At 43.1% G+C, this 461,373-nt stretch carries 445 protein-coding genes, 2 pseudogenes, 2 riboswitches and 2 other annotated features (2 of these 451 running past the window's edge); of the genes and pseudogenes, 130 read left to right on the top strand and 317 right to left on the bottom strand.

Annotated features, from left to right (window positions below; translation table 11 throughout):
• Positions 1-81: the 3' end of a beta-glucosidase gene (locus tag GZ22_RS15530; protein ID WP_051748362.1), read on the top strand. Its footprint begins 2,568 nt before the window's first position; 81 of the gene's 2,649 nt are visible here — the last part of the coding sequence; the start codon falls outside the window, past its left edge; the stop codon is at positions 79-81.
• A 54-nt stretch (positions 82-135) separates the two neighbouring features.
• A complete protein-coding gene (locus GZ22_RS15525; protein ID WP_051748360.1) occupies positions 136-1,572 on the top strand; it encodes a glycoside hydrolase family 30 protein in 1,437 nt (478 codons plus the stop codon).
• A 51-nt stretch (positions 1,573-1,623) separates the two neighbouring features.
• Here GZ22_RS15525 and GZ22_RS15520 read toward each other — a convergent pair whose 3' ends face one another.
• Positions 1,624-1,977, bottom strand: a complete 354-nt coding sequence (locus GZ22_RS15520) for a nuclear transport factor 2 family protein (RefSeq protein WP_038564414.1) — start codon at positions 1,975-1,977, stop codon at positions 1,624-1,626.
• A 145-nt stretch (positions 1,978-2,122) separates the two neighbouring features.
• Here GZ22_RS15520 and GZ22_RS15515 point away from each other — a divergent pair, with 145 nt between their 5' ends.
• Positions 2,123-2,389 carry a hypothetical protein gene (locus GZ22_RS15515; protein ID WP_051748359.1) on the top strand — a complete coding sequence of 89 codons (267 nt, stop codon included), beginning with the start codon at positions 2,123-2,125 and terminating at the stop codon, positions 2,387-2,389.
• A gap of 28 nt (positions 2,390-2,417) precedes the next feature.
• Here the strand turns inward: GZ22_RS15515 and GZ22_RS15510 are convergent, their stop codons facing one another.
• The 5 genes from GZ22_RS15510 to GZ22_RS15490 all read right to left on the bottom strand — a co-directional run bounded on the left by GZ22_RS15510 (position 2,418) and on the right by GZ22_RS15490 (position 7,409).
• Positions 2,418-4,325, bottom strand: a complete 1,908-nt coding sequence (locus GZ22_RS15510; protein ID WP_038564412.1) for a BglG family transcription antiterminator — start codon at positions 4,323-4,325, stop codon at positions 2,418-2,420.
• Positions 4,326-4,387: 62 nt separating this feature from the next.
• Complete coding sequence (locus GZ22_RS15505; RefSeq protein WP_038564409.1) at positions 4,388-4,720, bottom strand: PTS lactose/cellobiose transporter subunit IIA; 333 nt, start codon at positions 4,718-4,720, stop codon at positions 4,388-4,390.
• Between the two features lie 12 nt (positions 4,721-4,732).
• Positions 4,733-6,082, bottom strand: coding sequence for a PTS cellobiose transporter subunit IIC (gene celB / locus GZ22_RS15500; protein ID WP_038564407.1), 1,350 nt, complete (start codon positions 6,080-6,082; stop codon positions 4,733-4,735).
• 5 nt (positions 6,083-6,087) lie between these two features.
• Entirely contained in the window at positions 6,088-6,399 is a 312-nt protein-coding gene (locus GZ22_RS15495) for a PTS sugar transporter subunit IIB (RefSeq protein WP_038564405.1), read from the bottom strand.
• 131 nt (positions 6,400-6,530) lie between these two features.
• Complete coding sequence (locus tag GZ22_RS15490) at positions 6,531-7,409, bottom strand: TetR/AcrR family transcriptional regulator (protein ID WP_038564402.1); 879 nt, start codon at positions 7,407-7,409, stop codon at positions 6,531-6,533.
• Between the two features lie 203 nt (positions 7,410-7,612).
• Here GZ22_RS15490 and GZ22_RS15485 point away from each other — a divergent pair, with 203 nt between their 5' ends.
• Together GZ22_RS15485 and GZ22_RS19025 are read left to right on the top strand one after the other, a co-directional pair.
• Entirely contained in the window at positions 7,613-10,855 is a 3,243-nt protein-coding gene (locus GZ22_RS15485; protein WP_084160768.1) for an efflux RND transporter permease subunit, read from the top strand.
• Positions 10,856-10,921: 66 nt separating this feature from the next.
• Entirely contained in the window at positions 10,922-11,044 is a 123-nt protein-coding gene (locus tag GZ22_RS19025; protein WP_281176662.1) for a hypothetical protein, read from the top strand.
• A 161-nt stretch (positions 11,045-11,205) separates the two neighbouring features.
• Here GZ22_RS19025 and gvpU read toward each other — a convergent pair whose 3' ends face one another.
• The 18 genes from gvpU to gnd all read right to left on the bottom strand — a co-directional run bounded on the left by gvpU (position 11,206) and on the right by gnd (position 23,847).
• Complete coding sequence (gene gvpU / locus GZ22_RS15480; RefSeq protein WP_038564399.1) at positions 11,206-11,577, bottom strand: gas vesicle accessory protein GvpU; 372 nt, start codon at positions 11,575-11,577, stop codon at positions 11,206-11,208.
• 15 nt (positions 11,578-11,592) lie between these two features.
• Positions 11,593-12,198 (bottom strand): hypothetical protein, encoded by a 606-nt coding sequence (locus GZ22_RS15475; RefSeq protein WP_038564396.1) that lies wholly within the window; start codon positions 12,196-12,198, stop codon positions 11,593-11,595.
• A gap of 13 nt (positions 12,199-12,211) precedes the next feature.
• Entirely contained in the window at positions 12,212-12,520 is a 309-nt protein-coding gene (locus tag GZ22_RS15470; protein WP_038564393.1) for a gas vesicle protein, read from the bottom strand.
• A 4-nt stretch (positions 12,521-12,524) separates the two neighbouring features.
• The gene (locus GZ22_RS15465; protein ID WP_038564390.1) at positions 12,525-12,821 is read right to left on the bottom strand and encodes a gas vesicle protein K; all 297 of its coding nucleotides are present in this window, start codon (positions 12,819-12,821) and stop codon (positions 12,525-12,527) included.
• On the bottom strand, positions 12,775-13,068 hold the full coding sequence (locus GZ22_RS15460; RefSeq protein ID WP_038564388.1) for a gas vesicle protein: 294 nt from the start codon (positions 13,066-13,068) through the stop codon (positions 12,775-12,777). Before GZ22_RS15460 ends, GZ22_RS15465 begins: the two co-directional genes overlap by 47 nt.
• 13 nt (positions 13,069-13,081) lie before the next feature.
• Positions 13,082-13,891, bottom strand: a complete 810-nt coding sequence (locus GZ22_RS15455; RefSeq protein WP_038564385.1) for a GvpL/GvpF family gas vesicle protein — start codon at positions 13,889-13,891, stop codon at positions 13,082-13,084.
• A gap of 5 nt (positions 13,892-13,896) precedes the next feature.
• Positions 13,897-14,160: a gas vesicle protein GvpG gene (locus GZ22_RS15450; protein WP_038564382.1), complete on the bottom strand. Its 264-nt coding sequence runs from the start codon at positions 14,158-14,160 to the stop codon at positions 13,897-13,899.
• Positions 14,157-14,912, bottom strand: a complete 756-nt coding sequence (locus GZ22_RS15445; protein ID WP_038564378.1) for a GvpL/GvpF family gas vesicle protein — start codon at positions 14,910-14,912, stop codon at positions 14,157-14,159. The genes GZ22_RS15450 and GZ22_RS15445 overlap by 4 nt, the downstream gene beginning before the upstream one ends.
• Before the next feature lie 17 nt (positions 14,913-14,929).
• The gene (gene gvpO / locus GZ22_RS15440) at positions 14,930-15,202 is read right to left on the bottom strand and encodes a gas vesicle protein GvpO (RefSeq protein ID WP_038564376.1); all 273 of its coding nucleotides are present in this window, start codon (positions 15,200-15,202) and stop codon (positions 14,930-14,932) included.
• A gap of 57 nt (positions 15,203-15,259) precedes the next feature.
• Positions 15,260-15,523, bottom strand: a complete 264-nt coding sequence (gene gvpJ, locus GZ22_RS15435) for a gas vesicle protein GvpJ (protein WP_038564373.1) — start codon at positions 15,521-15,523, stop codon at positions 15,260-15,262.
• Between the two features lie 15 nt (positions 15,524-15,538).
• Positions 15,539-15,871 carry a hypothetical protein gene (locus GZ22_RS15430; protein WP_038564370.1) on the bottom strand — a complete coding sequence of 111 codons (333 nt, stop codon included), beginning with the start codon at positions 15,869-15,871 and terminating at the stop codon, positions 15,539-15,541.
• 363 nt (positions 15,872-16,234) lie between these two features.
• Positions 16,235-17,011, bottom strand: coding sequence for an AraC family transcriptional regulator (locus GZ22_RS15425; protein ID WP_038564367.1), 777 nt, complete (start codon positions 17,009-17,011; stop codon positions 16,235-16,237).
• Positions 17,012-17,030: 19 nt separating this feature from the next.
• Complete coding sequence (locus GZ22_RS15420) at positions 17,031-17,606, bottom strand: LysE family translocator (RefSeq protein ID WP_038564365.1); 576 nt, start codon at positions 17,604-17,606, stop codon at positions 17,031-17,033.
• Between the two features lie 344 nt (positions 17,607-17,950).
• The gene (locus tag GZ22_RS15415; RefSeq protein WP_038564362.1) at positions 17,951-19,408 is read right to left on the bottom strand and encodes a sodium:solute symporter family protein; all 1,458 of its coding nucleotides are present in this window, start codon (positions 19,406-19,408) and stop codon (positions 17,951-17,953) included.
• Positions 19,405-19,605, bottom strand: a complete 201-nt coding sequence (locus tag GZ22_RS15410) for a DUF3311 domain-containing protein (RefSeq protein ID WP_038566243.1) — start codon at positions 19,603-19,605, stop codon at positions 19,405-19,407. Before GZ22_RS15410 ends, GZ22_RS15415 begins: the two co-directional genes overlap by 4 nt.
• A 400-nt stretch (positions 19,606-20,005) precedes the next feature.
• Positions 20,006-21,328: a GntP family permease gene (locus tag GZ22_RS15405; RefSeq protein WP_038564359.1), complete on the bottom strand. Its 1,323-nt coding sequence runs from the start codon at positions 21,326-21,328 to the stop codon at positions 20,006-20,008.
• 60 nt (positions 21,329-21,388) lie between these two features.
• On the bottom strand, positions 21,389-22,915 hold the full coding sequence (gntK, locus tag GZ22_RS15400) for a gluconokinase (RefSeq protein ID WP_038566240.1): 1,527 nt from the start codon (positions 22,913-22,915) through the stop codon (positions 21,389-21,391).
• Positions 22,916-22,950: 35 nt separating this feature from the next.
• A complete protein-coding gene (gnd, locus tag GZ22_RS15395; RefSeq protein ID WP_038564356.1) occupies positions 22,951-23,847 on the bottom strand; it encodes a phosphogluconate dehydrogenase (NAD(+)-dependent, decarboxylating) in 897 nt (298 codons plus the stop codon).
• Positions 23,848-23,980: 133 nt separating this feature from the next.
• Between gnd and GZ22_RS15390 the strand changes: the two genes are divergently transcribed.
• A complete protein-coding gene (locus GZ22_RS15390) occupies positions 23,981-24,826 on the top strand; it encodes a MurR/RpiR family transcriptional regulator (protein ID WP_038564353.1) in 846 nt (281 codons plus the stop codon).
• Between the two features lie 19 nt (positions 24,827-24,845).
• Here the strand turns inward: GZ22_RS15390 and GZ22_RS15385 are convergent, their stop codons facing one another.
• From GZ22_RS15385 to GZ22_RS15365, 5 genes are all read right to left on the bottom strand, one after another.
• Positions 24,846-25,559, bottom strand: coding sequence for a GntR family transcriptional regulator (locus GZ22_RS15385; protein WP_038564350.1), 714 nt, complete (start codon positions 25,557-25,559; stop codon positions 24,846-24,848).
• A 102-nt stretch (positions 25,560-25,661) separates the two neighbouring features.
• Positions 25,662-27,077 carry a glycoside hydrolase family 1 protein gene (locus tag GZ22_RS15380; protein WP_038564348.1) on the bottom strand — a complete coding sequence of 472 codons (1,416 nt, stop codon included), beginning with the start codon at positions 27,075-27,077 and terminating at the stop codon, positions 25,662-25,664.
• Between the two features lies 1 nt (position 27,078).
• Positions 27,079-28,407 (bottom strand): PTS cellobiose transporter subunit IIC, encoded by a 1,329-nt coding sequence (celB, locus tag GZ22_RS15375; protein WP_038564345.1) that lies wholly within the window; start codon positions 28,405-28,407, stop codon positions 27,079-27,081.
• Between the two features lie 15 nt (positions 28,408-28,422).
• Positions 28,423-28,755, bottom strand: coding sequence for a PTS sugar transporter subunit IIA (locus GZ22_RS15370; RefSeq protein ID WP_038564343.1), 333 nt, complete (start codon positions 28,753-28,755; stop codon positions 28,423-28,425).
• On the bottom strand, positions 28,752-29,066 hold the full coding sequence (locus GZ22_RS15365; protein ID WP_038564340.1) for a PTS sugar transporter subunit IIB: 315 nt from the start codon (positions 29,064-29,066) through the stop codon (positions 28,752-28,754). The genes GZ22_RS15370 and GZ22_RS15365 overlap by 4 nt, the downstream gene beginning before the upstream one ends.
• A gap of 294 nt (positions 29,067-29,360) precedes the next feature.
• Here GZ22_RS15365 and GZ22_RS15360 point away from each other — a divergent pair, with 294 nt between their 5' ends.
• Complete coding sequence (locus tag GZ22_RS15360; RefSeq protein ID WP_038564337.1) at positions 29,361-30,422, top strand: hypothetical protein; 1,062 nt, start codon at positions 29,361-29,363, stop codon at positions 30,420-30,422.
• 46 nt (positions 30,423-30,468) lie between these two features.
• On the opposite strand, the gene GZ22_RS15355 is transcribed toward GZ22_RS15360, so the two are convergent.
• Both GZ22_RS15355 and GZ22_RS15350 read right to left on the bottom strand, forming a co-directional pair.
• Positions 30,469-30,843: a hypothetical protein gene (locus tag GZ22_RS15355; protein ID WP_051748354.1), complete on the bottom strand. Its 375-nt coding sequence runs from the start codon at positions 30,841-30,843 to the stop codon at positions 30,469-30,471.
• Between the two features lie 57 nt (positions 30,844-30,900).
• Entirely contained in the window at positions 30,901-32,127 is a 1,227-nt protein-coding gene (locus tag GZ22_RS15350) for a PucR family transcriptional regulator (RefSeq protein WP_038564334.1), read from the bottom strand.
• Positions 32,128-32,343: 216 nt separating this feature from the next.
• On the opposite strand from GZ22_RS15350, the gene GZ22_RS15345 reads away from it, so the two are divergent.
• Positions 32,344-34,347, top strand: a complete 2,004-nt coding sequence (locus GZ22_RS15345) for a methyl-accepting chemotaxis protein (protein ID WP_038564331.1) — start codon at positions 32,344-32,346, stop codon at positions 34,345-34,347.
• Between the two features lie 73 nt (positions 34,348-34,420).
• Here the strand turns inward: GZ22_RS15345 and GZ22_RS15340 are convergent, their stop codons facing one another.
• The 7 genes from GZ22_RS15340 to GZ22_RS15305 all read right to left on the bottom strand — a co-directional run bounded on the left by GZ22_RS15340 (position 34,421) and on the right by GZ22_RS15305 (position 42,771).
• Positions 34,421-35,467 carry a family 20 glycosylhydrolase gene (locus GZ22_RS15340; protein WP_051748353.1) on the bottom strand — a complete coding sequence of 349 codons (1,047 nt, stop codon included), beginning with the start codon at positions 35,465-35,467 and terminating at the stop codon, positions 34,421-34,423.
• Positions 35,468-35,745: 278 nt separating this feature from the next.
• A complete protein-coding gene (locus GZ22_RS15335; protein ID WP_038564329.1) occupies positions 35,746-36,921 on the bottom strand; it encodes a GTP-binding protein in 1,176 nt (391 codons plus the stop codon).
• 3 nt (positions 36,922-36,924) lie between these two features.
• Positions 36,925-37,194 carry a 30S ribosomal protein S14 gene (rpsN, locus tag GZ22_RS15330; protein WP_038564326.1) on the bottom strand — a complete coding sequence of 90 codons (270 nt, stop codon included), beginning with the start codon at positions 37,192-37,194 and terminating at the stop codon, positions 36,925-36,927.
• A gap of 16 nt (positions 37,195-37,210) precedes the next feature.
• A complete protein-coding gene (locus GZ22_RS15325) occupies positions 37,211-38,413 on the bottom strand; it encodes a GTP-binding protein (protein WP_038564323.1) in 1,203 nt (400 codons plus the stop codon).
• 56 nt (positions 38,414-38,469) lie between these two features.
• Positions 38,470-39,477 carry a CobW family GTP-binding protein gene (locus tag GZ22_RS15320; RefSeq protein ID WP_084160766.1) on the bottom strand — a complete coding sequence of 336 codons (1,008 nt, stop codon included), beginning with the start codon at positions 39,475-39,477 and terminating at the stop codon, positions 38,470-38,472.
• 808 nt (positions 39,478-40,285) lie between these two features.
• Entirely contained in the window at positions 40,286-41,833 is a 1,548-nt protein-coding gene (gene pruA / locus GZ22_RS15310) for an L-glutamate gamma-semialdehyde dehydrogenase (RefSeq protein ID WP_038564318.1), read from the bottom strand.
• A 20-nt stretch (positions 41,834-41,853) separates the two neighbouring features.
• Positions 41,854-42,771: a proline dehydrogenase family protein gene (locus GZ22_RS15305; RefSeq protein ID WP_038564315.1), complete on the bottom strand. Its 918-nt coding sequence runs from the start codon at positions 42,769-42,771 to the stop codon at positions 41,854-41,856.
• A 315-nt stretch (positions 42,772-43,086) separates the two neighbouring features.
• On the opposite strand from GZ22_RS15305, the gene GZ22_RS15300 reads away from it, so the two are divergent.
• Entirely contained in the window at positions 43,087-44,052 is a 966-nt protein-coding gene (locus tag GZ22_RS15300) for an endo-1,4-beta-xylanase (protein ID WP_123921913.1), read from the top strand.
• A gap of 18 nt (positions 44,053-44,070) precedes the next feature.
• Positions 44,071-46,329 carry a glycosyltransferase family 2 protein gene (locus GZ22_RS15295; RefSeq protein ID WP_051748349.1) on the top strand — a complete coding sequence of 753 codons (2,259 nt, stop codon included), beginning with the start codon at positions 44,071-44,073 and terminating at the stop codon, positions 46,327-46,329.
• A gap of 267 nt (positions 46,330-46,596) precedes the next feature.
• Here the strand turns inward: GZ22_RS15295 and GZ22_RS15290 are convergent, their stop codons facing one another.
• The 13 genes from GZ22_RS15290 to GZ22_RS15230 form a co-directional block, all read right to left on the bottom strand.
• Complete coding sequence (locus GZ22_RS15290; protein WP_038564313.1) at positions 46,597-47,172, bottom strand: hypothetical protein; 576 nt, start codon at positions 47,170-47,172, stop codon at positions 46,597-46,599.
• Between the two features lie 1,045 nt (positions 47,173-48,217).
• A complete protein-coding gene (locus GZ22_RS15285) occupies positions 48,218-48,655 on the bottom strand; it encodes a YxiG family protein (protein WP_038564310.1) in 438 nt (145 codons plus the stop codon).
• A gap of 208 nt (positions 48,656-48,863) precedes the next feature.
• Positions 48,864-49,220, bottom strand: a complete 357-nt coding sequence (locus GZ22_RS15280; protein ID WP_245609682.1) for a DUF2750 domain-containing protein — start codon at positions 49,218-49,220, stop codon at positions 48,864-48,866.
• Between the two features lie 170 nt (positions 49,221-49,390).
• On the bottom strand, positions 49,391-50,290 hold the full coding sequence (locus GZ22_RS15275; RefSeq protein WP_245609681.1) for a DUF4240 domain-containing protein: 900 nt from the start codon (positions 50,288-50,290) through the stop codon (positions 49,391-49,393).
• A gap of 13 nt (positions 50,291-50,303) precedes the next feature.
• The gene (locus tag GZ22_RS15270; RefSeq protein ID WP_038564305.1) at positions 50,304-51,149 is read right to left on the bottom strand and encodes a leucine-rich repeat domain-containing protein; all 846 of its coding nucleotides are present in this window, start codon (positions 51,147-51,149) and stop codon (positions 50,304-50,306) included.
• Between the two features lie 281 nt (positions 51,150-51,430).
• Positions 51,431-52,093 carry a hypothetical protein gene (locus GZ22_RS15265; protein WP_038564302.1) on the bottom strand — a complete coding sequence of 221 codons (663 nt, stop codon included), beginning with the start codon at positions 52,091-52,093 and terminating at the stop codon, positions 51,431-51,433.
• Between the two features lie 122 nt (positions 52,094-52,215).
• The gene (locus GZ22_RS15260) at positions 52,216-54,333 is read right to left on the bottom strand and encodes an RNA degradosome polyphosphate kinase (RefSeq protein WP_051748344.1); all 2,118 of its coding nucleotides are present in this window, start codon (positions 54,331-54,333) and stop codon (positions 52,216-52,218) included.
• 84 nt (positions 54,334-54,417) lie between these two features.
• Positions 54,418-55,965, bottom strand: a complete 1,548-nt coding sequence (ppx, locus tag GZ22_RS15255) for an exopolyphosphatase (RefSeq protein ID WP_038564300.1) — start codon at positions 55,963-55,965, stop codon at positions 54,418-54,420.
• A 108-nt stretch (positions 55,966-56,073) separates the two neighbouring features.
• Positions 56,074-56,769, bottom strand: coding sequence for a hypothetical protein (locus GZ22_RS15250; protein WP_038564297.1), 696 nt, complete (start codon positions 56,767-56,769; stop codon positions 56,074-56,076).
• The gene (gloA2, locus tag GZ22_RS15245; RefSeq protein WP_245609680.1) at positions 56,766-57,164 is read right to left on the bottom strand and encodes an SMU1112c/YaeR family gloxylase I-like metalloprotein; all 399 of its coding nucleotides are present in this window, start codon (positions 57,162-57,164) and stop codon (positions 56,766-56,768) included. Before gloA2 ends, GZ22_RS15250 begins: the two co-directional genes overlap by 4 nt.
• A 90-nt stretch (positions 57,165-57,254) precedes the next feature.
• Entirely contained in the window at positions 57,255-59,792 is a 2,538-nt protein-coding gene (locus GZ22_RS15240; protein ID WP_038564294.1) for a winged helix-turn-helix domain-containing protein, read from the bottom strand.
• 173 nt (positions 59,793-59,965) lie between these two features.
• The gene (gene bglH, locus GZ22_RS15235; protein WP_038564292.1) at positions 59,966-61,378 is read right to left on the bottom strand and encodes an aryl-phospho-beta-d-glucosidase; all 1,413 of its coding nucleotides are present in this window, start codon (positions 61,376-61,378) and stop codon (positions 59,966-59,968) included.
• 3 nt (positions 61,379-61,381) lie between these two features.
• Positions 61,382-62,287: an ROK family protein gene (locus tag GZ22_RS15230; protein ID WP_038564289.1), complete on the bottom strand. Its 906-nt coding sequence runs from the start codon at positions 62,285-62,287 to the stop codon at positions 61,382-61,384.
• Between the two features lie 132 nt (positions 62,288-62,419).
• Between GZ22_RS15230 and GZ22_RS15225 the strand changes: the two genes are divergently transcribed.
• Positions 62,420-63,409: a helix-turn-helix domain-containing protein gene (locus GZ22_RS15225; protein WP_051748339.1), complete on the top strand. Its 990-nt coding sequence runs from the start codon at positions 62,420-62,422 to the stop codon at positions 63,407-63,409.
• 33 nt (positions 63,410-63,442) lie between these two features.
• On the opposite strand, the gene GZ22_RS15220 is transcribed toward GZ22_RS15225, so the two are convergent.
• Together GZ22_RS15220 and GZ22_RS15215 are read right to left on the bottom strand one after the other, a co-directional pair.
• Entirely contained in the window at positions 63,443-64,786 is a 1,344-nt protein-coding gene (locus GZ22_RS15220) for a UDP-glucose dehydrogenase family protein (protein WP_038564286.1), read from the bottom strand.
• A gap of 195 nt (positions 64,787-64,981) precedes the next feature.
• On the bottom strand, positions 64,982-65,497 hold the full coding sequence (locus GZ22_RS15215) for a sigma-70 family RNA polymerase sigma factor (protein WP_038564283.1): 516 nt from the start codon (positions 65,495-65,497) through the stop codon (positions 64,982-64,984).
• Positions 65,498-65,856: 359 nt separating this feature from the next.
• Between GZ22_RS15215 and GZ22_RS15210 the strand changes: the two genes are divergently transcribed.
• Positions 65,857-66,477, top strand: a complete 621-nt coding sequence (locus tag GZ22_RS15210; RefSeq protein ID WP_038564280.1) for a LysE family translocator — start codon at positions 65,857-65,859, stop codon at positions 66,475-66,477.
• On the opposite strand, the gene GZ22_RS15205 is transcribed toward GZ22_RS15210, so the two are convergent.
• The 6 genes from GZ22_RS15205 to GZ22_RS15180 form a co-directional block, all read right to left on the bottom strand.
• Positions 66,454-67,746, bottom strand: a complete 1,293-nt coding sequence (locus GZ22_RS15205; protein WP_051748559.1) for an amino acid permease — start codon at positions 67,744-67,746, stop codon at positions 66,454-66,456. The genes GZ22_RS15210 and GZ22_RS15205 overlap by 24 nt on opposite strands.
• A 369-nt stretch (positions 67,747-68,115) precedes the next feature.
• Positions 68,116-69,834 (bottom strand): DUF6270 domain-containing protein, encoded by a 1,719-nt coding sequence (locus tag GZ22_RS15200; RefSeq protein ID WP_038564275.1) that lies wholly within the window; start codon positions 69,832-69,834, stop codon positions 68,116-68,118.
• Positions 69,752-71,773: a CDP-glycerol glycerophosphotransferase family protein gene (locus tag GZ22_RS15195; RefSeq protein ID WP_051748337.1), complete on the bottom strand. Its 2,022-nt coding sequence runs from the start codon at positions 71,771-71,773 to the stop codon at positions 69,752-69,754. The genes GZ22_RS15200 and GZ22_RS15195 overlap by 83 nt, the downstream gene beginning before the upstream one ends.
• A gap of 123 nt (positions 71,774-71,896) precedes the next feature.
• Complete coding sequence (locus tag GZ22_RS15190) at positions 71,897-72,715, bottom strand: phosphodiester glycosidase family protein (RefSeq protein WP_038564272.1); 819 nt, start codon at positions 72,713-72,715, stop codon at positions 71,897-71,899.
• 246 nt (positions 72,716-72,961) lie between these two features.
• Positions 72,962-73,891 carry an LCP family glycopolymer transferase gene (locus GZ22_RS15185; RefSeq protein WP_038564270.1) on the bottom strand — a complete coding sequence of 310 codons (930 nt, stop codon included), beginning with the start codon at positions 73,889-73,891 and terminating at the stop codon, positions 72,962-72,964.
• Between the two features lie 89 nt (positions 73,892-73,980).
• Positions 73,981-74,928 carry an LCP family protein gene (locus GZ22_RS15180; protein ID WP_051748335.1) on the bottom strand — a complete coding sequence of 316 codons (948 nt, stop codon included), beginning with the start codon at positions 74,926-74,928 and terminating at the stop codon, positions 73,981-73,983.
• Positions 74,929-75,229: 301 nt separating this feature from the next.
• On the opposite strand from GZ22_RS15180, the gene GZ22_RS15175 reads away from it, so the two are divergent.
• The gene (locus tag GZ22_RS15175; RefSeq protein WP_123921912.1) at positions 75,230-77,221 is read left to right on the top strand and encodes an ATP-binding protein; all 1,992 of its coding nucleotides are present in this window, start codon (positions 75,230-75,232) and stop codon (positions 77,219-77,221) included.
• Between the two features lie 45 nt (positions 77,222-77,266).
• On the opposite strand, the gene GZ22_RS15170 is transcribed toward GZ22_RS15175, so the two are convergent.
• From GZ22_RS15170 to galU, 12 genes are all read right to left on the bottom strand, one after another.
• Positions 77,267-78,034: a tyrosine-protein phosphatase gene (locus GZ22_RS15170; RefSeq protein ID WP_038564264.1), complete on the bottom strand. Its 768-nt coding sequence runs from the start codon at positions 78,032-78,034 to the stop codon at positions 77,267-77,269.
• Between the two features lie 241 nt (positions 78,035-78,275).
• Positions 78,276-79,586, bottom strand: coding sequence for an O-antigen polymerase (locus tag GZ22_RS15165; protein ID WP_038564262.1), 1,311 nt, complete (start codon positions 79,584-79,586; stop codon positions 78,276-78,278).
• Positions 79,587-79,591: 5 nt separating this feature from the next.
• The gene (locus GZ22_RS15160; RefSeq protein WP_038564259.1) at positions 79,592-80,719 is read right to left on the bottom strand and encodes a glycosyltransferase family 4 protein; all 1,128 of its coding nucleotides are present in this window, start codon (positions 80,717-80,719) and stop codon (positions 79,592-79,594) included.
• A 3-nt stretch (positions 80,720-80,722) separates the two neighbouring features.
• The gene (locus GZ22_RS15155) at positions 80,723-82,171 is read right to left on the bottom strand and encodes a lipid II flippase MurJ (protein WP_038564256.1); all 1,449 of its coding nucleotides are present in this window, start codon (positions 82,169-82,171) and stop codon (positions 80,723-80,725) included.
• A gap of 12 nt (positions 82,172-82,183) precedes the next feature.
• Positions 82,184-83,548: a sugar phosphate nucleotidyltransferase gene (locus GZ22_RS15150; protein ID WP_038564253.1), complete on the bottom strand. Its 1,365-nt coding sequence runs from the start codon at positions 83,546-83,548 to the stop codon at positions 82,184-82,186.
• Positions 83,545-84,684, bottom strand: a complete 1,140-nt coding sequence (locus GZ22_RS15145) for a glycosyltransferase family 4 protein (protein WP_038564251.1) — start codon at positions 84,682-84,684, stop codon at positions 83,545-83,547. Before GZ22_RS15145 ends, GZ22_RS15150 begins: the two co-directional genes overlap by 4 nt.
• A gap of 12 nt (positions 84,685-84,696) precedes the next feature.
• Positions 84,697-85,740 carry a glycosyltransferase family 4 protein gene (locus GZ22_RS15140; protein WP_038564248.1) on the bottom strand — a complete coding sequence of 348 codons (1,044 nt, stop codon included), beginning with the start codon at positions 85,738-85,740 and terminating at the stop codon, positions 84,697-84,699.
• Positions 85,741-85,763: 23 nt separating this feature from the next.
• Entirely contained in the window at positions 85,764-86,432 is a 669-nt protein-coding gene (locus GZ22_RS15135) for a sugar transferase (RefSeq protein ID WP_038564245.1), read from the bottom strand.
• Between the two features lie 24 nt (positions 86,433-86,456).
• Positions 86,457-87,224 (bottom strand): tyrosine-protein phosphatase, encoded by a 768-nt coding sequence (locus tag GZ22_RS15130; RefSeq protein WP_038564242.1) that lies wholly within the window; start codon positions 87,222-87,224, stop codon positions 86,457-86,459.
• Positions 87,225-87,333: 109 nt separating this feature from the next.
• Positions 87,334-88,026, bottom strand: a complete 693-nt coding sequence (locus GZ22_RS15125) for a CpsD/CapB family tyrosine-protein kinase (RefSeq protein WP_038564239.1) — start codon at positions 88,024-88,026, stop codon at positions 87,334-87,336.
• A complete protein-coding gene (locus GZ22_RS15120; RefSeq protein WP_038564235.1) occupies positions 88,001-88,768 on the bottom strand; it encodes a YveK family protein in 768 nt (255 codons plus the stop codon). Before GZ22_RS15120 ends, GZ22_RS15125 begins: the two co-directional genes overlap by 26 nt.
• Before the next feature lie 314 nt (positions 88,769-89,082).
• On the bottom strand, positions 89,083-89,967 hold the full coding sequence (gene galU, locus GZ22_RS15115) for a UTP--glucose-1-phosphate uridylyltransferase GalU (RefSeq protein ID WP_038564232.1): 885 nt from the start codon (positions 89,965-89,967) through the stop codon (positions 89,083-89,085).
• Positions 89,968-90,296: 329 nt separating this feature from the next.
• Here galU and GZ22_RS15110 point away from each other — a divergent pair, with 329 nt between their 5' ends.
• Positions 90,297-91,361: a C40 family peptidase gene (locus GZ22_RS15110; protein ID WP_038564229.1), complete on the top strand. Its 1,065-nt coding sequence runs from the start codon at positions 90,297-90,299 to the stop codon at positions 91,359-91,361.
• Here GZ22_RS15110 and GZ22_RS18670 read toward each other — a convergent pair.
• The 5 genes from GZ22_RS18670 to GZ22_RS15090 all read right to left on the bottom strand — a co-directional run bounded on the left by GZ22_RS18670 (position 91,355) and on the right by GZ22_RS15090 (position 93,834).
• The gene (locus GZ22_RS18670; RefSeq protein WP_164072100.1) at positions 91,355-91,516 is read right to left on the bottom strand and encodes a hypothetical protein; all 162 of its coding nucleotides are present in this window, start codon (positions 91,514-91,516) and stop codon (positions 91,355-91,357) included. The genes GZ22_RS15110 and GZ22_RS18670 overlap by 7 nt on opposite strands.
• Positions 91,517-91,575: 59 nt before the next feature.
• Positions 91,576-92,031 carry an AraC family transcriptional regulator gene (locus tag GZ22_RS15105; RefSeq protein WP_038564226.1) on the bottom strand — a complete coding sequence of 152 codons (456 nt, stop codon included), beginning with the start codon at positions 92,029-92,031 and terminating at the stop codon, positions 91,576-91,578.
• A gap of 107 nt (positions 92,032-92,138) precedes the next feature.
• Positions 92,139-92,549 (bottom strand): ATP-binding protein, encoded by a 411-nt coding sequence (locus tag GZ22_RS15100; protein ID WP_051748556.1) that lies wholly within the window; start codon positions 92,547-92,549, stop codon positions 92,139-92,141.
• Positions 92,550-92,718: 169 nt separating this feature from the next.
• Entirely contained in the window at positions 92,719-93,399 is a 681-nt protein-coding gene (locus tag GZ22_RS15095; protein WP_038564223.1) for a Na-translocating system protein MpsC family protein, read from the bottom strand.
• 84 nt (positions 93,400-93,483) lie between these two features.
• Entirely contained in the window at positions 93,484-93,834 is a 351-nt protein-coding gene (locus GZ22_RS15090; protein ID WP_038564220.1) for a hypothetical protein, read from the bottom strand.
• A 206-nt stretch (positions 93,835-94,040) separates the two neighbouring features.
• Between GZ22_RS15090 and GZ22_RS15085 the strand changes: the two genes are divergently transcribed.
• The 3 genes from GZ22_RS15085 to GZ22_RS19020 all read left to right on the top strand — a co-directional run bounded on the left by GZ22_RS15085 (position 94,041) and on the right by GZ22_RS19020 (position 96,805).
• Complete coding sequence (locus tag GZ22_RS15085) at positions 94,041-95,399, top strand: MATE family efflux transporter (RefSeq protein WP_038564217.1); 1,359 nt, start codon at positions 94,041-94,043, stop codon at positions 95,397-95,399.
• Between the two features lie 171 nt (positions 95,400-95,570).
• Positions 95,571-96,668 (top strand): response regulator aspartate phosphatase, encoded by a 1,098-nt coding sequence (locus tag GZ22_RS15080; RefSeq protein WP_038564213.1) that lies wholly within the window; start codon positions 95,571-95,573, stop codon positions 96,666-96,668.
• A 5-nt stretch (positions 96,669-96,673) separates the two neighbouring features.
• Complete coding sequence (locus GZ22_RS19020; RefSeq protein ID WP_281176661.1) at positions 96,674-96,805, top strand: hypothetical protein; 132 nt, start codon at positions 96,674-96,676, stop codon at positions 96,803-96,805.
• 40 nt (positions 96,806-96,845) lie between these two features.
• Here the strand turns inward: GZ22_RS19020 and GZ22_RS15075 are convergent, their stop codons facing one another.
• Positions 96,846-97,715 carry an SMP-30/gluconolactonase/LRE family protein gene (locus tag GZ22_RS15075; protein ID WP_038564211.1) on the bottom strand — a complete coding sequence of 290 codons (870 nt, stop codon included), beginning with the start codon at positions 97,713-97,715 and terminating at the stop codon, positions 96,846-96,848.
• Positions 97,716-97,824: 109 nt separating this feature from the next.
• Here GZ22_RS15075 and GZ22_RS15070 point away from each other — a divergent pair, with 109 nt between their 5' ends.
• The gene (locus GZ22_RS15070) at positions 97,825-98,340 is read left to right on the top strand and encodes a GNAT family N-acetyltransferase (protein WP_038564209.1); all 516 of its coding nucleotides are present in this window, start codon (positions 97,825-97,827) and stop codon (positions 98,338-98,340) included.
• Between the two features lie 12 nt (positions 98,341-98,352).
• Here the strand turns inward: GZ22_RS15070 and galE are convergent, their stop codons facing one another.
• The 3 genes from galE to GZ22_RS15055 are packed head-to-tail and all read right to left on the bottom strand — an operon-like array spanning position 98,353 to position 100,531.
• The gene (gene galE, locus GZ22_RS15065; RefSeq protein WP_038564207.1) at positions 98,353-99,342 is read right to left on the bottom strand and encodes a UDP-glucose 4-epimerase GalE; all 990 of its coding nucleotides are present in this window, start codon (positions 99,340-99,342) and stop codon (positions 98,353-98,355) included.
• A gap of 60 nt (positions 99,343-99,402) precedes the next feature.
• Positions 99,403-99,660, bottom strand: coding sequence for a YciI family protein (locus tag GZ22_RS15060; RefSeq protein WP_038564205.1), 258 nt, complete (start codon positions 99,658-99,660; stop codon positions 99,403-99,405).
• A 19-nt stretch (positions 99,661-99,679) separates the two neighbouring features.
• Positions 99,680-100,531 carry an ROK family protein gene (locus GZ22_RS15055; protein ID WP_038564203.1) on the bottom strand — a complete coding sequence of 284 codons (852 nt, stop codon included), beginning with the start codon at positions 100,529-100,531 and terminating at the stop codon, positions 99,680-99,682.
• 163 nt (positions 100,532-100,694) lie between these two features.
• Here GZ22_RS15055 and GZ22_RS15050 point away from each other — a divergent pair, with 163 nt between their 5' ends.
• Entirely contained in the window at positions 100,695-101,576 is an 882-nt protein-coding gene (locus GZ22_RS15050) for a GNAT family N-acetyltransferase (RefSeq protein ID WP_164072098.1), read from the top strand.
• Positions 101,577-101,616: 40 nt separating this feature from the next.
• The gene (locus tag GZ22_RS15045; RefSeq protein ID WP_038564199.1) at positions 101,617-101,820 is read left to right on the top strand and encodes a DUF2536 family protein; all 204 of its coding nucleotides are present in this window, start codon (positions 101,617-101,619) and stop codon (positions 101,818-101,820) included.
• Between the two features lie 74 nt (positions 101,821-101,894).
• On the opposite strand, the gene GZ22_RS15040 is transcribed toward GZ22_RS15045, so the two are convergent.
• The 6 genes from GZ22_RS15040 to GZ22_RS15020 all read right to left on the bottom strand — a co-directional run bounded on the left by GZ22_RS15040 (position 101,895) and on the right by GZ22_RS15020 (position 107,731).
• Positions 101,895-103,190, bottom strand: a complete 1,296-nt coding sequence (locus tag GZ22_RS15040; protein ID WP_038564196.1) for a CitMHS family transporter — start codon at positions 103,188-103,190, stop codon at positions 101,895-101,897.
• A 354-nt stretch (positions 103,191-103,544) separates the two neighbouring features.
• The gene (locus tag GZ22_RS15035) at positions 103,545-104,471 is read right to left on the bottom strand and encodes an AEC family transporter (protein ID WP_038564193.1); all 927 of its coding nucleotides are present in this window, start codon (positions 104,469-104,471) and stop codon (positions 103,545-103,547) included.
• Positions 104,472-104,577: 106 nt separating this feature from the next.
• A complete protein-coding gene (locus GZ22_RS15030) occupies positions 104,578-106,644 on the bottom strand; it encodes a choice-of-anchor I family protein (protein WP_051748333.1) in 2,067 nt (688 codons plus the stop codon).
• Between the two features lie 426 nt (positions 106,645-107,070).
• Complete coding sequence (locus GZ22_RS18310; RefSeq protein ID WP_077307232.1) at positions 107,071-107,205, bottom strand: YvrJ family protein; 135 nt, start codon at positions 107,203-107,205, stop codon at positions 107,071-107,073.
• 63 nt (positions 107,206-107,268) lie between these two features.
• Entirely contained in the window at positions 107,269-107,478 is a 210-nt protein-coding gene (locus GZ22_RS15025) for a DUF2922 domain-containing protein (RefSeq protein WP_038564190.1), read from the bottom strand.
• Between the two features lie 25 nt (positions 107,479-107,503).
• Positions 107,504-107,731, bottom strand: coding sequence for a DUF1659 domain-containing protein (locus GZ22_RS15020; RefSeq protein ID WP_038564186.1), 228 nt, complete (start codon positions 107,729-107,731; stop codon positions 107,504-107,506).
• A 250-nt stretch (positions 107,732-107,981) separates the two neighbouring features.
• Between GZ22_RS15020 and GZ22_RS15015 the strand changes: the two genes are divergently transcribed.
• The 3 genes from GZ22_RS15015 to tagH all read left to right on the top strand — a co-directional run bounded on the left by GZ22_RS15015 (position 107,982) and on the right by tagH (position 111,143).
• Complete coding sequence (locus GZ22_RS15015) at positions 107,982-109,346, top strand: LCP family glycopolymer transferase (protein ID WP_084160762.1); 1,365 nt, start codon at positions 107,982-107,984, stop codon at positions 109,344-109,346.
• A 161-nt stretch (positions 109,347-109,507) separates the two neighbouring features.
• Entirely contained in the window at positions 109,508-110,338 is an 831-nt protein-coding gene (locus tag GZ22_RS15010; protein WP_038564183.1) for an ABC transporter permease, read from the top strand.
• 16 nt (positions 110,339-110,354) lie between these two features.
• On the top strand, positions 110,355-111,143 hold the full coding sequence (tagH, locus tag GZ22_RS15005; RefSeq protein ID WP_038564179.1) for a teichoic acids export ABC transporter ATP-binding subunit TagH: 789 nt from the start codon (positions 110,355-110,357) through the stop codon (positions 111,141-111,143).
• Between the two features lie 34 nt (positions 111,144-111,177).
• Here the strand turns inward: tagH and GZ22_RS15000 are convergent, their stop codons facing one another.
• The 7 genes from GZ22_RS15000 to GZ22_RS14970 form a co-directional block, all read right to left on the bottom strand.
• Positions 111,178-111,909 (bottom strand): WecB/TagA/CpsF family glycosyltransferase, encoded by a 732-nt coding sequence (locus GZ22_RS15000; protein WP_245609679.1) that lies wholly within the window; start codon positions 111,907-111,909, stop codon positions 111,178-111,180.
• 149 nt (positions 111,910-112,058) lie between these two features.
• Positions 112,059-113,609, bottom strand: a complete 1,551-nt coding sequence (locus GZ22_RS14995; protein ID WP_084160761.1) for a glycosyltransferase — start codon at positions 113,607-113,609, stop codon at positions 112,059-112,061.
• A gap of 73 nt (positions 113,610-113,682) precedes the next feature.
• Complete coding sequence (locus GZ22_RS14990; protein ID WP_038564177.1) at positions 113,683-115,215, bottom strand: glycosyltransferase; 1,533 nt, start codon at positions 115,213-115,215, stop codon at positions 113,683-113,685.
• A gap of 76 nt (positions 115,216-115,291) precedes the next feature.
• A complete protein-coding gene (locus GZ22_RS14985) occupies positions 115,292-116,899 on the bottom strand; it encodes a glycosyltransferase family 2 protein (RefSeq protein ID WP_051748326.1) in 1,608 nt (535 codons plus the stop codon).
• A gap of 110 nt (positions 116,900-117,009) precedes the next feature.
• Entirely contained in the window at positions 117,010-119,526 is a 2,517-nt protein-coding gene (locus tag GZ22_RS18095; protein WP_051748325.1) for a peptidoglycan recognition protein family protein, read from the bottom strand.
• A 207-nt stretch (positions 119,527-119,733) separates the two neighbouring features.
• Positions 119,734-122,916 carry a GW dipeptide domain-containing protein gene (locus GZ22_RS18090; protein WP_051748323.1) on the bottom strand — a complete coding sequence of 1,061 codons (3,183 nt, stop codon included), beginning with the start codon at positions 122,914-122,916 and terminating at the stop codon, positions 119,734-119,736.
• Positions 122,917-123,241: 325 nt separating this feature from the next.
• On the bottom strand, positions 123,242-125,368 hold the full coding sequence (locus tag GZ22_RS14970) for a CDP-glycerol glycerophosphotransferase family protein (protein WP_038564174.1): 2,127 nt from the start codon (positions 125,366-125,368) through the stop codon (positions 123,242-123,244).
• A 384-nt stretch (positions 125,369-125,752) separates the two neighbouring features.
• Between GZ22_RS14970 and tagD the strand changes: the two genes are divergently transcribed.
• The gene (gene tagD / locus GZ22_RS14965; protein ID WP_038564171.1) at positions 125,753-126,151 is read left to right on the top strand and encodes a glycerol-3-phosphate cytidylyltransferase; all 399 of its coding nucleotides are present in this window, start codon (positions 125,753-125,755) and stop codon (positions 126,149-126,151) included.
• Between the two features lie 112 nt (positions 126,152-126,263).
• Positions 126,264-127,343: a CDP-glycerol glycerophosphotransferase family protein gene (locus GZ22_RS14960; RefSeq protein ID WP_245609678.1), complete on the top strand. Its 1,080-nt coding sequence runs from the start codon at positions 126,264-126,266 to the stop codon at positions 127,341-127,343.
• 61 nt (positions 127,344-127,404) lie between these two features.
• Here the strand turns inward: GZ22_RS14960 and GZ22_RS14955 are convergent, their stop codons facing one another.
• The 5 genes from GZ22_RS14955 to murJ form a co-directional block, all read right to left on the bottom strand.
• A complete protein-coding gene (locus tag GZ22_RS14955; protein ID WP_038564168.1) occupies positions 127,405-128,496 on the bottom strand; it encodes a glycosyltransferase family 4 protein in 1,092 nt (363 codons plus the stop codon).
• Between the two features lie 196 nt (positions 128,497-128,692).
• On the bottom strand, positions 128,693-129,172 hold the full coding sequence (pssE, locus tag GZ22_RS14950; RefSeq protein WP_038564166.1) for a PssE/Cps14G family polysaccharide biosynthesis glycosyltransferase: 480 nt from the start codon (positions 129,170-129,172) through the stop codon (positions 128,693-128,695).
• Entirely contained in the window at positions 129,169-129,645 is a 477-nt protein-coding gene (gene pssD / locus GZ22_RS14945) for a PssD/Cps14F family polysaccharide biosynthesis glycosyltransferase (protein WP_038564163.1), read from the bottom strand. The genes pssE and pssD overlap by 4 nt, the downstream gene beginning before the upstream one ends.
• A gap of 34 nt (positions 129,646-129,679) precedes the next feature.
• Positions 129,680-131,062 carry an O-antigen ligase family protein gene (locus GZ22_RS14940; protein ID WP_038564160.1) on the bottom strand — a complete coding sequence of 461 codons (1,383 nt, stop codon included), beginning with the start codon at positions 131,060-131,062 and terminating at the stop codon, positions 129,680-129,682.
• A 32-nt stretch (positions 131,063-131,094) separates the two neighbouring features.
• On the bottom strand, positions 131,095-132,606 hold the full coding sequence (gene murJ, locus GZ22_RS14935) for a murein biosynthesis integral membrane protein MurJ (RefSeq protein ID WP_038564157.1): 1,512 nt from the start codon (positions 132,604-132,606) through the stop codon (positions 131,095-131,097).
• A 292-nt stretch (positions 132,607-132,898) separates the two neighbouring features.
• Between murJ and GZ22_RS14930 the strand changes: the two genes are divergently transcribed.
• Genes GZ22_RS14930 through GZ22_RS14915 form a run of 4 tightly spaced genes read left to right on the top strand, consistent with a single transcriptional unit; the run spans position 132,899 to position 136,244 of the window.
• Complete coding sequence (locus GZ22_RS14930; protein WP_051748319.1) at positions 132,899-133,867, top strand: glycosyltransferase family 2 protein; 969 nt, start codon at positions 132,899-132,901, stop codon at positions 133,865-133,867.
• On the top strand, positions 133,867-135,618 hold the full coding sequence (locus GZ22_RS14925) for a DUF6020 family protein (RefSeq protein WP_038564154.1): 1,752 nt from the start codon (positions 133,867-133,869) through the stop codon (positions 135,616-135,618). Before GZ22_RS14930 ends, GZ22_RS14925 begins: the two co-directional genes overlap by 1 nt.
• Positions 135,581-135,937: a DMT family transporter gene (locus GZ22_RS14920; RefSeq protein WP_038564150.1), complete on the top strand. Its 357-nt coding sequence runs from the start codon at positions 135,581-135,583 to the stop codon at positions 135,935-135,937. The genes GZ22_RS14925 and GZ22_RS14920 overlap by 38 nt, the downstream gene beginning before the upstream one ends.
• A complete protein-coding gene (locus GZ22_RS14915) occupies positions 135,924-136,244 on the top strand; it encodes an EamA family transporter (RefSeq protein WP_038566175.1) in 321 nt (106 codons plus the stop codon). Before GZ22_RS14920 ends, GZ22_RS14915 begins: the two co-directional genes overlap by 14 nt.
• A gap of 15 nt (positions 136,245-136,259) precedes the next feature.
• Here GZ22_RS14915 and GZ22_RS18085 read toward each other — a convergent pair whose 3' ends face one another.
• Entirely contained in the window at positions 136,260-136,874 is a 615-nt protein-coding gene (locus tag GZ22_RS18085; protein ID WP_051748317.1) for a TetR/AcrR family transcriptional regulator, read from the bottom strand.
• A gap of 190 nt (positions 136,875-137,064) precedes the next feature.
• Here GZ22_RS18085 and GZ22_RS14905 point away from each other — a divergent pair, with 190 nt between their 5' ends.
• Positions 137,065-137,835: an SDR family NAD(P)-dependent oxidoreductase gene (locus GZ22_RS14905; RefSeq protein WP_038564147.1), complete on the top strand. Its 771-nt coding sequence runs from the start codon at positions 137,065-137,067 to the stop codon at positions 137,833-137,835.
• A 42-nt stretch (positions 137,836-137,877) separates the two neighbouring features.
• On the opposite strand, the gene GZ22_RS14900 is transcribed toward GZ22_RS14905, so the two are convergent.
• The 9 genes from GZ22_RS14900 to fabZ form a co-directional block, all read right to left on the bottom strand.
• Positions 137,878-138,156 carry an AbrB/MazE/SpoVT family DNA-binding domain-containing protein gene (locus GZ22_RS14900; RefSeq protein ID WP_038564144.1) on the bottom strand — a complete coding sequence of 93 codons (279 nt, stop codon included), beginning with the start codon at positions 138,154-138,156 and terminating at the stop codon, positions 137,878-137,880.
• A 113-nt stretch (positions 138,157-138,269) separates the two neighbouring features.
• On the bottom strand, positions 138,270-140,669 hold the full coding sequence (locus tag GZ22_RS14895) for a cell wall-binding repeat-containing protein (RefSeq protein WP_038564141.1): 2,400 nt from the start codon (positions 140,667-140,669) through the stop codon (positions 138,270-138,272).
• A gap of 179 nt (positions 140,670-140,848) precedes the next feature.
• The gene (locus GZ22_RS14890) at positions 140,849-141,937 is read right to left on the bottom strand and encodes a glycosyltransferase family 4 protein (RefSeq protein ID WP_038564138.1); all 1,089 of its coding nucleotides are present in this window, start codon (positions 141,935-141,937) and stop codon (positions 140,849-140,851) included.
• 97 nt (positions 141,938-142,034) lie between these two features.
• On the bottom strand, positions 142,035-143,279 hold the full coding sequence (locus GZ22_RS14885; RefSeq protein WP_038564135.1) for an efflux RND transporter periplasmic adaptor subunit: 1,245 nt from the start codon (positions 143,277-143,279) through the stop codon (positions 142,035-142,037).
• A gap of 13 nt (positions 143,280-143,292) precedes the next feature.
• Positions 143,293-143,967: a hypothetical protein gene (locus GZ22_RS14880; RefSeq protein WP_051748315.1), complete on the bottom strand. Its 675-nt coding sequence runs from the start codon at positions 143,965-143,967 to the stop codon at positions 143,293-143,295.
• A 102-nt stretch (positions 143,968-144,069) separates the two neighbouring features.
• Positions 144,070-145,188: an acyltransferase gene (locus GZ22_RS14875; protein ID WP_038564132.1), complete on the bottom strand. Its 1,119-nt coding sequence runs from the start codon at positions 145,186-145,188 to the stop codon at positions 144,070-144,072.
• Between the two features lie 192 nt (positions 145,189-145,380).
• The gene (locus GZ22_RS14870; protein ID WP_038564129.1) at positions 145,381-146,007 is read right to left on the bottom strand and encodes a hypothetical protein; all 627 of its coding nucleotides are present in this window, start codon (positions 146,005-146,007) and stop codon (positions 145,381-145,383) included.
• A gap of 88 nt (positions 146,008-146,095) precedes the next feature.
• Positions 146,096-146,581, bottom strand: a complete 486-nt coding sequence (locus GZ22_RS14865) for a competence protein ComK (RefSeq protein WP_038564127.1) — start codon at positions 146,579-146,581, stop codon at positions 146,096-146,098.
• Positions 146,582-146,697: 116 nt separating this feature from the next.
• The gene (gene fabZ, locus GZ22_RS14860) at positions 146,698-147,120 is read right to left on the bottom strand and encodes a 3-hydroxyacyl-ACP dehydratase FabZ (RefSeq protein WP_038564125.1); all 423 of its coding nucleotides are present in this window, start codon (positions 147,118-147,120) and stop codon (positions 146,698-146,700) included.
• A 122-nt stretch (positions 147,121-147,242) separates the two neighbouring features.
• Here fabZ and GZ22_RS18475 point away from each other — a divergent pair, with 122 nt between their 5' ends.
• The gene (locus GZ22_RS18475) at positions 147,243-147,401 is read left to right on the top strand and encodes a lmo0937 family membrane protein (protein WP_123921910.1); all 159 of its coding nucleotides are present in this window, start codon (positions 147,243-147,245) and stop codon (positions 147,399-147,401) included.
• 35 nt (positions 147,402-147,436) lie between these two features.
• Here GZ22_RS18475 and GZ22_RS14855 read toward each other — a convergent pair whose 3' ends face one another.
• The 52 genes from GZ22_RS14855 to rsgA form a co-directional block, all read right to left on the bottom strand.
• The gene (locus GZ22_RS14855) at positions 147,437-147,700 is read right to left on the bottom strand and encodes a DNA-directed RNA polymerase subunit beta (protein ID WP_038564124.1); all 264 of its coding nucleotides are present in this window, start codon (positions 147,698-147,700) and stop codon (positions 147,437-147,439) included.
• A gap of 20 nt (positions 147,701-147,720) precedes the next feature.
• On the bottom strand, positions 147,721-148,518 hold the full coding sequence (locus tag GZ22_RS14850; RefSeq protein ID WP_038564122.1) for a flagellar hook-basal body protein: 798 nt from the start codon (positions 148,516-148,518) through the stop codon (positions 147,721-147,723).
• Positions 148,519-148,530: 12 nt separating this feature from the next.
• Positions 148,531-149,349: a flagellar hook-basal body protein gene (locus GZ22_RS14845; protein WP_038564120.1), complete on the bottom strand. Its 819-nt coding sequence runs from the start codon at positions 149,347-149,349 to the stop codon at positions 148,531-148,533.
• A 130-nt stretch (positions 149,350-149,479) separates the two neighbouring features.
• Entirely contained in the window at positions 149,480-150,481 is a 1,002-nt protein-coding gene (mreB, locus tag GZ22_RS14840; RefSeq protein WP_038566166.1) for a rod shape-determining protein, read from the bottom strand.
• Between the two features lie 180 nt (positions 150,482-150,661).
• Positions 150,662-150,931 (bottom strand): sporulation transcriptional regulator SpoIIID, encoded by a 270-nt coding sequence (gene spoIIID, locus GZ22_RS14835; protein WP_038564118.1) that lies wholly within the window; start codon positions 150,929-150,931, stop codon positions 150,662-150,664.
• Positions 150,932-151,144: 213 nt separating this feature from the next.
• Positions 151,145-152,212: an AimR family lysis-lysogeny pheromone receptor gene (locus GZ22_RS14830; RefSeq protein ID WP_038564115.1), complete on the bottom strand. Its 1,068-nt coding sequence runs from the start codon at positions 152,210-152,212 to the stop codon at positions 151,145-151,147.
• Between the two features lie 222 nt (positions 152,213-152,434).
• Entirely contained in the window at positions 152,435-153,352 is a 918-nt protein-coding gene (gene spoIIQ, locus GZ22_RS14825; protein WP_038564112.1) for a stage II sporulation protein SpoIIQ, read from the bottom strand.
• A gap of 75 nt (positions 153,353-153,427) precedes the next feature.
• Complete coding sequence (spoIID, locus tag GZ22_RS14820; RefSeq protein ID WP_051748312.1) at positions 153,428-154,468, bottom strand: stage II sporulation protein D; 1,041 nt, start codon at positions 154,466-154,468, stop codon at positions 153,428-153,430.
• Positions 154,469-154,574: 106 nt separating this feature from the next.
• Entirely contained in the window at positions 154,575-155,462 is an 888-nt protein-coding gene (locus tag GZ22_RS14815) for a C40 family peptidase (RefSeq protein WP_038564109.1), read from the bottom strand.
• A complete protein-coding gene (locus GZ22_RS14810; RefSeq protein WP_038564106.1) occupies positions 155,459-156,556 on the bottom strand; it encodes a dipeptide epimerase in 1,098 nt (365 codons plus the stop codon). Before GZ22_RS14810 ends, GZ22_RS14815 begins: the two co-directional genes overlap by 4 nt.
• Entirely contained in the window at positions 156,553-157,479 is a 927-nt protein-coding gene (locus GZ22_RS14805; RefSeq protein ID WP_038564104.1) for a S66 peptidase family protein, read from the bottom strand. Before GZ22_RS14805 ends, GZ22_RS14810 begins: the two co-directional genes overlap by 4 nt.
• Positions 157,480-157,556: 77 nt before the next feature.
• Positions 157,557-159,182, bottom strand: a complete 1,626-nt coding sequence (locus GZ22_RS14800; RefSeq protein WP_051748311.1) for a peptide ABC transporter substrate-binding protein — start codon at positions 159,180-159,182, stop codon at positions 157,557-157,559.
• 24 nt (positions 159,183-159,206) lie between these two features.
• Positions 159,207-160,196: an ABC transporter ATP-binding protein gene (locus GZ22_RS14795; protein ID WP_038564101.1), complete on the bottom strand. Its 990-nt coding sequence runs from the start codon at positions 160,194-160,196 to the stop codon at positions 159,207-159,209.
• Between the two features lie 4 nt (positions 160,197-160,200).
• Positions 160,201-161,154 carry an ABC transporter permease gene (locus tag GZ22_RS14790; RefSeq protein WP_038564099.1) on the bottom strand — a complete coding sequence of 318 codons (954 nt, stop codon included), beginning with the start codon at positions 161,152-161,154 and terminating at the stop codon, positions 160,201-160,203.
• A 1-nt stretch (position 161,155) separates the two neighbouring features.
• Positions 161,156-162,091, bottom strand: coding sequence for an ABC transporter permease (locus GZ22_RS14785; RefSeq protein WP_038564096.1), 936 nt, complete (start codon positions 162,089-162,091; stop codon positions 161,156-161,158).
• 12 nt (positions 162,092-162,103) lie between these two features.
• Entirely contained in the window at positions 162,104-162,928 is an 825-nt protein-coding gene (locus GZ22_RS14780) for a M55 family metallopeptidase (protein ID WP_038564093.1), read from the bottom strand.
• A gap of 163 nt (positions 162,929-163,091) precedes the next feature.
• On the bottom strand, positions 163,092-164,399 hold the full coding sequence (gene murA, locus GZ22_RS14775; RefSeq protein WP_051748310.1) for a UDP-N-acetylglucosamine 1-carboxyvinyltransferase: 1,308 nt from the start codon (positions 164,397-164,399) through the stop codon (positions 163,092-163,094).
• A 33-nt stretch (positions 164,400-164,432) separates the two neighbouring features.
• On the bottom strand, positions 164,433-165,140 hold the full coding sequence (locus GZ22_RS14770) for a YwmB family TATA-box binding protein (protein ID WP_038564090.1): 708 nt from the start codon (positions 165,138-165,140) through the stop codon (positions 164,433-164,435).
• 78 nt (positions 165,141-165,218) lie between these two features.
• A complete protein-coding gene (locus GZ22_RS14765) occupies positions 165,219-165,452 on the bottom strand; it encodes a DUF1146 family protein (RefSeq protein WP_038564087.1) in 234 nt (77 codons plus the stop codon).
• 193 nt (positions 165,453-165,645) lie between these two features.
• Positions 165,646-166,050, bottom strand: coding sequence for a F0F1 ATP synthase subunit epsilon (locus tag GZ22_RS14760; protein WP_123921909.1), 405 nt, complete (start codon positions 166,048-166,050; stop codon positions 165,646-165,648).
• 38 nt (positions 166,051-166,088) lie between these two features.
• The gene (atpD, locus tag GZ22_RS14755; RefSeq protein WP_038564081.1) at positions 166,089-167,483 is read right to left on the bottom strand and encodes a F0F1 ATP synthase subunit beta; all 1,395 of its coding nucleotides are present in this window, start codon (positions 167,481-167,483) and stop codon (positions 166,089-166,091) included.
• A gap of 23 nt (positions 167,484-167,506) precedes the next feature.
• On the bottom strand, positions 167,507-168,373 hold the full coding sequence (gene atpG / locus GZ22_RS14750; RefSeq protein ID WP_038564078.1) for an ATP synthase F1 subunit gamma: 867 nt from the start codon (positions 168,371-168,373) through the stop codon (positions 167,507-167,509).
• 59 nt (positions 168,374-168,432) lie between these two features.
• Positions 168,433-169,938 (bottom strand): F0F1 ATP synthase subunit alpha, encoded by a 1,506-nt coding sequence (gene atpA / locus GZ22_RS14745; RefSeq protein ID WP_038564077.1) that lies wholly within the window; start codon positions 169,936-169,938, stop codon positions 168,433-168,435.
• Positions 169,939-169,956: 18 nt separating this feature from the next.
• Positions 169,957-170,502 (bottom strand): F0F1 ATP synthase subunit delta, encoded by a 546-nt coding sequence (locus tag GZ22_RS14740; RefSeq protein ID WP_038564075.1) that lies wholly within the window; start codon positions 170,500-170,502, stop codon positions 169,957-169,959.
• A 3-nt stretch (positions 170,503-170,505) separates the two neighbouring features.
• A complete protein-coding gene (gene atpF, locus GZ22_RS14735) occupies positions 170,506-171,024 on the bottom strand; it encodes a F0F1 ATP synthase subunit B (protein WP_038566153.1) in 519 nt (172 codons plus the stop codon).
• A 126-nt stretch (positions 171,025-171,150) separates the two neighbouring features.
• Positions 171,151-171,357, bottom strand: a complete 207-nt coding sequence (atpE, locus tag GZ22_RS14730) for a F0F1 ATP synthase subunit C (protein WP_038564072.1) — start codon at positions 171,355-171,357, stop codon at positions 171,151-171,153.
• Between the two features lie 38 nt (positions 171,358-171,395).
• Positions 171,396-172,127 (bottom strand): F0F1 ATP synthase subunit A, encoded by a 732-nt coding sequence (gene atpB, locus GZ22_RS14725; RefSeq protein ID WP_038564069.1) that lies wholly within the window; start codon positions 172,125-172,127, stop codon positions 171,396-171,398.
• 20 nt (positions 172,128-172,147) lie between these two features.
• Positions 172,148-172,519, bottom strand: a complete 372-nt coding sequence (locus GZ22_RS14720; RefSeq protein WP_038564067.1) for an ATP synthase subunit I — start codon at positions 172,517-172,519, stop codon at positions 172,148-172,150.
• 425 nt (positions 172,520-172,944) lie between these two features.
• Positions 172,945-175,128 carry a S8 family serine peptidase gene (locus tag GZ22_RS14715; RefSeq protein WP_051748309.1) on the bottom strand — a complete coding sequence of 728 codons (2,184 nt, stop codon included), beginning with the start codon at positions 175,126-175,128 and terminating at the stop codon, positions 172,945-172,947.
• Positions 175,129-175,193: 65 nt separating this feature from the next.
• Positions 175,194-176,354 (bottom strand): non-hydrolyzing UDP-N-acetylglucosamine 2-epimerase, encoded by a 1,161-nt coding sequence (gene wecB, locus GZ22_RS14710; RefSeq protein WP_038564064.1) that lies wholly within the window; start codon positions 176,352-176,354, stop codon positions 175,194-175,196.
• Positions 176,341-176,970 (bottom strand): uracil phosphoribosyltransferase, encoded by a 630-nt coding sequence (gene upp / locus GZ22_RS14705; protein WP_038564063.1) that lies wholly within the window; start codon positions 176,968-176,970, stop codon positions 176,341-176,343. Before upp ends, wecB (GZ22_RS14710) begins: the two co-directional genes overlap by 14 nt.
• A gap of 507 nt (positions 176,971-177,477) precedes the next feature.
• Positions 177,478-178,713 (bottom strand): serine hydroxymethyltransferase, encoded by a 1,236-nt coding sequence (locus GZ22_RS14700; protein WP_038564061.1) that lies wholly within the window; start codon positions 178,711-178,713, stop codon positions 177,478-177,480.
• Positions 178,714-178,761: 48 nt separating this feature from the next.
• Positions 178,762-179,301, bottom strand: coding sequence for a TIGR01440 family protein (locus tag GZ22_RS14695; protein ID WP_038564059.1), 540 nt, complete (start codon positions 179,299-179,301; stop codon positions 178,762-178,764).
• 15 nt (positions 179,302-179,316) lie between these two features.
• On the bottom strand, positions 179,317-179,757 hold the full coding sequence (gene rpiB, locus GZ22_RS14690) for a ribose 5-phosphate isomerase B (protein WP_038564056.1): 441 nt from the start codon (positions 179,755-179,757) through the stop codon (positions 179,317-179,319).
• Complete coding sequence (locus GZ22_RS14685) at positions 179,711-181,093, bottom strand: methyl-accepting chemotaxis protein (RefSeq protein ID WP_038564054.1); 1,383 nt, start codon at positions 181,091-181,093, stop codon at positions 179,711-179,713. The genes rpiB and GZ22_RS14685 overlap by 47 nt, the downstream gene beginning before the upstream one ends.
• 49 nt (positions 181,094-181,142) lie before the next feature.
• A complete protein-coding gene (locus GZ22_RS14680) occupies positions 181,143-181,748 on the bottom strand; it encodes a low molecular weight protein arginine phosphatase (protein ID WP_038564051.1) in 606 nt (201 codons plus the stop codon).
• A 250-nt stretch (positions 181,749-181,998) separates the two neighbouring features.
• Positions 181,999-183,015, bottom strand: a complete 1,017-nt coding sequence (locus GZ22_RS14675; RefSeq protein ID WP_038566149.1) for an L-threonylcarbamoyladenylate synthase — start codon at positions 183,013-183,015, stop codon at positions 181,999-182,001.
• A 72-nt stretch (positions 183,016-183,087) separates the two neighbouring features.
• On the bottom strand, positions 183,088-183,456 hold the full coding sequence (locus GZ22_RS14670) for a hypothetical protein (protein ID WP_038564048.1): 369 nt from the start codon (positions 183,454-183,456) through the stop codon (positions 183,088-183,090).
• 63 nt (positions 183,457-183,519) lie between these two features.
• A complete protein-coding gene (spoIIR, locus tag GZ22_RS14665; RefSeq protein WP_038564046.1) occupies positions 183,520-184,146 on the bottom strand; it encodes a stage II sporulation protein R in 627 nt (208 codons plus the stop codon).
• A gap of 116 nt (positions 184,147-184,262) precedes the next feature.
• Positions 184,263-185,147: a peptide chain release factor N(5)-glutamine methyltransferase gene (gene prmC / locus GZ22_RS14660; protein WP_084160756.1), complete on the bottom strand. Its 885-nt coding sequence runs from the start codon at positions 185,145-185,147 to the stop codon at positions 184,263-184,265.
• Positions 185,128-186,198 (bottom strand): peptide chain release factor 1, encoded by a 1,071-nt coding sequence (prfA, locus tag GZ22_RS14655; RefSeq protein WP_038564044.1) that lies wholly within the window; start codon positions 186,196-186,198, stop codon positions 185,128-185,130. Before prfA ends, prmC begins: the two co-directional genes overlap by 20 nt.
• 45 nt (positions 186,199-186,243) lie before the next feature.
• The gene (locus tag GZ22_RS14650) at positions 186,244-187,269 is read right to left on the bottom strand and encodes an SDR family oxidoreductase (RefSeq protein ID WP_038564041.1); all 1,026 of its coding nucleotides are present in this window, start codon (positions 187,267-187,269) and stop codon (positions 186,244-186,246) included.
• Between the two features lie 41 nt (positions 187,270-187,310).
• Positions 187,311-187,880 (bottom strand): thymidine kinase, encoded by a 570-nt coding sequence (locus GZ22_RS14645; RefSeq protein ID WP_038564038.1) that lies wholly within the window; start codon positions 187,878-187,880, stop codon positions 187,311-187,313.
• Positions 187,881-188,066: 186 nt separating this feature from the next.
• Positions 188,067-188,312 (bottom strand): type B 50S ribosomal protein L31, encoded by a 246-nt coding sequence (locus GZ22_RS14640; RefSeq protein WP_038564035.1) that lies wholly within the window; start codon positions 188,310-188,312, stop codon positions 188,067-188,069.
• Positions 188,313-188,445: 133 nt separating this feature from the next.
• The gene (rho, locus tag GZ22_RS14635; protein WP_038564034.1) at positions 188,446-189,732 is read right to left on the bottom strand and encodes a transcription termination factor Rho; all 1,287 of its coding nucleotides are present in this window, start codon (positions 189,730-189,732) and stop codon (positions 188,446-188,448) included.
• 421 nt (positions 189,733-190,153) lie between these two features.
• Positions 190,154-191,440 (bottom strand): UDP-N-acetylglucosamine 1-carboxyvinyltransferase, encoded by a 1,287-nt coding sequence (locus GZ22_RS14630; protein WP_038564032.1) that lies wholly within the window; start codon positions 191,438-191,440, stop codon positions 190,154-190,156.
• A gap of 62 nt (positions 191,441-191,502) precedes the next feature.
• Positions 191,503-192,144, bottom strand: coding sequence for a fructose-6-phosphate aldolase (gene fsa, locus GZ22_RS14625; protein ID WP_038564031.1), 642 nt, complete (start codon positions 192,142-192,144; stop codon positions 191,503-191,505).
• 319 nt (positions 192,145-192,463) lie between these two features.
• Positions 192,464-193,327, bottom strand: coding sequence for a class II fructose-bisphosphate aldolase (locus GZ22_RS14620; RefSeq protein ID WP_038564029.1), 864 nt, complete (start codon positions 193,325-193,327; stop codon positions 192,464-192,466).
• A 122-nt stretch (positions 193,328-193,449) separates the two neighbouring features.
• Positions 193,450-193,827: a response regulator gene (locus GZ22_RS14615; protein WP_038564028.1), complete on the bottom strand. Its 378-nt coding sequence runs from the start codon at positions 193,825-193,827 to the stop codon at positions 193,450-193,452.
• Between the two features lie 143 nt (positions 193,828-193,970).
• Positions 193,971-195,578: a CTP synthase gene (locus GZ22_RS14610; RefSeq protein WP_038564026.1), complete on the bottom strand. Its 1,608-nt coding sequence runs from the start codon at positions 195,576-195,578 to the stop codon at positions 193,971-193,973.
• A gap of 179 nt (positions 195,579-195,757) precedes the next feature.
• On the bottom strand, positions 195,758-196,309 hold the full coding sequence (gene rpoE, locus GZ22_RS14605; RefSeq protein WP_038564025.1) for a DNA-directed RNA polymerase subunit delta: 552 nt from the start codon (positions 196,307-196,309) through the stop codon (positions 195,758-195,760).
• 109 nt (positions 196,310-196,418) lie between these two features.
• Positions 196,419-197,477 (bottom strand): ribosome small subunit-dependent GTPase A, encoded by a 1,059-nt coding sequence (gene rsgA / locus GZ22_RS14600; protein WP_038564023.1) that lies wholly within the window; start codon positions 197,475-197,477, stop codon positions 196,419-196,421.
• 276 nt (positions 197,478-197,753) lie between these two features.
• Here rsgA and GZ22_RS14595 point away from each other — a divergent pair, with 276 nt between their 5' ends.
• Positions 197,754-198,941, top strand: a complete 1,188-nt coding sequence (locus tag GZ22_RS14595) for a phospholipase D-like domain-containing protein (RefSeq protein ID WP_038564022.1) — start codon at positions 197,754-197,756, stop codon at positions 198,939-198,941.
• 41 nt (positions 198,942-198,982) lie between these two features.
• On the opposite strand, the gene argS is transcribed toward GZ22_RS14595, so the two are convergent.
• From argS to speE, 3 genes are read right to left on the bottom strand one after another with little or no spacing between them, the layout of a single operon-like run.
• The gene (gene argS, locus GZ22_RS14590; protein ID WP_038564019.1) at positions 198,983-200,653 is read right to left on the bottom strand and encodes an arginine--tRNA ligase; all 1,671 of its coding nucleotides are present in this window, start codon (positions 200,651-200,653) and stop codon (positions 198,983-198,985) included.
• The gene (locus GZ22_RS14585) at positions 200,650-201,090 is read right to left on the bottom strand and encodes a YwiB family protein (protein WP_038564018.1); all 441 of its coding nucleotides are present in this window, start codon (positions 201,088-201,090) and stop codon (positions 200,650-200,652) included. Before GZ22_RS14585 ends, argS begins: the two co-directional genes overlap by 4 nt.
• Before the next feature lie 55 nt (positions 201,091-201,145).
• The gene (speE, locus tag GZ22_RS14580; RefSeq protein WP_038564016.1) at positions 201,146-201,973 is read right to left on the bottom strand and encodes a polyamine aminopropyltransferase; all 828 of its coding nucleotides are present in this window, start codon (positions 201,971-201,973) and stop codon (positions 201,146-201,148) included.
• Positions 201,974-202,157: 184 nt separating this feature from the next.
• Here speE and GZ22_RS14575 point away from each other — a divergent pair, with 184 nt between their 5' ends.
• The gene (locus GZ22_RS14575; protein ID WP_038564014.1) at positions 202,158-204,188 is read left to right on the top strand and encodes a transglycosylase domain-containing protein; all 2,031 of its coding nucleotides are present in this window, start codon (positions 202,158-202,160) and stop codon (positions 204,186-204,188) included.
• Positions 204,189-204,229: 41 nt separating this feature from the next.
• Here GZ22_RS14575 and GZ22_RS14570 read toward each other — a convergent pair whose 3' ends face one another.
• Both GZ22_RS14570 and GZ22_RS14565 read right to left on the bottom strand, forming a co-directional pair.
• Positions 204,230-204,730, bottom strand: coding sequence for a YwhD family protein (locus tag GZ22_RS14570; protein ID WP_038564011.1), 501 nt, complete (start codon positions 204,728-204,730; stop codon positions 204,230-204,232).
• A 49-nt stretch (positions 204,731-204,779) separates the two neighbouring features.
• Positions 204,780-206,744, bottom strand: coding sequence for an ABC transporter permease subunit (locus GZ22_RS14565; protein ID WP_038564009.1), 1,965 nt, complete (start codon positions 206,742-206,744; stop codon positions 204,780-204,782).
• A 183-nt stretch (positions 206,745-206,927) separates the two neighbouring features.
• Here GZ22_RS14565 and GZ22_RS14560 point away from each other — a divergent pair, with 183 nt between their 5' ends.
• Entirely contained in the window at positions 206,928-207,662 is a 735-nt protein-coding gene (locus GZ22_RS14560) for a hypothetical protein (protein WP_038564007.1), read from the top strand.
• Positions 207,663-207,701: 39 nt separating this feature from the next.
• On the opposite strand, the gene GZ22_RS14555 is transcribed toward GZ22_RS14560, so the two are convergent.
• Positions 207,702-208,205 carry a YwgA family protein gene (locus tag GZ22_RS14555; RefSeq protein WP_038564005.1) on the bottom strand — a complete coding sequence of 168 codons (504 nt, stop codon included), beginning with the start codon at positions 208,203-208,205 and terminating at the stop codon, positions 207,702-207,704.
• A gap of 12 nt (positions 208,206-208,217) precedes the next feature.
• On the bottom strand, positions 208,218-209,513 hold the full coding sequence (locus GZ22_RS14550) for an HD domain-containing protein (RefSeq protein WP_038564002.1): 1,296 nt from the start codon (positions 209,511-209,513) through the stop codon (positions 208,218-208,220).
• 184 nt (positions 209,514-209,697) lie between these two features.
• On the opposite strand from GZ22_RS14550, the gene GZ22_RS14545 reads away from it, so the two are divergent.
• Positions 209,698-210,522, top strand: a complete 825-nt coding sequence (locus GZ22_RS14545; protein WP_038563999.1) for a lipoate--protein ligase family protein — start codon at positions 209,698-209,700, stop codon at positions 210,520-210,522.
• 24 nt (positions 210,523-210,546) lie between these two features.
• Here GZ22_RS14545 and ytvA read toward each other — a convergent pair whose 3' ends face one another.
• Together ytvA and pta are read right to left on the bottom strand one after the other, a co-directional pair.
• Complete coding sequence (ytvA, locus tag GZ22_RS14540; RefSeq protein ID WP_245609676.1) at positions 210,547-211,347, bottom strand: YtvA family blue-light photoreceptor; 801 nt, start codon at positions 211,345-211,347, stop codon at positions 210,547-210,549.
• A gap of 114 nt (positions 211,348-211,461) precedes the next feature.
• On the bottom strand, positions 211,462-212,436 hold the full coding sequence (gene pta, locus GZ22_RS14535) for a phosphate acetyltransferase (protein ID WP_038563995.1): 975 nt from the start codon (positions 212,434-212,436) through the stop codon (positions 211,462-211,464).
• Between the two features lie 261 nt (positions 212,437-212,697).
• Here pta and hemQ point away from each other — a divergent pair, with 261 nt between their 5' ends.
• Both hemQ and gerQ read left to right on the top strand, forming a co-directional pair.
• Positions 212,698-213,444, top strand: a complete 747-nt coding sequence (hemQ, locus tag GZ22_RS14530; RefSeq protein ID WP_038563993.1) for a hydrogen peroxide-dependent heme synthase — start codon at positions 212,698-212,700, stop codon at positions 213,442-213,444.
• A gap of 234 nt (positions 213,445-213,678) precedes the next feature.
• A complete protein-coding gene (gene gerQ, locus GZ22_RS14525; RefSeq protein ID WP_093880596.1) occupies positions 213,679-214,167 on the top strand; it encodes a spore coat protein GerQ in 489 nt (162 codons plus the stop codon).
• Between the two features lie 31 nt (positions 214,168-214,198).
• On the opposite strand, the gene GZ22_RS14520 is transcribed toward gerQ, so the two are convergent.
• Together GZ22_RS14520 and GZ22_RS14515 are read right to left on the bottom strand one after the other, a co-directional pair.
• On the bottom strand, positions 214,199-214,567 hold the full coding sequence (locus tag GZ22_RS14520; protein WP_038563987.1) for a DUF423 domain-containing protein: 369 nt from the start codon (positions 214,565-214,567) through the stop codon (positions 214,199-214,201).
• A 17-nt stretch (positions 214,568-214,584) separates the two neighbouring features.
• Positions 214,585-214,893: a YwdI family protein gene (locus GZ22_RS14515; RefSeq protein WP_051748307.1), complete on the bottom strand. Its 309-nt coding sequence runs from the start codon at positions 214,891-214,893 to the stop codon at positions 214,585-214,587.
• 145 nt (positions 214,894-215,038) lie between these two features.
• Between GZ22_RS14515 and GZ22_RS18665 the strand changes: the two genes are divergently transcribed.
• On the top strand, positions 215,039-215,191 hold the full coding sequence (locus GZ22_RS18665) for a hypothetical protein (protein WP_164072096.1): 153 nt from the start codon (positions 215,039-215,041) through the stop codon (positions 215,189-215,191).
• Between the two features lie 330 nt (positions 215,192-215,521).
• Here the strand turns inward: GZ22_RS18665 and GZ22_RS18660 are convergent, their stop codons facing one another.
• The 3 genes from GZ22_RS18660 to GZ22_RS14505 form a co-directional block, all read right to left on the bottom strand.
• Positions 215,522-215,662, bottom strand: coding sequence for a hypothetical protein (locus tag GZ22_RS18660; protein WP_164072094.1), 141 nt, complete (start codon positions 215,660-215,662; stop codon positions 215,522-215,524).
• Between the two features lie 113 nt (positions 215,663-215,775).
• Positions 215,776-216,081, bottom strand: coding sequence for a phasin family protein (locus GZ22_RS14510; RefSeq protein ID WP_038563983.1), 306 nt, complete (start codon positions 216,079-216,081; stop codon positions 215,776-215,778).
• A gap of 2 nt (positions 216,082-216,083) precedes the next feature.
• Positions 216,084-217,733: an ABC1 kinase family protein gene (locus GZ22_RS14505; protein WP_038563981.1), complete on the bottom strand. Its 1,650-nt coding sequence runs from the start codon at positions 217,731-217,733 to the stop codon at positions 216,084-216,086.
• A 223-nt stretch (positions 217,734-217,956) separates the two neighbouring features.
• Here GZ22_RS14505 and GZ22_RS14500 point away from each other — a divergent pair, with 223 nt between their 5' ends.
• Complete coding sequence (locus tag GZ22_RS14500) at positions 217,957-218,694, top strand: AraC family transcriptional regulator (RefSeq protein WP_038563978.1); 738 nt, start codon at positions 217,957-217,959, stop codon at positions 218,692-218,694.
• A 35-nt stretch (positions 218,695-218,729) separates the two neighbouring features.
• Here the strand turns inward: GZ22_RS14500 and GZ22_RS14495 are convergent, their stop codons facing one another.
• On the bottom strand, positions 218,730-219,689 hold the full coding sequence (locus GZ22_RS14495; RefSeq protein ID WP_038563976.1) for an acyltransferase family protein: 960 nt from the start codon (positions 219,687-219,689) through the stop codon (positions 218,730-218,732).
• Positions 219,690-219,838: 149 nt separating this feature from the next.
• Positions 219,839-220,687, bottom strand: coding sequence for a non-homologous end joining protein Ku (gene ku / locus GZ22_RS14490; RefSeq protein ID WP_038563974.1), 849 nt, complete (start codon positions 220,685-220,687; stop codon positions 219,839-219,841).
• A gap of 94 nt (positions 220,688-220,781) precedes the next feature.
• On the opposite strand from ku, the gene ligD reads away from it, so the two are divergent.
• Entirely contained in the window at positions 220,782-222,566 is a 1,785-nt protein-coding gene (gene ligD / locus GZ22_RS14485) for a DNA ligase D (RefSeq protein WP_038563971.1), read from the top strand.
• On the opposite strand, the gene GZ22_RS14480 is transcribed toward ligD, so the two are convergent.
• The 6 genes from GZ22_RS14480 to GZ22_RS14455 form a co-directional block, all read right to left on the bottom strand.
• Positions 222,567-223,811 (bottom strand): aminopeptidase, encoded by a 1,245-nt coding sequence (locus GZ22_RS14480; RefSeq protein WP_038563969.1) that lies wholly within the window; start codon positions 223,809-223,811, stop codon positions 222,567-222,569.
• A gap of 206 nt (positions 223,812-224,017) precedes the next feature.
• Positions 224,018-225,046, bottom strand: coding sequence for a metal ABC transporter solute-binding protein, Zn/Mn family (locus GZ22_RS14475; protein WP_038563966.1), 1,029 nt, complete (start codon positions 225,044-225,046; stop codon positions 224,018-224,020).
• A gap of 114 nt (positions 225,047-225,160) precedes the next feature.
• On the bottom strand, positions 225,161-225,574 hold the full coding sequence (locus GZ22_RS14470) for a Fur family transcriptional regulator (RefSeq protein ID WP_038563964.1): 414 nt from the start codon (positions 225,572-225,574) through the stop codon (positions 225,161-225,163).
• 30 nt (positions 225,575-225,604) lie between these two features.
• Positions 225,605-226,060, bottom strand: coding sequence for an OsmC family protein (locus GZ22_RS14465; RefSeq protein WP_038563961.1), 456 nt, complete (start codon positions 226,058-226,060; stop codon positions 225,605-225,607).
• Between the two features lie 116 nt (positions 226,061-226,176).
• A complete protein-coding gene (locus GZ22_RS14460; protein WP_038563958.1) occupies positions 226,177-226,965 on the bottom strand; it encodes a TerC family protein in 789 nt (262 codons plus the stop codon).
• A 259-nt stretch (positions 226,966-227,224) separates the two neighbouring features.
• Entirely contained in the window at positions 227,225-228,943 is a 1,719-nt protein-coding gene (locus tag GZ22_RS14455) for a phospho-sugar mutase (RefSeq protein ID WP_038563955.1), read from the bottom strand.
• 172 nt (positions 228,944-229,115) lie between these two features.
• Here GZ22_RS14455 and GZ22_RS14450 point away from each other — a divergent pair, with 172 nt between their 5' ends.
• The 3 genes from GZ22_RS14450 (at position 229,116) to GZ22_RS14440 (ending at position 232,810) form a co-directional block, all read left to right on the top strand.
• Complete coding sequence (locus tag GZ22_RS14450; RefSeq protein ID WP_038563952.1) at positions 229,116-230,210, top strand: AI-2E family transporter; 1,095 nt, start codon at positions 229,116-229,118, stop codon at positions 230,208-230,210.
• 12 nt (positions 230,211-230,222) lie between these two features.
• Positions 230,223-231,431, top strand: coding sequence for an MFS transporter (locus GZ22_RS14445; RefSeq protein WP_038563951.1), 1,209 nt, complete (start codon positions 230,223-230,225; stop codon positions 231,429-231,431).
• Between the two features lie 317 nt (positions 231,432-231,748).
• Complete coding sequence (locus GZ22_RS14440; protein ID WP_038563948.1) at positions 231,749-232,810, top strand: bifunctional 3-deoxy-7-phosphoheptulonate synthase/chorismate mutase; 1,062 nt, start codon at positions 231,749-231,751, stop codon at positions 232,808-232,810.
• Positions 232,811-232,847: 37 nt separating this feature from the next.
• Here GZ22_RS14440 and GZ22_RS14435 read toward each other — a convergent pair whose 3' ends face one another.
• A complete protein-coding gene (locus GZ22_RS14435) occupies positions 232,848-233,687 on the bottom strand; it encodes a GNAT family N-acetyltransferase (protein WP_038563946.1) in 840 nt (279 codons plus the stop codon).
• Positions 233,688-233,750: 63 nt separating this feature from the next.
• Between GZ22_RS14435 and GZ22_RS14430 the strand changes: the two genes are divergently transcribed.
• The 3 genes from GZ22_RS14430 to recQ all read left to right on the top strand — a co-directional run bounded on the left by GZ22_RS14430 (position 233,751) and on the right by recQ (position 237,621).
• Positions 233,751-233,930 carry an SE1832 family protein gene (locus tag GZ22_RS14430; RefSeq protein WP_038563944.1) on the top strand — a complete coding sequence of 60 codons (180 nt, stop codon included), beginning with the start codon at positions 233,751-233,753 and terminating at the stop codon, positions 233,928-233,930.
• Positions 233,931-234,053: 123 nt separating this feature from the next.
• On the top strand, positions 234,054-235,385 hold the full coding sequence (locus GZ22_RS14425) for a hemolysin family protein (protein WP_038563941.1): 1,332 nt from the start codon (positions 234,054-234,056) through the stop codon (positions 235,383-235,385).
• 115 nt (positions 235,386-235,500) lie between these two features.
• The gene (gene recQ, locus GZ22_RS14420) at positions 235,501-237,621 is read left to right on the top strand and encodes a DNA helicase RecQ (protein WP_038563939.1); all 2,121 of its coding nucleotides are present in this window, start codon (positions 235,501-235,503) and stop codon (positions 237,619-237,621) included.
• Positions 237,622-237,664: 43 nt separating this feature from the next.
• On the opposite strand, the gene GZ22_RS14415 is transcribed toward recQ, so the two are convergent.
• From GZ22_RS14415 to pdxK, 3 genes are all read right to left on the bottom strand, one after another.
• A complete protein-coding gene (locus GZ22_RS14415; protein ID WP_038563936.1) occupies positions 237,665-238,903 on the bottom strand; it encodes an aminopeptidase in 1,239 nt (412 codons plus the stop codon).
• Between the two features lie 362 nt (positions 238,904-239,265).
• Positions 239,266-241,161 carry an ABC-F family ATP-binding cassette domain-containing protein gene (locus GZ22_RS14410; RefSeq protein ID WP_038563935.1) on the bottom strand — a complete coding sequence of 632 codons (1,896 nt, stop codon included), beginning with the start codon at positions 241,159-241,161 and terminating at the stop codon, positions 239,266-239,268.
• A 66-nt stretch (positions 241,162-241,227) separates the two neighbouring features.
• Entirely contained in the window at positions 241,228-242,037 is an 810-nt protein-coding gene (gene pdxK / locus GZ22_RS14405; protein ID WP_038563932.1) for a pyridoxine/pyridoxal/pyridoxamine kinase, read from the bottom strand.
• A 240-nt stretch (positions 242,038-242,277) separates the two neighbouring features.
• Between pdxK and GZ22_RS14400 the strand changes: the two genes are divergently transcribed.
• Both GZ22_RS14400 and GZ22_RS19015 read left to right on the top strand, forming a co-directional pair.
• Positions 242,278-243,882 carry an HsdM family class I SAM-dependent methyltransferase gene (locus GZ22_RS14400; RefSeq protein ID WP_038563930.1) on the top strand — a complete coding sequence of 535 codons (1,605 nt, stop codon included), beginning with the start codon at positions 242,278-242,280 and terminating at the stop codon, positions 243,880-243,882.
• A gap of 93 nt (positions 243,883-243,975) precedes the next feature.
• Positions 243,976-244,803 (top strand): methyl-accepting chemotaxis protein, encoded by an 828-nt coding sequence (locus GZ22_RS19015; RefSeq protein WP_038563927.1) that lies wholly within the window; start codon positions 243,976-243,978, stop codon positions 244,801-244,803.
• 41 nt (positions 244,804-244,844) lie between these two features.
• Here the strand turns inward: GZ22_RS19015 and GZ22_RS14390 are convergent, their stop codons facing one another.
• Together GZ22_RS14390 and cls are read right to left on the bottom strand one after the other, a co-directional pair.
• On the bottom strand, positions 244,845-245,384 hold the full coding sequence (locus tag GZ22_RS14390) for an acyl-CoA thioesterase (protein WP_038563926.1): 540 nt from the start codon (positions 245,382-245,384) through the stop codon (positions 244,845-244,847).
• Positions 245,385-245,415: 31 nt separating this feature from the next.
• Positions 245,416-246,855, bottom strand: coding sequence for a cardiolipin synthase (cls, locus tag GZ22_RS14385; RefSeq protein ID WP_038563923.1), 1,440 nt, complete (start codon positions 246,853-246,855; stop codon positions 245,416-245,418).
• Between the two features lie 172 nt (positions 246,856-247,027).
• Between cls and rarD the strand changes: the two genes are divergently transcribed.
• Positions 247,028-247,948 carry an EamA family transporter RarD gene (gene rarD / locus GZ22_RS14380; protein ID WP_038563921.1) on the top strand — a complete coding sequence of 307 codons (921 nt, stop codon included), beginning with the start codon at positions 247,028-247,030 and terminating at the stop codon, positions 247,946-247,948.
• A 7-nt stretch (positions 247,949-247,955) separates the two neighbouring features.
• Here rarD and GZ22_RS14375 read toward each other — a convergent pair whose 3' ends face one another.
• Together GZ22_RS14375 and GZ22_RS14370 are read right to left on the bottom strand one after the other, a co-directional pair.
• Positions 247,956-248,207, bottom strand: a complete 252-nt coding sequence (locus tag GZ22_RS14375; RefSeq protein ID WP_038563918.1) for a hypothetical protein — start codon at positions 248,205-248,207, stop codon at positions 247,956-247,958.
• 80 nt (positions 248,208-248,287) lie between these two features.
• On the bottom strand, positions 248,288-248,485 hold the full coding sequence (locus tag GZ22_RS14370) for a DUF2188 domain-containing protein (protein WP_038566144.1): 198 nt from the start codon (positions 248,483-248,485) through the stop codon (positions 248,288-248,290).
• 217 nt (positions 248,486-248,702) lie between these two features.
• Here GZ22_RS14370 and GZ22_RS14365 point away from each other — a divergent pair, with 217 nt between their 5' ends.
• Both GZ22_RS14365 and GZ22_RS14360 read left to right on the top strand, forming a co-directional pair.
• Positions 248,703-249,608: a GDSL-type esterase/lipase family protein gene (locus tag GZ22_RS14365; RefSeq protein ID WP_038563917.1), complete on the top strand. Its 906-nt coding sequence runs from the start codon at positions 248,703-248,705 to the stop codon at positions 249,606-249,608.
• A 14-nt stretch (positions 249,609-249,622) separates the two neighbouring features.
• A complete protein-coding gene (locus GZ22_RS14360; protein WP_038563914.1) occupies positions 249,623-250,258 on the top strand; it encodes a YpmS family protein in 636 nt (211 codons plus the stop codon).
• A 36-nt stretch (positions 250,259-250,294) separates the two neighbouring features.
• On the opposite strand, the gene GZ22_RS14355 is transcribed toward GZ22_RS14360, so the two are convergent.
• The 12 genes from GZ22_RS14355 to GZ22_RS14305 form a co-directional block, all read right to left on the bottom strand.
• Positions 250,295-250,927 (bottom strand): response regulator, encoded by a 633-nt coding sequence (locus tag GZ22_RS14355; RefSeq protein ID WP_038563912.1) that lies wholly within the window; start codon positions 250,925-250,927, stop codon positions 250,295-250,297.
• Positions 250,924-251,967, bottom strand: a complete 1,044-nt coding sequence (locus tag GZ22_RS14350) for a sensor histidine kinase (RefSeq protein ID WP_038563909.1) — start codon at positions 251,965-251,967, stop codon at positions 250,924-250,926. Before GZ22_RS14350 ends, GZ22_RS14355 begins: the two co-directional genes overlap by 4 nt.
• The gene (gene liaF, locus GZ22_RS14345) at positions 251,964-252,683 is read right to left on the bottom strand and encodes a cell wall-active antibiotics response protein LiaF (RefSeq protein WP_038563907.1); all 720 of its coding nucleotides are present in this window, start codon (positions 252,681-252,683) and stop codon (positions 251,964-251,966) included. The genes GZ22_RS14350 and liaF overlap by 4 nt, the downstream gene beginning before the upstream one ends.
• A gap of 88 nt (positions 252,684-252,771) precedes the next feature.
• Positions 252,772-253,395 (bottom strand): PspA/IM30 family protein, encoded by a 624-nt coding sequence (locus GZ22_RS14340; protein WP_038563904.1) that lies wholly within the window; start codon positions 253,393-253,395, stop codon positions 252,772-252,774.
• Between the two features lie 21 nt (positions 253,396-253,416).
• Positions 253,417-253,581 (bottom strand): hypothetical protein, encoded by a 165-nt coding sequence (locus GZ22_RS18655; protein WP_164072093.1) that lies wholly within the window; start codon positions 253,579-253,581, stop codon positions 253,417-253,419.
• 17 nt (positions 253,582-253,598) lie between these two features.
• A complete protein-coding gene (locus GZ22_RS14335) occupies positions 253,599-253,901 on the bottom strand; it encodes a lmo0954 family membrane protein (protein ID WP_038563901.1) in 303 nt (100 codons plus the stop codon).
• 647 nt (positions 253,902-254,548) lie between these two features.
• Entirely contained in the window at positions 254,549-255,262 is a 714-nt protein-coding gene (locus tag GZ22_RS14330) for a DUF6320 domain-containing protein (RefSeq protein ID WP_038563898.1), read from the bottom strand.
• Positions 255,262-256,515, bottom strand: a complete 1,254-nt coding sequence (locus GZ22_RS14325) for a hypothetical protein (protein ID WP_038563896.1) — start codon at positions 256,513-256,515, stop codon at positions 255,262-255,264. Before GZ22_RS14325 ends, GZ22_RS14330 begins: the two co-directional genes overlap by 1 nt.
• A gap of 177 nt (positions 256,516-256,692) precedes the next feature.
• Positions 256,693-257,178: an HXXEE domain-containing protein gene (locus GZ22_RS14320; protein WP_038563894.1), complete on the bottom strand. Its 486-nt coding sequence runs from the start codon at positions 257,176-257,178 to the stop codon at positions 256,693-256,695.
• A gap of 39 nt (positions 257,179-257,217) precedes the next feature.
• Positions 257,218-258,459 carry a CYP152 family fatty-acid peroxygenase CypC gene (cypC, locus tag GZ22_RS14315; RefSeq protein ID WP_038563891.1) on the bottom strand — a complete coding sequence of 414 codons (1,242 nt, stop codon included), beginning with the start codon at positions 258,457-258,459 and terminating at the stop codon, positions 257,218-257,220.
• A gap of 105 nt (positions 258,460-258,564) precedes the next feature.
• On the bottom strand, positions 258,565-258,975 hold the full coding sequence (locus tag GZ22_RS14310; protein ID WP_038563888.1) for an NUDIX hydrolase: 411 nt from the start codon (positions 258,973-258,975) through the stop codon (positions 258,565-258,567).
• Between the two features lie 272 nt (positions 258,976-259,247).
• On the bottom strand, positions 259,248-261,428 hold the full coding sequence (locus tag GZ22_RS14305) for a DNA topoisomerase III (RefSeq protein ID WP_038563885.1): 2,181 nt from the start codon (positions 261,426-261,428) through the stop codon (positions 259,248-259,250).
• Positions 261,429-261,727: 299 nt separating this feature from the next.
• On the opposite strand from GZ22_RS14305, the gene GZ22_RS14300 reads away from it, so the two are divergent.
• The 4 genes from GZ22_RS14300 (at position 261,728) to GZ22_RS14285 (ending at position 265,168) form a co-directional block, all read left to right on the top strand.
• Positions 261,728-263,347: an ABC-F family ATP-binding cassette domain-containing protein gene (locus GZ22_RS14300; protein WP_038563882.1), complete on the top strand. Its 1,620-nt coding sequence runs from the start codon at positions 261,728-261,730 to the stop codon at positions 263,345-263,347.
• 53 nt (positions 263,348-263,400) lie between these two features.
• Positions 263,401-263,856 carry a methylated-DNA--[protein]-cysteine S-methyltransferase gene (locus GZ22_RS14295; protein ID WP_038563880.1) on the top strand — a complete coding sequence of 152 codons (456 nt, stop codon included), beginning with the start codon at positions 263,401-263,403 and terminating at the stop codon, positions 263,854-263,856.
• A gap of 3 nt (positions 263,857-263,859) precedes the next feature.
• The gene (locus tag GZ22_RS14290; protein WP_051748305.1) at positions 263,860-264,624 is read left to right on the top strand and encodes an NAD-dependent epimerase/dehydratase family protein; all 765 of its coding nucleotides are present in this window, start codon (positions 263,860-263,862) and stop codon (positions 264,622-264,624) included.
• Positions 264,625-264,739: 115 nt separating this feature from the next.
• On the top strand, positions 264,740-265,168 hold the full coding sequence (locus tag GZ22_RS14285) for a VOC family protein (RefSeq protein ID WP_038563877.1): 429 nt from the start codon (positions 264,740-264,742) through the stop codon (positions 265,166-265,168).
• Positions 265,169-265,250: 82 nt separating this feature from the next.
• Here the strand turns inward: GZ22_RS14285 and GZ22_RS14280 are convergent, their stop codons facing one another.
• The 10 genes from GZ22_RS14280 to GZ22_RS14235 form a co-directional block, all read right to left on the bottom strand.
• Positions 265,251-266,510, bottom strand: coding sequence for an ABC transporter permease (locus tag GZ22_RS14280; protein ID WP_038563875.1), 1,260 nt, complete (start codon positions 266,508-266,510; stop codon positions 265,251-265,253).
• The gene (locus GZ22_RS14275; protein WP_038566141.1) at positions 266,503-267,402 is read right to left on the bottom strand and encodes an ABC transporter ATP-binding protein; all 900 of its coding nucleotides are present in this window, start codon (positions 267,400-267,402) and stop codon (positions 266,503-266,505) included. Before GZ22_RS14275 ends, GZ22_RS14280 begins: the two co-directional genes overlap by 8 nt.
• 192 nt (positions 267,403-267,594) lie before the next feature.
• Entirely contained in the window at positions 267,595-268,374 is a 780-nt protein-coding gene (trpA, locus tag GZ22_RS14270; RefSeq protein ID WP_038563872.1) for a tryptophan synthase subunit alpha, read from the bottom strand.
• Entirely contained in the window at positions 268,367-269,572 is a 1,206-nt protein-coding gene (gene trpB / locus GZ22_RS14265) for a tryptophan synthase subunit beta (protein ID WP_038566139.1), read from the bottom strand. Before trpB ends, trpA begins: the two co-directional genes overlap by 8 nt.
• A 5-nt stretch (positions 269,573-269,577) precedes the next feature.
• Positions 269,578-270,186 carry a phosphoribosylanthranilate isomerase gene (locus GZ22_RS18650; RefSeq protein ID WP_038563870.1) on the bottom strand — a complete coding sequence of 203 codons (609 nt, stop codon included), beginning with the start codon at positions 270,184-270,186 and terminating at the stop codon, positions 269,578-269,580.
• Positions 270,183-270,965, bottom strand: a complete 783-nt coding sequence (trpC, locus tag GZ22_RS18645; RefSeq protein WP_164072091.1) for an indole-3-glycerol phosphate synthase TrpC — start codon at positions 270,963-270,965, stop codon at positions 270,183-270,185. The genes GZ22_RS18650 and trpC overlap by 4 nt, the downstream gene beginning before the upstream one ends.
• Positions 270,962-271,981, bottom strand: a complete 1,020-nt coding sequence (trpD, locus tag GZ22_RS14250) for an anthranilate phosphoribosyltransferase (protein ID WP_038563864.1) — start codon at positions 271,979-271,981, stop codon at positions 270,962-270,964. Before trpD ends, trpC begins: the two co-directional genes overlap by 4 nt.
• Positions 271,962-272,564, bottom strand: a complete 603-nt coding sequence (locus GZ22_RS14245; RefSeq protein WP_038563862.1) for an anthranilate synthase component II — start codon at positions 272,562-272,564, stop codon at positions 271,962-271,964. The genes trpD and GZ22_RS14245 overlap by 20 nt, the downstream gene beginning before the upstream one ends.
• Positions 272,545-273,948, bottom strand: a complete 1,404-nt coding sequence (trpE, locus tag GZ22_RS14240) for an anthranilate synthase component I (RefSeq protein ID WP_174416617.1) — start codon at positions 273,946-273,948, stop codon at positions 272,545-272,547. The genes GZ22_RS14245 and trpE overlap by 20 nt, the downstream gene beginning before the upstream one ends.
• A gap of 64 nt (positions 273,949-274,012) precedes the next feature.
• Positions 274,013-274,257 (bottom strand) — a binding site (T-box leader).
• A gap of 26 nt (positions 274,258-274,283) precedes the next feature.
• Positions 274,284-274,494: a binding site (T-box leader), on the bottom strand.
• Between the two features lie 54 nt (positions 274,495-274,548).
• On the bottom strand, positions 274,549-275,700 hold the full coding sequence (locus GZ22_RS14235) for a DEAD/DEAH box helicase (protein ID WP_051748303.1): 1,152 nt from the start codon (positions 275,698-275,700) through the stop codon (positions 274,549-274,551).
• Between the two features lie 109 nt (positions 275,701-275,809).
• Here GZ22_RS14235 and GZ22_RS19010 point away from each other — a divergent pair, with 109 nt between their 5' ends.
• Entirely contained in the window at positions 275,810-275,938 is a 129-nt protein-coding gene (locus GZ22_RS19010) for a hypothetical protein (protein ID WP_255220708.1), read from the top strand.
• A 95-nt stretch (positions 275,939-276,033) separates the two neighbouring features.
• Here GZ22_RS19010 and GZ22_RS14230 read toward each other — a convergent pair whose 3' ends face one another.
• Together GZ22_RS14230 and GZ22_RS14225 are read right to left on the bottom strand one after the other, a co-directional pair.
• On the bottom strand, positions 276,034-276,888 hold the full coding sequence (locus tag GZ22_RS14230; protein WP_038563860.1) for a 3D domain-containing protein: 855 nt from the start codon (positions 276,886-276,888) through the stop codon (positions 276,034-276,036).
• A 375-nt stretch (positions 276,889-277,263) separates the two neighbouring features.
• Entirely contained in the window at positions 277,264-278,841 is a 1,578-nt protein-coding gene (locus tag GZ22_RS14225) for a bifunctional metallophosphatase/5'-nucleotidase (RefSeq protein ID WP_038563857.1), read from the bottom strand.
• Between the two features lie 172 nt (positions 278,842-279,013).
• Here GZ22_RS14225 and GZ22_RS14220 point away from each other — a divergent pair, with 172 nt between their 5' ends.
• From GZ22_RS14220 to phnE (GZ22_RS14205), 4 genes are all read left to right on the top strand, one after another.
• A complete protein-coding gene (locus GZ22_RS14220) occupies positions 279,014-279,940 on the top strand; it encodes a phosphate/phosphite/phosphonate ABC transporter substrate-binding protein (protein ID WP_038563855.1) in 927 nt (308 codons plus the stop codon).
• 137 nt (positions 279,941-280,077) lie between these two features.
• Positions 280,078-280,860, top strand: coding sequence for a phosphonate ABC transporter ATP-binding protein (gene phnC / locus GZ22_RS14215; RefSeq protein WP_038563853.1), 783 nt, complete (start codon positions 280,078-280,080; stop codon positions 280,858-280,860).
• Positions 280,857-281,648, top strand: coding sequence for a phosphonate ABC transporter, permease protein PhnE (gene phnE, locus GZ22_RS14210; protein WP_038563850.1), 792 nt, complete (start codon positions 280,857-280,859; stop codon positions 281,646-281,648). The genes phnC and phnE (GZ22_RS14210) overlap by 4 nt, the downstream gene beginning before the upstream one ends.
• Entirely contained in the window at positions 281,645-282,457 is an 813-nt protein-coding gene (phnE, locus tag GZ22_RS14205; protein WP_038563847.1) for a phosphonate ABC transporter, permease protein PhnE, read from the top strand. Before phnE (GZ22_RS14210) ends, phnE (GZ22_RS14205) begins: the two co-directional genes overlap by 4 nt.
• 39 nt (positions 282,458-282,496) lie before the next feature.
• Here the strand turns inward: phnE (GZ22_RS14205) and GZ22_RS14200 are convergent, their stop codons facing one another.
• On the bottom strand, positions 282,497-283,060 hold the full coding sequence (locus tag GZ22_RS14200) for a nitroreductase family protein (protein ID WP_038563843.1): 564 nt from the start codon (positions 283,058-283,060) through the stop codon (positions 282,497-282,499).
• 226 nt (positions 283,061-283,286) lie between these two features.
• Between GZ22_RS14200 and GZ22_RS14195 the strand changes: the two genes are divergently transcribed.
• Positions 283,287-284,120, top strand: a complete 834-nt coding sequence (locus tag GZ22_RS14195) for an ABC transporter ATP-binding protein (protein ID WP_051748301.1) — start codon at positions 283,287-283,289, stop codon at positions 284,118-284,120.
• Between the two features lie 32 nt (positions 284,121-284,152).
• Here GZ22_RS14195 and GZ22_RS14190 read toward each other — a convergent pair whose 3' ends face one another.
• Positions 284,153-284,485 carry a helix-turn-helix domain-containing protein gene (locus GZ22_RS14190; RefSeq protein ID WP_038563839.1) on the bottom strand — a complete coding sequence of 111 codons (333 nt, stop codon included), beginning with the start codon at positions 284,483-284,485 and terminating at the stop codon, positions 284,153-284,155.
• 159 nt (positions 284,486-284,644) lie between these two features.
• On the opposite strand from GZ22_RS14190, the gene GZ22_RS14185 reads away from it, so the two are divergent.
• From GZ22_RS14185 to nhaC, 3 genes are all read left to right on the top strand, one after another.
• On the top strand, positions 284,645-285,640 hold the full coding sequence (locus GZ22_RS14185; protein WP_038563836.1) for an asparaginase: 996 nt from the start codon (positions 284,645-284,647) through the stop codon (positions 285,638-285,640).
• Positions 285,641-285,665: 25 nt separating this feature from the next.
• On the top strand, positions 285,666-287,093 hold the full coding sequence (gene aspA, locus GZ22_RS14180; protein WP_038563833.1) for an aspartate ammonia-lyase: 1,428 nt from the start codon (positions 285,666-285,668) through the stop codon (positions 287,091-287,093).
• Positions 287,094-287,313: 220 nt separating this feature from the next.
• Entirely contained in the window at positions 287,314-288,711 is a 1,398-nt protein-coding gene (nhaC, locus tag GZ22_RS14175) for a Na+/H+ antiporter NhaC (protein WP_038563830.1), read from the top strand.
• Positions 288,712-288,753: 42 nt separating this feature from the next.
• Here nhaC and GZ22_RS14170 read toward each other — a convergent pair whose 3' ends face one another.
• From GZ22_RS14170 to GZ22_RS14150, 5 genes are all read right to left on the bottom strand, one after another.
• Positions 288,754-292,305 carry a 5'-nucleotidase C-terminal domain-containing protein gene (locus GZ22_RS14170; protein WP_051748299.1) on the bottom strand — a complete coding sequence of 1,184 codons (3,552 nt, stop codon included), beginning with the start codon at positions 292,303-292,305 and terminating at the stop codon, positions 288,754-288,756.
• A gap of 179 nt (positions 292,306-292,484) precedes the next feature.
• Positions 292,485-293,885, bottom strand: a complete 1,401-nt coding sequence (locus GZ22_RS14165; protein ID WP_051748297.1) for an amidase — start codon at positions 293,883-293,885, stop codon at positions 292,485-292,487.
• A 62-nt stretch (positions 293,886-293,947) separates the two neighbouring features.
• A complete protein-coding gene (locus tag GZ22_RS14160; protein ID WP_038563825.1) occupies positions 293,948-295,270 on the bottom strand; it encodes a Na+/H+ antiporter family protein in 1,323 nt (440 codons plus the stop codon).
• Between the two features lie 139 nt (positions 295,271-295,409).
• Positions 295,410-297,203, bottom strand: coding sequence for an adenine deaminase (gene ade / locus GZ22_RS14155; protein ID WP_425427779.1), 1,794 nt, complete (start codon positions 297,201-297,203; stop codon positions 295,410-295,412).
• A gap of 189 nt (positions 297,204-297,392) precedes the next feature.
• Positions 297,393-298,358, bottom strand: a complete 966-nt coding sequence (locus tag GZ22_RS14150; protein ID WP_038566127.1) for a ring-cleaving dioxygenase — start codon at positions 298,356-298,358, stop codon at positions 297,393-297,395.
• Positions 298,359-298,477: 119 nt separating this feature from the next.
• On the opposite strand from GZ22_RS14150, the gene GZ22_RS14145 reads away from it, so the two are divergent.
• The gene (locus GZ22_RS14145) at positions 298,478-299,026 is read left to right on the top strand and encodes a histidine phosphatase family protein (protein ID WP_099046370.1); all 549 of its coding nucleotides are present in this window, start codon (positions 298,478-298,480) and stop codon (positions 299,024-299,026) included.
• 6 nt (positions 299,027-299,032) lie between these two features.
• Here GZ22_RS14145 and GZ22_RS14140 read toward each other — a convergent pair whose 3' ends face one another.
• Positions 299,033-299,542: a GNAT family N-acetyltransferase gene (locus GZ22_RS14140; protein ID WP_038563821.1), complete on the bottom strand. Its 510-nt coding sequence runs from the start codon at positions 299,540-299,542 to the stop codon at positions 299,033-299,035.
• Between the two features lie 19 nt (positions 299,543-299,561).
• Positions 299,562-300,314, bottom strand: coding sequence for a 2OG-Fe dioxygenase family protein (locus tag GZ22_RS14135; RefSeq protein ID WP_038563818.1), 753 nt, complete (start codon positions 300,312-300,314; stop codon positions 299,562-299,564).
• Positions 300,315-300,421: 107 nt separating this feature from the next.
• Between GZ22_RS14135 and GZ22_RS14130 the strand changes: the two genes are divergently transcribed.
• On the top strand, positions 300,422-300,928 hold the full coding sequence (locus GZ22_RS14130) for a C40 family peptidase (RefSeq protein ID WP_051748295.1): 507 nt from the start codon (positions 300,422-300,424) through the stop codon (positions 300,926-300,928).
• A 54-nt stretch (positions 300,929-300,982) separates the two neighbouring features.
• Positions 300,983-302,212, top strand: a complete 1,230-nt coding sequence (locus GZ22_RS14125) for an aminopeptidase (protein ID WP_038563815.1) — start codon at positions 300,983-300,985, stop codon at positions 302,210-302,212.
• A 38-nt stretch (positions 302,213-302,250) separates the two neighbouring features.
• Here the strand turns inward: GZ22_RS14125 and GZ22_RS14120 are convergent, their stop codons facing one another.
• The 3 genes from GZ22_RS14120 to GZ22_RS14110 all read right to left on the bottom strand — a co-directional run bounded on the left by GZ22_RS14120 (position 302,251) and on the right by GZ22_RS14110 (position 305,212).
• Positions 302,251-302,841 (bottom strand): NUDIX hydrolase, encoded by a 591-nt coding sequence (locus GZ22_RS14120; RefSeq protein WP_038563813.1) that lies wholly within the window; start codon positions 302,839-302,841, stop codon positions 302,251-302,253.
• A 74-nt stretch (positions 302,842-302,915) separates the two neighbouring features.
• Positions 302,916-303,935 (bottom strand): LLM class flavin-dependent oxidoreductase, encoded by a 1,020-nt coding sequence (locus tag GZ22_RS14115; protein ID WP_038563811.1) that lies wholly within the window; start codon positions 303,933-303,935, stop codon positions 302,916-302,918.
• 103 nt (positions 303,936-304,038) lie between these two features.
• Positions 304,039-304,150, bottom strand: a riboswitch (SAM riboswitch).
• Between the two features lie 63 nt (positions 304,151-304,213).
• On the bottom strand, positions 304,214-305,212 hold the full coding sequence (locus GZ22_RS14110) for an LLM class flavin-dependent oxidoreductase (protein ID WP_038563808.1): 999 nt from the start codon (positions 305,210-305,212) through the stop codon (positions 304,214-304,216).
• 103 nt (positions 305,213-305,315) lie between these two features.
• On the opposite strand from GZ22_RS14110, the gene GZ22_RS14105 reads away from it, so the two are divergent.
• Complete coding sequence (locus GZ22_RS14105) at positions 305,316-306,176, top strand: NAD(P)-dependent oxidoreductase (protein ID WP_038563806.1); 861 nt, start codon at positions 305,316-305,318, stop codon at positions 306,174-306,176.
• Between the two features lie 306 nt (positions 306,177-306,482).
• Complete coding sequence (locus GZ22_RS14100; RefSeq protein ID WP_038563803.1) at positions 306,483-307,916, top strand: anion permease; 1,434 nt, start codon at positions 306,483-306,485, stop codon at positions 307,914-307,916.
• A 38-nt stretch (positions 307,917-307,954) separates the two neighbouring features.
• On the opposite strand, the gene helD is transcribed toward GZ22_RS14100, so the two are convergent.
• On the bottom strand, positions 307,955-310,267 hold the full coding sequence (gene helD / locus GZ22_RS14095; RefSeq protein ID WP_038563800.1) for an RNA polymerase recycling motor HelD: 2,313 nt from the start codon (positions 310,265-310,267) through the stop codon (positions 307,955-307,957).
• Positions 310,268-310,501: 234 nt separating this feature from the next.
• Here helD and GZ22_RS14090 point away from each other — a divergent pair, with 234 nt between their 5' ends.
• Complete coding sequence (locus GZ22_RS14090; RefSeq protein ID WP_038563796.1) at positions 310,502-311,725, top strand: MFS transporter; 1,224 nt, start codon at positions 310,502-310,504, stop codon at positions 311,723-311,725.
• Positions 311,726-311,760: 35 nt separating this feature from the next.
• Here GZ22_RS14090 and GZ22_RS14085 read toward each other — a convergent pair whose 3' ends face one another.
• From GZ22_RS14085 to GZ22_RS14075, 3 genes are all read right to left on the bottom strand, one after another.
• Complete coding sequence (locus tag GZ22_RS14085; RefSeq protein WP_038563793.1) at positions 311,761-312,147, bottom strand: RidA family protein; 387 nt, start codon at positions 312,145-312,147, stop codon at positions 311,761-311,763.
• Positions 312,148-312,183: 36 nt separating this feature from the next.
• On the bottom strand, positions 312,184-313,095 hold the full coding sequence (locus tag GZ22_RS14080; RefSeq protein WP_038563789.1) for a DUF1002 domain-containing protein: 912 nt from the start codon (positions 313,093-313,095) through the stop codon (positions 312,184-312,186).
• Positions 313,096-313,234: 139 nt separating this feature from the next.
• Positions 313,235-313,672: a DUF2188 domain-containing protein gene (locus GZ22_RS14075; protein WP_038563786.1), complete on the bottom strand. Its 438-nt coding sequence runs from the start codon at positions 313,670-313,672 to the stop codon at positions 313,235-313,237.
• A 126-nt stretch (positions 313,673-313,798) separates the two neighbouring features.
• On the opposite strand from GZ22_RS14075, the gene GZ22_RS14070 reads away from it, so the two are divergent.
• Both GZ22_RS14070 and GZ22_RS18640 read left to right on the top strand, forming a co-directional pair.
• A complete protein-coding gene (locus GZ22_RS14070) occupies positions 313,799-314,815 on the top strand; it encodes an NADP-dependent oxidoreductase (RefSeq protein ID WP_038563783.1) in 1,017 nt (338 codons plus the stop codon).
• Between the two features lie 153 nt (positions 314,816-314,968).
• Entirely contained in the window at positions 314,969-315,142 is a 174-nt protein-coding gene (locus GZ22_RS18640; protein ID WP_164072089.1) for a hypothetical protein, read from the top strand.
• 112 nt (positions 315,143-315,254) lie between these two features.
• Here the strand turns inward: GZ22_RS18640 and queF are convergent, their stop codons facing one another.
• From queF to argC, 7 genes are all read right to left on the bottom strand, one after another.
• Positions 315,255-315,752, bottom strand: coding sequence for a preQ(1) synthase (queF, locus tag GZ22_RS14065; RefSeq protein WP_038563780.1), 498 nt, complete (start codon positions 315,750-315,752; stop codon positions 315,255-315,257).
• Between the two features lie 57 nt (positions 315,753-315,809).
• Entirely contained in the window at positions 315,810-316,682 is an 873-nt protein-coding gene (rbsK, locus tag GZ22_RS14060; RefSeq protein WP_038563777.1) for a ribokinase, read from the bottom strand.
• Between the two features lie 13 nt (positions 316,683-316,695).
• Positions 316,696-317,595 (bottom strand): formyltetrahydrofolate deformylase, encoded by a 900-nt coding sequence (gene purU, locus GZ22_RS14055; RefSeq protein ID WP_038563774.1) that lies wholly within the window; start codon positions 317,593-317,595, stop codon positions 316,696-316,698.
• A gap of 123 nt (positions 317,596-317,718) precedes the next feature.
• On the bottom strand, positions 317,719-318,897 hold the full coding sequence (locus GZ22_RS14050; protein WP_038563770.1) for an acetylornithine transaminase: 1,179 nt from the start codon (positions 318,895-318,897) through the stop codon (positions 317,719-317,721).
• A complete protein-coding gene (gene argB / locus GZ22_RS14045; protein ID WP_038563767.1) occupies positions 318,890-319,690 on the bottom strand; it encodes an acetylglutamate kinase in 801 nt (266 codons plus the stop codon). Before argB ends, GZ22_RS14050 begins: the two co-directional genes overlap by 8 nt.
• Positions 319,691-319,703: 13 nt before the next feature.
• Positions 319,704-320,927: a bifunctional glutamate N-acetyltransferase/amino-acid acetyltransferase ArgJ gene (gene argJ, locus GZ22_RS14040; RefSeq protein WP_038563764.1), complete on the bottom strand. Its 1,224-nt coding sequence runs from the start codon at positions 320,925-320,927 to the stop codon at positions 319,704-319,706.
• Positions 320,928-320,941: 14 nt separating this feature from the next.
• Complete coding sequence (argC, locus tag GZ22_RS14035) at positions 320,942-321,979, bottom strand: N-acetyl-gamma-glutamyl-phosphate reductase (protein WP_038563761.1); 1,038 nt, start codon at positions 321,977-321,979, stop codon at positions 320,942-320,944.
• Positions 321,980-322,482: 503 nt separating this feature from the next.
• Between argC and GZ22_RS14030 the strand changes: the two genes are divergently transcribed.
• A complete protein-coding gene (locus GZ22_RS14030) occupies positions 322,483-322,737 on the top strand; it encodes an HPr family phosphocarrier protein (protein WP_038563758.1) in 255 nt (84 codons plus the stop codon).
• 293 nt (positions 322,738-323,030) lie between these two features.
• On the opposite strand, the gene GZ22_RS14025 is transcribed toward GZ22_RS14030, so the two are convergent.
• On the bottom strand, positions 323,031-323,975 hold the full coding sequence (locus GZ22_RS14025) for a fumarylacetoacetate hydrolase family protein (RefSeq protein ID WP_038563756.1): 945 nt from the start codon (positions 323,973-323,975) through the stop codon (positions 323,031-323,033).
• Positions 323,976-324,074: 99 nt separating this feature from the next.
• Between GZ22_RS14025 and GZ22_RS14020 the strand changes: the two genes are divergently transcribed.
• Both GZ22_RS14020 and GZ22_RS14015 read left to right on the top strand, forming a co-directional pair.
• Entirely contained in the window at positions 324,075-325,007 is a 933-nt protein-coding gene (locus GZ22_RS14020; protein WP_038563753.1) for a nucleoside hydrolase, read from the top strand.
• 130 nt (positions 325,008-325,137) lie between these two features.
• Complete coding sequence (locus tag GZ22_RS14015) at positions 325,138-325,929, top strand: histidinol-phosphatase HisJ family protein (RefSeq protein ID WP_342666726.1); 792 nt, start codon at positions 325,138-325,140, stop codon at positions 325,927-325,929.
• On the opposite strand, the gene GZ22_RS14010 is transcribed toward GZ22_RS14015, so the two are convergent.
• The 3 genes from GZ22_RS14010 to motA all read right to left on the bottom strand — a co-directional run bounded on the left by GZ22_RS14010 (position 325,921) and on the right by motA (position 328,462).
• On the bottom strand, positions 325,921-326,727 hold the full coding sequence (locus tag GZ22_RS14010) for a hypothetical protein (protein WP_038563747.1): 807 nt from the start codon (positions 326,725-326,727) through the stop codon (positions 325,921-325,923). The genes GZ22_RS14015 and GZ22_RS14010 overlap by 9 nt on opposite strands.
• Before the next feature lie 131 nt (positions 326,728-326,858).
• Positions 326,859-327,671: a flagellar motor protein MotB gene (motB, locus tag GZ22_RS14005; protein ID WP_038563744.1), complete on the bottom strand. Its 813-nt coding sequence runs from the start codon at positions 327,669-327,671 to the stop codon at positions 326,859-326,861.
• Positions 327,668-328,462 (bottom strand): flagellar motor stator protein MotA, encoded by a 795-nt coding sequence (gene motA, locus GZ22_RS14000; protein ID WP_038563741.1) that lies wholly within the window; start codon positions 328,460-328,462, stop codon positions 327,668-327,670. The genes motB and motA overlap by 4 nt, the downstream gene beginning before the upstream one ends.
• A 318-nt stretch (positions 328,463-328,780) precedes the next feature.
• On the opposite strand from motA, the gene GZ22_RS13995 reads away from it, so the two are divergent.
• From GZ22_RS13995 to GZ22_RS13980, 4 genes are read left to right on the top strand one after another with little or no spacing between them, the layout of a single operon-like run.
• Positions 328,781-330,259 (top strand): PTS mannitol transporter subunit IIBC, encoded by a 1,479-nt coding sequence (locus tag GZ22_RS13995; protein ID WP_038563738.1) that lies wholly within the window; start codon positions 328,781-328,783, stop codon positions 330,257-330,259.
• Between the two features lie 22 nt (positions 330,260-330,281).
• Positions 330,282-332,366 carry a BglG family transcription antiterminator gene (locus GZ22_RS13990; protein ID WP_245609734.1) on the top strand — a complete coding sequence of 695 codons (2,085 nt, stop codon included), beginning with the start codon at positions 330,282-330,284 and terminating at the stop codon, positions 332,364-332,366.
• A 2-nt stretch (positions 332,367-332,368) separates the two neighbouring features.
• On the top strand, positions 332,369-332,800 hold the full coding sequence (locus GZ22_RS13985; RefSeq protein WP_038563732.1) for a PTS mannitol transporter subunit IIA: 432 nt from the start codon (positions 332,369-332,371) through the stop codon (positions 332,798-332,800).
• Complete coding sequence (locus GZ22_RS13980; protein WP_038563729.1) at positions 332,800-333,951, top strand: mannitol-1-phosphate 5-dehydrogenase; 1,152 nt, start codon at positions 332,800-332,802, stop codon at positions 333,949-333,951. Before GZ22_RS13985 ends, GZ22_RS13980 begins: the two co-directional genes overlap by 1 nt.
• 203 nt (positions 333,952-334,154) lie before the next feature.
• On the opposite strand, the gene GZ22_RS13975 is transcribed toward GZ22_RS13980, so the two are convergent.
• The 13 genes from GZ22_RS13975 to GZ22_RS13915 all read right to left on the bottom strand — a co-directional run bounded on the left by GZ22_RS13975 (position 334,155) and on the right by GZ22_RS13915 (position 346,090).
• The gene (locus GZ22_RS13975) at positions 334,155-335,024 is read right to left on the bottom strand and encodes a sugar phosphate isomerase/epimerase family protein (RefSeq protein WP_038563726.1); all 870 of its coding nucleotides are present in this window, start codon (positions 335,022-335,024) and stop codon (positions 334,155-334,157) included.
• Positions 335,025-335,224: 200 nt separating this feature from the next.
• Complete coding sequence (locus GZ22_RS13970; RefSeq protein ID WP_038563723.1) at positions 335,225-336,124, bottom strand: NAD(P)/FAD-dependent oxidoreductase; 900 nt, start codon at positions 336,122-336,124, stop codon at positions 335,225-335,227.
• Between the two features lie 18 nt (positions 336,125-336,142).
• Positions 336,143-336,928: an SDR family oxidoreductase gene (locus GZ22_RS13965; protein ID WP_038563721.1), complete on the bottom strand. Its 786-nt coding sequence runs from the start codon at positions 336,926-336,928 to the stop codon at positions 336,143-336,145.
• Positions 336,929-337,039: 111 nt separating this feature from the next.
• Positions 337,040-337,552: a YfiT family bacillithiol transferase gene (locus GZ22_RS13960; RefSeq protein WP_038563718.1), complete on the bottom strand. Its 513-nt coding sequence runs from the start codon at positions 337,550-337,552 to the stop codon at positions 337,040-337,042.
• 72 nt (positions 337,553-337,624) lie between these two features.
• Positions 337,625-338,749 (bottom strand): ABC transporter ATP-binding protein, encoded by a 1,125-nt coding sequence (locus GZ22_RS13955; protein ID WP_038563714.1) that lies wholly within the window; start codon positions 338,747-338,749, stop codon positions 337,625-337,627.
• Positions 338,750-338,864: 115 nt separating this feature from the next.
• The gene (locus GZ22_RS13950; RefSeq protein ID WP_038563711.1) at positions 338,865-339,815 is read right to left on the bottom strand and encodes an aminopeptidase; all 951 of its coding nucleotides are present in this window, start codon (positions 339,813-339,815) and stop codon (positions 338,865-338,867) included.
• A gap of 68 nt (positions 339,816-339,883) precedes the next feature.
• Positions 339,884-340,684 (bottom strand): zinc transporter ZupT, encoded by an 801-nt coding sequence (gene zupT, locus GZ22_RS13945; protein WP_038563708.1) that lies wholly within the window; start codon positions 340,682-340,684, stop codon positions 339,884-339,886.
• Between the two features lie 171 nt (positions 340,685-340,855).
• On the bottom strand, positions 340,856-341,863 hold the full coding sequence (locus tag GZ22_RS13940) for an ABC transporter substrate-binding protein (protein WP_038563705.1): 1,008 nt from the start codon (positions 341,861-341,863) through the stop codon (positions 340,856-340,858).
• Between the two features lie 10 nt (positions 341,864-341,873).
• Positions 341,874-342,689 carry an ABC transporter permease gene (locus GZ22_RS13935; RefSeq protein ID WP_038563702.1) on the bottom strand — a complete coding sequence of 272 codons (816 nt, stop codon included), beginning with the start codon at positions 342,687-342,689 and terminating at the stop codon, positions 341,874-341,876.
• Entirely contained in the window at positions 342,676-343,452 is a 777-nt protein-coding gene (locus tag GZ22_RS13930; protein ID WP_038563699.1) for an ABC transporter ATP-binding protein, read from the bottom strand. The genes GZ22_RS13935 and GZ22_RS13930 overlap by 14 nt, the downstream gene beginning before the upstream one ends.
• Before the next feature lie 373 nt (positions 343,453-343,825).
• Positions 343,826-344,548: an amino acid ABC transporter ATP-binding protein gene (locus tag GZ22_RS13925; protein ID WP_038563697.1), complete on the bottom strand. Its 723-nt coding sequence runs from the start codon at positions 344,546-344,548 to the stop codon at positions 343,826-343,828.
• The gene (locus GZ22_RS13920) at positions 344,487-345,200 is read right to left on the bottom strand and encodes an amino acid ABC transporter permease (RefSeq protein ID WP_051748293.1); all 714 of its coding nucleotides are present in this window, start codon (positions 345,198-345,200) and stop codon (positions 344,487-344,489) included. Before GZ22_RS13920 ends, GZ22_RS13925 begins: the two co-directional genes overlap by 62 nt.
• An 80-nt stretch (positions 345,201-345,280) precedes the next feature.
• Positions 345,281-346,090, bottom strand: a complete 810-nt coding sequence (locus GZ22_RS13915) for a basic amino acid ABC transporter substrate-binding protein (protein WP_038563693.1) — start codon at positions 346,088-346,090, stop codon at positions 345,281-345,283.
• A gap of 211 nt (positions 346,091-346,301) precedes the next feature.
• On the opposite strand from GZ22_RS13915, the gene GZ22_RS13910 reads away from it, so the two are divergent.
• Positions 346,302-347,546: a M20/M25/M40 family metallo-hydrolase gene (locus GZ22_RS13910; RefSeq protein WP_038563690.1), complete on the top strand. Its 1,245-nt coding sequence runs from the start codon at positions 346,302-346,304 to the stop codon at positions 347,544-347,546.
• Between the two features lie 38 nt (positions 347,547-347,584).
• On the opposite strand, the gene GZ22_RS13905 is transcribed toward GZ22_RS13910, so the two are convergent.
• Complete coding sequence (locus GZ22_RS13905; protein WP_038563687.1) at positions 347,585-347,881, bottom strand: HesB/YadR/YfhF family protein; 297 nt, start codon at positions 347,879-347,881, stop codon at positions 347,585-347,587.
• Between the two features lie 185 nt (positions 347,882-348,066).
• On the opposite strand from GZ22_RS13905, the gene GZ22_RS13900 reads away from it, so the two are divergent.
• Positions 348,067-348,684: a DUF47 domain-containing protein gene (locus GZ22_RS13900; protein ID WP_038563684.1), complete on the top strand. Its 618-nt coding sequence runs from the start codon at positions 348,067-348,069 to the stop codon at positions 348,682-348,684.
• 13 nt (positions 348,685-348,697) lie between these two features.
• Entirely contained in the window at positions 348,698-349,696 is a 999-nt protein-coding gene (locus GZ22_RS13895; protein WP_038563682.1) for an inorganic phosphate transporter, read from the top strand.
• A 41-nt stretch (positions 349,697-349,737) separates the two neighbouring features.
• Here GZ22_RS13895 and GZ22_RS13890 read toward each other — a convergent pair whose 3' ends face one another.
• The 3 genes from GZ22_RS13890 to GZ22_RS13880 are packed head-to-tail and all read right to left on the bottom strand — an operon-like array spanning position 349,738 to position 352,232.
• Positions 349,738-350,400 (bottom strand): methionine ABC transporter permease, encoded by a 663-nt coding sequence (locus tag GZ22_RS13890; protein ID WP_038563679.1) that lies wholly within the window; start codon positions 350,398-350,400, stop codon positions 349,738-349,740.
• Positions 350,397-351,410 carry a methionine ABC transporter ATP-binding protein gene (locus GZ22_RS13885; protein WP_038563676.1) on the bottom strand — a complete coding sequence of 338 codons (1,014 nt, stop codon included), beginning with the start codon at positions 351,408-351,410 and terminating at the stop codon, positions 350,397-350,399. The genes GZ22_RS13890 and GZ22_RS13885 overlap by 4 nt, the downstream gene beginning before the upstream one ends.
• 12 nt (positions 351,411-351,422) lie before the next feature.
• Complete coding sequence (locus GZ22_RS13880) at positions 351,423-352,232, bottom strand: MetQ/NlpA family ABC transporter substrate-binding protein (protein WP_038563673.1); 810 nt, start codon at positions 352,230-352,232, stop codon at positions 351,423-351,425.
• Positions 352,233-352,326: 94 nt separating this feature from the next.
• A riboswitch (SAM riboswitch) is annotated at positions 352,327-352,434 on the bottom strand.
• A gap of 151 nt (positions 352,435-352,585) precedes the next feature.
• Here GZ22_RS13880 and GZ22_RS13875 point away from each other — a divergent pair.
• Positions 352,586-354,007, top strand: a complete 1,422-nt coding sequence (locus GZ22_RS13875) for a cryptochrome/photolyase family protein (RefSeq protein WP_038563671.1) — start codon at positions 352,586-352,588, stop codon at positions 354,005-354,007.
• A gap of 70 nt (positions 354,008-354,077) precedes the next feature.
• Here GZ22_RS13875 and GZ22_RS13870 read toward each other — a convergent pair whose 3' ends face one another.
• On the bottom strand, positions 354,078-354,404 hold the full coding sequence (locus tag GZ22_RS13870; protein ID WP_038563668.1) for a MerR family transcriptional regulator: 327 nt from the start codon (positions 354,402-354,404) through the stop codon (positions 354,078-354,080).
• A gap of 196 nt (positions 354,405-354,600) precedes the next feature.
• Here GZ22_RS13870 and GZ22_RS18635 point away from each other — a divergent pair, with 196 nt between their 5' ends.
• On the top strand, positions 354,601-354,741 hold the full coding sequence (locus tag GZ22_RS18635) for a hypothetical protein (RefSeq protein WP_164072087.1): 141 nt from the start codon (positions 354,601-354,603) through the stop codon (positions 354,739-354,741).
• A gap of 36 nt (positions 354,742-354,777) precedes the next feature.
• On the opposite strand, the gene GZ22_RS13865 is transcribed toward GZ22_RS18635, so the two are convergent.
• Positions 354,778-355,590, bottom strand: coding sequence for a glycerophosphodiester phosphodiesterase (locus GZ22_RS13865; protein ID WP_051748291.1), 813 nt, complete (start codon positions 355,588-355,590; stop codon positions 354,778-354,780).
• A 264-nt stretch (positions 355,591-355,854) separates the two neighbouring features.
• Between GZ22_RS13865 and GZ22_RS13860 the strand changes: the two genes are divergently transcribed.
• The 5 genes from GZ22_RS13860 to GZ22_RS13840 all read left to right on the top strand — a co-directional run bounded on the left by GZ22_RS13860 (position 355,855) and on the right by GZ22_RS13840 (position 360,492).
• Entirely contained in the window at positions 355,855-356,106 is a 252-nt protein-coding gene (locus tag GZ22_RS13860) for a GlsB/YeaQ/YmgE family stress response membrane protein (protein ID WP_038563665.1), read from the top strand.
• Positions 356,107-356,290: 184 nt separating this feature from the next.
• Positions 356,291-357,415 carry an ABC transporter ATP-binding protein gene (locus GZ22_RS13855; RefSeq protein ID WP_038563662.1) on the top strand — a complete coding sequence of 375 codons (1,125 nt, stop codon included), beginning with the start codon at positions 356,291-356,293 and terminating at the stop codon, positions 357,413-357,415.
• Complete coding sequence (locus tag GZ22_RS13850) at positions 357,412-358,335, top strand: carbohydrate ABC transporter permease (protein ID WP_038563660.1); 924 nt, start codon at positions 357,412-357,414, stop codon at positions 358,333-358,335. The genes GZ22_RS13855 and GZ22_RS13850 overlap by 4 nt, the downstream gene beginning before the upstream one ends.
• Positions 358,336-358,388: 53 nt before the next feature.
• Positions 358,389-359,144: a carbohydrate ABC transporter permease gene (locus GZ22_RS13845; RefSeq protein ID WP_404815042.1), complete on the top strand. Its 756-nt coding sequence runs from the start codon at positions 358,389-358,391 to the stop codon at positions 359,142-359,144.
• A gap of 19 nt (positions 359,145-359,163) precedes the next feature.
• Positions 359,164-360,492 carry an ABC transporter substrate-binding protein gene (locus tag GZ22_RS13840; protein WP_038563654.1) on the top strand — a complete coding sequence of 443 codons (1,329 nt, stop codon included), beginning with the start codon at positions 359,164-359,166 and terminating at the stop codon, positions 360,490-360,492.
• 195 nt (positions 360,493-360,687) lie between these two features.
• Here the strand turns inward: GZ22_RS13840 and GZ22_RS13835 are convergent, their stop codons facing one another.
• The 4 genes from GZ22_RS13835 to GZ22_RS13820 form a co-directional block, all read right to left on the bottom strand.
• Complete coding sequence (locus GZ22_RS13835; RefSeq protein WP_038563651.1) at positions 360,688-361,431, bottom strand: ZIP family metal transporter; 744 nt, start codon at positions 361,429-361,431, stop codon at positions 360,688-360,690.
• A gap of 109 nt (positions 361,432-361,540) precedes the next feature.
• Positions 361,541-362,488, bottom strand: a complete 948-nt coding sequence (locus tag GZ22_RS13830) for a bile acid:sodium symporter family protein (protein WP_038563649.1) — start codon at positions 362,486-362,488, stop codon at positions 361,541-361,543.
• A 100-nt stretch (positions 362,489-362,588) separates the two neighbouring features.
• Complete coding sequence (locus GZ22_RS13825) at positions 362,589-363,608, bottom strand: PTS sugar transporter subunit IIC (protein ID WP_038563646.1); 1,020 nt, start codon at positions 363,606-363,608, stop codon at positions 362,589-362,591.
• 471 nt (positions 363,609-364,079) lie between these two features.
• Positions 364,080-365,252, bottom strand: coding sequence for an iron-containing alcohol dehydrogenase (locus tag GZ22_RS13820; RefSeq protein ID WP_038563644.1), 1,173 nt, complete (start codon positions 365,250-365,252; stop codon positions 364,080-364,082).
• 345 nt (positions 365,253-365,597) lie between these two features.
• On the opposite strand from GZ22_RS13820, the gene GZ22_RS13815 reads away from it, so the two are divergent.
• The 5 genes from GZ22_RS13815 to GZ22_RS13795 all read left to right on the top strand — a co-directional run bounded on the left by GZ22_RS13815 (position 365,598) and on the right by GZ22_RS13795 (position 369,351).
• On the top strand, positions 365,598-366,281 hold the full coding sequence (locus GZ22_RS13815) for an ABC transporter permease (RefSeq protein ID WP_281176658.1): 684 nt from the start codon (positions 365,598-365,600) through the stop codon (positions 366,279-366,281).
• A 13-nt stretch (positions 366,282-366,294) separates the two neighbouring features.
• Entirely contained in the window at positions 366,295-367,266 is a 972-nt protein-coding gene (locus tag GZ22_RS13810) for an ABC transporter ATP-binding protein (protein WP_038563640.1), read from the top strand.
• A 13-nt stretch (positions 367,267-367,279) separates the two neighbouring features.
• A complete protein-coding gene (locus GZ22_RS13805; protein WP_038563637.1) occupies positions 367,280-368,029 on the top strand; it encodes an ABC transporter permease in 750 nt (249 codons plus the stop codon).
• Positions 368,030-368,048: 19 nt separating this feature from the next.
• Positions 368,049-368,948 (top strand): glycine betaine ABC transporter substrate-binding protein, encoded by a 900-nt coding sequence (locus GZ22_RS13800; RefSeq protein ID WP_038566109.1) that lies wholly within the window; start codon positions 368,049-368,051, stop codon positions 368,946-368,948.
• Between the two features lie 76 nt (positions 368,949-369,024).
• Entirely contained in the window at positions 369,025-369,351 is a 327-nt protein-coding gene (locus GZ22_RS13795) for a YnfA family protein (protein WP_038563634.1), read from the top strand.
• Between the two features lie 33 nt (positions 369,352-369,384).
• On the opposite strand, the gene aguB is transcribed toward GZ22_RS13795, so the two are convergent.
• The 4 genes from aguB to GZ22_RS13775 form a co-directional block, all read right to left on the bottom strand.
• On the bottom strand, positions 369,385-370,260 hold the full coding sequence (aguB, locus tag GZ22_RS13790) for an N-carbamoylputrescine amidase (RefSeq protein WP_038563632.1): 876 nt from the start codon (positions 370,258-370,260) through the stop codon (positions 369,385-369,387).
• A gap of 5 nt (positions 370,261-370,265) precedes the next feature.
• A complete protein-coding gene (locus GZ22_RS13785) occupies positions 370,266-371,297 on the bottom strand; it encodes an agmatine deiminase family protein (protein WP_038563629.1) in 1,032 nt (343 codons plus the stop codon).
• Positions 371,298-371,374: 77 nt separating this feature from the next.
• Positions 371,375-372,190 carry a DUF2785 domain-containing protein gene (locus GZ22_RS13780; protein ID WP_038563626.1) on the bottom strand — a complete coding sequence of 272 codons (816 nt, stop codon included), beginning with the start codon at positions 372,188-372,190 and terminating at the stop codon, positions 371,375-371,377.
• Positions 372,191-372,250: 60 nt separating this feature from the next.
• On the bottom strand, positions 372,251-372,862 hold the full coding sequence (locus GZ22_RS13775; RefSeq protein ID WP_245609675.1) for a YitT family protein: 612 nt from the start codon (positions 372,860-372,862) through the stop codon (positions 372,251-372,253).
• 213 nt (positions 372,863-373,075) lie between these two features.
• On the opposite strand from GZ22_RS13775, the gene GZ22_RS13770 reads away from it, so the two are divergent.
• Positions 373,076-373,519 carry an Lrp/AsnC family transcriptional regulator gene (locus tag GZ22_RS13770; RefSeq protein WP_038563623.1) on the top strand — a complete coding sequence of 148 codons (444 nt, stop codon included), beginning with the start codon at positions 373,076-373,078 and terminating at the stop codon, positions 373,517-373,519.
• On the opposite strand, the gene GZ22_RS13765 is transcribed toward GZ22_RS13770, so the two are convergent.
• From GZ22_RS13765 to GZ22_RS13745, 5 genes are all read right to left on the bottom strand, one after another.
• On the bottom strand, positions 373,513-375,072 hold the full coding sequence (locus tag GZ22_RS13765) for a polyamine aminopropyltransferase (RefSeq protein ID WP_099046369.1): 1,560 nt from the start codon (positions 375,070-375,072) through the stop codon (positions 373,513-373,515). The two genes, GZ22_RS13770 and GZ22_RS13765, sit on opposite strands and share 7 nt — an antisense overlap.
• An 18-nt stretch (positions 375,073-375,090) precedes the next feature.
• The gene (locus GZ22_RS13760) at positions 375,091-375,486 is read right to left on the bottom strand and encodes a DUF350 domain-containing protein (RefSeq protein ID WP_038563617.1); all 396 of its coding nucleotides are present in this window, start codon (positions 375,484-375,486) and stop codon (positions 375,091-375,093) included.
• 26 nt (positions 375,487-375,512) lie between these two features.
• A complete protein-coding gene (locus GZ22_RS13755) occupies positions 375,513-376,166 on the bottom strand; it encodes a DUF4247 domain-containing protein (protein ID WP_038563614.1) in 654 nt (217 codons plus the stop codon).
• 96 nt (positions 376,167-376,262) lie between these two features.
• Positions 376,263-376,931 carry a PspA/IM30 family protein gene (locus tag GZ22_RS13750; RefSeq protein WP_038563612.1) on the bottom strand — a complete coding sequence of 223 codons (669 nt, stop codon included), beginning with the start codon at positions 376,929-376,931 and terminating at the stop codon, positions 376,263-376,265.
• 24 nt (positions 376,932-376,955) lie between these two features.
• On the bottom strand, positions 376,956-377,468 hold the full coding sequence (locus tag GZ22_RS13745) for a DUF4178 domain-containing protein (RefSeq protein ID WP_038563609.1): 513 nt from the start codon (positions 377,466-377,468) through the stop codon (positions 376,956-376,958).
• Positions 377,469-377,659: 191 nt separating this feature from the next.
• Here GZ22_RS13745 and uvsE point away from each other — a divergent pair, with 191 nt between their 5' ends.
• Positions 377,660-378,616, top strand: coding sequence for a UV DNA damage repair endonuclease UvsE (uvsE, locus tag GZ22_RS13740; RefSeq protein WP_038563606.1), 957 nt, complete (start codon positions 377,660-377,662; stop codon positions 378,614-378,616).
• Between the two features lie 358 nt (positions 378,617-378,974).
• Here uvsE and GZ22_RS13735 read toward each other — a convergent pair.
• The 3 genes and pseudogenes from GZ22_RS13735 to GZ22_RS13725 form a co-directional block, all read right to left on the bottom strand.
• Positions 378,975-380,882: pseudogene (locus GZ22_RS13735) on the bottom strand (S8 family peptidase); the annotation flags it as partial.
• A gap of 109 nt (positions 380,883-380,991) precedes the next feature.
• Entirely contained in the window at positions 380,992-382,917 is a 1,926-nt protein-coding gene (locus tag GZ22_RS18080; protein ID WP_051748286.1) for a S8 family peptidase, read from the bottom strand.
• A gap of 163 nt (positions 382,918-383,080) precedes the next feature.
• Entirely contained in the window at positions 383,081-384,670 is a 1,590-nt protein-coding gene (locus GZ22_RS13725; RefSeq protein WP_038563604.1) for a SulP family inorganic anion transporter, read from the bottom strand.
• A 481-nt stretch (positions 384,671-385,151) separates the two neighbouring features.
• Between GZ22_RS13725 and GZ22_RS13720 the strand changes: the two genes are divergently transcribed.
• Together GZ22_RS13720 and GZ22_RS13715 are read left to right on the top strand one after the other, a co-directional pair.
• Positions 385,152-385,460 carry an ArsR/SmtB family transcription factor gene (locus GZ22_RS13720; RefSeq protein ID WP_038563601.1) on the top strand — a complete coding sequence of 103 codons (309 nt, stop codon included), beginning with the start codon at positions 385,152-385,154 and terminating at the stop codon, positions 385,458-385,460.
• Between the two features lie 18 nt (positions 385,461-385,478).
• Positions 385,479-386,441, top strand: a complete 963-nt coding sequence (locus GZ22_RS13715; protein WP_038563598.1) for a cation diffusion facilitator family transporter — start codon at positions 385,479-385,481, stop codon at positions 386,439-386,441.
• A gap of 53 nt (positions 386,442-386,494) precedes the next feature.
• Here the strand turns inward: GZ22_RS13715 and GZ22_RS13710 are convergent, their stop codons facing one another.
• The 4 genes from GZ22_RS13710 to GZ22_RS13695 form a co-directional block, all read right to left on the bottom strand.
• On the bottom strand, positions 386,495-386,902 hold the full coding sequence (locus GZ22_RS13710; protein ID WP_038563596.1) for a hypothetical protein: 408 nt from the start codon (positions 386,900-386,902) through the stop codon (positions 386,495-386,497).
• Positions 386,903-387,046: 144 nt separating this feature from the next.
• Positions 387,047-387,553: an MFS transporter gene (locus tag GZ22_RS13705; protein ID WP_051748284.1), complete on the bottom strand. Its 507-nt coding sequence runs from the start codon at positions 387,551-387,553 to the stop codon at positions 387,047-387,049.
• A 101-nt stretch (positions 387,554-387,654) separates the two neighbouring features.
• Positions 387,655-388,620 carry an alpha/beta hydrolase gene (locus tag GZ22_RS13700; protein WP_038563593.1) on the bottom strand — a complete coding sequence of 322 codons (966 nt, stop codon included), beginning with the start codon at positions 388,618-388,620 and terminating at the stop codon, positions 387,655-387,657.
• A 52-nt stretch (positions 388,621-388,672) separates the two neighbouring features.
• Entirely contained in the window at positions 388,673-389,770 is a 1,098-nt protein-coding gene (locus GZ22_RS13695) for an NAD(P)/FAD-dependent oxidoreductase (RefSeq protein WP_038563590.1), read from the bottom strand.
• A gap of 110 nt (positions 389,771-389,880) precedes the next feature.
• Between GZ22_RS13695 and pepT the strand changes: the two genes are divergently transcribed.
• The 3 genes from pepT (at position 389,881) to GZ22_RS13680 (ending at position 392,288) form a co-directional block, all read left to right on the top strand.
• Positions 389,881-391,116 carry a peptidase T gene (gene pepT / locus GZ22_RS13690; RefSeq protein WP_038563587.1) on the top strand — a complete coding sequence of 412 codons (1,236 nt, stop codon included), beginning with the start codon at positions 389,881-389,883 and terminating at the stop codon, positions 391,114-391,116.
• Between the two features lie 99 nt (positions 391,117-391,215).
• Positions 391,216-391,668, top strand: coding sequence for a MarR family winged helix-turn-helix transcriptional regulator (locus GZ22_RS13685; RefSeq protein WP_038563584.1), 453 nt, complete (start codon positions 391,216-391,218; stop codon positions 391,666-391,668).
• A gap of 14 nt (positions 391,669-391,682) precedes the next feature.
• Positions 391,683-392,288, top strand: a complete 606-nt coding sequence (locus GZ22_RS13680) for an alpha/beta hydrolase (RefSeq protein ID WP_038563581.1) — start codon at positions 391,683-391,685, stop codon at positions 392,286-392,288.
• A 71-nt stretch (positions 392,289-392,359) separates the two neighbouring features.
• On the opposite strand, the gene GZ22_RS13675 is transcribed toward GZ22_RS13680, so the two are convergent.
• Together GZ22_RS13675 and GZ22_RS13670 are read right to left on the bottom strand one after the other, a co-directional pair.
• On the bottom strand, positions 392,360-393,844 hold the full coding sequence (locus tag GZ22_RS13675; protein WP_038563577.1) for an aldehyde dehydrogenase family protein: 1,485 nt from the start codon (positions 393,842-393,844) through the stop codon (positions 392,360-392,362).
• A gap of 162 nt (positions 393,845-394,006) precedes the next feature.
• A complete protein-coding gene (locus tag GZ22_RS13670) occupies positions 394,007-394,942 on the bottom strand; it encodes an alpha/beta hydrolase (protein WP_038563574.1) in 936 nt (311 codons plus the stop codon).
• 111 nt (positions 394,943-395,053) lie between these two features.
• Here GZ22_RS13670 and GZ22_RS19005 point away from each other — a divergent pair, with 111 nt between their 5' ends.
• The 3 genes from GZ22_RS19005 to GZ22_RS13655 all read left to right on the top strand — a co-directional run bounded on the left by GZ22_RS19005 (position 395,054) and on the right by GZ22_RS13655 (position 398,984).
• On the top strand, positions 395,054-395,662 hold the full coding sequence (locus tag GZ22_RS19005) for a TetR/AcrR family transcriptional regulator (protein ID WP_051748282.1): 609 nt from the start codon (positions 395,054-395,056) through the stop codon (positions 395,660-395,662).
• A gap of 73 nt (positions 395,663-395,735) precedes the next feature.
• On the top strand, positions 395,736-397,934 hold the full coding sequence (locus GZ22_RS13660; protein WP_038563571.1) for an MMPL family transporter: 2,199 nt from the start codon (positions 395,736-395,738) through the stop codon (positions 397,932-397,934).
• A gap of 117 nt (positions 397,935-398,051) precedes the next feature.
• Complete coding sequence (locus tag GZ22_RS13655; protein WP_038563568.1) at positions 398,052-398,984, top strand: aldo/keto reductase; 933 nt, start codon at positions 398,052-398,054, stop codon at positions 398,982-398,984.
• A gap of 38 nt (positions 398,985-399,022) precedes the next feature.
• On the opposite strand, the gene GZ22_RS13650 is transcribed toward GZ22_RS13655, so the two are convergent.
• A complete protein-coding gene (locus GZ22_RS13650; RefSeq protein WP_038563565.1) occupies positions 399,023-400,066 on the bottom strand; it encodes a 2,3-butanediol dehydrogenase in 1,044 nt (347 codons plus the stop codon).
• Positions 400,067-400,193: 127 nt separating this feature from the next.
• Between GZ22_RS13650 and GZ22_RS13645 the strand changes: the two genes are divergently transcribed.
• Positions 400,194-401,156, top strand: a complete 963-nt coding sequence (locus GZ22_RS13645) for a LysR family transcriptional regulator (RefSeq protein WP_051748280.1) — start codon at positions 400,194-400,196, stop codon at positions 401,154-401,156.
• 16 nt (positions 401,157-401,172) lie between these two features.
• Here GZ22_RS13645 and GZ22_RS13640 read toward each other — a convergent pair whose 3' ends face one another.
• From GZ22_RS13640 to GZ22_RS13625, 4 genes are all read right to left on the bottom strand, one after another.
• Complete coding sequence (locus GZ22_RS13640) at positions 401,173-401,940, bottom strand: SDR family NAD(P)-dependent oxidoreductase (protein WP_038563563.1); 768 nt, start codon at positions 401,938-401,940, stop codon at positions 401,173-401,175.
• A gap of 118 nt (positions 401,941-402,058) precedes the next feature.
• A complete protein-coding gene (locus tag GZ22_RS13635; protein ID WP_038563560.1) occupies positions 402,059-402,805 on the bottom strand; it encodes an amino acid ABC transporter ATP-binding protein in 747 nt (248 codons plus the stop codon).
• A 12-nt stretch (positions 402,806-402,817) separates the two neighbouring features.
• Entirely contained in the window at positions 402,818-403,516 is a 699-nt protein-coding gene (locus GZ22_RS13630) for an amino acid ABC transporter permease (RefSeq protein WP_038563557.1), read from the bottom strand.
• The gene (locus GZ22_RS13625) at positions 403,503-404,324 is read right to left on the bottom strand and encodes an amino acid ABC transporter substrate-binding protein (protein ID WP_038563555.1); all 822 of its coding nucleotides are present in this window, start codon (positions 404,322-404,324) and stop codon (positions 403,503-403,505) included. Before GZ22_RS13625 ends, GZ22_RS13630 begins: the two co-directional genes overlap by 14 nt.
• Before the next feature lie 370 nt (positions 404,325-404,694).
• On the opposite strand from GZ22_RS13625, the gene GZ22_RS13620 reads away from it, so the two are divergent.
• Both GZ22_RS13620 and garD read left to right on the top strand, forming a co-directional pair.
• Entirely contained in the window at positions 404,695-406,053 is a 1,359-nt protein-coding gene (locus GZ22_RS13620) for an MFS transporter (protein ID WP_038563552.1), read from the top strand.
• A 129-nt stretch (positions 406,054-406,182) separates the two neighbouring features.
• Positions 406,183-407,706, top strand: a complete 1,524-nt coding sequence (garD, locus tag GZ22_RS13615; protein WP_038563550.1) for a galactarate dehydratase — start codon at positions 406,183-406,185, stop codon at positions 407,704-407,706.
• Between the two features lie 42 nt (positions 407,707-407,748).
• On the opposite strand, the gene GZ22_RS13610 is transcribed toward garD, so the two are convergent.
• Both GZ22_RS13610 and GZ22_RS13605 read right to left on the bottom strand, forming a co-directional pair.
• Positions 407,749-408,072 carry an AzlD domain-containing protein gene (locus tag GZ22_RS13610; RefSeq protein WP_038563547.1) on the bottom strand — a complete coding sequence of 108 codons (324 nt, stop codon included), beginning with the start codon at positions 408,070-408,072 and terminating at the stop codon, positions 407,749-407,751.
• Positions 408,069-408,797: an AzlC family ABC transporter permease gene (locus GZ22_RS13605; protein WP_051748278.1), complete on the bottom strand. Its 729-nt coding sequence runs from the start codon at positions 408,795-408,797 to the stop codon at positions 408,069-408,071. The genes GZ22_RS13610 and GZ22_RS13605 overlap by 4 nt, the downstream gene beginning before the upstream one ends.
• Positions 408,798-409,149: 352 nt before the next feature.
• Between GZ22_RS13605 and GZ22_RS19135 the strand changes: the two are divergent.
• The 3 genes and pseudogenes from GZ22_RS19135 to GZ22_RS13595 all read left to right on the top strand — a co-directional run.
• Positions 409,150-409,494, top strand: a pseudogene (locus GZ22_RS19135) (PAS domain-containing protein); the annotation flags it as partial.
• Positions 409,495-409,542: 48 nt separating this feature from the next.
• Positions 409,543-410,034, top strand: a complete 492-nt coding sequence (locus GZ22_RS19130) for a methyl-accepting chemotaxis protein (protein ID WP_404819849.1) — start codon at positions 409,543-409,545, stop codon at positions 410,032-410,034.
• 182 nt (positions 410,035-410,216) lie between these two features.
• Positions 410,217-410,570, top strand: coding sequence for a hypothetical protein (locus tag GZ22_RS13595; RefSeq protein ID WP_038563539.1), 354 nt, complete (start codon positions 410,217-410,219; stop codon positions 410,568-410,570).
• Here the strand turns inward: GZ22_RS13595 and GZ22_RS13590 are convergent.
• A complete protein-coding gene (locus tag GZ22_RS13590; RefSeq protein WP_038563536.1) occupies positions 410,567-411,892 on the bottom strand; it encodes an MFS transporter in 1,326 nt (441 codons plus the stop codon). The two genes, GZ22_RS13595 and GZ22_RS13590, sit on opposite strands and share 4 nt — an antisense overlap.
• Positions 411,893-412,386: 494 nt before the next feature.
• On the opposite strand from GZ22_RS13590, the gene GZ22_RS13585 reads away from it, so the two are divergent.
• Positions 412,387-413,046 carry a DUF4396 domain-containing protein gene (locus tag GZ22_RS13585; protein WP_038563533.1) on the top strand — a complete coding sequence of 220 codons (660 nt, stop codon included), beginning with the start codon at positions 412,387-412,389 and terminating at the stop codon, positions 413,044-413,046.
• Positions 413,047-413,097: 51 nt separating this feature from the next.
• Here the strand turns inward: GZ22_RS13585 and GZ22_RS13580 are convergent, their stop codons facing one another.
• Together GZ22_RS13580 and purT are read right to left on the bottom strand one after the other, a co-directional pair.
• Entirely contained in the window at positions 413,098-413,439 is a 342-nt protein-coding gene (locus GZ22_RS13580) for an avidin-fold protein (RefSeq protein ID WP_038563531.1), read from the bottom strand.
• On the bottom strand, positions 413,426-414,598 hold the full coding sequence (gene purT, locus GZ22_RS13575) for a phosphoribosylglycinamide formyltransferase 2 (protein ID WP_038563529.1): 1,173 nt from the start codon (positions 414,596-414,598) through the stop codon (positions 413,426-413,428). The genes GZ22_RS13580 and purT overlap by 14 nt, the downstream gene beginning before the upstream one ends.
• A gap of 126 nt (positions 414,599-414,724) precedes the next feature.
• Between purT and GZ22_RS13570 the strand changes: the two genes are divergently transcribed.
• The 3 genes from GZ22_RS13570 to GZ22_RS13560 all read left to right on the top strand — a co-directional run bounded on the left by GZ22_RS13570 (position 414,725) and on the right by GZ22_RS13560 (position 419,850).
• Entirely contained in the window at positions 414,725-417,082 is a 2,358-nt protein-coding gene (locus tag GZ22_RS13570; protein ID WP_038563526.1) for an EAL domain-containing protein, read from the top strand.
• Positions 417,083-417,149: 67 nt separating this feature from the next.
• Positions 417,150-418,844: a DUF6044 family protein gene (locus tag GZ22_RS13565; RefSeq protein ID WP_051748277.1), complete on the top strand. Its 1,695-nt coding sequence runs from the start codon at positions 417,150-417,152 to the stop codon at positions 418,842-418,844.
• Positions 418,845-418,857: 13 nt separating this feature from the next.
• A complete protein-coding gene (locus GZ22_RS13560; protein WP_051748276.1) occupies positions 418,858-419,850 on the top strand; it encodes a glycosyltransferase family 2 protein in 993 nt (330 codons plus the stop codon).
• A 139-nt stretch (positions 419,851-419,989) separates the two neighbouring features.
• On the opposite strand, the gene GZ22_RS13555 is transcribed toward GZ22_RS13560, so the two are convergent.
• From GZ22_RS13555 to msrA, 9 genes are all read right to left on the bottom strand, one after another.
• The gene (locus tag GZ22_RS13555) at positions 419,990-421,780 is read right to left on the bottom strand and encodes a solute:sodium symporter family transporter (RefSeq protein WP_038563520.1); all 1,791 of its coding nucleotides are present in this window, start codon (positions 421,778-421,780) and stop codon (positions 419,990-419,992) included.
• Positions 421,781-421,875: 95 nt separating this feature from the next.
• Positions 421,876-423,060: a hypothetical protein gene (locus GZ22_RS13550; protein WP_038563517.1), complete on the bottom strand. Its 1,185-nt coding sequence runs from the start codon at positions 423,058-423,060 to the stop codon at positions 421,876-421,878.
• Positions 423,061-423,144: 84 nt separating this feature from the next.
• Complete coding sequence (locus GZ22_RS13545; protein ID WP_038563514.1) at positions 423,145-423,999, bottom strand: VOC family protein; 855 nt, start codon at positions 423,997-423,999, stop codon at positions 423,145-423,147.
• A 107-nt stretch (positions 424,000-424,106) separates the two neighbouring features.
• On the bottom strand, positions 424,107-425,291 hold the full coding sequence (locus GZ22_RS13540) for a NupC/NupG family nucleoside CNT transporter (RefSeq protein WP_038563511.1): 1,185 nt from the start codon (positions 425,289-425,291) through the stop codon (positions 424,107-424,109).
• A gap of 197 nt (positions 425,292-425,488) precedes the next feature.
• Positions 425,489-427,564 (bottom strand): cation:proton antiporter, encoded by a 2,076-nt coding sequence (locus GZ22_RS13535; protein WP_038563508.1) that lies wholly within the window; start codon positions 427,562-427,564, stop codon positions 425,489-425,491.
• A 105-nt stretch (positions 427,565-427,669) separates the two neighbouring features.
• Positions 427,670-428,548: an aldose 1-epimerase family protein gene (locus GZ22_RS13530; RefSeq protein WP_038563506.1), complete on the bottom strand. Its 879-nt coding sequence runs from the start codon at positions 428,546-428,548 to the stop codon at positions 427,670-427,672.
• The gene (gene yidA, locus GZ22_RS13525; protein WP_038563503.1) at positions 428,545-429,366 is read right to left on the bottom strand and encodes a sugar-phosphatase; all 822 of its coding nucleotides are present in this window, start codon (positions 429,364-429,366) and stop codon (positions 428,545-428,547) included. Before yidA ends, GZ22_RS13530 begins: the two co-directional genes overlap by 4 nt.
• 72 nt (positions 429,367-429,438) lie before the next feature.
• The gene (locus GZ22_RS13520; protein WP_051748275.1) at positions 429,439-430,170 is read right to left on the bottom strand and encodes a GNAT family N-acetyltransferase; all 732 of its coding nucleotides are present in this window, start codon (positions 430,168-430,170) and stop codon (positions 429,439-429,441) included.
• Positions 430,164-430,832, bottom strand: a complete 669-nt coding sequence (gene msrA, locus GZ22_RS13515; protein ID WP_038563499.1) for a peptide-methionine (S)-S-oxide reductase MsrA — start codon at positions 430,830-430,832, stop codon at positions 430,164-430,166. The genes GZ22_RS13520 and msrA overlap by 7 nt, the downstream gene beginning before the upstream one ends.
• Before the next feature lie 258 nt (positions 430,833-431,090).
• Here msrA and GZ22_RS13510 point away from each other — a divergent pair, with 258 nt between their 5' ends.
• Together GZ22_RS13510 and hisA are read left to right on the top strand one after the other, a co-directional pair.
• Positions 431,091-432,608 (top strand): glycosyltransferase family 2 protein, encoded by a 1,518-nt coding sequence (locus tag GZ22_RS13510; protein ID WP_245609674.1) that lies wholly within the window; start codon positions 431,091-431,093, stop codon positions 432,606-432,608.
• 76 nt (positions 432,609-432,684) lie between these two features.
• Positions 432,685-433,440 (top strand): phosphoribosylformimino-5-aminoimidazole carboxamide ribotide isomerase, encoded by a 756-nt coding sequence (gene hisA / locus GZ22_RS13505; protein WP_038563496.1) that lies wholly within the window; start codon positions 432,685-432,687, stop codon positions 433,438-433,440.
• 30 nt (positions 433,441-433,470) lie between these two features.
• On the opposite strand, the gene GZ22_RS13500 is transcribed toward hisA, so the two are convergent.
• The 6 genes from GZ22_RS13500 to GZ22_RS13475 form a co-directional block, all read right to left on the bottom strand.
• Positions 433,471-433,809 carry a hypothetical protein gene (locus GZ22_RS13500; protein WP_038563494.1) on the bottom strand — a complete coding sequence of 113 codons (339 nt, stop codon included), beginning with the start codon at positions 433,807-433,809 and terminating at the stop codon, positions 433,471-433,473.
• A gap of 91 nt (positions 433,810-433,900) precedes the next feature.
• The gene (locus GZ22_RS13495) at positions 433,901-434,794 is read right to left on the bottom strand and encodes an NAD-dependent epimerase/dehydratase family protein (RefSeq protein ID WP_038563491.1); all 894 of its coding nucleotides are present in this window, start codon (positions 434,792-434,794) and stop codon (positions 433,901-433,903) included.
• Between the two features lie 9 nt (positions 434,795-434,803).
• Complete coding sequence (locus GZ22_RS13490; protein WP_038563488.1) at positions 434,804-435,430, bottom strand: DUF1796 family putative cysteine peptidase; 627 nt, start codon at positions 435,428-435,430, stop codon at positions 434,804-434,806.
• 90 nt (positions 435,431-435,520) lie between these two features.
• Complete coding sequence (locus GZ22_RS13485) at positions 435,521-436,429, bottom strand: NAD-dependent epimerase/dehydratase family protein (RefSeq protein WP_038563485.1); 909 nt, start codon at positions 436,427-436,429, stop codon at positions 435,521-435,523.
• Positions 436,430-436,442: 13 nt separating this feature from the next.
• Positions 436,443-437,654, bottom strand: coding sequence for a glycosyltransferase family 4 protein (locus tag GZ22_RS13480; RefSeq protein ID WP_038563482.1), 1,212 nt, complete (start codon positions 437,652-437,654; stop codon positions 436,443-436,445).
• A gap of 112 nt (positions 437,655-437,766) precedes the next feature.
• Positions 437,767-438,084, bottom strand: a complete 318-nt coding sequence (locus tag GZ22_RS13475) for a hypothetical protein (protein ID WP_038563481.1) — start codon at positions 438,082-438,084, stop codon at positions 437,767-437,769.
• A 149-nt stretch (positions 438,085-438,233) separates the two neighbouring features.
• On the opposite strand from GZ22_RS13475, the gene wecB (GZ22_RS13470) reads away from it, so the two are divergent.
• The 3 genes from wecB (GZ22_RS13470) to GZ22_RS13460 are packed head-to-tail and all read left to right on the top strand — an operon-like array spanning position 438,234 to position 441,140.
• Positions 438,234-439,325 carry a non-hydrolyzing UDP-N-acetylglucosamine 2-epimerase gene (gene wecB, locus GZ22_RS13470; protein WP_038563477.1) on the top strand — a complete coding sequence of 364 codons (1,092 nt, stop codon included), beginning with the start codon at positions 438,234-438,236 and terminating at the stop codon, positions 439,323-439,325.
• Positions 439,318-440,304 carry a polysaccharide biosynthesis protein gene (locus GZ22_RS13465; RefSeq protein WP_038563474.1) on the top strand — a complete coding sequence of 329 codons (987 nt, stop codon included), beginning with the start codon at positions 439,318-439,320 and terminating at the stop codon, positions 440,302-440,304. Before wecB (GZ22_RS13470) ends, GZ22_RS13465 begins: the two co-directional genes overlap by 8 nt.
• Positions 440,304-441,140 carry a dTDP-4-dehydrorhamnose reductase family protein gene (locus tag GZ22_RS13460; RefSeq protein WP_038563470.1) on the top strand — a complete coding sequence of 279 codons (837 nt, stop codon included), beginning with the start codon at positions 440,304-440,306 and terminating at the stop codon, positions 441,138-441,140. The genes GZ22_RS13465 and GZ22_RS13460 overlap by 1 nt, the downstream gene beginning before the upstream one ends.
• Here the strand turns inward: GZ22_RS13460 and GZ22_RS13455 are convergent.
• Positions 441,119-442,207, bottom strand: coding sequence for a glycosyltransferase family 4 protein (locus GZ22_RS13455; protein WP_038563467.1), 1,089 nt, complete (start codon positions 442,205-442,207; stop codon positions 441,119-441,121). The two genes, GZ22_RS13460 and GZ22_RS13455, sit on opposite strands and share 22 nt — an antisense overlap.
• A 93-nt stretch (positions 442,208-442,300) precedes the next feature.
• On the opposite strand from GZ22_RS13455, the gene GZ22_RS13450 reads away from it, so the two are divergent.
• From GZ22_RS13450 to GZ22_RS13430, 5 genes are all read left to right on the top strand, one after another.
• The gene (locus tag GZ22_RS13450) at positions 442,301-443,047 is read left to right on the top strand and encodes a glycosyltransferase (protein ID WP_038563465.1); all 747 of its coding nucleotides are present in this window, start codon (positions 442,301-442,303) and stop codon (positions 443,045-443,047) included.
• Positions 443,048-443,170: 123 nt separating this feature from the next.
• Positions 443,171-444,403, top strand: a complete 1,233-nt coding sequence (locus GZ22_RS13445) for a glycosyltransferase family 4 protein (protein ID WP_038563462.1) — start codon at positions 443,171-443,173, stop codon at positions 444,401-444,403.
• Positions 444,404-444,499: 96 nt separating this feature from the next.
• Positions 444,500-444,931 carry a hypothetical protein gene (locus GZ22_RS13440; RefSeq protein WP_038563459.1) on the top strand — a complete coding sequence of 144 codons (432 nt, stop codon included), beginning with the start codon at positions 444,500-444,502 and terminating at the stop codon, positions 444,929-444,931.
• 86 nt (positions 444,932-445,017) lie between these two features.
• The gene (locus GZ22_RS13435) at positions 445,018-445,254 is read left to right on the top strand and encodes a hypothetical protein (RefSeq protein ID WP_038563456.1); all 237 of its coding nucleotides are present in this window, start codon (positions 445,018-445,020) and stop codon (positions 445,252-445,254) included.
• A 138-nt stretch (positions 445,255-445,392) separates the two neighbouring features.
• The gene (locus GZ22_RS13430; RefSeq protein WP_084160745.1) at positions 445,393-445,719 is read left to right on the top strand and encodes a four-helix bundle copper-binding protein; all 327 of its coding nucleotides are present in this window, start codon (positions 445,393-445,395) and stop codon (positions 445,717-445,719) included.
• Positions 445,720-445,774: 55 nt separating this feature from the next.
• On the opposite strand, the gene GZ22_RS13425 is transcribed toward GZ22_RS13430, so the two are convergent.
• On the bottom strand, positions 445,775-446,074 hold the full coding sequence (locus GZ22_RS13425) for a membrane protein (protein WP_038563451.1): 300 nt from the start codon (positions 446,072-446,074) through the stop codon (positions 445,775-445,777).
• 163 nt (positions 446,075-446,237) lie between these two features.
• Here GZ22_RS13425 and GZ22_RS13420 point away from each other — a divergent pair, with 163 nt between their 5' ends.
• Genes GZ22_RS13420 through GZ22_RS13405 form a run of 4 tightly spaced genes read left to right on the top strand, consistent with a single transcriptional unit; the run spans position 446,238 to position 449,997 of the window.
• Entirely contained in the window at positions 446,238-447,335 is a 1,098-nt protein-coding gene (locus GZ22_RS13420; RefSeq protein ID WP_038563448.1) for an ABC transporter ATP-binding protein, read from the top strand.
• Positions 447,325-448,134: an ABC transporter permease gene (locus GZ22_RS13415; RefSeq protein ID WP_038563445.1), complete on the top strand. Its 810-nt coding sequence runs from the start codon at positions 447,325-447,327 to the stop codon at positions 448,132-448,134. Before GZ22_RS13420 ends, GZ22_RS13415 begins: the two co-directional genes overlap by 11 nt.
• Positions 448,127-448,933 (top strand): ABC transporter permease, encoded by an 807-nt coding sequence (locus tag GZ22_RS13410; protein WP_038563441.1) that lies wholly within the window; start codon positions 448,127-448,129, stop codon positions 448,931-448,933. Before GZ22_RS13415 ends, GZ22_RS13410 begins: the two co-directional genes overlap by 8 nt.
• Positions 448,930-449,997 (top strand): ABC transporter substrate-binding protein, encoded by a 1,068-nt coding sequence (locus GZ22_RS13405; RefSeq protein WP_038563438.1) that lies wholly within the window; start codon positions 448,930-448,932, stop codon positions 449,995-449,997. Before GZ22_RS13410 ends, GZ22_RS13405 begins: the two co-directional genes overlap by 4 nt.
• A gap of 35 nt (positions 449,998-450,032) precedes the next feature.
• On the opposite strand, the gene GZ22_RS13400 is transcribed toward GZ22_RS13405, so the two are convergent.
• From GZ22_RS13400 to GZ22_RS13385, 4 genes are all read right to left on the bottom strand, one after another.
• Complete coding sequence (locus GZ22_RS13400; protein ID WP_245609673.1) at positions 450,033-450,329, bottom strand: MazG-like family protein; 297 nt, start codon at positions 450,327-450,329, stop codon at positions 450,033-450,035.
• Between the two features lie 10 nt (positions 450,330-450,339).
• On the bottom strand, positions 450,340-450,903 hold the full coding sequence (locus GZ22_RS13395) for an LOG family protein (RefSeq protein WP_038563435.1): 564 nt from the start codon (positions 450,901-450,903) through the stop codon (positions 450,340-450,342).
• 112 nt (positions 450,904-451,015) lie between these two features.
• Positions 451,016-452,455 (bottom strand): glycoside hydrolase family 1 protein, encoded by a 1,440-nt coding sequence (locus GZ22_RS13390; protein WP_038563432.1) that lies wholly within the window; start codon positions 452,453-452,455, stop codon positions 451,016-451,018.
• 22 nt (positions 452,456-452,477) lie between these two features.
• A complete protein-coding gene (locus GZ22_RS13385; RefSeq protein WP_038563429.1) occupies positions 452,478-454,379 on the bottom strand; it encodes a beta-glucoside-specific PTS transporter subunit IIABC in 1,902 nt (633 codons plus the stop codon).
• 406 nt (positions 454,380-454,785) lie between these two features.
• Here GZ22_RS13385 and GZ22_RS13380 point away from each other — a divergent pair, with 406 nt between their 5' ends.
• Positions 454,786-456,198, top strand: a complete 1,413-nt coding sequence (locus GZ22_RS13380; protein WP_245609672.1) for a hypothetical protein — start codon at positions 454,786-454,788, stop codon at positions 456,196-456,198.
• A gap of 162 nt (positions 456,199-456,360) precedes the next feature.
• Here GZ22_RS13380 and GZ22_RS13375 read toward each other — a convergent pair whose 3' ends face one another.
• Positions 456,361-457,284 carry an alpha/beta hydrolase gene (locus GZ22_RS13375; protein WP_038563427.1) on the bottom strand — a complete coding sequence of 308 codons (924 nt, stop codon included), beginning with the start codon at positions 457,282-457,284 and terminating at the stop codon, positions 456,361-456,363.
• Positions 457,285-457,412: 128 nt separating this feature from the next.
• Between GZ22_RS13375 and GZ22_RS13370 the strand changes: the two genes are divergently transcribed.
• A complete protein-coding gene (locus GZ22_RS13370; RefSeq protein ID WP_051748274.1) occupies positions 457,413-458,594 on the top strand; it encodes an MFS transporter in 1,182 nt (393 codons plus the stop codon).
• Positions 458,595-458,830: 236 nt separating this feature from the next.
• On the opposite strand, the gene GZ22_RS13365 is transcribed toward GZ22_RS13370, so the two are convergent.
• The 3 genes from GZ22_RS13365 to GZ22_RS13355 all read right to left on the bottom strand — a co-directional run.
• On the bottom strand, positions 458,831-459,541 hold the full coding sequence (locus GZ22_RS13365; protein ID WP_038563421.1) for a FadR/GntR family transcriptional regulator: 711 nt from the start codon (positions 459,539-459,541) through the stop codon (positions 458,831-458,833).
• Between the two features lie 104 nt (positions 459,542-459,645).
• Positions 459,646-461,010: a glucarate dehydratase gene (gudD, locus tag GZ22_RS13360; protein ID WP_051748273.1), complete on the bottom strand. Its 1,365-nt coding sequence runs from the start codon at positions 461,008-461,010 to the stop codon at positions 459,646-459,648.
• Positions 461,011-461,028: 18 nt separating this feature from the next.
• Positions 461,029-461,373, bottom strand: the 3' end of a protein-coding gene (locus tag GZ22_RS13355) for an MFS transporter (protein ID WP_245609733.1). It continues 975 nt past the right edge of the window; 345 of the gene's 1,320 nt are visible here — the last part of the coding sequence; its start codon lies off the right edge, out of view — the gene reads right to left on this strand; it ends in the stop codon at positions 461,029-461,031.

The following is a 461,373-nucleotide window of genomic DNA, read 5'->3' as shown; positions in this document are numbered from 1 at the left end:
ATGCCTTCTGGCGAAGTACCTGTCTATGTGGGCAGCTCTTCCGAAGATGTTAGATTAGAAGGTACAGTAACCTTGCCATAACAAAAAGAAAACATCCTGCAGATATCCTGCAGGATGTTTTTGTAAGGAGGAAATATGATGACAAGACTCGCTGCCCTTCTCTTAATCATTCTATGTTTTTTCCTGCTGCTGGATAGGTTTAAAGAACCTCCTCCCATAGCAAACAGCTGGCTGACTACTGGTGATGAACAGCATCTTCTCGAGAAACAGCAAGCTAAGTTATTCCAGGATGACAAGCAAGATATACCAACCATTTATATAGATAAGGATAAAACGTATCAGCAAATGGAAGGCTTTGGAGCGGCGATGACTGGCTCAAGTGCCTATTTGCTGGAGCATAAATTGTCGACACAAGAACGTGACGCGTTATTTCAGGACCTGTTTACCGACTCTGGCATTAAATTATCTTATCTCCGCCACACAATCGGAGCATCAGATTATAGTGTAGATGATACAGGAAATCCATCTTCCTATACGTATGCAGATCAGCAAGGTCCGCCAGAAGATCCGCTGCAGCATTTCTCCACTGCACTAGATCAAACCGTAATGAACATGCTGAAACAAGCAAAAGAAAACAACCCTGAACTACGATTGATGGGTACGCCATGGACTGCACCACCGTGGTTGAAATACGGAGAGCACACATATAATGGATCCTATTTGAATTATACAGACCAACGTACCTATGAGATTTACGCCGATTATTTTGTACAATATTTAATGGCTTACCAGGAGCAAGGACTGCCTGTTGATATGCTATCCGTGCAAAATGAGCCGCAATTTGAAACAGCGGCCTATCCAAGTATGTCTATGGGCGCAGCAGAACAGCAATACTTTATCCAGAATTTTTTAGGCCCAGCAATTCAGGACGCTGGTTTGGAAACAGCAATTCTTGCGTATGACCATAATTGGGAAAACAGCAAGGACTATGCGGAGACAGTACTCAATGGAGCCTCTGATTATACAGCAGGAACTGCTTATCATTGTTACGCAGGCAATCCAGAGGATGCTGAAGAGATCCACCAGCTTCATTCCGATAAAGGCATCTACTTTACAGAGTGCAGCGGCGGAGCATGGAGTGAGGATTTCGGAGACAACTTGAGCTGGCTGATGGACCAGGTGATCATTGGTACCACCCGGAATTGGGCCAAAACGGTGCTTTTATGGAACTTAGCACTGGATGAGACAGGCGGACCGACAAATGGCGGCTGTACGAACTGCCGAGGCGTCGTCACAATCAACAGCCAAACGAGCGGCATCAAGAAAAACGTTGAATATTATGCTCTTGGCCATATTAGCAAGTTTGTCCAGCCAGGGGCAGTTCGTATCTCAAGTACCGAGCTACCGCAACTCTCAACTGCCGCTTTTTGGGATCAAAAAGAAGATAAAATTATCATACTCGCAGCAAATACGAGCAATAATACGCAAACCTTCCAGCTAGCAGAGGAGAACCAATATCTCCAATATACACTCGCTCCTCAATCTGCTATCACTTTTGTTTGGGATAATTGATGATGATAATGTTCAACATAAAAAGGCGGCCTGCAGATGCAGCCGCCTCTTTCATTCTGCTGGAGTTCCTTGATGGAATAACATCCGCCAGCCGCCCGGCTGATAACGCCAAATGGAGCTTCGCAGCTGCTCTCTTCCTGAGGCTGCATCACAAGTCCGAAATGTTGCTAAAACTGTGTCCTCAGATAGAATCCGCACATCAAAATCCCTAATATTCAAATCGACTGAATCTAATCCATTTGTGACAATATCAACTTTACTAAATGATTGGCCGGATGATCCATGTTCCAAAAAGTCTTCTGTCAGTAAGTTGCCGACAGCGTCTGTCGATAGTCTCGTGTCATCTTCCAGCAGGGACCTTTCTAATTGCAGGATTGTCTCTTTCACTTGCAGCTGTTCATCCATCTCGACTCGCCTCGCTTTTTTTCTTAATTATATCCTTACGTCCATTCTATGAAAAGGGTTTCAAAATACAACAAAAAAGACTTGCAGACTGTATTTGTATACAAATGTGAAAACTGGTACAGTATTTAAAAGATGAGGTGACTAAATGGAATTCAAAAGAACACCGCTCGTTGCGGCACTATTGAGCTTTCTATTTGCTGGCTTAGGCCAGTTTTATAATCAACAGAATTTGAAAGGAACCATCTTTGTTTTGGTCAATCTGATTAATCTGTTCCTAATGTGGTTTGTTGTCGGTCTGTTCACGTTTTTCATTTTTTGGATTTATAATATCTTTGACGCCTATAAAATGGCAAAACGCGCAAATATGAAACTTGCCCGTCAGAGCGGTAAAGTCGAACCTTCGACGAACTAATACAGCTGCCCATATGAGGCGGCTGTTTTCATATTGATACTAACGCTTTATGGAAGTCCTCATACGAATGGGCTTCTAACAGTTTTTGAATATGTTCCGGCTCCTCGATGATGCGAACAAGCTGCTGATACATGCCGGTGAAATCCTCATCGCTGTCCTTCTCGATGCATAAAAGACAAACAAATCGCACTTGCTTACCAGCCCAGTCGATCGGCTGTTTCAAGGTGCAGATCACCCACAATGTCTCCTCCACTCTCGCTTCAATGGGATGCGGTACAGCTACAAAATTCCCAAAACTAGTTGGTGCCATAGACTCTCTCTCGTATACAGCAGCAAGAAAATCCTCCCCAACCTTACCATCTGCTTGCAGCACCTTTGTTAAATAGGCCAAAACTTCTTCCTGGCTCCGTAAATCCTGCTGCAGGAATACATAAGATGGCTTGATATAGCGGATTTGCTGACCAAAATGCAGATAAGCTTCCAGTTTCGAAATCGCTTCTTTATCCAAGATGACCGGTACAAGTACGACTGGCAATGGTGTGACCGTCGATTCAATTGGGATTGTACTGATAATCAAGTCAGCTTCCCATTTCTTTTCGCGCAGCAGGCGATAATATTCAATCGTATCAATGATGTCCAACTTGTCCGGAAAAAGAGATTGCAGCTTATAACGAAGCAGCTGCGCACTGCCTGCTCCTGAGGCACAAACTAGCAAACATCTGATTTTCCGTCCGGTTTGCCTGCTCCGCTCTAAAGCTGCACCAATATGCAGTGCTAAATATCCGATTTCCTCTTCTGCCAGCTGAATGCTATTTTCTTTTTCTACTGCACAAGCACCAATGACAGCTGCTTCGAACGCAAGCGGATAGTGCCGCTTAATATCTTCCAGCAGAGGATTCCTTACATTCATACCATACAAGTGGCGATGAACAGCTGGCTTCAGATGCAAACTCAATCCATGCAGCAGCTCTTGATCATGCCTGAGATCCAATCCTGTCTTATCATATATCCTCGCTACAATTGCCGCTGCTAAGTCCGGCATCCCCATGTGACCATCCAATGTACTTTTGGACACATAATCCGTTCCCATCAAATGAATCGTCATATAAGCTACTTCTACCTGTGGGAAAAACAGATGAAGCTCTGCTTCCAGCATAGCCGTGAGCTGTGCTGCTTCCCGGAAGGCTGGCTGCTGGATGATATCTTGCATAGCATCAGGGGCAAGCTCGACATATTGTTCATCCTTGATTCGTCGGCAGGCGATTGCAATATGCGTAACCAAGTTCTGTACTGCTACATCCGATAGCATCAATTCCTTTTCCGTCACGAACTTATGCACAATATCATGCACATAACGAATTTCTGCTTCGGAGACGATAGCATCCGGTAAGCTGTACGGCTTATGCCAACTAGCCTGCTTTGAAAAGAATGAAGACAGGAAATACCGTTTTTCTGTTTCTGTTCCCGCAATACGAATGCCATACTTTGGCTTTTTCTGCAGATCCAGCCCCGATTGCTGTAACAAAGACCGTACCTGCTTGAGATCGTTTTGTACTGTCGGAAAACTGACGAAACAAGCTTGCGCCAAATCTTCCATCTTGATAAAGCTATCAGCTAAGAGCAGCAGCTGCATCAGATGATTCACTCTTTCTGCGGGTGTCTCCACCCGCGTATACAGGCGCTCCTGCTTTGTTCGAATAGTTTCCTGCAAGTACTGCTGAAAGAGTTTTTCCTCAAGGACAATCAACTGATAGCCTTTCCCTCGTAAGGATTCAATTTTTGCGTAGTCCGCCGGCAGCTCCTGCTGCAGCAGCTTGATATCAGAACGCACTGTCCGCTCTGAAACAGCCAGTTTCCTTGCAAGCTCATCTGCTGTCAGCGTACGTGATTCAGATGACAAGAAAGTCAATAATTCCAACAGCCTTGGTTGCAGCATACAGATTCACCCCCATATCCTTCATGCCTATGCAAAAAAGGCGATCAAATGACCGCCTAGCTTCAAACTGAACCTCTAGCTGCTGCCTGTCTGGCCAGCTCCTCCTGCAGATAAATGATTTCTTCTGCCAATTCCCTCACTGTCATGGCATTCATCAAGTGATCCTGTGCATGCACCATCAACAGACTTAAGGTCGTTTGTTTGCCGCCTGCCTCAGCAGAGATAAGCTCTGTCTGAACGTGATGCGCCTGGTTAATTGCTTCTCTGCTAGCCTCGATTTTTTGTCTCGCTTCCTCAAATGCATGCTGTCTAGCAAGCGCCATTGCTTCCATCGCATAGCTGCGGCCATCACCGCCATATAATATCAACTGAAATGCTTTCTCTTCTAAATTCATTACGTACCTCCTTTAGCTGTTGACCGGATCTGTGCCATCTTCTGATGCTGCCACTTCACGCTGTCTTGCTTCCTCTTCCTTCAGCTGGTTTTTCTCCAAAGCACGGAAGAATGGATAATAAATAAGCATCGCGAGCGCTAAGTTGATTAACTGAATAACAGCACCTGAGATTTTCCCTCCTGTTGCCAAGTAACCTGAGATAAATGGCGGCATGGTCCAAGGTACAACGATACCGGCCGGTTTAGCTATTAGACCTGTGCTCATCCCAATATAGGTGGTGATAACCATCACGAGCGGGACAGTGATGAATGGTATGATCATGATCGGATTCAGTACGATCGGAAGTCCGAAAACAATTGGTTCGTTTATATTGAAGATCGCTGGACCAGTCGCTAGCTTACCAAGCTGTTTATTTTGCTTCAGCTTCGCCCGCCAAATCATGATCAAAACCAAACCAATCGTCGACCCGGATCCTCCGACATGAATAAACACTTCAAAGAATTGAGCTGTAAAAATATGCGGAAGCTCTGAGCCGGCAGCAAATGCCGTTGCATTCTCCGCTGTCGCCTTCAGCCAAATCGGAGACATGATACCGCCGACGATATTAGCCCCATGCAGACCGCAAACCCATAGCAGCACAATCATCAATTCTGCGACAAAGCTACCGATGAAGGAGGAGCCAACGAGTGTTAGCGGTGATCCAATAACAGTTGCAATCAAATTATGGATATCACCAAACGATGTTGCTTCTACAAGCAAACGAATAAGCCAAACTAGGATGATGACTGCAAAACCTGGTATAAGTGCAACGAATGACCGTGCAACAGCCGGTGGTACACCATCTGGCATACGAATGACGATATTTCTTTTAACAATGATTCGATACACCTCGGTAGCGAACATTGCTACTAACATTCCGACGAACAAGCCGCCGCTGCCGAGCAAGGAAACCGGCACGAAATTGGCAGTAGCTTCTCCAACTTGAAAAGGACTGTAAGGTGTTGCAAGCAAGAATGCAGACAGTGCAATTGCACCTGAAGACAGCGGATCTACACCATCTGATTCATAAGCCTGTGCCAGTCGGTACGCGATACCGAAACAGGCAAAGATCGCCATAACATCAAACGTCACATTAACGGGATATTGCAGCTTGGTACTCCATGACTCTCCAAAAATTCCAGCCATGAAATCAGCGTATCCCGGTATCGGCAAGTTACCGAGAATAAGAAAAAGTGATCCGACAATGATCAATGGCATTGTCAGGATGATACCATCCCGCAGCGCTACCAGATGCCGCTGTGCTGCGACCTTACCAGCAACCGGCATCACCTTCATCTCAAGAAAATCATTGAATCGGCTCATCTACCTCACCCCTTTTTCGCAAATAGCGATTCAGCATGATGAAGCACGTTCTTTCCATTCCCAGTACCATAATCAACACTATTAATTACATCAACCGGAATACCGCGCTCTTCTCCTAGTTTTTTCATCTGTGGAAGCATGTAGCGTACTTGCGGACCAAGCAATAGTACTTCAGCCTGTTCGATATGTTTTTTCGCCTGATCGGCTGATACAGCTTGGATATTGTAGGTTTTCGATTCTGCTTCTGCTGCCTTTTGCATTTTTGAGACAAGCAGACTAGTAGACATCCCAGCGGCACACACGAGTAAGATATTCATTTTTCTACCCCCTTCGGTTCTTACTCTTAATATACTATGAAAGCGGTTACATTTCCTGCTATTCTTTTGCCGTATCATAACGGAAACTTGTTTAAGTACAAGAAAGCCGGCATGCATGTGCCGGCTCTCCATTACAATACTTTTATATTCAACAATCTTGCCAATTCCTGGCGTAAATCATCCAGTTCCTTGATGCCCTTAAGGTTGGCAGTCAAACCCTGAATGAGCAGCTTTTTAGGCTCTTTTTTCTGCATCTCTTCCTGAATCAGTTCAACTACTCCTTGTAGCTCTTGCACATCCTGTACATCAGCATCAAGGGTAAGAATAATAACCTGCATTCTATCTAAAAGCTGTTTTACTTCCCGTTCCTTCATCTCTTTTTCGAAAATAGAAGCGGAGACCGGTGTAGCATCTGTCACAAGCGGCTCAGCTTTCCTTTTCAAAAGACCTTCCACCATATCATCCATTCGTTCGAGAATATAAGCAGCAGTTTTGTCCAGGTCAAGGATTAGCCCATGAAGTAGCATATCACCAATTATTTGTGCAAGTATCCCTTCCTGTAATATTCTCAGATCCTTTAAATAAGCTTTACTTTCTTCTCCATATAGTTCGAGCAAATCAAGCTCTGTTTTACGTCTTCCTCTTTCCATTTCCTCAAGGAAGAACAGTTCCATCTCTTTCCCAATATCGGAATCAATATCGTGACGCTGCATGATGATGAAATTTCCGCGTTTGACAAGTTCACGCATCATAGTTGCCAGACGAAGCTTCGCTTTCTCTCGGCTGTCCAAATTCAACTGGTCGATTTTTTCAATTTCCTCCGTTATCAAACGGATATGGTAGCGAAGGATTTCAGCCATCAGTTCTTCCTTGGATTTGAAGTAAAGGTAAAATGCTCCCTTGGAAAGCTTGCTTGCTACTGCAATTTCTTGAATACTGGCAGCATGATATCCCTTTTTGGCAATAATCTCAGTTGCTCGTTCAATTATTGTGATTTTTTTCTCCTGCATATTGCCTTTCCTTTCGACTGACCGGTCGGTCATAAGTGTGTTAAGAGACTGTGAATAATATATGAATTCTTTATAAAAAGCTGGATTTATACTATTGAACATCCTTATATCCTTGATATAATTGTTGCATTGTGAAGTGGTTGCCTATATAGTATAGAGGACTAATGACCAGTCGGTCAAATGGAGAATAAAGGAGCTGGATCGTGAGAAAGTTCATCAACTTTTCTTTAAAGAATAAGGTTGCCGTATGGTTGCTAACCATCATGGTTGTAGTAACAGGTATTTATGCTGGAACAAATATGAAACTGGAAACACTACCAGATATCAGTGTACCAGTCCTCACCGTAACGACTACATATCCTGGCGCACCGCCAGAGGAAGTATTGGAAAACGTAACAGAACCAATCGAACAGGCTGTCCAAAGCTTGGATGGTGTAGAAAATATAAGCTCGACATCTTTGCAGAATGCTTCTACTATCCAGTTGGAATACGCCTATTCTAAAAATCTGGATGATGCAGAAACAGAAGTAAAGGAAGCACTTGAAAATGTACAGCTTCCTGAAGATGCAGAAGAACCAGCAGCAGCACAAATCAATTTAAATTCCTTCCCAGTCATCACACTTAGTGCTTCTAATAGCAATCAGACAATCGAAGAACTAACACAGACTGTCGAATCTGATTTACAGCCAGCACTGGAAGGCATTGAAGGCGTCTCATCTGTCGGTATTTCCGGACAGCAGGTGCAGGAAGTACAAATCACTTATGATGAAGATGCATTAGCTGAGAATGGTTTGACACAGGATACTGTCGGCCAAGTCATTCAGAACAGTAGTGACTCTTACCCGCTCGGTCTGTACCAATTCGGTAACACTGAGAAAAACGTGGCTGTAGATGGCAATATTGTTACACTTGATGATTTGCGTAACTTGGAAATTCCGGTTACAGGCGGTGCAAGTGCACAACAGGCACAAGGCGGCCAAGAAGCAGCGGCAGGACAAAGCGGTCAGGCAGCTTCAGGCGGCCAGGCTGATGCTGCAGCACAAGCAGCGCAGGCTGCACAAGCTCCGACAGAGCTACCTACTGTCCAGCTGCAGGATGTAGCAGAAGTAGAAGTAGTCGGTGAAGTAGAATCTATTTCTCGTACAAACGGCGAGGATTCCATTGGGATCGACATTACGAAGGATCCAAACGCCAATACTGTAGAAGTTGTTAATGCAGTAAAAGATGAAATCCAGCAGTTTGAAGACGATAATGATGGTATGACCATCACATCAACAATGGACCAAGGTGCACCAATTGAAGATTCTGTCCATACGATGGTAAACAAAGCACTCTTCGGTGCCATTTTCGCTGTGATCATCATCCTCTTGTTCCTGCGGAATATCCGTTCCACTATCATTTCCATCATTTCGATTCCATTATCGATTTTGATCGGCCTGATTTTGCTATACGAGATGGATATCAGCTTGAACATTATGACATTAGGAGCTATCACCGTTGCCATCGGCCGGGTAATTGATGACTCGATTGTAGTTGTAGAGAATATCTACCGCCGTATGTCATTGGCAGATGAGAAGCTGCGCGGCAAAGAATTGATTATTGATGCAACACGCGAAATGTTTGTCCCGATTCTTTCTTCTACTGTAGTAACAGTAGCAGTATTCCTTCCTCTTGGATTAGTTGAAGGACAAATCGGAGAATTGTTCCTTCCGTTTGCATTAGCAGTCGTATTCGCTTTGCTAGCATCCTTGCTCGTTGCGGTTACCGTTGTACCGATGGTGGCACATACACTATTCCGCAAACGATTGGATCGCGGCACTAGCGAAGAAGAAGCAAAAACGTATGTACACAAAGAAGAAAAACCTAGTAAACTGGCGAATTTCTATAAGCGCGTCTTGAATTGGAGTTTGTCGCATAAAATCATCACTTTTGTTATTGCGCTTGCTTTACTAATCGGAAGTCTGTTCCTAGTTCCTTCGATTGGTGTCAGCTTTATCCCTAGCACCGGCGAAAACATGGTTGTTGCTTCTTATTCACCTGAACCAGGCCAAACACGTGAGGACATTCAGGAAGTTGCTGATAAAGCCGAGGAGATGCTCCTTGATCGCAACGGCGTTGAGACCTTGCAGTACACGATCAGCAGCGGAGGTAATCCACTTTCAGGTTCTACCGGCGATTCCGCCCTCTTCTATTTGGGCTATAGCGATGATTATGAGGATATCCAAAGTGAGACAGAAGCAGTTGTTGATGATCTGCAAGCCCTGACAGACCAAGGTGAGTTTGGATCCATCGACATGACAGGAACAAGCAGCAACACAACAGAATATTACATCTACGGTAATAACGTCGAAGATATCCAAACTGCGTCTCAGCAGGTAATGGATCTTATCGAAAACGATGATAACTTCACTAACGTAGATTCTGATGCTTCTGAGCAATATGATAAATATACAATTGTAGCCAACCAGGAAGAATTGGCTCAGTTAGGTTTGACAGCAGCTCAAGTTACTGCTCAGCTGTCCAACATCGGCAGCCAGCCGTCAATCGCCACTATCCAGAATGATGGCGATGCATTGGATGTTTATGTGCAAGTAGCCAACGAATCCTTCGAGGATAAAGAGGATCTTGAAAACACTACGATCCAAACATCTCTCGGAACAGAAGTAGCTCTGAATGAGATTGCCGAAGTTGAAGACGGTCAGTCTCCGAATACATTGCAGCGCCGTGATGAAAAGCTTTATGGTTCTGTATCTGCTGATATTACCAGCGATGATATTGCAACAGCTACTAGCGGCTTGCAAGAAGAAATTGATGACCTTGATTTGCCTGATGGCGTAAGCATCGATCAAGGCGGAGTTTCTGAACAAATCAACGAATCATTCAGCCAGCTTGGTCTTGCTATTCTAGCAGCAATCGCGATTGTCTACTTCGTACTAGTATTAACATTCGGCGGTGCACTGGCACCATTTGCCATCCTATTCTCCCTGCCGTTCACAGTTATCGGTGCGTTAGTAGGATTGCTCATCGGCGGTGAAACAATCAGCGTTTCCTCCCTCATCGGGGTGCTCATGCTGATCGGTATCGTTGTAACAAACGCCATCGTTCTAGTTGACCGTATCATTCACAAGGAAAAAGAAGGCATTCCGACTCGCGAAGCAATTCTAGAGGCCGGTGCAACTCGTCTTCGTCCAATCCTTATGACAGCCATTGCTACAATCGGTGCCCTTGCACCACTTGCCTTCGGATTCGAAGGCGGCGGTTCCGTCCTTATCTCGAAAGGACTTGGAATCACTGTAATGGGTGGTCTTATCAGTTCTACCTTGCTGACACTTGTTATCGTACCAATCGTGTACGAAGCAACAACACGCTTCAGCATGCAAGAACATCATAAAGCAGAGCGTCAGCGCCGCAAGGAAAGAAAACAGGCGAAGAAAGCAGCTAAGTAATTAATAAACACAGAAAGGCCTGCAGTTGTATAACTGCAGGCCTTTTTATTAGATTGGAGGATTCATATGAAACCAGGACGCATACTGACAGTTGAAGCATCAGATTCTCTGAATTTTCTCTTGTATGTACATAATTATGCTAAACAAGAAAAGCACTGCTTCCCGTACATGCCAGGATATCCTTTGTGAGAGAGGAAATGATAGCAACAATGCAAGATCGCCTAACTCTTAATGGTAATAAATAAGATAGCTTGAGTTAAATACACATTTGCGACTGCGCATACACTTGTAACGCGCAGAGCGGCGTACCAACTACAATAAAAAGCTCCGGCAATATGCCGGAGCTCTCTTTATTCTTCATCAGATATTCTTCCAAGGAAGAACCCATCTACCTCGCTTATCTTTCCGCGCCATAAAAGATCAGCATTAGCTGGTGTAGTTTTATTTTCTGCCAGATACGCAGACATATTTTTTAAATGAATATACTCCGCATTGCTTTGCTTGGTGTCTGCTGATTCCTCCGCTTGCTTCAAGGCTTCCTTCAATTGCTTGGCCACATCATTTTTTTCTGAGATGCTGTCTTTTACATTGGAGAAATAAGATGCTGCTGAAATGATAGTTCCGGTGACCAGCCCACCTTTCACATGCAGTGTTATATCCGTCGAGAAATCATGATGATTAGCTGCTTGTACAAAGAATGATAGAATTTCATCTTTAGCCATTTTCAACCCTCCTACTTACTTCGTTACGTCATCTTGTCTAACTATAGAAATGCCGTTACTATTTGCAGCAACTTCATTTTTGGATGAGTTATCATCCAAGAGCTTGTTCAATTTATTTTCCAGATCTTCAATCTTTTGTTTCAGCTGTTCGTTCTCATTTCGCAGATTCTCAGATGCTTGATCCTGCTGCTCCTGGTTATCTTGGTCCTGTTGGTCATTATTGTTTTGATCCTGCTGTTCTTGTCTGTTTTGTTCATGCTGTTCACTTTGAAGCTGATTCTTCTCTTCTTGATTTTCTTCGTTATTATGCTCTTCTGAATCCTTGTTCTTCTCAAACTTGTCCTGAACCAAGTGAACAGTTTTATCTTTCACCTGCTTCGCTGACTCACCTAGATCCTTTTCTTTTACTTTCGTCTTTGCAGATTTGAAAGTGCCAGCTATTTTTCGGGTTATATTCGGGCTCGAAAGTAGCCCTATTGAAGCTCCGGCTAACCCACCAACAATTGTTCTATTCCATGGATTGTCAATTTGCTTTACCTTATCAGCAGCATTTACTACTGCTTTATCCACTGCTTTATCTGCCACTTTACTTGCTGCTTTTTCTTTAATATTTTCAAACATTTTTTGTTCCTCCTTAGTCTGTTAACTTTTGCTCTAAAAGTTGCAATCGCTTATGAAGCCGTTCGTTTTCCTCCTGCAGCCTTTTCGTATTGCTGTCTGCTGCTTTTGAGGATAGATATGGATCTGATTCCCACCAGTCCAAGCCGATTTCTTTCGCTTTATCGACTGAGGCTACAATTAAACGTATCTTGATGGTAAGCAATTCTACATCCGCTATTCCTACTGTAATGTCTCCGGCAATGACAACACCTTTATCGAGTACTTTTTCCAATACATCGACCAAGTTACTAGTGTTGCTCTGAACGACTTGTTGTTCTGCCATGTTTTCACTTCTTTCCTGGTAAGAGATTTCCTAAAGGTCCAAGGTCGATATTCAAATCTTCATCTTTTAAGTTGAAAATTAGTTTCAATTCTTCCATTTTTAATTCCAAGTTCATCAGCGCCATGCCAAGATCTTCAATTTGCTGATCCGATAGTGTTCCGCCTTCCACCCGACGAATGGCATGACGTTCCACAATCTGGCGAAGCAATTCGATCACTGTCATAACTAATTGTGCCAAACCATGTTCCGCATCATCAGGATCTAAATGGATTCGCCCGCTCTTCGGCTGCTGCACTTCCATGTTCCAGCTCCTCCTTCTGTTTATCGAATGCTTCAGATGTAATGTCCATCCGTGTATTGCCGGATTGATTTTGTACTAACGTTTCAACAGATGAAATCAGCACCCGCAAGTCCAGGTAAACTAAGTCGACCCCGGCAATTGAAATAATTAAATCCCCTTTGATCGCAACTCCCTTGTCGAGAATGACGTCAAGTATATCTATCAAGGAAACATCCTTGTTTCTGTCGATCGTCTCACGTGTATTCATCTTGCGCCTCCATCTAATAGACGAAATGATAAGCCGGCCAAGGTCCAGTTGCTTCGAATCTCCACCCAGATGAAGCACTTTCCTCATTTTTTTGTTCAACAAGCTTTAAGAACGCTTCTACTTGATTTTCCTGAATAAGATAGACACTATTCCAGCTCATTTCCAGCTCGCGACCTGTGACGTCCTTGCTCCAGGCAGTCTTTACTTTCTCTTCTGTAGCAATCTCAGTTAGCTCTGCATGTATTTGTTCACAGAATTGATTTTTCTCTTTTTCCAATTCACCATCAACAAGCTGATCTATTTTCCGCTTTTCAAAGAATTGACGGCCGGGGGACAAACTCTCTAACTCCTGCATCTTTTCTTTAATACTGGGGCTATGCTGCAGGACGTGCTCACGGAGGGGTTCATCATCGCAGTAAATTTTCAGATTCCATTCCTCACTGTCTTTAATTCTGATAAATAGGCTTTGTATTGTATCTGCTTGTTCACGCATCTTTCCTTCCAGACTGTCCTGACTCAGGTAAATCGTACAGAACTTCATCGGAATCAGCGTGTACTTCTTTTGTAGAGAAAGCAGCACTTCATGATGGTGCATCGCACTTTCCTGAAGCCATTCAAGATCGTCTTTCATCCTAGACTCTAATGCTTCACCTTCATACGCTTCTGCATCGACTTCCGTATAAATAGCTGCAATGTCCCCATATGTTGAAATCGCTGCTTTCTGTTCTTTATCGATGCCAACAAAAGAAGAAAATGGCGTTTTATCCAGCTCATAAACAGGTACAATACCGTATAAATAAATATAATTTTCCTTCTGTCCCATATTCCTTACTCCTTATTCTCTTCTTCAGCAAGCTTTTCCCACTCATCCAATTCACGCTGCTTAGCTACTTCATAGCGCAGCAGAAGTTCCTGTTCCTTTTCTTTGTATGCCGCTTCTGAGATTTCCTCCAATTCATACAGCATCTGCAGCTGTATCAATTTTTGCTGTATAACGGAGATATCGAAATACTCCTTATCAGCTTCGCCCTTAATTTCTCGCCCAATTCTTATCAGTAGTTTGATTGGTGCAGAGACTAGAAAAGGCATCATGACGGCTTTTCAACCTGTAAACGGATATTGATAAAGTTATACGCCGGCCATGGGCCGGAATATTTGAAATCGACTTTCTCTTCCCATTTGTCATGTAGCGCATTGACTGCTTCATCAAACTGCGACTCTTTATCCTTATCCAGCAAAAACGCACTGTTGAGCAGCATCTTCTCACTGATCGGTTCATTTGCTTTTGCTGCTGTGGCGAGATTCTGAAGCGGCTTTAGAATCTCTTCTTCGATTTGCCGGCGCTTGTCAGTAAAGAACTTCTGGGTTAGTTCACCAAGTTTCATTCGGTCATAATATCCAGCTTCCTTCGATTTCTTGCTTACAGCTTTTTTCAGTCTAACGATTGCAGGATCTTTATGAATTTCCTCCTCCAGCCATTCCTGTTTGCCAATCACTTTCAATCCTAGCTCGATTTTATTGCGTATCTCTGGAAATAGTTCTGTGAACTGAGGTTCGAGCTTTTTCAGTATTACTTTAGCATCTTCATCCGTTTTAAAAACATTGCCGAAACTGACTGGAATCATCTCATCCTGTTTCTTCATGACAGAAGAAAGGATAGCTTGGTGGGCCATTAAATTATCCTTAGTAGGATGATAAATTTTCTGCGGAACTTTAGCCGCTACAAATGCCATATTTCCATGTGAAATCATATACGTGCTTCCGGAAACGCCATCCAGCTCCACATCTCCGAAGCTCGGCTGAATCGGATTCTGTACTGCGCAAAATACATACGTTCCATCCATTGCTGCTGCCTCCTTTATTAATGATCTACTGCACTCCTATAACGTGTACTTTGTCTTGAATAAGATTCAATTTCTGCTTCTTCATTCAGTGTGACGCTATACACACCAAGCATCTCGTCTTTCGCATACTTCTTCATATAATCCCGCTCTTCAAATACTTCAATAATGACAGTCCATCCGTCTGCACTATCTTCACCTTGTCTCGGTTCCACCGCTGTGATCTTATGGGGCGGCGCGATATATTCTTCAAAGAAGCTGCTTACTTTTTTCATAATATCTGTAATGCTCATATTTCCCCTCCTTTTATTAAATTATGAAAGAGGAAACAGGCTTAAAGCCTGCTCTCCTCATACACTGAATAAGGAATTGCTTCTTTCATTCTTTTGTTCCGGCAATCCTTCGTTCTGTACCTCATCCCGTAAGAGACCGACCGCTTCGGCATATCGCAACCATGTATCCACACTAGCGATTACGACTCTGGCCTCTATTGTTAAAATTTCAATTCCTACTACTGAGACACGTATAAACGCGTCAATTACAATTCCTTTATCTAAAATGCGATCAATTACGTCCGCCAAGCCGGAACTATCTGTACTTTTTTGAACTGCCATGTTAAACACTCCTTCTTATTTTTTCTTCACATCGCTCAATTTTTTCGCTGCTGCCGGTCCCTTCACGTCCCGGTAACTCTTTAATTCCTCAACATGTTTGATTTGAGAAATCGACTTCACTTGCGGGCCTTTGCTGTCAGAACCGCGGTCACCCTCCACTTTGTCCTTCATCTGCGTTGCAGTGTCTTGGAGCTCATCCTTCCAACCAAGCAGTTTCGTCCGCAGCTTATCAGCCGATGCTTGAGCCTTTTCGTGCACATCAGCACTTTTGTTTTCCTTGATGTTTTCAAGTTTCGAAGCGGCAGTATCCGCTTTTTCACCGACCTTATTTGATAAAGATGCCTGCATCTGATCCTTTGCTACCTGCCCGACTTTTTTCTTAAGGTTTTTCTTCTTTTCCTCGGGAATAGCTTTTTTTAGAACACCGGTTACGAGCCGCGTTGCTGTCTTAGCTGCTTTTGTTTTGTAAGCTTTAACGATTGCTCACCTCCTGTGCACATAGAAGCTACATTCCCAGAAGTAATCACTTTTATAGCAAAATAATTGTGAATGAAGATATTGGCATCATTGGTAACAAAAAATAAGAAAACCGCGCTATCTGATGCGATAGCGCGGTTGCAACGTTTCTTATACTTAAAATATTGTTAATCATTGTTGCCGTATAAAAGTGTATAGGTTTTGGTTGACTTTTTGGTTTCTATAATGAGTGCCTTACCTTATGTTCAACACATAATCATGTGCAGTTATTCCATAAACACTTTTAAAATGCTTATTCAAATGAGCCAGGTCAACGAACCCGCAAGCAGCAACTGCTTCATATATATCTTTATGTTTCTCTATTATTTGCTTTGCTTGCTGTACCTTACTATTTAAGAAATACTGGTAAGGCGAAATTCCCGTATGATTGTTAAACAATCTAATAAATTTGTATTTCGAAAGCTGTAATTCATCACATATTTCATCTAATTTAAGTACACCTTGTAAGTTGCTATGAATTATATCCTTAGCTTTCATAACCAATGAGTTATCTTTCCTGCAGCTTGTATCCAGATCAGTCCGAGCAAGTGTATCTGTAAAGGAGACTGCCAGTTCACTGCAATACGCTTCCTCTTTTTCATTTAATATTGCGTGAGATAGATTCAATACCTTCCGTTTAAGTCCAGCATCGTATACAATTGGATCTGCAAAACGAATCAATTCCTTCTGCCCTGTAATTTCCTGCAGCAATTCAGGCTCCAAATACAGCATCACATAATCAAGGCCAGTCTCATCATGTGCCATACCGTCATGTGTCTGTTCTGGATTAAACAGCATTACGCCATTAGGATAAGATAATTGCTTGTGACCATCCAAATTATATTGTTGTATACCGCGCAATGTGACACCCATTGCATACTCTCTATGCGCATGTTTCTTATATGTGAATTCCTTCATACTGGCCGACAATGCTGTGATACCCGCCGACTTCTTATAGATGAACTTTTCCATTTTCGTCACCTCTGGCTTTTTAAATCCAAATCATGCAAGCTGCATAGAGTAAAAAAGCTGCCATAAGTATATTTACTACTTTAGTATGTTTCTGCATGAATCGCTTAAAGATTGTTCCGAAAAGAACCCATCCAATGAAAGCCAGGAAACCAATTATTGTTATAACAGCAACAAAGATCAGTATCACTGTACTTTCCGTATAGTTTTTCATAACGAAACTGGGAATGACAGTAAGCGTAAAGATAATTACCTTCGGATTCAAAAATTGCATTAAGAAACCGGATAGGAAAGTGCCGTTCAGTTGGCCGCTCTTTTTTGAGCTGTCTGACTTATATATTTGATAAGCAAGGTATACCATGTACAGACTCCCGATTATTTGCAAGAGAATTAGTATTTTCGGTAACACAGTTACGAGCACTGAATTCAGTATAGCAGATAGAAATAATAGCAAACCAAACGCGAGAGTCGCTCCATACGTATAATGCATTGCTTTTCTCGTACCGAATTGATTCACTGTTGATAAGATAACGATATTAGTAGGTCCGGGTGTGAATGTAACGATAAAGCAGTAAATCAGAAAAGAAGTGATATTCATGCTGACTCTCCTTTGTCAGTGGTCTTACATGAATATAAACCAAAGTAACTGCTGTTATATAGTACATTATTGCAAATGCTTCCGATTGAGGTGTTTGCTAGTGTTAATTATGAACAATACTCCTGAGTACCGCTTCGGCAGAACACTTCGCTTTCCGCGGGCACGGCCTCAGCCTCCTCGTGAAAAGCACACTGCGGGGTCTTCGGCTCGTGCTGTTCCCGCCGGAGTCTACGCATTCTGCCTACGCTAGTATAGATTATAGTAAAACAAAAAACCTGAACTTACGTAGATCTTGTTTTAAGATTTACGTACTAGTTCAGATTTTCATCTGCAAAACTTTAACCTTACACAGTTTTCAATTTACTTTTCTGTGTAGCCAAACTCACTAATACCATCACTATACAGTTAACTATCAATGCGATAATCCCCGTATTCACATCATTCCATGATTGCGGAAGAGATGGGATTAAATCCACCAATGTTGTGTGACTTGTTGTGATATAAGCGACAACAGCTAGTCCGGCAATGATACCTGCTGCTGCTCCATATTTATTTATGAAGCTACGCTTCCACAAGCTGCAGAATAGTGACGGAGCGAGCTGTGTCATTAGACTGTAGCCCATCAAAATAATATTTGATAAAGTTGCTCCACCATGCAGCGTAAAGTAGACTGCGAGTAAGGAAACGACTGGAACAAATAGTCTAGCCAGTTTTCCAATTGTCCGGTCACTTGTCTTAGGTGCAAACACTTGATAGATATTTTTCGCGAGTAGCGTTGCTGTGTTCATGATCAGCAAGGAGCCTGGTACCAATGCTGTCAGCAAGCCAGCGCCGCCGATGATTCCGATTACCCAAGGGTCGAAGGTCTCAATCGATAATCGCAGTAAGGAGAGATCTACATCTTCTCCTTGCAATCCGGGCACAGCCAAAATCGCAGCTGTTCCGACGAAGAAGACGAATAGAAGCATAAGCGTATAAAGCGGGCTGATAATCGCGTTTTTCCGGAAAACCCTTTCGTTTTTTGCAGTATACGTGGAACTGAACACTTGCGGCCACATATAGAAACCTAGCACAAGCAGTAAGACGGTAGAGATGACCCAAGTCATACTGTAGCCTTCATCCGGGAACTTCAGAAAATCAGGATTTGCGGCATGGACTGCCTCGAACATAGGCTGGAAGCCGCCATAATAATGTATGGGCAGATATATTCCAAGGAAGCAAATGACGACTACCATGACAATATCCTTGATCGCAGCTGTCCATGCAGAACCATGTACGCCCGAAAGCATTACATAAACCGTTAAGCTAATGGCGCCGATCCATACAGCAGTTTCCATAGAAATAGCGCCATACGATGCTTGTGAAACAATGATTCCCAAGCCTTTGAGCTGCACGACGATGACAGGAATCATACCAATCACACCGACTAGTGCAACAAGTACACCTAAATACGGGCTGTTGAATTTACTCACAAAGAAATCAGATTGAGATACTAGTCTATGTTCCTTTGCATACCGCCAAATGACTGGCAAAAGCCAATAAGACATAACATACGACAGACCAATATACATAAGCACATATAAAGCCGGTGCGCCTTTACCATATGCCCAGCCGCTTCCGCCAAGAAAGGAGAATGTTGTGTAAATTTCCCCTGCCATCAATAGGAAGACAAAGATGCCGCTAAATCCTCTGCCTCCGACTGTCCATTGCTCAAGATCCATGTCCTTGCCCTTAGTGGATCGGATCCCTAAAAAGACTGCCAAAAGCAAAAATGCCGATATAATTATAAGTGCAATATTCATTTTTTCTCATCCTCTTTGTTCCGTGGATCTAGTTTGTACATGATGGCCAAAACGACTGATGTAAGAACAGTCCATAGAACCACCCAAAACATGACGAATGGCATGCCGAGTACAAATGGTTCCACTCTATTTGCGAATGGGAGGAATCCTAGCATCCCGATGAAGGGAATGACAGTGAGAAAATATAAACGTTTCATTTTTGATTTCACCATCCAAAATTGTAGTTACAACTGCTTTTCCTCTTGAAAAGCACATGATGATATCATAATCCTTCTTCTCTTGATAAGCAAAATTAATTTAGCAAAGCAACAATAACTCCGTGTACCGCTCCGACAGAATACTTCGCTTTCCGCGGGCACGGCCTCAGCCTCCTCGCGGAAAAACGCCGCTGTGGGGTCTTCAGCTCGCGCTATTCCCGCTGGAGTCTACGTATTCTGCCTACGCTAATTATTTCTTACATTCAGAAAGGTGTTACACAGCTAAAAGTAAAAATCCGAACCTATGCTATTTCAATTAAGAGAAATTCGCATCACTGTTCGGATTTTTATTTAGCTGAAACACATCTGCCCCAGCCTCAATTAAATTAGATTTACTATATCAAACAAATATATCCATAATCAATACGCCGCCGAATGCGACAAACGAAAGGATTGTTTCAAGAACGGTCCATGTTCGGAATGTTTCTTTGACGGTTAGTCCGAGGTACTCTTTGACCATCCAGAAACCGGCGTCATTCACGTGGGAGAACATGAGGGAACCGGCTCCAGTTGCTATAACGAGAAGCTCTAGATTTACGCCTGACATGTGCGCGATGATCGGAGATACGATACCAGCTGCTGTTGTCAGTGCAACTGTTGCGGATCCTGTTGCTATTCGGATTAGGCCGGCAACGATGAATGCGAGTACGATTGGAGAAAGAGATAGATGCTCAGACATTTGCGCGATTGTATCACCAACACCACTGTCGATAAGCACTTGCTTGAACCCACCGCCAGCACCAATAATCAAGATGATGGAACCAACCGGCAGGATGCACTCCTCCGTCATTTTCTTCAAACGATCCTTATTCATACCTTGACGGAAACCTAGGAAGTAGTACGCTGCAAACACTGCAATCAATAGTGCTACTAGCGGACTTCCGATAAAGACAAGCAGTTTTTCTGCTAAACTCGGAAGCGACAGATACGGTCCAATTGCTGATAGAATCATTAAGATAACTGGCAGCAATATAACAAAGAAGCTAATACCTGTGCCCGGCTTGCTATCAGGCTCGGTGATTTTAATGAGGTTAGGCTCACCTACTGGAATAACACGCTTATGCACCCACTTGGCAAATACCGGTCCGCCTAGAATACCTGCCGGGATAGCGATAATAAGAGAGTACAATAATACCATGCCAAGATCTGCTTCGAAAATACTAATAGCTGCAAGCGCACCAGGGTGTGGCGGCACTAGTCCATGTACAATCGAAAGACCAGCGATAACCGGCAGAGCAATCAGCAAGATATTCTGCTTTGTAGTCTTATAGATACTGATAACGAGCGGAAGTACGATCAATATACCTACTTCAAAAAAAACTGGAATTCCGATGATAAAACCTGCTATAAACATAGCCCATGGCAATCTTTTCGGCCCAAACATCTTTACAAAGAAGTCTGCCACCTGATTACCGGCACCGGAATCTGCCATCATCTTACCAAGTATAGTTCCAAGCGCCAAAATACCGACGAGATGTCCGAGCACGCCGCCGACACCCGTTTCATACGCTCCGACAATCTGATCAAATGACAATCCTGCTGTAATGGCAAGGAATAAACTGGCGACAGTCAAGCTGATAAAAGCATGCCATTTGAATAACGTGACACCAATAATGACGATCACGATCGATAACAACGTCATGAGTAAAAGATAGATCTCCATCTCTCGATTTCTCCTCTCTCTATTTAAGCGCTTTCAAACCTATAGGCGGAAGTTGCTGCGTTAGCGCAGCATCCTCCGCTGGAAATCAGCGATTCGTTCATATTCTGTCTGGAAGTTTCTGGACAATTGAATGTAGATACTCATGAGTTCCTGATACACTTCAACACATTCTGGATCTGGTGTATGATGATGCGTTCTGCCAATCATGTCATTCACCACATCAAAGGAATCGATATCTCCTAAGCTGTATAATCCGAGAACAGCTGCACCTAGGCAGGAGCTTTCATAGCTTTCCGGAATATGGACTTCCTGGTCGAAAATATCCGCCATCATTTGTCTCCACAATTCAGATCGGGCAAATCCGCCAGTTGCTTGAATCCGTTTCGGTTTACCAGTCAATTCCGTCAAAGCAAGCAGTACAGAGTACAGATTCAGAAGTACACCTTCCAGTACTGCCCGGATCATATGCTCTTTTTTATGATGCAAACCAAGTCCGAAGAACGAGCCACGTGCATTGGCATCCCAAAGCGGTGCCCGCTCCCCAGCTAGATACGGATGGAACAGCAAGCCGTCTGATCCCGGATTTACCGTTGAAGCTATTTTTGTCAGCACTTGATATGGATCGATACCAAGTCTAGCCGCCGTTTCTGTTTCAGCAGCTCCAAGTTCATCCCGAACCCAGCGTAGCACAACGCCTCCGTTATTCACGGGACCGCCGATGACCCAATGATTCTCCGTCAAGGCATAACAGAAAATACGGCCCTTCGGATCAGTAGTTGGCTTGTCCGTTACAGCACGGATTGCGCCGCTTGTTCCGATTGTCACTGCTACTACACCTTCGTCAAATGCACCTACACCTAAGTTCGATAGAACACCATCACTGGCACCGATAATAAACGGTGTTTGTCGCAGTACTCCAAGCAGTTCAGCCATTTGCTCTGTGAGACCAACGAATTGATACGTCGTCGAAACAGGCTCGGATAACTTGTCTTCCGTAACTCCTGCTACCTGCAATGCTTCCTTATCCCAAGCAAGCTCTTCCAAATTGAACATACCAGTTGCAGAAGCAATGGAATGATCGACCTTATAGCTGCCAAACAGCTTGAAAAAGACATACTCTTTGATAGAAATGAATTTAGCAGCTTGAGCGAAAGTAGCTGGATGCTCTTCTTTGAGCCATCGCAGTTTCGATAGAGGAGCCATCGGATGAATCGGTGTGCCAGTGCGCAAGTAGATGCTATGGCTGTCCGTCTCTTCTTTGATTTTTTCCGTCCATTTCGTCGCTCGATTATCAGCCCACGTAATACATGCTGTTAACGGTTTGTTGTCTGCATCCACTGCAATGACACTATGCATTGCCGAACTGAAGGAGATGCAGCGGATTGCTGCTTTATCTACACCGCTAACCTGGATCGTGTCCCGGATTGCTGTGATAACAGCTTGATAGATGACTTCCGGATCTTGTTCTGCTGTTTCAGCTGTCGGCGAATGCAAAGGATATTCGATACCTTTCTTTGCAACCACCTCGCCTTTGGTTGTGAACAGGACTGCCTTCGTGCTTGTTGTTCCCATGTCCACACCGATCATATAGGAAGCTGCCAACGTCTTCCCCTCCCCTTTTTTTAGCGTTTCACCACTGCATGTCCACCGAATTCATTGCGCAGTGCTGCCACTACTTTTCCAGAGAAAGTATCTTCGTCTAAGGAACGATAACGCATCATAAGTGACATTGCGATAACAGGTGTAGCTGCTTGTAATTCCAGGGCAGTCTCAACCGTCCATTTTCCTTCACCAGAAGAGTGCATCACGCCGCGAATTGCATCTAGTTTAGGATCTTTGCTGAAAGCTGATTCTACAAGTTCCATCAGCCAAGAACGGACAACAGAGCCGTTGTTCCACATTTTCGCAACTTGCTCGTAATCGAAGTCGTAATCACTTTTCTCTAATACTTCAAAACCTTCGGCAATTGCCTGCATCATACCGTACTCAATTCCGTTATGAACCATTTTCAAGAAGTGACCGCTGCCGCTTTTACCAGCATAGTGGTAGCCATTTTCCACGCTGATTGCTTGGAAGATTGGCTCGATCGTTTTGAACACTTCTGCATCGCCGCCGATCATTGTGCAGACACCATTACGAGCGCCATCAGTTCCGCCACTTGTACCAACGTCGAAGAAATGAACGCCTGTTTCAGCGAAAATTTTTGATCTTTCAACGGATTGTTTGTAGTTGGAGTTACCACCATCCAACAGAATGTCTCCTGCAGAAAGATATCCTTTCAATTCTTCGAGTACTTTATCGGTAATCTCACCAGCTGGCACCATTGACCAGACGATTTTAGGGCTTGGCAATTGTTCTACCAATTCTTTCAAAGAACCAGCAGCTGATCCTTTTGATTCAGCGAATTTAGCACGCGCTTCTTCATTTACATCAAAAGCAACAACATCGAAGTTATTATCTAATAAGTTCAAACCAAGATTGAATCCCATTTTTCCAAGACCGACTAAACCAATATGCATAATAATTAGCTCCTTCAAAATAATTTTCTATTTATGATACCATAATACGAAAATAATTTTCATATAGCAACCGCTTTCAATCAATTTGTGCTATACTGCTTGTAACAATTAGGACGAAAGGCAGCTGATTTTCTTGGCACAACAAGGTTTAACGGGGATTCGTTCCCACTATCCAAGATTGAGTGAAAAAGAGAAAAAAATTGCAGATTTCATTTTGGAACACCCGGAAAAAATTGTTCACCAGACAATCAGCCAAGTAGCAGATCAGCTGGAAGTGGCGGATGCTACTGTATCCCGTTTCTGTAAACGAATTGGCTACAAAGGCTTCCAAGCGCTAAAAATTGCTTTAGCACCAGAAATCATCGCCCCTAATAAGATGTTGCATGAAGATGTAAACGATACGGACGAAGCAAAAATAGTTGCGGAAAAGATTTTTCAATCCAATATCCGGACATTGGAAAATACTTTGCAGGTTTTGGACAAGGCCGAGCTGGAGCAAGCTGTCACGTTTCTCCTAGAGGCAAGAAGAGTAGAGTTTTATGGGTTTGGCGGCTCAAATATGGTCGCGATGGATGCGTATCATAAGTTTGTCCGCTCTGGTGTGCCGGCTTTTGCGTTTCCTGATGCTCATTTGCAGCTTATGTCTGCCTCCCAACTGACCGATCAAGACGTTGCTTTTATCTTTTCCCATTCAGGCGCCAGCAAGGATGCGTATCAGCTGCTTCAAACCGTCAAGAAAACGGGTGCCAAGACGATTGCCATCACTGGTTTTCCCAAATCACCTATCGGCCAGCAGGTGGACGTAGCTCTGCACACAAGTTCAGAGGAAACTGATTATCGTTCCGAAGCACTTGCGTCGCGTATCGCACAGCTGAGTATCATCGATGCCCTATATGTGACAGTCATTATGCGGCAGAAAGAAAAAGCCCAAACTTCCGTTGAGAAGGTACGGAACGCCATCGCCGCAACAAAAATGTGACCCGCCAGAAACTGACGGGTCACTTAGCATTTATATTTACTGTTGTAATTTCGAACTTATCAAAACGATGTCTTGCAAAGGAATATTCGAAGGCGATACCGGTATTGAGATAAGCAACCTGCTCAATCACAAGTACAGGCTCATTTTCGGATAGTCCCAGTTCCTCCATGTCTTGTGCTGTTGCTTGCTCTGCTCTAATGCGACGGCGTGATCCCGCTATTTTCAGTCCAAGTTCTTTTTCCATATATGCATATACAGAGTTATGCAAGATTGTCGGGGTAATACCTGGAATGAGCGGTGTCGGCATATACGTTTCCTCGATTACATGGGGATTATCATCGACACAGCGTACACGGATGTGATGATAGACTGGCGTATCTTCCGAGATGGCTAAATACGATGCCACTTCAGCTGTAGGAGCAATCATGTCAAATGATATCAGCTTCGAGGTGACTTTCTTTTCCTTCATTAAACTAGTGAAACCGAGTGTTTCATTCGTTCCTACGTGAATATAGTCCGATTGGAAGGAAGACTGCACAATGAACGTTCCATGTCCGCGCTTGCGGAAAACGATTCCTTCCGATGCAAGTACATCAAGTGCACGCTTAACTGTCATCCTGCTGCAGGAAAATTCTTCGACAAGGCTATGTTCATCTGGTAACGGCTGGTCCAGAGGGTAGAATCCTGATTCGATACGATGTCTGATTTCTTCTGATATCACTTGATATTTCATAGTGTTCCTCCTCTGCTGCCGATCTGTTTGTTGTTAGCTTATCAAAATACTGGAATTGCAGCAATCTGCCAATGAAAATGACGGCCATATTGGCCGCCACTATCAGAAACCGTTGTGCTGTAAAACTTGTTTCATCCATTCGCCGCTTTTCTTAATAGTACGTTCTCCGTCTTTCTCTAGGTTAACCGACACAAAGCCATAGCGATTTTTATATGCGTTCGTCCACGACCAATTATCCATGAACGTCCACAAATGATATCCTTTTACATTCGCTCCTTCATTTAAGGCCTTGTGCACCCACCGTAAATGATCTTTGATGAAATCAATTCGATAGTCATCCTGAATGATTCCTTCAGCATCACGGAACTTCTCTTCTCCTTCAACTCCCATACCATTTTCAGATATGAAACAAGGAATGTTTCCGTAGTTATCACGCAAGTTTACAAGAATATCGTAAATTCCTTTTTCGTAGATTTCCCACCCTCGGTGCACATTCATCTTGCGGCCAGGCATTTCATAGGAATCAAAGAATCTGTCTGGCATGAACGGTGCATCTGGATGAACACTATGTTCCTTTGCCTTCACACGCCGCGGCTGGTAGTAGTTCACTCCGAGCAAATCAACTGTATTCTCACGAATGACCTTCATATCGGCTTCCGTATAAACTGGCATATAACCTTCATTTCGAAGTATGTCTACCAGCTCATTTGGAAATTCACCTTTGACGGATGGATCCAGGAAAGAGCGGTTGAAGAAAGCGTCAGCAATCTGAGAAGCCTGCACATCAGCTGGATTGCTGCTGCGCGGATACGATGGTGTCAGATTCAGAATGATACCAATCTCCCCATCCTGCCCTTGTTCACGGTAAGCCTGAATGGCAAGTGCACTCGAGAGCTGTGTATGATAAGCCACTTGCACAGCCCGCCTGAAATCTACGACGTTCGGATAATGAAAGTCATACAAATAACCGCCCTCTACAGGCACGATCGGCTCGTTATGCGTGAACCACTTCTTCACTTTATCGCCGAACAGACGGAAGCATGCCGCCGCATAATCTCGATAGGCATCGACGACTTCCCTGCTTTCCCAGCCGCCTTTATCTTGCATCACCATCGGCATATCAAAATGGAATAGATTCACGAAAGGCTCGATACCGTTATCAAGCAATTCATCGATTACGTTCTGATAAAATACTGCTGCTTTTTCATTAATTGCTCCTGTGCCCTCCGGTATCAGCCTCGACCAAGATATCGAGAACCGAAAAGAGTTATGGCCAACTTGCTTCATTAGAGCAATGTCTTCTTTGTAACGATAATAGAATCCAGATGTATCGGCAGGGCCGATACCGTTATGAAAACGATTCGGCTCCTGCTCATACCAATAATCCCAAATGTTCTGCGCCTTCCCGTCTACATCCGCAGCGCCTTCCATCTGAGGCGCTGATGAGGAAGAACCCCACCAGAAGTTATCAGGAAATAGATAGTTAACTTGCTGTTGTTTTTGTTCTGTCACTTCCATATCAAATCTTCTCCTTTGGTACTTTTATGTCAGCTGCTGCATTTTTCTGCTCCGCTTCCCTTTCCTGCTTTATATTCATTCGGTCGATAAATTTGAGGAACGGGAACCATATGGCGAATACGATCAAGACGTTGAAGAGCTGCAGCAGCGAACCCGCAATTGAGTTGGTTGCCAGGAATCCGCTAATGAAGATCGGCACAGTCCATGGAATCGTGACTCCAGTTGGTGGCGGCACAAGACCAATAGCCATCGCTATATAGCTGACAACAGTTACTATCATTGGCGCAATGATCCAAGGAAGCAGAATCAGCGGATTCATTACGATCGGCAGTCCGAAAATGACTGGTTCGTTAACATTGAAAATACCAGGCCCGATTCCTAGCTTACCGACCTGCTTCATCTGCTTACTGCGCATGAACAGGAGTATTGCCACTAGTACAGCAAGTGTCATTCCTGTCCCCCCGGCTCCAACAAGATACACCTCGATGAACTGTTTATTGATGATATGCGGTACTTCCCCACCAGCTGTATAAACTTGCAGGTTTTCCAAAGACAACGTGTTCCAAATTGGATCCATCACGGAGTTGATGATGATTTGCCCGTGCAGTCCGAAGAACCACAGGATCTGGATGAAGAATACAGCAATCAATGTAGCCGTAAGCCCTCCGCCAAGTCCGACGAGCGGTGCTTGCACTGTATTAAAGATGACATCATGCAAATTCGTGTTGAAAACTTGTGTCACAACGATATTAAGTATTAAAAAGACAGTTAGCGTAACAACCGCAGGGATGAGTGCAGCGAATGATTTCGATACAGCTGGCGGTACACCTGCCGGCATCTTGATGACAATTTTCTTTTGTGTAATAAACCGATAAATCTCACCCGAAAGGAAGGCGACAATCATACCGAGGAACATACCCTTCGCTCCAAGACGATCGACAGCGAGCACATTACTTACCACTTCGCCGCTCTCTGTTGACACAACAAATGGTGTTAGCAGCAAAAATGAGGTCAATGCTACTGCTCCGCCGAAAACAGCTTCCACACCATAGCTTCGCGCCAAATAATACCCGATACCAAAAACAACAAAGACCGATGCGATATTCATCGTGGCATTCGGTGCTGGCCCGAGCGATTCCTGGATACCTGCGAGCAGCGATTCACTCATCACATTGTCCAGGAACGGTAAGTTAGCCAATACAACCATGATCGAACCGAATATTGTCAATGGAAACGCCAGCATGAAGGCATCCCGCAGCACACCGAGATAGCGATTATTATTCAGCTTACCGGCAATCGGAATCAAAAACTTACTAAACTTATCGAACATTGCCTGCTTCCTCCTTTAGCTCTTTAGCTCTTGGAAAATTGGAATAATTTCTTTGACCATTTCTTTCATCGTCAATGTAGACATAAAATGGTCTTCTGCATGCAAGAACAAAAGAGAAAGTTCCTGCTGTTCCCCTCCCGCTTCCTTCTGCACCAGCTGGAAGTGAACTTTGTGCACGAGAGACAGATCTTCTTCTGCGTCTGCCAGCATTTCATTGACTTTCTCTATATCACCTTCACGATAAAGCCGAAGTGCCTGCAGGACTTTACTTCTGGCATTACCGCTATGCAGGATCATCTGGAAACAAACCTGCTCCTCGGTCAGCTCTTCCAATTTCAGCTCGCTCATGATGTTGCTCCAATCAGACCAAGTGCCTGTTTATATGCTTTTTCTCCATCTGCCAACCCATATGCCATCATGTCGATGACTTCGACCTGGATACCGTATTTCTGTGCTTCAGCCGCAAGTTCTCCTTTAAGAAAGCTCATTTGCGGTCCGATTAGTACAACATCAGCATCAGCCATTTCTTTCTTCGCCTGATCCTGACCAACCGCCCAAATCTTCGCATCTTCTCCAATCGATTCTGCAAACGCTTGCATTTTTGTAACTAAAAGACTCGTGCTCATACCGGAACTACATGCTAAAAGGATTCTGTTCATTGGGTAACACTCCTTGAATTGGATTTATTAAAAGCGCTTTCATTTGTATTATATAACTTAATTTATATTTGTCTAGACATTTAATTATAAATGTTTATACTTTTGTTGAACTTCACCATTTATTTGTTTGGTAATAGGAATAGGCTTCCAATGGCTAAATATGTTAAACTAGCTTTATCTTTTTGGGACGGTATAGCTGCTTTTGAATCAATAAAAGTAGTTTCTTATAATCGCAGTCTATTAACACCACCCCTTACCCGTCCAGCATATTTTGACTAATAGGAGTATTGGTATATGGCTGTTATTGAAAGTGCGGAACAATTTGTTACACATTTACACACATGGCATAAAACAATCAAAACACGCGACCGAGCTCAATCGGCTACGCTACGCGAGGAAGCATATGCTGCTTTGCATGCAGGTGAATTTACAGACGAACTATGGGATCGTTTTTTGCTGCTGGATGCGCGGTTTGATTTTCTAAAGGGAGAGATTGATCTTTGTGAGGAAAAGCTGCAGAGATTGAATCCGGATGAGCTGAATGATTACCAGTCTTTTTTCTACTACAGTTTTCTGGCAATCGTGAAGTACAGCAGAAAAGAGTACTTTACAGCTGTCGAGTTATTGGAAAAAGCAGAATTACATATGCATGCAATTGAGGATGAAGAAGAGCATGCCGGCTTGCATTATAATAAAGCGATGCAGTTCTATTATTTGGACATCAATGCCTTGTCCAGTTTTCATTTGGAACAGGCTATATCCATCTACTCGAAATATCCTCAATACGAATTAAAGGTAGCCAATTGTAAATCCCTTCAAGGATTAAACCAAATCGATTTGCGGGAATTCGATAAGGCAGAGAAAAATCTCCTCGAATCCCTCTCCATTGCTGAAAAACTCGGACAGGATGACTTGGTTGTTGCTTGCGGATTCAATATTGGTCTGATGTACCATAAGCAGCATGCAGATGAGAAAGGTATCCCATACCTGCTGCAAGCTGTTACCCACTCAGAACATCCCTTGTATGTACAGGCACTGTTCACGCTGACTCGTTCTCTCTATATCCTTGGTAAACCAGATCAAGCGGAAGCGTATTACAAAACTGGTATGCATGTTTGTGAAGAAAAAGGAAACCTGGAGTATCGCTGGCAGTTCGCCATTCTTTGGGCGAAATATGTTGAGTGTGACACAATGGATTATGTATACGATTCAGCAATCACTTATTTTAAAGAGAATGGTTTGTTCTACTTGATGCGCCGCTACGCCCGCGATTATTCTCAATTTCTGTGGGAAGGTCAGCAAATCGAAAAATTTCATTATTATCATAAACTGGCATTGTCGAATGACTTCCAATAGAAAAAAGGCTCATCTGCGGATGAGCCCTTTTTTCTATTGTTTTAATTCAGCCTTCCGCCAAAATAGAATAGCGAATGAATTCTCCATCCACTTCTGCCAGCAAGATGGACTCGTTCTCGTTTACAGAATAAATGGATGTCCCAACAGGTAAATGTGTGGAAGTACCATCTTCAAAGGTTGGACCATCAGTGGAAGAACTTTCAATCTGACCAACCTTTTCTTTCTTAGTGACGTCCTCTTCATCCAGCCAGTCCATACCAGTTTGATAGACAGCTCCATTAAACTGGAATATATCTGCATCCTTTTTCATTTCGAGAATTTCCTCTGCTGTTGGATTGCCGATAGTAACAACTTCTTCCTCACTGCAGGCAAATAAGAATAATAGACAGGATAAAAACAACGTATATTGTATGATCCTCATCGTCACCTTCTCCTTCCTCAGAGTTCCATTTATCAATCTGAAAAGACATTAGCAATCTTACTTTTCTACTCTTCCCCTGGTCATCAAATCCAGCAGCAGCTGGAACCTCTGCAGCACATCCGTCAAATCAAGCTGCAAGGCCTCATTGATCTGATTAATCCGATAATTCACCGTATTCGGATGGACAAACAGTGCTGCAGCGGTTGGTTTGATCTTACAGTTGTGAAGCAGATATATTTCAAGGGTTTTCAGGAGTTCCTTCTTATCGTTTGGATCAAGCTTTCGAATCTTTTTCAAATGTTCACTTTCATAGCCTAGCTCGTCATTTTTGTCAGCAATAGCCTGTAAATACCGATATACGTGTAAATCCTTGTAATAAAGAGAAACTGGACGGTGCGTTAGCCTGCTGGCGTGAATAACCTCTTTTGCTTGATTTGCGCTTTTCAGCAAGTCGAGAGGATTTTGATAAATACCGCCGACGCCGCTCATGACAGACGTTTCTTTATCCTTCACATAATCACGGATCCGCTGGATGACCTCCCTAGCTAATGCTTCAATTGGTGCATCAGCTCGCTTTCCGCCGAGCACGATGAGCAGTATGTCGTCTTTTGTGAGCACATGGTGCAGTTTATCCTCAAGCTGCAAGGATGTTTGGGCAATCTGCTGGAGATCGTAAAGGAGCTTATCATCCTTTGTTATCAGCTCAACAGCTGCAACAGCAAAATGCTCAGGCAGCTTCACGCCGAATTCCTTTGCCCCCCACTCCAAATCAGAAGCAGACTTATATAACCTATTAAAAATATTCTGATAAAATTGATCCTCTTTCTCCTCTTGCTTCAGCTTCGACTTTTGAATGTCATAAATGAGCTTGCCTATGTGAAAGGAAATATCATATAGGAAATTAAATCCTTCAACAGGCAAAGATTCCTCCATCTGCTGAATCCAAATATAGCCCATAATGCGGCCTTCATGCTTTGCACTTACAACAATTCTTGTATTCAAGCCTATATCCGGCATTGCCTCCACTACAAAAGGACGCTCATACGTTTTCAGCTTATTAACGACACCTGCATCTATGAAAGTTTCATAAATTGGCAATGTCCACTTCTTCGTGAAAATCGTCTGCTGGTTTGCTTCATCAAAATGTTGGATGTAATGTGAATTATACGCAAGCAACGTATAGTCGGAACTCTCGACAATCACCGGCCGCTCCAGCTCGAAGCTAAGCAAATCGATAACAGCATCCAAGTCGTTTATGGATAACACCCGATCGAATAACTCCATAACTCATACCCCTAAGCATTTTCTTTTATCATACTCCAGCAGAAGAGCTTTGCCTAGATACTTCCTTTTTTTCTATAAAAACCAAAAATATTGATAGTCTTTAACTAAGAAATAGTTCTCTTTAGTTTTTTATATTAATAAACCTACATAATTCTATTTACCTACCGATAAATAGATGTAGCCGTAATACAAGCAGAGAGAGGGACTATAAAAATAATGGAAGAAAATAAAAAAAGAGGTAACTTCTTTAGCAGGAAGATCCTACGCAAAATTATATATCCAATTCTTGCGATGTTTATTATATCTGGAGTAGTGACAGCATCTATGGGTTATGAATTCAGTCGTAACATGGTGCTTGAAAACCAGACTAATCAAATGGAGGATCAGACGGTTGTTCAGCTGAACAGCATTTATGATCTATTCCTGGACAATATCGAGTCTACGTTGGGTAGTATCAGCAGAACCCAATCATTAAGAGAAGATGATATGAGTCGACTAGCTGCAACGATGGAAAGCTATACAAAAGACAACCCAAATATTAGTAGCATTTTCTATCAGCCGATTGATGGAGATATGGTTACTTATCCTGTAACCGATTTGCCAGATGATTATGATCCAACTACACGGCCATGGTATCAGCTTGGTTTGGAGCTTGAAGAACGTGCTGGTTATACAGACCCATATGCTGCAGCTGATTCAAACGAATCTGTAGTTGATGCGGTAAAACCTATCTTTGACAATGACAACAAACTAAAAGGAATGGTTGTCGTCGAATTCAAGCTTTCCCGTCTGAAGGAATTGACAGAGCAAGTTAAGGTTGGTGAAACAGGCTTCGCTGCGGTATTCGATGGTACAGGACATTTCCTATCCCATCCTGATGCTGAAAAACTAGGCACAGATGCAACGAAAGAGAAGTTCTGGGAGAAAATGCAGTCCACTGGTAGAGGTGGCCTCGTTAATTATGAATATGAAGGCGAAAAACGGGTACTTGCCTTTACTACGAATGACAGAACAGGCTGGGCAATCGCAGCAATTGTTCCAAAACACGAGTTCAGTGATTTAGCACAAGGGATCATTCTCCCATTGATTATCACTGTATTGATTGTTCTAGCAATCGCTCTACTCGTTACTTTCTTCGTCGTAAACTCGGTAGTACGGCCAATCAAACTATTACGAGATAAAATGAAACAGGTAGAAGATGGCGATTTAACAATTCAGATGAATAATAAATCTTCAGACGAGATGGGCGATCTATCGAGAAGCTTCAATAATATGATTGGAAACATCCACAGCATGATGCAGAATAATACTACTATCTCAGCTAATGTCCAGTCCGCATCCCAGGCACTGGCTGCAAATGCAGAAGAAAATGCTGCCAGTTCCGCAGAAGTAGCAGCAACCATGGAAGAAATTTCTGCTGGTACAACAAGTCTGGCTGAAATTATGGAGCGTAATACCGTTGCGACAGAAGCGTTATCCGAAAACATCAAACTGGTTAATGCGCACAACCAGCAAGTATATGAAGAAGCGCTGGAAATGACGGAATCAGCTAAAGTCGGCGGTTCTCAGATGCAGCAATTGATTGAGCAATCAAAAGATGCTATCGAAGCAACTGGCAAAATAGAACACGCTGTACAGAACCTGCAACAAAAATCCGCTAACATCAGCGGTATCGTTAATACAATCACTGATATTGCTGGTCAGACGAACCTATTGGCTCTCAATGCCGCAATCGAAGCAGCACGTGCGGGCGAGAGCGGCAAAGGCTTTGCTGTTGTAGCAGACGAAGTACGCAAACTGGCTGAACAGACAGAGCACGCACTTCGCGATATCGGTTCTATCGTACAGGAAATTCAATCTGAAACGGCTGAAACAGCTGCTTTCGCTACGAAGACTGGTGATGTTGTCCGCGGACAAGAAACAGCAGTAAACAATACGAAAGAAATCTTCATTCAAATCCAGCAAGCAATTGCACATAACATGGAATTGACTGCGCGGACGAAGGAAGAAATGAAACTCATGATGGAAAGAGAAGCTACTCTGGCGACCAATACTGGAGAAATCGCAGCAATAAGCCAGCAGACAGCAGCCGGTACAGAAGAAATTACGGCATCTGTAGCCGACCAAACCCATTCCATGGACCAATTGAAAGAGCTTGCTGAAAAGCTTGAGCAGGATGCTAATACATTACAAGAACAGCTGCAGCAATTTAAACTATAATGTAGATTACAAACATATAAAAAATCCCCTCACGACTTGAGGGGATTTTTTATATGTACGCAGAGATAGCATCTTATAAGCCAAGAAAATTTTGTATTAAAGGCTTCTCCTGTTTCAGCAATCTCTCTTGACTTAAGTCATTGGCGTGTTCTCCCCAAAAAACTAAACTTGATCCTTTCACGTTAGGTGTATCCACTTGTTTGTAGTAATCTGAAATGTAGAAAAACTTATTATATGCGTAAGCCCATTTCATATAGTCAATCTGTTCTGTTATATCTTCTTGTGTAAACCGAGTTGATGGCAGGAAATATAAAGAATACGCATTATAGTTATATACCGACAGACCATTTTCTTCAAAGTCTTGTACATCTAAACTCTGCGCTCCGTTTGAGAGTGTGCTTTGCTTCCAATAAAGGATAGAGAAGCTTCTATCCAAATTTTGAATTCCTTCTGGTGTAATGCTGTCATTCCACATCTGCGGTTCATAATTGCTGGCTTTAGCCGTTTTGGCAATTTGATTCATAAATCGGATAAAATCCGTCTGATGTGCTCCACTCCCCGGCACTTCATCCCCGCCAAGTACGATCCTCTGTTTTCCTGCGAACTTGGGCTGATAAAATAAATCAAGTACTTCGTCCAATAGCTGGTTTGCTGTATACAGAGCAACTGCATTATTGTGATAATCCAGTGTATCTTCACTATAATCCGTTACGATGTCTGTATATAATCCACTATCTTTCTCTTTCATTATATTCAGCCAGCCTTTCGAATGCGCTGGTAAATCAATATCAGGAATAACCATTATATTTCTATCATTGCTGTATGCTATAAGCGATAAAAGTTCCTTTTTTGTTAAGTAAGCAGAATTAGGATTTTCACTGTTCTGACCAAGGAATTCAGAGGCAATCGCATAGCTCTCATTATCTGAGAAATGCAGCTGCAAGTAGTCTCCTCCATTAGCGCTTATCTCGTCAACAATTGCTTTTAATGTTTTAATGGAATAGTATTTTCTTGAAATATCAATTGTAATTCCTTTCTCTTGGTCCTGTGCTTGTGCTGTGTTCGCCATCGTTAGAAACAAAAGTATACTAACTGTTGTGATAGAAAGAAATTTAATCAACACCGTTTTCCCCTTTTCTCGTTTAATAAAAAGCATTGTGCGGCTTACCATACAAATAGCATAAATTCAGCTAAGCTTTCCCTTATATCTATTACTTTAAACTTTAAAAGAAAATGTTTTATTCTACATATGAATCATTCCTGCAACATTTTTTACAGATGTATTCTTTTATCAGCAGAAAAAACACCTTCAAGTATTATTTCGGATAAAAATGATCCGTTTTTAACCTTGAAGGTGTTTTTATTTTTCACAGCTTTGAGAGCATTCATAGTGTTTGCTTATGCAAAAGTAGGAAGAGGATCAGAGAATGTCTCACTGTCCAGCAGCATTTCATCTTCTGTCAGCAAACACGCATCGAGATCTTTTATTATCATTTCTTTAGCTAAACCTATCCCGATAAACACTAATTCCGTCATTCTGTCTCCATATAGAGGATGCCATCTTGCTGCTAGTTCCTCGTCCTCGGCTCGCATAACTTCCTGCTCCTCCGGCGAATACGTGCTGATCCATGGTCCCGCAGCCTCGATTGCCAGCGACTGACCCGCCTGGGACAATAAACCGCTTGTATACGGACGAGATGCTAGCCAGAAAAAGCCCTTCGCCCGTACGACACTGCTTGGCCATTTCTCAAGCCACTTCATCCAGCGCTCAGGGTGGAACGGCCGTTGTCTTCGATAGACAAAAGAAGAGATTCCATACTCCTCTGTTTCTGGTACATGCTCACTGTTCAGCTCCTTGATCCAACCTGCAGATTGGCTGGCTTTCTCAAAGGAAAATGTTTTTGTATCAAGGACAAGATTAGGTTCGACTTTCCCAAACTCCGTTTGATGGATATCCGCTTCTGGGTTCAGTGTATGCATCAAGCTGTACAGCTGTTGCAGTTCATCCTTATCCAGCTGATCTGCTTTATTAAGCAAAATTACATCCGCAAATTCGATTTGGTCGAGCAGTAAATCAGAAATCTCCCGTTCGTCCTCTTCTACTGCCTGCTGCTGACGGTCTAATAATGACTCTCCTGATTGATAATCATGCCAAAAACTTCCGCTATCAACAACTGTCACCATCGTATCCAATCGACATTTGGCAGACAGATCAATTCCGAGTACTTCTTCTTGATACGTAAAGCTTTGAGCTACTGGAATGGGCTCAGATATACCAGTGGATTCCACTATAATATAATCGATATCCAAATCCGCCAGCTTGTCGATTTCAATGATTAAGTCTTCTCTGAGCGTACAGCAGATACAGCCATTTTCTAGCTGGATTAACTTCTCATCGGTACGCTTCAATCCGCCCTGCTCTACTAAATGGGCATCAATGTTAATTTCACTCATATCATTCACGAGCACACCAATTTTCAGTTGCTGCTTATTGGCCAGCAGATGATTGAGAAGAGTTGTCTTACCCGCTCCAAGGTAACCGCTCAAGACGGTTACCGGTATTCTTCGATCCACCGTTTACCAGCTCGCTTTCCGCACACCAGGTACTTGCCCTTTGTGAGCATACTCACGGAATTTAATCCGGCTCATGCCGAATTTCCGCATATAGCCGCGCGGACGTCCAGTAACTTCACAGCGGTTTTTCAATCGTGTTGGAGAAGAATCACGAGGCAGTTTCTGTAATGCTTCGTAATCTCCCTTTTCCTTCAGTTCCCTTCTCAGCTCTGCGTATTTCAACACCATTTCCTGTCTTTTCTTCTCTTTTGCGATTTTGGATTTTTTTGCCATTATTAGTTCCTCCTAATTATTGTGCTGTCTGGATGTTCCAGCGAAATGGATCTGCCAGCTGTGACCAATCACCTGCAAGCTCTGATTCTGTCAGCAGGCAGCTGTCCAGCTCCTTTGTTATTGCTTGCTGATCTAAATCTGTTCCGATGAACACAAGCTGTGTTTTTCTGTCTCCATATTCGGGATGCCACTCTTTATTGATGGATGGATTTTCTCTCCGGATAAACTGCTGTCGTTCGTCATCCAAGGAAGCAACCCAATAGGATACTGGTTCGATATTCGCGGCCGGACCAGCTTGTGAAAGCAGCAAAGCAAATTGATTACGCGTCGCACACCAAGTAATCCCTTTTGAGCGGATGATGTTTTCCGGCATCGTTTCAACGAACTGCATGAAGCGTTCTGAATGAAAAGGATGCTGCCGGACATATGTGAACGAACCGATGCCATATTCTTCTGTTTCAGGTGTATGCTGTTCTGGTCCATTCTCCAGTTCCTTCAGCCATCCAGCTGAAGAGCTGACTTTCTCAAAATCAAACAATTGAGTGGACAGAATTTCCTTTGGATTCACTTTTCCATGTGTCGTTTCAATGATTTTTGCCTCCGGCTGTAATAGCCGCAGTACATGCTTCAATTCACGCAAAGCCTTTTCTTCCACAAGATCACATTTATTAAGAATCAGCACATTACAAAATTCAATCTGATCAAGCAACAGGTCGGCAATTTCTCGTTCATCATTCTCAGCAACCTCTTGCTGCCGATCCAGCAAACTCTCGCCAGAACCGAAGTCATGCCAAAACCGGTTCGCATCTACTACCGTCACCATCGTGTCTAGAGTAGTAAAGTCTGATAGATTAATATTCAGCTGCTCATCGATATACGTAAACGTCTGTGCTACTGGTACCGGCTCACTAATTCCGCTTGATTCAATGAGGATATAATCAAAGCTGCCGTTCTTCGCCAGCTTCTCCACTTCAACCAGCAGATCATCCCGCAGTGTGCAGCAAATACAGCCATTCGACATCTCAACCAACTGTTCATCTACTCGTGATAAGGTACCTTCGTTTTCTACCAGTCCAGCATCAATGTTGATTTCGCTCATGTCATTGACAATGACCGCAACCTTCAAGCCTTCCCGATTGTGCAGAATATGATTGAGCAGCGTTGTTTTCCCTGCTCCCAGGTACCCACTTAAAACTGTTACAGGTATTTTCTTTTTCATTTTATCCCTCCTAATTGTAATGGTTACGATTTAAAAATAACGAAATTTTTTTAGCTTTACGCGCCCTTTGTAAGAAAATCGTCAGTATCACCAAGACAATAAGCAAAACCTATCCGCAGTTCTTCTTCATCCAGCTCTCTTCCTATAAAAACAAGTTCATTCTGCTTGTCTTCTCCTTGCTTCCACTCTCTATCAGCAGTACTTGCAAACAACATATGAACGCCTTGGAACAGCACTCGCTTGCTCATCCCTTTCACATGGAGAATTCCTTTATAGCGGAATAAGCTCTCTCCTTTTACTTGAACCAAATAAGAGAACCACATATCTAAGCGCTTCGAGTCGATTTGCCGCTTATCCTTCAGCACAATTGCTTGAATGTCATCATGATGATGGTGATGATGATCCAGCATATCAGGACGAACACTTAATTTTTGATCCAGCGAAAAACTGAATACATCAAGCAGTTTAAATAATGGAACTTGACTGTTTTGAGTGAAGAAAAGTTCCGCTTCTGGATTCATGCCCTGTATGCGTGTAGATAACAGGTTCAGCTCTTCTTCTGATACAAGATCCTGTTTATTTATGATAATTTTATCTGCAAAAGCAATTTGCTCCCTAGCTACTGCATGAGCATCCAATTGTCTGTTGGTATGTAAAGCGTCCACGACTGTACACACACTATCCAGTTCAAACCAATACCGCATAACATCGTCCATTAGGAAAGTCTGAATAACAGGCGCGGGATTTGCCAAACCAGTCGTCTCAATGATCACACGCTGAAGTTCGGTTCCCTCTTTATGCGCACGAACGAGCATGTCTTTGAGTATTCTAATCAAATCACCGCGTACATTGCAGCAAATACAGCCATTATTTATTTCAACTATCTCTTCCTTCGTCTCCTCGATAAACTTTCCATCGATCCCTGTTTCACCGAATTCATTGATGATAACGGCCGTATTACTGCTTCGTACATCACGAAGAATTCGGTTCAATAACGTCGTCTTTCCTGCTCCAAGAAATCCCGTCAAAATCGTGACAGGAATTTTGTTTGTTGTGTTAGACATGATACACCTCTCAAACCCAATTCGTAATTGTTACGATTTAAATCATACATGATGTTCAACAGCTTGTAAAGTCTGTATCCTAAAAATTGTTCGGGAGATAACTTTACAAAGTGTTTGTTAGATTGATGAAGAGTCTGTAAAATTGGTTTCAATATATCCTGCATCGGGTATAATCTGGTTGAAACACCTAAAAGGAGAGATGTAACATGTTTAACAAACTAGAAGAAACACCAAAAGTAATTCATTGCAAAGATGATGCTGAGTTCAGAGACTGGCTAACAAGATTGAGTGACCCAGAGAACGAAGAAGAGTTAGACGGCTAATCCCCCTCTCCTCTATCTTCCTTCTTTTTTATTTCTCCATATATAAAAAGCGTGCCTGTGAGGGCACGCTTTTCTTCGTTTTATGGACGAGTATCTTTTACTTAGTGGCGCTGTCCAGCTACAGAAACCAGAAACTAGAGGATAAGCGCTAAATCCCTGCGTAAGGAAAGTTCACCTTACTCCGGGCTTTTTCGCTTATCCTTACTTTTCTAAACGGTTTCTTCCGCTTTTCGGTTTTGTCTAGCTCCAAAGACCAGAAACTGCGGCTTAAGCGATGAATCCCTGCGTAAGGAAAATACGCCTTACTCCGGGCTCCCTCACTTATTCCTCCGTTTCTAAACGGTCTTTTACGCTTTTCGATGTTGTCTAGCTGCGAAAGCCAGGAACTACGCCGGAAGTGATAAATCCCTGCGTAAGGAAAAGTCACCTTACTCCGGGCTTTCTCTCTTCCTTCTCCGTTCCTAAACGGCTTTCTCCGCTTTTCTTTAATACATCTCACTAACAGTCTTCGCCAACATATGAAGCTGCAGATAATCCGGGCCTCCGGCTTTGGAGTCGGTCCCTGACATTTTGAAGCCGCCGAATGGGTGGTAACCTACGATAGCGCCAGTGCAGTTGCGGTTGAAGTACAGGTTGCCGACGTGGAATCGTTCTTTAGCGTATTCGATGTGGGCTCTGTTTTTCGTGATAACTGCTCCAGTTAGGCCGTACTCGGTGTTGTTGGCAACGTCGATTGCTTCCTCGAAGCTGGATACTTTAGAGAAGCCAAGTACTGGTCCGAAGATTTCTTCCTGCATAATGCGGGATGTCGGAGACAGTTCAGAGAAAATCGTCGGCTGGATGAAGAAGCCTTTACTGTCATCACTGGAACCGCCGCTTACGAGCTTACCTTCTGTTTTGCCGACTTCGATATATTCGGTAATCTTATCAAAAGAATCTTGATCAATAACTGGTCCCATATATACATCTGCACTTTCTGGTGCTGCAGTGATGCGGGATTCTGTGATTTCAATTACACGTTGAAGCACAGCGTCGTATACCTTCTCATGCACAACAGCACGCGAGCCAGCCGAGCATTTTTGTCCGGCAAAGCCGAATGCGGAAACTGCGATACTATCTGCTGCAAGTTCGATATCAGCATCTTCATCAACAACAATTGTATCCTTACCGCCCATTTCTGCAATGACGCGTTTAAGATGCTGCTGACCTGGCTGTACCTTGGCTGCTTTTTCGAAAATTCGTGTACCGACATCTCGGGAACCAGTGAACGTAATGATGCTTGTTTTCGGATGCTCCACAAGATAATCGCCTACTTCTGCACCGCTTCCTGGTACGAAGTTAATAACGCCTTTTGGAACACCAGCTTCCTCAAGCACTTCAACGAACTGAGCCGCGATGACAGGAGTTGCACTTGCCGGTTTAAGAACAACCGTGTTACCTGTCACTAATGGTGCAACAGTCGTTCCAGCCATGATTGCAAACAAGAAGTTCCATGGTGAAATAACAACCGTTACGCCCGTTGCTGTGTAAATGTAGCGGTTCGCTTCACCTTCACGTGACATGACCGCTTTACCAGGAGCAAGCTCTATCATCTGACGTGCATAATATTCCATGAAATCAATTGCTTCTGCTGTATCCGCATCCGCTTCTTTCCATGGCTTGCCTGCTTCCTTAACAAGAAGCGCTGAGAAATAATGCTTTTTGCGACGAACTATCGCTGCTGCACGCATCAAAATATGAGCGCGTTCCTCAGGCTTCGTATAGCGCCATGTTTCAAAAGCTGTTGCTGCTGCTTCAATGGCACGTTCAGCATGCTCCTGAGAAGCTTTAGAAACCTTGCCAACTACTTCTTCTTTATTCGCTGGATTGATAGAGACGATTTTCTCATCAGTCGTCACTTTTTCACCGTCAATCACAAGCGGGTACGATTCTCCCATCACCTTCTGTACCTGCTCCAGCGCTTTATGGAAAGCCTGCTGCTCTTTTTCCTCTGTAAAATCGGTGAACGGTTCATGTTTATAAGGTGTCGTCATGATCAATCGCTCCTTTTCCTTTATTTTTGGGTCATGCCTTTAAATGCGAATGCTATATTCGCCGGTCGCTCTGCCAGCCTGCGCATGAAATAGCCATACCAATCATCACCATAAGGCAGGTAGATCCTAACCTTATAGCCTTGTTTGACCAGATCCTGCTGCAGCTGCTGCCGCATGCCGTACAGCATTTGAAACTCAAATTTGTCTTTCCCTATTCCTTTTTCCAAGGCATAATGTTTAGCAAAGGACACCATCCGATCATCATGTGTCGCAATCGCTGTATAGCTGCCGCTGTCCAGCTGCTTTGCAATCAGCTTGCGATAATTCACATCTACATCCCGTTTTTCCGGGAAAGCGACGGATTTCGGTTCTTTATATGCCCCTTTTACTAAGCGAATGAATGGCTGCATATGCTGCAGTCTGTCCAGATCATCACTGCTGCGGTAAAGATACGCCTGTATGACGGTACTAACATTCTGATACTCGGCTTTCAGCTCTTGGAACAAATCCAGTGTCTTTTGACAGCGTTCCGAATCTTCCATATCGATTGTCACCATCACACCCAGACGATCAGCAGCCGTCAGGATACGACGAAGATTCAAACGGACAAGTTCTTCACTGATATCAAGTCCCAATGACGTCAATTTCAAGGATACTTGTGCATCCAGATTCGAAGACTTAATCAACTCAAGAGCTGCAACTACTTCCCCAGCTCGTTCAACAGCTGTTTGAGGATCAGCAACGTATTCGCCAAGATGATCCACGGTCACACTCATCCCCGTTTGATTCAATTGCTGGATGAATGGAACTGCTTGATCGAAGGATACACCTCCGACGATTTTTCCTTTGACCATTTTAATGCCATATAAATTAGCCAGTTTGTTCAACGGTTGATTCTTTGATAAATACAAGAAAAAATTGCGAGATAAAGCTTCCAACTGTGACACCTCCCAATCCACTTGCACATGTGCTATACCTTTATTGTAGAAATCTATTGAAGGGCTTTCAATATGCAGAAAAGACAAACAATTTTCGAGTTTTTGTGTAAAATACACAAAAATAGTCATGTGAGGAAAGTTACATTTTAGGGTCGGCTGGTTTACAATAGGGTACTTTTGGAAAAAGGTACATAATTGCCGATCCCATCCGATAATTACTATATAAATACTGGAGGCCTTCTTGTGAAAAAGCGTAAATGGATTTGGATCGGAGGAGCAATCCTCATTCTGGGAATTAGCATAGGAGGATATCTAATGGAAAAACAGACGCTGCGCAAACTTGCCGAAAACGATGATTTGCTAATTGGATCCTCGATTCGCTATGATGCGCTGCTGGAGGATGATACATATCAAAGACTCGCCACCACAGAATTCTCCAGCTGGACGATCGAGAACGAAATGAAAATGGATGCGATGCAGCCAGAGCAAGGATCCTTCAATTTTGTAAAAGTCGATGAGATGGTGCAAATGGCAAAAGAGCATGACATCAAACTACGAGGGCATGTACTCGTTTGGGGAGAGGCGTTGCCAGCATGGGTATCCCAACAAATCGTGGATCGTGATTCAGCAGAACAAGTGCTCAAAACTCATATCCAGGAGATTGTCACCCATTATCAGGGCAGCATCGACACATTTGATGTCGTGAACGAAGCGTGGAATGATGATGGCACCTTACGGGATACGATTTGGCTCCGCACGATCGGACCAGACTATATCCCCCTCGCCTTCCAGTGGGCTCATGAAGCCAATCCAGATGCTAAGCTTTATTACAATGACTTTGGTAATGAAATGTCTAATACCAAATCAGAAGCGATGCTGGAAGCACTCAGCAATTGGAAGGAAGATGGCATTCCAATTGACGGTATTGGCATGCAAACACATGTAGATGCTGCTGATCCTCGCTTTTCAAAGGATAGCATCCAGGAATGGTTCACCCGTGTAGAAGATGCAGGCTTTGATATTGCTGTTACAGAAATGGACGTGAAGCTGCAGAATCTTAACAATGGGGATGCAAAAAACGTCCAAGCTGACCGATACGGAGACGTAATGGAAGTTTGTTTGGATACACCAGCCTGCGGACAGTTCACTGTTTGGGGCATATCCGATAATCATAGCTGGGTTACCGAGCAGGAATCAGCTAATGGCAAACCGCTGCTTTTTGATGAAAACGGGCAGCCGAAGAAGGCCTATAACACACTGAAACGAAAACTATTATTCTAAGCAAGGAAGTGATACATCGTGCAAACTTCAGAAATCATTTGGCTAGTCGCTTCCACAGCCGTTCTGCTCGTTCTTTATGGTTTAGCTCGGAAACATTTAGCTGCTAAATATTTGCTGCTGGCCGCCTTTTTGGGCATCAACCTCGTTTATTTGATTTGGCGGACTGCATTCACATTGCCAACAGTAGGGATACTCAGTCTAATACTCGGTATTCTGCTGCTTGTTACCGAATGGGCAGGTTATTTACAATCCATTGTCTTTACTATTCTTTCCTGGAAACCGTTCCAACGGAAAACAATTCCGCTTTCGGAATTCCAAGAGCTGCCGACTGTGGATGTGTATATTGCCACCTATAATGAACCTGCTGATCTTTTAAAACGGACAATCGCTGCGAGTCAGATGATGACTTATCCAAAAGACAAGCTCAAAATTTATGTCTGTGATGACGGCAGACGAGCAGACATCAGGAAGATGACTGAATCTATGGGCGCGTATTATCTTGATCGTCCTGACAACAAACACCAAAAAGCTGGAAACCTGAACCACGCCATGACAAAAACAGACGGCGAAATCATCGTTACGATGGATGCAGACATGGTGCCGCGCGCTAATTTCCTTGAGCGCACGCTGGGCTACTTTACCGACGAAAAAGTATCATTCATTCAAGCACCTCAAGTGTTTTACAATGCAGATGCATTTCAGTACAATCTTTTCTTCGAAGATAATATTACGAATGAACAAGACTTCTTCATGCGCCGTTTAGAAGAAGGTAAGGATCGCTTCAATGCGACAATGTATGTCGGAAGTAATGCCTTGTTCCGCCGCAGTGCATTAGAAGAAATCGGCGGATTCGCAACAGGCGTCATTACCGAAGACATGGCAACAGGTATGCTTCTTCAAACAAATGGCCAAAAAACCGTTTTCGTTAATGAAACATTAGCTGTTGGATTGTCCCCTGAGACATATGCCGATCTGCTGAAGCAGCGCGACCGCTGGTGTCGAGGAAATATCCAGGTCATCCGAAAATGGAATCCGCTCACAATCAAAGGTCTTAGCTTCATGCAGCGTTTGTTGTATATGGACGGCATTCATTACTGGTTCTTTGGGATTTATAAGATGGTGTATTTGCTGGCTCCATTGTTGTTCCTGCTATTCTCCATCTATAGTCTGCAGACTGACTTCACAACGCTAGTGATGTTCTGGCTGCCAGCGTTCCTATCATCACAGCTCGCGTTTCGCCGGATGGCAGATAACAAACGTACGACGATTTGGAGTCATATTTATGAAGTGGCACTTGCCCCTTACATGGCTGTATCAGTACTTACGGAACTTTTCTTCCGGAGATCGATTAAATTCAACGTTACTCGTAAAGGAATATTAAATAATCGCCGTCATTTCCTATGGCGGACAAGCACACCATATGTGATTCTACTCGCGATGAGCATTATCAGCATGATCATGATAGCTATTGATCTGTTTACACCAATTCAGATTTACAATAGTGTCGATATGCTTTATATCAATATTTTCTGGGTGCTGTACAATGCAGTTGCACTCGTCATGGCTTTGATTATCTCGGTGGAGCGACCGCGCTTCCGAGAAGCGGAGCGCTTTGACGTGACGCTGGAAGCAGAACTGCAAGACAGTATGAACGAAAGGAAACACCCGATACGAATTATCGATTTGAGCGAATATGGCGCCCGTTTGGAACTACTTGATACGAAAGCTGCTCACCTGCTGTCAGCAGGAAACGCACTGACACTATCGTCAGGTCCGCTCCAAGGCTTGAAGCTCCACAAACATTGGGTGTCCCAGCAAGGAAAGAGCTACTATGCCGGTGTATCTTTTGAGGATGTCACACAAGAACAGTATCGTGCCCTTGTTAAAATCCTGTTCGTTGATGCACCAGACATTTATTCCAGCCGGGAATATGTAAATTCAACCTTATTGAATGCAACATCCCGCTTCTTCCGTCAAACAAAAGCCGAACCGAAACAATCTGAGCGACAAAGCATCAGGGAAACTATCTCGGTACCAGGCGTCCTTTATTTTGCGGATAAAGGTAAAGTAGAAACGACTCTAGTCGATTACAGTCTGAGCGGCTGCCAAGTCGAATTGAGAAAACCAATTAAACCAGGTCAAGTACTGCGTCTGCACACTGATCACAACAGCTTTCGCGAAAGTGATGTCCGCGTCCAATGGGTGCAAAAACGTGGACGCAAATACTTGGCAGGTTTGAGATTCCTGACGGAGACGGCTGATTCGGATACTGCATGATATTTATAAAGATGGTTTTACTAGAGTAAGATAAATGGATTAAAATAACCCTTCCATAAAGGAAGGGTTATTTACATTATTTAATTATATGGTTGGTTTAGCAGGCTTTAAGGTAGAAATCCTTCATCTCATATTGCTCTTGTCGATAACTTCTTACGTAATCACATTTACAAGAATCAGTATATTCAATTTAGTAAGAATGCATCTAAAGTTTTGTATCAACATTAACTTAAATATGAAAAAGAGGAATACCGTTAGCACACTATACTATCTGAAACTAAAAGATATATTGTTCAATAGTTCTTTATCTACAATTCCCTGGAACACAGATAGATCGGATTTCTGATAGAAATTCTCCCTACTCAATAAATATTCATTCTCTCCTATAACACCAGTAACTATTAAGTTCAAATCCCTATCCCCATACATCAACCAATTATGTGATTCTGATGTCCAAATTAACTTATATGAGTTGTACATTATAGCGTCCGCAGGACTATCTAATGGATCACGAGTGATAATATCAAAATACTCATCTTCACTTACTCTTAATGGTATATTAGCCCAGTTGTAATGATTGAAATGAGCATAAAAATAATCTTCAGGGTGTGGGTCTATTATAGCTGTTAGAACATGAGTGTCTCCGTAATGTTTTGCTAGATTTCGAAGAACACTCCAAAATGAAGAACTTCCCCACATGTTAAATTCCGAAAAAAAGAAATTATCATACTGGTTTGGATACATGTTTTCTGGTAATTGTTTTTTTAGATCTATTAGATTACTAAGTTTTCTTTTTTCCTCGTAAAAATCTTCAGGCTGTTTTAAGTAATATGTCGAATTCATTATATACTCCCTATCTGTTCAAATATATTGTTGAATTGATCTTTTACTTCCTTTTGCATGAAAGTCAGAATTCGAATCTTGTCATCCCACGAGATTGGGAAACCACTCTCATTTCGGATACTGTGTGAAGATATATATTTCACAACTACAATTACAGATTAAAATAACCCTCCCAATTAAGGAAGGGGTTATATTGTTTAATTATAAGTTGACTTAACGGGCTTTAAGGTAGAAATCCTTCATCTCATGTTGCTCTTGTCGATAACTTCTTACGTAACCACACTTACAAGAATCAGTAATTGTGTCGATCTTATGCCGCCCTCGCATTTTGCATACGAGTTTATGGAAAAACTTGATACTTACACCCGCTTTCTAGTATATGGTAATATTATACGCTTTTTGTCCTGCTTTTCAAGCAAAATACCCCAACTTTAGTAATGCATTCTTTTGAAAGCCCTTTATTAAAGTGAATCAGCTCTATATTAAGTGTCTTGCCGACTATAAAATATATTCGAAAATAACATAACTTTTATGTATCAATTTCAATAAAATATTCCTTATTCAACGCTTACATTTAGTTATAACGTCATGTTTTCCCGTTTACCAAGACATTTACCTTAAAGAAAAAAAGCAAAAGGATATAATTATCCTTCTGCTTCGCTTATCATCCCTTAATATATGCATACAGCTCCTGCGTTTCCGTCTCTGCTCTAAACGCACATGGTATATATAACTTTGAATTCATACTAAGCTTCCTATCTGTGCATAAGTATTTCTATATCAATTGTATTACTTTGCATAAATGTCTGGCCTAATGCAGATTCATTTTCGTAAATGTCACCGTTCATCTTCCGTATCCACAATAGTAGGTTTAATTTCTTTCATGTAGGGTCGGATAGACTAAGTAACTCATATACTTTCCCTCATCACCCATGTTCACTACTCTGACAGCCCCGTACATTCCGTTTGGAAGTACGAAACAATATAAATCACCAATCTGTACCTTTTTTTCATAAGAAACTCCTCTTTAGTCAAGTAGATTTTACTACTGCTTTCCTTTTTGTAAATCTAGATAAGGTATTATATACTGCTCTTCATTAATTTCCAATAAATGTGATTCAAGTAATATCAATGTATTATGTATTTCTAAAAAAAAGTTTGCATTCGATCCATAGTCATCGAATAAACCATTAGATGAATATAAGCTCTGACCTACACCTTCTTTAATATATCCGATGGAAGACAATTCCCAGAATCTAACATCAGATACTAGGTCAAAATCTAATCTACTTTCTCCTGGACCATTGTTAATATATAAAGAGGATATATTTTTAAAAATTATGCTAAAAACTTGTTCTACATTATCCTCGAATACTTTCACAACTAGTTTTAAAGACTTTTGGAGGAAATCATAGTCAAAAACTACAATTTCTCCTCCACCATCTAAATAGTTAAGTATAATAGAGAGCTTTTTTAGATTCATAACTATAGTCCTTTCTATTTTCGAATCAATACTGATCCAGGCTAATGACTAACGACAAACGTACTCACGTGTCTTAATCAGATATTTCATTCAGAATTATAGATAAAATCATAAGACATTCTTCAGACAAAGAATGGATTTATAAGAAGTTAAAAAAGCAGCAGTGATATAACTGCTGCTTTTCATGTTTTAGAGAACGAGCATTCCACTATAATTTTAATTCAAAGTCAGCCTTAACTTTTAATGGCTCTAATTCTAGACCAATTAATTGTACGTTCCAATTAAGACCTACCATGAGTCCATCTTCATTCATTCCTGTTAACCATTGGTCTATAAACTCTGTCAAAGGGATTTCTTGGGGTGTATAATTACTCCATTCCTCTATAGCACACTGATTGGCATATGCTCTATCAGACCAAAAGAGCATAACATCCGTATCTAAGAAATCGTTAGAAGGGCAAACACACCATCCGTCTTTATTAACTAAACCCCAGACTTCATTTGTTTGAATAGTCCTAGATAGAAATTGCTGGTATCTTCTTTGTGAATCTATCTCTAAGTTCATTTGTATTTCTCCTCGTATCTGTAATATTAAATTTGAACTATACTATTATTACGCCATATTGATACTCAGCATATCGATAAAAGAATGATGCTTATTTTCTGCATCACACTCTCAGTTTTAGAAAGAAATCGATTATCCTCAGTTTTTAAATCATTATTCCAACCTTTAAATCAGGCCCATCCTTTATCATTTGAATATGTTTCGTAATCGTATTCTGATACATAATCGAATGACAGATCCGCTTTTTGTTCATAGGCCTCCTCCGCTATGCTAAGCAGAGCTTCGAACTCTTTATCTTTTGGCATTTCTAAAGGGTTTTGCAGAACCCTTTGGAAAACATTCTTTCCTTTTGCTACAACGTAGCATCTGGCATATAAGAATAGATCCTCTGAAAAAAAGTCATTATCTGTCTTGTAGCTATGTTCACCAATCTGTTCTGCGTGTTGCTTCGTGTCTAATTGGTACAACAAATATGCCAGTGTTTCTTCAAAGACTTTAATTTTTCCCTTGGATTTTTTAGCCAAGTGATCCACTAAACTATCAGCAATATCCCATTCATCGCCCTGTTTCCAGTCCATTTTACTTATCATAGACCAGAAAAATTCTTCATCTCTACTAACATATTCTCTTTCACTTGGAAGATTTTCGTTTACTCCTGCATTCACCTTAGTCTCTTCTTGTTCAATGTCAATATTATTATTTCTTACCCAATCCCAGTATATAGGTGTTGCACAACCTACATCAAAATTGCCACCATAACTCGAACTTTCGAGTTTCATTTCATCTTCATTTAAGGGAATATTTCCTACATACTCAACTGATTTAGAAGGTTCCTTATCCAACCAGTCTAATGCAGGTTGCTTACCATAAATTGCACTGTTCTCTGTAAATATCTCTAGTAGTTCGGTATCTTCAATAGTAGGTTTGTTTTCTTTCATGTAGGTAGTTGTATAGACTAAGTAACTCATATACTTCCCCTCATTAACCATATTCACTACTCTGACCGCCCCGTACATTCCGTTTGGAAGTGTGGAAGAATATACATCACCAAGCTGCACCTTTTTTTTCATAAGAAACTCCTCTTTAAATTTGATTATTTTCTAGAGATCCGCCTTTATGCTTTATAACACGCCGACTAAAATCATCATTACTATGGGTGTAATGCCTTCGATTTAAGAATTGTACATATCTTATGTTTTCACAAGGATATAAATCACCATCTAACACAATTGTATCGAGAAATGTAAAGTGTCGTAGATGCTTTAAATTCCTAACAAATTTAACATCTCTTATTTCACCTAAATGTGTTAAATTCAAATTCTCCAGTTTTCCTAGCTCCGCTATCTTTTCTAAATCATGTATTTTTTTACATGATTCAATATCCAACTTGACTAAGTTTGCATTTTTCTTACTTAGTCCTAAAGTTTCTAATTTCCGAAGACCATATAACTCTAATTCTTGCAAATTGGTAAAATGTTCTATGCCTTCTAAGCTAATAAGCGTACCTTGTGTTAAATGCAATTTGACTAACGAAGTCAGCGAACTTAATTTATTTAGATCTTTCTCTTTATATTGTGTAAGATGCAAAATTTTGATACTAGTTGCTTGCTCCAGCCCTCTTATTCTTTTAGACCAATCTCCACGATATGATTCTAAGTTTAACCTTGATAAATCAAGGCCATCTTTTGGAATCTCAGGTGATATAGTTAATGATCTTAAATTAGGCATTTCATACAACACGTCGAGATTCACTACTTTCTCGGAGTAAATAAGAACATCCTCTACGAGTGGACACTTCCCCAAAAATGAAATATCTTCTGCCCCATAAAAGACTTCATTAATCGCAATATGCTTTATATGTTTCTCATTAATGTCTTTTATACATCTCTCAATATCGTTATATACTCTATATCTCTTATCGTCATCCACCTTAGTTCGCCGCCTTTTTTGCTCATTCTTCTTTATAGTTCTCTCGGATCCGGCTTCTCCAAATTTCATTATCATTTATGTAACGAACTTAATAATAGTTTGTGGAATAGATTTCGACAAGAGTTTATATTCGACAATAAGCGACTTGAAATATGTGAGTATAAATACCCTTCTTAATTAGCTCTTATTTAATATAAAATAACCAAGCTACCATTTGTTTAGCAGCTTGGTTATTTAGGTTAGAGTTTCTAGTATCTTATGCTTCTTTAATTAGTCTCTTATCATCCCTTAATATACGCATACAACTCCTGCGTCTCTGCTTCAGCACCAAACGCTCGCGTTGCACCCCAGATTTTATCCACTTCTGCTCCATTGATTTCTGCGTCCATGTCATGGAAAATCCGATGCACATAACGCAAGCTGTTCAAATCTGCGCTGTCTGTTGCAATTCGCATGAATGCTTCGGCGTTCCACATATCGTTCACAGCTTCTGATGGGGCGAAGCCTTCTGTTCGAAGCCTTTCGACATCCTTCTGCAGCTGCTGCCATTCATCTGATTGAGCCAGATATTCGATGTCAACATTATCGATGTGTCCCCAGCCGGTCAAATCATTCAAATAGGCATGCTGGTCACTAATTATCTGTTTCACTAGTTCTTCGTTCTGGTAAGCTATTTGTTCATCATAGACCTCATATGTGAACGTAGAAAGGAAATCCTTCGTATCGCCAGTTAGTTCTTCCAGCTGAGACGCTCCTTCTCCTTTTTCTACCGGTTTCAGTTCTTTCTCTTCCGGCATTTCAGCAGGCGTTTGTTCTTGCTGTGGTGCCTCATTCTCTTTCCCGCTGGCGGTATCATTTTCTTCCTGTGATAGGAAGAAGTAGATTCCAGTACCAACTATCGCAAGTACACAAATACATAATAAAGTTATGAAAAATGCCTTCACTGCCTTCCACTCCTCTGCTAGAATGAATTCCCAGTTTAAGATTGCTAGAATCCATTATAGCAATAATTCCCAGCAGTTTCTGTCGAAAGGCAAAAAAAATAGGACGCTAATGCATCCTATTCTTATTCCTCGTCATCCATTACTTGATAAGCTTCATTAAATAGAATGAGCTGACTATCCACCAATTCTTCTTTATCGCCACGCGTCACATAATGATAAACGCCGTTTTCATCCTGTTCTCTTGCTTTGCTGTTATCTCGCAGCATGACATCGAGTATTCCGCGGATCCGTCGCTTGATAGGTCCGTCGAAAATCGGGAAAAGTATTTCAACCCGCTTCTCCATATTCCTTGTCATCATATCAGCCGAGGAAAGCTGTATCTTTTCCTCTCCATTATGATGGAAATAATAGATTCGCGTATGCTCCAAATATCTGCCGACAATACTACGTACACGTATATTCTCGCTAACACCCTTAATCCCAGGACGCAGACAGCAGATACCTCGGATGATTAAATCTGTTTGAACCCCAGCAATAGAGGCTTCATATAGTTTCTGAATAATAGGCTTATCAGTAATTGAGTTCATTTTCATAATGATTCGCCCATTACCATGACGCTTATGTAAGCGAATCTCTTCATCTATCATGGAGATGATATCAGAACGGATATCAAACGGAGCTACCGACAAATGATGAAAAGTCGGCTTCTCTGTATAGCCGCTTAGATAATTAAAGAAGTTAGTCGCATCAATCCCGAACTTCCGCTTGGAGGTGAACAGCCCCATATCCGTATACAGCTTGGCCGTCTGGTCATTATAGTTTCCTGTGCCAAGATGAACAAAGCGTTCGATTCGATTATGTCTTTTCCGCACGACAAGTGTTATCTTGCTATGCGTCTTCAGATGTGTCATACCATAGATAACGTGACAGCCGGACTTTTCCAGTTCCTTTGCCCACTGCACATTATTCTCCTCATCAAAGCGCGCTTTCAACTCGAACAGCACGGTAACCTGTTTCCCTTTTTCTGCTGCTCGCTTTAACGCATCAATAATAGGTGAATCACCACTCACACGGTAAAGCGTTTGCTTAATCGCCAGCACATCGGGATCATCTGCTGCTTTTGAAACGAAATCAACAATAGGCTCGAATGATTCATACGGATGGTGCAGGAAGATATCTCGATCATTGATGGCATTGAATAAATCTTCATCTGTCCCGATTTCAGCAGGCGGCTGCGGGATGAGCGTTTCATAAATGAGATGCTCTCGTTTTGCTGCAACAAGCTTATAGAACTGCATCATTCTCGTCATATCGATCGGCCCATCGATTTCATAAACATCCTTCCGGTGAATATCCAATGTCTCCGTCAGGAAGGTGATCATTTTGTAGTCATATTCTTGTTTGGGAATTTCCAGCCGAATAGCTGCTCCCCATTTACGTTTCTTCAGTTCTTTCTCAATTTCCTTCAATAAATCACGTGCGCCTTCTTCATGGATGGTCATATCAGCATTGCGTGTTATCCGGAAGACAGTGACAGACTTAATCTGATAGCCGCGGAATAATTTATGAATATAATGACTGATAATGTCTTCCAGCAGAACGAAATGGAGTTCATCTTCCTTTGTGTCCTCTAGCTGGATAAAACGGTCAAGAACAGCCGGTACTTGCACGATTGCTGTCTTCTGCTGAGCATTTTCATCAAGCTCATGCTCGTCCAGCAAAGATACAGCCAGATTCAGACTCTTGTTCAAGAGCATTGGAAATGGACGATAAGCATCCACTGCCATCGGTGTAAGTACAGGGAATATCTCTTCTTCAAAATATGTTTCCAAACGAAGCAGCTGGGCACTCGACAGCTGCTCCATATTCAATAACTCTACTTTCTCTTCCTTCAACTCTGGTATGATGACATCCCGAAATAAACTGTTCTGCATCTCTACAAGACGATGCGCCTTTGCTCCAATTTTTTGGAGCTGCTGTTTGGGCGTCATACCGGCTTTGTTTTCTGGCCGGTTGAACCCGGCTTTCACCTGATCCTTCAAACCAGCCACACGCACCATGAAAAACTCATCCAGATTGGAACTGAAAATCGACAGGAACTTTAGCCTTTCCAACAAAGGGTTGCGCTCATCAAGCGCTTCCTCTAGCACTCGTTCATTAAAAGCAAGCCAGCTCAACTCTCGGTTATTATAATTTTTCGGGTTATTCAATTCGACCCGCAGCTGTTCCTCAGTTCTCAATTTCCATGCACCACTTTTCGACAGTATTCTTCACTTCTAGTATATCAGTCAGCAAAAAGAGAGATTATGAAGTTATTGTAAATTTTAACTTATATGGGAATGGGAATCTTCCCGGAAAACTAGCTCCACATTCCGACGCAGCTGTTTTTCCAGATGTTTTTTCTGCTTTTCCACTTGGTACCACTCTGCACGCCAGTCTTTGTTACATATTACAGTGAGCAGCAAGTCGTCTCCGTCCTCTCGCAACTCAATGTCAGCTACAATGTTCCGCTTTGTCGTATGCAAACTGTTTGCTAGTTTGATAATTGCTCCAAGCAACCGGTAATGCGCAAGCTCCTCTTCCTTGAACCAAGATTGGAACACTTCTGCGTTGCGATTATAAAATGATTTATTCTTAAAGGAAGCAAGTAGCGCTAGTATGATTCGATCTTTATGCAGCAATCCATCGATCGTCCGGTTCGCCAGCAGATAGAACGTATGCTGATTTCCAGATTCAGTATCGATATAAGCTCCAACATTATAAACATAAGCAGCATACTTCACGAGGAACGTATCATGGTCATTCAATTCCACTAGACCTTTTTTCTCCACTAGCTTCGCCAGCAGTACAGCTGTACTCTGGCGCTGCAATGCTTGCGTACGATCAATCTCAAAATCCTTTGCCAGCTCCTCGAAGCTGCGTTCCTGCACATCTGTGAATAATGTCATCTCATTACGGCGATGCAGCACTTCATACAACAATCCGTCCCGCAATCCTTTCCGGCTGAGGACAAAATCTGTTGTTCCTACAATATCAAGCAAACAGCGGAATACTTGAATCGCTGGCAGGATGATATCTGCTCTATCCTTTGAGAGACCATCCACCTTCTGCAGCTCTGAAAAACTGAGCGGAGCAAGCTCTGCTTCCATGTCTTCGATATCTTGCTTCTTCATTTTATATTGATGTAGTCCAGCTAATGGATAGCCAACTTTTTCTTGATGTATCTGGACAACATTCCGTGCACTGCCGCCAATAGCTATGATCGGCAGCTGTTTGTCCGGCAGCCAATCCAGTGTCTGCAGCTGCTCACATACAAACGTATGGATTTGCTCCAGTTCTTCCTCTGTCGGCTTTTCTTCTGCAACAAATTGCCGCTTCAGCGATAGCGCTCCAAATGGGAAACTGTGGTAGAATCGCAGCTTACGATTCTCGAAATACGTCACCTCGGTGCTGCCACCGCCGATATCAACAGTAATTCCATCCTGGAAAGGCGTGCTGTTCGACACAGCCAAATAGCCGAGATACGCTTCTTCATAGTCTGATAGAACCCTAATAGTAAAGTCAGTTTCTTTATCTACCAGCTCTAGTATTTCCTGCTGATTCTTCGCATGCCGAACAGTTGCCGTTGCTACACATGTCGTTGATTCCAGCTCATAAAAGCGCGTTACTTCCTGGAAACTGTGAAGCGTTTTAACCAATGTCTGAATCCCCTTTTCATCCAGAACACCATCTGTTGTTAAATAATTGCGCAATCGCGCGACAACCTTCACATTCTCTTTTTCTTTAATTCTGCCGCTCTTGTCACGTAAATATACGACAAGGCGCATCGTATTTGACCCTATATCAATAATGGCATAGTACTTTGTCTTCATAACAAATCCCCCCACGTCGAAAGCCTTTCTCTCAATATTACCCAAACTGAAGCTCTCGTAACATTGTCCCTAAAAGAAAAGCCGCACATTTTGTGCGACTGTCTTGTATTATCCTACTGCTTCGATTTCTTCCATTTCATCAGTATCTTCAGTAGGCGTTTCCGGTTCTGGTTCTTTCTCTGGCGTTGGCTCTACAACCTCTTCCGGCTCCTCTTTTACAGGAGGCTTCGGTTTTGTTGTCGGTTTCTCTGCTGATGGTTTATCCTCTTTAGATGGTACCGGCTTCGTATTTTTCGCAGGCTTATTATCCGACTCATTAGAAGAACCATTATTATTGGAAGAACTTCCTCCAGAAGTTCCTCCGCTGTAGCTGCCCGAACTGCTGCTTCCACTGAAACTAGATGAACTGCTGCCAGAAGAACTGCTTGCTGGTGCAGTGTAGCTTGAGCTAGGTGCTTGATAAACAGAATCAGAGCTAAAGCCGACCTCTGAGTCATCTTCTGTAACGACTGGTTCTTCCGTCGTCAGAACTTCTTCCTCGGTTTCAGTTTCCAATTCAACTGCTTCTTCTTCCTCCACTGTGATCATTTCCTTCTGGAGGGCGAACTCGCCGTCTATATGTTCGATTTTTACTTCTTTCGGCTCTTCTGTCAGTTTCGCTTTAGCAACATAAGACTGCTCTTTTTGCTCATTTGCCTTCAAGGAACTGCTTGTTACAGATTTGTTTTGTATATAGAAGAAAGCAGAGACTGCAATAGCAAGGAAAACGATGAAAGAACCAATTAGCACTGTCTCCTTCTTCACTTCTTGGCGGCCTCCTCTTCATACAGTTCAATTGGCAATCCGTCGGGATCCTGGAAGAAGGTGAATGCTTTCTCTGTGAAAGGATCAATCCGAACAGGTTCCGTCTTTACACCCATTTCTTGCAGTCGAGCTACTTCCTTTTCGACATTATCTACTGTAAAAGCAAGATGCCGCAGCCCAGCAGCTTCTGGATAGCTTGGTCGTGCCGGCGGATTTGGGAAGGAAAACAATTCAATAACATATGTATCTCCAAGAGCAAGATCTAGCTTATAAGAATCTCGTTCTTCCCGATATACTTCTCGTATTATTTGTAAGCCTAATATCTCTGTATAAAATCGCTTAGATTCTGTATAATCCGAGCAAATGATTGCTATATGATGCACAGCTTGCAGCACAGTGCTGCCTCCTTCCCGCATTTCCATTTCTTCCATTCTACTACAATTACTTCCACTATTCAGCACCATTCTGCAAAATCATTTGCTTCTTTACAATATGTCGGAAAAATCAAGACCAGCTGCTAATTCCTTCGCCTGCTTGCGGTTTTTCACACCAAGCTTTTCATAGATTCGGTGGAAATATACTTTTACCGTACCGAGCGATAAATCCAGATCTTCTGCTATCTCGTTATTCCGTTTGCCAAGCTGAAGATGATAGATAAGCTGCAGCTCGCGGGTTGTCAGCTTGTTCTGCAGTTTTTGCTCTGTTGTTCCTTCTGACCAGTACGCTAGAATCTGTTCGACGTACTTCTGATGCTTCTTCGGTACTTCTGATGTTTCTATCAATTCATTCAACATATCGCGTACTGTCTCACCGTTCTTCCAAAAGGTGCGCAAATATTTATGATCGGCGCTGAGACGCAGCGCATCTTTCATAGAAAGCAATGCTTGTTCACGATCAGTTTGATACAGAAGCACCGCTTGGATGACATATAATTCGATTTCAGCACTTATACGGTGTCCAAATTTCACGAGCGGCAGCAGCTTTTTAATATAATTCTGCGCCAATTCTACGTCACCCAGCGTTGCGTAAGACCACACTAGGGTTATGTATTCGAATAGACTTTTCTGCTGCATTGCTGGCTCTTGAAGGACGAATAGAGACAACCAATTTTTAATTCGCTTTGTATCTCCTTGATGTATCGCAATACGAGTTCTAGCTGCTTCTGCTTTTTTGAACCAATCTGCTGAAGTATTACTTCTTATCAGCATATCCTTCAGCGCATGAAGCGTGGCTTTGGCTGTTTGAGCATCGCCCTGCTGCTCCATTTCATGTCGCGCTTTCAGAATATATACCGGAACAAGCAGACCAGGCAGTCCAAACAAATCAGCAATAGTTAATGCTTGTTCTAGGTGTTTTTTCACTTTGCTGGCCATGCCCCATTCATATGCAAGCTCTGCCATCGTCAAGTGATAATAGCCACTGAACATAGATTCATTTGTAACGGTATGGGCCAGAGCATCGTATACGCGCTGAACCGCACGTAAATCCCCGCCTCCACCCATAGGAGAATGAAGAATAGTGGCATCATGACGATTATAGTCGACTGAATGGGAAAAGTATCTGCTGGAATTTTCATTGTATATCAATGCCTTGCTCGCATGATCGAGCGTACTCTTCGCATCATCCTCTAACAGAGAGATAAAACTTTTCAATGTATACAAATCAGCAAAATGCTTTTTTTCTTCTTCTTCAGAAAGCTGCAGTTCTCGGCGCAGCAGCTGTTCTTCCATCATATAGGCATGCCGCTGGGCAAGCTCTGGCTGAAAGCGCAGGCATTTAACCCATCCATAAATAATACCTAGCTCCAGCTGGTAAATAAACTTCCGCGGCAGTTTACCAATCCACTCCTGCAACTGGTCGACACGCCCTTCATGCAGAAGGCGAGGAGCCTCCCTAACTAGAAGCTGTTTCACTCTATCCAAGTCATTGGCCTTCCAAGCATATTGAATAGCCATGAGCAGCATCTGCTCGTTTTCGTACCAATTGCTAGCCCGAATATATAGAGTGTTAATATCTGTGGCCTGCATATCAAGCATTTCTTTCAAATAGGTACGGAAGTGCTTATTATAGGCAAACCAGCCAGGCTCTTCCTTATTTTCTATAAGCAATCCTTGCGTTCGTAGCCGCCGCATGATTACTCGGCCACGTCTTGTACCTACGATATAGTCGCATAAGCGAACGTGCATCGTATTCAAAATAGAAGTGCAGAGCAGATAGTTCTTCTCATTGTCAGGAAGACCTTGGACAATCTCCTGAATTAGTTGTCTTGCAACTACTACATTGGAAAACTGAAGTTCAGAATAGTCCTCCCGGAACTGCTCATACATGTGGATAAGCTGAAGACCGGCTGCCCAACCTTGCGTTTGCTGCACAATATTTTGTACATCAGCCTCTGTCGGCTCTTTATGTAAATGTTTTAGGATATAAGATTCAATCTCTTCCTCTGTGAAGATAAGATCCCGCTTTGTGATCTGCAATACTTGACGCTGCCGGATCAGCCGTTTCGTAGAAAGACCTGGAAATACCTGACCTGAAACAATGATGTGGAAAGTGTCTGGCATCTCTTCTAATAGTGATGACAATTCATGCAGTTCATTCGAATTGGTCATCAAATGAAAATCATCGATGATCAGTACACCTGTCACAGAATACTCACGCAAATAAGCACACCATGTCGCAATAAAATGTGTTGGCGAATAGGAAGCCGACTGGATAATATCCAATAGATTTTTCCGTTCCTGCTCGGGCAGACCGGGCATATGTAAAATTGCCTTCTTCCAAAAAGCGACACGCTGGATGTCTTCTTCCTCAAGGCTTATCCAGCCTACGTCCAACTCAGTCTGTGCTGCCCATTCCTGGAGCATTGTTGTCTTGCCATAGCCAGAGGGAGCCGTCAAAGTCGTCAGCTTGCACGTTTCGATCTTTGTCCAGACACTGTCCGGTTTGATCCGTTCTATTTTCATTTGACCGAACTTCAAAGTAGACTCAGCCATTTCGTTCCGACTAGCTTCGTGTTCCCGCATCGCAATCAACCTTTTTCATCTTAGTTGCTTTTAGTATAGCAAAATTTGTAGAATTTTGGTGGTACAATCTAGCACTATTGTATCTATAATGACAAATCATAGTAGTTCAATGGATACGCACCCACAATATACCAAAAAAGCACCTGCTGCTGAGCAGCAAGGTGCCTTTCAAATCAAAGTTCCTGTCCGTTTGTCTCAATTACACGCTGATACCAAGCAAAACTCTTCTTCTTCGTTCTTTCCAATGTGCCATTGCCTTCGTTATCGCGATCTACATACACAAAGCCATAACGCTTCTTCAATTCGGCTGTAGAGGCGCTGACTAGATCAATCGGTCCCCAAGTCGTATACCCGATAAGATCAACACCGTCAGCTACAGCTTCCCTCATTTGTTCGATATGAGCACGCAGATAATCGATGCGGTAATCATCCTGAATACTGCCGTCTTCTTCGACTTTATCTACAGCACCCAAACCATTTTCAACAATGAATAATGGTTTCTGGTAGCGATCAGAAAGAATGTTCAATGTTGTGCGCAATCCCTTCGGATCTATCTGCCAGCCCCATTCAGAGGATTTCAAGTAAGGGTTCTTCACGCCAGTCATAAGGTTCGCCGCTGTTGCTTCTTTCAGCTTCTCTTCATCTGTTGTAGCGATGAAGCTCATGTAATAACTGAAGCCGATATAGTCGACAGTGTGCTCGCGCATAACTTTCTCATCATCTGCAGTAACCTTGAACTCGATATCGTTTTCCACGAAGTAACGCTTCATATAATTCGGATAGTATCCGCGTACTTGCACATCGGAGAATTGCAATGTTTTACGTTCCTGCTCCAAAGCTGCGAAGACGTCATCCGGATTTGGAGTGAGCGGGTATGTTGTCATAGCAGCAATCATACAACCGATTTGCGCTTCCGGGTTGATTTCATGGGATGCTTTTACTGCCAATGCACTAGCCACGAATTGGTGATGCGCAGCTTGATACATGATGTTCAGCTTGTTCTCGCCTTCTTCGAACACTAGTCCGCCACCTGTGAATGGTGCATGCAACACAACATTGATTTCATTGAACGTCATCCAGTATTTCACTTTGCCGTTATAGCGCTCTAGTACTGTTCTTGCAAACTTCTCGTAGAAGCCAATCACTTCACGACTACGCCAGCCACCGTATTTTTTCACTAAATTCAAAGGCATTTCATAGTGAGAAATAGTAACAACAGGCTCCATGCCTTGTTTCCGCATTTCATCGAACAAATCGTCATAGAATTTCAATCCTGCTTCATTTGGCTCTGCATCATCACCATTCGGGAAAATGCGCGTCCATGCGATGCTTGTACGGAAGCATTTAAAACCAAGCTCACCGAACAATGCCAAATCTTCTTTGTAACGATGGTAAAAGTCGATACCGTCATGATACAGATTCAGTTTAGCTGGATCCTCAGATGTTGGATACATGATACCGTCAGGCGACACATCTGCCGTCGACAAGCCTTTGCCGTCTTCTTGATATGCACCTTCGAGCTGGTTAGCTGCAACAGCGCCCCCCCATAGGAAACCTTGTGGAAATTCTTTTTTCACTTCTGCCATGATTTAGTTCCTCCCTATTCTTTCGTGTTCTGTTAAATAATGATATAGCGCTCCATATAAATTCGCATCACTTTGATAATGGCAGCTGACGATGATTGGATCAGCTACGTGGAATGGATTCGCTTGCTTTAGCTCTTTTACGCTTTGCTGAATTCGTTCTGTCACGATTGGCTGCGCACTAATGCCGCCGCCAATAGCAAACACTTCTGGATCAAAAATATATTTTAGATTCAAAATTTGCACAGCAATGCTCCGGCAAAATTCATCAAAAATCTGCTTTGCAGCAGCATCGCCTGCATTAATAAATTCGAATGCCTTCTTTCCATCTGTGACATCCGCAACTTCTTTTTCTTGGTTGATACGTTTGATCATGTTGACCGCAGAACCAGTTCCTCCGAAAAAGCTGGCTTTCTTTGATTCTTCGTCAACTGCTTCCATCACATAACTCAGTTCTCCGGCCAGCAGATTACGGCCGTGATGAACTTTGCCATCCATGAGGATACCGCCGCCTACTCCGCTGCCAAGTACTAAGACAATAGCATCGCGCTTGTCCTTAAGGCTGCCGAGCCAAAGCTCTGCGAGAGCTGCGCAGCGGCCATCATTTTCTACAGCAACTGTCACACCATAGCGCTCCTCGAGTTTTGCTTTCATATTCACGCCATGCTGGAACGGAAAAGACCCACCATTATAAATAACACCGGTGTCAGTGTCGACAGCTCCTGGCGTGCTGACTGCAATGCCACGAACATCCTCGCTGTACATATCATCGATGCTAGCAAACAATATCTTATCGAAAGCTTCGATATTTAACCTGGAAGCTGGTCGACTGTCCTTTTTAATGATTTTGCCGCCTCTATCCATCAAAGCGGTTTTGACCAAGGTTCCGCCGATGTCGACTACAAGATACATGCTTGGCACCTCCTCCAGTTGTCCTATTACAAAACCCCTGCATGTTTATGATATAATGATAACGATTACATTTCTGGTATTGATTTCGTTTTTTTGGTAGTTACTTTCTATTTTCTGCAATGGAGGTTCTGTATGCCGAACGAATGGTCCACTGTCACACGATTACTTCATCAGACTTTTTCTATACCTGTAACATATCAGTCAGAAGGCTCACTCTCTAATGCTCCATATCTCAAAGAAGAAGCTACTGGGTTTTCTTTTTACATACCATTTGAAGATAACGGCGGAATGCTGCAGCTTGGTCCTGCATTAGATTCAAGCCTATCAAAGGATAAATTGATTGATATTGGCTCACTCGCTTATTACATGCTGTACCAGCGAGAACTAGAGGTGGATGCACTGCAAACAACCTCCTTTGAGCTACCAATGATTCAATCAGCTGAAAATAGACAGAATATCACTTTCCATCATCACCCTTATTTAGAGGAAAAGCTCTTCGACTGTATTCGCGCTGGCAAGCCGGAACTCGTCAAGAAACAGCTGCAAAGCTTTCCAGATGAATTAAGCGGAACATTGGCGAAACAAAATGCATTGCGAAACCGGAAGAATCTGGCTATAACAGCAATCACATTAGCAACACGGGCCGCAATCAATGGAGGGCTGGCATCTGAGCTTGCCTTTACGATGAGTGATGTGTATATCCAGCAGATTGAAGAGAGAACAAATCTAGCTGCACTTATACGACTTCAAACTGAAGCATTGTGCGCATTTGCTGAAAAAGTAAGCGAAATAAAAGCAGGAACTTATTCGCGTAAAATTGCGCATTGTGTCCATTATATTTACCAGCATCTTTACGAGGTTCTCACACTGAAGCAGCTGGCCGATATGCTAAAGATGAATCCGACTTACTTATCCGCTCGGTTCAAACAGGAAGTAGGCATGCCCGTGCGAAACTATATCCAGTATTTGCGTATCGAGGAAGCTAAGCTCTTACTGCGGCTGACAGATCAATCACTATTGCATATTTGTGCTTTGCTTCACTTTCACGACCAAAGCTATTTCACGAAAGTATTCAAGAAACATACTGGCCTCACACCTCGGAAATTCCGGGAGCAGGCATAGAAAAAGCCGACAGCAGAAGCTGTCGGCTTTGAATTAGTTTGCTGGCTGATTCGATTTTTTCGCACGGATGACAGAAGGTCGTCCGATAGAATAATAATCGATATTCGCTGTTTCTACATAGCTGAGCGGGTAGCAGTTACGGCCATCGATAACGATCGGCTGTTTCATCTGCTGTTCGAAAACAGTTAGTGGAAGGTCCTTGAACTCATCCCACTCTGTCACGATGATTGCTACATCTGCATCCTGCAGTGCTTCCTTCGTACTCGCTGCATAATGAACTGTCTCTGGAAGCAAACGCTTCGCATTGTCCATAGCGATTGGATCAAAAGCAGAGATGTTCGCACCAAGATCAGTCAATTTCTGTGCAAGAACAATACTTGCTGATTCGCGCATATCGTCTGTATTCGGCTTGAATGCAAGGCCAAGCATAGCCACTTTCTTGCCTTCCAGTCCGCCGCGAAGGACCATTTGTGCGATATCAACAGGAATTTGCTGCTGCTTGTTGTTTACATTAATAACGGATTCCAACAAGTCAAATGTATGATTCACGCCACCGGCGATCTGAACGAGTGCTTTCGTATCTTTCGGGAAGCAAGAGCCGCCATAACCGATACCAGCATTTAAGAATTTATCGCCGATACGTTTGTCCATACCCATTCCCTTAGCAACATCCTCTATATTGGCACCAAGCTTACCACAGATCGTACCAATTTCATTGATGAAACTAATTTTCGCTGCCAAGAAGGCATTGGACGCATATTTAATCATTTCGGCACTTTCGATATCTGTACGGAATACCGGTACGCCGAATGGTTTATTGATTTCTTCAATTAGATTTGCTGCTTCTTCAGACTCTGTACCAATTACGATACGATCGCCATTATATGTATCGTATACAGCAGAGCCTTCGCGAAGGAATTCCGGATTGGAAACAACCTCAATCTGCACGTCCCGATCAAGTGCTTCTGTAATCCAATGCTTCACAAGCTTGTTCGTACCGACAGGCACAGTACTTTTTGTGACAACAACAGCCCCTTTGTCCGTTACATGAGCAGCAATGTCTCTTGCTACTTGTTGGACAAAGTCAAGGTTAGCAGAACCGTCCGCTCTCTCTGGGGTACCAACAGCAATATAGATGGCATCCGCATCATGGAAGGCGATGCTGTGGTCAGTTGTGAAATGAAGATTGCCTCTATCGATATTTTTGGTCATTAATTCTGCTAGACCTGGCTCATAAATTGGAGACAAGCCCTGATTCATCTTGGCAACTTTCGTCTCGTCGATATCCACGCATGTGACATCATGTCCGATATCTGAAAGTGCCACTCCGGTTACTAAGCCTACATATCCTGTTCCAACAATTGCAATTTTCTTCATTTTTACTATCCCTTCTTATTTCGAGGTGTACAAACACTTCTACTAAGCTATAACTTAAGCCATTTTTTTCTAATGATAATGTTAATAGTTTACTATAAAATATCCAATTTGCGGATATAATTTACTGTATTTTTTCATTAAATTTACAATTTTAATGAAAATGTAAAGGGTGCATGAATATGCACCCTTTTATTCTTACTTCTTGCATTCCTGAATGAATGTACTATCCCGGAGCTTACGTTTCACTTCTTTCCCCCAATTCTTCACTGCATCTTCTGTAGTTCCTTCAATCTCGGCAATCTCTTTCACTGCATAACCATGGATTATGTACCAGTACACCCATTTCCATTGCTTATCAGTCAGTGTATGTTTAACACGCTTCCAAAATTCTTGTTTTTCGATTAAGTCGATTTCCTGCTGAATTGCTTCCTTTGTGTGGGCTTCATTGACGATGAGGTCAGTCTTTTCTTGTTCGCGGATGATTTTTCTGAGGTAGTCGATGAGTCGGTGACGGATCATGTGACTGGCATAGGAATCGAAGGTGCCTTTTGTTTCATCATATCCGTTGTAGGCAAAAAATAATGCCATCACACCTTCTTGTAGAAACTCGTCGTGGGTGTCCCGGATACCTAATCGGTGGATATGGTAATGAATCATATTCTTGTACTGCTCGAGAATTTTATGAAAATCAATATTGCGAATGTCCGACATCGGTATCTTCTCCCTTAGTTTTTTATGGGCAGAACAGCTTATCAACCTCTACCCTCCTTGGCAAAATTAGGACTTTTTGTTCACCCCTCGCTATTCTGTCTTATAATCGTATGTTTTGCAAGAAAAGGGTTAATTTACCATATTCGACATCTTGAAGCAGAAAACGCCCATTTTTACAGATTTTACAGTTGCTTAACTGCAAGATCTGTCGCAATAGATAGAATCAAAACGAAAACACGCATTTTCTAAAATGAAATGCGTGTTTCAATCAGTGTATTAAAAAATTGTAAAATAAAAAGTTGGACTACCCTTCCGTCGCTCTGAATAGGCTGTACAAGTCAGCCAAAAGGAGGCCAAGCATGGGTAATATACTCAATTATATATTATTAGGAGTAAGTCTATCCGCACCAGTCGGACCAGTCAATGCCGCTCAAATGGAAAAAGGAATCCGCGGCGGATTCCTGCAAAGTTTATCTGTTGGGTTCGGTGCTATGCTGGCAGATATCCTATATATGCTGCTTGTGTATCTTGGATTTTATCATGTGATCATGATTCCGGTCGTCCAGTCTTTTCTTTATTTCTTCGGCAGCTTTGTCTTCCTTTATCTTGGTATAGAGAGTGTTCTGAAAACACGGACCCTAACTCGTGCCAGTATGACGACAGTGGCTCCGCTCCAAGGGCTTCGTTATGGTTTCTTTCTTGCTCTCGTCAATCCAATCAGCATTATGTTCTGGGTCGGCGTTTATGGCTCTGTACTCGCCAAGATTGTCGAGCGAGGCGAGTCAGACCATTTACTACTCTATACGATAAGCATCTTTGTCGGTGTGTTTCTGTGGGATAATGTGATTGCACTGTTATCCAGCAGTCTTCGCCGTTTTCTGAGTGATCGGCTACTTCGACTTATCACTCTTGTTTCTGGAATGTCTTTGCTTGGCTTCGGGATCTATTTTGGATATTTAGGCATTTTGAGTGTGCTCTGATTTTTTACGTTTTACCCAAATGCCGATAATCAGAATAAGTACAGCAAAGCCTGCACTTACATATAAGCCTGGACGTACTTCGGCTTCAACTGCTGTTCCGCTAATTCCTGCGAGCAGCAGAATACCCCCAAAAATTGTAACTAGCTTATTGCCCATTTTGAATTTCTCGTTTTTCCAAGCAGAAGCTAAAATGAACAACCAATTGTACAACAACAGCAATCCTGCCGCTGTAGTGATGTACTCATAAATTTTCCCGGGCAATAATAATGCTGTGATAATACTTGCAAGCAGACCTACTGCAGCTAGCAACATACTAGCCAAAGGCAAGTCCTTAAACTTCAGCTTTTTGGCAAAAAGCTGTGGCGCATCTTTATCTTTTGCTAACGTAACAAGCAGATTGGTTACCGCAAATAGCGCTGCACATAAAGTAGAGAAGCCTGCGATGATAACAGCTGCATTGAACACATGCGGAAAGAAATCAAGCGGTGTCTTCGATAGTGCTGTAACAAATGGACTTTCATTCATTTTGAAATCGTGCGTTTTGACCATACTGATTGCTAACAGCAGTGAAACGACATAAAGTATCGCCAAACCAATTAGCATGACTGTCCCCGCCTTTGCAGCTTCTTCCTTCTTCTTCAACTGCATGGACATCAATCCGATAACTTCAATACCCCCAAAAGCGTAGAAAGCATAAATAAGTGAAGCCCATAACCCTTTGTATCCATCATGCAAGAAGGATTCTTCAAAAGGCTTATACGTTGATTCCGTAGAGATGACATTAAATAAGACAAGTGCTGCCAACACAATGAACATTGTAATTGCAGCTGTTTTGACAACCGCAAATATATTCTCCATCTTGTTGAATCCCTTAGCTCCTGCTAACACAACGATAATCGCCAGCACTGCGTAAATAGCAGAAAATACCCACAAAGGAACCTTCTCGAACCAGAACTGACTTAGGAGTGAAATCGCAGTCAGCTGACTGCCCATGATCAGGATATTCGAGCACCAATAGCTCCAACCGCAGCTAAAAGCAGCCCAGCCACCGAAAGCTTTGCCTGCATAATAACAAAACGACCCTTCCTGTGGATCATTTGCTGTCATTCTTGCCAAAGATAGAAAAACGATTAGTGTTCCTATTGCAGCAACTACAAATGAAATAATAATTGAAGCTCCAGTCAGATGAATTCCAATTACCGAACCAAGAAAATACCCCGTTCCAATCGTACAGCCAATCCCGATAAGCGACAGCTGCCACCATTTCATATTACCTGTATTCGATGTCTTGCCCTGCCCGTTATTACCTGGATGCTTTTTCAATTCCCGTTCCCTCCTCGTCCTGTTAGTATGAGAAGTAACGTTGGAATTATGTAAGACAAGCGTGGTATGATGTTCTTATTGATTACGCAAAAGGAGCAGTATAATGGATTCTAAACCATCTAAAGGTAAAAAGGCTTTCTTCTACACCATGTTAGTATTACTAGCTGTAATGATGATCTTAACGATTTATTTCGTGATTGACGGATATAGCGATTTGCTTTGATTCTAATGAGCTGTTAAAAGAACAGCTCTTTTCTATTTTCGGCATGACAAACTAAAAAACAGATGTTCAATTGAACATCTGTTTTTTTACAATCAAACCTGCTGCAGTTCTACCTCCATAATGGAGAGATTTTCGTTTGGATTTTCTCGGCTCAATACTCTCTTTATGTGGCCATCAAGATTAAAAATTGTTACTTTCTTTCTCGTACCATTCTCGAAAAAGTCTACTTCCTGCTGCAACGAAGATCCATCTGGATAATATACAAAGCGTTTCACTTGTTTGTTATTTTGAAACTGAACTGCTCGATGCGGTTTATCTTCTTTGTAAAATATCTTTCGGAAGTAAGTTCCATCAGTATTGTACTCTAGTTTCGTGTACAGACTGCCATCCAGATAAAAATCTGTTTTATTCTCCAGATTACCATCTTCATCATATTTATAAGACGACGACATTCTTCCGGCTCGTTTATATCCTTTTGCATACAGTACTTCCTGGAGCTTCCCATTTGCAGAAAATACTCTGGCAGTATGCAGGAACCCTTGCTGGAACTCATGTCTCGCAATTAACGCATTGTAGTTGTAAAGCAGGATAGAGAAATCATCTTTTCTAAATAAAATTTTAACCCGTTGAAGTTTATTGATAACGATCGATACTTCATTAGCTTTTTCGATATATTGACTTCCCTCTCGCAGCAACCGATATCCTTGAGCGCTCCAAGCAATTGCCGCCGCGAATTTACCCGCCTCATCTGGCGTGTAGATATAATGATGTCCTTCTTTAATAATTACTTTCGCTATAATCTTATTCCTTATATAAAACATGTACCCACGTTTTGAACCGTTAGGATAGTAAATCTTACAAATTCTCATACCAGATTTATCATGGAAAAGAGCATCCACTGGCTTATGATCTGGTATTTCTGTTAATAGTAGTCTTCTATCTGTATCAAATCCGGAGGTAATATCCAGTATGTTTTGCTGAAGCTTAAAGAGGTGAAGATTGTCATTAGCAATTTTCACTTGCTTCTCGTTGTCAACTGGATTCCCATTCACAATGCTATCTAATTCGGATAAGAAGTCCTTATAATATGCTTCATTATAATGATAGTAGCCCCGACCATACACGTGGTCATGAGTGGAATAGTAGTCCATATGCTTAAGTTCAATAATATGAATTTCAGGATATTTAGATTCAATGTATTCGTATAACGAACTTAGAAATAAATTAGTCTCAACTGCTCTTCTGGCACTGTATTTCCGATGACCTTCATCAGGAAAGGTATAAGAAAGAGGTACAAGCTGCTCCCCATCTGAAACCTTAAATTGTGCAAAAGCTTTATGCAGGATGACCCGTTCTAGAGGATAATACTTCTGCAGACCTTCGATAAAGGTATCAATATATCCGTATAAATCTTCTGCATTCCCCGGCTCATTTAGAAAATCCACTCCGAAGCTCTCCAGAACCTTCTGTATCTCTGGTCGGCGTTCCACATAGGACTCCCCTATTCTAAGTGTTGGCATCCGTTCATCAATCAAATCGAAAATGAAGTAATCTGCTCCACCAATAATAAACTGTTTTGTGAAGCTATCATCCACTTGCTTCAGTACAAAGTCGCTGACACTTTCATTATTGGTAAGCTGCAGCTTTATTTCTCTGATAATAGCAGCCTCATCATCAAGAGCTGCTGGAGCAGTGGAGATGACTTTTACAGGCTTTTGAAAGATATATTTATTTACTTTGTATGTTTTCTTGTCCTGATAATTGAAGGACTCTCTCGTTACGCAAGAACCTTTTATTTCGATATTCAACATCAGCCAATCCCCTCTCCTTATCGAGAATATTACGTATATAGTTGTATGTTTCTTTCGTATTGTTTCCGTCAGTTCTCTCAACCATCAAACTGAACTTCGATTGGTAAGCAGCTTTTTGCTCCTGTGCATAATTGCTTTGGATAAAAGCATTCAATTGATTGAAATCATATATGATGTCGCCAAATGCATTTTCCTTCTGAAGGATGTTCCGGGCACCATATTCCTTCTCAGCCTTTACTTTATCCTCCCAATAGAAGATCACATTGCTTCCACCAGCAAAAGCGTAGAACGTAACTGATGAATAATCAGAGATGAGCACCTTACTTCTAAGTAGAATATTTTTTATATCTCCTGCATATAGCTTGGACTTTATTTCAGCATAGATATCAGGGAATTGATCACGCAGTATCACTTTTGCTTTCGGGTGCAGCACTACATTGATTTTTTTTCCCTCATAGAAAGGGTCACTGTTAATCATGCGGATGAATTGGATGTACCTTCCCACATAGGATCCCTCTGTTTTGCCGCCTGTTAGATCCCATGGTCTCCATGTAAGCATGAAGGTTATCTCTTCTTTTTGGACTGTCTCTTTTGATTCAACGTACAGATCTAGATTAGGAAGGCCAGTAGGTATAATGTCTTCTTCTGTGTAATTTGCATATTTCAAAAAATTCCGACTTTCTCTTCTGGAACTCGTTACGATATAGTCCGGTGCAATCGGCACTCTTTTATTAAAGTAGCCTCTTTCAAAAACATTTGTTGCTAAAGCTACACCATGCTGCAAAAATATTTTGTTTTTATTATCTAGTATCTTCTTCTTGATCAATCGATCATTGTCGTATAGGCGACGCTGGATATGAGTAGCTAAATCTGATGAAATCAAAGCATCTGCTTTGAAAATATTATAAAAGCTTCTTAGCGTATTTTTCTTGATTATGTATTTGCTGCCAAACTGTTTGATCAATGCTGGGTATAAGTCCGATTTGCTATCAATAATGAACCTTGCCATCGTATCGTTTTGCTGCCTGGCATATTTAAAGATTACATAAGCTGATTCGCTGGCTCCTTCACAAAACTTCTCAAAAAGAAGGATCCGATTATTTTTTCGAGCGAATAGTTTTACAATCACATACGCAATTGCCTCTTTCACTACGATTGATTTATGCAGCTTGTTCGAGTACACAAGCACTAACTGCCCTGTTACGGATTTCCTGATAAATACAGATAAGCTTTTGCTTACACGGTAATTGAACGTATTGTAAAGATAATGCTTGCGGCTGTACTTATCAAAACCATTTTTCTTGAACGGATAATAATAATTCGCTGTGTCGTTATGTATCCGAAGGAACATCGGTAAGTTGATCGAGCTTGTTTCTACGTATATTCTTTCCAAATCCTTGGTTGGTATAATGCAAAAGAATGTATGACATAAAAGCTTCAACTTACTTGTATTGAATGTATTCTTCTCACGTATTCCATTCGAAAACAAATACTTAATTGGATACCTGTATTTTTTGTCATATCCAAGGGCAATCTCATATTCCTGTATATTGGTGTACCTGAATCGCAATACTCCGATAAACAAAATCATATTAAAAAGAGGAATACTTAAGACGCGCTGAGAAGGAGCTAATTCTGCTTTTTCAATAATCTGCTCTTCCGTGAGTCGTTTATGCTTACGAGTCACAATGAAGGACAATCTCATTCGCTTGTCCAAATAAAAGATTACTTGTTTTCCTTTGTGATAGACAATTTCCTTAATCGTAACGTTATGATGGTCGTCGTTCTCTTCCGAAATAATCTGGCCTGCTGCATCATACACATAGTACTTCTTATTCGAGCTTCTCTTTCTCGTAATCAAATTCACCGAACCATTGAAGTCCAGTAAACCATCCTTGAAAACGAGAGAGCCATTAGATACTTCGCTGTAAACGGACAATCTGCTGTCTCCTCTCATCATATCTTTACAAATAATTTACAATTAAAAAAGATAATTTACACTCGCTTAAAATTATAGGTTTATCCTTCTAACCACGAAAGATGACGAAAGTAATGATAATTTTTAGTCGAAATAGATAAAATCAGCAACTTTTCTCCCGTCTTTTTCCTTACTAGTTCCAATTAAATCATTCTTTGCCTTTCCATCTAGGACAAGAGATGTACTGCCTCCTCCATCCAGCACATATGCAACCCGAATGTATTTGATTTTATTTTTGATGATGTGATAAAAGTCCGTATACGTAATTCCGCTATTCTGTTCTGTCCTGCCATCAAATGTATAGATGTATGTATTGTTGTAATAATCCTGCATAATGATTTGCCGAGGATTATCGATCCTTATGTTTGGAATAGAATAAGAGCGATAGTAGTTTTTCCACTCTCCGTCTACAACCAAAGGAAAGAAACCTTGCCACGTATTCACGATATTCTTCGTTTCAATTTCATTATCTGCAGCCCGCGACTGAAACGTATACAGCCGTCCTGCATGATCACTGCCCAGCAGCCAGCTATTACCCAAATCACTATTCTCTCTTTGGAATTCTCCTTCTTTCATTTGAATACCGTATGCCTCGCCCTTCTCGGGGTTGAATACACTGGCATTAATCGCCACACTAGGACCCTGCCGCTCCGAAAAGGATAGTACCTCTTCTAGCCCCTTGCCGAAGCCATCATTTGCATACGCCTTTTTAACCGGTGACGTCTTCCCAATCTCATTTTGATAATAGATTTTCGTTACATAGTATAGCGAATCATTGTAGTCGTAGGAATTAAAAACCACCTTTGTTTTATCATAGGTGGAAGGGGAAAGGTTTATGGGAAGGATGACGAATGATAGCAATAATGTTAAGCAAATTAAACCTATTTTTAACGGTTGCTTCATGCTGTGTGCTCCTTTTTGCAGTCTTTAGTTAGTATGAGAAACATACACAATATAAAGGGTATCATTAAAATTTTGAGGTATAAATAGAGAGATAAGGCTAGTTGATGTGAGAACGGAGCAGCTAAAAACAGTTCAGATAGCACAGACAAGGACAAGGCTTTCTAATCAGATTAAGACAAAATATGGGTGTTAATAGAGATAAAAGAAACAGCCTTCCGATAACTGGAAGGCTGTTTCTTTTTGTTTTTAGGAAATCATATCGTGGACTTTATCTCGTTCCTCTTGTGAAACTTCATAATAATAAATATCATCAATGGTCGTGCCAGCACCCTGGATCTGATAATTCTCAGAGTTCTGACGTACATTACGATAGTTCTTGAACAGGTCAGTCATCGTAGAGAAGTCCATATTTGTCTGAACGTTGTCGCCTAGCGCTCCCAAGATATCGTCAATCTTGCTAACAGAATTGGTGCTTGCACCTTTGTCTATTACCGCTTGGATTACTTGACGCTGACGAGCATTACGTCCGAAGTCACCATCAGGATCCAAGTGACGCATACGAACATAGCCCATTGCTTTTGGTCCATCCAGCTGGATTTCACCTTGTGCATAATGATAGCCCTTCTCGTAGTATCCTTCATCAATCCAGTCCAGCTGGTTATTAACTGTAATACCACCAACTGCATCAACAAAGTCAGACAGACCTTCCATGTTCATCTCTGCGAAATAATCGATATCTGTATCAAGGAAGTTCTCTACCGTATCAATTGCCATATCCACGCCGCCGAATGCATAGGCATGGTTAATCTTATCAGTCGTACCATGGCCTACAATCTCTGTACGGGAGTCACGAGGAATACTTATTAGTTTCATAGAATCATTTGCCGGATCAAGCGACAATACCATCAATGCATCAGAGCGGCCAGCATCGTCTTCACGCTCGTCTACTCCAAGCAGCAATACATTCAACTTCTCTTGATCCTTCACTTTTGTTGCGGATTGTTTCATATCAATCGAGTCTGAGCCTTTTTGCATTGTGTTAACTGTTGTCTTCGCTTTATTGGCAGCGTAGATACCTGTTGCTGCTACTGCAATTATTAATACCGCTATAATACTTAAAGTGACTTTCAGCCAAGTTCTTTTCTTTTTGCGTTTTTCTTTCCTACCCAAAACCATTTCCCCCTTATTCTGCTACCATTGGAAATTAAATTATATCATGAAAAACCTCTTCTTTTCCGTAAAATTGTAAAAAGAAGAGGTCTTTATTACTGATTTAAGAAGGTTTGAGCTTCTTGGGCGTTCTGTTCCAAACCGCCCACATTAAATTCCAACACTGCCCCTACATCATAGCGGGCATCATGATAGGTGTCGTCCATGGGAATGCGCATTGTCTCCATATCCTCGGTTTTTCCTCTGAGGACATCTGTTCCCATCGACAATAACAACCCATTACGGACATTCGTGCTGACATAACCATTCGCAATCCCTATCATTTTCGGCAGCTTTGCAACAGTCGTCACTTCAGCCACTTCTTTTTTTAGCTTGCCAAGGACTTCCTGCTGACGTTGTACCCGACCATAATCACCATTCGCATCATGACGGAAACGGCTATAGGCAAGCAACTCTTTTCCATGCAATTTCTGTGTCCCTTCTGTTAACTCGACACCCAATGCTTTCTCATCAGTTGTCATTTCCGGTGTTACTGTCACTTCAATTCCGCCCGGTGCTACAGCATCAACAAGCTTTTCAAAGCCCTTAAAATCAATTTCTGCGTAGTAATTAATATCAATACCAAAGTTTTCGGTTACTGTCTTACGTACTAGTTCCGGTCCTCCAATTGAATAAGCTGCATTGATTTTGTTATAACCGTAGCCCGGAATGTTCACATACGTATCGCGCATAATAGAGATAAGCTTTGGTTGATTTGTATCAGAACTATAATTAGCAATCATAATGGTGTCGGCCCGTCCACCATCTTCTCCGCGTGAATCACTTCCCATTACAAGTACATTGACATTATCTACATTCTCATCTGAGCCATTGAATACCACATCATCACTTAAATTGTTATCTGCGTTAGCATCCAGTGATGCAGAGATATATTGATATGCAGCATAACCCCCTATCGCTAAGAAAGCGATTAGGAATACCATCATGAACAGTCTGAATTTGCGCACTTTCTTCTTTTTGCGCGTTTGACGTTGTAAGGTCACGTTGATCCGCCTTTCTGAAAATACCTACTAAAGATAATAGCATGAAATGCCTATATGGCATATAGTTTTTATAATTTTTGCAAAGAATATCCAGTATAAATAATCTAATTTCATAACAAGCTAATATGATCTTATTTATACTATTTAGTATGTATAAAAACCGGTATAAATGTACGTGATGTTTTAGCAATTAATCACACTATCTTTTGTCTTATTTTGTCATTTTTCTTATTACTTCCTTAAAATATAGTAATATATTCTTATAGTATTAGTAGATTATAACAGTGAGGGAGGATAGCGTGTGATGGAAGGAATAGTCCCCATTGATCCGGCAGCACGACAAACAGTATTTGTTGGTCGCCAAAAGGAATTAACAGTATTCCAGGACTGGTTAAAAAATAGTAATGCAAGGTCTGCTTTATTCGTTATCTCTGGTATGGGCGGTATTGGGAAAAGTTCTTTACTGGCAAGGATAAACTATCTTGCCAAAAAAGAAAACTTCAGAACTATTTTTCTGGATGGCAACGCCTGTCCGCAAACACCAGCAAGTTTTATCGAATATGTTCATAGCCTGTTACAATCCTTCCATCAAGGGACACCTTTAGATGTGTTGTTCCATAACCCTGCAGGAGTTAGACTACTCATTTGTATTGATCATTTCGAGGAGCTTGCAGAATTAAAAGAATGGTTCTTGCATACCTTTGTTCCTCAACTAGCTGTTAATGGTATTGGAATAGCAATTGCAGTTAGAAAGCCTTTGCCTATATCCATTTCGCATATACAAACGTTCTCTTTCCCCCTGGAATATCTGTCCTATGAAGAATCGGTACAATATATTGAAAAGACAACCTCTTTGTTTCCAAAACAAATTCAAGACTTAGCGAACAATACAGACGGGCTGCCTTTAAGTCTTGCCTTAGCAGTAGACATGTTGACAACGAGTACCAATCCAGATGTACGAGTTGTTAGTCAAACGATCAGTGCTAAAATATTAAAAGAAGTGACAGCTATTTCACTCCATCCGCTACTTGAAGTACTGATTGTCATGGAATATGCCAATCAAGAGATATTGGAAGCTGTACTCGGGCGGCAGGTCAGCCTGCAAGATTATCGCAATCTTCAGATACTGTCTTTCATTGATCTGCACCCTTATGGATTGAAGCTTCATGATGTAGCCAAGAGTTACTTACTCCAAGACTTCCAACTGAGGGAGCCGACAAGACTTTATCAGCTTCATCGATCTTGCATGCAGGCGCTTTATCAAGAGCTTACATATGCTTCCCAAACGGATCGGGTAATTATTGCATCTGCACTGCTCAAGATGAATCAAGCGATATGGCCGAAACATAATGCTTATGCAAGTTTTACGCAGCGAATACATCAGGTTCGAACAGGCAATCTAATTGCTAGTGACCTTCCTCTGCTTCATGAACTTTTGGAGGACTGGTGTTCTTATAGTGTAGATAAAGAACATAACCAGAACTACCATGACTTCTTGAATGCAGTTGTGCATACAGAACCAGACAGTATAACGGTTTTACGCGATTTTAATAATAAGCCCATCGGCATGTTCATCGTGCTGCTTTATACTACGAGAACGGCTCCTTTGCTGCTCCAACATTTTAAGACTGAGCTAAATGCTATTTTTACGGCAGAAAGTTGCCGGCAAGCAGCACTGCAAGCGGATACTTATATCCCTATCCTAGTATCAGCACAGGATAACCTGACTGCTTATACACGGGAGGAACTAGTTGGAATGCTGATTGTCGAACAGCTTGTAAAATTAGAGTCTGGAAGAAGAGCTATAATCGTAGCTACGAATGATTCACTGAAACAGTTCCTGCGTACAATAGGATTTAAGAGCCGCCCTACAGCAGATACAAGCTGTGATACATCTTGGTCTAAAGCAGAAATTATGGAACTGGACCTGCGTACACGCCCTTTCGGTGATTGGGTTTTGCACATGATGCCGGAAGAACAAAAGAATAACAGCTTGACTATAAATCAAGTGCGGCGTATTCTTCAAGCCATTCAGTCGCCTAGCGAGCTAAGCCAATATTGCAGGTTGCTCACAGACTGTAGAGATGGACATGCTGTGCAACAAAAGGTTATGCAAATTCTCCATAATCCAGTCGGCTTTTCCAGTGAACAACAGGAAGTATTATTGAACAGCTTCGTCCGTCACCCAAATAATACAGTTAAAGCAGCAGCCGCATGCAATATGAGCAGAGCCACTTTTTATCGTCATCAGAAGAAGGCGATTCAAAAGCTTACTGATATGCTAGCATTGTAAAAAAGAAGCGACACAGTGAGCAGCTGTGTCGCTTCTTTTTATGTATTATACAAACCGCTTTTTAAGCCCTTTTCTGCCTATTCTCTCAGGCTCTTCCCTTATAACCACTGCGCCTTCTACCATCTTCCAACTGTTATTCATCAACATATAAGCAGCTTGATTGCCAAATTGTTTTCCAACTTCCTGATAAGCCTTCAACAAACCAAAGCCTTTACCAGATTGATGGTTATTTGATCCAATAAAGTGAACCAGATTGGAAGTGATCAGCTGCTGCGTGAATTTTCGAACCTTCCCGCCATAATCCCCATTAATACTGCCTGCAGCGATTTGGACGAAGCAGCCGTTTTTAACTAGTTCATATAGAAATTCCGGCTGTTGATTTACATACACATTTTTCTCCGGACTAGCAATCACCGGATGAAATCCCGAAGCCTGCATCTCCCGTATTAATTGTTTTACATAGCTAGGAAGCGGATTCTCTGGTAGCTCCAAGTAAAGATAGCTTGTATTCGTATTAACCGCAAGCAAGTCCATAAAATCCCGCTCTTCAAGTAAATCATTTGAAACAAGCGTCTCCTGTCCAGGGAGAACCTGTAACGGAATTCCCTCATCTCGTAATACTTCATTAAATTCGTCTATACTGGTATATATCCTCTGACGGTTATTATAACTATTCTTACTCTGGTCATGTGGAGTAGCCACAATCGTATCAATTCCCTCAAATACAGCTTCCACCGCCATCTTCAAGCTTTCCTCCAACGTACTCGGACCATCATCCAGACCATGTAAGATATGGCAGTGAATATCTATCATTATGGATCCCCCATTTCAGTAAACTGTTCTTACTGAAATGGTAGCATGAGAATAGGTGGGGAGTGTCTCATAGTTATCTCACTTTTCAAATAGTATTTGGCCGTCCAGATTTTTATTATGATGCTAAAGATTATTGCAGTGTCCATAGTTTTTTTACCTTATACTATCCTGAATCATATAGGAACGATAAGATAGGTACTTGTGTCTTAAGACAATGTAAATTATCAAGATGTATTTATATTTATATAGGCTTTAACTTTTTCCTTAAGAAGGTTGCTATTAATAAACCTGCGACCGCAATAGCAAAAATAAAATAAGCTTTCCAGAAACCACTAGTTATCATAAACGCCTGCAAAAATGAGTACATAATCATAACAGAACCGATGTCCATAATGTCACTGTTACCTTTACTCATATACTCTTTCATCTTCACATCTAAATATCTAAGTGCAAAACCAATCACAATACCACCTAACATCACACCAATAAACCCAAAATTAAAATAGCTCTCAGCAAATATACCTCCTCTTAATCCAGCGTGGTGGTCAGGATCTATTCCAACAAACTTTAGTGTAGCTCTAGCGTATGAAAACTCGCTTCTATATTCGCTTATCGAACTAGGTAAAAAAGTAAGTAATGCTGCTAAATATGTTCTACCGTTAAGAAAACTATCTTGAAAACCAGATAGCAGCCAAGCAAAGTCCCTTAAATCAGAAAAATTATTACCATACAGAATAGAGTCAAATACGCCTGTTTGTCTTGCATTAGTAGTATTTAAACTTCTTAATTTACTTAACATAATAGCGACTACAAACAATACCCCACCGGTAATTAGTATAGTTATCATTTTAAGTTTGTGCCTATAGTGTATTGCCAATACAACTATAAAATAGACTATTGGCCACAATAGACTACTACGACTCCCTGAGAAGAACGTAGGTGCACAAAAAATTAAAGCATAAAATATATACTTATATTTCTTAGTATAAATATACAAACACAGATTAGATAATATAAATATATTTGCAAAGGTGAGGGTAAAATTAAATATTGGTCGTAAAAGATTGTCATTTAATAAGAATGTACGAAAATTTAAAGTAAAACCATACTTTATTGTAAAAAGACCGTAAATCATTATGACTAACAAAGTCATAATGATATTTATGAGATTTATTGTCTTATAAACAAAAAAAGACTTAATTCCTTGTTTGAAGTTTATGTATACTTTTTCAATTTCAACAATTCTTTTTCTGGCATACATATCATGAATAAATAAACCTACATATAAAAATAGAAACCCTATAATATTTATGAAAGCAGCTTTTTCAACATAAGGCAAAGCACTATAGTATGCCCCCCCAATATATTGCATATTTTTAATATCATAAGTAAAAAAACTAATGACGAAGAAAGGTGTAACAAGAGAAATAATTAAAGCCATGTGCCATAAATCAAACTTATATCCCCTTTTAAAGGAAAGAGAATAATAACTAAAAAGAAACAATATTAATCCAAATATTGATAAGAGGTACACAACATTTCTACTTTCCATTTAAATTACCTCTCTAAATTAATTTTGTAGTGATATTTAGCTAAGCTTGCCCAATCATACTTATCGATTGCTTTATTCCGCATTTCCGTCAAATCTTCATTAATCTTATCAGTAAATTTTTCTGAAATAATATATCTCATCTTACTAAATAGTTCCTCAACATTGTTTTCTGTAAAAATATATTCATTATTACCAATAACATTTGGAATCTCACCACAAGTTGATCCTATAACTGGTCTGCCTACAACTAGAGCCTCTATAATAACCCTACCAAACTGTTCTTTCCAGAGCTTTGTAGATATTGAAGGTAAAACTAGTGCTCTTGCATCTTGAATATAATTCGATACCTCTGTTGAATCTACTCTACTAAAAAATTTCACTCTTTCAGTTAACTTATAATTAATCGTTCTCTCTTCTAATTCTTTTTTATCACTACCATCTCCTAGAAATATAAGATTACCTTCATACTGAGTCTCACTATGTATTAATTCTTTAAAAGCATCTAATAAAGTAAATATTCCTTTGCTTTCTATGATTCTCCCCACAAAAATTATATCATTTTTATTTTGGAAAGGAATTGGAGAAGCTTTGAACAACTTAGTATCTACACCATTTCCAAGTAGGTGAGTTGGTCCTTTATACCCTCTTTGTTTAAGAATTTCAATTACTTCTTTATTCCGTGCAAAAATAAAATCAACATTCTTGTATGTATTTTTTTCTATATAAGAGAATGGAAATAAAGTTCTAGAAAGATTTATAGCGGCTGAATCTACTATTATTTTCCCCCTGTTCCTCATTATTTTCTTACATTGTTTAATTAATTGGAAACAACTGAACGCCCATGGTTCTTCATGTATATGTACTACATCGGGGTCAAAGCTCTTTAGTATGTTTTTCACTTCACGCTTACTATATATTAACGTTGTTTGCTTTGAATAAAATTTAGTTTTTATAGGTATAATTTTGCAGTTATCTAAAAGTTGAATTTCTTTTAAGTTTGTAAGTTTCTTCCCCCCCTCATTCCAATGATTAGGTATAACCACTACAACATCTTTATAGTATTTTGCAAGCTGTTTATATCGTTCAAAATATGAAGGAACTCCTCCAGCATGCCAGAACATTAGAAGTTTCATTGTTTAATCTACCTCTTTTTTTAAAATGTAAGCTGAGTATAAAAAAACTGTGATCCAAAGTATTATTAACAAGTAATGAATAAATTGATTCTCGTTTAAATTAAAGATTATAAAACCAATAAGAACATAAATGATGTTAATAAGTAACAACTTCTTAAAGAAAGTAGAACGAACCACTGATTTAATATTTAACCGAATTCGACAAATTAGAATAAAAAACTGAATAGCATTAAGAATAATAAAGGAATAACCTACAATAATATTCACTTTGTAACCTAATTGGTAACATACAATCATAAATATAAAAGCAATTATATGCGCTGAAATAATAACTAATGATAGTTCTTTATTCCTTAACTCTGCATTGTAAATGCGGTATAAAAATGTATTAACTGAAAAGAAAGCAAACCCAATGATATAGAATTTCAAAATAGATAGTACTAAAGTTAATGATTCTTCATCAAAATTACCTCTATAGTACAACATTCTAATAATGGATTCTTGATTCATAAACAACATAGATGTCAGGCTTATGGATATTAAAGTAACAAAAAACAACATAGAAACTATCTTATTAGTAATTGATCGTTCATTTCTATTGAAATAAGTCAATCCTATAGTTGCTAATGGTAAAGTTAATAAAAAAATAGGCGTATCTATAATTACTTTCGCATACTCGCTTGCTGCAATTAATCCCTTTTCCTTAGATAATAGCCATCTTTCTACTAATATGTATATTTGCATAAATAGTGAATACACTAATAAAGGCATCCATAATGATAAAAATGATCTATTCTCTGAGAATACAAGAGCAAAAGTCAATTTCTTTAAAGATCTTAAAGCTCTTTTAATCTTTTTACTATATTTATAACAAAGTTGAATTACTATAAAAATATTGGCAATAACGAAACTAGCTGGTATAAGATAAATATTTGGAAATAGCAAGAAAATAGCAGTTACGCCTATTAATACTAAATTGAAATTTAATATATTTCTTCCATTCTCTTTAAAGTTCTTATTACTATTTAACGTATAAATTATCATCCAGTTTAATACATAAAATGGAATACCTAGGGTGAAAATTTTCAAGAAATTAATTGCAATATGTACTTCTCCATCTGTATAGCCTGCACCTAAGAATGATTTAATTATCTCACCTGCAAAGATAAAAAGGAAAAGACAAAGAATTATACTCAATATCAGAATCATGATACTAATGCTCAAAACAAATTGTATTTTGTTATCTTTTTTCTTGTAGTTAGGAATAAATACTTGTTGAAGACTATTTCCGACAAATAAATTTAATGGAGTTAATACTAGACTATTACATAATCTAAAGAAATCAATGACAGATCCAGTGCCAAATATATACGCCAATAGAATCTCTCTTAAGAAGCCTAATAATTTCCCGATAGAATTAGAGTACAGTAGGTTTTTTAAGCTATTTATCATTCATATACTTCCTTAGTTCGATGCAAATATTTTTTCTTCCATTTTCATCCATGATGATTCTATAATTTCAATATGTTGATTAGATAAAGAGTCACCCTGTTGCACTTCTATTATTTCGAGTTTTGAAATAGCCTTAACAGCGTGCTCTTCTTCCCCCTTAATTTGTATGATGTCACCTTTGCGTAAAGTTTTTAACACCCCATTAATTAAAAGAATGCCTTCTCCATTAATAACTGTCCAGTTTTTAAAATTACTGTTGTGGGTGTGTAAGCTCAAATTTTTACCTGGTATAATATTCAAATACTTAGTAACAACTTCCTGGTCTCCAAACTTGGAAAAATCTATAACCTTAAAGTTACCCCACGATCTTTCCTCATACATCGGTAGAGCTGTATGATCTTTCATTAATTCTTTTATCTTAGGACTTTCCATTTTTGTAGTGACTAGAATTCCATCTGGACTAGCAGCAATAATTGCGTTTTCCAATCCCATTACTGAAACTGGAATTCCAAGTTCATTTATCACATGTGTATTCTGTGTATCTAATGTATTGACTATACCCAATGTTGAAGTAGCCATTTCTTCCGTGAGTGTATTCCAGGTGCCTAAGTCTTTCCAATAACCTTCATATTTAGTGACTACTATATTCTCTGCTTCTTCTACTACTGCATAATCAAAACTAGTCTTTACTAAATTCTCGTAGTTTGAGTAAATAAAATCGTAATTTAAGGGAATATTATAATTCTCTAAGCACTCTTCTAGATAACCAACTCTAAAAGCGAAGACTCCGCTATTCCATAGCGCACCCCTACTAATTAAATCTTCTGCAACCTTCTGATTTGGTTTCTCTATGAATTTATCTACAAGAGAATATTTTTCTTCAGTTGATTCTTTTGGTGCTATATATCCGTACTTTTCTGAAGCAAAGGTTGGTTTTATACCAATAAGAGCTAAATCAGCATTACTTGCCTGAATTAGTTCTTCCAAATCTTTAACCTTATTAAAGAAATTTGTATCAACAAAAGGGTCAACAGGTAAAACGGCAACTATTTCATCCTTATCTGCCTTAAGGTAGTCATTAATATAAGCAATAGATAATGCTATGGCTGGAAATGTATCTCTTCTTGATGGCTCCGATATGATTGTAACATCCTCACCGAGTTGATTCTTTATCATCTCAACCTGTGTAGAACTTGTCGCTATAATAGTATCTTTTTCTAGATTTAAAGACCTTAACTGATTGAATACTCTTTGAACCATTGATTCATATTGTCCCTTTTCATTCCTAAGTACCTTTAAAAATTGTTTAGATCTAGCATCATTGGAAAGTGGCCAAAGTCTTTTACCAGAGCCACCAGATAAAAGGATTAGTTTCATTTTGACAATTCTCCTTCTCTTTTATTATATGTTTTATATATATGGTTTTTTAAAGCATTCCTGAAGTTCTCTGGAGAAAATCTCAATGCATTTTCTCTACAATTTGCTGATGTAAATAATTGTTGATTCTTCTCAAATCTATTTACAGCATCAATTACTGAATTTACAGTTTGCTTCTCGAATAATATTCCAGTTGGATTATCTTTATCAATATTTCTTACTGTTTCAAGTGATCCCCCCTTGCCATAAGCAATTACAGGAGTACCACATGCTTGTGCTTCTACGGGCGTTATCCCAAAATCCTCCTCTGCAGCAAATACGAAAGCTTTAGCTTTTTGCATAGAAGATTTTAATACTTCAAACTCCTGATATCCTAATACTTGCACGTTTGAATTCGCTTTTTGTTTTATTTTTTTCATATCTGGTCCATCACCGATTACCATAAGTTTTTTTTCAGGCATATTAGAAAAAGCTTCAACTATTAAATCTATCTTTTTATAAGGTACAAGCCTAGAAGCTGTTAAGTAGAAGTCCTCTTTTTTTGTTTCTTCTAAAATAAAATTAGTAACATCTACAGGAGGATATATAGTTGTACTTTCTCTACGATATACCTTCCATATTCTTCTGCCAATAAAATTTGAATTTGAAATGAATTCATCTACACCATTTGCTGTCCTATAGTCCCAGTCTCTAATTTTCTTCAACATTTTTTTCACTAACAGACTCTTTATGCCTTTATCTAATTTTGACTCTTTTAAATACTGATGTTGTAAGTCCCAAGCGTATCTTATAGGACTATGGACATAAGAAATATGTAATTGATCTGGTCCAGTTATAACTCCCTTTGCAACTGCATGAGAACTAGATATAATTAAATCGTACTTTGATAAATCGAATTGTTCTATAGCAAATGGCATTAACATTAAATAATTTCTGTATCTCTTTTTTGCAAAAGGTAGTTTTTGTATGATACTAGTAAATGCCTTTTTTCCTTTTAACTTTTCTCTGTCTTTATCGGGTAGAAAATCTACTAACGAAAATAAATCTGCTTGAGGGAAAACCTCGATTATCTCAGCAAGAACTTTCTCTGCTCCCGCAAATGTTACCAACCAATCATGAATTATTGCTACTTTCAACTGAAACCTCTCCTATAATTGAGATAATATGTATTTTAAGTGATCACTTGTATTTTTCCATGAATATTTATTTACTACAAAGTCAGAAAATTCCTCATTATCTTGTACTGTATTTAATTTTGCATACAAGTCGTTGTAATCATTAGGATTAAAATAAATTGCTTGATCTTCTAGTATTTCTCTTAATGGTGAAATATCACTTACTATTGGAGGACAATTAAAGAACATTGCTTCTATTGGAGGTAATCCAAACCCTTCAAACTTTGATGGAAATATAAACGCCTTAGCGCCTTTATATAATGCCATTAGTTCTTCATCTTCTACATATCCAAGAGTTTTTATATGGTGTGAGCTTATGTTTTCTTGTTTAAAAACATTATTTTTGCTTCCAACCAAAGCGACATCATACTTTAGAGGCATTTTATTCAGCATTTCAGAAATCAACTTAAAATTTTTGTTCGGGTTCATACTACTGACAGCCAAATAATATTTTTTTTCTCTTAAGTTGTATTTATTTAAAGTATCTGTAAGTTTTTGATTATTTACATTCTCTAGATGTTCTATCCCTAAATGAGCATAAGATACTTTATTCTTTAACACAGGGTAATAATTTATGAGTCTATCTTTTGAATACTTTGAAACAGTTATAATTTTCTTTGCTCGCTGGGATAAAATCTTGTATAAAATCCTATAAACCATTATAAAACGATTACTAAAACCTTCTGGGGCATCTAAAACAGCAGTATCGTGTATATAAACAACTTGATTTCTTTTTAATATGGGACCTGTATTACAGAAGTTAATAAGCATATTTCTTTTTACAAATCTAGGTAGATCTAATTGCTCCCATAAATGGCCTTTAAAATATCCAATTTCTTTAATTTCTATATTAGTTAGTTTAATTTTTCTCTTGTTTGTTTTTGGAGTTACCAGAATGAATCTATAGTTCTCATTTTCACCAAGAGATACGTCCAATTGCTTCACTATTTCTTCTGCTACTCGTTGAACTCCAGTTATGGACTGAGTTAAGAATCTTCCATTGATATAAATTTCCATAGTTTTCTCCCAGATTTTAAAAATTAAAAAGCATCCTTTGAACCAAATAAAACTCTAAAAGTTCTTATAATTAGACTAAAATCAACTATCAAATTACAGTTCTCTATATACCTTAGATCTAAGTTTATTTGCTCTTCAAAACTTAAATTACTTCGTCCCCCTACTTGCCAATAACAAGTAAGTCCTGGTACAACTTTTAACCTTTGCCTTTGATAGTTATTATATTCAGCGACTTCTATCGGCAATGCTGGTCTGGGTCCCACTAGACTCATTTCTCCCTTAAGGACATTTATTAACTGCGGCAATTCATCTAAGCTTGTCTTCCTAATAAATTTCCCTACTCTTGTTACTCTCGGATCTTCTCTCATTTTGAATAAAGGACCATTCGCCTCATTCTCCGAGTAAAGATTTTCCAATAGATCTTCGGCATTTGCCACCATTGATCTAAACTTATACATAGAAAATATTTTCCCATCTTTTCCAACTCTTTCTTGCCTAAAAATAACAGATCCATTCTTATCCTCTAATTTAATTAGAATTCCAACTACAAGGAAAACTGGTAATAGTAATATAAGACCAATAAAGGATAAAACGACGTCTATTATTCTCTTTGAAAATACGTATGATCTGCGCTGATTTACTTTAACAGTGTGCTTTTCTAATGATTTAAAAACCTGTTTTGATTCAGCCATTTACAACTCACCCCTCTAAGAAATTCAAAAGATTCCCAAGAACTTTTTTCGTACAATTGGTTCAGGGATATCTCCAACAATTGTTTCTCCTGCCAGCATCCGTTGAGCGTTCTCCTGATAGGTGTAAATAAGATCTACCCCATATGTTTCTTCCAGTTCCGTCATCGCTTCCCGCATAACAAAACTTCTGTTATTTACATTGTGGGCATCAGATGCAATAAAATGAGTGAGATTTGCTTGTACAATTTCATGACTGAAGTTCTTTATTTTTTTACCAAACTTTCCAAGTAAGCTCGCTGCTGTTACTTGGGTCAGCACACCACCATTAACTAACTCATAGAGCTTATCAGGTTTATTTAATAATTCACTGTTCCGTTCTGGATGGACAATTACTGGTGTGTAACCTTCTACTTGTAGGTCGTAAAGCAGTTTGTTTGTATACTTAGGTACAGTCGAGGTAGGTAATTCAACAAGGATGTAAGGGGTATCTAGGTTAACGGGTAGAATTTCTTTAGCAGATAACCCCTCAGCTAAATCACCGTATATTCTTGTTTCTTGACCCGGCAGGATATTAACCTGTATACTTTCTTCCTCTAAAATTCTGTTTAATTCGTCTACACGCGTAAGGATGGATTCTGGATAATTATCAAATTGATTATTGCGGTGATGTGGGGTAGCGACAATGGTTTGAATACCTTGTGCTGCTGCTGCCTTTGCCATCTCTATACTGTCTTCCAATGTTCTTGCTCCATCGTCAACACCCGGTAGTATATGGCAATGAATATCTATCATACTATCTACACCCTTCCACTGCCCAAATTATTGAAAATAATAATGACATATTTCCTAGTTATTGTGCGAAAATATATCCTCGCAAGTGGAGGATGTATTTTCGCAGAGGTTAACTACCATAGTAGTAATAAGTATTAGATTTCTTTTGTGCTACGTCATTCAATACAATTCCAAGCAATTTAGCATGCGCAGGTTCAAGCAGCTCTTTTGCTTTTTGAATCGCATCGTATTCAGTCTTTTCACTACGCACGACAATTAGAGCTCCGTCACACGTATTAGCTAGAATCTGTGCATCAGTCACAGCCAATACTGGGGGAGTATCAAATATAACCATGTCATACGTTTCTTGTGCTTTTTTAATCAGTTGTTTCATTGCATTAGAACCTAATAGCTCAGATGGGTTAGGAGGAATTGGTCCGCATGTTAATATGTCTAGATTCGGAACATCCGTTTCCTTAGTTGCTTCCTCTAAAGGTTTTTCGCCAACTAATACAGTACTAAGACCAGCACGGTTATCTAATTTAAATGTGTAATGTACAGTTGGTTTACGCAAATCGGCATCAATTAAAAGAACCTTTTTACCCTGCTGCGCAAAGACAACAGCCAAGTTTGCTGTGGTAGATGATTTACCTTCGGATGGACCCGAGGAAGTTATCAGCAGTGATCGCATCGCTGTATCTACAGATGCAAATTCAATATTCGTTCGGATTGTACGATATTGCTCAGAAATCGGTGATTTCGGGTTGAATTTTGTTATGAGAGATCGGACATTTGTCTTAAACTGTTTTTTTCTTTTGGCCACTATACTCTCTCCTAACTTGTCTCTTATCAGTAGGTGCTGCATATTGCTTATTGGTTTTCATGTCTTCCTCGGTCATATGGCTAATGATCCCAATGACAGGGATACCGATACGTTTCTCGATATCAGCTTCTGTTTTAACAGTATTATCAAGATATTCTAATAGGAATGCCAGACCGATTCCTACCATTGCACCCAGTACAAGGGCAATTGCAGTATTCAATAGTATGTTTGGACTAGCCGGCGATGGATCTTCTACTGTTTCAGCTAAAGATAAAGGCTTTACGTTTTCTAAATTCATTAATTCCGGAATTTCTCTTTGGAAAACATCAACTGTAGTGTTGGCAAGCTCTGCAGCTTTTGCCTGGCTTGTATCAGTTGCGGTAACTGTAATGATCTGTGTATCAGCTTGGGAGGCAACTTCCAGCTTCTCTGCCAATTCACTGGAAGAGAGGGATAAGTTCATTTCCTTAGCGACCTCGTCCAGAATAACTGGACTAGTCATGACAATCTTATATGTATTGATCAAGCTGATATTAGATTGGATGGCGTTATTCAGTGTAGAAACATCCACGTTTTCTTCCTGGTTAACTACGACAGATGCACTAGCTTGGTAGGTCGGGGTAATTAAAAAGTAACTGACTAAAAAAGCGATTGCAGCGAAACTGATGATTAAGGATAAAATCATTAGTGTCCGTTTCTTCAATACTGCGAAAATTTCCTTTAAAGAGATTGTCTCTTCCATTCATGTCCCTCCGATGAGATGTACTAAAAAAGATAAGTCCAAAGACAAAGAAAAATGCTAACTTTTAGAAATTTATATGTACTTTTTTATTATATAGGGTTTCCCAAGCCATGCAATGACTGATTTTGTCGAAAATATGTAAGCGCTACAATTGTCACTTGCATCTTGTCGAAACATCTTTATAATATATAGTTCAATTTTCACAGTCAGCGATTAAAAACATGAAAAGTATACCACAAATTTCCCAGATGCAACATAGAATTACCAAATTATATTAAAAAAACCGAACCCACTTGCGCAGGCTCGGTTTCTTCTTATTTATTTTCTGTTACAACACTATTATTCAGATAATCCTGAAGCTGATCTTTTAAATCCGGACGATCAAGCGCAAATTCGATCGTAGCCTTGATAAATCCGAATTTATCCCCGACGTCATAGCGATCTCCAGTGAACTCACAAGCATAAACAGCTTGCTTCTTGTTCAATTCCTTGATTGCATCTGTAAGCTGAATCTCACCGCCAGCACCTGGAGGAAGAGTCTCAAGAATATCAAAGATTTCCGGAGTCAATACATATCGACCCATGATTGCGTAGTTAGATGGAGCTTCTTCCTTCTTTGGCTTCTCAACCAAGTCACTAACCTGCATAAGGTTAGGCTCGCTTGTAGAACCCTGCGGTGCAACAACACCGTATTTAGATACTTCAGATTCAGGTACTTGCTGAACACCAACAACAGAACCACGATATTTCTCGAAAGCCTCTGTTAATTGTTTCAATGCCGGAGTACCGTCTGTTTTCACGATATCATCACCAAGCAATACTGCGAATGGCTCGTTACCGATGAATTTCTTCGCAGTAGAAATCGCGTGACCAAGACCTTTTGCTTCTTTTTGACGGATATAGTGGATATCAGCCAAGTTAGAGATGTCTTGGATTTCTTCTAGCATCTTCATTTTGTCTTTTTTAATCAACTGATCTTCAAGCTCGTAGGATTTGTCGAAGTGATCTTCGATCGCGCGTTTACCGCGGCCACTAACAATAATGATATCCTCGATACCGGATTTAACAGCTTCTTCGACAATGTACTGAATTGTCGGTTTATCGACGATCGGTAGCATTTCCTTTGGCTGTGCTTTAGTTGCTGGCAGGAAGCGTGTTCCAAGACCTGCAGCTGGGATAATGGCCTTTTTGATTCTCATGTTTTTGCACCTCTTTATGTAATATATGTAGAATGCGTGTAGAGTGTTTCGTACGAATTATACTTCCCATAATCAAAAAGATAAAACGTTATCCATGATTAAATAGTTCAACTCGTACAATAGTCCTTAACTGCTTACTGAAACTGTAAAAATAGTAACATATCTAGTTTACTTACTCAATAACATCCATTCTACATTTCCCTACAATATACGAGTTTAATATTACAGTTACATTACAACTGCGTAAATTCTGGTAATCTATGTGCCAAATTATGCTATAGTATGATTAATTTCTATGGATTATGAAAATAAAGGAGAACGTTACTAGAATGAAAAAGACGATTGTTACCCTTGCTGCTACTGCGGTAATTGCTAGTTCATATGCCACAACTGTTGACGCTGCATCTTACAAGGTTCAGAAGGGCGACTCGCTCTGGAAGATTGCTAGCCAAAATAACACTTCCGTTTCTAAGCTGATGGAAATCAATGGACTGAAAAGCTCTATTATCTTCCCTAACCAAGTATTGCAGACAACTGGTTCATCCAGCTCTACGAATAAATCTACTACTAAAACATCTACATCATCTTCTAGCAGTGCATCTACATATACTGTTAAATCCGGTGATACGTTGAGTGGTATTGCATCTAAACATAAAATCTCTTTGAACGATTTGAAAAAATGGAATAATATCTCCGGATACTTGATCTATCCTGGCGATAAGCTGAAAGTTTCTGCAGGAGGTTCTTCGTCTTCATCGAATAACAGCTCTTCCTCCAACTCTGGAAGCTCATCCAACAATAGTAGCAGCTCTTCTTCTTCTTCCTCTTATAAAGTGAAGTCTGGTGACTCACTATGGAAGATTGCTAACAACAACGGTGTTTCTGTTGCGAACCTGAAAAGCTGGAACAACCTTTCTTCTGATGTGATCCGTGTTGGTCAGACATTGAAAATAAATGGTAAAGCAAGCAGCGGTTCATCTTCTTCCACGAAGCCTGCGACTAACACAAAAGTGGAATCCGCAAGCACTTCTAAGAGTGTGGACAAGCTAATCAGCGTTGCTAAAACGCAGCTTGGCAAACCTTATGTATGGGGTGGAGCTACAACTGCTGGTTTCGACTGCAGTGGATTCATCTACTATGCATTCAAGAACGCTGGTTATGACATCTCCCGTACATCTGCGGAAGGTTACTTCAACCGTTCTTACTATGTAAGCTCACCGCAGCCTGGTGACTTGATCTTCTTCAAAGGTACTTATAAAGCTGGTATCTCTCATATGGGTATCTACCTTGGCGGCGGTCAGTTCATTCATGCAGATAACGATGGTGTTCGCATTACAAGCACAAGCAACTCTTACTACGCTAAGCACTTCGATAGCTACAAACGTTTCTATTGATTATAAGAGCTTGGGACAGAACCTTCTGTCTCAGGCTTTTTTCTTTTGTTTTCTACTGTGATAAACTGGCGAAGATCTGTCAGCTGGCGAGCTACTTCAGCCACCAGAAACAGCATAACTACGACACCAATAAGATAGAAAACAATCTGGAACATATCATTCCCTCCTAAGTTTGTTACTTAATAGACGGTTCGGAGGGCAATTTGGTTTCACTTTATTTTATTGGTATGCATATTTCACAATAATGCTCCTTTAGCAGCTTCGCAGTGAATCTTTCAAAAGTAGGTCGATTGTCTAATTCAAACCCGTTGTTTGATAACTCATGGAATATGTCTGTCCATGCTTGAGTCATCGCTTCTGCAGTGTGTTGCACTGTAAAACAGACATACTTCCCTCCCCTTAACTCTCCGATAAATACCTCATCATCCTGCTGGAAATCTTCATTTATAACAAGGGCAGCGTCATATCGACATTTCTGTGGTTCTGTCGTTTCTACATTGTCTTGCGATATGCCAAGAATAATAGAGGTGTCATCCAGCAGTCTTTCTGCCGCTGCCCATTCCTTTAATGTTTGCATCGTTTGATAATTAGCAGCGCCATAAGGTCCTACTCTGCGAAAGTAAGCAATCCGGTAAGTTGGGATGTTTTCGATTTTTACTTTCGTTTTCATCCTTCTTTCCTTATTTGTTATCCTTACATTTCGAATGTAATATGTTATAAAATATTATTCAATTGAATTTTTAAAAAGATGTCGATAAGCACAAAAAAAGCTTATTCCTATACTCGGAATAAGCTTTTAGTATGAATGATCCGGTACTTGGCTACTTCTACTCGTGTACCTTCTGTTGTGGAAGACGTAATATCAAAATTATCCATAAGCCGCTTCACTCCTGGAAGTCCGCGTCCTAATCCGCCACCTGTAGTATAGCCATCTAACATGGCTTCCTGTAAATTGAGTATTCCGGGTCCGTTATCCTTGGCGGTAATGTAGATACCAACCCTTCTTGTATCTTGTTCGCTGCGGATACAAATTGTTCCGCTGCCTGCATATTTATAAATGTTTCGGGCAAGCTCTGAGATGGCTGCAGTGATACGGGCTTGTTCGACCGCACTAAACCCCAAGTCTGCTGCAAGCTTTCTGCCGCATGATCTGCTTGTGACAATATCCTTCTCATTTTCGATCTTCATTTCAGTCACCTTCCCCTCACCAGGAGCTGACGCCGCTTGCTTACATATATTGATAAATAGGTCCCCTTCTTCGGCTGGGTCCAATAAAATAAGCCAAAGCAAAGACAGAATGTCCTTACTTCGGCTTTATCGCTAGTTCCATGCCCAGCTGATTGCTAGCCAATATCATTTAGTTTGGATCGATGATGACGACAATAATGCTTCGATCGGTTTCAAACTCCCAATCTGCGAATACCTCTTGTACAACACCTTCCAGCAGATGACTTTCTTTATCAAATGCCTTGCGGAGCGCTTGCTTTTCCAAATTGCTTTTAGCCCTTCGCAATATCTCTGTCTGATCCAGTTTGTAAATCTCTTTTTCTATGTCTACCAGAATACCATCGCGATAGATAACAAGAGTTCTATTATTCATTGTAACTGTTTTTACTGTATTTGGCAACTTTTGAATCGATTCCGTAACCATAGATACCAGCTCATTGATTTTCTGAGGAAATTCTTCTTGCTCCAGTGCAATGATTGTTTCTCTCGTTGCGACGATAACACCGCCATTTGTCTCAATATCCCAATCATAGAAGAAGTGCTGATATTCGCGACCCGTACACTTTTCAATTTGAATTTTCAATTCAGGAAGACATTTATCCATGAGTGTATCTCGTGTATCGTATACCATGGCGTATTGCTCACGCTCCAAAAGCACCCTTTCAACAGGAGTCAGCAAATCACGCACATATATACAGACTATTTCCTCAGAAATTGAAACAAATACCGATTCAGGACCTTTACCAAAATGTTTTCGCAAAATTCCTGCCGTGAACCCTGCCAGTTCTTTTTGTTGTTCTTTTATATTCATTCTCGTATACCCTGTTCCCGATAGATTTTTTTACTTATATTGTACTTTATAAATACCTTTTTTGGATATAAAAAAAAGCCTGCACTACCGAATTTTAATCGACATAGTGTAGGCCTCGTTGTTCTGTTCCATTGACATGGATAATTCTTCTCCTTCCAGGATTATGCGGGGCATATCGTCCAATGTCCGCTTCGCTTTCGGGTTTTCATAAATGAATGATTGCGGCATAAAGAACAGGCTGTTTTTACCATCCGTTCCTTTTTCGAGTACGATGTCATGCAGATCAGGTAATTCGATCATATGATTGTCTATATATATTTTCGCCACGATCGGCTTGTGGTTGAAAACGAAAAAGTAATTATCGTTTATGGACGAACCTCTTTTTGTTCGCTCGACAAAATCCTGCATACTTAACGTCAATGAAGGGCAAGTCATCTCTTACCACTCCTTTCCTGTCTAAGCAAATGCAATGCTTTTTCTTAGGTGGCTTGCTACTTAATATGTACCCTTCCAGCAAAAAGCTAAACGACTTATCCACAGGCTTTCTGAAACTTTTGCCCCAGGGAAAATATGCTTTAAACTAGGGGTTATGATACACTAGGGGCTGTGGTTTTACTTATTCGACAACTGGGGGCAGACTTATGTATCCTACAAACACGATACGCGAAAAAGCGTCTTTATTCTTTCACATACTATGGCCTATCCTCGTGACACAGATCAGCTACAATCTTATGACTGTGCTGGATACAATGATGTCTGGCCGTGCTGGTACAGATGATTTAGCTGGTGTAGCCGTCGGTTCCAGCCTATGGATGCCCGTCTATACCGGTTTGACTGGAATCATGCTGGCCATCACGCCAATGGTTGGACAGCTGATCGGAAATAACCGTCGGAGTGATGTTGGACGGACGGTAATGCAAGGATTTTATTTGGCAATTGCGATTTCATTGGTTGTACTCGTTATCGGTGCAATTGCTCTGCAGCCTGTGCTCGGGATTATGGATTTGAGTGCAGATGTACATACAGTTGCAACAGATTATCTGCACGGACTTTCTATCGGTATCATCCCACTGTTTGCCAGCGCCGTATTGCGCAATTTCTTTGATGCACAAGGCTACACGCGAGTATCGATGGTGATTTTATTGATGGCACTGCCAATTAATGCAGCTCTTAATTATTTGCTCATTTTCGGTAACTTCGGTTTTCCTGAGCTTGGTGGAGCGGGCGCTGGTTATGCGACAGCTATTACATATTGGTTCATATTCGGTGCAAGTGTATTCCTAACATTCAAGCTGAAGGAAATGCGTACGCACTATTTATTTGTTCGCTGGTATAAGGTATCCTTCCAGGCTTGGAAGGAACAATTGAAAATCGGCGTACCAATGGGGCTCAGCACATTCTTCGAAGCTAGTATCTTTAGTGTCGTTACGCTCTTGATGGGTTCTCTTTTCGACACGACAGTCATTGCAGCCCACCAGACGGCACTGAACTTTACGACACTCATGTTCATGGTACCGCTCAGCATCTCTATTGGGATGACAATTGTTATATCTCATGAAGTTGGTGCACGCCGCATGAACCACGCCAAGCAATACGCCATCCTTGGCGTTAGCTCTGCTTTAGTAATTATCGGTATCTTGAGCTTACTATTATTCATTTTCCGGGAGCAGATCAGCTATTTCTACACATCTGATCGTACCGTCGTACTACTAGCCATGCAGTTTATGCTGTTTGCGATAATGTACCAGTTTTCAGATGCAGCTCAAGCATCTCTGCAAGGTGTGTTACGCGGATATAAGGATGTTACTATTCCGTTTATCATTGCCTTTGTATCTTATTGGATCGTCGGTTTGCCAAGCGGATATTTACTTTCCCGCTATACCACACTGGAACCATTCGGATTCTGGGTCGGCATCACACTTGGTTTGACCTGTGCCGCTATTGGTTTCTTCCTGCGGCTGCGATTCATTCAGCGTAAACAAGAGCAAGCTGCTGTATAAACACCTCCATTTCGGAGGTGTTTTTTTTTACAACTTTCCTAGTTTCCACGAACATCGCTTCCAATCTCAAATTAATGTCTCAAAATTCACCCTACTTTCCCAATAAAAATATGTAATGAAACATGCTATGCTTGATTCAGGCAAAATCTTACAGACTAGGGAGTGTAACTGATGCGTTCTGACGTCACGTTCAACTCAGAAGAGCTAAGGGAACTGCTCAATTTGTGGTATATGAACATCAAATTGAAGAAAGTCGAAGCAGCGGAAAAGCTTAAAACGGAAGTATCCGAACAGCTCGCTAAAGGTGAAGCGAATGACGACGTCGTCAAGCTAGCACTTCTGATCCATAGCCGCCACCACATTCTATGCAAGAATTATCCGGAAGCAGAAAAGCTGATCAGCCAAGTAGAAGGATTTTCTCCTTATCTAAAGGAAGAGCATCTCTACTATCTGCACCTTTTCAAAGGCATGTACCTGTATTCAACAAAGGACTATTACAATGCTATTGAAGAATACGGGGAGGTCGAACCCTATCTCAACTATATCGATGACGAAATAGAAAAAGCGGAGTTCTTTGATCTATTTGCATCTGCTCTCTACTACTTGGATTATACAAATCGTTCTGCTATTTATGCGGAGAAGGCGATTTATATCTATCAGTTGTATCCGTCCTATGAGAAGAAGCTGACGAGAGCGAAAAATCTTATCGCTTTGAACTATATTGATATGGCTGAATACGACCTAGCAGAAGAGTATCTTCATTCTGCTTTGCAGGACACCAATACAAAGCAAAGTATAATGGTTCAGGCGAGCATCTATCATAATCTTGGCTTGTTATATGAGAAAAAAGGTCTCAATTCTGCTGCTAAACGTTACCTTGAATTGGCATTAAAAGATGATAGTTTTGATGATTACCTCTCTGCCCTTTATCTATTGGCAAAGATTTATTTTGCAGAAGGTGATTTAGGAAGAGGCAAAGAGCTTTATGAGAATGCCATGAAGAAGTTAATCAGACAAGAAGATGAAGATTTTTATTGGCATTTCGAAGTGCTCTATGCATCAAATGCAGACGAGAAAAACTACATTACTATTCTAGGAAAAGCGATAGATTACTTCGAGAAACAAAACCGTATTTTCGAATTACAAAGATATGCAGATGAAATGGCTACCTATTATAGCAATGTGAAGAACTTTGAAAAAGCGAATCATTATTATCGATTGGCTTTAGGCTATCAAAACAATATCGTTATGTTTCATTCAAGGAGGTGATATATATGACAAAGAAACGCGTTGCTGCATTTCTAGTACTTGCTGCTATTCTTAGCAGTGTAGCTGGCTATTCCTTCTCGGATCAAGCAGTCATCAAAGGTTCCCTTCCTAACGCCATCAAGCACACGGACTTCTAATACTTAAAAAGCGAAAAGCCCGGCCTAGGCCGGGCTTTTCTTATTTTCCGAATCGGTAGCTTGGTGCCCCGACTACATCTGTCTCGTATACAAAGATACCTCCAGCAAGAGGCTCTTTCTTCAGATCCTCTTCTGTCAGGCTCTGTCTCGCAGTTGTAATAAATAATGTCTTCCGTTCCGGACCACCGAAAGCACAGCTTGTTACTTGGCTGACTGGTAAATGAACGTCCTGGAGCCGCTCACCTGTTTCAGGATTCCAGCGGGACACTTTGGATCCGCCGTAGTGCGCAATCCACAGATTGCCTTCTTCATCAATCGTCATACCATCTGGCTTACCATCCTTGAACGACACAACGGTGCGCGGGTTGCTGATTTCACCTTTCTCTCCATCATAATCAAAACACTGCACCTCTCCAGTCGGCGTATCAATGTAGTAGAAATACTTATGATCCGGACTCCAGGCTAGTCCATTGGAATTTCCGATACCATCGATGACACGTGTGAGCGTTTGATCTACTTCCATTCGATAAAAGGCTCCTTTATAGCCACTGCCTTTTTTAGGCATGGTTCCCGCCCAAAGTCTGCCGTAAGGATCAGCTTTTCCATCATTGAATCTGTTGGAAGGTCTGTCAGTTTCCGGGCTGTGGAGCAGCACCTTCGCTTTCAGCTCGCTATCTGTTTCATAAATTCCTTCCTCCATTGCCATAATAAGGCCGCCATCCTTTTTCAATACGACCGCTCCGACCTTCTGATCAACTGGAATTTCCCGCTGCTCTTTTGTCTTCGTATTGTATACATGAATCGCCTGTCCATTAATATCGACCCAATACAGTTCATCCGTTTCTTCTCGCCAAAAAGGACCTTCGGCCAAGCTCTGTTTCGCATCAATTAATAATTTCGCTTCTGCCATTTTCTCCACTCCCTTTATGTATGTATTACCTGCTATAGTAATAATACCACTATATGGATTACTTATTACCTGAATTACTATCATCTAAGCATGAAAAGGAGGGATTGCGATGATCGAAACAAATCGACTGCTAATACGACCTTATACAATTGAGGATATGCATTTTTTGGAGAGCTTAGTCAGCGATCCGCAGGTGGTTCGCTTTATCGGAAACGGAAAACCGAGAACCAAGGAAGGAGCACGATTGTTTTTCAATTGGAATTTGTCTCATATGAAGGAAGATCAGCTATTTGGTTTACAGGTTTTGGTTGAGAAAACAAGTGGTGACCTTATCGGTCACGCTGGATTGGTCCCACAAGAGGTTGACGGAGTGACCGAGATTGAGGTGGGATATTGGATTGCTCCAGCTTATTGGGGAATGGGCTTTGCTACGGAAGCTGCTGCCGCATTCCGAGACATTGCATTTGAACGGTTGAATGAAGATAGAATCATTGCCTTGATTTATCCAGATAATATCGCATCCTGCAGAGTAGCAGAAAAGCTAGGGATGCATATTTGGAAAGAAATCGAGCGACATAATAAGGAAGTCCTTGTTTATACCAAAGAAAAAACCCCTCCTAAATAGGAGGGGAAGGAATTATGCATCATAGCCATTCGGACGGTTCTGATGCCATCTCCACGCGTCACCGATAATGTCTTTCATATCAGTGCGTGTTGGATTCCAGCCTAGTATTTCTTTTGCCTTCGCAGAACTTGCGATTAAGACAGCTGGGTCACCAGCACGGCGTGGTCCGACTTTAGCCGGGATTTCTTTGCCAGTAACGGCGCGAGCTGCGTCAATCATCTCTTTAACAGAGAAGCCTTGACTGGATCCGAGGTTGAAGACATCGCTTTGGCCGTCTTTAGCCAAGTAATCCAGCGCTAATAGATGCGCATCAATTAAGTCGAGGACATGAACGTAATCACGGATACATGTTCCATCTTCTGTCGGATAATCTTCACCGAAGATGCTGATATGTTCACGCTGTCCAAGTGCTGTCTGCAGAATGATTGGAATCAAATGCGTTTCCGGACGATGATCTTCACCGATGTGTCCATCCGGATGGGCTCCGCCCACATTGAAGTAGCGCAGTGAGACGAATTTAATGCCGTACGCTCCGTCACACCATTTCATCATTTTTTCCATCATTAGCTTAGACTCACCATATGGACTTTCCGGATTTGTATCCAGATCCTCCGTAAGTGGAACAACATTTGTGTCACCATATGTTGCAGCTGTAGAAGAGAAGACAATTTTCTTCACTTCATGCTTGTGCATTGTTTCAAGCAACACCTGCATACCATACACATTGTTTCCAAAGTACTTCAATGGATCTTCTACAGATTCTCCAACAAGAGAGCTTGCCGCAAAGTGGACGACTGCATCTACTTTTTCCTTTGCAAATACATCATTAAGGAATGCTGCATCACGAAGATCTCCTTCATAGAAGACCGCCTTTTTGTTAACAGCTGCCAAATGGCCAGTGTTTATATTATCAACGATAACCGTTTCAAAGCCGCGTTCAACCAATGTCGCTACAGCGTGAGAACCAATGTATCCTGCACCACCTGTGACTAGTACTTTCATATTTTTTACCTCGCTTTTGGGTTTTATCTCTCGATCATTATAACATGCTTAAACGATTTCCTACATCTTATTCCATTCATGCAAATCCAGGCTGCGTACACCATTAACCAAATATGGATCCTCTTCGGCAAGCGCTCTCGCTTCGGCCTCATCTTCCGTCTGATAGATCACCAGACCTCCTGCTCCATCCGCGAACGCTCCTCTGGCGAAAATGAATCCCTTTTCGTCCAAGTCAGCAAGAAAATCCAGATGTGCCTGGCGATATTGCTGGTTTAATTCAGGTTTCTCCATTTTAAGAAATGCTGCAAAGTATTTCATTAGAATCTCCCCTACTATCTTATTTGGCTGTTTTAGCAAGCATGAGTGCTCCGACGATACCAGCATTATCTTCAAGACCTGGCGGAACAAGATAGTTTTCTGGCAGCGGGACATAGCGCTGCATGAGTGTTTCCAGCTCCTGCTGAATCATCTCATGAAGGCCCTCTTTCTTCATGACGCCTCCGCCCATAACGATTTTCTCTGGACTTAGCACCAATGTGTAGCTCATGATTGCCTGAGCCAAATAAAAGGCTTCCATCTGCCATACAGCTTCCTGATGGTATAGCTTTTGTGCTTTCTCCCCCCAGCGTGCTTCAATAGCAGGACCAGCGGCCAAACCTTCCAAGCAGTCTTTATGATACGGGCATTTCCCTGGATATGCGTCATTTGTACTTCGGCGAACTAGCAGATGACCCATTTCCGGATGGGAGAAGCCTTGTAGTGTTTCTCCATTCACAATTGCTCCAGCACCAATACCTGTTCCAACCGTAATATACAGGCAGCTGTCTGCATGTTTTGCTGCTCCGTGCATATACTCCCCTAAAGCAGCTACGTTCACATCGGTATCCAGCTTGACCGGCACACCTCTGCTCTTAAGTTCAGACAGCAGAGGATAGTCCTTCCACTGCAGCTTTGGAGTGTTGCCGATTGTGCCATACGTCGGGCTGTCTTCTTTTACATCAACTGGCCCGAAGGCTCCGACTCCTAGTGCTTCAATCTGTTTGTCTTGGAAGAAGTCAAACACAAGCTGCAGCGTTTCTTCTGGTTTCGTTGTCGGGAAAGATGCTCTTTCTTCTATATTTCCATGTTCGTCACCGACAGCACAGACGAATTTTGTACCACCAGCTTCAATTGCTCCATATCGCATCATCATCACCTCATTTGTCTCTCTTATTCTACTATGGAATTTTTCTCCTTCTGCGTCAACAGTTACCCTAGACTGTACAAATGCGGGAATTGTTATAAAATAGAAATATTGAATTGTATCTAATAATCTTAAAAACTTGATTAGTCTGTCAGAAATGGGGGGATGCATGATGACTGCTCTGCAAACAGTAACTGCATTTGCGCATGAACACGATTTACGTAAAAGTTTTAATAAACTAGCCAGAAAAACTTTTGGCTTTGATTTTGAATTATTATATAAAAGCGGCTTATGGAATGAACGTTACCACACGCATGCTTTCGCTGATAATACTCAAATTGTCGCGAACGTTTCTGTAAGCGCACTCACAGTACATATTAACCAACAGAAGACAAAGGCGATTCAAATCGGAACCGTCATGACTGACCCTAGTTACCAGAACCAAGGACTGGCTACACAGCTGCTGCAGCGTGTCATTCAACAGTACGAAACAGACAATGATCTCATCTATCTGTTTTCACGGCCAGGAGTGGAAAGTATTTACGAAAAACTCGGCTTTACTGCTGTACAGGAAAAACTGTTTTCTATTCCGGTATCTTCTGAACTGCGCCCGGTTCCGGATTATCGAAAGCTGAAACCTGCTGTTAACCCACAGGACATGGTTGTGCTGCTTGACCGTTATGGCAAACGCCATCCGCAGTCTAGTATTCTCGATATATCAGATGCCCAGCATATTCTTGGCTTCCATACATTGTATGAGCCAGAAATAGAGATTATTGAACTATTGGAACCAGCAGCTCTATTGCTTTATAAAAAGATTGGCCAGACACTGCATTTATATGATGTGATCAGCCCAACAAGGCTAGTTTGGAGGCAAATTGCAGATTACGTTGCACAACCAGGTGTAACCGAAGTCATCTTCCATTTCACACCGACTTTTGCGGATTTGGAGCCCCTCTCTCACACGCACACTGAGCGCGATACACTCTTTGTAAACAAACCGGAACTGCTGCCCGCAGACTTCCAGTTTCCCGAATTGTCCCATGCATAATATAATGAGATAAAGCAGTGATAGAAAGGAACGAAAAGCAATGCTAGATTTAGAAATGCTGAAAGACAAGGTAGAGTTCTTCGAAGCACATGACTTGTCCACATTAGAAAAGAAAATCAACGAACAGATTCAACATAACAAAGCAATTCTGCTTGAGCTGCACCACGTAGCTCATAACATGCATGTAGATGAGAATGGTCGACGCTTTTATAGTGCGGTTGCTCATTTTAAAGCTAATTACTGATTTTTATTAAAAAATAGGTTCACTTAAATCTTCACACTAAAATACCGTCCATTACGGACGGTATTTTTATGTTCCTAGAAAATGATACCTGTAACAACCGCAACCGCAATTACAGCAAATGCTGTTCCGGTTGCCCAGAGAATGGTGAATCGCTGGAATTCCCCGAAGTCTACTTTCGACATTCCGACCAGCAAGTATGTAGCCGGAACAAGCGGGCTTAGTAAGTGGACAGGCTGTCCGAGCAAGGATGCACGAGCAATCTCAACTGGTGCAAAGCCGTAATTGGCAGCTGCTTCTGCCAAAATTGGTACAACACCGAAGTAATAAGCATCATTAGACATAAAGAATGTGAATGGAATACTCGTAACTGCAACAATAATACTGAAAGCAGGACCCCATGAATCTGGAATGATGGATATAAGGCTTGATGCCATCGCATCTACCATTTCAGTACCAGAAAGGATACCAGTGAAAATACCGGCTGCAAATACAAGCGATACTACCGCAAGTACGTTTCCTGCATGATCAGCAATACGCTCTTTTTGCAGTTTCAAGTTCGGGTAGTTAATCGTGATCGCTACTGCAAATGCAAGCATGAACAATACCGGCAGCGGCATGACACCCTCGATCAGACCGAACATCAATAGAGCCGTTAATGCGAAGTTGACCCATAATAGGTGTGGACGCTTTAGTGATGCATCAACTGTAGCAGCCTGCTGCTGCAAGATGCGGCGTTCTGCATCATCAAATGTAACAACACCAAGACGTTTCTTTTCGCGGCGTCCCATAATGTAGGCAGTAAAGAAAATCCAGATTGCTCCGCCAATCATAGTCGGAATTAATGGAACGAATACATCGCCCACATCAACGTTAAGCGCTGCAGCAGCACGAGCTGTAGGTCCGCCCCATGGCACCATGTTCGTTAAACTTACACACATAACGGCGATTGCCGGTAATATGAGCGGATTCATTTTTAATCGTTGATACAGCGGGAAAAACGCAGATACAGTGATCATATAACTTGTCGTTCCATCTCCATCTAAGGAAACGACTAGTGCAAGAGCAGCCGTACCGATTACGATCTTCGTCGGATCCCCTTTAACCGCTTTCAAAATACTGCCGACGACTGGATCGAATAAACCTGCATCAATCATGATTCCGAAATAAAGAATCGCGAATAATAGCATAATTCCAGTTGGTGCTAAATCTGTGATTCCCTGCAGTGACATTTCCCCTAAGTCACCAGCATGCCCGGTCAGAACCGCAAAAATCGCCGGGATGATCATCAGCGCAATGAGCGCAGATAGCTTTTTCGTCATAATCAAATACATGAATAGAAAGACCATCAAGAAACCCATTATTGCTAACATCCTAAATCCCCCTCATCGTCTCCTGAAACAATTCCCCCAAACCCTAAGCAGCGTTGAATAATATATTACAACTATTGTATGCGCTTCCAAATATAATTTCAACAGTTTTGTTACTTTTTTAAGTAAGAAAACTCGTCGTAGAATGACGATTGGCTCTATAACAGCTTTTCCTACTTAAAATCAGGTAGAATAACCTATGTTTAGATCATTATAAACACGTTGGACACCTATTGCCGTATAACACAATAGCCTTTTATAAGTTATACTAATTCATCATCTCTAGTTTTCATTTCTAATAAACCTATTGCATTCTGTTACCCAAAACTTTTACCTTTCTCTATCAAAAAATATACCTTACCCAAAAAGAATGCCGGCCATATACACTACAACGGTGACAGTAATACTGCTTAAAATTGTCGTTACAAGAACAGTCTGCGCTGCTAAATCTGGATTGTTATTATACTCCAAAGCGAAAATTGAACTGTTTCTGGAAGTCGGAAATGAGCTGGCAATAAATAATGATTGTGCGACAGTTCCGTCAAGACCAAGCAGCAAAATGATACCTAAGGCTGCAGCCGGACCGATCAGAAGGCGGGCTATCGTACTCAGATAAAGCACAACATGCGGACGCTTCAGCTGAATCTGTGCTACTTGAGCTCCAAGCGTTATCAAGGCGACAGCAAGGAAGGCATCGGCAATTGACGTAATTGGATTCCAGAGAAATGTTGGAATGTCTACATGGAACGACGCGCATAAAACACCGAGTATAATTGCATAAATCATTGGCAGCCGGAGAAGCTCCTTCAAAATAGCATTTCCTTGGCTTTTGACACTCACCATATTATAAAGCCCGTATGTAAAGGTGAGTAGATTCTGATACACCATGACAATCAGCTGAATGGATACCCCGAGCGGATTTGACTGGAAAACGAGCTGACTGACAGGTATTCCGTAATTCCCTGAATTCATCAGTACCACGCTGTTCTTATAAGTAGCAGCCACTCCTCGGTCGAGCTTGAACAGTCTGCTCGTAATCTCCGTAAAGCTAATAGAAAACGCAGTAAACAGCAGCAGGAATAAAATGATCTGACCAAACACGGAAAGCGGCATACTGCTTTGATACATATTGATAAAACCGTTCACGGGCAGGAAGCAATACGTCAACAGCTTGGACAGGGTCCCTAGCTGTAATGAAAATTTTCGCTGCAGGATGACACCGACAGCAAGCAGAACCAATAAAGGTGCAATAACTTCCAGGAAAATCAATGATAATACAGCCATGTGCTCCCTCCTTTTGTAAGCGAATACATGGATATTATACTCCTGCCTTTATTAAAACTCTATAGGAAGCAATTAAAAAAACAGCCACTATGCGTGGCTGCTTTTCTTATGCTCTTTTGCGGAGCTTGTTTATCCCAAAGAAAATGACACCGGCAGCAACAAGCGCAACGCCTCCAAGCAGCCAATTAAACACATTCGTGCTCGTGTTAGGTAGTGGCTGACCTTCTGCATCATCGGTATCCGATTTAGCGGAAGCTGTTGTCTGTACATTGTCCTGCTCATTCGATTGAGGTTCTGTCGTCGTAGTTTCCGTTACCGTTTCAGCTTGTTCTTCTACTTTCTCAGTCTCCTGCGTAGGTTCTTCTTGCTCATTCGTTGTTTCTTCCTCATTTACCGGTGCAGTTGTCTCTTCTGCTGGTTCTTCCTCTTCCGGTTCATTCGGTTCTGTTACCGGCTGTTCTGTCTCTTCTTCTTCTGGAACAGGTTGTGGCTGTGCTTCGACTTTTTCTCCAAGTGCGTAAGCAGCAATCGTACCTGACACTTCATGTGCTGCTAGTAGCAGCGTCTGACCTGTCGGACTTTCTTCTGCTGAAATGTACGTCAGTCCTTCCGGTGCAACATCACCGCTTGCACTATCTACAGCGGCTTCATCTCCTTGGAATTTACGGCTGGAGAAATACGTCGAGAATGATGGGCTGGTTGGATTGGTCACGTCATAAGCCATGATACCGCCAGTCCGCTCCAAACCGATAAATGCATACGTTTTGCCGTCTACATCACCAGTTATAACAGCTTCCGGCTCAGGTCCTTTATCATCACTGCGGTTATCAAGCTTATCTTCATCGTTTGTCGTATTGAAATAATCCGGAATTGCTTCAGCTGTTATTTTCTCAAAATCTGAGCCGCTATCATATACCTGCTGTAAGGAATCTGCATCCCAAATGGAGAAGCTACGCCCGCCGAATCCGTAAACAGCTTCATATTTACCATCAGCATTTTTCGGTGCCACAATACTTGTGTTCAAACGGCCTAGCTTTTCATCCTCAAACAAGCCATCCTGCACAAGCTGATCAAGCTGTTCCTGTGTGTACCCTTCATATAAATCAGCGTTCAACGCGTAAGCATCCTCTGCTGCCAGATCTGCTACCCGCATTTCCTCTGAAAAGCCTTCCCAGTCCTGGGCATCTCCTTCATTGGCTGTAATCAAATACGTCTTACCACCCGATTGAAATGCTGTCATTCCATCCGGCATATACATACTGAGCACCGGCCAATTGCCAATCTGGATACCATCATCTTTATTGGAAGGATCAAGTTCGACGCCCTCTTTAGAAAAGTCTTTGTATCCTAAACTCTTCACCGTCGTGAAACTGTTTGACTGCAAGTCCAGTTTTGCAATAGCATTGCCTTCTTGAATAGCTACATAAGCATAACGATTATCTTTATCTACAGTTATGTATTCTGGTTCCAGATTTTCCGCGTAAGATGAATTTTCCGGATTTGGATTCACTTTACGTACATCAGAATCCACAATGTCGTCGGTGAATGATGCTGTTTCAGCTGTCAGGTTATCCAATCCATTTGCTACATTAATGATGCTGACAGAACCCTCAGGATTGACTGTGTAATCATCAGAAGGCTCTCCCTCATTGGCAACGAGCACTTTCGAGCCGTCATGGGTGAAAGTGACCATATCCGGCAATGCACCTACTTCAACACTTGCCAGCTTGTTGCCATCCGTATCAAGCAGTACAACATGGCCTGGATCGGTCTTTACCGCACTTGGTACTGACACCGCAATATATTTACCTTCTGGATGAATGGCGACACTAGTTACATCGGAAGCACTTACCCCAAAGGATTCCAGAGATACACGTTTTAAAAGCGGAATCTCTCCATTCCCATCCTTCAATCCATTCAAATCGAGAATATCAAGAGCACTAGCTGCTCCGTTCACGGAAAAGGCGCGTTTTGTATTCGCATCATACGCTACAATCTCTGTACCACCTTCACCAATTCCACTCCCGCTGTTATAGCGGCCAATCTGTTCTACTTGAAGTGCTTGTCCTTGATCTCTATTATATACCTTTAATTCTTCTGCATGCCCGACAGCAGGTATTGCCAAACTAGCAGCCGCTAGCGACATCGCTGTCCATTTCTTCCAATTCTTCACGTACGCCACCCCAACTCTATCATTAGTTTATGTATGATAGTTATGATAGCTTATGGCCGTGAAGTAGCTGTTAAAAGTATATGAAGTTCTTGTAATGTTGCAGGAACTAAACATGGATGCCAATTGAATAAAAGATTGTGCACTTAAATTATCTAAATAACAGAAAATACATGCATAATAGACCTGCATAAAATATTCCGGAAATCAGACATGCATTCCACAAACCAACTAAGAAGTCATTTTCTTTAAGGATCATGGGTTTCGCCCTTTCTTCAGTGACAGTAAATTTTCTTATACAACAACTTTATCGGATTAATTCTATTTCTATTAAATCGAATAAGCGAGATATGATATCTAATCTTTAAAGAAATAAACAAGAAGACCAGCTAACGGTGAAATGCCCCCCACGGCTGCTGGTCTTCTTTTTCATTTCAGCTTCTCCGGCAAACTATGAATGGAAGCAATCAGCGTATTCAACTTATTCTCGATCCGGTGCATCAAATAGAAAGTGACAGCTGCCGGAAATCCGAATTCTTTTATGATAGCAAGCCATGGCTCCATCTGGTACGCCTCCTTTCTTATTTAAAAAGGAGTGCAGCTCACAGCAGCTGCACTCCTTGGGGATTAAAATACTTCCTGAACAGTACGATCGACGATACGGGCAGCTTTTTTCGAGACAAGCGGTCCGCCGCTCGATGAAATGACATTCTGCGTGAGAATTACATCCATCGCCTGATTAATCGCTGATTCGTCGAATGGTTCAACGGGCTGCTCCAAGCTGATGGTCACAGTCTTGCCAGCTTCATTTAAAAACTGCAAATCAAGCTTCTTCATGCATTATTCCTCCTTTTTTGTCGAATTAAGATTCACGCAGGATAGAGTGGTCGTTCTTCTCCACTGCGTACAGAGTGCGCTGCTGCAATGGTACCAATGCATCGGCGAATGCCTGAAGCTCATCCGGTGTTGCATCAAGTCTGATGTTGTTAAAAGATTTTGTTTTGTATTTGTCTTTGCCTGTGTCCGGATCCACGCCATCGTACAATACGATGCTAAGGCGTGTTTTGTTATGGGTTGCGGTGACTGCCATGTTTCTCCCCTCCTTTCACAGCTATAATCGGAGCAGACGCCGAAAAAGTGTGGAAAAAGTTTAGAAAAATGATCACAAGCACGGCCTAAGCCCAGCAACAAGAGGGAAAGGCTTGTAATATAATAGTAATTTTACGTTGCTACTGTTTCATAGTACAATTAAGGTTAGCATGTTCTGCTGACAGGTAGACTTTACCAGCAAAATTAATGAATAAACATACAGATATATCAGTAAATAAAGGAGTTTAATCATGAGAAGAAGGTCACCTTACCAACCACAGCCCCCCAGGCGAACAGTGAAGAAAAAAGTAAATAAAAAACGAATTATAATGCTCCTTCTTATCCCCGTTTTAATCCTTGGAGCAGGCGGTGCGGCATATGCTGCTCATCTATTTAATTCTGCAGCCAGTGCCATCGAGAAAGCCCATGTCGCAGATACGCGTGACAAATCAGCGTTGAGAGACGAAGCAGTTGACCCCGTTGAGGACAATGTTTCGATTCTATTCATGGGAGTGGATGACAGTGACACGCGCGATGAAGGAAACTCCCGCTCTGATGCGATGATTCTTGCTACTTTTAATAAGAAAGAACATAGCGTCGATCTTTTGAGCATTCCGCGTGACTCCTATGTGTACGTACCAGAAGTCGATCGTCAGACGAAAATCACCCATGCACACGCTTATGGCGGTGCCCAAGCTAGCGTTGAGACAGTTGAGAACTTCCTTAACGTACCAGTCGACTATTATGCAGAAATCAACTTTAACGCCTTCATGGATATTATTGATACACTTGGCGGTATCGATGTAGAAGTTCCTTACGAGCTGTATGAACAGAACTCAAAGGATCAGAAAGATGCTATTCATTTGGAAGAAGGCATGCAGGAGCTTAATGGTGAAGAAGCACTAGCGCTTGCACGTACCCGTCATTACGATAACGATATTGAGCGAGGTAAACGCCAGCAGGAAATTATCAAGGCAATGATCACAAAAGCATCATCTGCTGGATCAGTATTTAAATACGATGCATTAATTCAAGATGTAGGCGACAACCTAAGCACAAGTCTTACATTTGATCAGATCAAGAGTTTCATCTCTTACGGCACAAGCAATGACCTGAAGATAAACACATTGAACCTTGATGGTACAGGTGGTAAGCTATCTGATGGTATTTGGTATTACCAAGTTGATCCAACTTCTCTGGCAGATATTCAAAAGCAGCTTCGTGAGCATCTTGATTTGTCTGAGGAAGTAGACACGGATAGTGTGGAAACCAATGGCAGCGGAGTTTACGATGATAGCACTGGCACAACGGATAGTACCGGAACGACTGACTCTACTGGTTCTACAAGCAATGCAACCGGAGACACCGGTACAACTGACAGCAGTACTGGAACTACAGGAAGCACTGGTACAACGGACAATAGCACTGGAACTAGCGGTTCCACGACAGATGAAAGCACAGAATCAAGTGAGACTTCAAGCTATGATACAGGCAGCTCTAGCACTGACAGTACATCCAGCAACTCAACAAGTGGTACAACCTATGAAGATACAACAGGTACTACGACAAACGAGAGCACTTCTGTCGACTCTACAGGAAGTACTACAACACCATAAGCTAAACAAAACTGCCACCCCTCTTTTGGGTGGCAGTTCCTTTTGTCATATATCGCTCTCTATTGTAAATGCAGTGTAAATTAAAATTGTTTTCTATTGATGTTGCTAGTATAATTTAAGAGGTCTGAACAAAAGAACATCCTAGCAGGAAGGACTTTTTTATGAAATCAGCAATCACTGTTCTAAAAGAACAATTCAAGCATTTTAATCTCATTCGACGCATATCGCTTTATGAACTAAGGAATAACAATAACGCAAACTATCTAGGATTGGCTTGGGAGATTATTAGCCCTGTCATTCAAATCGCTATCTACTGGCTCGTATTCGGTTATTTAATTAGCGGTGGTCAAGGGCGAGAGATTCCTAACCCTTCTGGCGGTACTTTTGAGTTCTTCCCTTGGCTCGTTTCCGGTCTGATTATTTGGATGTTTTTCCAGCCGGCAGCTACTCAAGGTGCCAAATCAATCTATAGCAGACTGCGACTATTATCTAAGATGAATTTCCCGATGAGCGTGATTCCAAATATTACGATCTTCTCTAAATTCTATCCACATTTGATACTCGTAGTTTTGACAATAATTCTAATGCAATTTACCGGTTATCCCATCAGCGTTTATATGCTGCAACTCCCGTACTTTATGATTGCGACCTTTGCATTTACGTATGCATTCGTACTGCTCATGACAACTTTAACAACGCTTATCAGGGATATTCAGCTGCTTTTGCAAGCAACCTTACGAATGGTGCTATATTTAACACCTATACTCTGGGTTTCTCATAAGCTGCCTGATCCTTTGGTTATCGTAATGAAGCTTAACCCGCTTTATTATCTTGTCGAAGGTTACCGCGCATCATTGATGGGGCAGAATGGCTGGTACTTCATCAACTCATGGGAGTACACAATCTACTTCTGGGTAGTCACTGCAATCATCTTTATGATTGGCGCTGCCTTGCATATCCGTTTCAGAAGACACTTTATCGACTTTCTCTAATTAGAAAGGGATTTTTATGGATAAATCAATTATCGTTGAAAATGTAAGCAAAAAATATAAGTTATATAGCAAAAGCTCAGACCGTATTAAAGACATCATTTTCCCGAAAGAATATGGAGAAGATTTTTACGCATTGCGCAATGTCAGCTTTGCAGCTGAAAAAGGTGATGTTGTTGGGTTCATCGGTATCAACGGATCTGGTAAATCGACTTTGTCGAATATCATCGCTGGTATCGTTCCAGAAACGACAGGCTCTGTCACTCTGAATGGCGATGCAGCTTTGATTGCTGTTTCAGCTGGTTTGAAGGGTGATTTGACAGGCAGACAAAACATTGAACTGAAGTGTTTGATGCTTGGACTTAACAAGAAAGAAATTGCCGAGCTTGAACCGAAAATCATTGAATTCGCTGAACTGGAGAAATTTATCGACCAGCCAGTAAAAAACTATTCAAGCGGGATGAAATCACGTCTAGGCTTCTCTATTTCTGTTAATATCGATCCTGAGATCCTAATTATCGATGAAGCTTTATCCGTAGGTGATAAAGCTTTCGCTGAGAAGAGTCTTGCCAAGATGCATGAATTCAAAGATAAAGGCAAAACGATGATTTTCGTCAGTCATTCACTTGGACAGATGAAGCAGTTCTGCGATAAGATTCTTTGGCTGGAATTCGGACAAGTACGGGAATATGGCTCTATCGACGAAGTTATTCCGAAATACGACCAATTCCTGAACGAATACAAGAAGATGTCGAAGGAAGAAAAAGAAGCATATCGTGAGCGTGCCATCGCAGGTACAGCAAACTAAAAAAGACAGAAAGGCTAATCGCCTTTCTGTCTTTTTATTTGCGTATTAGAACGCGGAACATAAATTCAAATGCTTTTAGAATTCGTTTCCAGCGAAAAGGCTGCTTAATCAAACGGTACAGCCATTCTAAATTCATTTTTATCCAAGCTTGAGGTGCACGCTTCATTTCTCCGGCTAATATATCGAATACCCCGCCGACGCCCATGAATACACCTTTTTCGAACAGATGTTTATGAGCAGCGATAAAGTTCTCTTGTCTCGGGAACCCCATTGCTACAAAAATAAGATCTGGTTTTGTAGCGGCTGCTTGCTCCGCCACTGCTGCTTCTGCTTCAGCATTAAAATAACCGTGGTGACTTCCAGCAATGCGGATACCAGGATACTGAGAGCGTACACGGTTCACCGCTCTTTCGTTCGCTTCCTGTTTCGCTCCAAGGAAGTAGCAGCTAAGGTTATGCTTTTCTGCATAGCTGAGCAGCTTGAACATTAGATCGAAGCCAGTGACACGCTCTTCAATTGGGTTACCAAGTATTTTAGAGGCAATGACGACTCCTGCGCCGTCCGGTATTATATAATCAGCACTTTTGACGCTTTTTTTATATACAGCATCCACTCTTGTCTGCATAACAATCTCCGGATTGGCCGTTACGATATAAGTACGTTGACCATTGTTAATCCGAGGATAAAGATGCTGCTGCAATAGTTCTTTTTGTGTTAATTTATTAAAAGGAATATCCATTATTTCTACGATTTCTTGATTTGACACACTTGTAACAACCTTTCAAGATCAAACCATCAGGTAGGAATCTTCGTATGATAGACTTTCCCATTATGCCACGAAAACAATAACTTTACAATTATTCACATAGAATTTACACAAATAGAAAACAGCCGGTAATATACCGGCTGTTTTTCTTATTTACGGCCAAATCCGAAGAAAGAACGTTTCTTCTCCTGTGACTTATCGTTTTCTGAAGGGGTATATGATTGTCCGAACATTTCTACCCAATCTTTTTTGAAGCTCTCTTCGCTGAATCGCTCAATAACTTCTGGCGCACGCTCGGCTAATCTGTCTCGAAGATTGCTGTCATTCATAATAGCGACAACCTTATCAGCTAGTGCTTTTTGATCGCCTTTTTTGACAAGATAACCGTCGACGTCATCCCTGACGATATCCTTCGGTCCGTACTTAATATCATAGGCAACCGCTGGCGTACCTGCCGCAAGTGTCTCCGTAAGCACCATACCGAAGCCTTCAAAATCAGAAGTTAAGATCGTACAAGCAGCTGACTGATAGGACGCTGTAGGATCAGAGGAGAAGCCTAATAGCTTCACATTCTGCTCAAGGCCAAGTCGTTTAATCTGAGCCTTCAATTCATCCTCAAGCGGTCCAAACCCGTAAATATGATACTCTGCATCCGGTATCTTTTCCACAACGTGTTTGAAGGCTGCAATTCCTTCATCCAGGCGCTTTTGTCCTTCAAAGCGAGCCAGTGTAACAGCTACCTTCGGCTGATAGCTTTGCTGTGCAGGTGCTGTGTCCGGAGCTGCGTGCGGAATGACGTGCAGCTTCGTTGTTACCTCATAACGGGAAGTAATATCTTTTTCCTGTTCATGCGTCAGGAATACAACATGGTCAAAGCTATTGATACCTTCCACGAAATGATTCCAGGATTTCTTCGTCTTTGCACTTTCGTCATAAGGTGACTCAAAGTGGTTATTGTGCGCAACTGCAACCTTTTCTACATCCGCTTTAACGAGCAAGACAGTTTCATCTGTCTTTCTTGAATCAGACATGATGACAGGTGCTTCGTATTCAAGCGCTGCTGTATCAATCCAAGCCGCATAAGCATGGTTGATGGAATCATATTCTACATCTTCTTCACCGAAGAGAATGGTTCTGCCTTCGCTGCCAGATGGATTGACCCAAACTGTAATACGGCACGTGCCATCTTCGAGCAGATAACGATGCAGTTTTGGCTTATTGGTTATATAATCCATGTGGCTCGTCCTCACAAGACGGCCATCCCGCAGATATTCTGCTCTGCTAAGACGTGTGCGGCTGTCATCCATATAATCGATTAGCTTCAGCGAGCCATCTCCATTAAAACGACGGTATTCTTTATAGACGCCATCCTTATAATAACGAAAAGCAGGCTGCTTGCTTTTCTTATCTTGGATTGCATGCAATCCATCAACTTCTATAGATGCTTCCTTAGCATTGTCAACTTTGCTGATGTGAAGAAGATCTGTATAATAGTTTCTCACTTCGACTCTTCTATCCAGCTGTCCTGACTTATACAATTTTTCAATGATATTCTTGTGGTCCTGCTGAAAAGCCAGTGTGAAGAAAACAACTTTCCCGTAATGGTCTGCGAGAATATTCGCCCGCTTCATCACTGCTTTCGTCAGGCCGCCTCGCTCCACATTCAGTGAATTGAACACGAATATTGGGGTCTTCATCATTTTATCCTCCTACTGGTATGCAATTTCGTTAAAAACGCAGTACCAAACATTCATTTGCTATAATCTAATACTTTTACTTTTTCATAAAACCGAATAATGATTTTTTCTTTTTACTTTGCTCGGCTTGTCCGCTGAATACTTCCATCCAGGACTTATTATAATTGTCTTCACTAAAACGCCCGGATATATCAATTGCCTTTTCAGCCATTTCTCTGCGTAGTTCGGTATCCTCCATGACGGATAATATCCGGTCAGCGAGCTGTTTCTGGTTGCCAGCTTCTACGATGAAGCCGTCCACGCCATCTCGTATGATTTCCCTTGGTCCGTATTTCATATCATAGGTGATAGCTGGTGTACCTGCGGCCATACTTTCTGTCAGCACCATTCCAAAACCTTCGTATTTTGAGGTAAGGATGGAGCATGCTGCTGATTGATAAGCTGCTGCCGGATCAGTGGTAAAGCCCATTAGCTTCACATTATCCTGGAGTCCAAGCTCATTGATCAGTTTCTTCAGCTGTGTTTCCAATGGTCCAAAGCCGTAAATATGATAGCGTGCATCTGGCAGTTTATCAACGACATGCCTGAATGCACGAATTCCCTCATCTACAGCTTTCTCTTCCGAATATCTCGACAAGGAAACCGCAAGATGAGGATCCACGCTATCTACAGCTGCTGGAGCCGTTGGCGGAGCAGCATGCGGAATAACATGCAGCTTTTGTGAATCAACTTGATATCTCGAAATAATATCCTGCTTCTGGTGTTCCGTCAGAACTATTACTTTGTCATACTCATTGATTCCATTAAAGAATGTATGCCATGTGATTTTCGTTTCAGAATCATCCTTATAAGGTGCTGCGATATGAGAACTATGTGCAACGCCCACTTTTTCGAAATTACCTTTTACTCGAAGAACTGTTTCGTCTGTCTTTCTGGAATCGGAAAGAAGGACAGGTGAATCATACATCTTAACCGCCTCTTCGATCCAATCTGCATAGGCATGTTCGATCTTTGCGTATTCCTTATCCAGATCAAACCGAATTGTACGTCCTTCTGTATCTGGTTCATCCAGCCAAACGGCTATCTTACAAGAACCGTCAGCATGGAAGTATCTGTGCAGCTTCGCTTTATTGTTTGAGATATCCATATGACTCGCCTTCACTAGACGATTATTACGCAGATATTCTTCTCGTCGCTGCCTAGTTCGGCTCTCGTCCATATAATCAATCAGTTTTAATGAACCATCCTGTTCAAACCGGCGATATTGTTCATAGAATCCATTGTTATAGTAACGATAAGCTGGTAATTTACTTCTCTTATCGACAATATGACTGTAGCCAGGAAGATCCACCGACGCTTGCACCGGCTCTGTAACATGCTCCATATCGAGCAGTTCAGCATAGAAATTCCTTACCTTAATACGCCTGTCCATCTGTCCGGATTCATATAGCTTTTCAATAATATTCTTATGGTCCTGCTGATAAGCAAGTGTAAAGAAGACAACCTCCGGACAATGATTGACCAAGAGGTTGGCACGTTTTAATACCGCTTTTGTTAAACCACCGCGTTTAACATTCAATGAGTTAAACACGAAAATTGGTGTTTTCATTGCTGTGTCCTCCTAAGCGGAATTATTGTTCATTTAAGATAGCATAACTTAGCCGTTATTTAAAACGATAACATAATCATGCTCTTAGCATCCGCTTGATTTTGTTGACGATACGTTGCTTTTTGCTAAGCTGTTTTGGTTTCTTTTTCGTCGTATCCTGCAGTTTAAAGGATAGGTTCCCGTGCTTTGTATTGTAGGTTGTAATATTAAGCAAATGATTCTTTTTCCTTGAAGATGTAATCTTAGTTGTCGCATGATGAGGCATCTCGCCTAAAATTCGTGCGATAGCTGTGTAATTTTCGATTCTGCTAACAAGATGCAAATCTACGATATCCTTCTCTGCTTCGATTAATTCAATTACAGAGGCAGGGATAACAACATGAAATGTGGAAAGCATCTGCTCCTGCATTATTTCAGGGTTAACAGGTATTGGACTGTCAATATGATAGGCACCTTTTTGGACAGTAAGAGAAGTCACACGCTCACTATCTCTGTCGCTAAGCTTCAAATAAAGCTGTTCCTCAGAGGCATCAACCAGTGAATGATAGCTATAGCCTTCTATTAATAAACCTTCTGCTTTTTTCTCTATACGTGTTACAGCTGCAGCAAGTTTATTTGAACGATGGAAGGATAGTGATTCAGACTTGGCCAATTCGTATGCTTTTTCAGCCTTCGGATAGATTAGGCCATGGAACACTTGCATATTGCCAGGATGACGCTCTGCATACCAGAAGTTGATAAGATCGTCGAGTTCACCTTGCTCAATAATACGCAGCAGAAGCTTTTCCCTTGTGTTGAAGTTCGCATAAATCTCTAAGAAATTATGCTTTTGGAACAAAGCTTTCAGAGAATCAAAAATATATTGTTTATCTTCCATTTGGAAGGAGCGAGTGATCGTTGTGCGAAGCTCGATATTCAATACACGAGTCAGATATTGATAGTATGTACGCAGCTTCTTCTCTTTAGGCAGCTGCAAGCTCTCGACCGCTGCAAGCGTCTCTTCGAATTGATGCATGTAAAGACGGCCGGTGATCGGCTTTTTAGTAAGCTGTTCCCTGCCAACTGTGAGATTATTCGTCAAATAATAGCACGGGTAATCTTTCACAATGGATATAGAATTGGAGTAAGCATATGCCTGGATGATAAATGGCTGATCTTCTCCCAGGGAGTAATGCTCTGGGAACCGGATATTATGCTCTCGAAGCAAACTGACCCGGAATAGCTTCTGTACACTGACTGTGTAGAGCGCATTAGAGCCGTAAAAGCTAAAGTTATCAGGGTTACGCTTGAAAATAGCTTGTGGAACACCTCTATTGATGCCGACATATTGCCCGACAACGATATCGCTATCGTATTGAAGGATCTTCTCCTCCATCCGTTCTAAAGCTTCTTCTCCAAGATAATCATCACCATCAACAAAGAAGATGAAGTCTCCTGTTGCAAGTTCGATTGCTTTATTACGCGGACCACTCGGAGATCCACTGTTTTCTTGATGAACGATGCGGACAAAGTTGTATGTATTGCTATATTCTTCTAAGATAGCTGGACTTTGATCTGTAGATCCGTCATTTACACAAATGATTTCCAGCTTCTCCTTATCAATTGTTTGATTAATTATGCTATCCAGGCAATGCCTGATTGTACTTTCATCATTATAAACTGGTATTGCAATAGTATATTTCATTTGTTCCTCCGATATTTACATTCTTTTTACACTAACTTTATTTTACAACTAATTCCTACAATATGTAACAAAAAATCACACCGCATTATATAAAACGCGGTGTGATCTGGTTATTGCAAATATGCTGAATGAATCCATACTTCTTTTCCAGCTAATATACCTCTATACCATGTGTTATTGCCGACCTTCTCGGTCAAATTGACCTGAAACTCCTTGCCAGCATATCCCTTAAGATCATAGACAAAGTCTTTTGATCCACCCCATGCTTTTGCATATGCACTGCCTGTTCCTTTAACGTGCAGCGTTTTGCTTTTCTTATCAACAGTAACATGGGAATACGTCTTAATCTGTCCTGATTCAACCCAGCCGATAGTACCGCTTGTACTGCTCGGCTTACTGCTGATCAGATAATATGTTTTCTTATTATATACTGCTTGCTTCTTAATATAATACACCTGATTTGTGTAGCCATCAGCTGAATTTTTGGCACCCTTTGTTACGCCAGGCGCCGTCAAAATTACTGCTCCGCCACGCAAATGCCCTAGACGGCTTGTCTTACTTTCTATTTTCGCAGACACATATGCACTATGAAGCCACATTTGCTTCCCATCAAGCGTTCCGCGATACCACGTGTTACTACCGACTTTCTCAGTTAGATTGACATAGAAAGGTTTGCCGCTTGCAGCTGATAGATTGCTGCTAACAAGATTTTTACTGCCGCCCCATGCTTTTGAATAAGATTTTCCGGAGCCTGTTACATAGAGCGTCTGAGCAGTCTTACTGACAGATGTATGATCTCGGACTTGCAGCTGCTCTGCCTTAACCCAGCCAACTACATCTTTTGTTCTGCTTGGAGCATAGCTGATCAGATAGAATAGCTGACCATCTCTCTCAATCTGCTTCTTAATATAATACACCTGATCATAATCCTTGCTTCCTGCATTGCGATATTTAGCCGATGTCTTAGCATCTTGATAAATTCTTGCACCGCTCCGCAGATGACCTAGTTTACTTATATTGCTTTCTTGTCTTCTATCTGTAACAAAGCTAGAATGCACCCATACTTCCTTGCCATTCAATGTACCGCGAATCCAAGTATTATTACCAACAGTTTCTGAAAGATTAGACGTGAATATCTGCCCCTTCATAGAAGCTAAATTATATACTTGGTTTTTAGAACCACCCCACGCTTTATCATAGGCTATTCCAGTTCCTACAATCGTGTACATATATTTATCACGATTGAGACCTTTATGATCATGTACTTTTACATCACTAGCCTTCATCCATCCGATTGTTCCAGATGTAGCACTTGGTTTTGTGCTCAAAAGATAGTAAATAGTGCCGTTAACATTGGCTTGCTTTTTAATGTAATAAACTTGGTCTGTTTTACTGCTTCCTGCTTGTGTACTGCTGGATAGATTTGAGAGATTCGGATAAATTCTCGCGCTCGTAGTCCGAATATGTCCAAGTTTACTAGTGCTGCTGTATTTGATTGCCTTTTGATTGTACTTCTCAGTAACCAGCTTTACAAAGTCGTTCCAGTTGTAACCATATTTTGCAAAGTAACCATGAGGATCAACGTGGTTTGTACCACCCAAGAACCTGCTGACGGCACTGTGTGACCACAATGTCCCTCTCCCGTTTGATTCTGCACTTGTCACGCCAAGATCATATTTTGCCAGCACATAAGCAATATAATCAGCATAGTTGTTGATTGATTTCGCAAAATTTTCGAAGCTGTTTACTTCAACCAATTCGACATGCACAAAGCGCTGATTCGCATAATATCCGGCTCCCCAAGCACCTAAATCTGTTGGGTGGATTTCAATGATATTGTTATGATCAACGAATGCATGAACAAACGCGTTATTATGGTTTGCTGTCATATAATTTATTTCAGATCGAATAGTGGAGTTCGGATTGGCAGTTTCATGTGCTACTACCCCTTCAACTGCACCTCTTCCGTAACGATAATTGAACTTGGCGAACTGACTTTTATGTTCGTACTTAATGGAAGCGGTAGATGGTGAATTCTTTTTGATCCAATCATTTACATTCGGATAGCTTGCCCTGGCATAGAAACGTGGTTCGGAAGCAGATTCTTCTTCTGTTTCATCTACACCATCACGCCAGTCGATTGGAATGTACTGCAGCTCTTCTGCTGAAAGCTTGCTTATATCTATTCCATAGACCATTGTACCTTCTTTAATCCCAAGTGCATTATACTTCGGTTGTTCTTCCACTTGTTCTTTAGCAGCTGATTCCTGAACTTCTGTTTCAGCTTTTTCTTCAGTAGGTGTTTCAGTATCTTCTGACTGCTGTACCGTCTTCTCATCAGTTACCTTTTTATCAGATGATGACGTCTCAGCCTCTTCTTGCACAACAAATTCATCTTCTTGCTGTGCTGGTGAATCACTTTCTGTTTCCGGCGTATCCGCTTCGATCTTATCTTCTGTCACAGTATCTATATTATCTGCCTCTGTTTCTTGAGAAACATCGGGACTATTTGAATCATTACTGATTTCCTCTGTTACCTGATTATTATGCTCCTCCGCAAATACGGTTGCTGGTACACTGCTGAAAAATAGCATTAAAACGACTATCAAGCTAATAACTTTTCTCATTTTTACCCTCTGTCTTATTATTTGAAAATGGTTATAGCTGCCGTTTCAAATCTAGCCTCCTTCTCGGCCTGAATGGATTAGGAAGTAAATGATGTAAAATAATTGCTAAAACCTTTCCCATCTAATATATCGACAAAAAATTTACATTTTGAATACTAATTTACAAAAAAAGCACATTATCCGCATCGGATAATGTGCTTTTCTAATTTAACGATAGTTTGGAATATCAAGATACAAGGTATAAATGCCTATATTTTGATATAAGTTATACATTGTAGAGACTTGCTTGGATGCCCAGCCAATATCAGTAGCGTATTGCTTACCGAATGTACCGGATGCTGCCATTGCTGCAGGGTTCCATCTCATCTTGTACAACGTATTTTGACCTGAATTGATGTAACCATCACCAATGAACTGCGCTCCTCCAACAATAGCAAGATATGGAGAAGTCCAGCCTTCTTCATATGCCCGTTTTGCGCCACAATCTACTGGACATGCGTCAATAGCACCAATACCATACATGTTGTAAACTGTCGTGCCATTATATTTCACTCCTCGAGCCAGTGTGGAAGAACCATTACCTGTCTCAAGTGTAGCATGTGAAACCAAATAAACATCATTGATTCCGTAAAGCTTAGCTGCGTCAATGAATGCTTGGCCTTGTCCGGCTAACGTTCCTTTACCAGCAAGGTATTTATTCAATGTCGCTGCGTCTGCATCACTAGCTCTCGTCAGATCTAGGAATTGGAAACGTTGTCTGTCATCATTGATGAAGTTATTAGGATCCAAATAATACTGGATATCATCGGGACTTGCGTTCACCCATTGACGGGAGTTGGTGAACTCGATTTGATACCAGCTGCCTGTTTGTCCAACAATAGTAACTTTAGCACCCTTGCTTAATGTTCCCACAACCCAGTAGCTTGTACTTGGGCCGCCACGTACATTTAGAAGATCCGCAGTCACTTGGTTATTGCTGTTGATATACTCTGTGGATACATATGTGTTGTATTCGCTATCTGTCTGAGCAGATGCAGTTTTCTGGATCGCTACTGCTTCTTCCAATGTCAGATCGTATTTGGTTTGCTTATCGTAACTTTCGACTACATATGCTTCATGCAGCCACATCGTCTTTCCATCCAGCACACCACGGTACCAGATGTTGTTTCCAACTTTTTCTGTCAGATTAACCTTGAATTGAGATCCTTCATATTTAGACATATCGCTTGCGACTAAGTCCTTCGATCCGCCCCATGCTTTCGCGTAGGAACTGCCTTTTCCATTCGAATAAAATGTTTTTGCAGTTTTGTCGATAGTCGTGTGTTCATGCGACGACATTTCAGTAGATTTCACCCAGCCGACAACACCAGTTGTGCTGCTTGGCTCATTACTGATCTTATAATACGTTGTACCATTCACTTCAACTTGTGCCTTGATATAGTAAACCGCATCAGTCAAACCTGCATCAGCTGCATTTCTCCCTGATGCATCGGACCAGTTATCGTAAACCGTTGCGTTTCCATTCAAGTGTCCGAGGCGACTGATTTTCGTTTCACTCACTTGCTGGACGTATGCACTGTGGATGAATACTTTTTTATCGCCAAGCGTTCCACGATACCACGTATTGTTGCCGACTGTCTCAGTCAGGTCAACACGGAAAACTTCATTTTTATAGTCTGATAGATTATAAACTAGATCCTTGGAACCTCCCCAAGCCTTGGCAAATGCTTGGCCAGAGCCCTTCACAAGGAAGCCCTTCTTCTCTTTGCTGATCGTTGTGTGATCATGCGTAGACAATTGGGATGCTTTCACCCAGCCAACAACACCGTTAGTTGCGCTCGGTTCCTTGCTGATTAAGTAGTAAAGCTCATTTGCAACAGTCGCTTCTTTCTTAATGTAATAGACAGCGTCTGTATAACCGCCATCTACAGATGAAAGTGTAGAAGCTGGATTTTTCAAATCAGGATAAATAACTGCATCTGCATGCAGATGACCTAGTTTACTAATACTTTGTTCAGTTATTTTAGGTTCATATGCTGATAGATAAGCAGAATGAATAAACACTTGCTTGCCATCCAGCATTCCGCGATACCATGTATTGCTGCCAACAGTCTCAGTCAAGTTCACGTAGAAGGTTTTTCCTTCCATGTCACTCAGATTATAAACGAGATCCTTCGATCCACCCCAAGCTTTCGCAAAAGCTTGTCCGGATCCTTTAACAGTAAAGGTCTTCTTGTTTTTATCAATTGTCGTATGAGCATGTGTAGATAATTGGGATGCTTTCACCCAGCCAACAACACCGTTAGTTGCGCTTGGTTCTTTGCTAATCAAATAATGAAGTTCACCATTTATCTTCGCTTGCTTCTTGATATAGTAAACGGCACTTGTGTATCCGCCAGCCACAGCTTCAACTGAAGAAGATGGATCATTAATATCGGGATAAATAACTGCACTGCTCTTTAGGTGACCAAGCAAGCTCGTTTTCTGTTCCTCTTCAATCTTAACAGGCTCATATTCGTCTACATATGCAGAATGAATATAGACAGTTTTACCAGCAAGAGTCCCTTTATACCATGTATTAGCGCCGATTTTTTCTTCAGCTGTTACTTTGAATTGCTGTCCCTTGTACTTGCTCAAGGTATAGACATGATCCTTCGATCCACCCCAAGGCTTGCTGTAGGCGTCCCCAGATCCGCTAATGACAAATGTCTGCTGTTTGCTGTTCACAACCGAATGCTCATGCGTACTCATTTCAGAAGATTTCACCCAGCCGATAACACCAGACGTACTGCTTGCCTGTTTACTAATGAGATAATACGTTTCATTATTCCATTTTGCTTGTTTCTTGATGTAGTAAACAGTGTCTGTATAGCCACCAGCGACTGCTCCTTTAGAAGTACTCATATCGTTTAAATCAGGATAAATGACAGCATTGGAACGCAAATGACCCATTAGATCAATTGCAGTTTCCACAGGAGCAGCTTTAGCAGCACGCATCACCTTCTGCTCGCTTTGTGAATCATCAGCTTCTTCGGCTTCCGTTTCGGAATCTTCCTCAACTGCCGGAGTATCTGTTTCTTCTTCCTGCGTTACAGTTTCATCTTCTATCTGTTGATCTTCACTGTTCGTTTCATTACCTGTTGAAACATCACCCTCATTGTCTTGAGCTTCCTCAGTAGGGGCAGTTTCTGATTCATCAGTCTCATCAACAGTTCCAGTTTGTTCTTCTGGAGCAACAGTTTCTGACTGCTCTGTCTGTGTCTCATCTACTTGCTGGACAGATTCTGTCTGCTGATCAGACTTTATAGTCTCTTCTGCAGATACATATTTGGCCGGAGACACTAAGCTAAACAAAAGCAAAAAGATTAATACATATGCAAATTTCTTCATTTCACCCTCCAAAATATTCAGTTTTCAATGTGCAGACGCCATCGCATCGTTGTTTCTGTATCGATAAACGCATCGACCACTCCTTCGTTTTTACTAGGAATAGGTAACAATGGTATGTAATAGGTAACTAATTACCTATTTATCTATAATTCTACAAAATCAAACAAAGCTTTACAATCTATTATCAAATTTTCATTTAGTTTACAATTAAAATAGTTCTATTGATTCAATCATTTCCATTTTATTGAAATTGACTTTTTTCTTAATTACTAAACGAAATAAATTAATAAAAAAAACCACCGTCAAATTGTGACGGTGGTTCACATTACTTAATCACTTGTTTTACAACACGTTCTGAAGCTTTACCATCTTCTAAGTAACAGAAACGGTTGTAGAAGGCTTCAAATCGTGCATCCGGCTGATAGCCCTCTCTGTCAATCCGTTTTACTTCCTGGATAATTTGCTCTGTTTGTTTCAATAATGGACCAGGAGCAGTTTCTTCAAAATCAAAGTAGAACCCCCGGAGGTTATCTCGATAGTCATCCAAATCATACACGAAGAACATCATAGGACGACGCAGGTTGGCATAGTCAAAGAATACAGATGAATAATCCGTAATTAGCATATCCGCCATCAAGTAAAGTTCACGAATATCTTCGTGCTTGGAAAAGTCATAAGCAAATCCTTCATAGCTGGAAAGGTCTAGGTTTTCTGCAACAAGATAATGCAGACGTAAGACCACGATATATTCGTCACCCAGCTCCTGACGCATACGTTCTAAATCAAGCTCCAAATCGAACTTATACTTCCCTTTCTGATAGAACTGATTATCCCGCCAAGTTGGCGCATAAAGGATAATTTTCTTTTCTTCAGAAAGTCCGCAGCTTTTTTTCAGTGCTTCTATATTCTCCGGCTTATTATGTGTATAAAGGAAATCGTTTCGCGGGTATCCTGTTTCAAGCATGTCCTTTTCAAAACCGAACGCTCTTGAGAAGATTTCACTAGAATATGCATTTGGTGAAACAAGATAGTCCCATTTTGAAGCTTCGAATAAGAAATTGCGCTTATACGCCTCTGTATTCGTACCAGGCATATGAACCTCGTCCATATCCGCGGCAAGGCGTTTCAGCGGTGTACCATGCCAGGTTTGCAAATAGATCGTATGATCGGGTTTTGGTATCCAAAGCGGCAGGCGGCTATTTGATACCCAATATCTTGCCCTTGTCATAAGGAATAGCCAGCGAATAGAGAATCTGCGCACATAAGGAACATCCTTTGTTTCAAAGTAAGGGACTGCCCGACGATCCGAGCTCCAATACATTTTGTACTCAGGATGATGCTCTCGCATGTACTCATAGATTGCCCTTGGGTTGTCACTATATTGTTTGCCCAGAAAGCTCTCAAAAACCATAAGCTTCTTATCAACAGGCAAGATAGCTCCGAATAGCTTAAACACCTGCTGATAACTGTTTTTAAGGAATCTTCCTCTGCGGATATTGACCCACTTGCGTCTTGCTCGTGAGATACTTTCCCGAATAAAGAAGTACTCAGCAGTCTGAACAGAAAGAAACTTCGACTTCTTCGTCAATTTAGCAGTCATCTTGTATTTCTTACCTTTAATAGTCGTTTTCACAGACGCAGGTAAAGTCGAATCTTTTTTCAGGTGGCGCATACGAATACTTCGGATCGTCTGAGGCTCACCATTATGCGAATAAGTTAGCTCGACGTAGAACTTTAAAAACTTTTTATCGGACAAGTCAATATGCGGAGTTATATCAAATACTCCTTCATAACCTGAGTGACGGAGCAGTTCATTTCCTTCATATTTATCTGCTAAATCCTCGCGTTCCTTAAACTGAAGTGGGAAAGTGAGCTCTTCCTCTTCATTCAAGTTGTTTGTTACGACGAGCTTTAGTTCTTCCAGTTTATAGGCATCACTTTGGTATAAAGGAGCATAGTTAATTGAACCGGAAAAATGCAATACTCCCGATTTCTTCAAATGAACCTCTTCCAAATTGGCAAAAAAGACATAATCATTAACGCGGAAAGAGATATTTCCTTTTCCGGTGCGATAAGGATAGAAGACTTTTTCAGTTCCTGGTATGAAATAGGAATGATATTGCAGATGCTCCGGTGGATTAGAAATCCGAGCCCGCTTCGTCTCCCCTTCATTTTCCCGTTCAACGTATAGATCCCACATAACTCCATCCTGGAGCATCTGTGTGTGTTCCTCCGGATCCAGCGTAACTTTACAAATCGTATATTCATCCACGCTATGGTCTTCTTCAAAAGTAAGGTAAATATCTTCGTTTGTATAACGATTCATCAATAGGAATCGATATGTCTCATAATCAGCGATGTAGGAGGCTTTGATTGGAATCTCCATATAGAATATCCCCGCTTCAATTCGAACCGATATGGCTCTCCTATTTCGAAGGCTGATGTTTTCCATGCAGTACTTTCTCCTCTCAACTTGCAAATCCATTCCTTATTATAAATTTCATATGTAGGTAATTCAACAATGCATTTGTAAAGTTCTTTACATATACTTCGTATTTAAAATGAATCTTATGCTCTTCGTTAGCATGTTTCATGCATAGTCATTTATACATTTTCTTACCCAAATGAAGGAAAATTAGGTAAATATGTATGCGTTTTCGACAATTCGCGCATATATTTGCATTCTATTATCATAGCAGACTTGAAATTTAATTAAAATGTAAATATAATGTTAATCAGGTGTAAATATTATGATCTATACTTACACTGTGACAATGAAGATGCAGACAACTTTTATATATGAAAAACCAAACTACAAAGGAAATGAGGCACAACAATGAAGAAAGTAATTACGTACGGTACATTTGATTTGTTGCACTGGGGCCATGTGAATTTACTTCGCCGCGCGAAAGAAATGGGCGACTATCTGATTGTGGCAATTTCTTCTGATGAATTCAACAAACTGAAGGACAAGAAGTCTTATCATAGCTTTGAAAACCGCAAAATGATCCTTGAAGCGATTCGTTATGTGGATGAAGTAATCGCAGAAGAAAACTGGGATCAGAAAGTCCACGACGTTGTGGACCATAATGTTGATGTATTCGTCATGGGCAGTGACTGGGAAGGTAAATTCGACTTCTTGAAAGACCATTGTGAAGTTGTTTATCTTCCACGTACAGTTGGTATCTCTACTTCTAAGATCAAAGACGATCTTTTAGAAGTAGATAATGGTTAGAGAATTAGCTATTTCTCTCTATCTAGCGTTCTTCAAAACGCTATTCATATGTTTCAAGCTATTTCCCCAAAAGAACAAAACCACCTTGGTTTCCTCTTTTGGGGATAATGTTTTGTATACGGCTAAATCGCTTGAAAAATGGAACGCGGGAGAAATAGTCATATTAAAGACTTCTTCCTGCCGGGAAGAATTTACTGATCTAGATGCAGAGATCGTACCATTTGCCATGACGAATATTAGTGCTTTTGTAAAAGGTATCTATCATCTGGCTACTTCGCGCGTCGTGATGGTAGATAACTATTTTGGCTTTCTTGCCGTAACGGATTTCAAACCGAACGTAACCTGCATTCAGCTGTGGCATGCAGCAGGTGCGATGAAGAAATTCGGTTTAATGGATCCTTCTGTGCACAATAGAAGTCCGAAGGCACAGGAAAGATTTAAACAGGTATACAGCCGTTTCACATATGTAACGGTCGGTTCTGAAAAGATGGCCTCCATCTTCCAGCAAAGCTTTGGTCTGTCGAATGCTAACATGCTGCGAACTGGTATGCCGCGAACAGACTTCTTCTTTGATGATAAACAAATCGAGCAAATAGAAAAAGAAATCACCGAGCAATACCCGATTATCAAGAAGCGTAAGGTCATTCTTTATGCTCCAACTTACCGAGATGATGAGCTTGCCAAGCCTAAGATTGAACTTGATATCGAACGCTTATACCGTGAGCTTGGGCAGGAGTATGTGTTATTCCTTCGCCTCCATCCTGCTGTTACATGGGATCTAGCAAACTATTATCCGAATTTCGTAATCGATGTAACACACTACAAAAATATAAACCCGCTTTTACTAGTGACGGATATTTTGATAACCGACTATTCTTCGATACCTTTTGAGTATTCACTGCTCAATCGCCCGATTATCTTCTTTACGTATGATCTGGAGGATTATCAGAGAAAACGCGGTGTGTCAGACGAATATCTCAAATCATTACCTGGACCAATGGTCAGAGATACAAAATCGCTCATCAAAGTGATTAAAAAGAATGACTTCCAGCTGGATAAGGTACAGGCTTTCTCTAAACAGTGGAACCAATATTCGAACGGACATGCTAGTGAGCAGCTCGTACAAGCTATGTACACGTCCAACCCGGCTGTTGCTGCTACAGCCAGTCCGTCCACACAGACTACACGCTGATGTTATCAGCGTGTTTTTTTATACATAGAAAAACCCTTCTCCACTGGAGAAGGGTCTTCATTTATTGCTGATGCTGTTTGCGTCGTTCTTCCTCTGTCACTTTCGGGAAACCTACCATATTGAGTAATGGACGATAGCGATCGCTAATCAATCCAGTAATTTCGACAATCAATTCGATTACTATTGCCAAGGCAATAATCAGGATAGCCGAACCCCACATGGTTGCTTCTGTGTAAAGGACACCTGTAATGCTGAAGATTCCGCTGATTGCATAGATTACTATAACAGTCTGACGATGCGAGAATCCTAGATTTAGTAGACAGTGATGCAAGTGCAGCTTATCTGGTGCTGATAAAGGCTTCTTCTGTACAATCCGGCGGATAATGGCAAATGTCGTATCCAAGATTGGTACACCGAGAATAATAATCGGCACAATCAAGGAGAACAATGCAACGTTCTTAAACAGACCGCTTACGGATAGAACTGCAATCATATAGCCGAGGAACAATGCTCCTGTATCCCCCATAAATATCTTAGCCGGGTGGAAGTTAAATACTAGGAATCCGAGGGTGCTGCCCAATAGCAGTACGCCCATCATTGCAGAAATCGGGTTACCCATGCTGATTGCTATCATAGCGATTGTGAATAACGCGATAGCTGAAACTCCAGCCGCCAATCCATCTAATCCATCAATCAAGTTGATAGCGTTTGTTATACCGACAATCCACAATATCGTAATTGGAATTGCCCAAGCACCAAATTCAATACGTTCAACGAATGGCAATGTTACAAAGTCAATTCGAATGCCGCCCATGACTGTTACAGTTGCTGCTGCAATCTGTCCAATCAGCTTCACTCTTGCGGATAGCATGAACTTATCGTCCAGCACACCAATCAACGTAATCATTGTTGCACCAATCAGTATCGGTGCTGTATTCGAATCATGTGGCATGAAAACCAGATAACCGATGATAAAACTGATGTAAATGGCCAATCCGCCCAGTCGCGGCATAATTTTCTGGTGTACTTTTCTAGCGTTTGGTTTGTCCGTTGCTCCGATTGCGAATGCCAGCTTTTTCACCATAGGCGTCAGCGCTATCGAAAGAATGAAGCAAACTGCCAACGCTATGATTAAAGGCGTTATGTGTACCATTTGTATCCTCCTAAATAGCTTGCAAATCGTTCCAAAAATGCTTTTATAATCCAAGTATCATAAATTACTAGATTTCGACAGTATTCTGCGTAGGTTCTGTACCATTATAATGTTTCTGTTGACAAAACACAATTACACACAATGTAAAGTTTACATCATAACCGGGTCATGTGCCTTTACATTTCATTTACATTTATCAAGCTTCTTTGATGAAATTGCTTAAAATCGTGAACATTCGCTCTTTACCGGATTTGAATGGCTCTGGCTCGAAGCTCTCTGTTTCCTGTATTATCTTGCCCAGGTCCTCTCCTTCTCCCCAACTAAGGATATGCTTTTGTTGCAAGAAGATGGACATTAACTGCAGCTGATGATCATCGTTATGCTCTCCATATTTTTTTAGTCTGGCTGCTGCGATGACCTTTTTATCCTTTTTTAAGGCGGAAATCACAGATCCGGTTCCTGCATGTGTGATAACAAGCCGAGCATCCTCCATCAGCTGATCCATGACCTCATAGTTAACGAATGGTTTAATCGTCAGTAAGTCACTGTCAAACTTCGTGTGTCCAGACTGGACTACAACTTCCTCGGTGATGAACCCTTCCCGTTTCAGCCGTTCCACTTCTTCAAGCAGACGGGTGAACGGTAGCTCGTGGGTACCTAAGACGACCAGTATCAATAGATGGACCCCCCATAGACCGCTTTCGGATAAATTTGTTTCATCGTTTCCCATTGAACAATGAATAAATCGGCAATTGGATAGATCAGCTTTCCAGAAATGGTCGGTGAAGTGGACTTCGCAAAGCTCTCAATGAAAATGACGCGTTTCCCGAACAGTTTGGCGATATAGCACATTGGCACGGATGTATGTGCTCCCGTGGAGATGACGACATCTGGACGATGCTTCAGGAATAAGAAAATCGATTTTATGATGTTATAGCTGAATTTGAATATATAGCGAAAAGGATAATTACGTGCTCCGTAAACAAGGAAGCTCATCGGATGCTTGCCCTTCATTTGCTCCGTGATTTCGGATTTCTCTGTCACGATATGGTAGTCATATTCTTTGAATAGCGGTTCCAGCTGCAAAAGCTGTGTTAAATGTCCGCCAATGGAAGAGATCAGAAGCAACTTTTTCTTTTTCTTTTTCATCACAGATTCGCTCCATTTCAGTTAAGGTGAGATGCTATTGAAAGAACTTCTCCGGCTTCTGCTTGAGCAATCCATACAGGAACCCGAGGAACAATGCCAGATAAAATCCAGATGCTGGTGACGAAAGAATATGGCCGGCTATAAATGCTGCACCAAGACCGATACAAGCTCCAACACCACTGAACAAAGCTGTTCCGCTTACTGTCCGGAATCGCTGTCTGAATATGAATACCAGGATACTGCCGATGACGAACAGAAGTGGCAGTACAAGGATCAATGTTCCGAGATATCCAAAACCGAAGAACCAATCCAGGATATCCATCTCGATGATTCTCGGTTCTGTTCCGGTGTAGTTTCCGCCAATTCCCATGCCGAAAACTTTCTGGATGACGGGTGCCCGTTCAAAGTAATAAAGTACGGTGCCAAAGAATTCTTCCCGGCCATTCAGTGCCATGAGCTGCCAAGAACTCCACTGTCTAACACTTCCAGGAGGTGGAACGTCCCCACCCTCTTCCTCCGGTAATGGCGGAGCTTCTGCTTGTTCCTGCTGTTGTGCCGCCTTTTCATTTGCCATATCTACCGACAACCCGAGATTATTACCTATTGGCATTTCAGGAGAGACGAAGACGGTCACTGCTAACAGAACTAGTACGACACCTGCTTGAATGAAGTTATTGCGTTTGATTATTGCTTGTATAAGAAGCAATAGGAAGGCAATCCCTAATACAAGCAAAGCTGCTCCAAATGCGACTTTCGTTCCGATTGTCAGCATCGCCCATATCATGACGGCTATAAGTGCTGTACAAATAATTTGTGCCACAAGGCCCTTCTTTATGAACAGATAGTAGATAATCGCTCCGCAGAAACCCATACCTAAAATGGCACTGATTTCATTACCAGAAAAGAACCAGCCAGAATGACCTTGCTTTGCCAAGTAATCGTAGCTCCTCTTCCCTGTACCCGTCAGTTCTGCAATAAGCATCACGACACTGACAACACTTGTGTTAATAAATAGATATTTCGGTACAATCACTTTCCATTCCCTATTTTCTCCGATATGACGGAAAATCATCACATAGACGAGTAAAGCAGTGATAAAGAAGAATGTCTTCAGAATGAATGTCAATTCGCCTGCCGCTGAAACGGGATCCTTCCAAATCATATTGACACTGAAGTTGATGGCAAAATAGACAGCCAGCACTAGCATGTAAATGAAAGTATTTCTGCTCCAGCGTCGATCAGGGTAGCTAAGCATGTACAATACTCCTATCGGAATTACAAGGAGTCGAATTGGATTGGAAATCGGTATCGAGAAGTACGACAGCAGATCGAGAAACGGCTGAGCCAAAATGAAGAAAATGAAAAGCTTTTCGAATATATGATTATTGTCTTTGAGTTTTTGTGTCAGGGCTTGCAAATGAATGTCCTCCTTCGTGCCACTCTTGCCAATTACTTAGCAGTGGAGCCGCCTCTTCCCAATAGTATGTAGAATGATTTGATTTTCATCAGGAATACGCAGATCAGAAATACGATGACACCAGCTGCTGAACAGATTAGAATCGTCAGGATAGGCTGTACATCGCTCAAAGTCCCTTTAATCAAAAGGACAGCGATTCCCATGATGAGTACACTCGCAGTTGTCTTGGCCACATCCGCTAGCATCCCTTTAATAGGTATTCCACCCGTGAGCTTCCGGAATATTAGGAAGCAAGATACTGCATAGATTAGACCAGTCACAGATGAAGAAAGCGGGATACCGATGAAACCGAAGCTTTCTGTAAATATGTAGTTTAGCAAGAGCTTCAAACCGATAGATAGGAACCCGAGCCGCATCATGTAATGTCCCTTTTCCATCGTATAAAAACCATTATTAACTATGATGACCAAGCTGTAGAACAAGATGGTTCCGAAGTAATAATAAGCTGCGATGCTCGTCTGTTCTGCATGCTGTGCTGTGAATTCTCCGTTTACAAAAAGCAGGGTGATAATCTCTGGCATCAGCAGCATCATACCGGTCAGAACTGGCAGCAGAACGAAATACATAATCTGCAGACCACGTGTCATATTCTCCTTAAAACCTTTCATGTCATGCTTTGCATATGCAGCAGCAAGCATTGGGAATACGATTGTACCGACGGTGACGCCGATAATATTCTGCGGGAATTGCGTTAAGTTCTTTGCGATATTTAAATATGTAGCAAAGCTTTTGCCAAGCATATTCGCAAATGATGTATCAATCATCAAGGTAATTTGTCCGATCATCGCCGTAAGCGCCACCGGAATGAAGATATGATAAAAGCGCTTGTTTTCTTCCCAATTTATTTTGCCTTTTAAGGTAAGCGTCCGCTTAGGCAGCAGAAGCAAAAGCTTGAAGAGCAAGCTTAGGATTACGCCTGCCAAGTTACCGAATGCGAAAGCATAGGCACCTATATCATCAGCGAAGAGCAAGGCACTTCCTATTGTTCCTAAGAGTACGATTGCTTGTGCCAATACTGATAAATAGTATTTGTTCTCTGCATCGAAGTAAGCTTCCAGCACCGCATTGACGCCGACAAATAATAATGATGAAAGGAAAATGATTGTCATAATTGTTGCCATTTGCGCTGAATCACCTGTTAAATTCGGAAACAACAGACGAATGTATACCGGCGCGATAAAGATGAAAACAACTGAGATCAGAAAACTGAACAGCAGCGTTCCTTTCCATACATCCTGCAGATGCGAAAGCCCTCTGCTCTTTTCTTTGTATTTGATATAACTTGGAACGAATGCACTCTTCATTCCTGTTGTCAGGAACAAGATGAACATATTCGGCAATGCGAATGCCGCGTAGTATGCGTCCGATTCACTGCCGGCTCCGAAATAATTGGTTATCAGCATATCCCGGATCAACCCTGATACCTTCAGCACGAGGGTCACGAACAGCAGCAGTAAACTGGCAATGCGAAGTTTCGACTTCATGATAGGACCTCTCTCTATATGCCCATGCTCACAAAGCTCATGGGATGCGTATTGCTGGCTAAATTATAAGACTGAATAGAAAGGCGTTTCAAGGCAATTTACAGTAACTTAACGTACTGCATAGTATGTAACACGCCCTCACCCCTTCCAGTAACTGGGCTAGGGCATAACTTTACAAAATATTCGTATATTCATACTATTTACAATTACTTCACCATTGGTTAACAGTTGCACAATAATCCTTTGCTAGACTTGGTTCGACATATCCTAGAAAAGGAATGGAGTGTACGTATTGAAAATAGCTGTATTGATTCCATGCTACAACGAAGAACAAACAATCGGTGATGTTATCGATGCTTTCCGGAAGCAGCTGCCAAATGCAGATATCTATGTGTTTGACAATAACTCAAAAGATAAGACAAGTGAGGTTGCCCGGAGACATGGCGCAATTGTTCGTCACGAATACCAGCAAGGTAAAGGACATGTTGTCCGTTCTATGTTCCGCAATATCGAAGCGGATTGTTATGTAATGGTCGATGGGGATAATACATATCCTGCTGAATTCGTGCATGATCTCATTGCCCCGATTCAGGAAGGCAGAGCCAATATGGTCATCGGTGATCGTCTATCGAATGGCACATATGTAAAAGAGAATAAACGCAAGTTCCATAACCTTGGGAATACGATGGTGAAGAACTGCATCAACTTTCTATATAAAAAGAAACTTAGCGATATTATGACTGGCTACCGTGCCTTTGACCGTCTTTTTGTCAAGACAATGCCGATCATGAGTCCCGGTTTCGAGATCGAGACCGAAATGTCTATCCATGCACTCGATAAGCGACTTGCAATCGTCGAAGTACCTATCGATTATCGGGACCGTCCGGAAGGAAGCTATTCAAAATTGAATACGCTGGCTGACGGCCGTAAAGTGCTGTATAAGATTTTCACCCTGTTTAAGGAATATAAACCGATGCTCTTTTTCACAGCCTGGTCCGTTCTGTTTCTGATACTCGGATTAGCTGTTGGTGTTCCGGTCATTGCTGAATATTTCGCGACCGAGTTTATTACACGTGTCCCTTCGGCCATTCTCGCTGTTGGATTGGTCGTCCTGTCGGTGCTAAGTTTCGCTTGCGGCGCAATATTAGATACCGTCGCTTCCAATCAGCGTAAACAATACGAATTAGAATTGAACCGGATTCAGGCAGATAACAAACCAAGACCTGTCCAAGGTATGACCAGAACTGGAGGCTCCATGTAATGACGCGCGTTCGAAACCTTTTGATCAGTGTGGCTGCAGGTCTTGCAGCCACTATTTCTGTATTAGCTATTATGCAGGCAAGGCAGGATACGTCGCTTTTGAAATATGCTGCCCTATCTGTTATTAGTATTTGTTTCTTTTATGCTTTTCTAAAGCTCAGAAAACAAATTCTCCAATCTGTTCTGGAGAAACGCTACATAACTGTAGGCATCATTTTGCTGTCAGTTTATACGCTGATCAGTTTAATTGACTGGCCGCTGTTCATCAATCGTCCTTGGTATGAGACTGTGCTTGTGGATCTTATTTCACTCGCTACGATCTTCTGCTTCTTTTCCTTCATTGCATTTATCTTGTTGCGTTCTGGATATATGTGGAAGAAAACAGCGGTAAGCAAGTGGCAGATCCTGTGGTATATGCTACCGATGATCTTCGTCTGGATGTTCTACTTGCTCGCTTTCTTCCCGGGGAATATGAGTCCCGATTCCTTGAACCACTGGCGGCAAGTAGAAAACATGGAATTCAACAACTGGCATCCATTTGCTTATACAATGGTGATCTTAGTATTGACAATGATTTGGGATTCTCCTGCTATCGTCGTCATATTTCAGATGCTGCTCATGTCGTTTGTATATTCTTATGGAATCTATTCCTTCCGTCAGTATGGACTTGGAAAGGGTATCGCTTGGATTGCAGCCCTGCTATGGGCAGTACTGCCGGTCAACGGCATTTTCTCCACTATTCTTTGGAAAGATGTTGTTTATAGCACCTTCATTGTCTTTTTGACACTGTTTGTTATGAAAACAGTGCTGCAGGAAGGGAAAAACTTGCGGACTTGGAGTGGCCTTGCAACATTTACGATCGTACTTCTCGGCATTGCATTCTTCCGTAATAACGGATTGCCAATCGCTATCTTAACGGCCATTGGCATGCTCATTGCTTATCGACGAAACTGGAAACAGCTGCTCACACCGCTCGTGCTGGTATCCTCGCTTTATATTGTCGTCACCGGACCAGTATTTACGGCTTATAACATCCAATCGGCCAATCCGAATGAATCAATGAGTATTCCGACGCAGCAGATCGCCGCTGTCGTTTCCCAGGATGGAGAGTTGACAGAAGAGCAGCTCACTTATTTGGATTCTATCCTGCCGATTGATGACTGGGATGAATATAATCCATATCTAACAGATCGAATCAAGTTCCATGATAATTTTAAGGATGATGTTATTGTGGCGGATATGGGTAAGTACATATCGGTCTGGTTCGAGATTGTAAAGCAAAATCCTGCTATCGTTGTAGAAGCATATTTGAAGCAAACATCTCTTATTTGGCAAATTAACAAGCCTATTGATGGCTATACAAACCCCTACACAATCGATGTTGATCCAAACAGCATGGGCTTGGAAACAAAGCCTGTGAGTCAGACTTTGTATGATGTAATAGAATATGGACTGGAAACATCCCGTTACCATACCGAAGAGCTCTTCTGGCGTCCAGTTGTGTTCAGCATTCTCATCGTCCTGTTCAGCTTGATAGCTTCCCGTAAACTCGGGGCAATTGCATGGCTACCAATTTTGCCTGTCCTGCTCAATACAGGGACGATGTTTGTCGGGCTGCCGGCTCAGGATTATCGCTATCAAGTCAGCAACTGCATGGTGAGTATCTTCTTCCTTCTCTTTGCTTGTTTGTACAAGAAAGGAAAGGAGCCAACACATGGAGAACACGCAAACTCAACACAACAGTCACAATAAGCAAAAGCTCGGTATAGCTTTAATCTTATTGTCAGCAGTATGCACGAGTGTCGGACAGTTGTTATGGAAAATTGCAGACGGGGAAATCAATATTCCCCTCCTGATCGGCTGTGCCTGTTATGGCGCAGGGGCAGTTACGATGATGATTGCATTTCGTTTCGGCAAGCTTAGCGTACTTCATCCAATGCTGAGCCTTGGTTATGTTTTTGCATTAGTGATGGGCTCCATCTTCTTGGATGAGCATATTTCTGCCATGCATATTATCGGGACTGCGTTAATTATAGTTGGGGCAATCCTGATTGGAGGTGGGAAGAATTAGCTGGATATTGTTAGTTTCCTGTACGATGCTTGGAGCTGGCGGTGGATTCTTCTTCAAGCGAGCGAGTGATCCATCAACGCATACATATCGTACGCTTGTAATCGGTCTCACTTGTTATGGATCCGCTGCACTGATCAACATCTATGTGCTTACATTGCTGCCTTATTCCGTCGTCTTCCCACTGACAGCCATTACCTATGTGTGGACACTATTGCTGTCATATTACTTCTTAAAAGAACATATTCACCTGCGGCAAATATTCGGCGTGGGTCTGCTTGTCGCCGGCGCTGCCTGTCTGGTTATATGAAAAAACGACTCTCATTTAATTCTGGGAGTCGTTTTCCTTTTGTACAGTTGCATTGATTAGTCTATATGGGCGTACCCGAACTAATTCTGTAAATTGTTCCGAAAGATGCAAGGTGGAAAATTTGAAATTCGAGTCTGCCCAGCGCATGATAAAGCCGACAGTAGCTGCCATTTGAAAGTGAATCATCAGGTCATAATCAACCGGAATCCTTGGAGTCTCTGTCTCCATATAAAAATCACCAGATAAGCATTCGACGAATACTTGCAGCATCTTGTCAGCTATGTCAGGATAAAGAATTCGCAGCGCCTGTAATACACGTCTTTCCTCATAGATATGCGTGAATATGCGCATCGTAGACGGAGCCTGCTCCTGTAAATCGACATAAGCACTTTCCTTATAAGGTTCTAACAATGCAATGGAAATGCCATCCAGGAAATCAGTAAGGATACTTTGCTTCAAGCTCTCCTTATCGGCAAAATGCTTATAGAAGGTGCCCCGGTTATAATCAGCTTTATCGGCTATTTGCTGGATGCTGATCCGCTTATCTTCTTCCTCCAGAATCAAATCGATATATGCCTGTTTAAGTGCTTTCACACTTCTTTTGCTACGTCGGTCCGTTCTTAATTTCATCAACAAAACCGCCTTTTTTGTTTATTAATAGCATCTATTTTACAATCTTTTAATCTATTTGTTGAATAGGTTACATTACCTAGATTATTGAGCATTGTTACCTAGTTGTCAATGCGCTAAGATTACTATGACATAACCTTCTCAAAATCTTCAGCTAATATCTTCTACATACAATAAGGGGGCTCGCACAGTGAAAGAATTCCTAGGACAGGTCGTATTAATCACTGGTGCTGCCGGCGGAATCGGGTCAGCTGCAGCCAAAGCTTTTGCAGAAGCAGGCGCTAAGCTTGCGTTGATCGACCTTTCAGAAAAGGCATTGGAAAGGGCTGCGGCAGATATTGATACAGAAAAGATTCTGCTTCCTGCAGACGTTACAAAAGAAGCAGAGGTAGAACAATTTGTTGAAAAGACACTGCATCGATTTGGAAGAATTGATGTGTTTATCAATCAGGCAGGGTTGAGTGGTGATTTTGTTGCGATTACAGAACAGACTGCTGCGAGCTTGGAGGAAGTACTTCAGGTGAATGTTGTCGGGGCTTTTCTCGGTTTAAAGCATGTTTTACGTGCCATGATTAAGCAAAAAAGCGGCGTGGTTGTGAATACTGCATGCAGCGGCAGCCTACTGGGCGGGCCCGGTATGAGCACGTACGTCGCCTCCAAGCACGCTATGCTCGGCCTCAATAAAACAGCCGCATTGGAGGTAGCAGACTACGGTATAAGAGTAAATGCAATTTGCCCATCAGCTTTAGATACAGAATGGATGGAAGCAGTCGAAACCAAAGCAGCTAAAGGGAATGAGAATGCGGCTCGCCGAGGCTTTGAAGCGAGTGTGCCTATGAATCGGTATGGAGAAGTCGAAGAGGTAACTGGATTGATGCTCTTCCTTGCTTCTAATCGCTCCAGCTTCATCAACGGTTCTTATTACCGAGTCGATGGAGGACAAGGCACAACCTCTGTATAAAAAAAGAAAGACGAGCGACAGTTCCTGTCCGCTGCGTCTTTTTTAATTGGAATCAAGTTCTTCTTTTAGTTTGTCAAAGAGGATGCGGGCACCTTCCGGACTTAAATACAGATTGTCTGCATATTGCTTGTTTTCCGGCGTAATTTCTCCCGTTATGGCACAAGTAAAACCAGGCTGATACTTTCGGAAGATGATCTTGTCACCTTCGACAAAAATTTCCACAGGATCTTTTTCTTCTATGCCGAACTCTCTTCTAATTTCTTTCGGCACGACGACACGCCCAAGATGATCGACACGTCTCGTAATCCCGGTACTCTTCATGAAAACGCCTCCTTTACTGTGATGTTAACACTATACTATATATTTCTAATTATTGAAAATATTATTGTCGTAAAAAAGAGCACAAACACTAATTATGTTTGTGCTCCCTTGTGCTACTGAAGTATCCCTTCCAATTCCTTGCGTGTTCGATCCGTGATGGCTGCATCGGAGCCGAGATAGAAGATTTCCGGCTGATCGGTGATCTTGTTCAGGAAAGCTCGCGTTGGCTTCGTGACAGCATCCGGTCTCGTAAGAACGATCGGTGCATCATACTTAGCAGCTAGCGGTGCACCCGACAAACTATCTACAGTCGTTTGACCGTTTGCAAAGAATACTTGATCTGGATTGGTTCCATAATACTTTGTGATAACAGCAGCATTTGTTGAATAGCGATCAGCTCCGTATACGCGCTCCACAGAGGCGCCAAGCTGCTTGACTGCATCCGCTACGCGTTTGGACACTACTATCTCACTGCCGATAATCGTTACTTTTTTGATACTATTGCGTTTGATATAGTTTTTCACTTCATCATGCAGTTCCCCTGTTCTTGTCAGCAAGATAGGAATGCCCTCTTTGCCGGCATGCGGTCCGATAGTTAACGCATCCGGTGATGTCTCATCTCCGACTGCCAGGAAGATCTCTGATGGTTTACTCGCAACAGTTGCTACTTCCTCTGCTACCTTTACGGCTGTCGCATAACGAGTAGATCCGGCTACCCGTTCGATTGTGCTATTTGGAAACTTTTTACGTAAATCATTTTCGACATTTTTTGAAATAGCTGGTTCTGCACCAACAATATAGATGATGGACGGATTCAGTCGGTCAATCTCTGTAACTGTGACTTGCTCCAGCTTATTTTGATCAGTTAACAAAAGCGGTGAATCCATTTGAGCTGCAAGAACGCTTCCTGTGAAAGCATCGATTGGCAAATCACTTCTTCCAAGTACGACTGCTTCAGGAGATTCCAAATGCCAGCCGTAGTTGGAGATACTTGCACTAGTAGCATTACGGCGAGAACCCTCCAGATTGTGCACGACAACAGGTGCCTTGCTCAAATAACCGCTGGCTACATAACCAGTCTTACCGCTGCTTGTTCGTACTGGGTACCAGACATAATGATTTACATTGGAATTATTCGCAGTGTAGCCGCCAGTGATGGTCAGCCTCTCCCCTCGTGGCAAAGAACCGACAGAAGATCCATTCGGGCTATTGCGCAATGTAAGCGCGTCAGCTGTAACATAGACTGTGCTGCCATTCCCATAATTCTGTGTGCTTTCATGCAATGGTCCTGGCGTGGATATTTGGTTTGTCTGGAACGAGAAATAAGAACCTAGTTTTCCGCTAATTCTGCCAGGTGTTAGTAGATGAGTTGGGAAAGGTGTCGTCGTTATCAACGACTGATTCTCCATCTCCTTATAAACGAGCTCCTGGTAAGCAGTTTGCGGATTAGCTATTGGATCATTCCGCTCTAATCGGCCATTATATGCCAGAATAGCAAAGTACCAGTTTTCTAGTTTGTCCGGATTTCCGTCGTTTACCTTCGGAATCAGATTATATGCTAAAGTGGATTCAGCTTTTGAGTTGGCTTCGTTCCATTTGTTTTTTAATATACGCATCCCGCGGTCGATATTATAATCGATATCATGCATTAGACGCTCGATTTCCTCCGTATCATTGCGGTTATAATCGGAAACCTGCATGATTCCAATACCGATACAGTCATAGCCGATCACCACATTGGATCCATCCGCAATGCTGCAGGAAGCCTGATAGGAAGGTGTACTTCCTGTCCAATACTGTTTCCACCCGCTTTCACGGAAAGCGATTGATTTAACGATCTCAGCCGGCACGTCGTATTTAACCGCTGCTGCTGTCAGCTTACGGCTGATCGTATCATAGCTTGGATTTGTATATCCTGCAGCACTAGCACGAAACATGCGCGCTTTTGCAGCACTTGCCGTCAGCTCTGTCCGAGTATCCGCCTTCGTCACCTGTTGCGGAGCTACTGTAAATGCTTCAACATATACTTCTTTAGGCTCTGCAAGCGGTACATCCTGTTCTATTTTCGGGTAGCTGACTTCAAGCTGCGCTCCTTCCTCATCTACAGTGAGTCTCGCTCCTTCATATAAATCGGATTGATAAATGCGTTCCAGTTTCTCATTTGTGACATGCAAAATGTCGAATTGCAGAGCTTGGGCAGTTCCATGAGTACGATACTCTACAATTAAATAAGATGCATTATCCATTTTTGTTTCCTGAATAGAAGCAATATCTGCATCTGGAATCGTGGATTCATAAGTTTTCCCAGAATCCCCTGTAATACGAATTACTCCATTTGTATCATTCGTCACTTCGACAGTTTTACCATCTGACAATTGGACTGTGGCTGCACCCTCTGAAAAAATATGACTGTTCGATTCCGCATAGACATCACCCGGCTGGATGAATGCTAAGCATGCGAGAAAAAGACCAGTAAAAAAGACAAGTGTATACGTCGCTCTGCTTCTTTCCACCTGTTACCCTCTTTCTTTTACTAGATTCACAATACAATATACTTATGTCGAATTTTGTATTGCCTCTTTTAAACTATAAAAAGGGTAGGTGAATTTTACTAGACACTCGGAAGAAACTTAACATTGCAAAACTCGATTTTACAATTGCTTAATAAAAAAAGCCCAACCACAGTTGGACTTTATACAGAGAATATTTTTGAGAGACGAGGCTTGATTGCTTCCACTTCATAAGCTGCTGCCGTCTGTTTTGCCTCTTCTTGCATTATCAGCTTCGCTGCTTCTGGCAGCTCCATATAAGTTTTAATGCATCCAGCCAGCTCCTCAGCTGAGCCTGGTTCAAAAAGAAAGCCATTCCTGCTGTGTTTCATGTAGTCTAACAGTCCTGCCATCCGGCTGCCGATAACGGGTGTCCCGCATGCCATAGCTTCCAGACCTACAAGCCCAAGGCTTTCTCCTTCCCGCATTGTCGGAAAACAGAACACAGTCATACTATTGTATACACTGTTCAGCTTTTGCTGGGACAGAAGCGGGAAATGTACAAGATCTTCTCGTAAACCATAATCATCCACCAAGTTATCGAAGTTCTCTTTTTCCAATCCATCACCGATGAACAACAGCTTATGGTTTTCCAGTTTGCCTTGTTCCTTCAGCAGTTTGGCTGCCTTCAGATAGACATCCCAGCCTTTTCCTCTATCAATTCGACCAACAAATCCGATATAGCTATATGCTGCATTTATCTCCAGCTCCTGGCAAGCGAGCTCTGTTTCCTTCTCATAAAAGGTATCTTTATTAATACCGCCCGAAGGAAATATTTCGATCCGATTCGTCAAACCATATTTCTGCTGCACAAGCTGCTTATAATAAGCGCTCGGTGTAATAACCGTATCAGATACTTCTAACAGCCGCTTCACATAGGGCTGGTATTTCTGCCGTTTCTGAAACTCAGGCACAACATCACTGCCGTGTACATTTGTGTAAACAACCATGTTTTTATTCAATTTCTTGGCAATCAGCACCGGAATTGAATTATGCGTTGCATAATGCACATAGGTAACATCATATTTCCGGAATACTGATTTCCCAATCACGTTGATAAAGTGACTGGCATAAGTAATCAGCTTCCCGATGGAGCTTGATTGCTTTGTGACAACAGTACGGTCGAAAGTTACTCCCGATTGTGCAAGAATCTTCTCGGTATTTTCGACAAACACCCCATAATTGGGGTGCTGCTTACTTGGATACATATTTGCGATCAAATGAACTTTCATACAATGTGCCCCTTACGTACGTGATTGTAAACAAATTGTACGCTGATTCGACATTAGATGCAGTAGAATTATCTACTTCTTTAGAAACAATTTACAATCAATGATCAAGCAAACCTAGCAGAAATTCATAGCTTGTGAAGGAATCACTCCAAGTCGACCAGTTCATTTGCTGAGCTCTCCACGGCGTAACGAAAGGTTCGTTTTGGTAATAATCACCTTGATTTGCCGGAATGAATGCCCCCGCTTCCAGACCAGATGTAATAGCCGCCTGTTTATCGTTCTGCGCCCCGATATCCACTTTGGTGGTGAACAGCTGACCATTTGCCATTTTCCAAACTTGATTGTTTTTCACCTGCGCTGGTTTAACTGCAGGAGCTTGACTGGCATAAGCAAGTAAAATATCCGTATCTAAATGATAGCCAGCTAAGAGCTTATCGGCTTGTTCATATTCAGCAAGATAAGATGCTTCAAACTTATACATACTTTCCTTTTCAGCACTAGTAGCAGGCTGTTCAGCCAACTCCGTGATTTCCCCTTCCAAAGCAGGACCATCATCAAGCTTCGCTTCAATCGTCATAGCATTTTGCACCTGTTTCCGCTCTGCTTCGGTCAGTTCTCCGGTAATAACGAGTTCACTGCTTTGTAAGGTAATAACAGGCTTTTTCCCAGCTTCATCGATGGATTTAACAGTACCTGCCGCTGGACTCGATACAGTCACATATTCACCTGTCTCCTCCAAACCTGCCAGCTGCTCTTCTGCTGCAGTCAGCTCAGCATTTTTCTCGGCAAGTTCTTTTTCCAGACTGATGCGGTATTGCTCCTGCAGTTGAGTAGTCTGTTCTTCCGTTGCTTGCTGCAGCGCTTCCGTTGCTGCAACCGTGTCTTCTTCGTTCTCAGATTCGTCTATCGTTTCTGGAACATTTATATCTTCTGCAAAGGCGGCAGCCGCAAAATCAGACTCACCTGCTTCTGAAATTGCCTGCTCGACTGCCAACACTTGTTCATCCAGCAAGTTAATAGTAGCAGTTAGTTCACGATATGTTTTCGCATAATCAGCTACTTGGTAGGTGAACAGATCAGCTCCCTCTTCTACTGTATCGCCAGGCTCTACAAGCATTTCCGATACAGATCCAGATTCTGACTCCAAATAGACTGGCACTTCATGTGCAGAGTTTAGTACACTCGGGACCGTTAACGTTTCTTTCACATCCTGGGCTGTTACCTGCTCCCACTTATGTATAAAATTTGTCCTGCCTACTCGGCCATCATCATCCAAAAACAGGATAGCAATGTTAACCAGTACAAGGACGATTCCTAACGTTAGTATTAGCTTTTTCATCATCCTTCAAGTCCTCCTATGCGAAGATGAATGCAACAATCTTATTCCCAATCCCGCCAAGCAGTGTCAGCAAAAGAATATAACAGAGATAGATCATACCGACAACAGCCGATACATGCCATCGTTTAGCTGGGAACAGTACAAGCAGGCATCTGGCTTGGAAATACAGAATGAACAGCTGGAACAAAGATACTGCACCAAACAAGCTGATGACCCAGGGTCTGTCTGTAAACAAATCTGAAATAACTCCAAGTGAAAACGGCGATCGATCCCATTCTAAGCCCGCTGCTAGCAATAGAAGCAGCCAAGATAGAGCTTCCAGCAGTAATACAACCCCAACACTTAACTGGATCACAATTAGTTTCTGATAAGGAATTTCATAAAACAGATAAAATACGAGAGAGACAACAAAGATGACGAGCAGTCCGAGTCCGAGTCCCCAGACGAGACGTCCGATGATGAACGAAAACTTCGCGTATTCGTAATCCGAACCTATGTACACTGCATTCAATTGATTAAGTGTCTCTGTCCCGGCACCAACCCATCCTAGTGCAGCATAGACGAGACAGAAAGCGAGCAGAATCAGAACAGTCCAAAGCCAATGGCCACGCAACTGCTCCGCTTCCCGCAGTTTAAATAATGTCTCCTTCGGGTTAGTCAAGAGACGGAAAGGATTCGTATGATATGTCATGTTATGCCATCCTTCTTCTATGTATATAGTAAAAGATTACCGTAATTTTTCAAAATTTGCACATATATTTACAATAAAAAAATAGACTGGCAAAATGCCAGTCTATTTGATAAGGCTGTTGCTTGGCCGAAGTGCAGTACGATGCTTCGTTCGTTTTGGCACAACCGGGTTGCTAAGTTTGCCTTTAATATATTGTAAGCCTACATAAGAAAGCAGAGATAACACATACAGAATAGGTGCATAAAGCAGACCCCAGACAAACGTATGCGTCACAGCTGATTGATCGAGTGCTTGATCCAAGATGCTGCGCCATAGTGTATGAATCAGGTAGATACCGACTACATTCTTAGCGACAATACTAACATAACGATGCTTGCCGATGTTACGTGCTTTCAAGGTGAACAGAAGCAGGAATATCGTCAAAGGAATAGTACTGATAAGATACTCTCCTTGCGGCAAATCCAACCCGTAATAGAGGATCGAACGCTCCATCAGCTGCAGTGCAAAGCCAACAGCAATTATCGCACCGATTGTCCTTACACGAATTGCTTGCGCTGCATAAACTATCTGTTTTTCATATAAACCAAAACAAGCTCCTAATGCTGTATAAAATAAACCGAAGTAAATTCCGTTTCTTGTTGTCTCCTCCATCGTTACATGGAAAAGTGCTCCGTAAGATTGCCCCAAAAGGCCTATCAGGTTAAGCACAAGACCGACTAGCAATGTAATCTTCATTAGACGTAATCTGTACGCAGCATAGATGATGATAATCGAAAAAATCAAAGCAAACATAAACCAAAGCTGAAATTGCGTGTACGATATTCCATCCAATAATGTACGCCATTGGAAGGTATCTTGAAAGTAAGCAGTCAGCTCAGCTTTTTGCTCACTCATCGTTCCGTTTGAAGTAGAAAGCATTTTTATAAAATCATATACCCAATAAAAAGCAAACCATGCTGCAAGCAAGCTGATTAGCTTACCAGTATAGCGTTTGAAGTATGCGAATGTATCATCTGTTCGCTGCAGCTTCATGGCGAATAGATAGCCAGATGCTGCAAAGAAGAATGGTACTGAGAAGCGCGCGATTGTATCGATGATGAAGGCCCATGTTTCTCCGTTTCCGAATGGGACAGCAGTGTCTCGGAATGTGTGTGTATGAATACACACGACTCCGAAGATTGCCAGGCATTTGAAGAAGTCTATGGAGTAATTCCTCGTCATGTGCATCTACCTGCTTTCTTTGTTCTAAGAAATTCTATCCGTCTTTTTCTCTTTATATACCCTGTGATCAGGGTGCCGCAATACTTTTAACAGAACTGTAATGACAACACAATCTGCGCGCAATATGATTACAAACTCTATCCAGTTCGTCCTAATTTTCCCCACAAAAAAAGCACTTACCGCAGTAAGTGCTTAGATGGTTTTGCTAAATGCCTGCACAAGGAGATCTAACTTCTTGGCATCACTTGGAGGCTCATAGCTATGGTCTTTGAAATGCTCATCAAATGCAACAGCCAGTGTGTCGAAACGGCTGTCTTGCAAAATCGATTGGTAAAATTCAAAAAGCTGACCGTATTGTTCGATATAGCGGGTCATTTTCTTATCGAATCCGATTAGGTGATTGGCCGATGGCATACCGAGGAATGCAATTCTAGCTGGATCATATATCGGATAATGCACATTCAGCAGATGCAGCATATGTGTAACGAGGGGAAATTGCATCGAAGGGTTGCCTCGGCGGTTCCTCACTTCATATAACGCTGCTGTCAATCCGACGATTTTCAGCTTGTCCGGCTGACGTGCGGCTTCTTGAAACAGACGGAAATAGGTATGTTCGAATGCCTCTGTCAGATTGGGATTGACTAAACCTATGTAGTGCTTCAATACATATTGAAATACTGGATTATGGTCAGGTCGTCTCGCTTCTTGGCGTAAAAACGCATCGAGGGCGATATCCTCCCGTCTGATTGATGTTAAAAGCTGGTCTTTATGAAGCAGCAGCTGCTCCAGAAGATCGGCTCCGGTGTATGTGTCGCGCATAAGACAGGTTTCCTCCTCCACTCCAAAGCTGGTAATTATAGTTTACATGATAACATAACAGCTTCGGCAGAAGAAGTGATTGATAGTTTCAGGATAAGCTTTGCCCCATGAAGAAATGTTCATTATTGAGTAAGGCAATGACAGTGCCTGTCCTTTTGTACTGCTGGTCGAAGGAGCGTTCAGATGTTTCCACAAATAGTGCAGTACCATTATAGAAGCTGACTTGGGTACGGCTTTTCGTTTCTTTATAGGATTGAATATGATAGAAGGACAGCCAGACGCAGTTAGTGTTCGTAGGTGAGGAAGTTGGGAGCATAAAAACGCCGTGGGCCGGATGCACTGGAATAGGCACCTTCTTGTCCGTCCGCAGAAGTCTGCCAATTGCATGTACCCTGCCCTCATAGGAGGATCCGTACTGCATGCAGCTATGATCAATGATCGAAAGAGGTGATTGTTCCACTAATATTTCTTTATCGGCTTCAAGAACACGGGATTGATACACAGGATCGTGCAAACGAAACACAGCAATAGTGTTGCGAGTAATGATGTACTGTTCCCTTTTTTCTATTTGCATAATTTCCCCCTCCAATATTGACTGATACAAGACTATATTACTATAAACAGCCGCTGCAATATGTTAAGGAGATGTAAAAAATAGTAAAAAAGGACGAAGCATTATGCTTCGCCCTCTTATTTAATTGCAAATGTGATTTCAGCTTCGCAAGCAAGCTCTCCATCAACAGTTGCTGTTGCTTTTCCTTTACCGATTGGTCCCTTCAAACGGACAATCTCTACTTCCAGCTTCAATGTGTCACCTGGTACTACTTGGCGCTTGAAGCGGCATTTATCAACACCAGCAAGGAAGCCGATTTTCCCTTTGTTTTCTTCCTTCATCAGCATCGCAAAGGCACCTGTCTGTGCAAGAGCTTCAAGGATCAAGACACCTGGCATTACCGGATAATCTGGGAAATGTCCTTGGAAGAATGGTTCATTGATTGTTACATTCTTCTTTCCAACAGCGCGTTTGCCTTCTTCAATTTCAGTTATTTGATCCACAAGCAAGAAAGGATAGCGATGCGGGATTATTTCTTTGATTTGTTGAACATCATACATAATATGGTGAGCCTCCTGAATGGTTGTCTTTCCTAACGTATTATACCAAAAATGAGGCTTGCATGTTTAACACGTTTTGCGTTAAGGGTATTGTTCCATAAAACTGCTGGGAGGGAAGCCAATTGCTTAATCTTTTATTATGGATCGGCATCATCGTAGTCGCATTCTGGCTCATTGGTGTCATTTTCAATATTCTCGGAGGAGTTATTCACATTTTCCTTATCATTGCTGTGATCATGTTCGTTATTTATGCAATCAGAAAGAGCAGAGGCAGGAAATAGAAAAAGCTGGTTCCGGAATCCGGAGCCAGCTTTTTTTATGACTTTTGGTTTACCAAGTCATAGATATGTGTCCATGTATCTCGTTTGAGGACGTCCAGTGCATTGCCATCTCCAAGTACACCATACCCGAAGAGCAAACCGAGCAGCAGGAAGATGATCAGGATAATCGGCACTACAAGCAGACGGAGCCATATTGGAAACAATCTTCTCCGCTGTTTTTTCGGCGCCTTTTCTCCTTCTGCCTTCTTCTGTTTATCATGTTGTTCTTTTGTCTGGAGTTTGGATGCATTACTCGACATAGCGTTCTGGCTCCTTATTCTTATCTAATCTGGTTAATGAGTCCGCTCATCTGGTCACTCATGGAAATCGAACGTGCATTGAACTGATAAGCGCGCTGTGTATTCACCATTGCAGTCATCTGTTCACTAAGATCAACGTTTGAGCCTTCCAGGCTGCCTGCCTGAAGTTCAATGTCTCCTGCACCTAGCACTTGGGCAAGAGCAGGATCAGCCAGTTCAAAGGCTGTATCACCTGTACGTGTCAGAACACGTGGATTATCGATAGCTGTAATCTGAAGGTTCGCTTCCACAGCATTTTCTCCATTACGTTCAACAACGATCTCTCCGCGGTCATTGATTGTAATACTATCAAAATCAGGACGTAATGCAATAGGTCCATCGACACCGTTCACCAAATCTCCATCTGCTGTTGTCAACGCAACTGTCCCATCCTGCTGCGGCTGAAGATAGAAATTCCCTGAACGTGTATAGAGCTGCTGTCCATCATCGCCTGTAATCGTGAAGTATTGGTTGTCGTTCACAAGTGCTGCATCAAGATTTCGGTCCGTTGTCTGAATCGTTCCCATTGTCATGAGCGGGTTTGTACTGCTCATATATGCTCCTGATCCGATCCGGATACCATCACTTGTGCTTCTGCTTGTTTCATTTGCCTCGTCATTCGGCGGGTTGTTCATCTGCTGATAAAGCAAGGAAGAAAAATTAGAGGTCTGTGCTTTATAGCCTGATGTATTTGTATTCGCCATATTATTCGCGATTAAATCCAATCGCTGCTGCAGCTGCCCCATTGTTACGGCAGCCTGTGTCATCATCCTGCTCATTTTACTCCTCCTTTACAGCTTCCCGACTTCATTGACTGCTTTTCCAAGGCTTTCATCATATGCTGTCAACACTTTTTGGTTCGATTCGAACGTCCGGTATGCCTGCATCATATCTGCCATTGTCTGCTGCAAGTCAACATTCGAGCCTTCTACTGCTCCCTGGACAATGTTGTACGTTACGCCAGCCGTCGCCCGGGCATCAGCTGCCTGTGCTTCATCACTTGCGGTATAAACGTTTTCACCCTGCTTGTCCAGCAGATTTGCATCCTGAACATATGTCAGTCCGAGCTGAATGTTTCTGCCGTCGGTAAATTGCATAGAACCGTCTGCTGACATCGTATACGTCTGATTATTCGTCTGAATTGGGTTGCCTGTCGTATCAAGGACATAGCTGCCCTGATCGTTCGTCAGAAAGCCTTCTTCATCGACCGTAAAATTACCGTTTCGAGTATACGCTTCGCCATCTGCTGTCTGCAGATTGAAAAATACAGAGCCATTTTCATCCGGATACGTACCGTCCACCAAAGCAGTATCTGTACTGATACCTGTTTCACGTAAATCTCCTTGGACAAAGTTCGGAATCGTCTCTTGTACATATACGCCGGAATTGATGCTGCCGATTTCCTTAGAAGTTGTAACATATCGAGAGTTATCCGCCGATGTCTGCTTGCTCTCCATTGATTTCAAAAGCATTTCCGGAAAAGCTCGAAGCTGCCCTTGATCTGCTTTGTACCCATTCGTATTCGCATTAGCCAAGTTATTAGACAGTACTTCCTGTCTGCGCTGCTGGGCGAGCATACCGGATGCAGCTGTATATAATCCTTTTAGCAATGTTTCGGTCCTCCTAAGGCGGTTAGATTGCCAATTGTTTTGTTTCTATCTATTATATCGGCAGACTCCTAAACAAATTGAACCTCTTCCGTATACAAAAGAGTTCAAAGTATACAGAAGAGGTCAATTATCATACTACTTTTCGTTTTTCTAATTTATCGATGTTTTCAAGCATTATACCAGTGCCTTTTGCTACACAATCCATTGGATCTTCTGCAACGAATACAGGAACCTTCAATTGTTCAGCAAGCAGCTGATCAATACCGTGAAGCAGTGCTCCGCCGCCAGTAAGGATAATACCGCGGTCAATGATGTCTGCAGACAGCTCAGGAGGTGTCTGTTCCAGTACTGTACGCGCCGCTTGTACAATCATAGCTACTGACTCGCGCAGTGCTTCTTCTATTTCTTCCGAATAAACAGTGATCGTACGCGGAAGACCGCTTACCATATCCCGGCCGCGGATATCAATAGATTCCTGACGCGCGCCTTCAAACACTGTTGCAATTTCGATCTTGATATTCTCGGCTGTGCGTTCACCGATCAATAGCTTATATTTACGTTTGATATACTGCAGGATTTCTGCATCGAACTTATCTCCAGCCATCCGAATGGACTGTGCTGTCACGATGTCACCCATGGAAAGAACAGCAACATCTGTTGTTCCGCCACCGATATCTACAACCATATTACCGCTAGGCTGGAATATTTCCATTCCTGCACCGATAGCAGCAATTTTTGGTTCTTCTTCCAAGTATACTTTCTTACCGCCGGATTTTTCCGCCGCTTCTCTAATTGCTTTTTGTTCCACTTTTGTAATGTTCGTTGGGCAGCAAATCAGCATGCGCGGTTTGGATAGAAAACCTTTTACATTGATCTTGTTGATGAAATAGCGGAGCATCGCTTCTGTTACATCAAAGTCAGCGATTACGCCGTCCTTCAACGGTCGAATCGCCTCAATATTTCCAGGTGTTCTGCCTACCATGCGTCGTGCTTCTTCCCCGACTTCTAGTACATTTCCTGTAATTCTGTCCATCGCGACAACGGATGGTTCATTCAGAACGATTCCTTTTCCTTTTACATGTATTAGTACGTTTGCTGTACCGAGGTCAATTCCTATATCTCGTGCCAATATCCTCAGATCCTCCCTGTAAAGATAGAAACTTTGTCGCATCCGTTCGAGAACATAATGCTACTTATTTTATAGTTTAGCACAAAACATGGAGAATAGTAGCAAATTATGAAAGAAAATAAGGATAAAAGTAGGAATATTGGTAAAGGATTGGATGGAATTTTACAGGATGAAAGTTGGGTACTAGGCAGGCGCGTCGGTATTTGTTTCCAGTTTATATTTCAGTTTGGTCGCTTCTCCGCCCCTCAGATGACGTATTGCTTTGTGGTAGTCAAGGATCTCCTTCACTTCATTGGCCAAATCTGGATTGATTTCCGGCAGTCTTTCTGTCAGATCTTTATGCACGGTACTCTTGGATACACCGAATTCCTTTGCAATCACGCGAACTGTCTTCTTCGTCTCCACAATGTGCTTACCTATGCGCACCGTGCGCTCCTTGATATAATCATGCACAGCCCATGCCTCCTTAAGTTGACGGTTCTTGATGTTCATGAGACAAGATGAGAAGCGATGAAGTAATTCGGATATGTATTTTTCTTGTGCAAGTCATAGCTGTTTAGGCATCTGCGGCGTTGAGCGCTTCACACTCGTTCCCTTCAAACACTTGCATTGGTTTGTTTCATCTTATTAGCTGCAAAGCTGTTTTATTCCATAAAAAAGACCCTCTCAGCTGGTGGAGGGTCTGTTGTTATCTATTTTTTGAATGGCATACATAGGTAATCGGGAAAAATAGAAGTCTTTATGTCTGCGGATAAATTGGTGATAGGACGATACTAGATAATCCTTATTCTGGTGGATGAGTCCATAGAAGTACTTATAAAATGCTGTTTGTTTTTCGGGTTTCCACTTAGGATAGCGCTTTCTTGCGCTGTCTACCTCACCAAGCTGAAACTCGATATAAGCAAGAGCAAGCGGATCACTTGTTATATACGTATGCAGAATACCAAAGTGAGCAGCTACAATCGGCAAAACTTGTCGGTCGAGCAATTCTGCAAGATATGTGATGTTATACTGTTTTGCCATCTTGCTCCCTTCAGCAAGATGAGAAAAGCTTGCAATCTTATCATCGAACAGAAAGGTCAAGCCCATTTTATAATGCTGTACGGCTCGCTGGCCTGGCAGATATGTATGTTGGAGAATATTTCTGCTATGTTTTCTGGCAATGATTAATTCGTTTCGTTTCCAGTGATACTGAAACAGCAGCTTGTCCAGCCGGACAGTCATCATGATGCGCAGGAAATAATCTTTGATTAGGATAATTGTTTCCTGTAATTCATCTAGATAATATGCAATAGCATGATAATCATGGCAATGAAAATGCTGATATATCCTGCCGAACAGAACCAAGGCTTTCGCCTCCGGAAAATCAGCTTGATAGCGGCTGATTTGTCTTTCAAACTCATCACCTGGCAGTTTGTACGCTTGATACTGGATTATCAGTTCATATAAATAAGCATACGATCTGTTTCGCTGGTACAATGATTGCTTATTCTTCTGTATCATAAGCTGAAGCTCTTCCTCATAGTAGTTCATCCCGAGGAAATCCATCGCTGCCAGCTGAACTTCGGCAGATGAGGAATGTATACTGAAACTCGCCGCCTGGTCTACAACCTGCTTCACATCATGACTTGCCTCCACTAGCTGAATGAAAGACCAAAGATCTGTCATTCGGCTCGATGCTGCCGAGAGCTTGCCCAAGTCAGTCTCTTCCTTACGCAAACTTGATTGATTCAACGTTCCTTTCTCCTCTCACATTTCCCAATCTTACCTCCATGGAATCACTTGACTTCGACTTTCAATTTGTGTTTTGCACCATTTCATTATTCCATCTTTTCAGATAATTTCAAGCGGTTTCAAGACTGATTCGTTCGACAAATTATTAGGTTTCTTGGTTTTATTGTTGGACTGCTTTTTGCCTAAAAAAAAGCATCCCGTGCTCGGGATGCTTTTGTCGAATCAAGTCTGGGCTGAAGAAGAGGAAGACGTTGCTTCGTCCTCTGGCTGCTCATTTTGTTCTGGAGATTTTTCTTCATCAGATCTGTCTGGTGTTTCTTCTTTATCACCTGATTCGTCTGTTGGAGTTGCTTCAGCATCAGCATTTTCTTCCGCTGGAGCTTCTGTCTCCGTCTGTTCGTTCTGTCCAGCTGTGTCAGCTGTTTCTTCTTGTACTGCTTCTGTTTCTGTTTTCGCTTCCTGCAATTTGCTTACAGGTTGGTTGAAGAAGCTTTCCGGGTTTACAGGTGTATCGCCGTTAAGTACTTCAAAGTGCAAATGAGTCGCTTTATCTTTTGCAAATAGGCTCTGTCCTGCTGTTGCAAGCACATCACCTTGCTTCACTTCTTGGCCTGCTTCTACTTTCACATCTTCCAGACTAGCATAATATGTTGCTACTCCATTTTTATGCTCGATCTGAACAACGTTACCGTGCAGGGCATCTTCCTTCACTTCTGTCACTGTTCCGCTTAATGCGGCCAGGACGTCGAAGGCTTCGCCATCAGCTGCAGCGTAATCCACTCCGGTGCTTTGATAGTATTTGTTGTCGTAGAGTACGAGTGCATTCTCTTGGGCTTCGCTGTCTGCTTTGTGATCATAGAATTTCGTTACGACTGTCGCTTCTGCATCTTCTGCTACAGGAGCTTTTACTACTTCATCTTGTTCTGCTACAGGAGTTGCTTCTTCATCGCTGTTGAAGCCTAGTGAATCGAAGATACCTTTATCTTCTTCTGCCTGCTCAGGTTCGTTAGTGCCGCTCTGATACCACAATACTGCTGTTAAAAGCAAAGCGGAAATACCAAGATACAACGCTGGGAAAAACCATTTTTTACGGAAAAGACGTTTCCATTTAGATTTTGAAACGCTATTTTTTTCCTTCATAGATCATCACCTCTGCAACCATTGTCGTCACAAAGATAGATTCCTATACATGCGTTTCAGAAAATTTTTCCAAACTCATTTAGACACTAGCTTGGCGCCTTCTGCCGGCAGTTTATTAATCTCTGTATCCTTGTAATAGTACGTCAAGATATCCTTGTACGATTTGCCTTCAGCAGCCATGCCATTCGCACCATATTGACTCATTCCAACGCCATGACCATATCCTTTTGTTTGGAAAATCAGATGATTATCTTTCATCGATAACGTGAAATCTGTCGATTTGAGTCCTAGTTTTTCACGAATTTCTCTGCCTGTGAACTTCTTGCCGCCAATTTCTACTTCGGCTACGCGCTGACTGCTATTGCGTTTCAGCTCACCTGGAGGCTTATTCGGATCAATAGCAACACCAAGCAGCTTTTCTGCTTCTTCAATTACAATCACTTTCTGATCTTCGAATTTAGGTGATTGTTCATCCCATGGACTTTCAACTGATTTCAAATATGGCAGCGGATTTTCCCAATAGTCCTCCGCATTTTCCGTATATCCATTGCTTGTGGAGAAAAAAGAAGGTGTAATCGGTTCGCCGTCATACATGATAATCTCTCCGCTTGTTCCTTCCACAGCTTCTGTCAGCTTCGACATTTTTTCTTCATAATCCTTGCCCCATGCCTGGCGGAGCTCCTCTTCGTTCTTATATACTTGGTCACTGGTAGAATCCGATACCTCAATTGCTTCCGGTTTCTCTGCTTGATGATCTTCCATATAACGCACTACATATGTCCGTGCTGCGACAGCTTGTGCCTTTAGTGCTTCCAGTTCAAAATCGGCGGGCATCTCAGAAGCGACCACTCGTGTCACATACGTCTCAAGCGGAACCGTTTCAACTGTATTGCTTGCTGTACGGCTCACTTCCACTGCTACACTTGCTGTTTCCTTGATTTCTTTTTCTTGTTCCATTGCCGTTGCCGTCCTCTCCATTCCACCGGGGTCTATAAATGGTACTACAATCAATGTCGGGAGCGCCACGATGACGGTGAATAAACAGACAATCAAGATGCTGATTAAGACGTGGGACTTGAGGCGTCGTCGTTTAGTGCTTGGCTTCTTGTTTTGCATAGAGGACCTCCTTATCTGCCTGCTGGTCTACTCTTTACTCTATGTAACTTCTATGGATTGCTAGAACATCTACCCATAAAAAAATAGAGTACCCGCAGGCACTCTATTAGCTCCAATATCTTCTAATGGCACAAAGCTCTGTTTCATATACCGTTCCGTCCAAATCCAGCAATTCGATTTGTTTTCCTGTTTTCGGAGCATGCAGCATCTTACCATTTCCATAATAAAAGCCAACATGGTGGACACGTCCCTTACCGTTCTCATAGGCAAAGAACAGCAAATCCCCCGGTTTTGCTTGATCAAAACTAATGGCTCTCCCCTGCAAAGCCTGTGCACTGGCATCTCGCGGAATGACATAGCCCCCTGCAAGGTGCACGTTGTGGGCAAATCCAGAGCAATCATAGCCCCAGCTGCTCATCCCGCCCCATAGATAGTCCAGCCCGATGAATTGTTCTGCATACGCAATTAGCGCCTCTCCGTCTTCCTCACGCTTGGTCCAAAGACTGCCTTCGGACTTGGAGATCCTCCCTCGGCCGTACGGCGTCAACACGGTAAAAGCAGTTCCTGAATCTTCAATAAAAGGCAGTTTTGTCAAAAAGCTGAGCTGTACCACCTCACCAGTATCTTCTACCAGCAGAGTCGCCTGCTTCGCTCGTACCTCAATCATGTAATCTGACTTCGGCAGCGGTGCCGCAAGCTGGCGGGCAGGAATCCAGCCAGGATATCCTTGCTCATTTTTTGGTGTTGACTGGGATGGTATGACTACTTTGACCCAATCATCCTTTCTATCCACTTCCCATACTGTCGTACCGAATAGCACTTGAGACTGAAGCAAATTGTTTTCATGAAGCTCCAATCTGTCAGTATGGGAAAGCGCATGTACCCAGCGTAATGGATCAGATGGATTCGCAACAATTGGTGCATCTACTTGTCTGGAGGAGTTCGGTTTTGTCCACAGATTAGCGACAGAAACAGCAATTACACTTTCTTTCATATGACCTTTTCTCCTTGAACATCCACTGTCAGGATACCAAGTCCTGGCGACGCATTGAGCAGCAGTCTGCTTCCTTCATAGCGGACGCCTCCTGTAACGTTATCCTCCCGGAGCATGAGCGGTGCATCAAAATCGACCCGCGTAATATGCTGCTGACTGGCAGCCAGATGCGCTGCAGCACTGATGCCGATTCTGGATTCAATCATACAGCCGACCATGCATTCTACATCATAAACCTTCGCGATACGGGCAATATCCAGTGCCGGCTGGATGCCGCCTGCTTTCATCAGCTTAATATTAAGCAAGTCAGCCGCACGCATTTCCAGGAGTGTAAGAGCGTCCTGCGGTGAAAATAAGCTTTCATCAGCCATAATTGGTGTCTCAACATTTGATGTGACATACTGCATGCCCTTCACATCTGCAGCCGCCACCGGCTGTTCCACCAATTCAATGTTCAGGCCCATATCCTCCATCCTGGTGATAGCACGGACTGCTGTCTTCCTATCCCACCCCTGGTTTGCATCAAGCCGAAGGGTGATACTGCTGCCAACCGCCTCACGAACTGCTTGAAGCCGTTTTATATCAGATTCAATATCGTCTTTGCCGACTTTTATTTTTAAAGTGCTGAAACCGTCCTTTATATAGCCTAATGCGTCTGACGCCATTTCCGATGGCGTATTGACGCTGACAGTGTAGTCAGTTTCCAATGTATCTTTTGCACCGCCAAGCAGCTGATATAGCGGCATACCAGCATACTGTGCAATACAGTCATGCAATGCCATATCTACGGACGCTTTGGCGCTTGTATTGCCAACGAGACAGTGCTGCAGTTTGTGGAACAATACATCCCGCTCAAGTAGTGACATGCCGACGATGGCTGGTTTGATGACAGCATCCACGGCATAACGAATACTTGCCAGACTATCTCCGGTGATCACATGCGTCGGCGGGGCTTCACCCCAGCCAATTAAACCGTCATCTGTCGTTACTTTTACAACGATCGCCTCTGCTACTGTCACTGTTCTTAGAGCTGTCTTGAAGGCTTTTTTCAAAGGAACAGCTGATTGGTATACATCTATTCGAGCAACTTTCATGCTCTTACCCCCGCACTCACACGCAGGGTTTTCGTTTTTGTATCCATTGTTGCTTCTGTTCCAAGCGGAACCGTGATATTCGGATTGCAATGCCCGATCCGGAACCCTTTGAGGACTGGTTTTTCCAGGTCAGTCAGATAATCAACAAGGACTTGATCAAAGGAAAGCGACGTTTCCGGATCCTTCGCTTCACAATCAGTGAAATCTCCGATAAGGATGCCTTCCGCCTGCTCCAGCTTACCTGCGTGCTTCAGCTGATTCAGCATACTGTCAATTTTATATGGCGGCTCTGCAACATCTTCTAATAATAGCAGCTTGCCCTTTGTATCAATTTCATCTGGTGTACCGAGTGTGCTCGTCAGCAAAGATAGGTTGCCTCCTACTAATGTTCCGGTAGCCTCGCCATGCACAATAGCCTCCAGCGGTGAAATAGCTGTTGTATAGATAACGTCCTGCGGAACGAAGAATTGCTGCAGCAAATCATAACTCAGTTTGGCAAAATCAGATTCTCCCATGTCAGAAGCCACCATAGGACCATGAAACGTAATCAGTCCTGTCCGCTGCCGTATCGCTGTATGTAAATACGTTATATCACTATATCCAAGCAGCACTTTCGGCTTTTGTTTGATAACTTCATAATCGAGTAATTCGACTATTCGACCAGAACCATAGCCGCCTCTGCTACATATGATTCCTTTTACTTCATTATCTTTGAACATGTCGTTCAAATCGGCAGCCCGATCCGCGTCAGTACCGGCCAGATATCCATATTTTTCATACACATGCTTTCCTAGCTTTACGCGGAGACCCAATGACTCTACAATTTTGATCCCCCGCTCAAGTTCCTCGCGTTTAATCGGGCCTGCCGGTGATACAATCCCGATGGTATCTCCTTTTTTCCATACAGATGCTTTCACAATTATCTCCTCCTGCTCCTAGTCTATATGTATGGTATGACAGACAGAAAAGAAGTGGCTCTCACCACTTCTCCTCTTCTGCTTTATTCAATATCCGCCCATTTCAACTCCAAGTAGCCTACTGGGTGCATGATGACATTCTTTACATTCGTCTTTTGCAAGTACACATGCTGGTAGAAATGAAGTGGTACGATCGGCATTTCATCCATCAAGATTTTCTCTGCTTCCATCAGCATCTCGTAACGTGCTGTCTCATCACTTTGTGTTTTTGAGTCAGCAATCAGCTTATCGTACTCTTCATTGGACCAGCCAGTACGGTTAGAAGAGGATTCAGTTGTAAAGCTCTCCAGGAAGTTAACAGGATCACCATAATCCGCTAAGAAAGATCCGCGGAACAATTGGTAGACAAGTTTTGTCTGCTCTTCACTGAATACACTAGATTCGACTGTCTGCAATGTTACATCCACGCCTAAGTTTTCGGAAAGCATATTTTGCACGCCTTCTGCCAAGCGTTCATTTTCTGTATTTGTACCGTATGTCAGTGTTACAGCAGGCAGCTCATCCCAGCCTTCTTCCTGCATGCCTTCTTCGAGAAGTTTCTTAGCTTCGGCTGTATCATCTTGTACAAGATCACCATTTTCTTCACGGAAATCGCCGCCATCTGGTGTTTCAAAGCCATATGGTACAAAGCCTCGAGCAGGCTGTTCACCAATACCGCGGACAAACTCAACGATATCATCACGGTTCATCGCCATTGCGAAAGCTTTACGGACCTTTTCATTCGTAAATGGTTCTTTTTGTACATTAAAGCGGAGGAATTGGTCACCGGCCTGTACCTCGGTTACCAGTTCATCACTTTCCATCAGTTCCTTCGCATTATCTGCTGGGATGGAGGATCTGTCCAAGTCACCGCTTTGATACATTTGATACTCTGTATTCCGGTCTGCAACCATTGCCCAGTTCACTTGATCAAGTTTCACAGTGTCAGCGTCCCAATATTCCGGGTTTTTAGTCATAATCAGTTCTTTGTCATGCGACCAGCTGTCGATTTTGAATGGTCCGTTGCTCACATATGTGTCTGCTTCGGCGAACCATTCTGGATTTTCTTCTGCTACCTTTTCATTAACTGGGAAGAAAGCAGGGTTAGTCAATAGGTTCAGGAAGTATCCAGTTGGTGCTGTAAGTGTCACCTTGAACGTCTTTTCGTCGACTGCTTCAATACCAACATCATCCGCACTGCCCTCTCCGCTGTTATACGCTTCGGCTCCTTCGATTACATATGCAAGGAATGCCGGCTGATAAGCCTGTTCCGGATCCAGCATATGCTTCCATGCGTAGACAAAATCATTGGCTGTAACATCATCACCATTGGACCACTTGGCATCGTCACGCAGATGGAATGTATACTCCTTACCGTCCTCACTAACATCCCAACTCTCTGCAATCGCTGCTTGTGGCTGGTGACTTTCATCAAGACGAGTCAGTCCTTCCATCAAGTTGTTGACCATAACCCAAGATACGCTGTCAAAACCTTCTGGAGGATCAAGGGATGTAGGTTCCTGGCCGTTATTAAGGCGAAGTACTTTCTTGTCTTCTCCTTCTTCACCACCGCCGCTTCCGCCGGCACTGTTATTGGCTGTACATGCAGAAAGTAAAAGGACTAATGCAGCAAGACAAGCAATCATAGATAATTTCCAGTTTCTATTCATCTCTTTTCCCCCTTAAAAATTTGATCAGACTGGCTGCCGTTTGGCTCGTGCATCCTGCAGCCAGCATTCCACCTGATGTGAATCGGAAAGATAGCTGGTGACAGGATGCACATTCGCGCACACTTGCATCGCATGCGCACAACGCGCAGTAAATGGACAGCCTTGCGGCGGTGCAAACAAATCCGGCGGTGTTCCGTCGATCGGCTGCAAAATATCTTCTTTCATATCCAGACGCGGCACAGATTGCAGCAACCCTATCGTATACGGGTGCTGCGGATGATAAAAGATATCATCTTTATCACCGGTCTCTATGATTTTTCCCCCATACATAACTGCGACCCGATCCGCAACCCGGGCAACGACCCCAAGATCATGAGTGACAAGAATGATAGACACACCTGTTTTTTCTTGGATCTCTTTGAACAGCTCCATGATTTGCGCCTGGATAGTCACATCAAGTGCTGTCGTCGGTTCATCAGCGATGAGCAAATCCGGTTCACAGATCAGCGCCATAGCAATGACAATTCGCTGTCGCATCCCGCCGCTGAATTGATGCGGGTATTGCTTCAGCCGGCTCTCCGGATTGGCTATACCGACAAGACCGAGCATTTCCAAGGCCTTTGCCTTCGCTTCAGCTGAACCCACTGACGTATGCTGCTTCAGTCCTTCCGTCAGCTGATCACCTACAGTCAAGGTCGGATTGAGCGCAGTCATTGGATCCTGGAAGATCATTGAGATGTCGACACCACGGATAGCACGCATTTCCTTTTTCGATGTTTTTACAAGATCCTTGCCTTTGAAACGGATAGAACCTCGGACGATCTTTCCTGAAGGAGATGGAATGAGCTGCATGATGCTGTTGCTCGTCACGCTTTTTCCGCTGCCGGATTCCCCTACAATCGCCAGCGTTTCTCCTTTGTTTAAATAAAGATTCACACCTCTGACAGCCTGGACAGTTCCGCCATATGTCGAGAAATGCACATGTAAGTCATCAATTTCAAGTATCTTTTCCATTCTGTCACCTCCTCAGCTTCGGATCGAATGCATCCCGTAAGCCATCACCCAGTACATTGAAGGCGAACATTGTTAAACTGATGAACAATGCCGGGAAGAACAACAGCCACCAATCTCCAGAAAGAATAGCAGACAGACCATCATTGGCCATAGATCCCCAGCTCGCATTTGGCGCCTGTATACCAAGACCTAGAAAGCTAAGGAAAGCTTCTGCGAAGATTGCAGATGGCACAGTCAACGTGATTTGCACGATGATCGGCCCCATCGTATTCGGCAGTAAGTTCTTGCGGATGATTCGACCGGTACTTGCTCCTAATGTTTTGGATGCAAGTACATATTCATGGTTGCGCAGCTGCATCACCTGGCCACGAACGATCCTTGCCATCCCGATCCAGCCAGTGATAGTCAAAGCCACAATGATTGTGAACAAACTTGGTCCCATTACAACTAGGAGCAGAATTACGACAAGCAGATGCGGCAATCCGTAAAGTACTTCAATGATGCGCATCATGACACTGTCAGTACGTCCGCCTTTGTAACCAGCAACACCGCCATAGATGATTCCGATAAAGAAATCGATCAGAGCAGCAGCTACTCCGACAAACAACGAAACACGCGCTCCGTGCCAAAGGCGGGTGAATACATCACGCCCCAAATTATCAGTGCCGAACCAGTGTGCTGCCGATGGTGCCAGGTTCTGGTTCCGTAACGCCCCTTCTGAAATGGAATAGGGCGAGAATATCGGAGCGAAAACTGCTGCTAGGATTAAGACGATTAAAAAGAATAATCCAGTAATGGCTAGCCGGTTTTGCTTTAATCGCAGCCAAGCATCTTTGTAAAAGGACAAACTCGGACGGGCTACTTCTTCCGCTTTGTTTAGATCCTTCTCTATCGGCTGGAACCAATCATCTGGTATCTGCTGTCCAGTCGTATCAATTGGTCTATTATGATATTCCATATCAGCTGCCTCCTTTTTTGTGCAGCTTGATTCTCGGATCTAAGATGCTGTAAACGATATCGACTAGGAAAAGCATGAAAATGAGAAAGGCACTGTAGAAAACAGTCGTTCCCATAATGACCGGATAATCACGGTTATTGATACTTTCAACAAAATACTTTCCCATACCAGGTATGGCAAAAATACGTTCAATGACGAATGTACCTGTCAGAATAGCAGCAACCAATGTTCCAAGAATAGTTACTACCGGCATCAGCGCATTACGTAAGGCATGCTTGATGACTATTTTGGCTGGTGACAAGCCTTTTGCCCGTGCGGTCTTGATATAATCCTGAGTCAAAACCTCGAGCATGCTGGATCTTGTTAAACGGGCAATGATAGCTGTAGGTCCTGTCGCCAAAGCAATGATCGGCATGATCATATGCATCGGTGAAGACCATGTAGCTGCTGGCAGCAGCTGCAGATTTACAGCCAGCTGTTGAATCAGCAGTGTTGCTAAAATGAAGTTTGGTATGGAAATACCTAATACGGCCAGTGTCATCGCTATATAATCTATAATGCCGTTATGTTTCAAAGCGGCCAGGACACCTAATGTAATACCGGAAATAAGGGCGATTGTAATTGTCCACATACCGAGCTCTGCTGATATCGGGAACCCGCGGCCAAGCAAATCATTCACCGTTTCAGTCGGCTGCTTGATAGACGGACCGAAATCAAATGTTGCCAAGGATTTGAGCCAGATACCATATTGAACGATCATTGGCTCATCCAAATGGTAATGTGCATTCAAGTTTTCCTGAACAGCTTCACTCGTGCTCCGATCCTGTGTTGTGAACGGATTCCCTGGAATGCTGTGCATCAGGATGAATGTCAGTGTCGCGATAACGAAGATGGTTGCTATCATAATTACAAAACGGCGAATCAGATATATCGCCATAAGCTGTCACTCCTAACTGAAGGTCGTATGCATGGCAAGCTCTGTCATGACGAGCATCGCACGATACGCTTCGATGATGTCTTTGGCAGGAAAAGCGACTATGGTTGTACCTGGCTCTATATAAGTACCTGGCATCAAATGGGCCCATTCCGCCTGTCCATAGTTGGTGAATTCGATCCGCAGGACAATTTTTTCCGGCGGAACGAGCGGTTCTGCTAGTGCCACTCTCTCCATCGCTTCTTTCACCTTTTCATGAAGAAGCTTGCTTGCTTTTTTTGGTGTCAGCGTCAAGACTGCAGAGCGGGATAATGTCTGTTTGACTGGTGCTGTTACAACTCCTGGAATAAGCTGCTCTGCCTCCAAACATGCTTGATCATCACCTGCGACCAATAAGACCGGCACACCGTAATGACCAGCAACATAAGCGTTGAAACCCAGTTCTCCAATCGGCTCATCATTCAGGAAAAAGTTACGAACCCCATGAATCATGCTATGGGACATGCCCCCGAACTGTCCTGCTCTCGCGTGATACCCAGAAAACATTACTCCTGAAAAGCTCGCATCCAGACTTCGCATCATTGAAAGCGGTTTCACTTCACCAGATATCAAATAAGCCTCTTCATGTAATTCTTCTACCAATAAGTTGTTCATTTTAGAATGGCTGTCGTTGACAAGAACATATTCTGCACCTGCATCCATCGCCGCATCAATGATGCTATTCGTTTCTGCTGTCATAATCCGTCTTGCCCGTTCATAATTATGTTTTGAGCTGTCCACATATGTATAGTCCGGTAAACCGACGACTCCTTCCATGTCTACCGATAGGTATAATTTCATCCTACCCCTCTCTTCCGAACTTTCTATATTAGTTGAATTTTCTAAATAATTATAGCATAGCCGTATACGCTTAGGAAGAAGAATTACCAATTTGTAGGGAAGAGTTTCTTACAAAGACATAAAAAAATAAGCCCCTTTGCAAAGGGACTTATCCTTAATAACCTTAATATGTTGATGATTCTTCCATTGTAGCCGCTGCTTCTTCGAACACTTCGTCATTAACGCGTTCGATGTCTGCACCTAGTTCTGCTAATTTACCATGGAAATTCACATAACCTCGATCCAAATGCTTAAGCTCTGTAACACGCGTATAACCATCTGCAATTAATCCTGCCAGAATTAGAGCTGCTCCAGCACGCAAATCAGTTGCAGCTACTTCAGCGCCTTGCATGTTTGTTGGACCTTCCATAATGACACTGCGACCTTCGATTTTAATTTTTGCATTCATGCGACGGAATTCCTCCACATGCATGAAGCGATTCTCGAATACTGTTTCTGTAATGATGCTGGTGCCTTCTGCACATAGCATCAAAGCCATCATCTGTGACTGCATATCTGTCGGGAATCCTGGGTGTGGCAACGTCTTAACATCTGTCGCTGTCAATTTGTCAGGACCGATAACACGAATGCCATTTGCTTCTTCCTTGATGATAACACCCATTTCTTCCATTTTGGCAGCTGCTGCACGCACATGCTCCATTTCGATGCCTTCAATCAGTACATCACCTTTCGTGATTGCGGCTGCAACCATGAAAGTACCAGCTTCGATACGGTCTGCAATCATAACATGCTCAGCGCCTGATAGTTCTTCGACACCTTCAATGCGGATTGTTTCTGTACCAGCGCCAACGATTTTAGCACCCATCGCATTCAGATAGTTTGCTAGATCAACAATCTCTGGCTCTTTCGCACAGTTTTCAAGAATAGTTGTTCCATCAGCTAGTGCGGCTGCTGTGATGATGTTCTCTGTTGCACCTACACTAGGTACATCCAGATATATTTTAGCGCCCTGCAGGCGTCCTTCAGTACGTAATTCTACAAAACCGTTGCCGACCTGTACACTTGCTCCCATCGCTTCGAACCCTTTCAGGTGCTGGTCGATTGGTCGGGAACCGATTGCACAACCACCCGGCAGTGCCACTTTCGCATGACCGAAACGTGCCAACAATGGACCTAAAACCAATACAGATGCACGCATCTTCCGAACATACTCGAAAGGCGCTTCTGTCGTCATTTGCTTTGTAGCATCGACAGTAATCGTTCCATTGCCGAATACTACTTCAGCACCCATGCTGCGCAACACTTCATTGATGGTAAATACATCAGCTAAAGCCGGGACATTATGAATAACACTTTTTCCTTTACTTGCAACTATACTTGCTGCGATGACAGGCAGTACGGCATTCTTCGCACCTTCGACCTTGACAGATCCTTTAAGCTGCCTTCCACCACGGACGATGATTTTTTCCAAGTTACATTCTCCTCCGCGTCCAATTTCACTATATTAATATTCAGTCGTTATGATAGGCGTTCCTACAGTTACGGTTGATTGCCCATTCCCATCATGCAGCGCAAGCTGTATATTCATGTTGTCTGCTAAGGAACGGCTGGCTTTCAATTGTGTTGTATATCCTGTTGTCGTAGTGTAAACGTTATCTTGCATATTCGTTAGTGGTTGAACATCTAATTTTTCCATGACATTCTGAAACAAAATACCACCGCTTATTTTATCACCGAAACCCGCTTTGAGACAAGCGAATTTTGTCGCATTATATGTGAAAAATCGCGATTGGGCAGCAGTTGTCATGTCTTGGACAGATTGTTGTACCTTTTCTGTCCATTTTGAACCAGAAATAGTATAGATGACTTCAGCCTGGTATTCCTTATCTGTAGGTACTACCAACAATATACGTTCGGCAATGGTATTTTGTTTATGGGGGGTATGTACCATTAATTTTGTAGCTTTTTCCGTTTTTTCTTCTACAATAGTCCCTGCGTCATTCAAATCCACCAATTTCCCCTTGATATCGTCCCGGGAAATTGTCTCTCGTATTGTGATGTCAAAGGACATAAGCTCGGTCCCTTCACTTTCCAATACATCATACATACGTTCTACATCTTTTGTTACGTCAGAGCCTGCTGCCCCATAAGACTCTAAACTATTACCTAATAGCATAATGATAACTACGATTAATCCAAGATAATGTTTCATTTTTCTTTCTCCCCTGTCCGACCATTTTAGAAACAGTATGAACAGAGATGAAAAAGCTTATACATGTATGCTAGATTACTAGAGTAGATACTGGAGCTGTTTGGTCCAGCTTACTAGTTGAAGGAATACGTTACTTACCGTTGTTCCGATAACTATCGTGAGAAAAATAAGCAGCATCCGGGCTTCGAATACTTTCCCTTTCTTTATTAATGCATCTACATTGACCCCCATTAATATACGCCAAGTAATTGCCATAAAAGCAATGTGGGAAACTATACCCAGCATCGCATCCTGCCCTATTACCGAAAACATTGATATACACTCCTTAACGGATAAACAGGCAAATGCGCGCTCTGTAGCTACATAATACCTTGTTATCCTATTTTCCGTACTATTAAACGCGTTTCCTTCAAATTATAACGGCATTTGCTATGCGCCGCCATTATTATTGCCCAGGAAATGAAATAATAAAAAAACAGCATTCCTTGTCGGAATGCTGTTTTAATTAGCGGGCGTGAGACGCGACATCAAGTCGGTTGATTGCCCGGTTAAGCGCTTGTTCAGCGCGGATTTGGTCTAAGTTAGCCTGCTTATCTTGCAGACGTTTCTCAGCGCGCTGCTTCGCCTGTTCTGCACGGTCTACATCAATGTCACTTGCTCTTTCGGCTGATTGAGCAAGAATTGTGACCCTGTCCGGACGGACTTCAAGGAAACCGCCACTTACAGAAACATAATCTGTGCGACCTTGGATCTGTAGACGAACCGAGCTAACCTTCAATGGCGCTACCAACGGAATGTGACCTGGAAGAATACCAAGTTCACCATTTTCCGCTGTACAGCTAACCATTTCATAGTCTTCTTCCAGAACAGGGCCATCAGGAGTAACAATGCTTGTTGTTACGGTACTCATCAGGAGCCCCTCCTATCCTACTATTACATGATTGCTGCTTATTGGTTAACGCCAGCTTTTTCAAGCACTTCTTCAATACGTCCAACAAGGCGGAAGCTATCTTCCGGAATGTGATCGTATTTACCTTCAAGGATTCCTTTGAAGCCTGCAACTGTTTCTTTAACAGGTACATAAGAACCTTTTTGGCCAGTGAACTGCTCAGCAACGTGGAAGTTCTGAGAAAGGAAGAACTGTACGCGGCGCGCACGTGAAACGACAAGTTTGTCCTCTTCACTTAGCTCATCCATACCTAGAATTGCAATGATATCCTGCAATTCACGGTAACGCTGCAATGTTTGCTGCACTTGACGTGCAACACTGTAATGTTCTTCTCCGACAACGTTAGCATCCAATGCTCTAGAAGTAGAAGCAAGTGGATCTACGGCAGGGTAGATACCTTGTTCAGATAGTTTACGGTCAAGGTTTGTTGTTGCATCCAAGTGAGCGAATGTTGTAGCCGGAGCCGGATCTGTATAGTCATCGGCCGGTACGTATACTGCTTGGATGGAAGTTACGGAACCTTTAGTTGTAGATGTGATACGCTCTTGCAGCTGACCCATTTCTGTTGCAAGCGTCGGCTGGTAACCTACTGCAGATGGCATACGGCCAAGCAATGCGGATACCTCGGAACCTGCTTGTGTGAAACGGAAGATGTTATCGATGAATAGAAGTACATCCTGACCTTCTTGGTCACGGAAGTGCTCTGCCATTGTCAAACCAGTCAATGCTACACGCATACGTGCTCCTGGCGGTTCGTTCATCTGACCGAAGACCATAGCAGTCTTCGCGATAACGCCGGAGTCTTTCATTTCGAAGTACAAGTCATTACCTTCACGTGTACGCTCACCAACACCAGCGAATACGGAAATACCGCCGTGTCCTTGCGCGATGTTGTTGATCAGTTCCTGGATAAGAACGGTTTTACCTACACCCGCTCCTCCGAAGAGACCGATTTTACCACCTTTGATATATGGTGCCAGCAAGTCGACAACTTTGATACCTGTTTCCAGGATCTCTGTCTCTGTTGCAAGGTTATCGAAGTCTGGTGCTTCACGGTGGATTGGGTCTTTTTTGATTTCACCTTGGATAGGCTCATCTAAATCGATAGTCTCACCTAATACGTTAAAAATACGTCCTAGTGTAGCTTCTCCTACAGGTACGCTGATTGCTGCTCCTGTATCCACTACCTCTTTTCCGCGCTGTACGCCTTCTGTAGAAGACATCGCGATTGTACGTACACTGTCGTCACCAAGGTGAAGTGCTACTTCCAATGTCAAAGAAGTAGTTTCGTTCACTTGGACAACTAGTGCATTATAGATGGCAGGCAGGTGGCCGTTCGGGAAACGTACATCCACAACCGGACCCATGACCTGCGTAATGATACCATTGCTCATCTGGACCCCTCCTATCTGTATTCTTAGGATTGCTGCGCAGCCGCTCCGCTAACAATCTCACTGATTTCTTGTGTAATAGCTGCTTGACGTGCACGGTTATAAGTAAGCGTCAAATCATCGATCCGCTCGTTGGCGTTATCTGTCGCATTTCTCATCGCTGTCATACGGGCTGCGTGCTCACTTGCTTTCGCATCTAGCAGCGCGCCGTAAATCAAGCTCTCGGCATATTGAGGCAGCAATATTTTCAAAATTTCTTCTGCGTTCGGTTCGAATTCGTACATGCTCTGTACGGCACGTCCTGTATCTGCAGAAAGATCTGTTAACGGCAGCAGTTTCTGGGAAGTAACTTCCTGGGAGATCGCGTTGTTGTAATGGTTGTAAAACATCACCAATTCATCAATTTCCCCTTCCAGGAACATTTCCACTGCTTCCGATGCAATCTGCTTGATATCAGCAAAGTCAGGCTGATCAGGCAGACCGATGATTTCTTTGGCGATCGGCATGTTGTTCTTCTTAAAGAAGTCGCGGCCGAATCGTCCAGCAGCAATCACCGTATATTCATCTGCAGAAGCGTGCTGATGCTGGATGGTACGGTACACTTCACGAATAACGTTATTGTTGTAACCGCCAGCCAAACCACGGTCAGCCGTGATGACAAGATAACCTGTCTTCTTGACTGCACGTGTTTGCAGCATCGGATGTGTCGCATCATCTGAAGCAGCGATCTGTGACACAACCTCCTGCATTTTTTCGCTATATGGTACGAAAGCTTTTGCATTCTGTTCTGCGCGGCTCAATTTGGACGCCGAAACCATCTGCATTGCTTTCGTAATTTGTTTCGTCTTTTTGGTAGAGTTGATTTTACTCTGGATATCTCTTAAGGATGCCAAAGCGCATGCAGCCTCCCTTCGCTAAGGAATACGTGCAGCATTCCGTAATTTATGAAATGTTAGTTAACGACGAATGTCTTCTTGAACGCTTCGATCGCATTGTTAAGCTGATCGGAATCAGCTGGTTTGCCAGTCTCACGGATGCCTTTAAGCAAGTCCGCTTGATTCGCTGCGAACCAAGTGTGGAATTCATTCTCGAAACGAACAATTTGTTCAACCGGGATATCATCCAAGTAGCCATTTACAAGCGCATAGATGATTGTTACTTGTTTTTCAACAGATAGCGGCTGATGCAAACCTTGCTTCAGTACTTCCACTGTACGTGCACCACGGTTCAAACGAGCTTGCGTGGATGCATCCAAGTCAGAACCGAACTGTGCGAATGATTCAAGCTCACGGAATGCAGCCAAATCAAGACGCAATGTTCCGGCAACCTTCTTCATTGCTTTGATCTGAGCAGATCCACCTACACGGGATACGGAAAGACCTGGGTTGATCGCAGGGCGTACACCGGAGAAGAACAAATCAGACTGCAAGAAGATCTGTCCGTCTGTAATGGAAATAACGTTTGTCGGGATGTATGCAGAAATATCACCAGCTTGTGTTTCAACGAATGGCAATGCAGTGATGGAACCGCCGCCCTTCTCGTCACTAAGCTTCGCTGCACGTTCCAATAGACGGGAGTGCAAGTAGAATACATCCCCTGGGAATGCTTCACGGCCCGGCGGGCGTTTAAGAAGCAAGGAAAGTTCACGGTATGCTGCTGCTTGTTTGGAAAGATCATCGTATACGATCAAGACATGCTTGCCGTTGTACATGAACTCTTCACCCATAGCCACACCTGCATACGGTGATAGGTAAAGCAATGGTGCAGGATCAGATGCACCTGCTGCAACTACGATTGTATAATCAAGCGCGCCATGTTTACGAAGAGTTTCCACTGTTCCGCGGATAGTGGATTCTTTTTGGCCAATTGCAACGTAGATACAAATCATATCCTGATCGTGCTGGTTAAGGATTGCATCGATTGCAACGGATGTTTTACCAGTCTGACGGTCACCGATGATCAACTCACGCTGACCGCGGCCAATCGGTACTAGTGCATCGATTGCTTTGATACCAGTCTGAAGCGGCTCGTCTACGGATTTACGATCCATAACGCCTGGTGCTGGAGCTTCGATTGGACGAGTGTTGCTAGCTTCGATTGGACCTTTACCATCGATCGGCTGCCCTAGTGGGTTAACAACACGGCCGACAAGCTCTTGACCAACAGGAACTTGCATGATACGTCCTGTACGACGAACTTCGTCTCCTTCGCGGATGCCTTTGTATTCGCCAAGAATAACGACACCGACATTTGATTCTTCCAAGTTCTGTGCAAGTCCCATGACACCGTTAGAGAACTCAATCAATTCTCCGGACATTACATTGTCCAGGCCATGGACACGTGCGATACCGTCACCAACTTGAATTACAGTACCAACATCACTTACTTCTATTTCAGCGTCATAACTCTCGATCTGCTGTTTAATCAACGCGCTGATTTCTTCAGCTCTCATGCTCATGCGGTCTCACCTCTATCCTTATTTGCTCACATTTACTAAATTACGTTCGATACGAGTCAGCTTGTTTTTAATTGAGCTGTCGTAGATTGTATTGCCAATCCGTACTTTCAAACCACCTTGCAGTGTCGGATCAATCTTGTTATCAATGGAAACAGCTTGTTTGCCGAGCTTTTTCGCAAATGTCTCTGCAACTGTCTGACGCTCTGCATCGGAAAGCTCACGGACAGAGTAAACTGTCGCTTGTACAGTTCCTTGCTTATCGTCAAACATTGCTTGGAAAGCATCCGCCACTTGCGGGATACTGCTGATACGTCCAGCATCCAAAAGCAGTTTCAGCGTATTGCGAACTTCAATGCTTCCTGCAGCAAAGCTAGTTTCGATCAGTGCTTTCTTTTTATCCAAGCCAATCTTGGGCTCTGAGAGGAACCGGAGGAAAGCAGCATCGTTTTGTGCCACTTGCTTCGCTGTGTGCAATTCCGCTCGCACGGTTTCCACGATATCGCGATTCTCTGCTACTTCGAACAGCGCTTCTGCGTATCGTTTTACAATGGTCACATCACGCATAGCTTATCGCTCCAATTCTTTCACATAGTCACTAATAAGCTTGTCCTGATCGTCGGAAGTAATTTCTTTCTCGATGATTTTGCTTGCGATCTGTACGGAAAGGGATGCCACTTGTGCTTGCAATGCCTGCATTGCTTTTTCCTTTTCGTTGGCGATATCTTCGACCGCTGCGTCTTTCAGGCGCTCAGCTTCACGGCGCGCAATAGCAATAATTTGCTCTTCCTGTTGCTGTCCCGCTTTTCTTGCTTCCTCTATTATTGCATGTGCTTCCGCACGTGTTTTCTTAAGTTCTTCAGCGGCTGTTTTCGCTGCTGCTTCAGCATCTTTACGGCTTTGCTCCGCTGCGTCTATTTCACTTGAAATAAACTCTTGGCGATCTTGCATAACTTTCATTAATGGTTTCCAAGCAAATTTGCCTAAAAGCGCTAGTAAGATGATAAAGCTTATTATCTGAACAAGCATACTGCCTACAGGTGTTCCACCAATAGCAGCACCGATGATAAGTGTTTGCAACAGTTCCACTCCTTTCAAGCTTCTAACCTCAGTTACAGTTAAAACGGCTTCTTCCTTTAATCATGACTTACAAAAAGAATGGCGAATATTCAACAGATAGAATTTCGCCATTCATTCAAATTATAAGGTGAGTAATTACATTACGATGAACGCGATAACTACTGCTAGAATCGGAATAACCTCAACCAATGCAACCCCTAGTAGCATCAAGTTTCTAAGTGTTCCTACAAGCTCTGGCTGTCTTGCTGCACCTTCAACTGTGCGGCTGATGATAAGACCGTTACCAATACTTGCGCCAAGTGCTGCCAAACCTACTGCAATTGCTGCTGCTAATGAACCCATAATATAATTTCCTCCTTGTTTTTACATACATTTTTTAATTAATGATCTTTTGAGACTTTGTGAGACATATATACCATCGTCAGAACGATGAAGATGTATGCCTGAATTGCACCGATGAACAAGCTGAACGCTTGCCAAGCCACCATAGGTATTACAGCTAATATAGTTGTATACGGCGGTGCAGTAAATGCAAGTGATTCACCTATCAAGGATAGTAGAATCTCACCAGCGAATATATTACCAAACAAACGAAGACCTAATGTCAGTACGTTTGCAACTTCCTCGATAAGGTTTAATGGAAGCATAAATGGTATTGGTTTGACGTACCCTTTCAGGTAGTGCTTCATACCATGCATCCGTATACCTGCAAAGTGAGAGAGCAAGACAACCATGAGTGATAGTGTTAATGTCGTGACGGCATCAGAAGTCGGTGATTTCCACCATAGTGTATGGTCACTGGATACTCCCATCACTACGACCCCAAGTATGTTACTTACCAAAATGTACATGAATAGTGTTAATCCAAGAGGTAAGAAATACTTACCGGTTTTCCAATCCATGGAGCCGCCGACTACACCTTTAACGAAATCAACAATCATCTCCATGAGATTCTGGAATTTCCCAGGTCTCTGTTGCAAACGACGACTTCCCATAACACAAATGATAAAGACTATGATCGAGGAAATGATGGTCATCAGGGATGTGGAAAGATTAAAATCAAGCCATTCTATGCCAAAGGCATCATTCCACATTGGTGATTCGTGATTCAATTAATTCACCTCTTTCGTTGCTAGTCTTTAAGCTTGAATACTAGAGAATCTATTAAGATAACAATGTAGCAAGTAGCTATTCCTACAGCTACTCCAATAAGATGGAAATACTCTTCAAATCGATGTGCGATTGTAACAGCAAGTATTGCTGCTGCCAATCGGCTAAAGGTTCCAATTCCGGAAATCCTCTGTTTTTTAGCCGCTGCGTCCACAAACTTTGTAATTTTACTCTGTAGTGACCATAGCATGAAAAGACTAAAAGTGGATCCCAAAAGTAGACCGAGGAAAATGCGTTGGTAGTGCGTGAATGCTGCACCTAGTATAAGAATTGCCAGGAGACAAAACATCCACTTTCTTTGTCGAGCGTCTATCATCTTATTGGTTTGCTGCATCTTCTTTACTCCCATGCGTGAAAGACGTACAAAAAATTGCTGATACTTATGTATGGAAAGCGGTGCAGTAATTATCTCTCAACCTACAAACCACAAAAGTATTTCTTCCTGCGTTAATTGCGTTGGTTGCTGAAAGCTGTCGGTCGAAACGTTGCGCGCAAACTACGTCCCTTACCTGCCAGTTCAATTCCCACCACACGCAATTTATAGAATACAATAGGCCTATTCGCGGTGTCAATACAAGATTGTGAAATAAATTACAAAGTTAATAATTACCTTCCACGACAACGTTGGATGCGCTTCCACGAAAGCAATTAAGCAAAGGACTATCCGCTATTAAACGCATAGGCCTCCGCTTACTATTATAAAGGATAATCAGCTGTTCATATATGACAATTCTGTGACATATAATTCACTTGCTTGTACTATTTCACGAGCATCTGGTCTGACAAATAAAGCGGTAGCTCTGTGCTCACATACTTTCCATCATTCATACGCAGTTGAACCAGAGCGAGATAGACTCCTGGTTTGCCGGCTTCCCTCTTGCTCATGCTGCCCTCTAGCAACCCTGCATCCACTTGTTTTTTTGTCAGTAGCTGTCTCTTATAAATGAGTGTGTCAGGGTCATATAAGTCGATTCTAAGTTCAGCCGCACCTTCAGGCAGATAGATTTGATAGTGGTAGGCACCTTTTCTGTTAAGCGGCTTCCATTCCATTTCGAGTCCCATTGCCTTCGGATAATCTGCTTGCTTTAAAAGAAATAGGTAAGGAAGATGTACTTCTTGTTGACCAAACCGCGCCGATAGATAACCTTGGTGAACACCAGCTTCCTGAATATCAGGATTGACAGAGATACTGATATTTAACCGTTTCGTTTCATGCGGAGAAAGATCCACTGACATTGGCACCTTCCAGCGTATACCGCTCACTGCTTTTGGCTGATCAAATTGCAGCTGTTGCCGGACGTTACTTACATTGTGGACAGTAAGTACATATTCTGCATCTTGCTTTGTATCGATCTTACCAAATCGCAGCAGCGGATTTTCAATAATGACTGGTGTGGAGATTGCTTTGGAAGGCTGCATTTTACCCATACCTTGCTCAATTGGATCGTAGTGCTGACCGTTTGGCTTCTTGAGCAGCTGTGCCGTTGTCAGCAGCGCACCAATCTGTTGCTCATCAGTCCATTCTGGATGAGCTTCTTTAACAAGAGCCAGCGCTCCCGCTACATACGGTGCTGCCATACTCGTACCCTGAAGAGCCTGATAGCCGGATTGGGGCACGGTACTCCATACAGGTGCGCCAGGTGCCGATATCTCTGGTTTGATGGCCCAGTTCCTCGTGACAGGTCCTCTCGAACTGAATGCTGCCATCCTATTCTGAAGCTCGATTTGCTTTGCCGAAAGCTGTGCGGTCTGTTTATTTTTAAGCAGCCATAGCCCATCCTGCCTTGTCACGGCTGCAACAGGGATGGAAACTGGCTTTCCGCCATCCTGGATAGAGGCTTCCAGCGGCCCGCTCCCATCGTTGTAGATTAGGACAGCAACTGCATTCGCACGCTCTGCTATTCTGGCTTTCTCTGCAAATGGTATTTTCCCTCTTTTAAAAATGACAATCTTGCCTGTTGCATCCGGAAGCTGTCTTTCTCCTGTACCACCATCCATAATTGGCAATGATCGACGCTGCTTCCATTCAACGGCTCCTTGAAGCGGCAAAATTGGAATCAATTTTTTATAAAAACGCTCATATAATACTGCTGTTTTTTGCGGAGTTGTTACGGCACCGACTGACAATGCTTTCGTGGCAGTAGCAGGGGAACCGACTGTCCAGTTGGCAGGACCTTCATTACCGTTCGCTGTGACCACACTTACACCCATCTCCACTGCTTTATTAACTGCCAAGCTAGTCGGCCAATCTGGTCCGTTCACAGAGCTTCCTAAAGATAAATTGATAATATCCATCTTATCTTCAACCGCTTTTTCGATAGCAGCAATCACTTGAACGGATGTTCCTGTTCCGCCTGGTCCTAGTGCCCGATAACTATAGATTTCAGCATCCGGAGCTATACCTTTCATCTTTCCATTTGCTCCTATAATACCAGCAACATGCGTTCCGTGAATTGTCACTTCTCCTTCTTCTGGTGTTGTCTCCATCGGATCATCATCCCAATCAACAACATCAAAGCCACCTTTATAATTCTTTTTCAAATCAGGATGCGTGTAATCAATTCCAGTATCGATGACGCCTACTTTTACCCCTTTTCCAGTCACACCTGCTGCACTTGTACCGAGGAACTCCTGCGTCACAAATGGAACGTCTGATTTTCTTGTTTCTGCTTTATAGGTATGTACCTGATGGATATTCAGCAGGTGACTGTGCTCAGACAGTTTACCGAGCTGCGCGTCCGTTGCGCGCAGTGCCAGTCCTTGGAACAAGGTATCGAATTCTTCCACGATCTCAATGAAAGGATAGTGCATCTCTAAATACTCCCGATAGGCAGATACGTCGCCCTCCAGTTCTATAATAACCGTCCTTTGCTCGGCTGCTTGAACCGGCTGAAAACCGATGATGATAAACATGGATATGAATAATAAACTAAATCGCTTCACAGCCTCTCCCCCTTGTGCCATTAGGATGCACGAGTGAAGATTCCCTATACAAAAAACCAGCTGCCCTATTCGGGATCAGCTGGTTGGAAAGGTATAGGCGGCTGCGATTGTAAGCCGAAATAATATTGAAGATAATCAGCAATACGAATCGAAGCTTGTCCATCTCCATAAGGATTGGACGCTTGTGACATTTCTTCATGCGCTTGTTCATCACGAAGAAGTTTGTCTGCCATTTCAAAAATAGTTCTTTCATCTGTACCGGCAAGTTTCAGCGTACCGGCTTGAATTCCTTCTGGTCGTTCTGTCGTATCACGCAGGACAAGCACAGGTACTCCAAGCGACGGTGCCTCTTCCTGGACACCGCCGGAATCTGTGAGAATCAAGTATGCATGGGAAGCAAAGTTATGGAAATCAATTAGTCCTAGCGGTTCTATCAATTGAATTCGTTCATGGTCCCCGAGGATACGATTCGCTATGTCCCGCACGGCAGGATTCAAGTGCATTGGATAGACGATTAATGTATCTGGATGTGCATCTGCGATCCTTCTGATGGCAGTGAACATATGCTCCATGTTCTCACCAAGATTCTCTCGGCGATGAGCCGTGACCAGCACTAGCCGTCTGCCAGCAGCTTGTTCCAAGATAGGATGCTGATAGTTCGGGTCGACAGTAGTCTGTAATGCATCAATCGCTGAATTGCCAGTTACGGCAATCGTTTCTACATTCTTATTTTCATCAAGCAGATTCTGCCGAGCTTGGATAGTAGGTGAGAAATGAAGATCCGCTATAACTCCAGTCAGCTGTCGATTAAGTTCTTCCGGAAACGGTGAGTACTTGTTCCAAGTACGCAATCCAGCTTCTACATGCCCGACAGGGATCTGATTATAGTAAGCTGCCAGCGATGCTGCAAAGCTAGTTGTCGTATCTCCATGAACAAGCACGATATCTGGTTTTATTTCCTGATAAAGCTTGTCTAGCCCTTCCATCACCTTCGTAGTGATATGTGCCAGGCTTTGCCGTGCTTTCATGATATTCAAGTCATAATCAGGTTTGATATCAAATATCTTTAGTACTTGATCTAGCATCTCCCGCTGCTGTGCAGTCACCGCGACAATCGTTTCGAACTGCTCTGGCCGCTTTTTCAGTTCAAGCACAAGCGGCGCCATCTTGACTGCTTCAGGACGTGTCCCGAAGACAAGCATGACTCTTTTTTTACTTAGTGCCATACAAACGATCCCCAGCATCGCCAAGACCTGGTACGATATAGCCGTGATCATCAAGTTTTTCATCCATTGCTGCTAGATAAATATCTACATCAGGATGTTCTTTCTTGATCACTTCCACACCTTCAGGAGCAGCAATTAAGCACATTAGACGGATTTGTTTCGCTCCGCGCTTTTTCAAAGAGTGGATAGCATCATTGGCAGATCCACCTGTTGCAAGCATCGGATCGATAACAATCAATTCACGTTCTTCAATATCAGATGGGAGTTTGATATAGTACTCCACTGGCTGCATTGTTTCCGGATCACGGTACATTCCGATATGTCCGACACGTGCAGCAGGAATAAGGCGCAGGATACCTTCTGTCATGCCAAGGCCGGCACGCAAGATTGGTACAAGTCCAATTTTCTTCCCAGCAAGTACCTTCGTTTTCGCTTCTACGACAGGTGTCTGAATCGTTGTCTCTTCCATCGGCAGATCACGTGTGATCTCAAACGCCATAAGCGCCGCAACCTCATCCACCAACTCACGGAACTCCTTCGTACCTGTATTCTTATCACGTATGTACGTAAGCTTATGCTGAATTAACGGATGATCCAAAACAAAAACATTACCCATTTCCGAACACTCCCTCTAAAAATATTCAAATCTTTAATAGTATACAGAAGATATAGGCAAAAGAAAAGGGACAAAACCGAAAGTCGGAAAAGACCGGTTAGAAACGAAGCGATAAGCGAGAAAGCCCGGAGGAAGATGTCTTTCCTTTCGCAGGGATTTATCGCTTACAGCGCAGTTTCTGGTCTTTGGAGCTAGACACAACCACCGAAAGGCGTAAGTGACCGGTTAGAAACAAAGGTATAAGTAAGGGCGCCCGGAGCCGCTCCGGCCGAATACTCCGCTTTCCAGCGGGCGGCTGGTGAGCCTCCTCGTGCTTTGCACTCCGGGGTCTCACCTAGGCCTTCATCCCGTGGGAGTCTCCGTATTCAGCCTGCGCATCAAGTGTATTTCCTTATCTCTATTTAGACGAGGGTTAAGTGAATCGTAAGGCAGATTTCCTCCAACCACACTCCGATAAGATACAACTCATACAAAAAGACAGCCGCTTATGCGACTGTCTTTCTTCTTTTACTTATAAAGCGGGAAACGATCAGCCAACGCTTTTACGCGGCCTTTGACTTCTTCCAATTTCGCTGTATCATCATGATGCTTCAATGTTGTAGCGATGATAGCGGCAAGCTCGTCCATTTCCTCTAGCTTGAAGCCGCGAGTAGTGACTGCTGCTGTACCGATCCGCACACCACTTGTGATGAATGGACCTTCTTTATCAAATGGAATCGTGTTTTTATTTGTTGTCACACCGACTTCATCCAATGCATGCTCTGCATCTTTACCAGTAAGACCTAGCTTGCTTACATCAAGAAGAAGCAGGTGGTTATCAGTACCGCCAGAAACAAGACGGACACCTTCTTTTGTTAAACCCTCTGCAAGACGCTGTGCATTATCAACAATCTGCTGCGCATAAGCTTTGAAATCATTATCAAGGATTTCTTTGAAACTTACTGCTTTCGCTGCGATAACGTGCATCAACGGTCCGCCTTGCATAGCTGGGAAGACAGCTTTATCGATTTGCTTCGCGTACTTCTCTTTTGTCAGGATCATACCACCACGCGGTCCGCGCAATGTTTTATGCGTTGTTGTTGTCACAACATCTGCATAAGGAACTGGCGATTGATGTACACCAGTTGCAACAAGACCAGCGATATGTGCCATATCAACCATAAGATAAGCACCGACTTCATCAGCGATTTCGCGGAATTTCGCAAAATCGATTGCACGCGGATAAGCACTTGCTCCAGCTACGATTAGCTTCGGCTTTACTTCAAGTGCTTTTGCACGTACGACTTCGTAGTCAAGCTGCTCTGTTTCCTGATCCACACCATATTCCGTGAAGTTATACAGCTTACCGCTGAAGTTCACTGGACTGCCGTGGGTCAAGTGGCCGCCGTGACTGAGGTTCATCCCAAGAACCGTATCGCCTGGTTCCAAAAATGCGAAATAAACAGCCATGTTTGCTTGTGCACCGGAGTGCGGCTGTACATTGGCATGCTCTGCACCGAAGATTTCCTTCGCTCGGTTAATTGCGAGATTTTCTGCTACATCAACATATTCACAACCGCCATAGTATCTGCGGCCTGGATAGCCCTCCGCATATTTGTTTGTGAGTACGGAGCCTTGCGCTTCCATGACAGCCTGTGATACGAAGTTCTCAGATGCAATCAGCTCGATTTTGTCGTGCTGGCGCCCTCTTTCGTCTTCTATAGCCTGGAATAGTTCTGGATCATTCGCTTGAATATGTTTCATAGAAACATGCCTCCTCGTGTATTGTTGATGTATGTCGTAGCCGGTGTTTTAGTCAGGATACACAGCTCTCACGCCGCCGATCAGTTTAGGTCTTGTATAAGCAGTATTGATCCGAGCACCGCCGATATACCGCTGCTTGAGACGGAATGGTACTGCAACATGCTTCAGGTGCATTCCGATCATCGTCTCCCCGATATCAATTCCGGCATCTGCCCGGATATCTTCGACTAACACAGGATCCTCAAACTGCTCATAGGCGCAAGCAGCCATAGAACCGCCGGCTCTTGCAACAGGTTTCGCGGAAACTTCGGTTAAACCGTATTGCCGACTGATATGCTTCTCTACTACAATAGCACGATTTAAGTGTTCACAGCACTGAAATACGAGATTTATGCCAGTTTCTTTTTTCAGCCATTCCAGCTGCTGGTAAAGCAGTTCCGCAATTTCCATATTTCCTGCACTGCCGATCCGCTCACCAGCTACTTCACTTGTCGAACACCCGATCAAGAATAAGTCACCTTTATGCAAATGCCCACAGGAAGCAAGCTCCCTTACAACAGTATTGATATGATCTGCGATTGCTTTCATGTACAACCTCGCTTCTTACTTGTTTTCGTAGTCTGAAATTTTGTTCACGCGGTTCTGGTGACGTCCTGCTGTAAATTCAGTGCCCAGCCATGTTTGAACGATTTCACGAGCAAGACCTGGTCCAATTACACGTTCGCCCATCGCCAGCATGTTGCTATCATTATGTTCGCGAGTTGCTTTTGCACTGAACACATCGTGTACGAGTGCTGCTCGGATGCCTGGTACTTTATTTGCCGAAATACTCATACCAATACCAGTACCGCAAATAAGGATGCCGCGATCAAATTCGCCGTTTGCAACTCTTTCCGCTGCTGGAATTCCGTAATCCGGATAATCTACAGAACCCTCACAATCACAGCCTGTATCCACAAATTCAATATTCAGCTCCGTTAAAAGATCTGCAATTTCCTTACGAAGATTTACTCCACCGTGGTCTGATGTTAGAATTACTTTCATTTTCTTCATCCTCCTTGTTAAATTCCGCATGGTGCACGGATGCTTGTTTTGTAAATTGGAATTGTTTCATTTGGTCTCTGAGTCTACCTGCTTGTTCCTCAAGTGATGCTGATAATTGCTCCAAGTTATGCATGACAGATGCTTGCTCCTGAACAGAGGCACTCACTTCCTGCGCTCCGGCTGATGCTTGCTCAGCAAGCGTCGCCACACCCTTAGACTGATCTGTAACCGAAGCAATTTCCTCACGCTGCTGCAAGGTTAGCTTGCCTATTTCCTGAATCGACGCAACAACATGCGTGATGGCTGCTGTCATTTCTTCCATGACAACACTACTTTCGGAGCCTTTTTCTGCCTCACTCCGTGCCAGTGCCAATTGTTCGTCGATTTCCGTAACAACTTGTCCAATATTCAGCTGAATTTCTTTGATGTTGACAGAAATGTCCTGTGCTGCCTGTCTGCTCTCATCCGCCAGCTTCCGAACTTCCTCGGCCACTACTGCAAAGCCCCGCCCCTGTTCGCCAGCACGTGCTGCTTCGATGGAAGCATTGAGTGCAAGCAGATTTGTTTGTTCCGCTATATCACTGACAAAACGGATAATCTGTTCGATTTCTGAAGCGTTTTTCTCGAGCTGCTTCACATTGCCGATTGAATGCTCCTGTTTTTCTGCGATCATTTGAATTCCCTGTACCAGATCCATTACAACTGTCTGTGAACTGTGTAATTTTCCGACCATTCCATGAGATAGTTCCTGAGACTGATCCGCTTTGGTTCGGACATCCTCAGACAGTGCTGTTGCCTTGTCGAGTGACTGCACAATGCTGCCGACCGCACCTGATGTTGATTGGGCTCCTTCAGCCATCGTCTGCATAATCCCATCAATTTCAATGACTTTTTCAGATGCAGTCATTGTTTCCGACTGGATCTGTTTAGCATATTGATCATTTGCTTTCGCATTGGCATCAATATCTGAGATCATCGATTTCAAGTTATGCAGCATTTTCTGAAAGGCGCGAGTCAGTGCACCAATCTCATCATTATCATTTGAAGGAACAACTTCCCATTCTTCCTCCAAACTGCCGTCAGCAGCTTTTGTTGCAACCTTCTCCAGATCCTTTAAAGGCTTCGTGATAAAGCGGGCTGCAGAAAAAGCTAGTATCCCCGTCCATAACACACCAAGAAATAGTGTGAGAAGAACGAGCACTGGTGCAGCAACATCCCAATATTGCGTAACAAAAGGATGCACAATGTAAATGAACAATGCACTCACACTATAGGTGACTAATGCGAGTACTGTGGCAAAAATCGCCAGTTTGAGACGCAGACTAAAGCTTTTCATGACATAATCCACCATCCATGCTGATATTTTGGTATGAGAGTCTTTTTACCTACTTCTCATTGTGAATCTTTTCTGCCAATTTATCAACATAGAATTCCAATTCCTTCAGCGTCGATCGGTAAACCTCCACAGAACGTCCGAAAGGATCCATTATGTCTGCTGCAGGCATACTTGCCTCGAGCTTCTGAATGTGTGAGATTTCGTGCTGGTGAGCTTGCATGAATTCCATTTGGAATGTATTTGGATCTCCAGAAAAGCTGCTTGCGAACCGAACGCGTTTCGTTTCCAGATCAGCATAAGCTTCCTGAAGTAACTTCCAAGCAGCTGCTGCCTCCTGTGAAGCGTATTCTGGTAGTGTATACAGCTTTCCGGCAGCATGCGGATACTGTTCCAGCAATAATTGTTTATGCTGTTCTGTCATCGTCAGAATCAAATCTGCCCAATCCATACGTTCTCTCGTAACAGGTTTAGATTGGTGACCAAAAAGTACCCCAGCCTCCTCCATGACCGTTACTGCTTGATGAGAAGCCGGTGATCCGTCGTGAGCGAATATACCAGCGGACTGTACCTCCACCTGCGGTAGCCGTTTGCGCACAAGTGCTTCTGCCATCGGACTTCTGCACGTATTGCCAGTACAAACAATTAATAGTTTCATTCAATTATCTCCTTGCTTCTATAATGGTGCTACTTGTAGTATACAACAGGTGAGAGATTCTTACATCGTCAGGGAAATGCAACCTTTTTTGATGCTTACAAAAGGATATAAATATTTCCAGTACCCGTATAATCAGGATATGACCAACCGAATAGCGCAAATCATCTATCTGCCTAAACTCAGCAATATCTTAACACTTAACGTAACTGAAATAGAAAAAGGAACGTCACCGATCGACGTTCCCTTCTGCTTATATTATTCCTGTCGCAGCTTTTTCCAGCCGGTTCATAATGGCCGCACCGACTCCATGCTTCTCAAAGCTTTCACAAAGGATGACCGTTACATCTGATTTCTTGAAATGTCTGAGCGCATCATACAAATGCTCTGCCACTGTGGAGAGATCTCTTCTAGTGCCGCAGATTTGGATCCGTTCACTCTTCAGCATTTGCGCAAGCTCCTCTGTCGCAATAATACCAACCTTCTCACCTGCTTCAGTCAGCTTGTCCGCATGCTGCTGCATCTCTTTGTTTACCAAATACAGCGGCGCCTCTGGTGCATAATGAGTATATTTCATTCCTGGTGCCTTCGGTTTCTCTTTCTCCCCGCCAGCAAGTCCAGGATCCACCATCACTGTTCCGATGACGTCTTGGATTGCTTCAGCTGTCACACCACCTGGTCGCAGTATGACGGGCACTGCTTCCGTACAGTCAACCACAGTAGACTCCAGACCGATTCCAGTCGGACCACCATCCATTATTCCAGCAATTCGTCCATCCAAGTCATGAACCACATGCTCTGCTTTCGTCGGGCTAGGTCTGCCTGAAATATTCGCACTCGGTGCAGCGATTGGTAACCCTACCTCTTGCAAAAGACGTAATCCCACAGGATGACTTGGTATCCGGACACCGATTGAATTTAGTCCGGCACTGACATTAGGAGCAACCGCCCCTTTACTTTTCAAGATAAGCGTAATCGGTCCAGGACTGAATGCCTCTAGAAGTTTATAAGCAACGTCAGGGACCACTTCGACAAGTTCGTTCAGCTGGTCTTTGTCCGCTACATGGACGATAAGCGGATTATCGGACGGACGACCTTTTGCTTCAAATATTTTCCGGACGGCTTGTTCATTTGTTGCATCAGCGCCAAGACCATAAACTGTCTCGGTTGGAAAAGCTACAGCTTCTCCTTTTTTAAGAAGGACTGCTGCCTCTTCTATCGCTTCTTTATCGAAAGACTGCTGTAACACAGTCCAATGCTTCGTTTCCATCATGGATCAGATGCTCCTTTTGCTAAATATCACTAAGAGCTATGATACCACATGGACTGACAAACCCCAATGTCAGAGCGTCTTCTCCCACCAGCCTTGCTTCGCTTCGAATCCATATAAAGCCATGAGCTGATCTAGCGTTTCATGGTGGCTGATAAGTCGCAGGCTGCTTGCTTCACGCCTTCTCGCTTCGATGCTGGCAAGCTCCATACAAGTTAAGATGATCGTTCCGTTGGCTGGGGGCTTAACGTACATAGAATGTACGCGCAGAGACTGGTCATGCTGTTCCAAACAGAAAAAAGCTCGCCAGCCTTCTTCCGCCACTATGATATACCCTTCTTCATATAATTTCTGCTGCTCCATCTTCCACCTGGGCAGGCTATTGCTGAAAAATTCATCCAGCTCGGATAGCTCGCATGCTTGTGCAGGTATCAATTGCATAAAAAGTCCTCCCGTCTATTTCTAGTTACTAGATTATATGAACGGGAGGAATATAATATGATTCTAGCTGAGCCATTCTAATAGAAAGAACTTTACCTTAGGCTTTTCTTCTTCTAATGGCGCGTCCGCTACCACATCTACCGGTTCTGCATCTGCGTTCACTTCCGCCTCTGCTACACTTGTACCGCTGGAGAAATCGAGAAAGCAAAGCGGCGGAAAGAGCACACACCACCAGTTTTCGCCTTCACCTTCTCCAAGTGTGATTAAAACAGCCTCATACTGACCTGCCGGATAAAGATAGGATCCGTAAAGCTTTGCCGGAAAAGAAATCTCATCACTGTACTCTACATTGAACCCCTGGCTTTTTCCTTGCTCATTCAGCACACGTGCAACTGTCTTCTTTATTTCAGGAAGCTGTTCTTCAATAAGGTCCCGAGCCTCTTCAATATCCGTCATATTCTTCACCCAGCTATTAATCTGAGCATTCACTTCGTCTCGGATCAGACGCTTTAGCTGCTGGTCCGCATCGGAATTACTATTAGCCAGAATCCGGAGACGGATTGCTTCATCCGGAATTTCTTTCACTGCTTGAGAACTATTGCTCACCTGAGCCTCTGTGCCACTTCCCGGATATAAAATATATAAAAATAATAGAACGATTGCAGTTAGGGAAAAGAATAGCTTTTTCATATTTGGTACCTCATTTCTTGTGTGTAATGGTACCAGTATGAACATGCTCGAAAGAATTAAACCTATGAATCTAGTTTTTTTCAATAAAAAAAGAACTGCGCCTCAGCACAGTCCTTCTATTCTTGTATCCAAGCAAATACCATACGGTCTTTCCCATTGATATCCTGTCTAACTTCCACTTCTGCCGATGGGAACTTCTCCACTAATAAGTCGCGGACTGCCGTTCCTTGCTGCCAGCCGATTTCAAAGGCAGCAATGGCCGGAAAAGCGAGTACATCTGATAATCCGCTGATGATTTCCTTATAAGCCGCAAGTCCGTTATCGTCAGCGAACAGAGCAAGACTTGGATCAAAATTTTTCACCGTGTCGGTCATGTTCTCTTTATCCGCCTCATCGATATACGGCGGATTGGAAACAAGCACATTCACCCGTTTTTCGAGCTGACGAAGCGGTTCCAGGTAACTGCCTTGCTTTAAGTGGATAGATGCACCTAATGTGCGGCTATTGCTTTTGGCGATAAGCAAAGCCCGCTCGGATATATCCGTTGCGATCACTTCAGCTACAGGAAAAGCAAGCTTCAGAGATGTGGCAATTATGCCACTGCCTGTACCGATATCTGCAATCGTTAAATCCTGTCCAGCAAGCTGCTGTTGAATTAATTTTTCTACACCAAGTACAAGCTCTTCTGTTTCTGGTCTCGGAATAAGGACATCACGATTCACATAAAAACGTCTGCCAAGGAATTCTTCTTCTCCTGTCAAATGCTGGAGTGGAATGCCTGTTTCTACATGCTCCTCCACATCTTTTCGGAATGCAGCATAAAGCACAGGATCCATAGATTCCCTCATATTCATCAGAAGCTCTGTCTTATTCATGCCAAGATGAAACAGAAGCAAAAGCTCCGCTACTCTTTCTTCACGCTGATGCGTTTGCAGAAATGCGATAGCCTCCTGCAGCGCTTGGCTGATAGTCGGTTGCTGCTTATTCTCCGATTTGCTCAAGTCTCTTCGCCTGCTCTTCCATAATCAATGCATCAACCACTTCATGAAGCTTTCCTTCCAGAATCTGATCCAGCTTCTGAATTGTAAGTCCGATTCGGTGATCTGTTACGCGGTTTTGCGGAAAATTGTACGTTCTAATACGCTCAGAACGGTCCCCTGAACCAACGGCTGATTTACGTGCATCATCGTATTCAGCTTGCGCTTCTTGCTGGAACTTATCATAAATACGAGCACGCAAGATTTTCATCGCTTTCTCTTTGTTCTTGATCTGGGATTTCTCATCCTGCATGGACACAACGATTCCAGTCGGCATATGTGTCAGGCGGACCGCAGACATCGTCGTATTTACACTCTGTCCCCCTGGACCGCTGGATGTGAATGTATCCACTCGGATATCTTTGTCTTGAATGTCTACTTCCACTTCTTCTGCTTCCGGCATAACCACTACAGTTGCTGTTGACGTATGGATACGTCCGCCAGATTCTGTTTCAGGAACACGCTGCACGCGGTGAGCACCATTTTCGTACTTTAGATTGGAATAAGCATTAGCACCATTGATCATGAAGATGATCTCTTTGTAGCCGCCAACTCCAGTCGAATTCGCTTCCATCAATTCCGTCTTCCAGCCTTGCGCTTCCGCATATCTGCTGTACATACGATACAGATCACCTGCAAACAGTGCTGCTTCATCTCCGCCAGCTGCTCCGCGGATCTCCATGATAACGTTTTTATCATCATTCGGATCCTTCGGAAGCATTAGAATACGCATCTGCTCTTCCAATTCTGGAAGTCGTGGCGACAATTCTGAAATTTCCGCTTTGGCCATTTCGATAATTTCCGGATCTTTTTCCTCAGCAAGCATCGTTTTGGCATCATCCACTTGTGCGCTGATATTCTTGTATTCGCGATAAGCTTGTACTACATCTGTCAATCCTGCTTGTTCTTTGGAAAACTCACGTAATTTATTTGTATCACTGATCACATCTGGATCACTTAATAATTCATTCAGTTTCTCATAACGGTCTTCTAGTGCTTGTAAACGATCTAGCATAGCGACACCTCTTTCCTTGCTTTATTATAGCTTCTGCCGACAAACCTAGCAATTCATGCTAAGTCTCTGGCGAATCTGTTCTGCTGCGTTTTTCTGAGCTTCTATAACCATGTCACAAAACTGATCGAATTCCGGGTCTGGCCGCTGCCAATCCGGATGACGTTCCATATTCTCAATCGCTTCTCTGACACCTTGGTCAAAGCGCTTTGTCGCTGCAAATGAAGGCACAAGCCGTTTTATTTTACTGTTATCAAAGACAGCACATTCTGCCTTATCTCCAAGCAGTGACCCTTTCAAATCAGGCCTGCACATCACGAGGAAATCTGTTGACACATGCACTTTTTCTACACGCTTTCCTAAAGCATCTCCGATTATGTCATAGATGCTGTTCCACGTCAGGACTTCATCAGAAGTGATATGCACTGTCTCTCCGATTGCTGCTGGATTTCCCATCAAACCAACAAATCCTTTGGCAAAATCCGTATTGTGAGTCAGAGTCCAAAGCGAGGTCCCATCTCCATGAACAAGAACAGGCTTTCCTTGCTTGATTCTCTCTACAATTTGCCAGCTGCCACCTGCGCCATAGAACGCCACAGGAATCTTTTTATTGCCATATGTATGGCTTGGACGGACAATTGTTATAGGCAATCCTGTATCTCGATACGCTCTTTGCAGTACTTCTTCTGCTTCGATCTTATCCTGGGAATATTCCCAGTAGGGGTTCACGAGCGGCGTACTCTCCGTTGTCTTATAGTGACGAGGTGGTTTTTGGTATGCAGAAGCGGAGCTGACAAAGATGAATTGTTTTGTCTTATCTGCAAATAAACGAACATCACGTTCAATATCTGATGCTGAAAAAGAAATGAAATCTGCTACAACATCAAACTGCATATCTTGGAGTTTCGCTGCAACTGCTGCTTCATCTGTAATATCGGCTATGATACTTTGACAGCCTTCTGGTACAGGTTTCGAGCCGCGATTAAGCAAAAACAGCTCCCATCCTTGTTGTAAAGCCAATTCAGTTACGCTTGAGCTAATAGTTCCGGTACCTCCGATAAATAACGCTTTCATTTCTGCCAGTCCCTTCTTTCATTTGGGTAGTTTTAGTTCATTTAAAGGGGCGGATTGGTGTGGCATTTGCGGCATACAGGATAATAGGAGTCATTGCCGCCAATCTGGATCTGATCTCCTGTATACACTGGCTTGCCATCGTCGACCCGCAGGTTCATTGTTGCTTTGCGTGCACAGAACCAGCAGATTGTTTTCATCTCTTCGATTTTATCCGCATAAATAAGCATATAACGGCTTCCTTCGAACAATTCATTTTGGAAGTCATTCTTCAATCCGAAGCCCATGACAGGAATGTCAAATGCATCAACAATTGCTGCCAGCTGGAGTACATGTTCTTTACTTAAGAATTGTACTTCATCAATTAACACACAATGCGGTGTTGGTTCATGAGATTTAACGATTTCCATAATATCTGTTTCTTCGAATATCGGAATGGCTTTTCTTCGAAGTCCAATTCTGCTGGAAACGTAGCCGACTTCATCTCTTGTATCTATGCCGGAAGTGAAGATAAGAACCGATTTGTTTTGTTCCTCGTAATTATTGGCCACTTTCAGTATTTCAATCGACTTTCCGCTGTTCATTGCGCCATATTTGAAAAATAATTGTGCCATGTCATTTCTCCTTATCAAATAAAAAAGATAGTGCCACGTTACACTATCTTTATCCATACTATATCTATCCCACTTATGTATATCTGGATAATCAGTGTACATGTAATGGTAAGCTTTAAAAGGGGTTAGAAGCAGAAAAAACAGGCAAAGGGTGTTTGCCTGTTTTCTTCTTCATATCTTAAGCTATTAGCTCAAGTTGTATTTCTTCTTGAAACGATCTACGCGGCCGCCAGCTTTGTCAGCTTTTTGCTTACCAGTGTAGAACGGGTGAGAAGCTGAGCTGATTTCCACACGAATCAAAGGGTAAGTGTTGCCATCTTCCCATTCGATTGTTTCGTCAGAACTCTGAGTAGAACCAGTCAAGAATTTGTAATCAGAACTAGTATCTAGAAATACAACTTTGTTATATTTCGGATGGATTTGTTCTTTCATGCGTTAGCACTCCTTTTTGCCCTGAATCCCTTGGAAACAGAGTTTATTGTGAGAGACCGATAACTGTCGTGAAAGCTCACATAACGTGATTATAACAGTCTGTCTAGCCCATTGCAAGAGGAAATCCATGTAATCAGACGCGCTTATTCGTGCCTTTTCGTTTCATGTCCTCTTCCATATTCACGAGGAATTCCTCGTTGTTTTTAGATGCTTTCAAACGGCGCAGGAAGCGCTCGGCAAAGTCATGTGAATCCTGCATCGTCTTGCGGATCGCCCACATTTTATCCAATTGACCTTTCGGGACAAGCAATTCTTCTTTTCTTGTACCAGAACGGACCATATCGATTGCTGGGAAGATACGTCTTTCCGCAAGAGAACGATCCAAATGAAGCTCCATATTACCTGTTCCTTTGAACTCTTCGTAGATAACATCGTCCATACGGGAGCCTGTATCAACAAGAGCAGTAGCAAGGATTGTGAAGCTGCCGCCTTCTTCGATATTACGAGCTGCACCAAAGAATCGTTTCGGACGGTGGAAAGCCGCTGGATCGATACCACCGGAAAGTGTACGTCCGCTTGGCGGAATAACTAGGTTATAAGCTCTTGCAAGGCGTGTGATGCTGTCCATGAGCACGATAACGTCCTTTTTATGCTCAACCAAACGCATCGCGCGCTCCAGTACTAGCTCGGAAACCTTGATATGGTTTTCTGGCACTTCATCGAAAGTCGAGCTGACAACATCAACATCCGGGTGAACGGAACGTTCGATATCTGTCACTTCCTCCGGGCGTTCATCTACTAGCAAGATAATCAGCTTGGCGTCTGGATGATTCGTTGTGATGCTGTTAGCAATTTGTTTCAGCAGCATCGTTTTCCCTGCTTTTGGAGGGGCTACGATCAAACCACGCTGTCCAAACCCAACCGGCGTCATCAAATCGATGATGCGTGTAGACAATTTGCGAGTCTCGGTTTCCAATTTCATCTGCTTATCAGGATACAAAGCCGTCAGTGCAGGAAAATGTACGCGCTCTTTCGCTACTTCCGGATCTTCATTGTTTACTGCATCCACATGCAGAAGTCCGTAATAACGTTCGTTTTCTTTCGGCGGGCGAACCTTACCGGAAACTTTATCTCCATTCCGCAAATCAAAGCGTCTGATTTGCGATGCGCTGATATAGATATCTTCTGCACTCGGAGCATAATTAATTGGCCGGAGGAATCCGAAGCCTTCAGATGGAATGATTTCCAGGATACCGTCCATGAAAAGGAAACCATCCTTTTCAGCCTGGGCTTTCAGAATAGCAAAGATTAATTCGCGTTTCGTCAATTTCGCATAATAAGATACGCGGTATTCGCGTGCCATTGCGTACAATTCTTTTAATGTTAATGTTTCTAAATGAGAAATAGATAGTTCAGCCACAAAATCACCACACCTATTGTATTTAAGGACTCGTCCTTATCTGTTTGGCTGTTTATTGTCATTTCCTTCATTGGTGCATCAATACTGGTGGAATCTAATTCAAGCTATTGGTCGTCATTCTTGACCGAAGAGGTTGCAAGGGATTCTTTTTGACCATGCATAGCACTTGGAAGAAAAGGAAGGATGGTAGTGTATAACTAGAATAGAAGATTATAACTATCATTTTTTACCACAATACAGTTTTTTTAAACTTGCTGCGTTTTTTAGCATAACTAATCATACATTTTCGTACTTGAATATTCAACTGTATTTTTAAAGTGTAACGAAGGAATTTTTATATATAAAAAGACTGGCTTCCGCCAGTCTCTTCATCATGAAGGTTTGATGACAAAATTCGATTTCTTTTGCGGGCTGCAGCCGCTCAAGAGTTCTGAAACTGCTCGACTTCCTGCTCGCTCATTTCTTCTCGCCAAATATTGGCACCAAGTGCGACCAGTTTCTCTGTGATACGCTCATAGCCGCGATCAATATGCTCAACGCCGGTGATTTCTGTAACACCATCCGCCATTAATGCAGCAATGATAAGTGCTGCCCCTGCTCGAAGATCGCTTGCTTTTACCTTAGCTCCTTCAAGTTTGACGGCACCAGTAACGATAGAAGCTCCTCCCTCTACCTTTACTTGAGCGTTCATCCGGCGCAGTTCATCAATATGCTTGAAACGAGCCTGATAGATGGTGTCGGTAATAACTCCAGTGCCATGCGCTTTGGTTAAGAGTGCCGTAAAAGGCTGCTGCAAATCGGTCGGGAAGCCCGGATAAACCAGTGTCTTCACATCCACACTATTCAGTCTCACTCCTGGTCTTACTGTCAGCTGCTCCTCGCCTTCCACGATTTCTACGCCCATCTCCCGCAGCTTCGCCAGTAAGGACTCCAAATGCTGTGGTATGACATTGTCGATAATTACTTCTTCCCCTTGTGAAGCAGCCAGGATTGTATACGTACCAGCTTCGATTCGATCAGGAATGATTGTATGACGACACCCATGAAGATAATCAACCCCTTCGATGCGAATCACATCGGTACCAGCACCTTTGATCTTTGCGCCCATACTCGTCAAAAGCGTGGCTACATCAATAATCTCTGGTTCCTTGGCTGCATTCTCAATTACTGTCTTTCCTTCTGCTCGCACTGCGGCAAGCATAATATTAATCGTCGCCCCAACACTTGGAACGTCCAAATAAATTCTCGCTCCGCGCAGTTTATCCGCTCGTAAATAGATGGCACCTTGCTCATTCGTCACCTTTGCTCCTAACGCTTCGAAGCCCTTGATATGCTGATCAATAGGTCGAGGGCCAAGATAACAGCCGCCAGGTAAGCCGATGACCGCCTGCTTGAATCTTCCGAGCATCGCACCCATAAAATAATAGGAAGCCCGGAGTTTCTTCACTTTTCCGTTCGGAAGAGGCATGGACGTCATTGCGGAAGGATCAATCGTAATTGTTTGATCTGTTTTAGATACTTTGCCGCCAATTTCTTCAAGCAAATCACTTAGCGTCTCAACATCTGATATCTCAGGCAACCCTTCTATTGAAACGGAAGATTCAGCCAGTATCGCAGCTGGCAGCAATGCTACTGCACTGTTTTTCGCTCCGCTAATCTTCACTTTTCCTTTAAGAAGGTTTCCGCCCTCTACTAGTATTTTCTGCATAAGGAACTCCTCACATTTAGGATAACAGCAACGTTAGTTTCCTCTATTTTACCATAATTATACTATATACGACTGTTCCAGTCTGCAAGAAATCGTTGAATTCCAGCATCTGTCAATGGATGCTCCACAAGTTTCCGCAGGACATCAAAAGGAACGGTCGCGATATGCGCTCCCTGCTGAGCAGCTTCTGTAATATGAAGCGGATGCCGGATGGAAGCAGCGATGATTTTCGTCTGGATCTTGTGTCGATCGAAAATCTCCGCAATCTTACCAATAAGGTCCATTCCACTATGTCCTATATCATCTAGTCTTCCGATAAATGGCGAGACATATGTAGCCCCGGCACGCGCCGCAAGCAATGCTTGGTTCACGTTAAATATAAGTGTTACATTAGTCTTGATATTTAATTCCGATAAAACCTTAACCGCCTTCAGCCCTTCCAGAGTCATAGGAACCTTCACGGTAATATTTGATTCAATCTTAGCAAGCTCCTTGCCTTCTTCCACCATTTCGTCAGCTTGATCGGAAACAACCTCCGCACTGACAGATCCAGATACCTCTTCAGCTATCTCCCGGAGCCTGTCATGAAACGATGCGCCCTCCTTGGCCACCAATGACGGATTCGTTGTCACTCCAGACAGCACACCCAGTGCATTGGCTAGCTTGATTTCTTCTAAGTTCACAGTATCCACAAAGAACTTCATTTGTTCCACTCCTTAAGTAATTCCGAAGTAGTTTATGCAGGACTCCCTTATATGGCAAAGGATTGAATGAGTTTACGGTAAATTTCTTCGGTTTCTTTTTTGTAAGCAGGAGATACATTCTCCTATAAGTGAAGTAACGTCACTATACAGGTTAAGTTACCGATTTTCTCATTCCTAAACCTTATGGCTTTCTAGATCGTCGCGCTGCAGTGCTGGAGGTTATTGTTTTTTTGTATTGTATTGATTTCCGCTTTTCTTAATAAAAAAAAAGAAAACTAACCATAATGGTCAGTTTTCTCTTTTGTTTTATTGCTTTTACTTACGCTTTGCCTGAAGAGCCGAATTCGCGCATTTTGCCGATTACTGTTTCTTTAATCGCATCGCGAGCTGGTCCTAGGTATTTACGTGGATCGTATTCATTTGGTTTTTCTGCCAATACTTCGCGAACGCGTTTAGCAGAAGAAATTTGGTTTTCTGTGTTCACGTTGATTTTAGAAGTACCAAGCGTGATTGCTTTTTGGATATCTTTTGTCGGGATACCAGTACCGCCGTGCAATACCAATGGAAGACTAGTTGTGTTGAAAATCTCTTCCATACGGTCGAATCCAAGGTTTGGTTCGCCTTTGTAAGGGCCGTGTACGGAACCAAGCGCTGGTGCGAAGCAGTCAACGCCAGTTTCTTCCACTAGCTGTTTACATTCAGAAGGAATCGCGTACGCTGCGTCTGCATCGTCTACGATAAGGTCGTCTTCTTGTCCACCGATGCGGCCAAGTTCTGCTTCAACAGATACGCCGTGGAAGTGTGCAAGTTCTACTACCTTCTTCGTAAGTGCAATGTTTTCTTCCAAAGGATGGTGGGAACCATCGATCATTACGGAAGTGAAACCAGCATGGATCGCTTTTGCACATGTTTCGAAACTAGAACCATGGTCAAGGTGAATTGCTACTGGGACAGTGATGTTATAGTCTTCCAAAAGACCTTTAACCATCAATACAACTGTCTTGAAGCCACCCATATATTTCGCTGCCCCTTCGGATACACCAAGGATGACAGGAGAGCTTTCTTCCTGTGCTGCTTGCAGGATTGCTTGTGTGAATTCAAGGTTGTTGATATTAAACTGTCCTACAGCATAGTGATTGTCTTTTGCTACATCTAGCATTTCTTTCATTGATACTAAAGGCATAACAAAAATCCTCCTTCAAATTTGCACGACGGTCGGCAACTATCTATGTGAAGTCGTGTATTTATCGCTTCCATACATAAGAATACCAACTCACCCGTCATGGTGCAACATTTCCCGCACTTTTATACTTGATTCGACCCTTGTTTTACTGCTTGATTCACCATTTTTCGCACATTAAGTATGTCAAAAGGCTTAGCAAGCACACAAATTAGAAAGTCATAATTATCCAGGAAAGTTTCTGCTTCCTCCGCCAATCCGCTCATCATGATTGTAGGGATAGACAGTCCCTGTTCCTTCAATCTATCCAGCACCGCTGGTCCATCGAGCACCGGCAGCTTATAATCGATTAGCAGCAAATCCGGCTTCTGTCTTTTTATCTGATCAAGAGCTTTTGCTCCTGTGCCGACGGAAATCACTGTATGTCCTTCTTCCCGGATGACTTCCTCCAGCAAAATCCTGATACCTGGCTGGTCATCCACGATCAACACGTGCTTACTCATCCGCTTATCCCCCTAGAAAACGAAGCAAGCACAAGCTTGCTTCGACATAATGTTCACTGCTGTGACCCAATTACACCTTTTTCTAGTAAAAAGCTCCAAATTCCTGCTTCTCCACTCAAAATAATTGTATTTAGATGTGTCAATCAGCTTTCTTTATGCTGTAAAGATGCACCTATGAAGCCATGGAACAAGGCATGTGGACGGTTTGGACGGCTCTTGAACTCCGGATGATATTGAGAAGCTACGAACCAAGGATGATCCTTGATTTCGACAGTTTCAATCAGACGACCATCTGGGCTTGTACCAGAGAATACAAGACCTTTTTCTTCCATTTGAACACGGTATTGGTTATTGAACTCGAAGCGGTGGCGGTGACGCTCATAGATAACATCTTCATTGCCATATGCTTCTTTTGTTTTCGTACCATCCTGCAGACGGCAAGGATATACGCCTAAACGCAATGTACCGCCAAGATCGGAAATATCCTTTTGTTCTGGCAGCAAGTCAATAACTGGATGCGGAGTAAGTGGATCAATCTCACTTGAATGTGCACCTTCAAGATGCAGAACATTACGTGCGAACTCGACAGTTGCCAACTGCATACCTAGGCAAATACCAAGGAATGGGATTTTTCTTGTACGAGCATAGTGGATTGCTTCAATCTTACCTTGGATACCGCGATCACCGAATCCTCCTGGTACAAGAATACCATCTGCATTGCCGAGCAATTCTCCTGCATTATCAGCTGTTACATCTTCCGAGTTGATCCATTTCACTTCGATATCTGTATCATAAGGATAGCCTGCGTGCTTCAATGATTCCACAACAGAAATGTACGCATCCTGCAGCTCCACATATTTACCTACCAAAGCAATTCGAACAGTTTTCTTAAGGTTTGTCACATGTGCTGCCATTGCAGACCATTCTGTCATATCAGCTGCCGGGCACTCCAATTTGAAATGATCGCAAACAAACTGATCCAGGTTTTGGCGCTGCAATGCTAGCGGTACATCGTAAAGTGTATCGGCATCAATACATTCAACAACTGCATTGACTTCCAAATCGCAAGATGATGCGATTTTTTCTTTCATATCTTGACTGATAGGCATTTCAGAACGAAGAACGATTGCATCTGGCTGGATACCAAGTGAGCGAAGTTCTTTTACGCTATGCTGTGTAGGTTTTGTTTTCAATTCCCCAGCTGCCTTGATGAAAGGTACAAGTGTACAATGCAAATACATTACATTGTCCCGGCCGATATCGGATTTAATTTGACGGATTGCTTCCAAGAACGGCAAGGATTCAATATCCCCTACAGTTCCGCCAATTTCTGTGATGACAACATCTGCATTCGTTTGTTTCCCAGCGCGGAATACTTTGTCTTTGATTTCATTAGTGATATGCGGGATAACTTGAACAGTACCGCCAAGATAATCGCCGCGGCGTTCTTTTTTCAATACAGTAGAATAAATCTTACCTGTTGTTACGTTGGAATATTTATTCAAATCAATATCGATGAAACGCTCATAGTGACCAAGATCCAAATCCGTTTCAGCTCCATCTTCTGTAACGAAGACTTCTCCGTGCTGATATGGACTCATTGTTCCTGGGTCCACATTGATATATGGATCAAATTTCTGAATAGTCACCTGCAAGCCTCTATTTTTCAACAAACGGCCAAGTGATGCCGCTGTAATTCCTTTCCCTAGAGAAGATACAACTCCTCCTGTAACAAAGATATACTTTGTCAACGTAATCCCTCATTTCTAGCATTTATTTATAGAATACCCATGTCCTTAAAAAAGTTTAGGAAAAAATAAAAAGCGCTCCCTTTGTTAAGGGAACGCGTCTTCGGACAATTAAAGAGCCCACATAAAATATTACTGATTCTACAGTGTAAAGTCAATAACATTAAGCGATTATTATTCGCTTAGCGGTCTTCCTCTTCGTCGTCGTCTTCTTCACCAGTGATGTGCATATCTTCTCCAACGATTTCACGAGTTTCTTCGTCTGTGTCGTCGCTCTGATAATCACCTTCGTAATCATCTTCCGCTACATCATCGTCAGCTAGATCGTCGTCATCTTCCTCTTCGTCGCCGTAATCTGCGTCAAAGCCTTCTTCGTCTAGTGTGAAGTCTTCTTCAAGATCGTCCATATCCTCATCTTCATCCGCTACACGTTTCTTCCTTTTCTTCGTAGGTTCAACTGTAACGTCTTCGTCGAATTGATCCACTGTATACCAGCTTTTCAATCCCCAAAGATTGGATCCTGCTGTCATAAAACGGCCATCTACGTTCAAGTCCGTATAGAACTGCAGCAAGTATTCATCACGCTGATCGGAGCTCATTTTTTTGATGTCAGCTACTTTATTGAATAAATCTTTATAATCGGTTGCTTTGTTTTCTTCCTCAAGAATCAAGTTCGTCAATTCCACGAGGGAAAAGTCAGCAAGCTCTTCTTTGCTGTATTCTTTCAAACCCACTGTCACAGCACTCCCTTTGTCAATAAGTTGGTTATGTTCACGTCTACCGTTTTAGAACCATACCTTACATTATATTGCCAGGCCTATCAAAATGCAATATTTCTTCAGATCAGCGGCGTTTTTTAACTTGTTTGACTTGTTTTGACAGCTGTTTGAACTGTTTTCTCTGTTCCAGCTGTGCTTTGGTGGATGTCTTACTATCAAGATACTGAAGCTCCCGCTGCAGCTTAAAATAGCTGCGAAGCCGTTCTTCCTCCAGCTCACCATTCTCTACAGCCTCCTGCACACGGCATCCAGGTTCATTATTATGGGTGCAGTCACGGAAACGGCATGTTTCTCCCAGTTGTTCAATATCAGTAAAAGCTGCTGACACACCAGTATGCTGCTGATCCCATAGCTGCAGTTCGCGCATACCAGGGGTATCGATAATCATACCGCCGCCTGGCAGCTGTACAAGCTCACGATGCGTTGTCGTGTGTTTGCCTTTGCCATCATCTTCACGGATTCCTCCTGCCAGCTGTACATCTTTTCCGTACAGCATGTTGACGAGGGTGGACTTGCCCGCGCCTGAAGAACCTAAGAAGGCCGCAGTTATACCGGGGGCGAGCTGCCTGCTGATAGCGTCAACCCCTCTTCTGTCAACCGCACTCGTAACATGGAGGGTCACACCTGGAGCTATTGCTTCGACTTCACTATATTTCTCCTCCAAGTTATCACACAGGTCCCCTTTGCTTAAAATGATGACCGGTGATGCCCCACTGTCATAAGCTGCCAATAAATAGCGTTCCAGTCTGCGAAGATTATAATCCTGATTTAACGCCATAACCAAATACACATAATCAACATTCACTGCGACGATTTGTTCCTTTGTCACCGCTCCTGCCTCTTTACGAGAAAACTTACTTTTTCGCGGCAATAAAGCGTGTATTGTCGCTTTGCCTTCTTCATGCCGCGCATCTACCAGTACCCAATCTCCGACTGCTGGATAATCTCCAGTTTGCCGAAACTTCCCTGACGGTGTCGCAAGCATCTCTCCTCTGTCATCAAGCACTCTGTACATATGTTTATGCTCCAGCACAATACGAGCTGGTGTCCAAGCCTTATCATATGCTTGCTTTGCTGTTTCCAATTGGTCATTCCATCCTAATAAATTCAATGCTTCGTTCATGTTTTCCTCCTAGTGGTAGCTTTTTTAGCCATAATAAAAAGGACTGTTTGCACAGCCCTTCCACTAGAATTTAAAATAGCAGAAATAATCTGCTACTCCAGACGAGCAGAAGGGATGTGCGTAGTGACGGACGGCTTTTTAATCATTGTATATGTCAACATAATCATCATCCCTTTCTGCGTCCGGTTTTACCGTTCGCTCTGATTTGTTTTTATGATACATGATATTGGCTATATTTGTAAAGCCTATTATTACTTCGGGAAAGGAGGTCAGTGTATGTATGTCTTCTTCTTCCTGCTGGCTCTCCTGTTCCTCATAATAGTGCTCGTATGGGTGGACTTGTCGCTTGGCAGGAGGTATAGCAAAAGAAATGCAGTCAATCGGCTGATCGGTCATAAGCATGCCTTTGTTTCCATGTTCGATGATGGAGTCAACTTCTATGACGCGTTGATCCGTGACATAAAAACTGCACAGATGTCAGTTGATATCCAGTTCTTCCTTGTAAAATGGGACGAACCTACACAGCAGTTGACAGAATTACTGCAAAAGCGAGCACAGGAAGGAATCAAAATCCGCTTCCTACTCGACAGAATCGGCGGCTACCGCTTACCACGAAAAGAACGAAAGCGTCTGCGACAATCGGGTGTGATGCTGCGATTTGCTAATATTCCACGCTTTCCTTATTTCCTGTACAACCTGAACTATCGTAACCACAGAAAAGTGACCATCATTGATCAGCGAAGTGCCTATGTCGGAGGATTCAATATCGGAAAAGAGTATTTAAGCAAAGAACCTCGTTTTGGTTTTTGGCGAGATTGTGTCGTCAAATTAGAAGGCGAGGCAGTATACACATTTGTACAGTTATTTGCCTCCGATTGGGGTGTTCCATTTCACGTATTACCCAAACAATCTCCTGCACTTGATGGTGCACAGATCGAAGTTGTTATTACAGCGTCAGATGGATACGAAGATTGGTTGCTGCACCAAATACATCATGCGAAGGAATATCTTTATATCGGCACACCTTACTGCGTACCGACCAGACGTGTGGAAGCTGCCCTCAAACGAGCTGCTGAAAGAGGTGTGGATGTCAGGCTCATGCTTCCGTCCAAAGTAGATCATTATGTTGTCAATCAAGTGTCTTTCCACTTTGCCCGTCGTCTGCTGCAGCATGGCGTACGAATTAACTTGTATCAAAATGGCTTTTATCACGCAAAAATTCTTCTGTGCGACGGATTATGGTGTGCTGTCGGTTCTGCTAATCTTGATGGACGGAGTTTGCTAATTAATAAGGAGCTTACTGTGACTATCAGAGAGAACGACCTCTTTTATGCCCAGCTTCTCGCTCTTTGGAAAAAAGATGAACAATCAAGCATTGTAGCTTCAGTTAAGACTATACAAAAACGCCCATGGATTGCTAAGGCGACCGGTATCATCTTTAGACCATTGCGGAATTACCTATAAAAAAAGCCCGCCAGCACTGCTGCTGACGGGCTTTTGTATTTTTACATTTTTTCTGGTGCTTCAACACTGATGAGACGCAGTGCATTTTTAATTGTAATACGAACAGAATTCATCAACGCAATCCGCGCTTTCGTTAGCTCTTCGTTATCTGGGTTTAATACTTTCTCCGCATTATAGAAGCTGTGGAGTGCAGAAGCCAGATCAAAGCTATATTGCGTGATGCGGTGCGGCATGCGTTTTTCAGCCGCGTCTGCAACTACTTGAGGGAATTCTCCAAGTCGTTTTAGAAGATCCAATTCTTTCTCAGCAGTCAGAAGACTCGCATCATATGGACCTTCAGTCTGGAATCCTTTTTCAGCAGCCTGCGCAAGCATCGTGCTGATCCGAGCATATGCGTACTGCACATAGAAAACAGGGTTTTCATTTGATTGTGATTTCGCCAAATCCATGTCGAAATCAAGATGAGAGTCACTGGAACGCATAACGAAGAAGTAACGCATTGCATCGATGCCGACCTCTTCCATTAATTCACGCAGCGTAACTGCTTTTCCAGTACGTTTACTCATTTTAACCTTTTCACCATTTTCGAACAGGTTGACCATCTGGATGATTGTAACTTCCAGTGTATCTGCGTCATAGCCAAGCGCTTGGATTGCGGCACGCATACGTGGGATATAGCCATGGTGATCGGCTCCCCAGACGTTGATTAGCTTGGAGAATCCTCGATCAAGTTTTGTTTTATGATAAGCGATATCCGGAGTCAGATACGTATAGCTGCCATCTTGTTTAATAAGTACACGGTCTTTATCATCACCGAAGTGTGTTGAACGGAACCAAACTGCTCCATCTTCTTCAAAGACATAGTCAGTTTTACGAAGTGTCGCCAATGCCGTATCGATTTTTCCATCTTGGTACAAAGAAGTTTCTGAATACCACACGTCAAATGGAACACGGAAATCAGCTAGATCCTTCTCCAGCTTTTTCAATTCATAAGTCAATCCATATTGGCGGAAGAAAGCAAGGCGTTCCTCTTCCGGCTTCGATGCATAGCTATCGCCATACTCCTCGGCAAGCTCTTTCCCAATACCAATGATGTCCTTACCATGATAGCCGTCCTCCGGCATCTCAGCATCTTGTCCAAGTGCTTGCAGATAACGCGCCTGCACACTGCGGGCTAGGTTATCGATCTGGTTACCAGCATCATTGATATAATACTCGCGACCAACCTCATAGCCTGCTGCATCAAGAATGTTGCAAAGAGAATCCCCTACTGCTGCACCGCGTGCATGTCCAAGGTGCAAGTCACCAGTCGGGTTCGCCGAAACGAATTCAACTTGGACTTTCTCTCCTTTACCTGCGTCCGTGCGGCCAAAATTATCGCCTGCTTCTAAGATAGTGGATACTAGTTCACCAAGATAGCTGTTACGCATGAAAAAGTTGATGAATCCTGGTCCAGCAATTTCGATCTTTTCTACAGGGGCTTTGTCATAATCGAAGTTATTCTGCAAATCCTCCGCAATGGCACGAGGTGCTTTTTTCGCAACACGAGCAAGCTGCATCGCAATATTCGTTGCATAATCGCCATGCGCTTTATCCTTCGGCTGCTCTAAAATGATAGCAGGAATTGTTTCTTTATCAGCTAAGCCAGCTTTTAAAACAGCATCCTGAATCGCCGCTTTTAATTTTTGTTCTGTTTGTTGTACGATATTCATCCGTTACTCTCCTCCTGCACACGCAACGTCAGTGCATGTCTTCTAGACTGCGCCTGATTTAAGGTTACTGTATAGCTTATCGTAAGTTCCGCCGGGCTGCCAGTTGTCAGTGGCGAGAACGTCATCGCGTGTGTGCTTGTTTCCATATGCATTGTACCATAAGGATGGCGGTATACGTTCTCTGTCGGCTGATTCTTTATGAAAACTTGCTTCATTTCAAATCCGCCTGAGCGTTTGATACTCACCTTATCACCCGTGATTGTAATCAACGTCTTCGTTTCTCCAACTTCTTCGGATTCCTCGGTGAAATTGACGACCGTCAATCCCCCATTTGCGGAATAGGTACCAGCTGCCTTTAAAGTCGTGTACTCCGTATCATCTTCCTCCGTTATTGCCGTATTCATCTCGATCCATACCGGAATTTTTGTCTGGCGCATGCAGCTTTCCCCTTTCAGTAAGAAAAACGCTCCCCACGGAAGCGTCTCTCCATTTTTATTTCAATAAATCCTGTACGAATTTGGGCAGGACAAAAGTAGCTTTGTGAAGCTCAGGTGTATAGTATTTCGTTTCGATCGGCTGGAACTGTTCTTCCTTCACTTCTTTCGGATGATGCACCTTGCTGCCCATCGTGAACGTCCACAGACCACTCGGATAAGTAGGGATATTCGCCGTGTATAGCTCTGTTACCGGGAAGATTTCCTTCACATCTTTGAACACTTGTGAAATCAAGTCAGCTTTAAACCACGGATTATCTGTCTGCGCAACGAACAACCCATCTTCTTTCAATGCCTTCGCAATGCCGGCATAGAAGCCTTTTGTAAACAAGTTGACGGCTGGTCCTACAGGCTCTGTCGAATCCACCATAATGACATCATAAGCGTTCTCACTTTCAGCAATATGCATAAAACCGTCACCGACGCGCACATCTGCACGAGGATCATCCATTTTACCTGCGATGGAAGGCAAGAACTTCTTGGAATACTCGATAACTTTGCCGTCGATATCAACAAGTGTAGCTTTTTTCACTTTGTCATGCTTGAGTACTTCACGGATAACACCGCCGTCTCCTCCGCCTACAATCAGCACATTCTCAGGATTCGGGTGCGTGAACAATGGCACATGCGCTACCATCTCATGATAGACGAACTCATCACGTTCTGTTGTCATAACCATGCCGTCCAATGTCAGCATATTACCCCATTCTTCTGTCTCAAGCATGTCTAATTTCTGAAAATCAGTCTGCTCACTATGCAGTGAACGCTTCACTTTTGCTGTGATACCAAAGCTATCTGTCTGTTTTTCTGTATACCAAAGTTCCATTAGCTGTCAAAACTCCTCTATGTGTAGAATCCTATATCATCTCGCAACTAGTGTTGGTCATTTTTATAGCTTTAAACAATCAAATTATAGAGAAAATCCGAAAAAAAGCAACCCTTTCAGATGTTTATTATCCTACTGGATGCCGATACTGTTTTTGACACCATGAAGGAAGCAGGCGATAGATTTGATTCGGATTCCGATAGCCCGTTGGCAGAAGTGGCTCCGGCCAAAAAGACTGGCTGCCGTTATACTCGGAAGCATGATAACTGCCATCGGCGGACTGCTCCTCATCTGTTATTTGATGGGACCTCCTCCGATGACAAATAAATGGAGTACGACATTCTATGCGAATGACAGCACGATCCTCGGTGAACAGTATGGCAACACACAGAAACGCTGGGTCGCACTGGACGAAGTCTCTCCTCACTTGATTCATGCGACTATTCTGGCTGAAGACAAGAACTTCTACAAACATCATGGATTTGCCTGGAAGCGCATATTCGCTGCTGCCCTGCAGGACATCAAGGCTGGCGCCAAGGTTGAAGGAGCCAGCACCATAACCCAGCAATATGCCAAGAATCTTTACTTAACGAATGATAAAACGTGGACACGAAAATTCAAGGAAGCAATCTACGGTATCCGCTTAGAGATGTTTTATTCGAAGGATGAAATATTGGAAGGATATCTTAATACGATTTATTACGGACATGGGATGTACGGCATCCAAGCAGCGAGCGATTATTATATGGATAAAGATCCTGGCAGTTTAACAGCTGCTGAAGCGGCATTGCTTGCCGGTATACCGAAAGGCCCATCTTACTACTCCCCTTTCCAAAATAAAGAGCTTGCCGATGAAAGGCAGGAATATATTTACGGACTGCTGGAGGATGAAGGTTATATCACTGAACCCGAATCACTTCCAGCTGTATCGCTCTCGACAGAGCAGGAACGGGAAACAGTCAGACGCGCTGGTTATTTCCAGGACTATATTACAGACGAGCTTGCCGATGTTCTGGAGATGGACGAGGATCAAGCTGCAACAGCTGGGTACCACGTCTATACAACGATGGATTCTGATCAGCAGCTCAAATTGGAGACGCAAATAGCAGACACTATTCCGGCTGATACAGAACTGCAGACGGGCGCAATTGCTATGGATCCAGATACCGGTGCAATCACAGCTATGGTTGGCGGAACTGATTACAAAGCGAGTACGTATAACAGAGCTACTACATCCAAACGTATGCCAGGCTCCGCATTCAAGCCTTTTGTGTATTACACTGCCCTGATAAACGGTTTCACACCGATGACACAGCTAAGAAGCGAAGAAACAACCTTTGAACTGCCGGATGGCGGAGAATATGCACCTGGCAATTTTCATGGCTATTATGCAAATGATGAAATTACAATGGTAGAAGCTATCGCAATGTCCGACAATATTTATGCAGTGAAAACGAATTTAATGATTGGTGCAGAAAAGATAGCTGCAGATGCCAAGAAACTCGGTATCACCAGTGAGTTACAGGCAGTTCCATCACTCGCGCTTGGAACTTCTCCGGTGTCTGTCGAAGAGATGGGAGTTGCCTACAGCCGGATAGCAAATGGCGGTAAACAGGTTGAAAGCTATACGATTGAAAAAATCGTCGATCGCAACGGTAAGACTATCTATTCTCACAAACCGCAGAAAAAAAGCAAGCTGGATAAAAAAAGACTGTTTGTGCTCACCGATTTAATGACAGGTATGTTCGATGACTCGCTTAGCAGCTATATGCGTGTAACAGGTGCCTCAATCAAGGATCAGTTGAGCCGGCCATATGCAGGGAAATCCGGAACAACAACAACAGATAGCTGGATGGTTGGCTTCAGTCCTGACTTGGTGACAGCCGTCTGGACTGGCTATGATAATAACCGCTCCATGGAGAAAGTAAAAGAGCTTGCCTACAGCAAAGAAATTTGGGCAGGATTTATGGAAGCAGCGCATCAGGGCGAACCAATCAAAGCATTCCGGCCTCCTGCCGGTGTTCGTGGTATGTTTGTTGATCCTGATTCCGGCTTTCTTTCCACGTCTTATTGCGAAAAGCGCCGATTCACTTATTTTGTTAGAGGTACAGAACCTAAGCTATACTGCCGACCTGATTTAGATGAGTACCCTCTCCATCATGACCAGGAAGAACCTATGAACAGACGCAAACGCTGGTTTGATTGGCTGTTTTAAAAGAAAAGCCGCTGTCCCTTTTTCGGGAAAGCGGCTTTGATTTATTGGAGTTGGTTTTCCAGATCCTTCGGCGACCTGCTCCAGAATTCCGGTTTATATTCCTTAAGGAACTCCAACAGCAATTCCTTCGATACATCATCCATATGCTCAAGCACATACTTGCCTTTCATAGACTGCTCCATATGCTTCACATGCTCCGGCATAGATTTATAAGCGATACGATTCGGCCGATCAACAAGAATTTCGCTGGCAGCTGCTCCAAAGTAATAAGGGCCTTCTCCGCCATTTTGCACCGTCACCCAGACAATCCAATACAGCTTTCCGTCTTGTACTTTTTCCTTCTCATGCTGGAACCGCACACGTCTTTCCACTTGACTGCGAGCATGCATCGCCGCCATATCCACGTATGCTGTTTTCTCATTCGGATCAACGATGACCGGACTCATATTCTCCAGACTGATCGAACCGACCCCATATCCGCCATGACCGTCCGTAGAATCGTCCTTCATGATCGTGAAAGCATTATTTTTCTTCTTTTCCACATATACCGCTCCCTCGACTTTTGCTTCTATAGTAGCATGTGTCGGATTATCACTTCAATTCAATTGTTTTATCATGGAAACGGAAAGCATCGGGTGATGCAGTTAGACCAGCTGCAGCTTGCTTGTCTGACACTGCTGTTTGCACCCTTCTATCCTTTGTTCCCTTAATACCCAGCCTGCTATGTTCCACTTCTTTCAAACCTGCGACTATTAGCTGTACACAGAATATGAGGAAAAGAAATGCGGCAATGACAACTGCGCTGTAATAACCATCCGGCTGCATGAGCATGTACCGAAGAAACGGTATCTGAGAGGACCACTCCGCTGTGGCTGGATAAACTAGGTCTCCTTTAACAACTGTTCCTCCAAAATATACCCCGAAAATCCCTAGATGAATAAATAAAACAAGCACTTGAGCTGTTTGCTGTCCAAATAGAATGAAACATCTCATGCGTATCTGCGGCCATACATGCTTTCGTATGAGATGCAGTTTGCTTCCTCCAAGTATAGTCCCACTTGTTACAAAAGCAGTGGAAAGTGCATGATCAATTTCTTTGCTTAAAAGCGAGGTTGTAAGCGGGAGTACAAGTAAAAGCAAGATCAGTATCTGCCAAAAGATTTTTTCCGTTATAGTAAGATCATAATAAACACTCGCCCCAATAATTGGGGTTAACAGGAAGAGCGCCAATAATGATTGCGGGATATAATGCAGAGTGTCCGTGAACTTGTCCAAAATTTTCCTGACTTTCATTGGAACTAAGAGCACATAGGGGATAGCTAGTAGAAATCCACCGCCAATCCGTAAAGCCGCGAGAAGGATAGCAAACCCTATTGTGAATTTTGCCCCCGTTATAAGCACATCATCCAGATGTCTTCCGCTTCTGTCAGTTCCGAGCCAGTAATCATCATTAGGTGGAAATGGAGCTTTATCTACCGCTCTCCCATCTTCGTATTGATATTCTGTCACTTGAATGGACGGATCAGCCCAGACAGTATAAAGACAGCTCGCCAGAAACAAAAGCAGAATCAAAGCTGAACCCGTCACAAATTTCCAATTACGGTAAACGGGAGAATGTTTGATATTTCTCTTGAAGGAGAGTACACTCCCTTTCTTCCTTTTTCCGACTAAAGGTACCTTTCTCCAGACCGGCGGCTCCTGTTTAACTGTTCTTTCCCTAACAAGAACTCTGTCAGCAACTCCATAAATAATATAAAAAGGGATAAAGAAAAACACTAATATAAAGAATATCTCGATGGCATTTGATCCGTCCCTTAACAGTAAGTCTTTTAAAATACTAGTAATACCGTATAAATTCATAATATATTCAATGGCTGGAATAGTAGACATTGTTGCCCATGTAATTACCTTCGTATGCAAAAAAGCAGTAGGTAAAATATTTCGCAGCATATGTACAAAAAGAATATAGCTTTTACTTAATCCCTTGCTTTGCGCCAGGACGACATAGTCTTTTTGTTGTTCTTCCTCCAGCATAGACAAGACTATCCGGTAAAAGGAAAAGAACGGTAAGATAGCGATAATAAGTATTGGCAGGATATAGATTTCATCGCTGCCAACTGAACTGAATTGCAGCAAGAGAAAGCCGAATTGTTTGTACAGGAAAACAACAAGCAGCTGGATTCCAAAAGCTATAAGTATATCAGGGATTGATTCCGCAAAATTACCTAATCGTTTCAATGGCTCAACTACCCTTTTGGGCAGCAAAAAAGAAAGCACTGCAAAAAGCAGACCACCACCAAACCCTGTCACTAAAGCAAGAATTAGTATTGTCATGGAATAAGATATAGCATCACCAAAGAAAGAAGTTATAGAATAGGTCCTGTTAAATGGTGTTGTATACACCCACTGAGATGGATCCATCACTTGTTCAACTAAGTGAAAAACATTATGCCAGTATCCGAAAAAACCTGCGGAAAATACCGATGGAATACAACTTACTAGTAATATAGCTACCAGTCCTAATACTAGATAGCTGAAGAAAGAAACTATGCGCATACATGACCCACTTTCAATATACGTTTTTTCTATTATATTACAATATTCTGTAAATTTACCAGAATATTTAAGTGTCGGAATTCTACAAATCCATCCAAGTACGGAACTATTACCACCCTACAGCCGATTAGAGAGTATTCTATCCGGGAAGAGTACAGCAGCAAATATCGAAAGGAAGATTTCATGTATTTTTGGCTTAGTTTGATTTTCGCAGCAGGATTCGCACTCATCCATTACTTCTCTAAGTACATGAGTTTTCTGAAGGAAACACCCCGAAGTAAATTCTTGTCTGTTTCTGCGGGAATAGCAGTGGCCTATGTGTTCGTCCATCTTCTTCCTGAGTTAAATTCTTATCAGGAACAACTGGAAGCCGAACTAGGAGATAGTATCTGGCGGTATGCAGAACATCATATTTATATTGTTGCTCTGATCGGGTTGGTACTTTTCTATGGATTGGAAAGAATGGTGACAGTATCGAAACAGACAGACAAACTCAAAAATCCTGAAGCGGCGGGTTCCGGTGTTTTCTGGCTGCATATCAGCTCTTTCTTTTTATATAACGCTATTATAGGCTACCTGTTGATACGGGAAGAATATGAATCTCCTCTTGGGATGCTGTTCTATTTTCTCGCTTTAGGTGTCCACTTTATTACCAATGACCGGAGTCTGCGGAGTGATTACAAACATATCTATGATAAGTACGGAAGATTACTTCTTACAGGCGCCATTATTTTAGGCTGGTTCATTGGCGTTTTAACCGAATTGAACGAAGTAGCAATCTCCATTCTTAATGCTTTTATTGCAGGAGGTATCGTATTGAATGTACTGAAAGAAGAGCTTCCTGAGGAAAAGGAAAGCAGTATCGGAAGCTTCCTGTTTGGCGCAGCCGGATACACCATATTGTTATTACTTGTGTAATTAAAAGAGCGAAGGATCACGTGGATCCCTCGCTCTTTTTCATGCTTGCTGTTGTTTCAATGATTTGATGAACTCCCAAGCTTGGGTCATCTCTTCATCGGTATAATTTTGTTTTTTCTTTACTGTCCGTACTTTATCTTCCACTTCTTCCTGCGGCAGTTCTTCAAAATACAGCATCGTGGAAACTAGCTCCAGGAAACGAGAGCTTTTTTCTTTCAGCAGGCGGATAGACGCCTGGTAATCCGGAAATTGATTATCGTAATGTGATAGAAACTGTTGGCCTTCCTCCGTAATTGTATAACGGTATTGGAAATAGCTGCTTTTATCCTCTTTTGTCTCTTTGATCAAACCGAGGTTGCTCAGTTCATCCACACGCAGGGACAATTCCTCCGAATAGGGACCGAATAGATGGAATTCATATTTTTCACCGAACGGAATACCATTTTTCTTCAGTATGTAAATCATCTTTTGCAGTTTCTTTCTTCCTACCACTTCTTCCACGGAAGAAAAGAATTGCAGGAGATTTGCGTGGTTGGCTAGCATAGCTGCTCCTCCTTATTGGAATAAAATCTCATAGATCCGTTGCTTCTGTTGACTGTCATCCGGCAGGGCTTCTAGAATGTCCTGAGGGAAATACAATTTATGGTCTGTTCGTTTTTTACCCGAAATCGCTTCGACAATATCCGATTGACGTGATAATTCCTTCAATTTTCCATTTGGCAACTGTAAATGGATCGGCAAACGCTCTTCTTCCTCGCCTGGACGATAGAAGTCATAAGGCAAATCAGATGACGAATCATCAATCAGATAATATTCCGGATCGATGCCTACTTCACTGAAGAGCCTGGACAGCTCGACCATCTCTTTAACATGCAGAAGCGGATTGAACTCGATATACTTAAATAGTCTGCGATTCAGGAATCTTTCACACAAGTCCCTTAGTATATCATCTTCTTCTTCAAGCCAAGCCTGGAAATAGAAGGATGTTACATTTTCATCAAGCCGTATATAATCTTCTAAGGTGACATTTTCATCAAACAAGGAAATAAAATGCTGCGGTCGCAACTTGAATGTATAGTCACTTTTATAAAGTGCTTTTGCACGATGCAGGATTTTCGTCAGAATTACTTCCGCACTGCGTGTTACTGGGTGGAAATATACTTGCCAATACATTTGGTAGCGGCTCATGATATAATCCTCGACTGCATGCATGCCGGATTCTTTGATCACGACCTGATCCTCACGAGGGCGCATTACCCGAAGTATTCTTTCCATGTCAAAATGGCCATAGCTTACACCTGTAAAATAGGCATCACGCTGCAAATAATCCATCCTGTCTGCATCAATCTGGCTTGAGATGATACTGACGATTAATTTATCACCATATGTCTTATTGATAACCTCAGCTACCTTTTTCGGAAAGCTTGCGCTAACTTTTCGCAGCACATGATTGACTCCAGTATTTCCAAGGATAATCTTGCGGGTGAACTCTTCATGATCTAAGCCAAAAACCTTTTCGAAGGAATGAGAATAAGGTCCATGACCGAGATCATGGAGCAAAGCTGCGCAGAGAAGCAGCAACCGCTGTTCCTTTTTCCAGTTCTTCCGGTTCTCGAAATTATTTACAATCCGTCTGACAATCTCATAGACCCCTAAGGAATGATTAAAACGGCTGTGTTCGGCACCATGAAACGTCATATAAGAGGTTCCAAGCTGCTTGATCCTGCGAAGCCGCTGAAATTCAGGCGTTGCTATCAGATCCCATATTACCCTGTCACGGACATGTACATAGCGATGCACCGGATCTTTGAAAACTTTTTCTTCATCTAGCTTTTCATCTCGATACGCCATTTCCTTTGCCTCACTTTATGTCATTCTGTCTCGTATTTTTTTGTCCAATAGACTTAGTTTATAAAATATCAGGTCCCCCGTAAACAACTAAAAGTAATTTTTACTCGTTTCTTGTCTACCCTATTCTTTGCTATACTATGTATTGGCGTTTGACGCCATTCAGCTGAAAAGGAGCGCGTTCTACGTGTTACATACATTATTCAAAACACCTGAATTCCGCATTATCGATCATTCCGGTGAAGACGGTCCGGAACAAGCTATGGCCTCCTTCGCGATAGATGATGCCTTAGCCATTTCTGTCGGAGAAAATCTGGCCCCGCCAACTGCAAGACTGTGGATCCATGACCGCACGATTATGCTCGGCATACCTGATTCCCGTCTTCCTTATATAAAAGAAGGAATATCCTATTTGCAGGAAAAAGGCTACAAAGCTGTTGTTCGAAACTCTGGCGGACTCGCTGTCCTGCTCGATAAAGGTGTTGTCAATCTATCCTTTATCTTCCCAGATGCCAAGCACATCGGGATTCATGATGGATATCAAGCGATGGTTTCCTTCATCCAATATATTTTCCAGGATCTTACCGATAAAATTGAAGCTTTTGAGATAGTCGGTTCTTATTGTCCTGGGACCTATGATTTGAGCATAGACGGTCGTAAATTTGCCGGCATTTCCCAGCGCAGGGTAAAAGACGGTTCTGCTGTCCAAATCTACTTATGTGTAGATGGAAGCGGCGCGGCGCGTGCCGAGATCGTTCAAGGATTCTATGAAAGAGCTAAAAAAGATGCGGAAACTCGTTTCACCTTCCCTGATGTAGTGCCGGAAACGATGGCTTCGCTGGAAGAATTGCTCCAGGTTTCCCTTACAAGTGAACAAGTGTGTAAGCGGATTGTTGATGGACTAGCCTCTATCACACATATCGATCCTTCCTCAGAAATGACAGTACAAGAGATTCAGCTGCAGCAGGAACGGATGAAGCTGATGCGTGCTCGAAATGAGAATTTCCAATAAAAAACCGCTGACCGATTAATCGGTTCAGCGGTTTTCTTTTTCCAGAAACGCTAAAGCTTGTTTCACTGTCGAATAGAACGTGATGTTTTGATCACTGAAATCTGTTTGACGAACACTTTCCATAGCCATCTTCGGGTGGAATCCCGTAATGATCATGCGCGTGCCCATCATATCAAGCAGTTGGTGAAGTCGCAGTACACCGTGATGAACACCGCTATGGAAGCGACTGATTCCTTGCAGATCAAGAATGAAATTCCGTTCCCCTGTCTGCTGGACGTGCTCACCTACTCGCTCCAGTATCTGGTTCAGCCTGCGATCATCAACATCCCCAATCAACGGCAAGATGGATGTAGTGTCCGTAATCGGGACAATCGGCGTGGACAATCGGGATACTTCTTCCAGGTAATGAGAAACAAGTTCTTCACTTTGCTTTCTCTGTGTTACATCTTTCTGTACACCGACGAAGAAAGTCTTCTGCTCACTTTCCAAATAAATCGGATAAATCTCCAGCTCATTCCAGAACATTTCACCGTTTTTGCGATAGTTCTTCAGCTCTACCACGACAGTCTTTTTATCACTTATTGCATCACGGACGGCTGCAACATCTTCTTTTCTCGTATCTTTACCTTGAAGAAAGCGGCAGTTATGGCCGAGAATTTCTTCTGAAGGATAACCAGTAAGTTCTTCGAAACCTTTGTTTGTATAAATAATCGGATTATCAGGAAGTGAGGGGTCTGTGATTACCACTCCTGCTCCTACGTAATCGATGGCATGCTTCACAAACTGATCTGTTACTTCGGATGAATAGCGGATATCATTGCCCAACAAATACTCACTCCTTTTGCATCTTAGACAAGGCTATTTTACTATAATTAGGCAGGAAAAACAAAACAAACAAAAAAGACACCTTCCTTTGAGAAAGGCGTCTTCCATATTTGCTTATTCTACAGATTGAGCAGCAGTGATAAGTGTAAGCTTGTACACATCATCTGCATTACAGCCGCGGGACAAATCGTTTACTGGTGCGTTCAAACCCTGTAGGATTGGACCTACAGCATCGAAATTACCAAGACGCTGAGCAATTTTGTACCCAATGTTACCTGCTTCTAGGCTAGGGAATACGAATACATTCGCATCACCTTTCAATACAGCATCCGGTGCTTTTTTCGCAGCAACAGATGGTACAAAGGCTGCATCGAATTGGAATTCGCCATCTACAACAAGGTTAGGATTTTTCTCTTTCGCAATCGCTAGCGCATCCGATACTTTTTCAGTTTCCGGAGATTTAGCAGATCCTTTAGTCGAGAAGCTAAGCAATGCTACTTTTGGATCGATACCGAACATAGCCGCTGTTTCAGCACTTGCTACAGCAATTTCCGCAAGATCCTGGCTGTCAGGTGCGATGTTGATAGCACAGTCACCGAAAACATAGCGCTCATCTTCTCTTACCATTACGAATGCACCAGAAGTCTTCTTGTATCCTGGTTTCGTTTTAATGATTTGAAGAGCTGGACGTACTGTATCAGCAGTAGAATGTGCTGCCCCGCTCACAAGACCGTCAGCTTCGCCTGTATAAACAAGCATAGTACCGAAGTAATTTTCATCTTTTAGTAATTTCTTTGCATCTTCTTCTGTCGCTTTGCCTTTGCGGCGTTCCACGAACGCTGCAACTAGCTCATCGAATTTCTCATACGTATCCGGGTCAAGAATTGCTGCACCGTGCAAGTCGATAGACAATTCTTTTGCCTTTTGTTCCACTTGCTCTTTATTGCCGATCAAAATCGGTGCAATAATCCCCTCTTCGGCAAGCTTTGCTGCTGCTTCCAAAATACGCTCATCCAAGCCTTCCGGCAAGACGATCTTTTTATTTTGGCCTGTTACTTTTTCCCGCAATGTTTGAAATAAATCACTCATCCTAAAACCCTCCTAGAATATGTCTGCATTTCTATAGTAAATCTTTTTGTTTTACTTTTAAAGTCATATCAGTCGCTGCTGATTTTTTTAATTAAAATAACCGCTCCTTTAGATGTTCCCATTTCTGTCAAAGTATACACACGAAGCATACTGAACAGTTGATATAATAGATATGGGAACTAGAAAGCAACGACAAGCATGGTGTGATGTCGTTTGTGTTACACTATACAAAGAATGTGAACGAAAAAGGAGTGTTTAGGCATGGCAGAAGCAGTAGAAACCATGGATGGCTGGTATTGCCTGCATGATTTCCGTGTAATGGATTGGACAAGCTGGAAACTGGCTTCCGAGGATGTGCGTCAAGCAGCGATCGAGGAATATCAGAACTGGCTTTCAAATATGGAACAAGTTGAGGAAGCAAATAACGGCAGTCAGCTTGTCTATAAGATTATTGGTCATAAAGCTGACCTGATGTTTATGATTATGCGTCCGACTATGGATGAGTTGCAGGAGATAGAAACAGCTTTCGATAAAATGCAGATCGCATCTTTCATGACGAAAAGCTTCTCTTACTTATCTGTCGTTGAGCTCTCCAAATATATGAGCAAACCTGGTGTTGATATTGAACAAAAACCAGAAGTACAAGCACGTCTGAAACCAATTTTACCTCGTTGGGATTATATGTGCTTCTATCCGATGGACAAACGCCGGGTGAATGAAGACAACTGGTATTCACTTGAAAAAGACGCTCGCTCGAAACTTATGTATGAGCACAGCAAAACCGGCCGTAAATACGCTGGTCAAATCAAACAGATTATCACAGGATCGTTCGGTTTTGATGACTGGGAGTGGGGCGTAACATTATTCGCACACGATCCACTGCCGATCAAGAAACTAGTATATGAGATGCGTTTCGATGAAGTTAGCGCACGGTACGGCGAATTCGGTGACTTCTATTTCGGAAATAAGTTGGATAAAGAAGCAGTATCCGACTACTTCCATATTTAATGAAAGCTGGACCAACTTGGTCCGGTTTTTTTTAATCCCCTTGTTCTACTCCCCTTCCAGGCTTCATATCATGTCAAAGAACAGGCATGAGTTCCTTAGACATGAGGTAAGGCGATAACGGTTGTGAAGGCGCAGCGTGTCTTGTATTCATACTAGTCGCACGATATAACTCAATTCCCGCCTTCACAGTTTCAGCCAGCCCGATTGTCTTTTGAAAGGATATAGGAAAGGGGAATGAAAATGAGCAAGAACCCGAATCAAGAAAACCAGTCTCCGAGCACTCCACAGTATCAGGAACAGAGCCAGGCCTATACTTATCCGCAAGTCCCGAACTATAGCTACCCAACTCGTCAGCAAAACCAACCGTTTTTCCCGCAACAGCAACAACAGCAGCAAGTTCCGTCACAAGTTCAAGGCGGAGGACCAGCCGGACCAGGACTGCCAGTTGAGCAATCTTATATCGAAAATATTCTGCGTTTGAATCGAAACAAGCTGGCCACGGTGTATATGACCTTCGAAAACAATGACCGCTGGAACGCAAAAATCTTTAAAGGCGTGATCGAGGCTGCCGGTCGTGACCATCTTATCTTACGTGATCCAGAGAACAACCGACGTTACTTATTATTGATGGTCTACCTCGATTATGTAACATTCGATGAACCGCTTAATTATAGTTACCCTTTTGGAAATCCAGGCGGCACTGCAACTTATCCACCACGATAAAAAAACCTCTGCTGCGGCAGAGGTTTTTTTCTTATAAATATTTGATTGCAGTATAGCCGAGCAATACCCATCCGATCAGGAATGCCACTCCGCCTACTGGCGTAATGATGGCAAAGATCGTGATTCCGCTGACAGCATATATGTAAAGTGTTCCTGAAAATAGCAGGATCCCCGCAATAAAGAAACCGCCCGCAGTTGTCAAACTGCCTGCTTGGATCTTTTGGAGCAATAATGCTACTCCGATAATGACCACGGTATGGAACATTTGATATTGAACTGCTTTCTCCCATGTGGCTATTGCCTTCTCAGACAATCTCCCTTCTAGTCCGTGCGCTCCGAATGCTCCAAGTGCTACCGTAAGGAAACCACTTATAGCTCCGATTATGAGTAATGCTTTCATTTTTCTGCTCCTTTATATCAAAAATCGAACAATGACTTACCATTCGATTCTTCATCATCATCTTCAAATGCTTTCTTAGGCGGCTGCTGGGCTGGCCATTCCCCTGTCATCGCTGCCCATTCTGCTGCTGATGGGCTTACTGCTGCTTCTGACGGTTTAGACACCTGCGTTTTGACTGGACGCTTTGAACGCTCACTTTGCAAAAACAGGTCACACATCGAACGAACTGCTCGAACGTGCTCCCGCTGCTTTTGGACATCATCAAGGTCTAACGCCCGTTCCAGCTCCTCTTTCATATGCCGAAGCACTGCTTCTTCACTTAACAAGTCGAACCCCTCCATCGTTTTACTGCTACCTGCATTATAGCAGATATAAAAGATAAAAATTAACCCCAACAACAAGAACATTTGTTCCTTTATTTTGAAAATAGGTATACTGTTCATAACATATTCAAAAATTGGAGGTTAAGCAATGAAGACAGACGATATAGCAGAACTGATGCTATTGAATGGAATTACAGGTTTCAGTATGGCTTATATGGAGGCTGGTCATTCTTTACAATCCTTTTGTGCCGGTTATAAATTAGTGATAAAAGAAAATAAAAAGAGGCTGGGACATAACTAAAATTCAAGTGCTTAAAATTGAATAATATTCTTGGGCGCCGCTTCGGCAGAACACTCTGCTTTCCACGGGCACGGCCTCAGCCTCCTCGTGGAAAGTTCGCCACTGCGGGGTCTTCAGCTCGCGCTGTTCCCGTAGGACAAGGAATGCTTCGAGAGTTTCACCTCGCACGAAGGAAATTGGTTTGTATTTCCGAGGAGTCTCCGTATTCTGCCTACGCTAATAAAGTGTACAAATAAAAAACCCGAACTTTTACAAATCTTCGTATGAAGACTTGTAATATAGTTCGGGTTTTCATCTGGCTAAAACACTTTTTTGTCCCAGCCTCTTCTGTTATTGCGCTTGCTTCAGTATATCTGATTGTTCGGCGACATATTGTTCATGCATCCATTTCAAAAAATCGTATTCTGTGGCTGTGGAAGGGCGTTTCATTTCCTGTTCCACTTGGTCGACTAAAGATAAAAAGCTAATCATTGCTAATTACCTCCTCTGGTTATACCTCTACCATCATTCTAATCGAGAATTGGACGCATGACAACAAATTTTCAAAATATTCACGACAACTTAATAGTTTCTGCTCAAATCTATTAATCTTCCTTATTCTGCAAACGTAACTCCAAATGACTGATCCTCTGCTTCAAAGCATCAACATCCGCTTTCGTAGCAAGTCCTAGATCGTTAACTTTTTTCTGCATGTTCTCTTGATTCTTCTCATTCCACTCATTGGATTTCGCTTCTCCTTTATCTACAAAACGCTGAATCAAGTCCTTTGCTTGCTGTGGTGTAATCTCTCCCTTTGCCACTAACTCTTTCAATTTGGCATCCAGCTTTTCCTTCCCAGCCAAAGCAGCACCAACACCTAAAAGAAATCCTTTACGTAACAAATCTGCCATTATCATAACCTCCTAGTTTTATTTATGGATCTAAGCAGCAGAACATGCTTAATGAAGAGAATTAACCATAGTCCAAAGAATATGAATGTCAGGATAAACCCGACGAGAACGAGCCATAATGTATGCTGAATGATTCCTTGGATGCCCGTGTATGCCGAACCTGCTGTCAAGGCGAGTAACAGAACCGTGTAAAAGAAGTAGAAATGGTGCAGCAGCTGGTTCTTTTGCTTATCCCTTTCCCAGCCGCGCTGCTTCTCCCCGTCAGTGAGCCAGTCAACGAGTGCTCTAGGCATCGACAGGAATGGACGAAGTGAATTGGTGATGATACCAGTATAGATAGAACTATGTTTTTTCGATCCTCTCATCCAGCGCAGGATGACAGGTTTTCCCCATTCTACTAGATCAGCTTGCGGATAAATGACAGCTACCAGGCCAATTGCCAAGAAAACTGCCCGTCCGAGGAAGGCAAAATCTGCCGGGAGCTGTATCGGCTGTTCCTTTACGATCACTTGCAGCTCCTCCATCAGCTGCAAGAAGGATTCCGTGTCTCCTACATCAAGCTGACCTCCCTTGTATAAATCCACTGTTTTCCTAATAATCCGTTTTACTTTCTCCGAATCTGCGGATGGAAGCAAAAACTCCATGTTGTAGAGTGCTTGGATGACAGCCTCATAATCATCTAGCACAATTCCCTGAATTGCCTCCCGTAAGTATTCGGTATCCGCTGCTCGGATTTCACCGACCATACCAAAATCGAGCAGTACGATTTTCCCGTCAGGCTGGACCATGATATTTCCTGCATGAGGATCAGCATGGAACATACCGCTGTTGAGAAACTGATCAGAAAAGAATTGAAAAAGTGCTTTAGCTACTTGCTCACGAGGGATTTTCTGGGCATCCAGATAGTCTGTATCCGTCACTTTCCGTCCCTCTACCCAATCCATCACAAGTACCTTGCCTGTGCAGAGTTCCGGATAATAATCTGGCACTTTAATGTCCGGATTTCCTTTGTACCGCTTCTTGAAATAATCCGCATGCTCCAATTCTTTTCGGAAGTCCAATTCCCGGCTGATGATTGTGACTACTTCCGCGTACAGAGCCTTCATATCCGATTTCTTTCCGATACTCGTAAACTTGCGGAGCAGGAAAAAGATGATTCGGAGCGCTTTGAAATCCATATGGAATATCTGTCTGACATTGTGCCGCTGGACCTTAACCGCAATCTTCCGGCCATTTTGTAAGTATGCTTCGTACACTTCACCGATAGAAGCAGAAGCAACAGCTTTAGGGTTCAAATGCACAATCTCCGTCTCATAACGGCTGCCAAGCTCTTCCTTTAATATTGCTTCCGAATGTGTAAATGATGTCGGCTTTACCCTGTCTACGAGACCTTCCATCTCCCGAATGAATATCTTTGGCAGCAAGTCAGCACGCGAACTGAGAAACTGACCTAACTTGATCAGCAATCCGCCTTTTTTCTCCGCAGTTTTCCGATACTCGCGCGCCTGCTTAGTCAGTAATGCTTCCCATTCCTGTTTATCCTGTTCGTCCCACACGCGGCTATGCAGCAAATAAAACCAGTAGATCTGCAGCATAAATCGGATGACCATCCAAACGATAGCCATAATACGACGGGTGGATTTGACACGCATTTGCACACCTCATTTTCAGACAATTGCCTTCTTTCTTGCTATTTTCTATTATAGCTAGTACTTCTCTTGCTTGTCTATTAACCTGCGGCTGTGTCGAAAAACGTAAAAACAGCAGTTTTATAAATATTTTTTAATAAAACAGTTTATTTTTTCTCGGAAAACGCTTACAATATTGATATATAAGACTGATGGTAATATCAATAACCCTTAACGGAGGTATAGTATGTCTAGCATATCTAAAAATGCTGTTCTGCCTGAAAAACGTTCCGTCGAAAATAACAAGTCTAATAAACAATTTTTGTACCCTTCTTACCTGCTTGAAAACCAGCTAATGGATGCTGTATCCGATGGTGATTTGAATGGGGCATTATCTATAATTGAGAGCCTTTCTACTTCTGAACGCCCGAAGTATGCCTTCCAACCGTTACGGTCAGCGAAAAACCAATTGATCAGTATCTGCACGCTGTACACGCGCGCTATCTTGAGAGGCGGCGCTTCTCAAGAAGTAGCATCAAGCCTCAATATGACTTATATGCTTGAAATCGAGAACTGCCAGACGGAGCAAGAACTTTCCGAATTGGAATATGATATGCTTGTCCGTTTTATCGAAGGCTTGAATAAGAGCAGAGCCACCCAATACTCCAACATCATCAATGAAGCTATCGGCTATATTCAATCACATATTTTGGAGGATCTGAGCTTGCAGGCAATCAGCACTCACTGCAATGTGAATCCAAGCTACCTTTCCCATTTGTTCAAAAAAGAAGTTGGTGTTTCCACAGTGCAATTCATCAATCAAAAGAAGATTGAGGAAGCTAAATACTTCCTGCTTCATACGAACCAATCGATTGCTGACTTGGCTAAGAAGTTTAACTTCTGCAACCAAAGCTATTTCACCGCTCAATTTAAGTTCTATACATCCATGACTCCAAAACAATTCCGCGACTCACGCGCAATTTAAAAAACACCGCACAGGCTTACCTGTGCGGTGTTTTTTTATGGGCTTTTTAGCTCAATCAATGGTTTCCATATCCGGAGCATCCAGCGCTGGGAAAGCACCAGTACAATGGTTAGAGTGACGATTAGGAGACCTAATACATCCAGACTATTGCTTACCTCGAATAAATCATCCACCCTAATCCACTGGATGAAGAATCCGTGTAAAAGATAGACATACAATGTCCGCTGTCCATACTTTGTAAAAGGCATCTCTTTATTTGGAACAAGCGCCAGTATACTAATCATCATTAATCCCGAGAACAGATAAACTAGTAGCCGAATCAGTCCGCCTGCTTCCCCGGCTCCTAAAACTGCATATGATTTCGATCCGAGCAGCCAGTCAGTCGGGATGTCAGGATAAAGATAGAATAAAGCACCCGCTGCAATTAACAGCAGTCCACCGCCTATCCTTATAGGCATTCGTCGAAGAACAGCAAGCTGATCTTTTGTCACCCAATAACCGACTAAGAAAAACGGAAAGAAAACAAATGTCCTGGAAAGGCTTAGTGCTCCTCCAATTTCATTAAAGTATCCCACTAACAAACCGATGAATACAGCTAGCGGAATACCGAGGCTAGGACGTATCCTTTTGAATGGAATGAGCAGTATATGCCAGCAGAACAAGCTAAGCAAAAACCACAGTGCCCATTGCGGCACAAGAATGGATTCCATCCAGCCATCTTTTCCGATCATAAAATAGTAAATCGTGTAGATTACTTGGAAAAACAGAAATGGTAAAAGCAGCTTTTTTGCCAGCTTTTCAACAGCAGCCTTACTTCCAGCTCCCCTGGCAAAGAAACCAGCTAAGAAGATGAAAACAGGCATATGAAAGGTATATATCCATGTATAGCTCATTTGCAGGAACAACATGTCCTGATATGGCTGAATTAAATGTCCAAATACAACAAAGGCAATCATAAGCAGTCTTGCATTGTCAAAATACGCTTCGCGTTCCATACTATCGCTTCCTTCTTCAGGATGTATTCTTCCATAGTAAGGAGCATTGAACAGAAACGCTATAGCATAAGCCCTTTCTTCATTGACTTGTTAGCAAGCTGTCAAGGTGCTGTCACAAACGACATGCATGTGTAAAAAGACGGGCAGAATTATCCAGCTTCCGGTTTCTTTTTAGGTCGGCTTGCAGTTTTCTTCCTTGTTGTCTTCTTGGCTGCCGGTTTATCTTTTTTCGCTTTGTCCAATGATGCCTGCAATGCGTCCATCAAGTTCGTTACATTACTTGGCTGTTTCTTAGCTGTCGGGATATGGACTTGCTCATGATCACGTTTTGCCTGAATTAAATCGAGCAAGGCTTCGCGGTAGTCATCATTATATTTCTCCGGATCAAAGGTAGCTGTCAGCTGTTCAATAAGCAGCTTAGCTGTTTTGAGTTCTTTATCAACAATTGCATCTTCAGCAGGGATGTTTGGCACATCAGCAACGTTGCGTACCTCATCCGGATAATGGATGGTCTCCACAACTAGGACATTTTTATACACCCGGATGACAGCTAGCTGCTGCTTAGAACGTATGACCATAGAGGCAACGCCAATCTTCCCTGTATCCTCAAGCGCTTTCCGCAATAAACTGTATGCTTTTGTTCCGCCTTCATTTGGAGACAAATAATAACAGCGTTCAAAATAGATAGGATCGATTTCCTCTAAGCTGACGAAGTCAACGATCTCCACCGCTTTGTCTTCCTGCTCTTTCTGCAATGCCTGTAACTCATCTTCATCCAGAACCACAAATTTATTCTTCGTGTATTCATAGGCTTTGACGATATCCTCTGTCTGTAATTCCTTCTCACAATGAGGACAAACTTTTTCATACTTGACCGGTGTGTTGCACTCTTTATGCAGCTGCCGCAACTTCACATCTTTATTTTCCGTAGCAGCATGCATTTTTACAGGAATATTTACAAGCCCGAAGCTGATTGTTCCCTTCCACATCGTATGCATGAACTGTTCACTCCTTTTAAGTCTAGTTTGTACGTCTGTTCCATGTTTAATTCCGGTGCAATGCTTCAAACTAGAAAGAAAGGAGAGAGATATAATGCAGGTAATGAAACCGATTTATCGGGATGTCTGTCCTGTCGGGGATGGATGGATATACGAAGTGAAGTATGATGGGTTTAGAGCTGTTTTAACGGTTACAAATGACAGTGTGACGCTGACAAGCAAGAATGGAGTTGATTTATCAGCCCAATTTCCGGAAATCATCATGTATGCTGAACAGCAGAAGCAATTAGCGCATAAGCACATTCCTTTCTCGATTGATGGTGAACTAATTGTGCCGAAGAATGCAAAAAGCGGAGATTTCGGCTTGCTCCAATCACGCGGCAGATTGAAAGCAGCTGAACGAATCAAGCAAATTGCTTCTAAACGTCCTGCTGTGCTGATGGCTTTTGATCTTCTGGTTGACGGTGGGAAAAGTCAGGAAAAGCGACGGTTATCCTCCCGTAAACAAGCATTGCAGGAGCTAGTCAACCTATTTGTTGATCAAGCAGGAGCTATACAATTCGTGGATTATTCCTTAGATCCAACAGCTCTGATGGATTCTGTTGTTTTACATCAAGGAGAAGGTATTATAGCCAAACGCTCAGCCAGTACATATAAGACCGGTAAACAGCACCATGATTGGTACAAGATCAAAAATTGGCGTACAATCACCGCTGTCCTGACAGCTTATGATAAGGAAAATGATTATTTTCATGCAGAGATGGCAGATAGTACAGGTCATTTCGTACCGATAGGTAAATGCAAGCATGGGATGGAAGAAACAGAACGAAGCACTCTTACTGCTTTCTTTAAAGAAAATGGAAAGGTAGAAAATAACCTTCTTCTTCTCCCTCCAGCAGTTTGTGCCAAAATAAATTGTCTTGGGCAGGGGGACGATGAATTACGGGAACCAAGATTCCATAGTTTAGCCCCATCAGTAATAGCAGCAGATTGTACAGAACAACAAGCAGTCATAGATCTTGCTCAGTTTCCGCAAACAGTCGAACTGAGCAAACTGGACAAGTTTTATTGGGAGGAAGCACATATTGATAAGCTGCGTTATCTGCTTTATATTCGGACGGTTGCGCCATTCATGCTGCCTTATATGGAAAATCGGGAGACGACAATTATCCGCTGTCCGGATGGAATTGAAGCTGACTTTTTCTATCAAAAGCACAGACCCGATTATGCACCAGATTTTATACCTGATACGAAATCATTGCAGTGCTCAGATTTGCAGACTTTGATTTGGTTTGCAAACCATGGAAGTATCGAATTTCATGCACCATTTCACCATATCGGAAATGATTTTCCGCGGGAAATCGCGATTGATCTTGATCCGCCAACAGATGATGCACTTCCACTGGCTATCAAGGCCGCCAATTTACTTAAAGAATGGCTGGATCAAATGCAGCTCTCTACGTTTATTAAGACTTCCGGCAGCAAAGGGTTGCAGCTGTACATCCCGTTACCGGACAACCAGCTATCCTACGAACAAGCAGGCACCTTCACGGAAGCATTGGCAAGATTACTCGTTCAGCAGCATCCAGATCTTTTTACAATCGAAAGAATGAAAAAGAATCGGCAAGAGCGTTTGTATATAGATTATGTCCAGTTCGGGATGGGAAAAACATTGCCAGTTCCATACACGGCTCGAAAACGCAGCAGCGGTACCGTTAGTACTCCTTTGTTTTGGGAAGAAGTGAGACAAGGCCTAACGCTAGAAGACTTCACCATTTTCACTGTACCGGAGCGTTTACGCCAAAAAGGCTGCCCCTTCGCTTCCTATGAGGAAGTCAGGAACAGCCAAAGGCTGGATTCTATTATCCAATTGGTATGATCACTTGAATTCGAACGCCCATGCTCCTTGGCGGAAGACTGCAACAGTAGTGCCGTCTTCTTTCACACCGTCGATATCAAGATCAGCAGATCCAATCATGAAATCTTCATGCATGATACTATCATTCACGCCAGCTGCTTCAAGTTCTGCAGCGGTCATATCATTGCCGCCTGCAATACAAGTAGGATACGCTTTTCCTAATGCAAGGTGGCAAGAAGCATTTTCATCAAACAATGTATTATAGAAAATCAATCCGGATTGTGAAACTGGAGACTTATGCGGTACAAGTGCTACCTCGCCAAGTCGTTTAGCACCAGCATCTGCTTCCAGAAGGTTTTTCAACGCTTCCTGACCTTTTTCTGCTTTATAGTCCACCACTTCGCCATCCTTGAAAGTCAACTGGAAATCCTCAATCAGCTGGCCATTGAAGTTGTATGGCAATGTACTGGACACAGTGCCGTTCACACCATTCTTATGCGGCATTGTGAATACCTCTTCAGTCGGGATATTAGCGTTGAAATCGACACCTGCTTCTGTCGGACCAGAACCACCGCTCCAAATATGTCCTTTCGGAAGCTCGATTGACAAATCCGTGCCTTTTGCTTTATAAATCAACTTAGTGAACTGCTGCTTATTCATATAATCGGCAGCTAGGTGCAGTTGTTTATTATGCGCCTTCCATGCAGCATTAGGATCCTCATTTCCAGTCACTCGGCTGATGCGAAGGATTTCTTCCATCATTGCTTCCTGTGCTTCCTCAACCGATTTTTCTGGGAACACTTTCTTGGACCATGCTACTGTCGGATAAGCAACAATCGACCATTGCATCTTATCTTTCATCATGTAATCACGATATGGAGTTAATCCTTTTCCGGCAGCTTTCATATAAGCCGCAACTTTAGATCCATCTACTTTCTCCAAAAGATCCGGATTCTCACCAAGGATATTTAGAACTGCGTAATTGTCCTTAACCATTTCATTACGAGCATGAAATTTCCATGCAGGTACATTCTCTAAAGCTTCGATTGGAGCATGTGTATAACGCTGTACAACCAGCTCATCATCTAACCATTCTGTATGTACATCTTTAGCACCTGCTTTATACGCCTCTTCCGCTACCATTCGAGTAAAACGTACAGATTCAATCGGAGCGACAAGCAGAAGTCCTTGTCCTTTTTGAAGATTAACACCGGTCTGGATAGCCAGTTTAGCAAATTGTCGCAGCTGTTCTTCGAATTTTTTCATTTGAATACCCCTCCATAAAAACAAATATACCCACCTATTATAACGTAAAATTAGAATATTCACGAAACATAAAGAGAAGCTGAGTTATAACTGCATGCGATTACAAATAACGAATTATATTTTGAGCATCAAACAAAAACCCGAACTTACGCAGAATTCACGTAAAAGTTCGGGTCTTCGTTTAGCTGAATCTTTTATCACAGCCTTTATTCGTTCGTCAAAGCTTGCTCCAACGTTTCAATATTTTTATCCATCAGACTGAAGTAATCTTCGTCTGCATCAATTTCATCCTCGGTGACTGTCTCTAAGTTATGAATTCTGAGTACGTCTGCTCCGATTTCATCTTGAACAATGGTTGCAACCTTCGGCGAGATGTTTTGTTCGAACAACACATAGTTCAATTTATTATCTTCTGCAGTATGGATGATTTCCTCTAATTCCTTTTGCGAAGGTTCATTTGTCGGTGATAGACCAGTTATAGCAATCTGTTCAATACCATAACGGTCCTCCCAGTACCCATATGCTGCATGAGAAACAATGATTTTCTTGTTATCTTTGCCTTCTACAGCCTGCTGGAATTTCTGATCAAGCTCGTCCAATTCTTTTGCTACAGCTGTAAAGTTGTCTTCATATGTTGCCTTATTATCTGGATCAAGCTCAACAAGCGTGTTTTTCATATTCTCAGCCATTTGCTTCGCACGCTCTGGATCAAGCCAGTAATGTGGATCGATACTGCCATGGTCGTGCTCTTCCTCTGTTTCTGCAGCCTCTTCTTCATGATCATGATCATGTTCTTCTTCTGTAGCTTCATGACTGTGATCATGTTCTTCTTCCGCAGCTTCATGACTATGATCATGCTCTTCGTCAAAAGGAAGTAAGTTAATACCATCTGCTAATTGCGCTATCTTAACATCTTCGTCTCCAACTGCATCAGCAATTGTTTTAGCATATGTTTCTAATTCATCACTGGAATACAGGAACGCATCCGATTTAGCAATATCCACCATCTGATTCGATGTTGGTTCGAAGTTATGTGCGTCACTTCCTGGTGGCAGCACAGACTCTACTTCTACTTGGTCCCCACCAATTCGTTCAGCAAAATACTGAATCGGATAAATCGTTGTATATACCTTCATTTTCCCGTCTTCACTGCTATCCTGACTGCCGCCATCAGAACAAGCTGCAAGCAGAACTAAAATTAAGGCTGTACTGATTAAAAGTAATGATTTCTTCAAAATAATTTCCTCCCGTTACATATAAGCTCTAATCGAGATTATATCGTAACCATTACTATTTGTAAACAGTAGTAATTACGTTTCTTTCATCCACAAAAAAATACTGCCTATCAATTATTGACAGGCAGGGCAAATACCATACACTTCGAAATTATGATTTTCTATTGTATAGCCACCCGGCAGCACTGTTTTCACATCTGCTATCGGACATACATCAATTGCTTTCGTAATGCCACATTGTTTGCAGATAAAATGATGATGATGGCCTTCTATATTGCAGTGGAAACGAAAATGTTTATCTCCGTCAATTGCTGTCATCTCCAAGATACCAAGTTCGGCCATTGTATAAAGATTACGATACACGGTATCATAGCTGGCACTCGGAAAATCCTCACGAAATTCTTTCCAAAGATCGGTCACCGCGGAATACTGGGATCGTTTCTGAAAAATATCCAGCAGTTTTTCGCGCTGCTTTGTCTGTTTAAAGCCATTTTCTTTCAGAATATGCATCGCACGTTCACTATTCATACGCTTTCCGTCCTTTATCTTACAAGATTATTAAGAGTTTTTCTCGATATTTAAGTCTGCCTCTAAGCTGACTTCTACATTCCCTTTGATCGCTCTTGTGATCATACAGCTTTCTTCTGCCTTAACAGCAAGCTTCTCCAGCATCTGGAATTGCTTCTCTGTCGCTTCTTCTTTCAAAAATACTGTTGGCCGATGGATGATTTGCTTGTAGGTAATCACACCATTCGTTTCGTCAACAATACCTTCAGATTCCAATTTCATGGATGATAACGGCAAATGAGCGCGTTCAATCATTGCTGCTAACGTGATGATGTAGCAAGTAGCTGCTGCACCGAGCAGCATCTCATCCGGATTCGTACCAATACCAGGACCACCCATTTCTGGCGGAATGCTGATTTCCGTCTTCAGGTTACCTGCTTCAATTGAACCAGAGCTGTTTCTTCCTCCCGGCCAGTCTGCTGCTAAATGAAAGTGATGTTCTGACATGGTACTCGTCCCCTTCTACTATCTGTATACTACCTCTATTTTAACGCTTATGAGCAAGAAAAACAAAATGTCTGTTCAAAAAAACCTTCTACCAAAAGGTAGAAGGTTTTTTAAAATTATTCAGTTCCGCCAGCGGAATCCTCTTTTTTATGATCTACTTTGTTTTTACCGGACACAATCCAGCCGACTACTGCAATTCCAACCAATACACCATAGAAGATTAGTTTCCAAGTAGTGGAATGAGCAAAGTCATGTGGCAACACACCCACCGCATCATGAGCAAGTGTACTAACTGTAAGCTTAACCCCTACCCAACCTACGATAATAAAGGCTGCAATCTCCAATGCTGGTCTAGAGTGGAGAAGATCCACGAAAATGTTAGCTGCAAAACGCATAATAATCAGACCAATGATACCGCCTGCAAAGACTACATAAAACTGTCCGCTATCCATGCTTCCTACTTGGCCCCAGCCAGTGGGAGGAAGTGCAACAGCGAGTGCTACTGCAGCAAGAATGGAATCAACTGCAAAAGCAATGTCAGCAAGCTCGACTTTCAAAACAGTCATCCAGAAGCCACTCTCTTTTTTCGGCTTCTTGTTAGCAACATCATTGTTCTTGGCACTGAATTTGTCGTACAGGTTTTTTATGGATATGAACAATAGATACGCAGCACCAATCGCCTGTACTTGCCATACATCGACAAGGAAAGAAATGACGAATAGGGATAAGAATCTAAATACAAATGCTCCCATTAATCCATAGAAAAGTGCTTTTTTACGTTGTTCTTCAGGCAAATGCCTTACCATGATTGCGAGTACTAATGCGTTATCCGCTGCAAGTAGTCCTTCAAGTCCGACAAGGACAATCAGAACCCAGCCATACTCGAGAAGTAATTGTGCATCCATGTAGTTACGCTCCTTTAAGTGTAGTATGCGATTTTCTTTGCAATCATACCCCACCTTTGTAAAGGCGTAACACTTTTTACTAAAAAAAAGCGAGACCTTTACCAAGATGGTAAAGGTCTCGCTAACAACGTCTGAGTTGCCAATAAAGCCGGAGATTTCTCTCGGAATGACGACTTTACTGTACAGCTACTCCCCTTTAAAAGCATATTGCGCTTATCACACATTCAGTCTATTTGAATATCAGAAGAATGTCAACATTTTATTGCAAGTAATTGGCAAGATCTGCTTTCAATTTCTCTAACAGCTCTAGACTGCTTTCGCGGCTTGCACTGTTAACGCCATAATAGCTCTTAATTTTCGGTTCTGTTCCAGATGGACGAAGACATACCCAGCTATCCTTCTCGAGGAAGAGCTTGATTACATTTTCCTTCGGAAGTGTCATTTTCTCTTCTGTGTCAGAATCTAGATTGCGGCGTGTTTGTGTAGAATAATCCTCCACTGCAAGTACATTCAGGCCACCAAGATTTTGCGGTGTGTCTGCACGGACAGCGTCCATCATAGCGGCAATCTTCTCAGCGCCATCTTTACCTTTTAGCGTAATGGAATGAAGATCTTCCAGGAAGAAGCCATGCTTCTCATACAATACATGCAATGCTTCAAGCAACGTCTTGCCTTGAGCGCGCCAATGAGCAGCCATTTCACAAGCAATCATAGCAGCCTGAACTGCATCTTTATCGCGGACAAAGTCACCAATTAAATAGCCATAGCTCTCTTCGTAACCAAACAAGAATTTCTCGTCTGTTGTTTCAAATTGCTTGATCTTCTCTCCGATATACTTGAAACCAGTAAGTGTATCAATTGTATCGACGCCATAAGAAGCTGCTACCGCACGCCCCATTTCAGTCGTTACGATTGTTTTGACAAGTTTCCCATTGCGCAAATCCTCTTCTGAAGCATTCGCCAGCACGTAATCAAGCATCAAAGTACCAAGCTGGTTCCCAGTAAGCACTTGATATGCACCTTTTCCATCCTGTACTGCAACTCCTAGGCGGTCTGCATCAGGATCTGTTCCAATTAGTACGTCCGCTCCAACTTCCTGTCCTTGCTCCATTGCAAGCGTGAATGCTTGATGCTCTTCAGGGTTCGGAGATTCAACTGTAGAGAATTCCGGATCCGGCTGAGCCTGTTCTTTAACCACATGTACATTTTGGAAGCCAAGCTGATCCAATCCGCGCAGAACAAGATCATGAGATGTACCGTGCAGCGGAGTGAACACGATTTGAAGCTTGTCCAATTGCTCTTTCGCAGAATCAGACATATTCGAGATCGTTTTCAGTTCTTTCAGGTAAGCACTGTCCACATCTTCTCCTATAGAATGCAGCAATCCGTTTGTACGGATAGTTTCCATTTCTTCCACTTCTACAGCCAGTTCGTTTTCGACTTTCGCAATTTCAGCGATGATAGCTTCTGCCTGCTCCGGAGGAATTTGGCCGCCGTCTTCGTTATAGACTTTGAAGCCATTATATTCAGGTGGATTGTGGCTTGCTGTAATCATAATACCAGCAGCAGCATTCAGATGCCGTACGGCAAATGAAAGTAACGGAGTCGGTCGCAGGGACTCGAATACATGCGCACGAATACCATGCGCTCCAAGAACGCGTGCTGTTTCATCCGCAAATTCCGGTGACATATAGCGGGAATCATAAGCAACCGCCACGCCGCGATCCTTATAATCAGAAATGTTCTTTTCCATATATACTGCTAAACCTTCTACAGCTTTACGGACAGTATAGATGTTCATACGGTTCGTTCCCGCACCAAGCACACCGCGCATACCGCCTGTACCAAATGTTAATTCTTTATAGAAAGCATCTTCCAAAGCAGCTTCATCATCAGCGAGCTTTGTTAGTTCTTCTTTATATTTCGGATCAAGTGCTTTAAAAGTACTCCATTTTTTATATGTATCTTGCCATACCATGAGCTTTCCTCCTGAAAAATAAGTATAGTGATATCCTACCACATTATAGGTGGAAATGGCGCAGAATCCCATACTGCTGGAAATTTAATAAATACTTGTGGAAAGGGTTACGCCATAGCCCGGCTATGCTATGCTTAGCTATATCAATAACTGGAAAGGATACTGATCTAAGTTGACTCAGAAAAAATGGTTCCAAGGCCTTGTGGCCGCTGTTCTGACTTTCACACTAATACTGTTGATTGCGAAAGTCGATTTCATCTTCCAGCCTCTGGCTACATACATAGGAGCGATTGCATTCCCAATGATTGCAGCCGGCCTCTTATTCTATATCACAAAACCGCTCGTGCGGCTCCTGGAGAAGATCCGCTTCCCGAAATGGGTAGCTATTCTAACGATATTCCTGCTCTTGATTGCTCTGGTATATTTCGTCTACAGATTCGCTGCACCAATCGTGCAAACCCAATATCAGGCATTGGTGAATAACATTCCTGGCATCACTAACCAGCTCACGTCGATTGTGGACTATTGGGAGGAGAATCACTCTGCATTGCCTGATCAAGTGGAGGAATCCATCCAGAATTTCGCAACAACCTTACAATCCAGTTTGCAGGATATTCCAGGTTATCTGATCGGATTCATTTCCAGCCTGGTCAACTTCTTGTTCACATTGGTTTTGATACCCTTTTTCTTATTCTTTATGCTTAAAGACGGAGAGAAATTGATTCCATTTATAACAAAATTTTTCGATAAGAGAAAAGGTGCCAGTGTTAAGAAGCTGATGGAGGATTTGAATCATACGTTAGCATCCTTCATCCAAGGTCAGTTCATTGTATCAGTGTGTGTCGGCACGATGCTATTTATCGGATATGCGATTATTGGGCTGAAGTATGCCTTCACTCTCGCTGTTATCGGACTGGTCTTTAACGTCATTCCGTTTCTCGGTCCATACCTAGCAGCTGTACCTGCAATTTTAGTTGCTTTCTTCCAAGAGCCAAAGCTAGCTATCTTAGCAGCAGTCGTCATGCTTATTGCCCAGCAGATTGAAGGAAACCTTATTTCTCCAAATGTCATGGGAAAAGCACTAAGTATCCATCCGCTGACAGTTATTACACTCATACTGGCAGCCGGAAACATTGCCGGTTTTCTCGGTCTTCTGTTCGTCATCCCATTCTATGCGGTGTGCAAGACTATAATCTCCCACTTCTATCATGAATGGGTCGATTATAGGATGAAGAAAAAATCTGCTGCTGGAATTCAGGCAGACTAGGAGGCTACACTAATGGTAAACAAACAGCCTCCTTTATGGACGAAAGCCTTCATTTTCTTATTGATAGGCAATCTGTTCACTTTTATGAGCTTCCAGATGCTGCTGCCGAATCTGCCGCCGTACATCGCTTCGATTGGTGGTAGCAGCTTACAGGTAGGATTGGTAACAACGGCGTTTTCGATTGCCGCTATTCTTATCAGGCCATTCATTGGTCATATCCTGCTGACGAAGAAAAGGAAAATGCCGATATTGATCGGTTCTTTCCTTTTGCTCGTCTGTGCAACTCTTTATCCCTTCACTCAAATCGTTACGCTTCTGTTAATTTTCCGCTTTCTGCATGGAGCAGCTTGGGGATGGAGCACTACAACAAACGGCACAGCCGCGGTTGATCTTGTACCAAGGAGACGTGTCGGAGAAGGCATGGGTTATTTCGGCCTCTCTATTACAATCGGTATGATCATTGCACCAAGTGTCGGTATCTTCCTCTATCAGACTTATAACTTTCAGACGCTCATATTTGTATCTATCGCACTTGGCATGATTGCTTTTCTATTCTTGGCATTAACACGTTATGCTGAGCCGGAGGCATTGTCACGGAACCAAGCTGAGCCACCGAAATTTTCTTTTTTTAAGTCATTAATTGAAAAGAAAAGTGCTTATCCTGTATTTATTACATTCCTTACATCATTCGGGTACGGTTCCATCGTCACTTATCTTGTTCTATTTGGACAGGAACAGAATCTGACAGGAACATTCCTTTTCTATTTGGCCAATGCTTTGTGCGCAACGGTTTCGAGACCATTCACAGGTCGGTTGTTCGATGCCAAAGGACCATGGGTGCTAATCATGGGTTGTTCCGTTATTGCATTCGTTGCCATGTGGATACTCAGCATAGCAACCGCTAACTGGTATTTCATTGTCTCTGGTGCCTTATTCGGACTCGGTTATGGGTCTATGATCCCCGCTTTGCAAGCGTGGACAATTTCTAAGACAGATGTTGAGAGAAGCGGTATTGCAAATGGTATGTACTATTCATCTATCGATTTTGGTATCGGATTGAGCGCCGTCATCCTTGGAATTCTGCACCAATTTGTTTCGACATCTTCTCTGTTCCAAATGTCGAGTTTCTTATTTTTACTCGTATTTTTGTTCACGCTGACCGATTTTGTTATCAAGCGTCGGAAAGATCGGCAGCCTACTCTAAATGTAAATAAATTATAAAGAATACAACAAAAATGAGATAAATAGGCAAACGCGGGTAAATAGGTACTATCGTCCTTTTTTCTGCATACTTTGGAGCTTTCATTTGTATTTATTTATAAAAGCATGTAGTATAGGGATAATATTTTCAACATTGTATTTATTTCGGTTAGCGATGTTGATGTTGTGTTTCTTCCATAACCCGTTTCAGTGCGGCAGCGGTTTGCAAGGTATTCCCCGGGAACCGGGAATTCAGGCTTGCAAGATAACTGATTCCGGCTGAATGGGCTATTGAAGGCGATTTTGGGGTATTCCATACTTATAAGGAGGATCTACTTATGCAGACTACAAATGTTTTGGAGCTGAAAAAACAGTACGAACAAACACATTTCGAGCTGTTGAAATTGTTGAACGAACAGGCAAGCCTTAAGCAGCAGCTGAAGGATCTTCCTGAAAGTGACCGCAGCCAGTCTGAAAAACTTCTTCTGGCAGAACTAAAAGCACAGAATGAAGCTGGTGTGCTTGGAGATTCCACAATGGATGCTATCTTCAAGGCCGTCATGCAAGCTAAGACGAAAGAAGAAGAAGCTGCAAGCAAGCGTCCAATGCTTGTGTCCCGTGCTTATAAAAACGAAGATACAGTTATCGACTTAAAAGGTGAAAAAGTCGGTACTGGCAAAGCAAGCTTCGTCTTTGGACCATGTTCTGTGGAAAGCTACGATCAAGTGGCTGCGGTAGCGGAATCCTTGAAAGACAAAGGGCTTAAATTACTTCGCGGCGGTGCCTTCAAACCACGTTCTTCGCCATATGACTTCCAAGGTTTAGGCGTAGAGGGCTTGGAAATTCTGAAGCGTGCGGCTGATGAATATGATTTGGCTGTCATCAGTGAAATCGTCACTCCTCATGACATCGAGAAAGCACTTGATTATGTCGACGTTATCCAAATTGGTGCTCGTAATGCCCAGAACTTCGAGTTGCTGAAAGAAGCAGGACGCACTAATAAACCTATCCTGCTTAAACGTGCTTTGTCTGGTACTATTGCAGAATTCATTGCAGCGGCTGAATATATCCACTCCGAGGGCAATGGTCAAATCATCCTTTGTGAACGTGGAATCCGGACATACGAAACAGCGACACGAAATACACTGGATATTTCGGCTGTACCAATATTGAAACAAGAAACTCATCTTCCTGTTATGGTTGACGTAACACATTCTACTGGCCGAAAAGACATTATGCTTCCATGTGCGAAAGCTGCATTAGCTGTCGGTGCAGATGGAGTAATGGCTGAGGTTCATCCGAATCCTGCTGTGGCATTGTCTGATGCTGGTCAGCAAATGGATATTCCAGCATTCGATAAATTCTATAGTGAACTTGCTGCTTTCCAAGGCAAGATCTAATACTAAGAGGGCCGTCACTTTTTGTGACGGCCCTCTCTTACTTAAAATCGATTGCACAGCTTTCTGCCACGCGTCGATAACCGATTTTCTGGTACAGCTTATTAGGGCCAGGATTATCCGCATTTGTGAACAGACAGCAGAATTGCTTCCCTTCATCTAGCAACTTCGATGAAAGTGCAGCTACGAGTGTCTGGGCATACCCATTTCGTTGCTGTTCCTCTGGAGTGAATACAGCGTTAATCACAATACCATTGCGGCTTTCCCTTGAGCAGCCTGCCATACTCACGATGTTGCCATCGACCGTCAAAACGTACATCCGCTTTTGCGCGATCATCCTGCCGATAACCGCGTCAGCTCGTTCCTCTGGCATATGTTCTCCAGTAACTTTTCCAAATCGAATGAGCCAATCACGCAACAGGGCAAAATCAGCGTTTTGGGCCGCCCTCATCTGCCCTCTGGCAGAACCTTCATCTTTTACTTTATCGAGCTGATAGATGAACTGATTCATATGGACCTTAATTTGTTTCCCGTTAAGCCGCTGCCAAGCTTGCGCAAACTGATTGGCCTGTTCCACAGGTCCGATGACACCTGGAAGATCTGGCGTCAATGTTTGTACGAGCTGAGCGAGCTCAGCTGCTTCTTCATCAGTCCATACTGTTTCATGAGAAAGAATGATTCGATTCCCTTTGGTATGCAAGAAGACTGTGCGAATTCCGTCATGATCTTCTCCATATCCAAAAACTGATTCCATATCTCCTCCCTCTGCCATTCTGCCGAGCAAACCTAAAAGTAAGTTATTCTCTGCTTCATGCTTCAACAATATCGGTTCCGTAATTGACAGCAGCTTATTCACATCCTGCTCCAGAATAAAACGCATTCTTTCCCCTCCCGCTTGACGTTTAGACTTCTTCTTTTCTATTCTAAGTGTAGAGGTGATGATATGAATAAACAAGAGCTGGAAACCAAACTGGCTGAATTGAAAATGACGTATGCAAGTGTACAGGCCGACGCCGATAAACTGGCATCAAGCGGTGCAGGTGCAGCCCACATGGAAAGGCAGCTTGAGGCGATGGAAATCGAGATCAAATCGCTTCGCCAGCAGCTCCGGGCATTGGAATAATTCCCAAGTTCCCGGATATACTAATACATGCACAGTATTTGGATTACATATAAAAAAAGCGTATAATGGATATAATGAAAACGCATTTTTTGCGTTTATTTTTTTAAGGGAGAGATTTTATACATGAATAGTCCGGATGATCCTGGGAGTCCAGTTTTACTCCAACTCGTATTGATTGGTATTTTAACAGTTCTAAATGCTTTTTTTGCTGCAGCAGAAATTGCATTGGTCTCACTGAATAAGAACCGCATCTCACAGCAAGCAGATGAAGGTGATAAGAAAGCAGCACTGCTGCAAAAGCTTATTGCTGATCCGAGTAAGTTTATCGCTACGATCCAAGTAGGTATTACGCTGGCAGGTTTCTTCTCGAGTGCCTCCGCTGCTACCGGACTTGCAAATCGATTCGCTGGTGTTTTGGGAGATATTCCTTACGCACAGCAAATTAGCGTTGTGGTCATCACTATCTTGCTGTCTTATGTAACACTTGTGTTCGGTGAATTGTTCCCAAAAAGGGTTGCCCTTCAAAACGCGGAGAAGATTGCAAGATTCTCTGTCACACCGATACTATTTATAAGTAAAATCGCAATGCCATTTGTTAAATTCCTTTCCTTCTCCACGAATGTACTTGTGAAAATCACTCGTGTAGGAAGTGATGCAGAAGCTGAGAAGGTCTCCAGGGAAGAAATCAAGCTTCTCGCACAGACTGGACAGCAGGAAGGTATTTTGAATGCGGATGAGTTCGACATGATCAAAGGGGTTTTTGACCTTGATGATAAGATAGCACGCGAAATCATGACACCGCGAACAGATACATTCACACTGAGCATTGATACCCCGGCAGAAGAGCTCGCAGATATTCTGCTGGAGCAGAAGTACTCCAGAATTCCAGTCTACCAGACAGACAGCGATACAATCGTCGGTATATTGAATATGAAGGATTATTTCAAAGCAGTACGGGAGTATGGATTCGATGGAGTCCGACTCGAAGCGATTTTGCGCGAAGCACATTTTGTACCTGAGACAAAATACATTGATGATCTTTTAAAAGAATTGCAGCAGACTCATAATCACCTTGCAATCCTGATCGATGAGTATGGCGGCTTCTCTGGTATTGTCACAATGGAAGACATGATTGAAGAGATTGTCGGAGATATAGATGATGAATATGATGAAATCGAAGGAGAGCTGACCCGTATCGATGATAATACGTATATGGCGAGCGGTTCCCTGCAGATCGATGAATTCAATGATTTCTTTGATACAGATATCGATGTTCCGAACTTTGATACAATTGCTGGCTTCATTCTAAGCCGTATCGGATCGATTCCAGATGAAGATGCCGATACGGTTGTGGAATATGAAAACATGCTCTTCACTGTAGAATCAGTACGAGACAATCGATTGGAAAAAATCAAAATTGAATTGAAACGCCCTCATAACGAGGCAACTGTTTAAAATAAGAAACTGCCTGTTCCAATACAGGCAGTTTCTTATTTTTCCGACTAAAAAGCGATGAAGCACCTAATCATGTTATGCTGTACATAATGAGAAATAAGAAAGGATTTTGAACGTGGAAGCTACAGCGCAGCAAATATTGAAGGATTATTACGGCTATGACACCTTCCGAAGAGGACAAGCCGAAGTAATCGAGCATGTGATGAAAAATGAAAATACGTTAGCAATCATGCCGACTGGCGGAGGAAAATCGATCTGCTATCAAGTGCCAGCATTAATGCGCCAAGGAACTGCACTAATCATCTCTCCACTTATTTCCTTGATGAAGGATCAGGTCGATGCACTGACGGCAATGGATATACCTGCTGCTTATATAAACAGCACACTGGAAGCTGCTGAATTGGAATGGACGATGCAGCAAGCCGCACAAGGTGCCTTCACCTTCCTTTACGTGGCACCAGAACGGCTGGAAAATACTCGTTTTCTGCAAATGGTTCGCCGCCTTTCGATAAGCTTGATAGCTTTTGATGAAGCACACTGTATTTCCCAATGGGGTCATGATTTTCGTCCAAGTTATCGATCTGCTACCAGCATATTGGATAAACTGACAGATACACCGCCTGTCATGGCTTTGACCGCTACTGCAACGCCGCAGGTAGCAGATGATATCCAGAGACTGTTGGATATCCAAGAAGACTTTACGACTCGTACAGGGTTTGCTCGTGATAATCTTCGCTTTCAAGTAGTTAAAGGCGCAGATAAAGAACGCTACATCCTGGATTTCATTCAAAAACGCAAGCAAGATACTGGTATCATCTATGCACCAACTAGGAAGCTAGTCGATCAGCTTTCCTTGTTCCTGGACCGCCAAGGAGTCAAAACAGCCAAATACCACGCTGGTATGAGTGAGGCAGATCGCCAGGCAGCACAATCTTCCTTCATCCAAGATGAAGTCAGTGTTATGATCGCAACAAATGCTTTTGGTATGGGCATCGATAAAAGTAACGTGCGTTATGTACTGCACTATGCCTTGCCTATGAATATGGAAGCCTATTATCAGGAAGCTGGCCGTGCCGGACGTGACGGAGAGCCGAGTGATTGTGTTCTGCTCTTCTCCGGTCAGGATGTACATTTACTGAAGTTCCTGATTGAAAACTCTTCTTCCGATACACAGGCTGAATATCAAAAGCTGCAGCAGATGATGAATTACTGCCATACGCAGAGCTGCTTGCAGACGTATATGCTTCACTATTTCCAAGATCCGCATATACCAGAGGATTGCGGAAGGTGCAGCAACTGTCTGAATGAATTTGAAAAAACAGATATGACGCGAGAAGCGCAAATGGTACTTTCCTGTGTCAAACGAATGGATGAGCGATTTGGTGCCGTGTTGGTTGCAAAGGTACTAAAGGGGTCCAAGGATAAACGAATCAAACAATTCGGACTCGAGAGTCTTTCCACTTACGGCATCATGAAAAACCGCACGGAAAAAGATATCACACAATTCATCCATTATCTTTCTGCCGAAATGATTCTTGCACCAACCGATGACAAATATCCTGTTCTGACACTTACAGATGAAGCAGTCCAAATTCTCAAAGGCGAAAAGAAAGTGATGATGCAGATTGCCAAAGCGACTGAAACAGCTGAAGCGGATTATGACGAAGCATTATTCCAAGAATTGCGGGAATTACGCAAGGAGATTGCCCAGGCAGAAGGACTTCCACCGTATGTTATCTTTTCAGATGCGACACTAAAGGAGCTTTGCCGATATATTCCGCATAGTCAAAGTGAGATGCTTGGAATTAAAGGTATTGGAGAAAGACGGATGGAACAGTATGGAGAGCAGTTCCTTGAAGTACTAAAACAGCATGAGCAGACAGCAACAGCTCCTAACCGGGATCAAAAGCCATTGCTACAAGAAAAGCAAGATACTCCAAGTCATCTAATTAGCTTTGAAGCGTTCGAGAAAGGCAGTTCCATGGAAGAAATAGCGAAAGAGCGCGGCTTGACTCCGATGACTGTCAGCAATCATCTGTTCAAAGCATACGCAGATGGAGAACCGCTCGATTTGCAGCAGTTTTTCACAGCTGAACAGGAGACAGCTATTCTGGATGTACTGAAGCAGCATGATGAACTTCCAAAGCTTCGTGATATCAAAGAACAAATGGATGTAGCGTGCGACTATCATGCCATCCGCGCTGTACTCGTGCACCAAGGTATTTTAGAACAATGAAAAACCCGCATTACTGGTTAAGTCCAGTAATGCGGGTTTTTATTTAGTCGAACTTGATTGCCCAGCTGCCGTCACGGAAAACGGGTTCGGATGAGTCATCCGCAAAAATACCATCAATGGATAAATCAGCTGATCCAATCATGAAATCAGTATGTGTCAGACTGTCATTAACTCCATGCTTATCAAGCTCTTCCGCATTCATGGAAGCTCCGCCTTCCAGTGTAGTCGGATAAGCTTTTCCTAAAGCAACGTGACAGGAAGCATTTTCATCATACAGCGTATTGTAGAAGATGAGACCAGACTGAGAAATTGGAGATTCATGCGGTACCAATGCGACTTCTCCAAGACGCAAAGCTCCCTCGTCTGTTTCCAGCAAATGCTTCAATGTCTCCTGGCCTACCTCAGCTTTGTAATCCACTACCTTGCCTTCCTTGAAGGTAAGAGTGAAGTTATCGATCATATTTCCATCATAAATCAATGGTTTTTTACTTGTAACAGTTCCATCCACATCGTATTTATGCGGCATTGTGAATACTTCCTCAGTCGGCATATTCGGATTGAATTCAGTACCGCTTTCGGTAGTAGAAGAACCACCTTTCCAAATATGGCCTTCTGGTAAGCCAATCGTCAAATCTGTTCCTTCAGATTTGAAATGAACCTTTTTGTATCGTTTGCCATTTAATACGTCGCGTGCATTATGCAGCGTAGCATTATGTTCTTTCCACGCTTGAATTGGATCGTCCTGATCAACCCGGACAATTTTAAAAATGGAATCCCAAAGAAGTTTTGTTGCTTCCTCAGCTGATTTCCCTGGGAAGATCTTCTGCGCCCAGGCATCTGTCGGAATAGTTATAATCGTCCATGGAACAATATCATTCATTGTATAATGGCGAAGGTGCTGCAATGCTTGTGCAGTAGCTTTCGTTGCTTGCGCTACTTTGTTTCCATCCACATCTTTGAGTAGATCAGGGTCAGTGGAACGGATTTGCAGAAGAGCTGCACCCTTCTTCATATAATAAGCACGCTGCTCTACCAGCCAATCAGGAATATCTGTGAGTACTTCCTCGGATTGATGTTCATATTTCAAAAGCATGAGGGTATCGTCTGACCAATTGATATGTACCTCACTTGCGCCTAGCTCATAAGCACGCTTTGCAATCAAACGGACAAAATCCGCTCCATCGATCGGCGCCATGATAAATAGAGGCTGATCCTTTTGAATATTCACACCTGTACGTAAGGCGACCTCTGCATATTTTTCTAATAATTCCTTATCTGGCATTGGAATCAATCCTTCCCATCATTGAATTCAGACTATTCTTCCATTCTAGTAAAGTATGTGCAAATTGGCACGAAATATGCCTTGCATGTCTAAATGTGTTGCCCTTCGCTTTTCGTGTTGTCTAGCTGCGGTGACCAGAAACTGCGCTGCAAGCGATAAATCCCTGCGTGGCTTAAAACGCCCACTCCAGACTTTCTCACTTACCGCTTCGTTTCTAACCGGCCACCTTCGCTTTTCTATTGTTGTCTAGCTCCAGAAACCAGAAACTGCGCTGTAAGCAATGAATCCCTGCGTGAGGAAAAGCATCTCACTCCGGGCTCCCTTACTTACCGCTCTGTTTCTAACCGGTTTCTTACGCTTTTCTATTGTTTCTGACTTTCGATTTCTTCTACTAGCAGGGACAATGCTTCCCATCGTTCCATCTTTTGTTCCAGTTTTTGTTCCAGATTCTGCTGTTCGGTAAACAGTTCTTGGACGCGTTCACTGTTACTGCCTGCTTCGGTTATTCCTTCGGCACATGCTTCCAGTTTTTCCTCCAGATCAGCAATTTCATCTTCTATCGAATTCCATTCCTGCTGTTCCTTGTAGGAGAGCTTCTGCTTTTTCTTTTCTTTCTGCGCTTGAACTACTGGCTCCGACTTTGTCTGCTGTAGTTTCGGCTGTTCCTGCATCTTTTCCCGGTACTCACTATAGTTGCCATAGAACGTTGAGACCGCTCCTGCTCCTTCGAAAAGGATTAACTGATCCACTACTCTGTCAAGGAAATAACGGTCATGGGATACAGTGATGACGACACCAGGATAGCTATCTAGATAGTCTTCAAGAATGCCTAATGTTTCTGTGTCCAGATCATTAGTCGGCTCATCAAGGAATAAGACATTTGGCTCCTGCATCAATACACGCAGCAAATACAATCTTTTTCTCTCTCCGCCAGACAAACGATGGATATACGTATATTGGTGATTGCGCGGGAATAGGAATTGCTCCAGCATCTGTTCTGCCGTAATGATATTTCCATCTGCGGTATGAATGACCTCTGCTACTTCCTTGATATAATCAATGATGCGCAGCTGCTGGTCCATATCCTGCTGAAGCTGTGTATAATACCCCAGCTTAACAGTCTCTCCAGTCTCCACTTCCCCTGCTGTCGGCTGGATTCTGCCGGCAAGTGTATTCAAAAGGGATGTCTTCCCGCTGCCATTAGGACCAATGATACCGATGCGATCACCTGGTTTGAAGAGGAAATCGAAATGACTGAATAACGGTTTATCATCGAATTGAACCGTTACGTCTTTTGCTTCCAGCACTTTCTTGCCTAAACGGGCCGCTCCGACCTGGAGGTCCAGCTCGTTATCCTGTGTCTGGAATTTGGTTTCTTTCATCTGTTCTACCCGCTGGATCCGTGCCTTTTGTTTAGTTGTCCGAGCTTTTGCTCCGCGATGCAGCCAAGCAAGCTCCCGGCGCAATGTGTTTTGATGCTTCTCCTGATCCAGGAGCGTCTGAGCTTTCCGCTCTGCTTTTTTCGTCAAATATGTTTCATAGTTTCCTTCATATTGATAGAGACTTCCCATCTCCAATTCAAAGATATGGCTCGTTATCCGGTTCAGGAAATACCGATCATGTGTTACGAGCATAATAGCACCAGGATAGCTAGGCAAATAACCTTCCAGCCATTCGATTGTCTCGTTATCCAGATGGTTTGTCGGTTCATCCAGCAGCAACAAATCCGCAGGCTGAATAAGCGCCTTCGCCAGCGCTACTCTCTTTCGCTGACCACCTGATAGAGTATCGACAGAAGTCGTATAATAATCGACCCCAAGCTTCGTCAGAATTGTTTTCGCCTGAGTACTTGCATCCCATGCATCTTCTGCATCCATTTTAGCTTGAAGGGTGAACAGCCGATTTTGAGTCTTAGCGTTATCCGGCTCCTTCTCCAAGTTTGAGAGTGTTTCCTCATATGCACGAATTGTCTGCAGAATTGGACTAGTCCCGCTAAAAACTTCCTCCAGTACAGTTTTACCTGGAGTCAGTTCTGGCTCCTGAGCTAAATAAGCCAGCTGAAACGTTTTGCTGTGGTCGATGTTTCCGCTATCTGAACTCTCGATACCAGCCAGGACCTTCAGCAATGTCGACTTTCCAGTTCCATTGACGCCTACCAAACCAATTCTCTCTCGGCTTTCAATATGGAAGCCGATTTCCTGAAACAGCTGTTTATCTCCATATGTTTTTGTAAGATTTTCTACACTGTAAATACGCATGTGCTTCTCCTTCCCGGACAAGGAAAAAGCCGCCCGTACAGGCGGCTTTTCCTCATCCATCCCTGCTTATTGCTGTGGCATGGACTTTCTGGCACCATGATTGACAGGGCCTACGTATTGATTAAGCTGGAAGCCTCCGCGAATCGCTTCTGTAATGAATGTCTTCGCTTCATAAATTGCTTCTTTTACACTGCTTCCGTTTGCCAACAGTGCACAGATAGCTGCAGAACTTGTACAGCCAGCACCGTGTGTATAAGTCGTATCGACATTCTCACTTTCAAGAATTTCGAAGCTTTCTCCGTCATAAAGCACGTCAATCGCTTTATCTGTTTCAAGCTTGCTGCCGCCTTTGACAAGGACATATTTTGCACCAAGCGCATGAATCTTCTGCGCCGCTTCTTTCATTTCTTCCACAGAATGAATCAATGGCATTTGTGCCAGTTTAGCAGCTTCGAACAAGTTCGGTGTAATGACAGTCGCAAGCGGAACCAGTTTCTCCCGAAGACTAACTGTGTTTTCCGGCTGCAGCTCTTCATCCGCACCTTTACATACCATAACCGGGTCAATGACTACATTTGGGATGTTGTTTTCTTTAATCATGTTTGCAGCCAATTCGATGATTTCTGGAGAACCTAGCATTCCTGTTTTCACCGCATCAACACCAGCTCCCACTACGATCGTGTTCAACTGTTCTTTTACTGTATTCACATCAACTGGGAATACTTTATGATGCCAGTTATTATAAGGATCCATTGCAACGATTGTCGTCACAGCAGACATTCCATATACGCCAAATTCCTGCATCGTCTTCAGATCCGCTTGGATACCCGCTCCGCCAGAGGAATCTGAGCCTGCAATTGTTAATGCTTTTTTCATGTCCCTTACCCCTTTTGCACACATGCTGTCATTTTTTATCACTGGTTGTATTATACTCCTTTTCCTCCATCTCTATCAACCAGCCTGCATACCTGCATAGTGAAAGAGTTAACTTTAGATGAATTCTGCTTTATATAAGGTTTTTCGTCAATATTCCCTCCTTTTACTGGAAAACTATGTTGGATTTGTAATACAATGAATCTAGTTGTTTTTACCTATTTTTTTAGGAGGTTTTCCCTGTTGGAAGAGTATGAATTAGAAGAGTCATATTTAAATAAAAGCTCCGCGCTCCATCGTCGGCATTATGGCCAGTATTTCACTCCCGATAATATTGCAGACATAATGAAACAGTGGGTGTTGCATAATTTGCAAGGTACTCGGCTACTTGACCCTGCTGTTGGTCTGGGGAAGCTAGTCAAAGATATACCAACTACATATGATATTGATGCATACGATGAAGACTTAGAGATACTGGAAGCTAACAGGGACTTTTTCTCATCCCACCCATCCATTCAGTTATACACACATGATTATCTTGTGGATAGCTGGGACAAAACGTATGACGGTATTATTTGCAACCCCCCTTATATTCCTTTTCGAAACGAAGATGAAAAGGAGATCTATTTAAACTTATTCCGGCAGAATATAGGCGTCTCGCTTTCTACATATACTAATTTGTACGGTCTATTTATATTGAAAGCTCTGCATCAATTGGATGAAAATGGACGCGCTGCGTTTATTGTACCCTCGGACTTCTTGAATGCTAGGTATGGGACGAAAATAAAAGAGTATCTTCTGCAAGATAGCAGCCTGGAAATTATCATCAACACCGATATTCAAATGGGTTGGTTCAAAGGAGCAGCGACAACTAGCTCTCTGCTGCTATTCGATAAGTCAAACAGAAGTGATACGATTGAGTTTATCCGTACGCAATCCAATGAAGAGCTTCAGCAGGCAGCAGTTTATATGTTATCTGATCGGAAAAAGCCTCACGGTATTCTTCATCATCGACAGGAATTGGTTCCCTCTGATAAGTGGAGATTGCATTTCTACCAGGAAGACCAGCAACGTTTTAAGAACGTGCAGCCGCTCAACCATTTCGCTGCTGCTAAACATGGTATAAAAACTGGTTCAAATCAGTATTTTTGCTTTAACAACAGTAAGATGCGTCAGTGGAATATTGGCAAGCAGCACTTTCTGCCTTGTATTTCTAAATCAGCTCAATTAAAGGACCCTTTTTTTACGTACATTAATTACAAGCAGCTCGTGCAAAAGGACGAACAAATGCTTTTGCTGTACGCAGATGATGAGCAATTAGAGGATCATGCACTGGTACAGTATTTGGAGGATGGAAAGGCCCATCGAGTTGATCAGCGGCATCTCATCCGCTCCCGCAAACCTTGGTACCGGTATCCTGTTTTGGATGCAGCGCCTATCTTGGTAAGTGTGTTCAATCGGAAGCAGATACAGTTTGTCCGAAATAAAACTAATGTACGACATCTGGACCAGTTGATCGGTATTTATCTTTATGAGGAATATGAAGAGGATGCAGACCTTTTCATGGCTTATTTCCTCAGTGAAAGAGCGCAAGAGCTGATGGCAAATCCTCATAAAGAATATGGTAAGGATCTGAAGAAACTGGAACCAGATGATCTGAATTCATCCTTAGTCCTGGATGTTCAAGCACTTTCGGAGGAACAGAAACAGGAAATACGCAGTCTTTATGAACGGATTGAATATTTAACGACACATGACGGAGATCAGCGTGAATTGGAACATCATTATCAGCTGCTGAATGCATTATTTCATGATTGGATACAACCATATGAGGAAAAGGAGCTGTAAAACAGCTCCTCTTTTTTTGGTTGAAAACGCTAAACTATTATTAAATTTTTCCGATAGTAGAAATGTAAATGTATAGCTACAAGGGGGATTACATTGGAAAATAAAATCGAAGCAATAATCACAGCAGTTCCATATATGAAAGCAATCCTTAGAGAAGAAGCAATGATCACTATTTTTGATGCAGAGCATTATCTGTATTATTCTCCAAGTGCAGATCTAAACTTCCACCACCAAGCTGGAGATTCATTACCTGAAGACTACAAACAGTTCAAGCAAGTCAATCCAGACGGTGTTACTATCGTAAAAGTACCGAAAGAGCAATTCGGCGTACCATTTGATAGTATCTCTATACCGATAAAAGATGATGCCGGAAAGATAATTGGCGGAATGAATTGCGCAGTGACGACAGCTAAACAAGATTTGTTCAAAGCCATTATCAGCAGTATGGAAAGCGCAACCGATGCTTTACTAGGAAAGATACAGCATATTGCGGCACATTCTGAGGAGCTGTCCGCAACGACAGAGCAAATCTCTGAAAATACACGTAATACAGTGGCACACTCTGCCAAAATAACTGATATTGCCGGCACGATCAAAGGTATCAGCGAGCAGACGAATCTTCTTGGCCTCAATGCAGCCATTGAAGCAGCGCGTGTCGGCAGTGCTGGTGCCGGATTTGGTGTTGTGGCTACAGAAGTTCGCAAGCTCAGTATTGAATCAAAGAATGCAACCGTCAGTATCGAAGAAACACTTCGCGCAATAAAGGATTCCATCAACCGGATGCAAAATGACTTCCAAGAGATTGCTAGTTCTTCCCAAGAAGAAGCCAAACTAGTAACTGAGTTTATGACGGAAATTGAAACGCTGACGAAAACAGCTGCTGACCTGCGTGAATATGCAGAAAAAAATATATTGACATAAAAAAAGACGAGCCTAGCATTAAAGCAGGCTCGTCTTACTTTTTATTCTTCGAAATTACGACCGTCGTTACGATACCATGGATAGTCAGTTCCGAATGCCACTGCCATTTCCTTGGAGCGTTTCAAACGTTCCTTACGGTAAGCAGCACGCTGTGGTGCACCATCGTGCAGCCACTTCTCTTCCGGGCTCTCCGGAAATACTTCTGGTACTACAATCGGCTGTTTATTGTCATCCAGCGCAACCATCGTTAAAAACGCAGTTGCCGATACCTTTCTGTCTCCTGTGCGCAAATCCTCTGTCACTGCCTTGACGAATACCTCCATAGAGGTATTATTTGTCCACGTAACAAATGCTTCTACACAGATTGTATCTCCTACTTTTACAGGTGCAAGGAAATCTACACTGTCAGTTGAAGCTGTAACAACAAGCTGTCTAGCATGGCGGTATGCAGCAATTGCCGCTACGTCATCAATATGAGCCATAAGCGTTCCTCCGAACAGTGTACCGTGATTGTTCGTATCAGGAGGAAGTACATGGGACGTTTTAACTGTCAAAGATGCGATACATGGTTTCGATTTCACTATGGGTTCCTTCTTTCCGCCAGACTTTAGGCTACAAGATCGGGGAGATCAAACGCGAAAGGGATTCTTTAAAACGGATCCAGTTTGACCTCTGTTTATATAGTTTATGTGAAAGCTGTGTTGATAATAGGATATCCTCTTCAAATTTTTCTTTCAATACCCCTGCCGTATTTTGATCATATAAAAATGCATTCACTTCAAAATTCAGGCGGAAACTTCGGACATCAATATTAGCTGTCCCGACAGAAGATATCTTATCATCTACAACAATCGTCTTCGCATGCAGGAAGCCATTTTGATAAATATAAACTTGGGCCCCTGCCTTGATTAAGTCGCCTGCATTCGAGTAAGTTGCCCAATAGACGAATGGATGATCCGGCTTGTTAGGTATCATAATCCGGACATCAACCCCTGACAGCACAGCAACCTTCAGTGCATCCGCCAGACTCTCATCCGGTATGAAGTATGGCGTTTGAATATACACATATTTCTTGGCTGAGAGAATCATCTTGATATAGCCATGCTTGATTTGCTCCCATTCCGAATCAGGTCCGCTTGAGACAATCTGTACCCCCACATTGCCGGCTGGTTCTGACAAATAATAGCGATCTTCATACTCAATATCATGCCGGGATGCTTGGTTCCAATCCAGAATAAAGCGTGTCTGCATTGCTCTTACGGCTTCTCCGGTAATCCGCAGATGCGTATCACGCCAATAACCGAATTTACGATCATATCCTAAATACTCATCCCCGATATTAAAGCCGCCAATATAGCCGACCTTTCCATCGATGATTGCCAATTTCCGGTGATTTCGGTGATTGAGCTTCAGATTGATCTTCGGTATGAAGGACGGGAAGAAAGCCTCGATCTCAACACCAGCTTTCACGAGCCTGCGAACATAGTTCTTTTTGATGCTTCGCGAACCCATGTCGTCATACAAGAAGCGTACTTTCACGCCTTCTTGCGCCTTCTTAATCAGTACATCTGCCAACCTTTCGCCAAGCTTGTCGCTTCGCACAATATAATACAAAAGGTGGATATGGTCCTTTGCCTGTGAAAGATCATGCAGCAGCGCATGAAACTTCTTCTGGCCATCCGTGAACAGCTCCACATCATTCCCCTGAGTCAATATCGCATCATCGTTACGCAGATGCATGTAGGCAAGGTCTTTGTATTCCTTGACGGCCTCCTGTTTATAGACGAATGTATCTTCCTCGATGGCACGCAATTGGGCCTGAACTTGTTTCTTAACCCCAAGTCTGGATTTCGTATCCCAGGTGAATATCTTGCCCGAGAGCTTGCGGCCAAAGAGCAAATAAATCACGAAGCCCGCAACCGGAATAAAAACGAGTACGAGCAGCCATGCCCATGTAACACTGGCATCGCGCCTTTCCAGGAAAACAATCGCTAGTGCCAGGAGAATATTTATGATAGTTAATAATCCTAATAAATACGCAAATATATGCACATGAGCGTCTCCCTTCATATGTAGCATATTTCCAATTACCCATACTAATATATAGTATTACATCAAGCATTGACAACTTCTTGTAATCCAAAAGGAACAAAAGTATTGAAAAGCGTCAAACCCAACCTTACACTTAAATCATACAGAGATAGAAAGAGAGGCTCATAATAATATGCAATCGCAATCATCCAAGTCCGGTGTCGTGTATGCAGCAATCGCATACGTGATGTGGGGCGTACTGCCGCTTTTCTGGAACTTACTAGGGGAAATAGATGCAGGTCATTTGCTCGCTCACAGAATCGTCTGGTCCTTTGTCACAATGATCCTTGTAGTCCTTTTGCTAGGGAAAATCCGTCCCTTTTTCAAACAAGTAAGAGATTTATTTTCAGATAAACGCGCGTTCTGGGGTCTGTTCGCAGCTTCCTTGACCGTAAGCGTCAATTGGCTCGTCTTTATCTGGGCGGTGAATTCCGGACATGTTCTGCAGTCCAGCTTAGGTTATTATATAAATCCGCTGATCAGCATTTTGCTTGCCATGATCGTCCTGAAGGAAAAAAGCACCCGCTTGCAAATTGTAAGCTTTATCCTTGCCGCTCTTGGCGTTCTTTATCTGACCATCAGTTATGGTGTGTTTCCTTGGGTATCATTCCTGCTGGCAATTAGTTTCGCTGTTTATGGCCTATTGAAGAAAGTCGTGACAATTCCGCCGATGTTCGGTTTGACAATCGAGACGATGTTCGTCACTCCGCTGGCCATTTTGTATCTGCTATTTGCGCCTGCAGCGCATAGTGATCCTATTCCGACAGGTACAGCTATCATTCTATTCTTGTCTGGAGCTGCCACAGCCGCACCGCTTCTGCTGTTCGCCCATGGAGCCCGCAGACTTTCTTTAACACAAATAGGCTTGCTTCAATATATCGCACCGACACTCATGCTTCTCTTAGGTGTCACTTTATTCGGCGAAGCATTCACACATGCACATCTGATTGCTTTTTCATGTATTTGGGGCGCTCTAGTCCTCTATACCATTTCGGGCATCCGGCTGAAGCGCCTGACCACAAAGCAGCTCAAACAAGCCCAAGCTGCAAAATAAGCCACCTTTATTTACGAAAAGGTGGCAAGAAAAGCAATAACACAAATAATCCACATAAGATAGTAGCAAAGATGTATAATGTCCCTTTGATGATCTCCTCCTGAAACAAGAAGGAGAATATACTGGTGACAAGCAGCAGTAATGCTGTTATAGCGGCTGGGATGAATAAAACGAACGGGTTCTTCGTGAAATGTCGCAGTACTCCGATACTAAGCAGTGCAATTCCAGAAAAAGCTAACAGCAGCAAGGAAAAATCCATACCTGCACCTCCTGCTGTTCAGCTTATTCAGGAACTGCCCAAACGGTTATAAAATACCGGCAATTCCTGCCGGTATTTTTTTAAAACTGCCGTTCTTCTTCTACTTCTTGTTTTGCATCATAGATGACAAGTTTGCTAGGCGCATTTTCCTTAGCAAGTCCTTCCGCTTCCAAAACAGCATCATCGCGTGTGCTATGGTATTCCATTGGTGCTACATTTTCGATTTTCACGTACCAGCCAGATACATCTTTATTCGGGACAACACTGTATTCTTTCATATTATGTTCCTCCTTCATGCTTTTATAGGTTTTGTTCCCAGCTGCCCATCTCGTGAAACATTGCGTGCCAGCTGTTCCCACTATTCAACTCCTTTTAAATCTAGTAAGATATACTTTTACATCTAATTTACAATCGTATTTTACCGTATGCTCCTGTCTAAGTAATTTAACAGCGGGAATACGTAACTATATTTCTACCAAACGAGGGTGATGATGCTTGCAAAAAAGAAAGATCTACCTGATTATCGCATCGTTCCTGCTCGCTATCGTCATCGGCGCAGTGATTATCTTTGCTGCATCCGATCAAAAAGCAACAGTCACCAATGCTCCTACAGAGGTCGTTCCAAGTGAAACTGATTCCTCCGAAAATGCTGATGAAGACCCTGCTGCATCTGAAGAAGAAGCAGATACTTCTTCCGACATAAAAGATGCTTTCCAGCGATTGCTTAAGGATACGCTCGGTCTCTTTATCAAAGAAGATCTGCATATTACAGCTGTCGGTGATAGTTTGACCCAAGGAGTCGGTGATGAGACGGAGAATGGCGGCTATGTCGGAATTCTTCAACGGACCTTTGAGCAGACTGACGATCGTGTGAAAATTGATAATTTTGGTAAGCGCGGTAATCGAACAGATCAGCTGCTGAAAAGACTGGACGATCCCGTCATATCAGCCTCCATTGAGAATGCTGATGTTGTCCTGATTACAATCGGCGCCAATGATATTATGAAAGTGACGAAGGACCACTTCACCAACTTGGATTACGAGGACTATAGTGCTGCCATGCCGGACTATGAGGATCGAATGAAAGATATCTTCAATAAAATCGATCAGCTTAATCCAGATGCCGAAGTATATTTGATTGGTTTTTATAATCCATTTGAGGATAATTTCCCTGAACTCAAAGATCAGCTCGGTACGATCATCAATGAATACAATGATATCGGGGAACAGGTTGCGGAAGAAAACGACCAGCATTATATCGAAACAGCTGATTTATTCCAAAACGAAACAGCAAACTTATTATCAGAAGACTTTTTCCACCCAAATGAAGTCGGGTATGGAAAAGTTGCAGAACGGGTATTGGAAAGCATTAAGCCCGTTATACAGGAAGACGACGAATAGGCAGGTGATGTATCGTGGAAAACAGGAAGAACGAATCTCAGCCACCGAAACAGCGTGACTGGAAGAAATACTTTAAAATATTAGCTATTGCAAATGGTATCATTCTGCTGCTTTTATTGCTGCTCATTTTTCTTCCGGCATTCAGTCCAGCACCCGATCCGCCAAAGGAAGCACAATTTGACAGCTCTGACTCCTCTGAGTTCACAATCAGCTCAACAAAAGCAAATGTCAATGAACTGATAAACGCATATATCGATAAAGAGCTTAATGATAATTCCGATAATTATTCTGTCGTATTAGGTGATGACGCGGTGGAGCTAAGCGGAGGTATTACTGCATTCGGCGTGCGAATTCCACTTCAGATGACGCTCGAGCCACAAGTACAGGATAACGGGGATCTTTTGCTTGTACAGCGAGATATCTCACTCGGCAGTCTTTCCCTGCCAAATGATAAAGTACTCAAATATATAGATAGATATTATAAGACACCGGAGTGGGTAACTATTAATCCGGATGAAGAATCCATCTATGTCGCTGTTACCCAAATGGAATTAGAGAACAACTTCCACGTAGAAGTTGAGCAGTTCGATTTACCGAATGATAATCTCAGCTTCAAGCTGTATATTCCGAATGATACTTTCGGCTTGTAAATAAAACAGGGCATCCTTTTATAGGGATGCCCTGTTTTATTGAAGAAGCCCATTCTCATGAACATAAATTGCCGCTTGTGTCCGGTCCTGTACTTCAAGCTTACTGAGGATATTACTGACATGCACTTTGACTGTCTTCAAAGCAATGAACAGTTCTGAGGCAATCTCTTGATTCGATCTGCCCTTCGCGATTAAAAGCAGCACTTCCTGCTCTCTCGCTGTCAGCGTATCATGCAAAACGGGAGTTTGAGGCTTTCGCATGCGCGCCATCACTTTATTCGTCACTTCCGGCTCGAAGACTGCTGTGCCATTATATGTAGATCTGATTGCCTTCGCAATCTCAGAGGCTTTGGATGTTTTCAGCAGATAACTGGCAGCTCCCGCTTCTAGAGCTGGATAAACTTTATCATCATCCAGGAAACTTGTGACGACGATTACTTTTGCTTCTGGCCAGGCAGCAACAATTTGTCTGGTTGCCTCAATTCCATCCATCCGTTCCATCACAAGATCCATCAAGATGATATCCGGACGCAAATCAAGTGCAAGCTGCACCGCTTCCTCACCATTATCCGCTTCTCCAATTACTTCAATATCGGCTTGGGTGGATAGATAGGCGGAAACACCAATTCGGACCATCTCATGATCGTCTACAAAAAGTACCTTGATCATGCTTCTTCTTCCTCTCTGTCAAGCATCGGAACGCGTACCTCTAAGCGTGTGCCTTGCTTCGGCACACTTACCACCCGCAGATGGGCGCCGATTTCCGCTGCCCGCTCCTTCATATTTTGTAAGCCGTATGCTCCTGGCTGTTCTGTGCCCATTTCAAACCCGATGCCATCATCTGCAACAAGCAGGATAATAAAGCTGTCACGCTGCAGCAGTTTGATGGACAGACTTTCCGCTTTTGCATGACGCAGCGTATTTGATACCGACTCCTGCACAATCCGGAACAGCTGATCCTCGATACCTTTTTCCACAGGAAATGTATCCAGTTCCCAATCGATTGATAACGGTACCTTTGCCCGTAAATCTTCCAGGAGCAGCTCCATTCCTTCCTGTACGGTCTTCCCTTTCAGCGCAGCTGGTCTTAAGTGAAGTAGCAGTGCCCGCATCTCCAGCTGTGATTGCTGAACCATTGCCTCCAGCTGCTTCAGTGCTTTAAAGAGCGCTGTCTCTTCTTCCTCTGATTCTGTCAAAGCAGAGATCAGCATAGATGCTGCAAAAAGCTCCTGACTGACTGAATCATGCAGCTCTCTTGCCAGGCGATTCCGCTCCTCAGATACAATACGCTGAACTTCTTCTTCGCGGTCGATTACCCGCTCATTTGTCAGCTTCTGTGCGAGCTTAGCCTGTTCATTCATATAAGTCTGAAGTCTTTCCAGTTCAGCCCATGTCTGCTGCAGTTCGGTTAAGCTGAAGCTGCGTTTCTTCAAGGGCTGCTGACCTTCTCGGATGCTTTCCATTTCCCTTGTCGCCTGAAGCCAGCGCTTACGCCAATACAGCCCGGAGAATAATCCGAGAATAGCTCCAGAAAAAAGAACAAAAAGTGGCGCTGCAACTAAAAATGGTACGTTGCTTTCATGCTTCGTCCAAATATCCTTCCAATCATCCATCGGAAAATCAATAATGTACAATACAGCTAATCCAGCCAATAAAAGCAGACTGTACAGCATGCCGAAGCCAACATGGCGTTTCACGATATTGCTCATACGCGCACCACCTCCAGCTTACCGGCTACTACACTCGTAACGATCTTAATGCGCTGGGATGATTGCTGATAATCTTTCGTACGCATATGGATTACTTTATTCCAGCAGTTCTGTTCTCTGTGATCGAAAATCGTGACTGATCCATAAACAACAGAATGATGAACATCCACTTCGATATCATATGGCACAATGATGCGTACATTTCCAAGCATTTTACGTACCATCAGAACCGCCTCTTCTTTTGGCAGCACTGTATAATTCAAATCGATGATTGTATCACCGATGAAGGACTGTATATTCGTATCTTGCCACTCATAAACATTGCTGCCTGCCGACTGTGCACCAAACCAGCTGTTTTGGAACAGAGACTTTTGTTCGAAAACTTGTTCCTCTGAGGCATCCTGGTCAAAAGAAGGCTGATAGGTTTGCGGTTTATCTGTCGTACTATCATGGATCTTCGTAAAGTAATAGATGATACCCGCAGTCAAAACAAGATAAAAAGCGAATGATTGCAATAAACTCATGGCGACTATAAATATACCTACCCAAAACAAAATAGTTCCTTTACGACCGGATAACTGCCACTTTCCCAGATAGATGAACAGAATACCAAAGCCAATTCCGATCAGCACACCTGTCCCCGACAGCAGTAATTCAGCCACAAAAACTACAGCTGCTGTGATCAGCAGCCAGCGGATCATATCGTTAGGCTTCAACTCCGAGGCACTCCTTTCATGCGGCAAGTGTAAATAAGGAAGCACACAGCCGCCTGTGTCCTTCCTAGATTACCATGATGTGCCTATTTTAACTAGATTTCTTCTCGAGCTCTGCAAGCTTGGCATCAAGCGTCATTTTCCGATAATCCGCGTCTACTTTCCGTTCTAAACGGTCTATATAGCCTTCCAGATTGTTGAACTTGTTGGACGCAAATTCGAATTCCGGTTTATGTTTTAGAACCTCATTCATTCCTCTATGCGCTTTTGCAACATTCTCACGCTCTGAGAACTCCATTTTCTTTACATAAAGGTCTTTTAGCTTATGCTTCATCTGCACGTATTTCTTCTCAAGCTCTTGCAGATCTGCGCTCGCTTTTTCCATCATCGCCTTAATTTTATCTGCGCGTTCTTGATATTGCTCACGTTCGTCCTGCGCTTGTTCAGCAAGTTCTGCCTCTCCCTGCTCAGCAGCAAGCTTCGCCTGTCTCTCGCGCTTATCCGCCATTGCCTGCGCCGCATGATATTCCTTCGTGAAATCATGCTTGAGCTGATACTGCTTTTCGATCAATTCGCGAATCTTTTTTGCTTGCTGCTCGCATTGTCGAATATATTGACTCAACTGAACTGTCGGATTCTTTTCTTCCTTCTTATCTAAAATCTCGTGAAAATCTGCTGCTACCGCCTGTTTGATTCGAGTAAAAATGTTTTCCATGTGTACCTCTCCTTTTTTTGTTTAAAATATATCCCCTACAAGGGCTAATACTGGGATGAGCAGTGCCAAAATCGGGATAAATGCCCAAATCCATGTATTATCCTGCCGATTCGGCTTCGCCTTCTCCTTGAGTTCCTCCACTTCCAATTCCAGCACACGTATTCGCTGCTCCAAGTAATCGTCCACTATGCTCCTCCTTTCAATCACAGTGTATAATCGAACTTCTCAGATTCCTTATCCTTCTTCCAAGCTCGGTACAAGTAATACAAAGCCGCTAGAGCAACCAAGCCCATCAACGCCGGTAGATTGGATAGTGAAATACATACACCAATCCCGATTACTACACCCCAGCCAATCTTGGCACCGACGCTATCTGTGAGGATAAACCTCCTCAACCCGTAATAACCAATTGCCACACTGATGGCCAGCACAAGCAGCGAACCCAAATTCGCCAACAGTACTGCTGCAGCAATAACCGCACCGATGATCAATAACACCTTCTTCATCAAGCCTCTCTCCTTCCTTTCATACTCCTAGTCTACCGCTATCCCCGCTCCCCCATAACGACCCCCAGCCATAACTTGAATAAGACTTTGGTCTTACGAAAAGCGGAAAAGACCGGTTAGAAACGGAGGAATAAGAGAGGGAGCCCGGAGTGGGTGTCCTTTCCCACACAGGGATTCATCACTTATACCGCAGTTTCTGGTCTTTGCAGCTAGATCACGAAAGGCGTAAGAAACAGTTCAGAAACGGAGCGGTAAGTGAGAAAGCCCGGAGTGGGCGTCCTAACCCACGCAGGGATTTATCGCTTACAGCGCAGTTTCTGGTCACCGCAGCTAGATCAAGAAAGGCGGAAAAAGCCGATTAGGAACGGAGAAGTAAGTGAGAAAGCCCGGAGGGAGGCGATCTATCCTTCCGCAGGGATTTATCGCTTCCGGCGCAGTTCCTGGCTTTTGGAGCTAGATCACAAAAGAAAGGCGGAAAAGACCGGTTAGAAACGGAGCGGTAAGTGAAAAGCACGGAGTGGGCGTCATAACCCACGCAGGAGTTTTGCATATTTATCTAATTAATAAAGCAAACAAAAAGGACGCTCGTAAATTATCAAAAATAATTCACGAGCGTCCTTCATAAGTTTTTGAACGAACTCTCTACTTTAGATATGAAATTTCCGCTTCAGCTTTTCTACCCACTTTTTAGGCATCCTATACGAAATCAGCAGTAAAATAGAACCTAGTAAAGTAGACGGAAGAAGCTCATCCACAGAATGAAAAACGATGTTTTCCGTGTTTGAATACCTGCCTACTATTAATTCAATTCCGATGAGGAGTAAAAGAATAGAGAAAATAATATAACCGCTTTGGCGAAACCAGCTTCTGTTCCTTTTAAAGATAGCTATATTTATTTGCATTAATATCAAGGTGATAACCAGGAGTGGGAATGCTGTCTCGACAGACCATCCAGCATATCCATTGATGAGATCAAATCCTAGAAGACCTACACATATTGTAATCAATATGACGATAATTTTATCTCTCTTTCCTTTTACATAGCCAAAGGCAACGTACAGAAAGCTCCAGGTTATAAGGATAGATAAATTGCTATATAAAGACCAGGTCAACGCTTTATTCAATATGACATCTATGAGTGTAGGAATAAGGAAACCCAGAATCATCAGAACACAGAGAACACGATACACAACACGTATGAAAAAATTCACTAGGTTTTCATATAAGCTATAGTATGTAGGAAATCCATTTTCATCTAGCAGCTCTTCATCGCTTACTATTTTCGGTATATATGTAAAGCATAGCGGACAAGGAACTTGGTCTTTTTCAACACTTACTCCGCATTTAGGACAGTAAGCCATTAATATGCACTCCTGTTGGTTTCGATTTTTATTTGTACGCCTTCTTTAACTAATTTTCTAAAGAACGTTCTTTCTACTAATCGATCGTTCGACAGATTACCAAAAGTAATATACATATCATCCTTATAACTTATTACTCCTGCTTTTATCTTGTTACCGATACTTGGCGGAGGATAAAATTCAAACCGCTCCACGTGTTTTTCTAAATCATCATCAAGTGATATTACTCCTAAATTAGAGATAGAGCTTGTATATAAATTTTCTCCAAATCTAGCGTGCACCATTGGAGAAATCCAGTCTTTTACAAACAAAGGCATCGACCTGAGCAGGAAATTCCGTTCTCCCCTTACACCGCGGGCAATCAGTGTTTTTAACTGTTTATCATTTAGATATCGCTTCAGCTCTATACTGATCGTTTCAATGATATCTTCAAAAGTATATGTTCCCAGACGTGGATCTATCGTTACTGGAACACTTACAAAAAAGTTCTTCAATGTATTCGTTTCAAAGAAATTACGCAAGTTGACAGGAACATTTATTGTGATAGGTTTTCTTGTTTTTGAATTTTGTGCTTGAATATCGATCAATATTTCAGCATATAACGCCAATAAATAAGTGGTTATACTTGTTTGATATTGCTTTGCTATGCTCTTTAATACCTGAATCTCTAACTTACCAGTCGTAACATGATACACGCCTCTTTTGTCCAATCTCAAAGGCAGCTTATAGGCTTTATCCAGAGTGTCCTGCCAGTTTGGCACCTGCTTCTCATAATGCTGAAAAAAAGCATTATCAAAGTTAAATCCGTTAAGCTTTTTTCTTATACAGGGCAGGTTGACGCCTTCTCTTTTCAAATAGTTTCTTACTAACAGCTTTAAGAATTCTATTCCTCCAGTGCCATCGGTCAACATATGGGATAGCTCTAAAGAGATTTTTTTATTATAGTACAGCACTCTGTAAGGAAATGTATTGCGACCTCTGAAAAATAGATTGGAACAAGGATAAAAATGCTCTTCAGATACAGTAGGAATCGTTGCTGTTTTCTCGAAATAGTACCAAAATACGCCTCGTTTTACGATAACTTTAAAAGAGGATATTTCTTCTAATGTTTCCTCTAAAGCTTCTTGAAGAAAAACTGCGTTGACAGATTTGTACATACTTACAGAAAGACGAAAGACAGTGGATACCCTGGAAGAAACAGTTGAAGCATAAAGCTTACCAGCACTATCTAGTTTGTACCAATCTGTTTCCATGCTAATTTCCCCTTTTTGTGCTCGGTTTCTCGGTTTATAAATAAGATGATTACTTCTTAAACAATAACCATCAAATTGTACTATATTCTACATAAGATTATTTTAATAACGTGTTTTTTTATGAAGTTTACATATCTTATAGATTAACTAAAGCGGGCATTAAAAGAACTCCGCTGATTATTTTGGACGGCATTCTTCGTGAAAGAAATATTTCCCGATAGCAAATAATGCAAAAATTACACCTAACAACAAAATACCGATACCAATAGAGGCAACAATAACTTCTAAAAGGGCGATCTTCGTAACATGGAGGATGTGATACATCGCAAGACCTCCCAAAGGAAAAATCATGAATAGACCTGTTACAATGCCAGGGGAGTATTTCCTCTCCACAATCGTTGCAACGATATGGGGTACGATTACATTTAGGAGCATAGCGCCAATCAAACCCGATTGAAGGTATTGAAAATATGTATTGGATGGCCAAAGCAGATATAGCATACCAATTAAATATGCAAGTAATGTTATTATAGTCACCGCAAAACGAAATACCTTTGGTTCTACTGTCTTCTGAAACCTGCTTGTCTTAGACCATGCAGGCAAAAAGATAGCCTCCTCCAAATTATGTAAAGTAAATGCGATAAGGAAAAGTAGGATTTCCATATTTAACCCCCTCTCTTCATTATCGCATATTATCACGAATCAGTTGTTTAACTTCCGCACATCAGCCAGTATCATCTGACTCTTCGGCATGCTCGGCATGGAGGAATGACTATAGCTATAATCCTGATCCGCTACATTATATTGCATGCGGCTTACAAGAAAATCAATGCTCACTTCCAACACTTGTATTGTGACCCATTCTCCTGCACAGCGATGCCCCATGTCAAAGTCCCCGCCGCCCTGTGGTATGAAATCAAACGGGCTTTCTTTCCAGTCAAGGAACCGGTCGGGACGGAATAGATCCGGCTGTTCCCATAAATGCGGATCATGATTGTTACCGTACAAATCCAGCAGAGTCATAGTGCCTTCCTTGAATTGATAACCTTCCCACTCGAAGTCCTGTTTCACTTTCGCCATGGTAGCTGGGAAAAATGGGTAGAAACGACGTACTTCCTGCACAAACCGTCGGATACTGCCATCTCCTTTTTTCAGCCCTTCTCTTTCTTTAGGAAATTGGTGAAGAGCAAGTGCAGAAAATACAATATAAATGCTGATGGCGACAATCGGTCGCAAAATATTCAGCACCTCTACAGCAACTATTCTTTCGGATAGAAGTTTCCCATCAAGATCCCGATGCTCGGAAAAGACTCGGAGTGCTCCTCCCTTGGTAGCATGCAGATTTCCGTTCCTTACTTGCTCGACCAGTCCAGCAATCCATTCCTCCGCATTGGAACGAGAGGTTCTCCCTTTCCAGTGTGCAGGGCCTACGGCTGCTGGTGACTCGAAGAGGTAACGCATTTGCTCTGTCCTTTTTTCCTCATCGTCTAGCGGAACACCTGCCCAATCACATGCTGCCTTTATGAGGATTTTCTGTGATTCTTTATATAGCGTTATCCGATCAGTTTTTTCCCACTGCTTGCTTGCCTTCTCCCATTCAGATTCCAGTAACTTATCGAGACGCTCAAGCTGTGTCTTTGTCATGATGGACATGAACATCGCCTTACGGTTACGGTGCTGTTCCCCATCCAGCGTTTGCACGCCGCCTTCACCGAACAGTGTTTTAACAAGCCGATTTGGAGCAGCTCCCGCACGAATGAACTTATCGTTATTATAAAAAAGTTCTGCCCCTTCTTTCCCGCCAAGACAAATTGCCTTTTTACCGAGCAGAGTAGTCTCAAATATATTTGATTGGAAGCTTTTTCTCCGATGTAGAATGAACTCATAGCCTTCCTTTAGAAATGCAAGACTATGATCTAATCCTTCTTCTTTCGGCATTGACATATAATGTCACCCTCCCCTGTTTTGCTTGTCTCTTTCCCCTGGATCACAGCCAGGAAACCGAAAAGCACCTTGCTTATTTTCCCTAAGCAAGGTGCTTCCTATGTATTAAAATGCTACATAAAATGGGTGCTGTTCTTCATCGAGGCAGCTCTCGATCCGTTCCAGAAAATTTCCCCAGTTAACCATTGTTTTGACTTGTTCAAGTGGAAAATTACCAACTTTCAGACTTTCTTCCGAAGGCGTACAAACACCGCCAATCGGTTTACCGAGGAAGAGTGTATTGCAGATACTGCTCTCTGTATTCTGATAGATTCCGCAAAACTTAGTCACTTCTATCACAATTCCGCTCTCTTCCATCACTTCCCGAACCGCCGCATCTGCCAGCGATTCTCCTTCTTCTACCTGACCGCCTGGCATTTCCCAGCCTCTTCTTGGTCCTTTAATTAATAGAATGTCTCCGTGTTCATTCCGCACGATTGCTGCTGCAGAGACAATATGTTTTGGCGGCATCTTCATCCCTCCCTTTTTGTTTCATTCCATTAAATTAGGGTCTGTTCCTGCCTCCATAAAGAATTTTTATGTGTATTATTTTTCCATACCAGCAATGTTAGAATCTTTGAAAAAGGAGGCTTTCTAATGCTTTATGAATATTCTATTTGGATTTGTCTTCCTCATTTATCGCGGAAAGATTGTCTGGGATGAAGTTTTACGCAAGATCATCTTCTCAGAGCATTCTTCTCTCCCCCTGTATTAAAAGAAGCCCTGCCATCCGGCAGGGCTTCCTCGTTTTATTGTTTCTTAAATTTCGCTAAAGCGTCCGCTAATGCAGTATTGGCGAAGCTATCATCTTGCTGATTCTTCTTCAAATATTTCTGTACATCACGCTTACTCGCTTTATTGGTTTTCTCTTTCTTACGGCGGTCGTTGAACGTACTCAGTTTTTCGCGATGTCCGCATTTACAGAAGAAGATCTGGCCTTCTCCTTCGCCGCGTAGTTCCAACCGTTTATGACAGTTCGGACAGCGGGCATTCGTCGTTTTGGCGATATTTTTCTTATGTCCACACTCACGATCCTGACAGACGAGCATACGGCCGCGTTTGCCGTTCACTTCAAGCATTAGCTTTCCGCAATCCGGACATTGCGTACCAGTCATATTATCATGTTTGTATTTGTGGTCACTGTTCTTTATTTCTGTAACCACTTCTTTAGCATACTGCTTCATTTCGGAAATGTATTGCTGCTGATTCAGCTTGCCTTCTGCAATAGCACTTAGCTTCATTTCCCATTCTGCAGTCAATGCAGGTGATTTCAAGTCTTCTGGAACGAGCTCAAGCAGCTGTCGTCCTTTGGAAGTCATCTTCAAATACTTGCCTTGTTTCTCGATATAGAATGTATTGAACAGTTTATCAATGATATCAGCACGTGTCGCAACTGTACCAAGTCCGCCAGTCTGGCCAATCGTCTTGATAAGGTCTTTGTTCTCACCAGCCATGAAGCGGACCGGATTCTCCATCGCATGAAGCAAAGTACCTTCTGTGAAACGTTCCGGCGGTTTTGTCTCGCCAGTTGTCATCCGATACGTTAGCGCCCATTGCTCGCCTTTTTCTACATTTGGCAATGTTTGATCGTCATCTGCTTCCTCGTCATCAAAGCGGTTTGCATAGACTTCTTTCCAACCCTGCTTTTGTACGATTTTGCCTTTGGCAGTAAAGGTTTCCTCTGCTGCTTCAACAGTCAATGTTGTTTGTTCATATTCAAACGGCGGGAACAGAACGGCGAAGAAACGTTTAATTACCAAGTCATAAATTTTCCGTTCCTTATCGGAAAGGTCAGCGCCATACGCATTTTGATCTGTTGGAATGATCGCGTGGTGATCGGATACTTTCTTATCGTCCACGAATGCCTTTGTAGCTTTGATTGGTGCATTCGTGATTTTCGTTGCTAGACGGCCATAGCTTCCTACGCCTGCAGCTTTTACTCTGTCCTTCAGCGTTGGGACGATATCAGATGAAAGATAACGCGAGTCCGTACGCGGATATGTGAGAAGCTTGTGACGCTCATAAAGCTGCTGCATGATATTGAGTGTCTCTTTACCGCCAAAGCTGAACAGACGGTTAGCATCACGCTGAAGCTCTGTCAGATCGTACAGCTGCGGAGCATAGCTCTTCTTCAGCTTCTTCTCCACTTCCTTCACTGTACCTTTAACCGAATTCAGCTTCTTGAGCACCTGCTCTGCCTTATCTTTCGAGAACGTGCGTGTACTGTTATGCTTTTGATCTTTCCAGAGCAGGCGTAAGCCTTTCTGAGTCTTAGCTTCAACGCCATAGAATGTCTCTGGCTTGAAGTTCTTAATCTCTTCTTCCCGCTCATGTATCATCGCAAGTGTCGGCGTCTGCACGCGTCCGCTGGATAGCTGTGCATTGAACTTTGTTGTTAGCGCTCTCGTTGCGTTCAACCCGACATACCAGTCAGCCTCGGAACGGGCTACAGCTGCTTTATACAGATTCTCAAATTGCTTGCCGCTCTTAAGGTTTTTGAATCCGTCCTTGATCGCTTTGTCAGTTACCGAGGAAATCCAAAGCCGTTTCACAGGCTTGTTTACACGAGCCTTCTCTAGAATCCAGCGTGCAACAAGCTCTCCTTCACGACCGGCATCTGTTGCAATGACAATATCACTGACGTCACTTCTATTCATTTGCGTTTTTACCGTACTGAACTGTTTGCCAGTCTGCTTGATCACAACAAGCTTCAGCTTTTCAGGCAGCATCGGCAAATCTTCTATCTTCCAAGTTTTATATTTATCGTCATATGTCTCAGGATCCGCCAATGTCACTAAATGACCAAGCGCCCACGTTACAATATAGTCTTTTCCTTCCATATAGCTGTTCGTTTTCTTCGTGCAACCAAGAACACGCGCTATATCGCGGCCGACAGAAGGTTTCTCTGCCAGTACAACCGTTTTACCCATGAAAACATCCTTTCTCGAATCACTTCCTATAGTGTAGCACATGGCGGCTTTTTTCGGGAGCGAGCGGCATGACAAAGGCAGTGCCAGCGCACTGCCTCAACTTACTGTTTGCAATATTGTTTTGTTGATTTTTTAATAAAGGTAATTACCCACATCACATATTACATTATTATCAATAATGCGAATTCCTTATCCAGTATTTTGATTTTTCTACAAAATATCCAACATTGACTTACACCCTTATTTCCCGTAAGCTTAAGGCATGCGTGACATTTTTGATCATGGAGGAAAAAAAATACATGATAACGGTAAATAATGTAGGTCTACAATATGGCGACAAAAAACTATTTGAAGAAGTTAATATAAAGTTCATCCCAGGAAACTGCTACGGTGTTATCGGTGCGAACGGTGCCGGAAAATCCACTTTCTTGAAAGTACTTTCTGGTGATGTCGAGCCACAGGTTGGTAACGTGGCAATCGGCGACGGAGAACGTCTAGCCTTCCTGAAACAGAACCACTTTGGTTATGAAGAACATCAAGTTCTGCAAACGGTCATGATGGGTCATGAGCGTCTTTTCAAGATCATTGAAGAAAAAGATGCACTATATGCGAAAGCTGACTTCTCTGAAGAAGACGGTATGCGTGCTGCTGAACTTGAAGGTGAATTCGCAGAGCTGAACGGTTGGGAAGCAGAATCTGATGCTGCAGTTCTATTGAAAGGTTTAGGTATTCCTGAATCTTTGCATGATAAAAAAATGGCTGAATTGACTGGTTCTGAGAAAGTGAAAGTGCTCCTTGCACAAGCTTTGTTCGGCAACCCTGATGTTTTGCTTCTGGATGAGCCTACCAACGGACTAGATTTACAGGCGATTCAATGGCTGGAAGAATTCTTGATCAATTTCGATAACACAGTTATCGTCGTATCCCACGACCGTCACTTCTTAAATAAGATTTGTACACATATCGCGGATGTTGACTTTGGTAAAATCCAGCTTTATGTGGGTAACTATGACTTCTGGTATGAGTCCAGCCAGTTAGCTACACAAATGGCACAGGATGAGAACAAGAAAAAAGAAGAAAAAATCAAGGAATTACAAGCCTTCGTCGCGCGATTCAGTGCGAATGCTTCCAAATCGAAGCAAGCGACGTCCCGTAAGAAAATGCTTGATAACATCACATTGGAAGACATCAAGCCTTCTTCTCGTCGCTATCCGTATGTAGGGTTCCAACAAGAGCGCGAAATCGGTAATGATGTGCTGACTGTTAAAGGCATTACGAAGACAATTGACGGTGTCAAAGTACTGGATAACGTCAGCTTCACAGTCGGTCGTGAAGATAAACTAGCACTAGTCGGCCGCGATGAAATCGCGAAAACGACTTTGCTTAAAATCATCATGGGCGAAATGGAGCCTGACGCTGGTGAGTACAAATGGGGCATCACTTCTTCCCAATCGTACTTCCCGAAAGATAACTCCAAATACTTCGACGGTGTGAACTTAACTTTGGTTGAGTGGCTTCGTCAGTACTCTCCGGAGGATCAAACAGAAACATTCTTGCGCGGTTTCCTAGGCCGTATGCTCTTCAGTGGTGAAGATGCACTGAAAGAAGCAAACGTGCTTTCCGGAGGAGAAAAAGTACGCTGTATGCTATCTAAGATGATGCTCAGCAAATCGAACGTCTTGGTAATGGATGAACCAACGAACCACTTGGATCTTGAATCCATCCAATCTTTGAACGAAGGTTTGATCAAATTCAAAGGTGTGCTTCTATTCACTTCCCATGACCAACAGTTTGTGAACAGTATCGCTAACCGCCTGATCGAGATCACTCCGACAGGTATTGTGGATAAAGAAATGACGTATGATGAATATGTTTCTGACAAAAAGCTGCAAAAAGAAATCGCGGCAATGTACAGCTAATCAATCAAGCTCCAAGGCTTTCTGCTTTGGAGCTTGTTTCTTAGGAGGCAATAATGTCTTATACAAGTAATTTAGAGACGCCTTTAGGTAATGTACAGATCACAGCAACAGATCAATTTATAACAAGCATCTTATTCGGCGAAATGCTGCCGAATAATGATAATACGATTACAGACCTGGCTCGAACACAGCTAGAAGCGTACTTTTCTGGTGAACTCACTAATTTCCAGCTTCCGTTAGCCACGAACGGCACTGCCTTTCAGCAGCGAGTGTGGGAACAGGTCAACCAGATACCATATGGCAGTTCATCTTTTTATAGTACAGTTGCTGAAGGTGCAGGAAACGGACGAGCTGTTCGGGCTGCAGCCAGTGCAGTTGGGCGAAACACATTTGCTATCGTCGTCCCCTGCCATCGAGTTGTTGGCAGGAATGGGATTGTAACAGGTTACCGCTGGGAGCCATGGCGTAAGAACTGGCTGTTGGAATTCGAACAACAAAGGAGCAGATGACAGATGAAAGTACTTGTAACAGGAGCTGCCGGCCATATCGGCAAAAATCTTGTAAAAGCTATCAACCAGGATTACGAATTAATTTTGACTGATATCAAACAAGATGAAGAATTGAAGCAATACGGGGCGTTCCAGCAAGCGGACCTCGCTGTGTTAGAAGAAGTCGTGCAGCTGGCAGAAGGCGTCGATGCAATCGTCCATTTAGGCGGGATTGCCACAGAAAGCACGTATGAACAAATCAATCGAAACAATTTTAACGGAACGTACCATATATATGAAGCAGCCCGAAAGCACGGTATCAAACGTATCGTTTTTGCTAGCAGTAATCACGCTGTCGGTTTCCAACCTATCAATCAATCGATTGGACCTGATGCACCTCATTTGCCTGATACGTTCTACGGTTCGAGTAAGGCATTCGGCGAAAATCTAGCAAATATGTATTACAAAAAACATGATATTGAAACAGCTAGCCTGCGCATCGGCAGCTATTTGGAGAAGCCCACTGAACATCGCAACCTGAACACATGGATCAGTGTCCGGGATATGAATCAACTGATCGTCTGTTCTCTGGAAGCTGAGCAAATCGGTACAAGTGTCTATTATGGTGTGTCTTCTCTGCATAATGATTACTTTGATAATCGGGACGCAGCCAAAATCGGTTATGATCCGGAAGACAACCCTGAGGATTACCGAGAAGAAATTGAAAATGTAAAGATGGAAAACGTGACCGATTATATCGGTGGTATGTTTACCAATTTCGGAAGATGAGTTGAACTATCCTGGCAGTCTGTCAGGATAGTTCTTTTTTTACTGGATAAAGGAATCTTTTAACTTACAGCGAATTCATACAATGGCAAAATAAACAATAGATAGGATGTTGAAAATGGTACAAGGAATCAATTCTTATATTGTTACAAATGGCAATGGACAAGAAGCAGTCAAATTATATGAGGATGCTTTGGGAGCTCAAGTGCTAGATCTAAAAACTTTTGGCGAGATGCCGGAGGACCCTAACCATCCAGTACCGGCAGAAGCGAAAGATCATGTTTTACACGCGCATCTAAAAGTAGGTAATAATGATTTGATGTTATCTGATACGTTTCCTGGTCAGCCTTTCGAGCTCGGCGATCAAGTAGGAATTGCGGTTATGACCAGCACTCCCGAGGAAACGAAGGATGTGTTTGAAAAGCTATCAGTTGGTGGTCAAGTGATTATGGAGCTGCAGCAGACTTTTTGGAGTGCTTTATACGGACAGGTTAAAGATAGATTTGGAGTAACCTGGCAGGTTAACACGCAATCTGAACACAACTAAACATAACGCTAATCTCCAATACAAAGAAGGCTGTCGGGACTATTCCCGACAGCCTTTTTAATTGCAAACTCACCTAAAGATATTACTTGCTCTTGTTCTTTATATTTCCAGACAGTTTCATCGCTTCCTTCAGCTGATTAAATGAACCACCCTTGCCATACATCAGAACACCGCCGCGATACACTTTTGCTGCAAACCATGCAATGAGCAGAATTGCTGCTACAAGGATTGCGATTGATAGTGCTATTTCCCAAGCGGGTACTCCCAGCATTCCAATTCGGAGGAACATAATCATCGGTGTAAAGAATGGGATGTAAGATGCAATCACAATGATAGACGAGTCGGGTGAGCTAAGTCCGTATATGGAAAGGAAGAAGGCACCCATCACTAAGAAAATAACCGGACTTACAAGCTGCTGGACATCCTCCATCCTGCTTACCACCGAACCAAGTCCCGCACAAATGGTTGCATATAAGAAGTAACCTAAAATAAAGAAGATCAAGGCAAAAGTCAATGTGACTGGTGAAGCATTAGCTATTCCAATAAAATCGAAGAATCCTCCACCTAGTTCATCACCACGTATTTGGACCATAACATACACAGCAGCTGTAATTAATGCAACCTGAGTAAGTCCCATCATTCCAATTGCAAGGATCTTAGCGAACATTTGACCGACAGGAGAGGAACTGGAGATTAAAATCTCCATTACTCTAGATGATTTTTCATTGGTAATATCCGTTGCGATCATCATACCGTAAATAATGACACTCATATAAAGCGCGAAAACTAATATATAAACAAGTCCATATGATCCCGCCAGCTCTTCTTCTGTCTTTGCTTCCTCATCAAGCGCTTGCCGCTCGAAAGATACCGGTGTATAAATGTCCTGAATGGTCGCTTCGTCCACACCTGCTTGCGACGCAGCCTGTGCTACTTTGATTTGCTGCAGCTGTGCTTCCATATCATCGCTGGTGCTGTTTGTCAGCTGCATACCGTAAAAGACGGCCTGCGGCAGGTTTTGCTCTGACTGACTCAATACAAGCAGACCTTCAAACTCTTCATTTTCAACAGCTTGCTTTGCTTCTTCTTCATTGCCATCGAATAATACAGGCTGATAGTCTTCAGCACCACTGCTTAATAATTCGTAAAGCTGTTCGTTTTCTGTTTCATCAATCACTGCCACCACTGGGTCTTCGCTGTCACCTGTAAAGCGTTCAATAATATCCGGTATATAAAAGATTCCGCAAATGATAAGTAAAAAGATCGCACTAGAAATGATATAACCTTTTGTTTTCACACGAGATAAATAAGTATGTGAAAATACAATCCAAAACTTACGCATATGCTTCACCTGCCTTCTCGATAAAGATGTCGTTCAATGTGGGTTCTTCTACTTCAAACTTACTGACAAATCCTTTTTCGGTTAGCAGTTTCCACACAACAGGAGCATCCTCAGAAGAAGCGATTTGGAGTTTACATCCCCGCTGTGTCTCCTGGTACTTTACAACACCCGGTGTTTCTTTCAAGAAGGTCAGATCATAATCTGCTGATATCGTTATATTCTTTTTTCGGAAAGAGCGCTTTATCTCTGTTAAATCTCCCTCCACCACTGGCCTGCCATGCTTCATGATGCAAAGGAAGCGGCATAGTTCTTCTACGTGCTCCATGCGGTGGGAAGAGAAAATGATGCTCGTTCCAGCTTGTTTTAAATCAATAACGGCTTTTTTCAGCATTTCCACATTAACCGGATCCAGGCCAGAAAATGGTTCATCCAGTATCAACAGCCTGGGATTATGCAAAACAGCAGATATGAACTGTATTTTTTGCTGATTCCCCTTGGACAGCTCTTCCACTTTTTTATTTTCGTACTCTGTTATATTGAACCGTTCAAGCCAATCTTTCAGTGCTTTGACACTGTCTGCCTTCGCCATGCCTCTAAGCTTGGCAAGATATACGAGCTGATCCTTTACAGTAAGCTTCGGATAAAGGCCGCGCTCCTCTGGAAGATATCCTATCTCATTACTTTGTGCATATGTAATCTTTTTTCCCTGCCAGAATATCTCCCCTTCCGTATTTTCTAATAGATTAAGAATCATTCGGAACGTTGTCGTTTTGCCAGCTCCGTTAGCACCTAAAAACCCGAAAATCTCACCCTCAGGTATCGACAGAGTCAGCTGATCTACTGCAGTATGCTTGCCAAATTTTTTGGTCACATCATTTAATTGAAGCACCAGCACCATCCTTTCACTTTTCTCTTACCAATTGTACGGATAAATGTTGGATATGTTTCATTTTCACTCAAGATTGAACCAAACCTTAATAATCTCTCAACAGTCTATTAGAAGCTTTTGAATCCGTTAATTCTAGAAGAATAGAAAAAAGAGTGCAAAGTTCCTCGCACTCTTTTCTTATTTCATTCAGTCTGCCTACAATTGCTTCCTCGACATAATCAATTCTTTCACTTGCTGTCTGTCTCCTTGATGCAAAGCATCGACAATCTTACTTCCGACCACCACTCCATCACAATACTGGCTCAGCTCCTTCACGTGCTCTGGTGTAGAAACTCCAAATCCGGCCAGCACGGGGGCCTTGCTTACTTCTTTCAACTCCTGCAGATGTGTGCCCAGCTGATCGACGAAGGTTGCTCGCTCCCCAGTTGTACCTGCAACTGTAACAGCATAAAGAAAACCTTCAGCACGTTCAGCGAGTGCCCGGATTCTTTCAGGTGTACTTGTCAAAGCGACCAAACGGATCAGCGCTATTTCGTGCTTCTGAAGGGCTTCGACAACCAGTCCTTCCTCTTCCAGCGGGAGATCAGGCAGAATAAGACCGGATATTCCTGCCGCTGCACATGCAGAAGCGAAGGCTTCTACCCCATAGGCGAAGACTGGATTCAAATAAGTCATAATAACAAGCGGCACATTGCGGCTTGCTCTTTCTTTTGCAACCTCATCCAGCACTGCTTGAACAGTCGTGCCAGCTTCCAATGCGCGAATGCCAGCTGCTTGGATAGTTGGACCGTCCGCAACTGGATCAGAAAAAGGCAGCCCCAGCTCGATTGCCGTTGCACCGCTGTCCGCTAGAAAACGAATTCGTTCATTCAAGCTTTCCAAGCCGCCATCACCTGCCATTATATATGGTACGAAAGCTTTCTCCCCAGCTTCAGATACTGTTTGAAATGCATTATCCAGCATCGCCTTACTCATCGGAATCCCCTCCTGTTTCATGTGCTTCTCTAATTGTGTTTACATCTTTATCACCGCGTCCTGATAAACAAACAACCAGCACATCTTCTTTGTCCATCACTGTTGCTAATCTTTTGCAGTATGCTACTGCGTGCGCGCTTTCCAGAGCGGGTATGATTCCTTCTGTTCTTGAAAGAAGACGTACAGCCTCCAATGCTTCTTCATCGGTAACGGCATCATATGTTACTCGTCCAGCATCTTTTAAATAGCTGTGCTCTGGACCAACACCTGGGTAATCCAATCCGGCTGAAATCGAATGAGCCTCCTGTACCTGACCATCATTATTTTGCAGCAGATAAGACAATGATCCATGTAATATTCCAGCTTTCCCTTCGGTAAGAGACGCTGCATGCTTACCTGTTGGCAAACCCATACCTCCAGCTTCCACGCCATACATTTTCACATCACGATCATCAACGAACGGGTAGAACATACCGATTGCGTTACTCCCGCCGCCGACACAAGCAACAATTGCTTCCGGTAGCTTGCCTTCTGCCTCAATAATTTGCTTACGGGTTTCATCACCGATGATCCGCTGGAAATCTCGGACGATCTGCGGGAATGGATGCGGACCTGCAGCTGTACCGAAGATATAATGCGTATCTTCTACATTCGCCGTCCAGTAACGCATTGCTTCGTTTACTGCATCCTTCAAGGTACCGTTACCTTGATCGACTGAAACGACCTGCGCGCCCAATAGCTCCATCCGATAAACATTCAATGCCTGCCTTCTGACATCTTCTTTTCCCATAAAGATGATACATTCCAATCCAAGCAATGCACTGACTGTTGCAGTAGCCACCCCATGCTGGCCAGCGCCTGTTTCGGCTACAACCTTTTTCTTGCCCATTCGCTGCGTCAATAACGCTTGCCCGATTGTGTTGTTGATTTTATGCGCACCTGTATGGTTAAGGTCTTCTCGTTTCAAATATATCTTAGGTCCGCCTAAATAAGCAGATAAACGTTCTGCATAATAAAGCGGAGTCTCTCGTCCTACATACTGTTTCAAATAATAGCGCATTTCTTCTTGGAATGCAGGATCCTCTTTTGCTTCTTTGAATGCTTTTTCTAGTTCCAAGATGGCTGGCATCAATGTTTCAGGTACGAAACGCCCGCCAAAGTTTCCGTAGTGTCCAGTTTCTGTTGGATATATTGCCATGTCTTTCACTGTCCTCTCTTTGCCGCTGTAATGAACTGATTTATTTTAATGGGATCCTTTTTTCTGTCTGTCTCTACTCCGCTGCTCACATCGACACCGACAGGGCTAACTTCTTCAATTGCTTGCTGTACATTTCCGCTATGCAAACCGCCTGCAAGAAAGAGCTTTTCCCTCGGAATTGTTTCTGAGTTTGCCAGTGACCAGTCAAATGCTGTGCCGTTGCCTCCCCTATACGCTTCTGCTGGACTATCCAACAGATAGTATTCACATGCGTAATCAGCGAGTTGCTTTAGGTCATTCTCTGAAGCTACCGAGAAGGCCTTAATAACAGGCTTGCTGATAGATTTAATGTAGTCTGGTGTTTCATCGCCATGCAGCTGAATGTAATCTAGTCCAGCAGTCTCGGCTATGTCCAGCAAACTCTCGATTGGCTCGTTGACAAACACGCCTACTTTCTTTACTTGAGCCGGTAGCTTCTTTCCGATGTCGGCTGCTTGCTCAGGTGATACCTTCCGTCTGCTGTCCGCAAAAACAAATCCGATCATATCAGCTCCTGCATCCACTGCCATCTGCCCAGCCTCCACCGACTGAATTCCACAAATCTTAACGATCATGACTGCTCCGCTCCTACCGGGACCTGGAGTGTTTCCAACACTGCTCCTACATCGGGAGCTCGCATGAGCGTTTCACCGACAAGGATCCCCCTTGCCCCTGCTTTTGCTAAACGTGACGCATCAGCTGGTACCGTAATGCCACTTTCGCTGATGACAAGCGTTGCGGAGGTATCAATGATTTCTATTAATCGTTCCGTTACACCTAAATCCACCTCAAAAGTCTTAAGATTCCGATTATTGATTCCAATGATATTCGCACCAAGTTCTTGTGCTTGTTTTAATTCTTCTTCATTGTGAACCTCTACTAGTACATCCATCTCTTTGGATTTTGCATATTGATAGAGAGTGTGCAATCGATCTTTTTCCAAAGCCGCAACAATCAATAAGATCACATCAGCACCATAATCAGCAGCTCTATCGATTTGAATTTCATCTAAGATAAAATCTTTATTTAATATCGGTAGCTCTACTGCCTCCCGGACAGCTGCCAAATCATCCATCGTACCTTTGAAGAAGGGCGTGTCAGTCAGAACTGAAATAGCACCAGCTCCTGCTGATTCATAGATATTTGCTTGATTTGCAGGCACAACATCGGGATTGATCATTCCTTTGGAAGGAGAGGCACGTTTGATCTCCGCAATAACCTGCATCTGTTTCTGTTGCTGAAATCGTTCATATAAAGATATTGGCTTACGCCGTGCTGTTGTCGCCCGATATGTTTGTTTCAGTGTAGCAATTTCCGTCCGCTTCTCTTCTAATATCCTTGCTAAGAATGTCATGATGTCACTTCCCTTTGTTTATAATCGATCAAGTATTGCAGTTTCTGTCTAGCTGCTCCGCTATCAATACTTTCCTTAGCAAGCTTGATGCCTTCCTGAATAGAAGCCGCTTTTCCATTTGCAAATATACCCAGTCCTGCATTTAATACAACAGTGTCTCGATGAACCCCGTTCTCCCCATTTAACACACGCAGCAGAATGTCCGCATTCTCAGCTGCATCACCGCCCTTGATTGCTTCGAGTGGATAAACCGGCAGACCGACCTCTTCCGGATGAAGAGTGAAGGCTGTCTGCTTGCCATCCTCTAGGAGGACAAGGTGGTTCTCTCCTGCAAGGGATGCTTCATCCATGTAACCTGCGCCATTAACGACAATCGCCCTCTTGCGTCCCAATTTATGGAGTGCTTCAGCCATCATCTCGAGCATATCGCGTCTATAGATACCAAGCAGTTGGGAGTCAAGCTGAACTGGATTCGTCAATGGTCCAATCAAATTGAAAATGGTTGGGATACGAAGCACTTTACGCAGCTGCATTACTTGCTTCAGACCAGGATGAACATGAGGTGCAAACAAAAAGGCAATACCATTCTCCTCAAGTAAATGCGTCATCTCAGCTGCTGGCAGATACAAGGGGATTCCCAGATTCTCCAGCACATCCGCACTGCCTGTTCTGCTGGATACACTTCGATTACCATGCTTAGCAATCGTAATACCTGCTCCAGCAATGACAAAAGCTGCTGTCGTACTGATGTTGAAGCTTTGCGACCCATCTCCTCCTGTACCGCAGTTATCCATCACACTTGCTGCCTGGAGAGGGATTGTCTGGGCTTTTTCGCGAATTGCGGCCACCATACCTGCAACTTCATCTGCTGTTTCCCCGCGTGTTTGCAGCATCGAAAGAAACGCACCTGCCACAGCATCCGGCATACTGCCCTCCAGCAATTCCCTGGATGCCTGCAACGCCTCTGAATAAGTCAAAGCCTGCGTATTTGTAAGCTTAGCCAATAATGGTTCCATGACTTTCCCCTTCTTTCATGGTTTGAATATAATGCTTCACGATCTCCTTACCAGCTTCTGTCCCAATCGATTCCGGATGGAACTGCAGTCCGTAAACTGGGTACTGGATATGCTGAACAGCCATGATTTCCTCATCATCTTCTGAATACGCGGTAACTTCCAATTCATTTGGCACACTGCGTTTATCAATGACAAGAGAATGATAGCGCATGATCGGCAGATCCTTTATGATTCCTTTGATTACCGGTTCTCCCTCATAACGAAGTGTCGATGTCTTTCCATGCTTGATTTGTCCCGCTCGGATAATATCTGCTCCAAAAGCTGTACCGATTGCCTGGTGACCGAGACAGATGCCAAGTATCGGAATTTTGCCAGCAAAGTGACGGATTGCCTCGACACATATCCCTGCATCTTCCGGTCTGCCTGGTCCAGGGGATACGATGATTGCCTCTGGATTCATTGCTTCAATATCCTGGATAGAGATGGCGTCATTGCGGACAACCTCGACTTCTTCTCCAAGTTCCGCTGTATACTGGAACAGATTAAAAGTAAAAGAATCATAATTATCGATCAGCAGAATCATGTAAACCAACCTCCGTTAACGATTTCGCTTTATGCAGCGTCTCGTGATATTCTGTCTCAGGATCCGAGTCATACACTAGTCCGGCTCCCGCCTGTACATATGCTTTATTGTCTTTTATAACCATCGTTCGGATAGCCAGTGCCAAATCAAGATCACCGTTCATATTTATATAACCAACAGCCCCGGCATAGAGCCCTCTTTTTTTCTTTTCAAATTGATTAATCAATTCCATTGCCCTTATTTTTGGGGCGCCGGAAACTGTACCTGCCGGAAGGGCTGCAATCAATGCATCCAATCCAGTCATATTATCTGCCAGTTCACCTTGTACTTCAGAGACAATGTGCATAATGTGCTGATACTTTTCTACTGTCATATACTTTGTCAGCTCGACCGTACCGACCTTACACACACGCCCCAGATCATTGCGGCTTAAGTCCACAAGCATTCGATGCTCCGCTAATTCCTTTTCATCTGCCAACAGTTCAGTTGTCAGCTGTTCATCTTGCGCTAGTGTCTTACCACGCGGCCTTGAACCAGCAATTGGATTAGCCGTCACTAGATTTCCGCTTGCTTTAATCAAGCTTTCCGGGGAAGCTCCCAGTACGGTATAGTCCTCAAAATCAAGGAAGAACATATACGGCGAAGGATTGCTCGCCCGCAGCTTCCGGTAGAAACTAAAAGCATCTCCACTGAAGTCTGCCGTCAGCCGCTGAGAAAGTACAATTTGAAATACATCACCTGCTTTGATGTATGCCTTGGCATCTTCCACCATCTGCATAAATGCTTTTTGATCCGTCTCTGGCTGAAAATGTACTGGCTGCAATACGATATCAGGTATGTCCTTGAACGATGTAATCTCCTGCTCCACTTCCTCTAAACGGGCTTGGAGCATCTCTGTTGACCGATTTCCTGCTCCATCAATGGCTAGTAAAGTCACCTGCTGATGCTTATGGTCGTAAACGATAATATCCTCATAAAACATAAAATGAACTTCCGGCATACCGATTGGATCCTCTGGAACTTCACCAATCGCTTCATATTGCCGAATCGAGTCATACGCCATATATCCGACAGCTCCGCCATAGAAAGGAAAATCGAGCGGTAATTCGAGTCCGCTTATCTGCTTCTTCAAAACCTCTAATGGTTTATCTGCCAGCTTCTCTTCCTCTCCCGCAAACTTCAGCATTGTTTCCTGCCCCTTACCGATCAATTCCTTGTAAGGATTCGCTCCAATGATGGAATAGCGACCCTTTCCTGTATGGTGTACCGAACTCTCCAGTAAAAACTTCTTTTCGCCTGTCAGCCGCTTGTAAATCACGACAGGTGTGAGCGTATCTCCGTTCAATTGTTTCTTTTGAAATTGTATGCTATCCGTAACCGCCATCTTCCTCGCTCCCTTTTCTTTGTAATAAAAAACCGTCCCCTATGCACATGATTGGTTCATGTGCATAGGGGACGGTTTTACACCGCGGTGCCACCTCTATTGAAAGCTCTTTTGCTTTCCTCTCATTCGGATACGAAAGCTTTAGCCTTGATATCCTATCCCGGTAACGGGGGAAACCGGATTCCCCTACTATGTTTCAAGGAATCTCTCTGAAGTCCATTCCATGCTGCCGATTTGGCCTGGATCTCACCACACCAGGCTCTCTGTACAAATCAATCGGCATGTACTCCTCTTCATCAACGAGTTATGGGTATAAAAAAAGGGCAATCTCTCCAATAAAGGACGAGATTACCCGTGGTACCACCTTTGTTAGCTAGCGCACTAGCTCACTTTGCTCCTGCTATCGGGGGAGTTGCCGCTACAGCCTACTGTTATTTCAGCTATAGTGCTCGGAAGTCCATTCACGTATGGGTCACACCGGTTTCCACCAGCCACCGGCTCTCTGAAGTGACCACATAAGCTACTACTCTTCGTCGTCGCTCACGTATCAGTTATGTTGGATTCATTGTAGTACCCTTGATTTCATTTGTCAAGAGTGATTTATTCTGCATCCAGTAAATCAGGCTTGCCATTTTCTCCGAAAACAAGTTCTTTTCGCGGCAGACGCTGTTTTGTTTCTTTTTCAATTTGTTTGATTTGGTGTTGGTCACGAGGAGTCACGAAAGCTACTGTTAAACCGGTGCTGCCCGCTCTGCCTGTACGGCCAATACGGTGGATATAGCTCTCAGTATCTTCTGGCAGATCATAATTGAATACATGGGTCACACCTTCAACATCCAACCCTCGAGCTGCTACATCAGTCGCTACAAGGAACTGTGTCTTATACTCACGGAAATTCTTCATAGCACGCTCTCGTTTTGCTTGTGACAGATCTCCATGCAGTTCATCCGATTCGAAGCCCTGCGCATGCAAATATCCATGCAGTTCAGACGCACGTCTTCTTGTTCTGCAGAAAATGATTGCAGCAAATGGACGATACATCTGCAATAACACCTTCAATGCATTTCGCTTTTCACGATCCGACATTTCCAGGACAATCTGCTTGATTTCCTTTAATGTCACGTTGGTTGTTTGAATCGTGATTTCCTTCGGCTTCTGCATTTGGGAAGATGCAAGCTGGCGGATTTCCTTCGGCATTGTGGCAGAAAATAGCAGTGTTTGTTTCGTATTCGGTAATGCATTTGCAACATCCTTTACATCATGCCAAAAACCCATATGCAGCATCTGATCAGCCTCATCCAAAACAAACGTCCGTACATGGGAAAGATTTACTGTACCGCGGCGCATATGGTCGAGCAGACGACCCGGCGTCGCTACTACGATGTCCACTCTGCCTTCAAGTTTTTTAAGCTGCTTAACGATATCCTGACCGCCATAAACAGCTAAGATTCCGATTTCTTCTTCCGGATGAATCAGCTTCGCCAGTTCATCATAAATTTGGATAGCTAACTCCCGTGTCGGGCTGAGAACAAGTGCCTGAATACCGGCACTATCAGCCTCTAGCATCTCCAATATCGGCAGCAGGAAAGCAAGCGTCTTGCCTGTACCTGTTTGTGCTTTGGCAATCACGTCTTTTCCAGCCAAAATTTCTGGAATTGCTTGCTTCTGTACAGGCGTTGGTTCTGTCAGACCTAATTTATGTAATATTTCCAAACGGTTATTTTGTAAGTTCAAATCATTGAACACATTCATGTTGTTCCCTCTTTCATACTTTTTCCATAATTATTATGTGAAGTTTCCATAGAAGTACGCGCCAAAAGTTTGTAAGATACTAGTATACACATAAAAAGGGGGAAATTATATGCAAAAATGGCTGATCGGCATTTTTGTCTTGCTGATCATCAGTTTCAGCATTATCGGACTTTTTCGGGGTGAAGGAAATATCCAAAGTATTAACGAGACAAGTAAGTCGTCTGTAAATTTAAAATAATGTGCGTTTATCCTGCACGCACGCGGGTAAACTATAATATAAATAAAAACAGGCAGAGCAAACCGCCATTTGCTCCACCTGTTACGCTATTTGTATTAGTCTAATACTTTTACTGTTACAGTTTTACGTCCCCAGTTCAATGCAGTTCCTTGGTCTGGTACGTGTACATCGATCTTATTACCTTTGATTGCACCGCCAGTATCGCCTGCAATTGCTTCACCATAGCCTTCAACCCATACTTTTGATCCTAAAGGAATAACACTTGGGTCTACTGCAATAACTTTCGCATTCGGATTAGCATTCAAATCAATACCAGTAGCTGTTACACCAGAGCATCCTTCACATTGACCAGTATATGCAGTTGCGGATACTGACAATTCTTTAGTTGCTTCTTGGCTAGTACTTGTAGCTGCTTTTTCTTCTTTTGCAGGAGCTGCTTCTTCTTTAGCAGGTTCTGCTTTTTGTTCTGTTTGTGCAGGTGCTTCCTGCTTTTCTTCTTGTTTAGGAGCTTCTTGTTTTTCTTCTTGTTTAGGAGCTTCTGTCTGAGCAGCTTCCTGCTTCACTGGTGCTGTTTCAGTTACAGCGCCACCAGTCACCGCCAGTTGCTGACCTATTACAATCAAATCGGAGTTAAGGCTGTTCCAAGATTTCAACTCGCCTACCGATATATTGAACTTCCCTGCGATTTTAGAAAGAGAATCGCCTTTTTGTACTGTGTATGAGTCTGTTTGGTTTGTTTCTTTATCTATAGTTAATTTTTGATTAGGAAAGATTAGGTCAGAATCAAGTTGGTTAAGCTCTTTAAGCTGATCTACACTCACTTCGTATTTGTCTGCGATTTTCCAAAGAGAGTCCCCTGATTGAACATTATATTCAGCAGCTGATGCTGTTGTACTGAATGCCCCCGCAATTACTAGTCCTGTAGCTAAAGATACGACTGTTTTTTTCATACGTCGTCTACCTCCTTAAATTTCTAACAGGACTTATGGTATCACATGGGCTTAGCCCAGTGGGTTACAGGAAGTTTAAGGTTATATTACAGCACGAGCTCATAGCAACACTATTGTTACACTGTAATCTTTCTGTAATAAAACTAGCGATAACCAAGCTTAAAGGGGCTTTTTTGTAACAAAAGGGCTTGTTTTATTCCATTAATTGTAAGTGAGCAAAGTTAAATTTCTTGTTGACTTTGTTTGCATTCGCTTTTTCTCGTTCAATTTTTGTCGTTTTTCCGGCTTTATTAGGACAAATGTTACAAAACAGCCTCGCGAATTCCCTTTTATATTCCAATTATCTAAAAAAACAGGAGCAGCTGCCCCTGTTTTTTACTTCTTCACTACCCAATTATGGTTGCAAGTTGCTTCAATTACACCACGCTGGCTGATGTAATCTGCGATCAGCTCTGTCATATCTGTTGTGATCTCCCTGACCACTTGCTTTCCTTTAAACATGACATAGTCTCCTCCGCCAGCCGCTCGATAATTATTCATTACTACCTCATACATCTCATCCGCAATGACAGGGGTGCCCTTGATGGTCAAATCTTGTACCCTGTCTCCTACCTCACGACTAATATCCAATGTATAGTCGATTCCTTCCCACATATCGTAATTGTAATGCTGTGGCTTAGGTTCCAGGAAGGAGCGGCTCACTTCAAGTTCACCCTTTTTATCCAAATTGAAGTAAGTAGCAGAAAGTTCGAGTGCATGCTTCATATCTGCTCCAGAAATCTCAATCACTTTTAACGTGTTTGGATAGATATAGTTGGAGACTATATCTCGCATCGTAATATTTTGCGGAAAACCAGGTGACGCATTATGAAACAATGCTGTACTCGAGATAGCAACATTTGCTGCATCCATCTGTACTTTATTGATGAACTCAATAAACGGGGTCTCCTTCACCCTCGTTTCAAATGCATCATGGATGATCATATCTCCGTCTATTTTGCCGATCGGCTGGTCAAGCCATGTCTGCGTTTCCTCTTCATAGGAAGAAACTAGTCTTAAGATCGTTTCATCAGGCTCAATTTCATTCGTAATTGTATGCAATTTTGACTCTGAGGTGACACGTTTTCTACTATTATGTACATCCTCGACAGCAATGGAGACTTCACCAAGGAAAGCACCATTGGAGCCTGGCTGCACAACCGTCACGTTATTCACCTTTTCAGCAAGCGATCGATGCTGGTGACCGGTGACCAAAATATCAATTCCTTCTATTGAATGGCAAATTTCGTAGCCCACATTTTCACCAGTGAGTGATTCTGTTGGCTCCCCAGTTTCAAGATCCCGTTCGAATCCGCCATGATAAGCGACAATCAGGACATCAGGCTGTTCCTTCTCCCGAACTTCCTTCACCCATCGTCTTGTTGATTCCAGGACATGCTCAAATGCAAGCCCCTCTATATGATTCGGATCTTCCCAGTTTGGTATGAAATGAGTAGTAATGCCGATGATCGCCAGCTTTACACCATCGATCTGTTTAATTTCATACGGTCTGCCGAATACAGGTTGTTTTTTTGTCTCATCAAGGATATTGCCGCAAAGGTATGGAAAGTTTGCAAGCTGAATTGCTGATTGCAGATATGGCATGCCATAGTTGAATTCATGATTGCCTATTACCGCCGCATCATACTTGAGTTCATTCATACAGCGAATCAGTGGATTATCCTTATCTGACTGATACTTTGCATGGTGATACGTTAGCGGCGTGCCTTGTATCATGTCTCCATTATCAAGCAATAGAACATGCTTCTTTTCTTCTCTTATTCTTTTAATTAAGGTAGCTACCCGTGCCAGACCTTGTGGAGCTGGTTCGTGATCACGGTATGTAGTAGGAAAGATATTTCCATGCACATCACTAGTAACGAGCATGGTGATATTTGTCACTTTATCAGACATACTTTTGATTCCTCCGACCTCTTTTTCAGAATTAAAACAGTTTTTGCTATTATCTATCATAACATGCCAAAACTATCTTTACATTCTTATTACAGTAAGTTAACATAAATTGGAACAAGTCGTGATATAGTTGTTCATGCAGTGCAAATTAAACAATTTTTGGGGGTATATCATGTTTAAGAAAATTGCAGGTGTTGGCGCGACTCTATTTCTTGCAGCAGGGTTGCTAAGTGCGTGCGGATCTGATGATTCTAGCGCAGAAGGCGGTAGCAACGGAGATTTGAAAGAATTGCGTGTGCAATTCGTTCCTTCTCAGAATGCAGAAACACTTGAAGCAAAAGCAGAGCCGCTTGCAGATCTTCTGGAAGAAGAACTGGACATTCCTGTTGAAGTAAGTGTATCTACTAACTACAACACTATCATTGAGGCGATGGCTTCCGGCCAAGTAGATGTCGGCTTCCTACCGCCTACAGCATATGTATTGGCTCATGACAAAGATGCTGCAGACGTTATCCTTCAGTCTCAGCGTTATGGTGTTAATCCAGAAGACGGATCACCAACTGACGAACTAGTAGATTTCTACTTAGCACAATTCGTCGTGAAGAGCGATTCTGGAATCGACTCCCTTGAGGACTTGAAAGACAAGACCATTGCAGTTCAGGATGTAACATCCTCTGCTGGTTATGTATGGCCGGCTGGTGCACTTGATGCTGCTGGTTTGGACATTCAGTCCGATTTGACTCCAACAACTGTAAAAGGTCATGATGCTGGTATCATCAGCGTATTGAACGGTGACACAGATGCAGCTGTAACATTCCAGGATGCACGTAACGTCGTTAAAGGTGACTACCCATCTGTATTCGAGGATACTAAAGTAATTGCTACTACTGAAAAAATCCCGAATGATACAATCGCAGTCACTCCTGAAATCAATGACGAGTGGAAAGAAAAAATCACTGATGCCTTCATCAACATCGGTAAAGATCCAGAAGGTTTGGAAATCATCCGCGATGTTTACACTCATGAAGGTTACGTAAAATCTGATGACAGTAAATTCGAAGTTGTTCGCGAGTATTCCGAGAAATTCGCACAAGAATAATAGAATAAACCTATCTTTCAATCCAGCCAGCCTGAGATTTCCTTAGACTGGCTGGGCTTTTGTCTGTAACTATATCTTTTCTTAACTGTATTTTTCCTGCTTTACTATTAAACTACATAAAAAGGTTGGTATAGAAAGTGATAGAATTTCGCAATGTTTCGAAAACATATCCGAACGGCGTCAAAGGTTTGAAAAACATCAACTTAACTATCGAAAAAGGCGAGTTTATTGTCATTGTCGGTCTTTCCGGTGCCGGTAAGTCTACATTGCTGCGCTCGATTAATAGATTGCATGAAATTTCCGAAGGCGAAATCATGATTGATAATGAATCCATTACAGCTGCTAAAGGAAAGAATTTACGCCATATCCGCCGTGATATCGGCATGATCTTCCAAAACTTCAATCTCGTCAAACGTTCTACTGTTCTGCGGAATGTCCTTTCCGGTCGTGTCGCTTATCATTCTACGTTGCGGACTGTATTCGGCTTATTCCCGAAAGAAGATGTCAACTTGGCTCTAAATGCATTAGATCGTGTGAATATTGTAGAGAAGGCCTATACGCGTTCTGACCAGCTTTCTGGCGGACAGCAGCAGCGTGTATCAATTGCCAGAGCTTTGGCACAGGAAGCAAAAATCATTCTTGCTGATGAACCAGTAGCCTCTCTTGATCCACTGACAACGAAACAAGTAATGGATGACTTGAAAAAGATCAACCAAGAGCTTGGTATTACGACTGTCGTCAACCTTCACTTCATCGATATCGCACGTCAATATGCTACACGCATTATCGGTTTAAATGCAGGAGAAGTTGTGTTCGACGGGCCAGTGGAAGAAGCGACTGATGAGAAATTCCAGGAAATCTACGGACAGCAGCTGGAAAAAGAACAGCAGCGAGGTCCAATTGGAGCGGGTGCCGAATGAGTCAGCCTCCGAAAAAGACGATTCCAAAACCGCCTACCAGAATTAAGCACTATCTGACAGCGGCAATCGTACTTGCCCTGCTCGTCCTAAGTTATATTCAGACCGGCTCAAGCTTCATGGATTTGATTACGAACCGTGATCAAATGGCCAGCCTTGTCATCGATATGTTCCCGCCGGATTGGGCTTACTTTGAGAACATCATCGAACCGATGCTTGAGACAATCCGTATGGCCGTCATAGGAACGACATTCGGAGCTATCATCTCCGTTCCAGTCATCCTGCTCTGTGCAAACAACGTGAACCGGATACCTTGGATCTCTTATCCAGCACGATTTGTACTGAACTTGATCAGGACAGTTCCAGAGCTATTGCTTGCAGCTATCTTTGTAGCAATTTTTGGTTTAGGTATGATTCCAGGTATCTTCGCTTTGACGATCTTTTCCGTTGGGATTATCGCAAAATTGACATACGAATCTGTCGAAGGTATCGACAAAGGACCGATGGAAGCTATGACAGCGGTTGGTGCGAACAAAGTCCAATGGATTACTTTTGCTATCATCCCGCAGGCTGCTGCCTATTTCGTTTCGTATGTACTGTATACATTCGAGGTAAATATCCGTGCCGCTGCCATCCTCGGCCTCGTAGGCGCAGGTGGTATCGGTCTTTATTACGACAGCAACCTTGGTTTCTTGAATTATCCGCGTGTTAATACCTTGATTATTGCGACACTTGCCGTTGTATTGATCATTGATTTTGTGAGTAACAAACTACGGGAGAAATTACTATGAGCCAATTACCTACACATACTGTCGATAAACCAAAAGGCCGCGGTAAAAAGGTCTTCAACCGTGTGTTGATCCTAGTCATCCTGGCTGCTATCTATGTTTGGGCTTTTGCTGGAGTAGAAGAATTTGAAATCAAGGAGACTGCTGGTCAGATCTCTAAAGCGATCTTTGATGGTATCATCCATCCGGATTGGGCATTCGTAAATGAAGAGGAAGGCCTTATCTTCGGGTTGATTGATACACTGGCTATCTCCATCCTTGGTACGTTCATTTCAGCTATTCTTACCATACCATTCGGTTTCTGGGCCGCAAGCCGCCGAGATAAATCCGGCTTTTTTGTTACTGGTCTGGGCCGATTCGTACTTAGCTTCATTCGGGTATTCCCAGAGGTTGTTCTGGCGATTATCTTCATTAAAGCAGTCGGTCCTGGATCGTTTGCTGGGGTACTCGCATTGGGTCTGCATTCCATCGGGATGCTAGGTAAACTGTTTGCTGAAGAAGTAGAAGCCATCGATCACGGTCCTCGTGAAGCCTTGATCGCAACAGGAGCTAACCGTATCCAAGTACTTGTCTATTCTGTATTACCGCAAGTACTGCCTGGATTCATCTCCTATACACTCTACCGTTTCGAGCTGAATGTCCGGGGAGCTTCCATCCTCGGTATTATTGGAGCAGGTGGTATTGGAGCTCCACTTATTTTCGCTTTGACTTCTCGTAACTGGCCGCGTGTTGGTGTCATCCTGCTAGGTATCATTGTATTGGTATCTGCGATTGACTTAATTTCCGGCTATTTACGTAAAAAGATTGTATAAAGAAAACAGCGATTCTGCTTTAAACAGAATCGCTGTTTTTTAGTTCAATACAGTTGTACGTTCGCTTGCAGGCACTCTTGGCTTCACTTTCGGTTGTTTACCGATAAATCCGACCTGCAGGAGTCCGATATTACGCTCCCCTGGTCTGATTTGCAGTAATTCCCTCGCATCTGTATTCTCGAGCAATGTATTCGTCTTCCAGATTGTCCCGATGCCTTTTTCCCATGCAAGCAGGCTGAAATTCTGGATTAGCATACTAGCAGATGCATAATCTTCTTCGCGGAATTTCATTTGCGTATTTTCCTCAAGTACGACAGCGATCCAAAGCGGAACGTCAGTAATCTTCTTTTTTAATGCCTCTGCTTTTTTCTCTTTCTCTTCAGCTGTTGCGGCACCTTTCGCTCCTTGCTTCGCATTGATTTCACCCAGCTTTTGTTTTGTCTCACCATCAATTAAGATAAAACGCCAAGGCTGTGTCATTTTATGATTTGGCACCCAAACTGCTATATCAAGTAATTCCTGTATCTCCTTATAAGAGATTTCTTTACTAGTATCATAATTCGTTATGGATCTTCTATCCTTTATCAGCTGCTCTAATTGCATCTGTAACACTCCTCTTCCATTCTCCGTACTTTTCTTTAATTGAAAATCATTATCATTATCATATCTGAATATTCCATACAATGTCAATGTGCTATCTTTCTGGAAAAAATCTTACTTTTTTATGAAAGTTTCTGAATAACGCTTGAACAGACCCTTATTTTGTGACAATATAAATGATAACGAATCTCATTCTCATAACAAAGAGAAGAGGAAAGGGGTACCAGTAATGGGACGTTTACAAACGGAATTACTTGAAGTAGCCTATGGAGATAAATCAATCGTAAAAGATTTGACTATAGAAATTCCTAAAGGAAAGATTACTGCTCTCGTTGGAGCTAATGGTTCAGGCAAATCCACTATACTTAAAACAATGGCGCGTGTCATGAAGCCCAAAAACGGCACGGTACTATTGGACGGGAAAAGCATTCATAAACAATCAACGAAAGCTGTCGCAAAGCAGCTTGCTATTCTTCCGCAGAATCCTGTTGCACCCGAAGGTTTGACAGTGTCTGAGCTTGTAGCTTATGGCCGCTACCCCCATCAGAAAGGGTTCGGTACTCTTACTCCTTATGATAAGGAAGTAATAGCATGGGCAATTGAAGTAACAGCGATGGAGGACTTCGCACAGCGTGCGGTCGACCAGCTTTCCGGCGGACAGCGTCAACGCGCTTGGATTGCAATGGCATTGGCACAAGAAACAGAAACACTCTTCCTTGATGAGCCGACGACATTCCTCGATATGGCGCATCAGCTGGAAGTGCTCATGCTATTGCATAAGTTAAATCGTGAAGAAAACCGTACAATCGTCATGGTTGTACACGATCTCAATCATGCCACACGATATGCAGATCACATGATTGCTATCAAAAAAGGACAGGTAATTTGCGAAGGTTCACCCGTTGATACTGTCACTGCGGAGAACCTGCGGGAAGTGTTCAACATTGAAGCTGATGTGATCCTCGACCCGCGTTCGGGAGTGCCTCTCTGTTTGCCATATAATATTCTCGGAAGTGCAGCTCCTGCTGAACCAGAACGCATCATGGAAAAAACTTTAGCATAAACAAAACGCGTTGCAGCTATCTGCAACGCGTTTTATAATGCATGCTCTTCTTCCATCTGCCTCGTTGCTCGGATAAACGCAACTGCCCCGCTTATCTCCTTTTCGGTCAGCTCCCTCTGATCGACTGTCAGCTTCGTATTCCTTCGCTCCGTCAGCTCCATTTTCTTTTCATAATCACGCCCCAGCAAATCGTCACAGCTTGTACCAAATAAGTCTGCCAGCATAATCAATGCCTCAAATGACGGACGCCGATATCCGGATTCGTAGCCTGCATATGTGCTTTTTGCTATACCGAGACGGTCTGCGGTATCTTGCAGCGACCAATTTTTCTTTTTTCTTAATTCTGATAGTCGATCCAGATTCATCTTACTTCCCCCGCTCTTTTTCCTTCCTAATATTATAGCATCGTTTCGTACGCGATACGAATAATATAATCTTGATTAACCCTAGTACCTTCTCTATAATTAGGTTTAAAGTACGCAATTAGCGAATTACATATGAGATAGATAGAAGAGGTGCAGGGAATGAAGAAGCTATTATTACTTACCACTGGCGGCACCATTGCATCAGTCGAAGGAACAAATGGCCTATCACCGGCTGTAGATGCGAATGAATTGTTAAGCTTTGTTTCCGATATGGATAATGAATATACAATGGAAACAGTCTCACTTATGAATCTGGACAGTACAAACATGCAACCAGAAGATTGGGTGACGATGGCCGAGGCAGTCAAAGATCATTATGATGCTTACGATGGCTTTGTCATCACACACGGAACCGATACGATGGCTTATACGGCCGCAGCTCTGTCTTATATGCTGCAGAATGCGAATAAACCAATTGTAATCACTGGCTCGCAAATTCCGATTACGTTCCAAAAAACCGATGCCAAGAAGAATATCAAAGATGCCATCCGCTTTGCTTGTGAAGAAGTTGGCGGTGTTTATGTTGTTTTCGATGGCCGCGTTATTCAAGGAACACGAGCCATCAAGCTGCGGACAAAAAGCTATGATGCATTTGAAAGTATCAATTACCCCTACATCGCCTTCATCCATGAAGATGAGGTCGAATATAATAAAAAAATTCAAAGCGAAAAAGTACCTTTTACCGTTGATACTTCCCTCTGTACTGATGTACTCTTATTAAGGCTGTATCCGGGCTTGAAGCCCGAGATGTTAGATGCTTTAGGAAGTATGTATAAAGGAATCGTAATTGAGAGCTATGGCAGCGGCGGTATTCCATTCGAAGGACGCGACCTTCTGCACAAGATAAACGAATTGGTGGAAAGAGGCATTGTAGTCGTCATTACTACTCAATGTCTTGAGGAAGGCGAAGACATGAGTATTTACGAAGTAGGCCGGCGCATCAACCAGGAGTTGGTGACTCGTTCAAGCAATATGAACACAGAGGCCATTGTACCGAAACTCATGTGGGCACTAGGCCAATCCACTGATCCAAAAGAAGTGAAACGCATGATGGAAACACCGATTGCTGAAGATATTACTATATGGCCCTCTTAAATAAGTGAAAAGGAAGGTTCAGGTCATGGCAGACTTACAAGAGAACTATCGGATTGAGAAAGACTTTCTAGGAGAAAAACAAATTCAAAAAGATGCGTATTATGGAATCCAGACGCTGCGCGCGTCAGAGAATTTCCCGATAACGGGTTACCGCATCCATGAAGAAATGATTAAAGCACTCGGTATTGTGAAAAAATCAGCTGCACTTGCCAATATGGATGTAAAACGGTTGTATGAAGGGCTCGGAAATGCAATTGTTCAAGCATCAGATGAACTAATAAACGGCCAATGGCATGATCAGTTCATCGTGGATCCAATTCAAGGCGGTGCGGGCACCTCCATCAATATGAATGCTAATGAAGTTATCACAAATCGTGCCCTGGAGATCCTTGGTCATGAAAAAGGTGATTATCAGCATTTGAGCCCTAATACGCATGTGAATATGTCTCAATCAACGAATGATGTATTTCCGACAGCTATTCATATTTCGACATTGAATATGCTCGAGAGATTGCTCGATACAATGGAATACATGCAGGGCGAATTTAAGAAGAAAGCAATACAGTTCGATTCTGTCATCAAAATGGGCCGTACGCACCTTCAGGACGCAGTGCCGATTCGATTAGGTCAGGAATTCGAAGCATACAGCCGTGTGCTGGAAAGAGATATTAAACGGATCAAGCAGTCACGTCAGCATCTGTACGAGGTCAATATGGGAGCAACAGCCGTCGGTACAGGTTTGAATGCAAATCCGAAATACATCGAGCAAGTCGTCAAGCATTTGGCTGCCAACAGCGGTTTGCCGCTTGTAACTGCTGAAAATCTTGTAGATGCTACACAGAATACAGATGCCTATACCGAGGTTTCTGCTGCTCTGAAGGTTTGCATGATGAACATGTCCAAAATAGCGAATGATCTTCGCTTGATGGCTTCTGGTCCAAGAGCTGGACTGAATGAAATCAACCTGCCAGCACGTCAGCCAGGTTCATCCATCATGCCAGGAAAAGTGAATCCAGTCATGGCTGAGCTAATCAATCAGATTGCATTCCAAGTAATCGGCAATGATAACACGATCTGCTTAGCCTCTGAAGCTGGACAGCTCGAATTGAATGTCATGGAACCTGTACTTGTGTTCAACCTTTTGCAATCCATCAGCATTATGAATAACGGCTTCCGCTCCTTCACAGATAACTGCCTAATCGGTATTGAAGCGAATGAAGCGTTGCTGAAAGAATATGTAGATAAAAGTGTCGGTTTGCTAACAGCAGTCAACCCGCATTTGGGATATGAAGTTGCTGCGCGAATCGCACGTGAAGCGATCCTTACTGGTAAATCAATCCGTGAGCTTTGTTTGCAACATGATGTCTTAACCGAAGAAGAGCTTGATATTATCTTGAATCCATACGAAATGACGAAACCCGGTATTGCGGGCGAAGAGCTTTTTGATAGATAATAGGAGGATGTGCGTGCGTTCCGGATTTTCAAAAAACGGTATGCGCCGCGCATTTTTATCCGCTTCTATTTGTAAGCGGGTGCAAGGTTGAAACCAGAAACTACAGTATAAGTACTATAGACCTGCAAAGGTAAGACCACCATTGTAGGCCTCTCTCTTATCCGTCTGTTTCTAAAACGGTTTCTAACACTTTGTAATACCACTTCTAGGAGGATTAGGCTTGAAAGAAGCAAGATTACCAACAATTACGGAAATTATCATCATACTAGGGATCTTTCTAGCGCTTGTATTATCATTCACAGTTTACCTTGATTTGCCGATCCAGCTGGCAATTTTCATTTCATGGTTTGTTGTCATTATACTTGGCATACGACTTGGTCACCGGTATCAGGATTTGCAGAAATCGATTATGGGCGGTATATCGAACGGGTTGGAAGCTATCCTTATTCTCGTTGCCGTTGGAGCATTGATTGGTTCATGGATCGCTGGAGGTGTTGTACCGACATTAATATACTATGGTCTTGAATTCATACACCCTAGTATCTTCCTGCTTGCCACCTTGATTATCTGTTCCATTATGTCTGTTGCTACAGGTACTTCCTGGGGAACAGCAGGTACAGCTGGTATCGCAATGATGGCGATTGGTGAAGGGCTGGGTATGCCGCTGCCGCTTGTTGCTGGGGCTGTTTTATCGGGTTCTTATTTTGGAGACAAGCTCTCTCCGTTATCAGATAGTACGGTGCTTGCATCCTCTCTATCTGACGTAGACGTACTTGAACACGTTCGAGCTATGCTCTTTCTTTCCGTTCCAGCGTTCGTTATTACTGCCATATTGTTCACTGGAGCCGGATTTATCTATGGTGGAGATGACATTGATCAAGCAAGGGTGGATTCGTTGAAGACTGCTTTGCTTGATAACTTTGATATAAGCATCATCATGCTTGTTCCAGCAGTAATCGTTCTTGTACTGCTAGCAATGAAAAAGCCATCCTTACCTGTTATTGCAATAGGTGCGTTGTTTGGTGCCATCTGGGCAGCTGTATTCCAGGGTATGAATTTTGCCGAAGCACTAGGGACTGCATACAGCGGTTTTTCCATTGATACAGGTGTGTCATTCATTGATGGCATTTTGAACCGTGGTGGCGTATTGGGGATGCTCGATACATTGATGGTTATTATCTTCGGTCTTGGTTTCGGTGGGCTGCTTGAAAAATTAGGTGCACTGCAAGTCATCGTTTCTACTTTCGAAAGGAAGCTAGTATCGGCAGGCAATACGACTGTCGCAACCCTCATCGTCGCGTTTCTTGGTAATGTCCTTGGCTGTGCGATGTACGTTTCGTTGATACTGACTCCTAAAATGATGGTTAAGACGTACGACAAGCTTCAACTGGACCGTCGGGTTCTTTCCCGTAACACAGAAGTTGGCGGTACGCTTACTTCAGGTATGGTGCCTTGGTCTGATAATGGTATCTACATGGCCGGTATTCTAGGCGTTTCCACTTTCGCCTATCTGCCTTTCATGTGGCTGAGTTTTGTAGCTATCGCACTGGCTATCATCTACGGTTACACCGGAAAGTTCATTTGGTACAAAAAAGAAACAACAGCAACTCAAAGCTAAAAAAACACCTTCAAGCAACTATAGCTTGAAGGTGTTTTTGCATTACCAGCGCCAAAACAGGTTCTTCACCCAATTCCACACAGTACCGATAATATCTTTGACTATGTCTATAATTGGATGATTTGGCTTATCATCTTCATCCGGCTGATCAGGATCAATCGGTGGTTCTTCCGGATCTACTGGCGGCTCCTCTGGATCTGTCGGAGGCTCAGTTGGTGTATCCCCGCTTACTTCGGAAATGCGGCCTTCTGCTTTATAGCTAATAGGCTCCATGTCGAAGCTGCGTACATATTCCACAGTTGCCTCCAGATCCTCTGGTCCCATTACAGGATTACGGCCGAGTTCGCTGATTGGACGATACTTATCTCCTAATGAGGTACCCATAAAGTTATTCACTGTCAGCGTGTATACTTTATCTTCATCAATAGGTGAACCATCGGGTAGCTTAATGTCCACAACCTGATTTGTTTCTCCATTCCATGTATACGTAAAGCCACTTATGCTGTAATCCGGACCGTAGGAAGTGATTTGAGCATTCAATATAGTCTCTAGATCAGCTCCATCAATTTCAAATGTCATGAGCGTATTATTGAAAGGCTGGATATTGAAAAGCTCACCCCAAGTGATGTCACCTTCCAATAAGTCATCCCTGATTCCTCCGCCATTCATCATAGCGAAATCACTATTCATTGCTTCATTCATCCCATCAGCAAGCAAGTTGCCAAGTGCATTATCGCCTATCTCACCTTTTACTGCATAACCGCCAGTCATCGTATTAGCTGCAACACCTACAACTTCGTTCATGATAGGTGCTACTTCTTCAGCATATTTAGCTAAAATAGCTCCGACTGTTGGATCTGGCGTGTAGGCGGCTTGATCTGCCCAGACGATTTCAGCTTGCTTGGATACGATATCGCCTGTTTCACGATCAATTTCCACATCTACATCAGAAAATGCTTTGCCATATTCGGATGCTTGAACAATAAGCTTATTATCTACAGTCGCATTAACAACAGCATGGTTATGGGCTGCGAAGATAATATCGACCTCGTCATCCACCGCGTTCGCTAAGTCAGCAGCATCACCTGTAGCGCTGTCTCCACTCTGCTCAGCTGGCATATGAGACAGAACAACAATAGCCTTTACGCCTTGTTCTTTCAGTTCTGCTGTCGCTTTGTTGACTGCTTCCACTTCATCCGTAATAGTAATGTCTTGAATTCCTTCTGGCATAACCATACCTAGTGATGCTGTTGTATTTACTCCGATAAATCCGATTTTTTCTCCGTCAACTTCCTTAATGCTGTAAGGAGGAAGAATCGTCTCACCGCTGTCTTTGTATACACAGTTAGCACAAAGAGTGTCAAAGTTGGTACCATCATAGCCAGGAGTCCCATTCGGGTGCTCCCCGCCTTCGACGATACGCAGAAGCTCATCTGTTCCTTCATCAAGTTCATGGTTGCCGATAGTACCGACATCAAAGCCCATTGCTTCCATAATTTCTATTGTCGGCTCATCCTGAAGCAGAGCTGATACAGGCGAACTGCCGCCGATCATATCTCCTGCATGCACTAGTAGACTATTTGGATTCTCTGCTTCACGCTGCTTTATAGCTGCAGCAGTATAATCCATACGTCCGAATGTACCATCCATTGTTCCATCTTCGTTCGTATCGAGCTCATATTGCTGATCAATCTTGCCGTGAAGGTCGTTCATACCAAGTAGCTGTACCGCCAGGTTATCTTCGTTTACAGGAGGCTCTGTACCATCTGCTGCCGTATAGCCTTCTGCAATGGCATCATCTTCTGTCCAGAAAAAGATACGCTTCTCTACCGGAATGGATTCCCATTCAGCTGGAACTACATATTCCTTTGTATCCGAGTTTCCAACATATTTATCCAGACCGCTGCCATCATAGCGGGCCCGGAATTCAAATGGCAGCTCCTCGAGCGGTGATTCAGGATTCCAAATACCTTTCTCCTGCTCTTTTGCATTCGCTACAGCTTGCTGATATGTGTCATATTCATCAGGATCACCAATTGGAGAGATGAAATAAGTTACTGCCAGTCCTTCTTTCACCAATTCCAGATTCATATTTTCGCCTTCATCTGTGATAACCTGAGCCAGCAGTCGTCCATAATTATCAGTAGGCTCTTCTCCCACTTTAAGGATAATTTCTTCGCCTGCAGATAGCTTAGACTTCAGATAATCAGACGCAGCTTTTCCATGATCCATTTGGTTTTGGTCTAATTCATTTTTGATTGCATGGAACGTCTCAGGTGTATCCGCATTTACAAAGCGAACACGATCAGATCCTAAAACAGGGTCTTGGAGACGGATTGTATCCCCGTCAGTGACAGATTCTACAACTGCTGTGTACGTCCCTTCTGTCTTAGGAGCTTCTGGCTGTTCTGCCGCCACCTGTATGTCCTCTTGCTTACGAGGCAGGATCTGATAGCTGTCGTATTGACTTAGGATACCGGTAACGGTGTACCACTTTCCTTTTTCAATAGTCGAAATATCCAAAGCAGATTCCATGATACGCAAAGTAACAGATTCATAGTTTTCGTTGATAAACTGAACATTGTAGCCGCCACCTGCTGGGCTATTAGGAATATCTTTGATATAGCCGGTCACCTGGACAAGCTCTCCTTCTGCTGGTTCGGCTGTTGTTTCATCTTGAAGCTGGCTAATCGTCATCTCTTCAGGTGAAGGTATATCATTACCAGCGGAAACGATAGTGATACCATCTTTTGCTGGTTCTATTTCGGTTAACCCTTTATAGCTCGTAATTTTCCCAGTAATGCGGATAAGGTCGCCTTCCTTGACGTCAGGAAACGCAGTTGCATCAGTATGATAGATATTGATACCAGCTGTCTCGTCTTGAAGGAATGTAGATAACTTCCCTCCGCCGATACGTGCATTATCCGCTGTAACAATTCCCTCTACTGTTACCGTTTCACCAGTCTTTCCTTTCACATCAGTGATTGGCTGAACTGTACCTGCTTCTGGCTCTTCTTCAGGATCCTCTCCAGGCTGCTCTTGTCCATGAGAGCCGAGTGTATCGAAAGCATCCTTTTCTGCTATTTCCCACTGCTCTGAAACGAAGACTGTGCTGCCTTCTGTTACATCAGCAGATCTGATGAGACCGATATCCTTGGCTGTGTCTTGATCATTCCCGATTTCGCCAACCACATCCAGAACGGCGCCATCCTGCTGGAGAGCGACTGCATCATTTCCATTAAAGTTAATGACACTCCCGTTCGTCTGATCCGCTGCTGCAAGCAATTCTTCACCAGCACGCGGGTTGGCAATCACATATGTATCACCAGATTCCAATGTTCCCGACAAGGTCAGTGAAGCAGTCGCTTCTGTATTACCATTGAAATATCCTGCCAACTCGAATTGACTAAGATCAATCGGCTCGTTTGTCGGATTATAAAGCTCAATCGCTTTATTATAAGAGCTTCCTTCTACGTATTCCGACAGAATTGGTGCCGCAGCACGTTCTGCAGCTTGTACAGAAGAGAAGCTCGGCAATATCCCAGAACAAATAAGTGTGACTATTGCAAAAACAGAAACAATCCTTTTGCCCATCTACATGATTCCCCCAAAATATTAGTAAGTTCGGCAAATACTGGCGAACTCCGTCATTTACCATACTAGCGGGAATCCCAATTTCCTGATATAGGAGGATAGACGTGATTCTGGTTAATTTTCTGTAAAGCAACCGGGATATTTGGCACAAAAAGAAAAAAGCAGCCGAAGCTGCTTTTTTAGCGGAGTGGATAGGCATCCATATAGGCTTTGGCTGCACGAAGCACTCGAGCATCCTGGAACCGGTTAGCAGCTAGCTGCATGCCAATCGGAAGACGTCCTTGTGAAAGGCCAGCTGGCAGTGAAGCCGCTGGAAGACCAGTCACATTATAAGCATGTGTCATCATCCAGTCTGCGTCTTCCTTCACTTGCTGTCCATCAATGATTGACGGACCTAATAAATGATAATCGAAGGCTGGAACCGCTAGAGTCGGCGACAGTACCAGATCGTAATCCTGCAGCACTGTCTGCGTCCTGTTCCATACTGTCGAGCGATTTCGTTCGTAAGCACGATAATCAGAGGCCATTAATGGCTTGCCCTTTTCAATCATATCGCGATAGGAATCGGACACCCATTCTGGATTGTTTTCAAGCAATGCAGCACTGCCTGCTGCTGAAGCCGCATACCACATGCTTGTGAAGAATCCATTAAACTCATGTCTATCCATATCAAAATTAAGATCTACTGTCTCAACGGACATTCCTAGCGCCCGCCAATTATCAAATGTTGCTTCAACAACTTTTCTGACTTCCGGGTCAACAGCATACATTCCGAAATCCGGTGTATAGGCGATACGCAAACCTTGGGCTTGTTCCTCTAAATAGGAAGAGCCGATATGACTGTCTAAAAGCGGCAAACTGAAAGGGTCTGTCGTAGACGGTCCCTGAACTGCCTCAAGGAAAAGCGCACTATCATCTGGATTATTCGATAGCGGTCCATGATTTACGAACGGAGAGCTTGATCCGAATACATTGCCAAGATTATTATCCATCGGAATACGGCCATACGTCGGCTTAAAACCGAATACGCCACACAAGCTAGCAGGAATACGAATGGAGCCTCCTCCATCACTCCCCTCTGCCAGCGGCACCATACCTGCAGCAACAGCGGCAGCAGCACCGCCGCTTGATCCGCCTGCTGTCTTAGAATGATCCCAAGGATTCACAGTTGCACCGAATACCATATTATCTGTCGTGCCTTTATGGCCGAATTCAGGCGTGTTCGTCTTGCCCATGATTAGAGCACCTGCTTGGCGTAGACGCTTGACGATCGTAGCGTCTCGATCAGCGATATGATCCTTATAAGCTGGCGAGCCAAAAGTAGTGCGCATCCCTTTTACCGGTGTAAGATCTTTGATTCCCACTGGAATACCATGCAGAATCCCTGTCTCTTCCCCGCGCATGACTGCTGCTTCTGCCTCTTTCGCTTCAGCTAGCAACTTATCATTCATGGTAACGAACGCATTAATCTCGCCATTTTTTCTCTCTGTTTGCTCCAAATAATAGGAAGCTACCTCAACAGGAGAGATTTCCTTATCTTTAATAGCTGTCACTAGTTCGCGTACTGTTTTGCCTTCCACTGTCATCGCCCCTTTTTATCCTCTACACGTATCATAACGCTAGCATGTCCAGCGTTCAACTGTCAGAGAATCATCGCTGCAATCCAGCCTAATGCGATTACAGGCAAGTTGTAGTGGAGGAATGTAGGAACGACAGTATCCCACATGTGGTCATGCTGTCCATCCGCATTCAGGCCCGATGTCGGTCCAAGTGTGCTGTCGGAAGCTGGTGAACCTGCGTCCCCAAGAGCACCTGCCGTACCAACTAGCGCAATGATAGCCATTGGACTGAATCCCAGCTCAATTGCCAAAGGAACGAAAATTGTAGCAATGACAGGTACTGTAGAGAAAGAAGACCCGATTCCCATTGTCACAAGTAAACCGACAATTAGCATCATCAAAGCACCTAATGCCTGACTGCCATGAATTGCCTCGGCTGCTGTTTTTACGAGAGATTCAATATCTCCGGTTGCGCCAATCACACTGGAGAATCCGGAAGCAGAAATCATAACGAAACCAATGAAAGCCATAAGACGCATTCCGTTGGTTAGGATTGTATCTGCTTCTTTCCATTTTAGTGTTCTTGTTATATAAAGCACGATAATACCTGCTAATGCTCCAAATACCATAGAATCTGTCCAAATTTGAACTGCTAACGCTGCTACAATAGATAAAATTGAAAAGATTAGGGTGGAACGTTTTAGTTTCTTTTCTTCTTTTACTTCATCTGGCACAGGCATCTCAATATTTTGGTACTGCCTTGGTTTTCTATAAGAAAACAGTGCAATAATCAAACCTACTACCATCCCTAGGGAAGGAATAAGCATCGCAGACGTAAGCTGATCTGGATCCACTTCCATACCGCTAGCTGTCATATTCGTTGCTACAATTTCATGGAATATCTGACCATAACCAGCTGGCAGCAGCATATATGGCGTTACTAGACCAAATGTCAGGATACTTGCCGTCAAACGACGGTCAATCTGCAAATCATTCATAATTGTCAATAACGGCGGAATCAATAAAGGAATGAATGCGATATGCACTGGAATGACATTCTGTGAAAAACAGGCCATGATCAAAATCATGATAAGAATAAGTGCACGCGTACGTTTCTTAGATTGCGCTGTGTCCTTCTTTCCGCTGAGGGAGATAATGCCTCTCACCATCGCTTCCGGAAGTCCTGTGCTCGCGATTGCAACGGCAAATCCGCCGAGCATCGCATAGCTTAAAGCAACATTCGCGCCTCCGCCTACACCATCTGTGAACGCTCCAAGCGTCCCTTCTATTCCAAGCCCACCGACTAAACCGCCGATAAGGGAGCCTAATATCAAAGAAAAAACGACATTGATTCGCAGTAAACTGAGAATCAACACTGCAAGAACTGCTATAACAACTGCGTTCACTTATAATTCCTCCATCACTTTATTATGGTAAAGTATTAAAGTACAATAACAGATGTTTCAACTTTTTGTCAATGAATTCGGGAGTAATCGGAATATTCGCGACATAAGAAAAACCAGCATTGCTGCTGGTTTCCTCTGATTAATCCGATATAACTACATCAATCAATTCGAATGTGGTGACATCTGCAAGACCTCGATTTGTTACGCGAATTTCTGGAATAACCGCCAAGGCAATCAGGGAGAATGTCATTATTGGATCTGTTATGCCGCACCCGAGGTTTTCCCAGGCTTTCACGAGATTACTCACTTGTTCAACAACTGTCTCCAACGGCTGATCTGACATCAGCCCGGCAATCGGCATCGGCAGTTCTGCTAAAACCTCGCCATTCCGTACCGCAACAAGCCCACCGCCGATTTCTGCCAAACGGTTTGCAGCAATGGCCATGTCTTCACGGTCCACACCCATGACAAGCAGATTATGACTATCATGCGCCACAGTCGATGCTACTGCTCCATGCTGGAACTGGAAGCCATGAACAAATACATTAGATATTTGTCCGGTTCCTTTATGCCGATCGATACACGCTAAATGGATGATGTCCTGTTTCTTATCGATCTGTACTGTCCCATCCTGCACCTGCAAGGTGGCTGTCATCTTCTCTGTCCGCGCGCTTCCTTCGATTGCTTTGACGACATTCACCAACACGTCCCCGTCTGGACGATCTGTACGGTGAAGGAAATCGTCGGCTTTCATTTCACGTCCTAGATGCACGGAATTTCGAACTGCATCCGGATACGTGTATGCAGGGAACGTTTGCTGCAGTTCTCCTTTTTCAAACAGAATGCTTCCGTCTGCGACAACAAGGGATGCTTCCATCTGCTGCAAATCTTCTATAATAAGCAAATCTGCGAATTTGCCGGCACTGATGCTGCCGATGTCATTTTCCATATGAAAATATCGAGCAGAGTTAATCGTAGCAAGTTGGATTGCTGTAACAGGATCAAGCCCTTCCTCTATCGCTCGTCGGACAACGTGATTCATATGTCCTTTTGTGATCAAAGTTTCCGGATAAACATCATCCGTCACTAACGAAATATTGCGTGTGTCCACATTATATTCCGTGATTACCTTGATAACTTCCTTCACGTCACGCCATGCTGATCCTTCACGAATCTGAACATGAAGACCTGCACGAAGTTTAGCCAACGCATCTTCTTTGGCGATTGTTTCATGATCGGATGTAACTCCTGCTGCTATGTATGCTTGCAGCGCATACGGGTCCTCCGAAGGGAAATGGCCAGTAACTGTCTTCCCAGCTTTGATCGTCTCAGCTAATTCGCCATGCATTTTGTTGTCTCCATGCACGACACCGGGGAAGTTCATCACTTCGCCTAGCCCTTGGACATTGTCCCACGTTAGTCCTTCTTTTATATCCGCAACAGTCAGACTTGCTCCGGCATCTTCCAAATCATCAGTTGCAGGTACACATGATGGGAATGTCGTATACACTTTCAATGGCAGCTGCTGCCCTTCTTCGTGCATGTAACGAACACCTTCAATACCGAATACGTTCGCAATCTCATGGGGATCCATGAATACCGTCGTCGTACCTTTTGCTAGTGCTGCCTTGGAGAATTCCGTCACGGAAAGCATCGTACTCTCCACATGCATATGGCCGTCGATAAGACCAGGTACGATGTGCTGTCCATTTGCTTCTATCACTTTTGTGTCCGGTCCTTCGTGTTCTTTCAATGCTTTACCGACTAATGCTATTCGATCACCAGAAACAACAACATCGGTATGCTCCAGCAGTTCTCCTGTGAATACGTTGACTAGCACACCATCTCGGATAATCAAATCAGCGGGACGCTTTCCTAATGCAACCTCACCTAATCGTTTTGCTGCTTCAAATAATTTCGTTCTTTTCCCCACTGTGTTCAACTCCTATTATCCTTATACGTTATGCCCATAAACGTGTAAAAAAATGCCCGACTCCATGTAAAGTAGCTCGGGAAAATCTCTTTCCTGTACGCATTTATTTCTATATATAGAATCATATATCAGCTATATGCGTCAACCCTGAAACCTAAAGAAACCGCCTTCAGAGGCGGTTTCCAGTTGTTATTTCTTTTTCGTATCAAGAGGTGTCAGTCTTGCTTCAATACTCTCCCGCTCACCTTCGAGAAACGGCGGAAGCGCTAACGTCTCACCTAAAGCACCCGGATCTTCATCCGTAGCGAATCCAGGTCCGTCTGTGGCAAGCTCAAACAAAATACCATTCGGCTCCCGGAAATAAAGGGATTGGAAGTAATAACGGTCTACCAGTCCAGAATTCGGCAAGTGAGCTGCATAAAGGATTTTCTTAGCCCGCTCTAATTCTTCTCTGTCTTTCACACGGAATGCTACATGGTGTACACTTCCGCGACCAGGACGCTCCCGCTGTAATCCAGGTACTACTTCTACCATTATTTCAGCGCCTGTACCACCTTGGCCAACTTCGTAGATATGCAAATTCGTTCCATCAGTCAGCTTGGCCTCCGTTTTTTTGCGGAAGCCCATTAATTCGAGCAAGACCCGCTCAGTCGGTGCAAGCTCTGGTACAGTCAGCTTGACTGGCCCAAGTCCAATGATGGCAAACTCCGCCGGAACATCGGTACCTTCCCAAGGAATACCTGCTGGTACACCTTCGTTCTGTTCATCAGAAACGAGCATAAGCCGCTGCTTTTCTGGATCTTCAAAGAACAGAACACTTCGTCCCTGCAGTTCAACTTCTTGTGACTCGATATCATGTTCTTTTAAACGTCCCGCCCAATAGTGGATTGCTTCATCTGATGCGACGCGCAAAGATGTGAGGGAAATGCTGTTATTCCCAGCATGCGTGCGGCCAGCACGGTGAATTTCAAAGAAGGTTAAATCCGTTCCCGGACTGCCAAGTTTGTCGGCATAGAAAAGGTGATACATTGATGTATCGTCCTGGTTGACTGTCTTTTTGACAAGGCGCATTCCCATTACTTTTGTATAAAAATCATAGTTATTCGCTGCGTTTGCTGTTATGGCTGAAACGTGGTGAATACCGTGAAGCTCCATCATCTGCTTCGCCCCCTAAACGTACAATTTATTAGTTACTTACAAAATGTAACTTAGTTCAAATAAAAATGCAAATACTCTCTTCCATTATTGATAGAATAAAGCAAAGGAGGGTAATTATGCTGACAACACTTTATGTTGTGCGTCATGCGCATACCATTTATACACCAGATGAGCAAAATCGAACATTATCTGAGAAAGGTTACAATGATGCCAAAATAGTTCAGACGCTATTAGCAGATGAAAAGATAGATACATATATCTCCAGCCCCTATCGGCGTGCTTGGGAAACGATCGTGAGTGATGCTTCTACTGCTATGTTGGATGAAAGACTGCGAGAACGGCAAGTTGCTGCTGATCCAGTTAAAGATTTTCAGGGTGTTATGGACCGTTTGTGGTCACAGGAGGAATATGCGTTTCCAGGTGGTGAATCCAATAAGAACGCTAGGGCAAGAGGGTTGACTGCCTTTCAAGATATACTTGCTTCTTATCCAGGTAAACGGATCGCCATTGGAACGCATGGAAATCTGATGGTACTGACAATGGGTCATTATGACAATCAATTCGATTATAATTTCTGGAAACAGCTGCCGATGCCTGCTATATGGAAGCTTACCTTTGATGGACAACAATACTTAAGAGCGGAGTCTGTATCCATAAAAAAATAGCGGACGTCATCTGTCCGCTATTTTCCATCCATATGCAATTTCAGGGTAAGAGACTCCATCAATCTGAAGATTATCCTCGGCGATTTTCTCTCCGCCTAGGCCTTCGTAAAAATGCTTAGCATCATTACCTACGAGCATCCAAGCAACAACGCCTGTCATCCCTTCGGCTATAAGTCGCTTCTCCAATGATTGCATTAGCAGCTTTCCGATCCCGCGCTTCATATAATCAGGATCAAGATAAATTGCGTATACCTCGCCATCATAATCAGGATGAACACTTTCCCGGCATCTGCCTCCGCTGATAAAGCCGACAATCGTATTCTCTGCTTCTGCTACAAGAAGTAAGGATCCGGATGCAAGCACCCTTTCAAATCGATTTGCTCTATCTTCCTGAGAAATAGCAGCCAAATAGTCAGTCGGTAATATATGCTTGTAGGAAGACTGCCAACTGAGCATACTGATCTCTCCGATTCTCTTACAATCAGCTTTTCCTGCTTCACGTATGGTTACTGTCATCCTGATCCCCCTTTTGGAATTAAGCTAATACAGTTGGCTGAAAATCAATCAAAAGAATAGCACGTACACCTGGACGATTCGCTTCACCTTTTTTGATTGGGCTAACGTAATGGCTGACTGCCTCATCATGCACCCCGTAGGATTCCAACGGCTTATGGATTTCAAAGCTTTCATGGAATTGACTGGAGTCTGCATCTTTCGGCAGCTTTCCTGCACAAGCAGGAGTCGCAATGATGTTAAGACCTCCAACAACGTTATCGCGCTTAACAAGATGAGCAAATGTAAATGGCTCGCCATCTTGATGAATCAGGTTCGGGGAAGATACACCCTCTTGTCCATCTTCTGTCACTTCCAGCTTTACGAAATGAACGCCTGCGTGAACCGGCAAAATCAAATCCTCTTTACGCCAGAAAGTTTCGTGATAATCGTGCATGATGATTTTCTGCAATAATTTGTTTTCTAGGATATGATCCGGAAGGGATGGGAATTCACGGTAAGAATCAACGTACTCCGGATTAAAGCGCCCTTGGAAATACTGGGCCATACTTTCGTTTTCCCGTTCGATACCCGGCAACCATTCCAAACGGTCATCTTTGTCGAAGATGATTGCGCGTGAATAGCGGCGGTAACGATTCAGATCCAACGCATAGCTGTCTGCCGGCAGTGTATCGAAAACAGCCTGAATTTCAGCTAAATCCTGTTCCATCCCCTCATATGCTAGATCCTTTTGTAAATCATATATGCTGTACCCTTGTTTCTCTAATGCGTTCATGCTTAAACCTCCACAAATCTTTAATCTTTCTCTATCATAATACATGCAGAGATAAAGGAACATGCTTTCGTTTGCGATTTTGTGACATTTGAACAGGAGTGACCCTTATGAGAAAATCCAAAGCAGAATTTGAAAAGCTCTTTCAGACAGCTTCCACTATTCAAAAGCTGCTGCAAGCCGGTGATGTACTATACAGCTCGATTGGTCCTTCCACCTACTTCTTCAGTCATGCCGGTATCGTCGGAAATGATGGACAAATCTTTCACGCGCATCCATCTGGCGGTATTACCGAATCATTGACCGCGTATCTATCTCGTCATCGTCATGGCGGTTCAATCACGCTGCTCCGGCCAAAAATTGATCCGTCTGGTGCAGCAGAGTGGGCTGAACGTTCCATCAGCTTAATGAAAGGATACCGTTTCAGCCGCGCCTTAGCAGACCCTGCTTGGAATTATTGTACCAAGTTTGTCTGGCAGGCATTTTGGAGCGGCGCTAGCACAGATTTGACCAGTGCTCGGAAACAGCTATCCAGACGCTGGATCTTCCCGCACCATATCAAGCAATCGACCCATTTTGAGCCAATCGCAAAATTCTCGCTCGAGTATCGTCTCTAGTCATAATTTTCTGGTAAAATGATGAAGATAGTATGATTAAAGGGGGATTTTGACATGCAATTCGAACAGAAATTAGAGAAATATGCCGAGCTGCTGCTGCATATCGGCTTGAATGTAAAACAAGGACAGGATTTGATGATTGTAGCTGATCTAGCTGCTGCTCCTTTTACAAAGGTGGTAGCTCAAAAAGCATATGAAGCTGGCTTACGGGATGTTATTGTCGATTATCAGGATGATAACATTACAAAAGCAAAAGTGAAGCTTGCAAAAGAAGATGATTTGGATTACTTCACTCCATTCCGCGGCCGTGTGTATGAAGAACTAGCAGCAGCGGACACAGCTTTCCTTGAGCTCAAAACACCGAATCCATCTCTATTTGAGGGCATTGATTCTGCTAGAGTTGCACGTTACACGAAAGCTATGGGCGCTGCCAGACAAGGCTATCAAGCTCATAAAACGAATGGCCGTGTAAACTGGCTGATTGCCTCGGTCCCAACTGTAGAATGGGCAGAATCTGTTTTCCCTGACTCAAAAGGTCAGGCAGCTATCGATAAGCTATGGGACGCTATCTTCTTTACGACTCGCTCTGATCAGGAAAATACAGTCGAGCTGTGGGAACAGCATGTTGCAGCTATGAAAAAGAATGCTGACCATTTAAATGCACGTGATTATCGCAAGTTGCATTATACGGGTCCTGGAACTGATTTAACGATTGAACTGCATCCTGATTCCTTCTGGACTTGTGCCGAATTTATGAAAGAAGATGGCTCTACATATATCCCTAATCTTCCTACAGAAGAAGTATTTACTATTCCTGTAAAGACAGGAGTAAATGGAACAGTTAGCAGCACGAAGCCATTGAATTATGCAGGTACTTTGCTTGAGAACTTCTCTCTTACCTTCGAGAATGGGAAAGTGGTAGACTTCACAGCGGAAAAGGGCTATGAAACATTGAAGAACTTGCTAGAAACTGACGAAGGGGCACAATTCCTTGGAGAAGTTGCGCTAGTACCGCACCAATCACCCATTTCACAGTCTGGAATTGTGTTCAACAATACATTATTCGACGAGAATGCTTCCTGTCATTTGGCTCTTGGACAAGCAATTGGCATGTGCGTGAAGGATGCTCGCAATAAATCAAAAGAAGAATTGATGGAAATCGGCTTTAACTACAGTCTGACGCATGTCGATTTCATGGTTGGTTCCGGGGAATTATCCATCACAGGCGAAACGCCAGATGGAACAACGGAAGCCATCTTCGTAAATGGTAACTGGGCTTTTTAAGGACACAGAAAAGGAGCAGCATTACGCTGCTCCTTTTACTATGTACGGCAAATCATGAGTACTTCTCGGTAATAAACAAGCTGATGAGGACAAAGTGCTTCGTGGGCTACCTCGATTCGCTGACGTGGTGCTCCCGCAACAATATCCGCTTCTACGCTTGCCGCTTTTCCCTCGACAAGCTTTTCCAGATCATTTACACGCATTCGTACGATTTGTTCCACTTCTTCGTTTAAAAGGATATCCGGCAGTTCCTCTAGATAGTAGAAGAATTGGTGACAGAACTCCCGATCAATTAAATTTTTAGCGAATAATTCTTCTTGAATGATTCCTTTATAAAAAAGATCGCTCTCTTGAAGCGTAACACCTAATTCTTCCTGCACTTCACGTAAGCCTCCGACCACAGGCGTTTCGCCGCTTTCCAGATGACCAGCTGCGGTAATGTCGTATTTCCCGGGAAATTCGCTTTTATTGAAAGAACGCTGCTGTAGATAAATGTATAGTTCTGTACCATCATGTTCCACGAACCAGCAATGAAAAGTCTCATGCCAGTCTCCATCACGATGGACTTCCTCTCTTTCTTTCACCCCAAGCTCCCGATGCTGCTCATCGAAAATCGTCAATAGCTCCATGTTTTGCCCCCATACTTATTCCTTTTTTACTAATGTAAGCGATATCTTCAGGCTTGTCTACCGTATATTTCCAATCAGATAGAGTTATCGCGCATTTCCTCGACTAGTGGCATGATTTCGTTTGCGAATCGTACCATCTCCTGCATATGCGGTGAAAATTGTAAAAGCAGAAGGCTCACACCAGCGTGTTCGTATGCAAGTATCCGCTGGGCAATTTGTAACGGGGTACCAACCAAATGCGGCCGCAGCCCTCTCGCAGAAACTGCATCGTCACTAATCTTGCTTTTTTGTGCCAGCTCTTCCTCTGTTACATATGATTCGTAATCTCCGCCGGTAATTCTTTCCCATTCCTGGTAAGCTTCTTCCTCCGTTTCACGGCAAATAACATATGCTGTCATGCCGAATTCGGTAAATGGAGATTTTCCGGCTGTTTCACGGCGGATCTGCATATCAGCGATCATACTGGCCACTTCTTGTACGGTGCCGCCCTTCATGACATATGCATCACATGTCTCGGCAATAGTCTGCCGCAAATAATCGCTTTCTCCACCAGCATATAACGGCGAAATCTCTTTGCTTTTGCCTGCCGGTAAATAATCGACATGGTTTACTTGATAGTACAAGCCATCATATGTGTAACTGCTAGCTGTCCAAACTCCGCGCAGCACTTCAAAGAATTCCTCTGTCTGCATATAGAAATCCTCTGATCCCGCAACATCACCATCTAGGCGTTTTTGCTCCTCTTCGCGCAGGAAAGAAACGACCGCTAGTGAAAAACGGCTGTTACTAATTTGATCAATCATTACTGCCTGTCTCGCTGCTTCTACAGGCTGATCGATGCTTGGCCGGACTGCTGCCATGATGTGCAATTTATCGGTTGCCTCTGCAATAGCGCCAGCGGCTTCCCAAAAGTTCAGCTGCTGATCAGCATTTTTTCCTTGGTATAGGTAGGTGTCAGGCAAGAAGACCGCATCAAAACCTAAGTTCTCAGCCGTATGCGCAGTTTTCTGCACATCTGACAGGCTTAGCGGTCCTCCATCCTCCACATGACGCAGCCAGCTGCTAGAAACTGGCTGCCAGTATGCATATTTCATTGTTATTACTCCTTTTGCACATAGGAAATCCCACCGAACGACACATCGATTCTACTAAAAAAGCTTCTTCGATGAGAAGAAGCTCTGTATTGCAGCCGTCGTCATCTTATCACGCAGCTTTTGCTGCAGGTCGTAGCACCTTCCTGCAGGACTGCCCTCCTGCAGTGGGTTGCCGGGCTTCATCGGGCCTTTCCCTCCACCACTCGTTATAAGATTTCTTATGAATTGTACTTCCTACTATACCAGATTAGCAGTGTCTGATTCAAACAGAATAACTGCTATGCCCGATGCTTATATGCCTCCATCAAAAGACGAAACCCATTCTGTCTTGCTTTCTCTTCATAAACTGGACTGGTGAGCATGAACTCAACATCCCCGTCGTAGTAGTCTTCCAGCTCTGCAAGCTGCTGCAGCACCTCAGTTGGCGTCCCGATTACCATGGTTGGGCGGTTGTCCTCAAGAAGTTCCTTCTCATAAGGAGACATTTTATACTCTGCTGCTTTATCCGGACGCAGCATTCCTTTGACTGGTCTGCCCTGTTGCTGAAGCAGTGATGCAACCTCATGGCTTTTGGCCAAAGCTTCTGCGTCTTCTGTTGTCTCGGCACAGAATAAAAACAGACTTACCATCGTTTGCGGCTGCTGATTCCCGAACCGGAAGGCTTTCTTGTACACATCCAGCACCGCTGCATCCTTATCACCGCGTATGAATTGGGCAAAAGCAAACCCGATTCCATGATATGCAGCAAGACCCGAACTGCCAGCACTGCCGCCAAGCAGCCAGACAGACGGAGCAGTGTTGATGTTTGGCATTGCCGCCAAGTCTCCGAACCGATGCTTTTCTTCTTCTCTTATACCCAAATAATGAAGCAAATCACGTATTTGCCGATCATACCAATCCTCCGGCACAGCCTTATGCTCTTGCAGCGCCCTTTTTGCCGCTGGCATCCCACCAGGGGCACGTCCGATGCCAAGATCAATTCTCCCTGGATGAAGTGCTTCGAGCAATCTTGCATTTTCAGCTACTTTATAGGCACTATAATGAGACAGCATAACACCGCCTGATCCGATCCGGATACGAGATGTCTTAGCAGCAAGATGTGCCATTAGAAGTTCGGGACTGCTATGCGCCAGGCTGCCAGCATGATGTTCAGATACCCATAAACGCGTATAGCCAAGCTGATCAGCGAGCTCCGCCAGCCGCACTGTTTCTTCCAATGCTTCTGTCGCATTGCCGTCTTCTTTAATTCGGGATTGATCCAATATACTAAGCTTCATTCTATCCACTCCTTCTTTGTATCATATCCTGTGCGAAAGACTTTTAAAAACAATCCGTTTTTCTGTATGCTAGAATTGACTGAATAAAAAGGATGGTGCTCATATGATCGGATTCATCGGATTAGGAATCATGGGACAAAACATGGCAGCAAATCTGCTCGAAAAGGGCGAACAATTAGTAGTTTATAATCGCACAAAAGAAAAAGCACAAACACTGTTGGACAAAGGTGCTGTTTGGGCAGAATCTCCTCAGAAAGTCGGAGAACAAGCAGATATCGTATTTACGATGCTGACAGATCCAGCTGCTGTCAAAGCAGTTGCTTCTGGAGAAGATGGCCTTTTCAGCGGCATGAAGGAAAATAGTCTATGGGTGGATGTCAGCACTGTTAAACCTGCGTTCACAAAAGAAATGGCTGAAGCTGCACGTGCGCATCATATTCGTTTTGTTGATGCACCCGTATCAGGTTCAAAGGCACCAGCTCAGCAAGGTAAACTGCATTTTCTAGTTGGCGGAGACGAACAAGATGTTAAAGAAATTACCCCGCTTCTTGAAAAAATGGGACAAAGCATCCAGCACATGGGCGTCAATGGTAATGGCTCATCTACTAAACTGGCAGTGAACATGCTGCTTGTTCAGTCCCTGACTGGACTATCTGAAGCAATCAGCTTCGGGGAAGCAGTCGGTCTTGATCGGGAGCATTTAATGGATGTATTGCTCGCTCTACCAGTGACGAGTGATATCCAAGCTGGTAAACGAGATACGATTCTGCAGCAGAACTTTGATCCGCAATTCCCTCTGGAGCATGCATACAAAGACTTGCAGCAGATTTCCGAAACAGCTTATGAAGCAGGCGCTCCTCTTCCAATGACAAACAGCGTTAAAGAACTGTATGCATTAGCGAAAAAGAATGGCTATGGCAAACAGGATGTCGCTGCTGTTTACGCTCTTTTAGCAAGAGATTGACAAATATTAGACACAGAATCCGAATTTTTTCGGATTCTTTTTTTATTCTCATTTATTTTTTTTAATTAACATTGGCATATTAAAAATATGTACAGGGTATGTAGCTCTGAGATACTTAATTTGTGTGAAGTAATTTTTTTGCTTATTTTCACCAAATTATAATCATTATCATCTGTTTGATTTATTAAATTTTTTTAATCAGCTTTAAACAAGCACTGTATCGACAGAACACTTTCATATCAATATTTTTGTGCTAAGATAATTATGGTTTTATTAATTTAATTACTTTCAAAAGGAGTCTTCATCATGGCTGATTCATCTAACAAACCAAAACGGGAGGTCAAATGGATTCCGCTTCTGATCACAGTATTGATCGGGGTAATTCTTTGGTTCATCCCTTCACCAGATGGTGTTAAAGCAGAAGCCTGGCATTTATTTGCCATCTTCGTCGCTACGATCATCGGTCTGATTATTAAACCGATGCCCATGGGCAGTGTAGCTATCCTTTCGTTGACGGCTATCGTTCTGACAAAGACACTCGGTCTAGAGGAAGCGCTGAGTGGATTCTCAAACAGTACAATCTGGCTCATCGTTATTGCATTCTTTATTTCCAGAGGTTTCATCAAAACTGGTCTCGGATCCAGAATTGCCTATTTGTTCGTACGTCTATTCGGTAAAAAGACTTTAGGATTATCTTACTCCTTAATCGGGAGTGACTTAATTTTGTCACCGGCTATGCCATCTAATACAGCTCGTGCAGGCGGGATCATCTTCCCGATCATCCAGTCATTATCGAACTCTTATGGTTCTAAAAGCGGTGACGGCACGGAGCGCAAAATCGGTTCCTTCCTGACTTTTGCATCCTACCAGGGAAATGGCATAACTTCCGCGATGTTCCTGACTGCCATGGCAGCAAACCCATTGGCAGCTAGTGCCGCCGAAAGCGTTACTGGACAATCCATCTCATGGGGAAGCTGGATTCTTGCTTCCATTGTGCCCGGTATCATTAGTTTAATTATTATTCCTTTCGTCATCTTTAAGCTGTATCCTCCTGAAATCAAGGAGACACCGAAGGCTACTGAAATGGCAACGGAGAAATTACAAAGCATGGGTAAACTGAAGCGTTCTGAATGGTATATGATCGGCGTATTCCTGCTTCTCCTTGTATTGTGGATCTTCGGCGAAAGCTTTGGAATCGGCTCTACGACTGCAGCATTCATCGGACTTGTCGTTCTACTGCTGACAGAGGTATTAACTTGGTCTGATATCAAACAAGAACAAGGTGCATGGGATACACTCGTATGGTTCGCTGTCCTTGTCATGATGGCCAACTACTTGAACGAACTTGGTCTTGTTCCTTGGTTCAGTGACATTATGGGGAATGTCGTAAGCACACTTTCCTGGCCTGTCGCATTGCTTATCTTAGCGATTGTATACTTCTACTCCCATTATTTCTTTGCGAGTAACACAGCGCATGTGAGTGCTATGTATGCAGCCTTCCTTTCAGTAGTTGTAGCAGCTGGTGCACCTCCATTATTGTCAGCCCTACTGTTAGCTTTCTTCAGTAACTTGTTCGGCTGTTTGACACACTATGGCAGCGGTCCTGCTCCGGTATTCTTTGGCGCAGGCTTCGTCACCCAGCAAAAATGGTGGGGACTTGGCTTCCTCATCTCGATCATCCATCTTATCGTCTGGATCGGTATTGGCGGACTTTGGTGGAAACTGATCGGTCTATGGTAAATTAAAAAAACAGGAATCCGTCGTGGATTCCTGTTTTTTTAATAACTTTTATAGGTATTATCTGCAGCTGCTTCAATAAACGGGCTCAAATTACCGACACTGTACATATGCAATTCATGCATCGCACGTGTACATGCTGTATAAAGCAAGGTGCGCTCCGATTCATGGCCATACGCCTCATCAGAAACATCGTACAGTATAACCGCATCGAATTCGATACCTTTGGCCAAATAAGCTGGGATAACCGATAAACCTTTTTTGTATTGGGAAGTCGTCTCTGTAATCAGATCAGCTTCCATTTCTTCCTTGATCCAGTCATGTGCTACTTTGCTCTCTTTGCTTGTCTTAGCGATAACAGCAATTGTTTCATAGCCTGATTCCTGCAAAGAGCGGATTTTCTCCAGGACTAGTCGGCGTCTTTCCGTATCATCACTCGCTTTGGTCAGCGTCGGCAAATCTCCATCCCGGTTGAATGGCTGAATTTGCTTAGCGTGATCCAGGAGCTCCTTCGTGAAGTCGACTATCTGTCTTGTCGAACGATAGCTGCGCCAAAGCTCGATTCGATGACTGTCGGCTGTATTACCAGAGAGTACGTTTTCCCCAGTCAGAGCATGCGCCTGTATCGCTTGGTTGATATCACCAAGCAATGTCATTCTTGCATTAGGGAAGGCCTGCTGTAAATAAGCGAATTGGAAAGCAGAATAATCCTGCGCTTCATCAATAAGCACATACCGAATTGTTTTATCTGAACGATCACCAAGTACCTTATCACGGAAATAGACAAATGGCGTTACATCTTCCCAATTCATGTACTTGCGAATGAGATTTTGCTTAGTTGTTTCATAAAGTTCCGTCCATGATGCTGGCATTTCCGGTCGTCTTTCGGCTGTCAGCATACGCAGGTAAGACTTTTTCACATTGATGAAGGCATGCTTGCGCACTTTCTTAATCAACGGGCGAAGCTTCCGTTCGACAACCCACTTGCGAAGAATCTCTTCTTCTTGTTTGTTTTCCTCAAAGTCATCCGTTTCTGTGCGGTCTTTCTTTTGAAGCTCGGAAAAGGCTTGGACATAGTCTTCCTTCTCCATCAGCTCTACTTCTTCCCGCACCCAATCTTTCCTTGTTTCCCACTCACCCCAAAGCTGCAGCTTTTCTACGATCCAAGCTGCCGTCAGCTCTGCTCGATTTGAGATAGGTAAAGTATTGGATAGACTATAGAAATAGGACTGAATTTCCTGTTTGCTCACGATACGCTGTTTACGGAAGCTGACATCTTTGAAGATAAGCCCAGCTTGCTTGAATTCATCCAGCTTGTCATCGATATACCGTTTAAAATCAAGACTTGCTTTATATTGAATCCCAGCCAACCGCTGCTCTTTTTCCTCTCCGGAAGCAAGCAGCATATATTCCATTTGTTCGAATGGTGTCTCGATTGTCTCTCTGCCTTCCAGCTGAGCATCCATATGAGCATAAAAAGTGGCTTGCTTCATATTATCTTCGCCAAGCTCTGGCAACACATTGGAGACATAGCTATTGAACAGCGGGTTCGGCGACAACAGTACAATATTCTCAGCTGTGATGCGGTCACGATAATGATAAAGCAAGTATGCCACACGCTGCAGTGCAGCCGATGTTTTTCCGCTGCCTGCCGCTCCTTGTACAATGAGATTAGCTGCTGACTCATTGCGGATGATCTGATTCTGCTCCTTCTGAATCGTAGCTACGATACTTTTCATCTCTGTACTGGCATTACCGCCTAGCACGTACTGCAGCAGGCTATCGCCGATCGTCACTCCAGTATCGAACAAAGCTTCAAGCTTTCCGTTACGGATGATGAACTGGCGTTTAAGTGTCATATCTCCTTGTATTTTACCTTCAATCGTTTCATACGAAGCACCGCCAGGCGAGAAGTCATAGTACATGCTAGAGATTGGCGCACGCCAATCATAGATAAGGAAATCCTCTTCTTTCTCATCCATCAGACTCGCTAGGCCGACATATATTTCTTCGTCGCTCTCAGCACCCTCTTCCCTGAAATCGATACGACCAAAGTAAGGGTTGCGCTGCAGCCGATCCAGCGTCTTCACTTCATTGTGAATCTGCTGATGTGTCCGCTCTCGTTCACCTAGAAGCTCTGCTTGCTGCTTCAAGCTAGCCTGTGTTTCATTCACATCATCCGCTTCATCCAGGTTTACCGTTACATCCTCCCAGAAGTTCTTACGCAGATCGATGACTTTTTCCCGCAGACCTTGTATCAAACCTGCTGTTTTTTCCCGTTTCTTTTCGATCGTCTCTTGGACGCTGGCCACACGGGCTTGTTCGTCCTTCAAATCCTTTTCATCTTCTGTCATAGCGGCGTCCCTCCAAAACAATTGACATTTATATATAAATAATGTATAATTTTAAATGGTTTGCTAAATTATGTTATATTAGCAGAACATCCTCTATTTTACCATGTTCATTGTTCCCCTGCAATTCTTCTCTATCCTGTCATTTCCAAGCTATCCCTTTGCATATCCTTTCTATTCGTGTGTATAATTAGTTAGGGAATCGAAATATTAACGCGAAAGAAGTGTTTTTCATTCATGACAGACGAACAGCTCGCAAAGCGTAATTTGTTTATCATGTGGTTCGCCAACTTTTTCATCTCGGCGAGCCTGAGTATGATCATGCCATTTCTGTCCTTATATATTTCATCATTCGGCACCTTATCTGAACAGGAGGTTCAGAGTTGGTCAGGTATCATTTTCGGGGTAACTTTTGTTACCGCATTCATCTGCTCGCCATTCTGGGGTAAACTCGGCGACCGGCATGGACGAAAGTTGATTCTGATCATATCTTCCTTCGGCATGGGGGTTTCCATTCTCCTGCTCGGATTCACCGAAAATGTTTGGCAGCTATTCATGCTTCGTGTGTTCATGGGGATTTTTACTGGTTTCATTGGAATATCCCAAGCATTCATTTCGACTCAGACGCCTAGTCACATTGCTGGGCGAGTACTTGGCACCTTACAGACCGGCAGTATCACTGGTATGCTTTTCGGCCCGCTGATTGGCGGCATACTTGCAGACAGTATCGGCTTCCACGGCACTTTCCTGCTTGTATCAATAAGTGTCTTCACCTCTGCCATTTTGGTCACTTTCGGCACAAAGGAATATCCGGTCAAGGTTCAAAAAGGCGAAAAGTCACACTATACCTCAAAGGAAGTGCTGGCACACATTCTGCGAGACCCGATATTGTTAGTCGTACTCATCTTAAGCTCATTGATTCAGATTGCCAATTTCAGTGTCCAGCCGATACTTTCTTTATATGTACAAGAGCTGCACGGACCCGAGAATATAGCATTCTATTCTGGTATTGCCTTTTCAGCGGCTGGTCTCGGAAATCTGCTTATGACAAGGACTTGGGGAAAGCTTGGCGACCGTATTGGGTATGTTAAGATTCTGATCGGACTTATTTTTGCTGCGGGTATCGTTTATATACCCGGCGCTCTAGTAGGCTCCGTATGGGAACTCGCCGGCATTCGCCTGCTCCTCGGCATGGCGATTGGCGGAATCATTCCTTTACGAGTTGCCTACATTCGGCAAGCGGCTCCGCTTACGATGCAAGGAGAAGTACTTGGATATAACAACAGTCTTCGCTTCCTCGGAAACTTCATCGGTCCGATACTTGGCGGCATGATGGCCGGTTACTTCGGCTTCTCAGCTGTTTTTTATATGACAAGCGCGCTGCTCATTATTTGCGGCATTACCTTACTCACTGCTCACATCCGGAATGCTCGTGCAAAAACACGAACCTCTTCCATTTAAAAAAGATTGCCGAACAAATCGGCAATCTTTTTTTCTTACATATTAAAGCTTCGTACAGCAATTGCTTCGATTTCAACATTTGCCCCTTTAGGCAGTTTGGAAATCTCCACTGTTGCACGTGCAGGGAATGGCTCGGACAAATGACGTCCGTATACTTCATTCACTGCCGCAAAGTCGTCTAAGGATGTAAGGAAGATCGTAGTCTTGACAACTTGGTCAAATGACAATCCCGCTTCCTCTAAAATAGCGGACAGATTCTTCATTACCTGGTCTGTCTGTTCTTCGATTGTTCCTGCCATCTCTCCTGTTGCCGGATCCAATGGAATCTGACCGGAAATATAGACCGTTCCAGCAGTTTCCACGGCTTGAGAATAAGGTCCGATAGCTTGTGGTGCTTTGTCAGTTTGAATGATGTTACGCATCGTATCTCTCCTATTTAAATAGATTTATTACGAAGTCTAGAACAGATTTTTGAAGAAATCACCTATTGACTTGAAGAAATCCTTCACACTTTGCCAAAAACCATCATTTCCAGCTACTTCATCTATCTTGTCCTGGATTGTAGTAGCGATGTCATCAAGCTGCGATTTTACGCCATCGAAATTAATATCCAACTCGCGCATCTTATCGAAAAGATCGATAAGCAGCTGACGATCTTCATCACTTAGGCTGATTTCCAGCTTGCTCAGCTGATCTGTTACGATCTGCTCGACATCTTCACGCGTTGCAGGATTCTGCTCGGCAATTTGCTGTTTGATATCTGTTAAGAGCTGGGTAACTTTTTCGTTATCCAAGCCTTCCTTCTGCGCAAGATCTGTAGCCAAATCCAACTCGTCATTAGCTACCTCTGTCCGCTCCGGATCCAGGTTTCCATCAGCTGTATCGTACGCTTTGTAAATGCCTGTCAAAGCGGAATGCCCGCTAACCTTTACCGGGGAAGCTACATCTACTGTTGCATCTTCAATACCAGCTGTCAGCAAAGCATTTTTGTACATATCTACTGTTACCTGCGTGATATTGTCAGGTGTAACGATTTGGACATCCAGCCCATGCCCTTCATCTTCTCTAGTGATCATCGCTGAAGAATACATTCTGGAATTAGCATCCCCATTTATGTATTTCACGATATCATCAGCTGTAACCGGAATTTCTTCTATATTATCCGTATTTGTAACACCTAGGTCTTCTCTGACCTGTTCTTTTTGTGCTTCTGATAATGAATCTCCAACTACAACAATCGGCAAGCCGAATTTTTCATTGATACTATCCGTGTTCTTTCCTGTACTTGCGGATACAACATCGGAAAAGGCAAAGCTGAACATCAAAGCAACGGCGAAACAAGCCGCTATGCATTTGGTTAAACCTCTCATGGAAATGATCCACCTTTTCTTCATTATGGTCTTGCTTTCCCCATTATAAGCTTTTCTAGGAATAAATAAAGCATTATCCTAGCAAACAGATAAGGCAGACATACAAAAAGAGCTGTATCACAAGTGATACAGCTCAAGGTTAAGAACGCTTCTGAACAGAACCATCTTCTTTATGAATAATCGTCTCTGACCCTTTATTATCTGCAATCTCTTTCGCTCTTTTGATTGCATCCTGTTTGTTATCGAAGACCTGTGACGGCCGTTTTGATCCTTTTGATTGTACCGCCCAGCCATCATCATGCGGAACAACTTCTTCTGCATTATCGATCAAATCCGGATTACTGTGAGAAGCATTTGAGTCACGTTTTGTCGGATCATCGTTCTTCAGAAAGTCCTTTACTTCCTTTTCAGAAGCATTCGACTTCCATTCTTTCGCCTGATTGGTTGCAATGGGAATAGCTCTGCCCTCGTCGTAGCCTTCATCCACCATCGCATTGGCAATTTCTATGGCTTTCTTTTTTACTGGCTTGTCCAGATTTTTAAGCGAAGCAGGATAATCGTCCATCGTCCATGGCATGCTAAAAACTCCTTTGCGTTTTTTATGTACATACTATTCCCCTTGCTGTTCTCATGAAACGCTATAAGCAAAAGAGTTGTATGAGCAGTTTTTCCGTCTTACAATTGCCCTATTACCTAAAAGGAGATGACGCATATGGCGAAAAATGAAGAAATCCAATTAGCTAAACGTCCGGAAGGCACTCCAACAGAGGAGAACTTCCGCTTTGTCGAGACAGAAATACCAGAACTTGAAGAAGGACAAGTGCTAATCAAAAGCATCTATATCAGTGTCGATCCATATATGCGCGGTCGAATGAACGACACGAAATCTTATGTACCACCATATGAACTGGACGCTCCTATTGCAGGCGGTGTTGTCGGCCAAGTGACTGAATCGAAATCAGATCAATTCCAAAAAGGTGACTATGTACTCGGAAACCTTCCTTGGGCTCGTTATAATGCAGCGAATCCTGAGAATCTGCAAAAAGTCGATCCAGAGCTCGGACCGATTTCCACTGCATTAGGTGTGATGGGAATGCCTGGTCTTACAGCATACTTCGGTTTGACTGATATCGGTGAACCAAAATCGGGTGAAACAGTTGTTGTTTCAGGCGCAGCTGGTGCCGTCGGTTCCACCGTTGTCCAAATCGCTAAAATCCTCGGTGCACGTGTTGTCGGTATCGCCGGCTCCCCGAAAAAACTTGATTATGTGAAAAACACACTCGGTGCGGATGAAGTAATCAACTACAAGGAAGACAACGTAGCAGAAGCATTGGAAAAAGCATGCCCAGACGGCGTCGATGTTTACTTCGACAATGTAGGCGGACCCGTGTCTGACGCAGTTTACCCACTGCTTAACGCGCACGCTCGCATTCCACTCTGCGGCAGCATCTCTTCTTATAATAAGAAAGAAGATCAAGGACCTCGTGTACACGGCTATCTCGTTAAATCGAAAGCTAAAATGCAGGGCTTTATCGTAGCTGACTACAGCGACAAGTTCGCTGAAGGTAAGAAGCAGCTGTCTGAATGGTTCAGCCAAGAAAAACTTACCTTTGAAGAAAATGTAGTTGATGGTTTTGAAAATGTGCCGGATGCTTTTCTTGGATTGTTTAAGGGTGAGAATCTTGGTAAACAGTTAGTGAAGGTTGCGGAAACGGAATAATAAAAATAAACGCTAGTGTCGCCGTATGGCTTCACTAGCGTTTATTATTCTAAGCGGTTTGCCCAATATTCTCTTTAAATTTTAGAGTACTCAAACATACACTGTATAATAGATGTATATTTAGCATTGAATTAAAAGAAGAGGTGTACCGCTATGATACTTTTACTATTATTCGGCATCCTGGCTGTCGTTGTTTTAATTGCATTACTGGTGACAAAAAACCAGCGGAATACACCTACGAAAAACACTCGCAGAAGTATAGAAGATGCTAAAACGGACATTAAAAATCACACAAACAGTAATAATAATAGTAATACAATATTATAAATAACTGGTTATTATTATTTCGTAATCAATGATTTAGTTTCAGGCGTTAAGATATCCTCTTAATCTCCCAGGCACAAGAAAGGCATCTCCCTCAAGAGATGCCTTTCCTTCTTTATCTATTATCCACTTTCTCCGGATACATATCATGGTTCATCATACGATGATCTGCCATTTGCTCATACTTCGTGCCTGGACGGCCGTAGTTGACGTATGGATCGATGCTTATTCCGCCGCGCGGTGTGAACTTGCCCCATACTTCGATGTAGCGTGGGTTCATCAGTTCTTTCAGGTCATTCAGGATGATGTTGATGCAGTCTTCATGGAAGTCTCCATGGTTACGGAAGCTGAATAGATACAGCTTCAGCGATTTACTTTCCACCATTTTTTCATCCGGGATATAGCTGATGTAAACCGTACCGAAATCAGGCTGGTTCGTAATTGGACATAGCGTCGTGAATTCCGGACAGTTGAATTTCACGAAATAATCACGGTATGTGTGTTTATTATCAAAGGTTTCTAGAACCTCAGGTTTGTAATCGAAATCGTAGACATTGTTTTGGTTGCCAAGCAATGTTACGTCTTCCATTTCTTCAGGATTTCTTCCTGCCATTTTGTATTCCTCCTTGTTGCTTTTTTGCACAAGCGTTTCTTATTATAAAGGATTTTCTTAATTTTGTCTCATAAAGGCGATGACCTCAGCATTCGTTGGCATTCCGGCCTGTGCACCGTGTGATCCGATTTGCAAGGCGGCTGCTGCGTTTGCATAGCTGCAAGCTTCTGACAGCGAACTGCCAGTTGCCAGCTTCAGTCCCAGTGCTGCATTGAATGTGTCACCTGCACCTGTCGTGTCGACTGCAGACACAGGGAATGCTGCAACATGGCCTCCACTGTAAATAACGCCTTCCTCACCTTTTGTAATGACAAGTTTGTCGGGGAACTCCTGTAAAGCTTTATTTGTATCCTCAAATAGAATCGCCGCTTCGGATTCATTCGGTGTGATGTAAGCAGCCTGATTGATAATTTCTTCAGGAAGTGATTGTGCTGGTGCTGGATTCAGTATGTAAGGCACATTTACTTCTTTACAGCACTTCGCCGCTGCCGCTACAGTCTCTAACGGAACTTCAAGCTGGATGAGGACGATATCGCTATTTTGGATTACTTCTAGTTTTGTCTCGATATAATCCGGCGTAAGGTGAAAGTTGGCTCCTGGAATGACTGTAATGCTGTTATCTCCATCCACTACTTGAATGACAGCAACACCAGATGACGTATCGGCTCTTCCAACGTGCTCTGTCTCTACACCTTCCCGACGGAGAACTTGCATTAATTCATTCCCGAAAGGATCCTTACCGACCATCCCGATCATTGTAACATCCGCTCCAAGCCGCGCTGCAGCTACGGCTTGATTGGCACCCTTGCCGCCAGGAAACGTCTCGAAACGTTCACCAAGTATCGTCTCTCCTGCTGCAGGGCGTTTATTAGATGTGGCTGTCAAATCCATATTGAGGCTGCCAATTATAGTTATTCTCGGCTGTGACATAGCTAGTCCCCCTTTAAAATACGATCGTTTTATTGCCGAAAACAATTACCCGATCATCTACATGCCATTTAATTGCCCGCATAAGCACACTGCGTTCGACAAGACGACCTACACGTTTCAAGTCTTCCGCTTTATCCTTGTGGTTGACCCGATGAATGTCCTGTTCGATGATTGGACCTTCATCCAAATCTGAAGTAACGTAATGACTTGTTGCACCGATTAATTTCACACCGCGATCAAAGGCGCGCTCATATGGTTTTGCGCCAATGAAGGCTGGGAGGAAGCTATGATGAATATTAATGATGTTATTTTTATAATTTTCTAAGAAACCAGGCGTCAGAATCTGCATGTATCTTGCAAGAATGACAGTATCGATATTGTATTGTTCCAATAGCTCAAGCTGCTGACGTTCTGCTTGCTGACGGATATCTTTGTTTGCAGGGATATGATGGAAAGGTATATTGTAGGAATCCGCCAGTTCCCGAGCGTCTTCATGATTGCTGACAATCACAGAAAGATCAGCCATGAGATGTCCGCTTTCATATTCCCAAAGAATCTCCTGCAAGCAATGCAGCTCTTTGGAGACGAAGAGTGCTAATTTCTTCAGATCCCGCACGCGCACAAGCTGCCACTCCATTTGAAAATGCTCCGCTATTTGCTGGAAGCCGTGCTCCAGCTGCTGCTGTGTATTGCCGTCTTGCTGGCACTCGAATTCAATCCGAAGGAAGAAGCTTCCTCCATCAGGATCTGTTGTGTATTGATTTGATTCCATAATATTTGCTTGCTGTTTATAAAGAAACTCGGAAACCGCTGCAACAATCCCCGGCTGATCAGGACAGGAAATGACGATCCGATATCTGTTTTCATTCTGCTGCTGGAAAGCTTTGATTTTTTCTAGATAATGTACGGCCATGACTAACCTCCTAATATTCTTCTATCTTAACGATTGTATCTTGTTTCTACAACAGGAATTCTGACAAAAAAATACGATTCCAAATGAATGGAATCGTATGTATTGTATGAGCGAAGAGAAGCTTTATTCACCCGCAATCTGTTTCAATGTTTCAATACAGAAATCAACTTCCGCTTTATTCGTGTTTAGTGGTGGCAAAATCCGAAGTACATGTTCTCCAGCTACTAGCACGAGCAAGCCTAGTTCCCGTGCCTGATTGACAAGGTCAATTGCTTTTCCTGTTGTACCAAGACCAAGCAGCAGTCCTTTTCCACGCACATCAGTAAATGCACTTGAAGCAGCTGCGAGGTTCTCCAGCTCACTACGGAAATAGTCAGAAGTCTCTTGTACTTCAATCAGAAATTGAGGATTCGCAATTACTTCCAATGTCGACTTGCCGGCCGCTGCTGCTACCGGATTGCCTCCGAAAGTGCTGCCATGACTGCCAGCTTCAAATGCCGCCGCTGCTTTACCCGTTGCCAGCATAGCCCCAATCGGAATACCTGAAGCCAGTCCTTTTGCGGTTGTCAGCACTTCCGGTTCTAGCTCGTACTGCTCATAAGCATAAAGCGTGCCGGTACGACCGACTCCAGTTTGTACTTCATCCAGCATAAACAGTACATCATGCTCCTTACAAAGACGTTCTACTTCCTTCACCCATGCAGGATCAGCCGGAATGACGCCGCCTTCTCCTTGAACAAGCTCTAATAATACGCCGCATGTATCCGGACCAATCAGCTCATCAAGTGCTTCCATATCATTATAAGGAAGATGGCGGAAACCTTTTGTCAGCGGCGCGAAATACTTCTGGATCTTTTCCTGACCCGTTGCGGCTAACGTAGCTAATGTCCGGCCGTGGAACGATTGACTGAAAGTAACCACCTCAAAGCCAGTCGTTCCTTTCACCTTCTGAGCGTAGCTGCGTGCCAGCTTGATTGCCGCTTCATTAGCCTCTGCACCACTATTGGCGAAGAATACTTGATCGGCGAATGTATGGGCAGTCAAAAGCTCCGCTAATTGCTCTTGCACCGGTATACGATATAGGTTGGAACAATGCCAAAGGGTATCCAGCTGTTCTTTGACAGCTTCCTTGACTGTTGCAGGGGCGTGACCTAAATTGCAAGTAGCGATTCCTGCGGTATAATCCAGGTATTGCTTACCGTCAGCATCCCAGACATAGCTCCCTTCTCCTTTTGCGATAGAGATCGGGAATCTGCTGTAAGTCGGCATAACAGAAGATATTGCTGCATGTGTTTCAGACATGATGTGCCTCCTCCGATAATGTTATGGTAGTACCTGCGACTTTCCCTTCCACTAACTGCAGCAAACTGTCATCAGATAGCCCGTTGACGATCGTGACTTTTCCAGCTCCATGCTCTAAAGCTTCTAGTGCTGCCCGGACTTTCGGGATCATACCATCTTTAATCAACCCTTCAGCCATCATTTGCTTCAATTCACTGTCTGTTACGTTCGTGAGCATCTGCTTCTGCCCATGCACTTGCCGATAAATGCCTGGGATGTCACTTATGAAGCACAGCTCCGCATTCAAGGCTCGCGCGATAGCTGATGCCGCCAGATCGGCATTGATGTTAAATCGCGAATTACCCTCACCGCCAGCAAGCGGGGAAATAACCGGGATGTTGTCTTGTGAGACAATCTGCTCGATAAGTGCCGTATTCACTTCTGTCACATTACCGACAAGTCCGAGTTTATCTGCATTTATAACAGGTTCTGCGTATAGCAGCTTACCGTCCAGACCGCTGACACCATATGCATCCGTTCTGCTCATCAGCTTCCGGACAAGAAACTTATTCACAGCTCCGCTAAGCGCCATCTCAACAACATCCAGAACCTCTTCGGTAGTCACTCGCAGACCATCGACGAATTCCGTCTTCACCCCGGTTTGTTCCAGCAGCTCATTGATCAGCTTACCGCCTCCATGGACGATGACAGGCTTCCAATCACCCTGCTTTTGAATAGCAGCGATATTATCATAGAAATTATCCGGCAGCTGGTCGATAATACTGCCGCCGCATTTTATAATAAGAAATTTCATTTCGCTGCCCCCTTCACGTCCGGTAAGAAGCATTGATTTTGACGTAATCGTATGACAGATCACAGCCCCAGGCAGTCGCTTCCCCAGTTCCTTCCTGCAAATCGATCGTGATCACAACGTTATCCCGCTTCAAGTATTCACTAGCTTCCATCTCATCAAATAATACGGGAGTCCCTTCCTGTACGACCAATACATCTCCGAGCCAAACCGAGATTTTATCCGGCGAGAAGGATGCACCGCTATAACCGGCTGCTGTAATGATTCGGCCCCAATTCGGATCTGCTCCATATACTGCCGCTTTCACCAAGCTGGAAGCTACTACCGCTTTCCCGATTTTTCGTGCCTCGTCTGATGATTGCGCCTGCTTTACACAAACTTCAACTAGCTTTGTCGCACCTTCCCCGTCACGGGCGATTTTCTTGGCTAATTCCTGTGAAACATACTGGAAAGCAGTACAGAATTTCTCCCACTCCGGATGATTTGGGTTTAGCTCCTTGTTGCCTGCTTTTCCGTTTGCAAGCACAAGCACCATATCATTAGTGCTCGTATCTCCATCTACTGTGATCATATTGTAAGATTTATCCGTCGTCTTCCGCAGCTGATTCTCGAGCACATCAGCGGGAATGACGGCGTCCGTTGTCACAAAGGCTAGCATAGTGGCCATATTCGGATGTATCATGCCAGATCCTTTTGCCGCTCCGCCTATTGTAATTGGTACGCCATCAATTTCTACGCTGACTGCAAGCTGCTTTGTACATGTATCTGTTGTAAGAATAGCTTGAGCGAAATCCTCCGCTTTGCCTTCTCCAGAAATCGAATGAATCCCCGACATTATCTTATCCATCGGCAGCTGAACGCCAATCAGTCCAGTTGATGCTACTGCCGCATGCTGTACTTGAATTCCGAGCTGATCCGAGAAAGCTTTGCGCATCGCATAAGCATTAGCCAAACCCTCATCTCCTGTACATGCATTCGCGTTGGCGCTATTTACTACAATTGCCTGCAGCTTCCCCTCTTGCTGAATACTTTCTTCTGTAACAAGAAGCGGAGCTGCCCGAAAAGAATTCAATGTGTATACTCCAGCAGCGGCTGCTGGAACTTCTGAATAGACCCATCCCATATCAAGCTTGTTATGCTTGCGGAGACCAATTGAGACACCGCCAGCCTGGAATCCGTTTGGACTGGTGATATTGCCGTTTTCAATAACTGTATATATCGCCTGTTCTGTCTTTATCATTTGATCCCTCTCCTTTATGGATAAACCGGTAGCATCCACAATCCTGCAGTCTGCTCCCAGCCTTGCATGATATTCATATTTTGGATGGCTTGGCCTGCCGCTCCTTTTACCAAGTTGTCGATAACCGATACGATAGTCAGCCTGTTTGTCCGCTTATCCACATGCAATCCGATATCACAGAAATTACTAGTAGCTACTTCCTTTGTTGCTGGCCATTCTCCTTGTGATCTGATACGCACAAATGGATGTGAATGATAGTAATTTTCATATGATTCTAATAATTCAGCTTCTGATAAGTCCGTTTTAAGATCTGCATAAATGGTTGCGAGAATTCCCCTCGTCATCGGAACAAGCTGCGTGGAAAAGGTAACAGCCTGCTGCGAACCACCTACTCCTGCTAAAATCTGTTCTATCTCTGGGATGTGCTTATGCGCTCCCAACTTATAAGCTTTTACATTTTCATTTATCTCACTATAATGCGTTATAGCACTTAAAGACTTACCAGCTCCAGAAAGACCTGATTTGGCATCGATGATGATGGAAGATGGATCAATCAGACCATTATGTACTGCCGGCAGCAGACCGAGCAATGTAGCTGTCGGATAACAACCAGGATTAGCAACAAAAGCAGCTCCCGCAATCTCTTCGCCATTCAGCTCAGGCAGTCCGTAAACCGCTTTATCCAACAAATCAGCTGATGCAGCGTCCAGCTTATACCATTCCTTGTATACTGCTGGATCCTTCAAGCGGAAATCACCAGCTAAATCCACACAGCGGATACCTGCTTCTGCAAGCTCCGGAAGAAGATCTCTGCTTACCCCAGGAGGAGCAGCAAAAAATGCAAAGTCCACTTTCTCCTTCAAGACTGAAATATCAAAGGTTTCCATAGTTCCTTCTACAAACCCATCCGTATGCGGATACAATGCTGTCAATGAGTTCCCCGCATTAGAATGGGATATAATTGCTTTCACTTCTGCATATGGATGTATATGCAAAAGCCTGAGTAATTCTACCGCACCATAACCTGTACCGCCTATTATTGCGACTTTCACGAACGTAACCTCCTATAAACAAGTACGAATTAGTTAGTAATTATACTTTAGTATGTATTTTTATTCAATAGGTAAGGTAAAAATTATAAACTAACCAATCCCTCTTCCGACCTCAACATTACAAGCTTTATATACTATGACTTTTTAGGGAAATTTCTCTTATCATCAGATACAACTATATAGATATATCTATTAATCTTAGGGAGGAGAACATGTGAAAATAAAATTTTTATAAAAGATTAGGAGTTGATTTTTAAAGAAGGACAGCTGATTGCTAAAAACTTCAGCTCGATAAGATGAACTGACTTCGAATATCTATAATAGAGGAAACGCAACTGCTGTGCGCTTTCTTGCATATACTTATTAAAATCATTGCACTAGCTGTACAGTATGTTATACTGCTATCAAGAAACGTTGTAAGCGCTATCAATAAGTTAATCTTGCACTTTTTTGCTACTGATGTAAAATTTGGTATGGCAAATGGAGATAAAGGAGAATGATATATGCGATCAAAGAAAACACTTATCCATGCTGCAGTAGATATTAATCAAACTGCAAACCAGTTCAAATCAAGTATTGTATTAGTAATGGATAATAAAGTGGTAGATGCCAAAAGTATGCTCGGGCTCTCCAATAGTGTACTGACGTCTGATTTCTTCCGCTTGGAGATATATGGTGAAGACGCCGAAGAAGCGAAAAAGGCAATGCGGGATGTATTCCTGAGTAATGGCTTGCCTGTGGAAATCAGCAACAAATAAGAAGAGGCTGGAACATAACTATAAATTCAGTCCTTAAAACCGTATATTATTCTTGAGCGCCGCTTCGGCAGAACACTCCGCTTTCCACGGGCACGGCCTCAGCCTCCTCGTGGAAAGTTCACCACTGCGAGGTCTTCTGCTCGCGCTGTTCCCGTTGGAGTCTCCGTGTTCTGCCTATGCTAGTATAATGTACGAATTAAAAACCCGAACTTATGCAAACCTTCGAATGAAGATTTGTAATATAGTTCGGGTTTTCATCTAGCTAAAACACTTATGTCCCAGCCTCTTTTCTATTAGATTCGGGATGGCTTCGGAATGATCTTGTTTCGAAGCTGACCGATTTCTTCAATCTCAATTTCAACAACATCTCCGTTTTTTAAAAACTGTGGTGGATCCATCGCGAAGCCGACGCCATTCGGTGTTCCTGTCATGATGATATCTCCTGGTTCCAACGTCATGATGCCTGATATGAAAGAAACCAAATGAGGTACAGAGAAAATCAGATGTTTTGTACTGGAATCCTGTCGTTTTTCGCCATTTACAAACGTACGAATCGCAAGATTGGATACGTCATCGATTTCTTCCGCTGTGACAAGATGCGGGCCCATCGGAGCACTGCGATCTAAAGTCTTTCCTTGTAGGAATTGCGGAGTACGGCGCTGCAAGTCACGTGCCGACACATCATTGGCAACAGTATACCCTGCTATGTAGTCCATTGCCTCACTCTCTGTTACCTCTTGCGCTCTTCTCCCAATTACTACTGCGAGTTCTCCTTCATAATCCAATTTCTCAGTCAGCTTGGAATGGTATACACCTTGATCATGTGCACATACCGCATTTGCGAACTTACCGAAAAGAACTGGATACTCTGGCAGTTCCCGTCCCATTTCTTCAATATGATCTTTATAATTCAAACCTACACAAATGATCTTCCCAGGCTTCGGCACAGGTGGTCCGAGTATGATTTCTTCTGCTCTATACTGGACCTCCTCCAGCCCTTCCGCAAGAGCAAATGCTTCCGCACGGAATGCACGCTTCATTGCGTGAGGACCCATACTGTAGAAAGCATTCGGATCGGCTGGGAGCAAACTCTCGACGGTCATTGCCAAATCTATTTCACTCTCTGACAGCAAATAGCGCCGGTATGCTTCCTGCAAGTCGATAATACGCCCTTCCACTCTGCTTCCGATTCGATACGGATTAAGGTCTCTGCCAACTTTATAAGCTACTAGCTTCATCCAAACCTCTCCTTTTTTTGTGCGAATACTCAAAATTGACTCTCTCTTTCTATGATATAGTAAGAAAGTCAGACAGCATAGAAGAAAGGGAGTCATAAAATGAAAAACGTCTATTTGAATCATGATGGCGGAGTTGATGATTTGATTTCGCTATATCTCTTACTAAAAATGGAGAATGTTCGCCTCATTGGCTGTTCTGTTATTCCTGCAGATTGCTATTTGGAGCCTGCACTGTCAGCAAGCCGAAAAATCAATGATCGCTTCGGTAATCCGGACACACTCGAAATTGCTGCATCTACTTCCCGAGGTAAAAATCCATTTCCTAAGGACTGGCGAATGCATGCCTTCTTTGTTGATGCTTTGCCAATTTTGAATGAACATCTTCCAGTGCGCACAAAGGTTGCAGAAAAACCTGCCCACCTGGACATCATAGATAAATTGAAAGCTCAAGAAGAGAAAACGACTCTTATTTTCATCGGACCGCTGACTGATTTGGCGCGAGCAATAGAGATGGATCCGTCGATTGTACAGCATATCGAGAAGCTCGTATGGATGGGCGGCACTTTGCTTCCAACCGGGAATGTTGAAGAACCAGAACATGATGGAACAGCTGAATGGAATGCCTTCTGGGATCCGGAAGCGATGGACACCGTTTGGAAAAGTGACATACTAATTGATATGGTGGCATTGGAGAGTACAAATCAAGTTCCTCTTACTGTGGATATCCGCGAAGAATGGGCACGCAACCGCAAGCATGAAGGTGTGGATTTTGTCGGTCAAAGCTATGCTGCTGTACCGCCGCTCGTTCACTTTGAAACAAATTCAACGTATTACCTGTGGGATGTACTAACGACGGCTTCTGTCGGTAATAGTTCCTTAGTTAAAAAACAGCCTGTTCATGTCAGTGTAGAGGCTTTTGGTCCATCACAAGGACGTACATATGAGGATAAAAATGGGAAGGAAATTCAATTGGTTCATGATGTAGATCATGATGCTTTCTTCTCCTACATCCTGTCATTGATGAAAGCATAATAAACCGTAGTTTCATATAATTGGTATCGCATATATACAATAAATTTGTTATACTATTCCGGGGTTGTTATCCACATGTGGATAACCTAATAAGTACGAACGGAAAGAAGGCAGATTAGAGATTATGTATATGGATTACCATCATCACACGAATAACTCAATCGATTCCAAAGCTATCATGCAGGACGTGTGTGAACAAGCAATCAGCAAAGGAATCAAAGAAATCTGTTTCACCGAGCATTTTTCCGTAAATCCATCTGCACCAACATACGGTCATATGGATTTCGCAAAATATCAGCAAGATATTAAAGACTCACAAGATTCCTATGGCAACCAACTCACAATCAAGATGGGAATCGAACTATGCGAACCACATCTGATGATGGATGTATATCAGACAGAGCTCAATTCGATTCCTTTTGATTTTATAATGGGTTCTGTTCATAATATCGGCAATCAGAAACTGCGCCTTCATCTTCGTGCGAATGAAGACACTTTCTACGATGACTACTTCGCTGAAATGTACAAGCTAGTTTCGGATGCCGACATCGACGTACTTGCTCACATCGATTTGATGAAGCGGTACGCAGTCCAAGAAGGACATAACGTTTATACATTCGAACAACATAAAGATCAAATTGCTGCAATCTTAGAAAAAGCAATACAGCGCGGTATCGGTATTGAAATTAATACATCCGGAATGCGGAGCTCCTTAAGTGAGGCCCTGCCTACGCCACAGATTGTTTCGCTATACAATGATTTAGGCGGCAAGATCCTTACACTCGGCTCGGATTCCCATAAAGCAGAAACAGTCGGGGCTGGTATAAAAGAGGCTGCTTTAATTGCCAGACAATGCGGTTTCACACATATCTGCCAATTCGATAAACGTGAACCGCGAGCTGTACCTTTACCTTTAAGCTAATACATTCTTTTCATTACGCAGCTTCTGCTTAATAAATGCTTTAAATTGCTCATCCTGGCTCTCTGGCACTAATGCTGGATTGTCAGGATTTTGCATATAGGATTCTTCTTCACTCCATAATTCTTTCCTCAGGACTCGCAGTCTTACATAATAAGTCATCAGCTTCAGATCGAGCCACATTTCTTCTTTGAAGAATTCAAATACTTCTGCCTGACTGGCTGCTGTCTCCTCTTTCTTCTGCGCAATCGTAAATTGTGCCTGTACGATCTTATTCACATGCTGTTCCATTACTTCCTGCTCTGCAGTTGTGAATGTTCCTTTATTGATTGTATCGTTCATCAGCTTCTCGGCTTCCGCTGTATGCTTCAATATTGCCTGCTGCTCCTTCTGAATTGTATCCAATAGCTCAAAAAATCTGGAGAAAGCCTGTTGGATGATATCCGTAGCCAGATGCATCACATTCTCCTCCACTGCCTCCAGCAGCTGGCGAAAAGAATGATAACGCTTATCCGTCAATTTGACTCCATTATCAGAAGTTAATCTTCGTATCATCTGTACGCTGGTCATATAACTATAATAACGCGCCGCGAGATCCTCCACTTCATGCTGTGCAGGAACCCTGCCGTCTTCTGCAACAAGCAGCCGTTCATTGCTTGGCATAAATGTAAAATAATAATGCACCGGTATGTGATTATCCTTGCAGACAGCAGGACAAACATCCATACGTTCATCATCCTGCTGCCGATTGCGCTCAGCAGCTTCACTCACCTGCTGCGGTAATGACTCTTTCGTAATCATCTGAATTCCTCCGTTCTTTCCTAACTATATCTAGTATTTCACAAATTTCCCTAACTCAATCCTACCTTATTTCCCTATTCTTATGTAAGCATTTTCATTCCATACTAAAAATAACAGCCCTAAAAGGACTGTTACTCTGTTTCAGCTTCTCGAGGCAAAATCAACACTTCCACTCGACGGTTCTTTTCCCTGCCTTCTGCTGTATCGTTTGAAGCGATCGGCTTGTACTCTCCGTACCCTTTTGCACTGAACCAGCGCGGGTCAAGCTCCTCGTTTTCTAATACAACTTTCATAAAATTGACAGAACGCATCACACTGAGCTCCCAGTTGGAATTGTACGATGATGTACTGATAGGCACATCATCCGTGTGACCGCTGATAATTACTTCTCGCGGTGGATCCATGACAAGAAGGTCTGAGATTTCTCTTGCGATCTCTTCATCACTTACACTGACCTCACTGCTGCCTGAATTGAACAAGACATTGTCATTGATTGTAAGCAGTAAACCTTCATCCGTCAATGCAGTTGAAAACTTATCACTCAAATCTTTATCCTTGATATATGTCTCGATTTTCTCCTGGATTTTCTTTAGCTCTTCCTGTTCTGCTGCTTCCAAATCAGCATCGTTATCTTTCTCTTTGTCAGCCTCTTCAGATGCGACTGTCTCATCTTTCTTTTCTTCCTCATTATTCTGATCGATAACAGTTGAACTAGTATCGTTTCCTGGTGTCATGCTTGTATTGGATTCCAATAATCCTTCTCCGCCATGTAAGATAGTACTGAAAGAGTCAGATATCTTAGCGAACTTCTGCGCATCGATTGAGCTGGTGGCAAATAAGACAATGAAAAGCGCCAGCAAAAGGGTCAGAAGATCGGCATACGGTAACAGCCAGGATTCGTCCACATGTTCTTCATGCTTTTTGTGCTTGCGCTTCCGGCTCATACTGCCACTTCCTCTTCTTCAGCCTCACCAAACTCAGCTTTTTCCTTACTTGGCAAGTAAGCGAGCAGCTTTTGTTCAAGCATACGCGGTGTTTCACCTTCCAAGATAGACAGGATACCCTCCACCATCAGCAGCTTATGCTGTACTTCCTGCTGTGTTTTACGTTTCAATTTATTGGCGATCGGGTGACAGATTACATAGCCTGTGAATATCCCCATCAATGTTGCAACAAAGGCAGCAGCAATAGCGTGACTTAACTTATCGATATCGGAAATATCACCAAGTGCCGCAATCAGACCGATAACTGCTCCTAAAACGCCTAATGACGGTGCATATGTTCCTGCTTGCGTGAAAATGGAAGCACCAATAGCATGCCGATCTTCCAGCGCATCAACTTCTTCATTTAAAACATTACGAATATATTCAGGTGATTCTCCATCAACTGCCATACTTAATCCGTTACGAAGAAAGTCATCTTCAACATCACGAGCACTGTTCTCCAATGCCAGCAATCCTTCTTTCCGACTAATCTGTGACCACTCCGAGAACATACGGACAAGCTCTTTTGTATCGAATTCCTGTTTATTCTTAAATACAACACCAAGCAGCTTAGGGAACCGTTTCAATTCATTTCCCGGGAACGCCAGTACAACAGAAGCTGCTGTTCCGACAATAATAATCAGTATGGCAGCTGGGTTAATAAGTGCTGCAGGACTTACACCCTTCAATACCATCCCTACTCCGACGGCAACCAAGCCCAATATAACACCAATGATTGATGATTTATCCATATATTCCATTCTCCTAAAAAAAGTTTGATTACCATTAATATCGGATGCAATTATAAAATCTGTATGCTTTTTCATAAACTTTACGTTTCTTTTCCAGCAGAGAAGGTTATCAGTAACAAAAGTGTCATATTTAAGTTCGACAGTATACTCTGCGGCTATTTACCTAAGCTAAGAACATTGCATAAGACACAGTTGGCAGGAAGACTCGTGACAAAGGTGGTGTTTGTTTCTGTTGTGAAATCGCATACATTACACGTAAGATAGAAGCAAGCACTACTTTATTAATTATTTTTTCACATATAAAAGGGGGAAAAAAGCATGGCACAGGAAAAAGCCAGTGTCCGCGCTCGTGTTCAAAAGTTTGGCTCATATTTGAGCAGCATGGTTATGCCAAACATCGGTGCATTTATTGCTTGGGGTCTTATTACCGCTTTATTCATTCCTGACGGATGGTTTCCAAATGAAACAATCGCACAGATTGTAAGTCCGTCCATCACTTATCTATTACCACTATTGATTGGTTTCACTGGTGGACGTCTCGTACACGATTTCCGAGGCGGGGTTGTCGGAGCCATTGTCACCATGGGGGCAATTGTAGGTTCACCGGATACTCCAATGTTCCTTGGAGCAATGGCAATGGGTCCGCTCGGCGGATATGCCATCAAATTGTTTGATCAATATATCGGTTCTAAAGTACGTTCCGGTTTCGAAATGCTTGTTAATAACTTCTCTGCCGGTATCATCGGCGGTGCACTCGCTATCGGCGCCATCTATTTCGTAGGTCCGCTTCTTGAAGGTTTGACAAACGTATTGGCATCTGGTGTTGACTGGCTCGTTGGGCTTGGTCTTCTGCCACTTGTAAACGTCTTGATCGAACCAGCGAAAGTTTTGTTCTTGAACAACGCTATCAACCATAGTGTCTTCACACCGCTTGGTATAGAACAATCAGCTGAAGTAGGAAAATCCATCCTGTTCTTGCTTGAAGCAAACCCAGGACCGGGACTCGGAATATTGCTTGCTTTCATGTTCTTCGGTACAGGAAGTGCAAGAGCATCTTCACCGGGTGCAGCAATCATCCATTTCTTCGGGGGTATTCATGAAATCTACTTCCCGTATATCCTAATGAAGCCTTTCCTTATCGTTGCTGCAATTGGCGGCGGTGTAACAGGAACTCTTCTATTCTCTCTATTGGATGTAGGTCTTCGCTCACCAGCATCACCAGGTAGCGTTATCGCCATCTTCCTAATGGGTAACCCAAGTGATTACCTTGGCTTGGCAATCGGTATCATCGGTGCAACTGCTGTATCATTCGCAATCTCCGCTGTCGTCCTGAAACGCAGCCCGATTGCCGCAGATACGAATATCGAAGAAGCAACTGCGAAGTCTAAAGAAATGAAAGGTACAAAGCCTGCAGCTGCAGTTGGTATCAACCAATCAGCTGGCGCAACAGATGAAGCAGTTGAAGCTAACGCACAGCATGTCGATACTAACAGTGATTCTTTCGACTACAGCAATGTAAACAAAATTACATTCGCTTGTGATGCCGGAATGGGATCGAGCGCAATGGGTGCCTCTCTTCTGCGTAAGAAAATGAAGGATGCTGGCTTGACCGAAATCAAGGTCGATAATGCAGCCATCTCCAATATCCAGAATGATGCCGATATCGTCATCACTCAAAAGAATCTGACGGACCGCGCTCGCAACAAACGTCCGGATGCTGAGCATATCTCAGTAGAAAACTTCTTGAACAGTCCGCGGTATGCAGAACTGATCGAGAATCTTAAAAAGCATCAATAAGTAAGGAGTGATTGATTTGGAAATGGTTAGCAGCAGAGAAAGAAGAATAATCCTGCAATTGCTGCGTTCCAGAAACCAATTCATCTCCATTCGAGAGCTGGCAGAGCTATTACATGTCAGCTCTCGAACTATTCACCGGGAATTGAAGCAAGTGGAACGAACACTTGCCGAGAATAAGCTGTCCCTGCTGCGTGTTACTGGATCCGGTATTCGGGTTGAAGGAGAAAGGGATCAGATGGAAGCATTGCAAGAGCAGCTGCGTGATGCGGTCGAGGTAGATACGACCCAGGAAGAGCGGCTGCTCCATTTGCTTTATTTACTGGTTGAAGCTAGCGAACCTGTTAAAGTTGCTTATTTGGCAAATGAAGTGCAATTATCGAAGACGGCCTTATCCGTTTATTTGGATGCATTGGAAGCCAGGCTAGCCGATTATTCGCTGTCCATCATAAGGCGCCGCGGTGTTGGAGTTGAGCTCGATGGTGAAGAGAACGAAAAAAGGAAGGTACTTGTCCAGCTTATGATGGAGCAGCTGGATCAAGCATCTATTTACACGTTTACCAATGATCATGAAGAACAGAATTTGCATCAGTTTCTTCAAAATATCATCAAGGATCAGCGTATGACAATGGTCGAAAAATACGTGATGGATCACTTAGCCAAGCTATCTTATTCCATTGCTGATAATGCCTATGTTGCACTTATTACGTATATAAGCATTACGATTAAAAGGATACAGCAAGCTAGATTTGTCATTCTTTCCCCTCCGCTATTGGAATCTTTACAAAAAACGGAAGAATATACGATTGCCGCGGCACTCAGCAGGGAATTGGAAAATACCTTCTCTATTACGTTTTCAGCTTCGGAGATCGGTTATATTGCCGTTCAGATTCAAGGGGCGAAGCGAAACGAAACGACACATCGCTCTGATCCGCTATTCGAGCTGCAAGTACAAGCTTTCATCCAGTTGGTTGCTGTAGCGATACAGCTGCCGCAGCTAGAAAAGGACGAAACTTTCACCACCGGATTGCTTGCCCATATTGAACCAGCAATTAGCCGGGCACGGGAAGGAATACAAACGTACAATCCGCTTACAGAGAAGATTGAACAAGATTATCAAGAAGTTGTAACAGCAGTCCGAAAAGCTCTTGAAACGGTGTTTCCGACTTTTCGTTTCGGACAGGGCGAGGTTGCCTTTCTGGCACTGCACTTCGCTTCTGCAAGAGAACGGCAGCGCAGCAGACAACGATTGCATGCCTTAGTCGTTTGCGCAAGCGGGATAGGTACTTCTAAGATGCTTGCCAGCAGGCTTCAGAACGAATTTCCCGAAATCACGCAGGTGTCGCTGTCATCTTTCTTAGAGCTGAAGGATATGCAATTGGAAAGCTTTGATTTGCTTATATCAACTATCAGCCTTGACCAGTTCCACCGCCAGTATTTGCTTGTTAATCCACTGCTGCCTGGACCTGATGTCAAACGAGTGGATGCATTTATCCAACAGGAACTTCCGACTATATATAAGAAAAGGAAGCAAGCAGCACCTGCAAAAGAAATGCCAGCAGCATTTCCATCCGTTTCAGCTTTCGATTCAAAACTAGAAGAATTACAGACATTGACAGAAGTGAGCCGCATCATATGGAATAACTTTATGATTGATAGGACATATCAAATGCAGGCAGATCTATTTTCTCAAATCGATCAACATGCAGTTGACCATACAGTCATAAATAAACACGGAACACTTGCCTCCCTTCTCAGACAACGAGATGAGCTCGGAGGAATGGGTATCCCTGATACAAGGATGGCTTTGTATCACAGTCGCAGCACAGAAATCGAGCAGCCCGCATTTTGGATGATGGCGCTATCCTCCCCTATCATGATCAAGGGGATGGACAATCAAGTGATGGAGGCTGACCGTCTCTTTATCCTTGCTGCACCGGACAATTTGCCTTTGAGCTGTTACGAGCTGTTTAGTAAAATCAGCATTCTTATTTTGGAAGAGCATATTCAGCACATGATTCGTTCTGCGGATCAGGAGGCACTTAGCAAAGAATTGGCGCAGCTGCTCACTGCCCACATCCAACAATTCACAGATCATTTAGGAGGGTAATCATGGAAGTATTACAAGAAGCTAATATTTTAATGAACACACAATTGGACAATCAGGAAGATGCTATCCGGAAAGCCGGCCAAATTCTTGTGGATAATGGCTATGTTAATGAAACGTATGTGGATAAGATGATTGAACGAGAAGCATTAACGTCAACTTATATGGGTAATTTCGTAGCTATCCCGCATGGTACAGAAGATGCTAAAGGCGAAGTCATCGCTTCCGGTATCTCTATTATCCAGGCACCAGAAGGCGTTACATTCGATGGCAACGAAGTGAAGCTTGTTTTCGGTATTGCTGGAAAGAACAATGAACATTTAGATATCCTTTCGCAAATTGCTATCGTTTGCTCAGAAGAGGAAAACATTGAAAAGCTTGTGAATGCAACAAGCAAACAGGAGATCATTGACATGTTCTCTGAGGTAGATGCGTAATGAAGAGCGTACACATTGGTGCTGGCAATATCGGCAGAGGATTTATCGGCGCCCTTCTCTCTCACGCCGATGTACATGTTACTTTTGCTGATGTGAATAGTGATATCATCTCTGCTTTGAAAGAAAAGCAGCAATATGAAGTCGTCTACGCACAGGAAGAAACACATTCTGAAATCATAACCGGTGTTACTGGTTTGAATAGTAGTACAGAAGAAGAAGCTGTCATCAAAGCAATTGCAGAAGCTGATCTTGTTACGACTGCGGTGGGTCCTTCTATCCTGCCGCATGTTGCACCTGTAATTGCCAAAGGACTTGTCCAGCGTGCAAAACAGCCCAAGCCAGTCCATGTTATTGCATGTGAGAATATGATTCGTGGCTCCAGCCAGCTGCGCGAGTTCGTCATCTCTCATATCGATGCACAGGACATGGAAAACGTGGAAAGCTATACAGCCTTCTGCGACGCGGCTGTTGACCGGATTGTTCCGATACAGGAGCAGCAGGATTTGCTGACAGTCCAGGTAGAACCTTATTTCGAATGGGTTGTGGAAAAGAAAAACTGGCAGGGCGAACTTCCGGATATCAAAGCGATTACATTTGTTGATAATCTGGAGCCTTATATCGAAAGAAAGCTTTTGACAGTTAATACTGGTCATGCTGCTATCGCTTATGCAGGCTATGCGAAAGGCTATGACACCATCATTGATGCTATTAAAGATGAAGAGATTCTGAGCCTGGCTAAACAGGCATTAGAAGAAACCAGCTCCTTATTGCAGGAGAAATGGGGCTTCGAGGAAGATGATCTGACTCACTATATTGCAAAAATTCTTCAGCGTTACCAGAATCCGTACATTTCTGATATGGTAACACGTGTAGGACGGGGTCCAATTCGCAAGCTTGGTCCGAAGGATAGATTAGTCTACCCAGCACAATCATTGTTAGAGCAAGGCAAATCAGCTGAGGCGCTGCTTACGACTATCGCTTATGCATTGAAATTCAATCCAGAAGGTGACGATGAAGCGAAAGAATTGCAAGAACGCATTAAGTCTGAAGGAGCTGCTTCCGCTTTGTCACGTATTAGCGGACAGCCTAAGGACAGCCAGCTAGTTCAACAAGCCATCAAAAAGTACGAACAACAAAAAAACAAAGCATAAGCGTCCGCATAAAACAGACGTTGTTCAGTTGTTTAAGAGAACAAAAAAGAAGTTCAATCCTTTCCATTTCGAACGGATTGAACCTCTTTTTTATGTTTTATCTTTCATTAGCTTTATGATACGTCTTAAATTGATATCCAAGACCTCCGTAGACCTTTTAACATGTTTTTATTTTTCTCATTAGACTCGCAGCAACTCATCAATTAGTAAGCTTCTTCATTCTCCGCAAGGAATCGTTGAACTGTTTCAATGTTGTGTTTGATTGAATTTACTGTAGACATGGATGCACTAAAATCCTCCATACCGACATACCCATCGTACCCAACCGCTTTTAAATCAAGGAGAACTTGTTTCCAATTCACAGCTCCTTTTTCGATTGGCGCCCACTGCACAGACCAATCCACAGTTCCATCTTCTTGTGTTTGTCCCCTTTGCCAGATTGCATTTTTGACATGTACATGCGCAAGATAATCTCCTAACAATTCTAGTCCCATCCTGTAATTCTCATAACCTTCGTGTACCATATTGCCGGGATCATACAGAACTCCGATGTGATCAGGATCATATGAACAAACCAACTGATACGCCAGGCTTGCGCTAGGTGCAATTGTGTGGTGATGTGTCTCTACTAATCCTTTTACTTTATATTGTCTACACATCTGTTCTACTTCGCTTAAATAAGCAGCAGCAGATTTAAATAAATCATTATAGTGCTTGGAACGATCGTAAACAGGAATTCCTAAGCGTATCGTGGAAGCTCCTAGTTTTTTGGCAATCTGCAGCGCGTGTTCTGTTGACTCCAAGTCGCCAGCAGTTAAGTATGGAAGCACACTTAACATGTTAATGCCGCTATCTTCTGCTTTATCTTTTAAAACTTGTATGTCATAGTCCGTTATCGAGGGGGAAATTGTACACAGGTTATTCCTCCAATAACTTGGTTTCTCACTTTTAACGTCAACTGGTGTTTCGCTGAACCGCCACTCTACAGCTGTGTAGTTGGTGTCTTTCAAATAGGCAATCAATGTTTCAGGCGTGATATCCGGAGTCATTACTGAATAAATAGAAAACTTCACTTTATTACACTCCTTTAATATGCTGTTTTAAAGAAAACCATGCTTTGAAACACTGAACATCAGAAGTGAAGAAATACCTATAACACATGCATGCTTGATCTAAGCTAGATAATTCACATTATAGTCGATGTATATGATTAACGCATGAAAAAACCTGACCACAAAATGAATCTGTAATCAGGCACGTTATAATCAATCTTTTATTTCATCTTCAATAAACGCTTTTGCATCCAGATAGCGGCTTGCATGCCATCTCCCATTGCGATGCTGACCTGTTCGGAATGCACTGTTACATCTCCCGCTGCCCAGACGCCCTCGACGCTTGTTTCCTTTGTACGGGGATTATTTTCGATGTGCTTGTTTTTGTGGAGTTCCACACCCAATGAATCAGCCAGCATACTGTTCACTCGATTTTTACCGAAGGCGACAAAAGCTTTTTCTGCCCACAGCTTCTCGCCATTTACCATGAATCCTTCTAATTTATCCTCTTCGTCTAATACGACTTCCTCGATTGGCTGGTCGTAATATTCGATTGAGTGCTTTTTCAATTCCTCAAATGTTTCTTCAGAAACGGGCTCCTGCTCGTGGTTAACGAAAACAATATCGTTTGACCAGTAAGCAAGCATAATGGCTAAATGAGCTCCCGCTTCTCCTGTACCAGCAACAACAGTCCTCTTTCCGCTGATTTCATAGCCATCGCAATCAGGGCACACGTACACATCCGTACCTAGCAGCGGATAAAGCTCTTTAATTGGTATCCGATCCGTTATTCCTGTTGAGAACAGCAGAAGTTTTGCATCATGTGTATGGCCATCTGCTGTTTTGACTGTGAAACCATCCTTCCACTTCTCCACTTCCACTGCTTCCTGCTGTTCGATTTTAATACAGCCATACGAATCAATTTGTTTCCGGCCCAGCTCCAGTAAATGATTCCCTGATACCCCATCTGGCCAGCCAATCAAATTATGATAGCTTTTGCACCAATGCGATCTGCCGTCATTTCGCTTATCCAAAACTAGTACTTCCCGCTTGTATCTGCCAAACTGAATAGCTGCTTGAATTCCTGCAATTCCGCCGCCAATAATAATTACATCATACATTCATTTGCCTCCTAAAATTTATAGCAATGTTTCTGCACCGTCCGCATAAAGAACACTCCCTGACATATGCCCCGAAGCATCGGATGCTAAAAAGCAGACAATAGAAGCTACATCCTCCGGCTTTCCAGGCTCCCCTTTCAAAGGATGCTGGCCTTTAGGAAAGATTTTGGGGATCGTGACTTCGGCCAGATGCTCCTCATCCTTCTTTGTCCGTTTTTCAATATTCGTTTCGATTCCACCTGGGCAGATGACATTTACTCGGATACGATAAGCTGATAATTCCAATGCAGCCATTTTGCCGAAAGCAGTTTCTGCTGCTTTTGAGGCACTATACGCACTCATCCCGAAACCAGAGAACGTTCGATTGCCATTAATAGAACTGGTAATGATAATACTCCCGCCATTGCTTTTCATATAAGGAATGGCGAACCTTACTGTCAGAAAAGTACCTTTCGCATTTGTTCCGAGCGTTTGATCCCATTCTTCCTCAGGCAAATGTTCAATAGGAGAAAGCGTGCCATTGATGCCCGCATTAGCAAAGACGATGTCCAGCTGTCCGTACTTTTCAAGCACTTGCTTGTACGCCTGCTGCAGCTGCGCGCTATCTGCTATGTCGACTTTAGCTGTTATCGCCACACCTCCAGCCGACTTGATTTCGGCTGCTGTTTTCTCTACAGCAGATGCGTCCATATCAAAGAGTCCTACCCGAACACCATTTTCAGCGAGCATAATTGCAGCTGCCTTTCCGATACCAGATCCAGCGCCAGTCACAACTGCTACTTTCCCACCCAATGATCCATCCATCCCTAACCCACTCCTTCATCTATCTACTAGTTATTTCCTTACTAATCCAGAAGTAAAACCCCGTTCAATTAAAAAAGAGTATCCATGTCGGATACTCTTCCATAGTCAGTCCTAGCTTTCCAGCGCCAAACGAATATGAGCTAAATGATGTTTGCCATGCCAAGCATAAATTCCGATATTCTCCTTCAAGCTCACTTCACCTGATTCTGGATGCTGGAATGTCCGCTCCAGCTGTTCAGCAGTTAGCGAGCGCAGCAGAACAACCCATTTACGATGGATGGATGCGAGCAGATCCAAAGCAGATTGAGGAGGCATAGCATAATCTGGCAGCTTGGCCCATTCTGCTTCTTCGTATGGCTTAATGATTGGATTTTCTTCTGTCAAAGCCAATTTGAAACGGATGAAGGAGTTCAGATGACTGTCAGCTACATGATGTACAAGCTGTTTAATATTCCAGCTTCCTTCCCGATATGTATGCAAAAGTTCAGCCTCTGACAATCCATTCACTAGCGACGTCATCTGCTCTGGCAGCTGATTTATTTCTTCTATCCACTGCTTAATTTGCTCCTCAACTATAGGCCCTACCTGTTGAAACTGACCGATAGGATATTTTCTGTCCATCAAATCCCTCCTCACTTAATTTAGATAATCTTACCATATAAAAAGAGCCTGCACCCACTGGGCACAGGCTTTTTATCAGGATACTTGTGAAGCAGCGTTTGCTTCTGTAATCCGGGCTTCTGTTTCTTTATCGAAGAAATGTACTTGTTCCATGTCGAACAATAGCGTGCGCTTATCCTTGCCCTTGATATCCGAACGAGCATCAACACGAGCAACGAATTCCTGGCCAGCCATATCCGCATAAAGGAAGCTTTCAGCACCCATCAATTCAACCACATCAATTGTTGCTTCCACTTCATGAGCATGTGCCAGGTTCTCTTCATAATCAGCATCGTGGATATGCTCTGGTCTGATTCCCATCACAACCTCACCGTTACCGTAACCTGCCTCCTGCAGCATTTTACGTTTTGCAGGCGGAAGCTGGAATGTAACATCTCCGAGTTTTGCTTTGCCATCCTGGATCGTCACGTTGAGGAAGTTCATAGATGGAGAGCCGATGAAGCCGCCTACGAACATGTTATTTGGATTATCATAAACATCCTTCGGTGCACCTACCTGCTGGATGATGCCGTCTTTCATAACAACAAGTCGGCTTGCCATCGTCATCGCTTCAGTCTGATCATGTGTTACGTAAATAGTAGTTGTCTGCAAACGCTGGTGCAGCTTCTGGATTTCCGCACGCATCTGTACACGCAGCTTTGCATCCAAGTTGGAAAGCGGCTCATCCATGAGGAATACTTTCGCATCACGGACAATCGCACGTCCAAGTGCTACACGCTGACGCTGACCACCGGAAAGTGCTTTTGGCTTCCGGTTAAGATAATCTGTCAATCCAAGGATTCGGCTAGCTTCCTGTACGCGTTTGTCAATTTCATCTTTTTTAAATTTACGGAGCTTCAAACCAAAGGCCATGTTATTGTATACGTTCATATGCGGATAAAGCGCATAGTTTTGGAATACCATTGCAATATCCCGATCCTTTGGCGGGATATCGTTCATTTTTTCTCCGTCCATATAGAAGTCACCGCCTGAGATTTCCTCCAGACCAGCAATCATACGTAAAGTCGTTGATTTCCCGCAACCGGAGGGACCAACGAAAACGATAAATTCTTTGTCATCTATCTCTAAGTTGAAATCTTCAACTGCCATAACGTTCTTATCATAGACTTTCTGGATATTCTTCAACTGTATTTTAGCCAATGTAAGCGCCTCCTTTTATATATCTTTACTTTACCGTGTTTCGTCTTTTATTTCCATTTGTCACTTGCACAAAATGTAAGCGCTTTTATTGTGCGATATGCTAAGAAGCGCAGCATTAGCTACGCTTCATGTTTCCTTCTTCCAATAATAAGGTATCATCCAAATAAACTGTTGGAGATTTTACAACACAATCGATATGGACACCAGCAGCTACCACGCCTCCAAAGGTGTTGTTGCTACCGAAAGCAATATGAATCGTCCCGTATACTTTTTCATCCTCAAGAACGTTGCCAGTGATTCTGGCTTTGTCATTCGTTCCGACACCGAATTCCGCCACATTCCGTCCATCACCAGTTCCTAGCATTTGCAGGAGCATCTCTCCTTGTCGTCCCGTTGCAGCTGTCAAATGTCCTTCTTCTATCGTAAGGAGGATCGGTTCATCCAGCTTGCCTAAACCTGAGATCGAGCCATCGATCCATATACGCCCAGAAGCTGTACCTTCCAAAGGTGCGATGAATGCTTCACCAGAAGGCAGGTTTCCAGATTGCCCTTTTTTCCGGTAAATACCGGTACTAGGTACGCCGCTGCGGCCTTGGATAGAGAAGCTTAGCTCCTCACCGTCTTTTCTAATTGTTACTTGCTTTGATTGGCTTAATTTATCCGTTACTTCAAAGGTCATTTTTTCAACTGTATCGTAATCTGCACTTATTGCGCCTTCCAAAAACATATCATATGTAATACCAGGCATCGTAGCCACGCGAACTCCAGCGGCAACTGCATCTTTTTTTGCTTGTGCGTGCGTCAGGGAGTGCTCCGTAATACAAACTGCAACATCACAATGCTTCATTGCTTCTGCAACGCCGCTTGGCGGCTCCTGACCGGACTTCTCTCGATCCTGCATGACAAGCAGCAATGTTTCCGATCCGATTGATCTGCCAGCTGCATAAAGTGCTTCCGCCAATTCCTTCTTACTGTCATCTGTTACGATAAGCAATGTTTCTTCTTTTTTCAGTGCCAGACTGCTGCTTAATACATTCCTGCTATTCTCCACTAATTTACTTCCCATAGGGTATCCCTCCTGTTTCTTCCTATTATACACAAAGAAACCGACTGCTTAAGCAGACGGTTTCTGATTCAGATGAATAGAAGCAAACTGACAGCCATAACCATCATGCCGCTGATCAATCCATAAATGGAGGTATGACCTTCATCGTATTTCTTAGCAGCTGGCAGCAGACCATCAAGTGAGATAAAGACCATGATTCCTGCCACAGCAGCAAAGATAACTCCGAACATAATATCGTTCAAAAACGGCATCAGAACAAGGTAAGCAAGAACCGCACCTACTGGTTCCGACAGACCTGATAAGAATGAAAGACCAAAAGCCTTCTTCTTATTACCTGTCGCAAAGTATACTGGCACTGCAACAGCAATCCCCTCCGGAATATTGTGGATAGCGATAGCAATGGCAATAGCTATCCCAAGTGAAGGGTCCTGCAGGGCAGAAGTGAAGGTGGCAATACCTTCCGGGAAGTTATGGATAGCGATAGCCAATGCAGTGAAAGTACCCATTTTTAGCAAGGCCTGATTCTGTGCCGGATTATCCATCTCTTCGACTTTCTTGCCTTCATGCGGGTTTGATTGCTTTGGTATCAATTTATCAATTAGTGCAATGAGGAGCATTCCGCCGAAAAATCCTCCTACAGTAGCCCAGTTACCTGCCTGGATACCCATTGCACCGGTCAAGGCGTCTTTGGCCTTGATGAAGATTTCGACCATCGAGACATAAATCATCACCCCGGCTGAAAACCCTAAACTGAGTGATAAGAATTTTGTATTTGTTGTAGAAGTGAAGAATCCCATTAGACTGCCTATACCTGTTGCAAGGCCCGCCATCAAGGTCAAACCCAAGGCTAGTAATACGTTTTCGTCCATCATTGCCCTCCTTGTTCTGCTCGCAATCTATTTTCTCTTATTATGCACTATAACAATAAAGTTTCCTAGTAGAAACTTTCAAGCATTAAAGAGCCCTTTCCTTCCATACTATATGGCAGTAACTTGCCTAAGTTTCCAAGAAAAAAAGCTAGCATCGATTGCCAGCTCAGTTTATTCCAAAGCCTCAACGAACTCCATGTTGACCAGCTCTTCGTATTTGTAATCTCCCTTGTATACACCTGTCTTCGTTACTACATCCATCGTCTTATCTGTTGCTTCCTCCGTTATATAACCATCCTTGCTCCAAAGCTCATCAGCATATGCTCGATCCAGTGAGGCTTGCAGGCTTGCTTCCTCTGTTGTAGGGAATTCCTTCTTCAATACCCGCATCGCCAGCTCTTCATCTTCATCTACTGCTTTCAAAGCCTTCGTAATAGCCTCTACAAATTTCTGAACAGTTTCAGGATCTTCGTCTATAGTGGATTGCTTTACACTAATGACGCTATACGGGTAATCTCCTAAACTAGGAAATCCGTAAAAAGGTTCCTTCCATACACCTTTTTCAATACCATCGTATATTTGAGGTTCAGCTCCATTAGCAATATCCGCCTGGCCGTTTTCTACCAATGATACAACTGCACTTGCATCGGCAGGCTCCTCAAGTAAAACGTCTTTACCTGGCTCCATGCCAAGTTCCATGATCAAATAACGCGTCAGCAGGTTCGGACTGCCGCCGTAACGACCAGCAGCAATCGTTTTTCCTTCCAGGTAAGCTGCCAATTCTTCCTCTGATGCTCCTGCAGGAGGTGTATCTCCGTCTGCCATCAAGTAGACATTGGCACGGTTAACAACGTTGACAACAGATACGATTGGGTCATTAGAGTCGATATTAGCAAGGGCATTAGAATCCGGACCGGCAATATTACCCCAGGCATCTCCGCTTACAACAGTTGTTACATGCGCTCCGCCAGTTGCAGTTACAACTTCTACATCCAGTCCTTCTTCCTCAAAATAGCCTTCATGGATCGCTGCATACAGCGGCAGATAACCAGTTAAATGTACCGGCTCTGCAATTGTTATTTTCTTCAGCTTCTCGCCCTCATCGCCACCTGTACATCCAGCCAGGATACCAAGCAAAACTGCCAAACAAATCACACCAAACAACCGCGCTTTTCTCATTGGACACCTCCTATTGTTTCGGTTCTTGACCGCGAAGCAATAATTTTTCCAAACTTACTGTCCCTGCGTACATGAGCATAGACAATAGAGATAATACAACGACACCTACCCAAACAAGGTCGATATCCAAAATCTGTCCTGCATAAAGGATCATCCTGCCAATTCCTTGACGGGAACTGATGAATTCTCCGACAATTGTACCCGCTAGTGCCAATGCGATATTGATTCGCAGACTGCTGACAATCCAAGGCATCGTTGTCGGGACAACTACTTTTGTAAATACATGTCTGCGTTTTGCGCCTAAGGAATAGAGCAGCTTTTCCAGATCTTTATCAATTGCTTTAATACCGCTATGAGCAGCCAGTGCAGTAACGATGACAGTCATCAGGAATGCAAGCATCACTTTGGAAAAGAATCCGATGCCGAACAGAATGACAATGACCGGACCAAGCGCAAGCTTCGGAATGGCATTAAACGCAATTAAATATGGCTCCGATATTCTGGAATAGTAAGCAGACCACCAAAAAGACAGACCGATTAAGGAACCAAATAATGTTCCAGCTGCAAAGCCAGCCAGCGTGGCAAGCGAGGTATAGACCAAATCATCCCAAAGCGTTCCTTCCAAAAATGCGACCTTGGCAGTTTCATAGATTGTGCTTGGACTGCTCCAATAATAAGGATCCATCACTTCGAATCTTGTCAGAACCTCCCATAGTACAATCACCAGTATCCCCAGACCAATCTGACCGCCAAACACGATCCGCTTCATTCGCTGCTGGCGTTTCTTCTCATCCTCGATGTAGCGTTTCTTTTCAGGTTGTGCCATTGTCTTTCGGTTCCTCTCTAAGCAAATCCAGCAATGTTTGCTTTAATGATATGAAATTGTCCGACAGCAATGTCTCTTCCCTGCGCGGCCGCTCCAATTCCACATGAATCTTTGCCTTCAGCTTGCCGGGACGATGGGAAAGAACATATATATCATCTGATAAGTAAATAGCTTCATCTATATCGTGAGTGATGAATAAAATAGTCTTCTGAAAGTCCTCCCAAATACGGAGCAGCCACCCTTGCATCTGCAATCTTGTTTGTGCATCCAGTGCACCGAATGGTTCATCGAGCAGAATGACGTCCTGGTCATACAGCAGCGTTCGTAATAATGCCGCCCGCTGCCTCATACCGCCTGATAACTCTGGCGGATAATTGTTTTCAAAGCCCTGCAAACCATATCTTTCTAGTAATGGCTGTGCTCTCTTTCTTGCTTCCCGTTTCGAAACACCCCTGATTTCCAAGCCAAGTATCACATTATCCAAGATTGTCCGCCATGGCAGCAGCAGATCCTTTTGAAGCATATAACCGACATAACCACTCTTGCCGACAATATTCTGTCCATCTAAAAGGATTTTTCCAGTGGTTGGTTTGATAAGCCCGGCAATCATATTAAAGAGTGTCGACTTGCCGCAGCCACTGGGGCCAATAATACTGACAAAGCGTCCAACAGGGATTTGCATTGTTGTTTCCTGCAATGCAACAACTTCCTGTCCGTCGCGTCTGAATATCTTGCTAGCATCTACGACTTTTAATTTATACATTGCGCCACTCCTGTCATTTCTATAGACCCATCATACGCAGGAGTGTGCTAAATGATTACAAATTCAAAGCATGTCCAGCACAATTTTCCTTATTTCCGCAAAAAGCACAAAAAAACAGCCTGCACAGTCAGATATGCCACGCAACATATCACCTGTACAAGCTGTAAGACAAGCCGAACAATGCATTCTGCTTGCAAATGAGAGGGATTAACCGAGAACATGACGAATGTTGCCTATTGGTTACAGTTCGTTTGTTACCCGAAAATCTTACCCTTACTTTAGCATAGGGAATAAAGGATAACAGCAAACTTGTAAGAAAATATGACGCCCTTTTTACAAAAACAGCCAGTACGTAAATGCACTGGCTGTTCTGTCATAATACTTTACTTAAGAAAGCTTTTGTCCGTTCTTCCTTCGGATTATTGAAAATCTCCTCCGGTTTCGCTTCCTCTACGATATAACCGCCATCCATGAACAGAACTCGATCACCAACTTCTCGCGCAAAGCCCATTTCATGCGTTACAACGATCATTGTCATACCTTCATTCGCAAGCTGCTTCATAACCTCAAGCACCTCTCCGACCATTTCCGGATCAAGTGCAGATGTTGGTTCATCAAACAGCATCACCTTCGGCTCCATGCATAAGGCCCGCGCAATAGCCACACGCTGCTTTTGTCCTCCGGAAAGAGATTCCGGATATACGCCTGCTTTGTCTTCTAATCCGACTTTGCGAAGCAATGATAATGCTTTTTCTTCCGCATCCTTCTTTTTCCACTTGCGTACGACCATTGGAGAAAGCATGATATTTTCCAGTACTGTCTTATGAGGGAACAGATTGAACTGTTGGAATACCATCCCAACATCTGTACGTACTTTATTGATGTTCACTTTTCTCTGAGAGATATCTGTTCCTTCTATATAAACATGACCACCCGTAATATCCTCGATTCGGTTGAGACAACGAATGAAAGTGGACTTCCCGGAACCAGAAGGGCCGATAACGACGACTACTTCTTTTTCCTCTATTTCGACGTTAATGTCCCGCAGTACCTCGAGATCGCCGAACGACTTTTTTAGGTTTTTTACGCTGATCATCTGTCGCATACTTCCTTTCTAAAAAGCTCTGTACATATGATAATACTAAACAAACGACGAAATATAAAACGGCAACCGCCAAATACGGCTCCCACACTCTTGAATACGCTCCAACTGCTACTCTTCCCCAGTAGAACAGTTCCGGTGCAGCAATGACAGCTCCAAGCGAAGAATCCTTCACCAACACAATAAATTCGTTGCCAAGCGGTGGAATCATCCGTTTGAACGCCTGCGGCAGCACGACATGCCGCAGCACTTGTGCATGGTTCATACCAAGACTGTACGCAGCTTCCCGCTGCCCTTTATCGATGGAATTGATACCAGCACGGAAGATTTCTGCAATATAAGCTGCAGAATTCAATGCCAATGCAACAATCAATGATATAAGCGGCTCCGGCGGCTTAATGAAAATCGGCATGACCGCAAAGTGGATCAAAAAGATCTGTACTAACAGCGGAGTACCTCTAAAGATATTCACATACCAAATGAACGGCAGACGAAGTATCGGGTTGGACAAGCTTTTACCCATTCCGATTACTAATCCAATTAAAGCTCCAACAATGAATCCAATCAAAGACGCCAGAATTGTATATCCGAGACCTCTCATAAAGAAAGGTAAATATTCACTAATGATTTCCCATCTAAAATCCATTTCTCTCACCTCAGTATAGCTGATAAATCAAAACGTAAATATAGCGTAACGGTTATTGTCGTTACGCTATATGATTCTTCTTATGGCTGTGCGCTTTCGAGTGCTTCGATATCCGGAGTGCCTTCAAACCACTCTTGATAGATTTCCTCATACGTGCCGTTCTCCATAATCGCTTGGATGGCTTCATCTATTTTTTCTTTATGCTCGCTGTCTTTCGGAAGCAGCATTCCGTAATATTCCTGTTCAAAATTATCTTCATCTTCAATTAAAGTTAGGTTAGCATCAGGATTATTTTTCACATAATGCTGAGCTACTGCGATATCTGTCACTACAGCCTCTACGTCACCATTTTGCAAAGCCATCATAGTTGCTGCTGATGAATCGTACTTAGAAAGATCACTGCTGTTCTCCCCAACAAGTTTTTGTGCCGCTTCATCACCAGTCGTTCCGTTCTGTACGCCGATTCTCATTCCTTTGATATCCTCACCTGATTGGATATCCGTTCCTTCCGGTACAGCGATAACCTGTGTTGCTTCGAAATAAGGAGAGGAGAAATCATATGTTTCTTTTCTTTCATCCGTTATTGTGATGCCAGCCATTCCGCCTTGCAACGTTTCATCATCTACTCCGACAAGCATTGGATCCCAGCCAGTGTTTTGGAATTCATAATCTATTCCTGCTTCTTTCATAATCGCGTCTAGCAGATCTGCATCAAATCCAACAATCTTATCACCTTCCATGGATTCGAAAGGAGCGAAGGTGGCCTCTGTTCCGATAGTAAGCTTTTCCCCTTCACCAGAACCGCTTGATTCGTTATTAGATATACATGCACTTAAGAATAAAACACTAACAAGTCCAGCTGCTGCCATGAGCTTTTTTACCGATTTCATAGTTGATCTCCCTTTTCTATCTATATTGTAAACTTGCAATAAAATCTATATTTATTCATTCCGGTGCATTTATTTTACATAACATCTTATGCCTTGTAAATATAAAAATAGAACAAATCGTTACTTTTCGACTATTTACGCAGTTTAAATTGTCAGTATATTGCGATTTTGTGTTACAGTACACGTATACTACAGGAAAGCAGGGGAATATATGACATCAACCAGCAAGGTATTCACAAAGGAGTTCGAGCAGCTTCTGGATCTGCAGCAAGTACGTGACGCACTATATTTTCTAAAACAAGATAACGAGCAGACAACAAAGGATCAGATAGAAGTGACGGAAGTAGAGGCGCCTCCATTTAACGAAGAAAACCGCGCAGCTTTTTTCAAAGAAAAACTGGCGGCATTTGGCTTAGATGACTTGAAGACGGATGAAGAAGGAAATGTATATGGCATACGAAAAGGCAGCGGCAGCGGACCCACGGTTGTTATTGCAGCTCATTTGGATACAGTCTTCCCTGCTGGTACAAATGTGAAAGCAAAAGTCGAGGATGGAATCGTCTACGCTCCTGGAATTGGTGATGATGGTCGCGGCTTAGCAGTTTTACTTACTTTGTTGCGTACTTTGGAAAAAAATAAAATCGAAACAGAGGGAGATATCGTCTTCCTCGCTGATGTTGGCGAAGAAGGTCTAGGCGATTTACGCGGTATGAAAGCATATTTCCGGGACAATACATATGTGGATGGATTCATCTCTGTAGAGCCAGGTGCGCCTGGCGACTTGATTTATTGCGGTGTCGGCAGCAAACGCTATAATGTAACCTTTAAAGGAAAAGGCGGACATAGCTTTGGTGACTTCGGCACATCAAGCGCCATCCATGCAGCTGGACGCGCTATAGCTGCGTTAGCAGATCTGACCGTTCCTGAAGATCCGAAGACAACATACAACGTCGGCACGATTCATGGTGGTACTTCCATCAATACTATTGCCCAACATGCAGGATTCCAGCTGGATTTACGCTCTGTTTCCAGCGAAGCTCTTGCAGAGTTGGAGGCTAATGCACTTGCAATGATTGAAGAAGCAGCACAGGTTGAAGGTGAAGCACGACAACAGCCGGGCAGCATTTCAGTTACGACAGAGCTGGTCGGAGACAGACCTGCCGGCAGCCAGCCGAAAGATGCCCCGATTCGTCATATTGCACTGCAAGCGGCCGAAGTTCTTGGAATTGAGGTTGAACGGGAAGAACCACTTAGTACCGATGCAAATGTACCGATCAGTCTGGGTATTCCTGCCCTCACACTCGGAGGTGGCGGTAACAGCGGTGGACACCATACGCTGGAGGAGTTCTTCGATCCGACTGATGCTTTTTACGGGCCACAGCGAATTCTGCTTGCCCTGCTTGGAATGGTTGGCGTTAAGGATGGCGCCGCACCACTGCTTCCTATCCGAAACTAAAAATGAGCAAGAGCCTGTACTGGCTCTTGCTCATTTTTTCAATTATGCGGAGGATATTCGTATTGAATATCGTCCCATTTACGTGAATACTTAACGCTCAAGTCTACCCCTTCAAAATACCATGCATCTGAGCGTTCGACGAAGAATGTGATACCTTGTACTTCCTCGCTTGTAATTGGATCATTTGGCTGTTCCGCGGAAATGCCAAGTGAAAACCCTTCTATAATGCCGCCCATCCCGCCATAGCGAACATAAAAACGCACAGCACTGCCAGGTTCAAGGTCCATTTCTTGAACAAACCAGTTTGATGCGGGCTTTGTAATGGAGATCTGCATAATTTCACCCCTTCTATACAACTATAACAAATAGTGACAAAGTGTACCTCATTCGACAAAAATCAAATGAAAACATTGATAATTATTAATAAAAAGTTTACAATCTCTAGAGGATAGTTTACAAAAAATTATCATTATATGTTCCCAGGAACAACCCTATTCAAACACCATTCGGAGGTTTTGTAATGTTCAAGAAGAAACAAGACAAATTCTCTTTGCTTTTAGCCGATATAGCAAAGAATATTGATGAGACTGCTGACTTTTTTGTTACGTATAAAGTAAAAGATGCAGCGAGTTTATCTGAGTTCTCCAATAAATTGAAGGAATATGAGACAAAAGGTGATCAGCTTGTACATACGATCATCAAGGAATTGAACCATGCCTTCATCACGCCGATCGAACGCGAAGACATCCTTCAGCTGACGAACAGCTTAGACGATGTTCTTGATGGAATAGAAGAATTCTCAGGAATGATGGATACATATGGTATTTATTCTTCCGATAGCTTCATCGACCAATTTACAGAAGAAATCCGTTCCTGCGCAAAGGAAATTTTGATTACAATCGATTTGCTTTCTCACAACAAACTAAAAGAAATCCAGGAGCATGCAATCAAAATCAAGGAGCACGAGCAGAACTGTGACACGATCTTCCGCAAATCCTTGAAACAGCTCTTCCAGAACGAAAAAGATCCAATCAAGGTAATTCAGTACAAAGAGTTGTACTACATCCTGGAAGAAATTGCTGACAGCTGCCAGTCTGTTGCGAACAATCTTGAAACAATCATCATGAAGAATTCGTGAGGCGTAAACAACAATGGATGTTTTATTAGTATTAACTATTCTAACCGTCATTTTCGCTCTTGCATTCGACTTCATCAACGGATTTCATGATACTGCCAATGCCATCGCCACATCTGTTTCGACGAAAGCATTGAAACCAAGACATGCTATCATCATGGCTGCAGTCATGAACTTCGTTGGTGCTATGACCTTTACTGGAGTTGCTAAAACAATCACTAGTGATATCGCAAATCCCAACGACATTGTCAACGGCTCTGTCGTTATCCTAGCTGCCCTGATTGCAGGGATTGCATGGAACTTGATTACGTGGTACTACGGTATTCCGAGTAGTTCTTCACACGCTATCATTGGTTCTCTTGCAGGAGCAGTTATTGCATCAAGCGGATTTGCTATTCTTAATGTAGACGGATTCTTGAAGATCCTGCAAGCATTGATCATTTCTCCGATTTTGGCTTTTGTTGTAGGTTTTATTTTATATAACATCATTAAGCTGATTTTCCGAGAAAAGAACTTACCGAAAACAAATAAGAATTTCCGTCGCGTACAGATCTTGACTGCTGCACTGCAATCATTCACCCATGGTACGAATGATGCCCAAAAAGCAATGGGTATCATCACGATGGCGTTAATCACAGCAGGGCTGCACACAACATCTGATATCCCGTTCTGGGTACAGGCAGCCTGTGCAACTGCGATGGGTCTTGGAACTTCAATCGGTGGCTGGAAAATCATCAAAACTGTTGGCGGTAAAATCATGAAGATCCGTCCAGTGAACGGCGTTGCTGCCGATTTGACTGGAGCGTTCATCATTTTTGGTGCCACTTACATTCACTTACCGGTAAGTACAACGCACGTTATTTCTTCCTCCATCATGGGGGTTGGTGCAGCTCACCGACGTAAAGGTGTTAACTGGGGTACTGCTAAGCGTATGGTCATTACTTGGTTCATTACTCTACCGATCACAGCTTGTCTGGGTGGTCTGATTTATTACATCTTGAACATTTTCTTTTAATATAATGAAAAGCACGCTTGGATTAACCAAGCGTGCTTTTTTTAATCTTTTCGCAAGCGTCGTGCCAACACATTTCCAAATGTCTGCATTGCTTGTACAAGTATAATTAGGATGATGATAACGACATACATAACAACAGGCTCGAAACGCAAGTGCCCATACTGATATGCCAAATCTCCAAGACCACCAGCACCGACAAGTCCTGCCATTGCTGTAGCCCCAATTAAACCAATGGTTGCAATCGTCAGACCAAGAATCATTGTTGATCTGGCCTCTCTTATAATGACGCTCCAAATGATTTTAGTTGTGGAAATTCCCATCGATTCATAAGCCTCGATGACTCCTTTATTTACTTCAAGTAATGCTGATTCCATTAAACGTGCAATATAAGGCGCTGTATAGACAACGAGCGGAAGGATAACTCCTTCAACACCTATTGTAGTTCCGACCAAGGCTCTTGTCAGAGGCAAAAGCAAGAACAAGAGGATGATGAAAGGAATAGATCGGATAACGTTAATAATCGTATTCACGATGGAATAAAATATTCGGTTCTCTGCTTGGCCGCCTTTTCTTGTCATGACCAGCAAAATGCCTAACGGCAGCCCGATAACGATTGAAATAGCCAATGAAATATCCGTCATCAGCAGCGTCTGCCAAAACGCCTCGGTGATGTCAGTGCCCCATTCTGTCCAGAACTCTATCATGACGCCACCTCCTCAACCGTTACATGCTGCGACTCCAAGTACGAAATTGCCTTTTCCACTTCTGCCGGATCCCCTTGCAAATGGATAAGCAATTTACCAACGGAGCTAGCTTTCAGCTGATCGATTCCGCCTGCCAGTATACTTGGAACAACTTCAAATTTCTTCGTGATCGCTGCAAGAAATGGCTCATTCGAAGCTTCTCCAATAAACGTCAGTGAAACGAGACGCCCTGTAGCAGAAAGTCCTTTTTTCACACTGTCTGGAACTTGGAAATTCGCGTCATCAAAGACAAATTTCCGTGTCTGCGGATGCTGCGGTTTGGTGAAGACATCAATAACAGATCCTTCTTCCACCAGCTCACCATGATGCATAACACCAACACGATCACATATACGCTGTATGACATCCAGTTCATGTGTGATTAAAAAGATAGTGATGCCAAGCTCCTTATTCACTCGGAGCAGCAGTTCAAGAATGGATGACGTCGTATTCGGATCCAATGCACTTGTTGCTTCATCACTTAACAGCACTTCCGGTTCTTGGGCAAGTGCTCTTGCGATAGCTACCCGCTGCTTCTGACCTCCTGATAATTGGGCTGGATAGACATTTTTCTTTTCTTCCAGACCTACAATCTTCAGATACTTATCAACACGTTCCTTGATTTCATGCTTCGGCACTTTACTCAGCTTCAGTGGTCTAGCGACATTCTCGTATACTGTAGCTGTTGTCAGCAGATTAAAATGTTGGAATATCATTCCGATTTTACCTCTTGCTTTACGAAGCTGCCATTTCTTAAGCTTAGTAAGATCTACGCCGTCGATGAATACTTCGCCTTCTGTGGGACGCTCCAGTAAATTGGCACAGCGGATCAGGGTACTTTTCCCTGCTCCGCTGAATCCGATTACGCCATAGATTTCACCTTTATTGATTTTCAAGGAGACGTCTTTCAACGCCTCCACTTTCTTTTTACCAGTGGTAAAGGTCTTCGATACATTTTTCAGTTCAATCATACTGCTTCCCCCTTACCAGCTTGGAACGACAGATCCTTGGAATTCATCTTCCACAAACTGTTTAACTTCATCAGATTGGTAGATTTCTTGAATTTTCTTCACCACTTCATCGTCCGTGTTCGCTGATCTTACAACAAAGTAGTTGGACCATGGGTTGTTTTCTGATTCCTCTGCAAAGATAGCATCATCATTGATATTCAAGTCAGCGCCCATTGCAAAGTTCGTGTTGATTGCTGCTGCTGCTACTTCCGGAAGCTGAGCTGGCAGCTGAGAAGCATCCAATTCAACGATTTCCAGGTTCAGTGGATTTTCTACAACATCTTTAGCCGTTGCAGAGTTCTCTGCTTCTGGATCCACTTTCAATACTCCTGCTGTCTCAAACAATTTCAACGCACGATATTCGTTGGCAGGATCATTCGGTACAGCGATCTTGTCGCCTTCCTTCAATTCGGAAATATCCGAAATCTTATCAGTATAGATACCCATTGGGAACGTAAGTGTCTTAAATACTTCTTTTAGTTCATAACCTTGATTCTTTACTTGATCTTCTAGGAAAGGAAGTGTCTGATAGCTGTTCGCATCCAGGCTTCCATCATCTAACGCACTGTTTGGTGTATTGTAATCATTGAATGTTTTAATTTCTACATCAATACCTTCATCAGCTGCTAGTTCTTTCACTTTTTCCATTACTTGCTCATGTGGTCCACCGCTGACGCCGACTAATATTTTGTCATTTGCTAGTGCAGCAGATTTATCATTGCCGCAAGCCGCTAAGAATAATGCTAATAATCCGATAAGTCCAAAGCTTAAGATTTTTTTCATGTTGCTCTCCCCTTTTTTCTTCGCTGTCATCAACTACAATAAAAAAGCGCCTCTCTAGATTAAGAGAGGCGCATGGTATACGTATGCACTAATTCTCTTATCTCTCAGTACAGCTTTCGCCGTCTGCAGGAATTAGCACCTAGATCATCGATCTGGTTGCCGGGCTTCATAGGACCTGTTCCTCCGCCGCTCTTGATAAGAATTTCATTATACTTTTGTTGTTGATCTGTTTGTTACTTTACCTTCCAATCTAGTTATTGTCAATATAATTTTAAAATTTATAGAAAAATCAATCTGGTTTGCTCTTCACCCTGGCAGGGTAGCGAAGAGAAAAACGGAAAGTAGGTAGGCATTTGGCTACATTTGCAGTATGGTTCCGCAAAGATTTGCGGTTGCATGATCATACCGCTTTAAAACAAGCGATTGATCAAGCTACAGAGGACGACAGGATTCTACTTCTTTTCCATGTTAATCCGGATTTGAATGATAGTTTCTCCCCCCGCTATGATTACTATTATCATACATTGAAACAATTTGTAGACACATGCGTACAAAAAGAATTTCCCGTGCATTTTATTGCTGGAAAGACAGAATCTGCTTGGAATCAACTGATTGATACATGTAACGATTTGAAGCGAGTCTACTTCAATTATGACGAAGTTGGTTTTGGCCAAGAACGTGATGATCAAGTAATTCGCTATTTAAAAAAGAAAGATATTGATGTCTGCACATTCCTGGATCACCATATTCATCATGCTTCGGATATCCTGAAACAAGACAATAGCCCATACAAAGTATTTTCTGCTTATTTCAAGCAGTGGCAACAAGCTGAAAAACCTCAGATTCAAAAAGTCGATGAGGATAAATTGATGCAATATGTAATCGACCGGCGAGACGATTTTAAAAAAGGGCAAGCTGCTTATGAAGAACTTCTAGATAAGATGACGGATAAATGGCGCTATGCCGGTGAAAAACAAGGCTTAAGACGCGCTGAAAATTTCGTTGATAGAAGGATGAAAGAATATGATAAAAAAAGAGATATTCCTTCTGCAAAAGGTACAAGTATGCTTTCTCCTTATCTACGTACCGGCGCCTTATCATGCAGGACACTTTATCAAATGAGTCTGGAAAAGTTGCATAGCCATAAAGGTACAGCTGGCTATGAGACATTCATCCAGGAGTTGGCTTGGCGGGATTTCTATCACATGATCTATCATTTCTATCCCGAGACGAAGGATAAAGCCTTTCTCCCTAAATATCGAGATTTAGAATGGAATCAAGATAAAGCGATTCTGGAAAAATGGAAAAACGGTGAAACTGGATTTCCAATTGTTGATGCAGCCATGAAACAGGTTAGAAAGATTGGTTGGATGCACAATCGGCTTCGGATGATTACCGCATCCTTTTTAACGAAAGATCTGTTAATTGACTGGCGTGAGGGAGAGAAATACTTCTCAGAAATGCTTATTGATTATGATGAGGCATCGAATATCGGTGGTTGGCAATGGGCATCCTCGACAGGCACTGACGCAGTACCTTATTTTCGAATTTTCAACCCAGTAAGGCAATCCGAACGATTCGACCCAGATGGTGACTTTATTAAAAAATATCTACCGGAATTAAAAGATGTACCGAGTAATTTCATCCACACGCCGGAAAAGATGACCACAGAACAGCAGCAGCAATATAATTGTGTCATTGGCAAAGACTATCCAAAGCCTATCGTCGAGCACAAAACACAGCGAGAACGGGCGTTGGAATTATTCAAGCAATAATAAAAAGCCGGATGATAAACCATCCGGCTTTCCTGTGTACAAGGCCTCCCAACACATACGTACACACACCTTACTCTCTCTGTATACCAAAGCGGGCGTTGATTTGCCCTCGCAGCATTTGCTGGCGACTCTCTCGTTCCGCTTCTTTCCTCTTGTCTCTCAGCATCTGCTGACGAATTTCGAAGGTTTGCACACCCTCTTCCCTTTTGTTAGCGATCTCAATCAATTGCTCTACATCCGAAAAAGAGTACTTGCGATTTCCCTTCGCTGAACGTTCAGGAAAAATGAGCTTGCGTTCCTCGTAATAACGAATTTTTCGTTCAGTCAGACCAGTCAGTTCGCTCACAATGCCTATTGTGATAACTTTCCTGTTCTTGTAAGAAGGCTCGTTACTCATCTGTTCACCTCATCACCATGTGCTGTTACTACACATTATACCGTATTTATCCATTCATCCTAGTGTTGTGTGAGGAAACCTTACAAACAACAAAATAGTTCGTCAGCATCGTTAACATGTTTGATGCAATTTTTTTCGGCTATATGTATACTGATCGTAACAGCAAAAAGGGAACGCAGAAAGGAGCGTCAATCACGTGGCACTTGATCAGGAAGCCCTTGATTTAGCCAAACAGATTGTAGAACTCGACCTGAAGCGCGATGAGTGTTGGGAAGATCTTGCAGCACTTGCAGGAGACAGAGCATTCGAATTGCTTCGACTCGTTCAGAATAGATGACACGAAAAAGGAGACCTGTAAAAAGGTCTCCTTTTTTTATTTCACATAATTTGGATAATCCGTGATGATTCCGTCAACACCAGCTCGAATTAAGGGCTGTACTTCCCCAGGTGCTCGAATTGTCCAAGGCATAATCCGCATTCCACGGGAATGAATTCTGCCAACTAGCGTATCATCCTGTGTGACATTCGTAAAATGCGTATTTACATAGTCTGCATAAGTAGCTATTTTATCAAGTTTACGATTTGTGAGGTCTGCACTTCTTGACGTCAGTACACCAAGCGGAACATGCGGCAATAGCTGGGACAAATACGCAATTGATCCGAAATTGAAGGATTGCAGAATTACTTCCTCGTAAATTACATTAGCTAGTTCATATTTTTCCAGCAGCTCAGCTACAGCTTCCTCTATTCCATCGTAAAGTTCTGGTGACTTTAATTCGATAAGAAACTTTGTTTTCCCTTTATATCTTTTAATTACATCCTCTAACAACGGGATACGCTGACCTTCATACACAGAATCATATCCAGCGCCTACATCATAAGACTGCAAGGCGGTAAACGCGAGATCCTTCACATAAGCAGCTTCTTCGGGTGCATCGACAGCTGTACGATTGATCGACGTGTCATGTATGACGACAAGCTGTCCATCCTTTGTCATTTGCACATCCATCTCGATGAAATCTGCTTGCATCTCTACAGCCAAATCAAAAGCTGCGATTGTATTTTCAGGTGCAAATCCGGAAGCACCGCGATGAGCGATGACAGGCAGGATACAATTTTGAACGGATTGACTATCAAGCGACCTTGTAGTGACGGACTCGTACGATGGATTAATCTGATTCATCATTCGGATCATCTCCCTGTAGTTATCTGGATTGTAATCTTTGTACTATGAAAAGTACAAGAATTGGATGGTGATCTTTTTCATCTTCTTGTACTTTCAATATAGCGACCTTTTATTAAGCAGATGTTGAGCTGTTGTGTAGAATGATGCAGCTTATCTTAAGAACATGTAAACATGGAACAGAGCGGGATGTTTGCAATCTTGTAAGTTCGGGAATGCTATTTTTACAACACATTAAATCACATCACTTGTTTGGAGGTAGTTATTATGAGTTTCATCTTATATCTAATTGTCGGTGGTATTATCGGCTGGCTAGCAGGCTTGATTCTTGGACGTGACGTCCCAGGCGGCATCATTGGTAATATCATTGCAGGTATTGTCGGGGCATGGCTCGGCGGACTTATCTTTGGAGATTTCGGTCCAGATATCGCGGGTATGGCAATCATTCCAGCTTTAATCGGTGCCATTATCTTCGTCTTTGTATTAAGCCTTATCTTACGTAAAATGCGTAGAAAGTAATAGCACACAAAAGGGCTTGCAGGCAATATTGCCTGCAAGTCCTTTTTTTGTTTCGAGATTGTATGAGCTTTGTAAAATAAACAACCATTCTCCTTTGCTCTGTAAACGCTTTTTCACCTACACTTCACGTTAACTCAATTTTAACTCGCTATAGTATAGATGAATTCGCAGAAAGGAGCAGATTATGACACATGTAAGCTTGACTGGTTTGAAAAAATCATACGATGGCAAAAAAAATGTAATTGAGCAAGTTGATCTGCAACTGCAGCAAGGCGAGTTCTTCGTCCTTGTCGGGCCCTCAGGCTGCGGGAAAAGCACAATCCTCCGCATGATCGCTGGTCTGGAGCCGATAACTGACGGAGAATTGTTTGTGAATGGCAAGAGAATGAATGATGCACCACCGAATAAACGGGATTTATCTATGGTATTTCAAAATTATGCACTATATCCGCACTTGAATGTGGAACAAAATATCACCTTCGGCTTACATACAAAGAAAATTTCACGCGAGGAACAAAGACGCCGCTGCCAGGAAGCAGCCGACATGCTCGGCTTGGCTGATTACTTAAAACGAAAACCACGTGAATTATCAGGTGGCCAAAGACAGCGTGTTGCCCTCGCAAGAGCGATTGTGACACAGGCCCCTCTTTGCCTGATGGATGAACCATTATCGAATCTTGATGCGAAACTGCGAACCCGGATGCGCTCGGAAATCAGGCAGATACAGCGGAAGCTGGGAATTACAATGATTTATGTCACACACGATCAGACCGAAGCGATGACGATGGCTGACCGAATGATGATCCTTCATGAAGGCCAAGCCATGCAAATTGGCAAACCGCTTGATATCTACAATCATCCAGCCAACACATTTGTAGCATCATTTATCGGATCACCTGCCATGAATGTGATGGAAGCAGACGTTTCACCAAGCGGTATCGTTCTATCACCCCACTGCACTGTGCCTAACCCAATGAAGGGCAATGTGAAGGCAGCAAGCAAGAATGTTCAGGTCGGTATCAGGCCAGAGCATATCCTGTTTTCCGCTCCGGAGCAAGCAGATGCTGTAGTAGAGGTCGTTAATACTGAGGTACTTGGTACAGAGACGCTCATCACCTTTATCCTTGATAATGCTAAAGAGCAATGGATTGCCCGATGGAACGGTCAATGGCAATTCTCTGTCGGAGACCGGATACCAATCCGTTTCGACTCAGATGCTATCCACCTCTTTTCTAAAGAGAACGGAAGGATTCTATGGGCAGCCAATGACGGACAGCCAAACCAGACAGCCAGAGAGGTACTCAGATGAACGACGCCCGGGACCTGCAGCCTGTTCCATCTCAAAAAAGCCTCCCAAAGCGGAACTTATTCGCTTTCTTGGAGGGCTGGCTCTATTTGCTTCCTTCTATCATCCTGTTCGGCATGTTTGTTTTTTACCCAATGTTCCGAACCATATACTTGAGTTTCTTTCTAGCTGACCAAATGGGTCCATTCGAATTCGTCGGATTAGAAAACTACCAGTATATCCTAAGCTCAGACAGCTTTCAGAGCAGCGTTAAAGCTACCATTCTTTTTGTGCTATACACAGTACCTGCAGGTATCCTGCTTGCTCTCTTTCTGGCATTGCTTACAAATGAAAAAATTAAGGGAATTGGTATATTTCGTACGTTGTTTTCCTCAACAATGGGGATGAGCGTTGCGGCATCCAGTGTCATTTGGATGTTTATGTATAATCCTTCAATCGGCGTATTCAGCAGAATTGCCGAGTGGTTAGGCTTTCCGGCCATCCAATGGCTGCAAGATCCAGATTATGCTCTGCTTGCAGTATCTTTATCCACAGTGTGGATGAATGCAGGCTTCGCTTATCTGATCATACTTGGCGGATTACAGAATATCGATACCCACCTATACGAAAATGCAAAAGTAGCAGGCGTAAGTTATCTTTATCAGCTTCGTCGAATTACACTGCCAATGCTGTCCCCTACATTATTCTTTATCGTGACAGTATCGTTCATCAACGCTTTTCAGACATTCGGGCAAATTGACATCCTTACCAAGGGCGGACCGGTAGAATCAACGAATGTAATCGTCTATTCCATCTATAAGGATGCCTTCATCAATAATGATGTCGGGTCGGCGAGTGCACAGGCAGTCATACTATTCTTCTGTGTCCTGCTGCTGACAGCCTTGCAGTTTAAGCTTGGCGAAAGGAAGGTGCATTACCAGTGATTCTTGCAAAGCGGATCAGCCTTTATAGCGTTCTGGTGATCTGCGCGATCATCATGATGTTTCCAATTTTCTATGCTTTCAGCATCTCTTTCATGAATGGCGGAGAAGTTATGAGCGGACAGCTTCTTCCTAGCAGTCTATCATTGAATAATTACTTAGAGGTATTTCAAAAAGTGCCGCTGCTAACCTATTTGCTCAATAGTTTCGTCACATCTGCCATCGTAATGATTGGACAGCTGCTAGTCAGCAGTTTAGCTGCCTTTGCCTTTGTTTTCATGAAGTTCAAAGGTAGGGACTTCGTCTTCTTCCTGTTTATTTCAACCATGATGATACCTTGGGAAGCGACGATGGTACCGAATTTCATGACAATACAAAGTCTAGGTTGGACAAACAGCTATCTCGGATTGACAATCCCGTTTTTTGCTTTGGCATTCGGAACCTTTCTATTACGCCAGCATTTCAAGACAATCCCACAGGAGCTCTATGAAGCTTCTCAGGTAGCTGGTATTTCCAGATTACGTTTCTTCTGGAATGTCATCCTGCCTGTCAGCAGGTCCAGCTTAATCACCTTAGGTATTTACAGCTTTTTGACCAATTGGAACATGTATCTTTGGCCGCTGTTGGTCACAAATACAGAATCGGCAAGAACCGTCCAGATCGGGCTTAAGCAGCTGCAAACACAAGAAATCGCATCCGATTGGGGTATCGTCATGGCCGGTGTCGTCATCGTAATCCTGCCTACGCTGCTGCTATTGTTCGCCGGACAGAAAAAACTGCAAAAAGGTCTCACACAAGGTGCAATCAAATAAAATTGAAAGAGGTTATATGATGAAAAGACTATTAGCTGGTTTATCTGTTTTATTTGTACTGTTCCTTACCGCTTGTTCTAGTACAGATTCTGCGAGTGGTACAACTGAGGATGGCAAGACAGAAATCATCTTCTGGCATGCTATGGGCGGAGAACTAGAAGCAAGTGTCAATGCAATCGTCGACGAATACAATAGTTCACAGGATAAATATACTGTAAAACCGGTTTACCAAGGTTCATATGAGGAATCTTTAACAAAATTGAATACTGTTGCGGGTACTGCAGATGCTCCGGCAGTTACACAGATTTTTGAAGCAGGTACAAAGCAAATGATAGACAGTGGAAATATTCAGCCGGTACAGAAATTCATCGATGAAGAAAACTACGATACATCACAATGGGAAGAAAATATTTCCTCTTATTATCAAGTGGATGGCGAGCAGTATTCTATGCCATTTAACTCCTCCACTCCTGTGCTTGCCTATAATAAGGATGCATTCGAGGAAGCTGGACTTGATCCTGAACAAGCGCCACGCACTTACAGCGAGCTGAAAGAAGCTGCAGAAAAGCTAACGATTAAAGAAGGAGATAAAACGTCACAATATGGCCTTTCCATTTTGAATTATGGCTGGTTCTTTGAGGAATTGCTTGCCACACAGGGCGGTATGTTCGTCGATAATGAAAATGGACGCGAAGGCGAAGCAACAAAAGCTTCATTCAACGATGAAAAAGGTCAGAAGGTATTTGAATTGATCAGTGATATGTACGAGGAAGGAACTTTTTATAACAGCGGTCAAAATTGGGATGATATGCGGGCATCCTTCCAAACTGGCACGATGGCAATGATGCTTGATTCCTCTGCCGGTATTAAAGGACTCGTTGATAATGCCGATTTCGAGGTTGGCGTAGCTTACTTGCCACACCCAGATGATGTTGATCCACAAGGCGTCATCATCGGAGGAGCTTCCCTTTGGATGGCGAAGGATATAGAAGAGAATCAGCAGCAAGCTGCTTGGGACTTTATGAAATACTTGTCAACAGCAGAAGTACAGGCAAAATGGCATGTTGAATCTGGTTATTTTGCCATTAACCCAGCTGCTTATGAAGAAGATATCGTAAAACAGGAATGGGAAAAATATCCGCAGTTAAAAGTAACTGTTGACCAACTGCATGATACAGTGCCTAGTACAGCAACACAAGGTGCTTTGATTTCCATCTTCCCAGAAGCACGTCAGCAGATTGTGACTGGCATGGAGAGTCTATACCAAGGTGAAGATCCAAAAGCTGCATTAGATAAAGCAGCTGCCGAAGTGGACACTGTCCTTGAAAAAGGCAGTCGCAGCAGATAATGAAAACGTGAGAGCAATATGCTCTCACGTTTTTTTAATACGAAGCTCTTCCAGAACGCTTCGCTTTGCGTTTATTGATAATTTTCTTAACGATAGGATAGACAACAGGTCCATACTTAATCGCTTTTCGAATAAGGTTTTTCATGTTGAAACGCCTCCATTCTTTTGTTTGTGTATCCCCTGTATTAACTATGCTTAAACATGCGCCAAGGAAAAGGCGATGAACATCCCTACTGCTGTTACAATCCCTACAGCTGGACCTCCCTCTTCATATGCCTCTGGTGCCATAGTGGATGCCACCATAGCAATAATTGCTCCCCCTGCAAATGAATTAAGAATCGCTCTTGTACTAGCGCTAGTATCCTGAAGTAATACAGCACCAATAAGTGCACTCAAAGCAGATATTACGATTACGGCTATCCACATAATGATGATTCGTTTTCGACTATAACCGCTGCTTTGCATCCCTGAAGTACTTGAAAGACCTTCTGGAAAGTTACTAATAAAAATGGATACGATCAAAGCAGTACTAGCACCTCCCCCGCTTGCCAAACTCAAGCCGATCATGGCTGATTCCGGTATCGCATCCATTACTGTTCCTGCGAATATTGCTAGTCCTGATCCTTTCTCATCTTTATTATGTGTCTTGTGCAGACTACTGCTTTTGCGATTTTTTCCTCCGCTGCGAGATATAACGATATCCAATATAGTAAAAATAACTGCTCCTCCAAGAAATCCTATCGCCTCTTCCTGCAAGCCGCCGCTGATTTCATATGCTTCCTCCAATAGTTCATAGGAAGTAGAACCAATCAGCGCCCCTGTACCTAAGGCCATGATAAAACCAATAATCCGCTTCTTTACAGGAACAAGCATTAATACAGCTGCACCAATTAAACTGGCAGATCCAGCGATGCCTCCCCATAAAATAGCTTCCCACATATGCATCTTCCTTTCTGTTTCATGTAGAGCCATTGCCATAATAGAAAGAAATTAAACATGTGTGAAGTTTCCTATATAAAGAAAAGAAGACCGTTTAAACGGTCTTCTTTCATGCAGCTGCTTGCTGTGGTTCATTTTTTTTCAGCAGACTGGAAAACACTGCTGCCAGAACTTGTTGAAACAGCATTCCTATTACAACTGGGATAGCGACAGGCGCTGGGAAGAAACTCACAGCAAGGACCACACCTGCACTGATATTCCGCATTCCACCAATAAAAGTTACACTGACAATCTCGGTTCTATCGTAACGAAATAATTTACCGAGCAGCCAGCTTAACAGATAGCCGGTAAATGATAAACAGAATACGAGCAATACAATCCCTATTACTGTCATATCCATCCCGTTCAAGTGAGGGGCCACTACGGAAGCATTAATGGAAACAACAGCAATGAGACCTATTTTCGAGAAAGGCGCCAAGTTCTTACTCAATGTGCTCGTGATACTTTTGCTGCAAAGTTGATTGACAAGCATGCCCGCTATGGAAGGTAAGACGATCATCCATAATAAGCCTTCCATCATCGGAAGTATCTCCAGCTGGACATCGCCTCCCACCAAGAGATGCAGAATTAATGGCACTAGCATAGGAGAAAGCAACGTCCCTAAGAGAATAGTCGATAACGTAAGCCCTATATCTCCTTTCTGCATAGCAACCCAGACAAAGGCTGTAATGCCAGTCGGAATGGCTGTCAGCAGCACAAGCCCTGTAATCGTGTTTACATCTCCAGGAAAGAACAAGTGACCAAGACCAAGCGCAATTAAAGGCATGATGAAATGAAGCACAACAAAAGCAAGCAGCATCGGTCCTGGTCTTTTAACAGCATGCAGCAGACTGTTAAAATTAGCTGATAAGCTTCCGGCAAATGTCATACATGCAAATATCCAAGGTACTAATGCCTCACCATGATGCAGGAAATTCGCGAGGAGAAAACCTGCTAGTACGCTCGCAGGGGTCAAAAAAGGCATGTATCTTGCAAGTACACGATTCAATTGATCCATGAAGGATATCCTTCTTTCTAATTTTATATCTCCTTTCAGTATATCAATAATATTCATAGCTGCATGATAAAAACCGCAGTCTTTAAGACTGCGGTTTTCATTATTGTATTTCCATACGCAAGTCGCCGACCTTCGCCCATCCGATTGATTTGATCACATGATAAAGACCAAGTGAAATGATCAGGGGCATGATGACGCCAGTAACTAAGTAGATCAAGAAAGCTTCCCAGCCTTGGCTGGCCAAGATATTAAGCGGGGCAATGAATGAATTCAAACCCAATCCTGCCAGTTCGTAGGAAGTTGTAAACCCTAGAAGTACTGTTGCAATCGGTGCACAAACAACTGCTGCTACAAATGGCGGTATGACGAGCGCTGGATTCTTTATTAAATTAGGGAATTGTACTTTAGGTGTAATGACAAACTGTGCCAGGAAACCACCCAAATCGTTCTGACGGATACTCATGAATGTGAACCCGACAAATTGCGCCGTACAACCGATCAAAGCTGCCGCACTGGATACCGGATCCAGCTGCAATGCAATAGCCAATGCTGCTGAAGACGCCGGTGTCATCAGCAAAATACTCCAAACTAGCGAAATGACAATAGATGCAAGCAGCGGTGAACCAGTAACCGAGTTGGCAATCTGTCCGCTCATCCAAGTTAACATTGGCGTTGTAACTGCAGCGAGTCCCGCACCAGCGATTCCCCCTACAAGTACTGCTGCAAATGGGATAGCCATCATATCAAGCGGCGTCTTCCCTGCTACCCGCTTCCCTACAAATGTTGCAACGACAGCAGCAAGCACAGCACTGATCGGCTGTCCTGAAACCATCGATGTCAGTAAACCGTCATCGCCTACAGTCATTGCAGCTCCGCCGATAGTCGCACTGATCATAGCACTGAAGACAACCAACGTATTACCGCCTAGCTGAACAGCAATTCCTGCTCCTAAGGCTGGCGCTAACAACGCTTTTGCAACAGTACCTACAGCAATTAGTGTCGGCCAATTTAAAAATTCACCAAAAGTCTCCATCAATAAGCCAATACCGAGGGTCACGAGGACTGCATTCGCCATTCCTTGTGATGCTTTGTACATTCGTTCGATAAAGTATTCCTTCATTCTTCTCGCTCCCTCTCCACCAAATAGTTATTAAATTCTGACTATTCAGCATTCCATTCTCTCTTTTTTTATGTAAGGGCGTGACTCCTTACACTTCAGTACATATTAAATGAGTACATATTAGTATTTAGATATACTACCATCATTTTTAGGAGGAAGTAAATATATTTTTTGTAATATTAACAAATTTTCAGTTATTTAACTTTTATAAGTATTTTCTTCCGAATTCTTCTTTTATTTTTACTAGATACCTGTTACTTATAAGCGAAATTTGTCTTATCATGCTAATTGCTTCCTTTATTAGATACTTTCTCCGCATCGAGGTTTCGTTAAGATAATTAGATTTTCTTTTATAGATTCGTCACAGTGCAGAGTTAATAGATGGCACCTCCAAGCACTTCTTCAAGTAATGCTTGGAGGTGTCAATTTTCATTCATGCCGGTTTAGAGAACTTGTCTTGCTCATCCTTTTTTATAATGATGCTTGAAGAATAGAAAGAACATCATCTTTAGTAAGTTTTTTATAGTTTCCAAATCCGCCATACTGCATTTCGCGAACCGCAATTTCAGCGATTTCTTCCAGGCGATCTACCCCAATATTGTAGTCTGCTAAGCGAGACGGCGCTCCGAGACTTGTCCAGAAGGCGCTTAACTTGTTGATTCCTTCAAGAACAATTTCTTTATCATTTCTTCCCTCTGTTTTTATTTCAAACATACTTGTCATCAGTTGCTTCATTCGGTCTGTGTCTTGATCAACTGTATGTCTCATCCAGTTTGGGAATAAAATCGCTAAGCCGCCTGCATGCGGGATGTCATATACAGCTGATAGTGCGTGCTCAATCGTATGTGACGCCCAATCCCCAAAGTATCCCATTTGAAGGGTTCCATTTAATGCCATAGTTCCAGAGTATAAGATTGTTTCACGATGCTCATAGCTTTCAAGGTTTTCAAGCAATTCAGGCGCTGTTTCGATAACTGTTTGTAGTACCGAATAACACATACGATCTTGAAGCTTAGTATTTTTAACGTTATGGAAATATTGTTCAAATACATGACTCATCATATCAACCATTCCATACACTGTTTGGTCACGTGGCACTGTGAACGTATTGACAGGGTCTAAAATTGAGAATTTAGGATGCGTAACTGTACTTCCCCATACATACTTTTCATTAGTTTCCCAGTTTGTAATTACAGAATCCGGATTCATTTCAGAACCTGTTGCTGCTAGTGTTAACACAGTTCCAAAAGGAAGCGCCTGCGTTGCTGTCACTTTTTTGCTGATGATATCCCATACATCGCCATCGTACTCAGCACCTACTGCAATAGCTTTTGTACAATCAATAACACTTCCGCCGCCGACTGCTAGCAGGAAATCGATATGCTCATCTTGGCAAATCTCAATTCCTCTTTTAACTGTTGCTAAGCGCGGGTTCGGTTCTACCCCTGCTAGTTCTGAAACTTTGGCTCCTGCCTCATCCAACAAGCTCAACACTTTATTGTATAACCCGCTTTTCTTAATACTTCCGCCACCATAAACAAGTAAGACATTTTTTCCATAGTCTTTTAGTTCTTCCGGCAGAGCACTAAGCTGATCTTCTCCAAAGATCAATTTAGTGGGATTTTGATAAATAAATTTTTTCATAAAAAGTTAAATCCTTTCCTACTTAAAACATACGCGTACATTTTTAAATTTTAGTGAGTACAGACTGAGAATTATATTCATTCATATGAAATAATTCAAGGACTTCATCCAAATTCTAAATTTTCCTAAAGGATAAATTTTATAAGAACCATTTAAGTCAATTCTGTCTAGAAGGAAATCTGTTCATTTCCCTTGCTGTGCATCTTTGAATACAGTTTTCCTCCTGTTTCCTCCACTATACTTAGTGTTATAAGTTAATCCTATCTTTGTAATGGTTATTTTTTCATGTTAGGATGTTGGTTTATCTGGGTATAACAATAGGTAGCAAAAGTCTGACAAGATCTTTTGCATGACAATTTCAGGAGGTGCCCTCCCATTACGGATTTAATCGAATATTTCACTAGTAATTTTACATTTATACTTGGATATACGTGGGACCATATCAAGCTTGTCGGTTTAGCAATTATTATCGCAATTGTGATCGGTGTCCCATTAGGTATTTATTGCTCCGTCAATAGATACGCTGCCTCCACTATTCTCCAAATTGCTTCTATCATGATGACTATTCCAAGCCTCGCTTTATTTGGAATCATGATTCCAGTTCTTTCACTCATCAACGAAGGAATCGGTACGTTACCGGCTGTCATCGCACTTGTACTCTATTCACAGCTGCCGATCATCCGGAATACGTACACAGCTATCAGTAATGTCGATCCAGACATACGTGATGCGGCAAACGGTATTGGTCTGACTACATTCCAACGCCTCTATAAAGTGGAGCTTCCAAACGCCATGCCTTTAATTATGGCTGGTATTCGTACTGCTACCGTCTTAAATATCGGTGTCGGCGCAATAGCTACGTTAATCGGCGCTGGAGGTCTTGGCGGTATTATCTATCAAGGAATACTTCGTACCAACAACACAATGATTCTGGCAGGTGCAATAGCGGTTGCAGTTTTAGCACTAATTGCTGACTTGTTCTTGCGCTTAATCGAAAATCTATTTACGCCTAAAGGTGTAAAAAAATAATAAGGGTGACATTATGATACATTTTAACGATGTAACAAAGGTATACAACGGAAATGTAAAAGCTATTGAAAATATGAATTTTACAGTCGAAGATGGTGAACTTGTCATCATGTTGGGTCCTTCAGGCTGTGGTAAGACGACTTTGCTTCGAATGGTAAACCAACTGGAAAGCATTACAGACGGCGACATCATGCTCAACGGCAAAAGCGTGCGTCATTCCAACAAAATAGAGATGCGCCGTAATATTGGTTACGTCATTCAATCCAACGGACTATTCCCTAATATGAACATTGAGGACAATGCAATGATTGTCCCTAACCTGCTCGGCTGGGACAGAAAAAAAATGCGTGATCGCTTCAATATGTTGATGGAACTTGTAGGCTTGAATCCTGATGAATATCGAAAACGATACCCACATGAGCTTTCCGGAGGCCAGCAGCAGCGTGTCGGCGTGGCTCGTGCTTTGGCAGCAGATCCACCGGTTATGCTAATGGACGAACCATTCGGTGCACTTGATCCAATCATCCGTACTCACCTTCAGGAGGAATTCCTGCAAATTCAAAAGGAACTAAAGAAAACCATTCTCTTTGTCAGCCATGACATTGACGAAGCAGTCAAAATGGCAGATAAGATTGCACTTCTTAAGGGTGGAAAAATGATGCAATACGCGGAGCCAGCCAGGATGCTTAACAAACCAGCCAACAGCTTTGTTGCAGAGTTTGTCGGTCAGGATCGCGTGCTGAAGAGCATGAGTCTGTATACAGTGAGAGATCTTGCTAATGCACTTACACTAAAACCTGTCATTGAGTCTCCTGATTCTCAGAATATCAACGAAAACCTTTCCTTGCGAGTGGCTATATCGAAGATTCTAAACCAGGAAGCGGATCAATTGATTGTAGAGAACGACAATGGCACGCGCAAAGGAAGTATTACTTTAGACTTGATCGAGCAGTTCTTGCACCGTGAGATCAAGGAGAGCGTCTGAGGGGGCTGTAATCATGGATAGGACAAACAAAACCATCGCCTTGATTATCAAGCTTATCTTCTGGGCACTGCTCATTGCCTTCTTTGTTTGGGCATTCGCCAACAATATGTTCAGTAAAATCTGGGAACAGCCGGATACCTTCCTGCGCTTACTCGGTGAGCATATTACGATTGTACTCCTTTCTGGAGCTGCTGCTGTGCTGCTTGCAGTACCACTAGGCATCTTCGTTACACGGCCTAAGTTCCGTAAATCTGAATGGCTGATTGTAGGCATCGCAAATCTTGGCCAGACAATTCCAAGCTTAGCTGTGCTTGCACTTGCCATGGGCTTCCTAGGTATTGGAATCAGCGCAGCAGTAGTTGCCTTATTCGTCTACTCCCTGCTGCCTATTTTGCAAAATACGATTGCTGGCCTTGATTCCGTTGATGACAACATGAAAGATGCTGCCAAAGGAATGGGACTCACAAATACACAAATACTTTGGAAAATCGAGCTGCCGAATGCACTCACCTCCATTATCGCGGGTGTGCGGACAGCTTTGGTTATCAATATCGGAACCGCAGCGCTTGCTTATCTAATCGGTGCCGGCGGTCTGGGTGTATGGATTTTCACTGGTATCCGTCTCTTCGATAATGCTTTCTTAATGTCTGGAGCCGTTCCTGTCACACTACTTGCTATCCTAATTGACTATCTGTTCAAGTGGCTGCAATTCGCTTTAGTGCCAAAAGGACTCCGACTTGCTAGAAAAGCACAAAATTCGTAAAGAAAGGATACTTGAATTCATGAAAAAACGATTGGCCTTATTTGCCTTATTAGCGGCTTTACTGGTTGTGCTAAGTTCATGTGGTCCAGGCGGGAAAAGTATCACCGTCGGAGCAAAAACCTTCACTGAGCAGCTCGTAATAGCTAAAATGACAGCCTTCATCTTGGAGGATAACGGTTATAATGTTGAAGAAATACAAAATCTCGGCTCCTCTGCTATGCGTCAAGCAATCGAAACCCGCCAGGTCGATATGTCGTGGGAATATGTAGGAACAGCACTTGTCACTTATCTAGATCAAGAGCCGATTGCAGATAAAGATGAAGCAATGCAAAAGGTTCAGGAATTAGATAAGAAAAACGGCATTGCCTGGACAAACTTGACTGATGCTAACAATACTTACGCATTGGTAATGGAACGTGACAAAGCCGATGAGTTAGGTATTGAAACCCTCAGTGATTTGGCAGCTTATGAGAAAGAAAATCCTGACAACCTTCGATTCGGGATGGAGACGGAATTCAGAAACCGTAGAGATGGAATGCCCGGGTTAGAAGAATATTATGGATTTGATGTTCCTGATTCCAATATCCGTGAAATGGAAATCGGTCTATATTACACAGCATTAGGAAATGATGAAATCGACGTCACCCAAGCTTTTGTAACTGATCCTCAGATTAATTCAATGGATCTAAAAATATTGGAAGATGATCAGAAATTTTTCCCTTCCTACAATTATGCTGCTACCATCAATCAGGAAACTTTGGATGAATACCCAGAAATAACAGAATTACTTGAACCACTCCAAAATGCCCTAACAGAAGATTCTTTACGTGAATTGAACTACCAAGTAGATATTGAGCAAAAGAGTGTAGAACGTGTAGCCAAGGACTTCCTCGACGAAAATAACTTATTAAAAGACTAAAAAACGACCCTTATAGGGTCGTTTTTTCTATGTGACTTCGTTACCATATATTTAATACACATAAGGAGATTAGGAAATGCTCTTATCCATATTTATTTTTCTGCTTGCAGGTATTGCTGAAATTGGCGGCGGATACTTGATCTGGATGTGGCTGCGTGATGGCCGTCCAGGTTATCTTGGTTTTCTAGGCGGTATTGCTTTGGTTTTGTACGGAGTGATTGCAACTTTCCAAACCTTCCCATCATTTGGTCGTGTGTATGCAGCATATGGTGGTGTTTTCATTGTATTATCCATTCTGTGGGGATGGTTCATCGACAAGGAAACACCAGATATGTACGACTGGATCGGTGCCGGATTATGTATAGCAGGTGTCGCGGTCATGCTTTGGGCACCGCGACATTAAAAAAGCTGCCAGCTTATGCCGGCAGCTTTCGTTTTATACAGTTGTTGAGCCATCGGAGCTCAGAATATTACGGTACATCGACGGACGACGATCACGGAACAGTCCCCATTCCACACGTTGCATAGCAAGTTCGTCCAAATCGAATGTAGCAGTCAAGATCTCTTCTTCTGTACGTCCTGCTTCCGCAAGCAAGTTCCCTTGCGGTCCAACGATAAAGGAAGAACCGTAAAACGTGATAGAGGAATCCTCATCTGTTTCCACACCAATCCGGTTTGATGCCAAAACAGGCATCAGATTTGTTGCTGCGTGTCCGCGCATGCACATTTGCCAATGATCTTTCGAGTCAACGCTCGCATCCTCCGGCTCAGAACCAATCGCTGTCGGATACAGCAATATTTCCGCTCCCTGAAGTGCCATGCTGCGTGCAGCTTCCGGGAACCACTGATCCCAGCAAATGCCCACGCCTATCTTTCCGAATTTCGTCTCCCACACTTTAAAACCAGTGTCCCCAGGAGTGAAATAATATTTCTCTTCATAACCCGGTCCATCCGGAATATGCGTTTTTCGGTAAATACCAAGTACAGAGCCATCAGCATCGATCATTGCTACTGTATTATAGTTCGCATTGTTCTTTTTCTCATAAAAGCTGATCGGCAGTACTACTCCAAGCTCTCTTGCCACTTGCTTGAAATGCTGTACTGCTTTATTCTGATCCAGTTCTGTTGCAAACGCATAGTAAGCAGGCTTTTCCTTTTGACAGAAGTATGGTGTTTCAAACAACTCCTGCAACAGGATAACATTCGCACCTTGAGCTGCTGCTTGGCGTACAAGCTTCTCAGCGTTCGCGATGTTCTCTTCCACGACACCGGAACACGCCATCTGTGTTGCTGCTAGTGTTACCTTTCTCAATTACTTCACTCCTTTACTGCGGGCATCTGCTGTGTTGTACAATGTACATTTCCGCCCTCTTTGATGATAGCTAGTCCATCAATTGTACGAATTCGGCGATCCGGATACTGCTCTTGGAGCAGCTTGATTGCCCGCTCATCCGTTCCTGCTGCGGTATTACCGAAAACAGGAAGGATAATGCCTTCGTTTACAAAATAGAAATTAATATAACTCAACGTCAGACGTGTGTCGTTCCAAGTAGCCTTCGGCGGCTGCTGGATAGCAATCACTTCGATCTGGCGTCCTTTTGCATCTTTTGTTTCATCCAGAATCCGCAGATTTTCCTGCGTAATCTCGTAGTTTTCATCCTCAGGGTCATCTGTAACCTGCAGCAAAAGTTTACCCGGTGCTGCAAAACAGGCAATATTATCGACATGCCCGTCTGTCTCGTCGCCCGCCACCCCGCGCTTAAGCCAGATAACTTTCTCAATGCCAAGGTATTGACGAAGATAAGCTTCGATATCTTCTTTGGATAAATCAGGATTACGGTTCGGGTTTAAAAGGCATTCCTCGGTAGTGATCAGTGTGCCTTCTCCATCTACATGAATGGATCCGCCTTCTAAAACGAACGGTGCATCCAATTGCTTCACACCCAGGTGGTTCAAGACAGCGGGTGCTACGGCATCATCAAGATCCCAAGGAAAGTATTTTTCTCCCCATGCATTAAAACGCCAGTTCACACCAGCCAGATTGCCAGCTTCATCCCTGACGAATGTCGGACCGTTATCTCGAAGCCATGCATCGTTATGAGAAACCTCAAGTAATGTTACATTCTCATCTTGTCCTACATAAGCAGCTGCAGTATCGCGATCCTTGGCGTTCACTAATACAGTGATCGGCTCGAATTCCGCAATCGCAAGAATTAGTTCTGCATAACCCTTACAAACAGCTTCCCAATCCTCTGGGTAGACCATGGAATCCTTTACAGGCCAGCTGATCAGCGTACGCTCATGTTTCTCCCATTCAGGAGGCATTGTATATGTTAAATGTTTTTCCATTTCGCATCACTCTTTATTATAGATTCTTTAAAACAGACTTTCCGGAATATCATATAACAAAAGCACCTGAACAACAATCAAGAAGAAGGCTTTTTATGATAGATACCAGAAAATAATTGCTCACATTCATATAATGTTTTCTTAAGGGATGGGAAGTCTGATAAACAAAAATATAGACTGCGGATGAACTGTTTAAAATTCGTGCGGATACGCAGGTTCGCTTCGGTTACTTCAGGCCAGAGGGCAATGACTACCGTTGTCTTTTCTTTAATCATGCATCCAACCGTATCCGGAGACAGTCCATTACGTAAGACAGAATGAATCGCTATCGTCATACGCTCGTCCTCTTCATGTGACAAAACATGATACGAAAAAGCCATTTTGTTTATAATCACTTCCGCAAGCTGTCGGCGCTGATCATCAGACAGTTCATCCAATTGAATTAGCTCATCCAATGCATCGGCGGCATGAGCTAATGTATGCGACCATCCGTATGTTTCATCATAACCTTCTCCGGCAGTCTCTTGCCTGATATAAGCAAGAAGTGATTCATGGACTCGCCCCGTCAAAGCCGAAGGAAGAAAGGCTTCCCTTTTATGCCGATATAAAATCGCTGCAATCCACAGTGTTGTAAAACTTCTTGTGTATTTCTCTTCTTTGAATAAAAAACGTTCTGTTAAAAGCTCTTCGAGAATTCGAATCATCAATGCAGGAGGAACCAAACCTTCTGTGATCCAATTTCCTGCTAATCCATAAATCAATCTGTCACGTAAGATTGGATCTGGATCACCAATATACGGCAGCATAGATAATAGCAAATCATCTAAAGGAGCAGCTGTTTCTTCATTATTAACTAGTTCCGCAAGCTTTTGTTTTAAGACTTCTCTTTCCATTCCACCATCCCCCTAACCGTCCAAATTATACCATTAAAAAACGAAGGATTTCTCCTTCGTTCACTCTGCTGCTTGCGCAACTGGTACTGCATTCGGTTTTGGTAATGGTTTAGCGAACTTCTCTTTGAAGTAGCTGATAACAAATGAAGTAACTGCTATGGAAACAATGGAATAGATACCTTTGATAAGGCCAACTGAGTAAAGACTGACCATGACAACACAGAAATCAAAGATAAAGTTGATTGTCCCAGGATTTGTTCCGAAACGTTTCTGCAGGAACAAGGCGAGAATATTTGCTCCTCCAAGCGATGCTTGGTTTGCAAAAAGGATGATCAAGCCAAATCCGACAATCAGGCCGCCAGCTACAGCTGCAACGATGCCCGGAAGTTCAATAGCGGGATAAAACGGATGGAGAAATGAGAACAACGTCAGGACTGATACAGATAGAATTGTAGTTACCGTAAAACGCCATCCCATATTGAAAAATGAAAAGATGTAGAATGGAATGTTGATGATAAAGAAGACGACACCGAAAGGCATAGACATGAGATATGATAATCCTAAGGAAAGCCCTGCTGTTCCACCTGTTACCAACTCTGCACTTTTGAGCATATACAAGCCAATGCTGGCCAGGAAACAGCCGAGAACAATTTTCAGATATTTTTGCGGCAAACGAATTGCTCCTCTCCAAGTAAAATCCATGTTGAAACACGCCCAATATGGACTATATGAGCGCTTATAATCACGACATCCTGTATCTTCACTTTCTATGTTAGAATAAATAACATAAGAAATGAATAGATTTTTGCAGGCAATATCTCGATTCGAGTTTCATAATGAAAATTATATGCAGGACTCACCTGCAATGTGAAAGGAAGGGTGTATATGGATCACATCGATCGCACGCTGCTGGAGCTATTGCAGCATGATGGCCGGATAACAATTAGTGAATTATCCAAGAAGCTTGCTCTAAGCAGGCCGAGTGTTTCAGAGCGGATGGCAAGGCTTGAGGAGCGCGGTGTCATCGAGCATTACACAGCCCGAGTAGCGCATGCGAAGGTTGGACTGGATATCCTGCTGTTCATCCAGGTTAGTGAATTGAAGATCCCTCATTTGGAGTTTGAAAATCTGATTGCAAAAGAAGAAGCTGTGCTTGAATGCCACCGGGTGACCGGACCGATCAATTATTTGCTCAAGGCAGCAGTCCCTGACATGAACGGCATGCGGGAATTAATTGATCGGCTGATTCCGTATGGGGCATTCAATACATCAACTGTACTGACATCTCCGGTAGCTTATCGAGCTTTGCTGCCTAGGGAAGATCAGTAATGCCTCCATTCCTGTTGGTAGATTTCGATCAAATGAGGATCAACTAATGTATTGGGGCGAAGTGTTACTTTCTCTCCATCTGCATTGGTGATTTCTTTATCCTCATCCTTCCCGAATTCTGTCATTCCAGGAATCATAGACGATTTTAAGTATTCGGTCGGTACAGTAACCTCTAGACTTTCTGGATCGATTGGATTTCTGCTGGCCATGACAAAGCCCCAGTTACCGAAACTCGGCACATCCAGATGCAGGTTTTCCGTTTCCAGCCCTGTTGCGCGGATCGTTTCGTCAATTGTCCAATAAGATTCAGTTGCGAACACCGGACTGGTCGCCTGAACGATCATCGCTCCCTCCGGATGCATGTGATTGCGAACCAAAGAGTAGAATTCCTCGGTATACAGCTTGTTCAAGCTCTCATCATTCGGATCGGGCAAATCGACGATGATAACGTCATAGACTTCGTCTGTTTCCTTCAAGTAAGTGAATGCATCCTGATTATGGATAGTAACTTTGTCATTCAGCAATGAGCGATTGTTCAAGTCGAGCAGCCTCGGCTCCGTTTCCGCCATTTCTGTAACAGCAGGGTCGAGGTCGACCAAGGTAATATCCTGAACATCATCATATTTCAGAATCTCATTTGCCGCTAAGCCATCCCCTCCCCCAAGTATGAGCACGTGATCATGCTGTTTGGCTTGGGACATGACCGGGTGGACAAGTGCATCGTGATAGCGATGCTGATCGAACGAACTAAACTGTAATCCGCCATTCAAATACAGCCGCAGATCATCTCCATCCTGGGTTAGAATGATTTTCTGATATTGGCTTTGTTCCATGTGAATGATTGGATCCTCATAAAGCTTCTGCTCGAATGAAAATGCCGTTGCCTCTCCAAAAAAGACTCCAAGTATGAGCAGAATTCCGATAACTACACCAACTGCAACATGCAAGGCAAACCGTTTAACTTCTTCCCGGAATAACCAAAGGACGACAAGTGCAACTACTAAATTGACTAGACCGACTAAAAAGGCTGATTTAACAATCCCAAATTGCGGGCGCAGCAAGAAGGCGAAAAGGAGACCACCGATCAGACCGCCTGCATAATCACTGAAAAGGACACGTGCTGTACTGCGGCCGATTGTCTCTCCGATCTCATTTGCTTTCCTGATGAGAATCGGCAGCTCTACTCCAGTTAGCGCACCAACGATTATTGTGACGAAATAGAGATAGAACGCATCTGTTCCGTCAGGAGTATATGCTGTGATTCCAAACATTGTAAAACTCGAAAAGCCCCCGATCAAGGCAACGAAAAATTCAATATAAATGAATGCTAGAATTAGTCGCTTTGTCACACGTTCACTTATGCTGGCACCAATCCCCATACCAGTCAAAAACAAAGAGATGGTGAGTGTATATTGCTTCACACCATCTCCGAGAATATAGGACCCAAGAGCCCCGAACAAGACTTCAAAAATAATACCGCAAATGGAAACGATACCGGAAGCCCAATAAATGAATGAGGTTTTATTTGTTACTTTCTGCTGCATGTCTTTCATCTCCGAACTGCTTTTAGCTTACGTAATAGACGCCCCGATGACGAACCCAAGCCCAACAGAAACCGCTAAGGATATAATTCCGACTGCGACATTGTTTTCTTTCAGCTTGGATTGAACAGAAAAGCGCCGTGTCACACCTTCAAATACGAAGTAGGCAATCATCTGCAGAACGACACCATATGCGCCCCAGATAAGCGTTTCCCAAAGTTCACTGCTGTGATAAATAGAGAATGACAGCACAAGACAGATACCGATAATCTTACCGCCAATCGATAAAGCCACAGCTGTATTGCCCTTTTCAATTTCTTCCCAATCCCTGTACTTATGCGTGATCAGTTCAAAGATGATAAGTCCGATGATGACGATCACAACTGCAATGATAAAGTATAGAAAAGTCGATAAAAATGGATTCATGATTCTATGCCTCCTTATAGGTTTGTTTATTTACCCGCATCCGGTCCGCCGCCCCGGTAGTTAGACGTACCGCGTCTTGTACTGCTGCCGCCTGAGCCACCGCCATCATCATTCGACCGATATGTCGACGTGTAACCGCCATAACAGCCGCCGCTCTGACAAGTATCCATTCTGTTCTGGCTCCAATTGTTGCCGAAGAGAGAATTCAACAGAGCAAATGTAAAGAATGTATTTAAATAGTTCGGTGAGTAGTTATTCCGCACAAATGTCCGGTCCGCTACTTCTATTAATGTGACATCTCCATCTTCATCACTCGGTTTCAAGGTTATGAAGACATCGTCATAAATCATTATCTGCTGTCCGTTCTTCTTGTCACTGATTTCATCAGGTCCTTCGGTTTGCTTGAACAACTCTTCCAATTCGTCTACTGTATAAAGGCGCGTTGCATACACATTTGCACTGCCACGTCTTTCACCGGAAATAACATCGAGTAAATAGAAGTTATTATCGATCAATGTTTCGATGGATTCCCCTACACTATTCTCAAACTCAGAGGTAACAGTCTCCTTATCTGGTTCATCCGGTATATCGCTGACAGAAGCAGTTTGCTCATCGGAATTACCGCATCCAGCCAAAATAAGAACAAATACAAGGTAAAAACCAGCCAGCCAGTATTTCATGAAGGCTCCTCCCTTCTTATTGATTTCCATATGTAAAACAGACAGACGAAAACCCTTGCTTCACGCAAGGGTCAGCCTGCCGATGGCTATGGCTGCTTATTCTTTACCCATTTTCTTTTTCAAAGCAGCTAACTCGTCGTCGACACCATTCTTATCAAGAGCAGCGAATTCATCATCTAAAGAACGATTGGACCGGGACATATCCTCGCTCGTCTCAGCCTCTGCTTCATACTGCAATACTTTTTCTTCCATACGCTCGAAGCCACCGCGGGACTCGTCACTGCCAATATTGGACATTGTTCGGTTCATCTTCGTACGTGTTTTGGCAGATTCCGCACGTGCTTTCAAGGAATCTTTCTTCAGCTTCATTTCAGCATATTCTTTTTTCATTTCATCTAATTTCTGACGAATGGACGCTACATCGCTGGATGCGCGCTCCCAAGATGCGTAAAGTGAATCCGCTGTCTGCTGATGCGTCTGCTTATCTTCCAAAGCTCTGCGCGCTAAATCATCATTACCAGCTTCGATTGCTGTCTCAGCCTGCTTCTGACGTTTATCTGCCATTGCCTTGGCATCATCGTATTTGCGTTTCAGCATCTTTTCATTTGCAATCTGCTTCGCTACCGCAGTTTCTGCTTCACGAATATCTGCTTCCATGTCACGCATGAACTGATCAAGCATTTTCACCGGGTCTTCTGCTTTATCCAGCATTGCATTCAATTCTGAGCTTACGACTGTTTTTACGCGGTTAAAAAATTTAAACATAACAATTCGCTCCCTTTAATTAATTTAATTTGAACCCGCAATGATTTTAATTTCACGCGGTTTTATTTCGTAGCCATAGCTGACTTCAATTTCGCTTCCCCAGCCTTCCAGACCAAGGAAATGCTCTTCATCCTCATCATAATAATCAGCAAAATGGACGATTGAGCCGTTCACATTACGGCTTCTTCCTTCACCGACGACTCGTGCTTCACCTTGCTCATCAAGGAAGTAAGTCCGGCCTTCGTGCGTCAGTTGCTTCGGATATGGTTTTGATACCGAAAGCGGGATTTTTTTATATATACCCAGCTCCAGTTCATCATCCATTTCAGCCGACAGCCATATGGTCGTATCCCCTTCCACCAGCTGGTAATCGAACCATTCATAATTCCCTTGTCGGGAAGTGATTTTTCCGACTACTTCATAGGTGACCAAGTCGTATTCGACGATGTCGCCCACTTGGATGGAAAGTGCATGACGTTCCCTTACAGCAGGACGCTCAGGGGACTTTTTCTTGAATATACGGGAAAGAATACCCAAAACCTTTCACCATCCTCTTATCTTGTATCTTATATACGTGCAGGGATACAGAAGGTTTCAAACTTTTTTCCTGCTTGTATCTAATTATACAGGTGTATAGCCGGACATGCATGGACTTACTACGCAAAACAGGATTATCAGAGTCAAAAGAAGGGGAAAATAGCTACAGATTGTCACAAAGGAGAAATTGTATGATCATCCGTTTCGGCTACGTATCTACTGCATTGAATTTATATGAAGCATCACCAGCAAAGACTATGACATTCGCCAGATGGTCTAAGCTAGAAAAAGAAGAAAGATTGGCACAGCTGCATGCTATCACTAAGGAAAACCTAGAGCGCACAATACGCATCCTTCACTACAATATTGCCCATCAAATCAAGCTTTACCGATTTTCATCCTCGGTTGCACCACTTGCGACCCACGAGGAAGTTGGATGGGATTATATCTCGCCCTTCACTGACTTGTATGAGGAGATTGGACGACTAGTGCGGGAATACGGTATCCGCGTGAGCTTTCATCCGAATCAGTTTACCCTTTTTACAAGCGATAAACCGCATATTACTTCAAATGCTGTTAAAGATATGCAATACCATTACAATATGCTGACTGCTATGGGATTAGAAGACGAAGCATATATCAACATTCATGTCGGCGGGGCATACGGGAACAAAGAACTTGCCCTGGAGCGTTTCCACGAAAACATCAAACAGCTTCCCGAGCCGATTAAGAGACAAATGACGTTGGAGAACGACGACAAGACGTATACAACAACTGAAACATTAGAGGTATGTGAGAAACACCAAATTCCAATGATGTTCGATATCCATCATTACATGGCAAATCATACAGAAGAGGAGCCATTAGAAGAGATTCTTCCGCGTTTTATGGCTACATGGAAAGACCGTAAACATGTACCGAAAATCCACACTTCTTCTCCGAAATCCGAGAAAGCATATCGCAGTCATGCTGATTATGTAGATGTACAATTCCTGATGCCTTTAATTAAGCATTTGAAAGAAATTGGCCAATCCGTGGATTTCATGATTGAGGCAAAACAGAAGGATAAAGCCGCGTTGCAGCTGGCAGAGGATGTCGCTCGCATACGGGGTGTGAAAAGAATTGGTGAGGCTACAGTAGAATTATAGGAAAACAGGCATTCCATCAGCGGAATGCCTGTTTTTATTTTACTTTGATTGCTTTAATGCGGGTTTGTAATTTTTTCTTATCATTAGAAGATTTCAGCTTATCAACAGCAGACTGAGCAGACTGCTTTGACTTTTTCGTTTTGTCTTTCTCCGCTTTCTTCACTTTCGATTTTGCGTCATTCAATTTCTTTGTTTCAGCCGCTTTCGCCTTCACTTTATCAAGACGCTTTTGGAGATTATCCTTATCCTTGCCGGATTGCAGCTCCTTGATTGCGCTCTGGGCCTTCTGGATATTGCTATCGCTGATTTTCTTCTCAGCGGCCTTCACCAGATCATTTGCTGTCTTGATCTGTGCCTGTTTCACCTTATCGATGCGTTTCTGCAAATCCGTTTTGTCTTTGCCATTAGCCAGCTTTTTCACAGACTTCTGCGCATCATCGACATTCTTTTTGGTTTTGCTTTTCTCTGCTTTACTTACTTTGTCTTTTACTTCTTGCACTAGCAAAGCTTGTTTCACCTTATCCAAACGTTTTTGCAGATTATTCTTTTCGTTTTTATCCGTCACTTTATTGATGGCCGACTGCGCTGCATCGATGTCTGCTTTCTTTTTGCTCTTCTCTGCCTTGGCTACCATATCTTTCGTTTCCTGCAGCGTGATTGCTTGTTTCACTTTATCCAGACGCTTTTGTAAGTTTTTCTTTTCCGTACTATCCGTTACTTTATTGATGGCCGATTGCGCTGTATCGATGTCTGCTTTCTTTTTGCTCTTCTCTGCCTTGGCTACCATATCTTTCGTTTCCTGCAGCGTGAGCGCTTGTTTCACTTTATCAAGACGGTTCTGAAGGTTTCTCTTCTCATTATTATCCGTTACCTTATTGATGGCCGTTTGCGCTGCATCAATATCGGCTTTCTTTATGCTCTTTTCTGCTTTAGCTACTACGTCCTTTGCTTCTTGCAGCGTGAGCGCTTGTTTCACTTTATCCAGCCGCTTTTGCAAATTCTGCTTATCCTTATTATTCGATAAGTCCGATACTAGCTTCTGTGCTTTATCATAGTTGTCATGACTTTTTGTCTTTTCAGCGAGCTGAACTGCCTCCATGGCCGATTGATATCCTTTATCCTGCTCGGACTGATATTGAACTAGCCCGTAACCGAAAAGGTTATCTCGGCCTTTCTGTCCAAGGTCCTTGCTATAGCGCTGCAAACGTGTGCGCAGCTGATCATTCGTTTCATTCGGATATTGTTGTTTTAACAGAGCGAGCATTGCTGATACATGAGGTGTTGCTTGGGAAGTTCCGCTCATCATCGCATAATAAGTACCTAGATAGGTGCTTATTATATCTGCTCCTGGCGCTGATAATTCCACCTTACTTCCAACTGAGGAGAAGGAGGCAATCTTATTTTTCGAGTCAGAAGCTGAAACAGCAATCACTTTGTCGAAGGCTGCAGGATAATCCAATGGATGACCTGCGCCCTCATTTCCGCTCGCTGCAACTAGCAATATGCCTTTTTGGTACGCTTTGTCCACAGCATCTTGCAGCGCCCTGCTCTTATAAGTAGTTCCCATGCTCATATTGATAATGTCCATCTTATTCGAAATGGCCCAATCGATACCTTCTAGTAGGTCCGATAGATCTCCTTCACCGACACTATCAAGTGCTTTGACTGCATATAACTGCGCATCTGGTGCGACGCCGTCGGTACCATATCGATTATGCTTTGCTCCGATGATCCCAGCCACATGCGTCCCGTGCCCTTCATCATCTTTATAAGAGGACGTATAGTTTACAGCTGAGTATCCTCCAGCTATCTTCAAATCTTCGTGCGGATAAATTCCGCTATCGATTACTGCGATTTTGACGCCTTTACCAGTCAAGCCTTCATTCCAAGCTTGTGAAGCTTGTATTGGAGTCAAGTTCCATTGCTCTAAAATTGGAGATGCAGCTTCTTTCACAGCCCGAATGGTTGTACTTCCGCTATCAGATACTGAAATCTTTACGTCCGGCTCTACATACTTGATGTCCAGATCCTCTTTTAATTCCTCGATTGTTCCAGAATCAGCGGTGATAGCGGCCGCCGGCAAATTATCATATTCCTTTTCGACTGCTGCATCACTTTCCTGAACCGCTTCTTCTCCCTGTTTATTTTCATACACGACAATCATCTGCTTCTCTTCCTCAGCATAGGTTTTAACAGCCGGGAACAGGAAAGTCAGACTCAGCAACAACGAAACAAAGAATAGGCTCTTAATTGAAACCTTCATCATTCGCATAATTTCCCTTCCGATTAAGTGAATTTCATGATACTTATATCGGTCCAAAACAGGAAAACATAATAGCAAATACATGAGTTTCAAAATAGATTAATTTCTTCTATTATCTGCTTCTAAATTTGGTTCGTCGGTTTCTTATATAAAGTGCCAATCCGGCCACAGCTAACATGACCCCTGTCGCAATCATATTGCCGATTGGGGAGGCAGTATCCGGCAGATGCTTTCCTTGTTGGTCTTCTTGATCTTCTCTGCCAGCCGATTTATATGTAAAAATAATCTCGTCTGTTTCCCTATTGAGTTCGTCAACCTGTTGCACAGGCCCTAATTCATTCTTTTCCTTTTTGCCAGAATCAGCCTGCTGCAGCACAATTCCTAAATCAGCTTTCTCCTTTTCGGTAGAGTCAGCTTCAACTGGTACATAGACTTGATTCTCATCAGTCTGATCGTCAGGTACTGAAATGTCCTGAGTTGTTTTACTTTCTTTATCATTCCCTTCTGATGTAACCGCTTGGTTTTCTCCGTTTTCGGATTGCTGCTCAAATTCGTTTATATATGCTGACAGTTCTTCAATGGTATTAAAATCCTCAAGCGTTAGATTTTCGGCAGCAAGCTGCTGGTCAAGCTGTTCTCGATTTATTCCAGCTTTTTCTAAAAGGAAATGAACAGACACTTCATTTACATTTTGATAGATTATGTCATTTACTTCGTTGAGGTTATGGTAGTTGTATAAATCGAAGCCATGTGCGGCAAACAAATCTGCCAGTTCATCTATTCTCAGTTTCAAATCATCTGCCAAAATACGTAATTCCTCGGCTGTAACTTTTTCTTCCTTCACTTCATCTCCTGTATTTTCGGAATTGCTTCTATCTGAGTCAATTGAGACAAGCTCTTCCTCCTGTACTGGAGCAGGATATTGAATCAATCCATAACCATAGAGTTCGTCTCTTCCTTCCTGTCCCAGGTCTTTGCTGTACTGCTGAAGACGCGTTCTCAATTGCAGATTGGTATCATCAGGAAACTTCTGTTTCAACAACGCGAGCATGGCAGAAACATGCGACGCGGCTTGAGACGTACCACTCATCACCCGATAATCAGAACCAAGATATGTACTTTGGATATCTGCTCCCGGAGCTGCAAATTCCACCTTGTCACCAACAGAAGAAAACGAAGCAATATTGTCGTTCGAGTCGGTAGCAGAAACAGCAATGACAGGCTCATAAGCAGCAGGATAATCCAGTGAATGACCAGTGCCTTCATTTCCGCTAGAGGCCACTAACAAAATTCCAGCTTGATAAGCCTTTTGTACAGCTTCTTCTAGCGCTTCACTTTTATCTGCAGTCCCCATGCTCAGATTAATGATGTCCATATTATTTGAAATAGCCCAATCTATTCCTTCTAACAAATCGGAAAGATATCCTTCCCCTTTATCATCCAGGACTTTAACGGCAAAAAGATCTGCATCCGGTGCTATGCCATCTGTTCCACGCTCGTCATGCTCTGCCCCAATAATACCGGCCACATGCGTACCATGCCCCTCATCATCTTCGTAGGAAGTTGTGTAATCTACAGTCGAATAGCCTCCTGCTATATGCAAATCCTGATGAGGATAAATTCCACTATCCAAAATGGCGATTTTAGCTCCTTTTCCTGTAATACCTTCTTCCCAAGCTGCTGGAGCCTGTATGGAAGCGAGATTCCATTGATCCAGAACCGGCGCTTCTGTCTGGTCAACCAAATCGCTAGCTGAAATACTGATTTTGCTGTCAGGCTCAACATATTTTATATCCGGGTCACTATTCAATTTATTAATTGTATCTTCTGTGGCCGATATCGCTGTAGCAGATAAGTTATTATACTCTTCCTCTACCGCAGCCCCGCTTTCCTGAACTGCTTTTTCTCCTTGAGAGTTTTCATAGATTACAATGACTTGTTTTTCATCCTCTGCATAAGAATGATGAGCAGGAAGTAAAAAAGCCAATCCTGCTAATAGTGTTACAGATATAATCTTATTTCTTAAAAGCTTTATCATTACTAGTTCCCCTTAACTAAGTAGATTCTCTCCTTTATATCGGCTGAAATCATTCAAACATAAAAGCAACTAGGATTTTTATATAAAAAAAGCAGACATGCAAAAATCAAGCAATCCATGCCTAAAGAACTGCATGGATTGCTTGATTCTAGGTTGAGAGAACTTAAGAAGTACAGATACGAACAGCTTCCTCTCTCTTATTCACTGTATATTCCTCTCCGACTTTGGCTAGCAGTCCAGTTTTATGAAGCAAGCGCTCAGGCTGCCCGTGAACACCAAGGAAAAGCAGCTGTTTATCGTCAGCTTCGTAATGATCGACGAGCTTATGCAAGGCCGCTTCGGCGGATGTATCCATATATGAAACCTTCTGCAGATCAAGGATAAGGGAATCTGGTTCTTCATTTATCGTCTTTTCCACTACTTCTTCCAAGATATCGGTGGATCCGAAGAACAAGGGGCCTTCGAATTGCCACATCCGTACGCCATCGGTTTCTTTTACATGGATTTGTTCGTCTTTTACAAAGAGTACGGTGCTCATACGTTTGACGAAAACAACAAAGGCAAGTAATAGTCCACAGCCGACACCGACAGTCAGATCAGCGAGTACCGTCAATGCGAAAGTGACAATCAGGATGAAGGAATCGAATGTACGCATTCTGATAATATGGGCTACTTCTTTACGTTCACTCATATTCCAGGCAACAACCATAAGAATTGGCGCCATGCTGGCGAGCGGGATAGCGGAAGCATAAGGAGCGAACAGAAGCAGGATAATCAGGACAAAAACACAATGCACCACACCAGATACAGGAGAGAAAGCATTACTCCTTATATTCGTTGCTGTTCGGGCGATTGCCCCAGTGGCCGGAATACCTCCGAAAAGTGGAACAGCGATATTCGCCACTCCTTGACCGATTAACTCCCGGTTGCTGTGATGTTTCGTTTTTGCCATATTATCTGCAACTGTAGCAGACAAGAGGGATTCCACTCCGCCCAATAAGGCAATGGCTACTGCAGATGGCAGCAGGTATATAATCTTTTCCAATGTAAAAGCGGGTAACTGGAGCTGAGGTAGCTGGCTTGGTATATCACCATACACACTGCCGATGGTTGCCACCTGTCCTTGGAAAAATAGAACCGCTACAACTGTCGATAGTATCAATCCTGCGAGCGCTCCAGGTACTTTCGGCAAGATCTTTGGCGTGAGGAGAATAGCAGCCAGTGATACGCCCGCAATAATCAGACTGTACATACTAATTGTATCCACAGCTGCAAGAAGTGCTTGCATTTTCTGGAGGAAACCCTCTTCTTGCTCTGCCTGGATGCCCGTGAAGTTCCCGATTTGCCCAGTGAAAATAATAACAGCGATTCCCGCTGTAAAACCGACTACTACTGGGCGTGGAATGAATTTTATCAAACTTCCGAGCTTGAGCAGACCGAATATGACGAGCAATATCCCAGCCATTATTCCTGCTAGCAGTAGATCCTGATAGCCAAATTGTATGACAACACCTAAGAGAATCGGAACAAACGCTCCAGTTGGTCCACCGATTTGAAACCTTGATCCGCCCAGCAATGAAATAAGCAGACCGCCGATGATGACTGTATACAGTCCATATTCAGGATTTACTCCTGATGCAATAGCAAAGGACATCCCAAGCGGAATGGCTACGATGCCGACAATGATTCCCGCAATGATATCCCGACGCAGCGTTTGCAGATTATAACCACTGTATCTTCCTAGTCTCTTCATTTCATCACTACCCTTCTTTTTGTTGTCACCTTATTTTTTCTGTCTGCATACATTGCAAGAAGCTTCCTGCTGCAACCTCCTTTACAGATTCATTGGAATTAAGTATTCGACAAATGCTGAAATTTGTATATCGTACCCATTGGCTATAAAACTTGCCATTCTCATAAATGAGCTCTTGCTTTCTTTAGTTTCTTAATCCTAACTATCTTCCTGCGCACATAGAAGCTAGGTTCGCAAAATCTTAATAAACGTCTTTAAATATAGGTTTCTTTGTAAAATGTTTGTAAGTTCATTGGTTTGCAGATACTTTCTGCCTGTCCCTTTCTGCCCGTGACTTATCACACGCTCTAATGCCGGTTATCAACCTAATCTCCTCTTTAGATTGATAGAATTCTTATATATAAGAAAAAGATTAGAATTTGCTTAGAGTATTCATATATGCTAATATACGCATATAAGCAAATAAGAGGAGCGACCATATATGAAGTACGATACACATTTGGAGCTGACAGAAGAGCGCTTGACGCATGTTTCGCAAATCTTTAAAGCCCTCGGCGATCCGACTAGAATCCGAATCCTGCATTTGCTGCTCGATAAGGAATACAGCGTAAATGAAATCGCAGAAAAGCTCGAACTGCATCAGTCGACTGTTTCTCATCAGCTGAGTTCAATGAAAAAAATCCGGCTCGTTAAATCGAGGCGGGAAGGCACGACGATTTATTATTCCCACGATGACAAGCACGTTATCGATTTACTGACAGAAGCTATCAACCACGCCTGCCACAACTAATTAACCGGAGGAATATGTATGGGACACGGACACGATCATGGACATGATCATCACCACCATCACGGACATAATGCGAATAAAAAAGCTTTACTGATTAGTTTTATTTTGACAGCTGGATTCATGGTTATTGAAGCAATAGGAGGCTTCCTGACAAACAGTCTTGCCTTGCTGTCAGATGCCGGCCATATGTTAAGTGACGCTGTATCTCTGGGCGTCGGTCTGTTTGCGTTTATACTTGGTGAGCGAGTAGCTAATTACAGTAAGACATACGGTTACAAGCGTTTTGAAATTTTGGCTGCTTTGTTCAATGGAGTGACGCTCATCCTTGTGTCCCTCTATATTTTCTATGAAGCAATCCAGCGTTTCCGCGAACCTGCAGAGATTGCTTCCGGGGGCATGCTGATTATTGCTGTCATCGGTTTCCTTGTTAATATTTTAGTTGCATGGATCCTGATGCGCGGTGATACAAGTGAGAACCTGAACGTACGTGCAGCCTTCCTCCATGTTATCGGCGATTTGCTCGGATCTGTCGGCGCTATCGCTGCTGCATTGCTCGTGCTACTGTTCGGCTGGAATTGGGCTGATCCAGTTGCAAGTGTCATTGTAGCTGCCCTAGTGATTATAAGTGGCTGGCGTGTAACAAAGGATGCCATCCATGTGCTGATGGAAGGAACACCGCGGAATGTCGAAATGTCTAAAATTATTGATTGTATCGAGAAAGCACCCGGCATCATCTCCATTCATGATCTGCATGTGTGGAGCATCACCAGTGGTCAGAACGCCCTTTCTTGCCACGCTGTAGTTGAAGGTGACTTGCTAATAGAGCAAAGCCAGGTTATGTTGCGGAAAATAGAGCATGATTTAGAGCATTTAGGAATCGGTCATGTGACTATCCAGATGGAAACAGCCGCCCATACGCATGAAGAATCACTTATGTGCCAGCATGATGCAGGCGCCCATACACATGTCCATGAACATTAAAAAGACGAGGATAATTATCCTCGTCTTTTTTGCGGAAGGAGCAAAACCTCTATCTAGTTACCAAATAAAAAATCTGCTAAACGTTTTCCAAATATCATGACTACTCCGGAACCAGCCCCAAGCAAAGAAATAATACTGATCAAGATGGCACCTTTAACACGCAGCTTTTCTTTTTTAAAAGTCGTATTGGATTGGATTTCCTGTATTTTTCTTTCCTGCTCATAGAGCTTTTCCATAAACTTATCCTGCGCATCCTTCTGCTTTTCCAAGGTGACTGCCATCTTACCAGTATGGCTCTCAATGTTTTCCAGCCACTTTCCCAAAGGAAGCAGCCTTTCATTGATGCTAACCAAATCTTCCTTGATACTGTCGATTTCCTGCTGGAAATCCCCCCGAAGCTTCAGCTGCATTTCCAAGAGCTCTGCACGCGAGATTTGTTCGCTGTTCTTTGCGGGTTCCAACCTCTTCTACCCCTCTCTGCGCGTCCTGCTCCTCCCTTATTTTCATTTTATGCATGTACTTTTCTGTCTGATTGTGTCCGCACATGTCGCACTAGACTGCCTTTTGTTCTGCACTTAGCTTTCTAATATCGAGCTGCGGGGTAATCACATATAGGACTGCTCCACTGGTACCCGGAATACCTCACCGATTGTTAGTACTGCCATCATGATGAACAACACCCAAATATGATTCGAAAAATAAATCAGACGTCGCTGATCTGGTGTACTGACATCAATCAGCATGGCATCATTAGCCGGCCCAGCCAACCCCCAGCAAATACTGTTCAGCATGATCATCGCATACGTTATCTCAGCTGATTCGAACCACGGTGAATTACTAACCATCATCATAAAAAACGCTACCAGCCGGAGTGTTTCAGCTAGCAGCATGATTTTGCGCCGTCCGAATAAATCACTAAAGTAACCGCCAAGTAAACTCATCCCGATTTCGAGGAATACATTGACCAACAGCAGCAGACCTGCCACTTTTGCTCCGAAATGCATCGCCAAGTAGATGGTCATAAATGGGGTCACCATACTTCCAATCAAGCTGGACACGAAGGATTCCACGAGCCTTATTTTTATATTTGGATGAAAATCCCTAAAACGCATCGTATTCTCCCCTTTTTCTATATTTTCTAATTATATAGAAATCTTACAGAAAATTCCATGAGGTATTAAAATAAAAAATGACCCCTGGCTTTAGCCTGAAGTCATTCCGAATGTGCTTGCAAAAAGTTGATCATATGATCAAAGCTGTATTGCGCTTCTTCCAAATATAATTTTCGCTGGTATTCATGTCCGGCAGCTGGATGAGAGGTGTCAAAGAACATCCTCTCTACTTCCACTCCAGAGTTTTCAAGTTCATCTGCCATTTCCACACTTTGCGGGTGCAGTTTATCAGACTCCCCGGATGAAATGAACGTAGGCGGATAATCCTTCGTAATCTGAAAGACTGGAGACATATCTCGCAGTCGCGGATCATGCGTATAATTTTTGTTTCCTGTATACGACCAAAGGAATGTTGTCATATTGTTGAAGCCCGTTTGCTGGGCATCTTCCAAGTTCAATACACCATTGTAAAGCAGTGTACCCCGGACTTGATCAGGCTGAAGTGCTGAATTCTCACCAATTATTGATTCCGTCGTTGGATTGGTAGCCATTGCGGCCACCATGCCGGCAAGATTTGCACCAGCCGATCCTCCGCCTACAAAAACTTGATCCGTATCACCGTGGTACCGGGGCGCTTCCCGCAACGCAAAACTGATAGCATCATTCAATTGATAAAGCTGTGTCGGAAAATTATATTCCGGTGCCAGTCCGTAATTTACGTTCACTACCAGGTAGCCTTTTGATGCAATCCACATCGTAAATGGATTTTGGGCTTCCTTGTCGCCCCCTATCCATCCGCCGCCATGGATATAAATGACGATTGGAAGCGTTCCTTCGGCGTCTTCAGGATAATAGAAGTCTAATTTTCCATCATAATTTTCGGTCGGATAAGCAATATCCTTCACAGCTACGACATTTTCCGGATCGGGTATATTCGGCTGTTTATCGCTTTGATCAATTGCCATGAATGCTCTAATCTCAGAAGAAAAGAGACTGCCGATGAGGAGCAGGATACCAATTGCCAAAATGACAACTCCTAGAATCCAAGCTCTTTTTCTCCGCAACATGCTATCTCTTTCCTCCCCTCTGTCCACTCATACGCTGTTTCATGCTATTAGCTTATAATAAATACGGTGTAATATCCAAGTCTTGCGTCTGTCCAAGTATTACCTCTGCTACCAGCTTTCCGGAAAATGGTGCAAGGTTAAGCCCAGCAGGACCAAATCCCGCAGCCAAATGAAGTCCAGCCACATCCTTCACTGGACCAAGAATTGGGTACGGATTCGGACCCGCAGGACGCAGACCGATGCGGAATTCTGTCACTTCCTCATCTGCAAGACCTGGCGCAACCTTCAATGCTTCCCGTAATACTTCCTGCATGCCGGCAGCTGTCTGCTTTGTATCATAACCAGATCCCACTTCTCTCGTAGCACCCGCCACAACCTTTCCGTCATCAAATCCGAGCAAATAGTGGCTGCTTTTCGGAAGAATGACAGGCCAGTTGCTTGTATCAGCATCCACATGCATATGCATGATCTGCCCTTTTTGCGGTTCCACCGGAAGTTTGATATTAACCGGCTCCAGCAGCTTGTTGATCCATGCTCCAGCAGCTGCTACAACAGTATCTGCTTCAATTGTTTCCTCGTTGACATGTACACCGGTGACCTTGTTTTCTTTATGAAGCAAGGTCGCATCTCCCTGCACATACCGAACACCGTGTTTTTCTCCTGCTTTCAGTAAAGCTTGAAGCAGCTGCCGACCATCGACCCGAGCAGCTCCTTCGAGAAAGAGGGCTGTCATATCTTCTCGCAATGGCGGAAATTTAACTCGTGCTTCTTCTGCGCTTAGTCTTTTGATTTCCCCGATTTCCGGCGTCTCAACCCGCTGTTTGTAAGCAAGTTTTTCCAGTTCGTCCAGCCGCTTCTTACTTGCACTCACATAAAGTGCTCCTACTTGCTTATAACTTACATTATCCTGACCATCTTCCTTCAGCATCTCAAGCAGCTCAGGATAATAGATAGCACCTGCTTTAGCTAAGTTGAAATAAGGTTTAATTCTTACACGCTTTGAAAGCCAAGGAGAAATGATACCTGCTCCAGCAGCGGTAGCCTGGCCTTTTGCTTTTGAATCAACTATCGTCACTTTGGCTCCTGATCTGGCCAAATGATAGGCTGTGCTGGCTCCGGCGATTCCGCCGCCTACAACGATAATATGCATAACGTTTCCCCCATTTTCTTTTTCCATCTATTATACACACATGCAGCATCTGTTTCAGTGTATACCTTTCATGCTAAACTAGTAATATAAACTCCAAGGAGATGAAGATAATGAAGCAAACTTTGATTGACCGTCTTTCTACATATGCAAAAGTTGATACACAATCCAATGAAGATATTGAAACAACTCCTTCCACCTCGGGACAGCTTGAACTCGCCAATATGCTTGTTAAAGAGCTGAAACAGATCGGAATGGATGAAGTCACAATCGACGAAAATGGCTATGTAATGGCAACACTTCCGGCTACAACAGACAAAGACGTACCAGTTATCGGGTTTATGGCACACGTCGATACAGCCACAGATTTCACTGGAAAAAATGTCAATCCCCAAGTGATCGAGAACTTTGACGGAAATGATATCACACTCAACGAAAAGCTAGATGTTGTACTGTCCGCAGCTGAATTTCCTGAATTGCCTGGCTACAAAGGACATACACTGATGACGACAGATGGCACGACACTTCTTGGAGCAGATAACAAAGCCGGTATTGCAGAAATCATGACTGCGATGGAATATTTGATCCAGCATCCTGAAATCAAGCATGGTAAAATCCGTGTTGCTTTCACACCTGATGAAGAAATCGGCCGCGGACCGCATAAATTTGATGTAGAAGCATTCGGTGCTACATACGCGTATACAATGGATGGCGGGCCTCTAGGCGAATTGGAGTATGAAAACTTCAATGGTGCACAGGCCAAAGTCACATTTAATGGTAATAACGTACATCCAGGAACAGCGAAAAACAAAATGGTAAACAGTATGAAGATTGCGATGGAATTCCACGCGAAGCTGCCAGAGGATGAAGCACCAGAATATACAGAAGGGCGCGAAGGTTTCTTCCATTTGCTCTCTATCCAAGGAGATGTTGAACTGACAAAGCTGCAGTATATCCTGCGTGATCATGATCGCGACAAATTCGAGGCAAAAAAAGCTTTGTTCGAAGAAATCACTGCAGAAATCAAAGCAGAATACGGCGAAAAGAGCATTCAGCTTGAAATGCATGATCAATATTACAACATGCGTGAGAAAATCGAGCCCGTTATGGAAATCGTTGATATTGCATCTGATGCGATGAAACGCCTGGACATAGAACCAGTGATTAAACCGATTCGTGGTGCGACAGATGGATCCCAAATTTCTTATAAAGGCTTGCCAACACCAAACGTCTTCACAGGTGGAGAAAACTATCATGGCAAGTTCGAATATATTAGCGTCGACAACATGGAAAAAGCAACAAAGGTTATCATTGAAATCGCAAAGCTATACGAAGAACAAGCAAAATAAACAAAGAGCCGGTATTTCCGGCTCCCCCTTTATTGACATTTTTTCATTTATTGCATATAATTATCTCGAATTCGAGATAAAAAGGAAGCGTGAAAGACTATGGCAACTGATAACGTAGGCTTATCATTGAAGCTATTCATTGTACTAACAAGGGCACTCCAGTCCATTAAGAAACGTGTCGAGGAAGATATTAAGAAGCAAGGAATTAATTTGACGGAATTCGCTGTGATGGAGCTGTTATTCCATAAAGGAGACCAGCCAATCCAGAAAATTGGCAGTAAAGTCCTGTTATCCAGCAGCAGCATCTCTTATGTAGTAGATCGTCTTGTCCAAAAAGAAATGATTAGAAGACGCCCATGTCCAGACGATCGTCGTATTACATTTGCGACTTTGACCGAAAAAGGACGTGCTTTCATGGAAGACTATTTTCCGAAGCATGAACAAGTTATCCACAACATTTTAGCAGGTCTTGACGATGATGAGAAAGCCCAAGTCATCGACCATATCAAAACATTAGGCTTGCATGCCGAGGGTACTTCGACTAACAAATAAAAGGAGGAACAAACATGATACACGTTTTCAAAGCTGCTAAACAAGCAGACAAACCGACACTTTTACTACTGCACGGTACTGGCGGAACGGAAAAGGATCTTTTGCCGCTAGCTGACATGATCGATCCTGACGCAGCCGTATTGAGTGTACGGGGAAATGTTTCTGAAAATGGCATGCCACGCTTCTTCAAGCGTCTTGCTGAAGGTGTTTTTGACGAAGAAGATTTGATTTTCCGCACAGAAGAACTGCGCAGCTTCCTGGATGAAGCAGCTGAGAAATACGAATTTAATCGAAACAATATTATCGCAATCGGTTATTCCAATGGTGCCAATATTGCAGCCAGCCTCCTCTATCATTATACTGATTCACTCAAAGGAGCAATTTTGCATCATCCTATGGTGCCAAGACGAAATATCATACTTGCCCAGCAGCAAGGAACACCTGTGTTCATTACCGCAGGAGATAACGATCCAATCTGCCCAAGATCCGAAGCAATAGAGCTTGAGCAAATGCTAAAGGAAACTGGTGCTGATGCTTCCATCCACTGGGAAAGTAATGGTCACAGTCTCACCCATACAGAGGTTCAAGCAGCTGCTGCATGGTATCGTAAACACTTTTAAGCATACGCCCTGGCGTATGCTTTTTTTTCTATGAAAAGAGCCTGCACTACCTAGCGCAGGCTCTTTCAGCATTACTCCATCCCGATCCAAACACTTTTCACTTCAGTATAGTTATCCAAAGCATACGATCCCATCTCCCTGCCGATACCGGATTGCTTGTATCCGCCGAAAGGAGATGCAGCATCGAACGCATTATAGCAGTTCACCCAAACTGTTCCGGCGCGGAGATGATTGGCAATATAATGCGCTTTTGTGACATCCTGCGTCCAAACGCCTGCTGCCAGCCCGTATTCACTGTTATTTGCCCGTCGGATAAGTTCATCGAGATCATCATATGGCATTGCCGAAATAACCGGCCCGAAGATTTCTTCTTTGGCGATTGTCATTTCATCACGCACATCAGCGAAAATCGTCGGCGAAACAAAATAACCTTGCTCCTGCGGCTTACTGCCTCCAGTGATGAGCTCTGCTCCTTCATTTCTGCCCTTCTCGATATAGCTCAGTACTCGTTCCTGCTGTTCCAAGGATACAAGTGGTCCGATTTCAGTATCTGCATGTATACCAGCACCCTGCTTGATCCTCTCTGCATGGGAGGCCATATCGGCGATCACATTATCGAATTGCTTTTTCTGGATAAAGACACGCGACCCAGCGCAGCAGACTTGTCCTTGATTAAACATAACCCCATTCAAAGTACCTGGAATTGCTTTTGTCAGATCCGCATCTGGCAGAACGATATTCGGCGACTTACCGCCCAGCTCCAGGGTCACACGCTTCAATGTCTGGGATGCGCTCGCCATGATTTGTTTCCCGACGCTTGTGGAGCCTGTGAATGCTATCTTATCAACCTGAGGATGATCGACAAGCGGCTGGCCTGCCGTTTCCCCGAATCCAGGTACGATATTAAGTACACCTGATGGGAATCCTGCTTCCTCTGCTAGTTCTGCTAAGTATAGAGCAGACAATGGCGTCTGCTCGGCAGGCTTCAGGACAACCGTACAACCCGTTGCAAGAGCTGCTCCAAGCTTCCACATCGCCATTAAGAGCGGGAAGTTCCATGGAATGATTTGCCCTACCACGCCAAGAGCTTCATGTCTCGTATAGTTGAAGTATGGGCCATTGACGGGAATCGTCTGTCCGACAATCTTAGTCGACCAGCCCGCATAATAGCGCATATGTTCAATCGCAAGCGGAATATCCGCATTGCTCGTTTCCCTGATCGGTTTCCCATTGTCCAATGTCTCGAGCTGGGCAAGTGCATCTGCATGTTCTTCCATCAAGTCAGCCAGCTTGTACATGATTCTGCTTCGTTCTGCTGCCGTCATCGTCGACCAAGGGCCTTCATCGAATGCAAGTCGCGCTGCCTTCACTGCACGGTCGATATCCTCTGCTCCTGCTTCATAAACAGTCGCGAGTACTTCGCCTGTTGCCGGGTTATACGAATCGAAAGTCTTCTCTGTCGCACTCGCCACGAACTCACCATTGATATACAGCTTCTTCGTCCCATTCAGAAAACGCTCCACTTTCTCGTGCATACCTGCTGCTAATTGACTCATAGAAATCCTCCTCAGATTGTATTCTAGTTTTGTCTAAGCGTCGTGATGCAAGATAACAGATTATAGGAAACCGCTTACAGTAGATATGGTAGCATCTAAACGTTATAGAAAGCAATTGATAGCACAGAGGAATAGTACGCTATATTTCGACATAGAATAAGCTCAGCCGACAGGCTGAGCTTTTATGTTGATCTCTTGCAGGAACTGCTTTACGACTTGCTCATATTCCTGCTTGTTATCTACTAGTGACATCGCATGGTCACCCTTTTCAAACAAATGCAATTGCTTGTACCCACTTTGCTTCTTCGCGTACAAATCCTTCGTCATCTGCACAGGGATATAGGAGTCTGGCAAGCTGCTGATAAAGAGAACCGGTTTCTCGATATTCGCAACAGAGTGGATAGGAGAAACATCCCGAAAACGGTAGCCATCCAATTTACGCACAATTAATTCTGCAGCTGGCAGAAAAACTTGCCGCGGCAGATGAAATTGGACTTTCAACCGATAGGCAACCTGTTCTGCAAAATCACTGTAAGGACAATCGGCGATATAGAAATCTGCCCCATCCTCTACCGTGCCTGCATAAAGCAGAGCAGTTGCTGCCCCCATTGATTCGCCGTGCACACCTAGCTTCAAATCGTAATCATATCTTTCCTTTGTCCATTGAATCACCCGGGCAAGATCATGTCTTTCCTGATAGCCATACGTAATACTTTTGCCATCGGAAAGTCCATGTCTTCTCTGATCGTACAATACGACGTTGAAGCCGAGTGCCAGGAATACATTCATGTATTTAATGCTATTATATTTGTTTACAGCTACTCCGTGCGAGATGACCATCACATGCCGGGAATCTGGATCTCCTACATAATGTGTGCCGTAAATCTTCCCTTCACCAGAAGGTACACTGAACTCTTCCTTACGCAGTGCATCATAAGCCGCTTTGTTGTAGCGCCCAGCCTCGACCTCCCGGCTGATCGTCTCTTCCTCCGTGAAGGCTTTCATTTGCCTCAGTTCCTTATTCACAAGCGTCGCAACAATCGCTGTGTACCCTCCAAGCAAACCGGCAACGGAAAGAAATAACCCTTTTCTCCCCATATCACTACCCCCTTTTTATATTCTATTTTACAATAAGTAAGACAATCATTGCTTTTCTAAACAAAATGAGTTAACTTATCAAGTGATAAGTTACTAAAGAGGGCAGGCACTATGGCTAGAAAAAAAGAAGTTTCCGCTGAACAGACCCAGCGCAATATTATCACGACAGCTGAACGGCTTTTCATGACACATGGTTACCGGGCGATTTCTACTCGGCGGATAGCAGATGAATGCGGGATTACCCAGCCAGCTTTATATCATCATTTCCCTAACAAGCAGGCTATTTATCTGGAAGTTGTTCGTTCCATCATGGTTCAGACAGAAGAAGCGATGACACACGTACTCCAGGATCACGCCGACAGCAAGAATCGTATTCGTCAAATAGCCTATTTTATGATTATGAACCATCAAGGTGACATGACACAGATGTTTCATGATTTGCAATACGAGATTGATGAAGAACATCGGAAAACGATTCAAGACTGGTGGCTGCGCAGTTACTTCAATCCTGTGATGCAGACTTTGACAGAAGGAATTGCCAAAGGTGACATCAAATCGATACCTACCGTTCCTCCGATGGAACTAACCTTTTTCGTCCTCGAGATGATGAAGTCCTTTCTGCCTCCATCCAAAGAGGATTATGAAGCTCGACGCGCGTTTGCAGACAAGAAATCAAAGATGCTTGTAGACATCCTTTTTGATGGCATCCAGAAAAAATAAAAGATTATGTGCATAATCTTTTATTTTTTGGGTATAACTTATCAGTTGATAAATTAATTAGGAGGAATCATTCATGCAAAAATTAGGCGCTTTTATAAGCGGCAAATCCGGGCGGTGGATTATCTTAGCTGCTTGGATTGTCCTGGCCCTCGTATTAAATTTAACCTTACCGCAAGCAAATTCACAGGAGGACGAACAAGCTGAAACGTTCCTCAATGACACGAACAGCGAGGAAGCTGCCCGAATTATTGAAGAAGAATTCTCTGATAACAGCGGTCTGCCCGCCTTGCTTACCTGGTATCAGGAGGATGGTCTAACTGATGAAGACTTGCAATCGATTCAGCAGTTCAGCGCTGATTTGCAGGAAGCTGACATTGAAGCAGCAACCGTAACACCATTTCAGGACATCCCTCTGCCTGCTTTAAAAGAACAGCTTTCTGATGATGGTACGACACTCGTCATGCCAATCCTATTTGATAACGGAACAGCGACTGATACAGTCGAAGCTGGTCTTAATAAAATCCAAGATACCGCAAATGATGCATTCACGCAGAACCCGTTTGAACAAGATTTGAATAGCGGTGATCTTCTTGTCCGAGCAACTGGACCTGCTGGTATTTCGGTAGATGCTGTCGGCCTCTTCTCTCAAGGAGACACGACTCTTCTGTTTGGAACCGTACTGATCGTACTTATCTTCTTACTCGTTATCTATCGATCTCCGATACTGGCACTCGTGCCGCTTATCGGTGTAGGTTTTGCTTATCTAGTTATCAGTCCTATACTTGGTGCATTAGGAAAAGCCGAATTGATTTCGTTCGATTCTCAAGGACTTGCAATTATGACCGTTCTGCTATTCGGGGCAGGTACTGATTACTGCTTGTTCCTAATCACTCGCTTCCGGGAAAATCTATGGGAAATAAAGAGCAAGAAAACAGCAATTGTCCGTTCCCTATCATCTGCTAGCGGTGCAATTGCAATGAGCGGACTGACTGTCATCGTTGCTATGCTAGTTTTGCTTGTTGCTGATTATGGATCGATCAACCGATTCGCTATTCCATTCGGTATCGCTATCTTTATCATGTTGCTTGCAAGTCTTACCCTCGTGCCGGCATTGCTTACAATCATCGGACGTGCATCCTTCTTCCCGTTCATTCCAAGAACAGAGGATATGCAGGAAGAACGCGCGAAAGAAAAAGGAAAGCCAGTTCGCACGAAAAAACCGCATAATAAAATTGGCAATAACGTGGGCAGACTAGTCATCCGTCATCCATGGAAGATAGCCATTGCTACACTCGTAGTACTTGGAATTCTTGCTGGAATTTCATCCCGCATTACGTACACGTATGATACACTGTCATCTTTCCCAGATGATATGCCGTCAAAAGAAGGCTTTGAAATACTGACAGACCACGTTAATGCAGGTGAGCTTGCACCTGTTTCTGTTATTACTGAGACAGATGATCCAGAAGCTGTCCGTGGCGCTCTTGAGGAGCTTCCATACGCAGCTACTGTAATGGAACCGGAGCAGTCAGAATCAAATGAACAGTTGATCCGCATCCAACTCGAACTGGATGAGAACCCGTACTCAAATGAAGCAATGGCCCACATTCCTGACATTAAAGAAACTGTATCGGATACAACCGGTAATGCTGATAGTGTTTGGATTGGTGGTCAGACATCAGAACAGTACGATACACAGCAAGTGACAAAGCATGATGAGAAGTGGATAATTCCAATCGTTATCGGCTTTATCACCCTGTTATTACTCACGTATCTGCGCTCTGTAACGGCAACAATCTACTTGGTCGCTACCGTTTTGCTCTCTTTCTTCAGTGCACTAGGGCTCGGATGGCTTATCTTACATTACGGATTCGGTGTTGAAGCAATTCAAGGCTTCATCCCGTTGTACGCTTTCGTGTTCATCGTTGCGCTTGGAGAAGACTATAATATTTTCATGATCTCAAGCATTTGGAAACGCAGTAAGACGATGCCGCTTAAAAAAGCTATCGCAGATGGGGTTGCCCATACCGGCGGTGTTATCACGTCTGCCGGGCTGATTCTGGCAGCAACATTTGCTGTATTGACGACACTGCCTATTCAAATACTTGTCCATTTCGGAACAATTACTGCGATTGGTGTATTGCTCGACACCTTCCTTGTCCGTCCTTTCCTTGTACCTGCAATTACTGCAATTCTTGGTAAATGGGCATTCTGGCCTTGGAAGAAGCGAATTCAGCAAACAGAAGAGAATGAACAAAAAGCACATGGCTAAACAAGCCGGGACAGCATAGCTGTCCCGCTTTCTGTTTTCTCCAAGCAAATCTTTTCCATACCACCATGCGAATTTGCTACAGTTAAGACAGACTTTTAAAAAGGAGCTGAGCAAGAAATGACAGAACGTGTACAATTAGGAAAATCCGGTTTGTTTGTAAACCCTATTGGAGTTGGTACGAATGCAGTCGGAGGCCATAACCTCTATCCGAATCTAGATGAGGAACAAGGCAAGGAGGTTGTCCGCCAAGCAATTGAAAATGGGATGAATTTCTTTGACACAGCTTATATTTACGGTCCGGAAAGATCTGAGGAGCTTGTTGGACAGGTTATCAAGGAAAGCGGAAAACGCGATGACATCGTAATCGCAACCAAAGCTGCTCACAAAATCATCAATGGAGAAACACTGATGGATAACTCTCCGCAATTCCTGAAGGATTCTGTGGATAGTGCATTGAAACGCCTGCAAACAGATTATATTGATTTGTTCTATATCCACTTCCCAGACGAAGATACACCAAAAGCGGAAGCTGTGGGTGCACTGAAGGAATTGAAGGATCAAGGCAAAATCAAAAGCATCGGGGTTTCGAACTTCTCAATCGAACAGCTGAAGGAAGCAAACGTTGATGGTTATGTAGATGTATTGCAGTCTGAATATAATCTGTTCAAACGCGGTGCAGAAAACGACCTTCTCCCGTATACAGCTGAAAACAATATTTCTTTCGTACCTTACTTCCCGCTTGCTTCTGGCTTGCTTGGCGGAAAATACGACGAAAATACGAAGTTTGATGATCTACGTGCGAATGATCCACTATTCCAAGGGGAAACATTCAAGCAAAATCTGAAAAAAGTAGATCAGCTGCGGGATATCGCTTCTCAAAAGAATGCAGAGGTTGCTCATGTCGTTCTCGCTTGGTATCTAACACGAGACAGCATTGATGCAATTATTCCTGGAGCAAAACGTCCGGATCAAGTACTAAATAACTTAAAAACCCTCGACGTGAAATTATCAGCAGAAGATATTGAAGCGATCGATAAGATTTTCAAGTAAGAAAAAAGCGGATGCGTAGGCATCCGCTTTTCCATTTATTATTGCTCAGATTGAACAAGGATCTTCACTTGGTTCTTCTCCTTGATCAAGCTTTCAAATCCTTCTTCTACCACTTCGTCCAGCTTAATTTTCTTAGTAACTAGCTTCTCAGCTGAGAAGTAGCCTTTTTCCATTAAGGAAAGGACTTGCGGGAAAACATCCCGATATCCAATGATACCTTTAATAGAACGTTCTTGAATAACTATATCATTTGGCATGATCTCAGCTGGTTTTTCCCAAATGCTGACGATCATTGTTTCGCCGCCGATATCAGTAGACTGGATCGCCTGCCGTAAGACGACTGGTACGCCTGTAACTTCAAAGGCAACCTCTACACCACCGTTAGTCAATCTTCTGATTTCCTCAACTGTATCATCCACCTTGCTTGGATCGACGACAATTGCTCCTAGTTCTTCTGCTTTTGCTTGTCTTTCTGGTGATAGTTCAACTGCATAAATTTCAGTTGCACCTGCTGCTTTCAAAGCTTCGATAACCAGCAATCCGATTGGGCCACAACCGAATACAGCTACCTTGTCCCCTGCTTTTACTTTGCTGGAACGTACCGCATACAACGCAACTGCAGAAGGCTCTACCAATGCGCCTTGCTCATAGCTTAAAGAATCCGGCAGCTTGAACAGAAGCTCTTCATCTACGGCAACATATTCGCTCAAACCGCCGCCACCGCCAGCAAGTCCAAGGAAGCCCATTTGCTTGTCCAAGTTATATGCACCCTGATGTCCATGCGTGGCAAAGATTGGTTCCACCACAACCCGGTCGCCAACCTGGTAATCTTTCACTTCTGGTCCTACTTCAACTACTTCACCAGAAAATTCATGTCCCATTGTCACTGGAGCCACTTCGCCAGTCAGTGGATGCGGATTATCAACCGGAATGAAAATTGGTCCACCGAGATATTCGTGTAAGTCACTTCCGCAGATACCGCACCATTTTACCTTCATTTTTACTTGATTCGGTTTGATGACAGGTTCATCAATATCTTCTAATCTAACATCTTTCTGATTATGCCAACGCAATGCTTTCATTTGTTCCATCCCCTTTTAGCAGCATTTCTTTCTACCTTTCTAGTATACTGCTGGAAAATGATATAATAAATTTCGGGTTATTTAACTTAAATAAACGTTTGCTTAACTAAACGAATGAGGGATAGACATGACTATCGAACAATTGAAATACATAGTAGCTATCGCACGATCAGGATCATTGAAAGCAGCTGCTGCAGAACAGCATGTAACACTCCCTGCACTGAGTCAGGCGCTGACCAACCTGGAACGAGAATTGAATATCAGCCTTTTCCGCCGTTCGCGTACAGGCACGACTCCAACTGAGGAAGGCAATAAGCTTATACAGCATGCTGAGGCGGTCTTAGAGAAACTGCAGGAATTCACTGAAGAAGCAGAGACATATACGGAATCATTGAATGGAGAACTGAAAATTGCAAGCTTTCCCGGACCGATGGAGATTTTGGTTGAGCTGTTCTCAAATTTCCGCAAGCTTCATCCAAATATTAAAGCTTCCCTATTTGAAAACACATCACAGCGCATCATGAGAAAAGTAGAGGCAGAAGCTGTCGATATCGGACTTGTCATTTATACAGAAAAGGAAGTCCAAAAATACCGTAATCTCGTCTTCAAAAAGCTACTTGATGGGCACATGGTGACAGCCGTCAATAACCAGCACCCTTTGGCTAAGGAAGAATTAGTCACCGAAGAGATGCTCCTTAAACAGCCGATTGTTCTTTATAATGACGCCTACATCCAGGCATTTATGCGTCAATTCAAATCGCTTCAATATGATATCCTGTTCACTACAAACAATGTACAGACTATACGCAATATGGTAGAAAATGAAACAGCTATCAATATCGGCTTTGATTACGCTTTTCGGACCGATGCAGAACTATCAAGAAGCAAAGACATCACACTGCTTCATTTTGCTCCGCCTTTCTTTCAGACCTACTCCTTCGGCTATGTGTATCACGGAAACAATACACTTTCCCGCGTAGCCAGAACATTTTTACGCGAATTGGAAGAAACTATCCTCGCTAAGGAAGAGTCACATGCTAAGTCGGATCCATCGTTGTACACGCATATAAAAAACACGCCTGTCATATGACAGGCGTGTTTTTAAATTAAGCAGATGTTGTTCCTTGTCCGCCATCGATTCGATAATAAGAACCAGTGATGAATGATGCTTTTTCTGAAGAAAGGAATAACATTAAATCAGCGATTTCTTCTGCAGTAGCATAACGCTTCATCGGTACACTCGCTTCAAAGCCTTTTCTAGCTTCTTCTTCATGCCCATGAGCAGCATTTGTTTCAATAGAGCGCATCATTGCTGTATCCACACCAGATGGAGCAACAGCATTTACACGCACGCCATAGTCTGCAACTTCCAAAGCTGCTGTTTTGTTGATACCGATAAGTGCATGCTTCGAAGCAATATAAGCACTCATACCTGGAGCACCAAGCAATCCGCCGTTAGAAGCGGTATTTACGACAGCGCCGCTTTTTTGTTCTGTCATCACTTTCAATACATGTTTCAATCCAAGGAAGGCACCTACTACATTGACAGCCAATACCTTTTCCAAGTTCTCAACAGTTGAATCTACGATATTTTTGAATTCTCCATTGATACCAGCGTTATTGATGAACACATCAATACGGCCGAATTTTTCTTTGGTCTTCTGCACGTAATCTATTACATCTTCTTCTTTCGCAGCATTTGCTGCCAACAAGATTTTCTCTGCATCAATGGATGCTGCAGCTGTCTCAAGCGCTTCCTGTGAAAGGTCGACAAGAGCCAGTTTAGCCCCTTCTGCTGCAAATTTCTTAGCAGCTGCGATCCCGATTCCGCCCGCTGCTCCTGTTATAAGTACCACTTTGTCTTTGAATTCCATCTCTTAAGTCCCCTCTCAAAATATGTACTATCCTACTTATTATCGGTAACTATATTACTATTTTCAACTAAGTTGCTTAAAATTATGCAAAAAAACAGGAGAACATATTGTTCTCCTGTTACTCTGTCGGATTCAAAATTCGATGCAGGAAGCGTTGGGTACGTTCCTCTTTTGGATGAGACAGCACTTCTGCTGGCGGCCCTTGCTCAACAATGACACCGCCATCGATGAAGATGACTTCATCCGCGATCTCCTGAGCGAATTTAATCTCATGCGTGACAACAACCATCGTCCACCCTTCGTTCGCCAAATCCTTCATGACACGGAGTACTTCCCCGATCAGCTCTGGATCAAGTGCTGAAGTTGGTTCATCAAAAAGCATAAGTTCCGGTTTAATCGCTAGCGCTCGTGCAATACCGACCCGTTGCTGCTGTCCGCCAGAAAGCTGATACGGATAAAGATCTTTCTTATCCTTCAATCCTACCTTATCAAGCAATTCAATCGCTTCCGCTTTTACAGTCTGTTTGTCACGTTTTTGAACCTGAACAGGTCCTTCCATAACATTTTCAAGAACTGTGCGATGCGGGAATAGATTGTAAGATTGAAATACCATCCCTGATTTACGGCGCAGCTTAATTAACTCCTGCTGTTTGACCTTCTGGCTGAAGTCCACTTGATGGTCTTCAAAGCCTACAATACCTTCATCAGGTATCTCCAGTGCATTCAAGCAGCGAAGTAAGGTTGTCTTCCCGGAACCGGATGGTCCAAGGATTGCGATTACCTTCCCTTTATCAACTTGCATATCAATAGATTTCAATACTGTATTCGTACCGAAAGATTTCTTTAAACCTCTCACTGCTAGCATAGCTACCCCTCCTTACCTTGCTGTGTAGCGGTCTAATCTGCGTTCGAGCTGATGCTGAGCCAGCGACAGGACGAAACAGATAATCCAATATATGAAGGCAGCCAATATATAGATGTAGACAATCTGATCCAAATTCGTCGCACCAATTTGCTGTGATTTACGAAACAGCTCGGTTACGAGAATCTGAGATGCCAACGATGTTTCCTTCACTAAGCTAATAAAGCTATTGGATAACGGCGGTACGGAAACTCGTAACGCTTGAGGAAGAATAACACGAAACAATGTTTTCCGATAAGTCATCCCAATTGTAAAGCCTGCCTCCCATTGTCCTTTAGGAACAGAGAGGATGGATGCCCGGATGATTTCCGAAGCATATGCACCCACGTTTAAGGAAAACGCAATAATAGCTGTCGGATACGGATCTATCATAATATTTAATTCCGGCAGTAAGTAGAAAATAATGAACAACTGAACAAGCAGTGGTGTACCGCGGATAGCAGAAACATAAACAGAAAAAATCCACCGCAAAGGCTTGATATTAGAAATCCTTACCAATGCCGTGATGAGTGCGAGAATGATACCAAAAAAGAACGAAATAAGAGTCAAGGGGATCGTGACTTTGATCCCCTCAATCAGTATCGGCCAGAATGACTGCTGCAAAAGCTCCCAAGGGATGACAATCCCGCCGAATACCATATTACTTGTTAACATCTTCGCCAAACCATTTCGTTGAGATATCTGCTAATGTACCATCTTCACGCATCTCATCAAGTGCTTTGTTGAACTGTTCGACGATTTCACCGCTATCCTTGCGGAAAGTGAAGTACGTCTCATTTGGTTCTCCAGTTTCAAAAGCGATTTTTACTGGAGCATCTTTTTCTGTATTGTTCAAATAATCAAGGACTGCAAGCTTATCGTTGAAAGTAAGATCAACACGACCTTGTTCAATCAATTGAATTGATTGCGCCAAACCTTCTACACCTTCGATTTGAGCGCCAGCTTCTGTAGCTACCGCATTGTAGTTACTTGTTAGAGATTGTGCAGATGTTTTACCTTCTACATCTTCAATTGCTTTAATGTCATTGTTATCTGCAGCTGTTACAACTACTGACTGGGACTTCGTATAAGAATCAGAGAAATCGTACTGGCCGACACGTTCGTCGTCCTCACCTTTACCAACTTGGTTCGCAATAACATCGAAACGAGCACTGTTCAATCCAGAGAACATGGAATCCCATTGTGTTTCTTCAAATTTCACATCAAGATCCAAACGCTTACCGACTTCCTTCATCACTTCCACGTCATAGCCTGTAAGTTCACCGCTATCATCATGGAATGTGAAAGGAGCGTATGTTCCTTCTGTTCCGACTGTAATTTCACCTTTATCTTGAACTTCTTGCCAAAGATCAGCATTACCGCTGTTATCTCCAGAATCGGAAGCGGAATCATCTCCGTTGCCACATGCAGCAAGAATTGCAAATATCGACATAAATAGTAGACCTAATAGTGCTTTCTTCATGTACCAAACCCACTTTTCTATAATTTTTAACTTTCATCAGTTTAAGGCCAACATCAGGAAAAGTAAAGAAATAAGTCTGAGTAAACTAATCAGGATTAAATCCTCTGCTATCGCTTATTATAAACGTAACTGCGTTCCATCATTCAGCTAAATTCCAGAAGCCATTTATACACCACCGCAAAAGCATTTTCTTCTAAAGGCTCGTTCAGAGTTACAATACCCAGTCAGCGAATGGATGGAACATATTTCACGAAAATGAGACATGAAATGCGTTAATTTAGTATGGAAGAAAGTACATTCAAGCAAGTATGTGTAAAGAAACCGCAGGATGGTCACATTAACAGCAGAGTGAAAGTTGGAGGTAACAGAAATGAACAAAAAGCAACGTGGCCTATTCCTGACAGCTATCGCAACAGGGACAATGCTCAATCCACTGAATTCCTCGATGATATCATTGGCTCTTCACGCTATTCAGCATGAATTTTCACTCAGCTTTGCAACAGTATCCTGGCTAATTTCTTCTTATTATTTAGCCAGTAGTATCGTTGTCCCAATTGCTGGGAAGATTGGGGATTTGATTGGACGGCGTAAGATGCTTTTAATCGGATTGCTGCTTGTAGCCATTTCTGCTGTTGGCGCTCCATTTGCAGGCACGTTCCTTATTTTATTAGGCATGAGGCTTTTCCAGGCAGTCGGCAGCAGTTCCATTTATCCTGCTGGTATGGCACTTGTGCGGACTCATATTCATGAGAAACAAGCATCAGCACTTGCCATTCTTTCTATTTTCACTTCCTCCATGTCAGCATTTGGCCCAACCGCCGGCGGATTTCTGATCGACTTTGCAGGCTGGCAGTCAATCTTTACAGTGAATGCCCCATTTATTCTGCTTAGTTTCCTGCTCACCTGGTTCGCTGTCCCAAAGGATCCAAAAACTGTGCACTATACTTTCCGGGAGTTTTGGAAACAACTCGACAGCATTGGGATTATCCTATTTGCAATTGGTATGAGCTTTCTTTTATATTTTCTACTATCTTTCGAGCACGGTATCCATCTAATACCCCTTGGGATAGGAATTATATTTCTAGCATCATTTATTGTGCGTGAATTACGTACTTCCTACCCTTTTATCGACGTACGTTTATTGCGGAGCAACAAACAACTGACACTCGTCTACATCCAGTTCATACTATTGAATATCTTTAACTACAGTCTCTTCTTTGGCCTGCCGAGCTTCTTCCAAGATGTCTTGCATTACAGCCTGAAGACGAGCGGTCTGATGATGATTTTCCTTTCTGGTGCAAGTACACTTGTGTCATTCCTGATGGGACGCTGGATCGACCGTTCCGGCACAAGTATTCCAACGATAGTTGGGGCTGTGCTTATGATTGGCGGAACTGCAGCATTGGCTGTCATATCCCAGCGTCTTACTCTCGGAAACATTGGTGCTGTTCTTATTTTTCTCGGTATCAGCTATGGTATCGGTAATGTCACCTTGCAAGCAGCAATGCTAAATGCTTCCCCCGAGCGTATAGTCGGGACAAGCTCGGGACTCTTCCAAACATGCAGATACCTCGGTTCCATTCTTTCTTCTGTTGTCTTAGCAATTGTCTTTGGTTCAGACCTGTCCTTACCCGGTTTCCGGATCCTTATGATAGTTCTTGTCATTACCGGTCTGGCCTTCTTGTTCACAGCTGTTTATTCAAAACAACTGGAAAAAGCAGCAGTATAAATTTCTGCTGCTTTTTTCATATTCTATTGACAGCCACCTCTATTGGTCATACAATTAAACAAAATAACAAATAGCCCATTCTTTTTTATTGCTTCTAATTGAAATCGCTTACAAAAAGGAGGAATATAATTGAAATCCACGACTAATCCTTATTTTGTTAAAGTACATGAACAAGACAATGTTGCAATCGCTGTTGCTGACGGCGGTCTTGCTGCTGGTACTTCTCTTGCAAATGACATTGTCACACAGGAGCATATCCCCCAGGGCCACAAGCTTTCCCTGCAGCCTATCCATACAGGCGAACCTGTTATCCGCTACGGCGAAGTAATTGGGCATGCTACAACAGATATTCCCACTGGAAGCTGGATTCAGGAACGACACTTGCTCATGCCAACGCCACCGCCGCTGGATGAACTATCTCTTTCTCCAGACCCTGCCGTACCTCTCCCTTCATTAGAAGGTTATACATTCGAAGGCTATCGTAATCCGGATGGCTCAGTCGGCACCAAAAACATTCTCGGTATTATAACAAGTGTTCAATGTGTCGTCGGTGTAATGGATCTCGCAGTTAAACGTTTGAAACAGGAAGTACTCCCAAACTACCCAAATGTCGATGATATTGTCGGCCTTCACCATGCCTACGGCTGCGGGGTCGCTATCCAGGCACCAGAAGCAGTCATTCCAATCCGCACAGTGCAAAACTTGGCCCGTCATCCGAACTTCGGCGGTGAAACACTAGTCATCGGTCTTGGCTGTGAAAAACTCATTCCATCACGCGTTAATCCTAGCGGAAACGACGAGGATATTATCATGCTGCAGGATCAACAGGGCTTTCATGCAATGGTGGACAAAATCATAGAAAAAGCAGAAGCAAAGCTGATTATACTGAATAAACGGAAACGAGAAACGTGTCCTGTTTCTGAATTGGTCATCGGAACACAGTGCGGCGGAAGTGACGCGTTCTCCGGTGTCACTGCGAACCCTGCCGTAGGTTATGCATCGGATCTACTTGTTCGCGCTGGTGCAACCGTGATGTTTTCCGAAGTGACAGAAGTGCGGGATGCAATCCACTTGCTTACACCTCGGGCTGCCAGCAAGGAAGTCGCTGCAAAGCTAGTGCGGGAAATGGACTGGTACGACCGTTATCTCGCATCTGGTCAGGCAGATCGAAGCGCTAATCCGTCCCCGGGGAATAAAAAAGGCGGTTTATCCAATGTTGTAGAAAAAGCATTGGGCTCTGTCGCGAAGTCTGGACAAAGCACAATTACCGATGTCCTCGCACCCGGAGAACGCGCTGAAACGAAGGGCTTACTATTCGCTGCCACTCCTGCTAGTGATTTTGTCTGCGGTACACTTCAGCTTGCTTCCGGCATTCATCTGCAGCTTTTCACTACCGGCCGTGGAACGCCATACAGTCTGGCAATGGCTCCTGTTGTGAAGATATCGACACGGACAGCCCTGCACGAGCAATGGAGAGATTTAATAGATATCAATGCTGGCACGATTGCTACCGGCGAAGCAACATTGGAAGAAGTCGGCTGGGAAATCTTCCGCTTTATACTTGATGTAGCAAGTGGCAAAAAACAGACTTGGGCGGATCATTGGGGCACCCATAACGACCTAGCTCTATTCAATCCAGCACCTATAACATGATAGAAAGAAATCCCGATGCATTACGCGTCGGGATTTTTCTTTTTATCCTATGAAAAAGCGCAAAGCAGCCATGAGCACAACGCCAATTATTACTGTAAATAATAAACTCTTTGTCCAAAGCGCGAAAAGAATAGTAGGTATCATGATTGCGATAACCTGCCAATCAAAAGAAAGAGGTCCGTTTTCTCCTAGAACATTCGAGACAACAAGTGCTGTCAGTATACATATAGGTATATAGGATAGCCATCTCAGGGCAAGCATCGGCAACTTCAGATTTCTAATAATCAAAAAAGGCAGTACACGGGGCAATATGGTCACTGCTGCGCATGCAGCGATCAGCAGCAGCATGGATAAGGAAACGTTCATTTTTCCGTTACCACTCCAATCGTTGCGCCGAGAATGGTCGCCAGCAACACAGCCATATGGGAACTGACGAAGAATGAGAAGCCAACCATCAGAATGACAATACATAGAATTAATCGAATATAGTGCTTTATCTTTACTGATTCAATTGCATCCAGCTGCAGGACAAGCAATGCAATGAACATACTCGTCAGTGCAAAATCCAGACCAAATGCTTCCGGATCTGATATCCAGTTTCCAAACAATGCGCCAACAGCACAAGAAATAATCCAGCATATATAAGCCGTCACATTTAACCCGTTCATCCAGCTCGACGTCAAGCCTCGTTTCTGTTGGACCTTGCCAGAAGCTACACCGAATGTTTCATCTGTCAGCAGCACGCCAAATCCGATATTCTTCCAAACAGAATACTGAGTAAAATGTGGCGCCATTGTCGCACTCATAAGAAAATGGCGTAAATTCACGATGAACGTCGTTAATATGATTGCGGCAGCTGGACTTCCATCTAGCACTAATGCAGCAAATATAAATTGAGCTGACCCAGCGTATACAAGCACTGACAGTAACACTACCTCCAGCGCACTAAGTCCTGCTGCAACACCAACTACTCCCGCTGCAATCCCGATGCTGATATATCCAAGCAGAGTAGGAATACAATCCCTCACTCCCTGCCTAAAAGTCATTTCATCGTTTTCTTCCGCTCCAATTGATGCATGAACATCGGCCATCCTGCTCTCACCTTCAAACTTCTCTAGTATTGGTAGTCAGTATATCAAAGGGAGGTCCGTAGTGGGAATAAGATAAAGTTTTTTTAAACCCTTCCAATAGGAGTCTAATAAGTATGTTTTTTTCTCTAGATAGACTAGGATGAAATTAGTCAAGATTACATATTCCCATAGTGTTTCTTTAAGTTCCATTGATAATAAGGCAATTCCCCAATCAATATTAACTTTTTTAGGCGGGATACATAGATAAGTATTAAAGGTTTTCTTATTATCGGATCTGGGTATAAATACTTAGTTTCACAAAGAACAGGAGAAGATTCCAATAATAAATAATCCGCTATTAACGACACAAGTCTTGGATAATAATGCCGTACTTGCCGCAGCAGAGAAGTCTTTGGCTATGATAGAGTTCACACCATATGGCGAAGTATTATGGGCTAATAAGAATTTTGCCGCAACCATTGGCTACACACAGACTGAGCTCCCTGGTATGCATCACCGGCAATTCTGCACACCAGATTTTTCTACTAGCACAGACTATAACCAGTTTTGGAGCCGACTGCGCAGTGGTCAATCTTTCCAGGACAAGATTATGCGAATTGCCAGAAATGGAGATGTTATCTGGCTGGAAGCTACATACATGCCTGTCCATGCTGATGATGGCAGTGTACAAGCCGTCTTGAAAATTGCAACTGATATTACAGCACGGGAAATCGGAACTAAAACAATCACGTCTGACCTGCAGCAGATGGCCATTGACCTTCGTGCCCGCACGACTTCTGGAATAGAAAAAAACAATGGTGCCGCTGATTCAATACAGTCCATTGTTGCTGCGACGACTGCTAATATCGATGCAACGGATGCCTTAAGTAAACAAGCTGGCTCCCTACAATCACTTGTCCAAACTATTAGGGACATTGCAAACCAGACCAATTTATTAGCGTTGAATGCTGCTATTCAAGCAGCACATGCTGGCGAGCATGGCAGAGGTTTCAATGTTGTGGCCGATGAAGTAAGGAAACTGGCAACACAGGCAGCAGAAGCAACTAAGCAAGCTCAAGAAAACATTGGGAAGATGACCGAACGTATTCAACAGATTGAATCTGTTTCGCATCAGGCCCAACAGCGTAGTATGGAAGGGACAACTCGTGTGCAAGAGGTTATAGAAGAACTTTATACCCTGGAACAAGCGGCCCAGAATCTGGATAAACAAGCAAATGAACTTAGCTCTCTTATTTAAGGAATCGCATTACTGCGGGATTTTTCATCTGCAGAATAAGAGACTAGTATAATACTCACAAGTATTATTTACAGAAATTTAACTATTTGGATATGGAGAACAGAAATGGTTAATTGACATAAATCGGCAAAGCTAGTACGCTTAAGTCCCGTTGAGGAATGATGTTTGGGGAGTAATTTAGTATGTACAAATTTAAGATTGATGACAAAGAAAAAGTTCTTCATATAACAGCAGAAGGATTTTTTAAAAATAATGAATCTACAGAATTCATGGAAACACTTTATGAAACATTCGGATCTATCCAAGCAACCGAATATGACTTAATTGTCGACCTAATTCATTTAAATGTAATAAAGCAGAATCTGGTTTATAGAATTGCTGATGCTTTTGAGTTATATGATGAGCTCGGTTTCCGTAATATTGTCATCGTCAATCCAATTTCCATTTTAGCGAAAGTACAGCTTTTCAATATCGCAAGAAGCGTGCATTTTTCCGGCACCTTCGTAGATTCACTGGAAGAATGGCGAACGCATTAACGCGCCGCCATCCTGTCCGGAATCTTCTTTTTTGCCACATGAATGAGCAGACCTATCAGTGTGAGTACGATGAGCGAGGTCAACGCAATTCTGCTTGCCAAATCTCCGTAACCCCTCAAGCCAAGTGTAATACTTCCATAGATCATCGGCCCGATGATGGAAGATACTTTTCCCGAGAATGCGAACAGACCAAAGAACTGTCCTTGTTTTTCAACTGGAGAGAGATCCACAATTAAAATCCTCGATGTAACCCAAATCGACCCCAAAGCAATTCCGAAAAGACTGCCCGCTATCCAGAACATCCATTGTGCAGTTGCCAATACTCCTACTGTCAAAGCTACTACCATAATCAAAGCCACAAATGAAAATGATCGATGTGCCCCTACCCTATTAGCTATCTGACCAAAACAGAATGAACCTATGATTGCTGTTACTGTTGATACAAGATAGAGGATAATGAACTGCCCAGAACTGAACCCCACAACTGTGACAGCATAAACGCTCATGACCGCAATGGTTGTAGCAATCGCATCATTGACAAAGAAATAAGCCACCATGAATTGTAAAATAGATCGATGCTTTCTTATTTCCTTGAAGGTGGCGATAATCTCTTTATAACCAGTTAATAGACTGACACTAGACTGCTTCTGCACAGATTTCTTTTCTTTGAGGAAAAATACAAGCGGTAGTGTGAACACTAAATACAGACCAGCCGTAGCAAGAAAAACATATTCATATCCGTCATCGAGTAAAAAATAAACGAGCAAGCCGACAAGCGTCCCCATATAACCAACAGCTACCCCAAAACCCGACAATGTCGATAGACGATTCCGCGGTACCAAATCACTAATTTTTGCATCATAGAATATAAGACTGCTGTTGTAAAAGAACTTTGCAAGTACAAACACAAGTACAGTCGCTACAAACGGAGCTGGAAGTCCCCATAGTGTTGTTTCCGTATTCCATCCTGCAAATACACCCATTAAAACTGTACACAGAATTGAAACAGCCGCGAATCGTATGATATATCGCTGCTTATAACCAGTTTTGTCGATCCACACACCGAATAATGGTGAAAAGATGACAAGAAAGAAGCTAGCCAGCGCATTCGCATAAGCAATCAGTGTATTTCCAAGCTGCTCCATTTCTGCAGTATTACCGATTGAATCGGTCACATAAAACGGAAAGAAGATAGTTGTAATATTAGAAGAGAAAATCGTATTAGCAAAGTCATATAAAGCCCAAGACAAAATAGGCAAGGACAGCAAAAAACCGAAGCCCCTGTTTTGATCGGGTTTCTGCCTTAAACGTTTACTTTCCATAGGAAACCTCCTTTTTCTTCCACTATACCTTATGCTTGTTGACCTGCATGCTTATTTACAAAAAAATTACAGTGCTGCCTTTTTTGTCGAATGGTTCTTGCTCATTAAATATCGTTGCGAATCTATAGGAGGTATTAAGATGGACACTTTTGTGAATTCCCCGGCAATATTATTTGTCCTTTGCTTTATATTCCTACTGGTAGCTGGTCGCAAGCATCATTTTACTTATCGTCTATAAATAAGGACGCTTGTTCTCACTCCTGACTGCTCTGCTAGTACCCGTATTATTTCTTACCCGCTTCTACAACGCCCTCATGCGCTCAAGCGGAACAACAGAAATACAATACTTTTTTATTAGTCTTTTACTCTCTGCAGTCATAATGACTGTTTTGCTGGATATCACTTATAAGCTGGTGGATATGGATATTCCACTTTCGTTTTCGCTTAAGGAAGGACGGGTAAAGCCTCTAAGAGATTTTTTAGGGGTGATTTATATGGAGCTTATCGCAATAATTGGAGTCCTGATTGGCATAATTCAAGCAATCTTAATAGGATTCGATTTTCGAAGAAACCGCCAGATGATGAAGATCATGTATATCGTTTGGCCAATGATTGGAATCTATTTCCCAATCATTGGTCTATGGGCTTATTATGTGATTGGCAGGAAAGACAGCATGAAAGTAAATGCAAAACATGATCAGATGCAGCATGCTGATAAACCTTTTTGGCAGCAGGTATTTGTCTCGACTACCCACTGCAGCAGCGGATGTGCACTTGGTGATATGATCGGAGCACCGATTGTGTTTTGGGCAGGTCTTACGATTGCCGGCAGTACGCTCTATGCCGATTTTGCAGTAGAGTTCATCTTAGCTTTTCTATTTGGTATTTTATTTCAGTATTACGGCATGGGCATGAATACGAAAAAAGATAGTCATCTAGCCGATGCAATCAAGTCAGATGCACTCTCCCTCATTGCATTTGAGATTGGTATGTTCGGATTTATGCTATTGGCGCATTCCGTATTTTTTGAAGGATTACATCCAAATAGTGTACTGTTTTGGTTCATGATGCAAATTGCCATGATAATCGGATTTGCTACCAGTTATCCTGTTAACTGGATATTGGTACGAAAAGGCATCAAACATGCCATGTAAAAAAAAGACGTGAAAGCTGTTTTCTGCCTTCACGTCTTTTTCATAAAACTATTACTCCTCCACTTGCTCCACAACGGAATGCCCTGTCGACTCGTCATCGTACATCCATTGCCACTCTTCATGAAGACGGATCCTGCCATCTGCTAAAATCTCTGGTATAGATACGCATTGTCCACTGCGCAACTCATATTGATCGTTAATATGATGGTAACGGAACCGAAGCTTACCATCTGATTCCACCAATCCGATCAGCCTTCCTTCCAGAATTGATCCTCCCGCATAAGCTGCAGTAAGAATTTGGCCTTCTTGCTGATAATGAAAGGTAGTTTCACTGGATGTTTCTCCGTTATCTGTATTCGTGACGGCACGGAAAGTCAGGTTATGATAATTCATCCTGTCCCTCCACTTTAAGCCGTTTTCTAGCCTGTTCTGCGCGTTCCATTGCTTCTTCCACTGTTTCTGCAGTGGATAAAGCCACAGCAACTCTGCGACCTACTGTTGTCGCTGGTTTACGGAAGACACGAATCTGTGTCTCGGGTTCTTGCAACGCCTCTCTTAAGCCCGATATATGATAGGATTCTAAAGAAATATCTGCTTTTAACGGACTGGTAGCACCAGGCTGCATTAGTTTAATTTCTGTAACCGGCAAGCCTAGAATCGCTCGTACGTGCAAGGCAAATTGAGACAGCTGCTGTGTTACCATCGTCACCATACCAGTGTCATGCGGACGCGGTGATACCTCACTGAAATATACTTGATCGCCAGCAAGGAAAAGCTCTACTCCAAATAAGCCGTAGCCGCCTAATCCTGTTGTGATACGCTCTGCTATCTCATGCGCTTCTTCCAACTGCGAATCTGTCAGCTGATGAGGCTGCCATGAAGCGATATAGTCACCATTTTCCTGTTCATGCCCAATTGGCTCGCAGAAGAAGGTACCGTTCACCGCTCGAACAGTCAGCAATGTAATTTCCGCATCAAAGTGAATGAATTCTTCTACGATGATACGTGGTTTCTGCACCCTTCCGCCTTCCATAGCGATTTGCCAGCTTCGCTCGATATCCTCAGGCTTCCGGCAGACACTTTGGCCTTTACCAGAGGAACTCATCAATGGCTTGATGACGCATGGAAAACCAATTTCTTTTGCTGCTTTCTGAAATTCTTCATATGTATCTGCAAAACGATAACCAGCTGTCGGGATATCTAATGTTTCTGCAGCAAATCTGCGAATGCCTTCACGATCCATCGTCAGCTGAGCTGCTTTTGCAGTTGGCACGACATGATAGCCTTCCTTCTCCAATTCAACCAATTCTTCTGTAGCAATTGCTTCAATCTCCGGAACAAGAAAATCAGGTTTCTCCCAATCCACAATCTGTCTGAGCTTTTCTCGATCAAGCATATCAATAACATAGCTGCGGTCGGCAACAGCCATTGCCGGAGCCCCATCGTACCTATCGACTGCTATCGTCTCTACGCCAAGCCGCTGTGCTTCAATCACAACTTCTTTTCCAAGTTCTCCAGATCCGAGCAGCAGCAGTTTTTTCGTTTGATACATACTATCGCCTCCTGAGTTGCAATTAGTAAAAAGTTTTGCGCCATGATTCGACTTTATCTGATAAACTTATGTTACCATGCCTGTCCAATTCAGGTAATCCTTACTTTTGTCGCAGGAGGAAAAACGTTGCTTCCGTTCATCGATATACCGGGTATCCATCTTCTCTACACTATCACTAGCGTATTGCTTATAAGCGTACTCACCAGGCTTGTATTATATGTGAGCCAGCATATGATGCGGACAGCCGTAAGTACTTGGAAAGTGACTTTAGTATCACTAGGAACTGGCTTAAGTGCCGTACTGGCTACCTATTCGTTTACCCTATCGATTGATGCGGGCCCTGCTCCTCAAGCAACATGGCTTTTCTTCGTCATCAATTTCCTCTTAAGTTCCATTAGCGGCGCTCTTATTCTGTGTGTCGTACGCAGTCCGATAGGAAATACCAGGCATGATTTGCTTATCAGCCTGCTTTTAGCCGCCTTGATTTACTTTTTACATATGTTAACACCGTTTTCTTTATATCCGGATTTTCTTGATGTCCACCTTGTAGAAGTACTTACTTCGATGGTTTTGACACAATCGACTATATTCACCTTATTCCGTTTTCTTAATATGTATACGAATGGAGAAGAGATGAAGTGGAGCAAGATGCTGTTGCTATTTGGAAGCCTGATGTCTGGAATTGCTATTGTTGGTTTAGGTTATTGCATCTTTGCAGCTTTCACTTTTTATGATTCAACAGTATCTCATAGCTTGCATTTTCTAATTCCTACTGCTGTCGTTCTAATTTCAAATACAATTTTGACTGTCATTCCGCTGCTTTATCGGAACAGGGCACTAGTGACGACACATCAGCTCTATCAATCTCTGTTCAATGACAACCCTAATGCGGTATTGGCAGTTGAGAAGAATGGTTCGATTCAGCATGCTAATAAAGAAAGTGAATCTTTGACCGGTTATAACGAGGATGCTATCAAAAGAATGGATGCCGCAGCTCTCTTCCTTGATAAGGAGATATTTCAGGATCACCTTAATATCCTTATGAATGGCGGATCACATCAATGGGACACTAAAATAGTTAATCATTCAGGCTTACAAATAGATGTACATGTTACTGGCATACCTACTATTGTGAGGCATCATATTGTTGGTTACTTCCTTGTCATCAAGGACATATCGCATACGATTGAAACAGCCAAACAAGTAGAATTTCTTGCCTATCATGACGATCTGACTAAATTGCCGAATCGCCGTCTGATGCAGCAACAGATGCAAGAATACGCTGAAAAAGGAACCACCTTCAGTATTCTGTTAATTGACTATGATTTGTTCAAACGAATCAATGATATTTTTGGACATTCCTTTGGCGATAAGGTCCTAGTGGAAACAGCAGCTCGGTTGGAAAGAATCTTGGATGGTAAAGGTACAGTTAACCGAGTCGGAGGAGATGAGTTCCTGCTCATAGTTCCCGGAAAAGCTGAAACTCGACTGGCTAAATATATTGTCGAGCAGTTCCGGCAGCCAATACGGCTTCAAGATTACGAGCATGTTTTACAAGCTAGCATCGGTATTGCTTCCTTCCCAGAGCATGCAGAAGATATGGATAATCTCTATAAATACGCTGACATTGCCATGTATCAGACAAAAGAAAACGGCGGAAATAATTACACTGTCTTTCAGCCGGAAATGGCAGAAAAACAGGTGCTTCGGTTCGAGATTGAACATGAGCTGCAGAAAGCGATCGAGACACAGGCTTTTGACTTGTACTTCCAGCCAAAATTCCACAGTTTCACACGTACAATAACCGGAGCAGAAGTACTGCTGCGCTGGAATCATCCCGAACGTGGGTTCATTCCCCCGAATGTATTCATTCCGATTGCCGAGGAAAGCGGTTTGATAGTCGCGATTGAGCGCGGTGTCATCGAGCGGGTAATGGCTTGTTTATCTAAATGGCGGGAAGAAACAGCCGAATGCAATATTCCTTGCATTTCCATCAACGTATCTGTTATTACATTCCTGCAGGATGATTTCTCCAGTTTCTTCCGAGATCGATTGGAACATTACAATTTGAATGGAAGCTTGCTGGAGCTGGAAATCACAGAACGCGTTGTCATGCAGAATGAAACGAAAATAAATTCCATCCTCCAGAAATTGCGCGAAACAGGTGTTAAGATCAGTATCGATGATTTTGGCACCGGATATAGTTCCTTAAACTATCTGGATAAACTCCAGGTCGACATCTTAAAAATTGATCAAACGTTCATTCAACATATTGAATATAACCAGTCCATTGTTGCCACCATCCAGTCGCTGGCTGAAAACCTGAAGCTTCATACAATAGCAGAAGGCGTCGAAACGGAAGCACAGCTGCAAGCACTTCAAGGGCTTGGCTGTACAGAGGTACAAGGTTATCTGTTTTCCAAGCCACTGCCTCAAGCTGATTTCGAGTCAGCTTACATTATGAAAATACCCGCGGATGCCTAGCATTCCGGGTATTTTTGTATAGATTTTTACCCGCTTCCGCATACTAACAGCATTACTTTGGGAGGATGTGGGAATATTGCGGAACTACGCAGACAGAAAAGCTATCCTGCTTTGTGTCGCAGTGATACTACTCTTCGTCTCTCCCTTATTCCTGCTGGGAGACCATGCCCATATACGTGTTCATGATAATCTCGACTCCAATCTTGCCTGGTATAAAGTACTTGCTGAAAGCGGACAGATGTTTGGCGGCGTCCATGCTGTCATACCTCAGATTATCGGCGGACTGCCTCGGGATGCACTTGGCACGGAATGGACACTAATCGTTTGGCTGCATGCTTGGTTTCCAACAATGACTGCTTACGCCATAAGCCAGCTGCTAACCCGGCTCATTGCGTTTCTCGGTATGTATTTATTGCTCCGCACCCACGTCATCCGGAATATCAAAGCACATTGGATTGCAGCTCTTGTTTCTCTTGCGTTCGCGCTGACACCATTTTGGCCGTCAGGCATGCTTAGCACCATGGGACACCCTTTAGCACTTTGGGCTTTCCTATCTATTAGATCTCAAAAGGCGAATTGGAAGCACTGGACTGCTATTACTTTACTACCGCTATATGCTAGTTTTGTTCTGGGATTCTTTTTCTTCCTCGCCCTTATAGGGATCATATGGCTGCTTGATCTACTTCGATATCGTAAACTGAATTTGCTATTCTTGGTAAGCATTATTTGGATGACTGCTGTTTTCTTAGCAACAGATTACCGGCTTGTCTACACAATGATCGCTGGTTCTGAAACGATGCATCGTGTCGAATTTGTATCCTCCAGACAAGATTTTGCCCAGACGCTCCACTTGTTTTGGAAGAACTTCACACTAGGACATAATCACGTTATGACCCTCCACACCTTTGTGATCCTTCCGGTATTGTTGATTGCTTTGCTTTTGGTCCTCTTTAGGCGAAATCATACAAGACCCATGAACATTTATCTCAGTCTGACAGGATTGAATTTGCTGTTATCTTTTTGGTACGCCCTTTGGTTCAATAAGATTTGGAAAATACCGAAAGAGCATATTGATTTGCTTTCTGCATTCAATTTCGCTCGCTTTCATTTTCTTCGTCCACTCGTTATTTATGCTAGTTTCGGATTAGCTTGTTATCTGCTATGGCAACTCGGAAAGCGAAGTATACGCATTTTTGTTTATGCTTGCCTCTGTCTCCAGCTTGTCGTATTGGCTCTATCCAACGAAGAAATCGTTTATGGCCTCTATCAGCATTCACCTTCTGTTGAGGCCTTCTATGCTGTCGATCAATTTAAAGAAATTCGCGATTATATCGGTCAGCCACAAGACACATATAAGGTGGCAAGCATCGGCTTACACCCTGCTATCGCCCAATATAACGGTTTCTACACTGTCGATACATACAACAATATTATTCCGTTATCCTACAAGCATCAGTTCCGTGAAGTCATTGCAGGAGAACTGGCAAAAAGCAAGAACCTAACACGTTACTTCGATGAATGGGGCAGCCGGCTGTATATTTTTTCGGCGGAGCTCGGAAAGCATTATGATTTTCGTAAAGACTCCGATCGCAGCATACAGAATCTAGATTTAAATGCAGAAGCTTTACGAGAACTGGGCGGAGCCTATGTCCTATCCTCTGTTATGATCGCAAATGCAATCGACAATGATTTGCGCTATGAACGAAGCTTCCAACATCCTGACTCTGCTTGGGAAGTTCACCTATACCGGGTACAACCATAAAGGAGGGAATCCGTTGACTACATCTTTGCCTGTTCTTACATTAGTGATTCCTTGTTATAACGAAGAAGAAATCTTGACTGATACTTGCTCCAAGCTCACATCGACACTGGCAGCTTTAATGCAGGAGCAGCTTATATCATCTGCAAGCAGTATTTTGTTTGTAGATGATGGCAGCAAGGATCATACATGGCAGCTGATCAAAATAGAGCATCTGGCCAATCGATTTGTCACGGGAATAAAGCTTGCAGCTAATGCAGGACATCAGCGGGCACTTCTTGCCGGTATGCTCCATGCGAAGGATTATTCCGATTGTGTCATCACATTGGATGCAGATTTGCAGGACGATATCTCTGTCATCCGAACATTCGTGCTGCGTTATCTGGAGGGCTTTGAGATTGTGTATGGTGTACGAAATGACCGTACATCCGATACTGGCTTTAAGCGCAATACCGCTGCGTTTTTCTACCGGACAATGGAGATGCTCGGAATCCGACTCATTTCCAATCATGCCGACTATCGACTGCTGAACAAACGGGCCTTAACAGAACTAAGCCGCTATAACGAATCCAAACTATTCCTGAGAGGCATCATCCCCCAAATTGGATTTCGCTCAGATATCGTTACTTATGAGCGCAAGCCTCGGCTCGCTGGAGAAACAAAATACCCGCTGAAAAAAATGCTTGGTTTTGCATTTGAAGGTATCACTTCCTTCAGCGTTGCCCCCATCCGTCTTATTGCTGCAGTTGGCTTCGGCCTGTTTCTTATTAGCTTGCTCGCTGCATGTTATGCTGCCATGCAGAAAGTATTCGGGGAGCCCGATGCCGGCTGGACTTCCTTAATTATCTCCATTTGGCTGCTCGGAGGTCTGCAGCTCATGGCAATTGGCATTATCGGTGAGTACATTGGTACAATTTTTGCAGAAGTAAAGAAGCGCCCCTTATATACAATCGATAGTATCCTGAGACAAATGCATCCGCAGGATAGTACGCACTTTACGAAACCTTAACAAATATTTTGCATTGATGCAGTTTTTCTGTTAGAATGTCTTACAAACAGGATACCCCCAAAATATTTCTGTTTTGTTTGCTGCTGTGTGCTCAGTAGCAATAAAAAAGCCACTCATTTGAGTGGCTTTTTTGCTTTTATCAATCCCCGCTTAGTCGTGCTTTACGGGCAGTTTCTGTTTGCTTTGCTACATAATTATGATACTTTTGATGCCATTTTTTAATGGAAACGATGTATAAAACTACGTTTGCCGCTATAAGAATAGCGATCACAGGCCAGAACCAATTCGATACCGCCGCTTCCTCGTAAGCTAATCCAATTGGCGAGAATATGACGTAGAAAATGACAATCGAAAAGATCAGTGTAATGGATACAGGAATTGCGTGCTTCCAAGGAACAAGATGATCTTCCCCATTTTCCGCATAAAAGACTGGTTTGATAGTTCTCAATGGCTTTACTTTTGCCATTATGAGCATGAACGCAACTTCAATCGCCAACAAAATTCCGTAAACGTGGATATAGTTGATACCAGGATCCCAATCGAATATCTGCCGGAAGCCCCACACCATCATATAGTAGGCGAAAACGTGAAATACAATTACCACTTTAGCAGCTGAAGCAGGTACGCGTTTAAAGATCATACCCATCAATACGATAACTAGGATAGGGATATTGAAGAATCCGGTAAACTGCCTGATTAAGTTCCATAAGCCATCCGGTGCGTACATGAGAAATGGTGCAACAAAGAAGGAAACGAGCGCTATGATGATGCCAAGAATTTTGCTGACTTTGATTAATTTTTCATCAGAAGCATTCGGTTCGAATACCGGCTGGTAAATATCAAGTACCAGCAAGGTAGCAACACTATTCAAGATTGAGTTGAAGCTGCTCAGTACAGCCCCAAATAATACAGCTAAGAAAAAGCCTAGCATCCAAACTGGCAGCACATCGCTGACAAGTGTCGGATAGCTCAAGTCTCCATTTTGAATAGAATCCCCATACAAATGGAATGCGATGATACCAGGTATCAGCATAAAAATTGGAACTAGTAGCTTCAGGTATCCCGTAAACAGGACACCTTTTTGTCCCTCTGCCAGATTTTTCGCTCCTAAAGCGCGCTGGATAACATATTGATTTAGGGCCCAATAGAAAAGGTTAGCAAAAAGGATTCCTGTAAAAATGGAGAAGAACGGCACATTATCTGTGCTGCTGCCAATAGCATTCAGCTTATCCGGGCTATTCTGGACGATGTGCTTCATTCCATCCACCATATTTCCGTTACCCAGCAGAATAAAGCCGAGTATCGGAACAAGGAAACCGATGATGACCAAACCGATGCCATTCAACGTATCAGATACTGCCACAGCCCTCAATCCGCCAAAAATCGCATAAACTGCACCGATAATACCGACGAACCATACTGTCATCCACAATGCTTGCGTATATGTAATATCAAGAAGTTCCGGTAAATCGAATAATTGAAGGACGGAAACACCGCCGGAGTAGAGCATGGAAGGAATCGTCACGCACATGTACCCAAGCAGGAACAAAATGACGGTCAATCTCCGGACAGTTTCATCATACCGCTTGCTCAAAAATTCCGGTATTGTGGAAATGCCTATTCCAAGAAACTTTGGCAGCAGGAAAATTGCCATAATGATAGCTGCAAGACCAGCTGTTACTTCCCAGGCCATGCCTGACATATTATTCGTGAAGCTCTGTCCGTTTAAGCCAATCAGCTGCTCAGCCGATAGATTTGTCAGCAGCAAGGAGCCGGCTATGAATATTCCAGTCAAACCGCGCCCAGCAAGGAAGTATTCATCTGCAGTGCTGACATTACCTTTCGTCATATAGTAGGATACCACTGCTACCAACACCATAAAAAAGGCGCAGGATAGTAAAATAAAAATGATTTCTCCGATACTGAACATGCGATCACCCTTTATGTAAGATGTGCTCGAGTTTTGTCGAGCATATCTTAAGTAACCGTTATCATGCACCACCAAACCTATTTAGCAATTTATTATTATTTATCTGTCCGCACATATACAAGCTCATACTGATTTTCATCTTGAAGTGCAACCCACGCTAACTCTAGCTGCAGCAAATCACCAAGCTGCTGCTTTGCTTGCGTACTAGAAATCAATTGATTTTCAGCGTTAACTGCATCCGGTAAGCGGTCTATTATGCACTCCCTGATAAGTCCAGAGTAGATTCCGACGTGAATACTAGCCTCTACTCCTTCTACAGGGATACCTAATTTGGTATAAGAAAAAAGAAAAATATAAGCTGGTTCAAGCTCGTCCTCGATAGCAGCATCAGGGGCCAGTTGCTCTCCTGCGTGCTTCCAATCTTCAAGTAGCTGATCGGTTACCGCTGAAAGAAAATGAACAGCTTGCTGCTTAAGCTCCTCCTCTGTATATCTTCTATCTTTATTCCAAGGCGTAGCTCCTGAATAAAACAGCACTTCTTCATTCTTTCGGACAGCAACTTGATCAGGGAGTTCATCAATAGGAGAATTATCTAGGAGATTTTTTTCTGCCCACAGCTGCACACCATCTTCGTTATAATAATTAACGAAGTCATGCGTTATCCCCATCAAACTTGCCCAATCTTTTTGCTGTGCGGCCGCATCGATATCTGTGAAAACCGGCGGAATTTCAGTGAATAATACTGTACCATCCGCATGCACGCCAATGGCCTGATCTGCAAGCTTATATTTAATTTCTCCATTTTCGAGAGCAAGTACAATTGGTGTTTCGGCAAGCAGTTTTTGTTTTGCCTCCTCTACTTTTATCAACTCATCGCTATCAATCAAAGTATATGTATTCCGATATAGCTGCGCTGCCGTAACAAAACCAGAATCATGGACTTCCACAGCTAATCCCGCACCAGGTACTGGTAAATGGTGAACTGCATCTTTTTCAGCAAGACGGATTACTGTACTATGCGCAGAATAATCTTCCTGAATCACTTCCGCTGCTTCCGGATAAAAAGTTGCAGCAAACTGCTGTGCAATTACTCGCGCTTCGCCATCTTTTTCATCTGGCAGCATCATCTGCAAGTCAAATCCTATAAGATCTCCTTTTGCATCAACATCTACAATACCGCATTGCTCTCCTTTTGCTGACATAAGACGCAATACATCGCCTTCTGCTGAAATTTGTATTTCCGCTGGAAGAAATTGTGTAAGACTCTGAATTAGTTTCATCCGTTAACTCCTTTTATATTTCATTCTTATTATTATGGCATAGAAATAAAAATACACACAACAGCAGCTGCTGTTGTGTGTTAATCAATGCCCATGTATAACTAATTTCACTTTTGACCCTACAGGATCTATAAGTGTGTAACTACTATTTCCCTGTTTTATCGGCAATCCAACTGACTCTGCTCTTTTAATCGCTGCTTGAAGCTTCTCTTCATCTGGGAAGACAATTGTGAACCACTCCATACCTGCTTCATCTGGATTAACAGATGGCGCATTGGCACCGTGCCATGTATTAAGGCCAATATGGTGATGATAACTTCCCGTCGATACGAATAAAGCTCCCGGATAGCTAGAAACGACTGACTGGAAGCCAAGTACATTATTATAAAAGGAAGCAGCATCTCCTAGATGACGCATATACAAGTGAATATGACCCATAACAGTTCCATCCGGAAGGCCAGTCCATTCTTCTTCAGATGCTTCCTTCAACAAACTATCTCCATCAAGCGGATCAGTTGTCATCTGTATTTCTCCATCGATCCACTTCCAGCCTGCGTCTGGTTTGTCAGCATAAATTTCAATTCCATTTCCATCGGGATCATTAAGATAAATGGCTTCACTGACCCCATGGTCTGATGCCCCAAACGGCACTCGATTCAGCACATAAAATTTCACGACATCAGCCAAATCAGCTCTGGTCGGAAGAAGTAACGCAAAATGATATAAACCTGCATGACGGTCCGGCATTCTTTGAAGATTTTGACCTTCCTCTAGATAAAGCAGGATTGTGTTTCCAGTTCCAAGCGTTGCCTTTCCTTGTTCTTCTTCTATAATGTTTAAGCCAATAACTTTTGTATAGTAAGCAACAGATTGTGCCAAATCTGCTACGCGTAATTTTACTTGTCCAATGTATGTCTGTGGTGGTTGTTGGTAGTGCATACAAGCTCCCCCTCTATACTTACTTTATGTAAGTAAGTATATTTTAGATATCTATTTACGTCAAGTAACAAAAAAAGAACACCACATTTACGTGGTGTTCTTCTTATTTATGGCATTAATAGACCAACAATCGTTGCAGATAGGAAGCTAACAAGTGTAGCACCGTAAAGCAACTTCAAACCGAATTTCGCTACAACATTTCCTTGTTTTTCATTCAAACCTTTCACCGCACCGGCAATGATACCGATAGAAGAGAAGTTCGCAAAGGAAACAAGGAATACAGATACGATGGCGATAACACGATCACTCAAAACAAAGTCTCCGCCAGATAGAATCTGCATCGCTACGAATTCATTAGATACCATCTTCGTAGCCATGATGCTTCCTGCATCAACTGCTTCTGACCAAGGCACACCCATAAGGAATGCGAATGGAGAAAATACATAACCAAGCAAGTCTTGGAAGCTGATACCGAAAATTCCTGAGAAGATACTGTTAATCATAGCAATCAACGCAACGAAACCAATTAGCATCGCGGCAACAACAATAGCTACTTTGAAACCATCCATGATATATTCTCCGAGCATTTCGAAGAAGGATTGTTTCTCGCCTTTTTCTTCCTCAATCATATCTTCCTTAGGATCTACTTCATAAGGATTGATGATAGAGGCAATGATGAATCCGCCAAACAGATTCAACACTAGCGCAGTTACGACATAACGCGGATCAAGCATTGTCATGTACGATCCGACAATAGACATAGAAACAGTGGACATTGCAGATGCACAAAGCGTATACAGGCGATGACGCGGCAGCAAGCCAAGCTGTTTTTTCAAAGAAATGAATACTTCTGACTGACCTAGAATCGCTGATGCAACTGCATTATAAGATTCCAGTTTCCCCAGACCATTTACTTTGCTAAGCGCAAGACCGATATATTTAATGAAGAAAGGAAGAATCCGCCAATATTGAAGGATACCGATCAATGCCGAGATGAATACGATCGGCAGCAACACATTCATAAAGAATGTGGATTCTTCTACGTTCACTAATCCACCGAAGACGAAGTTGATTCCTTCAGCAGCGTAGCCAAGCAATAGATTGAACCCATCTGAAATACCTTTTACTAAGTAGTTACCTACTTCTGTATTCAATAGAATGAATCCAAGTACAAGCTGCAGGATGATCATGATGATGATCGGGCGAATCTTAATCATTTTTTTATTCGAACTAGCAATCCAAGCTAATCCTAGAAACACGAATAAACCGATGATGCCGATAATATAACTCATGTTGTTCCCCTTTCGCGTATATAGCCAAAACTGCGACGATGTTAATCATCAAAGTAAAACATATTTTTCACAACGAGTCCTATTATGCCATATTAATTACACATTACGTAGAACTAAATTAAAAGTAATTCTATTAACAATATTCTAACTACTACCCCAAGTGTACAGCCTTGTCTTATGAAAGACAAGGCTGCCGATTAATGGGATGAGTCTACGCTTAAAACGACCATTTCATCATAAGTGACAGCTTCTCTTAGTTTAGCTGCTGTCGCCACAGATATACGCTCTTCTTGTACATATTCATGAATCGCATCTCGTTCCATTCGGATTGCACGCATCCGAAACTTATGAAGCTGCTCTTGAAATGCTTCATCGCTTTCGAAAGATCGATAGCGCCCGACTAGTTTCTTATTGTATAACTGTGTCACAATCAAGGATTCATGACGGTTGGAAGTATTCGTCTGTTCCCGAATTGCATCAATAGCTGCTTGGGCTCCAGCTGCTCGCAGTTGTTTCAGCTCATTACCAACTTCTGGAGTTTTGCTGAGTATCTGCTCAGCATGCTGCTCCCAATTTTCTCTCCAGCGCTTACGGAATTTGCGACGTATCCGTGCAATCTGGAATGCCCGCTTAAATCTGCTGAAAGTTGTATTGACGAGGTACTGCTCCGGTTGCGTAATAAGTACTTGGTATAACTGATAAGCATCTTCAGAAACAACGTCTCTTGACGCCATGTCTTCGATACGTTTTTGCTCTGCTTCCCTACCGACTTTAATCAAGGATTCAATCGTCTGCTTGTTCGGATCCTGCAATATACCTTTTTCAAGGTCGACAAGCTGCTCCTCTAAGTCACGTACAACCAAATTAACAGCCAACTGTGTTTCCCTGACTGCGTCTGCTTGGAGCTGATTGATCGTCTGCTTAAGGATAAGACGATACACCTCTTTAAAGGAAAGTAGCCCATCATCTCTTTTTACCGGTTTTGGAATCAGGATTGGCAGAGCTACAGAAGCAAAAATCAGACTAAGCAGTATCACTCCTGTTGCCACAAACAATACCGTATTTCGCATTGGGAACAGTGAGCCATCATCCAAATAAAAAGGAATGGACAAAGCAGTTGCTAATGTAATAGTTCCATGAATTCCACTCGTAGCCATAATGAGCGCATAATAACCGCGCCCTACTGTTTCTGAATCCTCTGCATTCACCTTGTTGTGATAATTTTTGGATACAAAGCGTTCCATACGGCTTTTTGGAGGTATTGTAAAAGGCTTGTGCAAGCTGTACACCCAAATGAAACGAATAAGGAATAAAGCGATAAAGACAATGATAATAACCCCGAACAAACGCCCCATACCAATTTCGTTCGTATCTTGAATTCCCTGATACACTTCAGGCAGTAAGAATCCTAACAGAACGAACACAAGACCATTCAATACATATTCCACAATGGTCCACGTATTATTGGAAAGGATTTGCAGCTTGGTTGTTGTCTGCTGCAGACGATCACGTTCAATACCGTGAATGATACTGGCCGCTACAACAGCCAGAATGCCGGAAACATGCACCTCTTCGGCCAGTACATAAAGGAAGAACGGCGTCATTACCTGCAGAACGATGAGCATCGAATCATCTTGAAAGCCATATTTCAACAGCTGCAGCCGGATCGTGACAATCACATATCCTGCAACTGCCCCGATGACCAAGCCACCGATGGAGACGAACAAAAATTCTACAGACGCTCCCCCGAACGAAAAGACCCCGGTCAGCGCAGCAGCAAGCGCTACTTTAAAAGATACGATACCGGCTGCATCGTTCAGCAAGGACTCTCCTTCTAGTATCGGCATCACATTGGATGGAAGCTTCAATCCACGTGTAATTGATTTTACCGCAACATTATCTGTCGGTGATATTGTTGCTGCCAGCGCGAAAGCAACTGCCAATGGCATGGATGGAATAAGCCAGTGGATCAAATAGCCGCCTAGTCCGACAGTAAGAAATACAAGTCCAAAAGCCAGCAGTATAATTGGCGTCCGCAGCTGCCATAACTCTTTTCGAGATGCTTTTTGACCCTCACTGAATAGGAGCGGAGCAATTACACAAATCATGAATAATTCAGGCTCAAATTCAAGTGATATATGCAGGGGAAGTATAGATGCGGCTAAACCAAGGATAATCTGGATTAGTGCAAGCGGCAGAGGCAGTATTTTACTAACTGCAGTCGAAAGGAGAACCGCTAATAATAATACGAACAATGCTGTAAAGAAGCTCATGCTATGTGCCAAACCTACTTTCAAATAATATAATCTAGTTTGCGTTACTTCATCTTTTTCACTCGTTTAGAAAAGACCGCTTCCTGATGGGAGCGATCTTTAAATTTAGAAGAACGTCATTCGATAAGAACTGTTGAACTCTGCGTCCGGAGCAAGCTTCTGTATCCCTGCCTTTTGTGATAAAACTCCTGTTGAATCTGTTGTATCAGCAATTCCGAACCACGGCTCGATACATACGAAAGGAGCCATCGTACTTGTCGCTGCATCATATTTGGACCAAATTCCGACATAAGGAAATCCTGACAGTGAGACAGCTACACCATTTCCTTCACTGGATTGGAGACGTACTTCCTCGATATGATCGTACACGATTGCATCATTCTCGAAAAGTGCTGCTTGAATCGGCATAGCTGGCAGTACAGCAGGCTGTTCTTTCTCACGGATTAATCCATCGGCCAGCTCATACACTGTGACTTGTTTGTTCTGCACAGGTTTTAAGTGCAGCTTATAATCGGCAGCATGTTCTCCTGATATAAGCGGGACACGAAAAGCTGGATGAGCACCGATAGAAAAGTACATCATTTCTTCCTTTTCCAAACTGTTCACTTTCCAGTCAACATGCAGCTGATCCGCTTCCAGCCGGTAACAAATTTCCACTCGAAATTCGTAAGGATACACATCTCGGTATTCTCCGTTGGATTCTTTTGCAAATGTAACGGAAGTGGCTTGTGCGTCTGACACTTGGAATTCAGCGTCCCGCAGGAAACCATGATGAGAAAGCTCGTATGTCTTGCCTTCCGCTATATAATTGCTGTCCTTCAATCGACCGACAATAGGAAACAAAACAGGAGAAACGCGGCCCCAATAGGCAGCATCTCCGCTCCACATATAAGAAAGCTGCGTATCTTTATGCTGTACGCTTCTCACTTCTGCCCCTAATTCTGCAATTTCGACACTGAGAGATTCATTTTCGATACGAATCATGCTTGTCCCGCCTGTAAAATTTTCTTGCGGATTGCTTCCGCAACACCATGAGCATTATTGGAGGTTGTTATAAAATCAGCAGCTTCCTTTATAGCTGGAATTGCGTTGTCCATCGCCACTCCGCAGCCGGCGTACTGGATCATGGATAAGTCATTTCCGTTATCTCCAATTGCCATAACCTCTTCCCGCTTGATTCCAAGCTGTTCGGCCAGCTGTTTCACTGCACTGCCTTTGCTAGCTTCGGGATGAAGTATTTCATAGAAATATGGCGCGCTCTGCACCATCGTGAAACGATCCTTCCATTCTTCCGGCACATTTGCTATTGTCTCGCTCAACCGTTCAGGCTCATCAATGAACATTACCTTCGGAACAAGCACATCCCGGGGAATTTCATCGACAGCCCGATAATGCAGCGGCATCTTCGTCATAAAGGATTCCAGAACTGTGTAGTTGCTGATATTTCGGTTCGATGTATATAAGAACTTAGAATCAAAGTAATGCATCGGCGTATCAAGTTTCAAACTAAGCTGATGTAAGTCGATGAAGTCATCGTAAGATAAAGATAGTTGCGATACCACTTCATTTGTATGAGCATTCTGAACAAGTGCTCCGTTGAAGGCAATGACAAAATCTCCATCCTCATTCAGAATCAATTCTTCCAAATAACGATACACACCATGAATTGGTCTGCCTGTACAGAGAACAATTTTAACCCCGAGCTTTTTCGCTTCCTGGAGTGTCTCATGCACTTCCATCGTCACTTCATGCTGATCATTCAATAACGTTCCATCCATATCTATTGCTACAAGCTTATACATACTTCATCCCCCTTTATTTTTCATTGCTATGTATCTCTTTACTAGTATATCGAAAGTGGACGTCCTTCGGTGCTATAAACCTTTATAGTAAGTTGCAATTTTCCTGATAACTTTACAGCCATTCTTCTCGAATACGCGCTGCATCGGCAAATTATCTGCATGGGTACTGCCTTCATATATGACAGCACCCATCTCTTTCAGCATCATAAGGCTGGCTGCATGTATGATTTGCCCTAACCCCTTCCCGCGAGCTGCAGGCACAGTGCCGATGTAATAAATACGACCTTCTCCATTTTTTCCCGGTTCCAGATGAGGTATCGTCATGGCGATTGGAATATTGTCCTGATAGAAGATGCGACAGCTATTTTGCCATTCCTCACCAAGTAGGGCCTTTACATCATCCAACTGATTCTCTATAGAACGTGCTGAGGCACGATTAGCGGACTGTTCCATGCTTGACTGCCAAATTTCCAGAAATCTTTTTTCATCTGTCCCACCCATTCCAATAGCTTCCCACCGATAATTAAAAGGAAGCGGCTGTTCTTCTGCCAGCTGTTTACGATACAGGTATTTCCTTGCAAATAGATCATATCTATAATCGGACAAAAGCGAGTGAAGGGTGTCATAATTTTCATCTTCTGTACATACAGTTACTCGAGTATGGACAGAGGAACTTTTACCCATGACACTTTCCGCGTGCTCGAGCAGGTTGTACAATCTGTCTGCGGTAGCTGATCCGGTTTGCTCGATATCGACTTGATTCGAAAAACGCGTGACCTGAAAATGAGCTGCAGTCTCTACCATTTCAAGTCCTCCAATAGCTTTTGAAGTTCGATAGCTTCATCTTCAGGAATATTCCATTGCGCGATTTCCTCCTTGATGGATGCCAATGTACCGTATTCCCTGACAAACCCATTCAAGCGAGATGTAATTGTGGAATTATGGAATGATGCTTCATCCGGAAAGTTCATCATCAACTGCTCCGTCGCCCTTTTAAAACGTTTCAAATAGTACTTCTGATGATGCGGTTCTGCTTCGGTAAAATCATGCATAGGAGCTATTTCTGTATAAATCGAATCTTCTCGGTCAACTTCCAGCTGCTGTTTTACAGCTTCCATTATTGTTTTCTGTTCTGCATTTCGATATAAGAGAAGGCTGATGTACTGCCTTTCTTTATACGCTGGGCGGTTCGGATTATGATCATTCCAAAATTTGCGCAGCAGCTGTTCCAGTGAAATGGCATCTGGATCGAAGGTAACTTCGACTGTTTCGGTGTGATCACCCATCTGCCTATAAGTCGGGTTTGTTTTCGTTCCGCCGGCGAATCCGACTCTCGTACGGAGGACACCCGGCAGCTGACCGAAATTCGCTTCCGGACTCCAAAAGCATCCCATACCGAATACAAGCGTATCCATTCGCTTATTTTCTATCATGTACTGCTCAATGGCTTGTATGTTTATATCCATATACCTATCTACCCCTTCTATTATAGTGAATAAGAACTGTAAATAAATTCCACATTATTCGGCAGAAGTTGACTCATACAATGCGAATATTCCCTTTATTTGACTAACGAATCAACATTCCAACAAGGTTTTACTATGCTATCATGTGACTTATGAACCAGGTTATAAGCAGGAGCAATTTTAATTTTTAATGCATACGACAACACGTGTTAACTTCCTATAAGACTGCTCGATATAAAAAAGGAGGAAGAAAGTAAGATGATGACAATTCCTGGCAGCATGGAAACACGTGCCTTGCCACGCATCAAGCGTACGTATATGCGTCCGCGGATCGTAGCGTTCATACCCGCCCATAATGAAGAAAAATCGATTCATGACTGCCTGACAGGCTTGAAAGAGCAGGTGCTGCCAAGCGGCGTCGAGCTTGACGTTTTTGTAGTAGCAGACAATTGCACTGACCGAACTGAAGAAGTTGCAAAAGAAACTGCTGAAGAACTCGGATTATCTATGGAAATAATCGTAACAGAAAACAATAAACAGAGAAAAGTTGGAGCGCTTAACGCCGTTTGGAAAGCTATCTATGGAGACAACATGGATATTTATGAAATGGAACGCACTGATTTCGAAATTGCTTATCAGCGCTCTGTTAAAGGCATTCTCGGCATGGACGCCGACAGCCGGTTAGCACCGCGTGCCTTGCAGCACTTATGGGATGGAATGATGAGTTCCCGGAATATCGGCGGTGTAATGGCGAAATATACGATGCGAATGCCGAAAAAGAAAAGCCTTCTCTCCAAAGATGATCCTTATTACGAGGAAAAGCTTGCTAGCGGAGAGTATGGCGGCCCTATGTCCAGATGGTGGACACATCAGCAAAAACAGGATATGGCAAGCTGGCTTCTCAGCCTGCAATACCGCGGCGGAAGCACGTATGTACTTGGCGGCCAAGCTACCCTTTTCCGCCCTGAAGCTTTGTATGAGGTAATGCAGATTAACAAACTGGATGGACCATGGCAAAATGACACAGATGTTGAGGATATGCTGCTCACTTGGCAGCTCCAGAAGAACGGGTGGAAGACACTCATTAGTCCGAATGCTCGCTGCTTTGTTGATGCCATGCGCTCTTATCACACTTTCCGAAATCAGCGGGTAAAATGGAGCTCAGGAACTGTGAATCTGCTTACCGATCGCGATCTGATGATGAAAACGAGACATACCGGACATTTGTGGCGCTCGCAATTAAAGACAATGATGGATCTGCTTGTGCGCGTATTCTTCGTCCTTCTATTGGGCGCTGCTATTGCAACAGACCAATTCATGTGGTCGTGGGTGTGGTTAGTACCCATTGCACTCGCTTCCGTTCTCAATACTATCCTGGCGTTGAAGACACCGATGCATCGACCCATAGACGTCATTCTTGCCTTCCTGCTGATAAGTCCGGAGCTTTACTTATGGGTCAACCTAATGACTTTCGCACAAGTCTGGACTGAAAAGTTGTCCAATGATAAAAAAGATGGCTGGGCCAATCAGTACCAAGCAGAGGCAGGTAAAACGAGAAGCAAACTTCTGCAAGGTGTACTTGCAGCGCTGTTGTTCATTAGCATTGCCGTTTTCGCTTGCTACTATTTCCGAGATTATCTTACAAGTGAGGCTGTCCAACAAGCGACGAATCCATACTTGATGGCCGGCTGGATCGGATTAACTGGATTGACTGTTTTCATGTCCTTCATAATGCTCTATCAGATCTGGACATTACGCAGCAGACACCGCGCGTGAATTCGACGGGTCGCCCTTTCCTTAGGCGGCCCGTTTGCTTTATACTTGGAGCAATAGATAGAAAGAAGGGATTCCTTTGTTGTTCCGGCCATGCATCGATTTACATAATGGAAAGGTAAAGCAGATTGTCGGCTCGTCGATAACAGATGAAAGTGATCAGGTTATTGAAAATTTTGTCTCTGCACATGATTCAGCTTACTATGCTGATCTTTTCAAGGAAAAACAAATTACCGGTGGACATGTCATCATGCTCGGACCTGGTAATGAAAAGGCTGCAACGGAAGCCTTAAAAGCCTACCCAGGAGGTCTGCAGATTGGTGGCGGCATTCGACCAGAGAATGCCGCAGACTATCTTAATGCTGGTGCCAGTCATGTTATTGTCACATCTTATATTTTCCATGACGGCATGCTTGATGAGGATCGGCTCCGTAAAATGAATGAGGCTGTCGGCAAAGAACGACTCGTCATTGATTTAAGCTGTACGTACCATGACGGAAAATGGTTTGTCGCAACAGATCGCTGGACGAAGCGAAGCAGCTTTGAAGTCAATGCGGAGAATTTAGAGATGTTAGCAGCATTTTGCGATGAATTTCTCATCCATGCAGTTGATGTGGAAGGAAAACGAAATGGCATTCAAGAAGAGTTAGTCTCCCATTTGGCTGCACATATGCCCATACCTGCAACGTATGCCGGAGGAATCCGTTCCCTTGACGATATTGACCTTTTCCGCCAGCTCACTGATGATCGGATGTGCTATACCATCGGCAGCGCGCTCGATTTATTCGGCGGCGATATTCCTCTGGAAGCTGTAGTAGCCAAGGAAAATAAATAAGACCCTCCCGAAAAAAGGAAGGGTCTTTTTTTATTTCAGTTTATCTGTAAAGTTCGAGAGGAAACCCTGTGCTTTCTCAGTCAGATTTCCGACGACATCATTCGCTTGATCTGTTAAGCCTTGTGCTGCTTCTGTACCTTGATCAACCGCTTCCTGGCCTAATGCTGTCCCTTGTTCTGTCAGCTCAGCAGCTTGATCTGCTATATTATCAACGCCTGCTGCTTCTGTCACTTGGTCGACAGCTTGCTGTGCTTGCTCGGTAATTTGCTCACCGTTCAGCAGTTCACCTGCTTTGTTCACAAGCTCTTCTGGTGCTATGTCACTTATCTTGTTACCGATAAGCTCTTTGAAGGAATCAAAAATGCCCATATAAACACCTCCTATGGGTTCACTATATGATATGCGCATATTACATACAACTCATACGAGGCGATTTTCATGTAAAGAATCTGTGAACAAGCTATTGCTGCGCTGTATATTCCCATACATCCGCCAAAGAAGTCTCCAAAGAGCGGGTTGGCTTCCATGTGAGTGCCCTTATTTTTTCTGATTTCATCGGCAGCTTCATTTCCATTGCTTCTTCCGTTTCAGACTGTGTGGTAAAGTCAAAGTTACTCACGCGGCGGAGCAGTGACAGAATCTCTCCTAAAGAAACCCATCGTCCAGAAGTAATTTCATACGTTTCTCCAGCTGTTCCATTTAGAAGCAGCGTCTCGTAAGCTGCGACCAAATCTCTGACATCAATAAAATCTCTTGTCACTGCTGCATTACCGATCTGAAAATTTGATTTTCCGGATGCCTGTAGCTGTCTTAACTGTTTCGCAAATAATGTACAAACACCATTCGAGACTCCAGGTCCGATAATATTGGAAGGCTTGGCGATCATCACATCAACTTGAAAAAGATTATGCCACGCCAGTCCAACCGTTGTCTGCATGGTCTTTGTAAGACTATAAGGATGAGTCGGAGATGCTGCACTGCTTAGTTCATCCTGCAGCACGCTCCCAGCAATCACCACACGTGAGGCAAGTCCAAGGGCCCGTACAGCTTCAACGAGATGAAGCGTCGAATCCACATTGGCCTGCCAGCTTTTGAACGGTGTTTTCCATGACTCTGGAACACTGTTCTCTCCTGCAAGGTGAAGGATATAATCTGGTTTCGTGTTCTCCAGTAATGCATGCACAGCAGCTTTATCACTTAAATCAAGAGAATGAATATGCACGGTTTTATGATCTATATCCAGCTTTGTATGTCGAGTAACCGCGTGAACAGTATAGCCTTTTCCCAGAAAATGCTGGACTGCATGCTTACCAGTAAATCCGCTCGCTCCAGTAATCAAGATCTTTTTACTCATACGTTCCTCCTATCGGATAAGATAGACATCTTGAAACAACTGCGTCCACAGGGCATTATTTCCTTCCCAAATCTCGTTGTTTGGCAGCTCTACGCTGTAGACATTGTTAATTGGCCAATGCTTTTCGACAATGCCTGAGACAAGACCATGATTCACAACTAAAATACGGAAGTCATTGCTGATGATAGATCGGAGGACATGCTCAAGCTCCGCAGTTTCTTCAAAAGATGCGTTCGTCCTGACAAATAAAATACGCTGTGCTGAATGCAGACTCTCCAAAAGACGATTGGCTCTGCGGTCAAGCTTCTCTTTTACTTGCGGGTACATACGTAATTTGGTCAAACTGTTTCGCATTGTATCAAAATCATGATTGGAATAGATGGTATTTCTTTCATCTAATACAAGCAGCATTTGTTCCGTTGCCTTCCCAATAATACGGAGGTTCTCCAGCAGCATAAAATCTGCAAATCTCTTCTCAAATAGCTCTCTCACTTTGGGCAATTGGGGAGTACCCATCCAATCGAGCGGACCGGAAAACGGACGAAGACCATTCTTTTTTAGCTGAATTGCACCCAGACATAAATCTCCAAGACTGAATACTGCATCATAGCCGCCTTTTATCTGGTCGTTTCCCAAGCTTCATTCTCCTTTCGCAATTTCCCCCTTACTACTATAAATTCACACTCTGCTCCTATCGGCAGGGCAAAACGTTCAATACGAGGAAAATCACGTCAGATGCCAGGTGTTTTTAATACCTTCGTAAATGTCAGTAGTTGGTTTCCATCCCATTCTTGCTGCAGCTTTTTCATTACATAAACAGCTATGAGAAATATCGCCCGCTCTTCCAGATGTAAATTTAACGTCCAATGAAGTATTCAGCTTTTTGAAACATGCTGCCAAATCGAGAATGCTAGTGCTGGTACCAGTGCTAGCATGAAAGATTCCGCTTCGCTCCTGATTCATAGCCGCTAGATTTGCAGAAACAATATCTTTGACGTAAATGAAATCTCGGGATTGAGAGCCGTCTCCGTGGATTATGATCGGTTCTTTTTGTTTCAATCTTTCCAGAAAGACAGCAACTACGCCACCTTCACCCTTAGGCTTCTGTCCCGGACCGTAGACATTTCCGTAGCGAAGAATGGTGTAAGGCAATTCATACAAGTCATGGAAAAGCTGAATATACCGTTCTGCTGATAATTTAGAAATACCATAAAATGATATTGGTACAGTTGCATCATCCTCGGTAATGGGCACCTTGAGCACATTTCCATAAACCGCCGAAGTAGAGGCAAAAATGAATTTCTTTACACCGGCTGTTCTGCTTGCTTCCAGCATATTGATCGTACCACCGATATTTACATCTGCATCGTAGACGGGTGCAAGAATGCTCTTCGTCACATCTGCCTGGGCTGCAAGGTGAAAGACCATATCCGGCTGTTCCTCAATTACCGCCCGATACGCATCCGCACTTTTCACATCAAACTGATACAGTTTAACATCTTGCGGAACTGCTTCATTTCCAGAGTCACTCGCAGAAAGATCATCCAAAACTACAACTTCCACTTGCTCATCCAGCAAAGCATTAACTAAATGACTGCCAATGAATCCTGCCCCGCCTGTTACGATTGCTTTCATTTTCTCCCTCCTATCAGCTGCCTGGAACATATCGTTTATAGATTTCCAGAAGATGATCCACTCCTGCTTCCATGGACCAATGTGACAAGCCCCATTCCTTCGCTTGTTCGCCGAGTACTTTACGATAAGGCTCATCCTCAAGCAGTGTTTGGATGGCACTGCGTATTGCAGCAGTATCAGCTTTTGGGATGACTAAACCTGTAACGCCATGGTTTACCATCTCCGGCAGACCTCCAGCATCACTGACGATGACCGCTTTTCCACTAAGCTGTGCTTCTATCACACTTAAAGGCTGATTATCTATCAAGCTTGGGCTCACAACTATGTCTGCAAGCTTCAATATGCTTGGTACATCATCCCGCTTACCAAGGAAGCTTACATGTGAATGCAGGCCTGCATTCACCACCCGATTCTGCAGCTGCTGCTGGTCCCTGCCATTGCCGATAATCCAGCAAACCCAATCCTGGCGGTCCTTCAATGAAGCTAGTGCATCAACAAGATAGCCTACGCCCTTTAATTCAATTAAGCGTCCAGTGTAGACAATTAGCTTTTTCCCAGAAGGAACCTGCATAGTTGTCGGCAATGCCTGCTGCTCGAGAAATCTTCCGATAGAAAAACCATAGTGCAGCTTCTCGAATTGTTCATATTGAACTCCGAACTCCTCTATCAGGATATTGCGCAGCCAGTCATTGGCAACAATCGTCACGCTAGCGCTCTGTGCTCCGAGCCTTTCAATATGATCGAAATATGCCTCTGCCAAATGAGAAGAAGATGACTTTTGGGAACTTTGCAGTATATGGCGCATCTCATGAGAAACCAATCCATGCAAAGTTGCGACAAGCGGCACTCCTTCTGGCTTAATTCGATTCAATGCTACCGTTGAAAGAACATCTTGGGTATGAATAATGTCATAATCATGCAGACCGAATTCAGCTGCAGCAAGTTCATATGTGTATCGCTGTGTTTCCATGTATTCAATATAATTATTTTGATATACCTCCGGATACTTGCTTCTCAGCAGGATACTGCTCACAAAAGGAACCCAACGTTCTCTCGGAATTACTTTATCTTTACCAACGAGATGAACATACGTATTCTCCCCGCCATAACCGAGAATGTCAGCTGTATGACCTAACTCTTCTAATCGAGTCTTTAACTGCGACATATAATTCCATACACCGCCAAGATGCGGAATGGACCAATAAGTTGCCAATAGAATCTTCATCGTTTACCTCCCGCGTTTAAAACGCCCACTATACAGCCCTATCAGTATATGGAGGACTCAAAAGGCATGTGCCTGGCAAAAGAAGCTTCCCATTATGAACGGGAAGCTTCTATTATTTCGGCACAGCAGCCAGAATATCCAAATCAGGAATCGTGACTCTGTGATTATTAATCCAGATAGTCTTCGTGCCATTTTCATTAGCCGTGATCGGGAAATTATATACTTTGCTGTACGGTTCAAACGGAATTGGTGCGGCTGGAATAAGTTTAGGCGGCATCGTTAAGACCGCCTCTCTTTCATTCGCTGCTTGAACTGGCTGCTGCGCTTCTTCTATTACATTTGGCGCTAAGGGAGTAGTAGTTAGAATTTTATGCTGCAGAAAAGATCCTCCCCAGTTTGTTCCTCCGCTTCCTCGATATCGATTCACCATATCATCACCTCTTCTGAGTCAGTATATGAATCCGCCCTCTTCTTGCTATTCTTTCGCGAAACTAGTGCATCAATCCAATCTCTTCTTTAAATCATCCATATACTAATCAACGAAAATACATTTGAAAATCGGCTTTAAGGAGGTTACTTGTGAAGGTTTTAACTGTTTTAGGAACACGGCCAGAAATAATTCGACTTTCTCTTATTATTAAAAAACTTGATCTGCTCGCAGATAAGCACATTGTCGTACACACAGGTCAGAACTATACCTCCTCATTGAGTGATGTATTCTTCACTGAAATGCGGATCCGAAAACCTGATTATATCCTATCGCAAAGCCAGCAGACACTAGGGGAACAGCTCGCAACAATGTATAAAGAAATCGAAGCGATCCTGCTTGATGAGAAACCTGACAAAGTACTTGTTCTCGGAGACACCAATAGTGCGCTAAGCGCTTTACTTGCAGAGCGGATGCACATACCAGTAGTTCATATGGAAGCTGGGAATCGCTGTTTTGACTTAGAGGTTCCGGAAGAGAAAAACCGGCGGGTCATCGATGCTATCTCCAGCCTTAATCTGCCCTATACGCCCGGAAGCAGGGAAAATTTGCTACGGGAAGGTCTGCCGGCAAAACGAGTTATCGTATCTGGAAATCCAATTTTTGAAGTTTTGAAACACTATGAGTCTGACATTCGCAAGAGCCGGATATTGAAAGAGCTTAAGCTTAAAAACAGGGAATATCTGCTGACGACTATCCACCGGGCAGAAAATGTCGATCATCCCGATCGTCTCCGAGAAATTCTGCTTGGTTTAAGTGAAACAGCCGAGAATCTTCAAAAGCGGATGATCTGCAGTATTCACCCACGGACAAAGTCCAAAATCACAAAAACAGACGAATTGACTCTTAGTCCTCTCGTCGAGTTTCACGAACCTTTCGGATTTTTCGATTTTGTCACATTAGAAAAGTACGCTTTTCTTGCTTTGACAGATAGTGGCACCGTACAAGAAGAATGCTGCCTTTTCCGTGTTCCGACTGTCACTGTGCGAAAGACGACAGAACGTCCTGAGACGGTAGCTTGCGGCAGCAATATGGTATCTGGCATTGATGCGGCAGCTATCGAGCGATCCGCCATGATCATGTCTGCAAGTTCAAAAGAATGGGAGTTTCCTGCAGGATATGCAGATTCCCACGTTTCGGATAAAGTGATTAAAATTCTTTTAGGAGGTTTGGAGATTGTATAAGGATAAAACAATTTTCATTACAGGAGGCACGGGCTCTTGGGGATATGAGCTTGTAAAGCAGCTTTTGCTGCATGACCCGAAAGAAATACGGATTTTCTCCCGTAATGAATCCCATCAATTCACAATGAAGCAGGAATTCAATAATAATCCAAAACTTCACTTCAAAATAGGTGATATCCGGGACCGTGAGGCTTTAATTGAGGCTACAGACGGGGCAGATTATGTATTCCATCTGGCTGCACTAAAACATGTGCCAGTTTGCGAAGATCAGCCTCTAGAAGCTCTAAAGACAAATGTTATCGGAACTCAGAACGTCATCGAGGCTGCTATTATTCATAAAGTTGATAAAGTCATCTATATTTCCACAGATAAAGCATCCGACCCAGCCAACTTTTACGGGTTGTCCAAAGCAATGGGAGAACGGCTTATCACACACGCCAATACCCTTCACGCCAACACAACATTTGTCTGCATCCGCGGAGGGAATGTTCTCGGTACAAACGGAAGTGTTATCCATGTTTTTAAAAAGGCTATTAAGCAAAAAGGTAAGATTGGTATAACAGATCCTGATATGACCCGCTTTTTCCTTACTGTGGAAGATGCTATAAAGCTCGTTTTCAAAGCTACTTCTGAAGCAGTCGGCGGAGAAATATTCATTATGAAGATGCCGGCAATAAAAATCACTGATTTAGCAAAAGTCCTGATGGAATCCTCTGGCATTACCGATGTCGAATTTGATATTTTAGGCATCCGGCCGGGTGAAAAAATTCACGAGCTGCTTTTGACGGTAAATGAAAGTCATTCTGCCATTCTGTATGATGAACGTTACTTCGTCATACTTCCGGATATCAAATCTGATGCGATATTAAAACAGTATAAAGATTATAAAAAGGTAGAGATCACCAACTATAACTCCAGCCAGAACCTGCTTTCTACGGAGGAAATCAAGACCATGCTATCCAAAGGTGGTTTTATCTAATGACAAAGATACTTATCCTCGGCGGCAAAGGCATGGCAGGACATGTGATGTATGAGTACCTGCGCAGACAGCAGGATTATGATGTCCGCTTCACATCCCGCGACAAGACGGATAAGAGCAGTATTTATCTTGATGTAACGGATACACCTGCCCTAGAAAATCTATTAGCTTCTGAGAATCCTGACATCGTAATCAATTGTACTGGCATCTTAAATGCAGCAGCTGAACAGAATCCTTTGCTCGCTTTCCGCGTCAACAGTTTGCTGCCTCACCAGCTGGCAGCTTTCATGGAACGGCAGCAGGGACGACTAATTCAAATTAGTACGGATTGTGTATTTTCAGGTGAAAAAGGACGCTACACAGAATCTGATTTTCGTGATGGAACCTCTGTATACGCCCAATCAAAGCAGCTCGGCGAAATTACGAACGCACCTCACCTTACTATCCGCACATCCATCATCGGACCAGAATTGAAAGACGATGGCATCGGTCTTTTTCATTGGTTCATGAATCAAAGCGGTGAGATAAAAGGATTTAAACGTGTCTTCTGGAATGGAGTAACAACGCTTGAATTGGCAAAAGCAACTCACTTCTTTATCCAGCAAAAGACGAGCGGTCTTTATCACTTATGTCCATCAGATACGATTAGCAAGCTTGATTTACTTCAGCTATTTAAAAGTGTATACGAAAAAGACGACGTCCAGATTACCCCAGACGCCGGTCCTGTATTGGATCGGACAATTGTGAACACAAGAATATCTCCAGCATACGCTGTACCATCGTTTCACGAGATGCTCGAAGAACAAAAAAAGTTTTACCCTTTGCTATTATCCTGAACACCAAGTGCAAGCAGCATCTGCTTGAAAGATGCCGCATACGCTGAAAAATGGAAACGCTCCTTTACATGACGAATAGCGTTTTCCCGAATATGAGTGCGCAGCTCGGTGTTTTCCATCATTTCCTTTGCTTCCTGAAGTGCGGAATCCATGTCACCGATTTGATAGTACTTGCCAGTTTCATTATGAATCACAGCTCTTCGGACACCATCTGAATCTGTTGTTACGACTGGACAACCGCAACTGATTGCTTCCAACACAGCATATCCAGCGCCTTCGACTTTGGAGGTCGCCAAGAGAAACCCGCCAGAATCAGCGATCAAGGAAAAATAATATGGCATATCCTGATGCGGGACATCTGGCATGATGGAAACATGGTCCCGCAGCTGCAAGCTGTCCAGCATTTGTTCAAAAGCTATATTTTCTGTCGGTTCCGCTAAAGAAGGATCATGAAACATATAAAGCTGTAAATCCGGACGCAGTTCTGTTAACAGCTTATGCCCGATTTCCAGGAATTCACGCCAATTCTTATTGTCTTCAATTCTGCCAATCCATGCAATGATCGGCTTTTTGGCTGCAGTTCCCGGTAAGTAGGTAAACGCACCGGCATCAAAGCAGTTATCAAATGCAAATGTCGGTGTATTCGGATAAAACTCCTGATAAATAGCTGATATATGATCTGTCATTGGGTGCAGCAAGGCATTCGCATAGTTATTTACAATCGGTACAGCCATTTTCAATTGGGAATATGCTAACTCCTTCGGTCCAAACCCTTGCACTTCCAAAATCAGTTTTCCCTTAAAGCCGAGTCTGCGGAAACGCGGAAAGCTGAGAAAATCGGAGGTTACGATTGCTGCATCAAATTCATTTGTATCAAATATTTGCTTGAGCTCAAAGTCCTCATTCGTAATATATAATGGCGCTCCATGGTCATTCACTAAGTCTCGGCGTTTCCCATAATACAGGAAATGAGAAGAGATACCCGCAAGCTCCAAGGCTGCCCGCCGCTGTCTATTGAGTGTTTCGACACCGCCGCTCGGTACGTAAAACACAAATAACACCTTCATGTCCTGCCTCCTTCATTAGGCGTGCCCAAAGTTCATCCTTACCATGCTTATGCTGGAGCAGCGATATTATGACGATTAGAGGAGGAAGCATACGTGCTGCCTAAAGTAACGATCATCATCCCATTTTATAATGACAAATACGTTCCTCATGCTATTCAGAGCTCCTTGGATCAAACATATCCAAACATCGAGGTGCTGCTTGTTGACGATGGGTCTACAACTGAACTTGATAAGCTCGAACCGTATCTGGAACATATTACGTATATCCGTAAAGAAAACGGCGGTACAGCTACCGCTTTGAATCATGGTATTGAAAAAAGCACTGGTGAATATATCGCCTGGCTAAGCTCCGATGATATATTCCTGCCAGAGAAGATACAGGTACAGATGGAATATATGCTTGCGAACAATGCTCTTGTAAGTTTTGCAAACTACCATTTAATAGATAAAGATAATCAAGTTTTCTATCCTTGGTGCGGAAAACGATTTTCTCCTGCCCAAAACGAAAAGGAAGTCTATGAATCTTTCCGCACGGAAAACCCGGTTAACGGATGTACGATTGTGGCGAGGAAAGATGTTTTTGACACGACCGGACTTTTCAATCCGGGCTTTTTGTATACCCATGATTATGACATGTGGTTCCGCATGCTCCTCACAGGCTTCCACATGCATTATATAGATCAAGTGTTGATTCATTTCCGATCACACGCAGAGTCTGGCACATCAAGATTCCAGCCTCAAATAAAGCATGAAATTAAGACAATTGAAGACTATTACCGACCAATATTGGATGAATATCTGGAGAAATATGCATCATTCAATACAAAGGAGTCCTCATGATGGATAAACAACAATTTGAATTGCTTATTAGACGGGCTCCAGCGGGCTATACCCTTCCGGATGCCCGTTTCTTCCCACTGATGGAAAATCACCGTAAAACAATCTAAAGGTGGCTGGCTATATATGAAAGTACTGCTCGTTTCCTATTATCCGCTTCCACATGTTGGCGGCCTATGGACAGTCGTGAACAATCTTTCAAATGAATTGAGACGAATCGGACATGACGTTGATGTGCTTGCTCAGACAGAAAGTCTATCAGAATATAGGATCATTGGTCAGAAAGCTCCATTTAAGGTAGCAGATATCCGCCCTCACATCGAAACTGAGCTCGCTGCTGCCTTTCCGAATCTTGAAGCTGGCTCCTGGATCCATACAACGGAGGTCTTGCGCTACAGCCTGGAAATGACAGCTCTTGCTCTCGATATTTCTAAGTATGATGTAATTCACGCACAGGATGTTATTGCTGCTAGTGCCATGGAAAGGATCAAGCCAGATCACATCCCACTTGTCACAAGTGTCCATGGTTATTTGACGAAGGAAATTTTCTTGGCACTTAAAGGAATTTACCCGAGGAAAACAGACGAAGAACTATACACCAGCTTGGAATACCAATATCATGAGCACATCGAGCACATCGGCTGTCATGTTAGTGAATTCATCCATACCCAAGCAGATATTACAAAAAAGAATCTGATCCAGCAGCACCGAATTCCCGAAGCTCGCTTTGTACAGTTTCCATATGGAATGGACATTGCATCATTTAACAATCGTCCACAACAGCTTGACCGAATACCCACTGCAACCAAACCAGTCATTCTTTTCGTCGGCAGGCTTGTCCAGCTAAAAGGCGTACATGTGCTCATTGAAGCACTGCGACAATTAAAAACTATTACACCAGACTGGGAATGCTGGATTCTTGGTGATGGTTTCGAGGAAGCGATTAAGCGTTTCACCGATCAAATGGAAGATGCAGATCTATTATCTGACATCCGATTACTTGGGTCTGCGCCAAATGTAAAGGACTTCCTGGAGACAGCTGATATTTTCGTCTTGCCAAGCCTGCAGGATACCCAGCCCCACTCTGTCATGGAGGCGCAGCTGATTGGTATACCCGTAGTGGTGAGTGATGCAGGAGGGCTGCCGGAAATGGTCGAAGATGGTGTTACCGGTCTTATTTCGGAAGCTGGCAATTCAACTAGTCTGGCACACCAACTCGCACGTCTGCTGGATGCCCCTACCCTGCGTCAACAGTTGGCAGCACAAGCTAAGACATGGGCAACCAAGCAATGGTCGTTAGTAAACATGGGGGGAAATACAGAAAAACTCTATAAAAGAGCCCTTTCTTTACCAGACTGATAGAAACGGTGAACTTGCACCAAGATGGCTGTCCTTTACAGATCGAAGATACGTTCATATATTATAGTATCTTCTTTTTGAAGGGAGGATATAAACTTGGTTACAGTACTAGATGCAAGAACATCCCAAAACGCCAGCACATCAAACTCGATTTCCATTCCACTACTGCTCGGCACGCCGCAAATATTCGGTCAGATCGGGCTCATCACTGCTGGAACTACAACACCGATTCGAGTGCAGATGAGCGGCATTATCTCATTGCAGCTACCTCTTCTTCCAGCTTTGACAACTGTCAGCGTCACCATTGTCCGAGGTACGCAGATATCGGATCCAGTTGTTTTCTCTGCTTCCTCTAACTTGGATCTTGAACTTCTCGGACCGCAAGCATTTAACTTCGTCGCAGCTGATATTAACGTCTCACCGCCTGCAAGCGGTCAGTTGACGTATACTGCATTCGTCTCTTCCAACTTGCTTGGAACCGTTCGAGTTGGTCCTGAAAGCTTTTATGGTATTGCATTCACAGGCTAACGCTAGACTAGACGAATTCTCTGCTTAAAGCGCCGTGACTATTCGAATCTGAATTCATATTCTATTTTAGAAAGGTGGTGAATTTAATGCCTAGAAATGATTCGACAGATAGGCAAGGTAGTTTTCTAGGAAGAAGAAGAGTTACTGGTCAGTACATCACTCAAGGCTTTGATGGCCGTGATGGCGGCCGTGGTCGCGGACGTGGACGGGATGATGACTTTGAGGACGGATTTGACGTCGATCCAGAAGTTGGCGGTACCATCTGGGGTAATCAACCCGGAGCTTCATTCCTATCTCCTCGCACACCTATATTGCCTTACTAATAAATAAAAACGGCAAACCAAGTTGGTTTGCCGTTTTTTCATGGAAAATCATAGTTAGAACGTGTTCCGACCTTTCTTAGGTTATACATAGAAAAATACAGGGTAAATATTTATCGACGAATAAAAGGAGGAACGATGATGAATACAGATTATGAGAAGTGTATTCAAGCTTGTCTGGAATGCATGCAAGCTTGCAACAGGTGCTATGATGCCTGTCTGTTAGAAGATGACGTGAAGATGATGGCAGATTGCATCCGCATGGACCGGGAATGTGCAGATATGTGCGCTTTTGCAATTCAATCTATGCAGCGGAACAGTCCGTTTGCCGAACAGATTTGTACATTATGCGCAGAAGTATGCCAAGCCTGTGGCGAAATCTGCAGACAGCATGAAGCGGATCATTGCCAGGATTGCGCAGATGCGTGCTTTGCCTGCGCTGACGCATGCCGAAATATGGCTGCTTAACAAAAAGACTGCCTTTAGAGATGGCAGTCTTTTTCATTTTATGGATATGCTATTATTACCGTCGTTGCAGTCGTCTGGAGAAAGCCTCTACCAGCAATACAATTGCAGCTGCTGCGTGCAGAATCCAGCCAACGAAAGGTATCCATCCAAGAGCAGATGCGACAATTCCGACGATGCTTCCAGCGAGCGGCCCTTGAACTCGGACAGCAAGCACAAGCGTAATGATATGAAGTACTAGCATAATGACTAACGGCATCCACCCATTGGATACAATGATGATAGCGCCAAGGACAGGAATTGCCAGGATTGCTTCCAGTATTCCTGTGATCAGCTTCATGGTTCTCGTTGCAGACATACATTTCGTCCTCTCTATACGTACTCGGTTTTCTACATATACGTATCATACAGCAAAATGTTCCATCTGAAAAAAATTCTATTCAACGTGCCTTTTTATGTCGTATAATGGAACGTCAAGATTTTTAGAATCAAAATACGGAAAAGAAACAAGGGAGATGACAATGACAAAGAAACCGATCATTCAATTCAACAATGTAATGAAGCAGTACGATAAAGATACCACCGTTTTGGACAATGTCAGCTTTGAAATCGAGCGTGGTAAATTCTATACCCTCTTAGGTCCTTCCGGGTGCGGAAAAACGACAATTTTGCGTCTGATTGCCGGGTTCACGGAATCAACTTCCGGAGAGATGTTATTTGATGGGAAACCTTTGAATAAAATCCCTGCCAACAAAAGGTCTGTAAACACAGTATTTCAGGATTATGCTCTATTTCCTCATCTAAATGTATATGAAAACGTCGCCTTTGGTTTGCGCATCAAAAAGATGCCTCAGAAGCAAATCGACGAAAAGGTGAAGGAAGCCTTGCGTTTTGTTAACCTGGCTGGTTACGAAAAGCGGGAAATCAGTGAAATGTCAGGCGGGCAGCGTCAGCGTGTGGCCATTGCACGTGCTGTCGTGAACGAACCCGAAGTAATTTTGCTGGATGAACCATTATCCGCACTAGACCTGAAATTACGTACAGAAATGCAATACGAATTACGTGAGATGCAGCAGCGTCTGGGCATCACGTTCATCTTCGTAACGCATGACCAGGAAGAGGCGCTTGCACTCTCGGATGAGATATTTGTTCTGAACAACGGCAAGATTGAACAAAGCGGCACACCAACTGACATATATGATGAGCCAATTAACCGTTTTGTGGCCGACTTTATCGGAGAATCCAACATTGTTGATGGCCGGATGATTCGGGATTACGAAGTAGAGTTCACCGGCAAACGTTTCGCCTGTGTTGACCAAGGTCTGCAGCCGAATGAGCCAATTGAAATTGTCATTCGACCCGAGGATTTGCATATAACAAGCGCAGAAGCCGGAAATCTGCGCGTAAAGGTGGATTCCCAGCTATTCCGCGGGGTCCATTACGAAATCTCCAGCTACGATGATGCTGGTAACGAATGGCTGGTTCACTCCACGAAGAAAGCTGTTGTAGGAGAGGAAATCGGACTTGCCTTCGAGCCAGAAGCTATTCACGTTATGCGTCTGAATGAGACGGAGGAAGAATTCGATAAACGACTTGAGGCGTACGACGATGGAGAATAAGACGACTCGCAACCTGTATACGATCCCTTATGTTATCTGGGTCGCTTTCTTTGTGATCGCACCAATATTATTAGTGCTGTACTATTCTTTTCAGGATCTGGAAGGTAATTTTTCCTTAACCAACTATCGAAACTTCTTTACACCTATCTATTTGGAGATGACGTTAAGCTCCTTCTGGTATGCTTTCCTGATTACGCTAATTACACTGCTGTTTGCATACCCGATAGCTTATTTGCTGACCAAATTGAAGCATAAGCAGCTGTGGCTCTTATTGATCATAGTGCCAAGCTGGATCAACCTGCTATTGAAAGCTTATGCTTTCCTCGGCATCTTTGGCACATATGGAATGGCGAATAAATTCCTGGAAACAATCGGCATTGGATCGAAGCAGCTTCTATTCACCGATTTCAGCTTTGTATTTGTTTCCGTCTATATATTCATCCCATTCATGATTCTGCCTATCTTCAATGCATTAGATAAATTGAATCCAACTTACCTTGATGCAGCGAATGACTTGGGAGCATCACGCTGGACGACGTTCCGCCGGATTGTCTTTCCATTAACGATTGATGGTGTGAAAGCAGGATGTCAGATTACGTTTATTCCAGCTCTGTCATTGTTCATGCTCACTCGCCTTATCGCCGGTAGCCAAGTTATTACCCTTGGTACGGCCATAGAGCAACAATTCCTAGTTACACAGAACTGGGGCATGGGATCGACTATTGCTGTCTTCCTGATCATTTTCATGTTCATCATCATGTTTGCAACCGGTACGAAAAGGAGGAGAGCACGTGGATAAGAGAATATCTCCCCTGTCACGTTTTTTTCTGATCGTTATGTTTGCGCTGTTGTATTTACCTATCTTTTACTTGATTTTTTATTCGTTCAACAGCGGCGGCAATATGTATAATTTCGAAAGCTTCACATTTGATTGGTACAAAGAGCTGTTCCAAGATACTCGGCTTTTGATCATTGTTTTGAATACCATCGTCATTGCCCTCCTCTCTGCCTTGATCTCAACGGTCATCGGCGTGCTTGGAGCAATGATGATTTATAAAATACGTTCCAGCAGGACAAAGAATGCCCTGCTGTCATTGAACAATATCTTGATTGTTAGCCCAGATGTCATCATCGGCGCATCCTTCTTAATCCTGTTCACGATTGCAGGTATCCAGCTTGGCTTCTATTCTGTGCTGCTGTCGCATATCGCATTCAGTATCCCGATCGTTGTTTTAATGGTGTTGCCGAAGCTGTCCGAGATGAGTTCTTCTCTGCTTGATGCAGCAAGAGATCTTGGGGCATCACGCTGGGAAGTTATCACAAAAGTAGTGATTCCTTATATCACTCCCGGTATATTCGCCGGCTTTTTCATGGCGCTTACCTACTCACTTGATGACTTTGCCGTTACGTTCTTTGTAACAGGGAATGGTTTCACGACATTATCCGTCGAGATTTATTCCTTAGCAAGACAAGGTATTTCCTTGTCTATCAATGCACTTTCAGCAATCATTTTCCTTGTTACGATGCTGATAGTCGTTATATATTATTTCATTACCCGACGTGGCAAGAAATCGCCTGATCTGGAGGTGCTCAAATGAAGCAGCTGATACGTTTAGCTGTTGTGATCATTGCTGTGAGCGCTATTCTGCTCGTTACGATTTCGCGCTTGAATGCTTCACAAGGTTACTCTGGCGGCAATACGCTTACCGTTTACAACTGGGGCGACTATGTTGATCCAGCAGTAATAGATGAGTTCGAAAAAGAAACAGGTATTACCGTTGTCTATGAAACATTCGATTCGAATGAGGCAATGATGACAAAAATTCAGCAAGGTGGAACAAGCTATGATGTAGCAGTTCCTTCCGAGTATACGATTGAAAAAATGAAAGAAGAGGATTTGCTGCTGCCGATTGATCACAGCAAGATACCGAATCTGAAGAATATCGACTCCCGCTTCATGGATCTGCCTTTCGATCCCGAAAACAAGTATTCTGTACCCTATTTCTGGGGAACCGTTGGTATTGTATACAACACGAAGCAAATTGACGGCATCGAGTTTGATAGCTGGGAAGATCTATGGGATCCTAGTTTGAAAAATAAAATCGTGCTGATTGATGGTGCGCGTGAAATCGTGGGAATGGGACTGAACAGCCTTCATTATTCCCTCAACGATACAGACCTAGAACATTTACAAGAAGCATATGATAAACTTGTCAGCCTAAAACCGAATGTCAGAGCACTGCTTGGGGATGAAAACAAGCTGCTGATGGCATCTGGAGAGGTTTCGATTGGAATAACGTGGTCTGGAGATGCTTCGGAGATCATGGCAGAAAATGAGGATCTTGACTATGTCGTACCAGAAGAAGGCTCCAATCTATGGTTCGATAACATGGTCATTCCGAAAACAGCTAAGAATATTGATGCTGCGCATGAATTCATCAACTTCATGCTCGATCCGAAAGTTGCTGCACAGAATACCGAGTATGTAAGTTACTCCACTCCGAACAAAGAAGCATTGCAATATATGCCTGAGGAAATGGTCAATGATGAACGCTTTTACCCGCCGCCGGAATTGACAGACCGCCTCGAAGTTTATGAGAACCTAGGCAAAGAAAACCTGGCTCGATATAATGAATTATTCCTGAAATTTAAGATGGAATAAAGCAAAGGCATGCGCTCTGGCGCATGCCTTTTTGTTTAACTGATATTACTTTCCCACTTTGTCATCTTCTTATCAAGCAATTCCTGTAGTTCCCCCTCCCGATCGGAGAGCTTATAAAATAGTGATAGCGCGACTAGGACTGTATCAACACATTCTTCCTTGATGTCTTCTTTATCCAGCTGCTTATAACCGCTGCCGCTTGCATCTGAATAAGAAAGCACAGCCTGTGAAACTTCGCCGGCTTCTTCAGACAACTTTAATGCCATTTGCTCCAGTGTCTTTGGCTCCAGATCACTCAGCTTTTTCAATCTCTCTAAGTAATTGTCCATCATTTCCTCCCTCTTACCACTTATGTATATAAGCTGGCTCATATTTCAGCATGGTATCAACCAATTTAGTTGGATCCTGCTCCATAAGAATCAGCTCTTTATAATCAGCTTTGATAAACCCTTGCTCAATCATATGATCGAACAGTGATAGCATCGGGGTATAATATTCATTTGTATTCAGTAGTGCACAAGGCTTCTCGTGATAACCAAGCTGAGCCCACGTAAACATCTCGAACCACTCCTCTAGAGTTCCCGTTCCTCCAGGCATCGCAATGAATCCATCGGCTAAATCGGCCATTAGTGCTTTTCTTTCATGCATTGTTTCAACTACATGTAATTCTGTGAGATGCTGATGTGCGATCTCAACTTGTTTCAGTTTCTCTGGTATAACTCCAATCACCCGGCCGCCTGCTTCCATGACAGCATCTGCTACGGCTCCCATACAGCCAACAGTAGCGCCTCCATATATCAAATCCAATCCTTGTTCTGCGAGATACTTCCCGAGCCGGACTGCCTCTTCTTTGTAGATTGGATGAACACCATTGCTCGATCCGCAATATACTGCTATAGCTTTCATGTTTCTTACCCCCAAAAAATAATATCATGAACATTATACGGTTAATTTTTACGTCAAGGGCCAAAAACAAAGAAAAACCTTATCCAGATTATCTGGATAAGGTTTTTCTCACTTACAGTTGTGCACCATTTGTTTCAATAACATTTTTGTACCAATGGAACGATTTCTTCCGGCTCCGTTCCAATGTACCGCTCCCATCATCATGCTTATCTACGTAGATGAAACCATATCGCTTGGAGTACTCCCCTGTAGAAGCACTTACCAAGTCGATGCAGCCCCAGCTTGTATAGCCCATCAATTCCACGCCATCTTCAATTGCTTCTCCCATTGCTCCAATATGGTCGCGAAGATAGTCGATACGGTAATCATCGTTGATGCTTCCATCTGCTTCGACTTTATCATACGCTCCAAGTCCGTTTTCTACGATGAACAACGGCACTTGATAGCGATCATACATATCATTCATTGCAATACGCAGTCCCAACGGATCGATTTCCCAGCCCCAGTCGCTTGCTTTTAGGAACGGGTTCTTCACACCAGACATGATATTACCCTGTGACATTTCTTCTTCGCTCTTTTCTGCTTTCTCTGTACGAGACATGTAATAGCTGAAACCGATATAATCAACTGTTCCCGCTTGGATTGTTTCCAAGTCTCCTTCTTCGATTTGCAGCTCCACACCTTGTTCTTTGAAGAAGCGTTTAGCGAAGGCTGGATAAGCACCGCGCACCATCACATCTCCACAGTAGTTGTTGAACAGACGTGCTTCCTGATCTGCGTAGAAGATATTTTCCGGCTTGCTGTCATACGCATATACCGGTGCATAAATGATCATACAGCCAATCTGCGCCTCTGGACTTATTTCGTGACAGTATTGAACAGCTTTCGCACTGGCAATAAACTGATGATGCAACCCTTGGACAACGGATTGATACTTATGTTCACCCGGCTGGATGGAGAAACCTAGGCTCATGATCGGCATGATAAGTCCGCTATTGATTTCATTGAACGTCATCCAATATTTGACTTTATCTTTGTAGCGATCGAGAACAGCTTTTGCATAACGCTCGAAGAAAGTAATGACCTCACGGCTCTTCCAGCCGCCATATTCTTTTACTAGGTTAACTGGCATCTCATAGTGAGAGATTGTAACAACCGGCTCGATACCGTGTTTAAGCAGCTCATCGAACACACGATCATAGAATGCAAGTCCTTCCTCATTCGGCTCAAGTTCATCGCCTTTCGGGAAGATACGAGTCCAAGCAATAGACATACGGAATACTTTAAAGCCCATTTCTGCAAATAGCGCAATATCTTCTTTATAACGGTGATAGAAGTCGATTGCTTCGTGGTTCGGGTACGTGTATTTATCCGTATCGATTTCGAAATCAAATCCTGGCTCTGCTAAGATGCGCAGACGCTCTTTTCCGCCCGGAAGTACATCCGCGATATTCAAGCCTTTATTGCCTTCATGGAAGCCTCCTTCCATTTGGTTGGCAGCTGTTGCGCCGCCCCATAGGAATCCTTGTGGAAATACTGTTTGATTTGTCATAGTCTATCTCTCCTTTTATGAATTAAGATGCTTCTTTTGATGTTGTTGCAGGAACTGCCAAATCCAGTATTGCTTCACCGCTGTTAACAGCGCCTTCTGCAAGTGCTGTGATATCTTCATATTCAGCTGTATTTGTGATGATAATAGGTGTTATTACGTCATATCCTGCTGCTTGAATGGCTTCTATATCAAAGGACACAAGCTTTTGTCCTTTTTGAACTTTATCGCCTGATGCGATATGAGCTGTGAAATGTTCCCCATTCAATTTCACCGTATCAATACCGACATGAATCAGCACTTCAGAGCCATTTGTACTTCTTAAGCCAATTGCATGTTTCGTTGCGAATAGCGTAACTACTTCACCATCTACCGGAGATACTACTTCACCTACTGTCGGGAAGATTGCTGTACCTTTACCCATGATTTCCTGCGCAAATGTCGGATCACTTACTTCTGAAAGCGAGCGAACCTCTCCTGTTAGTGGACTAGCGATGACTTCGGATGCTTTCTCAGAATCTGTTTCTTCTGCTGTATCTACTGCTTTTTCTTCTGTCGTTGTTGTTTCCTCAGCAGGTGCTGCAACATCTTCAAAGCCCATGATCCATGTCATAACAGCTGCTGCAACGAATGCCAGGACGAGACCAAGAATAGCAAATATGAACTCTGGTCCTACGAAAGTCGGAAGACCTGGAAGTCCTGCCATACCGGCAACGATGTAGGCTTTTACATCTGTAAGTGCATATAATAATCCACCGGCAGCAGCACCTATCAAGGCTGCAACGAATGGTTTCTTCAATCGCATATTAACCCCGTACATAGCAGGCTCTGTAACACCCATTGTTGCTGTTAAAGCAGTTGTGAAGGACAATGACTTGAATTTTTTGTTTTTAGATCGCATTGCAACCGCAAATGCAGCACCAGCTTGTCCAAAGTTGGCAAGGAACATGGCTGGGATCATGTAATCAAAGCCATTTACTGCAATATTATTCAGCATAATTGGCACAAGCGCGTAATGCATACCAGTTATGATGATAAGCGAGAACGTACCTGCAAGCAGGATCATAGCGACAATTCCAGCATTCTGGAATAAGAAGTTTGTTCCCGTAGACAAGTAGTTACCAGCTATAGCTCCAAGTGGTCCTACTGTAATCAAGGTAACTGGCACTACAACTAATAAAGTTACTGTCGGGACAACGATCAGCTTTAAGGAAGCATGTGTTACACGGTCTACCCATTTCTCCACATAAGACGCAATCCAGATAGCCAGCAAGATTGGTATAACCGTAGATGAATAGGTTGCGACTGTTACTGGCAATCCGACAAAGGAGATGGATCCTCCTTCTGCGAACATAGCAGTCAGCGTCGGATGCAGTATGGCTGCTCCTATCGCAGCTGCTACATACGGATTGGACCCGAATTTACGCGCTGCACTGATGGCCAGAAGTATCGGCAGGAAGTAGAACGCTCCGTCTCCAATTACAGTCAAAATTTGATACGTCTGGGAGGCTTCTTGAAGCCAGCCGAATGTCACTAGCAACGCAGCAATACCCTTGATCATACCGGCACCAGCGATAGCTGGCAGAATCGGCGTGAATACACCGGAAATAACGTCGAAGATAGAGCTGATTACATTTTTCTTTTGTTTTGATTCTTCGCCTTCTGTACTCTTTGATTCACTTAAATTACTATTTGCTATAATTTCCTTATACACCTTAGGTACCTCGTTGCCGATAATCAGCTGAAACTGACTGCCGCTGATATTGGAACCAAGAACACCATCTACTTGCTCCAGCGCTTGCCGATCTGCTTTACTGTTATCGTACAAGTTGAAGCGAAGGCGTGTCATACAATGGATGACATTTTGTACGTTTGATTCTCCGCCTACTAATTGCAAAATTTCTTCTGCTGTTTTACTATGATTCATGATAGACCCTCCATTCGGGGATATTATAGTAAGGATAAAGGATGCCGCCTTTATCCTTTTTTGTTTGGGATAAGCATAAGGCTGGTACACAAAAAAACCCAAACTACATCCCGTGCACAGAGTTACCTCTGTCTTCGGAATATAATTTAGGTTTTGCCTGCTTATCAGTAACAATCCTAAAGGATAGTTGTATTCGGTTGTTTGTATTACACACTCAATTTATCATGTAAGCGGATTATTGTCAACGCTTTCAATATATATTTTTTTATTCGTTCTGATAGATATCATTTACTGTTGGTATATGAAAAAAACAGAATTCATTTAAACGATCCAATTAAGCAATAGTCACCGGTTTCTTCTGTCTTACATAGGCTATGGCACATGATGAGATGAAGGAGGAACCCGCTTGACAGACTTGACAATGGCCCATTGGATGTATCTGGCAGGAACACTTTTAATTATTTTAACGATGCTTTTTCGACAAAATGTGCTGGTTCCATCATTATTGATGACTTTCTTAGTGGGTTGGATGTACACGGGGACGCTTGTAGAAGGACTGCAAGCAACCTTCAGCGCAAGTCTCACAGCTGCTTCAGAGCTATTTAATATCTTCTTAATTATTACCGTTATGACCGCTCTGCTGCAGTCTTTAAAAGCATTGCAGGCTGATGAGCGGATGATTCGCCCTTTTGGTTATATAATGACTAACGGCCATACTTCCTTTTGGGTATTGGCATTCATTACGTACTGTATTTCCCTATTCTTTTGGCCTACACCTGCAGTGCCGCTCGTAGGTGCAATTCTGCTCCCTGTTGCTATCAAAGCCGGTCTGCCGCCACTAGCCACTGGTGTGGCAATGGCAATTGCCGGCCAAGGTATGGCGCTTTCTTCTGACTATATTATTAAGATTGCGCCGATGCTGAGTGCAACAGCCGCTGGTGTAGAAACTGCTGAAGTGGCAGACAAAGCGCTTATATTATCGCTTATTACCGGTATCACAGCCTTGCTACTAGCATACTTCCGTATTCGAAAGAAAATCTCTTCTCCTTCCATTATGCACCTGGAAAGATGGAACGATAACGAAGCGTCTAGTGACGCTCACTCTGGTAAAAAACCTAAATTCAGTATTTTGTTTGCGATTCTGGTGCCCGCAGCCTTTCTTGTTGTCGTTATCTACATGGCTTATACGGCCTTTAGCAATACCGCTTCTCTTGAGGGTGGGGCTGGTGCTGCTTTAATCGGAGGTACCGCGATTCTGCTTATGATTGCAGCAGCGATCGCTTACAGTTGGAAACAGTCCTTGCATAATGTGAGTGACCACTTGGTAGATGGCTTTACCTTTGCTTTTCGGGCAATGGGGCCGGTTATTCCGATTGCAGGATTCTTCTTTTTAGGAAGCGGAGAAATATCTGCCAGGATATTCGGTCTGGAAGATGCCGCTGGGGCTCCTTCCTTTCTTTTTGATTTAGTAGAGGCTGGTCAGAATTATATTCCAGAGAATCCAATTTTCGCTGGATTTGGTTTGCTGATAGTCGGTATGGTAACTGGGCTGGATGGTTCAGGCTTTTCCGGACTCCCTCTCGTCGGAGCCCTTTCAGGTGCCCTAGCACCTGCTGTCGGTATGGATGCTTCTACGCTTGCTGCAATTGGGCAAATGGGAGCTGTTTGGGTTGGCGGCGGCACGCTGATTGCCTGGTCCTCTATAGTAGCGATTGCTGGATTTGCACGAGTGCCGGTGATGGAATTAGTAAGGCAGTGTTTTATCCCAGTCGTTATCGGACTTTTACTTTCTACCACCATCGGAATTTGGTTATTGTAAGAGATACAGAGACTTTAGACATGAATGTTTTACCCAAATCAAAAACCGTACTAAGTGAGATCTTCTTTATGAAGATTTAAGTACGGTTTTTCTATTACAATGTTTGTATGATTTTATAGATTTCTCTCATCATCGACTTGGTAGGATAACGGTACATCACAATCATTTATGCAGAGCTTGTTTCAGCTGAGCAGCCCCTTCTGCCACAGCTTGATACGCTTCTTCTACTTCAGCTGTAAAACCCGCAAAGCCATGAATCAGCCCATCGTAATTTTTCACGAATACATCGACACCCACCTGCTTTAAACGTTCAGCATACGCCAGTGCTTCGTCCCGCAGCGGATCATATTGAGCTGTCAAAATCGCTGCAGGCGGCAATGTATGCAGAAGCTCAGAATGAACTGGTGATGCATACGGGTTAAGGCGGTCTGCTTCCGTTCGGTAATAATGACTTCGGAACCAATTCATCAAACGTTTGGTCAACAAATAGCCTTCCGCGTTTTCACGCAAAGAGGCTGGCTCTTCTCCGATATAACCTATCGATGGGTATAAAAGCAATTGGAATACAGGTTGTTGTCCGCTTCTTTCTTCTGTCAGCAGACATACAACTGTTGCCAGATTCCCGCCTGCACTATCTCCTCCGACAGCTATGTTGTCGTGTTCAATTCCTAATTGATCTGCATTGGCGGCTATCCATTGGAAGGAATCATAAGCATCTTCCACTGCTGCCGGGAATTTATGTTCTGGCGCCAGACGGTAATCTACCGAGATTACCGTACAATCTGCCAAATTGGCAATTTCGCGGCAAGTAGCATCGTGCGAATCAATGCTGCCAACCACCCAGCCGCCGCCATGAAAAAAGACAAGTGCCGGCTGCGTCTTATTTTCAGAACGATAGATACGGATTGGCAGCGTCCTATCATGTAATTCGATCTGACTGTCTTCTACTTTAGCTACTTCTTGTTTCGGTGCATCTTCCTGCATCCTCGCCTGGTTGCGAAACTGCTCAGGTGAGACCAATTCAAGCGATATCGGATGGGCGTTTACTTCTTTTAAAAATGCCTCAATTTTTGGATTCAATCCCATGCTGTTTCCCCCCTTTATATTCCTATTCAATTTTCCACTATCTTACTGCAATTTAAACATCGATGCATTGCAGCAACACCAGTCAAGGTTTACAATAAGATAATTCGAAACTGATGGGGGTACAGCATGTGAAGAAATCAACGTATATCTGGTTAGGCATCGCTTTATTCGTAGCAGCACTTAATTTACGTCCAGCAATTAATTCAATTTCTCCGCTTATTGAAATCATCCAATCTGAATTACATATGAATGCATCTAGTGCAAGCCTGCTCACTTCCATACCCGTTTTATGTATGGGTATCTTTTCGCCGGCTGCTGCCAAATTAGCCAATCGTTTTTCACTTGAATATGTGATTGGCTGGTCCTTAGCCGTTATTGGCGTTGGTACCATCATTCGCCTGTTCACACACACTTCTTTCTTCCTGCTGATTACAGCTTTCTTGGCAGGTATCGGTATTGCAGCCGCGGGCCCGCTGCTTTCAGGTTTCATAAAAAAATACTTTCCTAATAATAGTGCGGTCATGATTAGTATTTATACCGCCGCTCTGGCTGTTGGTGCTGGTATGGCTTCAGGAGGCGTAGCACCTATTCAGCATCTATTCGACTCCTGGCAAATCGCTTTGGCTGCATGGTCATTTTTAGCACTGCTTGCAATTGTCATTTGGGTCCTCGTCGTCTTGCCTCAAAAAAAGAAAGACAGGGCAATTCAAACTTTCGGCGGCGCTGAGAAACTGCCATGGAATCAATGGAATGCCTGGCTTCTCACCTTCTCTTTTGGCGGTATGGCGTTCATTTTCTATTCCTTGACTGCCTGGCTTCCTCCTATCGTAGAAAACATGGGTTACAGCAAGGTGTACGCGGCCAACTTGCTCGTCATTTTTATGATTCTGCAAGTACCAGCTAACTTGGCTGTACCTTATTTGCTGAAGAAGATTCCAAGCCGTCTGTTCTGGCTTGTCACGGCCGCCATATTCGAACTGATCGGCTTTGGAATGATTTTCTTATCCTTCCTTCCTTGGCTGGCAGCCTGCTTCATCGGGCTCGGTGCTGGCGGCTTGTTCGCAATGAATCTGCTGCTGCCAATCGATGTGACAACTACCCACCAGGCGGCCGCGTCCTGGTCGGCCATGGTGCAGGCAGTTGGTTATATCATCGGATCATTCGGCCCTATTATTCTAGGAGCTGTCAACGATATGACCGGAAGCTTTTCTTATTCTATTTTTGTATTGATAGCTGTGAATCTTTTAATGATCGTGATGCAGGTTCTCTCCGTCAAAAGGAACTTCAAACAAGAAAAAATCGCCTCCTGACCAAAATTGGATGATTAGCAGTTTGCTAGATTGGGTATCTTATTACTACAAACCCAATCACAAGGAGGATTCAAATCATGAGTTCATTAACAAAAGACGTTTTCACCACATATGCCGAGGAAAATACATTCGAGCTAGAGCCATACTTAGATCATCTGTTTGAATTGAATGAAGAAGAATCCGATAACGAATAAATAAAGAAAGAAGCAGCGGCTGCGGAACCACTGCTTCTTTTTTTATTCCCCTTTTTTCTCCTGCTGCCCTTCAAGAATCTTCTTCTGTACGAAGCGCAGGTGATCGTACATTGCTGTGTGTGCTTTGTATGCATCTCTTTCCTTCAAAGCTTCATATATACGTTTATGGTGTGCTACTGTCTTTTCTTTTTCCCTAACAATAATATGGTTATTGATTTTTGCATGATATAAAAGTAGCGAATGAATCATACCATCGAGAATCAAGTTGTTCGCACTTAAGGCAATGATCCGGTGAAATTGTTTATCTGCTTGACCGTAGTTATTATCCTTAGATTCCTCAATTTCCAGAATCGTTTCATACAGTTCTTCCAGCTGTTCGTCGGTAATCTTCTCCGTTGCAATAGTAATCAGTCCGAGCTCCAAAACGATCCTTGCCTCTATAATCGCTTGGATATTATCACTTGCCAAATTGAGCATATCGGAGAAAGGTGCTGAGCCAACCTTCAGATTGAAATATGTGCCTTCCCTTGTTTTACGTGTAATGATGCCGAGGGTCTCCAATGCACTCAAGGCTTCGCGCAAAACAGTACGGCTAACTCCAAGGATTGTGATGAATTCCGCTTCGGTCGGCAGCTTATCCCCTGGCTTCAGCTGGCCGCTCGACAGCAGATGCAAAATGCGTTCCACCACTTGCTTGGATAATGTTTTTCTGTTCACGTGCTCCACGTTCATTTGCAATGGGTCTCTCTCCATCATGTCCAACACCTTTATATGTGATAAACCTATGATACTGGGAATGGCACAAAATTACAAACGCATACAAAAGAGCCGCTCAAGGAAGAACGGCTCCACATCTATCATCGAACAAGACAAGGCTTCTTGTTGTTGAACTTCCAATCCCGAATCAAATATTGCATAGCAGCAGCATCATCACGAGCGCCAAGTCCCATGGATTTATACAGCTTATGAGCTTCCTCAACCTGTTCCATATCAATCTCGATTCCCAGACCAGGCTTATCTGGTACCGCTAGCTTTCCTCCGGTAATCTCATAAGGCTCCTTCGTCAATCGCTGCCCATCCTGCCAAATCCAATGTGTATCGATAGCTGTGATATTCCCAGGTGCTGCCGCTGCAACATGTGTGAACATAGCCAAAGATATATCAAAATGATTGTTGGAATGCGAGCCCCAGGTGAGTCCCCATTCATGGCACATCTGCGCCACACGTACGGATCCCTGCATCGTCCAGAAATGCGGATCGGCAAGCGGAATATCTACCGCCTGTGACTGGATGGCGTGCCCCATCTGACGCCAGTCCGTAGCAATCATATTCGTAGCTGTCGGCAAGCCGGTAGCTCTCCGGAATTCCGCCATAACCTCGCGTGAGGAATAGCCGTTCTCTGCCCCGCAAGGATCCTCTGCATACGCCAAGATATCATGCTTGCCTTTACAGAGACGGATTGCTTCATCCAGTGACCATGCCCCATTTGGATCAAGTGTGATACGGGCATCCGGGAATCGCTTAGCTAATGCCTCAATTGCCTGTATTTCCTCTTCACCAGCCAATACGCCTCCCTTTAATTTAAAATCTCGGAAACCATACTTTTCGTAAGTTGCCTCTGCCAGACGTACGATGGCTTCCGGTGTTAATGCTTCTTCATTACGTAAACGGAACCAATCCGATGTTGCATCAGGCTCACTCTTGTACTTCAGATCAGTCTGTCCGCGATCACCGATATAGAACAAATACCCAAGCACATCCACTTCGCTACGCTGCTGCCCTTCGCCCAGAAGTGCAGCGGCCGGAACATGCAGAAACTTACCAAGTAAGTCGATCATCGCAGCCTCTAGTGCTGTCACTGCATGGATTGTCGTACGCAAATCGAAGGTCTGTTCACCTCGACCACCTGCATCTTGATGAGCAAATTGTTGTCTAACTTGATTGAGAATTGCTTGATAAGAGGCGATTGACTCCCCGATTACAAAGGCTTTTGCCTGCTCAAGTGTCTGTCTGATTTTCTCCCCTCCAGGCACCTCCCCGACACCAACAGCTCCAGTATTGTCCTTGAGAATAACAATATTACGTGTGAAATAAGGACCGTGTGCACCGCTTAAATTAAGCAGCATGCTGTCCCGGCCAGCCACCGGAATCACTTGCATTTCCGTAACAGCTGGCACGTGATTTGATTTCTCTGCTTTTATATTTTCTGATACGTGGTTCATATTTCTATCCCCTTCCAATTATTTTGTCGGTGCTTCCAATTCCACACGCTCAATTTTTCCAACGATGAACAAATAACTTAGGATGGCAACAAGTGCGTTTGCTCCGACGAATATAAGTGCACCATTAAAAGAACCTGTCGCATTGACGATGTACCCAATGATGATCGGCGTTGTGATGGAAGCAATGTTTCCAAATGTATTGAAAAGTCCGCCGCTGACACCTGCTGTTTGCTTTGGTGATGTATCCGACACGACTGCCCACCCTAATGCTCCAAAGCCTTTTCCGAAGAAAGCAAGAGACATTATGACAACCACTAGCCACTCCGCATCCACGTAGTTACAGATGATCATACTGCAGGAAAG

This window comes from Terribacillus saccharophilus, assembly GCF_000725365.1.
Lineage (GTDB): Bacteria > Bacillota > Bacilli > Bacillales > Amphibacillaceae > Terribacillus > Terribacillus saccharophilus.
This window is presented reverse-complemented; position numbering and strand designations above follow the sequence as displayed.

Bases quoted from the DNA above. Each gene is read 5' to 3' on its own strand.
- GZ22_RS15525 (WP_051748360.1), top strand. From the start codon at position 136: ATGATGACAAGACTCGCTGCCCTTCTCTTAATCATTCTATGTTTTTTC.
- GZ22_RS15520 (WP_038564414.1), bottom strand. From the start codon at position 1,977: ATGGATGAACAGCTGCAAGTGAAAGAGACAATCCTGCAATTAGAAAGG.
- GZ22_RS15515 (WP_051748359.1), top strand. From the start codon at position 2,123: ATGGAATTCAAAAGAACACCGCTCGTTGCGGCACTATTGAGCTTTCTA.
- GZ22_RS15510 (WP_038564412.1), bottom strand. From the start codon at position 4,325: ATGCTGCAACCAAGGCTGTTGGAATTATTGACTTTCTTGTCATCTGAA.
- GZ22_RS15505 (WP_038564409.1), bottom strand. From the start codon at position 4,720: ATGAATTTAGAAGAGAAAGCATTTCAGTTGATATTATATGGCGGTGAT.
- celB (WP_038564407.1), bottom strand. From the start codon at position 6,082: ATGAGCCGATTCAATGATTTTCTTGAGATGAAGGTGATGCCGGTTGCT.
- GZ22_RS15495 (WP_038564405.1), bottom strand. From the start codon at position 6,399: ATGAATATCTTACTCGTGTGTGCCGCTGGGATGTCTACTAGTCTGCTT.
- GZ22_RS15490 (WP_038564402.1), bottom strand. From the start codon at position 7,409: ATGCAGGAGAAAAAAATCACAATAATTGAACGAGCAACTGAGATTATT.
- GZ22_RS19025 (WP_281176662.1), top strand. From the start codon at position 10,922: ATGAAACCAGGACGCATACTGACAGTTGAAGCATCAGATTCTCTGAAT.
- gvpU (WP_038564399.1), bottom strand. From the start codon at position 11,577: ATGGCTAAAGATGAAATTCTATCATTCTTTGTACAAGCAGCTAATCAT.
- GZ22_RS15475 (WP_038564396.1), bottom strand. From the start codon at position 12,198: ATGTTTGAAAATATTAAAGAAAAAGCAGCAAGTAAAGTGGCAGATAAA.
- GZ22_RS15470 (WP_038564393.1), bottom strand. From the start codon at position 12,520: ATGGCAGAACAACAAGTCGTTCAGAGCAACACTAGTAACTTGGTCGAT.
- GZ22_RS15465 (WP_038564390.1), bottom strand. From the start codon at position 12,821: ATGGAAGTGCAGCAGCCGAAGAGCGGGCGAATCCATTTAGATCCTGAT.
- GZ22_RS15460 (WP_038564388.1), bottom strand. From the start codon at position 13,068: ATGAATACACGTGAGACGATCGACAGAAACAAGGATGTTTCCTTGATA.
- GZ22_RS15455 (WP_038564385.1), bottom strand. From the start codon at position 13,891: ATGGGACAGAAGGAAAATTATATTTATTTATACGGTATTGTACCTGTT.
- GZ22_RS15450 (WP_038564382.1), bottom strand. From the start codon at position 14,160: ATGATGCCTTTTCTAGTCTCTGCACCAATCAAACTACTGATAAGAATT.
- GZ22_RS15445 (WP_038564378.1), bottom strand. From the start codon at position 14,912: ATGGATGGAACGTATGTATTTTGCGCAGTACAGAATCCGATTCAGCCG.
- gvpO (WP_038564376.1), bottom strand. From the start codon at position 15,202: ATGAGCATTACAGATATTATGAAAAAAGTAAGCAGCTTCTTTGAAGAA.
- gvpJ (WP_038564373.1), bottom strand. From the start codon at position 15,523: ATGGCAGTTCAAAAAAGTACAGATAGTTCCGGCTTGGCGGACGTAATT.
- GZ22_RS15430 (WP_038564370.1), bottom strand. From the start codon at position 15,871: ATGCAGGCATCTTTATCAAATAAGGTCGGTGAAAAAGCGGATACTGCC.
- GZ22_RS15425 (WP_038564367.1), bottom strand. From the start codon at position 17,011: ATGGAAAAGTTCATCTATAAGAAGTCGGCGGGTATCACAGCATTGTCG.
- GZ22_RS15420 (WP_038564365.1), bottom strand. From the start codon at position 17,606: ATGAATATCACTTCTTTTCTGATTTACTGCTTTATCGTTACATTCACA.
- GZ22_RS15415 (WP_038564362.1), bottom strand. From the start codon at position 19,408: ATGAATATTGCACTTATAATTATATCGGCATTTTTGCTTTTGGCAGTC.
- GZ22_RS15410 (WP_038566243.1), bottom strand. From the start codon at position 19,605: ATGAAACGTTTATATTTTCTCACTGTCATTCCCTTCATCGGGATGCTA.
- GZ22_RS15405 (WP_038564359.1), bottom strand. From the start codon at position 21,328: ATGGAGATCTATCTTTTACTCATGACGTTGTTATCGATCGTGATCGTC.
- gntK (WP_038566240.1), bottom strand. From the start codon at position 22,915: ATGATCGGTGTGGACATGGGAACAACAAGCACGAAGGCAGTCCTGTTC.
- gnd (WP_038564356.1), bottom strand. From the start codon at position 23,847: ATGCATATTGGTTTAGTCGGTCTTGGAAAAATGGGATTCAATCTTGGT.
- GZ22_RS15385 (WP_038564350.1), bottom strand. From the start codon at position 25,559: ATGAAATATCAAGTGATATCAGAAGAAATCAGACATCGTATCGAATCA.
- GZ22_RS15380 (WP_038564348.1), bottom strand. From the start codon at position 27,077: ATGGAAGTGACAGAACAAAAACAACAGCAAGTTAACTATCTATTTCCT.
- celB (WP_038564345.1), bottom strand. From the start codon at position 28,407: ATGTTCGATAAGTTTAGTAAGTTTTTGATTCCGATTGCCGGTAAGCTG.
- GZ22_RS15370 (WP_038564343.1), bottom strand. From the start codon at position 28,755: ATGAGCGAGCTGAAATTGGAAGAGCTGACCGAGGAGCAGGTTTGTTTC.
- GZ22_RS15365 (WP_038564340.1), bottom strand. From the start codon at position 29,066: ATGAACAGAATCCTTTTAGCATGTAGTTCCGGTATGAGCACGAGTCTT.
- GZ22_RS15360 (WP_038564337.1), top strand. From the start codon at position 29,361: ATGGCTGTTATTGAAAGTGCGGAACAATTTGTTACACATTTACACACA.
- GZ22_RS15355 (WP_051748354.1), bottom strand. From the start codon at position 30,843: ATGAGGATCATACAATATACGTTGTTTTTATCCTGTCTATTATTCTTA.
- GZ22_RS15350 (WP_038564334.1), bottom strand. From the start codon at position 32,127: ATGGAGTTATTCGATCGGGTGTTATCCATAAACGACTTGGATGCTGTT.
- GZ22_RS15345 (WP_038564331.1), top strand. From the start codon at position 32,344: ATGGAAGAAAATAAAAAAAGAGGTAACTTCTTTAGCAGGAAGATCCTA.
- rpsN (WP_038564326.1), bottom strand. From the start codon at position 37,194: ATGGCAAAAAAATCCAAAATCGCAAAAGAGAAGAAAAGACAGGAAATG.
- GZ22_RS15325 (WP_038564323.1), bottom strand. From the start codon at position 38,413: ATGAAAAAGAAAATACCTGTAACAGTTTTAAGTGGGTACCTGGGAGCA.
- GZ22_RS15320 (WP_084160766.1), bottom strand. From the start codon at position 39,477: ATGTCTAACACAACAAACAAAATTCCTGTCACGATTTTGACGGGATTT.
- pruA (WP_038564318.1), bottom strand. From the start codon at position 41,833: ATGACGACACCTTATAAACATGAACCGTTCACCGATTTTACAGAGGAA.
- GZ22_RS15300 (WP_123921913.1), top strand. From the start codon at position 43,087: ATGGAAAAACAGACGCTGCGCAAACTTGCCGAAAACGATGATTTGCTA.
- GZ22_RS15290 (WP_038564313.1), bottom strand. From the start codon at position 47,172: ATGAATTCGACATATTACTTAAAACAGCCTGAAGATTTTTACGAGGAA.
- GZ22_RS15285 (WP_038564310.1), bottom strand. From the start codon at position 48,655: ATGAATCTAAAAAAGCTCTCTATTATACTTAACTATTTAGATGGTGGA.
- GZ22_RS15280 (WP_245609682.1), bottom strand. From the start codon at position 49,220: ATGAACTTAGAGATAGATTCACAAAGAAGATACCAGCAATTTCTATCT.
- GZ22_RS15275 (WP_245609681.1), bottom strand. From the start codon at position 50,290: ATGAAAAAAAAGGTGCAGCTTGGTGATGTATATTCTTCCACACTTCCA.
- ppx (WP_038564300.1), bottom strand. From the start codon at position 55,965: ATGAAGACAAAGTACTATGCCATTATTGATATAGGGTCAAATACGATG.
- GZ22_RS15240 (WP_038564294.1), bottom strand. From the start codon at position 59,792: ATGCGGGAACACGAAGCTAGTCGGAACGAAATGGCTGAGTCTACTTTG.
- bglH (WP_038564292.1), bottom strand. From the start codon at position 61,378: ATGGCAGAAGTGAAAAAAGAATTTCCACAAGGTTTCCTATGGGGGGGC.
- GZ22_RS15230 (WP_038564289.1), bottom strand. From the start codon at position 62,287: ATGTATCTTGTAGTCGACATCGGCGGAACCTTGGTCAAAACCGCTTTG.
- GZ22_RS15225 (WP_051748339.1), top strand. From the start codon at position 62,420: ATGCCGAACGAATGGTCCACTGTCACACGATTACTTCATCAGACTTTT.
- GZ22_RS15220 (WP_038564286.1), bottom strand. From the start codon at position 64,786: ATGAAGAAAATTGCAATTGTTGGAACAGGATATGTAGGCTTAGTAACC.
- GZ22_RS15215 (WP_038564283.1), bottom strand. From the start codon at position 65,497: ATGTCGGACATTCGCAATATTGATTTTCATAAAATTCTCGAGCAGTAC.
- GZ22_RS15210 (WP_038564280.1), top strand. From the start codon at position 65,857: ATGGGTAATATACTCAATTATATATTATTAGGAGTAAGTCTATCCGCA.
- GZ22_RS15205 (WP_051748559.1), bottom strand. From the start codon at position 67,746: ATGAAATGGTGGCAGCTGTCGCTTATCGGGATTGGCTGTACGATTGGA.
- GZ22_RS15200 (WP_038564275.1), bottom strand. From the start codon at position 69,834: ATGTTGAATATCGAAATAAAAGGTTCTTGCGTAACGAGAGAGTCCTTC.
- GZ22_RS15190 (WP_038564272.1), bottom strand. From the start codon at position 72,715: ATGAAGCAACCGTTAAAAATAGGTTTAATTTGCTTAACATTATTGCTA.
- GZ22_RS15185 (WP_038564270.1), bottom strand. From the start codon at position 73,891: ATGGTTTTGGGTAGGAAAGAAAAACGCAAAAAGAAAAGAACTTGGCTG.
- GZ22_RS15170 (WP_038564264.1), bottom strand. From the start codon at position 78,034: ATGATAGATATTCACTGCCATATCTTACATGGTCTGGATGATGGTCCG.
- GZ22_RS15165 (WP_038564262.1), bottom strand. From the start codon at position 79,586: ATGGAAAGTAGAAATGTTGTGTACCTCTTATCAATATTTGGATTAATA.
- GZ22_RS15160 (WP_038564259.1), bottom strand. From the start codon at position 80,719: ATGAAACTTCTAATGTTCTGGCATGCTGGAGGAGTTCCTTCATATTTT.
- GZ22_RS15155 (WP_038564256.1), bottom strand. From the start codon at position 82,171: ATGATAAATAGCTTAAAAAACCTACTGTACTCTAATTCTATCGGGAAA.
- GZ22_RS15150 (WP_038564253.1), bottom strand. From the start codon at position 83,548: ATGAAACTAATCCTTTTATCTGGTGGCTCTGGTAAAAGACTTTGGCCA.
- GZ22_RS15140 (WP_038564248.1), bottom strand. From the start codon at position 85,740: ATGGAAATTTATATCAATGGAAGATTCTTAACTCAGTCCATAACTGGA.
- GZ22_RS15135 (WP_038564245.1), bottom strand. From the start codon at position 86,432: ATGGCTGAATCAAAACAGGTTTTTAAATCATTAGAAAAGCACACTGTT.
- GZ22_RS15130 (WP_038564242.1), bottom strand. From the start codon at position 87,224: ATGATAGATATTCATTGCCATATACTACCGGGTGTTGACGATGGAGCA.
- GZ22_RS15120 (WP_038564235.1), bottom strand. From the start codon at position 88,768: ATGGAAGAGACAATCTCTTTAAAGGAAATTTTCGCAGTATTGAAGAAA.
- galU (WP_038564232.1), bottom strand. From the start codon at position 89,967: ATGAGAATCAAAAAGGCCATTATCCCAGCTGCAGGTCTTGGAACACGC.
- GZ22_RS15110 (WP_038564229.1), top strand. From the start codon at position 90,297: ATGAAAAAGACGATTGTTACCCTTGCTGCTACTGCGGTAATTGCTAGT.
- GZ22_RS18670 (WP_164072100.1), bottom strand. From the start codon at position 91,516: ATGTTCCAGATTGTTTTCTATCTTATTGGTGTCGTAGTTATGCTGTTT.
- GZ22_RS15105 (WP_038564226.1), bottom strand. From the start codon at position 92,031: ATGAAAACGAAAGTAAAAATCGAAAACATCCCAACTTACCGGATTGCT.
- GZ22_RS15100 (WP_051748556.1), bottom strand. From the start codon at position 92,549: ATGAAGATCGAAAATGAGAAGGATATTGTCACAAGCAGATCATGCGGC.
- GZ22_RS15095 (WP_038564223.1), bottom strand. From the start codon at position 93,399: ATGAATATAAAAGAACAACAAAAAGAACTGGCAGGGTTCACGGCAGGA.
- GZ22_RS15090 (WP_038564220.1), bottom strand. From the start codon at position 93,834: ATGACTTGCCCTTCATTGACGTTAAGTATGCAGGATTTTGTCGAGCGA.
- GZ22_RS15085 (WP_038564217.1), top strand. From the start codon at position 94,041: ATGTATCCTACAAACACGATACGCGAAAAAGCGTCTTTATTCTTTCAC.
- GZ22_RS15080 (WP_038564213.1), top strand. From the start codon at position 95,571: ATGCGTTCTGACGTCACGTTCAACTCAGAAGAGCTAAGGGAACTGCTC.
- GZ22_RS19020 (WP_281176661.1), top strand. From the start codon at position 96,674: ATGACAAAGAAACGCGTTGCTGCATTTCTAGTACTTGCTGCTATTCTT.
- GZ22_RS15075 (WP_038564211.1), bottom strand. From the start codon at position 97,715: ATGGCAGAAGCGAAATTATTAATTGATGCGAAACAGAGCTTGGCCGAA.
- GZ22_RS15070 (WP_038564209.1), top strand. From the start codon at position 97,825: ATGATCGAAACAAATCGACTGCTAATACGACCTTATACAATTGAGGAT.
- galE (WP_038564207.1), bottom strand. From the start codon at position 99,342: ATGAAAGTACTAGTCACAGGTGGTGCAGGATACATTGGTTCTCACGCT.
- GZ22_RS15060 (WP_038564205.1), bottom strand. From the start codon at position 99,660: ATGAAATACTTTGCAGCATTTCTTAAAATGGAGAAACCTGAATTAAAC.
- GZ22_RS15055 (WP_038564203.1), bottom strand. From the start codon at position 100,531: ATGATGCGATATGGAGCAATTGAAGCTGGTGGTACAAAATTCGTCTGT.
- GZ22_RS15050 (WP_164072098.1), top strand. From the start codon at position 100,695: ATGATGACTGCTCTGCAAACAGTAACTGCATTTGCGCATGAACACGAT.
- GZ22_RS15045 (WP_038564199.1), top strand. From the start codon at position 101,617: ATGCTAGATTTAGAAATGCTGAAAGACAAGGTAGAGTTCTTCGAAGCA.
- GZ22_RS15040 (WP_038564196.1), bottom strand. From the start codon at position 103,190: ATGTTAGCAATAATGGGTTTCTTGATGGTCTTTCTATTCATGTATTTG.
- GZ22_RS15035 (WP_038564193.1), bottom strand. From the start codon at position 104,471: ATGGCTGTATTATCATTGATTTTCCTGGAAGTTATTGCACCTTTATTG.
- GZ22_RS18310 (WP_077307232.1), bottom strand. From the start codon at position 107,205: ATGGAGCCATGGCTTGCTATCATAAAAGAATTCGGATTTCCGGCAGCT.
- GZ22_RS15025 (WP_038564190.1), bottom strand. From the start codon at position 107,478: ATGAAGAAGCTTGATTTGCAGTTTTTAAATGAAGCTGGCAAGACTGTG.
- GZ22_RS15020 (WP_038564186.1), bottom strand. From the start codon at position 107,731: ATGGCAGTCACCGCAACCCATAACAAAACACGCCTTAGCATCGTATTG.
- GZ22_RS15015 (WP_084160762.1), top strand. From the start codon at position 107,982: ATGAGAAGAAGGTCACCTTACCAACCACAGCCCCCCAGGCGAACAGTG.
- GZ22_RS15010 (WP_038564183.1), top strand. From the start codon at position 109,508: ATGAAATCAGCAATCACTGTTCTAAAAGAACAATTCAAGCATTTTAAT.
- tagH (WP_038564179.1), top strand. From the start codon at position 110,355: ATGGATAAATCAATTATCGTTGAAAATGTAAGCAAAAAATATAAGTTA.
- GZ22_RS14995 (WP_084160761.1), bottom strand. From the start codon at position 113,609: ATGATGAAGACCCCAATATTCGTGTTCAATTCACTGAATGTGGAGCGA.
- GZ22_RS14990 (WP_038564177.1), bottom strand. From the start codon at position 115,215: ATGAAAACACCAATTTTCGTGTTTAACTCATTGAATGTTAAACGCGGT.
- GZ22_RS14985 (WP_051748326.1), bottom strand. From the start codon at position 116,899: ATGAAATATACTATTGCAATACCAGTTTATAATGATGAAAGTACAATC.
- GZ22_RS18095 (WP_051748325.1), bottom strand. From the start codon at position 119,526: ATGAGAAAAGTTATTAGCTTGATAGTCGTTTTAATGCTATTTTTCAGC.
- GZ22_RS18090 (WP_051748323.1), bottom strand. From the start codon at position 122,916: ATGAAGAAATTTGCATATGTATTAATCTTTTTGCTTTTGTTTAGCTTA.
- GZ22_RS14970 (WP_038564174.1), bottom strand. From the start codon at position 125,368: ATGGAAAACATCAGCCTTCGAAATAGGAGAGCCATATCGGTTCGAATT.
- tagD (WP_038564171.1), top strand. From the start codon at position 125,753: ATGAAGAAAGTAATTACGTACGGTACATTTGATTTGTTGCACTGGGGC.
- GZ22_RS14955 (WP_038564168.1), bottom strand. From the start codon at position 128,496: ATGGTACACATAACGCCTTTAATCATAGCGTTGGCAGTTTGCTTCATT.
- pssD (WP_038564163.1), bottom strand. From the start codon at position 129,645: ATGAAAAAGAAAAAGAAAAAGTTGCTTCTGATCTCTTCCATTGGCGGA.
- murJ (WP_038564157.1), bottom strand. From the start codon at position 132,606: ATGAAGTCGAAACTTCGCATTGCCAGTTTACTGCTGCTGTTCGTGACC.
- GZ22_RS14925 (WP_038564154.1), top strand. From the start codon at position 133,867: ATGACGCGCGTTCGAAACCTTTTGATCAGTGTGGCTGCAGGTCTTGCA.
- GZ22_RS14920 (WP_038564150.1), top strand. From the start codon at position 135,581: ATGGAGAACACGCAAACTCAACACAACAGTCACAATAAGCAAAAGCTC.
- GZ22_RS18085 (WP_051748317.1), bottom strand. From the start codon at position 136,874: ATGAAATTAAGAACGGACCGACGTAGCAAAAGAAGTGTGAAAGCACTT.
- GZ22_RS14900 (WP_038564144.1), bottom strand. From the start codon at position 138,156: ATGAAGAGTACCGGGATTACGAGACGTGTCGATCATCTTGGGCGTGTC.
- GZ22_RS14890 (WP_038564138.1), bottom strand. From the start codon at position 141,937: ATGAAAGTTCATTTGATCGCAAATATGTATCCAAGTAAGCAGCACCCC.
- GZ22_RS14885 (WP_038564135.1), bottom strand. From the start codon at position 143,279: ATGATGAAAAAGCTAATACTAACGTTAGGAATCGTCCTTGTACTGGTT.
- GZ22_RS14880 (WP_051748315.1), bottom strand. From the start codon at position 143,967: ATGACATATCATACGAATCCTTTCCGTCTCTTGACTAACCCGAAGGAG.
- GZ22_RS14875 (WP_038564132.1), bottom strand. From the start codon at position 145,188: ATGACGAGGAATTACTCCATAGACTTCTTCAAATGCCTGGCAATCTTC.
- GZ22_RS14870 (WP_038564129.1), bottom strand. From the start codon at position 146,007: ATGCGCGACACATACACCGGAGCCGATCTTCTGGAGCAGCTGCTGCTT.
- GZ22_RS14865 (WP_038564127.1), bottom strand. From the start codon at position 146,581: ATGCAAATAGAAAAAAGGGAACAGTACATCATTACTCGCAACACTATT.
- fabZ (WP_038564125.1), bottom strand. From the start codon at position 147,120: ATGTATGATGTTCAACAAATCAAAGAAATAATCCCGCATCGCTATCCT.
- GZ22_RS14855 (WP_038564124.1), bottom strand. From the start codon at position 147,700: ATGTCGAGTAATGCATCCAAACTCCAGACAAAAGAACAACATGATAAA.
- GZ22_RS14850 (WP_038564122.1), bottom strand. From the start codon at position 148,518: ATGAGCAGGATGATGACACAGGCTGCCGTAACAATGGGGCAGCTGCAG.
- spoIIQ (WP_038564112.1), bottom strand. From the start codon at position 153,352: ATGAAGGAAAAAAATAGCGTTTCAAAATCTAAATGGAAACGTCTTTTC.
- spoIID (WP_051748312.1), bottom strand. From the start codon at position 154,468: ATGCAAAACAAGAAGCCAAGCACTAAACGACGACGCCTCAAGTCCCAC.
- GZ22_RS14815 (WP_038564109.1), bottom strand. From the start codon at position 155,462: ATGAAAGAAAGTGTAATTGCTGTTTCTGTCGCTAATCTGTGGACAAAA.
- GZ22_RS14810 (WP_038564106.1), bottom strand. From the start codon at position 156,556: ATGAAAGTTGCTCGAATAGATGTATACCAATCAGCTGTTCCTTTGAAA.
- GZ22_RS14800 (WP_051748311.1), bottom strand. From the start codon at position 159,182: ATGAATAGAAACTGGAAATTATCTATGATTGCTTGTCTTGCTGCATTA.
- GZ22_RS14795 (WP_038564101.1), bottom strand. From the start codon at position 160,196: ATGGAAAAGATACTTGAAATTGATGACTTACATGTGCATTTCTCGACA.
- GZ22_RS14790 (WP_038564099.1), bottom strand. From the start codon at position 161,154: ATGGAATATCATAATAGACCAATTGATACGACTGGACAGCAGATACCA.
- GZ22_RS14785 (WP_038564096.1), bottom strand. From the start codon at position 162,091: ATGGCGATATATCTGATTCGCCGTTTTGTAATTATGATAGCAACCATC.
- GZ22_RS14780 (WP_038564093.1), bottom strand. From the start codon at position 162,928: ATGAAATTATACCTATCGGTAGACATGGAAGGAGTCGTCGGTTTACCG.
- GZ22_RS14770 (WP_038564090.1), bottom strand. From the start codon at position 165,140: ATGAAACATTATCTTGGATTAATCGTAGTTATCATTATGCTATTAGGT.
- GZ22_RS14765 (WP_038564087.1), bottom strand. From the start codon at position 165,452: ATGTTTTCGGTAATAGGGCAGGATGCGATGCTGGGTATAGTTTCCCAC.
- GZ22_RS14760 (WP_123921909.1), bottom strand. From the start codon at position 166,050: ATGAGTACCGTAACAACAAGCATTGTTACTCCTGATGGCCCTGTTCTG.
- atpD (WP_038564081.1), bottom strand. From the start codon at position 167,483: ATGAGCAATGGTATCATTACGCAGGTCATGGGTCCGGTTGTGGATGTA.
- atpA (WP_038564077.1), bottom strand. From the start codon at position 169,938: ATGAGCATGAGAGCTGAAGAAATCAGCGCGTTGATTAAACAGCAGATC.
- GZ22_RS14740 (WP_038564075.1), bottom strand. From the start codon at position 170,502: ATGCGTGATGTGACCATTGTAAAACGATACGCAGAAGCGCTGTTCGAA.
- atpE (WP_038564072.1), bottom strand. From the start codon at position 171,357: ATGGGTTCATTAGCAGCAGCAATTGCAGTAGGTTTGGCAGCACTTGGC.
- GZ22_RS14720 (WP_038564067.1), bottom strand. From the start codon at position 172,519: ATGCAGCAAACCAATAAGATGATAGACGCTCGACAAAGAAAGTGGATG.
- wecB (WP_038564064.1), bottom strand. From the start codon at position 176,354: ATGGCACTAAGTAAAAAAAGAGTCATGCTTGTCTTCGGGACACGTCCT.
- upp (WP_038564063.1), bottom strand. From the start codon at position 176,970: ATGGGTAATGTTTTTGTTTTGGATCATCCGTTAATTCAGCATAAGCTT.
- GZ22_RS14700 (WP_038564061.1), bottom strand. From the start codon at position 178,713: ATGAAACATATTCAAGCGAATGATCCAGAACTATTCCAGGCTATAGAA.
- GZ22_RS14695 (WP_038564059.1), bottom strand. From the start codon at position 179,301: ATGAAAGCAATCGCAGATCATATCAATACTGTTGTAAGGGAGCTTGCT.
- rpiB (WP_038564056.1), bottom strand. From the start codon at position 179,757: ATGAAAGTAATTCTAACATCAGACCACGGTGGAGTAAATCTTCGTAAG.
- GZ22_RS14685 (WP_038564054.1), bottom strand. From the start codon at position 181,093: ATGAAAAGCTTTAGTCTGCGTCTCAAACTGGCGATTTTTGCCACAGTA.
- GZ22_RS14680 (WP_038564051.1), bottom strand. From the start codon at position 181,748: ATGAAACTATTAATTGTTTGTACTGGCAATACGTGCAGAAGTCCGATG.
- GZ22_RS14675 (WP_038566149.1), bottom strand. From the start codon at position 183,015: ATGGAAACGAAGCATTGGACTGTGTTACAGCAGTCTTTCGATAAAGAA.
- GZ22_RS14670 (WP_038564048.1), bottom strand. From the start codon at position 183,456: ATGCAATTGATACCTGCACAAGCATGCGAGCTATCCGAGCTGGATGAA.
- spoIIR (WP_038564046.1), bottom strand. From the start codon at position 184,146: ATGAAAAAGCTATTCTTTTCCCTAACTGCAATCGTTCTATTATTTTTA.
- prfA (WP_038564044.1), bottom strand. From the start codon at position 186,198: ATGCTAGATCGTTTACAAGCACTAGAAGACCGTTATGAGAAACTGAAT.
- GZ22_RS14650 (WP_038564041.1), bottom strand. From the start codon at position 187,269: ATGAAAGCGTTATTTATCGGAGGTACCGGAACTATTAGCTCAAGCGTA.
- GZ22_RS14645 (WP_038564038.1), bottom strand. From the start codon at position 187,880: ATGGCACAATTATTTTTCAAATATGGCGCAATGAACAGCGGAAAGTCG.
- GZ22_RS14640 (WP_038564035.1), bottom strand. From the start codon at position 188,312: ATGAAAGAACAAATCCATCCGAAATATAACAAAGTTGTATTTCTAGAT.
- GZ22_RS14630 (WP_038564032.1), bottom strand. From the start codon at position 191,440: ATGCAGAAAATACTAGTAGAGGGCGGAAACCTTCTTAAAGGAAAAGTG.
- fsa (WP_038564031.1), bottom strand. From the start codon at position 192,144: ATGAAGTTCTTTGTGGATACTGTGAACTTAGAAGAAATCAAGCTAGCC.
- GZ22_RS14620 (WP_038564029.1), bottom strand. From the start codon at position 193,327: ATGCCTTTAGTATCAATGAAAGAAATGCTAGATGTAGCAAAAGACAAT.
- GZ22_RS14615 (WP_038564028.1), bottom strand. From the start codon at position 193,827: ATGAGTAAGCACGTGTTGATCGTGGATGACCAGCCAGGTATCAGGATT.
- rsgA (WP_038564023.1), bottom strand. From the start codon at position 197,477: ATGAACGAAGCATTGAATTTATTAGGATGGAATGACCAATTGGAAACA.
- GZ22_RS14595 (WP_038564022.1), top strand. From the start codon at position 197,754: ATGTATGTCTTCTTCTTCCTGCTGGCTCTCCTGTTCCTCATAATAGTG.
- argS (WP_038564019.1), bottom strand. From the start codon at position 200,653: ATGAATATCGTACAACAAACAGAACAAAAATTAAAAGCGGCGATTCAG.
- GZ22_RS14585 (WP_038564018.1), bottom strand. From the start codon at position 201,090: ATGCGCCAGACAAAAATTCCGGTATGGATCGAGATGAATACGGCAATA.
- speE (WP_038564016.1), bottom strand. From the start codon at position 201,973: ATGGAACTTTGGTATACAGAAAAACAGACAGATAGCTTTGGTATCACA.
- GZ22_RS14565 (WP_038564009.1), bottom strand. From the start codon at position 206,744: ATGCGCATAGTTTCTTTCTTCAGCTATCTAGTATTAGGACTGGTAGCT.
- GZ22_RS14560 (WP_038564007.1), top strand. From the start codon at position 206,928: ATGTATTTTTGGCTTAGTTTGATTTTCGCAGCAGGATTCGCACTCATC.
- GZ22_RS14555 (WP_038564005.1), bottom strand. From the start codon at position 208,205: ATGCTAGCCAACCACGCAAATCTCCTGCAATTCTTTTCTTCCGTGGAA.
- GZ22_RS14550 (WP_038564002.1), bottom strand. From the start codon at position 209,513: ATGGCGTATCGAGATGAAAAGCTAGATGAAGAAAAAGTTTTCAAAGAT.
- pta (WP_038563995.1), bottom strand. From the start codon at position 212,436: ATGAGTGATTTATTTCAAACATTGCGGGAAAAAGTAACAGGCCAAAAT.
- hemQ (WP_038563993.1), top strand. From the start codon at position 212,698: ATGGCAGAAGCAGTAGAAACCATGGATGGCTGGTATTGCCTGCATGAT.
- gerQ (WP_093880596.1), top strand. From the start codon at position 213,679: ATGAAAATGAGCAAGAACCCGAATCAAGAAAACCAGTCTCCGAGCACT.
- GZ22_RS14520 (WP_038563987.1), bottom strand. From the start codon at position 214,567: ATGAAAGCATTACTCATAATCGGAGCTATAAGTGGTTTCCTTACGGTA.
- GZ22_RS18665 (WP_164072096.1), top strand. From the start codon at position 215,039: ATGAAGACAGACGATATAGCAGAACTGATGCTATTGAATGGAATTACA.
- GZ22_RS18660 (WP_164072094.1), bottom strand. From the start codon at position 215,662: ATGATTAGCTTTTTATCTTTAGTCGACCAAGTGGAACAGGAAATGAAA.
- GZ22_RS14510 (WP_038563983.1), bottom strand. From the start codon at position 216,081: ATGGCAGATTTGTTACGTAAAGGATTTCTTTTAGGTGTTGGTGCTGCT.
- GZ22_RS14505 (WP_038563981.1), bottom strand. From the start codon at position 217,733: ATGCGTGTCAAATCCACCCGTCGTATTATGGCTATCGTTTGGATGGTC.
- GZ22_RS14500 (WP_038563978.1), top strand. From the start codon at position 217,957: ATGTCTAGCATATCTAAAAATGCTGTTCTGCCTGAAAAACGTTCCGTC.
- GZ22_RS14495 (WP_038563976.1), bottom strand. From the start codon at position 219,689: ATGGAACGCGAAGCGTATTTTGACAATGCAAGACTGCTTATGATTGCC.
- ku (WP_038563974.1), bottom strand. From the start codon at position 220,687: ATGCATACGATGTGGAAGGGAACAATCAGCTTCGGGCTTGTAAATATT.
- ligD (WP_038563971.1), top strand. From the start codon at position 220,782: ATGCAGGTAATGAAACCGATTTATCGGGATGTCTGTCCTGTCGGGGAT.
- GZ22_RS14480 (WP_038563969.1), bottom strand. From the start codon at position 223,811: ATGAAAAAATTCGAAGAACAGCTGCGACAATTTGCTAAACTGGCTATC.
- GZ22_RS14470 (WP_038563964.1), bottom strand. From the start codon at position 225,574: ATGAATAGTGAACGTGCGATGCATATTCTGAAAGAAAATGGCTTTAAA.
- GZ22_RS14465 (WP_038563961.1), bottom strand. From the start codon at position 226,060: ATGTCAGAACATCACTTTCATTTAGCAGCAGACTGGCCGGGAGGAAGA.
- GZ22_RS14460 (WP_038563958.1), bottom strand. From the start codon at position 226,965: ATGGATGCACAATTACTTCTCGAGTATGGCTGGGTTCTGATTGTCCTT.
- GZ22_RS14455 (WP_038563955.1), bottom strand. From the start codon at position 228,943: ATGGTATGGCAAGATACATATAAAAAATGGAGTACTTTTAAAGCACTT.
- GZ22_RS14445 (WP_038563951.1), top strand. From the start codon at position 230,223: ATGGTAAACAAACAGCCTCCTTTATGGACGAAAGCCTTCATTTTCTTA.
- GZ22_RS14440 (WP_038563948.1), top strand. From the start codon at position 231,749: ATGCAGACTACAAATGTTTTGGAGCTGAAAAAACAGTACGAACAAACA.
- GZ22_RS14435 (WP_038563946.1), bottom strand. From the start codon at position 233,687: ATGCGTTTTATTCTGGAGCAGGATGTGAATAAGCTGCTGTCAATTACG.
- GZ22_RS14430 (WP_038563944.1), top strand. From the start codon at position 233,751: ATGAATAAACAAGAGCTGGAAACCAAACTGGCTGAATTGAAAATGACG.
- GZ22_RS14425 (WP_038563941.1), top strand. From the start codon at position 234,054: ATGAATAGTCCGGATGATCCTGGGAGTCCAGTTTTACTCCAACTCGTA.
- GZ22_RS14415 (WP_038563936.1), bottom strand. From the start codon at position 238,903: ATGCCAGATAAGGAATTATTAGAAAAATATGCAGAGGTCGCCTTACGT.
- GZ22_RS14410 (WP_038563935.1), bottom strand. From the start codon at position 241,161: ATGCGTATTTACAGTGTAGAAAATCTTACAAAAACATATGGAGATAAA.
- pdxK (WP_038563932.1), bottom strand. From the start codon at position 242,037: ATGAAAAAAGCATTAACAATTGCAGGCTCAGATTCCTCTGGCGGAGCG.
- rarD (WP_038563921.1), top strand. From the start codon at position 247,028: ATGCAATCGCAATCATCCAAGTCCGGTGTCGTGTATGCAGCAATCGCA.
- GZ22_RS14375 (WP_038563918.1), bottom strand. From the start codon at position 248,207: ATGGATTTTTCCTTGCTGCTGTTAGCTTTTTCTGGAATTGCACTGCTT.
- GZ22_RS14370 (WP_038566144.1), bottom strand. From the start codon at position 248,485: ATGAAAGAATACAGTGTTGTCCCGAATAAAGATGTATCTGGCTGGTAC.
- GZ22_RS14355 (WP_038563912.1), bottom strand. From the start codon at position 250,927: ATGATCAAGGTACTTTTTGTAGACGATCATGAGATGGTCCGAATTGGT.
- GZ22_RS14350 (WP_038563909.1), bottom strand. From the start codon at position 251,967: ATGAGCAATATCGTGAAACGCCATGTTGGCTTCGGCATGCTGTACAGT.
- GZ22_RS14340 (WP_038563904.1), bottom strand. From the start codon at position 253,395: ATGGAAAACATTTTTACTCGAATCAAACAGGCGGTAGCAGCAGATTTT.
- GZ22_RS14335 (WP_038563901.1), bottom strand. From the start codon at position 253,901: ATGAAGAAGGTGTTATTGATCATCGGTGCGGTTATTGCTGCAGCAGTA.
- GZ22_RS14330 (WP_038563898.1), bottom strand. From the start codon at position 255,262: ATGGCTTACTGTCCTAAATGCGGAGTAAGTGTTGAAAAAGACCAAGTT.
- GZ22_RS14325 (WP_038563896.1), bottom strand. From the start codon at position 256,515: ATGGAAACAGATTGGTACAAACTAGATAGTGCTGGTAAGCTTTATGCT.
- GZ22_RS14320 (WP_038563894.1), bottom strand. From the start codon at position 257,178: ATGGAAATCCTACTTTTCCTTATCGCATTTACTTTACATAATTTGGAG.
- cypC (WP_038563891.1), bottom strand. From the start codon at position 258,459: ATGTCAATGCCGAAAGAAGAAGGATTAGATCATAGTCTTGCATTTCTA.
- GZ22_RS14310 (WP_038563888.1), bottom strand. From the start codon at position 258,975: ATGAAGATGCCGCCAAAACATATTGTCTCTGCAGCAGCAATCGTGCGG.
- GZ22_RS14305 (WP_038563885.1), bottom strand. From the start codon at position 261,428: ATGGGTAAAACGGTTGTACTGGCAGAGAAACCTTCTGTCGGCCGCGAT.
- GZ22_RS14300 (WP_038563882.1), top strand. From the start codon at position 261,728: ATGATAACGGTAAATAATGTAGGTCTACAATATGGCGACAAAAAACTA.
- GZ22_RS14295 (WP_038563880.1), top strand. From the start codon at position 263,401: ATGTCTTATACAAGTAATTTAGAGACGCCTTTAGGTAATGTACAGATC.
- GZ22_RS14290 (WP_051748305.1), top strand. From the start codon at position 263,860: ATGAAAGTACTTGTAACAGGAGCTGCCGGCCATATCGGCAAAAATCTT.
- GZ22_RS14285 (WP_038563877.1), top strand. From the start codon at position 264,740: ATGGTACAAGGAATCAATTCTTATATTGTTACAAATGGCAATGGACAA.
- GZ22_RS14280 (WP_038563875.1), bottom strand. From the start codon at position 266,510: ATGCGTAAGTTTTGGATTGTATTTTCACATACTTATTTATCTCGTGTG.
- trpA (WP_038563872.1), bottom strand. From the start codon at position 268,374: ATGAGTAAGGCGATGCTGGATAATGCATTTCAAACAGTATCTGAAGCT.
- trpB (WP_038566139.1), bottom strand. From the start codon at position 269,572: ATGGCAATATATCCAACAGAAACTGGACACTACGGAAACTTTGGCGGG.
- GZ22_RS18650 (WP_038563870.1), bottom strand. From the start codon at position 270,186: ATGATCGTTAAGATTTGTGGAATTCAGTCGGTGGAGGCTGGGCAGATG.
- trpC (WP_164072091.1), bottom strand. From the start codon at position 270,965: ATGACATTCTTAGCAAGGATATTAGAAGAGAAGCGGACGGAAATTGCT.
- trpD (WP_038563864.1), bottom strand. From the start codon at position 271,981: ATGGAACCATTATTGGCTAAGCTTACAAATACGCAGGCTTTGACTTAT.
- GZ22_RS14245 (WP_038563862.1), bottom strand. From the start codon at position 272,564: ATGATTCTGCTGATCGATAATTATGATTCTTTTACTTTTAATCTGTTC.
- trpE (WP_174416617.1), bottom strand. From the start codon at position 273,948: ATGGCGGTTACGGATAGCATACAATTTCAAAAGAAACAATTGAACGGA.
- GZ22_RS14235 (WP_051748303.1), bottom strand. From the start codon at position 275,700: ATGAATGTGTTCAATGATTTGAACTTACAAAATAACCGTTTGGAAATA.
- GZ22_RS19010 (WP_255220708.1), top strand. From the start codon at position 275,810: ATGCAAAAATGGCTGATCGGCATTTTTGTCTTGCTGATCATCAGTTTC.
- GZ22_RS14230 (WP_038563860.1), bottom strand. From the start codon at position 276,888: ATGAAAAAAACAGTCGTATCTTTAGCTACAGGACTAGTAATTGCGGGG.
- GZ22_RS14225 (WP_038563857.1), bottom strand. From the start codon at position 278,841: ATGTCTGATAAAGTGACAAATATCACCATGCTCGTTACTAGTGATGTG.
- GZ22_RS14220 (WP_038563855.1), top strand. From the start codon at position 279,014: ATGTTTAAGAAAATTGCAGGTGTTGGCGCGACTCTATTTCTTGCAGCA.
- phnE (WP_038563850.1), top strand. From the start codon at position 280,857: ATGAGTCAGCCTCCGAAAAAGACGATTCCAAAACCGCCTACCAGAATT.
- phnE (WP_038563847.1), top strand. From the start codon at position 281,645: ATGAGCCAATTACCTACACATACTGTCGATAAACCAAAAGGCCGCGGT.
- GZ22_RS14200 (WP_038563843.1), bottom strand. From the start codon at position 283,060: ATGCAATTAGAGCAGCTGATAAAGGATAGAAGATCCATAACGAATTAT.
- GZ22_RS14195 (WP_051748301.1), top strand. From the start codon at position 283,287: ATGGGACGTTTACAAACGGAATTACTTGAAGTAGCCTATGGAGATAAA.
- GZ22_RS14190 (WP_038563839.1), bottom strand. From the start codon at position 284,485: ATGAATCTGGATCGACTATCAGAATTAAGAAAAAAGAAAAATTGGTCG.
- GZ22_RS14185 (WP_038563836.1), top strand. From the start codon at position 284,645: ATGAAGAAGCTATTATTACTTACCACTGGCGGCACCATTGCATCAGTC.
- aspA (WP_038563833.1), top strand. From the start codon at position 285,666: ATGGCAGACTTACAAGAGAACTATCGGATTGAGAAAGACTTTCTAGGA.
- GZ22_RS14170 (WP_051748299.1), bottom strand. From the start codon at position 292,305: ATGGGCAAAAGGATTGTTTCTGTTTTTGCAATAGTCACACTTATTTGT.
- GZ22_RS14150 (WP_038566127.1), bottom strand. From the start codon at position 298,358: ATGGAGCTTCACGGTATTCACCACGTTTCAGCCATAACAGCAAACGCA.
- GZ22_RS14145 (WP_099046370.1), top strand. From the start codon at position 298,478: ATGCTGACAACACTTTATGTTGTGCGTCATGCGCATACCATTTATACA.
- GZ22_RS14140 (WP_038563821.1), bottom strand. From the start codon at position 299,542: ATGACAGTAACCATACGTGAAGCAGGAAAAGCTGATTGTAAGAGAATC.
- GZ22_RS14135 (WP_038563818.1), bottom strand. From the start codon at position 300,314: ATGAACGCATTAGAGAAACAAGGGTACAGCATATATGATTTACAAAAG.
- GZ22_RS14130 (WP_051748295.1), top strand. From the start codon at position 300,422: ATGAGAAAATCCAAAGCAGAATTTGAAAAGCTCTTTCAGACAGCTTCC.
- GZ22_RS14125 (WP_038563815.1), top strand. From the start codon at position 300,983: ATGCAATTCGAACAGAAATTAGAGAAATATGCCGAGCTGCTGCTGCAT.
- GZ22_RS14120 (WP_038563813.1), bottom strand. From the start codon at position 302,841: ATGGAGCTATTGACGATTTTCGATGAGCAGCATCGGGAGCTTGGGGTG.
- GZ22_RS14115 (WP_038563811.1), bottom strand. From the start codon at position 303,935: ATGAAATATGCATACTGGCAGCCAGTTTCTAGCAGCTGGCTGCGTCAT.
- GZ22_RS14110 (WP_038563808.1), bottom strand. From the start codon at position 305,212: ATGAAGCTTAGTATATTGGATCAATCCCGAATTAAAGAAGACGGCAAT.
- GZ22_RS14105 (WP_038563806.1), top strand. From the start codon at position 305,316: ATGATCGGATTCATCGGATTAGGAATCATGGGACAAAACATGGCAGCA.
- GZ22_RS14100 (WP_038563803.1), top strand. From the start codon at position 306,483: ATGGCTGATTCATCTAACAAACCAAAACGGGAGGTCAAATGGATTCCG.
- helD (WP_038563800.1), bottom strand. From the start codon at position 310,267: ATGACAGAAGATGAAAAGGATTTGAAGGACGAACAAGCCCGTGTGGCC.
- GZ22_RS14090 (WP_038563796.1), top strand. From the start codon at position 310,502: ATGACAGACGAACAGCTCGCAAAGCGTAATTTGTTTATCATGTGGTTC.
- GZ22_RS14085 (WP_038563793.1), bottom strand. From the start codon at position 312,147: ATGCGTAACATCATTCAAACTGACAAAGCACCACAAGCTATCGGACCT.
- GZ22_RS14080 (WP_038563789.1), bottom strand. From the start codon at position 313,095: ATGAGAGGTTTAACCAAATGCATAGCGGCTTGTTTCGCCGTTGCTTTG.
- GZ22_RS14075 (WP_038563786.1), bottom strand. From the start codon at position 313,672: ATGCCATGGACGATGGACGATTATCCTGCTTCGCTTAAAAATCTGGAC.
- GZ22_RS14070 (WP_038563783.1), top strand. From the start codon at position 313,799: ATGACGCATATGGCGAAAAATGAAGAAATCCAATTAGCTAAACGTCCG.
- GZ22_RS18640 (WP_164072089.1), top strand. From the start codon at position 314,969: ATGATACTTTTACTATTATTCGGCATCCTGGCTGTCGTTGTTTTAATT.
- queF (WP_038563780.1), bottom strand. From the start codon at position 315,752: ATGGCAGGAAGAAATCCTGAAGAAATGGAAGACGTAACATTGCTTGGC.
- rbsK (WP_038563777.1), bottom strand. From the start codon at position 316,682: ATGTCACAGCCGAGAATAACTATAATTGGCAGCCTCAATATGGATTTG.
- purU (WP_038563774.1), bottom strand. From the start codon at position 317,595: ATGGCCGTACATTATCTAGAAAAAATCAAAGCTTTCCAGCAGCAGAAT.
- GZ22_RS14050 (WP_038563770.1), bottom strand. From the start codon at position 318,897: ATGTCTGAAACACATGCAGCAATATCTTCTGTTATGCCGACTTACAGC.
- argB (WP_038563767.1), bottom strand. From the start codon at position 319,690: ATGAAATTTCTTATTATAAAATGCGGCGGCAGTATTATCGACCAGCTG.
- argJ (WP_038563764.1), bottom strand. From the start codon at position 320,927: ATGATAAAGACAGAACAGGCGATATATACAGTTATTGAAAACGGCAAT.
- GZ22_RS14030 (WP_038563758.1), top strand. From the start codon at position 322,483: ATGCGATCAAAGAAAACACTTATCCATGCTGCAGTAGATATTAATCAA.
- GZ22_RS14025 (WP_038563756.1), bottom strand. From the start codon at position 323,975: ATGAAGCTAGTAGCTTATAAAGTTGGCAGAGACCTTAATCCGTATCGA.
- GZ22_RS14020 (WP_038563753.1), top strand. From the start codon at position 324,075: ATGAAAAACGTCTATTTGAATCATGATGGCGGAGTTGATGATTTGATT.
- GZ22_RS14015 (WP_342666726.1), top strand. From the start codon at position 325,138: ATGGATTACCATCATCACACGAATAACTCAATCGATTCCAAAGCTATC.
- GZ22_RS14010 (WP_038563747.1), bottom strand. From the start codon at position 326,727: ATGATTACGAAAGAGTCATTACCGCAGCAGGTGAGTGAAGCTGCTGAG.
- motB (WP_038563744.1), bottom strand. From the start codon at position 327,671: ATGAGCCGGAAGCGCAAGCACAAAAAGCATGAAGAACATGTGGACGAA.
- motA (WP_038563741.1), bottom strand. From the start codon at position 328,462: ATGGATAAATCATCAATCATTGGTGTTATATTGGGCTTGGTTGCCGTC.
- GZ22_RS13995 (WP_038563738.1), top strand. From the start codon at position 328,781: ATGGCACAGGAAAAAGCCAGTGTCCGCGCTCGTGTTCAAAAGTTTGGC.
- GZ22_RS13990 (WP_245609734.1), top strand. From the start codon at position 330,282: ATGGTTAGCAGCAGAGAAAGAAGAATAATCCTGCAATTGCTGCGTTCC.
- GZ22_RS13985 (WP_038563732.1), top strand. From the start codon at position 332,369: ATGGAAGTATTACAAGAAGCTAATATTTTAATGAACACACAATTGGAC.
- GZ22_RS13980 (WP_038563729.1), top strand. From the start codon at position 332,800: ATGAAGAGCGTACACATTGGTGCTGGCAATATCGGCAGAGGATTTATC.
- GZ22_RS13970 (WP_038563723.1), bottom strand. From the start codon at position 336,124: ATGTATGATGTAATTATTATTGGCGGCGGAATTGCAGGAATTCAAGCA.
- GZ22_RS13965 (WP_038563721.1), bottom strand. From the start codon at position 336,928: ATGGATGGATCATTGGGTGGGAAAGTAGCAGTTGTGACTGGCGCTGGA.
- GZ22_RS13950 (WP_038563711.1), bottom strand. From the start codon at position 339,815: ATGGGAAGTAAATTAGTGGAGAATAGCAGGAATGTATTAAGCAGCAGT.
- zupT (WP_038563708.1), bottom strand. From the start codon at position 340,684: ATGGACGAAAACGTATTACTAGCCTTGGGTTTGACCTTGATGGCGGGC.
- GZ22_RS13940 (WP_038563705.1), bottom strand. From the start codon at position 341,863: ATGAGAAAAGCGCGGTTGTTTGGTGTGATTTGTTTGGCAGTTTTGCTT.
- GZ22_RS13935 (WP_038563702.1), bottom strand. From the start codon at position 342,689: ATGGCACAACCTGAAAAGAAACGCTACATCGAGGATGAGAAGAAACGC.
- GZ22_RS13930 (WP_038563699.1), bottom strand. From the start codon at position 343,452: ATGTATAAATTAAAAGTCGTAGATGCTAGCAAGATATTCAGACGCGAC.
- GZ22_RS13925 (WP_038563697.1), bottom strand. From the start codon at position 344,548: ATGATCAGCGTAAAAAACCTAAAAAAGTCGTTCGGCGATCTCGAGGTA.
- GZ22_RS13920 (WP_051748293.1), bottom strand. From the start codon at position 345,200: ATGGATTTTAGATGGGAAATCATTAGTGAATATTTACCTTTCTTTATG.
- GZ22_RS13915 (WP_038563693.1), bottom strand. From the start codon at position 346,090: ATGAAATCGGTAAAAAAGCTCATGGCAGCAGCTGGACTTGTTAGTGTT.
- GZ22_RS13910 (WP_038563690.1), top strand. From the start codon at position 346,302: ATGACATCAACCAGCAAGGTATTCACAAAGGAGTTCGAGCAGCTTCTG.
- GZ22_RS13905 (WP_038563687.1), bottom strand. From the start codon at position 347,881: ATGCAGATCTCCATTACAAAGCCCGCATCAAACTGGTTTGTTCAAGAA.
- GZ22_RS13900 (WP_038563684.1), top strand. From the start codon at position 348,067: ATGTTCAAGAAGAAACAAGACAAATTCTCTTTGCTTTTAGCCGATATA.
- GZ22_RS13895 (WP_038563682.1), top strand. From the start codon at position 348,698: ATGGATGTTTTATTAGTATTAACTATTCTAACCGTCATTTTCGCTCTT.
- GZ22_RS13890 (WP_038563679.1), bottom strand. From the start codon at position 350,400: ATGATAGAGTTCTGGACAGAATGGGGCACTGACATCACCGAGGCGTTT.
- GZ22_RS13885 (WP_038563676.1), bottom strand. From the start codon at position 351,410: ATGATTGAACTGAAAAATGTATCGAAGACCTTTACCACTGGTAAAAAG.
- GZ22_RS13880 (WP_038563673.1), bottom strand. From the start codon at position 352,232: ATGAAAAAAATCTTAAGCTTTGGACTTATCGGATTATTAGCATTATTC.
- GZ22_RS13870 (WP_038563668.1), bottom strand. From the start codon at position 354,404: ATGAGTAACGAGCCTTCTTACAAGAACAGGAAAGTTATCACAATAGGC.
- GZ22_RS13865 (WP_051748291.1), bottom strand. From the start codon at position 355,590: ATGATGAATCAGATTAATCCATCGTACGAGTCCGTCACTACAAGGTCG.
- GZ22_RS13860 (WP_038563665.1), top strand. From the start codon at position 355,855: ATGAGTTTCATCTTATATCTAATTGTCGGTGGTATTATCGGCTGGCTA.
- GZ22_RS13855 (WP_038563662.1), top strand. From the start codon at position 356,291: ATGACACATGTAAGCTTGACTGGTTTGAAAAAATCATACGATGGCAAA.
- GZ22_RS13850 (WP_038563660.1), top strand. From the start codon at position 357,412: ATGAACGACGCCCGGGACCTGCAGCCTGTTCCATCTCAAAAAAGCCTC.
- GZ22_RS13845 (WP_404815042.1), top strand. From the start codon at position 358,389: ATGATGTTTCCAATTTTCTATGCTTTCAGCATCTCTTTCATGAATGGC.
- GZ22_RS13840 (WP_038563654.1), top strand. From the start codon at position 359,164: ATGAAAAGACTATTAGCTGGTTTATCTGTTTTATTTGTACTGTTCCTT.
- GZ22_RS13835 (WP_038563651.1), bottom strand. From the start codon at position 361,431: ATGTGGGAAGCTATTTTATGGGGAGGCATCGCTGGATCTGCCAGTTTA.
- GZ22_RS13830 (WP_038563649.1), bottom strand. From the start codon at position 362,488: ATGGATCAATTGAATCGTGTACTTGCAAGATACATGCCTTTTTTGACC.
- GZ22_RS13825 (WP_038563646.1), bottom strand. From the start codon at position 363,608: ATGAAGGAATACTTTATCGAACGAATGTACAAAGCATCACAAGGAATG.
- GZ22_RS13820 (WP_038563644.1), bottom strand. From the start codon at position 365,252: ATGAAAAAATTTATTTATCAAAATCCCACTAAATTGATCTTTGGAGAA.
- GZ22_RS13810 (WP_038563640.1), top strand. From the start codon at position 366,295: ATGATACATTTTAACGATGTAACAAAGGTATACAACGGAAATGTAAAA.
- GZ22_RS13805 (WP_038563637.1), top strand. From the start codon at position 367,280: ATGGATAGGACAAACAAAACCATCGCCTTGATTATCAAGCTTATCTTC.
- GZ22_RS13800 (WP_038566109.1), top strand. From the start codon at position 368,049: ATGAAAAAACGATTGGCCTTATTTGCCTTATTAGCGGCTTTACTGGTT.
- GZ22_RS13795 (WP_038563634.1), top strand. From the start codon at position 369,025: ATGCTCTTATCCATATTTATTTTTCTGCTTGCAGGTATTGCTGAAATT.
- GZ22_RS13785 (WP_038563629.1), bottom strand. From the start codon at position 371,297: ATGGAAAAACATTTAACATATACAATGCCTCCTGAATGGGAGAAACAT.
- GZ22_RS13780 (WP_038563626.1), bottom strand. From the start codon at position 372,190: ATGGAAAGAGAAGTCTTAAAACAAAAGCTTGCGGAACTAGTTAATAAT.
- GZ22_RS13770 (WP_038563623.1), top strand. From the start codon at position 373,076: ATGGATCACATCGATCGCACGCTGCTGGAGCTATTGCAGCATGATGGC.
- GZ22_RS13765 (WP_099046369.1), bottom strand. From the start codon at position 375,072: ATGAAAGACATGCAGCAGAAAGTAACAAATAAAACCTCATTCATTTAT.
- GZ22_RS13760 (WP_038563617.1), bottom strand. From the start codon at position 375,486: ATGAATCCATTTTTATCGACTTTTCTATACTTTATCATTGCAGTTGTG.
- GZ22_RS13755 (WP_038563614.1), bottom strand. From the start codon at position 376,166: ATGAAATACTGGCTGGCTGGTTTTTACCTTGTATTTGTTCTTATTTTG.
- GZ22_RS13750 (WP_038563612.1), bottom strand. From the start codon at position 376,931: ATGTTTAAATTTTTTAACCGCGTAAAAACAGTCGTAAGCTCAGAATTG.
- uvsE (WP_038563606.1), top strand. From the start codon at position 377,660: ATGATCATCCGTTTCGGCTACGTATCTACTGCATTGAATTTATATGAA.
- GZ22_RS18080 (WP_051748286.1), bottom strand. From the start codon at position 382,917: ATGATAAAGCTTTTAAGAAATAAGATTATATCTGTAACACTATTAGCA.
- GZ22_RS13725 (WP_038563604.1), bottom strand. From the start codon at position 384,670: ATGAAGAGACTAGGAAGATACAGTGGTTATAATCTGCAAACGCTGCGT.
- GZ22_RS13720 (WP_038563601.1), top strand. From the start codon at position 385,152: ATGAAGTACGATACACATTTGGAGCTGACAGAAGAGCGCTTGACGCAT.
- GZ22_RS13715 (WP_038563598.1), top strand. From the start codon at position 385,479: ATGGGACACGGACACGATCATGGACATGATCATCACCACCATCACGGA.
- GZ22_RS13705 (WP_051748284.1), bottom strand. From the start codon at position 387,553: ATGCGTTTTAGGGATTTTCATCCAAATATAAAAATAAGGCTCGTGGAA.
- GZ22_RS13700 (WP_038563593.1), bottom strand. From the start codon at position 388,620: ATGTTGCGGAGAAAAAGAGCTTGGATTCTAGGAGTTGTCATTTTGGCA.
- GZ22_RS13695 (WP_038563590.1), bottom strand. From the start codon at position 389,770: ATGCATATTATCGTTGTAGGCGGCGGAATCGCCGGAGCCAGCACAGCC.
- pepT (WP_038563587.1), top strand. From the start codon at position 389,881: ATGAAGCAAACTTTGATTGACCGTCTTTCTACATATGCAAAAGTTGAT.
- GZ22_RS13685 (WP_038563584.1), top strand. From the start codon at position 391,216: ATGGCAACTGATAACGTAGGCTTATCATTGAAGCTATTCATTGTACTA.
- GZ22_RS13680 (WP_038563581.1), top strand. From the start codon at position 391,683: ATGATACACGTTTTCAAAGCTGCTAAACAAGCAGACAAACCGACACTT.
- GZ22_RS13675 (WP_038563577.1), bottom strand. From the start codon at position 393,844: ATGAGTCAATTAGCAGCAGGTATGCACGAGAAAGTGGAGCGTTTTCTG.
- GZ22_RS13670 (WP_038563574.1), bottom strand. From the start codon at position 394,942: ATGGGGAGAAAAGGGTTATTTCTTTCCGTTGCCGGTTTGCTTGGAGGG.
- GZ22_RS19005 (WP_051748282.1), top strand. From the start codon at position 395,054: ATGGCTAGAAAAAAAGAAGTTTCCGCTGAACAGACCCAGCGCAATATT.
- GZ22_RS13660 (WP_038563571.1), top strand. From the start codon at position 395,736: ATGCAAAAATTAGGCGCTTTTATAAGCGGCAAATCCGGGCGGTGGATT.
- GZ22_RS13655 (WP_038563568.1), top strand. From the start codon at position 398,052: ATGACAGAACGTGTACAATTAGGAAAATCCGGTTTGTTTGTAAACCCT.
- GZ22_RS13650 (WP_038563565.1), bottom strand. From the start codon at position 400,066: ATGAAAGCATTGCGTTGGCATAATCAGAAAGATGTTAGATTAGAAGAT.
- GZ22_RS13645 (WP_051748280.1), top strand. From the start codon at position 400,194: ATGACTATCGAACAATTGAAATACATAGTAGCTATCGCACGATCAGGA.
- GZ22_RS13640 (WP_038563563.1), bottom strand. From the start codon at position 401,940: ATGGAATTCAAAGACAAAGTGGTACTTATAACAGGAGCAGCGGGCGGA.
- GZ22_RS13635 (WP_038563560.1), bottom strand. From the start codon at position 402,805: ATGCTAGCAGTGAGAGGTTTAAAGAAATCTTTCGGTACGAATACAGTA.
- GZ22_RS13630 (WP_038563557.1), bottom strand. From the start codon at position 403,516: ATGTTAACAAGTAATATGGTATTCGGCGGGATTGTCATCCCTTGGGAG.
- GZ22_RS13625 (WP_038563555.1), bottom strand. From the start codon at position 404,324: ATGAAGAAAGCACTATTAGGTCTACTATTTATGTCGATATTTGCAATT.
- GZ22_RS13620 (WP_038563552.1), top strand. From the start codon at position 404,695: ATGAACAAAAAGCAACGTGGCCTATTCCTGACAGCTATCGCAACAGGG.
- GZ22_RS13610 (WP_038563547.1), bottom strand. From the start codon at position 408,072: ATGAACGTTTCCTTATCCATGCTGCTGCTGATCGCTGCATGCGCAGCA.
- GZ22_RS13605 (WP_051748278.1), bottom strand. From the start codon at position 408,797: ATGGCCGATGTTCATGCATCAATTGGAGCGGAAGAAAACGATGAAATG.
- GZ22_RS19130 (WP_404819849.1), top strand. From the start codon at position 409,543: ATGGCCATTGACCTTCGTGCCCGCACGACTTCTGGAATAGAAAAAAAC.
- GZ22_RS13595 (WP_038563539.1), top strand. From the start codon at position 410,217: ATGTACAAATTTAAGATTGATGACAAAGAAAAAGTTCTTCATATAACA.
- GZ22_RS13590 (WP_038563536.1), bottom strand. From the start codon at position 411,892: ATGGAAAGTAAACGTTTAAGGCAGAAACCCGATCAAAACAGGGGCTTC.
- GZ22_RS13585 (WP_038563533.1), top strand. From the start codon at position 412,387: ATGGAGCTTATCGCAATAATTGGAGTCCTGATTGGCATAATTCAAGCA.
- GZ22_RS13580 (WP_038563531.1), bottom strand. From the start codon at position 413,439: ATGAATTATCATAACCTGACTTTCCGTGCCGTCACGAATACAGATAAC.
- purT (WP_038563529.1), bottom strand. From the start codon at position 414,598: ATGTATCAAACGAAAAAACTGCTGCTGCTCGGATCTGGAGAACTTGGA.
- GZ22_RS13555 (WP_038563520.1), bottom strand. From the start codon at position 421,780: ATGTTCAGTATCGGAGAAATCATTTTTATTTTACTATCCTGCGCCTTT.
- GZ22_RS13550 (WP_038563517.1), bottom strand. From the start codon at position 423,060: ATGAAACTAATTCAGAGTCTTACACAATTTCTTCCAGCGGAAATACAA.
- GZ22_RS13545 (WP_038563514.1), bottom strand. From the start codon at position 423,999: ATGCACTACCAACAACCACCACAGACATACATTGGACAAGTAAAATTA.
- GZ22_RS13540 (WP_038563511.1), bottom strand. From the start codon at position 425,291: ATGAGTTATATTATCGGCATCATCGGTTTATTCGTGTTTCTAGGATTA.
- GZ22_RS13535 (WP_038563508.1), bottom strand. From the start codon at position 427,564: ATGAGCTTCTTTACAGCATTGTTCGTATTATTATTAGCGGTTCTCCTT.
- GZ22_RS13530 (WP_038563506.1), bottom strand. From the start codon at position 428,548: ATGATTCGTATCGAAAATGAATCTCTCAGTGTCGAAATTGCAGAATTA.
- yidA (WP_038563503.1), bottom strand. From the start codon at position 429,366: ATGTATAAGCTTGTAGCAATAGATATGGATGGAACGTTATTGAATGAT.
- GZ22_RS13520 (WP_051748275.1), bottom strand. From the start codon at position 430,170: ATGGTAGAGACTGCAGCTCATTTTCAGGTCACGCGTTTTTCGAATCAA.
- msrA (WP_038563499.1), bottom strand. From the start codon at position 430,832: ATGGATATAAACATACAAGCCATTGAGCAGTACATGATAGAAAATAAG.
- GZ22_RS13510 (WP_245609674.1), top strand. From the start codon at position 431,091: ATGATGACAATTCCTGGCAGCATGGAAACACGTGCCTTGCCACGCATC.
- GZ22_RS13500 (WP_038563494.1), bottom strand. From the start codon at position 433,809: ATGGGCATTTTTGATTCCTTCAAAGAGCTTATCGGTAACAAGATAAGT.
- GZ22_RS13495 (WP_038563491.1), bottom strand. From the start codon at position 434,794: ATGAGTAAAAAGATCTTGATTACTGGAGCGAGCGGATTTACTGGTAAG.
- GZ22_RS13485 (WP_038563485.1), bottom strand. From the start codon at position 436,429: ATGAAAGCAATCGTAACAGGCGGGGCAGGATTCATTGGCAGTCATTTA.
- GZ22_RS13480 (WP_038563482.1), bottom strand. From the start codon at position 437,654: ATGAAGATTCTATTGGCAACTTATTGGTCCATTCCGCATCTTGGCGGT.
- GZ22_RS13475 (WP_038563481.1), bottom strand. From the start codon at position 438,084: ATGGTGAATCGATATCGAGGAAGCGGAGGAACAAACTGGGGAGGATCT.
- GZ22_RS13460 (WP_038563470.1), top strand. From the start codon at position 440,304: ATGACAAAGATACTTATCCTCGGCGGCAAAGGCATGGCAGGACATGTG.
- GZ22_RS13455 (WP_038563467.1), bottom strand. From the start codon at position 442,207: ATGAAGGTGTTATTTGTGTTTTACGTACCGAGCGGCGGTGTCGAAACA.
- GZ22_RS13445 (WP_038563462.1), top strand. From the start codon at position 443,171: ATGAAAGTACTGCTCGTTTCCTATTATCCGCTTCCACATGTTGGCGGC.
- GZ22_RS13435 (WP_038563456.1), top strand. From the start codon at position 445,018: ATGCCTAGAAATGATTCGACAGATAGGCAAGGTAGTTTTCTAGGAAGA.
- GZ22_RS13430 (WP_084160745.1), top strand. From the start codon at position 445,393: ATGAATACAGATTATGAGAAGTGTATTCAAGCTTGTCTGGAATGCATG.
- GZ22_RS13425 (WP_038563451.1), bottom strand. From the start codon at position 446,074: ATGTCTGCAACGAGAACCATGAAGCTGATCACAGGAATACTGGAAGCA.
- GZ22_RS13420 (WP_038563448.1), top strand. From the start codon at position 446,238: ATGACAAAGAAACCGATCATTCAATTCAACAATGTAATGAAGCAGTAC.
- GZ22_RS13415 (WP_038563445.1), top strand. From the start codon at position 447,325: ATGGAGAATAAGACGACTCGCAACCTGTATACGATCCCTTATGTTATC.
- GZ22_RS13405 (WP_038563438.1), top strand. From the start codon at position 448,930: ATGAAGCAGCTGATACGTTTAGCTGTTGTGATCATTGCTGTGAGCGCT.
- GZ22_RS13400 (WP_245609673.1), bottom strand. From the start codon at position 450,329: ATGATGGACAATTACTTAGAGAGATTGAAAAAGCTGAGTGATCTGGAG.
- GZ22_RS13395 (WP_038563435.1), bottom strand. From the start codon at position 450,903: ATGAAAGCTATAGCAGTATATTGCGGATCGAGCAATGGTGTTCATCCA.
- GZ22_RS13390 (WP_038563432.1), bottom strand. From the start codon at position 452,455: ATGACAAATCAAACAGTATTTCCACAAGGATTCCTATGGGGCGGCGCA.
- GZ22_RS13385 (WP_038563429.1), bottom strand. From the start codon at position 454,379: ATGAATCATAGTAAAACAGCAGAAGAAATTTTGCAATTAGTAGGCGGA.
- GZ22_RS13375 (WP_038563427.1), bottom strand. From the start codon at position 457,284: ATGGGATTGAATCCAAAAATTGAGGCATTTTTAAAAGAAGTAAACGCC.
- GZ22_RS13365 (WP_038563421.1), bottom strand. From the start codon at position 459,541: ATGGAGAGAGACCCATTGCAAATGAACGTGGAGCACGTGAACAGAAAA.
- gudD (WP_051748273.1), bottom strand. From the start codon at position 461,010: ATGAACCACGTATCAGAAAATATAAAAGCAGAGAAATCAAATCACGTG.